The 458,889-nt window shown below is 66.0% G+C and carries 403 protein-coding genes, 4 tRNA genes, 2 pseudogenes and 1 riboswitch (2 of these 410 cut by a window edge); of the genes and pseudogenes, 217 read left to right on the forward strand and 192 right to left on the reverse strand.

From position 1 onward, the window contains the following. Together LN047_RS00780 and LN047_RS00785 are read right to left on the reverse strand one after the other, a co-directional pair. Positions 1–7 carry the beginning of a LysR substrate-binding domain-containing protein gene (locus tag LN047_RS00780; RefSeq protein ID WP_373980927.1) on the reverse strand. The gene continues 887 nt to the left of window position 1, outside the view, so only the first 7 of its 894 coding nucleotides appear in the window; the start codon lies at positions 5–7; its stop codon lies beyond the left edge, outside the window. Positions 8–176: 169 nt separating this feature from the next. Beyond that, positions 177–252: transfer RNA gene (locus tag LN047_RS00785), tRNA-Asn, on the reverse strand. 181 nt (positions 253–433) lie between these two features. On the opposite strand from LN047_RS00785, the gene LN047_RS00790 reads away from it, so the two are divergent. Continuing rightward, positions 434–1,822, forward strand: coding sequence for a GntP family permease (locus LN047_RS00790; RefSeq protein ID WP_217618955.1), 1,389 nt, complete (start codon positions 434–436; stop codon positions 1,820–1,822). A gap of 35 nt (positions 1,823–1,857) precedes the next feature. Here the strand turns inward: LN047_RS00790 and LN047_RS00795 are convergent, their stop codons facing one another. Continuing rightward, positions 1,858–2,259 carry a hypothetical protein gene (locus LN047_RS00795; protein WP_142051906.1) on the reverse strand — a complete coding sequence of 134 codons (402 nt, stop codon included), beginning with the start codon at positions 2,257–2,259 and terminating at the stop codon, positions 1,858–1,860. 8 nt (positions 2,260–2,267) lie between these two features. Further along, the gene (locus LN047_RS00800) at positions 2,268–3,344 is read right to left on the reverse strand and encodes a PAAR domain-containing protein (protein WP_373980928.1); all 1,077 of its coding nucleotides are present in this window, start codon (positions 3,342–3,344) and stop codon (positions 2,268–2,270) included. Positions 3,345–3,935: 591 nt separating this feature from the next. Here LN047_RS00800 and LN047_RS00805 point away from each other — a divergent pair. After that, positions 3,936–4,352 carry a hypothetical protein gene (locus tag LN047_RS00805; protein ID WP_373980929.1) on the forward strand — a complete coding sequence of 139 codons (417 nt, stop codon included), beginning with the start codon at positions 3,936–3,938 and terminating at the stop codon, positions 4,350–4,352. Positions 4,353–4,766: 414 nt separating this feature from the next. On the opposite strand, the gene LN047_RS00810 is transcribed toward LN047_RS00805, so the two are convergent. From LN047_RS00810 to petA, 6 genes are all read right to left on the reverse strand, one after another. Beyond that, positions 4,767–4,842 (reverse strand) — tRNA-Thr (locus tag LN047_RS00810). 68 nt (positions 4,843–4,910) lie between these two features. Next, positions 4,911–5,363, reverse strand: a complete 453-nt coding sequence (locus LN047_RS00815; RefSeq protein ID WP_226847706.1) for a ClpXP protease specificity-enhancing factor — start codon at positions 5,361–5,363, stop codon at positions 4,911–4,913. A gap of 13 nt (positions 5,364–5,376) precedes the next feature. After that, positions 5,377–5,988 carry a glutathione S-transferase N-terminal domain-containing protein gene (locus tag LN047_RS00820; RefSeq protein WP_006388039.1) on the reverse strand — a complete coding sequence of 204 codons (612 nt, stop codon included), beginning with the start codon at positions 5,986–5,988 and terminating at the stop codon, positions 5,377–5,379. Between the two features lie 151 nt (positions 5,989–6,139). Continuing rightward, the gene (locus LN047_RS00825; protein WP_056320427.1) at positions 6,140–6,991 is read right to left on the reverse strand and encodes a cytochrome c1; all 852 of its coding nucleotides are present in this window, start codon (positions 6,989–6,991) and stop codon (positions 6,140–6,142) included. Positions 6,992–7,015: 24 nt separating this feature from the next. Next, entirely contained in the window at positions 7,016–8,404 is a 1,389-nt protein-coding gene (locus tag LN047_RS00830; protein ID WP_056320424.1) for a cytochrome bc complex cytochrome b subunit, read from the reverse strand. Positions 8,405–8,477: 73 nt separating this feature from the next. Further along, entirely contained in the window at positions 8,478–9,119 is a 642-nt protein-coding gene (petA, locus tag LN047_RS00835) for a ubiquinol-cytochrome c reductase iron-sulfur subunit (protein WP_373980930.1), read from the reverse strand. 138 nt (positions 9,120–9,257) lie between these two features. On the opposite strand from petA, the gene mscL reads away from it, so the two are divergent. Next, complete coding sequence (gene mscL / locus LN047_RS00840; RefSeq protein WP_152383135.1) at positions 9,258–9,704, forward strand: large conductance mechanosensitive channel protein MscL; 447 nt, start codon at positions 9,258–9,260, stop codon at positions 9,702–9,704. A gap of 52 nt (positions 9,705–9,756) precedes the next feature. Here mscL and LN047_RS00845 read toward each other — a convergent pair whose 3' ends face one another. After that, on the reverse strand, positions 9,757–10,533 hold the full coding sequence (locus tag LN047_RS00845; protein WP_373980931.1) for a Nif3-like dinuclear metal center hexameric protein: 777 nt from the start codon (positions 10,531–10,533) through the stop codon (positions 9,757–9,759). A gap of 19 nt (positions 10,534–10,552) precedes the next feature. Between LN047_RS00845 and LN047_RS00850 the strand changes: the two genes are divergently transcribed. Next, the gene (locus LN047_RS00850) at positions 10,553–11,710 is read left to right on the forward strand and encodes a trypsin-like peptidase domain-containing protein (protein WP_373980932.1); all 1,158 of its coding nucleotides are present in this window, start codon (positions 10,553–10,555) and stop codon (positions 11,708–11,710) included. On the opposite strand, the gene LN047_RS00855 is transcribed toward LN047_RS00850, so the two are convergent. From LN047_RS00855 to LN047_RS00980, 26 genes are all read right to left on the reverse strand, one after another. Next, complete coding sequence (locus LN047_RS00855) at positions 11,707–12,129, reverse strand: helix-turn-helix domain-containing protein (RefSeq protein ID WP_373980933.1); 423 nt, start codon at positions 12,127–12,129, stop codon at positions 11,707–11,709. The two genes, LN047_RS00850 and LN047_RS00855, sit on opposite strands and share 4 nt — an antisense overlap. Positions 12,130–12,216: 87 nt before the next feature. Beyond that, positions 12,217–13,011: a twin-arginine translocase subunit TatC gene (tatC, locus tag LN047_RS00860; RefSeq protein WP_313692283.1), complete on the reverse strand. Its 795-nt coding sequence runs from the start codon at positions 13,009–13,011 to the stop codon at positions 12,217–12,219. After that, on the reverse strand, positions 13,008–13,580 hold the full coding sequence (gene tatB, locus LN047_RS00865; protein WP_373980934.1) for a Sec-independent protein translocase protein TatB: 573 nt from the start codon (positions 13,578–13,580) through the stop codon (positions 13,008–13,010). The genes tatC and tatB overlap by 4 nt, the downstream gene beginning before the upstream one ends. Positions 13,581–13,655: 75 nt before the next feature. Beyond that, complete coding sequence (gene tatA, locus LN047_RS00870) at positions 13,656–13,883, reverse strand: Sec-independent protein translocase subunit TatA (protein ID WP_056320404.1); 228 nt, start codon at positions 13,881–13,883, stop codon at positions 13,656–13,658. A 14-nt stretch (positions 13,884–13,897) separates the two neighbouring features. Beyond that, positions 13,898–14,266 carry a histidine triad nucleotide-binding protein gene (locus LN047_RS00875; protein ID WP_056320402.1) on the reverse strand — a complete coding sequence of 123 codons (369 nt, stop codon included), beginning with the start codon at positions 14,264–14,266 and terminating at the stop codon, positions 13,898–13,900. A gap of 17 nt (positions 14,267–14,283) precedes the next feature. Next, positions 14,284–14,634: a phosphoribosyl-ATP diphosphatase gene (locus LN047_RS00880; protein ID WP_062840179.1), complete on the reverse strand. Its 351-nt coding sequence runs from the start codon at positions 14,632–14,634 to the stop codon at positions 14,284–14,286. Then, positions 14,631–15,035 (reverse strand): phosphoribosyl-AMP cyclohydrolase, encoded by a 405-nt coding sequence (hisI, locus tag LN047_RS00885; RefSeq protein WP_373980935.1) that lies wholly within the window; start codon positions 15,033–15,035, stop codon positions 14,631–14,633. Before hisI ends, LN047_RS00880 begins: the two co-directional genes overlap by 4 nt. A 2-nt stretch (positions 15,036–15,037) precedes the next feature. Further along, complete coding sequence (gene hisF, locus LN047_RS00890) at positions 15,038–15,859, reverse strand: imidazole glycerol phosphate synthase subunit HisF (RefSeq protein WP_175156357.1); 822 nt, start codon at positions 15,857–15,859, stop codon at positions 15,038–15,040. Beyond that, complete coding sequence (gene hisA / locus LN047_RS00895; protein WP_006224535.1) at positions 15,856–16,596, reverse strand: 1-(5-phosphoribosyl)-5-[(5-phosphoribosylamino)methylideneamino]imidazole-4-carboxamide isomerase; 741 nt, start codon at positions 16,594–16,596, stop codon at positions 15,856–15,858. The genes hisF and hisA overlap by 4 nt, the downstream gene beginning before the upstream one ends. Before the next feature lie 56 nt (positions 16,597–16,652). Continuing rightward, positions 16,653–17,351: an imidazole glycerol phosphate synthase subunit HisH gene (gene hisH, locus LN047_RS00900; RefSeq protein ID WP_062840181.1), complete on the reverse strand. Its 699-nt coding sequence runs from the start codon at positions 17,349–17,351 to the stop codon at positions 16,653–16,655. 52 nt (positions 17,352–17,403) lie between these two features. Further along, complete coding sequence (hisB, locus tag LN047_RS00905; protein WP_008160445.1) at positions 17,404–17,991, reverse strand: imidazoleglycerol-phosphate dehydratase HisB; 588 nt, start codon at positions 17,989–17,991, stop codon at positions 17,404–17,406. Between the two features lies 1 nt (position 17,992). Then, on the reverse strand, positions 17,993–19,096 hold the full coding sequence (gene hisC, locus LN047_RS00910) for a histidinol-phosphate transaminase (protein ID WP_373980936.1): 1,104 nt from the start codon (positions 19,094–19,096) through the stop codon (positions 17,993–17,995). Further along, entirely contained in the window at positions 19,093–20,397 is a 1,305-nt protein-coding gene (gene hisD, locus LN047_RS00915) for a histidinol dehydrogenase (RefSeq protein ID WP_373980937.1), read from the reverse strand. The genes hisC and hisD overlap by 4 nt, the downstream gene beginning before the upstream one ends. A 61-nt stretch (positions 20,398–20,458) precedes the next feature. After that, the gene (gene hisG / locus LN047_RS00920; RefSeq protein ID WP_056320385.1) at positions 20,459–21,133 is read right to left on the reverse strand and encodes an ATP phosphoribosyltransferase; all 675 of its coding nucleotides are present in this window, start codon (positions 21,131–21,133) and stop codon (positions 20,459–20,461) included. Beyond that, positions 21,130–22,401 (reverse strand): UDP-N-acetylglucosamine 1-carboxyvinyltransferase, encoded by a 1,272-nt coding sequence (murA, locus tag LN047_RS00925; RefSeq protein ID WP_373982094.1) that lies wholly within the window; start codon positions 22,399–22,401, stop codon positions 21,130–21,132. The genes hisG and murA overlap by 4 nt, the downstream gene beginning before the upstream one ends. Continuing rightward, the gene (locus LN047_RS00930; protein ID WP_056320382.1) at positions 22,401–22,646 is read right to left on the reverse strand and encodes a BolA family protein; all 246 of its coding nucleotides are present in this window, start codon (positions 22,644–22,646) and stop codon (positions 22,401–22,403) included. Before LN047_RS00930 ends, murA begins: the two co-directional genes overlap by 1 nt. 5 nt (positions 22,647–22,651) lie before the next feature. Next, positions 22,652–23,464 carry an ABC transporter permease gene (locus tag LN047_RS00935; RefSeq protein WP_373980938.1) on the reverse strand — a complete coding sequence of 271 codons (813 nt, stop codon included), beginning with the start codon at positions 23,462–23,464 and terminating at the stop codon, positions 22,652–22,654. Beyond that, complete coding sequence (locus LN047_RS00940) at positions 23,461–24,273, reverse strand: ABC transporter ATP-binding protein (protein ID WP_056320378.1); 813 nt, start codon at positions 24,271–24,273, stop codon at positions 23,461–23,463. The genes LN047_RS00935 and LN047_RS00940 overlap by 4 nt, the downstream gene beginning before the upstream one ends. A gap of 175 nt (positions 24,274–24,448) precedes the next feature. Continuing rightward, the gene (locus LN047_RS00945; protein WP_063954044.1) at positions 24,449–25,087 is read right to left on the reverse strand and encodes a phospholipid-binding protein MlaC; all 639 of its coding nucleotides are present in this window, start codon (positions 25,085–25,087) and stop codon (positions 24,449–24,451) included. Between the two features lie 37 nt (positions 25,088–25,124). Further along, a complete protein-coding gene (locus LN047_RS00950) occupies positions 25,125–25,922 on the reverse strand; it encodes a VacJ family lipoprotein (protein WP_373980939.1) in 798 nt (265 codons plus the stop codon). A gap of 81 nt (positions 25,923–26,003) precedes the next feature. Beyond that, positions 26,004–26,504 (reverse strand): outer membrane lipid asymmetry maintenance protein MlaD, encoded by a 501-nt coding sequence (mlaD, locus tag LN047_RS00955; protein ID WP_056320371.1) that lies wholly within the window; start codon positions 26,502–26,504, stop codon positions 26,004–26,006. 12 nt (positions 26,505–26,516) lie between these two features. Beyond that, a complete protein-coding gene (mlaE, locus tag LN047_RS00960) occupies positions 26,517–27,305 on the reverse strand; it encodes a lipid asymmetry maintenance ABC transporter permease subunit MlaE (RefSeq protein ID WP_056320369.1) in 789 nt (262 codons plus the stop codon). After that, complete coding sequence (locus LN047_RS00965) at positions 27,302–28,138, reverse strand: ABC transporter ATP-binding protein (protein ID WP_056320366.1); 837 nt, start codon at positions 28,136–28,138, stop codon at positions 27,302–27,304. The genes mlaE and LN047_RS00965 overlap by 4 nt, the downstream gene beginning before the upstream one ends. Positions 28,139–28,504: 366 nt before the next feature. Beyond that, a complete protein-coding gene (locus LN047_RS00970) occupies positions 28,505–29,566 on the reverse strand; it encodes an NAD(P)H-dependent flavin oxidoreductase (protein WP_373980940.1) in 1,062 nt (353 codons plus the stop codon). 18 nt (positions 29,567–29,584) lie between these two features. After that, entirely contained in the window at positions 29,585–30,562 is a 978-nt protein-coding gene (locus LN047_RS00975) for a tripartite tricarboxylate transporter substrate binding protein (RefSeq protein WP_062840186.1), read from the reverse strand. Between the two features lie 26 nt (positions 30,563–30,588). Next, the gene (locus LN047_RS00980; RefSeq protein WP_373980941.1) at positions 30,589–31,818 is read right to left on the reverse strand and encodes a YbfB/YjiJ family MFS transporter; all 1,230 of its coding nucleotides are present in this window, start codon (positions 31,816–31,818) and stop codon (positions 30,589–30,591) included. 64 nt (positions 31,819–31,882) lie between these two features. Between LN047_RS00980 and LN047_RS00985 the strand changes: the two genes are divergently transcribed. Continuing rightward, positions 31,883–32,755: a LysR family transcriptional regulator gene (locus LN047_RS00985; protein WP_373980942.1), complete on the forward strand. Its 873-nt coding sequence runs from the start codon at positions 31,883–31,885 to the stop codon at positions 32,753–32,755. A 40-nt stretch (positions 32,756–32,795) separates the two neighbouring features. Here LN047_RS00985 and LN047_RS00990 read toward each other — a convergent pair whose 3' ends face one another. The 4 genes from LN047_RS00990 to LN047_RS01005 form a co-directional block, all read right to left on the reverse strand. Next, positions 32,796–33,434 carry an OmpW family protein gene (locus LN047_RS00990; RefSeq protein ID WP_062840189.1) on the reverse strand — a complete coding sequence of 213 codons (639 nt, stop codon included), beginning with the start codon at positions 33,432–33,434 and terminating at the stop codon, positions 32,796–32,798. A 199-nt stretch (positions 33,435–33,633) separates the two neighbouring features. Continuing rightward, positions 33,634–35,100: a glutamate synthase subunit beta gene (locus LN047_RS00995; protein ID WP_226847712.1), complete on the reverse strand. Its 1,467-nt coding sequence runs from the start codon at positions 35,098–35,100 to the stop codon at positions 33,634–33,636. Between the two features lie 8 nt (positions 35,101–35,108). Next, the gene (locus LN047_RS01000) at positions 35,109–39,848 is read right to left on the reverse strand and encodes a glutamate synthase-related protein (protein ID WP_142051877.1); all 4,740 of its coding nucleotides are present in this window, start codon (positions 39,846–39,848) and stop codon (positions 35,109–35,111) included. Positions 39,849–40,276: 428 nt separating this feature from the next. Continuing rightward, positions 40,277–41,041 carry a hypothetical protein gene (locus LN047_RS01005; RefSeq protein WP_373980943.1) on the reverse strand — a complete coding sequence of 255 codons (765 nt, stop codon included), beginning with the start codon at positions 41,039–41,041 and terminating at the stop codon, positions 40,277–40,279. A gap of 235 nt (positions 41,042–41,276) precedes the next feature. On the opposite strand from LN047_RS01005, the gene fghA reads away from it, so the two are divergent. From fghA to rpoH, 3 genes are all read left to right on the forward strand, one after another. After that, positions 41,277–42,143, forward strand: a complete 867-nt coding sequence (gene fghA, locus LN047_RS01010) for an S-formylglutathione hydrolase (RefSeq protein ID WP_373980944.1) — start codon at positions 41,277–41,279, stop codon at positions 42,141–42,143. A gap of 96 nt (positions 42,144–42,239) precedes the next feature. Beyond that, positions 42,240–42,929 carry a hypothetical protein gene (locus tag LN047_RS01015; RefSeq protein WP_062840193.1) on the forward strand — a complete coding sequence of 230 codons (690 nt, stop codon included), beginning with the start codon at positions 42,240–42,242 and terminating at the stop codon, positions 42,927–42,929. 149 nt (positions 42,930–43,078) lie between these two features. After that, entirely contained in the window at positions 43,079–43,963 is an 885-nt protein-coding gene (gene rpoH / locus LN047_RS01020) for an RNA polymerase sigma factor RpoH (protein WP_062840194.1), read from the forward strand. A 317-nt stretch (positions 43,964–44,280) separates the two neighbouring features. Here the strand turns inward: rpoH and cpdA are convergent, their stop codons facing one another. Continuing rightward, on the reverse strand, positions 44,281–45,120 hold the full coding sequence (cpdA, locus tag LN047_RS01025) for a 3',5'-cyclic-AMP phosphodiesterase (protein WP_056320337.1): 840 nt from the start codon (positions 45,118–45,120) through the stop codon (positions 44,281–44,283). Positions 45,121–45,317: 197 nt separating this feature from the next. On the opposite strand from cpdA, the gene LN047_RS01030 reads away from it, so the two are divergent. After that, positions 45,318–48,014, forward strand: coding sequence for a cation:proton antiporter (locus tag LN047_RS01030; protein WP_373980945.1), 2,697 nt, complete (start codon positions 45,318–45,320; stop codon positions 48,012–48,014). 129 nt (positions 48,015–48,143) lie between these two features. Here the strand turns inward: LN047_RS01030 and LN047_RS01035 are convergent, their stop codons facing one another. Then, a complete protein-coding gene (locus LN047_RS01035) occupies positions 48,144–48,956 on the reverse strand; it encodes a DUF4743 domain-containing protein (protein WP_373980946.1) in 813 nt (270 codons plus the stop codon). 289 nt (positions 48,957–49,245) lie between these two features. Between LN047_RS01035 and coxB the strand changes: the two genes are divergently transcribed. The 5 genes from coxB to LN047_RS01060 all read left to right on the forward strand — a co-directional run bounded on the left by coxB (position 49,246) and on the right by LN047_RS01060 (position 53,418). After that, entirely contained in the window at positions 49,246–50,403 is a 1,158-nt protein-coding gene (coxB, locus tag LN047_RS01040; RefSeq protein WP_056320329.1) for a cytochrome c oxidase subunit II, read from the forward strand. Between the two features lie 103 nt (positions 50,404–50,506). Then, positions 50,507–52,114, forward strand: a complete 1,608-nt coding sequence (gene ctaD / locus LN047_RS01045; RefSeq protein ID WP_056320327.1) for a cytochrome c oxidase subunit I — start codon at positions 50,507–50,509, stop codon at positions 52,112–52,114. Between the two features lie 30 nt (positions 52,115–52,144). Beyond that, positions 52,145–52,270 carry a cytochrome oxidase small assembly protein gene (locus LN047_RS01050; protein WP_216639588.1) on the forward strand — a complete coding sequence of 42 codons (126 nt, stop codon included), beginning with the start codon at positions 52,145–52,147 and terminating at the stop codon, positions 52,268–52,270. Between the two features lie 11 nt (positions 52,271–52,281). Next, positions 52,282–52,506 (forward strand): DUF2970 domain-containing protein, encoded by a 225-nt coding sequence (locus LN047_RS01055; protein WP_056565538.1) that lies wholly within the window; start codon positions 52,282–52,284, stop codon positions 52,504–52,506. 36 nt (positions 52,507–52,542) lie between these two features. After that, positions 52,543–53,418: a cytochrome c oxidase subunit 3 gene (locus tag LN047_RS01060; protein ID WP_062840199.1), complete on the forward strand. Its 876-nt coding sequence runs from the start codon at positions 52,543–52,545 to the stop codon at positions 53,416–53,418. Between the two features lie 163 nt (positions 53,419–53,581). Here LN047_RS01060 and LN047_RS01065 read toward each other — a convergent pair whose 3' ends face one another. After that, positions 53,582–53,782 carry a twin transmembrane helix small protein gene (locus LN047_RS01065; protein WP_056320319.1) on the reverse strand — a complete coding sequence of 67 codons (201 nt, stop codon included), beginning with the start codon at positions 53,780–53,782 and terminating at the stop codon, positions 53,582–53,584. Positions 53,783–53,818: 36 nt separating this feature from the next. Between LN047_RS01065 and LN047_RS01070 the strand changes: the two genes are divergently transcribed. The 5 genes from LN047_RS01070 to LN047_RS01090 all read left to right on the forward strand — a co-directional run bounded on the left by LN047_RS01070 (position 53,819) and on the right by LN047_RS01090 (position 57,871). Then, positions 53,819–54,631, forward strand: coding sequence for an SURF1 family protein (locus LN047_RS01070; RefSeq protein WP_056320317.1), 813 nt, complete (start codon positions 53,819–53,821; stop codon positions 54,629–54,631). A gap of 71 nt (positions 54,632–54,702) precedes the next feature. Then, on the forward strand, positions 54,703–55,284 hold the full coding sequence (locus LN047_RS01075) for a hypothetical protein (RefSeq protein ID WP_056320439.1): 582 nt from the start codon (positions 54,703–54,705) through the stop codon (positions 55,282–55,284). 19 nt (positions 55,285–55,303) lie between these two features. Continuing rightward, on the forward strand, positions 55,304–56,341 hold the full coding sequence (locus tag LN047_RS01080) for a heme A synthase (RefSeq protein ID WP_128829755.1): 1,038 nt from the start codon (positions 55,304–55,306) through the stop codon (positions 56,339–56,341). A gap of 13 nt (positions 56,342–56,354) precedes the next feature. Beyond that, a complete protein-coding gene (gene cyoE, locus LN047_RS01085; protein WP_056320311.1) occupies positions 56,355–57,248 on the forward strand; it encodes a heme o synthase in 894 nt (297 codons plus the stop codon). Between the two features lie 17 nt (positions 57,249–57,265). After that, positions 57,266–57,871 (forward strand): SCO family protein, encoded by a 606-nt coding sequence (locus tag LN047_RS01090; protein WP_373980947.1) that lies wholly within the window; start codon positions 57,266–57,268, stop codon positions 57,869–57,871. Positions 57,872–57,886: 15 nt separating this feature from the next. Here the strand turns inward: LN047_RS01090 and LN047_RS01095 are convergent, their stop codons facing one another. Next, positions 57,887–58,105: a DUF3717 domain-containing protein gene (locus LN047_RS01095; RefSeq protein WP_175235899.1), complete on the reverse strand. Its 219-nt coding sequence runs from the start codon at positions 58,103–58,105 to the stop codon at positions 57,887–57,889. Between the two features lie 132 nt (positions 58,106–58,237). Between LN047_RS01095 and LN047_RS01100 the strand changes: the two genes are divergently transcribed. The 6 genes from LN047_RS01100 to LN047_RS01125 all read left to right on the forward strand — a co-directional run bounded on the left by LN047_RS01100 (position 58,238) and on the right by LN047_RS01125 (position 65,101). Then, on the forward strand, positions 58,238–58,897 hold the full coding sequence (locus LN047_RS01100) for a glycine zipper 2TM domain-containing protein (RefSeq protein ID WP_373980948.1): 660 nt from the start codon (positions 58,238–58,240) through the stop codon (positions 58,895–58,897). A 44-nt stretch (positions 58,898–58,941) separates the two neighbouring features. Continuing rightward, complete coding sequence (locus tag LN047_RS01105) at positions 58,942–59,766, forward strand: PhaM family polyhydroxyalkanoate granule multifunctional regulatory protein (RefSeq protein WP_373980949.1); 825 nt, start codon at positions 58,942–58,944, stop codon at positions 59,764–59,766. Positions 59,767–59,835: 69 nt separating this feature from the next. Further along, positions 59,836–61,209, forward strand: a complete 1,374-nt coding sequence (gene glmU, locus LN047_RS01110; protein ID WP_373980950.1) for a bifunctional UDP-N-acetylglucosamine diphosphorylase/glucosamine-1-phosphate N-acetyltransferase GlmU — start codon at positions 59,836–59,838, stop codon at positions 61,207–61,209. Beyond that, entirely contained in the window at positions 61,209–62,594 is a 1,386-nt protein-coding gene (locus LN047_RS01115) for an MFS transporter (RefSeq protein WP_373980951.1), read from the forward strand. The genes glmU and LN047_RS01115 overlap by 1 nt, the downstream gene beginning before the upstream one ends. Before the next feature lie 129 nt (positions 62,595–62,723). After that, on the forward strand, positions 62,724–64,046 hold the full coding sequence (locus LN047_RS01120) for a UDP-glucose/GDP-mannose dehydrogenase family protein (protein ID WP_373980952.1): 1,323 nt from the start codon (positions 62,724–62,726) through the stop codon (positions 64,044–64,046). Then, complete coding sequence (locus LN047_RS01125) at positions 64,043–65,101, forward strand: glycosyltransferase family 4 protein (RefSeq protein WP_179690794.1); 1,059 nt, start codon at positions 64,043–64,045, stop codon at positions 65,099–65,101. The genes LN047_RS01120 and LN047_RS01125 overlap by 4 nt, the downstream gene beginning before the upstream one ends. A gap of 46 nt (positions 65,102–65,147) precedes the next feature. Here the strand turns inward: LN047_RS01125 and LN047_RS01130 are convergent, their stop codons facing one another. The 3 genes from LN047_RS01130 to LN047_RS01140 form a co-directional block, all read right to left on the reverse strand. After that, positions 65,148–65,690, reverse strand: a complete 543-nt coding sequence (locus LN047_RS01130; protein ID WP_235512675.1) for a nucleotidyl transferase AbiEii/AbiGii toxin family protein — start codon at positions 65,688–65,690, stop codon at positions 65,148–65,150. A 147-nt stretch (positions 65,691–65,837) separates the two neighbouring features. Beyond that, positions 65,838–66,236 (reverse strand): hypothetical protein, encoded by a 399-nt coding sequence (locus LN047_RS01135; RefSeq protein WP_279989846.1) that lies wholly within the window; start codon positions 66,234–66,236, stop codon positions 65,838–65,840. 20 nt (positions 66,237–66,256) lie between these two features. Further along, the gene (locus tag LN047_RS01140; protein ID WP_373980953.1) at positions 66,257–66,745 is read right to left on the reverse strand and encodes an Lrp/AsnC family transcriptional regulator; all 489 of its coding nucleotides are present in this window, start codon (positions 66,743–66,745) and stop codon (positions 66,257–66,259) included. Between the two features lie 150 nt (positions 66,746–66,895). On the opposite strand from LN047_RS01140, the gene glmS reads away from it, so the two are divergent. Together glmS and LN047_RS01150 are read left to right on the forward strand one after the other, a co-directional pair. Beyond that, positions 66,896–68,728, forward strand: a complete 1,833-nt coding sequence (glmS, locus tag LN047_RS01145) for a glutamine--fructose-6-phosphate transaminase (isomerizing) (RefSeq protein WP_056320281.1) — start codon at positions 66,896–66,898, stop codon at positions 68,726–68,728. A gap of 881 nt (positions 68,729–69,609) precedes the next feature. After that, complete coding sequence (locus tag LN047_RS01150) at positions 69,610–73,659, forward strand: helix-turn-helix domain-containing protein (RefSeq protein WP_373980954.1); 4,050 nt, start codon at positions 69,610–69,612, stop codon at positions 73,657–73,659. A 446-nt stretch (positions 73,660–74,105) separates the two neighbouring features. Here LN047_RS01150 and LN047_RS01155 read toward each other — a convergent pair whose 3' ends face one another. The 4 genes from LN047_RS01155 to LN047_RS01170 form a co-directional block, all read right to left on the reverse strand. Continuing rightward, on the reverse strand, positions 74,106–75,677 hold the full coding sequence (locus LN047_RS01155; protein WP_373979928.1) for an IS66 family transposase: 1,572 nt from the start codon (positions 75,675–75,677) through the stop codon (positions 74,106–74,108). A 62-nt stretch (positions 75,678–75,739) separates the two neighbouring features. After that, entirely contained in the window at positions 75,740–76,084 is a 345-nt protein-coding gene (gene tnpB, locus LN047_RS01160; RefSeq protein ID WP_373979927.1) for an IS66 family insertion sequence element accessory protein TnpB, read from the reverse strand. Then, positions 76,072–76,410, reverse strand: coding sequence for a transposase (locus tag LN047_RS01165; RefSeq protein ID WP_254608341.1), 339 nt, complete (start codon positions 76,408–76,410; stop codon positions 76,072–76,074). Before LN047_RS01165 ends, tnpB (LN047_RS01160) begins: the two co-directional genes overlap by 13 nt. A gap of 233 nt (positions 76,411–76,643) precedes the next feature. Then, positions 76,644–77,111, reverse strand: a complete 468-nt coding sequence (locus LN047_RS01170; protein ID WP_128829761.1) for a nuclear transport factor 2 family protein — start codon at positions 77,109–77,111, stop codon at positions 76,644–76,646. Between the two features lie 117 nt (positions 77,112–77,228). On the opposite strand from LN047_RS01170, the gene LN047_RS01175 reads away from it, so the two are divergent. After that, a complete protein-coding gene (locus LN047_RS01175; RefSeq protein ID WP_373980955.1) occupies positions 77,229–77,798 on the forward strand; it encodes a TetR/AcrR family transcriptional regulator in 570 nt (189 codons plus the stop codon). A 96-nt stretch (positions 77,799–77,894) separates the two neighbouring features. On the opposite strand, the gene LN047_RS01180 is transcribed toward LN047_RS01175, so the two are convergent. Next, positions 77,895–79,991 carry a putative bifunctional diguanylate cyclase/phosphodiesterase gene (locus LN047_RS01180; RefSeq protein ID WP_373980956.1) on the reverse strand — a complete coding sequence of 699 codons (2,097 nt, stop codon included), beginning with the start codon at positions 79,989–79,991 and terminating at the stop codon, positions 77,895–77,897. Between the two features lie 363 nt (positions 79,992–80,354). On the opposite strand from LN047_RS01180, the gene LN047_RS01185 reads away from it, so the two are divergent. From LN047_RS01185 to LN047_RS01195, 3 genes are all read left to right on the forward strand, one after another. Next, the gene (locus LN047_RS01185; protein ID WP_373980957.1) at positions 80,355–81,077 is read left to right on the forward strand and encodes a PIG-L family deacetylase; all 723 of its coding nucleotides are present in this window, start codon (positions 80,355–80,357) and stop codon (positions 81,075–81,077) included. 248 nt (positions 81,078–81,325) lie between these two features. Continuing rightward, positions 81,326–82,030 carry a hydrolase gene (locus LN047_RS01190; RefSeq protein ID WP_373980958.1) on the forward strand — a complete coding sequence of 235 codons (705 nt, stop codon included), beginning with the start codon at positions 81,326–81,328 and terminating at the stop codon, positions 82,028–82,030. A gap of 66 nt (positions 82,031–82,096) precedes the next feature. Further along, entirely contained in the window at positions 82,097–83,701 is a 1,605-nt protein-coding gene (locus LN047_RS01195; RefSeq protein ID WP_373980959.1) for an MFS transporter, read from the forward strand. A 113-nt stretch (positions 83,702–83,814) separates the two neighbouring features. Here LN047_RS01195 and LN047_RS01200 read toward each other — a convergent pair whose 3' ends face one another. Further along, complete coding sequence (locus LN047_RS01200) at positions 83,815–83,979, reverse strand: hypothetical protein (RefSeq protein ID WP_172802189.1); 165 nt, start codon at positions 83,977–83,979, stop codon at positions 83,815–83,817. A 204-nt stretch (positions 83,980–84,183) separates the two neighbouring features. Here LN047_RS01200 and LN047_RS01205 point away from each other — a divergent pair, with 204 nt between their 5' ends. Beyond that, on the forward strand, positions 84,184–85,590 hold the full coding sequence (locus LN047_RS01205; protein WP_373980960.1) for a PLP-dependent aminotransferase family protein: 1,407 nt from the start codon (positions 84,184–84,186) through the stop codon (positions 85,588–85,590). A gap of 67 nt (positions 85,591–85,657) precedes the next feature. On the opposite strand, the gene LN047_RS01210 is transcribed toward LN047_RS01205, so the two are convergent. Together LN047_RS01210 and LN047_RS01215 are read right to left on the reverse strand one after the other, a co-directional pair. After that, positions 85,658–86,551, reverse strand: a complete 894-nt coding sequence (locus tag LN047_RS01210) for a response regulator (protein ID WP_227741329.1) — start codon at positions 86,549–86,551, stop codon at positions 85,658–85,660. Beyond that, positions 86,535–89,927 carry an ATP-binding protein gene (locus LN047_RS01215; RefSeq protein ID WP_373980961.1) on the reverse strand — a complete coding sequence of 1,131 codons (3,393 nt, stop codon included), beginning with the start codon at positions 89,925–89,927 and terminating at the stop codon, positions 86,535–86,537. Before LN047_RS01215 ends, LN047_RS01210 begins: the two co-directional genes overlap by 17 nt. Positions 89,928–90,123: 196 nt before the next feature. Between LN047_RS01215 and urtA the strand changes: the two genes are divergently transcribed. From urtA to LN047_RS01250, 7 genes are read left to right on the forward strand one after another with little or no spacing between them, the layout of a single operon-like run. Further along, positions 90,124–91,386 (forward strand): urea ABC transporter substrate-binding protein, encoded by a 1,263-nt coding sequence (urtA, locus tag LN047_RS01220; protein ID WP_152383164.1) that lies wholly within the window; start codon positions 90,124–90,126, stop codon positions 91,384–91,386. 54 nt (positions 91,387–91,440) lie between these two features. Then, a complete protein-coding gene (gene urtB / locus LN047_RS01225) occupies positions 91,441–92,358 on the forward strand; it encodes an urea ABC transporter permease subunit UrtB (protein ID WP_056320639.1) in 918 nt (305 codons plus the stop codon). Between the two features lie 10 nt (positions 92,359–92,368). Further along, positions 92,369–93,490: an urea ABC transporter permease subunit UrtC gene (gene urtC / locus LN047_RS01230; RefSeq protein WP_056320642.1), complete on the forward strand. Its 1,122-nt coding sequence runs from the start codon at positions 92,369–92,371 to the stop codon at positions 93,488–93,490. Next, positions 93,487–94,230 (forward strand): urea ABC transporter ATP-binding protein UrtD, encoded by a 744-nt coding sequence (gene urtD / locus LN047_RS01235; RefSeq protein ID WP_108696590.1) that lies wholly within the window; start codon positions 93,487–93,489, stop codon positions 94,228–94,230. Before urtC ends, urtD begins: the two co-directional genes overlap by 4 nt. A 14-nt stretch (positions 94,231–94,244) precedes the next feature. Then, complete coding sequence (urtE, locus tag LN047_RS01240) at positions 94,245–94,937, forward strand: urea ABC transporter ATP-binding subunit UrtE (protein ID WP_373980962.1); 693 nt, start codon at positions 94,245–94,247, stop codon at positions 94,935–94,937. Between the two features lie 29 nt (positions 94,938–94,966). Continuing rightward, a complete protein-coding gene (gene fmdA, locus LN047_RS01245; protein WP_373980963.1) occupies positions 94,967–96,196 on the forward strand; it encodes a formamidase in 1,230 nt (409 codons plus the stop codon). Positions 96,197–96,205: 9 nt separating this feature from the next. Beyond that, entirely contained in the window at positions 96,206–96,538 is a 333-nt protein-coding gene (locus tag LN047_RS01250) for a zinc ribbon domain-containing protein (RefSeq protein WP_226847733.1), read from the forward strand. Between the two features lie 49 nt (positions 96,539–96,587). Here the strand turns inward: LN047_RS01250 and LN047_RS01255 are convergent, their stop codons facing one another. The 5 genes from LN047_RS01255 to LN047_RS01275 are packed head-to-tail and all read right to left on the reverse strand — an operon-like array spanning position 96,588 to position 101,685. Next, positions 96,588–97,877, reverse strand: coding sequence for a TRAP transporter large permease (locus tag LN047_RS01255; protein ID WP_142051803.1), 1,290 nt, complete (start codon positions 97,875–97,877; stop codon positions 96,588–96,590). A 3-nt stretch (positions 97,878–97,880) separates the two neighbouring features. Continuing rightward, on the reverse strand, positions 97,881–98,489 hold the full coding sequence (locus LN047_RS01260; RefSeq protein ID WP_280017512.1) for a TRAP transporter small permease: 609 nt from the start codon (positions 98,487–98,489) through the stop codon (positions 97,881–97,883). Between the two features lie 16 nt (positions 98,490–98,505). Further along, a complete protein-coding gene (locus LN047_RS01265; RefSeq protein ID WP_373980964.1) occupies positions 98,506–99,564 on the reverse strand; it encodes a TRAP transporter substrate-binding protein in 1,059 nt (352 codons plus the stop codon). A 58-nt stretch (positions 99,565–99,622) separates the two neighbouring features. Beyond that, complete coding sequence (locus LN047_RS01270; protein ID WP_373980965.1) at positions 99,623–101,005, reverse strand: amidase; 1,383 nt, start codon at positions 101,003–101,005, stop codon at positions 99,623–99,625. Continuing rightward, positions 101,002–101,685 (reverse strand): RraA family protein, encoded by a 684-nt coding sequence (locus LN047_RS01275; protein ID WP_373980966.1) that lies wholly within the window; start codon positions 101,683–101,685, stop codon positions 101,002–101,004. The genes LN047_RS01270 and LN047_RS01275 overlap by 4 nt, the downstream gene beginning before the upstream one ends. 116 nt (positions 101,686–101,801) lie before the next feature. On the opposite strand from LN047_RS01275, the gene LN047_RS01280 reads away from it, so the two are divergent. Next, on the forward strand, positions 101,802–102,734 hold the full coding sequence (locus LN047_RS01280) for a LysR family transcriptional regulator (RefSeq protein WP_056320668.1): 933 nt from the start codon (positions 101,802–101,804) through the stop codon (positions 102,732–102,734). A gap of 69 nt (positions 102,735–102,803) precedes the next feature. Here the strand turns inward: LN047_RS01280 and LN047_RS01285 are convergent, their stop codons facing one another. After that, positions 102,804–103,802: a Bug family tripartite tricarboxylate transporter substrate binding protein gene (locus LN047_RS01285; RefSeq protein ID WP_373980967.1), complete on the reverse strand. Its 999-nt coding sequence runs from the start codon at positions 103,800–103,802 to the stop codon at positions 102,804–102,806. A gap of 240 nt (positions 103,803–104,042) precedes the next feature. Here LN047_RS01285 and LN047_RS01290 point away from each other — a divergent pair, with 240 nt between their 5' ends. Continuing rightward, positions 104,043–104,999: a GNAT family N-acetyltransferase gene (locus LN047_RS01290; RefSeq protein WP_373980968.1), complete on the forward strand. Its 957-nt coding sequence runs from the start codon at positions 104,043–104,045 to the stop codon at positions 104,997–104,999. A gap of 21 nt (positions 105,000–105,020) precedes the next feature. Beyond that, positions 105,021–105,902: a DMT family transporter gene (locus LN047_RS01295; protein ID WP_373980969.1), complete on the forward strand. Its 882-nt coding sequence runs from the start codon at positions 105,021–105,023 to the stop codon at positions 105,900–105,902. A 99-nt stretch (positions 105,903–106,001) separates the two neighbouring features. Here the strand turns inward: LN047_RS01295 and LN047_RS01300 are convergent, their stop codons facing one another. The 3 genes from LN047_RS01300 to msuE form a co-directional block, all read right to left on the reverse strand. Then, positions 106,002–107,030, reverse strand: coding sequence for a methionine synthase (locus tag LN047_RS01300; protein WP_373980970.1), 1,029 nt, complete (start codon positions 107,028–107,030; stop codon positions 106,002–106,004). A 26-nt stretch (positions 107,031–107,056) separates the two neighbouring features. Continuing rightward, positions 107,057–108,037 (reverse strand): DUF1852 domain-containing protein, encoded by a 981-nt coding sequence (locus LN047_RS01305; protein WP_373980971.1) that lies wholly within the window; start codon positions 108,035–108,037, stop codon positions 107,057–107,059. A gap of 98 nt (positions 108,038–108,135) precedes the next feature. Beyond that, a complete protein-coding gene (gene msuE / locus LN047_RS01310; RefSeq protein WP_373980972.1) occupies positions 108,136–108,717 on the reverse strand; it encodes an FMN reductase in 582 nt (193 codons plus the stop codon). A 171-nt stretch (positions 108,718–108,888) separates the two neighbouring features. Here msuE and LN047_RS01315 point away from each other — a divergent pair, with 171 nt between their 5' ends. Further along, entirely contained in the window at positions 108,889–109,767 is an 879-nt protein-coding gene (locus LN047_RS01315) for a LysR family transcriptional regulator (RefSeq protein ID WP_373980973.1), read from the forward strand. Positions 109,768–109,881: 114 nt separating this feature from the next. Then, positions 109,882–110,574 (forward strand): response regulator transcription factor, encoded by a 693-nt coding sequence (locus tag LN047_RS01320; protein ID WP_373980974.1) that lies wholly within the window; start codon positions 109,882–109,884, stop codon positions 110,572–110,574. A gap of 11 nt (positions 110,575–110,585) precedes the next feature. Here LN047_RS01320 and LN047_RS01325 read toward each other — a convergent pair whose 3' ends face one another. The 6 genes from LN047_RS01325 to LN047_RS01350 all read right to left on the reverse strand — a co-directional run bounded on the left by LN047_RS01325 (position 110,586) and on the right by LN047_RS01350 (position 121,763). Beyond that, positions 110,586–116,045, reverse strand: coding sequence for an AAA family ATPase (locus LN047_RS01325; RefSeq protein WP_373980975.1), 5,460 nt, complete (start codon positions 116,043–116,045; stop codon positions 110,586–110,588). Positions 116,046–116,169: 124 nt separating this feature from the next. Next, a complete protein-coding gene (locus LN047_RS01330; RefSeq protein WP_373980976.1) occupies positions 116,170–117,777 on the reverse strand; it encodes an MFS transporter in 1,608 nt (535 codons plus the stop codon). Positions 117,778–117,849: 72 nt separating this feature from the next. Beyond that, the gene (locus LN047_RS01335; RefSeq protein ID WP_373980977.1) at positions 117,850–118,548 is read right to left on the reverse strand and encodes a hydrolase; all 699 of its coding nucleotides are present in this window, start codon (positions 118,546–118,548) and stop codon (positions 117,850–117,852) included. A gap of 100 nt (positions 118,549–118,648) precedes the next feature. Continuing rightward, on the reverse strand, positions 118,649–119,341 hold the full coding sequence (locus LN047_RS01340) for a YoaK family protein (RefSeq protein ID WP_373980978.1): 693 nt from the start codon (positions 119,339–119,341) through the stop codon (positions 118,649–118,651). A gap of 91 nt (positions 119,342–119,432) precedes the next feature. After that, positions 119,433–119,861 (reverse strand): DoxX family protein, encoded by a 429-nt coding sequence (locus tag LN047_RS01345; protein WP_226847749.1) that lies wholly within the window; start codon positions 119,859–119,861, stop codon positions 119,433–119,435. Positions 119,862–119,873: 12 nt separating this feature from the next. Beyond that, positions 119,874–121,763: an amidohydrolase gene (locus LN047_RS01350; protein ID WP_373982095.1), complete on the reverse strand. Its 1,890-nt coding sequence runs from the start codon at positions 121,761–121,763 to the stop codon at positions 119,874–119,876. A gap of 239 nt (positions 121,764–122,002) precedes the next feature. Here LN047_RS01350 and LN047_RS01355 point away from each other — a divergent pair. The 5 genes and pseudogenes from LN047_RS01355 to LN047_RS01375 form a co-directional block, all read left to right on the forward strand. After that, positions 122,003–122,488: pseudogene (locus LN047_RS01355) on the forward strand (porin); the annotation flags it as partial. A 289-nt stretch (positions 122,489–122,777) separates the two neighbouring features. Next, the gene (locus LN047_RS01360) at positions 122,778–124,400 is read left to right on the forward strand and encodes a methyl-accepting chemotaxis protein (protein WP_279214731.1); all 1,623 of its coding nucleotides are present in this window, start codon (positions 122,778–122,780) and stop codon (positions 124,398–124,400) included. Between the two features lie 91 nt (positions 124,401–124,491). Further along, complete coding sequence (locus tag LN047_RS01365; protein WP_373980979.1) at positions 124,492–125,157, forward strand: response regulator transcription factor; 666 nt, start codon at positions 124,492–124,494, stop codon at positions 125,155–125,157. Further along, positions 125,157–126,533: a sensor histidine kinase gene (locus tag LN047_RS01370; RefSeq protein WP_373980980.1), complete on the forward strand. Its 1,377-nt coding sequence runs from the start codon at positions 125,157–125,159 to the stop codon at positions 126,531–126,533. Before LN047_RS01365 ends, LN047_RS01370 begins: the two co-directional genes overlap by 1 nt. A 394-nt stretch (positions 126,534–126,927) precedes the next feature. After that, positions 126,928–129,885: an autotransporter domain-containing protein gene (locus tag LN047_RS01375; protein WP_373980981.1), complete on the forward strand. Its 2,958-nt coding sequence runs from the start codon at positions 126,928–126,930 to the stop codon at positions 129,883–129,885. Positions 129,886–129,985: 100 nt separating this feature from the next. Here the strand turns inward: LN047_RS01375 and LN047_RS01380 are convergent, their stop codons facing one another. Next, a complete protein-coding gene (locus tag LN047_RS01380; RefSeq protein ID WP_373980982.1) occupies positions 129,986–130,966 on the reverse strand; it encodes a MerR family transcriptional regulator in 981 nt (326 codons plus the stop codon). Positions 130,967–131,137: 171 nt separating this feature from the next. On the opposite strand from LN047_RS01380, the gene LN047_RS01385 reads away from it, so the two are divergent. Further along, positions 131,138–131,593 (forward strand): fasciclin domain-containing protein, encoded by a 456-nt coding sequence (locus LN047_RS01385; protein ID WP_062840036.1) that lies wholly within the window; start codon positions 131,138–131,140, stop codon positions 131,591–131,593. Positions 131,594–131,719: 126 nt separating this feature from the next. Here the strand turns inward: LN047_RS01385 and LN047_RS01390 are convergent, their stop codons facing one another. After that, positions 131,720–132,451, reverse strand: a complete 732-nt coding sequence (locus LN047_RS01390; RefSeq protein ID WP_373980983.1) for a GntR family transcriptional regulator — start codon at positions 132,449–132,451, stop codon at positions 131,720–131,722. A gap of 124 nt (positions 132,452–132,575) precedes the next feature. On the opposite strand from LN047_RS01390, the gene LN047_RS01395 reads away from it, so the two are divergent. Genes LN047_RS01395 through LN047_RS01425 form a run of 7 tightly spaced genes read left to right on the forward strand, consistent with a single transcriptional unit; the run spans position 132,576 to position 139,518 of the window. Then, on the forward strand, positions 132,576–133,973 hold the full coding sequence (locus LN047_RS01395; RefSeq protein ID WP_373980984.1) for an adenylosuccinate lyase family protein: 1,398 nt from the start codon (positions 132,576–132,578) through the stop codon (positions 133,971–133,973). Beyond that, complete coding sequence (locus tag LN047_RS01400; protein WP_373980985.1) at positions 133,970–134,368, forward strand: Zn-ribbon domain-containing OB-fold protein; 399 nt, start codon at positions 133,970–133,972, stop codon at positions 134,366–134,368. Before LN047_RS01395 ends, LN047_RS01400 begins: the two co-directional genes overlap by 4 nt. Beyond that, positions 134,365–135,534, forward strand: a complete 1,170-nt coding sequence (locus LN047_RS01405; RefSeq protein WP_373980986.1) for an acetyl-CoA acetyltransferase — start codon at positions 134,365–134,367, stop codon at positions 135,532–135,534. Before LN047_RS01400 ends, LN047_RS01405 begins: the two co-directional genes overlap by 4 nt. A 55-nt stretch (positions 135,535–135,589) precedes the next feature. Next, positions 135,590–136,267 (forward strand): 3-oxoacid CoA-transferase subunit A, encoded by a 678-nt coding sequence (locus tag LN047_RS01410; protein WP_142051743.1) that lies wholly within the window; start codon positions 135,590–135,592, stop codon positions 136,265–136,267. Continuing rightward, entirely contained in the window at positions 136,257–136,928 is a 672-nt protein-coding gene (locus LN047_RS01415) for a 3-oxoacid CoA-transferase subunit B (protein WP_373980987.1), read from the forward strand. Before LN047_RS01410 ends, LN047_RS01415 begins: the two co-directional genes overlap by 11 nt. Before the next feature lie 39 nt (positions 136,929–136,967). Beyond that, entirely contained in the window at positions 136,968–137,948 is a 981-nt protein-coding gene (locus LN047_RS01420) for a Bug family tripartite tricarboxylate transporter substrate binding protein (RefSeq protein WP_373980988.1), read from the forward strand. Positions 137,949–137,958: 10 nt separating this feature from the next. Further along, a complete protein-coding gene (locus LN047_RS01425; RefSeq protein WP_373980989.1) occupies positions 137,959–139,518 on the forward strand; it encodes a 3-hydroxyacyl-CoA dehydrogenase in 1,560 nt (519 codons plus the stop codon). 19 nt (positions 139,519–139,537) lie between these two features. Here LN047_RS01425 and LN047_RS01430 read toward each other — a convergent pair whose 3' ends face one another. Next, the gene (locus LN047_RS01430) at positions 139,538–140,350 is read right to left on the reverse strand and encodes a hypothetical protein (protein WP_373980990.1); all 813 of its coding nucleotides are present in this window, start codon (positions 140,348–140,350) and stop codon (positions 139,538–139,540) included. Between the two features lie 136 nt (positions 140,351–140,486). Next, complete coding sequence (locus LN047_RS01435; RefSeq protein WP_373980991.1) at positions 140,487–141,284, reverse strand: alpha/beta fold hydrolase; 798 nt, start codon at positions 141,282–141,284, stop codon at positions 140,487–140,489. 286 nt (positions 141,285–141,570) lie between these two features. Between LN047_RS01435 and LN047_RS01440 the strand changes: the two genes are divergently transcribed. Continuing rightward, complete coding sequence (locus LN047_RS01440; protein ID WP_373980992.1) at positions 141,571–142,071, forward strand: DUF2501 domain-containing protein; 501 nt, start codon at positions 141,571–141,573, stop codon at positions 142,069–142,071. Between the two features lie 13 nt (positions 142,072–142,084). Here the strand turns inward: LN047_RS01440 and nhaR are convergent, their stop codons facing one another. Next, positions 142,085–142,993: a transcriptional activator NhaR gene (nhaR, locus tag LN047_RS01445; RefSeq protein ID WP_373980993.1), complete on the reverse strand. Its 909-nt coding sequence runs from the start codon at positions 142,991–142,993 to the stop codon at positions 142,085–142,087. A gap of 148 nt (positions 142,994–143,141) precedes the next feature. Between nhaR and LN047_RS01450 the strand changes: the two genes are divergently transcribed. The 3 genes from LN047_RS01450 to LN047_RS01460 all read left to right on the forward strand — a co-directional run bounded on the left by LN047_RS01450 (position 143,142) and on the right by LN047_RS01460 (position 145,424). Further along, a complete protein-coding gene (locus LN047_RS01450) occupies positions 143,142–144,134 on the forward strand; it encodes a TerC family protein (RefSeq protein ID WP_373980994.1) in 993 nt (330 codons plus the stop codon). 14 nt (positions 144,135–144,148) lie between these two features. Further along, entirely contained in the window at positions 144,149–144,568 is a 420-nt protein-coding gene (locus LN047_RS01455) for a universal stress protein (RefSeq protein ID WP_152383182.1), read from the forward strand. 79 nt (positions 144,569–144,647) lie between these two features. Further along, the gene (locus LN047_RS01460) at positions 144,648–145,424 is read left to right on the forward strand and encodes a fused MFS/spermidine synthase (protein WP_175235965.1); all 777 of its coding nucleotides are present in this window, start codon (positions 144,648–144,650) and stop codon (positions 145,422–145,424) included. A 12-nt stretch (positions 145,425–145,436) separates the two neighbouring features. Here the strand turns inward: LN047_RS01460 and LN047_RS01465 are convergent, their stop codons facing one another. From LN047_RS01465 to LN047_RS01495, 7 genes are all read right to left on the reverse strand, one after another. Further along, on the reverse strand, positions 145,437–146,768 hold the full coding sequence (locus LN047_RS01465) for a hypothetical protein (RefSeq protein WP_373980995.1): 1,332 nt from the start codon (positions 146,766–146,768) through the stop codon (positions 145,437–145,439). A 40-nt stretch (positions 146,769–146,808) separates the two neighbouring features. After that, a complete protein-coding gene (locus LN047_RS01470; RefSeq protein ID WP_180099635.1) occupies positions 146,809–148,473 on the reverse strand; it encodes a CHAT domain-containing protein in 1,665 nt (554 codons plus the stop codon). A 26-nt stretch (positions 148,474–148,499) separates the two neighbouring features. Next, a complete protein-coding gene (locus LN047_RS01475) occupies positions 148,500–151,334 on the reverse strand; it encodes a PAS domain-containing protein (RefSeq protein WP_373980996.1) in 2,835 nt (944 codons plus the stop codon). A 22-nt stretch (positions 151,335–151,356) separates the two neighbouring features. Beyond that, entirely contained in the window at positions 151,357–153,381 is a 2,025-nt protein-coding gene (locus LN047_RS01480) for a hypothetical protein (RefSeq protein WP_373980997.1), read from the reverse strand. Between the two features lie 26 nt (positions 153,382–153,407). Continuing rightward, a complete protein-coding gene (locus LN047_RS01485; RefSeq protein WP_373980998.1) occupies positions 153,408–154,859 on the reverse strand; it encodes an N-acetylmuramoyl-L-alanine amidase in 1,452 nt (483 codons plus the stop codon). Between the two features lie 198 nt (positions 154,860–155,057). Beyond that, positions 155,058–157,325, reverse strand: coding sequence for an FdhF/YdeP family oxidoreductase (locus tag LN047_RS01490; RefSeq protein ID WP_226847765.1), 2,268 nt, complete (start codon positions 157,323–157,325; stop codon positions 155,058–155,060). A 15-nt stretch (positions 157,326–157,340) separates the two neighbouring features. Next, complete coding sequence (locus tag LN047_RS01495; RefSeq protein ID WP_373980999.1) at positions 157,341–158,648, reverse strand: chloride channel protein; 1,308 nt, start codon at positions 158,646–158,648, stop codon at positions 157,341–157,343. 368 nt (positions 158,649–159,016) lie between these two features. Between LN047_RS01495 and LN047_RS01500 the strand changes: the two genes are divergently transcribed. The 3 genes from LN047_RS01500 to LN047_RS01510 are packed head-to-tail and all read left to right on the forward strand — an operon-like array spanning position 159,017 to position 160,883. Then, positions 159,017–159,694, forward strand: coding sequence for a CsgG/HfaB family protein (locus LN047_RS01500; RefSeq protein ID WP_142051699.1), 678 nt, complete (start codon positions 159,017–159,019; stop codon positions 159,692–159,694). 11 nt (positions 159,695–159,705) lie between these two features. Beyond that, positions 159,706–160,227, forward strand: a complete 522-nt coding sequence (locus LN047_RS01505) for a DUF4810 domain-containing protein (protein ID WP_373981000.1) — start codon at positions 159,706–159,708, stop codon at positions 160,225–160,227. Then, positions 160,227–160,883, forward strand: a complete 657-nt coding sequence (locus LN047_RS01510; protein ID WP_062840052.1) for a DUF799 domain-containing protein — start codon at positions 160,227–160,229, stop codon at positions 160,881–160,883. Before LN047_RS01505 ends, LN047_RS01510 begins: the two co-directional genes overlap by 1 nt. A 73-nt stretch (positions 160,884–160,956) precedes the next feature. On the opposite strand, the gene LN047_RS01515 is transcribed toward LN047_RS01510, so the two are convergent. Beyond that, the gene (locus LN047_RS01515) at positions 160,957–162,153 is read right to left on the reverse strand and encodes an amidase (RefSeq protein ID WP_373981001.1); all 1,197 of its coding nucleotides are present in this window, start codon (positions 162,151–162,153) and stop codon (positions 160,957–160,959) included. Beyond that, positions 162,150–163,142, reverse strand: coding sequence for a Bug family tripartite tricarboxylate transporter substrate binding protein (locus LN047_RS01520; RefSeq protein ID WP_373981002.1), 993 nt, complete (start codon positions 163,140–163,142; stop codon positions 162,150–162,152). Before LN047_RS01520 ends, LN047_RS01515 begins: the two co-directional genes overlap by 4 nt. A 120-nt stretch (positions 163,143–163,262) precedes the next feature. On the opposite strand from LN047_RS01520, the gene LN047_RS01525 reads away from it, so the two are divergent. Continuing rightward, positions 163,263–164,174 carry a LysR family transcriptional regulator gene (locus LN047_RS01525; RefSeq protein ID WP_373981003.1) on the forward strand — a complete coding sequence of 304 codons (912 nt, stop codon included), beginning with the start codon at positions 163,263–163,265 and terminating at the stop codon, positions 164,172–164,174. 48 nt (positions 164,175–164,222) lie between these two features. Here LN047_RS01525 and dkgB read toward each other — a convergent pair whose 3' ends face one another. Beyond that, complete coding sequence (dkgB, locus tag LN047_RS01530) at positions 164,223–165,026, reverse strand: 2,5-didehydrogluconate reductase DkgB (RefSeq protein WP_373981004.1); 804 nt, start codon at positions 165,024–165,026, stop codon at positions 164,223–164,225. Positions 165,027–165,150: 124 nt separating this feature from the next. On the opposite strand from dkgB, the gene LN047_RS01535 reads away from it, so the two are divergent. Together LN047_RS01535 and LN047_RS01540 are read left to right on the forward strand one after the other, a co-directional pair. After that, positions 165,151–166,053, forward strand: coding sequence for a LysR substrate-binding domain-containing protein (locus tag LN047_RS01535; RefSeq protein WP_373981005.1), 903 nt, complete (start codon positions 165,151–165,153; stop codon positions 166,051–166,053). Positions 166,054–166,149: 96 nt separating this feature from the next. After that, positions 166,150–167,043 carry a DUF4261 domain-containing protein gene (locus tag LN047_RS01540; RefSeq protein WP_373981006.1) on the forward strand — a complete coding sequence of 298 codons (894 nt, stop codon included), beginning with the start codon at positions 166,150–166,152 and terminating at the stop codon, positions 167,041–167,043. A 44-nt stretch (positions 167,044–167,087) separates the two neighbouring features. Here LN047_RS01540 and LN047_RS01545 read toward each other — a convergent pair whose 3' ends face one another. Continuing rightward, positions 167,088–168,308: an MFS transporter gene (locus LN047_RS01545; RefSeq protein WP_373981007.1), complete on the reverse strand. Its 1,221-nt coding sequence runs from the start codon at positions 168,306–168,308 to the stop codon at positions 167,088–167,090. A 96-nt stretch (positions 168,309–168,404) separates the two neighbouring features. On the opposite strand from LN047_RS01545, the gene LN047_RS01550 reads away from it, so the two are divergent. Next, positions 168,405–169,340 carry a LysR family transcriptional regulator gene (locus LN047_RS01550; protein WP_373981008.1) on the forward strand — a complete coding sequence of 312 codons (936 nt, stop codon included), beginning with the start codon at positions 168,405–168,407 and terminating at the stop codon, positions 169,338–169,340. 17 nt (positions 169,341–169,357) lie between these two features. On the opposite strand, the gene LN047_RS01555 is transcribed toward LN047_RS01550, so the two are convergent. Together LN047_RS01555 and LN047_RS01560 are read right to left on the reverse strand one after the other, a co-directional pair. Further along, on the reverse strand, positions 169,358–170,293 hold the full coding sequence (locus tag LN047_RS01555) for an ornithine cyclodeaminase family protein (protein ID WP_373981009.1): 936 nt from the start codon (positions 170,291–170,293) through the stop codon (positions 169,358–169,360). Between the two features lie 131 nt (positions 170,294–170,424). Further along, positions 170,425–171,357, reverse strand: coding sequence for an N-carbamoyl-D-amino-acid hydrolase (locus tag LN047_RS01560; protein ID WP_152385403.1), 933 nt, complete (start codon positions 171,355–171,357; stop codon positions 170,425–170,427). 437 nt (positions 171,358–171,794) lie between these two features. Here LN047_RS01560 and LN047_RS01565 point away from each other — a divergent pair, with 437 nt between their 5' ends. Together LN047_RS01565 and LN047_RS01570 are read left to right on the forward strand one after the other, a co-directional pair. After that, positions 171,795–173,321, forward strand: coding sequence for an EAL domain-containing protein (locus LN047_RS01565; protein WP_373981010.1), 1,527 nt, complete (start codon positions 171,795–171,797; stop codon positions 173,319–173,321). Between the two features lie 172 nt (positions 173,322–173,493). Then, a complete protein-coding gene (locus LN047_RS01570; RefSeq protein ID WP_175156415.1) occupies positions 173,494–174,546 on the forward strand; it encodes a YafY family protein in 1,053 nt (350 codons plus the stop codon). Between the two features lie 11 nt (positions 174,547–174,557). On the opposite strand, the gene LN047_RS01575 is transcribed toward LN047_RS01570, so the two are convergent. Next, a complete protein-coding gene (locus LN047_RS01575; protein ID WP_180099600.1) occupies positions 174,558–175,334 on the reverse strand; it encodes a Sir2 family NAD-dependent protein deacetylase in 777 nt (258 codons plus the stop codon). 261 nt (positions 175,335–175,595) lie between these two features. Here LN047_RS01575 and LN047_RS01580 point away from each other — a divergent pair, with 261 nt between their 5' ends. Beyond that, on the forward strand, positions 175,596–178,982 hold the full coding sequence (locus tag LN047_RS01580) for a TM0106 family RecB-like putative nuclease (RefSeq protein ID WP_373981011.1): 3,387 nt from the start codon (positions 175,596–175,598) through the stop codon (positions 178,980–178,982). Between the two features lie 94 nt (positions 178,983–179,076). On the opposite strand, the gene LN047_RS01585 is transcribed toward LN047_RS01580, so the two are convergent. From LN047_RS01585 to LN047_RS01595, 3 genes are all read right to left on the reverse strand, one after another. After that, positions 179,077–179,289 (reverse strand): DUF1059 domain-containing protein, encoded by a 213-nt coding sequence (locus tag LN047_RS01585; protein WP_271264045.1) that lies wholly within the window; start codon positions 179,287–179,289, stop codon positions 179,077–179,079. Between the two features lie 105 nt (positions 179,290–179,394). Further along, positions 179,395–181,491, reverse strand: coding sequence for a putative bifunctional diguanylate cyclase/phosphodiesterase (locus tag LN047_RS01590; RefSeq protein WP_373981012.1), 2,097 nt, complete (start codon positions 181,489–181,491; stop codon positions 179,395–179,397). A gap of 187 nt (positions 181,492–181,678) precedes the next feature. Further along, positions 181,679–182,788 carry a GTPase gene (locus LN047_RS01595; RefSeq protein WP_373981013.1) on the reverse strand — a complete coding sequence of 370 codons (1,110 nt, stop codon included), beginning with the start codon at positions 182,786–182,788 and terminating at the stop codon, positions 181,679–181,681. A 339-nt stretch (positions 182,789–183,127) separates the two neighbouring features. Between LN047_RS01595 and LN047_RS01600 the strand changes: the two genes are divergently transcribed. Then, a complete protein-coding gene (locus tag LN047_RS01600) occupies positions 183,128–184,126 on the forward strand; it encodes a hypothetical protein (RefSeq protein WP_373981014.1) in 999 nt (332 codons plus the stop codon). After that, on the forward strand, positions 184,123–185,298 hold the full coding sequence (locus LN047_RS01605; RefSeq protein WP_373981015.1) for a glycosyltransferase family 4 protein: 1,176 nt from the start codon (positions 184,123–184,125) through the stop codon (positions 185,296–185,298). Before LN047_RS01600 ends, LN047_RS01605 begins: the two co-directional genes overlap by 4 nt. On the opposite strand, the gene LN047_RS01610 is transcribed toward LN047_RS01605, so the two are convergent. Further along, the gene (locus LN047_RS01610) at positions 185,237–186,346 is read right to left on the reverse strand and encodes an S-(hydroxymethyl)glutathione dehydrogenase/class III alcohol dehydrogenase (RefSeq protein WP_056319378.1); all 1,110 of its coding nucleotides are present in this window, start codon (positions 186,344–186,346) and stop codon (positions 185,237–185,239) included. The genes LN047_RS01605 and LN047_RS01610 overlap by 62 nt on opposite strands. 23 nt (positions 186,347–186,369) lie before the next feature. Continuing rightward, entirely contained in the window at positions 186,370–186,660 is a 291-nt protein-coding gene (locus LN047_RS01615; protein WP_056319375.1) for a metal-sensing transcriptional repressor, read from the reverse strand. 174 nt (positions 186,661–186,834) lie between these two features. Between LN047_RS01615 and LN047_RS01620 the strand changes: the two genes are divergently transcribed. Then, the gene (locus LN047_RS01620) at positions 186,835–187,443 is read left to right on the forward strand and encodes a HutD family protein (RefSeq protein WP_373981016.1); all 609 of its coding nucleotides are present in this window, start codon (positions 186,835–186,837) and stop codon (positions 187,441–187,443) included. Between the two features lie 95 nt (positions 187,444–187,538). Here LN047_RS01620 and LN047_RS01625 read toward each other — a convergent pair whose 3' ends face one another. Together LN047_RS01625 and LN047_RS01630 are read right to left on the reverse strand one after the other, a co-directional pair. Then, complete coding sequence (locus LN047_RS01625; protein WP_373981017.1) at positions 187,539–189,161, reverse strand: methyl-accepting chemotaxis protein; 1,623 nt, start codon at positions 189,159–189,161, stop codon at positions 187,539–187,541. A 180-nt stretch (positions 189,162–189,341) separates the two neighbouring features. After that, a complete protein-coding gene (locus LN047_RS01630) occupies positions 189,342–190,751 on the reverse strand; it encodes an MFS transporter (RefSeq protein WP_373981018.1) in 1,410 nt (469 codons plus the stop codon). A gap of 438 nt (positions 190,752–191,189) precedes the next feature. On the opposite strand from LN047_RS01630, the gene LN047_RS01635 reads away from it, so the two are divergent. Genes LN047_RS01635 through LN047_RS01650 form a run of 4 tightly spaced genes read left to right on the forward strand, consistent with a single transcriptional unit; the run spans position 191,190 to position 195,810 of the window. Continuing rightward, entirely contained in the window at positions 191,190–191,693 is a 504-nt protein-coding gene (locus tag LN047_RS01635) for a spore coat U domain-containing protein (RefSeq protein ID WP_108696286.1), read from the forward strand. A gap of 12 nt (positions 191,694–191,705) precedes the next feature. Further along, positions 191,706–192,425 carry a molecular chaperone gene (locus tag LN047_RS01640; RefSeq protein WP_223574009.1) on the forward strand — a complete coding sequence of 240 codons (720 nt, stop codon included), beginning with the start codon at positions 191,706–191,708 and terminating at the stop codon, positions 192,423–192,425. A gap of 59 nt (positions 192,426–192,484) precedes the next feature. Next, the gene (locus LN047_RS01645; protein WP_373981019.1) at positions 192,485–194,830 is read left to right on the forward strand and encodes a fimbria/pilus outer membrane usher protein; all 2,346 of its coding nucleotides are present in this window, start codon (positions 192,485–192,487) and stop codon (positions 194,828–194,830) included. Beyond that, complete coding sequence (locus tag LN047_RS01650; protein ID WP_373981020.1) at positions 194,827–195,810, forward strand: spore coat protein U domain-containing protein; 984 nt, start codon at positions 194,827–194,829, stop codon at positions 195,808–195,810. Before LN047_RS01645 ends, LN047_RS01650 begins: the two co-directional genes overlap by 4 nt. Positions 195,811–195,835: 25 nt before the next feature. Here LN047_RS01650 and LN047_RS01655 read toward each other — a convergent pair whose 3' ends face one another. Continuing rightward, the gene (locus LN047_RS01655; protein WP_373981021.1) at positions 195,836–197,914 is read right to left on the reverse strand and encodes a site-specific recombinase; all 2,079 of its coding nucleotides are present in this window, start codon (positions 197,912–197,914) and stop codon (positions 195,836–195,838) included. Between the two features lie 16 nt (positions 197,915–197,930). After that, positions 197,931–199,622 (reverse strand): MFS transporter, encoded by a 1,692-nt coding sequence (locus tag LN047_RS01660; RefSeq protein WP_373981022.1) that lies wholly within the window; start codon positions 199,620–199,622, stop codon positions 197,931–197,933. A gap of 152 nt (positions 199,623–199,774) precedes the next feature. On the opposite strand from LN047_RS01660, the gene LN047_RS01665 reads away from it, so the two are divergent. Continuing rightward, entirely contained in the window at positions 199,775–200,206 is a 432-nt protein-coding gene (locus LN047_RS01665) for a DUF2809 domain-containing protein (protein ID WP_373981023.1), read from the forward strand. A gap of 48 nt (positions 200,207–200,254) precedes the next feature. On the opposite strand, the gene LN047_RS01670 is transcribed toward LN047_RS01665, so the two are convergent. Beyond that, positions 200,255–200,470 carry a hypothetical protein gene (locus LN047_RS01670; RefSeq protein WP_056319356.1) on the reverse strand — a complete coding sequence of 72 codons (216 nt, stop codon included), beginning with the start codon at positions 200,468–200,470 and terminating at the stop codon, positions 200,255–200,257. Between the two features lie 226 nt (positions 200,471–200,696). On the opposite strand from LN047_RS01670, the gene LN047_RS01675 reads away from it, so the two are divergent. From LN047_RS01675 to LN047_RS01690, 4 genes are all read left to right on the forward strand, one after another. After that, positions 200,697–201,428, forward strand: a complete 732-nt coding sequence (locus LN047_RS01675) for a TenA family transcriptional regulator (protein ID WP_056319353.1) — start codon at positions 200,697–200,699, stop codon at positions 201,426–201,428. 65 nt (positions 201,429–201,493) lie between these two features. After that, positions 201,494–201,793 carry a 2Fe-2S iron-sulfur cluster-binding protein gene (locus tag LN047_RS01680; protein ID WP_056319481.1) on the forward strand — a complete coding sequence of 100 codons (300 nt, stop codon included), beginning with the start codon at positions 201,494–201,496 and terminating at the stop codon, positions 201,791–201,793. Then, positions 201,790–202,125, forward strand: coding sequence for a hypothetical protein (locus LN047_RS01685; protein ID WP_063953027.1), 336 nt, complete (start codon positions 201,790–201,792; stop codon positions 202,123–202,125). Before LN047_RS01680 ends, LN047_RS01685 begins: the two co-directional genes overlap by 4 nt. Positions 202,126–202,129: 4 nt before the next feature. Continuing rightward, positions 202,130–202,474: a 2Fe-2S iron-sulfur cluster-binding protein gene (locus LN047_RS01690; protein WP_056319348.1), complete on the forward strand. Its 345-nt coding sequence runs from the start codon at positions 202,130–202,132 to the stop codon at positions 202,472–202,474. Between the two features lie 36 nt (positions 202,475–202,510). Here the strand turns inward: LN047_RS01690 and LN047_RS01695 are convergent, their stop codons facing one another. Further along, entirely contained in the window at positions 202,511–203,233 is a 723-nt protein-coding gene (locus LN047_RS01695; RefSeq protein ID WP_056319346.1) for a GntR family transcriptional regulator, read from the reverse strand. 79 nt (positions 203,234–203,312) lie between these two features. Beyond that, positions 203,313–204,056 carry a sulfite exporter TauE/SafE family protein gene (locus LN047_RS01700; RefSeq protein ID WP_056319344.1) on the reverse strand — a complete coding sequence of 248 codons (744 nt, stop codon included), beginning with the start codon at positions 204,054–204,056 and terminating at the stop codon, positions 203,313–203,315. Positions 204,057–204,285: 229 nt separating this feature from the next. On the opposite strand from LN047_RS01700, the gene LN047_RS01705 reads away from it, so the two are divergent. The 4 genes from LN047_RS01705 to LN047_RS01720 all read left to right on the forward strand — a co-directional run bounded on the left by LN047_RS01705 (position 204,286) and on the right by LN047_RS01720 (position 208,972). Then, positions 204,286–205,818 (forward strand): hypothetical protein, encoded by a 1,533-nt coding sequence (locus LN047_RS01705; protein ID WP_056319341.1) that lies wholly within the window; start codon positions 204,286–204,288, stop codon positions 205,816–205,818. A gap of 168 nt (positions 205,819–205,986) precedes the next feature. Continuing rightward, positions 205,987–207,447 carry an aldehyde dehydrogenase family protein gene (locus tag LN047_RS01710; protein ID WP_373981024.1) on the forward strand — a complete coding sequence of 487 codons (1,461 nt, stop codon included), beginning with the start codon at positions 205,987–205,989 and terminating at the stop codon, positions 207,445–207,447. Between the two features lie 29 nt (positions 207,448–207,476). Continuing rightward, on the forward strand, positions 207,477–207,956 hold the full coding sequence (locus LN047_RS01715; RefSeq protein ID WP_056319338.1) for a heme-binding protein: 480 nt from the start codon (positions 207,477–207,479) through the stop codon (positions 207,954–207,956). Positions 207,957–207,967: 11 nt separating this feature from the next. Then, on the forward strand, positions 207,968–208,972 hold the full coding sequence (locus LN047_RS01720) for a 2Fe-2S iron-sulfur cluster-binding protein (protein ID WP_373981025.1): 1,005 nt from the start codon (positions 207,968–207,970) through the stop codon (positions 208,970–208,972). 8 nt (positions 208,973–208,980) lie between these two features. Here LN047_RS01720 and LN047_RS01725 read toward each other — a convergent pair whose 3' ends face one another. After that, the gene (locus tag LN047_RS01725; RefSeq protein ID WP_056319334.1) at positions 208,981–209,418 is read right to left on the reverse strand and encodes a universal stress protein; all 438 of its coding nucleotides are present in this window, start codon (positions 209,416–209,418) and stop codon (positions 208,981–208,983) included. Between the two features lie 358 nt (positions 209,419–209,776). Here LN047_RS01725 and LN047_RS01730 point away from each other — a divergent pair, with 358 nt between their 5' ends. The 5 genes from LN047_RS01730 to LN047_RS01750 all read left to right on the forward strand — a co-directional run bounded on the left by LN047_RS01730 (position 209,777) and on the right by LN047_RS01750 (position 215,099). Next, positions 209,777–211,258, forward strand: a complete 1,482-nt coding sequence (locus LN047_RS01730) for a DUF3300 domain-containing protein (protein WP_373981026.1) — start codon at positions 209,777–209,779, stop codon at positions 211,256–211,258. A 23-nt stretch (positions 211,259–211,281) separates the two neighbouring features. Continuing rightward, a complete protein-coding gene (locus LN047_RS01735) occupies positions 211,282–212,130 on the forward strand; it encodes a DUF2950 family protein (RefSeq protein ID WP_373981027.1) in 849 nt (282 codons plus the stop codon). Positions 212,131–212,327: 197 nt separating this feature from the next. Then, positions 212,328–213,308 (forward strand): YncE family protein, encoded by a 981-nt coding sequence (locus LN047_RS01740; RefSeq protein WP_373981028.1) that lies wholly within the window; start codon positions 212,328–212,330, stop codon positions 213,306–213,308. Continuing rightward, positions 213,292–214,092 (forward strand): polysaccharide deacetylase family protein, encoded by an 801-nt coding sequence (locus LN047_RS01745; RefSeq protein ID WP_280004133.1) that lies wholly within the window; start codon positions 213,292–213,294, stop codon positions 214,090–214,092. Before LN047_RS01740 ends, LN047_RS01745 begins: the two co-directional genes overlap by 17 nt. Positions 214,093–214,094: 2 nt before the next feature. Then, positions 214,095–215,099 carry a sterol desaturase family protein gene (locus tag LN047_RS01750; protein WP_056319322.1) on the forward strand — a complete coding sequence of 335 codons (1,005 nt, stop codon included), beginning with the start codon at positions 214,095–214,097 and terminating at the stop codon, positions 215,097–215,099. 79 nt (positions 215,100–215,178) lie between these two features. Here LN047_RS01750 and LN047_RS01755 read toward each other — a convergent pair whose 3' ends face one another. Together LN047_RS01755 and LN047_RS01760 are read right to left on the reverse strand one after the other, a co-directional pair. Next, positions 215,179–215,685, reverse strand: a complete 507-nt coding sequence (locus LN047_RS01755; RefSeq protein ID WP_056319320.1) for an acyl-CoA thioesterase — start codon at positions 215,683–215,685, stop codon at positions 215,179–215,181. A gap of 77 nt (positions 215,686–215,762) precedes the next feature. Next, positions 215,763–217,289 carry a DUF1254 domain-containing protein gene (locus LN047_RS01760; protein ID WP_373981029.1) on the reverse strand — a complete coding sequence of 509 codons (1,527 nt, stop codon included), beginning with the start codon at positions 217,287–217,289 and terminating at the stop codon, positions 215,763–215,765. Positions 217,290–217,522: 233 nt separating this feature from the next. Between LN047_RS01760 and fdnG the strand changes: the two genes are divergently transcribed. From fdnG to LN047_RS01795, 7 genes are all read left to right on the forward strand, one after another. Further along, complete coding sequence (gene fdnG / locus LN047_RS01765) at positions 217,523–220,591, forward strand: formate dehydrogenase-N subunit alpha (protein WP_373981030.1); 3,069 nt, start codon at positions 217,523–217,525, stop codon at positions 220,589–220,591. A gap of 10 nt (positions 220,592–220,601) precedes the next feature. Beyond that, on the forward strand, positions 220,602–221,501 hold the full coding sequence (fdxH, locus tag LN047_RS01770; protein WP_056319313.1) for a formate dehydrogenase subunit beta: 900 nt from the start codon (positions 220,602–220,604) through the stop codon (positions 221,499–221,501). Then, entirely contained in the window at positions 221,494–222,126 is a 633-nt protein-coding gene (locus tag LN047_RS01775; RefSeq protein WP_279214654.1) for a formate dehydrogenase subunit gamma, read from the forward strand. Before fdxH ends, LN047_RS01775 begins: the two co-directional genes overlap by 8 nt. Before the next feature lie 84 nt (positions 222,127–222,210). Then, complete coding sequence (gene fdhE, locus LN047_RS01780; protein ID WP_063953043.1) at positions 222,211–223,143, forward strand: formate dehydrogenase accessory protein FdhE; 933 nt, start codon at positions 222,211–222,213, stop codon at positions 223,141–223,143. Between the two features lie 24 nt (positions 223,144–223,167). Next, positions 223,168–224,598 carry an L-seryl-tRNA(Sec) selenium transferase gene (gene selA / locus LN047_RS01785; protein ID WP_373981031.1) on the forward strand — a complete coding sequence of 477 codons (1,431 nt, stop codon included), beginning with the start codon at positions 223,168–223,170 and terminating at the stop codon, positions 224,596–224,598. Continuing rightward, positions 224,595–226,613: a SelB C-terminal domain-containing protein gene (locus LN047_RS01790; protein WP_373981032.1), complete on the forward strand. Its 2,019-nt coding sequence runs from the start codon at positions 224,595–224,597 to the stop codon at positions 226,611–226,613. The genes selA and LN047_RS01790 overlap by 4 nt, the downstream gene beginning before the upstream one ends. A 12-nt stretch (positions 226,614–226,625) precedes the next feature. Continuing rightward, positions 226,626–226,721: transfer RNA gene (locus LN047_RS01795), tRNA-Sec, on the forward strand. Positions 226,722–227,157: 436 nt separating this feature from the next. On the opposite strand, the gene LN047_RS01800 is transcribed toward LN047_RS01795, so the two are convergent. Next, positions 227,158–227,697: a TlpA family protein disulfide reductase gene (locus tag LN047_RS01800; RefSeq protein WP_373981033.1), complete on the reverse strand. Its 540-nt coding sequence runs from the start codon at positions 227,695–227,697 to the stop codon at positions 227,158–227,160. A gap of 26 nt (positions 227,698–227,723) precedes the next feature. Beyond that, a complete protein-coding gene (locus LN047_RS01805) occupies positions 227,724–228,833 on the reverse strand; it encodes a transglutaminase-like domain-containing protein (protein WP_373981034.1) in 1,110 nt (369 codons plus the stop codon). A 137-nt stretch (positions 228,834–228,970) separates the two neighbouring features. On the opposite strand from LN047_RS01805, the gene selD reads away from it, so the two are divergent. Continuing rightward, positions 228,971–230,032 carry a selenide, water dikinase SelD gene (gene selD, locus LN047_RS01810; protein WP_373981035.1) on the forward strand — a complete coding sequence of 354 codons (1,062 nt, stop codon included), beginning with the start codon at positions 228,971–228,973 and terminating at the stop codon, positions 230,030–230,032. An 81-nt stretch (positions 230,033–230,113) separates the two neighbouring features. Here the strand turns inward: selD and LN047_RS01815 are convergent, their stop codons facing one another. Next, positions 230,114–231,031, reverse strand: coding sequence for a LysR substrate-binding domain-containing protein (locus LN047_RS01815; RefSeq protein WP_062840093.1), 918 nt, complete (start codon positions 231,029–231,031; stop codon positions 230,114–230,116). Positions 231,032–231,201: 170 nt separating this feature from the next. Between LN047_RS01815 and LN047_RS01820 the strand changes: the two genes are divergently transcribed. From LN047_RS01820 to LN047_RS01830, 3 genes are all read left to right on the forward strand, one after another. After that, on the forward strand, positions 231,202–231,477 hold the full coding sequence (locus LN047_RS01820) for a DUF2917 domain-containing protein (protein WP_056319478.1): 276 nt from the start codon (positions 231,202–231,204) through the stop codon (positions 231,475–231,477). Beyond that, positions 231,477–232,127: a 2-hydroxychromene-2-carboxylate isomerase gene (locus LN047_RS01825; RefSeq protein ID WP_373981036.1), complete on the forward strand. Its 651-nt coding sequence runs from the start codon at positions 231,477–231,479 to the stop codon at positions 232,125–232,127. The genes LN047_RS01820 and LN047_RS01825 overlap by 1 nt, the downstream gene beginning before the upstream one ends. Positions 232,128–232,197: 70 nt before the next feature. Beyond that, positions 232,198–232,371, forward strand: coding sequence for a hypothetical protein (locus LN047_RS01830; RefSeq protein ID WP_373981037.1), 174 nt, complete (start codon positions 232,198–232,200; stop codon positions 232,369–232,371). Here LN047_RS01830 and LN047_RS01835 read toward each other — a convergent pair. Next, positions 232,368–232,745, reverse strand: a complete 378-nt coding sequence (locus tag LN047_RS01835; RefSeq protein ID WP_056319287.1) for a DUF779 domain-containing protein — start codon at positions 232,743–232,745, stop codon at positions 232,368–232,370. The two genes, LN047_RS01830 and LN047_RS01835, sit on opposite strands and share 4 nt — an antisense overlap. A gap of 92 nt (positions 232,746–232,837) precedes the next feature. Next, positions 232,838–234,367: an aldehyde dehydrogenase gene (adh, locus tag LN047_RS01840; protein ID WP_373981038.1), complete on the reverse strand. Its 1,530-nt coding sequence runs from the start codon at positions 234,365–234,367 to the stop codon at positions 232,838–232,840. Between the two features lie 207 nt (positions 234,368–234,574). Here adh and LN047_RS01845 point away from each other — a divergent pair, with 207 nt between their 5' ends. Continuing rightward, a complete protein-coding gene (locus tag LN047_RS01845) occupies positions 234,575–236,491 on the forward strand; it encodes a sigma-54-dependent Fis family transcriptional regulator (protein ID WP_373981039.1) in 1,917 nt (638 codons plus the stop codon). A gap of 20 nt (positions 236,492–236,511) precedes the next feature. Here LN047_RS01845 and trpC read toward each other — a convergent pair whose 3' ends face one another. From trpC to rpe, 6 genes are all read right to left on the reverse strand, one after another. Beyond that, positions 236,512–237,300: an indole-3-glycerol phosphate synthase TrpC gene (gene trpC / locus LN047_RS01850; RefSeq protein ID WP_062840097.1), complete on the reverse strand. Its 789-nt coding sequence runs from the start codon at positions 237,298–237,300 to the stop codon at positions 236,512–236,514. Further along, complete coding sequence (gene trpD / locus LN047_RS01855) at positions 237,297–238,328, reverse strand: anthranilate phosphoribosyltransferase (RefSeq protein ID WP_223574035.1); 1,032 nt, start codon at positions 238,326–238,328, stop codon at positions 237,297–237,299. The genes trpC and trpD overlap by 4 nt, the downstream gene beginning before the upstream one ends. A 12-nt stretch (positions 238,329–238,340) precedes the next feature. Beyond that, entirely contained in the window at positions 238,341–238,907 is a 567-nt protein-coding gene (locus LN047_RS01860) for an aminodeoxychorismate/anthranilate synthase component II (protein WP_062840098.1), read from the reverse strand. 58 nt (positions 238,908–238,965) lie between these two features. Next, positions 238,966–240,486, reverse strand: a complete 1,521-nt coding sequence (gene trpE, locus LN047_RS01865; protein WP_056319273.1) for an anthranilate synthase component I — start codon at positions 240,484–240,486, stop codon at positions 238,966–238,968. Between the two features lie 271 nt (positions 240,487–240,757). Further along, the gene (locus tag LN047_RS01870) at positions 240,758–241,465 is read right to left on the reverse strand and encodes a phosphoglycolate phosphatase (protein ID WP_373981040.1); all 708 of its coding nucleotides are present in this window, start codon (positions 241,463–241,465) and stop codon (positions 240,758–240,760) included. Positions 241,466–241,475: 10 nt separating this feature from the next. Further along, complete coding sequence (rpe, locus tag LN047_RS01875) at positions 241,476–242,204, reverse strand: ribulose-phosphate 3-epimerase (RefSeq protein ID WP_056319268.1); 729 nt, start codon at positions 242,202–242,204, stop codon at positions 241,476–241,478. Between the two features lie 127 nt (positions 242,205–242,331). On the opposite strand from rpe, the gene apaG reads away from it, so the two are divergent. From apaG to LN047_RS01900, 5 genes are all read left to right on the forward strand, one after another. Beyond that, on the forward strand, positions 242,332–242,706 hold the full coding sequence (apaG, locus tag LN047_RS01880; protein ID WP_056319266.1) for a Co2+/Mg2+ efflux protein ApaG: 375 nt from the start codon (positions 242,332–242,334) through the stop codon (positions 242,704–242,706). A gap of 40 nt (positions 242,707–242,746) precedes the next feature. Continuing rightward, positions 242,747–244,054, forward strand: coding sequence for a murein transglycosylase A (locus tag LN047_RS01885; RefSeq protein WP_373981041.1), 1,308 nt, complete (start codon positions 242,747–242,749; stop codon positions 244,052–244,054). Further along, complete coding sequence (locus LN047_RS01890; RefSeq protein WP_373981042.1) at positions 244,051–245,220, forward strand: UbiH/UbiF family hydroxylase; 1,170 nt, start codon at positions 244,051–244,053, stop codon at positions 245,218–245,220. The genes LN047_RS01885 and LN047_RS01890 overlap by 4 nt, the downstream gene beginning before the upstream one ends. Positions 245,221–245,373: 153 nt before the next feature. After that, positions 245,374–246,162 carry a DsbC family protein gene (locus tag LN047_RS01895; RefSeq protein WP_373981043.1) on the forward strand — a complete coding sequence of 263 codons (789 nt, stop codon included), beginning with the start codon at positions 245,374–245,376 and terminating at the stop codon, positions 246,160–246,162. A 67-nt stretch (positions 246,163–246,229) separates the two neighbouring features. Then, positions 246,230–247,186: a D-2-hydroxyacid dehydrogenase family protein gene (locus tag LN047_RS01900; RefSeq protein WP_373981044.1), complete on the forward strand. Its 957-nt coding sequence runs from the start codon at positions 246,230–246,232 to the stop codon at positions 247,184–247,186. A 76-nt stretch (positions 247,187–247,262) separates the two neighbouring features. Here the strand turns inward: LN047_RS01900 and ttcA are convergent, their stop codons facing one another. Both ttcA and folB read right to left on the reverse strand, forming a co-directional pair. Continuing rightward, complete coding sequence (gene ttcA, locus LN047_RS01905; protein ID WP_056319255.1) at positions 247,263–248,231, reverse strand: tRNA 2-thiocytidine(32) synthetase TtcA; 969 nt, start codon at positions 248,229–248,231, stop codon at positions 247,263–247,265. A gap of 1 nt (position 248,232) precedes the next feature. Further along, a complete protein-coding gene (gene folB / locus LN047_RS01910) occupies positions 248,233–248,592 on the reverse strand; it encodes a dihydroneopterin aldolase (protein WP_056565007.1) in 360 nt (119 codons plus the stop codon). Positions 248,593–248,714: 122 nt separating this feature from the next. Here folB and LN047_RS01915 point away from each other — a divergent pair, with 122 nt between their 5' ends. The 6 genes from LN047_RS01915 (at position 248,715) to LN047_RS01940 (ending at position 256,264) form a co-directional block, all read left to right on the forward strand. Beyond that, positions 248,715–249,617, forward strand: coding sequence for an NAD(P)/FAD-dependent oxidoreductase (locus LN047_RS01915; protein ID WP_373981045.1), 903 nt, complete (start codon positions 248,715–248,717; stop codon positions 249,615–249,617). A 180-nt stretch (positions 249,618–249,797) separates the two neighbouring features. Further along, the gene (locus LN047_RS01920; protein ID WP_175156449.1) at positions 249,798–249,950 is read left to right on the forward strand and encodes a hypothetical protein; all 153 of its coding nucleotides are present in this window, start codon (positions 249,798–249,800) and stop codon (positions 249,948–249,950) included. Positions 249,951–250,308: 358 nt separating this feature from the next. After that, entirely contained in the window at positions 250,309–253,581 is a 3,273-nt protein-coding gene (locus LN047_RS01925; protein WP_373981046.1) for a T6SS effector BTH_I2691 family protein, read from the forward strand. A gap of 83 nt (positions 253,582–253,664) precedes the next feature. Further along, entirely contained in the window at positions 253,665–254,387 is a 723-nt protein-coding gene (locus LN047_RS01930; RefSeq protein ID WP_373981047.1) for a DUF6708 domain-containing protein, read from the forward strand. A 412-nt stretch (positions 254,388–254,799) separates the two neighbouring features. Next, on the forward strand, positions 254,800–255,324 hold the full coding sequence (locus tag LN047_RS01935; RefSeq protein WP_373981048.1) for a DUF6708 domain-containing protein: 525 nt from the start codon (positions 254,800–254,802) through the stop codon (positions 255,322–255,324). A gap of 136 nt (positions 255,325–255,460) precedes the next feature. Beyond that, the gene (locus LN047_RS01940; RefSeq protein WP_373981049.1) at positions 255,461–256,264 is read left to right on the forward strand and encodes a DUF6708 domain-containing protein; all 804 of its coding nucleotides are present in this window, start codon (positions 255,461–255,463) and stop codon (positions 256,262–256,264) included. Between the two features lie 586 nt (positions 256,265–256,850). Here the strand turns inward: LN047_RS01940 and LN047_RS01945 are convergent. Beyond that, positions 256,851–258,623, reverse strand: a complete 1,773-nt coding sequence (locus LN047_RS01945; RefSeq protein ID WP_128827099.1) for a M61 family metallopeptidase — start codon at positions 258,621–258,623, stop codon at positions 256,851–256,853. A gap of 27 nt (positions 258,624–258,650) precedes the next feature. Between LN047_RS01945 and LN047_RS01950 the strand changes: the two genes are divergently transcribed. The 17 genes from LN047_RS01950 (at position 258,651) to LN047_RS02030 (ending at position 277,860) form a co-directional block, all read left to right on the forward strand. Continuing rightward, the gene (locus tag LN047_RS01950) at positions 258,651–259,427 is read left to right on the forward strand and encodes an enoyl-CoA hydratase (RefSeq protein WP_373981050.1); all 777 of its coding nucleotides are present in this window, start codon (positions 258,651–258,653) and stop codon (positions 259,425–259,427) included. A 255-nt stretch (positions 259,428–259,682) separates the two neighbouring features. Continuing rightward, complete coding sequence (locus tag LN047_RS01955; protein WP_373981051.1) at positions 259,683–261,245, forward strand: DUF1254 domain-containing protein; 1,563 nt, start codon at positions 259,683–259,685, stop codon at positions 261,243–261,245. Between the two features lie 466 nt (positions 261,246–261,711). Continuing rightward, positions 261,712–262,125 (forward strand): ATP synthase subunit I, encoded by a 414-nt coding sequence (locus LN047_RS01960; protein ID WP_063955419.1) that lies wholly within the window; start codon positions 261,712–261,714, stop codon positions 262,123–262,125. Positions 262,126–262,207: 82 nt separating this feature from the next. Further along, on the forward strand, positions 262,208–263,089 hold the full coding sequence (atpB, locus tag LN047_RS01965) for a F0F1 ATP synthase subunit A (protein WP_056327613.1): 882 nt from the start codon (positions 262,208–262,210) through the stop codon (positions 263,087–263,089). A 118-nt stretch (positions 263,090–263,207) separates the two neighbouring features. Continuing rightward, positions 263,208–263,450 carry a F0F1 ATP synthase subunit C gene (gene atpE, locus LN047_RS01970; RefSeq protein ID WP_003815363.1) on the forward strand — a complete coding sequence of 81 codons (243 nt, stop codon included), beginning with the start codon at positions 263,208–263,210 and terminating at the stop codon, positions 263,448–263,450. Positions 263,451–263,594: 144 nt separating this feature from the next. Beyond that, a complete protein-coding gene (locus LN047_RS01975) occupies positions 263,595–264,065 on the forward strand; it encodes a F0F1 ATP synthase subunit B (protein WP_008167494.1) in 471 nt (156 codons plus the stop codon). A gap of 12 nt (positions 264,066–264,077) precedes the next feature. Further along, positions 264,078–264,617: a F0F1 ATP synthase subunit delta gene (locus LN047_RS01980; RefSeq protein ID WP_056327612.1), complete on the forward strand. Its 540-nt coding sequence runs from the start codon at positions 264,078–264,080 to the stop codon at positions 264,615–264,617. Positions 264,618–264,645: 28 nt separating this feature from the next. Then, on the forward strand, positions 264,646–266,187 hold the full coding sequence (gene atpA, locus LN047_RS01985) for a F0F1 ATP synthase subunit alpha (protein ID WP_056327611.1): 1,542 nt from the start codon (positions 264,646–264,648) through the stop codon (positions 266,185–266,187). Positions 266,188–266,285: 98 nt separating this feature from the next. Next, a complete protein-coding gene (gene atpG / locus LN047_RS01990; protein ID WP_008167500.1) occupies positions 266,286–267,191 on the forward strand; it encodes a F0F1 ATP synthase subunit gamma in 906 nt (301 codons plus the stop codon). Positions 267,192–267,234: 43 nt separating this feature from the next. Next, the gene (gene atpD, locus LN047_RS01995; protein WP_056327610.1) at positions 267,235–268,635 is read left to right on the forward strand and encodes a F0F1 ATP synthase subunit beta; all 1,401 of its coding nucleotides are present in this window, start codon (positions 267,235–267,237) and stop codon (positions 268,633–268,635) included. Positions 268,636–268,644: 9 nt separating this feature from the next. Beyond that, positions 268,645–269,070 (forward strand): F0F1 ATP synthase subunit epsilon, encoded by a 426-nt coding sequence (locus tag LN047_RS02000; protein ID WP_056327609.1) that lies wholly within the window; start codon positions 268,645–268,647, stop codon positions 269,068–269,070. Between the two features lie 192 nt (positions 269,071–269,262). Then, on the forward strand, positions 269,263–270,177 hold the full coding sequence (locus LN047_RS02005) for a helix-turn-helix domain-containing protein (RefSeq protein ID WP_373981052.1): 915 nt from the start codon (positions 269,263–269,265) through the stop codon (positions 270,175–270,177). A gap of 126 nt (positions 270,178–270,303) precedes the next feature. Then, positions 270,304–271,377 carry a uroporphyrinogen decarboxylase gene (gene hemE, locus LN047_RS02010; RefSeq protein WP_108697056.1) on the forward strand — a complete coding sequence of 358 codons (1,074 nt, stop codon included), beginning with the start codon at positions 270,304–270,306 and terminating at the stop codon, positions 271,375–271,377. Between the two features lie 336 nt (positions 271,378–271,713). Next, positions 271,714–273,819 carry a primosomal protein N' gene (locus tag LN047_RS02015; RefSeq protein ID WP_373981053.1) on the forward strand — a complete coding sequence of 702 codons (2,106 nt, stop codon included), beginning with the start codon at positions 271,714–271,716 and terminating at the stop codon, positions 273,817–273,819. A gap of 306 nt (positions 273,820–274,125) precedes the next feature. Beyond that, a complete protein-coding gene (locus tag LN047_RS02020) occupies positions 274,126–276,189 on the forward strand; it encodes a UvrD-helicase domain-containing protein (protein WP_062840110.1) in 2,064 nt (687 codons plus the stop codon). 73 nt (positions 276,190–276,262) lie between these two features. Further along, the gene (locus tag LN047_RS02025) at positions 276,263–277,117 is read left to right on the forward strand and encodes a class II glutamine amidotransferase (protein WP_056327605.1); all 855 of its coding nucleotides are present in this window, start codon (positions 276,263–276,265) and stop codon (positions 277,115–277,117) included. Between the two features lie 125 nt (positions 277,118–277,242). Next, positions 277,243–277,860, forward strand: a complete 618-nt coding sequence (locus tag LN047_RS02030) for a hypothetical protein (RefSeq protein ID WP_373981054.1) — start codon at positions 277,243–277,245, stop codon at positions 277,858–277,860. A gap of 76 nt (positions 277,861–277,936) precedes the next feature. On the opposite strand, the gene dapD is transcribed toward LN047_RS02030, so the two are convergent. From dapD to LN047_RS02085, 11 genes are all read right to left on the reverse strand, one after another. Further along, positions 277,937–278,914: a 2,3,4,5-tetrahydropyridine-2,6-dicarboxylate N-succinyltransferase gene (dapD, locus tag LN047_RS02035; protein ID WP_373981055.1), complete on the reverse strand. Its 978-nt coding sequence runs from the start codon at positions 278,912–278,914 to the stop codon at positions 277,937–277,939. A 1,191-nt stretch (positions 278,915–280,105) separates the two neighbouring features. Further along, positions 280,106–281,236 carry a M20 family metallopeptidase gene (locus tag LN047_RS02040; protein ID WP_338617485.1) on the reverse strand — a complete coding sequence of 377 codons (1,131 nt, stop codon included), beginning with the start codon at positions 281,234–281,236 and terminating at the stop codon, positions 280,106–280,108. Between the two features lie 33 nt (positions 281,237–281,269). Further along, positions 281,270–282,175 (reverse strand): hydrolase, encoded by a 906-nt coding sequence (locus LN047_RS02045; RefSeq protein ID WP_056327601.1) that lies wholly within the window; start codon positions 282,173–282,175, stop codon positions 281,270–281,272. Then, positions 282,175–283,185 (reverse strand): ABC transporter ATP-binding protein, encoded by a 1,011-nt coding sequence (locus LN047_RS02050; protein WP_056327600.1) that lies wholly within the window; start codon positions 283,183–283,185, stop codon positions 282,175–282,177. The genes LN047_RS02045 and LN047_RS02050 overlap by 1 nt, the downstream gene beginning before the upstream one ends. 3 nt (positions 283,186–283,188) lie before the next feature. Next, positions 283,189–284,166 carry an ABC transporter ATP-binding protein gene (locus tag LN047_RS02055; protein WP_056327599.1) on the reverse strand — a complete coding sequence of 326 codons (978 nt, stop codon included), beginning with the start codon at positions 284,164–284,166 and terminating at the stop codon, positions 283,189–283,191. After that, positions 284,163–285,083, reverse strand: a complete 921-nt coding sequence (locus tag LN047_RS02060) for an ABC transporter permease (protein WP_056327598.1) — start codon at positions 285,081–285,083, stop codon at positions 284,163–284,165. Before LN047_RS02060 ends, LN047_RS02055 begins: the two co-directional genes overlap by 4 nt. Positions 285,084–285,089: 6 nt before the next feature. Then, entirely contained in the window at positions 285,090–286,067 is a 978-nt protein-coding gene (locus LN047_RS02065) for an ABC transporter permease (protein ID WP_062839574.1), read from the reverse strand. A 101-nt stretch (positions 286,068–286,168) separates the two neighbouring features. Beyond that, positions 286,169–287,158 (reverse strand): succinylglutamate desuccinylase/aspartoacylase family protein, encoded by a 990-nt coding sequence (locus LN047_RS02070; protein WP_373981056.1) that lies wholly within the window; start codon positions 287,156–287,158, stop codon positions 286,169–286,171. 135 nt (positions 287,159–287,293) lie between these two features. Then, on the reverse strand, positions 287,294–288,907 hold the full coding sequence (locus LN047_RS02075; protein ID WP_373981057.1) for an ABC transporter substrate-binding protein: 1,614 nt from the start codon (positions 288,905–288,907) through the stop codon (positions 287,294–287,296). Between the two features lie 373 nt (positions 288,908–289,280). Then, a complete protein-coding gene (locus LN047_RS02080; RefSeq protein ID WP_008161006.1) occupies positions 289,281–289,514 on the reverse strand; it encodes a hypothetical protein in 234 nt (77 codons plus the stop codon). A gap of 121 nt (positions 289,515–289,635) precedes the next feature. After that, positions 289,636–290,484 (reverse strand): NAD(P)H-hydrate dehydratase, encoded by an 849-nt coding sequence (locus LN047_RS02085; RefSeq protein ID WP_373981058.1) that lies wholly within the window; start codon positions 290,482–290,484, stop codon positions 289,636–289,638. Positions 290,485–290,601: 117 nt separating this feature from the next. On the opposite strand from LN047_RS02085, the gene LN047_RS02090 reads away from it, so the two are divergent. Beyond that, positions 290,602–291,435: an enoyl-CoA hydratase/isomerase family protein gene (locus LN047_RS02090; protein WP_056327593.1), complete on the forward strand. Its 834-nt coding sequence runs from the start codon at positions 290,602–290,604 to the stop codon at positions 291,433–291,435. A 1-nt stretch (position 291,436) separates the two neighbouring features. Here the strand turns inward: LN047_RS02090 and LN047_RS02095 are convergent, their stop codons facing one another. Next, a complete protein-coding gene (locus tag LN047_RS02095; protein ID WP_373981059.1) occupies positions 291,437–292,174 on the reverse strand; it encodes an enoyl-CoA hydratase-related protein in 738 nt (245 codons plus the stop codon). Beyond that, on the reverse strand, positions 292,171–293,142 hold the full coding sequence (locus LN047_RS02100) for an NAD(P)H-dependent flavin oxidoreductase (protein WP_373981060.1): 972 nt from the start codon (positions 293,140–293,142) through the stop codon (positions 292,171–292,173). The genes LN047_RS02095 and LN047_RS02100 overlap by 4 nt, the downstream gene beginning before the upstream one ends. A gap of 155 nt (positions 293,143–293,297) precedes the next feature. Here LN047_RS02100 and LN047_RS02105 point away from each other — a divergent pair, with 155 nt between their 5' ends. From LN047_RS02105 to LN047_RS02120, 4 genes are all read left to right on the forward strand, one after another. Beyond that, entirely contained in the window at positions 293,298–293,921 is a 624-nt protein-coding gene (locus LN047_RS02105; RefSeq protein ID WP_373982096.1) for a TetR/AcrR family transcriptional regulator, read from the forward strand. 53 nt (positions 293,922–293,974) lie between these two features. Next, positions 293,975–295,123, forward strand: coding sequence for an acyl-CoA dehydrogenase family protein (locus tag LN047_RS02110; RefSeq protein ID WP_062839570.1), 1,149 nt, complete (start codon positions 293,975–293,977; stop codon positions 295,121–295,123). 177 nt (positions 295,124–295,300) lie between these two features. Then, the gene (locus tag LN047_RS02115; protein WP_056327589.1) at positions 295,301–296,530 is read left to right on the forward strand and encodes a CaiB/BaiF CoA-transferase family protein; all 1,230 of its coding nucleotides are present in this window, start codon (positions 295,301–295,303) and stop codon (positions 296,528–296,530) included. 89 nt (positions 296,531–296,619) lie between these two features. Then, the gene (locus LN047_RS02120) at positions 296,620–298,143 is read left to right on the forward strand and encodes a 3-hydroxyacyl-CoA dehydrogenase (protein WP_373981061.1); all 1,524 of its coding nucleotides are present in this window, start codon (positions 296,620–296,622) and stop codon (positions 298,141–298,143) included. Between the two features lie 237 nt (positions 298,144–298,380). On the opposite strand, the gene LN047_RS02125 is transcribed toward LN047_RS02120, so the two are convergent. Both LN047_RS02125 and LN047_RS02130 read right to left on the reverse strand, forming a co-directional pair. Then, positions 298,381–299,609 (reverse strand): IS3 family transposase gene (locus LN047_RS02125; protein ID WP_373981062.1). Its coding sequence is split into 2 segments (ribosomal slippage): positions 298,381–299,259 and positions 299,262–299,609, totalling 1,227 coding nucleotides; the frame shifts between segments, so codons are not numbered across the junction. Positions 299,610–299,727: 118 nt separating this feature from the next. After that, the gene (locus LN047_RS02130) at positions 299,728–300,648 is read right to left on the reverse strand and encodes a cytochrome c5 family protein (protein ID WP_063956635.1); all 921 of its coding nucleotides are present in this window, start codon (positions 300,646–300,648) and stop codon (positions 299,728–299,730) included. A 232-nt stretch (positions 300,649–300,880) separates the two neighbouring features. Here LN047_RS02130 and LN047_RS02135 point away from each other — a divergent pair. After that, a tRNA-Arg gene (locus LN047_RS02135) sits at positions 300,881–300,955 on the forward strand. A gap of 78 nt (positions 300,956–301,033) precedes the next feature. On the opposite strand, the gene LN047_RS02140 is transcribed toward LN047_RS02135, so the two are convergent. Further along, on the reverse strand, positions 301,034–302,203 hold the full coding sequence (locus tag LN047_RS02140) for a tyrosine-type recombinase/integrase (RefSeq protein ID WP_373981063.1): 1,170 nt from the start codon (positions 302,201–302,203) through the stop codon (positions 301,034–301,036). Between the two features lie 35 nt (positions 302,204–302,238). Between LN047_RS02140 and LN047_RS02145 the strand changes: the two genes are divergently transcribed. The 5 genes from LN047_RS02145 (at position 302,239) to LN047_RS02165 (ending at position 306,599) form a co-directional block, all read left to right on the forward strand. After that, a complete protein-coding gene (locus tag LN047_RS02145) occupies positions 302,239–302,661 on the forward strand; it encodes a hypothetical protein (RefSeq protein ID WP_373981064.1) in 423 nt (140 codons plus the stop codon). A 115-nt stretch (positions 302,662–302,776) separates the two neighbouring features. Continuing rightward, on the forward strand, positions 302,777–303,016 hold the full coding sequence (locus tag LN047_RS02150) for a type II toxin-antitoxin system Phd/YefM family antitoxin (RefSeq protein WP_063954271.1): 240 nt from the start codon (positions 302,777–302,779) through the stop codon (positions 303,014–303,016). Next, positions 303,013–303,408 (forward strand): type II toxin-antitoxin system VapC family toxin, encoded by a 396-nt coding sequence (locus tag LN047_RS02155; RefSeq protein WP_373981065.1) that lies wholly within the window; start codon positions 303,013–303,015, stop codon positions 303,406–303,408. The genes LN047_RS02150 and LN047_RS02155 overlap by 4 nt, the downstream gene beginning before the upstream one ends. A gap of 822 nt (positions 303,409–304,230) precedes the next feature. Next, entirely contained in the window at positions 304,231–304,902 is a 672-nt protein-coding gene (locus LN047_RS02160) for a hypothetical protein (protein ID WP_373981066.1), read from the forward strand. A 1,448-nt stretch (positions 304,903–306,350) separates the two neighbouring features. Then, a complete protein-coding gene (locus tag LN047_RS02165) occupies positions 306,351–306,599 on the forward strand; it encodes a hypothetical protein (RefSeq protein ID WP_373982097.1) in 249 nt (82 codons plus the stop codon). A 371-nt stretch (positions 306,600–306,970) separates the two neighbouring features. On the opposite strand, the gene LN047_RS02170 is transcribed toward LN047_RS02165, so the two are convergent. From LN047_RS02170 to LN047_RS02195, 6 genes are all read right to left on the reverse strand, one after another. Continuing rightward, complete coding sequence (locus LN047_RS02170) at positions 306,971–308,542, reverse strand: IS66 family transposase (RefSeq protein ID WP_373979928.1); 1,572 nt, start codon at positions 308,540–308,542, stop codon at positions 306,971–306,973. 62 nt (positions 308,543–308,604) lie between these two features. Beyond that, entirely contained in the window at positions 308,605–308,949 is a 345-nt protein-coding gene (tnpB, locus tag LN047_RS02175; protein ID WP_373979927.1) for an IS66 family insertion sequence element accessory protein TnpB, read from the reverse strand. Beyond that, positions 308,937–309,275: a transposase gene (locus LN047_RS02180; RefSeq protein ID WP_254608341.1), complete on the reverse strand. Its 339-nt coding sequence runs from the start codon at positions 309,273–309,275 to the stop codon at positions 308,937–308,939. The genes tnpB (LN047_RS02175) and LN047_RS02180 overlap by 13 nt, the downstream gene beginning before the upstream one ends. 47 nt (positions 309,276–309,322) lie before the next feature. Then, positions 309,323–310,042: a hypothetical protein gene (locus tag LN047_RS02185; protein WP_373981067.1), complete on the reverse strand. Its 720-nt coding sequence runs from the start codon at positions 310,040–310,042 to the stop codon at positions 309,323–309,325. 2 nt (positions 310,043–310,044) lie between these two features. Further along, on the reverse strand, positions 310,045–310,587 hold the full coding sequence (locus LN047_RS02190; RefSeq protein WP_373981068.1) for a hypothetical protein: 543 nt from the start codon (positions 310,585–310,587) through the stop codon (positions 310,045–310,047). Between the two features lie 9 nt (positions 310,588–310,596). Next, entirely contained in the window at positions 310,597–311,028 is a 432-nt protein-coding gene (locus LN047_RS02195) for a hypothetical protein (protein ID WP_373981069.1), read from the reverse strand. Positions 311,029–311,093: 65 nt separating this feature from the next. On the opposite strand from LN047_RS02195, the gene LN047_RS02200 reads away from it, so the two are divergent. From LN047_RS02200 to LN047_RS02215, 4 genes are all read left to right on the forward strand, one after another. Continuing rightward, on the forward strand, positions 311,094–311,483 hold the full coding sequence (locus LN047_RS02200; RefSeq protein WP_373981070.1) for a hypothetical protein: 390 nt from the start codon (positions 311,094–311,096) through the stop codon (positions 311,481–311,483). Positions 311,484–312,037: 554 nt separating this feature from the next. Beyond that, a complete protein-coding gene (locus LN047_RS02205) occupies positions 312,038–313,195 on the forward strand; it encodes an AAA family ATPase (protein WP_373981071.1) in 1,158 nt (385 codons plus the stop codon). Next, on the forward strand, positions 313,192–313,806 hold the full coding sequence (locus tag LN047_RS02210) for a hypothetical protein (RefSeq protein ID WP_373981072.1): 615 nt from the start codon (positions 313,192–313,194) through the stop codon (positions 313,804–313,806). The genes LN047_RS02205 and LN047_RS02210 overlap by 4 nt, the downstream gene beginning before the upstream one ends. Before the next feature lie 750 nt (positions 313,807–314,556). Continuing rightward, positions 314,557–315,492, forward strand: a complete 936-nt coding sequence (locus tag LN047_RS02215) for a LysR family transcriptional regulator (protein WP_227741341.1) — start codon at positions 314,557–314,559, stop codon at positions 315,490–315,492. 7 nt (positions 315,493–315,499) lie between these two features. Here LN047_RS02215 and LN047_RS02220 read toward each other — a convergent pair whose 3' ends face one another. Beyond that, on the reverse strand, positions 315,500–315,967 hold the full coding sequence (locus LN047_RS02220; protein WP_152383255.1) for a Rid family hydrolase: 468 nt from the start codon (positions 315,965–315,967) through the stop codon (positions 315,500–315,502). A gap of 506 nt (positions 315,968–316,473) precedes the next feature. Then, on the reverse strand, positions 316,474–316,653 hold the full coding sequence (locus LN047_RS02225; RefSeq protein WP_373981073.1) for a hypothetical protein: 180 nt from the start codon (positions 316,651–316,653) through the stop codon (positions 316,474–316,476). A 6-nt stretch (positions 316,654–316,659) separates the two neighbouring features. On the opposite strand from LN047_RS02225, the gene LN047_RS02230 reads away from it, so the two are divergent. From LN047_RS02230 to LN047_RS02240, 3 genes are all read left to right on the forward strand, one after another. Next, positions 316,660–319,581, forward strand: a complete 2,922-nt coding sequence (locus tag LN047_RS02230; protein ID WP_373981074.1) for an autotransporter outer membrane beta-barrel domain-containing protein — start codon at positions 316,660–316,662, stop codon at positions 319,579–319,581. 1,314 nt (positions 319,582–320,895) lie between these two features. Then, complete coding sequence (locus LN047_RS02235; protein ID WP_373981075.1) at positions 320,896–323,301, forward strand: autotransporter outer membrane beta-barrel domain-containing protein; 2,406 nt, start codon at positions 320,896–320,898, stop codon at positions 323,299–323,301. Positions 323,302–323,679: 378 nt separating this feature from the next. Continuing rightward, positions 323,680–327,171, forward strand: coding sequence for an autotransporter outer membrane beta-barrel domain-containing protein (locus LN047_RS02240; RefSeq protein WP_373981076.1), 3,492 nt, complete (start codon positions 323,680–323,682; stop codon positions 327,169–327,171). A gap of 115 nt (positions 327,172–327,286) precedes the next feature. Here LN047_RS02240 and LN047_RS02245 read toward each other — a convergent pair whose 3' ends face one another. Next, positions 327,287–327,532, reverse strand: coding sequence for a hypothetical protein (locus LN047_RS02245; protein WP_056327580.1), 246 nt, complete (start codon positions 327,530–327,532; stop codon positions 327,287–327,289). Between the two features lie 229 nt (positions 327,533–327,761). Here LN047_RS02245 and LN047_RS02250 point away from each other — a divergent pair, with 229 nt between their 5' ends. The 6 genes from LN047_RS02250 to LN047_RS02275 all read left to right on the forward strand — a co-directional run bounded on the left by LN047_RS02250 (position 327,762) and on the right by LN047_RS02275 (position 333,703). Continuing rightward, the gene (locus LN047_RS02250; protein WP_373981077.1) at positions 327,762–328,886 is read left to right on the forward strand and encodes a cupin domain-containing protein; all 1,125 of its coding nucleotides are present in this window, start codon (positions 327,762–327,764) and stop codon (positions 328,884–328,886) included. A 67-nt stretch (positions 328,887–328,953) separates the two neighbouring features. Continuing rightward, positions 328,954–329,865, forward strand: a complete 912-nt coding sequence (locus LN047_RS02255) for a fumarylacetoacetate hydrolase family protein (RefSeq protein ID WP_373981078.1) — start codon at positions 328,954–328,956, stop codon at positions 329,863–329,865. Between the two features lie 11 nt (positions 329,866–329,876). Beyond that, positions 329,877–330,632 (forward strand): GntR family transcriptional regulator, encoded by a 756-nt coding sequence (locus LN047_RS02260; RefSeq protein WP_373981079.1) that lies wholly within the window; start codon positions 329,877–329,879, stop codon positions 330,630–330,632. Between the two features lie 27 nt (positions 330,633–330,659). Continuing rightward, a complete protein-coding gene (locus LN047_RS02265; RefSeq protein ID WP_373981080.1) occupies positions 330,660–331,574 on the forward strand; it encodes a LysR family transcriptional regulator in 915 nt (304 codons plus the stop codon). Positions 331,575–331,711: 137 nt separating this feature from the next. Next, a complete protein-coding gene (locus LN047_RS02270; protein ID WP_373981081.1) occupies positions 331,712–332,704 on the forward strand; it encodes a Bug family tripartite tricarboxylate transporter substrate binding protein in 993 nt (330 codons plus the stop codon). 54 nt (positions 332,705–332,758) lie between these two features. Beyond that, positions 332,759–333,703: a succinylglutamate desuccinylase/aspartoacylase family protein gene (locus LN047_RS02275; RefSeq protein ID WP_373981082.1), complete on the forward strand. Its 945-nt coding sequence runs from the start codon at positions 332,759–332,761 to the stop codon at positions 333,701–333,703. A gap of 40 nt (positions 333,704–333,743) precedes the next feature. On the opposite strand, the gene LN047_RS02280 is transcribed toward LN047_RS02275, so the two are convergent. The 3 genes from LN047_RS02280 to LN047_RS02290 form a co-directional block, all read right to left on the reverse strand. After that, positions 333,744–334,265 carry a lipocalin family protein gene (locus LN047_RS02280; RefSeq protein WP_056327573.1) on the reverse strand — a complete coding sequence of 174 codons (522 nt, stop codon included), beginning with the start codon at positions 334,263–334,265 and terminating at the stop codon, positions 333,744–333,746. A gap of 84 nt (positions 334,266–334,349) precedes the next feature. Then, positions 334,350–335,921, reverse strand: coding sequence for a glutamate--cysteine ligase (gene gshA / locus LN047_RS02285; protein ID WP_373981083.1), 1,572 nt, complete (start codon positions 335,919–335,921; stop codon positions 334,350–334,352). A gap of 32 nt (positions 335,922–335,953) precedes the next feature. Then, positions 335,954–336,919, reverse strand: a complete 966-nt coding sequence (locus tag LN047_RS02290) for a lysophospholipase (RefSeq protein ID WP_373981084.1) — start codon at positions 336,917–336,919, stop codon at positions 335,954–335,956. A 45-nt stretch (positions 336,920–336,964) separates the two neighbouring features. Here LN047_RS02290 and LN047_RS02295 point away from each other — a divergent pair, with 45 nt between their 5' ends. Continuing rightward, on the forward strand, positions 336,965–337,504 hold the full coding sequence (locus LN047_RS02295; RefSeq protein WP_062840258.1) for a hypothetical protein: 540 nt from the start codon (positions 336,965–336,967) through the stop codon (positions 337,502–337,504). Here the strand turns inward: LN047_RS02295 and LN047_RS02300 are convergent. Beyond that, on the reverse strand, positions 337,494–337,769 hold the full coding sequence (locus tag LN047_RS02300; RefSeq protein WP_280003912.1) for a helix-turn-helix domain-containing protein: 276 nt from the start codon (positions 337,767–337,769) through the stop codon (positions 337,494–337,496). The two genes, LN047_RS02295 and LN047_RS02300, sit on opposite strands and share 11 nt — an antisense overlap. Positions 337,770–337,904: 135 nt before the next feature. Here LN047_RS02300 and LN047_RS02305 point away from each other — a divergent pair, with 135 nt between their 5' ends. After that, complete coding sequence (locus LN047_RS02305; protein ID WP_056327569.1) at positions 337,905–338,801, forward strand: AEC family transporter; 897 nt, start codon at positions 337,905–337,907, stop codon at positions 338,799–338,801. Between the two features lie 30 nt (positions 338,802–338,831). On the opposite strand, the gene LN047_RS02310 is transcribed toward LN047_RS02305, so the two are convergent. The 5 genes from LN047_RS02310 to LN047_RS02330 all read right to left on the reverse strand — a co-directional run bounded on the left by LN047_RS02310 (position 338,832) and on the right by LN047_RS02330 (position 343,503). Continuing rightward, entirely contained in the window at positions 338,832–339,839 is a 1,008-nt protein-coding gene (locus tag LN047_RS02310) for an Ldh family oxidoreductase (RefSeq protein ID WP_062840256.1), read from the reverse strand. Positions 339,840–339,873: 34 nt separating this feature from the next. Beyond that, entirely contained in the window at positions 339,874–340,809 is a 936-nt protein-coding gene (locus LN047_RS02315) for a hydroxyacid dehydrogenase (RefSeq protein ID WP_373981085.1), read from the reverse strand. A 38-nt stretch (positions 340,810–340,847) separates the two neighbouring features. Further along, the gene (locus LN047_RS02320; protein ID WP_346530869.1) at positions 340,848–341,861 is read right to left on the reverse strand and encodes a tripartite tricarboxylate transporter substrate binding protein; all 1,014 of its coding nucleotides are present in this window, start codon (positions 341,859–341,861) and stop codon (positions 340,848–340,850) included. A 156-nt stretch (positions 341,862–342,017) separates the two neighbouring features. Further along, positions 342,018–343,193, reverse strand: coding sequence for a UxaA family hydrolase (locus LN047_RS02325; RefSeq protein WP_056327565.1), 1,176 nt, complete (start codon positions 343,191–343,193; stop codon positions 342,018–342,020). 28 nt (positions 343,194–343,221) lie between these two features. Continuing rightward, the gene (locus LN047_RS02330) at positions 343,222–343,503 is read right to left on the reverse strand and encodes a UxaA family hydrolase (RefSeq protein ID WP_056327564.1); all 282 of its coding nucleotides are present in this window, start codon (positions 343,501–343,503) and stop codon (positions 343,222–343,224) included. A gap of 182 nt (positions 343,504–343,685) precedes the next feature. On the opposite strand from LN047_RS02330, the gene LN047_RS02335 reads away from it, so the two are divergent. The 4 genes from LN047_RS02335 to LN047_RS02350 all read left to right on the forward strand — a co-directional run bounded on the left by LN047_RS02335 (position 343,686) and on the right by LN047_RS02350 (position 347,846). After that, entirely contained in the window at positions 343,686–344,441 is a 756-nt protein-coding gene (locus LN047_RS02335; RefSeq protein WP_056327563.1) for a GntR family transcriptional regulator, read from the forward strand. A 111-nt stretch (positions 344,442–344,552) separates the two neighbouring features. Then, positions 344,553–344,634, forward strand: a riboswitch (SAM riboswitch). After that, complete coding sequence (locus tag LN047_RS02340) at positions 344,624–345,880, forward strand: homoserine O-acetyltransferase (protein ID WP_172802147.1); 1,257 nt, start codon at positions 344,624–344,626, stop codon at positions 345,878–345,880. It overlaps the preceding riboswitch by 11 nt. Continuing rightward, positions 345,877–346,491 (forward strand): methionine biosynthesis protein MetW, encoded by a 615-nt coding sequence (gene metW / locus LN047_RS02345; RefSeq protein WP_056327562.1) that lies wholly within the window; start codon positions 345,877–345,879, stop codon positions 346,489–346,491. The genes LN047_RS02340 and metW overlap by 4 nt, the downstream gene beginning before the upstream one ends. A 152-nt stretch (positions 346,492–346,643) precedes the next feature. Then, on the forward strand, positions 346,644–347,846 hold the full coding sequence (locus tag LN047_RS02350) for a muropeptide transporter (RefSeq protein WP_373981086.1): 1,203 nt from the start codon (positions 346,644–346,646) through the stop codon (positions 347,844–347,846). A 64-nt stretch (positions 347,847–347,910) separates the two neighbouring features. On the opposite strand, the gene LN047_RS02355 is transcribed toward LN047_RS02350, so the two are convergent. After that, positions 347,911–348,774: a universal stress protein gene (locus LN047_RS02355; RefSeq protein WP_373981087.1), complete on the reverse strand. Its 864-nt coding sequence runs from the start codon at positions 348,772–348,774 to the stop codon at positions 347,911–347,913. 223 nt (positions 348,775–348,997) lie between these two features. On the opposite strand from LN047_RS02355, the gene LN047_RS02360 reads away from it, so the two are divergent. Together LN047_RS02360 and LN047_RS02365 are read left to right on the forward strand one after the other, a co-directional pair. Further along, a complete protein-coding gene (locus LN047_RS02360) occupies positions 348,998–349,636 on the forward strand; it encodes a trimeric intracellular cation channel family protein (RefSeq protein WP_056327560.1) in 639 nt (212 codons plus the stop codon). A gap of 151 nt (positions 349,637–349,787) precedes the next feature. After that, complete coding sequence (locus LN047_RS02365) at positions 349,788–350,459, forward strand: GntR family transcriptional regulator (RefSeq protein ID WP_056327559.1); 672 nt, start codon at positions 349,788–349,790, stop codon at positions 350,457–350,459. Between the two features lie 22 nt (positions 350,460–350,481). Here the strand turns inward: LN047_RS02365 and LN047_RS02370 are convergent, their stop codons facing one another. The 4 genes from LN047_RS02370 to LN047_RS02385 are packed head-to-tail and all read right to left on the reverse strand — an operon-like array spanning position 350,482 to position 353,442. Further along, complete coding sequence (locus tag LN047_RS02370; RefSeq protein WP_056327558.1) at positions 350,482–351,249, reverse strand: LamB/YcsF family protein; 768 nt, start codon at positions 351,247–351,249, stop codon at positions 350,482–350,484. Positions 351,250–351,262: 13 nt separating this feature from the next. Beyond that, a complete protein-coding gene (locus LN047_RS02375; RefSeq protein WP_373981088.1) occupies positions 351,263–352,255 on the reverse strand; it encodes a biotin-dependent carboxyltransferase family protein in 993 nt (330 codons plus the stop codon). After that, a complete protein-coding gene (pxpB, locus tag LN047_RS02380; protein WP_373981089.1) occupies positions 352,252–352,986 on the reverse strand; it encodes a 5-oxoprolinase subunit PxpB in 735 nt (244 codons plus the stop codon). Before pxpB ends, LN047_RS02375 begins: the two co-directional genes overlap by 4 nt. A gap of 24 nt (positions 352,987–353,010) precedes the next feature. Beyond that, positions 353,011–353,442 carry a VOC family protein gene (locus LN047_RS02385; protein WP_056327555.1) on the reverse strand — a complete coding sequence of 144 codons (432 nt, stop codon included), beginning with the start codon at positions 353,440–353,442 and terminating at the stop codon, positions 353,011–353,013. Positions 353,443–353,587: 145 nt separating this feature from the next. Here LN047_RS02385 and LN047_RS02390 point away from each other — a divergent pair, with 145 nt between their 5' ends. Beyond that, entirely contained in the window at positions 353,588–354,463 is an 876-nt protein-coding gene (locus tag LN047_RS02390) for a LysR substrate-binding domain-containing protein (RefSeq protein WP_179690878.1), read from the forward strand. 97 nt (positions 354,464–354,560) lie between these two features. Here the strand turns inward: LN047_RS02390 and serA are convergent, their stop codons facing one another. From serA to phoB, 9 genes are all read right to left on the reverse strand, one after another. Continuing rightward, entirely contained in the window at positions 354,561–355,760 is a 1,200-nt protein-coding gene (gene serA / locus LN047_RS02395; protein WP_253858036.1) for a phosphoglycerate dehydrogenase, read from the reverse strand. 108 nt (positions 355,761–355,868) lie between these two features. Beyond that, positions 355,869–356,327, reverse strand: a complete 459-nt coding sequence (locus LN047_RS02400) for a DUF411 domain-containing protein (RefSeq protein WP_142051494.1) — start codon at positions 356,325–356,327, stop codon at positions 355,869–355,871. 41 nt (positions 356,328–356,368) lie between these two features. Further along, a complete protein-coding gene (locus LN047_RS02405; RefSeq protein ID WP_373981090.1) occupies positions 356,369–357,313 on the reverse strand; it encodes a copper resistance protein B in 945 nt (314 codons plus the stop codon). Positions 357,314–357,316: 3 nt separating this feature from the next. Beyond that, entirely contained in the window at positions 357,317–359,038 is a 1,722-nt protein-coding gene (locus LN047_RS02410) for a copper resistance system multicopper oxidase (RefSeq protein ID WP_373981091.1), read from the reverse strand. A 1-nt stretch (position 359,039) separates the two neighbouring features. Next, entirely contained in the window at positions 359,040–359,480 is a 441-nt protein-coding gene (locus LN047_RS02415) for a cupredoxin family protein (RefSeq protein WP_373981092.1), read from the reverse strand. A 118-nt stretch (positions 359,481–359,598) separates the two neighbouring features. After that, positions 359,599–360,990 carry a heavy metal sensor histidine kinase gene (locus tag LN047_RS02420; RefSeq protein WP_175236257.1) on the reverse strand — a complete coding sequence of 464 codons (1,392 nt, stop codon included), beginning with the start codon at positions 360,988–360,990 and terminating at the stop codon, positions 359,599–359,601. Beyond that, positions 360,987–361,721, reverse strand: a complete 735-nt coding sequence (locus LN047_RS02425; RefSeq protein WP_373981093.1) for a heavy metal response regulator transcription factor — start codon at positions 361,719–361,721, stop codon at positions 360,987–360,989. The genes LN047_RS02420 and LN047_RS02425 overlap by 4 nt, the downstream gene beginning before the upstream one ends. Positions 361,722–361,773: 52 nt before the next feature. Beyond that, positions 361,774–363,081: a phosphate regulon sensor histidine kinase PhoR gene (phoR, locus tag LN047_RS02430; protein WP_056327544.1), complete on the reverse strand. Its 1,308-nt coding sequence runs from the start codon at positions 363,079–363,081 to the stop codon at positions 361,774–361,776. 12 nt (positions 363,082–363,093) lie between these two features. Beyond that, positions 363,094–363,792: a phosphate regulon transcriptional regulator PhoB gene (gene phoB / locus LN047_RS02435; RefSeq protein ID WP_006227196.1), complete on the reverse strand. Its 699-nt coding sequence runs from the start codon at positions 363,790–363,792 to the stop codon at positions 363,094–363,096. Positions 363,793–363,953: 161 nt separating this feature from the next. Here phoB and ubiE point away from each other — a divergent pair, with 161 nt between their 5' ends. From ubiE to LN047_RS02465, 6 genes are all read left to right on the forward strand, one after another. Continuing rightward, on the forward strand, positions 363,954–364,730 hold the full coding sequence (ubiE, locus tag LN047_RS02440; RefSeq protein ID WP_056327543.1) for a bifunctional demethylmenaquinone methyltransferase/2-methoxy-6-polyprenyl-1,4-benzoquinol methylase UbiE: 777 nt from the start codon (positions 363,954–363,956) through the stop codon (positions 364,728–364,730). Positions 364,731–364,907: 177 nt separating this feature from the next. Beyond that, positions 364,908–365,918 (forward strand): Tim44 domain-containing protein, encoded by a 1,011-nt coding sequence (locus LN047_RS02445; RefSeq protein ID WP_373981094.1) that lies wholly within the window; start codon positions 364,908–364,910, stop codon positions 365,916–365,918. 181 nt (positions 365,919–366,099) lie between these two features. Continuing rightward, positions 366,100–366,738, forward strand: coding sequence for an SCP2 domain-containing protein (locus tag LN047_RS02450; RefSeq protein ID WP_056327539.1), 639 nt, complete (start codon positions 366,100–366,102; stop codon positions 366,736–366,738). 3 nt (positions 366,739–366,741) lie between these two features. Next, entirely contained in the window at positions 366,742–368,295 is a 1,554-nt protein-coding gene (gene ubiB, locus LN047_RS02455) for a ubiquinone biosynthesis regulatory protein kinase UbiB (protein WP_056327537.1), read from the forward strand. A gap of 182 nt (positions 368,296–368,477) precedes the next feature. Then, positions 368,478–369,356: a ferritin-like domain-containing protein gene (locus LN047_RS02460; protein WP_056327535.1), complete on the forward strand. Its 879-nt coding sequence runs from the start codon at positions 368,478–368,480 to the stop codon at positions 369,354–369,356. Positions 369,357–369,375: 19 nt separating this feature from the next. After that, positions 369,376–369,864, forward strand: a complete 489-nt coding sequence (locus tag LN047_RS02465; protein ID WP_373981095.1) for an adenylyltransferase/cytidyltransferase family protein — start codon at positions 369,376–369,378, stop codon at positions 369,862–369,864. Between the two features lie 682 nt (positions 369,865–370,546). Here the strand turns inward: LN047_RS02465 and LN047_RS02470 are convergent. The 6 genes from LN047_RS02470 to LN047_RS02495 all read right to left on the reverse strand — a co-directional run bounded on the left by LN047_RS02470 (position 370,547) and on the right by LN047_RS02495 (position 377,690). Further along, positions 370,547–371,878, reverse strand: a complete 1,332-nt coding sequence (locus tag LN047_RS02470; protein ID WP_056327531.1) for a TolC family outer membrane protein — start codon at positions 371,876–371,878, stop codon at positions 370,547–370,549. An 80-nt stretch (positions 371,879–371,958) separates the two neighbouring features. Next, positions 371,959–372,639, reverse strand: coding sequence for a protein-L-isoaspartate O-methyltransferase (locus LN047_RS02475; RefSeq protein WP_056327622.1), 681 nt, complete (start codon positions 372,637–372,639; stop codon positions 371,959–371,961). Between the two features lie 157 nt (positions 372,640–372,796). Beyond that, the gene (gene thiD / locus LN047_RS02480) at positions 372,797–373,639 is read right to left on the reverse strand and encodes a bifunctional hydroxymethylpyrimidine kinase/phosphomethylpyrimidine kinase (protein WP_179690883.1); all 843 of its coding nucleotides are present in this window, start codon (positions 373,637–373,639) and stop codon (positions 372,797–372,799) included. Continuing rightward, the gene (locus LN047_RS02485) at positions 373,636–374,439 is read right to left on the reverse strand and encodes a thiazole synthase (RefSeq protein WP_175236260.1); all 804 of its coding nucleotides are present in this window, start codon (positions 374,437–374,439) and stop codon (positions 373,636–373,638) included. The genes thiD and LN047_RS02485 overlap by 4 nt, the downstream gene beginning before the upstream one ends. A gap of 139 nt (positions 374,440–374,578) precedes the next feature. Next, entirely contained in the window at positions 374,579–375,424 is an 846-nt protein-coding gene (locus tag LN047_RS02490; RefSeq protein WP_373982098.1) for a cobalamin-binding protein, read from the reverse strand. A 220-nt stretch (positions 375,425–375,644) separates the two neighbouring features. Beyond that, positions 375,645–377,690, reverse strand: a complete 2,046-nt coding sequence (locus LN047_RS02495; RefSeq protein ID WP_373981096.1) for a TonB-dependent receptor — start codon at positions 377,688–377,690, stop codon at positions 375,645–375,647. A gap of 453 nt (positions 377,691–378,143) precedes the next feature. On the opposite strand from LN047_RS02495, the gene metH reads away from it, so the two are divergent. Beyond that, on the forward strand, positions 378,144–381,917 hold the full coding sequence (gene metH, locus LN047_RS02500) for a methionine synthase (RefSeq protein WP_373981097.1): 3,774 nt from the start codon (positions 378,144–378,146) through the stop codon (positions 381,915–381,917). Between the two features lie 43 nt (positions 381,918–381,960). Here metH and iaaH read toward each other — a convergent pair whose 3' ends face one another. Then, positions 381,961–383,415, reverse strand: coding sequence for an indoleacetamide hydrolase (gene iaaH, locus LN047_RS02505; protein ID WP_373981098.1), 1,455 nt, complete (start codon positions 383,413–383,415; stop codon positions 381,961–381,963). Positions 383,416–383,566: 151 nt separating this feature from the next. Between iaaH and LN047_RS02510 the strand changes: the two genes are divergently transcribed. The 4 genes from LN047_RS02510 to LN047_RS02525 are packed head-to-tail and all read left to right on the forward strand — an operon-like array spanning position 383,567 to position 388,128. Beyond that, positions 383,567–384,289 carry a FadR/GntR family transcriptional regulator gene (locus tag LN047_RS02510; protein WP_373981099.1) on the forward strand — a complete coding sequence of 241 codons (723 nt, stop codon included), beginning with the start codon at positions 383,567–383,569 and terminating at the stop codon, positions 384,287–384,289. Further along, a complete protein-coding gene (locus tag LN047_RS02515) occupies positions 384,289–385,326 on the forward strand; it encodes an L-idonate 5-dehydrogenase (protein ID WP_373981100.1) in 1,038 nt (345 codons plus the stop codon). Before LN047_RS02510 ends, LN047_RS02515 begins: the two co-directional genes overlap by 1 nt. 52 nt (positions 385,327–385,378) lie before the next feature. Further along, positions 385,379–386,590 (forward strand): D-mannonate dehydratase ManD, encoded by a 1,212-nt coding sequence (manD, locus tag LN047_RS02520; RefSeq protein WP_062840238.1) that lies wholly within the window; start codon positions 385,379–385,381, stop codon positions 386,588–386,590. Further along, complete coding sequence (locus LN047_RS02525; RefSeq protein ID WP_373981101.1) at positions 386,578–388,128, forward strand: mannitol dehydrogenase family protein; 1,551 nt, start codon at positions 386,578–386,580, stop codon at positions 388,126–388,128. Before manD ends, LN047_RS02525 begins: the two co-directional genes overlap by 13 nt. 36 nt (positions 388,129–388,164) lie before the next feature. Here the strand turns inward: LN047_RS02525 and LN047_RS02530 are convergent, their stop codons facing one another. Continuing rightward, complete coding sequence (locus tag LN047_RS02530) at positions 388,165–388,935, reverse strand: class I SAM-dependent methyltransferase (protein WP_142051450.1); 771 nt, start codon at positions 388,933–388,935, stop codon at positions 388,165–388,167. Between the two features lie 125 nt (positions 388,936–389,060). Between LN047_RS02530 and LN047_RS02535 the strand changes: the two genes are divergently transcribed. Further along, positions 389,061–389,885 carry a helix-turn-helix transcriptional regulator gene (locus tag LN047_RS02535; protein WP_373981102.1) on the forward strand — a complete coding sequence of 275 codons (825 nt, stop codon included), beginning with the start codon at positions 389,061–389,063 and terminating at the stop codon, positions 389,883–389,885. A gap of 291 nt (positions 389,886–390,176) precedes the next feature. Here the strand turns inward: LN047_RS02535 and mutY are convergent, their stop codons facing one another. Continuing rightward, complete coding sequence (gene mutY, locus LN047_RS02540; RefSeq protein ID WP_373981103.1) at positions 390,177–391,259, reverse strand: A/G-specific adenine glycosylase; 1,083 nt, start codon at positions 391,257–391,259, stop codon at positions 390,177–390,179. Between the two features lie 226 nt (positions 391,260–391,485). Here mutY and LN047_RS02545 point away from each other — a divergent pair, with 226 nt between their 5' ends. Beyond that, entirely contained in the window at positions 391,486–395,100 is a 3,615-nt protein-coding gene (locus tag LN047_RS02545) for an indolepyruvate ferredoxin oxidoreductase family protein (RefSeq protein WP_373981104.1), read from the forward strand. 568 nt (positions 395,101–395,668) lie between these two features. Here LN047_RS02545 and glpK read toward each other — a convergent pair. Together glpK and LN047_RS02555 are read right to left on the reverse strand one after the other, a co-directional pair. After that, positions 395,669–397,195 (reverse strand): glycerol kinase GlpK, encoded by a 1,527-nt coding sequence (gene glpK, locus LN047_RS02550; RefSeq protein WP_056327511.1) that lies wholly within the window; start codon positions 397,193–397,195, stop codon positions 395,669–395,671. Continuing rightward, positions 397,182–398,636: a DHA2 family efflux MFS transporter permease subunit gene (locus tag LN047_RS02555; protein ID WP_062840234.1), complete on the reverse strand. Its 1,455-nt coding sequence runs from the start codon at positions 398,634–398,636 to the stop codon at positions 397,182–397,184. Before LN047_RS02555 ends, glpK begins: the two co-directional genes overlap by 14 nt. A gap of 98 nt (positions 398,637–398,734) precedes the next feature. Between LN047_RS02555 and LN047_RS02560 the strand changes: the two genes are divergently transcribed. The 4 genes from LN047_RS02560 to LN047_RS02575 all read left to right on the forward strand — a co-directional run bounded on the left by LN047_RS02560 (position 398,735) and on the right by LN047_RS02575 (position 401,218). Continuing rightward, complete coding sequence (locus tag LN047_RS02560) at positions 398,735–398,923, forward strand: DUF3460 family protein (RefSeq protein WP_056327507.1); 189 nt, start codon at positions 398,735–398,737, stop codon at positions 398,921–398,923. 16 nt (positions 398,924–398,939) lie between these two features. Continuing rightward, positions 398,940–399,830 carry a ScpA family protein gene (locus tag LN047_RS02565; protein WP_056327505.1) on the forward strand — a complete coding sequence of 297 codons (891 nt, stop codon included), beginning with the start codon at positions 398,940–398,942 and terminating at the stop codon, positions 399,828–399,830. 34 nt (positions 399,831–399,864) lie between these two features. Beyond that, positions 399,865–400,719, forward strand: a complete 855-nt coding sequence (gene panC, locus LN047_RS02570; protein ID WP_280002707.1) for a pantoate--beta-alanine ligase — start codon at positions 399,865–399,867, stop codon at positions 400,717–400,719. Between the two features lie 136 nt (positions 400,720–400,855). Further along, on the forward strand, positions 400,856–401,218 hold the full coding sequence (locus tag LN047_RS02575; protein ID WP_280002706.1) for a helix-turn-helix transcriptional regulator: 363 nt from the start codon (positions 400,856–400,858) through the stop codon (positions 401,216–401,218). A gap of 236 nt (positions 401,219–401,454) precedes the next feature. Here the strand turns inward: LN047_RS02575 and LN047_RS02580 are convergent, their stop codons facing one another. Beyond that, complete coding sequence (locus LN047_RS02580; protein ID WP_373981105.1) at positions 401,455–402,237, reverse strand: hypothetical protein; 783 nt, start codon at positions 402,235–402,237, stop codon at positions 401,455–401,457. Positions 402,238–402,440: 203 nt separating this feature from the next. Between LN047_RS02580 and LN047_RS02585 the strand changes: the two genes are divergently transcribed. The 7 genes and pseudogenes from LN047_RS02585 (at position 402,441) to LN047_RS02615 (ending at position 413,947) form a co-directional block, all read left to right on the forward strand. Further along, positions 402,441–403,292, forward strand: coding sequence for an A24 family peptidase (locus LN047_RS02585; RefSeq protein WP_373981106.1), 852 nt, complete (start codon positions 402,441–402,443; stop codon positions 403,290–403,292). Between the two features lie 10 nt (positions 403,293–403,302). Further along, positions 403,303–403,945: pseudogene (gene coaE, locus LN047_RS02590) on the forward strand (dephospho-CoA kinase); the annotation flags it as partial. Between the two features lie 46 nt (positions 403,946–403,991). Beyond that, positions 403,992–404,744, forward strand: coding sequence for a cell division protein ZapD (zapD, locus tag LN047_RS02595; RefSeq protein WP_056327494.1), 753 nt, complete (start codon positions 403,992–403,994; stop codon positions 404,742–404,744). Positions 404,745–404,877: 133 nt separating this feature from the next. Further along, complete coding sequence (locus tag LN047_RS02600; protein ID WP_373981107.1) at positions 404,878–406,143, forward strand: MdtA/MuxA family multidrug efflux RND transporter periplasmic adaptor subunit; 1,266 nt, start codon at positions 404,878–404,880, stop codon at positions 406,141–406,143. A 12-nt stretch (positions 406,144–406,155) separates the two neighbouring features. Continuing rightward, positions 406,156–409,254: an MdtB/MuxB family multidrug efflux RND transporter permease subunit gene (locus tag LN047_RS02605; RefSeq protein WP_373981108.1), complete on the forward strand. Its 3,099-nt coding sequence runs from the start codon at positions 406,156–406,158 to the stop codon at positions 409,252–409,254. After that, the gene (locus LN047_RS02610) at positions 409,251–412,364 is read left to right on the forward strand and encodes a multidrug efflux RND transporter permease subunit (protein ID WP_373981109.1); all 3,114 of its coding nucleotides are present in this window, start codon (positions 409,251–409,253) and stop codon (positions 412,362–412,364) included. Before LN047_RS02605 ends, LN047_RS02610 begins: the two co-directional genes overlap by 4 nt. Then, positions 412,361–413,947: an efflux transporter outer membrane subunit gene (locus LN047_RS02615; protein ID WP_373981110.1), complete on the forward strand. Its 1,587-nt coding sequence runs from the start codon at positions 412,361–412,363 to the stop codon at positions 413,945–413,947. The genes LN047_RS02610 and LN047_RS02615 overlap by 4 nt, the downstream gene beginning before the upstream one ends. A gap of 16 nt (positions 413,948–413,963) precedes the next feature. Here the strand turns inward: LN047_RS02615 and LN047_RS02620 are convergent, their stop codons facing one another. The 7 genes from LN047_RS02620 to LN047_RS02650 all read right to left on the reverse strand — a co-directional run bounded on the left by LN047_RS02620 (position 413,964) and on the right by LN047_RS02650 (position 421,255). Beyond that, positions 413,964–415,382, reverse strand: a complete 1,419-nt coding sequence (locus LN047_RS02620; RefSeq protein WP_373981111.1) for an amidase — start codon at positions 415,380–415,382, stop codon at positions 413,964–413,966. 184 nt (positions 415,383–415,566) lie between these two features. Further along, the gene (locus tag LN047_RS02625; RefSeq protein ID WP_373981112.1) at positions 415,567–416,529 is read right to left on the reverse strand and encodes a Nudix family hydrolase; all 963 of its coding nucleotides are present in this window, start codon (positions 416,527–416,529) and stop codon (positions 415,567–415,569) included. Beyond that, positions 416,522–417,388: an ATP-binding protein gene (locus tag LN047_RS02630; protein ID WP_056327484.1), complete on the reverse strand. Its 867-nt coding sequence runs from the start codon at positions 417,386–417,388 to the stop codon at positions 416,522–416,524. Before LN047_RS02630 ends, LN047_RS02625 begins: the two co-directional genes overlap by 8 nt. A 6-nt stretch (positions 417,389–417,394) precedes the next feature. Next, positions 417,395–418,621 carry a bifunctional glutamate N-acetyltransferase/amino-acid acetyltransferase ArgJ gene (argJ, locus tag LN047_RS02635; protein ID WP_373981113.1) on the reverse strand — a complete coding sequence of 409 codons (1,227 nt, stop codon included), beginning with the start codon at positions 418,619–418,621 and terminating at the stop codon, positions 417,395–417,397. 134 nt (positions 418,622–418,755) lie between these two features. Then, on the reverse strand, positions 418,756–419,796 hold the full coding sequence (locus LN047_RS02640) for a hypothetical protein (protein WP_373981114.1): 1,041 nt from the start codon (positions 419,794–419,796) through the stop codon (positions 418,756–418,758). Positions 419,797–419,846: 50 nt separating this feature from the next. Continuing rightward, a complete protein-coding gene (locus LN047_RS02645; RefSeq protein WP_056327479.1) occupies positions 419,847–420,341 on the reverse strand; it encodes a MarR family winged helix-turn-helix transcriptional regulator in 495 nt (164 codons plus the stop codon). 11 nt (positions 420,342–420,352) lie between these two features. Next, complete coding sequence (locus LN047_RS02650) at positions 420,353–421,255, reverse strand: alpha/beta hydrolase (protein ID WP_226847940.1); 903 nt, start codon at positions 421,253–421,255, stop codon at positions 420,353–420,355. Positions 421,256–421,491: 236 nt separating this feature from the next. Here LN047_RS02650 and LN047_RS02655 point away from each other — a divergent pair, with 236 nt between their 5' ends. From LN047_RS02655 to LN047_RS02735, 17 genes are all read left to right on the forward strand, one after another. Further along, entirely contained in the window at positions 421,492–422,658 is a 1,167-nt protein-coding gene (locus LN047_RS02655) for an ABC transporter substrate-binding protein (protein WP_217619012.1), read from the forward strand. 198 nt (positions 422,659–422,856) lie between these two features. Continuing rightward, entirely contained in the window at positions 422,857–423,777 is a 921-nt protein-coding gene (locus LN047_RS02660) for a branched-chain amino acid ABC transporter permease (RefSeq protein WP_056327617.1), read from the forward strand. Positions 423,778–423,779: 2 nt separating this feature from the next. Then, on the forward strand, positions 423,780–424,742 hold the full coding sequence (locus tag LN047_RS02665; RefSeq protein ID WP_056327473.1) for a branched-chain amino acid ABC transporter permease: 963 nt from the start codon (positions 423,780–423,782) through the stop codon (positions 424,740–424,742). Beyond that, positions 424,739–425,530 carry an ABC transporter ATP-binding protein gene (locus LN047_RS02670; protein WP_369818591.1) on the forward strand — a complete coding sequence of 264 codons (792 nt, stop codon included), beginning with the start codon at positions 424,739–424,741 and terminating at the stop codon, positions 425,528–425,530. The genes LN047_RS02665 and LN047_RS02670 overlap by 4 nt, the downstream gene beginning before the upstream one ends. Next, positions 425,530–426,234 carry an ABC transporter ATP-binding protein gene (locus LN047_RS02675; protein ID WP_152383302.1) on the forward strand — a complete coding sequence of 235 codons (705 nt, stop codon included), beginning with the start codon at positions 425,530–425,532 and terminating at the stop codon, positions 426,232–426,234. Before LN047_RS02670 ends, LN047_RS02675 begins: the two co-directional genes overlap by 1 nt. Before the next feature lie 321 nt (positions 426,235–426,555). Further along, entirely contained in the window at positions 426,556–428,541 is a 1,986-nt protein-coding gene (gene siaA / locus LN047_RS02680; RefSeq protein WP_373981115.1) for a biofilm regulation protein phosphatase SiaA, read from the forward strand. A 22-nt stretch (positions 428,542–428,563) separates the two neighbouring features. Next, complete coding sequence (gene siaB, locus LN047_RS02685; protein WP_056327466.1) at positions 428,564–429,103, forward strand: biofilm regulation protein kinase SiaB; 540 nt, start codon at positions 428,564–428,566, stop codon at positions 429,101–429,103. Between the two features lie 36 nt (positions 429,104–429,139). Next, positions 429,140–429,517 (forward strand): biofilm regulation phosphoprotein SiaC, encoded by a 378-nt coding sequence (gene siaC, locus LN047_RS02690; RefSeq protein ID WP_128829858.1) that lies wholly within the window; start codon positions 429,140–429,142, stop codon positions 429,515–429,517. After that, positions 429,514–430,311, forward strand: coding sequence for a biofilm regulation diguanylate cyclase SiaD (gene siaD, locus LN047_RS02695; protein WP_062840217.1), 798 nt, complete (start codon positions 429,514–429,516; stop codon positions 430,309–430,311). The genes siaC and siaD overlap by 4 nt, the downstream gene beginning before the upstream one ends. Before the next feature lie 39 nt (positions 430,312–430,350). Further along, a complete protein-coding gene (locus LN047_RS02700; RefSeq protein WP_373981116.1) occupies positions 430,351–432,927 on the forward strand; it encodes an EAL domain-containing protein in 2,577 nt (858 codons plus the stop codon). Positions 432,928–434,336: 1,409 nt separating this feature from the next. Further along, positions 434,337–436,688 carry a bifunctional salicylyl-CoA 5-hydroxylase/oxidoreductase gene (locus LN047_RS02705; protein ID WP_279991951.1) on the forward strand — a complete coding sequence of 784 codons (2,352 nt, stop codon included), beginning with the start codon at positions 434,337–434,339 and terminating at the stop codon, positions 436,686–436,688. Further along, positions 436,685–437,476 (forward strand): SDR family NAD(P)-dependent oxidoreductase, encoded by a 792-nt coding sequence (locus LN047_RS02710; protein WP_373981117.1) that lies wholly within the window; start codon positions 436,685–436,687, stop codon positions 437,474–437,476. Before LN047_RS02705 ends, LN047_RS02710 begins: the two co-directional genes overlap by 4 nt. Positions 437,477–437,518: 42 nt before the next feature. Beyond that, positions 437,519–438,376 (forward strand): enoyl-CoA hydratase family protein, encoded by an 858-nt coding sequence (locus tag LN047_RS02715; protein WP_062841618.1) that lies wholly within the window; start codon positions 437,519–437,521, stop codon positions 438,374–438,376. Positions 438,377–438,378: 2 nt separating this feature from the next. After that, positions 438,379–439,548, forward strand: coding sequence for an acyl-CoA dehydrogenase family protein (locus LN047_RS02720; protein ID WP_056327452.1), 1,170 nt, complete (start codon positions 438,379–438,381; stop codon positions 439,546–439,548). Between the two features lie 64 nt (positions 439,549–439,612). Then, positions 439,613–441,253, forward strand: coding sequence for an AMP-binding protein (locus LN047_RS02725; RefSeq protein ID WP_062841616.1), 1,641 nt, complete (start codon positions 439,613–439,615; stop codon positions 441,251–441,253). Between the two features lie 27 nt (positions 441,254–441,280). Further along, the gene (locus tag LN047_RS02730; protein ID WP_373981118.1) at positions 441,281–441,706 is read left to right on the forward strand and encodes an acyl-CoA thioesterase; all 426 of its coding nucleotides are present in this window, start codon (positions 441,281–441,283) and stop codon (positions 441,704–441,706) included. A gap of 49 nt (positions 441,707–441,755) precedes the next feature. Continuing rightward, the gene (locus LN047_RS02735) at positions 441,756–442,163 is read left to right on the forward strand and encodes a RidA family protein (protein ID WP_056327445.1); all 408 of its coding nucleotides are present in this window, start codon (positions 441,756–441,758) and stop codon (positions 442,161–442,163) included. A 126-nt stretch (positions 442,164–442,289) separates the two neighbouring features. Here LN047_RS02735 and LN047_RS02740 read toward each other — a convergent pair whose 3' ends face one another. Further along, the gene (locus LN047_RS02740) at positions 442,290–443,264 is read right to left on the reverse strand and encodes an IS110 family transposase (protein WP_373981119.1); all 975 of its coding nucleotides are present in this window, start codon (positions 443,262–443,264) and stop codon (positions 442,290–442,292) included. Positions 443,265–443,968: 704 nt separating this feature from the next. Next, positions 443,969–444,955, reverse strand: coding sequence for an AraC family transcriptional regulator (locus tag LN047_RS02745; protein WP_226847954.1), 987 nt, complete (start codon positions 444,953–444,955; stop codon positions 443,969–443,971). A gap of 291 nt (positions 444,956–445,246) precedes the next feature. On the opposite strand from LN047_RS02745, the gene LN047_RS02750 reads away from it, so the two are divergent. From LN047_RS02750 to LN047_RS02775, 6 genes are read left to right on the forward strand one after another with little or no spacing between them, the layout of a single operon-like run. Next, on the forward strand, positions 445,247–446,437 hold the full coding sequence (locus LN047_RS02750) for an ABC transporter substrate-binding protein (RefSeq protein WP_271264129.1): 1,191 nt from the start codon (positions 445,247–445,249) through the stop codon (positions 446,435–446,437). A gap of 31 nt (positions 446,438–446,468) precedes the next feature. Beyond that, the gene (locus LN047_RS02755) at positions 446,469–447,713 is read left to right on the forward strand and encodes a dienelactone hydrolase family protein (RefSeq protein ID WP_373981120.1); all 1,245 of its coding nucleotides are present in this window, start codon (positions 446,469–446,471) and stop codon (positions 447,711–447,713) included. Positions 447,714–447,722: 9 nt separating this feature from the next. Then, entirely contained in the window at positions 447,723–449,072 is a 1,350-nt protein-coding gene (locus LN047_RS02760; RefSeq protein WP_217619065.1) for an aromatic ring-hydroxylating dioxygenase subunit alpha, read from the forward strand. After that, positions 449,063–449,596: an aromatic-ring-hydroxylating dioxygenase subunit beta gene (locus LN047_RS02765; RefSeq protein WP_062841610.1), complete on the forward strand. Its 534-nt coding sequence runs from the start codon at positions 449,063–449,065 to the stop codon at positions 449,594–449,596. Before LN047_RS02760 ends, LN047_RS02765 begins: the two co-directional genes overlap by 10 nt. Next, positions 449,596–450,204, forward strand: a complete 609-nt coding sequence (locus tag LN047_RS02770; RefSeq protein ID WP_253858601.1) for a cysteine hydrolase family protein — start codon at positions 449,596–449,598, stop codon at positions 450,202–450,204. The genes LN047_RS02765 and LN047_RS02770 overlap by 1 nt, the downstream gene beginning before the upstream one ends. Positions 450,205–450,216: 12 nt before the next feature. Then, positions 450,217–451,035: an SDR family oxidoreductase gene (locus LN047_RS02775; RefSeq protein WP_373981121.1), complete on the forward strand. Its 819-nt coding sequence runs from the start codon at positions 450,217–450,219 to the stop codon at positions 451,033–451,035. Here LN047_RS02775 and LN047_RS02780 read toward each other — a convergent pair. Beyond that, on the reverse strand, positions 451,032–452,780 hold the full coding sequence (locus LN047_RS02780) for a DUF342 domain-containing protein (RefSeq protein ID WP_223574163.1): 1,749 nt from the start codon (positions 452,778–452,780) through the stop codon (positions 451,032–451,034). The two genes, LN047_RS02775 and LN047_RS02780, sit on opposite strands and share 4 nt — an antisense overlap. A gap of 272 nt (positions 452,781–453,052) precedes the next feature. Here LN047_RS02780 and LN047_RS02785 point away from each other — a divergent pair, with 272 nt between their 5' ends. After that, positions 453,053–453,796, forward strand: a complete 744-nt coding sequence (locus tag LN047_RS02785) for a lytic transglycosylase domain-containing protein (RefSeq protein ID WP_152383315.1) — start codon at positions 453,053–453,055, stop codon at positions 453,794–453,796. Positions 453,797–453,829: 33 nt separating this feature from the next. On the opposite strand, the gene hemL is transcribed toward LN047_RS02785, so the two are convergent. The 3 genes from hemL to LN047_RS02800 are packed head-to-tail and all read right to left on the reverse strand — an operon-like array spanning position 453,830 to position 456,584. Continuing rightward, positions 453,830–455,107, reverse strand: coding sequence for a glutamate-1-semialdehyde 2,1-aminomutase (gene hemL, locus LN047_RS02790; RefSeq protein WP_280019613.1), 1,278 nt, complete (start codon positions 455,105–455,107; stop codon positions 453,830–453,832). Between the two features lie 5 nt (positions 455,108–455,112). Then, a complete protein-coding gene (thiE, locus tag LN047_RS02795) occupies positions 455,113–455,778 on the reverse strand; it encodes a thiamine phosphate synthase (protein ID WP_334168162.1) in 666 nt (221 codons plus the stop codon). After that, a complete protein-coding gene (locus LN047_RS02800; RefSeq protein ID WP_373981122.1) occupies positions 455,775–456,584 on the reverse strand; it encodes a hydroxymethylpyrimidine/phosphomethylpyrimidine kinase in 810 nt (269 codons plus the stop codon). The genes thiE and LN047_RS02800 overlap by 4 nt, the downstream gene beginning before the upstream one ends. Positions 456,585–456,738: 154 nt before the next feature. Here LN047_RS02800 and LN047_RS02805 point away from each other — a divergent pair, with 154 nt between their 5' ends. The 4 genes from LN047_RS02805 to LN047_RS02820 form a co-directional block, all read left to right on the forward strand. Further along, positions 456,739–456,903, forward strand: a complete 165-nt coding sequence (locus LN047_RS02805; protein ID WP_003814980.1) for a rubredoxin — start codon at positions 456,739–456,741, stop codon at positions 456,901–456,903. 146 nt (positions 456,904–457,049) lie between these two features. After that, positions 457,050–457,637 (forward strand): YqgE/AlgH family protein, encoded by a 588-nt coding sequence (locus LN047_RS02810; RefSeq protein WP_373981123.1) that lies wholly within the window; start codon positions 457,050–457,052, stop codon positions 457,635–457,637. Next, a complete protein-coding gene (gene ruvX / locus LN047_RS02815) occupies positions 457,630–458,031 on the forward strand; it encodes a Holliday junction resolvase RuvX (RefSeq protein ID WP_056327418.1) in 402 nt (133 codons plus the stop codon). The genes LN047_RS02810 and ruvX overlap by 8 nt, the downstream gene beginning before the upstream one ends. Before the next feature lie 21 nt (positions 458,032–458,052). Further along, on the forward strand, positions 458,053–458,889 hold the 5' portion of the coding sequence (locus tag LN047_RS02820) for an aspartate carbamoyltransferase (RefSeq protein ID WP_373981124.1). It continues 84 nt past the right edge of the window; only the first 837 of its 921 coding nucleotides appear in the window; the start codon lies at positions 458,053–458,055; its stop codon lies beyond the right edge, outside the window.

Raw genomic sequence — 458,889 nt, forward strand, 5'->3', positions numbered from 1 at the left:
AACGCATCGGTGTGCAGGGCGGGAAGGTGCGGACCCGGGCCATGCTACGCGATGCGCACGGCTTGGCAACCTGGGCGTCGACAACCCGGGCCCGGACGGCAGCTTCGTGCGCCAATGCAAAAAGCCCGCAAACACGTTGCGGGCTTTTTTAAGGGTACTGCGGTACTGCAAATTCTTGGCTCCCCGAGCTGGGCTCGAACCAGCGACCTGCGGATTAACAGTCCGTCGCTCTACCGACTGAGCTATCGGGGAACAGGTAGAGGGGGCGAATTATGCACAAAAAATCGGAAGAATGCAAAGCGAGGCGGAAAATTGCGGTTTTGGCCAGTGAGGCCGGCCCTGTTTTTCAAGCTTGCCGTCATCCTGATCCCGTATCATGGCCGCCAGAAGAAGGAAGGCTCGCAACCTCTCTCGTCATTTCTGGGTTCACGTCATGTCTTCGTTCGACATTCAATTGCTGCTCACCGCCCTGGTGAGCGTTCTGGTCCTGGTCGCGCTGATCGTCTCGCGTCTGCGCATGCACCCGCTGCTGGCGCTCCTGATCGTATCCATCGGCGTCGGCTTTGCAACGGGCATGGCCCCGGGCGCCATCGTCAAGAGCCTGACCGATGGCGCCGGCAAGACGCTGGGCGCCGTGGGCGTGGTGATCGCGCTGGGCGCCATGCTGGGCAAGATCCTCGCGGATTCGGGCACCACCGAACGCCTGGCCAACGCGATCCTGCGCCATACCTCTCCCCGCCTGATTCCGTGGGCGATGACGCTGGTGGCGTTCGTCATTGGCATCCCCATGTTCTTCGAAGTGGGCCTGGTGGTGATGCTGCCGCTGATCTTCAGCGTGGCGCGCAAGCTGGAAAGCCAGGCGCGTTTCAAAGGCTCGGCCTATGTCTACGTGGGCGTGCCGGTGATTTCCGCGCTGGCAGCCATGCACGGCATGGTGCCCCCGCATCCCGGCCCGCTGACCGCCATTGCCACGCTCAAGACCACGGTGGGCCCCACGATGATCTACGGCTTCATCGCGGCGCTGCCGGCCATGATCTTCGGCGGGCCGCTCTATGGCGCGTTCATCGCCCCGCGCATGACGACGCGGCCGGACGAGGCCCTGCTCGAACAGTTCACGGCGTCCGCCGACAGCCCTGGCGGCAATAACGCGCCTAGCGTCGGACTGGGCGTGCTGGCGGCGTTGCTGCCCGCCCTGCTGATGCTGGTTCACGCCGTGGCCGAAATGCTGCTGCCCAAGGACTCGAGCGTGACGCACGTTGCCGCGTTCCTCGGCAACCCCGTCGTCGCGATGCTGCTGGGCGTGCTGTTTGCGGCCGTGATGCTGGTCTTCCTGCGCGGCGGCGACGCGGAGAAGCTGCGTGGCGCGCTGGGCCAGAGCTTGAAGCCCATCGCCGGCATCATGCTCATCATCGCCGGCGGCGGCGCCTTCCAGCAGGTCCTGACGAACGCCAAGGTCGGCGACGCCATCGTCCACCTGACCCACCAGTTCGCTTTCCCGCCGCTGATCCTGGGCTGGCTGATCGCCATGCTGCTATCGGTCTCCACCGGCTCGGCCACGGTCGGCATCGTCGGCGCCGCGGGTTTGCTGGCGCCACTGGCTGGCGCGGACCCCACGCTGAATTTGCCGCTGCTGGCCCTATCCATCGGCTGCGGTTCGCTGTTCTTCAACTACGCGAATCACGCCGGATTCTGGATGGTGAAGGAATCGTTCGGCATGACCATGGGCGAAGCCACGAAGACGATTTCCGTCGTGCAGTCGATCGTGTCGGTGGTGGGGTTGGTGATGGTGCTGCTGTTTAATATGTTGCCGGCGCTGGGGTGATGCGGGTGGGGGCGGATGCGCGTGCCCCAGGCGACTCAGCGCTTGGACGCCGGCTCGCAGGGTGGGCTCGGTTCGGTAAAACGATCAAAAAACCCGTGGCGTGTCACCGTTCGCTCAATCTTTGCGCCAGGTCCGATACAAACGTCGATTCGTCGGAATGGCTTGGTGATTTCCAGCGAATCTGTGCTTTCACTGGGAAATGTCAGGAGTAGCCACATGTCGGGCTCCGGAAACATTGCCGTGTAGTGAGCGGACGTCTCGCCCGGGCTCATCCCGAATTTCGCGGTGTTGTGGTTGTCGTTAAAGAAGACGCCAATTTTATCCGTCGCGCGCTCGGAATAATGCAAGAGCACAATGGGCGAGAACGTGCCCCATAAGGCTATGGAACACCAAAGCGCAGCTAGCAACGCAACGATGATTCCGAAGAATTTCAACACGCAGCCCATTATTTCCTCTTGCGCCCGCATTTGTGGTTAGCTTTGGCTTGGTGCCGAGCATTCCCCCAAGGTAACGGTACGGCTTCAACTGCTTGCAGGAGAGTCGAAGTCGTCAGTTCGTGGGGTTTGGCCTGGCGATAAAGATTGCAGCCCAGCTTGATGGAAATATGATCTGGCACATCGTCAGCACTGGCGGGCCAGGCACCGTTTTCGGGATGGTGCTGCATGGTCGGCCATCGCTTCTTCAGCACGGCAGTGTAGGCATCCAACAGCGCTTGTGCCATGCCCGCCGAATTGATGAGCTCGCCGGTACCAAAGCCGAGCGCGACGCCAACGTATCCATAATGGATGTTTGACCAGATGTCATAGTAGTAGTCGAAGTCGCCATACTTCTGCCAGCCTTCGTTCAGGCTTGAACCCAGCATGCGTTGCAAGGCAGGCTTGTGATCCCAGGGGCGATTCGGACCGATGATTTCAGCGAATGACGTGTACGCCCATAGCTTCGCTTCCGTCATTTTCTCCAGGTAGGTTTTCCGTCCTGACAGCTTCGTATACCAGGGAGCGCTCTCCCAGTCCTTCAAGTACGTTTTTGCGTCGTAGTGGTTGGCTTCATGTATCTGCCTGCCGCGAACGGAGAACGGATTGGTCTTCATCTCACGGACGATGTATTCGGCCAGCGGTATTGCCGTATCGGGGTGATCGCAGTCGGCCTGGCGAGTGTTCGAGAAGCCCTGCTCGTTCGGCGAGATCTGCTGTGTCAGGAATCTTTTTTCAGATGCGCCGCCATTGTTTGAGGCCTTGACGATGTTCCCCAGACCGACGTCTACAACCGCAATAGCTTGACTCGCGATCAGCGAAGCGCCACATGACGTTTTCATGCCGTCGACTGCAACGAAGCTATCGTCGATAGCGAAAGTGGCGACACCTTCGGCGATAGGAAAAGCGCCCTCGCAGCGAGGGCAAGTCACCATGTGCCCCATTCCCGCAGCGGCACGGCCAAGAACGTCATAGGAGGAGAACCCCTCCGTCACCGTCCCTCCATGCGTGGTCTTGTCGCCTACACGAACAATCGGGCGGCCTGTCATCTTTCGTCCTTGCGGATTGGCGGTGCGCGTACGACAACATTTCCTAGAACACCCAACAATCAGAAGAACCTGAAAAGTGCATCAAGGGCGCGGATGCTGGATATGTGTAGGGGCGCGTGTGCGGGAAGGTAGTCACGGCCTCGCCATCGACGCGATTGCCTGGCGTATCAAAGAGGCGGAACCACAGGGAATCGCCTCTTGTTTCTTGTCGGTGAAAGGAATCGAACCCTCGACCTTCTCATTACAAGATCGCTACGCACCTTTTATCGAAGATGCTCAGATTGCTCCAAACCGAGCACTGACGAGGCTTAGCTGATTGCGCGTGCTCGGCAGCTTGTTCTCGTTCTGGAAGTTAATCGCGGGTTTTGCCCGCCGGTCGCCACGCGGGAATTCGCCTAACAGGCCTATGACGCTGGGCGCGCACCGCTCGCCAAATGAGCATTTTTCTACGTGTTTATGCCAAGGCAGTTTGCTGCCGCTCAAGGAGATGTGCCCCATTTTTGCCGTCGACCATTCGTCCGGTCGTACTTTCCCGACATTCTCCTCATTGAAGTAAGCATATGTTAAAAAGCCTCTTTGCAAGGAGCGAACGTGCGGAAATCGTTCTTAGTAGGGGTTTTTTCGATGTTGCTCGCGGGCTGCTCTTCCGTGGCGGTCAGCCCCGAGTCTGGAAAGCCAGTACCTTTGGCTAACATCGTCGACAAGGATTTGCTTATCGGCGGAGCTAGCAAAGGTCAGGTCATAGTTGCCCGGGACGACGCCTTCGTTGGTGGAGGGGTCGACACACGGGTCTACGTGGACGGCAAACGAATCGCGAACGTGCCAAACGCCACCGTCCTGCGCTTCTATCTTCCTGCTGGAGAGCACAAGGTCGGTGTGCAGATTTACGGATTGAATAACTCGGAAGTGCCGGTTCGTTACGAGAAAATCAATGTCGCCGCGGCTGGGGTATATCGCTATCGCCTGATCTTTAACGGTGCAACTTGGGAGTTGATGAGCCTCGACTAACGGCAATGAAGTAAGCCGATGGTTAACCTCCCCCAACCTTGCCGCAGCGTTTCCTAGTTTTCCAGGTCGGTGATGGCGAGCAGTGTGTCGGCCTCCCATATCAACCCAGCCGGTAGCAGATGACCCACACCGGTAAGGCTCGGATGTTCCTGCCGTGCGCTTGGTCCGGCGCACCCTCCGGCATACTGCCGTCACGCGCTTGGTGCAGGCAGGCGTCGATCTGCCCACCGTGCAGCGTGTGAGTGGTCATAAGACCCCTAACCATGGTGGGCTTGTTATGCCCGCAAGGCGGCGAGTACATCCAGGCCGTGATGTGCACGCTGGAGGACCGGGTCTCCGAGACGATTACACCCAAACTACACAAATGAAAAAGGCCGATCCACAAGGAATCGGCCTTTTGCTGGGGTATTTCTCTGGTGCCGGTGAAAGGAATCGAACCCTCGACCTTCTCATTACAAGTGAGCTGCTCTACCAACTGAGCTACACCGGCGATGCGTGCCGGGGCACGCGCAGGGACTGCATTGTAATGAAAAAAATGCAGCCCCTCTCGTGGGGTCGTTATTTGACGATGGTCAGGCGCGGGCGCTTGGGTTCGTCGTCGTCGCCGTCGTCGTCGCCAGGGGCGGGATTGGCGTCAGAGCCTTCCGGGGCGGCAGGGGCCGGCGAGGCGCTCTGGGCGCCGGCTTCGGGCGGCTCGTAGGGCTGGACCTCGAAGCCCATGCCGGCGCCGGTTTCGCGCGCATAGATGGCGCTGACGGCGCCCACGGGAACGTAGACGTTTTCGGTCACGCCGCTGAAGCGGGCCTGGAATTCGATGAATTCGTTGCCCAGCACCAGACGGTTGGTGGCCAGCGTGCCCACGTTCAGCGTGATCTGGCCGTCGCGCACGTGGGCGACGGGCACCATGGTGTGCTCGTCGACCTGCACGGTGATGTACGGCGTGTAGCCGTTATCGGTGCACCATTCGTGCAGTGCGCGGATCAGATACGGTTTGGTCGAAGTTTCACCCATTACACAACCAGCCTTAGCGACGCATCACTTTTTCCGAAGGCGTCAGCGCTTCGATGTAGGCCGGGCGCGAGAAGATGCGTTCGGCGTACTTTTGCAGCGGAGCCGCATTCTTGGGCAGTTCGATGCCGTAGTGGTCCAGGCGCCAGAGCAGCGGTGCGACGGCCACGTCGAGCATGGAGAATTCCTCGCCCAGCATGTACTTATTCTTGAGCAGCATCGGGGCCAGCTGGGCCAGGCGATCGCGGATGTTCTGGCGAGCGTTGGCGAGCTTCTTTTCGTCGGGCTTGGCGCTGCGGTCTTCCAGCGTCGAGACGTGAACGAAGAGTTCCTTCTCGAAGTTGTAGAGGAACAGACGCGTGCGGGCGCGCATGACCGGGTCGGCGGGCATGAGCTGCGGGTGCGGGAAGCGCTCGTCGATGTACTCGTTGATGATGTTCGACTCGTACAGAACCAGGTCGCGTTCGACCAGAATGGGCACTTGACCGTACGGGTTCATCACCGAGATGTCTTCGGGCTTGTTGTACAGGTCGATGTCGCGGATCTCGAAATCCATACCCTTTTCGAACAACACGAAGCGGCAGCGTTGCGAAAACGGACACGTGGTTCCGGAATAGAGCACCATCATGGCGGTAAGTCCTTTATTGAAAAACGAAAGGCCAGCGCCTAAATCTAGCAGGCGCTGGCCCCAATTGCCAGGCAGGATAGGCGTACGGCCCTATCCGCCTCTTCCGTCCCCGATAGACGGGGTGGCTGGGGAACCTGGCGGGGCGTTACGGTTAGCGCACGTGTTTCCAGTACGAGGCATTCAGGCGCCACGTAACAAAGAAGAACAGGAGCAGGAACAACATGACGCCGACGCCGATGCGGACACGCAGTGTCTGGACGGGCTCGGCCATCCAGGACATGAATGCGGTCAGATCAGCGACGTCGTTGTCGTATGTTGCGGTTTGGGCCGGGTTGGCGGCCTTGAATTTGGCATCGAAAGTGGCATGGCCATGGTGATTGGCTAACGGCTCGGCCTTCACCGTGGCAAAACCCTGTGCATCGTACACCGTTGTGACGCGTTCCCAGGATTTGGGGGCGCCGTCCTTGCCTTCGACCTCGTGGACCGCGACCGTGGTCAGCTCGCGCGGACCCTGTTCCTGCCAGAGGGCATGCGGCATGCCGACCGACGGGAAGACCAGGTTGTTCCAGCCCGTGGCGCGCGACGTGTCGCGGTAGAACGTGCGCAGGTAGGTGTACAGATAGTCGGATCCCGAGGGCCCGGCGTTCACGGATTTGGCGCGGGCGATCACGGACAAGTCCGGGGGCGTCGTGCCAAACCAGGCCTTGGCGTCCTTCGGCGTCATGGCGACGTGCATCATGTCGCCAATCTTTTCGCCGGTGAACAGCAGGCTTGTCTTGATCTGTTCGTCGGTCAGGCCGATGTCCCGGAGCTTGTTGTAGCGCATCGAGGATGCGCTATGACAGTTCAGGCAGTAGTTGACGAACAGCTTGGCGCCGTTTTGCAGCGACGCCATGTCGTTGACGCGGTAAGGCGCCTTGTCCAGCGGATAGCCGCCTCCGGCGGCAAAGGTAGCGGTACACGTGAGCATCAAGGCCACGGCACCAATCAGCTTCTTGATCATGGTTAGTCCGTTATTCTCGTTGGCTCAGTGGGCGTGGAACGTGACGCGGTCGGGCACTTGCTTGAAGGTGCCCAGGCGGCTCCATACCGGCATCAGGAAGAAGAAGGCCAGGTACAGCAGCGTGCCGATCTGCGACGTCAGGTTCAACGGCGGACTGGGCGGCTGCGTACCGATGTAGCCAAGCACCAGGAAGTTGACCATGAAGATGCCGTAGATCCACTTGTGCCACGTGGGGCGGTAGCGGATGGACTTGACCGGCGAATGATCCAGCCAGGGCAGGAAGAACAGGATGACGACCGTGCCGCCCATGGCGACCACACCCCAGAACTTGGCGTCGATGACGCGCAGCAGCACGGCGACGACGATCAGGATGCCGGGGACGGCGATGCGCATGAAGCCCTTCAGGTTGCTCTTGGCAAACAGCACGATGGCGCCCAGCACCGACGCGCCCGCCAGCACCCACGTGAATTCATCGGTGGTGGCGCGGAGCATCGAGTAGAACGGCGTGAAGTACCAGACCGGCGCAATGTGCGGAGGCGTCTTCAGCGAGTCAGCGGGAATGAAGTTGTTGAACTCGAGGAAGTACCCGCCCATTTCCGGGGCGAAGAACACGATGGCTGCGAACACCAGCAGGAAGCCCGCCACGCCCACCAGGTCATGCACCGAGTAGAACGGATGGAACGGGATGCCGTCTTTCGGGCGACCGTACTTGTCCTTCGGGCCCTGCTTGATCTCGACGCCGTCCGGGTTGTTGGAGCCGACTTCGTGCAGCGCCACCAGGTGCGCGGCAACCAGGCCGATCAGCACCAGCGGAATGGCGATGACGTGGAAGGCGAAGAAGCGGTTCAGCGTGGCGTCGGAGACGACGTAGTCGCCGCGGATCCAGATCGACAGTTCAGGGCCGATGAACGGGATGGCCGCGAACAGGTTCACGATCACCTGGGCGCCCCAGTACGACATCTGGCCCCAGGGCAGCAGGTAGCCGAAGAACGCTTCGGCCATCAGACAGAGGAAGATCGCGACGCCGAAGATCCACACCAGTTCGCGGGGCTTGCGGTAGGAACCGTAGAGCAGGCCGCGCAGCATGTGCAGGTAAACCACGACGAAGAACATCGAGGCGCCGGTCGAGTGCATGTAGCGCACCAGCCAGCCCCACGGGACCTCGCGCATGATGTATTCGACGGACTGGAACGCGCGCTCGGCGTCCGGCTTGTAGTGCATGACCAGGAAGATGCCGGTCACGATCTGCAGCACCAGCACCAGAAGCGCCAGCGAGCCAAAGAAATACCAGAAGTTGAAATTCTTGGGTGCGTAATACTCGGACAGATGGGCTTTCCAGGTGGAGGTCACCGGGAAGCGCCGGTCCAGCCAGCCCAACAGGCCTGTCGTCTCGACGGTTTTCTCGCCAGCCATGTAACGGCTCCTTCTCTAATACGTGGCGTATTGTTTTACTTACGTAGATCGGGAAAAAAGCGCGACGCGAGCGTCAGGCCTTGTTGTCTTCATCGACGCCCACGATGATGCGGGTGTCGCTGAGGTACTGGTACGGCGGAACTTCGAGATTATCGGGGGCAGGCTTGTTCTTGAAGACCCGGCCAGCCAGGTCGAACGTGGAGCCGTGGCAGGGACAGAGGAATCCGCCTTGCCAATCCGCGCCCAGACCGCCGCCGCCACCCGTTTCGAAGTGCGCGGTAGGCGAGCAGCCCAGGTGCGTGCAGATGCCGACGCAGACGAAGAGCTCGGGCTTGCGCGAGCGGGCTTCGTTTTCGGCATAGGGAGGAGTGAAGCCGGGCCGCTTGGATTGCGGATCGGCGAGCTGGGAATCCAGCCCTTTCAGACCGGCGAGTTGCTCGGGCGAGCGGTGGATGATCCACACCGGTTTGCCGCGCCATTCGACCGTTTTCATGGCGCCGACGGGAAGGTCGCCGACATCCACCTCAACGGGCGCCCCGGCCGCACGGGCTTTTTCAGAGGGAGAAAACGTGCTCACAAGCGGCACTGCCGTTGCGACACCTGCTACGCCACCCACAGCACAGGCGGTGGTAACCCAGAAACGTCGCGAAGGATCAGGTGGCAGGTTGGGATCAACCGCACCGTCATCGTCATGCACCAGCGTATCCTGACTCATCTTCCTATCCTTGTTGATGCGCCCGCTCAACGAGTAGCATCACTTCTGCGGCATCGGGTTCGCGGGAATATGTAACAACATAGCAACCGCGTATTATAGGCCAGCCTACCCCAGGCGTATCACGAATGGAGCGGATTTATGAGCAAATCGACTGGTTTCGTCAAAGAGTTTCGAGATTTCGCGGTCAAGGGCAACGCGGTCGATCTGGCCGTCGGTGTCATTATCGGCGCGGCCTTCGGCAGGATCGTCGACTCGCTGGTGCGGGACATCATCATGCCGCTCGTCAATTTCATCCTGGGCGGATCGGTCGATTTCTCGAATAAGTTCCTGGTACTGTCCATGCCCGATGGGTATGCCGGGCCGATGAACTACGCGGACCTGACCAAGGCGGGCGCCATCGTCTTCGCGTGGGGCAACTTCCTCACCATCGTCATCAATTTCGTTCTGCTGGCGTTCGTGATCTTCTGGATGGTCAAGGCCATCTACAAGGCCCGCAACAAGCAGGAGGAAGCGCCGGCGCCGGCCAAGACGCCGGAAGACGTGGCCCTGCTGCGCGAGATTCGCGACCTGCTCAAGCGCCCGTAAATGAAAAAGCGTCCTTGAACGGACGCTTTTTTGATTTGAAGGGGCGGTGGGGTCAGGCAGGATTGTCGATATCCACGAATTCGACCTTGACGCCGAAGCGCTCGGCCACGGCCTGCCCCAGCGCCTGCACGCCGTAACGCTCGGTGGCGTGGTGGCCGGCCGCGATGAAGCCGACCCCGGTTTCGCGCGCCAGGTGCACCGTGGATTCCGAGACTTCGCCGGTGATGTAGACGCTTGCGCCCGCATCCACGGCGTCGGCCATCATGCCCTGGGCGCCGCCCGTGCACCAGGCGATGGTCGCCAGCGGCTGGTCCGGATCGCCCACGACGAGCGGCGGGCGGCCCAGGCGTTGCGCCACGCGCTCGCCCAACTGGCCCAGGGTCTGCAGACCGCTGGCCTCGCCCAGCCAGATCAGCCCGTCCTGGCCGCAGGTCAGAGGCGCGCCATCGTCGCGCCGCGCGGGGGACAGGCCCAGCACACGCGCCAGCTGCGCGTTGTTGCCCAGCGTGGGGTGCGCATCCAGCGGCAGATGGTAGGCGTACAGATTCAGGTCGTTCTTCAGCGTCAGGGCCATGCGGGTGCGACGGGTGCCGATGACGCGGCGGTCTTCGTTGCGCCACATCCAGCCGTGGTGCACCAGCACCGCATCCGCGCCGCGTTCGACGGCGGCGCGCAGCAATGCTTCGCTGGCCGTCACACCGGTGATAATGTGTCCGACCTCGGATCGGCCTTCCACCTGCATCCCGTTGGGACAGTAGTCCTTGAAACGGGCCGCCTGCAGGGTGTCGTCCAGCCAGCTGGCCAGGACGCGGGAGTCCACTTTATTCATTGCTAGTCCTATCAGAAACATGCGCCGATATTGGCTGATCTTTGCTCAGGCCGTCACGGTCTGCCTGGGTATTCTATTCGTGGTGACGACGTTGCGGCCCGACCTGCTGCGGGTGAACGGGCCCGGCGCGGTCCTGCCGGCCACCGCGGCGTCCGCGCGCGCGCCCGCCGGCGACGTGGGCGCGGTGTCGTACGCGGACGGCGTGGCAAAGGCGGCGCCTTCGGTGGTGAACGTTTTCACGACCAAGCACGTGAACGTGCCGTTGATCCCCCTGCCCGATGATCCGGTGCTGCGCCAGCTCTTTGGCCAGATGCCGGGCGCGAGCCGCCGGGAGGCCTCGACCAGCCTGGGCTCGGGCGTGATCGTGAACGCGGACGGCTACGTGTTGACCAACTATCACGTGGTGCAGGCCGCGGACGCTATCGAAGTGGCGCTGCGCGACGGGCGGCGCGACACGGCCAAGGTCGTGGGCGCGGATCCGGACACGGACCTGGCGGTGCTCAAGTTGTCCAACCTGCGCGAGCTGCCCGCCGCGACGCTGGCGTCCGACAAGGGCCTGCGGGTGGGCGACGTGGTGCTGGCGATCGGCAACCCGTTTGGTGTGGGACAGACGACGACGCAGGGCATCGTGTCGGCGCTGGGCCGCAATGGCCTGGGCCTGAATACCTACGAGAACTTCATCCAGACCGACGCGGCGATCAACCCCGGCAACTCGGGCGGCGCGCTGGTGGACGCCTACGGCAACCTGGTGGGCATCAATACCGCCATCTATTCGGAATCTGGCGGGTCGATGGGCATCGGGTTTGCGACGCCGATCGAGATTGCGCGCAAGGTGATGGACGATATCGTCAAGACCGGTTCGGTCAAGCGCGGCTGGCTGGGCGTGGAGCCGCAGGACGTGACGCCGGAACTGGCGCGGGCCTTTGCGTTGCCGCGCGACACGACGGGGGTGATCATCGCCGGCGTCATGCGCGATGGTCCGGGCGCGCGCGGCGGCTTGCGCGTGGGCGACATCGTGCAGTCGGTCAATGGCAAGCGGGTGGCGGAGACGACCAGCCTGCTATCGGAAATTGCGCAGTTGCCGCCCGGCCAGCGGGCCGCACTGGGCATATTGCGCGGCGGCAAGCCCGCGGAGCTGGCGGTGGTGGTGGGTACGCGACCGGGCAAGCCGCGCTAGGCGCATTTACGCGCCGCCGCACGGGCGGCGCCGGGGCTGATGCCGGTGCCGGGCTTGTCGGACAGTTCGCGCACCAGGGCCAGAATCAGCCGCTTGGTGCTGTCGGGTTGCGGCGCAAGCCGCGCGCAGATTTCGGCGCAGTAGCCATCGATGCCATTGGCTGCGGCGTCTGGCAGCCGGGGCGCGGGGTGGGCCCCGGGCGCGGCGGCGGGCACCACGCCATCTGTCAGCCACGGCACGCTGGTGCCCAGGGCGTGCGCCAGGCGCACGAGCGTATTGCGGGCGGGCGAATAGCGGTCTTCGCGGGTAAGGATGCGATGAATGCAGGACTGCGGCACGCCCGACAGGCGTGCAAGCTGGTTCTGGCTATGGATGCCGCGCCACCGCATGAGGGTGCGCAGTCTTTGAGAAAGCGACATGACTGCAATGTAGGACTGCGGTCAGAGGCCGACAAGGTAAAACGGTCCGCTTTTATGCGGACCGTCTTGGTGGCTGTGCGCCCGGGGTCAGTGGCGTTCGGTCAGGGAGTCCGACGCTGCGTCGTCCTCTGACGCGCTTTCCTTGGGTGTGACCATGCGGGCGCAGATCAGGCCGACCTCGTACAGCAGGCAAAGCGGCACCGCCAGCATGAACTGGCTGACCACGTCAGGCGGGGTGACCACGGCCGCGATGATGAAGGCGCCCACGACCACGTAGCCGCGCGCGGACTTCAGCTTGGAGAGCTCGACTACCCCCATCTTGACCAGCAGCACGACGGCCACGGGCACTTCGAACGTGATGCCGAACGCCAGGAACATCGTCATGACGAAGCTGAGATAGGCCTCGATGTCAGGCGCGGGCGTGATGGACTGTGGCGCGAACGTGGCGATGAAGTGGAACACCGTGCGAAACACCACGAAATAGCAAAACGCCATGCCCGCGATGAAGAGAAGCGTGCTGGAAACGATGAGGGGCAAGGCCAGGCGTTTTTCGTGCCGATACAGCCCGGGCGCCACGAAGGCCCAGGCCTGGTAAAGCACCACCGGCAGCGCCAGGATGAACGCGGCCATCATCGTGACCTTGACAGGCACCATGAACGGCGTGATGACGCCTGTGGCGATCATGCGGGTGCCTTGGGGCAGCGAGGCCAACATCGGCGCGGCCAGCACGTCGTAGATGGCCGACGCGCCGGGATAAATGAAGAGCACGATGAACACCGCCACCACGGCGCCGACGGCACGCAGCAGCCGGGTGCGCAACTCGACGAGGTGGGAGATGAAGGTCTCTTGCTGGCCTTCTTCTTGGGTTGCGTCCTGAGTCACGACGAAGTTCCGGTGGGCGAGACGGGCTTGGCGGCAGGCGCGGCGACGTCAGCCGCGGTCGCGCTGGGCGCCGGGGCGGGTTGTTGTTGGGGGGCGGCCGGGCGTGGGTCGGCGTTGGGCACGGGGGCGGGCTCGACGGCAGGCAGGTCCAGGTCCAGATTGTGGTTCTGGCTGGGCGGGGCGATCGTGCGCGCGGGCTCGGCGGGCGTGTCTGCGGCGGGGGTTTGCGTGTCGGCCGATGCTGCCGGTGCGGCCTTGCCGCTGGCTTCGCGGGCGACTTCGTCCAATTCGGCGCGGAACTGCTGCACGGGTTCCTGCAGCGAGGCGCCGGTCTCGTTCAGCGATTGCTGCACGCCCTGGGCCGCGTCTTCCATTTCAGTCTTGAACTTGCGGAGTTCGTCGAGTTCGATTTCGCGCTGGATATCGGACTTGACGTCATTGACGTAACGCTGCGCGCGGCCCAGCAGGTGACCGACGGTGCGGGCAACCTTGGGCAGGCGTTCGGGGCCGATGACGATCAGGGCGACGACGCCGACCACCATCAGTTCAGTGAGGCTGACATCAAACATTCGACGGCCGCTCGGGAATTGAAGCAATAAGGGCCGGCCCGTTCAGGGCTGGCCCGGAGGGAGACTGGCTGACGCTCAGGAGTTGGACTTTTCCTTGGCCTGCACGTCGATGGTGTCGCCGGCAACGCGCTGCTGCGTGACCGGTTCGGCGGGCTTGTCGCTGTTGGCTTCCTTCATGCCGTCCTTGAAACCCTTGACCGCGCCGCCCAGATCGCCGCCGATGTTGCGCAGCTTCTTGGTGCCGAAAATCAGCGCGACGATGACCAGGACGACCAACCAATGCCAAATGCTGAAACTACCCATGATGATTCTCCGAATTACGCAGTGGGGGCCACGCGCCCTTTCCAGGGACGCGAGCCGCCGATGATGTGGAAATGCAGATGCGGGACTTCCTGGCCGCCTTCGACGCCAGAGTTGATCATGATGCGAAATCCGCCATCGGGGCCCGGACGGCAACCGTTTTCGGCGGCAAGCCGCGGCGCCAACGACATCATTCTACCCAACCAATCTGCGTCCTCGCCCGTAATATCCTGCATGGATGTGACATGACGTCGAGGAATCAGCAGTAAATGGACCGGTGCGGCGGGATTGATATCGTGAAATGCAACAAAGTCCTCGTCCTCGTAGACCTTCTTGGACGGGATGTCGCCGGCGGCGATCTTGCAGAAAAGGCAGTTGTCGCTCATGGGTTTGGTTTCCGTGGTCAGTCCTTCGGGCGGCTTGCCTTTTCCACCAGGCCCGACAGGCCTTCGCGGCGTGCCAGCTCGGCCAGCACGTCTTCAGGCCGCAGGTTGAAATGCGTCAGCGCCACCAGGCAGTGGAACCACAAATCGGCGGTTTCGCTGACGATGCGGTCGGGCACGCCATCCTTGGCGGCCATGACCAGTTCCGTGGCTTCTTCCCCGATCTTCTTCAAAAAGGCGTCGGGGCCCTTGGCCAGCAGCTTGGCCGTGTAGGAAGCCTGGGGATCGCCGCCATTTTGCGGGCGGCGCGTTTCCAGCGTGTCTGCGATGCGCGCCAGGATGTCGGCGGCGGTCAGAGTCTGATCGGTCATTTGTAGATGAGTTCCGGGTCTTTGAGCACCGGATCCACCGTGACCCACGACGCATGGTCGGTCTGGCCTTCAAGGCGGCGGAAAAAGCAGCTGGCGCGGCCGGTGTGGCAGGCGATGCCGCCTTGCTGGTGGACCTTCAGGAGGACCACGTCGCCGTCGCAATCCAGGCGCAGTTCATGCAATTCCTGGACATGGCCGGATTCTTCGCCCTTGCGCCACAGACGCTTGCGCGAGCGCGACCAATAGACCGCGCGGCCGGTGGCGGCCGTTTCGGCCAGCGATTCGCGGTTCATCCAGGCGACCATCATGATCTGGCCGTTTTCGGCGTCTTGGGCGATGGCGGGGATCAGGCCGTTTTCGTCGAAGACGACGTCGGCCATCCAGGCAGGTTCGTTGCTCATGTTCAGTCCAATCGTACGGCGATGCCCTGTTCGGCCATGAAGCGCTTGCACTCGCCGACGGTATGCTGGCCAAAATGGAAGATGCTGGCGGCCAGCACCGCGCTGGCGCGGCCGGTGGTGACGCCGTCGGCCAGATGCTGCAGGTTGCCGACACCGCCGGAGGCGATGACGGGCACCGGTACCGCGTCCGAGACGGTGCGGGTCAGTTCCAGGTCGAAGCCGGACTTGGTGCCATCGCGGTCCATGCTGGTGAGCAGGATTTCGCCCGCGCCATAAGCGGCCATGCGGCGCGCCCACGCCACGGCGTCCAGGCCGGTGGCCTTGCGGCCGCCGTGCGTGAAGACTTCCCAGCGCGCCGGTTCGCCGGCCGCGGAAACGCGGCGGGCGTCGATGGCCACGACCACGCATTGCGAGCCGTGGTAGTCCGACGCGGCGCGAACCAGGTCGGGATTGGCCACTGCGGCGCTGTTGATGCTGATCTTGTCGGCGCCGGCGTTCAGCAGACGCTGAATGTCGGACACCTGGCGCACGCCGCCGCCCACCGTCAGCGGAATGAAGACCTGCGAGGCCACCTGCTCGATGATGGGCAGGATCAGGTCGCGGCCGTCGCTGGTGGCGGTGATGTCCAGGAACGTGAGTTCGTCGGCGCCCTGCTCGTTGTAGCGGCGGGCGATCTCGACGGGGTCGCCCGCGTCGAGCAGGTTGACGAAGTTCACGCCCTTGACGACGCGGCCGGCCGTGACGTCAAGGCAGGGAATGATGCGGCGGGTCAGCGCGTTGTGCATGGACGCGCCGGCCCCGGGGGTGCTGCTGGATGTGGTCATTTTGCCAATTCGTCGGCGCGCGCCTGCGCGGCCTGGAAGTCGAGCGTGCCTTCGTAGATGCTGCGGCCCAGGATGGCGCCTTCGACACCCTCTTCCTCGACGGCGCACAGCGCCTCGATGTCCTGGATGCCGGCGATGCCGCCCGAGGCGTACACGGGAATGCGCACGTGCTGGGCCAGGCGTACGGTGGCTTCGACGTTGACGCCCGACAGCATGCCGTCACGGCCGATGTCGGTGTAGATGATGGCTTCGCAGCCGTAGTCTTCGAATTTCTTGGCCAGATCCAGCACGTCGTGGCGGGTCAGCTTGCTCCAGCCATCGGTGGCGATCTTGCCGTCGCGGGCGTCCAGGCCGACGATGATCTGGCCGGGGAAAGCGCCGCAGGCGTCCTGCAGGAAGCCCGGATTCTTGACGGCGGCCGTACCGATGATGACGTAGGAGATGCCGGCGTCGAGGTAGCGCTCGATGGTGTCCAGGTCACGGATGCCCCCGCCGATCTGGACGGGAATGTCGTCGCCGACGGCGTCCAGGATCGCCTTGATGGGCGCTTCGTTCTTGGGCTTGCCGGCGACGGCGCCGTTCAGGTCGACCAGATGCAGGCGGCGGGCGCCCTGGTCAAGCCAGCGGGTGGCCATGGCGGCGGGGTCTTCGGAGAACACCGTTGCATCGTCCAGGTCACCCTGGCGCAGGCGCACGCAACGCCCGTCTTTGAGATCGATGGCGGGGATCAGCAGCATGGTTGGCAGCGAGAAAAAAAATGGGGTTGAACGGGCTGGCGCACGGGGCTCGGGGCCTACGGCTGCCAGTCTACAAAATTGCGATACAGGCGCAAACCGTGCTCGGCGCTCTTTTCGGGGTGGAACTGCACCGCGAAAATGTTAGCTGCCGCCACCGCGCAGGTAAAGGTGACGCCATAATCGGTTTCACCAACCGTCAGGCCCGGATCGGCCGGATCGGCGTAATAACTATGGACGAAATAGAAGTGCGAGTCGTCCGGAATGCCTTCCCAGATCGGGTGAGACCGGGTGTGGCGGACCTTGTTCCAGCCCATGTGCGGCACCTTCAGGCGCTCGGGGCGGGTGTCCGCCAGACCTGCCGCGCCCGTGTCGGCCAGGCAGGCTTCGTCGTCGGCGGGGATCAGGTCGGCAAAGCCGGGGCCGGAAAAGCGGCGCACGACGCCCGGGAACAGGCCCAGGCAGGTGGTGGCGCCTTCTTCGCTGGCGTCGAACAGCATCTGTTCGCCCACGCAGACGCCCAGCAGGGGCTTTTCGCGGGCGGCGCGCACGACGGCGTCGCGCAGTCCGGATTCGTTCAGGGTGCGCATGCAGTCCGCCATCGCGCCCTGGCCCGGAAACACCACGCGGTCGGCGGCGGCGATTTCCTGGGGCTGGTTGCAGATGCGGATGTCGGCGTCAGGCGCGGCGTATTTCAGGGCGCGTGCGACGGAATGGAAATTGCCCATTCCGTAGTCGACGATGGCGATAGTGGTCACTTCTGTCTGCCTGGTGCGGTGCGAAGGGGATGGCTTGCCTGGGTTGCGTACCTTACAGCACGCCCTTGGTGGACGGCACGACGTCGCCCATGCGCGGGTCGACTTCCAGCGCCATGCGCAGCGCGCGGCCACAGGCCTTGAACACGGTTTCCGCCTGATGGTGCGAGTTGAAGCCGCGCAGGTTGTCGATGTGCATCGTGATCAGCGCGTGATTGACCAGGCCCTGGAAGAATTCGCGCGTGAGGTCCACATCGAAGCTGCCGATGTGCGAGCGCGTGAACGGGATGTGATATTCCAGGCCGGGACGGCCGGAGAAGTCCACCACCACGCGCGACAGCGCTTCGTCCAGCGGCACGTACGCGTGACCGTAGCGGCGCAGGCCGGCCTTGGTGCCCGCGGCCTTGGCGATGGCCATGCCCAGCGTGATGCCCACGTCTTCCACCGTGTGATGCGCGTCGATGTGCAGGTCGCCCTCGGCCTTGATGTCCAGGTCGATCAGGCCGTGACGCGCGATCTGGTCCAGCATGTGATCCAGGAAGGGCACGCCCGTGTCGATCGTCTGCTTGCCGGTGCCATCCAGGTTGATGGCCACGCGGATGCGGGTTTCGTTGGTGTTGCGGGTGATTTCTGCGGTACGCATGTTAAGCACTCAAGATCTCTTGCAGGGCGGATAGCAAGGCGGCGTTCTCGGCCGGGGCGCCCACCGAGATGCGCAGGCAGTTGGCCAGCAGCGGGTGGGCATTGGAGAAGTTGCGAATCAATATTTTGCGCGTTTTCAGGGCAAGATGCACGGCGTTGCCGTCGAGCTTGCCGGAAAAGCGGGCCAGAATGAAATTGGCCGCGGAAGGGAATACCCTGACGCCGGGCAATTGCGCCAGCGCCGCGGCCAATGGCTCGCGGTCGGCGCGCAGCCGGGCCGCCTGTTCGTCCAGCACGGCCTTGTGCCGCAGCACGGCCTGCAGCGTGGCCTGCGTCAGCACGTTCAGGTTGTAGGGCGGGCGCACCTTGTTCAGCTCGGCGATCCAGGCCGGATCGCCGGCAAGGTAGCCAAAGCGCAGCCCCGCCAGGCCGATCTTGGACACGGTGCGCATGACGACCACGTTGGGCGCCTCCAGCACGCGCGGCATCCAGGTGTAGTCCGCGAACGGCTGGTAGGCCTCGTCGATCACCACGAGCCCCGGCGCGGCCTGGATGATGGCGTCCACGTCTTCGCGCGACCACAGACCGCCAGTGGGATTGTTGGGCGTGGCCAGGAACACGAGCTTTGGCTGATGCTGGCCGATGGCCGCCAGCATGGCCGGCAGGTCCAGGGTCAGGTCATCGGTCAGCGGCACGCCCACGAAACGCGCGTGGTCAAAGCGCGCGGCCATGTCGAAGTACACGAACGACGGCCAGGGCGACAGCACCACGTCGCCCGGGTTGCAGCACGCCTGCACCATCAGGTGGATGAGCTCGTCCGAGCCGTTGCCAAACAGCACGTCCGCGCCATCGGGCACGCCGAAGGCTGTCTTGACGGCGGCCTGCAGCGCGGAGAGATTCGCGGACGGATAGCGGTTCAGCGGCGTGTCGCGGACGGCGCGCGCGATGTCATCGCGCACGGCTTCGGGCAGCTCGTACGGGCATTCCATGGCGTCCAGCTTGATGCAGCCTTCGGCATGGGCGACGGGGTACGCCGCCAACTCGCGGATGTCGGCGCGAACGGTGCCTTTGACGCGGCCGGCGACGTCCGCCGGTCCCGCGCTCATGCCTTGTCGACCCGGTACTGGGCGCTTGCGGCATGCGCCTGCAAGCCCTCGCCCAGCGCCAGTTCGGCGGCGATGCGTCCCAGCGTCTGGGCGCCGGCGTGCGAGACCTGGATCAGGCTGGAACGCTTCTGGAAGTCATACACGCCCAGCGGCGACGAGAAGCGCGCCGTGCGCGAGGTGGGCAGCACGTGGTTCGGGCCGGCGCAGTAGTCGCCCAGGGCTTCCGAGCTGAAGCGGCCCATGAAGATGGCGCCGGCGTGGCGGATGCGGGCGGTCCAGACTTCGGGCTGCTCGGTGGAGATTTCCAAATGCTCGGGGGCGATGTCGTTGGCGATCTGGCAGGCTTCTTCCAGGTCGCGCACCAGGATCAGCGCGCCGCGGTTGGCCAGGCTGACGCGCAGGATGTCGGCGCGCGGCATGGTGGGCAGAAGACGGGCGATGGCCGCTTCGACCTCTTCGATGAAGGTGGCGTCGGGACAGAGCAGGATGGACTGGGCGAGCTCGTCGTGCTCGGCCTGCGAGAACAGGTCCATCGCGATCCAGTCGGCCGGCGTCTTGCCGTCGCAGATGACCAGGATTTCGCTGGGGCCGGCGATCATGTCGATGCCGACCACGCCGAACACGCGGCGCTTGGCGGCCGCGACGTAGGCATTGCCCGGGCCGACGATCTTGTCCACGGCCGGCACGGTGTCGGTGCCATAGGCCAACGCACCCACGGCCTGCGCGCCGCCGATGGCGAACACGCGGTCCACGCCGCCGATGGCGGCGGCGGCCAGCACGATGGGGTTGCGCACGCCGTCCGGCGTGGGCGTGACCATGACCAACTCCTGCACGCCCGCGACCTTGGCCGGAATGGCGTTCATCAGCACGGACGACGGATACGCGGCCTTGCCGCCGGGCACGTACAGGCCCACGCGGTCCAGCGGCGTGACCTGCTGGCCAAGCAGCGTGCCGTCGGCTTCGGTGTAGGTCCAGGTCTCGGCGCGCTGGCGCTCGTGGTAGGCGCGCACGCGGTCGGCGGCGGCTTCCAGCGCATTGCGCTGCGCGGCCGGCAGCCCGGCCAGGGCCGCATGCCAATCGGCCTTGGGGATCTCCAGCGTATGCGCTGCCGCGTCCGGCATGCGGTCGAACCGCTGCGTGTATTCCACCAGCGCGGCGTCGCCGCGGGTGCGCACGTCGGCCAGGATGCTGGCGGCGGCGCGGTCGATGGATTCGTCCTCGGTGGCCTCGAAGGCCAGCAGCTTGGACAGGGCGGATTTGAATCCGGGATCGCGGGAGTCGAGACGATTGATCAGGGCCATGGCGTCATGGAGCAAAGCAGGTAACGGTATCGGCCGCCGCGCCGGGCGCGGCGGGCGGGAGTCAGACGTTGCGGGAGGCCGCTCTTGCGAAGGCGTCCAGCAGCGGCTGCAGGCGGTCGCCGCGGGTTTTCAGGGCGGCCTGGTTGACGATCAGGCGCGACGAGATCGGCATGACGTCTTCCACGGCGACCAGGTCGTTGGCGCGCAGCGTGCCGCCGGTGGACACCAGGTCGACGATGCAATCGGCCAGGCCGACGAGCGGCGCCAGTTCCATCGAACCATACAGCTTGATGATGTCCACGTACACACCCTTGGCTGCGAAGTGTTCACGGGCTGACTGCACGTACTTGGTGGCCACGCGCAGGCGCGCGCCCTGGTGAACCGCGGCGTCGTAGTCAAAGCCGTTGCGCACGGCCACGGCCAGGCGGCACTTGGCGATGTTCAGGTCGATGGGCTGGTACAGGCCACCGGGCTGTTCCTTGGCGTGCTCGATCAGCACGTCCTTGCCCGCGATGCCCAGGTCGGCCGCGCCGTACTGCACGTAGGTGGGCACATCCGAGGCGCGCACGATGATCAGGCGCAGGCCGGGATCGCTGGTGGGCAGGATGAGCTTGCGCGAGCTTTCGGGGTTCTCGGGGACTTCGATGCCGGCTTCCGCCAGCAACGGCATGGTCTCTTCGAAGATGCGGCCCTTGGACAGCGCCAGGGTCAGGGGGGTGACGGAGGCATTGCTCATTGAGCCTGTTCCTTGCCGGTAACTCGTTGGATATCCGCGCCCAGGGCGCGCAGTTTCACTTCCATCTGATCGTAGCCGCGATCCAGGTGGTAGATGCGGTCGACCAGCGTATCGCCATCGGCGGCCAGGCCGGCGATGACCAGGCTGGCCGAGGCGCGCAGGTCGGTCGCCATGACCGTTGCGCCGGACAGGCGCGGCACGCCGCGCACGACAGCGGTGTGGCCGTCGATGTCGATCTGGGCGCCCATGCGGCGCAGTTCCTGCACGTGCATGTAGCGGTTCTCGAAGATGGTCTCGACGATGACCGACGTGCCGTCGGCCACGGTGTTCAGCGCCATCAGCTGGGCCTGCATGTCGGTGGCAAAGCCCGGGTACTCGTGCGTGCGGAAACCCACGGCCTTGGGGCGCTTGTCCATCGCGCCGCGGATCCAGCCGGGACCAGTCGCGATGGTCAGGCCCGCTTCGGTCAGCTTGTCCAGCGTGGCGCCCAGGATGTCGGCATCCGCGTTCTTGAGCAGGATGTCGCCGCCGGCCGCGCCCACCGCGCACAGGAAGGTGCCGGCTTCGATGCGGTCGGAGATGACGCGGTGTTCGGCGCCGTGCAGGCGCTCGACGCCGTCGATCACGATGCGGTCGGTGCCGTGGCCCTGGATGCGGGCGCCCATCTTGATGAGCAGTTCCGCCAGGTCCACCACTTCGGGCTCGCGCGCGGCGTTTTCCAGCACGGTGCGGCCCTCGGCCAGCACGGCGGCCATCAGCAGGTTTTCCGTGCCGGTGACCGTGACCATGTCGGTGCGGATGGAGGCGCCCTTCAGGCGCTTGGCGCGCGCCACCACGAAGCCGTGCTCGATGCTGATTTCAGCGCCCAGCGCGGCCAGGCCCTTGATGTGCTGGTCGACCGGCCGCTGGCCGATGGTGCAGCCGCCGGGCAGACTGACGCGGGCCTCGCCGAACCGCGCGACCAGCGGGCCCAGCACCAGGATCGAGGCGCGCATCGTCTTGACCAGGTCGTACGGCGCTTCCAGGCTGTCGACGTTGCCGGCCTGCAGCGTGACGATGCCGTCGTCGGCGCGTTCGGCGCGCACGCCCATGCGGGCCAGCAGGCGCAGCATGGTGCCGGTGTCGTTCAGGCGCGGCACATTGGACAGAACCAGCGTGTCGGCGGTCAGCAGACCCGCGCACAGGATCGGCAGGGCCGAGTTCTTGGCGCCGGAAATCGAGATCTCGCCATGCAGCCGCGCGCCGCCGGTAATGCGAAGCTTGTCCATCATTCACCCGCTTTCTGGTATTCGGCGGGGGTCAGGGTGCGCATCGACAGGGCATGGATCTCGGCTTTCATGCGGTCGCCCAGCGCGGCGTAGACGAGCTGGTGGCGTTGGATCAGGCGCTTGCCTTCGAAGGCCGTGCTGACGATGACGGCGTCGAAATGCGACCCGTCGCCCTGCACGTCGAGATGTTCACAGGGCAGGCCGTCAGCGATGTATTGGCGGACTTGCGCGGGAGTGGGAAGCATGGACGTCAGTTCCTGAGTTTGTAGCCGCTGGCCAGAAGCCGCAGCGCGTAAGCGGAGAGCGCAAGGAACACCGCCGTCACCACCGCCAGGCTGTGCCAGGGCGAGACGTCCGACACCGAGAAGAATCCGTAGCGGAATCCGTCGATGGTGTAGAAGATGGGGTTCCAGTGCGAGACGCTTTGCCAGAACGGCGGCAGCGTATGGATGGAATAGAACACGCCGGACAGGAAGGTGGCCGGCATGATCAGGAAGTTCTGGAAGGCCGCGAGCTGGTCGAATTTTTCGGACCACAGGCCCGCGACCAGTCCCAGCGTGCCCATGATGCCGCACGCAATCACTGCAAAGACCAGCACCCACAGCGGATGCGCGGGCGCCAGCGGCACGAAGAACAGCGCCACGGCCCACACGCACAGGCCGACCGCCAGACCCCGCGCGATCGCGGCCAGCACGTAGGCGCCGAAGATGTCCCGGTGCGACAGCGGCGGCAGCAGCATGAACACCAGGTTGCCGGTGATGCGGCTCTGGATGAGCGACGAGGACGGGTTGGCGAACGCGTTCTGCAGCATGCTCATCATCATGAGCCCGGGGATCAGGAACGACGTGTAGGGCACGGTGCCGTACACCGTGACGCGCCCTTCCAGCACGTGCGCGAAGACCAGCAGGTACAGCAGCGCGGTGATGACCGGCGCGGCGATGGTCTGGAAACTGACCTTCCAGAAGCGCAGCAATTCCTTGCGCAGCAGGGTCGGAAAGCCGGAGCCGGCGTCCAGGCGGGGCTGCACCAGCGGCTGGCCGGCAGGCGTGGCGGGCTGGGTCATGATGAGATCTCTTCGGGTTGCAGGGCGCGCGCGCCGGGCTCGTCGTCCTGGTGCATGATGCGCACGAAAGCGTCTTCCAGGTCCACGCCGCCCACGCGGGCAAGCAGCGCCTGGGTGGTGTCCAGCGCCACGACACGCCCGCCCTTGAGCATGGCGATGCGGTTACAGAGCGCCTCGGCCTCTTCCAGGTAGTGCGTGGTGAGCATGATGGTGTGGCCGGCCTTGTTCAGCCGCGAAATGAACTCCCACAGCGTGCGGCGCAGGTCCACGTCCACGCCCGCGGTCGGCTCGTCCAGCACGATGACCGGCGGGCGGTGCACCAGCGCCTGCGCCACCAGCACGCGGCGCTTCATGCCGCCGGACAGCGCGCGCATGTTGGAATTGGCCTTGTCGGCCAGGCCCAGGTTGAACAGGATCTCGTCGATCCAGTCGTCGTTCTTGCGCAGGCCGAAGTATCCGGACTGGATGCGCAGCGTCTCGCGCACGGTAAAGAACGGGTCATAGACCAATTCCTGCGGCACGACGCCCAGCGCCCGCCGCGCCGACTTGTAGTCGGCCACGACGTCGTAACCACAGACGGTGGCGCGGCCCGAGGTGGCGTGCGCGAGGCCCGCCAGGATGGAGATGAGCGTGGTCTTGCCTGCGCCGTTGGGACCGAGCAGGCCGAAGAACTCGCCGTGCTCGATGTTCAGGCTGACGTTGTCCAGCGCCTGAAAGCCGGGCCGGGGCGCGCGCCCGAGCAGTTTCTGCCAGCCGCGCTGGCGCGGCGAGTAGATCTTGGAGACGTTTTCTAGGCTGACGGCAGACATGACGGGGGGAGATGGCCCGGAAAGAGCGAATTGACCATTATATAAGCGCGGTGCGGCAGGAGCCCTGATGGCCCCGGTGGCAAAAGGGACGCCCCGCTTGTTGCGTCCCCAAAAGCAATCGGCCCGGCGGACCCCCGAGGGGACGCGCCGGGCCGAGCTGAGCCTGAGCGGGTCTTTACTTGTTGCGCTGGTTCAGCGCCTGGATCAGGCCGTCGATGCCGTTCTGGTTGATCTGCTGGGCGAACTGGTTGCGGTAGTTCTCGATCAGCCAGATGCCTTCGACGTTCATGTCGTAGATCTTCCAGCCCTGCGGGGTCTTTTCCAGGCGGTAGTCCACGCCCACCGGCTGGCTGTTGGACTGGCTGATCAGCGTGCGCACGACCACGTCGTCGGCCTTGGGATCGCCGCGGAACGGCAGGCCGGTGATGGTGGTGCCGGACGTGACGCGGGTCAGCGCGCCGCTGTACGTGCGGATCAGCGTGCCGCGAAAGGCCTCGGCCAGCGCCGTTTTTTGCTGGTCGGAGGCCTGGCGCCAGTAGCGGCCGGCGGCCAGTCGCGTCGTCTTCTGGAAGTTGACGTACGGCAGGATGTGCTGGTCGACGACCTGGTTGATGCGGGCGGTGTTGCCGGCCCGGACCGCGCCGTCAGCCTTCAGGACATCCAGGGCCTCGTTGGCGGCAGCCAGCACGAATTGTTCGGGCGGGCCGTTGGGATCCGGCTTGGCTTGTGCGGCCGACGCGGCCGTGGCGGCGGACAGGCCGAGCAGGCCCGCGAACATCAGTCGCTGCAACAGGGAGGGAACGGAAAATCGCATCAAATCTCCTTCAGTACCGAAAGCGCAATCCGACAGCTTACTTGTTCGCGGGTTGCGGTGCAGGCACGGGGGCCGGCGCGGGGGCGTCGTCGCCGTCGTCTTCGTAGTTGGGCAGCGAGCCTTCGTCATCCACGCGATGGCCCAGGACCATGGCGGCGCGGCGTTGCAGGAAGGCGTCGCGCACGAAGCTGTACGGGTCCAGCGCCACGCGGTCAATGGTGTCGGTGGTGTCGAGCAGGTTGGCGCGCGTATCGACGATGCGCAGGCCCCACAGCGAGTTGCGCAGGCGGACGTTGTCGATCGAGTCCACGCCCATGTAGCCGTAGGTGGTGCCGTAGAAGTCGCCGACCAGGCCGACGCCGTCACGCACGCTGGAGGCGCCGAAGAACGGCAGCACCAGGTACGGACCCTGGCTGAAGCCCCAAACGCCGAGCGTCGTGCCGAAATCGTTGGGGATCTTGCGCGCGCCATTGGCCGAGGCGACGTCGAAGCAGCCGCCCACGCCCATGGTCGTGTTGAACAGGAAGCGGCCCAGCGTGTTCACGAAGTCGTGGCCGCGGCCCTGCAGGAAGCTGTTGGTGCCGGACCACAGGTCGCCGACGTTGCTGAAGATGTTGTGGATGCAGCTGCGCACGGGCTGCGGCGTCACGAACGTGTAGGCCTGCGCGACCGGCTTGAACACCGCGCGGTCGACTGTGTCGTTGAATTGGTAGACACCGCGGTTGAAGCCTTCCCAGGGGTCGCGCGGATCCGGATTCTTGGGTGCGGCACAGCCGGCCATCAGCGCGCCCGCCGCTGCGACGGTGGCAATTCGGGAAATAGCTTTCTTATTCATGATCCGGGTATCCCTATCAACATTCTTTTGTTATCGCGACCGCGAGACGCAGCGTAGTAACGGCTTGTTTGTGCCGGGCCTTTAATCCTGCGCCTTGGGAGCGCCTTCCGGCGCGGCGGTCGTGCCCTGCTTTTCCGCCGACCCGTACAGGAATTGGCTGATCAGCTGCTCCAGGACCACGGCGCTTTGTGTATAGCGGATTTTTCCGCCGTCGGTAAAGTTATCTTCCTCGCTTCCGGCGGTCAGGCCCAGGTATTGCTCGCCCAAGAGGCCCGAGGTCAGGATGGCGGCCGACGAGTCCTTGGGGAACTGGTATGCCGTTTCCAGATCGACCGAAACGATGGCCTGGAAGGTCTTGTCGTCGAAGGAAATGTTCGTGACCCGGCCCACCACCACGCCGGCGCTCTTGACCGGCGCGCGCACCTTGAGGCCGCCTACGTTATCGAAGTTGGCGGTCACGGTATAGGTCGGGGCAAAGGAAAAAGTGCTCAAGTTGCCGGCGCGCAACGCCAGGAATCCAAGCGCGATCGCGCCGAGCAATACAAACAGGCCTACCCAGAAGTCGGTTTTTTCGCGTGACATGATCGATCCGTATCAATTTCCAAACATCAAGGCGGTGAGCAGGAAGTCCAGCCCCAGCACCGCCAGCGAGCCCACGACCACGGTGCGCGTGGTGGCGCGGGCAACGCCTTCGGGGGTGGGCTTGGCCTGCCAGCCTTCGTAGAGCGCCACCAGCGTCACCGTGACGCCGAAGACGACGCTCTTGATGACGCCGTTGGCGACGTCTTTCCATACATCGACGCCGTTCTGCATCTGCGACCAGAAGGCGCCGGCGTCCACGCCGATGAGCAGCACGCCCACGACCCAGCCGCCCAGGATGCCCACCATGGAGAACACCGCGGCCAGGATGGGCATGGCGATGATGCCGCCCCACAGGCGCGGCACGAGCACCCGGCGTATCGGGTCCACGGCCATGACTTCCATGGCCGACAGTTGTTCGCCCGCTTTCATCAGGCCGATCTCGGCCGTGAGCGAGGTGCCGGCGCGGCCCGCAAAGAGCAGCGCGGTGACCACCGGCCCCAGCTCGCGCACCAGCGACAGGGCCACCAGCAGGCCCAGGGCCTCCTCGGAGCCGTAGCGGTTCAGTGTGTAGTAGCCCTGCAGGCCCAGCACGAAGCCCACGAACATGCCGGAGACGGCAATGATCAGGAGCGAATAATTGCCGATGAAGTGGACCTGCTGCGACACCAGGCGCGGGCGGGACAGCGCGATGCCGCTGCGCGCCAGCATGGCGCCGAAGAACCGGGTGAAATAGCCGATGCCGGCGACGTGGGAACGCACCCATTGGCCCAGCACGGCGATGGCGTTGTTGGATCCGCTCATGCTTTGCGCCCTTTCTGTTGCGACAGCCACTTCTGGAAGGCGGGAGTTTCGGGATATTGGAATGCAACCGGGCCGTCCGGCTGGCCTTTCAGGAATTGCTGGACGTAGGGGTCCGGCGAGGCCGCGAGCATCTGCGGCGTGCCGGCGGCGGCGAGCTGGCCGCGGCCCACCAGGTAGACCTGGTCTGCAATGGCAAAGGATTCCTGCACGTCGTGGGTGATCAGCACCGAGGCGCAACCCAGACGGTCGGCAAGGCTGCGGATCAGGCGGGCGGTGATGCCCAGCGAGATCGGGTCCAGCCCCGCGAAGGGTTCGTCGTACAGGATGAGTTCGGGTTCCAGGACCACGGCGCGGGCCAGCGCCACGCGCCGGGCCATGCCGCCGGAGATTTCCGAGACCTTCAGATGGGCGGCGGCGCGCAGGCCCACGGCATCCAGCTTGTCGAGCACACGGTCGGTGAGTTCGGCCTCGGGCAGGCGCGTGTGCTCGCGCAGGGGAAAGGCCACGTTCTCGAACACGTTCAGGTCGGTGAACAGCGCGCCCTGCTGGAACAGCACGCCCATGCGCTTGCGCAGGGCTTGCACTTCCGAGCGGGAGGCGGCGCCGATATCCTGGCCGAACGCCAGGACGCGGCCCTGCTGGGCGGTGATCTGGCCGGTGGCCGCGCGCAGCAGCGTGGTCTTGCCGGAGCCCGACCCTCCCATGACTGCCACCACCTGGCCCGCCCGGACGTCCATGGAAATGTCGCGCAAGACGGTGAAATCACCGTAGCCGAGCGCCACACCTTCCAGGCGCAGGGCGAATTCCGGGGTGCTGCTGGTTTGAGCGGGCATGGGCAACGAAAGGGAGTTTCGGCGGCGGAGCTTGCCGTGCTGTCCTGCCGGCAAGCGGGCCGGAGAACCTGGCCGGCGCGGGCAAGACAGGCTGCGTCGGGAAGCGCCCTGTTACTCAGATGCCGGGGACGAGCTCAAGCGTCGGCTCCCGGCGGCGAGGCGCCATTGTAGCCCGACGCTGTGCAATCACAATCGGACCGGCCGCACGTGGAACAGTGTTTTCAATTCCACGGACAATCCGGCGGGCGGCTTGTTGCCATCTTCCTGGGCGCCACGGGTGTCTGACACCCCTGAAACGCCAGCCCCGCGCAAACGCCTCTGACCCGGGTGTCAGACACCCTTTTTTAACGGCCCCGCCTTGCTCCTTCAGCGACGTGCACGCGCCGCCGCGGTTTCCCGGGCCAGACGCTGTATCAAATTCGCCGTCGATTCCCGCCGCGCCAGCGGCGCACCCTGGCCGGCCCACAGGGACAGGACGTTGATGTTGCCGCTCTTGCCGCCTGCCGTGCGCATCGGGCGCGTCAGCGCGTTCTGCAGCGGATACGGCAGGATGTCGCCGCCGATGGCGTCCGCGTCCCGCATGAAGGCGTTGGCGATGCCCCGCGCGGGGCGGCCGGAAAAGGCGCGGGTGACCCGGGACTGTTCGGCGCGGGAGGCGGGCAGGACCGCCTTGTAAGCCTCGCTGATGCCGGATTCGTCCGTCGTGAGAAAGGCCGTCCCCATTTGAACCAGGTCGGCGCCCAGCGCAAGGGCGGCCGCGATGCCGCGCCCGTCCATGATGCCGCCCGACGCAATGACCGGCACCGAGACGGCGTCGGCCACCTGAGGCACCAGGGCCATCGTGCCGATCAGGGACGCCTCGAAGGCATCCAGGAAGGTGCCGCGGTGGCCGCCCGCCTCGGCGCCTTGCGCCACGATGGCGTCCACGCCGTCCTGCTCCAGCGTCTGAGCCTCGCGCACCGTGGTGGCCGTCCCCACGGTCAGGATGCCCAGCTCGCGGCAGCGCGCCACCGCCTCGGCCGGCAGGCGGCCGAAGGTGAAGCTCAGGACGGCGGGACGGATCCGCAGGATGGCCTCGAGCTGGCCCGCCAGCGGGTCGGTCTGCGGACCCGGCGCCTCGGGGGCGGGCAGGCCCAGTTGCTCGTGGTAGCGGGCCATCAAGGCCAGCATCGCGTCCGCATTGCCCGCCATGGGTTGCTGCGGCACGGACGCGAACAGATTGATGGCAAACGGGCGGTCCGTGCGCGCACGGATCGCCGCGGCCGCCGCTTCGATCTGTTCGGGCGTCATGTAAGCCGCCCCAAGCGATCCCAGGGCGCCCGCCTTCGATGCCTCAGCCACCAGTTCCACCGTGGTGGCGCCGCCCGCCATGGGCGCCTGGATGATGGGATGGTCCAGCTTGAGCAGTTCGATCAGAGGGGAAGCCATGGGAAAACTCCTGGGAGGTTATTGAAGCTGGATGTTTCCAGCCTTGATGACGTGCGCCCACTTTTCGCTTTCGCTCTTGATGAATGCGGCGAATTCCTCGGGCGTGCCGCCGCCGGCCTGGCTGCCGGTGTCGGCGATGGCCTTTTGCACATCCGGTTCCTTCAGGATGCGGTTGAACTCGGCGTTCAGCTTGGCGATGATCGGCGCGGGCGTGCCGGCTGGCGCGACGATGCCCTGCCAGTTGTAGGACTCGAAGCCCGGCAGGCCCGATTCGGCCATGGTGGGCACGTCGGGCAGCACGGCCAGGCGCTTGGCGGACGTGACGGCGATCGGGTGGATCTTGTTGCCCTGGATGGCGGGCAGCGCGGAGTAGCCCATTTCGAACATCATCGAGATGTGGCCGCCCATCAGGTCGGTCGCGGCCAGGCTGCCGCCCTTGTAGGGCACGTGGATGATGTCGATCTTGGCCTGCTCGCGGAACATCTCGCCCGACAGGTGGTGCGCGCCACCCACGCCGGACGAACCGAAAGTCAGCTTGCCCGGCTGCTTCTTGGCCAGCGCGATCAGATCGGCCAGCGTCTTGACCGGCAGTTCGTTGTTCACGCTCAGGACCAGGGGGCTGTTTTCGATCAGGATGATCGGCGCCAGGTCCTTTTGCGGGTTGTAGGGCATTTCCTTCATCAGGGACGGGTTGACCGCCATCGGGGCCAGGTTGCCCGTGCCGATCGTGTAGCCGTCCGGCGCCGCCTTGGCGATGAGGTTGGTGCCAACCACGCCGCCGGCGCCCGCCTTGTTCTCGACCACGACGGGCTGGCCCAGCGACTCGCCCAGCTTGCGCGCCAGGAGGCGCACGCGCGTGTCGGCAAACCCGCCGGGGGCATAGGGGACGATCATGGTCACCGGCTTGGCGGGCCATTCGGCGGTCTGGGCCTGGGCGGCGCCGCCAAATGCGGCGGTGGCGGCCAGGGCGGCAATCAGGGGGCGTAGTGCTTTCATGCTGGGGACTCCTCTTTTCCTGCTTTTTAATTGCTGTGTGATTGGCCCGAGGGGCCGATGGCATTATGCCCAGCGCCATTGCCCTCTGTCGTGACTTTTCCCAGCCCCCAGGCCGACAGCGCCAGCAGCGCCGCGCTGGCAGCCAACACCTGCGGCAACCCGGCGCCCCAGCGCGCCGCCCACGAGGCCAGCAGCGGGCCCAGGATCTGCCCGGCAGCGAACGCCGCCGTCATGATGGCCGCCGCCCGCGGCGCCGCCGCGCCCGACAAGCGGCGCGCGGTCAGCATGCCCGCCTGCGTGATCACCATGAAGGTGCCGCCCACCAGCAGCGCCGCCAGAATCACGGCGGCGATGTGGTGCCACAGCGCCACGGCCAGCATGCCGGCCGCCATCAGCGCCTGCGCGCCGCGCCAAACCTGCCGGTCGTCACGGCTCCGCGCCAGCCGGGGCACCAGCAGGCAGGACAGCGCCGCAGCCATCCCAAAAATCGGCCACGCCCACCCGAAGATCGCCGGATTGGGAAAGATCTCCTTGGCCATGGCGGGCAGGAAGGTCGCGGGGATGATGTAACCCACCCCGAAAACGCCGTAGTGCATAGACAGCGCGGCAATGCCCTGCGGCAGCCGCGCCGGTGGCGCGCCGGCGCCCGTCTGGCGGACCGGAGGCGATTGCCGGGTGAGGCCAGCCCACGCCGCCGCGGACAGCGCCAGCGCCAGGGCGCCCAGCGCGGACCAGGTCAGGTTGGCGCCCGCGCCCCAGCCCATCAGGGCCAGGCACGCCAGCCCCGTGAGCGCGATGCCCGCGCCCACGCCGGCATACGTCACCGCGGACGCCGAGGCCTCGCGCGCGTCGCCGGCGGGAACCGGCCGCCACGCCACCACGCAGATGAAGGCGCTGGCGCTGGCATAGCCCGCGGCCAGCCGCAGCGCCGACCAGCCGGCCACGTTGTTCACAAGCGGCATGGCAAGCGTCAGGGCGGCCACGGCGGCCAGGCTGGCCGCCAGCGTGGCGCGCAGCCGGCGCACGGGCCAGACGATGGCCGCCAGCGCGCCCAGCAGGTAGCCCGCGTAATTGGCTGACGCCATCCAGCCGCCCTGTGCAAGCGACAGACCAGACTCCTGCGCCATCAACGGCCAGACCGGCGTGAAGGCAAAGCGTCCGATGCCCATGGCGGCCGCCAGCGCAAGGGCCGCGGGCCACGCCAGACGGGTGGCGCTGGCCGAGGGGTCGAGGGAAGGGTAAGCAGGCGTTGACATGGCCCAACTCTACGGCTGTACTAATATCTTGAATAGTGAATTATTAAGAACGTGAGTTCCCAAAATGAGAAACTTGGATCTCGACGCGTTGCAGATCTTCAAGACGGTTGCCGACCAGGGCGGGGTGGCGCGCGCCGCCGCGCACCTGAACCGTGTCCAGTCCAACGTCTCGACCCGCCTGAAGCAGTTGGAGACGTCGCTGGGAACGCCGCTTTTTCGGCGGCAGAATCGCCGCCTGGTGTTGTCGGATCAGGGCCGCGTGCTGCTGTCTTATGCGGACCGGCTGCTGCGCCTGTCCGACGAGGCGCAATCGGCCGTCCGGGAAGGCGCCCTGCAAGGCGTGCTGCGGATCGGCACCATGGAAAGCACGGCGGCCGCCCGCCTGCCGCCCATCCTGGCGGCCTATCACGAGGCTTGGCCCAAGGTGCGCATCGAACTGGTCACCGGCACGTCGGGCGCGCTGGCCGCAAAGGTGCGCAATTACGAGATCGAGGCTGCGTTCGTGGCGCAGCCCTTTCCCGTGGAAGGCCTGGCGGCCATGGATGCGTTCAAGGAAGAATTGGCGCTGATCTCGCCGCTAGCCTGGGCGCCCATCCGCAGCGCGAAAGATCTGATCAACCGCAGCGTCATCGCGTTTGCGGCGGGCTGCTCGTACCGGCGGATCCTGGAGTCGTGGTTGAACCAGGAAGGCATTGCGCCGGACAAGGTGATGGAGTTTGCGTCGTATCACGCCATCGTGGCGTGTGTGGCCGCGGGGACCGGCGTGGCGATCGTGCCGCGGTCGGTGCTGGCGGTGCTGGGTGCGGAGCATTCGGTGCGCGTGGGGGCGCTGTCTGGTTCCCACGGGCAGGCGCTGACCCAGCTTGTCTGGCGTGGCGATGACGACACGCCGGCGTTGCAGGCCCTGCGGAGCCGGCTGCAGGCGCCGCAGGATTGACCGATGCGCGCGAGGCCGCGCGCATCGTCAGGGGCCGCGATCAGAAGCGGTAACCGACGCCCAGCGTGGCCACCCACGGATCGATCCGGGCGGTGCCGACACGTTCGCCGTCCAGCGTCACCTTGGACTTGATGTCGATGTAGCGGATGTCCGCGTTCATGAACCAGCGGTCGTTGATCTTGACGTCCGCGCCCAATTGCGCGGCCACGCCCCAGGAATCGCCCAGCTTCAGGTTCGAGCCCTTCAGCGCGCCTTCGCCCTTGGTGTCGAAGAAGTGCGTGTAGTTGATGCCCACGCCGATGTACGGCTGAATCATGCTGTCGGGCAGGATGTGCCATTGCAGGCTGAGGGTCGGGGGCAGTTGCTTGGTGGAGCCGATCTTGCCCAGGTTGCTGCCGTTGACGTCATGCTGGAAGGGCCAGGCGCCCAGCAGTTCGATGCCGATGTTGCGGGTGGCCATGTAGGCCAGGGTGAAGCTGGGGCGCACGTTGTTGCTCACATCCAGCTTGACGCTGCCGTCGAGCACCGAGCCATTGTTTTGCGAGGGGCGGACTTGCGTCACGCCCACGCGGAACAGCACATCGCCCGCTTCGTGGGCATGGGCGGGGGCGGCAAATGCGCCGGCAGCGATCAAACCGGCAATGGCGGTGGCGCGGATACGCCCGTTCAGCGAAAACATTTTCTTCTCCGATCTTTCCGTGTGGGGTGAGCCGACAGGTTCTCAGACCACCCCGTCCCCCAACTTGACGTGTGTCAAATCGTGAAAAGACCGTTTTTAGAAAGTGGTTATGCCGCAACAGGAATGTGTGATTTCGCCGCCCAAAACAAACGCCGCCGGCGCGCAAGGCGTCCGGCGGCGTTGATAGGTCGTGTTGCGATCAACGCGGCAGATCGCTGCTTCCCATGAGGTAGGCGTCGACCGAACGCGCGCATTGGCGGCCTTCGCGGATGGCCCAGACGACGAGCGACTGCCCGCGGCGCATGTCGCCGGCGGTGAAGACCTTTTCGACGCTGGTGCGGTAGTCGTCGGTGTTGGCGCGCACATTGCCGCGGCCGTCGCGATCCACGCCGAACGCGTCCAGCACGTTCTGCACCGGCGACACAAAGCCCATGGCCAGCAGCACCAGGTCGGCCTTGATCTCGAATTCCGAGCCTTCGACCTCGCGCATCTTCATCTGGCCGGTGGCGTCGTCCTTGAACCATTCAACGCGCGCGCCGACCAGTTTCTCGACCTTGCCGTTGGCGCCCTTGAGCAACTTGGTGGTCACCGACCAGTCGCGCTCGCAGCCTTCCTCGTGCGAGGACGACGTGCGCATCTTCAGCGGCCAGTACGGCCACGTCATGGACTTGTTCTCGGACTCAGGCGGCTGGGGCATCAGTTCGAACTGCGTGACCGACGCCGCGCCGTGGCGGTTGCTGGTGCCGACGCAGTCGGAACCCGTGTCGCCGCCGCCGATCACCACCACATGCTTGCCCTTGGCCAGCGTCTGGTTGGTCAGGCGGTCGCCCGCCACGGCCTTGTTCTGCTGGCGCAGGAAATCCATGGCGAAGTACACGCCTTCCAGCTCACGGCCAGGCACGGGCAGGTCGCGCGGCGTCTCGGAGCCGCCGCTCATCACCACGGCGTCGAATTCGGCCATCAGCGATTGCGGCGTGCGCACGGTCAGGCCATCGGCCACCGGATCCTTCGGGTTGCCGACGTAGGTCGACGGCGCGAATTCCACGCCCTCGGCTTCCATCTGCGAGATGCGGCGGTCGATCTGGTGCTTTTCCAGCTTGAAGTCGGGGATGCCGTAGCGCAGCAGGCCGCCAATGCGGTCGCTCTTTTCGAACAGCGTCACCGAGTGGCCCGCGCGCGCCAGTTGCTGCGCGCACGCCATGCCGGCCGGGCCCGAGCCCACGACGGCGACCTTCTTGCCTGTCTTGCGCGCCGGCACTTGCGGCGCCACCCAGCCTTCGGCCCAGCCCTTGTCGATGATCGCGTGCTCGATGGACTTGATGCCCACCGCGTCGCTGTTGATGTTCAAGGTACAGGCGGCTTCGCAGGGCGCCGGGCAGATGCGGCCCGTGAACTCCGGGAAGTTGTTGGTGGAGTGCAGGACGTCCAGCGCGCGGCGCCAGTCCTGCTTGTACACCAGGTCATTCCAGTCCGGGATGATGTTGTTGACCGGGCAGCCGTTGTTGCAGAACGGGATGCCGCAGTCCATGCAGCGCGCCGCCTGCTGCTTGGCCTGGTCGTCGGTCAGGTGCAGCACGAATTCGCGCCAGTTCTTCAGCCGCTTCTGCGGGGCCTCGGAGGCCTCCTGCAGGCGCTGGTATTCCATAAAGCCAGTGATCTTTCCCATGGTATCCCTCACGCAGCCATTTGTTGCGGGTTGGCTGCACGCCACATTTCACCCAATGCGCGGCGGTAGTCCGTCGGCATGATCTTCACGAATTTGCCGCGCGAGGCTTCCCAGTCGCCCAGGATCTCGCGAGCACGGTAGCTGCCGGTGTAGCGGAAGTGGTCTTCCACCAGGCGGCGCAGGATGGTCTCGTCCGTCTCGCGTTCGCCGCCGCGCTGCGCGCTGTGCCAGATGTCGATGTTGTTCAGCGACTGCTGCTCGGCGTGCGGCACGACCGATTCCAGCTCCACCATCGACAGGTTGACGCGGTGCTTGAGCGTGCGGTCCGGATCCCAGACGTACGCCACGCCGCCGGACATGCCCGCCGCGAAGTTGCGGCCGGTGGAACCGAGCACCACGACGGTGCCGCCAGTCATGTATTCGCAGCCGTGGTCGCCGGTGCCTTCCACCACGGTGGCAGCGCCGGAGTTGCGCACGGCAAAGCGTTCGCCCGCCACGCCGTTGAAGAACGCTTCACCGGCCAGCGCGCCGTACAGCACGGTATTGCCAGCGATGATGTGGTCGGGACCGAAGCCGCGGAAGTCGTTGGGCGAGCGCACGATGATGCGGCCGCCGGACAAACCCTTGCCCACGTAGTCGTTGCCTTCGCCCACCAGGTCCATCGTGATGCCGTGCGCCAGGAACGCGCCGAAGCTTTGGCCGGCGGTGCCGTTGCACTGGATGTGGATGGTGTCGTCGGGCAGGCCCTCATGGCCGTAGCGCGAGGCCACGGCGCCCGACAGCATGGCGCCGATCGTGCGGTTGCGGTTGCGCACCGGCACGATGAACGAGACCTTCTCACCCCGCTCCAGCGCCGGCTTGCTGCGCTCGATCAGCAGGTGATCCAGCGCGCCCGCCAGGCCGTGATCCTGCTCTTCGGTCTGGTGCACTTCGGCGTCGGACTGGGTCTGGTGGAACACGCGGGTGAAGTCCAGCCCTTGCGCCTTCCAGTGCTCAACGCCCGAACGCATGTCCAGCAGATCGGCGCGGCCGATCAGGTCGTCGAACTTGCGGATGCCCAGCTGGGCCATGATTTCGCGCACTTCCTCGGCGATGAAGAAGAAGAAGTTCACGACGTGCTCGGGCTTGCCCTGGAACTTCTTGCGCAGCGCCGGATCCTGCGTGGCCACGCCCACCGGGCAGGTGTTCAGGTGGCACTTGCGCATCATGATGCAGCCTTCGACGACCAGCGGCGCGGTCGCGAAGCCGAATTCGTCGGCGCCCAGCAGCGCGCCGATGACGACGTCGCGGCCGGTCTTCATCTGGCCGTCGGCCTGCACGCGGATACGGCTGCGCAGGCGGTTCAGCACCAGCGTCTGCTGCGTTTCGGCCAGGCCCAGTTCCCAGGGCGTGCCCACGTGCTTGATGGACGACACCGGCGAGGCGCCCGTGCCGCCGTCATGGCCGGCGATCACGACGTGGTCGGCCTTGGCCTTGGCCACGCCCGCGGCCACCGTGCCCACGCCGACTTCGGACACCAGTTTGACCGAGATCGAGGACTTGGAATTGACGTTCTTCAGGTCGTGGATCAGCTGCGCCAGATCTTCGATCGAGTAGATGTCATGGTGCGGCGGGGGCGAGATGAGACCCACGCCCGGCACCGAATAACGCAGCTTGGCGATGTATTCCGACACCTTGTGGCCAGGCAGCTGGCCGCCTTCGCCGGGCTTGGCGCCCTGCGCCATCTTGATCTGGATCTGGTCGGCGGACGACAGGTACTCGGCGGTCACGCCGAAACGGCCCGAGGCCACCTGCTTGATCTTCGAACGCAGCGAGTCGCCCTTCTTCAGTGCGACGTCGGCTTCGATGCGGTCCGTGCCCAGCACCGAGGCCAGCGTGTCGCCGTCCTTGATGGTGCTCTTGCCTTCGCGCATTTCGGCGCGGTAGCGCAGTTCGTCCTCGCCGCCTTCACCGGTGTTGGACTTGCCGCCGATGCGGTTCATGGCCACGGCCAGCACCGAGTGCGCTTCGGTCGAGATCGACCCCAGCGACATGGCGCCGGTGGCAAAGCGCTTGACGATTTCCTTGGCCGGCTCGACGTCGTCCAGCGGGATGGCGCGCGACGGATCAAAGCGGAATTCGAACAGGCCGCGCAGCGTCATGTGACGGCGGCTCTGGTCGTTGATGATCTGCGCGTACTCCTTGTACGTGCGGTAGTTGTTGGCGCGCGAGGCGTGCTGCAACTTGGCGATCGAATCCGGCGTCCACATGTGCTCTTCGCCGCGGACGCGATAGGCGTATTCGCCGCCGGCGTCCAGGTCGTTGGCAAGCACGGGGTCGGCGCTGAAGGCGGCGCGGTGCTGGCGCAGTGCTTCCTCGGCAACCTGGAAGATGCCGATGCCTTCGATGTTGGAGGCGGTGCCGGTGAAGTACTTGTTCACCAGGGCGCTTTGCAGGCCCACGGCTTCGAAGATCTGCGCGCCGGTGTAGGACATGTACGTGGAAATGCCCATCTTGGACATGACCTTGTTCAGGCCCTTGCCCAGCGCCTTGATGTAGTTCTTCACGGCCTTTTCGGGGTCATTCATCTTGCCCAGCGATTCCAGTGCCAGGTAGGGGTGAATGGCTTCGGCGCCGTAGCCGCCCAGCAGCGCGAAGTGGTGCACTTCGCGGGCCGAGCCGGTCTCGACGACCAGGCCCGTGTTGGTGCGCAGGCCGGCGCGGATCAGGTGCTGGTGCACGGCCGAGGTGGCCAGCAGCGCGGGGATGGCCACGCGCTCGCTGTCGACCAGGCGGTCCGACACGATCAGGATGTTGTAGCCGCTGCGCACCGCATCGACGGCGCGCGCGCACAGGGCTGCCACGCGGGCTTCGATGCCTTCAGGGCCCCAGGCGGCGGGGTAGGTGATGTCCAGTTCGAAGCTGCGGAATTTCTTGCCCGTGACCTGGTCGATGTCGCGGATCTGCGCCATGGCGGCAAAGTCCAGCACCGGTTGCGACACTTCCAGGCGCAGCGGCGGATTGACGTTGTTGATGTCCAGCAGGTTCGGCTTCGGACCAATGAAGGACACCAGCGACATCACCAGCTGTTCGCGGATGGGGTCGATCGGCGGGTTCGTGACTTGCGCAAACAACTGGCGGAAGTAGTTGTAGAACGGCTTGGCGCGGTCCGACAGCACGGCCAGCGGGGCATCGTTACCCATCGAGCCGATGACTTCCTCGCCGGTCGAGGCCATGGGTTCCAGGATGAACTTGTAGTCTTCCTGGGTCCAGCCAAACGCCTGCTGGCGGTCCAGCAGCGACACGGCCGATTGCGTGGCCACGGCCACCTGGCGCGGCGCGGGCAGCGATTCCAGCTTGATCTGCAGGCGTTCGATCCACTGGCGGTACGGACGGCTGTTGGCCAGCTGCAGCTTGATTTCGGCGTCGTCGATGATGCGGCCCTGTTCCAGGTCGATCAGGAACATCTTGCCCGGCTGCAGGCGCCACTTCTTGACGATGCGGTTTTCGGGGATCGACAGCGTGCCGGCTTCCGAGGCCAGGATGACCATGTCGTCATCGGTGACCAGATAGCGGGCGGGACGCAGGCCGTTGCGGTCCAGCGTGGCGCCGATCTGGCGGCCATCGGTGAACGCGACTGCGGCCGGGCCGTCCCACGGCTCCATCATGGCGGCGTGGTATTCGTAGAAGGCGCGGCGGCTTTCGTCCATCTGCGTGTGCTGTTCCCAGGCTTCCGGGATCATCATCATCATGGCGTGAGCCAGCGAATAACCCGAATTGACCAGCAGTTCCAGGCAGTTGTCGAACGTCGCGGTGTCCGACTGGCCTTCGTAGACGATGGGGTAGAGCTTCTTCAGGTCGTCGCCCAGCACGGCCGACTGCATCATGCCTTCGCGGGCGCGCAGCCAGTTGAAGTTACCCTTGACCGTGTTGATTTCGCCGTTGTGGGCAATCATGCGGTACGGGTGGGCCAGGGGCCAGGCGGGGAACGTGTTGGTCGAGAACCGCTGGTGAACCAGCGCCAGCGCGGACACCGTGCGGGTGTCGGCCAGGTCGCGGTAGTAGCGGCCAACCTGATCGGCCAGCAGCAGGCCCTTGTAGACCACGGTGCGCACCGAGGCCGAGGGCACGAAGTATTCCTTGCCGTGCGCCAGGTGCATGTTCTGGATGGCGTGGCTGGCGGTCTTGCGGATCACGTACAGCTTGCGTTCCAGCGCGTCCGGCACCATCACATCGGCGCCGCGGCCGATGAAGAGCTGGCGGATCACCGGTTCGCAGTCACGCACGGTGGGCGACATGGGCATGTCGACGTCCACCGGCACGTCGCGCCAACCCAGCACGACCTGGCCCTCGGCGCGGACCGAGCGCTCCAGTTCCTGTTCGCAGGCCAGGCGCGAAGCCGTTTCCTTGGGCAGGAACACCATCGCCACGCCGTACTCGCCGGGCGGGGGCAGAATGATGCCTTGCTGGCTGAGCTCGTCGCGATACAGCGTGTCGGGGATCTGAATAAGGATGCCCGCGCCGTCGCCCATGAGCTTGTCGGCCCCGACCGCGCCGCGGTGATCCAGGTTTTCCAGGATCTTCAGACCCTGCTGGATGATCGCGTGGCTTTTCTTGCCCTTGATATGGGCCACGAAGCCGACGCCGCAGGCGTCATGTTCGTTCTTCGGGTTGTACAGGCCCTGGGCCGAAGGCAGACCGATGCGGCTGGCATCGATGGGGATCGCCTTGGAGGTGGGACAGGATTCGGTCGGGGTAATTTGGGGCATGGCGCGCTCCGCAGTGGGCCTGCGTCGTAATGTTGCAGTGCAGGAGACGGACAATACCCCCGACATGAGTAGGGTGCAATAAGAACAAACGGGGTGTGACCCTATTTAAATAGACGCTCCACCATAGTGCATAAATATAGGGACGCAACAACGGCCGCGCCATTATTGGGCTTGCCGGAGGGGTCTCTTCATGAGGAATGACGGAGACCAGCGAAACGGGCCAATTTGCAGTTATATGTCCCCGTTTAAAAGGAAGATTTTCCTAGTCTGGATCGACGTGATGTGTGGCGAAACTGCACGATCCTGCCCGCCACGCGCAGTCATGCGGACGCGATGCTGCGGCGGGTGCTCACGCTGCGGGGAAGCTGCCGGGTTCCAGCGCGGAACGCCCGGGCAAACAAAACCCGCCGTGCAGGCGGGTCGAAGGATCAGGAATTGGTGGCCGGCGGTGTGGATGTCGACGGCGCTGGCGGGCTGGATTCGTTATCCGCGGCTGCGGCCGCAGGTTTCTTGCGGGGCCGGCCCCGCTGGCCAGGCGCCACGCGCCGGCTCGCGGTGTGGGCCAGGCTGGCGATGAAGCTCGCGCCGCCCAACGCCCATTGACCGGAAACGGCTTGGTCGATGCGCTGGGTTTCCTCGCGCGACAGGCCATCCTGAAGCCGCTTGCGGTAGTTGGCCTGACGGTCGAACGGCGTGTTGCCGCAGGCCCAGTAATCGGCGTGATCGGATTGCCATTGCGCGGGGGCGGCGCTGGTGTTGCCGGTATGGCTGGACGCGGACGACCACGGCCACGAATCGGGATCCTGCGAGGCCCCGCTGCGAACCGGATACGTCTCCAGCCAGACCAGCGCAGGCAGCACCCACGCGCCGGGCTCCAGCAAGGCAGATCGGTAACGGCCCGCGAACACCCGGCCGCCGCGCAGCCGCGCCGCCAGATTGCGGCCGAGCGTCTGCATCAAGCGGGGCAGGCCTTCTTCGTCGGCGGGCGTGGCCAGGAGCAGGATGCGGTCATTGGCCAGCAGCCAGCCGTGCACCGACACCCGGTGTCTCTGGGCCGATTCGCCCAGCCAGGTGGCGAGCTGATTCAGGATGTCGGCGGGCGCAGGTTGCGATGGCGCCGCCAACGGCTGAATAAAGTTGGCCTGCACCAGTTGGGGCAGCCCAGGGGCGTACAGACGGGGCAGTCGGGCCATAGTGTCAGGGCTTGCGTATCAGGAAGAACGGGTTGTCTTCACTCACGGTATATAAATAGTGCCACGGTGGGCGCTGGTCAAGTCCCGTGACCACAATCTGAGCGCGGAATCGTATTTTTTTGTGGCGGGCGCTCATTGAGGGGCAGGTTAACATTCGGCGACGGAACGTCGCACCGTGGATTCCCCTAACGCCGACGATTTTTCCGATCTCCAACCTCTTTTCCCGGAGCAAGCCATGGCCGCGTCCCTCGAACTCATCTCGCAGCATCGGTGCTTCGGCGGCACGCAGCGCTATTACCGCCACGCCTCCACGGAAATCGGGCTGCCCATGCGGTTTTCCGTCTACGTGCCGCCCCAGGCCGAGCAGGGTCCGGTGCCGGTGCTGTTCTACCTGGCGGGCCTGACCTGCACCGAAGAGACCTTCATGATCAAGGCGGGCGCGCAGCGCCTGGCGGCCGAACTGGGCGTCATGCTGGTTGCGCCCGACACCAGCCCGCGCGGCGCAGGCGTGGCTGGCGAAGACGAGAGCTGGGACCTGGGCACCGGCGCCGGCTTTTATGTGGATGCCACCACGCCCGCGTGGCGCGACCACTACCGCATGTACAGCTATGTCACCCAGGAGCTGCACGGCATCGTCACCGGCGGCGAATTGCCGGGTGACGCGTCGCGCGCCGGCATCTTCGGCCATTCCATGGGCGGTCACGGCGCGCTGGTGCTGGCGCTGCGCAACCCCGGCAAGTTCCGTTCGGTCTCGGCATTTGCGCCGATCGCCGCGCCCAGTCAGTGCCCGTGGGGCAAGAAGGCGTTCGGCGCCTATCTGGGCGCCGACGAGGCGGACTGGGCGGCCTATGATGCCTCCGCGCTGATGCGGGGCTTGCAGCAGCCTTTCCCCGGGGGCATCCTCATCGATCAAGGCGACGCGGACCAATTCCTGGCCGAGCAGTTGTATCCCGAGGTGTTCGAGGCGGCATGCGCGGCCGCAGGGCAGCCGCTGACCCTGCGCCGCCAGCCCGGGTACGACCACGGCTACTACTTCATCTCGACGTTCATCGAGGATCACATCCGGTTTCACGTCGAGCGGCTTGGAAAACCGGGCGCCTGACGCCCGCTTCTATACTGGCGGACCTGCCGCGGCGGGTGGCGGCTTCCTGCGCCCGCCGCGCTGCAGCCTGCGGCGGCTTGAATAGGAACGTCTCATTTGATCAACGGAATCGCTCCCTTCGCCTGGATCCTGCTGGGCGCCGTCATCGTCCTCTTGCCGGGCTTGGTCATGTTGCTGGGCCGCGGTGGGCCGCGAGACGAACGCGGTCGACGCATGTTCCAGTTCCGGCCGGTGCGCCGCACGTGCGGTCTGCTGCTGGTGTGCCTGGGATGCGTGACCGGCTTGCTGGCCCTGTCTCTGGTGCAGTTCGTGCGGCTGACCACCGACGAGCCGGTGGCCAGCATCGACGTCCGCCAACAGGCCGAGGGCCAGTTCCAGGTCAATGCCAGCGCGCCCGCCATCGGCTCAAAGCAATATGTTCTATATGGCGACCAGTGGCAGATCGACGCCCGGGTCGTCCGCTGGAGACTGCCCGCGCTGATGGCCGGCGTGCCGCCGCTGTACCGGCTAGAACGCCTGTCCGGACGCTACAGCGATGCCGCCCGCGAGGCCACCGCCACGCGCTCGGTGCATTCGCTGGACGATTGGCCGGCGCCGGACCTCGGATCCCTGAAGAAAAGTTTTCCGAACTGGTTCCCCTTTGTCGATGTCCAATTTGGCAGCGGCGCGTACATGCCGCTGTTTGACGGGGCCCGCTACCAGGTCTTCATGGATCCGCGTGGCGCGCTCTTCATCCGTCCGGACGGTCAGGCCACGGCCGAAGGGCTGAAGCGCCTGGGCTGGTAAAGCCATTACACTGGGCGGCCCAAATAAATGGGGACGCGCCATCGAAATGAAACTTTGACGCGTCGCAACAGTCGAATTAGCACTCCTATTACTTGAGTGCTAACATCGAATTCTTGTCGTTATCTCTTCGCCATCCGGAGACCCCCGCTATGAAACAACCCAGTACCTCGTTGACCGCTTCCGGCAACGCTCTGGCGTTGGCCATTGCCAATCCGGGCGCTCTCGGCACGATCGACGCCTATATCTCCGCGGTCAACCGCCTGCCGGTGCTGTCCGCGGATCGCGAAACGGAACTCGGCCGCCGCCTGCGTGACCAGGAAGATCTGGGCGCCGCTCGCGAGCTGATTCTGTCGCACCTGCGCCTTGTGGTGTCCGTGGCCCGGCAATACCTGGGTTATGGCCTGCCCCACGCCGACCTCATCCAGGAAGGCAACGTCGGCCTGATGAAGGCCGTCAAGCGTTTTGACCCCGAGCGCGGCGTGCGCCTGGTGTCCTTCGCCGTTCACTGGATCAAGGCCGAAATCCACGAATACATCATCCGCAACTGGCGGTTGGTCAAGGTGGCCACGACCAAGGCGCAGCGCAAGCTGTTCTTTAACCTGCGCAGCATGCGTCCCGACGGCCAGACCCTGGATCCGGAACAGGTCGACCACATTGCTCGCGAGCTGAACGTTCGCCACGAAGACGTGAGCGAAATGGAAGTCCGGATGTCCGGCCGCGACATGTCGCTGGAAAACCAGGACGACGACGACGACAGTTACGCGCCGATCGCCTACCTGTCCGACGAAGGCCGCCAGGAGCCCACGCGCGTGCTGGAACGCGCGGCGCGCGATCAGCTGCAAAGCGCCGGCCTGACCGGTGCGCTCGATGCGCTGGACCCGCGCTCGCGCCGCATCGTCGAAGCCCGCTGGCTGCAGGACGACGGCGGCGCCACGCTGCACGAGCTTGCGCAAGAGTTCGGCGTGTCGGCCGAACGCATCCGCCAGATCGAAGCGGCGGCGTTGAAGAAGATGCGCGGCAACCTCGCCTCGTGAGTTTGCCAGACCTCTACGCCGCGCCCGTCGCTGCACCCAAGTCAAAGGCCGCAAGTTGCGGCCTTTTTTCTATGGCCGCGCGCGGTGGGCGGCCAATAAATTGATACAAATTCGGGGTCAAATTTTCCGGGTTCGCAGAAACTTAATGGGGAAGGCGCCGCCTAACTTCATGTAGACCGCGAACTTCGGTTAGCAGTCTTGTCATCCGTCTCGGCTTCTCCTCTTTCCCCTCCCCTATGAGACGGATGCTTGCGGGGCACCTAGCATATCGGTGCCCCGTTTTTTATGCGCGCTCGGAACGCAAGCGCTGCAAGAAATCATGCGGCCCGTGCGCTATCCGGCGCCGCCAGCGCCGTGTGCCATAGCGCGTCCTGCACGCGGCGCACGCCGGTCGCCATCGACCCGTCCTGATAAAGCTTGATCCAACGGTAGCCCGGCGCCATGTTGTCGACGATGTGCTTGCCGTCTCGGATGCTGAATTGAAAACACGTCGAGGGCGTGGCCAGCATGCGCAGATTGTGCCGGCGGCGGTCGAACTCGTGGTGCACATGGCCCCAGAGCAGCACGCGCACCTGGGCAAATCGCGCCAGCAGCTTGAAGAGCGCCTGGGGGTTGTCGATCATCATCGAGTCATGCCAGTGGCTGTCGATCTGCATCGGGTTATGGTGCATCGCCACCAGCGTGTGGCGATCGGGCGCCTGCGCCAGCGCCGCTTCCAGCATGTCCAGTTCGCTGTTGCATAGATGGCCCGCGTTCGAGCCGGGCACCGTGGTGTCCAGCGCAACGATGCGCCATGCGCCCACGTCGGTCACGGGCATGGACCAGTCGGAGAGTTCCTGGCGCAGGACGGACGGTTGATCGTGATTGCCGGGCAGGCAGCGGATGGTCGCGCGTTCCAGCGCGGCCGATTCGGACAGGATGCGCGCGAAACGCCGGTAGCCTGCGGCTTCGCCGTCCTGCGACAGGTCGCCCGTGGCGAGCAGCAGGTCCGGGTGCTTACCGTCGGCCTCGATCTGGCGCAGCACGGCGCGCAGGCTTGCGTCGGTATTGACGCCCAGCATCGACGTTTCGGGCTCGCCGAAAAGATGGCTATCGGTCAACTGGACGAGCATCGCGGGCGCGTCGTGGCGCCGGGTCAAGGTGTGGATGCGTGCCACGTGCCGCTCCTGCAAAAGTTCGCGTGATGCCACATTACCCAAAAAACATGGCGCGGCACGTTTCGCAAGCGTCCATTGGGGTAACGAAACGTGCATTCTCCCCGATTCCCGCCACGCCCCGGCCGCGAGCGCCGGAAAAAAGCCGCTATTCTTGTGAAACTTTCCACAAGCACTACGATCGGGACGCGGCGCTACCCATGGATGTTGGTTTTCTCGTATTTGGTCTTGCGGGCCTGCTCACGCTGGTCTGCTTCATGCCGCCCCTGGCCGGCCGCGTCAAGCTGCCCTATTCGGTGCTGCTCGCCATCGTCGGCTGTCTGCTCGGGATCGTCATTCACGTGCACGGCTGGGCGCCCGCCTGGATCGGCGACTTCCTCGATTCGCTGGAGCGCTTCGAGATCTCGTCAGAGACCTTCCTGATGGTGTTCCTGCCGGTGCTGCTGTTTGAGACGGCGCTGTCGATGAACGTGCGCCGGCTGATGGACGACATCGGGCCGATTCTGATGATGGCCATCGTGGCCGTGGTTGTCTGCACGGTCGTGGTGGGTGTGACGCTGGACGCCATCTCGCCCTATGGGCTAGTCGTTTGCCTGCTGCTCGGCGCTATCGTGGCGACGACGGATCCGGTGGCGGTGGTCGGCATCTTTCGCGAGGTGGGCGCGCCCAAGCGCCTGACGACGCTGGTCGAGGGCGAAAGCCTCTTCAACGATGCGGCGTCGATCGCGTTGTATTCGGTGCTGCTGGCCGTACTTAGCGGCAAGGGTGAATTGTCCGTCAGCGGCATCTTCAACGACTTCATCGTGCACTTCATCGGCGGCGGCGTGGCCGGCTTTGCGATGGGGCGCCTGGCCTGCTTTCTGTTCGCCTGGCTGCGCGGCTTTCCCACGGCCGAGATCACCCTGACGCTGACGCTGGCCTACCTGTCCTTCTTCATCTCCGAGCATTACCTGAACGTGTCGGGCGTGGTCGCCACCGTGATCGCGGGCCTGGTGGTCGGGTCCACCGGCCGCACCCGCATGTCGCCGACCACCTTCGAACATCTGGCCAGCGCCTGGGAGCAGTTTGGTTTCTGGGCCAACTCCCTCATCTTCCTGTTCGCGGCCATGCTGATCCCGAAGCTGATGGCGGCGGCCGATTGGCAGGAGCTGGTGCTGGTGGCTGTCGTGTTCGTGGCGACGCTGTTCGCGCGCGGGCTGGTGGTGTTCGGGCTCCTGCCGCTGCTTGGCCTGACCCGGCTGGGCACGAAGGTCAGCAATCCGTACAAGGTGGTGATGCTGTGGGGCGGATTGCGCGGCGCCGTGTCGCTGGCGCTGGCGCTGGCCGTGACCGAGCAGATGGGCGTGCCCGAAGAGGCGCGCCAGTTCATCGCCGTGGCCACCACGGGCTTTGTGCTGATGACCCTGTTCGTCAACGGCATCAGCCTGCGGCCGCTGATTCGCATGTTGGGGCTGAATCAGCTGTCGCCGGTCGAGCGCACCATCCGCAATCAGGTGCTGGCCGTGGCGCTGGAAGATCTGCAGGGCAAGACCGAGGAAGTGGCCAAGTCCGAGCACATCGGCAACGAAGTCCGCGACCGTATCCGCGCCGTGTTCGACGCCAGCCTGGCCAGCGTGCACGACGGCCGGGTCAGCCAGATGACCGACGAGCAGCGCGTGTCCGTGGGACTGGCCATGGTTGCCCAGCGCGAAGAGGAAATGTTCTTCGACATTCTGAAGGCGCAGATCGTGGACTGGCGCATGGCCGAAACCCTACTGGCGCGGGCTGAACGGCTGGAAGACGCGATCCGTCTGGGCGGCGTTGAAGGCTTCGAGCGCGCCATTGCCGCCGATGTCCGCTATTCGACGGGTTTCCGGCTGGCATTGCGGCTGCATTACCTGTTCGGCTTTCAGGGCTGGCTGGCGCGCGAGCTTGGCCAGCGCTTTGCCAACCTGATGAGCAAGCGCTCGGTGGCGCAGCGCCTGATCGCCTTTGCGCGCGAGCAGATTACGCCGCTGCTTGGCGAAGAGGCCACGCAGCGCATCGTGTCGCTGCACCAGCGCCGTCTTGATCTCATCGAAAACGCCTTGCAGGCGCTGAACCTGCAATATCCGTCGTACGCCCAATGGCTGCAGGAAAGCTATCTGGGCCGCGTGGCCCGCGAGCTCGAACGCATCCGCTATCGCGACATGCTTGAGCAATTTCTGATCAGCGGCGAAGTCTATGCGGACCTGACCGAGCAATTGAAGAGCCGCTGGGCGCACATCGACAAGCACCCGCCGCTGGATATCGAAATGAGCGCGGCCGAACTCATCAAGCGCGTGCCGCTGTTCGAGGGCCTGTCGCCCGATTCGCTGCGCGCCATCAGCAAGCTGCTCAAGCCCCGCCTGGCATTGCCCGATCAGCGGGTACTGACGAAGGGGCGGCACGGCGAGGAAATGTGTTTCGTGGCGTCGGGCGCCGTGGCGGTCCATCTGCCCGACAACACCATGATCGAACTGGGCAGCGGCGAATTCTTCGGTGAGCTGGGTCTTCTGGGTGAAGTGCAGCTTACGCCGGACGTGACCTCGCTGGGCTACAGCAAGCTGCTGATGCTGTCGTCGCGCGACTTTCACGCCCTGCTCGACCGCGACGAGAATCTGCGTGAACGCATTCAGGTCGTGGCCAAGCAGCGCCTGCGCGCGATTGAAGTGTGGAAGCAGTTTTCGCAGCAGTCTGCGGCCGCGGCCGCCGCGCCGGCGCCCGTGCCGCCTCCCAGCTCGGCGCAGGCGGCCGAGGCCGCGGAAGCGGCTGGCGCGGGCAGTCCGGCCCAGGCCGAGGATCTGCAAGCGGCCCGCGAACTGCGCGGTGAATCATCGGGTGACGATGGCGCCGCGGCGGGGCCCGTGCTGGGAACGCCAGAACCCGCGCCCCGCTAGGCGCACCCCGCTAGGCGCGCCCCGCTAGGCGCCCCGCCCAATCCCGTGTCCTAGCTTCTGCGCCGTATCAGGCCCGCACAGCCGAGCCCAGCCCAGCTCAGCCCAGCTCAGCCCCGGGCGGGCGCCTGATCAGATCGTGATCTCGCCCGCGGCCTGGCGCCGCATGATGTCCTCGACCAGCACCAATGCCGCTTCCAGCGTGAACTCGCCCTCGGCGACATGGTGCAGGGCCGTGGCGACGTCGATGGTGGCGATTTCCATGACCTCGCCGTCGCGATTGGCGGGACGGGCGTCCGGCGCCAGGATGCAGGTGCTGGTCAGCACGTCTTCGACCTGATAGCCCTCGGGCAGGCGTCGATGGATGCGCAGGATCGTGCGCAGCGGCGTGCGGCGCACGAGATCGGGTTCGTCCAGGCCGGCCTCTTCGCCGCATTCGCGCACCAGCGCCAGTTCCAGGTCTTCGCCCCTGCCGGCCAGTCCGCCGACCAGTGTGTCCCACATACCGGGATCGGTGGATTTGCTGAGAGAACGCCGCGCGACCCACAGCTTGCCGTCGGGCGTCCAGGCGTTCAGGTGCACGGCCTTGGTCAATAGGCCCAGCGGCCGCACGGCGGCGCGTTCGATCACGCCGAGCGTCTCGTCGCCATCCAATACGTCCAGCAGTTCGTCGCGCCAGCCGCGCAGGCAGTTGGCTTGGCGCAACAGTTCCGCGGCCTGTTCCAGCGCCGCGTCCAGCGCATTGCCCGGCGCCAGGCGCTCGCCGATGCGCAACGCCGTGCCGTCGGACTGTGTTTCAGGCGCGTCGCGCAGCGCGTCGCAGGCCGCGTGCGTGGCCCAGCCGCAGCGTCGCCCCGCAATATATAAAGCGCGCGCGCCTTCGGGGGCGGGCTCCTGCGCGCGGGCGCACAGGGCGGCATACAGATCGGACAGCGGCTTTTGCATCGTGGCGCCATGGTGATGAGGTTGCGGGCGATTTTAAGCCACCCTGTTTACGGCTCGCGGTCAAGGGGGCGCGCCCAAGTGGGGGCGGGCCGCATGAATTCAAGAGCACTAAATTACATCTGTTTGCGCGTCCGCTATAATCCGCCAGTTTCTTTGTGATTTCGAGAGGGAACGACAGGGCCGCTCTATCTCCCTGCATCGCCCTGCCATCTAATAATTGCGTGTTGCCCGTATTCCGGTGACTTCCGCCACCAGCAAATGGGCCTTCGCGCCGTATTTCGAGGTAAGCATGAAGAAGTGGAGAGGGATACTGGGGGCTTGTGCGATGCTGATTGGCGGCGTGGCCGGTGCCCAGGTGCAAAACATGCCCGGCGGTCCGAAGGTCAATCAGCTGAACCTGCATGAAGGCGTCACCGCGATTTCGCGCGACATCATGTGGCTGCATTGGTTGCTGCTCACGATCTGTATTGTGATTTTCATCGGCGTCTTCGGAGTGATGTTCTACTCCATCTGGGCGCACCGGAAGTCCCGCGGCCACAAGGCGGCGACCTTCCACGAACATCTGGGTGTCGAAGTCGCCTGGACCGTCATTCCCTTCATCATCGTCATCGCCATGGCGTTGCCGGCCACCAAGACGGTCGTCGCCATGAAGGACACTTCCAGCGCCGACCTGACCGTCAAGGTCACCGGCTATCAATGGAAGTGGGGCTACGAATACCTCGACGGCTCTGCCGCCGGCATCAAGTTCCTCTCCACGCTTTCCACGCCGCGCGCCCAGATCGAGAACCGCGAGCCCAAGGGCGAGTTCTATCTGATGGAAGTGGACAACCATCTGGTCGTCCCCGCCAACAAGAAGATCCGCATCGTCCTCACGGCGGCCGACGTCATCCACTCGTGGATGATTCCGGACTTCGGCGTGAAGCAGGACGCGATCCCCGGGTTCCTTCGCGACACCTGGTTCAACGCCGAAAAGCCTGGCATCTATCGCGGCCAGTGCGCGGAATTGTGCGGCAAGGACCACGCCTTCATGCCCATCGTCGTGGAAGTCCTGGCGCAAGCCGACTACGATAAGTGGGTTGAAGACCAAAAGAAGAAGATGGCGGCAAACGCCGACGATCCCAATAAAGAGTGGACGGAAGCCGAACTGGTTGCCCGCGGCGAAAAGGTTTTCGCGGCGAATTGCGTGGCCTGCCACCAGGCCAACGGCAAGGGCATTCCCGGTTCCTTCCCGCCGCTCGACGGAGACAAGGTTGTTCTGGGCCCCAAGGGGGAGCAGATCAACACCGTGCTGAAGGGCAAGCCCGGCACCGCCATGGCGGCGTTCGGCGGGCAGCTCAACGATGTCGAGATCGCAGCGGTCATCAGCTATACGCGCCATGCCTGGAGCAATGCCGGCAAGGGGCAGGACCCGACGGTTCTACCGAAGGACATCACGCCCGCGCGCTGATTGCGCGCGCGCCGTTCCTTCACCGTAGAACCGGTTCCGTTTAGTCAGAGATACCCTGCCGCCCCGTTGGACGGGGCTGGCACTCAGCAGGAAGGAGTCCATCATGAGCAGCGTCACTGTAGACCACGTGTCGCCGGGCCACGGCCACGGTCACGATGACCACCATCACGGCGTGCCCACGGGCTGGCGCCGGTGGCTTTTTGCAACGAACCACAAAGACATCGGGACGATGTATCTCATCTTCTCGTTCGTCATGCTTCTGGAGGGCGGCACGCTGGCCCTTCTGCTGCGCACCGAACTCTTCGAGCCCGGCCTGCAGTTCTTCCGCCCCGAACTGTTCAACCAGTTCACCACGATGCACGGCCTGATCATGGTGTTCGGCGCCATCATGCCGGCCTTCGTGGGCTTCGCGAACTGGATGATCCCGATGCAGATCGGCGCGTCCGACATGGCGTTCGCGCGCATGAACAACTTCAGCTTCTGGCTGCTGCCGGTTGCCGCGATCATGCTGACCGCCTCGTTCTTCGTGCCGGGCGGCGCCACTGCCGCGGGCTGGACGCTGTACGCGCCCCTGTCGCTGCAGATGGGCCCGGGCATGGACCTGGCCATCTTCGCCATCCACATCATGGGCGCCTCGTCCATCATGGGCGCCATCAACATCATCGTGACCGTGCTGAACATGCGCGCGCCCGGCCTGACGCTGATGAAGATGCCGCTGTTCTGCTGGACCTGGCTGATCACCGCGTTCCTGCTCTTGGCCGTGATGCCGGTGCTGGCCGCCGCCATCACCATGGTGCTGACCGACCGCCACTTCGGCACGGGCTTCTTCAACGCCGCTGCCGGCGGTGACCCGGTCCTGTACCAGCACGTGTTCTGGTTCTTCGGGCACCCCGAGGTCTACATCATGATCTTGCCGGCGTTCGGCATCGTGTCGGCCATCGTGCCCGCGTTCGCCCGCAAGAAGCTCTTCGGCTACGCCTCGATGGTGTACGCCACCGCTTCCATCGCCGTGCTGTCGTTCATCGTGTGGGCGCACCACATGTTCACGACGGGCATGCCGGTGACCGGCCAGCTCTACTTCATGTACGCCACCATGCTCATCTCCATCCCGACCGGGGTGAAGGTGTTCAACTGGGTCGCGACGATGTGGCGCGGTTCCATGACGTTCGAGACGCCGATGCTGTTTTCCATCGGCTTCATCTTCGTGTTCACGATGGGCGGCTTCACGGGCCTGATCCTGTCGGTGGCGCCGATCGACATCCAGGTCCACGACACCTACTACGTGGTGGCGCACTTCCACTACGTGCTGGTGGCCGGTTCCCTGTTCGCGCTGTTTGCCGGCGCCTACTACTGGGTGCCCAAGTGGACGGGCCGCATGTACAGCGAAAAGCTGGGCAAGCTGCACTTCTGGTCGACGCTGATCTCGTTCAACGTGACCTTCTTCCCGATGCACTTCCTGGGTCTGGCCGGCATGCCGCGCCGCTACGCCGACTACGCCGCGCAGTTCACGACGTTCCATCAGATCGCCACCATCGGCGCGTTCTGGTTCGGCCTGTCGCAGCTGATTTTCCTGGTTGCGATCCTGCGCTGCTACATGGGCAAGGGCGAACCGGCCCCGGCCAAGCCGTGGGAAGGCGCCGAAGGACTGGAATGGACGGTGCCGTCGCCCGCCCCGTTCCACACCTTCGAAACGCCGCCCGAAGTGAAGTAATCCCTTGTCCATGTTTCAGGTCGCACAGCAATGACACCCGAGCAGCGCCGTCGTAACAAGATCGCAGGACTGGTTCTTCTGGTTTTCGTCATTGCCGTGTTTGCCTGGACGGTGATCCGCGGTTCGGCCTTGCTGACCGGCAAGGCGGTGGGCTAGAGGCCTCGGCCATGAGCGACGACCTTCGCGAAACGTCTCAGCGCAAGCTGAGCTTCCTTCAGACGATGAAGGCGGTGGCGTGGGGGTTCTTCGGCGTGCGCAAGGGCGCGGGCTACCGTGAGGACAGCGCCAAGCTCAATCCCGTCCACGTCATCGTGGCCGGGCTGCTGGCAGCGGCAATCTTTGTGACTGTGCTGGTTTTAATTGTTCGTTGGGCTGTTTCCAGCCTGACTTGAATTACCTAAATCTAAATCTGTACCAGGGAGAAAGCCATGAGTGCAAGTCACTCGGTTCAAGGTAAAGAGGCACCGTACTACTTTGTCCCCGCCGACTCGGGCCATCCCGTGCGCATGGCCGTGGCACTGCTCTTCATGGGCCTGGGGGCCGCGGCCTGGGTCAACGGCGCCGATTGGGGCAAGTGGTCCGTGCTGGTCGGATTCATCGGCGTGATCATCGTGATGTATTACTGGTTTGGCGACGCCATCCACGAATCCGAGATCGGCCTGAACAGCAAGCGCATCGACGGCTCGTACCGCTGGAGCATGAGCTGGTTCATCTTCTCCGAGGTCATGTTCTTTGCCGCGTTCTTTGGCGCGCTCTGGTACACGCGCACCATCACGACGCCGTGGCTGGGCGACATCGACCACCGCCTGATGCTGTGGCCGGATTTCCAGGCGGCCTGGCCCAACTTCGGCCCGGCGGGCGTGGTCGAGCCCTTCCAGACCGTGGGTCCGTTCTGGCTGCCCACGATCAACACGGCGCTGCTGCTGAGCTCCGGCGTCACGCTCACCATTGCCCACCATGCACTGCGTGAAAACCACCGCGGCAAGGCCAAGTTCTGGCTGGCGGCCACCGTCATCCTGGGCTTTGTCTTCGTGGGCTGCCAGGCGTTCGAATACATCCACGCCTACCGCGACCTGAACCTGAAGTTCAATTCGGGCGCGTACGGGTCGCTGTTCTACATGCTGACCGGCTTTCACGGGTTCCACGTGATCCTGGGCGCCACGATGCTCACGGTCATCCTGATCCGCCTGATCCGCGGCCATTTCACGCCGGATCATCACTTCGGGTTCGAAGGCGCGGCGTGGTACTGGCACTTTGTCGACGTGGTGTGGCTGGGCCTGTACCTGTTCGTGTATTGGTTCTGACCGCATTGGCCCTGACGGCGGCCGGCAGCGCCGGCGGCCGTTGCGGCAGGGAAAGCGCGAAGGGAGCCGGGCGGCAAGCCGGCCTCCGTCGCGCTTTCAGCCCATCTGGCGGGGCGCGGCGGCAGGCATCACGCAAGGCCCGGGGAACCGGGCGGCGGGCAGCCTATCTAAAACCGGTGCTCTCGATCCAGCCCATGTAATGGGCGAACAGCACGAACAGGAACAGGGCGACCGACAGGCCGATCCGGACCGTCAGCGCGTTGACCGTGCGGTTGGTGGTACCTTTGTCCCGCATCAGGTAGACCAGGGCGGATGCCAGACTGGCCAGTATCCCGATGAAGGCCAGAACGACGAAAACGCGCATTGTGGTCTCCCGACAATTCAGATTTAGCAACGACAGATGTCCCGACCGCATTCCACCCGCTACACGGTAGCCGCCTTATTGTTGCTTGGCCTCGCCGTGGTGGTCCTGGTGTCGCTGGGACAATGGCAGATGCGCCGCAGCGATGAGCGACGCGCCATTCTGGCTGCGATCGAAGCCGGCCGCAAGCAAGCGCCCCTGCTTCTGACGCCGGCGACGCCGCCCGCGGACATGACGCCGTGGCGCGTGGCGCAGGCCAGCGGGACATGGCTGCCGCAATTCAGTGTACTGCTGGACAATCGCAACCACGACGGCAGGCCGGGCTACTGGCTGGCCACGCCGCTGTTGCTGGATGCGGCCACGAATCGCGCGGTGCTGGTGCTGCGGGGCTGGCTGCCGCGCGTGATCCAGGGCCAGGGCGAGCCGCAGCTGCCGGCCACGCCCGAGGGCATGCAGACCGTGCAAGGCGAGCTGTCCGTGCGCGTGCCGCGCCTGTTTGAACTGTGGTCGCTGGGAGGCGCCGACGCCTCCGCGCTGCCCGCGGCGCTGCCGGTGGCGGGCGGCGCGGTGCCGCAAGTGCAGAACCTGCCGCTGGACGACTATGCGCGCGCGACCGGATTGAATCTGCTGCCCACGGTGCTGAGCCAGGGCGGCCAGGTGGACGACGGCCTGGTGCGCGACTGGCCCCAGCCGTCGGTGGATTTCCAGCAGAACACGTCGTACGCGGTACAGTGGTTCGCTTTCGGCGCAATTGCGGCGATTGCCTGGCTGGTGGTGCTGGGTGGCGCCATCCGCCGCAGGCGCCAGCGCGTGGACCAGCAGGCGCAGGCTCGCATGCGGGCACGCAGATGACCAACGCTATTCCAGGATACAAAGTGGCTCGCGACATTTCATCCAACAAGCCCGCACGCAAGCGTTCGCTGATGCCGATGGTGCTGGTGTTCCTGTGCTCGCTGGCGCCCATCGTCGCCGCGTTCGTGGTCTACATGAACCCGCAATGGTGGCCCAGCGATTCCAGCAATTACGGCACGCTCCTGTCGCCGCAACGCCCGATGCCCGAAGCGTCGGAACTGCGCCTGACCACGCTGGACGGCAAGCCGTTCGATCTGCAGAGCCTGAAGGGCAAGTGGCTGCTGGTGGCCGCCGATGGCGCGGCCTGCCCCGAAAGCTGCGCGCGCAAGCTCTTCATCACCCGCAACAGTCACGCCAGCCAGGGCAAGAACGTGGATCGGCTGGCGCGGGTGTGGTTCATCACCGATGATGCGGTGGTGCCGGACAAGGTGCTGGAGGCATACAAGGGCACGGTCATGGTGCGGGTGAATCCGGACCAGCTGGCCCGATTCCTGCTGGCGCGCGACACGGCCGCGGGGCAGCCCGGACTGCAGGATCCGATCTGGGTGATCGATCCGCTGGGCAACCTGATGATGCAGTATCCCGCCGAGGCGGATGGCGTGCGGGTGCGCAAGGACATCAGCAAGCTGGTCTATAACTCGCGCATTGGTTGAACGGTTTTTTGGTTTTGATATGGAACGCATCAAAGCGCGTTATCGCAAGCTGGTTTTCTTCACCTGGTTCCTGACGCTGGACCTCATCATGTTCGGCGCCTTCGTGCGCCTGACCGATTCCGGGCTGGGCTGTCCGGACTGGCCCGGCTGCTACGGCAGCGTCACGCCGATCGGCGCGATGGGCGACATCCACGAAGCCTCGCAGGCCATGCCCTTCGGCCCGGTGACGCTGTCCAAGGCCTGGATCGAAATGATCCACCGCTACGTCGGCGCCATCCTGGGCATGCTCATTATCGGCATCGTCTACATGGCCTGGCGCTATCGCCGCGAACTGGGCCGTTCGCCCGCGCTGGCCATCACCACGCTGGTTGCCGTGTGCGTGCAGGGCGCGTTCGGCGCGTGGACCGTGACCCACAAGCTCATGCCCGCCGTCGTGACGGCGCACCTGGTGTTTGGCCTGTCGGTGCTGGCGTTGATGACCTGGCTGTCCTCGCGCGAACGCCCGCACCTGCCCGTCAGCGCCGAGGCCGTGCGCTGGAAGCCGTGGGTGGCGGTCGGATTCGGGCTGCTGCTGGTGCAGGTCACGTTGGGCGGCTGGGTCAGCACCAACTATGCGGCGCTGGCCTGCATGGACTTTCCCACGTGCCACGGGCAATGGGTGCCGGAGATGGACTTTCATGGCGGCTATTCGGTCATCCGGGGCCTGGGCGAACTGCCGTCCGGCGAAATGATCTCGCAGCCCGCGCTGACCGCGATCCACTGGGTGCATCGCAATTTCGCCTTCGTGGTGTTCGTCTACCTGGGCATCCTGGCCTGGCGGCTGCGCGCCGCCGAGCCCGGCCTGCGCGGCCCGGCCACGCTGATGCTGGCCCTCCTGGCCGCGCAGCTGTTCACGGGGCTGACCACCATCTTCTTTCAGTGGCCGCTTCTGATCGCCGTCCTGCACAATGGGGGCGCGGCGGGCCTGACATTGTCGGCCGTGGTGTTGATGGTGCGGCTGGCGTCTGCCGGCCGCGAGCCGGCGGGGCGGTACGACCCCAATTTGGTGCGCGTTTAAAATGAGGTCCACTATGACCAGTCTTGCCGCTCCTCAATCCGGATTGCTCCGCCAGTACCTCGTTCTCACCAAGCCGCGCGTCACGCAGCTGGCTGTGTTTTGCGCCGTGATCGGCATGTTCCTCGCGGCGCCCGGCATTCCGGACATGCGCCGGGTGCTGTTCGGCACGATCGGTATCTGGCTGCTGGCCGCCGCCGCCTTCGCCATCAACTGCCTGATCGAACAGGAAGTCGACGCCCGCATGCTGCGCACCGCGCGGCGGGCCACGGCGCGTGGCACCATTTCGGCATTCCAGGTGCTGAGCCTGTCGGGTCTGCTGGGCGGCGCGGGCATGTTCGTGCTCTACCACATGGTCAACCCGCTCACCATGTGGCTGACGTTCGCCACGTTTGTGGGCTATGCCATCATCTACACCATCATCCTCAAGCCGCGCACGCCGCAGAACATCGTGATCGGCGGCCTGTCGGGCGCGATGCCGCCGGCGCTGGGCTGGGCGGCCGTCGCCGATTCTGTGCCGGCCGAGGCCTGGGTGCTGGTCCTCATCATCTTCATCTGGACGCCGCCGCACTTCTGGGCGCTGGCGCTTTACCGCAACCACGATTACGCCAAGGCCGGCCTGCCCATGCTGCCGGTCACCCACGGCAACCAGTTCACGCGTCTGCACATCCTGCTGTACAGCCTGGCGTTGATGGCGACCACGCTGTTGCCCTACGCCATCCGCATGAGCGGCGAACTCTATCTGCTGTCGGCGCTGGTGCTGGGCGGCATGTTCGTGTCGTATGCGTGGCGCCTGTACCGCGCATACAGCGACGAGCTGGCCCGCAGCATGTTCCGTTTTTCCATTCTCTACCTGGCGCTGCTGTTTGGCGCCCTGCTGGTGGACCACTGGGTCGCCCTGTTGCGCTGACCCCCTGGAGGTTGTCGATGTCCGTGTTTTCCGCCAGCCGCCGGCTGGCCCTGCGACTGGGCGCAGCCGCCGCCGTCGCCGCCGCCCTGGCTGCCTGCGGCGACAGCAAGCCCCTCTTCAAGGGTAGCGATATCACCGGCACGCAATTGGGCCGCGGCATGGAACTGTCCGACCACAACGGCAAGCTGCGTCAGCTGTCGGACTTTTCCGGCAAGGTCGTGGTCGTGTTCTTCGGTTTCACGCAGTGTCCAGACGTATGCCCCACGGCGCTGGCTGAACTGACCGAAGTCATGAAGAAGCTGGGTCCGGATGCCGATCGCGTCCAGGTGCTGCTGATCTCGGTGGACCCCGAGCGCGACACGCCTGAGGTGCTCAAGCAGTACGTCACGGCGTTCGATCCGCGGTTCCTGGGCCTGACGGGCACGCCCGACCAGGTCAAGAAGGCGGCGGCCTCGTTCAAGGCCTATTACGCCAAGGCACCCACCAAGGATGGCAACTACACGATGGACCACACGGCCGCGTTCTACCTGCTGGACGGCAAGGGCGAATCGCGCGTGCTGGTCAACAACAACGTCGGCGTGGACGCGCTGACGCAGGACATCCAGGCGCTGCTGAAGGGTTGATTCCCCCGGGCGGGTTCAGGCCTTTGCCGCCGCCCACGCGGCCAGTGCGGCGCGGGCCTTGTCGCTGAGTTCGGCGGTGGAAATATCGCGCCGGTGCGCGATGATCATCAAGGCGTAGGGCGTGGCAAGCGCGGCCGCTTCGGGACACAGGCGCGCCTCTTCGCCCACCGAGGGCGACGTGTTGCGCCAGTAGTTGATGGCCTGTTCGAGTTGGGGCAGCGTGATCAAATCCATGCGCCTATTGTCCACGAATGCCCCACCCTGTCCACCCTCCATGCGCCCTGCAATGAAGGGTCACCATCGCAACATGCCGAAACCGCGCGCGGGTGCTATACCACTGCCGGTTAGTTACGATGGAGCATCGTCATGAATACTTCGACCTCTACCGCGTCGCCGCGCCGCGGCCTGCATCCGTTGCTTGCCGCCGCCGCGATCGCCGTCATCGTCATGTGCTCGGTGGGCGTGGCCGCCGTGCTGGGTTGGCTGCCGTCGCCGTCGGCTAACCCGCACGCGGAACAAGCCGTGGCCGAGGCCGGCCCCGAGGACGCCAACCTGGCGCCCGCGCCGGCCGCCGAGCCGCCCGGAGCGGGCAGGCCCGCCGGCCAGATGCGCGAGGCGCAGCAAGCGCAGGCCGCCCCGTCCCCGCGTCCCGCTGCCGCGCCCGCACAGCAGGCGTGCGCCAGCTGCGGCGTGGTCGAGACCATCCGCCAGGTGCAGGTACCCGCCAAGGATGACAGCAACCATCTGGTCGGGACCATCGCGGGCGGCGTGGCCGGCGGCGTTGTGGGTAATCAGTTTGGTGGAGGCAACGGCAAGACCGCGCTGACGGTGCTGGGCGCGGTCGGCGGCGCTTTGGCAGGCCGTGAAGTTGAGCGTAATATCAGACAGCAACAAACAGTGACGCACTATGAGCTCACGGTCCGCATGAATGACGGCAGCAAGCGCCAGTTCCGCAGCGCGCAGCCGTTCTCGTTTGCCTCCGGCGACCACGTGCGCGTGGAGAACAATCAATTGCTGCCCGGCTGATCCCGGCCGACGGCGGCAAGCATCCGACTATGGAGAGATCTGGAATGAGCGACCAATTCAACAATCCGTTCGTCCTGCCCGGCATGGGCCAGAACTCCGATCTCTCGGGCAATCCGCTTCTGGCCAGCATGGAGATGATGCGCCAGGCCTGGGCGGGCCTGACGGGCCCCGGCGGTCTTGCCAGCAGCCTGCCCATGGCGCCGCCCATGAATCTCGAAGACCTGGACCGCCGCATTGCCGAACTGCGCTCGGTGGAAAACTGGCTGCGCATGAATTTGAGCATGCTCTCCAGCACCATCCAGGGCATGGAGGTGCAACGCTCCACCATCAGCACCCTGCGCGCCTTCGTGGACAGCGCCTCGCGCATGGACATGGGCGCAACCCCGGAAGCCGGGGCGCCGTCGCCGCTGGAAGTCGCGCTGGGCTTGAAGCCCGCGCCCAAGGCTGCGGCGTCCGCGCCGTCCGGCCATGCCGCGGCCGCAGATGAAAAGGAAAACGCCGGCGCACAATCCGGCGCCAAGGCGCAAGGCGAAGACGCCTCCGCCGGGCCGGATGCGGCAGCCGCCATGAGCGAGCAGATGGGCGCCGCGGCACAGTCGGCATCCAAGGCCTGGTGGGAGCTGCTGCAGCAGCAGTTCAATCAGATCGCGGCTGCCACCGCAGCCTCCATGCCCGCCGGCGCACCGGGCACGGCCAGCGCCAAGTCCGAACCCTCGCATCCCAAGGCGTCGGCCGAGGCGCAGGCCAAGCCCGGCAAACCCGCGGCCAAGCCCGCCGCCACCGCACGCAAGCCGGCTGCCGCCAAGAAAGCAGCCAAGCCAGCGGCCAAGACAGCCAAGAAAAACGGGCCTGCCGACGGCAAGCCCTGACCCCATCCTTCAATCGACACGCGGAGCCGCCGCCAGGCCGCCCGCCCGTCTCTCAACCTACTGGAACTTATGCTTAATGTAGTGATTCTTGCCGCCGGACTGGGTAAACGCATGCAGTCCGACCTTCCCAAAGTGCTGCACACGCTGGCCGGCAAACCCATGCTGGCGCATGTGCTGGACAGCGCACGCCAACTGAATCCCGCGCGCATCGTCGTGGTGGTCGGCCATGGCGCCGATCGCGTCAAGCAGGCATTCGAAGGCCAGCCGGATCTGCACTTCGTGCTGCAGCAGCCGCAGCAGGGCACGGGCCACGCCGTGCAGCAGGCCGTGCCGCAACTGCTGGAAGGCGACGGCAAGGACGACGTCACGCTGGTGCTGTACGGCGACGTGCCGCTGGTGCAGCCGGAAACGCTCAAGCGCCTTCTGGACGCGCGCGGCCAGGGCGCCGCCGTGCTGACCGAAGTGCTGGCCGATTCCACCGGTTATGGCCGCATCGTGCGCGACGCCAAGGGCAGCGTGTGCCGCATCGTCGAACACAAGGACGCCTCGGAAGCCGAGCGCGAGATCAAGGAAGTGAACACCGGCATCCTCACCGCGCCCACCGCGAAGCTGAAGAACTGGCTCACCCGCATCGACAACAACAACGCCCAGGGCGAGTACTACCTGACCGACGTGGTCGGGCTGGCCGTGGTCGACGAGATTCCCGTGGGCGCGGCCCAGCCGGGCGCCGCCTGGGAAACGCTGGGCGTGAACAGCCGCGTGCAGCAGGCCGAACTGGAGCGCCGCTGGCAAGCCGAGCAGGCCCGCCGCCAGCTTGAAGCCGGCGTCACGCTGGCCGACCCGGCGCGCTTTGACGTGCGCGGCACGCTCACTTGCGGCCGCGATGTCTTCATCGACGTGGGCTGCGTCTTCGAAGGCCAGGTGTCCCTGGCCGACGGCGTGCGCGTGGGCCCGCACTGCGTGCTGCGCGACGTCAGCATTGGCGCGGGCACCCACATCGAGGCCTTCAGCCATCTGCAGCAGGCCGAAGTCGGCCGCGATGCGCGCGTGGGACCCTATGCCCGCCTGCGTCCCGGCGCCGAACTGGGCGACCGCAGCCACGTCGGCAACTTCGTCGAGATCAAGAAGAGCGTGCTGGGCGCGGACAGCAAGGCCAACCACCTTGCGTACATCGGCGACGCGGACATCGGCGCGCGCGTGAACGTGGGCGCGGGCACCATCACCTGCAACTACGACGGCGTGAACAAGCACCGCACCGTCATCGAAGACGACGCCTTCATCGGCTCGGACACGCAGCTCGTCGCGCCGGTGCGCGTGGGCCGTGGCGCGACGCTGGGCGCCGGTACCACCCTCACGCGTGACGCGCCGGCCGACAAGCTGACCGTGTCGCGTCCCAAGCAGGTCACCGTTGACGGATGGCAGCGCCCGGTAAAGAAGTCGTGATGCAGGACCAGGAAGCGGCCGCGGGGGGCGGGGCCAGGCCCGCGCACCCCGACGGCCTGCCGGCGCCGCGCCGGTACTGGGCGGCGGCCACCGTGATGACGGGCATCAGCCTGTCGGTGCTGGACACCACCATCGCCAACGTGGCGCTGCCCACGATCGCCAAGGATCTGAACGCCCTGCCCGCGCAGGCAGTCTGGATCGTCAACGCCTACAACCTTGCCGTCGTGATGGCGCTCTTGCCGCTGTCCGCGCTGGCCGAGCGCATCGGCTTTCGCCGCATGTTCACGTTCGGGCTGGTGCTGTTCACGCTGGCCTCGCTGGGCTGCGCGCTTGCCGGCACGTTGTGGCAATTGACCGCCGCGCGCGTGTTCCAGGGGCTGGGGGCGGCCACGCTCATGTGCATGTTCGGCGGCCTGGTGCGCAACATCTATCCGCTCAAGATGCTGGGCCGGGGCATCAGCATCAATGCCACCACGGTGGCGGTCATGTCGGTGCTCGGGCCCACCATTGGTTCGGCCATCCTGTCCGTGGCGCCGTGGCCGTGGATCTTCGCCGTCAACCTGCCGATCTGCGCGCTTGCCATGTTTGGCCTGCGCCATCTGCCGGAAGTGCCGCGCAACGACGTCAAGCTGGACTGGATCAGTGCGCTGCTGTGCATGGCGACGCTGGGCGTCTTCATTTCGGGCGTGGACATGATGGGCGAGGACCTGCTGCGGGGCATCGGCCTGGTCGCGATCTCGGCGGTGGCCGGGCTGGTGCTGGTGCGCCGCGCCAGCCAGCAGACCGCGCCGCTGGTGCCGGTGGACTTGCTGCGCATCCGCCCGCTGGCGTTTGCTGTGGGCGCATCGGCCTGCACCTTCGCCGCCCAGATGGCGTCCTATGTGTCGCTGCCGTTCTACTTCCAGCAGGTGCTGGGCCGGCCTTACCTTGAGGTGGGCATGCTGATGGGCGCCTGGCCGGTCGGCACGGCCATCATCGCGCCGCTGGCCGGACGCCTGTCGGACCGCTACTCCGCCGCTACGCTCAGCGGCATTGGCGCGGCGACGATGGTCGCGGGCATGCTGTGGCTGGCGCTCTTGCCATCCACGGTGTCGAACTGGCCCGTCATTGCCGGCATGTTCGTGGCGGGCGTGGGCTTCGGCTTTTTCCAGACGCCCAACAACCGCGCGCTGCTGTCTGCCGCGCCCCGGCTGCGCAGCGGCGCGGCGGGCGGCCTGCAGGCCACGACCCGGGTGTTCGGCCAGAGCTTTGGCACCGCGCTGGTGGCCATCGCCTTCAGCGTCAGCGCGGCTCACGGACCGGGGCTGGCCCTGGTGCTGGGCACGGTGTGCGCGGCGCTGGCCGTGGTGGTCAACACCGTCCGCTTCAACAAGCTGCGGGCCTAGCGGCGGCAGGGGTCCGACACCCTTCGAACCCCGCCCGGACCCCCGGGCGCGGGCCGCTTCTATAATGGCGGCCGGCGCCCGGTTTCACTTTCCGGGCGCGAAGATTACCTATTTTGAAGGCGCACAGGCATGAAGATCACGGTCGTGGGTACCGGTTACGTAGGTTTGGTGTCGGGAGCGTGCCTGGCGGACATGGGCAACGATGTCATGTGCCTGGACGTGGATGCGGCCAAGATCGCGCTGCTGCGCCAGGGCGGCATTCCCATTTACGAGCCGGGCCTTGAAGACCTGGTGCGCCGCAACGTGCAGGCCGGGCGCCTGCATTTCACCGATGACGTCGCGCAAAGCGTGGCGTTCGGCGACGTCCAGTTCATCGCCGTGGGCACTCCGCCCGGCGAAGACGGTTCCGCCGATCTCAAGTACGTGCTGGCCGCCGCGCAGAACATCGCGCGCCACATGACCTCGCGCAAGCTGATCGTGGACAAGTCCACGGTGCCCGTCGGCACGGCGGACAAGGTGCGCGCCGTGGTCGCCAAGGAACTGGCCGAGCGCGGCGTCGACATCCCGTTCACGGTGGCGTCCAATCCGGAATTCCTGAAGGAAGGCGCGGCCATCAACGACTTCATGAGTCCGGACCGCGTGATCGTCGGCGCGGACGACGACTACACGATCGGCGTCATGCGCCGCATCTATGAACCCTTCCAGCGCACCCACGACCGCCTGATGGTGATGGACGTGCGCTCGGCCGAACTGACCAAGTACGCCGCCAACGCCATGCTGGCCACGCGCATCTCGTTCATGAACGAGATGGCGAACCTGGCCGAAGTGCTGGGCGCCGACGTCGAACAGGTGCGCCGCGGCATCGGCGCGGACCCGCGCATCGGCTATCACTTCCTGTACCCGGGCGCCGGCTATGGCGGCTCGTGCTTTCCGAAGGACGTGCAGGCGCTGGTCAACACCGCGTCCGAACACGGCCTGCCGATGCGCGTCATCGAGGCCGCCGAGGCCGCGAACCACGCGCAGAAGTTCCGCCTGGCTGAAAAGCTGGTGGCGCGCTTTGGCGAAGACCTGCGCGGGCGCAAGATCGCGTTGTGGGGCTTGTCCTTCAAGCCCAACACCGACGACATGCGCGAAGCGCCCAGCCTGACGGCCATCGCCGAACTCACGCGCCGCGGCGCCGAGGTGCGCGCCTATGACCCGGTGGCCATGCACGAGGCCGGCCGCGTGCTGGCCGGCCATCAAGGCATCAGCTTCGCCACCGACATGTACGACGCGCTGGACGGCGCGGACGCGCTGCTCATCGCCACCGAGTGGAAAGTCTTTCGCGCTCCCGACTTCGATCGCGTCAAGGCGCTGCTCAAGACGCCGCTCATCATCGACGGCCGCAATCTCTACACGCCGGCCGACGTGCGCAGCCTGGGCTTCGAGTACTCGGGCATCGGCCGCGCATGAAGATCCTGCAACTGAACTTCGAAAAGGGCTGGCGCGGCGGCGAGCGCCAGACGCTTTATTGCATGCGCGCCTTTCGCAAGGCGGGCCATGACGTCGAAGTGATGTGCCGCGAAGGCGCGCCGCTGGCCGAACGCGCCCGCCAGGAAGGATTCGTCGCCCACACCGTGCGCAACGTGCCCGGACAGCTGGCCTTTCTGGCCGGCGCCGGCCGCTACGACATCATCCACGCGCAGACCGCCAACACCATCACCTGGGCCGTGCTGACCAAATGGCTGCACCGCCGGCCCGTGGCGTTCTCGCGCCGCACGTCGTTCGTGGTCAAGCCGGGCGACGAATGGAAGACCGGCTACAAGTGGCGCCACGCCGACCTCTTCGTGGCCATCAGCGAAATGGCGGCCAGCGAGCCGCGCCGCCTGGGCATCGAACCCGTCATCATCCGCAGCGCGGTCGAGCCTCACCAGATCAATGCCGAGAACGTCGCCAACCTGGTTCGCGAGTTCGATCTGGAAGGCAAGAAAGTCATGGCGACTTCTGCCGCGCTCATTCGGGACAAGGACCCGGTCACGCTGGTGCGCGCCGTCGGCGAACTGGCCAAGACGCGCCGTGATTTTGTCTTCCTGCACTTCGGCGCCGGCGGCGACCGCGAACAGCAGGCCAAGGACGAGGCCCACAAGCTCGGCATCGAAGACGTCTACCGCTTTGCCGGCTTTCGCAAGGGCGTGGAAGACTTCTACAGCATCCTCGACGTGTTCGTCATGAGCTCCGAGGAAGAAGCGCTGGGCAGCAGCGTGCTGGACGCCTTCCTGCAGCGCGTGCCGGTGGTGTCCACCGACGCCGGCGGCCTGAAGGAAAGCCTGGCCGACGGCCGCGGCGTGCTATGCGCCGTGGGGGATCATCAGGCGATGGCGGCGGGCATGGCGCGTTGCCTGGATGATGCGGCGTTTCGGCACGAGGTCACCGAACGTGCTTATGAGTACGTGCGCAATGAACACGACGTGCAGAAGATGGGGAACCGGTATCTGGCGCAGTTCGAGCGGCTGGTGGGGCGCAGGTAGGGTTGAACGCCTTTAGCGATGGGCAACGGGTCCAGATGCTGAGGCGTCAGCGCCATTGCGCAACCTTCTCCTTCGCCCACGCAGCGGTCTTATCCAGATCGGGCAAGCGGTCAGTTCTGATCCTATCCCAGGCGACCCGCTGAGATGGCCTTTGCAACATATGCGTCAGGGCGGCGTCCAAGCCATCAAGCTTGGCTTTTAGAAGCGATGCCAGCGCCTGCTCGGGTATTGCGCCTGCAGGTGCTTCGGTCTGCAGCACAGCCCAGTCGAACAAATCCCGGGCGGTGAGCGCCCAACCGCGGAAGAACAGTTTTTTCGCCAACACCTCGGCCGGCGGCTCCAAAGGAAAGCGGGTTTCCGGCGCAGAAGGGTTCCAGATATCAGGCGTGTCCGGCAGTAGAGGTGCGGCAACGACGAAATCGATTTCGCCCTCGGCAAAGCGCAGCTTCACATGGGCGTTGTCCTCGTTGTAGCCCGACAGTTCGTTTTCGAAGAGGTCGTTAAGCCGTGGCGAAACATACGGAAGCCATCCCGGCGAATCAACGAATAGGTCAACATCGTCGCTGATCCGATGATTGAGGGCGAGCATCAAGCGTGTTCCGCCGCCCAGTACAGGCCGGAATGAATCGCCGCCATGACGGCGGGCATCCTCAACCAGAGCCTGCGCGCGCGATTCCAAACGCGTCCACGGGCCGGATGCGCGATGAAGCAGGATATCTTTCCTTGAAGTCCCCATTCACAGCACCCCCTCGAGCGCTTCCTCCCACCGCACAGCCCGGGGCAGGTCGAAATGCTGGCGGGCGTTCTGGTACAGCGCGTCAGCTTCTTCGAGGCGCACACCCGCTTCAAAGCTGGCTCGACCAATGAACTCCGGATCCAGCTCAAAGAACATATGCGCGAGTAATTCTTGCGCAAGTGCGTCGTGCGCAACCGACGCCAAATCGCCGTGGCGCAGTGCGGCGGCGACATCAGTCGGGCTTACCACCTTGCCATAGGGGGCGTTGAGGTGGGTGGCTATCATCTCGAGGTACGGGGTGAATTGCGTGGGCAAGGTCAACTCCTGAAAGATCGGCGACGGCCTTTCGTGCATCTTCGCCGCATTATCCACCCGTCGGGGGCGGCGCGCTTCGTTCATGATGAAATTGCGCGACTGCCTCACCCCCGCACATCGATCCGCGTCTCGAATTTGGCCCGATGCACCGAAAAAAACGTGCGCACATTGCGCACGTTGGCTTGCGCGGTGAAGGCGCGATGCACCAGCGCGTGGTAGGCCGGCATGTCCTTTACCTGCGCGATCACCACGAAATCCGGGCCGGGCGACACCCGATAACACTGCAGCACTGCGGGTTCACTGACCATGCTTTGCTCGAAGGCGTCCAGGCTTTCGGCGGCCTGCACGTCCAGTGTGATCTCCACGATCGCCGTCAGCGTGCTGCCCAGCTTTTCGGCCGACAGGATCGCCACCTGGCGGTCGATCACCCCTTCTTCCACCAATCGCCGCACCCGCCTCAGGCAGGTCGGCGGCGACGCGTGCACCCGCGCGGCCAAATCCTGGTTGGTCAGCGAGCTGTCTTCTTGTAACTGTTCAAGAATGCGCCGGTCCAGATCATCGAGTTCGGGCAGGGAAATTGGGGCGTTTTGCATGATTAATTCAAATCTGTCGATCCGACGAAAGATAATTTAATCACATTTGTGTAAGGGAATTAACTGCCAAATAAGTGAACATAAAGAAATCAAATTTCTTTATGGCTCGCGCACAATGCGTCGGTACTGAACTTACCCGGAGTCACTCCTATGTGCGGCATTGTTGGCGCCGTCGCCCAGCGCGACATCACCCCGATCCTCGTTGAAGGCCTGAAGCGCCTGGAATACCGCGGCTACGACTCCTGCGGTGTCGCCGTCTACGCCGACGGCCATCTGCGCCGCACGCGCAGCACGCAGCGCGTGGCCGAACTGGCCGATCAGGTTGCGCAGGACAAGGTCCAAGGCTTCACCGGCATCGCCCACACCCGCTGGGCCACGCACGGCGTTCCCGCCACGCACAACGCCCACCCGCACTTTTCGCACCTGGGCAACGACGAGCCGCGCATCGCGCTCGTGCACAACGGCATCATCGAAAACCACGACGAACTGCGCGCCGAGCTGCAGGCCGTCGGCTACGTCTTCGAAAGCCAAACCGACACCGAAGTCATCGCGCACCTGGTGAACCACCTGTACGCGGGCGACCTCTTCGAAGCCGTGCAAAACGCCGTGCGCCGTTTGCATGGCGCATACGCCATCGCCGTGTTCTGCCGCGACGAACCGCACCGTGTCGTCGGCGCGCGTCAAGGCTCGCCGCTGGTGGTGGGCGTGGGCCAGAACGAGAACTTCCTGGCGTCCGACGCGCTGGCGCTGGCCGGCACGACCGACCAGATCATCTACCTGGAAGACGGCGACGTCGTCGACCTGCAACTGTCGCGCGTCTGGATTGTGGATGCCGCCGGCAAGAACGTCGACCGCGAAGTGCACACCGTGCACGTGCACACGGGCGCCGCCGAACTGGGCCCCTACCGCCACTACATGCAGAAGGAAATCTTCGAGCAGCCGCGCGCGGTCGGCGACACCCTGCAAGATATCGAATCCATCACGCCCGAACTCTTCGGCGACGACGCCTACAAGATCTTCAAGGAAGTCGATTCCCTGCTGATCCTGGCCTGCGGCACCAGCTACTACGCCGGCCTGACCGCCAAGTACTGGATCGAATCGATCGCCAAGATCCCGGTCGCCGTCGAAATCGCCAGCGAATACCGCTACCGCGACAGCGTGCCGAACCCGCGCTCGCTGGTCGTGACGATCTCGCAGTCCGGCGAGACCGCCGACACGCTGGCCGCGCTGAAGCACGCGCGCTCGCTGGGCATGGAAAACACGCTGACCATCTGCAACGTGTCCACCAGCGCGATGGTGCGCGAGTGCAAGCTGTCGTACATCACGCGCGCCGGCGTCGAAATCGGCGTGGCTTCGACCAAGGCCTTCACCACCCAGCTCACCGCGCTGTTCCTCCTGACCCTGGCGCTGGCGCAAACGCGCGGCAAGCTCACGGAAGAGCAGGAAGCCGAGCACCTGAAGGCGCTGCGCCACCTGCCGTCCGCCATCGGCTCGGTGCTGGCGCTGGAACCCCAGATCATGGCGTGGGCCGACCGCTTTGCCTCGAAGGAAAACGCCCTGTTCCTGGGCCGCGGCATGCACTACCCGATCGCGCTGGAAGGCGCGCTCAAGCTCAAGGAAATCAGCTACATCCACGCCGAAGCCTATCCGGCGGGTGAACTGAAGCACGGCCCGCTGGCGCTGGTCACCGAGCACATGCCGGTCGTCACTATCGCGCCCAAGGACGAGCTGCTGGAAAAGTTGAAGTCCAACATGCAGGAAGTGCGCGCGCGTGGCGGCGAGCTGTATGTGTTTGCTGACGCCGACAGCAAGATCCAAAGCGCCGAAGGCATGCACGTGATCCGCATGCCGGAACACTATGGCAAGCTGTCGCCGATTCTGCATACCGTGCCGCTGCAACTGCTGTCGTATCACACGGCATGCGCGCGGGGTACCGATGTGGATAAGCCGCGGAATTTGGCCAAGAGCGTGACGGTGGAGTGATGCGGTAGCGGATGCATTCCGTTTTGAAAACGATAAATAAAGTCGGTCGCGCGGAATAAAGTCGGTCACAACTGGAACAGACTAGATCGTCACCGATTGTGTGGCGAAGATGGATTCATCGGTTGTTAAAGAGTGCGAGCGGGGGCCGCAGATGTCTTCTGCGGGTCCTTTCCAGCCCCCGACCAGCCGCGAAACCGGACATTCGAATACAACGGTCGCCGATTTAATCGCTTCTGACCTCAGTGCTGGAACTGACTTTCTGCTGCTGAGAACAGTGGCTGTAGCCAGTGTTCAAAACTGTGCCTGCTTGATGAACAGCTCCCATAGGTACTCAGCGGCTTCCTCCTGGGACAGGTGCTTGTCGACGCCCCCCCAGGCCACCGCCATCGTCTTGAAGTGCAGGGACTGGTCACCAGCCTCTGGTTCAGCATCTCGTTGTACGAACCTGGCAAGGCCGACGAGTCGTGCCAGAACGCGACTCCGTTGCTCCGCCCGAGCTAATCGATCCGAACCGAACACTTCGCACTCTTCCTTCCGCTGCGGTAGAGAACGGCCGCCGTGCAGCGCGAGTCGATGCGGTCGATCGTGCCGCTGAGCATGCTGCCGCCGGTGGGCGTGTAACGCGCGAGCGTGACGAGGCACGCCACCGTGCCAAGCGGCAACCGACGATGCGAAGGTCACGGAACACTAGCGCGTTGCGGCGCTCGCGGTCATCACTGAACGCGCAGTACGTAGCGTCAGGCTAGGCGGGGCTTGGTGCCCCCTTTCGCGGTTCGAGCGGGGTTGTGCGCCATGGCGCCTCCGACAACTGATGATCACGGGACCAAGATGCAGTGCGCAGGCGATACACTATTTAGTGTGTGTGTGAAAAGGTACATCCAGTGCAAGCACCCCATAAACCCGCGCCTTACCCGGCCTTTGGCGAACTTCTCGCTCGACTTCGCGTTGCTGCAGGGTTCACTAAGCAGCAAGAGCTAGCGACCGCCCTTGGTGTCACCCAGCAGTCGGTGAGCCGTTGGGAGAAAGGGCTTACGCGCCCGCGGTCGAACGACATCCCGGCGCTGGAGCGGTTGGTGCGGGCCAAGGCCAACGAACTCCTGGCGGCGGCCGGGTACCAAGCGGCACCGGTGGACGCTCGCGCCGAGACCGCCACTTCGCACGACCGGCCTCTGCCGCTCTCCGCCCTTCCGCCGGAGACGTTTGAGAGCTTCTGCGCCGCCCTCTTGCACCGGTTGTACCAGCCCCACGGAGGCACGGTACATCGCTATGGGGGCACAGGACACAAGCAGCACGGCATCGACATCTTCGCCACTGGCCCCTTCGGCACCCACTCGTTTCAGTGCAAGCGCGTCCATGAGTTCGGCCCTCAGAAGGTCCATACCGCGGTGGCCGAGCAGACCTTCGCCGCAGACCTCAAGGTGCTCCTGCTGTCCAGCGTTGCGAGCCCAAGTTCTCGCGATGCGATGGCAGCGCACGCTGGCTGGGAGTTGTGGGACCGAGAGGACATCACCCGACGGCTTCACGACTTGCCGTTGGTCGACCGCCTGGACCTGGTCGACCGGTACTTCAGTGGCCAGCGCCTCGACCTGCTTGGTATTGATGAGCCGGGCCCTATTCAGAGCCCCGAGGACTTCTTCAAGCCGTTTCTGGTTTCCGACCGCTTCTTCAACCACTCCTGGGCGCTCGTCGGTCGCGACGAGGAAGTCTCAGAGGTTGTTGACTGCGTCCAAGACGAGTCTGTCGTTCTAACGTGTCTCGTCGGTGCACCCGGCTCTGGCAAGAGTCGCGTTCTACGCGAAGTGACCCAACGGCTTGCGCAGAGCACGCCCCTGCATGTTCGGTTTGTGTCGCCGACCGAAGAGGTCAAGGCCCATCATCTGGATAGGCTGCGCGGCAGCGGACGGGTCGAGACTCTACTTGTCGTCGATGATGCACACGAACGCGAAGACCTTGGCATCCTCCTCAGGTATGCGGCCGTTCCCGAGAACCGCACGCGATTGCTCCTATCGCTTCGCCCCTATGGGAAAGAAGCGCTGCGGCTGCAGGCTGCCGACGTAAGTCTCTCTGGGCCTTCGGTCCGGTTTGCTGATATGCGTCCGCAGACTCGAGAGCAAGCTCAAATATTGGCCGAATCCGTCCTCGCCGAATGCAAGGCACCACCAGCAGCAGCTGTCGAGATTGCGCGCGCTACGTACACCACGCCGCTCGTCACCGTCTTGGCAGCGCAGTTGGTCGCACGCGACGGTGTGTCGCTCGCGCTTCTTGGCAATGCAGAGGAGTTCCGTACCTATGTGCTGAGAAGCCTTCAGGACGTCATCACCGTTGCCTTAGTTACAGGGCAGGATGTTCCAAGGCTGAGGGCAATCCTGCGCGTAATCGCACTCCTTCAACCCATCATTCCGGACGACCCAGGCCTACTCAACATCCTGTTGAAAACCGAGGGGATAGAGCCACCGGACGCCAGTCGCCTAATGCGACTTCTTGGAGAAGCTGGCGTCCTGTTCAAGCGTGGGCTTCGCTCGAGGCTCGCTCCAGACCTGTTGGCCGATGAAATCATTCGCTCGAACTACCTCAACGCGAGTGGTACAGCCAACGAGCGCGTCACCCAAGTCTTCGACCTCGCCGGTGCGGACCACTTGAAAAACTTGTTCGTCAATCTCGGTCGCCTAGACTGGCGCCTGCGCGAGGGCAAGACAGATGACAGCGCGCTACTGACCAGTCTTGGCCCCAAGCTGCGGTGGGGTGAGCGGTACAGCAATCCCCACGTGGAGGCTGTCGAGGCTGTTGCATACTATCAACCCAGATTTGCGCTGGACTTCGCAAAGCGGCTCATCGCCGAGGGGCATGGGGACAGCTCATCCGTATGCAACATGGTGCGCTACGCAGCGTACACCTACGACCACGTCCAAGAAGCATGTCAGCTGCTGTGGACTGCTGGACGCAACGACGCCCGCGCGCTTTACCAGCAGCCCAGCCACGGCATTCGAATCCTCAAGGAGCTGGCCGAGTTCCAGTTGAACAAGCCAATCGAGTACGTGCACGAGGTCGTTCGCTTCGCGCTCGCGCTTCTGGAACGGCCCGCCTCGCTCAAGTCGACCTATACGCCCTTCTCCATTCTGGAAGGAGCGCTGCGGACCGAGATGGAGACGAGCAGCTTCTCTCGCTCGACCTTGACCATTACCCGCTACCAACTGCCGTTGGAATGGGCCCGAAAAGTCAGGGACGAAGTAACTAGTGCATTGCTTAAGTACCTGCGGGAGGGCCCTCCCCGACGAGCGTTTCTCTCGGCGCAGACGATAGCCCAGGCCCTGCAGGGGCCTATGCACGGCGACACGGCCGACCATGCTTGGAAGCGACAGCAAGTAGAACTATTGCGAGAACTCAAGGTTGTTCTGAACGAAGTTCACGTGTCGTCCGTCGTCCTGGTTAGGATCGCGCAGTCCATCTCCTGGCATGCGTTTTACGGCTGCCCCGAGACCTCAGTTGAGGCTCAAGCCATCTTGGCCTTGTTGAACAGAGACATTCGGACCCGACTCACACGCGCACTCGTAGACGGCTGGGGGACGGAGACATGGAAGCTAAGCGAGGCGCTCGAACGCGAAGAACACGTAAAGGACCGTCAACTCCTCACGGCTGACCTCATTGCCGCGTTCCCTGAGCCAAGCCGCCTGTTTGACGAACTGCATGCCTCCTTGGAGGAAATTGACTCCGTCGCACACGACGGATATGGGTCGTCGGTCCTCCTCATCAACCATCTACTCGCTTCGGTACAGAGCCTTGCTACCGAACTTCTCTTGAGGAACAACGAGGGCCGAGCCGGTCGTCTCGACCCGTACGTAGGCGCAGCACTGAGCACGGTCGTTGAGGCCGGCGACTCCAGTCTCGTGAACGAATATGTCATCCGCTCGGAGGGGTCCGCCAAGGTGTTGGCGCAGCTCGCTGAGGCGTACATGCGGTTTGAGCCCTCCCGTCCCTACACGCCTCAAGAAGTCGAGCTGTTCAAGCGCATCTTCGAGTCGAAGGACGCGAACGTTCTAATGGTCGCGTCGAAACTCACTCGCCAGGTGGCCAGCAGAAGTCCAGCGCTGGCCGTAGAGCTCATTTGTTTGGCGGACTTTGAGGTCAGCGAGCGCGCAACTCACGACATGTTCATGTGGCTCTCCGGCGACAAGGCCATTTCGGAGGCTGACGCCGTGAGCAAGCGGAACCAGTTACTGAGGAAGCTAGTTGTGCTGAAGAAGCTAGACGACTACTGGGTCCGTGCATTCCTCGCAGCATCAATCAAGAAGGATCCAGTCTCGGTCGTCGCGCTGGTTAAGGCACGACTCGGGGAAGCGAAGCGACGAAACGATTGGTCTTACGAGCCACTGAGCAAAGAGCACAACGGAAAGGGCCTTGGCCTGATGGACGTCGAGGCCGGGCCACGGCTACTGCGGGAATTTCTCGACTGGGCCCTTGAAGAATCGAAGTACATTCCGAGCGCACGACGCATTGGCGAGGCAGTCTCCGGCCTTTGCGGAGACTACGGCGAAACCCTGCTCAACCTTTTGCTTGATTGGATGTCCTCGGGCACCCAAGCCCATGCCACTCTGGTTGCCAGAGTGCTGCAGGAAAGCCAGCCAGCTCTCATTTATGAACACTCAAGGTTCATCCGGGATGTCCTCAACGCGGCCGAACTCGTTGGCGAGGAAGCTCTGGATGAGATTCGGTCGGCAATCGCCGCGGCAATACACTCTGGAATTCGTGGAGGAATTGCCGGGGAACCGTTCCCGGACGACCTCCGAATGGAACAGCACTGCGAGCAGATGTTGGCGCCGCTTAGCCGAGCCGAACCAGCGTTCGACCTATACGACGGACTGCTCAAGGACGCTCGCTATGCGATAGCGCGCCAGCGCAAGTCAAAGGAAGCTATTGAGGAAGAAGATGACTAGCCGAGAGCCGAGCCGATGGCACCGCTTACCCGCCAGGCATCGCGGTGCAAGAAGCGTCGCCGCGAGAGCGTCCGCTTTGAGGGGACCATGCGAAAGTCCGCTCCTGGCCCGGAAGCGGTCACAGTAAAGGCGCCAGGCTTCGCCGGCCTGCATGCGTTAAAAGCGGTACGACATTTCATTTCGCAACTCGGTCAGTTTGAACCCCAGAGGCACAAACGTTGCGACCGACTTTTGTTCAATTTTCTAGGGTTGAAGGCGCGAAGTCCAAGGTGCGACCGACTTTGATCCAGGTTTTCTAATCTTGGATTTCATTCAAAATCAATCGTTTGCGAGGGCCGGTTGCGACCGACTTTATTTCCAGTTTTCAGTTTTTCCGTTTCGCTTTGTACATGAACAAGGGCCGCGCGAGCGTAAGCGCCTGCCGAACACACCCTTGACGGTTCTGCTTATGCAGCAGGTAGCCACCGATGCGGCAGCAGCTCAGCGATCTGGCTGTTTTTCTGCGTGGGCAGGCGCGTGAGCACGTCCTTCATATAGGCATACGGGTCGTGCCCATTGAGCCGTGCCGACTGGATCAGGCTCATGATGGCGGCTGCGCGCTGGCCCCCGCGCAGCGAGCCCGCGAACAGCCAGTTCGAACGCCCGATCGCCCAGGGGCGGATCTGGTTCTCCACCCAATTGTTGTCGATCGGCGCATCGCCGTCGTCAAGGTAGCGTGTCAGCGCCTCCCAGCGCTTGAGGCTGTAGTCGATGGCGCGCGCGGTGCCGGAGCCTTCCGGCACGCGCTGGCGTTGCGCGATCAGCCACCGACGCAACGTTTCTGTGATCGGCTTGGCCCGCTCCAGCCGTATCAGGAGGCGCTCTTCGGCAGGCAACTCGGCTACGTCCCGCTCTACGCCGTATAGCGCGCCGAACAACTCCAACGCCTCTGCGGCGATCTGGCTCTGGTTGTTGACGTGCAAGTCATGGAACTTGCGCCGGGCGTGCGCCATGCAGCCCAGTTCCGTGATGCCAGCCGCGAACCCGGCCTTGTAGCCCGCATAATCGTCGGTCACCAGCTTGCCGCGCCAGTCTTCCAGGAACGTGCGGCAGTGCTCGCCAGCCCGGCTGGGCGCGAAGTCGTAGAGCACTGCACGCAGGCTGTCGTAAGCGGTCGGTGTGTATGCCCACAAGTAGGCCCGATGTGTCTTGCCCGCGCCCGGCTTGAGCATCTGCACCGGCGTTTCGTCGGCATGCAGCACAGATTTGCCCAGCACTTCGGCCTTGAGCGCATCGACCAGCGGCTGCAACCGCAGCCCGCACACGCCGACCCACTCGCCCAGCGTCGAGCGCGGCAGCGCCAGGCCGGCGCGTGCAAAGATGCCTTCCTGGCGGTATAGCGGCAGGTGGTCGGCGAACTTGGCCACCAGCACCTGCGCCAGAAGGCCCGCTGTCGGGATGCCCTTGTCGATGACCTGCGCGGGGACCGGCGCCTGCGTGAGCGTCTCGCAGTGCTCGCACACCCACTTGCCGCGGATGTGACGTTCGACCGTAAAGACGCCCGGCAGATAGTCCAGCTTCTCACTGACGTCCTCGCCGATGCGCTTCAAGCCGCAGCCGCAGCGGCACGTCGTGGACGCCGGTTCGTGGTGGATGTCGGTGCGCGGCAACTCGGCCGGCAGCCGCATGCGACGCGGCGCTTGCGACGGCGCAGGCTTAGTGGCGATCGCTTCGCGCAGCGCGTTCACTTCCTCTTCGATGGCCGCCATGTCGGCATCCATCGTCTCTTCCAGAAGGCTTGCCTGCGCCGGGTTCAATTGCTCGCTGCGCTTGCCGTAGCGCCAGCGCTTGTACAGCGCCAGCTCCTGCATGAGCTGGTCGATGTGCGTCTGTTTGAAGTGCAGTACGCGATCCCGCTCGGCAACCACCGCATCGTGCGTCGCTATCTGGGCGTCACGCGCGGCCACCTCGCCCATCAGGCGTTCGGCCAACGCGCGCAGTTGCTGCGCGTCGAGGTGGTCCAGGGATGCGGTACTCATGGCCGCCAGTATGCCGCAGGGCTCCCCGCGGCGGTATTGGCGTCTTGCCGGATTGTCCGGCGCTACAACACCGAGATCGCACCTGCCGCGCCCACATGCTGCCAGGGCAGGCCCAGCACCAGGGCCTGCCACTGCTCACTGTCGACCGCGATGTGGGGGCCACGCAGCGCATCGGCCCACACGAACTTGCCGCGGTTCAGCCGGCGCGCGGCCAGCCACACGCCGATCCCGTCATGCACCAGCACCTTCATGCGGTTGGCGCGCCGGTTTGCGAAGCAATAGGCGTGGTGCGGGCGGGCTGAACCGAACACGGCTACCACCCGGGACAACGCCGTCTCGGTACCGGCGCGCATGTCCAGCGGCTCGGTGGCCAGCCAGATCGCATCGACACGGATCACCGCAGCCACTCGCGTAACCAGGCCACGCACGCGCCGGCCTCACTCACTGGCCATTGCACCGTCGCTTGCGCGGGACCGCGCGACAACCGGATCTCGATGTGACGGCCTGCCGAGGGCAGCGCTGGCAATGCGACCGGCACGAACGCCGGCGCTACAGGTGGCTGCCGTTCAGCCTGACGAATCCACTTATGTACCAGGTTCGCGTTCACGCCGTGCGACAGCGCCACGCCGGCAATGGAGGTACCTGGCTGACTGCACTGGGCCACGATCTGCGCCTTCAGCGCCTTCGGATAAGACCGGCGCTTAGGCACCGGTGCTAATTCTGTCTTCGACATGGTGTCCACCTAAAAGTGGTGGACACTATCGGGGACAACTTCGGCGTTCAATATGGGTTTGCCGGGCGCTTACGCGCGAGCGGCCCTTGTTCACGACCAATGCGCGTGATTGAAAGCTTGGCGTGTGCCAGCTGTTGCACGACCGCGCGCTTGGCAGCGTTATAAGGCGAAATCGGGAGCGTAGGCCAAGCCGATACGGACTGGACGCTCCGGCTCACCATTCTTGCCGTCGTTCAGAGCCCCAGTTCCGACAAGCCCGGATGGTCGTCGGGCCGGCGGCCGAGCGGCCAATGAAACTTTCGCTCCGATTCCTTGATCGGCATGTCGTTGATGCAGGCGTAGCGGCGGTGCATCAGTCCGTCAGGCATGAACTCCCAGTTTTCGTTGCCGTACGAGCGGAACCAGTTGCCCGCGTCGTCGTGCCACTCGTAGGCGTAACGCACGGCGATCCGGTTGCCATCGTGTGCCCAGAGTTCCTTGATGAGCCGGTAGTCGAGTTCCTTCTTCCACTTCCGATCCAGGAAGCCCTGGGCTTCTGCCCGATTGTTGGCGAATTCGGCGCGATTGCGCCATTTGGTATCCAGCGTATAGGCCAGCGCGACTTTCGCGGCATCGCGCGTGTTCCAACCATCTTCGGCGAGCCGTACCTTCTGAATGGCGGTTTCTTTGGTGAACGGCGGCAGCGGGGGGCGAGTTTCCATGATTGCTCCTGGGCAGAATCGAGTAGAACGGTCTGTCTACGTGCGCAGATTAATGCAAGTAGAACGACCTGTCTACTACTGATTGCAGGGGGTGGACCGATCTGTCTACAATGCGTCATGACACGCAACACTCCCCCCGCCGACACGCTCTCGCCCCGTGAACGCATCCTGCATGCGGCCCATGCCTTGTTTTACGGGCAGGGCATCCGCGCCACCGGGGTCGACAAGATCATCGAAGCCGCCGCTGTCACCAAGGTGACGTTCTATCGGCACTATCCGAGCAAGGAATTGCTGGTGATGGCGTATCTTGAGTTCCGCCACGAACGCTGGATGCGGTGGTTTCGAGAGAGTCTGGCGTCCAACCTGGCGGCCGGCGCCTCGCAGATCGACTCACTGGCGCTCACGCTGCGCGACTGGTTCGACAGCGAGGAATTCCGCGGGTGCGCCTTCTTGAATGCCGCGGCCGAGTTCGGTTCCACGCATCCCGAGATATTGAAGATCGTGCGCGATCACAAGCACGACGTCGCGAGATATCTGGACGAGATCTTCGAAAGCCCTGGCCATTCCCTCGGCGGCCCGCTCACGGTCGCCATCGACGGCGCCATCGTGCACGCGCAGATGGGCGAATCCACCGAGCGCGCCATCGATGCGATGCGGAGTCTCTCGCACTGCGTTCTGGATGATTGACGCCGGCGAAGGCGTATGTGGGTTGCCGCGTGCCGACCTCCCACGTCGACCTTTGCCGCATGACGTGCCAGGCCTGGATGGGCGACGTGCGGGCAGTTAGGTTGCGGCGGGCGCCCTTTGGAGGCGTTTTGTAATTTCTGCTTCCGGCACAGCTTTGGAGAACAGGAATCCCTGCATTTCGTCGCATCCGGCAGCACGCAGGAAGTCGCGTTGTGCTGCCGTCTCCACCCCTTCGGCGTTGACCGTCAGGCCCATCGAGCGCCCCAGCGTCACGACCGCGTTCACGATGGCGGTGGAATCGCTTCCCTCTCCGATGTTTGCGACGAAACTCCGGTCAATCTTGATCTTGTCGACGGCGAACCGTTGCAGGTAGCTCAAGCTGGAGTAACCCGTTCCAAAATCGTCCAGCGCGATCCGGAAGCCGGCGGCGCGCAGCTTGCCGATAGCCTTCTGCACCCGGCCGTCGTCTTCGATGAGCACACCCTCAGTGACCTCCAGCTCGATCTGCGCCGGATCGACATCAGCGCGCCGCACCAGATCGATGACGCGTTCGGCAAAGTCGGCGCCGCGAAACTGCTTGGGGGAGAGGTTTACCGCAATGGACAGGCTTGGCCACTGACGCGCCGCGCGGCAGGCTTGTTTCAATACCCATTCCCCGAGCGGCACGATGAGGCCCGTGGATTCAGCCACCGGCACAAAGATCTGCGGTGACACGGGGCCCTTGGCAGGGTGGTTCCATCGCACCAGCGCTTCAACGCCCACGAGCTGCTGCGTGCCGCTGTCGATCTGCGGCTGGAAATGGACCTGGAGCTGGTCGCTGTCCGCCAGCGCGGCGCGCAAATCCTCTTCGATCACGGCCTTCGCCTTGAGCGTTTCGTCCATCTCCGGGGCGAAGAAGCTGTACTGGTTCCTGCCCAAATCCTTCGCGCGGTAGAGCGCGATGTCGGCCTTGCGCAGCAGCTCGCTGCGCGTGGTGCCGTCGCGCGGGGCCATCGATACACCGATGCTCGCGCCCACGAAGGCGCGGCCGCCCAGCAGGTCGAAAGGCGCGCGCACATCGGCCAGGATGCGGCGGGTCAGATCGGTGGCGCCCGCTTCGGTGGCGTTCTGCATCAGGACGGCGAACTCGTCGCCGCCCAGGCGCGCGACCGAGTCTTCCGGGCCAACGGCAAGCTTGACGCGTCGGGTGAACTCCTGGATGAGCGCATCGCCCGCGGCATGGCCCCATGTGTCGTTGGCCTGCTTGAAATGGTCCAGATCCAGCAGCAGCACCGCGCAGCTTGCATTGGGCCGCCGGCGGATCAAAGCCTGATCGAGACAGGTGCCGAAATACGCGCGGTTTGGCAGGCCGGTCAACACGTCGTGAAAGGCAAGGTGCTGGGCGTGCGCTTCGCTCGCCTTCAGTTCCACATGGGCCTTGCGCAGGGCGGAGAGGTGCGCCTGCTGTTGGCGCAGAAGCCGGTAGGTGCGCAGAGCCAGCAACGCCACCAGAATGAACGCGCCGGCGAGCATGGCGGCGACCGCCGGCAGCATGGCGCGCCAGAGTTCGGAGCCGGGCAGATCCGGCCGCCACATCAGGTAGCCCAGCAAGGTGCCGTCTGAGGACCGGAGGAGCTCCTCGCGCTCATCGGCTTGTACATGGCGGGCGCGCACGGGATGGTAATGGAGCGCGTCGATCAGGTTGTCCCGTGAGAACGCGCGCAAAAAATCGCCATCGATGAACCGGACGCTGACGAGCATATTCCGGGCCGCAATTGCCGGCGTGTCCAGGTTGGGCGGAAACCGTGCGACGCGCATGACGCTCACGACGGCTGGCCGTTGACCGATCATGGCAAGGTCGGTGGCGTGCACCGCAGCCGCTGTGGTGCGTGTGGATGCATCGGATGCGGGCGGCTGGCCCGGCAGGCGTTCGTGGTCGTTGTTGGGCCGGGTAGCCTCGCCCCGCGTCAATGCGATGAACGGGCGGATGTCGGGCTCGAAGGCTGCGTAGCGTTCCGGCGAAACGCGTTCGCCGTAGACGTTTCCATAGCGCATCTGGTTGTCCGGTCCCAGCACAAACACCAGATCGTGCTTGAACAGCCGGTGCAGCCATGCGCCCACGTTGTCATCCAGCCAGGCCTGGTCGGGCGCGGGCTTGTCCAGTTCGTCAAAGAGCATGTCCCAGACGGCCACCGTTTCCTGGGCCTGCGCCACGTCGTCCAGGACGTTGCTGATCGCAAGCTGCAATTCCTTGCTCTGGCGCATCGCTGACATGTCGTCGCTTTTTTCGACGGACAAATGCAGGGAAAACAGCATCGCCGCTAGAAATACGCCAAAGGCGATCAACAGCAGGACAAGCAGGCCGCCGGCGGACCGGGGAAGCGATCCTTTTGATTGTGTCATGCCGGTACAGCTCCGTTTTGTTGAGGGCGGCAACGCAAATTACGTGCCCGCACGTTCGCGCCGTCCACCTTGCGTGCCGGCAATCCGCTCCATGCATGCCTGGGGCTTTGCGGCATGGTATTTGCTGCATGCAATGCCCCCACAACTGCGATCCGCTGCGGATCAAAGATTCCGATGGTTTCCGCGCAAGCGCACAGCTGGGCCGACGATCCGTCGCTGCCCCAATCTCCCCTGGCCGTGATATCGCCTCATTTGGATGACGCCATCCTGAGTTGCGCCGGCTTGCTCGCCGCGCGCCCCGGCAGTACCGTCGTGACGGTGTACACGGCACGGGCGCCCACGCCGAACCTGCTTACGGACTGGGACCGCCGCTGCGGTTTCGCCAATGCCGCCGCCGCGATGGAATGCCGGCTGGCGGAAGACCGGGAAGCGCTGCGCAGCGTGGGCGCGACCGGAAAGGGGCTGGATTTTCTGGACAGCCAATACACATCGACGGCGGACGAGGATGCGCCGCTGATCATCGAGCGTCTGTTCCACCTGCTGATGAGGCTTGCGCCCGCGACCGTGGTCATGCCACTGGGCCTGTTCCACAGCGATCACGTGCGGGTCAGCGACGCCGCCCTGATGATCCGCGATGCGTTGCCGGGCGTGGCCTGGTTCGGTTACGAGGATGTGCCATATCGCCAGCAGCAAGGTGTCGTGCAGGTACGGCTGTCGCAGTTGCAGGCGCGCGGCGTGACAGCCACGCCGGCGCACCTGGCGGTCGATGCGGCCGGCAAGGCGCGCGCCATCGGCGTCTACGCGTCGCAACTGATGGGGCTGGACAGCACGGCACTGAAACTGGCCGTGCATGAAACGTACTGGCGGCTTACGGGCAGCGCCAGGGACGCGGTCTGAGATGGCGCGTCGGGAGACGCTCGGCTATAGCGGGTGACGTCATCGAACCGCGTGCCCTCAGATAAGGACAGGCGACCGCAAGCCAACCCCGACGGCTGCGCCGCTTGGCTGCCTTATCGTTCTATATGAAGAACGCTGAGGCCAAAAATCGCCATCTACCGCCAGATTGTCCCGCCGAATATAGTTCTGGTCATGGCAGCGACGCGCTGCAAGCAACACCCCAAACCTACCTCTCCAAGGACACTGACATGACCCAAACCACCGCCAAGCTCGAAGTGCTGACCCCCGAAAACAGCCAGATCATCTTCATCGATCACCAGCCGCAAATGGCCTTCGGCGTGCAGTCGATCGACCGCCAGACGCTGAAGAACAACGTCGTGGGGCTGGCCAAGGGGGCCAAGGCGTTCGATATTCCGGCCATCATCACCACCGTCGAGACCGAATCGTTCTCCGGCTACACCTATCCGGAATTGCTCGATGTCTTCCCGGAAAAGAAAGTGCTGGAACGCACCTCGATGAATTCGTGGGACGACCAGAAGGTGCGCGATCAGCTGGCCGCCAATGGCCGCAAAAAGGTCGTCGTGGCCGGTCTCTGGACGGAAGTCTGCAATACCACCTTCGCCCTGAGCGCGATGCTGGAAGGCGAGTACGAGATCTACATGGTGTCCGACGCGTCCGGCGGCACGTCCAAGGAAGCGCATGACATGGCCATGCAGCGCATGATCCAGGCCGGCGTCGTGCCGGTCACCTGGCAGCAGGTGCTGCTGGAATGGCAGCGTGACTGGGCCCGCCGCGACTCGTATGATGCCGTGATGGAAATCGTCAAGGAACACTCGGGCGCTTACGGCATGGGTGTGGATTACGCCTACACGATGGTGCACAAGGCCGGTCAGCGCGCGCAGACCGCGCACGAGGCGATCGCGCCCGTCGCGGCGCCGGTTACCGCTCGCTGAATCCCAGGCCCGCGGCCAATGCCGCGGGCTTTTTTTTCCATACCGCCTGGCAGCCCGGAGCCTTCCATGACGACCGCCGACACCCGCCCCGCCGACGCCCCGCCGTCCTCGCCTTTCGCCTACTCCGCCTTTTCAGTGATCTGGATCGCCACCGTGCTGTCCAACATCGGCACCTGGATGCACGACGTGGGCGCGGGCTGGCTCATGACGTCGTTGTCGCCGTCGCCGATGTTCGTGGCGCTGGTGCAGACGGCGGGCGCGCTGCCGGTTTTTCTGCTGTCGCTCCTGGCCGGTGCGCTGGCCGACACGATGGACCGCCGCAAGCTGCTGCTGATGGTGCAGATTGCGATGGGCGTCATTGCGCTGGCGCTGGGGCTGGTGGTGTGGTTTGGCCTGACGACCCCGTGGGTGCTGCTGGGCTTCACGTTGCTGATGGGTATCGGCACGGCGCTGTCGGCGCCGGCCTGGCAGGCCATCGTGCCCAGCCTGGTGCCGCGTCCGTCGCTGCAGCAGGCCATCGCGACCAACAGCGTGGGCATCAACGTCAGCCGCGCCATTGGTCCGGCGCTGGCCGGCGTGCTGATTACCAGCATCGGCGTGGCGATTCCGTTCTTCGTCAACGCGGTCAGCTTCATCGTGGTCGTGGCCGCGCTGATCTGGTGGAAGCCGCCCGCCGCCGCTGAAAAGCGTCTGCCGCGCGAGCAGCTGTTTCATGCCATGCGTGCCGGCGTGCGCTTTGCGCTGCACAGCAAGCCGCTCAAGTCCACGCTGGTCCGCGCCGTCGCGTTCTTCCTGTTTGCCAGCGCCTACTGGGCCTTGCTGCCGGTGATCGTGCGTCAGGTGCTGCAGGGTGGCGCCTTGCTCTACGGCATCATCCTGGGCTGCGTCGGGGCGGGCGCGGTGATCGGCGCGATGGTGCTGCCGCCGCTGCGCAAGAAGCTGGGTCCGGACCGCAGCGTCATGGCCGGCACGCTGGGAACCGCCTTCACGCTGGTGGTGTTTGCGGTGGTGCCGCATCCCGTGGTGGCCGGTGCGTTCAGCTTCCTGGCGGGCGCGTCGTGGATCATGGTGCTGACCTCGCTGAATGTCTCGGCGCAGGTTGCGCTGCCGGACTGGGTGCGTGCCCGTGGCCTGGCGATTTTTGTGACGGTGTTCTTTGGCTCGATGACCGCGGGCAGCATGATCTGGGGTCAGACGGCGGTGCGTGCCGGCGTGCCCGCCGCGCTGCTGATCGCCGCCGCCGGCTCCGTGGTTGCGATGCTGCTGACCCGCAAGGCCAAGCTGCAGCTGGGCGCGGACCTGGACCTTGCGCCGTCGATGCACTGGCCCGAGCCGCTGATCGATCAAGAGGTGTCGCACGATCGTGGCCCGGTCATGATCACGGTCGAATACCTGATCGACCCGGCGCGCAGCGCCGACTTCGTGCAGGCCATGCAGCGCGTCGGCGCGGAGCGCCGCCGCGATGGGGCCTACGCCTGGGGGATCTTCGAGGACGCGGCGCAGCCGGGCCGCTACCAGGAATACTTCCTCGTGACCTCGTGGCTGGAGCACCTGCGCCAGCATGAGCGTGTGACCCACGCCGACGCGGACCAGCAAGCCGAAGTGCGCGGTTTCCACATCGGCGACGCGCCGCCGAAGGTGTCCCACTTCGTGGCGCCGCAGCTGTCGTAATCGTGTTGTCATCGGATGCGGCTCACGCGAGCCGCATTCTTTCGTGCTTGGATGCAGCCCTGGGCTTCATCCGTCTTCGAGTGGGACGGACAGGCCGTCCCGCGCTGATCCGCTCAACGTTCCGGCGCCAGCGCCTTGAGACTTTCAAGGCGTTCCAGCTCCTTTTTCTCCCGCTCCTTTCTGGCGCCTTCGCGATGTGACTTGATGGCGAGGAACATGCACACGCCCAAAATGGCGAGCTTGAACGTACCGAAGACGACGGGGATCCAGAAATTCATCATTGCCTCAAAACGCTGCCTTCAGCAGCTTCGTGGACTCCCCGGCGATGCCCAACAAGGCCAGGAGCGCGCAGAGCGAGCGCTATAATCCATACAAGTTCGCAAATTCTACCGCCAAAATCCATACAAGAAGTTGAATCGTCCGGCCCCGACTGCATTCCCTCTCGCCGGAAGCGGCAGAAAACCCATACATAAAGAAAAGCCATGGCTCTCTCGCGTCGCCTGAAAAAAGCCAACACGTCGTGGGTGCGGCCGTTGACCGCGGGCTCGGGCTCCCGGTACCAGCAGATCGCCACGCAAATCGAGACTGCGGTGGAGGACGGTGTCCTTCGACCCGGCGACCGGCTACCCCCGCAGCGCGAACTGGCGCAGACCTTGGGCGTCGACCTGACGACCGTCACGCGCGCGTACACGGAAGTGCGCCAGAAGGGGATCCTGGAAGCGCAGGGCGCCGGCGGGACGTATGTGTCCTATTCGGGATTGAAGGCGGGCGGGACGATCGATCTGGGCATGAACATCCCGCCATTGCTTGGCAGTGCAGCGTTTGCAGACCTGCTTGCGCAAGGCAGCGTCGCCACCCAGGCGGCCGCAAGCGCAATGGATCTGATGAGTTATCACGTGGGCGCCGGCGCCAACCGGCATCGTGCGGTAGCCGCGACGTGGCTGCGGCCGATGACGGGCGACACGGACATCGAGCGGATCGTGGTCTGCCCGGGCGCGCAAACCGCGATCGCGGCGCTGCTGCTGTCCAAGAGCCAATCGGGCGACGCCATTGCGTGCGATGCATTGACCTACCCGGGCTTTCTGGCCGCGGCCCGCCTGCTCCAGCGCTCGGCCGTTGGCGTGAAGTCAGATGCATTCGGCATGGACCCCGTCGACCTAGAACGCGTGTGCGAACGGCATCGTCCCGCCATGCTGTATTTGAATCCGACGATTCAGAACCCGACGGCGATCACGCTGTCCACTGAACGTCGAACGGCATTGCTGCGCGTCGCGGCCAAACATGCGCTGCCGGTCATTGAAGATGATCCGTACTGGCTGTTGGCCGAACATGCGCCCAGCACGATGTTTTCTCTGGCGGCCAACACGTCTTCGGCGCCGGTGTACTACGTGTCGACGCTGTCCAAATGCATCGCGCCCGGCCTTAGAACCGCTTACCTTGTCGTGCCTGCCGGCGAGCCGTTGAGCCCGGTGCTGGATGCCCTGCGTTCGCTGTCGCTGATGCCCACGCCCTGGATGACGGAGATGGCGACGACGTTGATCGAGTCGGGCGCTGCCGTTCATTGGCTGGCGCAGGTCAGGAGCGAGCTGCAGCATCGCCAAGCCGTCGCGGCATCGATCCTGCCCGGCAAGATCCAGGCCGACCCGAATGGGCTGCACCTCTGGCTTGAGTTGCCGCCTCATATCGACTGCTACCGGCTCAAGCAGACGGCGCTGGCGCAAGGGGTGAGTGTGACTGACTCGGCGTCATTTTCCACGGGGGCATCCAGCCCCTTGGCGCTGCGTGTGTCGTTGGGCGGGGCGATTGACCGGACGCGTTTGACGCACGGTCTGACCCGGTTGGCGGAGCTGCTCAAGGGCGATATTGCGGCGCCGGTTTCTCAGGTTTGATTTGCTTGGGTGCCGGGTCTTGCGCGTCGCCGTCGAAGTGCCGGGCGATGCGCCGACGCCGAGCGCGTCAGAACGCTTCTCCCTGCCGTACCGCCAGCGCAGCCGCCGCCGCGCGCGTTTCCACGCCCAGTTTGACGTAGATGTGTTCCAGGTGTTTATTCACCGTTCGTGGCGACATGCCCAGTATCTCGGCGATGTCGCGATTCGTTTTTCCCTTGGCCAGCCAGCGCAGCACATCGGCCTCTCGCGGCGTCAGGCCGTAGGCGGTGGCCAACGGCGCCGTCTCCTGCAACAGCAGCAACGTTTCGCCGCTGCGCCGTGAGGCCGACAGGCTCAAGGTCAGGCGCCCTCGCGCGCTGACCAGCACCAAGGGCTCGGCCGCCGGACCGGCCGTCAGGTTGCGTGCCACCCAGTCCGCCAGGGGCGCGGGCAGCTCTGACGCATCCTCGGCGCAGCCAAAGTAGGCCGTCAACCAGATCCGCGCCTTGCCCGTCTTCCAGATCGGCTGCCCGCTCGCATCCAGCGCCACCACGGCGCGAGCGGCCGCATCGATCGCATCAAAGGCGGCCGACAGACTGCGCGCATTGCGCAGATGCGTTCGCAGCCGGGCCACCACCACGTCCGGGTCCAGCGGCTTGGTCACATAGTCGACGCCGCCCACACGAAACGCCTTCAACACGTGCTCGGGCTCGGTCAGGCCTGTCATGAACACCACGGGCACGTCTCCCGCCGCGGGGTGCGCTTTCAAGCGGGCGCAGGTCTCGAAGCCGTCCATGCCCGGCATCACCGCATCGAGCAGCACGATATCCGGCACCACGAAATCCACCCGTTCGATCGCCGACTGGCCGTCGATTGCCACCAGCACCTGATAGCCCGCAGCATCCAGTGCGGTGGACAGCATTTTCAGATTGTCTGGCGCGTCATCGACCAGCATGACGAGGTTTTTATCGGGCGTGGGCATGGTGACGCTGCACATGGTGTTTAAGCACCTGATTGAATTCACTCAGTTGAAACTCGCCTGCCAGCGCCCGCAGATGCGCCGTCAATTCGCGCGTTTCGGCGCGGCGGCCCCGTATTTCTTCCAGCTTGGCCTGGATGCCCTTGATGTAGCCCATGGCCCCCAGTTCCAGCAGCGCCTCCGCATCCTCGCGTTCCAGCGCCACCCGATGCAGATCACCCGCGGGCAGCGCCGCTTCGACCGGCGCCACTTGCCAGTCCAGCTTGAGCAAACGGCCCAGATGATTCAGCAAATCTTCGACCATCACCGGCTTGGCAATGAAGGCGTTGTGCCCGCTCTGCGCCGGGTCTTTCGGATCCAGCCCCAGGATATTGGCCGACAGCATCACGATGGGCACGGCCACGCCTTCATCGCGCAGGCGCCGCACAACGTCCCATCCGGTCATGTCCGGCATCGAGACGTCCATCAGTATCAGCGCTGGCCGCAACGTGTGCACGCAGGCTAGGCACGCGGCGCCATGCGGCGCTTCGTGAACCTCAAAGCCCAGCGGCTCGAGCAGGTCGCGAACCAGGTGCCGCTGCGAGGGCTGGTCATCCACCGTCAGAATCCGCAGCCGCTCGCCGCGGTAGCCCACCACCAGCCCGGACGGCCGGGCGTCGCTGCGCGGCGAGCGCACTTCCGGCAGGAACAGTTTCAGCGTGAACACACTGCCGCGGCCGACGACGCTGCGCACTGTCAGCTCGCCGCCCATGATGCCGGTCAGCATGCGGCAGATGGTCAGCCCCAGGCCCGTGCCGGAATCGGCCTGTTCGACCCCCGCCCAGCTGCGCTCGAAGGGCAGAAAGATCCGTTCGAGATCCTCGGCCGGTATGCCTCGGCCGGTGTCCTCCACTTCGAACAACACCATGTCCGCGGCCGACTTGACGCGCATCGACACCTGTCCTGCCGAGGTGAACTTAAGCGCGTTGCTCAACAGGTTGATCAGAATCTGCCGCAGCCGCTTTTCGTCGATATGCACGATGGCGGGAAGTTCGGCCGCCTCGTAGCAGAAGCTCAGCCCCTTGAGGGTGCTTTGCGGTCTGAACATCTGCACGATCTGCTCCAGAAACTCGGGCAGGCGCAGCTCGCTGTTCTCGAGCCTGAGCCGGCCCGCCTCGATGCGTGCGATGTCCAGCAAACCGTCGATGAGACCGATCAAATGCTTGCCGCTGCGATGAATCACGTCGATTGCCTCGCGGCGCGCTGGTGGCAAGCCGGGGTCGCGCTGCAGAATCTGTGCGTAACCCAGAATGCTGTTCAAGGGCGCGCGCAGCTCGTGGCTCATCCCGCCCATGAATCGGCTTTTGGCCAGATTGGCGCTTTCAGCCGCTTCTTTGGCCTGTTGCAACTGCGCGTCGGTCTGCTTGTGCGCCTGGATCTCGCGCAGCAGCAGATGGGTCTGGCGATCCGATTCCTCTTGCGCCACGCGCCGGCTTTCGTGGGCCAGCACCAGCCACCAGGCCGCCACGCCGCCGATCAGCAGCAACGCGGCATACAGCTTCAGGAAGGTTGGCCGCAAACCGGAGGGGTCCAGCCCGCCCCGCATGTGACTGGCGTACTCCTGGTAGTAGATCAGGCCCAGAATGCCTGCCAGCAGTGCGCCCATCCCCATCACAATCAGGAGGTAGTGGCCCAGGCGGCTATGCAAGAGCGGTGTGACCCGCGCCGGCAACACCCGGGCGAGGACCGCCTGCACCTGATCCTTCAAGCGTCCCTGCTGCTTGCAGCGATCCTGGCAGCGGGCGTCCAACGTGCAGCACAAGGAACAGATGGACCCGTTGTAGGCCGGGCAATGCGCCATGTCCGGCTGTTCGAAGCGATTGGCGCAGATCACGCAGACATGATCGGAACCCGCGACATCGACCGGCGTGCGCGCCAGGTTGTAGCGGCCCCGCGTGCGCCAGGCGATGACCGGCGCGCAGACAAAGGCCGCCAGCAAGGCGACGAACGGCGACAAGGCCTGCGCCAGCGCGCCCGCCGTGCCCGGGAACACGCCGGCAAAGGCCAGCAAGCCCAGTGTCATGGCGATCAGCATGCTGCCCACACCCACCGGATTGATGTCATACAGATAGGCGCGGCGGAATTCGATCCGGGCCGGCGACAGCCCCAGCGGCTTGTTGATCACCAGATCGGCCACCAGCGCCCCTATCCAGGCCAGCGCAACGTGCGAGAACACTGCCAGCACATGCTCCAGCGCGCCGAACACTCCCATCTCCATCAAAACCACCGAGATCAGCACGTTGAACACCAGCCACACCACCCGCCCTGGATGGCTATGCGTGATGCGGGCAAAGAAGTTGGACCAGGCCAGCGAGCCGGCATACGCATTGGTCACATTGATCTTGACCTGCGAGATCACCACGAAGGCCGTTACCAGGGCCAGCGCCAGGCCCGGATGGCTGACGACATAGGTATAGGCCGCCAGATACATATGCGTGGGGTCGCCCGCCTTGTCGGGCGGCGTGCCCAGGGACAGGGCCAGCCAGGCCAGAAAGGCCCCGCCCAGGATCTTGGCCGCGCCGGGCACGATCCAGCCCGGACCCGCGCAGACCAGGGCGAGCCACCAGCGCGTGCGGTTGGCGGCCGTGCGTTCGGGCAGAAAGCGCAGAAAGTCGACTTGCTCGCCGATCTGCGTGACCAGCGAGGCGGCCACCGCAACGGCCGAACCAAACATCAGCAGATTGAAATTGCCGCCCCGGCCGTCATAGCCCGGAAAGCGCAGGAATTCCTGCAATGTCCCGGGATCTCGCCAGGCGATGAACGCATAGGGCAAGAGCAGCAGCACCAGCCAGATCGGCTGCGTCCAGGATTGCAGCCGGCTGATGAAGGTGATGCCATAAGCCACCATGGGCAGGATGACGACGGCGCACAAGAGGTAGCCGATGGACAGCGGCAGGCCGGTCGCCAGCTCGATGGCCAGCGCCATGATGGCCGCTTCCAGTGCGAAAAAGATGAAGGTGAAGGAGGCGTAGATCAGCGAGGTAATGGTCGAGCCGATGTAGCCAAATCCAGCCCCTCGCGTCAGCAGATCCATGTCCAGGCCATGCCGCGCCGCGTAATAGGCGATCGGCAACCCGGTCAGGAAGGTGACGATCGCCACGGCGATGATGGCCCAGAACGCATTGACGAAGCCGTAGTTCAGCGCCAGCGCGCCGCCGATGGCCTCCAGCGCCAGGAACGACACGGCGCCCAGCGCGGTATTGGCGACCCGTAATTCGGACCACTTGCGAAACGACACGGGCGTGAAACGCAGCGCATAGTCTTCCAGCGTCTCATTGGCGACCCAGGTGTTGTAGTCGCGACGGATCTTGACGATGCGTTGGGGCGCGCTGGCAGACAAATCGGGCTCCGCGGAAGGTGGGGATACGTCATTGAACGTAGATGCCGTTGTAACGCCCGGGGGGCGGCGGTGGCTCTACGTCAATCAACGTATGTTGCAGTGCGTCATAGGCTCCTAGTATGCCCTCACCCTCCGGGCTGCGGCATGTGCCGCGCATGCTCGGTTTCCCTGGTCGTGATCCATTGAGGAGTCATCGATGTCTGGCAAAACCCCTTTTGATAATGCCCCGGAGCTGCCCTCGCGCCGGCGCCTGGCCCTGGCTTTTGCCTCCCTGCCGCTGCTGGGCATACCGGCGCTGTCGCGGGCCGCTGCGCCGGCTACCTCGGCCATCAACACCACCGGCCTGGCCATTACCGACACCGAAGTCACGGTAGGCCAATTGCACTCGGCGACCGGCACCATGGCCATCAGCGAGACGGGGTCGATTCAATCCGAGCGCCTGGCCATCGAGCAGATCAACGCCATGGGCGGCATTCTGGGCCGCAAGATCAAGATCATCCAGGAAGACGGCGCCTCGGACTGGCCGACGTTTGCCGAAAAGGCCCGCAAGCTGCTGGTCAGCGACAAGGTCGCCACGGTGTTCGGCTGCTGGACCTCGGCGTCGCGCAAGGCGGTCCTGCCGGTGTTCGAGAAAGAAAACGGCCTGCTTTACTACCCGACCTTCTATGAAGGCCTGGAGCAGTCCAAGAACGTCTTCTATACCGGGCAGGAGGCGACGCAGCAGATCCTGTCCAGCCTGGACTGGCTGTCGCGCGAGAAGAAGGCGCGTTCCTTCTACCTGATCGGCTCTGACTACATCTGGCCCCGCACGTCCAACAAGATCGCCCGCAAGCACATCGAGAACGTGCTCAAGGGCGAGGTGGTCGGCGAGGAATACTACCCGCTGGGCCACACGCAGTTCGGCTCGCTGATCAACAAGATCAAGCTGAAAAAGCCCGACGTGGTGTTCGCCGTGGTGGTGGGCGGCAGCAATGTGTCGTTCTACAAGCAGCTCAAGGCGGCGGGCGTCACGAGCGGCAAGCAAAAGCTCCTGACCATCTCGGTGACCGAGGATGAACTGCTGGGCATCGGCGGTGAAAACGCCGAGGGCTTCTGGTCCTGCATGAAGTATTTCCAGAGCCTGGACAACGCCAACAACAAGAAGTTCGTCGAAGCCTTCAAGGCCAGGTATGGCGCTGACGCCGTGATCGGCGATGTGACCCAGGCGGCCTATCTGGGACCCTGGCTGTGGAAGATGGCGGTGGAGAAGGCGGGCAGCTTCGATGTCGACAAGGTGGTCGCCGCGTCGGCCGGCCTGGAATTCAAGGAAGCGCCCGAAGGCTACGTCAAGATCGACCCCAACCACCACCTGTGGAGCAAGACCCGCATCGGCCAGATTCGCAAGGACGGCCAGTTCGACGTGATCTTCGAGACCCCGGAGCTCATCAAGCCCGATCCCTTCCCCAAGGGTTATCAGTAATCACGTCGATCCGGGCGCCGCGCGCGACGCCCTTTCCACTGCCGGGAGCCATCCATGGAATCCTTCTCCGATCTTGGGGCCATCCTGCTGATGCAGGGCTTTAATGGTTTATCGGTCTTCAGCGTGCTGTTGCTGATGGCCCTGGGCCTGGCGATCATCTTTGGCCAGATGGGCGTCATCAACATGGCCCATGGCGAGTTCCTGGCGGTGGGCGCCTATTGCACCTATCTCTGTTCCGAACTGGTCCAGCAGTACGCGCCAGGCCTGATGCCGGCCTACTTCTTTGTCGCCATTCTGCTGGCCTTTGCGGTGACCTTCAGCCTGGGCTGGCTGACGGAGTGGCTGATGATCCGTCATCTGTACCGCCGGCCGCTGGACACGCTGCTGGCGACCTGGGGCTTGTCGCTGGTGCTGCAGCAGACCCTGCGTTCGCTGTTCGGTCCGCGTGAAGTCAGCCCCACGCTGCCCGATTGGCTGATGGGCTCTTGGCAGCCGCTGGACGGGGTGGACATCCCGATCAATGGCCTGTTCGTCATGTCGATCAGCATCGTGCTGACCGGCGCACTGCTTCTCGCGTTGTTCCGATCGACCTGGGGCCTGCACGTGCGCGCCACGGTGCAGAACCGCGCCATGAGCGGCGCGGTGGGCATCGATACGAAGCGCGTGGACCGCGTGACGTTCTCGCTGGGTTGCGGGATTGCCGGGATTGCCGGCGCCGCGTTCACGACCATCGGTTCCACCGGCCCGACCAGCGGCTCGCTCTACATCGTCGATACGTTCCTGACGGTGGTGTTTGGCGGCGCGGCCAGCTTGTTCGGCACCATCGCGTCGGCCTTCGTCATCGCGCAGACGCAATCGATCTCGGAGTTCTTCATGACCGGTTCGATGGCCAAAGTGCTGACGCTGTCGGCCATCGTGATCATTCTGATGCTGCGCCCGCAAGGCCTGTTCAGCATCAAGGTACGCAGGTAGGGGGCGCATCATGCAGAAATTCTTTCATAACGTGATCGGCGGGCGCGAAGGGCTGGCAGGGCTGGCCATTCTGGCGTTGCTGCTGTTCGTGGTGTTTCCGTTGGCCCTGGACGTCTTCCGGCTCAATCTGATCGGCAAGTACCTGTCTTATGCCTTTGTCGCGCTGGGCCTGGTGCTGTGCTGGGGCTATGGCGGCATCCTGAGCCTGGGCCAGGGGGTGTTCTTCGGGCTGGGCGGGTATTGCATGGCGATGTTTCTGAAGCTGGAAGCCTCGACACCGGAGGCCACCAAGATCCAGTCCACGCCCGGTATCCCGGACTTCATGGACTGGAACCAGCTGACGTCGCTGCCCTGGTTCTGGGTGCCCTTCAAGAGCTTCTGGTTCACCGTGATGGCAGTGCCGGTGCTGCCCTGCCTGCTGGCGTTGATTCTGGGCGCCGCCATGTTCAAGCGCCGCGTGGGCGACACCTATTTCGCCATCGTGACGCAGGCCGTGGCGCTGATCCTGTCGGTGCTCATCATCGGCCAGCAAGGCTGGACGGGCGGTGTCAATGGCATCACCGATCTGAAGACATTGCTGGGCTGGGATATCCGCACGGACAGCGCCCGGCTGGTGCTGTACTTCATCAACGGCGTGCTGCTGTTCGCGTGCATCCTGTTCGGGCGATACCTGCTGTCGTCCAAACTGGGCAAGCTGCTGATGGCCATGCGTGACAAAGAGGAACGCGTGCGCTTCTCGGGCTATGACGTCGCCAGCTTCAAGGTCTTCGTGTTCTGCGTGGCCGCCGTGTTCTCGGCGATCGGCGGGGCCATGTTCACCTTGCAGGTCGGCTTCATGTCGCCTTCCTTCGTGGGGATCGTGCCTTCCATTGAAATGGTCATCTTTGCCGCGGTCGGCGGCCGGCTGTCGTTGTTGGGCGCGGTCTACGGCACGCTGCTGGTCAACTTCGGCAAGAGCTATTTCTCCGAGAGTTTCCCGCAGCTCTGGCTGTTCCTGATGGGCGGGCTGTTCATTGCGGTCGTGATGGCGTTTCCCAACGGACTGGCCGGTCTGTATCACCAATACACCCAGAAGCGCCTGGCGCGTAAAGCATCGCGCCAGCAGGCGGATGGCGCCGCGGAGGCAGCATGAACCCGTCAGAATTCGCGTTGTATATCGAAGGCCTGACCGTGTCGTTCAACGGCTTTGTCGCGGTCAACGACCTGAACCTGTATGTCGACCAAGGAGAGCTGCGCGTGGTCATCGGCCCCAATGGCGCCGGCAAGACCACGCTGCTGGACCTGATCTGCGGCCGCACCAAGGCGACCGCCGGCTCCATCCGATTCAAGGATACCGAGCTGACCGGTCTGGCGGAGTACGAAATCGTGCGCGCCGGCGTGGGCCGCAAATTCCAGACGCCCTCCATCTATGAAACCCTGTCCGTCCGGGAAAACCTGGAAGTCTCGTTTCCGGCCGGGCGCAGCGTGCTGGGCGCGCTGACCTTCAGGCGCAGCGCGGCCGTGATCGAGCGCGTGGAACAGGTGGCCGAAGAGATATTTCTTGCCGACCAGCTCGACCGCTCGGCGGAGCTGCTGTCGCACGGCCAGAAGCAATGGCTGGAGATCGGCATGCTGCTGATGCAGGAGCCCGAGCTGATGATGCTGGACGAACCCGTTGCCGGCATGAGCGTGTCCGAGCGCGAACGCACCGCGGAACTGCTCAATCGAATCAGCCGGAATCGATCGCTCATCGTGATCGAGCATGACATGGAGTTCGTCAAGAACATCGCGCACAAGGTCACGGTGCTGCACCAGGGCCGTGTGCTGGCCGAGGGCAGCATGGACAAGGTGCAGTCCGATCCGCGCGTGGTTGAAGTCTATCTCGGCCACTAAGGCCAGGAGGCAATATGTTCAATATCGCTGGCCTGGTGTCGGGCTATGGGCAAAGCAAAGTCATCCACGGTGTCGACCTGGCCGTGGCCCCTGGTGAAATCGTCGCCGTGATGGGGCGAAACGGCATGGGCAAGACCACGCTATTCAAGACCATGATGGGGATGCTGCCCACCATGCAGGGCTCGATCTCGCTCGATGGCAAGGCGCTCGAACGCCTGGAAAGCCATCAGCGCGTGCGCAGCGGCGTGGCCTACGTGCCGCAAGGCCGCATGATCTTCCCGACGCTCACTGTCGAGGAAAACATCCGTACCGGCATGCGCGGGCGGGCACTGCGCAACTCCATTCCGGAGGACATCTACGCGCTGTTTCCGGTGTTGCACGACATGCGCGGTCGGCGGGGCGGCGATCTGTCAGGCGGGCAGCAACAGCAGCTTGCCATCGCCCGCGCCCTGGTCACCAACCCCCGCGTGCTGCTGCTGGACGAGCCCACCGAGGGCATACAGCCGTCCATCATCAAGGACATCGCCCGCAGCCTGCTGGAAATCCGCAAATTGCGCAGCCTGGCCATTGTGGTGTCCGAACAAGTCTTGAGTTTCACCATGCAGATCGCCGACCGGCTCATCGTGATCGACAAGGGCCGCTTCGTGCACGAAGACCCGCGCGGGCGCGTGGACGAAAAGACGATCAGCAAATACCTGTCTGTCTGAAGCCGTTGTCCATCCAAAAGGAGCATGACATGCCTGAAACCCTGATCAAGGTCGACCTGGCCCAATCCCCCTACGAAAACGAAGGCGTGCACAATCGCTGGCATCCCGATATCCCCATGGCGACGTGGGTTCGGCCGGGCGACGATTTCGTGCTCGAAACCCACGACTGGACCGGCGGCGCGATCAAGAACGATGACGATGCCTCCGATGTGCGCGACGTGGACCTGTCCACGGTGCACTTTCTGTCTGGCCCGGTCGGCGTCGAAGGCGCCGAGCCCGGTGACTTGCTGGTGGTGGACTTGCTGGATATCGGCGCCAAAGAGGAAAGCCTGTGGGGCTTCAATGGCTTTTTCAGCAAGAACAATGGCGGGGGCTTCCTGACCGAGCACTTCCCGTCGGCGCAAAAGTCGATCTGGGATTTTGAAGGCATGTTCACGACCTCGCGCCATATCCCCGGCGTGCGTTTCGCTGGCCTCATCCATCCGGGCCTGATCGGCTGCCTGCCGGATCAGGCGCTGCTGGACAAGTGGAATGAGCGCGAACAGAAGCTGATAGACAGCGATCCCGATCGCGTGCCGCCGCTGGCCAATCCTCCTGCGCCCAAGACGGCGCACATGGGCAAGCTCAAGGGCGCCGAGCGGGATCGTGCCGCCGCCACAGGCGCGCGCACCGTGCCGCCGCGCGAGCACGGCGGCAATTGCGATATCAAGGACCTGTCGCGCGGATCCCGGGTGTTCTTTCCGGTCTACGTCAAAGGTGGCGGCCTGTCGGTGGGCGATCTGCACTTCTCGCAGGGCGATGGCGAGATCACCTTCTGCGGCGCCATCGAAATGGCGGGTTGGGTGCACATGCGGGTGTCGCTTATCAAGGGCGGCATGGCCAAGTACGGCATTCGCAACCCCATCTTCAAACCCAGCCCCATCACGCCCAACTACAAGGACTACCTGATCTTCGAAGGCATTTCGGTCGACGAAGGCGGCAAGCAGCACTATCTGGACGTGCACATCGCCTATCGCCAGGCCTGCCTGAACGCCATTGAATATCTGAAGAAGTTTGGCTACTCGGGCGCGCAGGCGTATTCGATACTGGGCACGGCGCCGGTGCAGGGCCACATCAGCGGCGTGGTGGACATTCCCAATGCGTGCGCGACGTTGTGGCTGCCGACCGAGATCTTCGATATCGACCTCCAGCCCAATGCGCTGGGCGACGTGCCGCAGATCAAGCGCGGCATGGACATGCCCATCGCCGAAGACCTTTAAGGAGTCCGCATGCCGCTCTATGACTATCGTTGCCAGGACTGCGGCGAGTTCTCGGTTCTGAGGCCGTTATCGCAATGGCGTGACCTTGCGTCCTGCCCCGATTGCGGCGTCTCCTGCGAGCGCTTCGTCAGCGGCGCACCCGCGGTCTCGGCGCTGTCCTCGGCAATGAACCGCGCCCGCGCCGCCAACGAACGCGCCGCCCATGAACCCCGCAGCACGCGGGGCGGCCACGGCATGGGGTGCGGTTGTTGCTCCGGCGCGAAAGCCGCGGGCCGGACGCGCCAGACCGCCGACGGCGGCAAGACCTTCGCTGGCGCCCGGCCTTGGATGATCAGTCACTGAAAGACGGACGGCAAGGCGAGCCGGGGCTGGCCTTGCCACGCCCCGCTCCTCACAGCGTCGACATCTGCCCCGGCAACCACAGCGCCAGTTGCGGCACGGCCAGCAGCAGCACGATCATCAGCAACAGCATGGCAAGAAACGGCAGCACGCCCACCACCACGTCCATGAACTTGCCCTGGCCGCGCACGCTGTGCACCACGAACAGATTCATGCCGAAGGGGGGCGTGAGCTGGCCCATTTCGCACAGCACGATCAGCATCACGCCGAACCACACCGGGTCGTAGCCCAGCGCCATGACGATGGGCACGGTGAGCGGCGCGGTGGTGACCAGCATGGCGAGCGTATCCATGAAGCAGCCGAGCAGCAGGTAGAAGAGGATGATGGCCAGCATCATGCCCAGCGGCGGCAGGTCCAGGCTGGTCACGGCATTGACCAGCAAGGTGGTTAGGCCGATGGAGGACAGCACGAAGTTCAGGAAGAACGCGGCCAGCGTGATCAGGATGATCATGCCGGTGGTGCGCAGCGTGGCCTCGAAGGCGCGGCCCAGCATCTCCCATGTCAGCACGCGCTTGTAGGCGCACAACAGGGTGGCGGCGACCACGCCGAGTGCGGCTGATTCGCTGGCGGTGGCGATGCCGCCATAGATCACGCCGATGACGAGCGCGAAGATGGCGAGCGGCGGGACCAGATGCGGCAGCGCCGCGATGCGTTCAGCCCAGCTTACCGTCGGGCGCTTGCCGGCCAGGCTTGGCCGCCACAGGCACAGGCCGACGATCAGTGCGATGAAAAGCGTGGTGAGCAGAATGCTGGGCAAGGTGGCGGCCAGGTAGAGCTTGGGCACCGACACGTTGGCGATCAGCGCGTACACGATCATGTTGATCGACGGCGGGATCAGGATGCCGAGCGTGCCGCCCGCGGCAATCGAGCCCAGGAACAGCGGCGCGTTGTAGCCCGACTTGCGCTGCTCGGGCAGGGCCAGCGTGGCGATGGTGGCGGCGGTGGCCACGCTTGAGCCGCTGGTGGCCGAGAACATGGCGGAGGCGCCGATGTTGGCGTTCATCAGCCCGCCCGGCAGCCACGACACCCACTTGGACACGGCGCCGTACATGCGCCCTGCCACGCCCGAATGCACCAGCAGCTCGCCCATCAGGACGTAGAGCGGAATGGCGACCAGCAGGAATTCGGCGCTGGTGCCCCAAGCCAGTTCACCGATGGCGTTGGTCAGTTTCAGCGGCGAATAGACGCCGGCCAGGCTCATGCCCAGAAGGCCTACCGTTGCGGCGGCGGTAACGCTCAGCGCCAAGAGGCCGAGCAGCATGGAAATCGTCATTATCAACATGGCTCACTCCTGGGGTTGCGTGCGCGCCGGCACGGGCGCGTCGGCGGTTTCTTCTTCGATGCCCTCTTCCACCGAGTGGATGCCGATCAGCGCATTGACCGCCTGCCAGCGGCCGCGCATCACGCGGCCCAGCGCGCAGGCGCCCAGCACCACGATGGTGAAGAGAAAGAAGGCATAGCCGGCAAACCAGAGCGACTGCGGGATCCATTGCGGCACCTGCAGCGGCGTGTTGGACACCGACTGGAAGGCGATGGAGTCGGCCAGCACGAACCACGCGTGCCAGGTCAGCGTGCCCACGAACACGCCCAGGCATGCGAGCGCGAACAGGTCCAGCACGACGCGCGTCTTGGCGGGGAGGTGGGTGTAGACCACGTCGACCCGGATGTGCGAGCGGCGCAGCAAGGTGATGGGAAAGGCCCAGGCGCTCGCCACGGCCAGGGTGTATCCGGCCAGCTCGTCGGCGCCGCCGAGCGAGACGCCGGCCAATTTGCGCGCGGCGAGGTCGGCCACGATGAGCCAGGACACGAGCAGCAGCCCCAGACCGCCTATCCAGGCGCCGATGCGGGCCACGCGATCAAGCAGGCGTAGCGAACCATGCGTTTCTGTCGTCATGAGAGTTCCTTGATGTTCAGCGCAGTGTGACGCCCAGCGCCTGGCCGACGGAGGCGCTCCAGTTGGCGGCGCATTCGTCGCCGCAACGCTTGGCCCAGCGGCTTGCCATGTCGGTGGCCACGTCGCGCAGGGTGGCGCGCTCGGCCTCGGTGGGCGCGGTGGCCTGCATGTCGGCCTGGCTGTGGATGCGGCATTCGCCCTGTCCGGTGTTGCAGGCCAGCGCGTAGTCGCCCTCGCGGCCAGTCTCGTCCCACAGACGCGCTTCCAGCACCTGCGCCTCCTTGAGCATGAACTGCTGCACGGCGGGATCGAGCTTCTGCCAGCGGCGTTCGGCAATGGCGTAAAAGCCGATGGACCAGTCGATCGGCAGCAGGTAGAGGTTCTTGGCCACGTCGTACCACTTGGCCGCATTGCCCGAGCCGATGCCGGTCACCGCGCAATCGACCACGCCGGTCTGCAGGGCGGGAATCACCTCGGCAAACGCAATGGTCACCGGCGAGGCGCCCAGCGCGCGCACGTATTCGGCCATGTTGCTGCCGCGCGTGCGCACCTTGCGGCCCTTCAGGTCGGCCAGGCTATTGACCGGCGTGCGGCAGAAGAACACCTGGGCCGTGTACGGCACGGTGGCCAGCAGCCGCACGCCGTGGCGCTTGAGCATGCGCTGCTCCAGCACCGGCCGGTAGGCGGCGACCATCTTGCGCGCGGTGGCAAAGTCGGTGGCCATGCCCGGCAGGTCCACGCCTTCGAAGGTCGGGTCGTCGCCGCTCACGAAGGCGAACACGCCCATGCCCACGTCCAGCGCGCCGGCGCGCATCAGGCGCACGATCTCGGGTCCTTTCAGGCCGCTCTCGGACAGGCCGATCAGCTCGGCCGTGACCCGGCCGGAGGAGGCCTCGGGCAGGGTCTTTTCCCAGAACGGCTTTTCGACCGCGCCGAAGGTGTAGTTGTGGCTGCCGCCGCCGACCACCGCGAAGTGGGTTTCGGGCAACGCGGCGGTCTGCGCGCTTGCGGGTCCGGCAACTGCGAGCGCGGTCACGGCAGACGCCAGTAGCGCCGCCAGGATGCTTCGTTTCATGTTTCCCCCCTGTTGTGTATGGGCACGCGCGTCGCGCGCGCCCCGCCGCGGCATCGGGTTATGCCGCGGTCGTTGGCGTGCACGGGTTGGCGCGCACGCGATGCCAATCGGAATGACGCTGGAAGACTTCGGCCAGGTACAACGCCAGCCGGTCTTCGCCGCCCGGGCAAAGAATCTGCAGGCCGGTGGGCAGGCCCGCGTCGTCGCGGCCGTTGGGCACCGAGACGCCGCACATCTGCAGCAGGTTGCCGATACGCGTGTATTGCACCGGCGCGTTGCCGTGATCCACCTCGTCAAGCGGCAACGCGGTCGTGAGCGTGGTGGGCGTGAGCAGTCCGGCCACGCCCTCTAGCCGCGCTTGCATTGCGGCCTGAAGGCGGTCGCGTTCGCGCAGCGCGGCCAGGTAGCGCACCGCAGAAACTTCCAGCCCCACCAGCATGCGCGGACGCACCGAGTCGTCGACGGGCAGGTCCAGGTCGGTCATCTCGCGCTCGAACGAGGCCACGCCTTCCGTCATCATGATGTCGCCGGTCACGGCCTTGAATTCGGCCAGCGTGGCGGGCGGCGTGATCTCGACGATCTGCGCGCCCAGGCTGTGAAAGAGTGCGATGGACGCTTCATAGGCTTGGCGCACCGCCGGCGTCACGTCGGCCAGGAACGCGTCGGGCAGACGGCCCAGCGTCGCGCCGGCGATGCCGAAGCGGAAGGCGTCGAGCGGCTCGCGCCACTCGCTGGGAGTGGCGGGCGCCAGCACGTCGAACAACAGGCGCGCGTCGGCCGCGCTGTGCGCGAACACGCCGACGCTGTCCAGGGTCTGGCTAAGCGTGACCACGCCCTGCGACGAGATGCGGCCAACGGTCGGCTTCAGGCCGGTGATGCCGCAGTAGCTGGCGGGCACGCGCACCGACCCGCCGGTATCGGTGCCGATGGCCGCCGGCGCCAGACGCCCGGCCACCGCGACCGCCGATCCGCTGCTCGATCCGCCGGGGATGCGGTGCACGCGGTCATCCCAAGGATTGCGCGGCGTGCCCATGTGCTGGTTCGGGCCCCAGGCGCCCATGGCGAACTGCACCATGTGGGTCTTGCCCAGGATGATGGCGCCGGCGCGCTGCAACTGCTGCACCAGCTGGGCCGTGCTTGCGGCGATGGCGTTGGCGTGGATGGGCGAGCCGATCGTGGTGGGCCGGCCGGCGATGTCGATCAGGTCTTTCAACGCGATCGGCACGCCGTGCAGCGGGCCCAGCCAGATGCCCTGGTCCAGCTGCAGGTCGGCGGCGCGCGCGGCCGCCAGGGCCTCGTCGGCGTACACGGCGACATAGGCATGCAGCCAGCCGTCCAGCGCCGCGATGCGGGCCAGGTAGTCGCTTACCAGCGTTTCGGCGCGAAGCTCGCGGCGGCGCAGGCGCGGCGCGAGGTCGGTGATGGTGAGGTCGATGCTCATGCGTGTGCTCCTTGGCCCGCCGCGATGGCGCGTTCGATCAGCGCGCGCGAGCCCACGATGTCGGCGAATTTCTCGCCGGCGCGCAGGCGCGCCAGCGTGGTCTGTTCCTGCGTCTGGAAGTCGATGGCCTGCTGTGCGGCAACGCGCACGGCGCGGCGGTCCAGCACCAGCACACCGTTCTCGTCGGCCAGCACGGCCGCGCCGGGCTGCACCGCGATGCCGCCGCAGTGGATCGTGCCGCAGAACTCGCCCTCGATGCCCAGCAGGCGCGTGGTGATGGGCGACGGCCCCCGCGACCACACCGGCATGCCGTGCTGGCGCAGTTCGCCCAGGTCGGTCACCAGGCCGTCGACGATGATGCCCGCCACGCCGGCCTCTTTGGCGGCGTAGGCCATCGCGCCGCCGAAGGCCGCCGTCACCGCTTCGCCGGCGCGGTCGATCACCAGCACGTCGCCGGGCCGCACGCAGCCCATCGCGTGATGCAGGATGCCGCCGTCGTTGCCGGGCATGCGCACCGTCACGGCAGTCCCGGCAATGCGCACATCCGGCTGGTGCGCGCGGATGTCGCCGCGCATGAAACCGGTGGTCTGGAAATGGCCGATGGTGGCCGGCTCGGCCTTGAGCAACAGCGCCAGATCCTCGGGCGGCAAGGCCTCGGGCAAGGGATGAATCAGATACATCGCGTCGTCTTCACTACAATGAAAAAGGCTCTGAAAGCCGGTGAAAAAAAGGTATCACGCGGGCTTTCCGGGCCAATAATCAAAGTTTTGGCGCAGTTTGAAAAAGAGTTCTTATCATGCGGATAACCCTAAGCCAGCTTGAGGCCTTCTACTGGACCGCCAAGCTGGGCAGTATCCACGCGGCCGCGCGCCATCTGCACGTGACGCAGCCCGCCGTGTCGGCCCGCCTGCGCGAACTTGAAGGCGCGCTGGAGGTGCAGCTCTTTGACCGCTCGCGCCAGCGTGTGACCCTGACCGACGTGGGCCAGTCGGCGTTGCGACATGCCGAAAGCGCGTTGCACAGCACACGGCAGCTGGAACACTTTGGCAAGGATCGCAGCCTGGGCGGCAAACTGCGCCTGGGCGCGGACGAGTGCTCGGCCAACGTGGGCCTGACTGCGGTGATCGCGCAGCTCAAAGAGCACTATCCCACGCTGGCGTTGGAGATGACGGTGGACGTGGGTTCGGTGCTGAACAGCAAGCTCAACGCGGGTGAGCTGGACATGGCGCTACTGACCAACCCGGCCACGGGCGACACCATCACCGACGTGTTCATCGGCTGGATGACGTTTCACTGGGTCGCTTCGCCCACGCTGCACATCACGGCCGATCCCTTTCGCGCGGAACACGCGCGCGGCCATCACATCGCCACGCACTCGCCGCCCTCGACGCTGTACACCGTGGTCGAGAATTGGCTGGCCTCGGGCGGGGTGGACATGTCAGGCCCCAGCACCACCAACTCGCTGGCGCTGATCTCGCGCCTGATCGCGGCCGGCCACGCGATCGGCATTCTGCCCGTGCCGCTCCTGCAGGACATGCTGACCATGGGCGTGTTGCGCGCCTTGCCCGCCGATCCGCCGATCCCGCCGGCGCGCTTCTACATCTCGTATCTGACGGCCTCGCACGGCGCGCACATCGATTCCATCGTGGACATTACGCGCGACACGCTCACGCGCCTGAACTTCCTGGCGCCCATCGAAGCCGACCCCACGCCTGTCCGCAAGGCATAAGCATGACAAAGGGGCCGCTTGCGCGGCCCCGGACGGTTTAATGCCATCGCGTACGGCGCGGCGTCGGATTCAGTCGATCCGCGCGCCCGACACCCGTACGACCTCGCCCCACTTCTGGACTTCGGCATCCACCAGCGTCACGAACTGCTTGGGGTCGGTGAGCTGCGGAATCACCAGGCCGACCGCGCCCAGCTTCTCCTGGATGGCAGGCGACTGCATGGCGGTACGCGTGGCCTCGAACAGTTTCTGGAACACCGGCGCGGGCAGGCCGGCCGGGGCGGACAGGCCAAACCAATACTCGGAAGAAAAGCCCGGGTAGCCGCTCTCGGCCACGGTGGGCGTGTCGGGATAAGTGGGATTGCGTTGCGGGCTGCCAATGGCCAGCGCGCGCAGCTTGCCGGCGCGTACGTGCGGCAGCGCGGTGTCCTGATTGACGAACAGCACGTCGACGCGGCCCGCCAGCACATCGTTGATCGCGGCCGAGCCGCCGTTGTACGGCACGTGCATGATGTCCAGCTTGGCGCGCTGTTTGAGCATTTCCATGCCCAGATGACCGGTGGTCCCGTTGCCCGACGAAGCGTAGGAGTACTTGCCAGGCGCCTTGTGCACCAGATCGACGAACTCGGCCAGCGTCTTGGCCGGAAAACCCGGCGCGGTCACAAGCACGTCAGAGCCAAAGGCAAGGATCGCGATCTGGTCGAGCTGATCGAGCTTATAGGGCAGCTTGCTGTAGAGCCCCTGGTTGGTGGCGATGCCCACGCCCGACACCAGCAGCGTGTGGCCGTCGGGCCGCGCCTGCGTCACATAGGCAGTGCCGATGTTGCTGTTGGCGCCGCCCTTGTTCTCAACCACGATGGTGCTCTTGAGCGCCTTGCCCATCTCCGCGGCGAGCAGGCGGCCGATGAAGTCGGTGCCGCCGCCAGCCGGAAACGGCACGACCAGGCTGATGGGCTTGTCGCCCGGAAAGTCCGCGGCCTGTACCGGCGCGGCGGTCACGGCGAGGGCCACGCCGGCGATCAGCGCCGGCGCCATCGACTTTAGAAACGTGCGGCGAATGGACGAAGCCATCCCTGCCTTGCGGCATGCTTTTCCCACGGCTTGCATGGTGTGATTCCCCTTGGGTGTTATGAAACGGTCTCTCGACCGAAGGGAAAATTAGCACGCAGGGTTGGGCCGTCAGTAATCACAAATGCCCGCCGAATTGAGAGATTTTTGTTATTACGGGTAATCCCGGCGTGGCTCGCGGCTTGACAGGTTGGTTGTAGTGAGCAACATTATGGTTGTGCAGTACAACTTAACGGATGCGCCATGCAAATGCCCTCCAAATCAATCGACGAAATCCGGTCCGCATCGCGCACCATCGTGCGCGAACTGGGCTTCATGCGGCCGACGCTGGCGGGCACCGCCTACTCCGCCTCGGCCGTGCACGCGTTGCTGGAAATCGACGCCCAAGGCGGGGTGGCGGCGGCCCACCTGGTCACTGCGCTTGGCCTGGAGAAATCCAGCGTGAGCCGCATGCTTTCCAAACTGATCGCGGCCGGGGACATCGCCGAGTCGGCAAGCGCAGAGGATGCGCGTCTGAAGCAGCTGACGCTGACCGGCCAAGGCAAGGCGTTGGTCAAGAGAATCCATGCATACGGCCGCAATCAGGTCACCTCGGCAATGGCGCACTTGAATCCCTCGCAACAGCAGGCAGTCGCGCAAGGGTTGTCGGAATACGCCAGGGCGCTCAAGGCGAGCCGCGGCGCGCAATCCGCCGCGGCCCGCGATACGGTGCAGATCGTTCCCGGCTATCGGCCCGGTCTGGTGGGACGCGTGGCCGAGATGCATGCCGCCTTCTATTCGCGGCACTCGGGCTTTGGCCAATTCTTCGAAAGCCAGGTGGCCACGGGAATCGCCGAGTTCGCGGGGCGGCTCGGCGAGCCATGCAATGGGGTGTGGACGGCGATTCAGAACGACCGGATTGTCGGCTCCATCGCCATAGACGGTCAGGACTTGGGCAATCGCCAGGCGCACCTGCGCTGGTTCATCCTGGATGACGGATGCCGAGGCAGCGGAACCGGCCGAAAGCTGATCGAGGCGGCGCTGGACTTCTGTGACCGGTTCGGTTTCTCCGCGTGCCAGCTCTGGACCTTCAAGGGCCTGGACGCGGCGCGCAAGCTCTATGAGTCCGTGGGATTCAAGCTCGTGCATGAGGAAGATGGCCATCAGTGGGGCAGCATCGTCACCGAGCAGCAGTTCACCCGCGTCAAACCCACGGCCTGATGCCCGCGCGGCCGACCTGTCATGCGCACCGGGCGCACCGCAATCGCCGCCGCTGCGACCGTGGGGATGCTCGTGGGCGCGGCGATGGTTTCCACAAGCGTGGTGTCCAGCGCCGTCTCGCCCGCAACACTTGCATTCCTGCGCTATCTGATCGGTGCGGCGGTCCTGCTGTTGCCGTTGGGCCCGGCCGTACGCACGACCTTCTCGGTCAAGGACGCAATTGCCATCGCCACGCTGGGCGTTTTCCAGTTCGCCGTGCTGGTGCTGTTGCTCAACCATGCGCTGTTGACGGTGTCGGCAACCGTGTGCGCGCTGGTGTTTGCCACGATGCCGCTCGTGACGATGTGCCTTGCGGTGATCACCGGCAAGGAGCCATACAGTGGCCGAGGTCTGGTTGGCGTGTGCACGGCGGTGGCTGGCGTTGCGTATCTGCTGCTGTCGCCTTCCGCGTCTGCGGCGGGCGTGGCGCACAACGGCTGGGGGATGGTGGCGCTGGTGTCCGCCACGATCGTCGGGGCCGTGACGAGCATCCTGTACGGGCCCTATCTGCGCCGCTATCCGGCGCTTGCGACCTGCCGGCTCGCGATGGTTTCCGCGGTGGTGTTCCTGCTGGGTTTCTGCGTCCTCACCTCGCAGCCGCTGATTCCCTCGCTGAATCGGCTTCAGTGGGCCAACGTCGTGTTCATTGGCCTATCGAGCGGCGTAGGCTATTTTTGCTGGTTGTGGGCGTTGGGCAGGCTGGCTGCCAGCAAAGTGACAGCCTTCCAGGCCCTGGGCCCGGTGACCGCCGCGCTCGTCGAGTCGCTGCTGTCGCAGCGGCTTGCGCCGATGACGGTGCTCGTTGCGCTGGCGATGGTTTGCGCGGGACTGATCATTGCGACACGAAGGCTTGAGGCGAACTGATCGACCTGTTCTATCTGACGGTGACGGCGGCCGGGGCGCCGTCACTGTGGGACTCGCAGGGTGCGCCGCATTGCCGCGCACCGTCTGCGATCGGCTAGATCAGGCCGAAAGTTCGTTACGAACCAACGCCGCGCCCGCGCTCAACGCCTTCAACTTGCCATTGGCCACGGCGCGCGGCAGCGGCGCCATGCCGCAGTTGGTGCAGGGGTACAGCTTGTCGGCATCCACGAACTTGAGTGCCTGGCGCAGCGTGGCGGCGACCTGCTCGGGGGTTTCGATGGTGTGGTTGGCCACGTCGATCGCGCCGACCATCACCTTTTTGCCGCGGATGAGTTCGATCAGGTCGATGGGCACATGCGAGTTCTGGCATTCCAGCGACACGATGTCGATGCTGGATTTCTGCAGCTTGGGGAACGACTCTTCGTACTGGCGCCATTCGGATCCCAGCGTCTTCTTCCAGTCGGTGTTGGCCTTGATGCCGTAGCCGTAGCAGATGTGCACGGCGGTTTCGCACTTCAGGCCTTCGATCGCGCGCTCCAGCGTGGCGACACCCCAGTCGTTCACTTCGTCAAAGAAGACGTTGAAGGCGGGCTCGTCGAATTGGATGATGTCGACGCCGGCGGCTTCCAGTTCGCGCGCTTCCTGGTTGAGGATCTTGGCGAATTCCCAGGCCAGCTTCTCACGGCTCTTGTAGTGGGCGTCGTACAGCGTGTCGATCATGGTCATGGGGCCGGGCAGCGCCCATTTAATGGGCTGCTTCGTCTGCTGGCGCAGGAATTTGGCGTCTTCGACGAACACGGGCTTCTGGCGGCTGACGGCGCCGACGACGGTGGGGACGCTGGCGTCGTAGCGGTCGCGGATCCGGACGGTCTCGCGCTTTTCGAAGTCAACGCCGTCCAGATGTTCGATGAACGTGGTGACGAAGTGCTGACGCGTCTGCTCGCCGTCGCTGACGATATCGATGTCGGCCAGTTCCTGTTCCTTCAGGGCCAGGAGCAGCGCATCCCGTTTGCCTTCGGCCAGTTGCTCGTCTTGCAGGCTCCAGGGCGACCAGAGCTTTTCAGGCTGGGCAAGCCAGGACGGTTTGGGCAGGCTGCCGGCAGTCGAGGTGGGCAAGATTTTTTTCATGGCGAAAGTGTCCGTCTGTTTTCGGTTTATTGATGGGAGTAGCTGGCAGCCCATTGATCAAGCACGTGCTTGTACGGCTTGATGAAGTGCGCCTCGGCAAATTTGCCCTGCTTGATGGCGAGCTGGCTGCGTTCGACGCGGTCGTACACGATCTGCGTCAGCGAGTAGTCCTGGTTCTTCAGGCTGGGTTGATAGCGCTTTCCAGCCGCGGAATTGGCGTTGTAGATTTCGGGCCGGTAGATGCGCTGGAACGCTTCCATCGTGCTGATCGTGCCAATGAGTTCAAGATTGGTGTAGGCGCCCAAGAGGTCTTCCTGGAAGTAGAACGCCAGCGGCGCCACGCTGTTGGGCGGCATGAAGTAGCGGACCTGCAGGCCCATCTTCTCGAAGTAATGATCGGTCGAGGAGAATTCGCTTTGCTGATATTCCACGCCCAGGATCGGGTGGTGGTTGTCGGTGCGTTGGTAGGTCTTGCTGCTGGAGACGCTGATGCAGATGACCGGCGGCTTCGCAAAATGCGCCTGGTAGGCCGGCGATTGCACGAAGTGCTTGAAGAGCTTGCCGTGCAGGTCGCCAAAATCTTCCGGCGTGCTGAACGTGGCTTTGTTGTCGTTGAATTCGGGCAGCAGCACGCTGAAGTCGTAGTCGCGCACGTAGGAAGAAAAATTGTTCCCCACGATGCCGTCGATGCGCTTGTCCGTTTGCTTGTCGACGATGTTGGTCTTGAGCATTTCGATCAGCGGAAACGTGCTTCCGTCTTCGCCCAGCGTCATCTCGGCGGTGATGATGTCCAGTTCAACGGCGTAGCGGTCGCCTGTGGGGTTGTCCCAATGCGCCAGGTCATTGAAACGGCTGTCGATCATCTTCAGCGTATTGCGCAGGTTTTCCTGGCGGCTGGCGCCTCGGGCCAGGTTCGCGAAGTTGGTCGTGATGCGCGTGCTGTCCGACGGCTGATAGTTCTCATCGAAGCGGATGCTCTTGATGCTGAAGGTGAAGTCGTGGCTCATGGTGGTCGGATGCCCAAAATGCTGCGATAAACGTGAATTCGTTGCCGGCACGATCAGCGTGCGCTGCCTGTCCGGCGATCGGTAAGGGTGGCCTGGCGTCAGGCCGCCAAGGCTTCTTCGGCCGCGGCGGCGCGGGCATGCCGCGTCAGTTCGACCAGCGGCAGGGCGCGCTGGACGGCCAGACCGGCACGCTGGATCAGCGCGTCGTTCTGAAGCCGGTAGTCGGCAAAATCCTCGTCGGTCGCGTAGATGCCAAGCGGCAAGGTGCGCGCCTGAAAGAAGCTGAACAACGGCCGCAACTGGTGGTCGATCACCAGCGCATGGCGCTGGCTGCCGCCGGTCGCGGCCAAGAGGACGGGTTTGTCGATCAGGGCGTCCTGATGAATGAAATCGAAGAAGTGCTTGAACAGGCCGGTGTAGGAACCCCGGTAGACGGGCGTTGCCACCACCAGGACTTCGGCTTGCTCGACCGCAACCAGCTCGCGCTCGACCGTGTCGGGCAACTGCGAGCGCCACACCGCGCCAGCAAGCTGCGGCGCCAGCCGGCCCATTTCGACCAGGCGGGGTTCGCAGGGGATTTCGTTGGCGATCAGCGCCAGCAGCTGTTCTGCCAGGGCGGTGGTCTTGGAGGGACGTTGCATGCCGCCGGAAACGGCGACCAGTCGCAGGGGGTGTGTCATCTTTGCTTCCATGGAGCCAATCGGCGCGGAGGGGTCGACTTGCCATGGAACGTGCGTGTTGATCAGATCAACGTGCGGAACACAGCGGCAAACAAGAACGCAATGCTAAATATCAATATCCATGACGTAAAATGGTTTTATTTCACGAATCCATGAATCTAGATCATAGAAATGCTTGAACGTATCCATCTGAGCATCGTCCAGCAGGTCGAAAAGCAAGGTTCCCTGACGGCTGCGGCGGGCGTGCTGAACCTGACCCAGTCGGCTCTGAGCCACAGCATGAAGAAGCTGGAGGTGCAGCTCGGCACCGACATCTGGCTGCGCGAAGGAAGGCGTTTGCGCCTGACGCAGGCCGGCCAGTATCTGCTGGCGGTGGCGAACCGGGTGCTGCCGCAACTGGACCTGGCCGAAGAGCGGCTGGGCCAGTTTGCCCAGGGCGAACGCGGCGCGCTGCGCATCGGCATGGAATGCCACCCGTGCTATCAATGGCTGCTCAAGGTGGTGGCGCCGTATCTGGCGGCGTGGCCGGACGTGGATGTGGACGTGAAGCAGAAGTTTCAGTTTGGCGGGATCGGGGCGCTTTTCGGCTACGAAATCGACCTGCTGGTCACGCCCGACCCGCTGTTCAAGCCGGGGTTGAAGTTTGAACCGGTGTTCGATTACGAGCAGGTGCTGGTGGTGGCCAAGGGCCACCCCTTGGCATCCGTCGCGTACGTCAAGCCCGAGCAACTGACGCAGGAAGTGCTCATCAGCTATCCCGTCGATATCGAGCGGCTGGATATCTACAACCAGTTTCTCTTGAAGGCGGGTGTCACGCCCAAGCGCCACAAGGCGATCGAGACCACCGACATCATGCTGCAGATGGTGGCCAGCGGCCGCGGCGTGGCGGCGCTGCCGCGCTGGCTGGTTGAGGAGTACGCGGTCAAGATGGATCTGGCGCCGGTGCGCTTGGGCCCGCGGGGCATTGCCAAGCAGATCTTTCTGGGATCGCGCGAGGCTGATGACGCCCTGGATTACCAGCGAGCGTTCATCGAGATGGCGCGTCAATAAGAGGGACGGTTAGAAACCCTTAAAATCGCCGCATTTGCAGTGGGATGGCTGCCCCACGCGGCATGCGAGGCACCACATCATCGGAGCCTGTCCGCCTCGCAAGGAGTCAAAGCGTTGAACATACACAAACTGGGCGCGCCCTCGGCGATCGTCTATATCGTCGACGACCACCCCGAGGTCAGCCAGTCGCTGTTCCGCCTGCTGTCGTCGATCGGCATCCATGCCGAGACCTTCGACTCGATCAGCGCCTTTCAGGCGGCGGCGCGTCCCCCGGTGCCTTCCTGCCTGATCCTGGATCTTCAACTGTCCGACGGCGACGGGCTGACGCTGCAGGCTCGCCTGCGCGAGCTGGGCGATCACATTCCGATCGTGGTGGTGACGGGCTTTGGGGATATCCGGCAGACGGTCAAGGCGATGAAAGCCGGTGCGATCGATTTTCTGGAAAAGCCCATCTCCGAGCAGCGGCTGCTGGACTCGGTGCATCGCGCGCTGGAATCGGACGCCGCGCGGCGCGCCAAGGAGCAGGAATTCGAGAAGATCCTGGCGCTGTACCGGTCATTGACGGCGCGCGAACAGCAGGTGATCGAGATGATTGCGTCGGGCTGCCTGAACAAGGAAGTCGCGCAGCAGTTGGGCATCAGCGAAGTGACCGTCAAGGCGCACCGGGCAAGCGCCTACCGCAAGATGCAGGCGCGCAGCTTTGCGCAACTGGTGCAGATGATCATCAAGGTCAATCCGAGGGTTGCCGCGCACGCCGTGCCATTGCGCGGCGACGGCAATGGCGATAGCGATGGCGACGGCCAATAAGGCCGGATGAATCAGGCCTGCGCGGGCAACGAAAAGTAGAACACCGCGCCCACCGGGCTGTTGGGCCGCGCCCACATCTGGCCATGATGCAGCTGGATGATTTCGCGGCAGATGGCCAGGCCCATCCCCAAGCCTTTGGTCTTGGTGGTGAAGAAGGGGTCGAACAGTTTTTTCACCGACGCCGCATCGATGCCGCTGCCGCTATCAAGCACCTCCACCAGCAGTTCGTCCGTCGAAGACGGCCGGGTGACGACGCGCAACTGCCGCGCGCCTGGCGCCTGCTTCATGGCATCGACCGCGTTGACATACAGGTTGAGCAGGACCTGCTGAAGCTGGACGCGGTCGCCGCTCGTGTGCAGGGGCGCATCGGCCAGATCCAGCATGACGTCGACGTCGCTGAAATCGAGCTCGGATCTCAGCAGCGCCAGGGTTTCCTTCACGAGTCCATTCAGTTCGACGGGGGCGAAGGCTGCCGGCGCCTTCTTGATGAGCGCGCGCACGCCGGAAATGATCGAGCCGGCGCGTTGGCCGCTTTGCACGATGCGCCGCAATGATTCCGCGACCTCTTCGGTGTTGGGCGGGGTGCGCGCAATCCAGTTCAGCGCCGCCTGCGCTTCCGTCAGGACCGCCGAGACCGGTTGGCTGACATCGTGGGCGATGGAGGCGGTCATCGAGCTGACAGTGGTCATGCGGGTGACGTGGGCCAGATCCGACTGGATCTGCTGCATCTTGGTCTCTGCGGCCTTGCGTTCGGACAGGTCGAGCACAAACGAGACGCCCTGATTGTCGCCGGCGGCAAACCGGGCCGCGCCGAGCAGCACCGGCACGCGCCGGCCATCCTTGCGGATCAGTTCGGTTTCCACCGGTTCGGCGGTCTCGCGCAGCAGCAGCTCGTCCAGCGTCACCGGGCCGCCGCGCGACACAAGCGCGGTCCACTTCAAGCGGCCCGCGCTGACATCGTCGCGGTCGTAACCCGTCATGGACAGGAAGAGGTCGTTGGCTTCCAGCACTTGCCCCTCGATGCTCCAGAACCAGATCCCGATGATGTTGGCTTCGACCAGGCGTTGAATCCGGGCCTCGCGCTGCGCCAGGTCACGGTATAGCCGCGCGCGTTCGATCGCGATGGCGGCCTGCGAGGCCAGCAGACGCAGAACGGCGGTGCGGTGCGGCGCAAAGACGCCGCGCGCCAGGGTGTTTTCGAGATACAGCACGCCGATGGATTTGGACTGCGTGGTCAGCGCCAGGCACAACACCGACGGCAGCCGCGCGGCGCGCACGTAGGGGTCGCCGGTGAAGGCGCCAGCGCTCCACGCATCGTCCAGCACGATGGTTTCACCCGTGCGCCAGCCGTAGTTCACGATCTGCTGCGGCAGGCCGGCCTCGTCCAGCGACTGCGCGCGCTGGCTGATCGCGACGGAATCGCCGGACGTGGTGGCAAGGGCGCGCACATACAGGCCACCATCGGCATGCAGGACGAGCACGCCGCGCGTGGCGCCGGCCTGCTCCAGCGCGATCTTCATCAGCTTGTCGAGCAGCGTCTGCAAGTCCAGCGCACTGGCGAGCGCGCGGGAGATGTCGATGACGGTGGCCAGATCCAGGCTCTCAACCGGCGTTTCGATCGTGGAATCGTGCGCGGCGCTGCCGCGATCCACGAACAGCGTGGGATGCAGCGCATCGATCTGCCTGACCTTGCCGGACGCGCCCCAATGCTGATAGCAGGCGCGCGCGTGTTGCAGGTACGTATGCGCGATGCGTTGCTGGCCACGGCTTTGGAAAAACCGTGCGGCGCATTCGTTGGCCAGCCCTTCGACGTGGACAAGACCGTGATCGCTGGCGCAATGGATGGCATCGTCGTAGCGCTGCATGGCGTCCAGGATGTCGCCCTTTACCCGCGCGACTTCGGCGTCTATCAGCATCCGCTGGCTTTGGAAGTTGGACGGGCAGGACGCCGCCCACGGACGCAGCTTCGCCAGATGGACCTCTATCGCCGCAAGCGTGGCGGCTTGTCCCGCCGGACTTGCGGGCGTGGGGCACCAGGCGTGCGCCAGCGCGGAGTAGAAGTGAAACTCCATTTCCTCGACGAACGCCAGAGACGTCCAGACGAACCGTGACGCTACCTCGCTTGCCCGCACGGCGTCCGGGAAATCGCCGCCGAACACCCTGGCCTGCAGCTTGCGCAGGTAATGCCAGCACGCCGTGACATTCCAGCCGGCCTCGGCCTGGAGCTTGCGCTCGAAATCGGCCTCGGTGAATCCAGCGTCGTCCAGCGTGCCGAAATGCGGCGTCATGCCTTGCAGCATCTTGGCCAGTTGCAGTTGCGACGTGTACCGGTCCAGGACTTCAAGCCCCGCCTTGCGCGCGAATGCCAGGCCACGGCTGGCGTCGGCGCGGATGGTGTCCAGCGCGCCGCCGGTGGCCAGCATATGCGTGACCAGGCTGTTCAGCGCGAAGGATGCGTAGGTCCAGTCGCCCTGCTGGCCGGCCAGTTCGAAGGCAGTCTGCAGCAGGTTGCGCGCCTCGCTGATCGGCTGCGACCAGGGAACGATCTGGCCACCGAACACCTGATAGACCCGCGCGGCGAAGCGGACCTGCGCGCGCTGCTGGATCAGGTCGACGCCCAGCTTGCCGAAGGCGTAGCCGTCTGCGTAGTCGCCGGTGCGCGCGGCCAGGATCATGCCCAGCCACGCGTATCCCAGGCTGGACGCATCCGTGTTGCCGTGGCGCAGGCTCAGGTTGGCCATGCGCAGGATGACGCGCTCGCGCAGATTCGCAAAGAGCGTCCAGGCCGGCGGCAGCAGTGCGGTCAGCACGCCCATCGTCGCTTCCGCTTCCGGGTTCTCCATCGCGGGCAGGGCCAGCAGCGCAGCCGCGGGCCGGCCGGCACGCAGCGCATTGAACTGGGCGTACTCTTCCGAGACGTCCGCATCGGAAGGGTTGTCGGTCCAGTCGATGCCGGCGCGGCGAAGATAATGCAGCGCGGCCTGAATGGCCTCATGCCGCTCGCCCAGCGCCATGAAGACCTCCACGCGCAGCTGAGTCACGCGGGCCAGGTCCGTCAAGGGCGCGTCGCGCTCGCCCAGGCGGGCCAGCCGATGCCTGGCGCTGCCCACCGCGCCGCTGCGCAACTCGCACTCGGCGCGGGTGATCTCGATCGTGAAGGCAAGCGCGGGCTCGCGCTGGCGGCCGTCGTCGGACAGGAATGCCGAGGCCGCTTCCAGATAGCGGATGGCGGCCGAATAGTCGGCGGTGTCCTTGGCCAACGCGCCTGCCAGGGCATTCAGATGGGCAAGCCGGACGCGTTCGTCGGGGCTGTGGACAAGTTGCCATGCACGGTTGAACTGGTCGACCAGTTCAAAGGCGCGCGCCTTCAATTGTTCCGGTTCCAGGTCCTGGGCAAGGCGCCTGCCGATGGACAGATGGGTGGCCGCGCGCTGCCGTTCGGGAATCAGCCCATAGCTGGCCGCCTGCACCCGGTCGTGCGGAAAGCGGTACACGTCGCCGCTACGAAAGATGAGGCTCTGGCGCTCGCACTCGCGCATTGCCGTGGCAACGTCGAGCCGCGGCCAGCCCAGCGCCGCCGCCAGCTTGTCCAGCGAGGCGTCGTGCCCAAGGCAGGCCATGTGTTGAATCGCTTCGCGGCTGTCACGCGGCAAGCGCTCGACCTGCTGGAGGATAATGCCGACCACGTTGTCGGTGTAGGCCTGTTCGCGGATGGCATCCGCATCCCAAAGCCAGCGCTGGCGCCCCACGTCGTAGCGCAGCAACCCTTCGGCCGCGAGCGTGGACAGGAACCGGAGCACGAAGCAGGGGTTGCCGGCCGTCTTGGCCTGCACCAGGGCGACGAGCGGATCGATCCACGGCGACCTGCTTTGCAGCGCATCGGCGATCAGGTGGGCGCAGTCGCGCGCCTGCAGATTGTGGAGCGCGAGTTCGGTGAGGGGGATCGCGCTGGCGCGCAGGCCGGCGATGAACGCCGCCAGCGCGTGGCGCGCCGGCATGTCCTCGGCCCGATACACGCACACGACCAGGATGTTCTGCAGACCGGTCTGCGCAAGCTGTTCGATCACGCGCAGGGTCGCGGCATCGGTCGACTGCAGGTCGTCCAGGAACAGGATCAGCGGATGGCCCGGCGACGAGAACGCGCAGAACAGATGCTGAAAGGCCAGGAGCAGCCGTGCCTTGGCGTCCGCCTCGGCCAGCAGGCCCCTGGCGTCCGGCACGATCAGCGCCAGTTCGGGAATCAGCGTGAGCAGGCTGCCGCCGCCGGCCGAGACCACCACGCGCAGTTTCTCCCGCCACTCGTCCAGGTCGCTTTCGTTTTTGGCAAGCACCGCCTGAAGCAGGCCTCTTGCCGCCTCGACCAGCGCGGCGTAGGGACCGGCGTGGCTGTGAGGATCGCCCTTGCCCTTGGCAAGCAAGGTGTATTCGCTGCCGACAACGCGATGCAGCTCTTCGATGAGGATCGACTTGCCAACGCCCGCCTCGCCCGAGATGAGCACGACCTCGGCGCGCCCGGACCCCGCCACCCGGCCCATGGCGCCCAGCAGGACGTCTAGCTCTGCGCCTCTGCCGTACAGGGTTGCGGGCACGCGCACGCGGCCAGGATGGTCGTAGCGGCCCAATGCGAAGACCGGCGCGGCGTCGGGGTCCATCATCAGCGCGGCCAGACAGCACTGCAGGTCGGCCGCCAGCCCCTCCGCCGTCTGATACCGGTCGTCCGGCGACTTTTCCAGCAGCTTCATGACGATGGCCGACAGTGTCGCGGGTATTGCGCTGCGTCGTTCGGCAGGCGTTACCGGCACGCGCGCGGAATGGCTGTGCAGCCACGTCAGCGCCGACTCGCCTTGAAAAGGCAGCTCGCCGGTCAGGGCCTCGTAGAACACGACGCCCAGCGAATACAGGTCCGAGCGCGCGTCGGCGCGATGCCCGGCGCGGCCGGATTGTTCGGGTGCCATGTAGGCGAGGGTGCCGACGATGTCTGCTGGCTGCGAGCCCGGCGCCGCCTGATAGGCGCCGAGCGGCGTGGAGAAAGAAAAGCCGGTCAGGTGGGCGGCTTCGTCATGGGCGTTGAACAGGATGTGCGCGGGCTTGAGATTCCGATGGATCAAGCCGGCGTTGTGCATTTGCCCAAGGGCGTTCGCCGCCGCGATGGCCAAGCGCAGAAATGCCTTGGCGGGCATGGGCTGCGGGCGATGCCACGCCAGGGGCTGTCCGCCGGGATCCTGCAGATACAGGACGGTGGAGCCGCCGACGCGCGCCAGCGCGGTCGGCACGGCGGCCCAGCTGGGATGCAGGTAGTCGCGCAGGCCGTATTCCTGGTCCAGCAGGTGGCGCGCGCATTCCGAGCTGTCGCTCGGCCGCAGCCAGACGGCAAGGGTGGCGTCGCCGCGTCCGAAGACCCGGTCGCCGTCCACCCACAGAACCTCGAAACGGGCCCCGTTGACTGCCTCGAAGCGAGGAGCACTATCCATGTCGCACACCCAGCCGAGGCCTGTCGGCGCGCGGCAATAATCCCTGTCGGCGCAATTCTAATCAGGAATTATGCGTCTCATGTAACGGTGTGTGCGGCGGCGCCGGGTGTCGTGTTGATTCCGCCTATTGCACGATCGGCGCCACGAAGTGCGAGACCCGCGGGGGCGCGTCGCCGATGTGGAAGGCGCGCACTTCGGCTTGCTGGTCCGCGTCTGCGTGCGTGACGCGTTCGTGCTGGCGCAGATGCTCCAGCCAGGAGGTCACCAAGAAGTACTCCAGGTAGCGGCCGGGTTGGGCGGCGTCTTCGAAGATGCCCCAGGCGTATGCGCCATCGCGGCGGCGCTCGGCGCCTGCGTGCTGCATGGCGCGCACGAAGGCCGCGCCTTGCGCCGGGTCGATCAGGTATTCGACCGTGATCATGACCGGGCCACGATCATGCGAGACCTCTTGATCGATCAGCGGCTCGGGCCAGTGCATCGACGGCGCAAGGTCCAGGTCCGCGCCCAGCTGCAGCTTGGCCTTGCGGGTCAGCAGCATCGCAACCACCGAACCGGCGGCAGCGATCAGCAGCGCGGCGGGCACGCCGGCACGCACCGCCGTCTGACCCCAGATCATGCTGCCCGCGGTCATCGACCCAAAGAACACCGTCACGAAGATCGCCAGGCCACGGGCACGTACCCAGTCCGGCAGGGCAACCTGCGCCGAGACGTTGAGCGAGGTCAGCACCATGATCCACGAAGCGCCCGCCAGGAAGCTGAACGCACCGGCCACCACGGGATGCGGCACCACCGCAAACACCACCAGCGTGAAGGTGGTTCCCAGCGTGCCGGCCATGACGCTGCGGTCCGGCCCCAGCTTCTTGCGCAGCGGCGGCAGCACCATCGCGCCGATCACCGCGCCGGCCCCGACGCAGCCAAGAATGATGCCGTAGAGCAAGGCGCCGCCCTGCAGCACCTGACGCACGATCACCGGCAGCAAGGCCCAGTAGGCGCTGGCAAACAGGAAGAACGCAACGGCGCGGACCAGCGTGGACTTGAGCGGCTTGCTGTGCAGCGCAAAGCGCACACCGGCACGCATGGCATGAAACAACTGCTCGCGCGGCAGGCGCTTTTCAGCGGCGGTGGGCGGTTTCCACCAGATCAGCGCGGCCACGACCACGATGAAGCTGACCGCATTGACGAAGAACGGAATGGCCACGCCGATGCTGGTAATCAGCACGCCGGCCAGCGCCGGACCAATGGCGCGGCTGACGTTGATGCCAACGCTGTTGGTCGCGATGGCCTGCTGCAGCGACGGACGCGGCACCAGGCTGGGTACGATGGCCTGCCAGGCCGGCGCCGACAGCGCCGTGCCAATGCCCATCAGCAACGTGAAGCCCAACAGCACCCACGGCGTGGTCAGGCCAAACCACACCACCAGCCCCAGCGCCAGCGCAATGACGCCCATCGCGATCTGCACCATCAGCAGCAACTTGCGGCGGTCCATGGTGTCGGCCAGCGCACCGGCCAGGAGCGACAGCAGAAAAACAGGCAGCGCGCCCGCCGTCTGCACCAGCGCCACGAACATGGGCGACGGCGACAACGACGTCATGAGCCAGCCCGCGCCCACGTCGTGCATCCAGGTGCCGATGTTGGACAGCACGGTGGCGATCCAGATCACCGAGAAGGCGGAGTACGCGAATGGCGAGGAAGGCGGAGCGGGGGTGGCGGGCTGGGCGTCGGCGGTCGTCATGGCGTGGCAGGCTGCGGGAGAAAGCAAAAAGGTCCGCAGCCGCTGCAAGAGCGGCTGCGGACCCCAGGGGCATCAGCGGGCGATGACGGGCGCGGCCACCGGCGCGAAGGCGTCGTGGGCGGTCTGCGTGCGCTGACCGGCCTTGTGCACCATCGTGTAGGCGTAGTCCACGCCCATGCCGTACGCGCCCGAGTGTTCCTTGACGATTTCCATCACGGCATCGTACGAGTCGCGGCGGGCCCAGTCGCGCTGCCATTCCAGCAGCACCTGCTGCCAGGTGACCGGCACGACGCCGGCCTGGATCATGCGCTGCATGGCCATGTCGTGCGCTTCCTTGGACGTGCCGCCGGACGCGTCGGAGACCATGTAGATCTCGTATTCGCCTTCCAGCATGGCGCACAGCGCAAACGTGGTGTTGCAGACTTCGGTCCAGAGACCGGCCACGACGACCTTCTTGCGGCCATTGGCGGCCAGCGCGTCGCGCACCTTCTGGTCGTCCCACGAGTTCATCGAGGTGCGTTCCAGGACCTTCTGGTTGGGAAACACGTCGAGCAGTTCGGGGTAGGTGTAACCCGAGAACGACTCGGTCTCGACGGTGGTGATGGTGGTGGGAATGCCAAACACCTTGGCGGCCTTGGCCAGACCCACCGCATTGTTCTTCAGCGTCTGGCGGTCGATCGACTGCACGCCAAAGGCCATTTGCGGCTGGTGATCGATGAAGATGATCTGGCTGTTCTGCGGGGTCAGGACTTCGAGCTTTGCTTGGGACATGAAAATCACCTCGGGTTGGAATGGAGGGGCCTTAACGAGAATGTCAGGATAGGGGAAACGTTGGCGTCTCGACATTGTTCGAAGGTATGGCGCGTCCCCCTCAAGTAGGGTCAGTCGGGGCGCGTTTGATGCCCAGGGTGGCCAGTGCGGCGACGATGGGCGGCAGGATGAAACACCACATGAGAGACGCCCAGTACAGCAGCGCGGCAATGGCGCAGCCGGACGCAAACGCCGCCAGGGCGGGCAGCATCTTGCGCAGGCGGCCGACGGCGGCCGTGCGCGCTTCGCCGGAGACGCCCTTACAGAGGTCGGCAAGGTCGATCATCACCTGCGTGGTGGTGCCGGTCATGAGCGTGGACGGCGGCGCGCTGCCCAGATGCATGCGCTGGATCGCATTCTGGATACCCATGGCCGCGACCAGCAGCATGCCGCCAATCACGGCAACGGGCGCGTCGCTGTCGGGAAACGGTCCGTAGGCAACCAGGACTGCAGCGGCGGCGGCCAGCAGCAGCACCTTCGCGCACATGAGCTTGGACATCGCCGTGTCCGCGGCCGCGAAACCGGATGCAAACAGGCGCGTCAGCACGACGACGGCACAAAAGAGCGGCAAGGCCAGGAGCTTGGCGAAGGCGCCGGTCGTGCCGTGAACCAAGGCTGCGCCCAGCGTGACGAAGTTGCCCGTCACGTGCGCCGTGAACAGGCCGTTCAGCGCCAGGAACCCCGCCGTATCGACGTATCCCGCGTTAAAGCCCAACAGGCCGGTGAATCGGGGAGATACGGGGGTCTGTTCCATGATGTGCAAGGTAAGTGTTGATGGCGCGGTGCCCGTTGGACCGGCGGTGCATCCGGTGCGACGGACACTGCGTAGGCAGATACGAAGGCCACTACCGCCGTTCGTTCAGGTCCTGCCAGATCACCAGCAGGAACCCGCCCACCAGCCCAAGGTGCTCGAAGAACGAGTTGGCGGCGAAAAAGCGCGCCTGGCCGGGCGGCATCTCCCAGAACTGCAGGGCGACGAAGGTGGCGAGCAGCGTGAAGATCGCCAGCCCCAGCGCTCCGATCCAGCGGTGCCATCCGATCAGGATCATGAGCGAGGCGATGAGCTCCAGGGCGATTACGACCACGGCGAAGAACGGTGCGGGCGTAAGCCCGAAATGGGTCATTTCGGCAATGGCGCCGGGAAAGTCGGTCAGCTTGACCAGCCCGCCCTGAAGATACGCCGCGCACAAGCCCAGGTAGGCGGCAAAGCGGGCAACGCGGCCTCCGAGAATGGGGCGCGCGATGCCGGCCAGCGAGGTTGAAATGCTCGACATGGGTTCGGTTCCTTACACGGCCCAGCACGAGCAACCCAGCGCGCCGAAGAACGACTTCTGGTCCGAGGCCGGCACGCTGGAGGCCCACGCGTTGGCATGGCTGTGTCCATGCAGGCCGCATGCGCTGGCGCAACCGCAGGCCGCGGCAAAGCGCTTGTAGTCGAGCGAATTGCGTCCCGCGCCTTCCGGGTCGCCCCAGGCGGCATAGCCGCCGAACAGGCGCGTGGGCGACCAGTCGGGCATGGCGGGCGGCGGCGCGTTTTCGTCGAGCTTGGCGAAGTCGCCGGCGCCGTAGACCACGCGCCCGCCCACTACGGTCAGGTCGGACGTCAGGAACGAAATCTCTTCATCGGCCACCGCGAAGTAATCCTGGGACGGGACCATCAGATCGGCGAACTGGCCCACCTGGATGCGGCCGCGCTTGCCTTCGTCGTTGGAGAACCACGCGACGTTCTCGGTCCACATGCGCAGGGCCGTTTCGCGGTCCAGCAGGTTTTCATGCGGATACAGCGGCATGCCGCCGACGGTTTTGCCCGTGGTCATCCACGACAGCGAAATCCACGGGTTGTAGGACGCGACGCGCGTGGCGTCGGTGCCGGCGGACGTTTTCACGCCTTTTTCCAGAATGCGCTTGACCGGGGGCGTGGCTTGCGCGGCCTTCGCGCCGTAGCGCTCGACAAAGTACTCGCCCTGGTATGCCATGCGGTGCTGCACGGCAATGCCGCCGCCCAATGCGGCGATCCGGTCGATGGACATGTCCGAGATCGTCTCGGCGTGATCGAAGAACCAGTTGATGCCGGTGAGCGGCGTGTCGCGATGCACTTTCTCGAATACGTCCAGCGCGCGCGTGATCGTTTCGTCGTAGGTTGCGTGCAGGCGCCACGGCCACTTGTTCTGTACCAGGACGCGAACGACCTCTTCCAGTTCGCCTTCCATCTCCGGCGGCATGTCCGGGCGTTCGACCCGGAAGTCCTCGAAGTCGGCCGCCGAGAACACCAGCATCTCTCCGGCCCCGTTATGCCGGAAGTAATCGTCGCCCTGCTTGTACTTGACCGAAGACGTCCAGTTCAGGAAATCTTCTTTCTCGTGCTTGGGCTTTTGCGTGAAGAGGTTGTACGCAAGCCGCACCGTCAGCTGGTTGTCGTCGGCCAGCTTCTGGATGACGGCATAGTCGTCCGGATAGTTCTGATAGCCGCCGCCGGCGTCGATGACGCCCGTGACGCCCAGCCGGTTCAGCTCGCGCATGAAATGGCGTGTGGAGTTCAGCTGGTAGTCGAACGGCAGCTTCGGACCCTTGGCAAGGGTTGAATACAGGATCGTGGCGTTGGGTTTGGCAAGCAGCAGGCCGGTCGGATTGCCATTCGAGTCCCGGATGATCTGTCCACCTTCGGGGTCCGGCGTGTCGCGGGTGTAGCCCACCACGCGCAGCGCCGCAGCGTTCAGCAGCGCGCGATCGTACAGATGCAGCAGGAACACCGGCGTGTCCGGTGCGACCGCGTTGATTTCCTCGATGGTCGGCAGACGCTTTTCAATGAACTGGTGCTCGGTGAATCCGCCCACCACGCGCACCCATTGGGGCGCGGGTGTATTGGCGACCTGCCGGCGCAGCATCTCCATGGCATCCGCCAGCGACCGCACGCCGTCCCACCGCAGCTCCATGTTGTAGTTCAGGCCGCCGCGCACGACGTGCGTGTGGTTGTCGTAAAGCCCGGGCAGGACACTTTTCTTTTTCAGGTCAACCAGCCGGGTGTTCGATCCCGCCAGGCGCAGGACTTCCCGGTCGCTGCCCACCGCGACAAACTTGCCGCCCTTCACGGCGACGGCGCCCGCTTCCGGATTGGCGCGGTCCAACGTGGCGAAGCGGCCGTTGTAGAAAATCACCTCCGGGGGACCGTCTGCCAGCGGCGTGCCGCTCTGAGACTGCGACCCGGCATTTGCCCGGCCGGCCCACATGCTGTTGAGCGCAAACGCTGAAGCCAGCGAAGACGCCGCTCCCAGGACTTGTCGACGCGAAGCCATGCCACTCTCCTCGATTAATTTCGCGGTGGGTAGGTTTTCATGGCGTCTGCCGGGGCGCAATCCGACATTAGGTTCGTCACCCTATACCTTCGACGAATGGCGTCTGCACGGCGCACACGCGTATCGTCTTGCGGTTTGCGTGCTGCGCGTCGGCGCAATCGTCCGTCACGCTATACGGCCGGCTCAATACGGCGTTGGAATACGCCTGGATCAGCGGCGCCGACAATGCCGGCTCGGGCTCACGCATGACGAACAACCGGTCGGTGTTCGGCTTTCGCGGCGAAGAGGACCTGGGCGATGGCCTGTCGGCGATCTTTCAGATCGAGAGCGGTATTGCGGTGAACACCGGGCAAGGCGAGATCGCCAGCCGAAACACGCGCCTTGGGCTGGCATCGCCTTACGGCACGTTCTTTCTGGGCAACTGGCACACGGCCTACACCGAGTCGACCATGAAAATGGATCCCTACTATCCGATGACGGCGGGATACATGGCGTTGATGGGCAACGGTTCGGCGTCCAGCTCGGGCAACGTCGAGAACACGAGTTCGTTTGATCGACGGCAGAAAAATTCGTTGCATTTCCGGTCGACGGACTGGCATGGCTTGAGCGCTCTGTGTATGCGTACTACTCGAAGATCAAGAACCGCTCGAATGCAGCGTACGACTTCGCCATCAATGAACTGGGCGTGACCGCTGGCGCCAGCCCGCAGACGATCGCGTTGGGGCTGCGGCACAGCTTTTAGAATTGGTGAGAATTAACGATTCATTAATTCTTCGCCCTCTATAGTCGCGCTCGTCAGCCGGCGCGGGCCCGTTCAGGGTCCAAGCGCTTGTCCAGCGCGATTGTCATGAGCCGGTTGCCAACAACAACAAAAGGCGAATGATGAATCTGGCAGCCATGAAAGTGAGTTCGCGTCTTGCGATCGGTTTTCTCTTGCTTGTTCTTGCGTTGGTGGTGCTTGGGGGCCTGTCCCTGTACGCCGTGAGGACGCTGGACAAGTCGATGTACGACATCGTGAACGTGAACAACCAGCAGTTGAAGCTGGCGCTGCAGATGCGCGAGCTGGTGCAGGGCCGGGCGATCGTGGTGCGCAACATCGTGCTCTACACGGACCCGCAAGCCGTGGCCAATGAGATCACCCGGGCCGAAGACATGGCGGCGCGCTATCGCCAAGCCAATGAACGTCTTGCGCAGATGTTTGCGAGCGATGCCGGTACCCTTGCCGCGGAAAGGGATCTGCTGGCCGCCGCGCGCCGCGCGGAACAGGACGCGACGCCCATCTACCTGCGTGCGCTGGAAGCCGGGCGGCAGAACAACACCCAGGAAGCCGCCCGCATTCTGCGGGAAGAACTGCGCGCCAAGCAGGACGCGTGGCTCGACCAGTTGCTGTCGCTTGCCAACCTTGAATCCCAGCTCAACGATGAATCGGCGAAGCAGGCGGCGGCGACGTCGGCGCGTCTGCAGAGCACGATCATTGTGATCATGTCGATCGCGGTGCTGGTGGGCGTCCTGTCGGCGTGGCTGGTCACGCGCAGCATCCTGCGGCAGCTGGGCGGAGAACCCGCCGACGCGCAGAAGCTGGCCGGCGCCATTGCCAGCGGCGATCTCACGACGGCGCTCAAGCTCGATGAGCGGGATCATTCGAGCCTGATGTACTCGCTGGAAACGATGCGCAGGCAGCTTGCGTCGACGGTCGGCACGATCGTCAGCGCGGCGGAATCCATTTCCACGGCGTCGGCGCAGATTGCCGAGGGCAATGCCGACCTGTCGCAACGCACCGAGGAGCAGGCCGCATCGCTTGAAGAAACGGCCGCCAGCATCGAAGAGATGACCTCGACCGTGCGGATGAACCAGGACAATGCGGCCAGCGGCAGCAGCCTTGCCGTCGATTGCAGCCAGCTCACGGTTGAAGCGGGCCGCGTGGTGGGCCAGGTGGTCGATGCGATCGGGGCCATCTCGGCCGATGCGCAGCGCATGGGCGAGATTGTGTCGGTGATCGACAGCATCGCCTTCCAGACCAACATTCTTGCGCTCAATGCGGCCGTGGAAGCGGCGCGGGCCGGCGAACAGGGCCGCGGCTTCGCCGTGGTGGCGACGGAAGTGCGCGCGCTGGCGCAGCGCAGCGCCACGGCCGCCAAGGAGATCAAGGGCTTGATCGAAAACTCCCAGCGTGCGGTAGAGGGCGGCGAGTCGATGGCGGCCACGGCGGGCGGCCAGATGGAGAAGGTACTCGACGCCGTGGCAAGGCTCAAGGAGGTGACCGTTGAGATCGCCTCGGCTTCGGCCGAGCAGACCGCCGGCATCGAGCAGGTGAACGTGGCGGTGTCGCAAATGGACACGATGACGCAACAGAATGCGGCGTTGGTCGAAGAGTCAGCTGCGGCGGCCGGCGCAATGGCCACGCAGGCGAAAGAGCTGTTGCAGGCGGTGGCGCGCTTCAAGACGGAACGGCAGCCTGGCGCGGCGCAGCCCGGCGCGCGTTACGAGCGGTTGGCGCTGGCAGCACCTGCGCACGCCTGAGGCGGCAACCTGACCGTATGATGCGGCCTGGGGCGGCGAGCGCGCGGCCCCATGCAGCAGCTGTCAACGCACACGGAAGGGGAATACTGACATGCGAGTTCTGTTGGTTGAGGACGACGCGATGTTCGCGGACGCGTTGACGCTGGCACTCGAGGAATTGGATTTCGCGGTGACGCTCGCGCAGGACGTCGAGGCCGCCAAGGTGCTGCTGCTGCAGCACGCCTTCGCGCTCGTGCTGCTGGATATCGGGCTGCATCGCGGTTCGGGATTGGATGTGCTGCGTTTTGTGCGCCGGCGCGGCGATGACGTGCCGGTGATCCTGATGACCGCGCGGGACGCGTTGAGCGATCGCATCAGGGGGCTTGATATTGGCGCCGATGATTACGTCATCAAGCCGTTCGAGCCCGCGGAGCTGTTTGCCCGCATGCGCGCCCTGCTCAGGCGCAGCGGCGTTCCGGGCGACAAGATCCTGGCCTGGCGTCATGTGAAGCTGGATCCGGGCCGGCGCGAAGCCTTCGTCGACGAGGCGCCGACACGGTTGTCGGAGCACGAGTTCCGCACGCTGGAGATGCTGCTCAGGCACGCGGACCGGCTGGTGTCCACGGAAGAGCTGCGCGTGCACCTGTATGGCGCGGGCCGGCCTGGCGAGAGCAACACGATCGCCGTGTTCATTCATTCGCTGAGAAAGAAGCTTGGCAAGGACACCATCGAGAATGTTCATGGTCAAGGCTACCGGCTGGCCCGGGATAGCGGCTGATGCGGCGGGTCACGAATTCGTTGCGCGCACAGGTCCTGTTGGGCATCTTCAGCGCGCTGCTCGTGTCGTGGCTGGTGCAGTTTGGCTTGTATTGGAACAGCGTGACCCGGGCCGAATCCGGGGTGCGCGATCATGAGTTGAATGCCTTGGTCGACAGCATGGCGTTCTTTCTGGCGATGGTACCCGCCACCCACGACATCACCCGCGAGTTGCCGGTGCCCGCCTTCCTGGCGCGCCCGGCTGTCGGCAAGACCGAGATCCAGGTCTGGGACCGCGTGACGAACCGCCTGGTGCTTGCGTCCAAGGACGCGCCGCGCACGCGGATGATGCACGGGAACACGGTTGGGTTTTCGTGCGTCGTCCAGGGCGGGGACACGTGGCGGGTGTACACGGGGCTGGACGAATCCGCGCGTTTCGAGATCGTGGCGGGTACGCCCACGCGTGCGTTTTACGCGGGCCTTGCCGATCGGTTCGAATTGGGCTCGATCGTCACGCTGCTGATGTTCGGCGGGATCGGGGGCATCACGATGCTGGTCGTCTGCCGTTCCGTGCGCAAGCTTGGCCGCGTGGGTCAGGAAATTGCGCAGGCCAGCGTGACCGATGGCGTGACTGTTGACGAGCGGGCAGTCCCGGCTGAATTGTGGCCCCTGATACGCGCGATCAATGAACGGCAGCGCCGCGTGGCGGAGCTGATCGAGAACGAGCGCCGGTTCATCGGTGATGCCGCCCATGAGCTTCGCACGCCGCTGGCGGTGCTGGCCGTGTACGCGGACACGGCGTATCGCGTCAATGATCCCGTCAAGGCGAGGATGCTGATGCAGAAGATCGCGGAGACCACGCGCCGCAGTTCCCGCATCGTCGAACAGCTGCTGGACCTGGCCCGCACGGACCGCAACGACATCCAGCTCGAGCCGGTGAATCTTGCGTCCGTGGTGGCCTTCGTGCTGCGGGACATGCAGGCTTCGTTCATTCATCGCGCCCAACAGGTCACCGTGGATGCCGCGCCGGTCTTGATCATGGGCCAGGTGGATGCGCTGGGCATCCTGGTGCGCAACCTGCTGGACAACGCGGGCCGGTACAGCGGCGAGAACAGTGCGATCAGCATTGCGCTGCGTTGGGAGCCGGAGGGCGTCACCCTGGCGGTCGCGGACAACGGCCCGGGCATCGCGCGGCCATTGCGCGAGCGCATCTTCGATCCGTTCTATCGCGGGCCGGGCGCGCCAAGCCACGGCAGCGGGCTGGGGCTGGCCCTGGTTGCCAGAATTGCCCGCTCGCACGAGGCGCGCGTGACCGTTGACGAAGGGCCCGAGGGGCGCGGCGTCTGCTTCAACGTGGTGTTCCCGCTGCCCGGCGCAGCGGCCGCCGGGCTTGCGTGACGAGGCCAAAGCAGAACGGGGTCCCGTGTCATTTTGTGACTGAATGCGGCGTTGCCAAGTCCGCTGTCCGCGCGGATATACAACCAAAAGATGGTATCCGCAAACGGCTGATAATCGCGGGCGGATGGTATCCAATTATCGGAAATAAATACTTTGGATAATATCTTCTATGGTGTGCCTAGCATTATCAGACGTATGCCGTAGACCTATTTTTATAATTAACGGGATATAACCCCGATTATTAACGGGGACGCAAAAAAAATCGTTATACAGTGCCTCCTTTTTTCGAGAGCTGACCCTAAATTCACGCCGGCTGCATTATTACTTGCCGATACTTTTTATACATATCGGCAATAGGTGAAAGGAAGCTCGATTAATCCGGAGGATTGAAGTTTTGGCACACGGCACAAAGAAGTGGCTGACGGCGACGCTCGCCTTGAGCGTGTCCTATGTGGGCAGCGTCACCGCTGCGGACCTGACCCTCGGGGCGGGCAATACGCAGGTGTTTGACGGGTCGGCCAACTTTCCCGGCGGAATCGATGTCAATGGCGGGACGGCGGTAGTCGGCGGCAATGGGGGCGGCGCGGGCGTGACGATTGGCGGCAACGTCAACGCCATGTCCGGCGGCACCGTGGCGGGTTTTGGCGCGATCAACGGCGACCTGAACGTGACGGGCAATGCCCGCGTCGCGCCGGGATACTGGGTGGACACGCCCACCGGCGTTTCCAACGGCAATCTCGTTGTGAATGGAAACCTGGGCATCAATAACGGCGTCTTCGATTTCGAGACCGGCTATGCCGGACTGCCCATCACGCAACCCGGCACGGGCGACAACATCACGGTGGGCGGCAACGTGGCCCTGAACAACGCGACGTTGAACGTGAAGGTCAGCACGCACGGCGTCAACGCGGGCTTCTACCGCATCATGTCGTACGGCGGCACGTTGAGCGGCAGTGGCCTGACGCTGGGCACGGTCTCCGGCGACTCGGTGCCGGCCGCCACCATCCAGACGCTGACGGGCGACAAGCACATCAACCTGGTTCTGGGTCCCAGCACGACCAACCTGTGGAATGGCAATGGCGTGGCCTCCGCGGCAAACGCCGGCGGCGGCAACGGCACGTGGAGCGCCGCGAGCACGAACTGGAACAGCCCGACCAACGCCACCGGCGCGCTGCCCAGCGGCGGCTATGCGATCTTCACGGGCGCGGCGGGCACGGTCACCGTCGACGGCAGCGCGGGCCCGGTGCGCGTGTCGGGACTGCAATTCGCGACGGACCGGTATCGCCTGCAGGGCGCGCCGATCACGCTGGCCGGCACCGGCGGCAACCCGCCCGTCATCGTCGTCGGCGACGGCACGTATGCGGCGGGCAGGTTCGTGGACATCATCGACAACCCGCTGCAAGGCACCGAAGGCTTTGTGAAAACCGGCGTCGGCTCGATCATCCTGAACGGCGACAGCAGCAACCTGACCGGTCCGATCTTCATCGCCGACGGCGCGCTGGAGATCAACGGCAAGCTGAACGGCCCGATGGACATCGGCCGCGAAGTGGTGCTGGCCGGTGTCGGCCAAGTGGGCAGCACGACGCTATACCCCACGGCCGTCATCTCGCCGGGCAACGACGGCACGCCGATGGGCACGCTGACGGTCAACGGCAACCTGAATTTCGGCCAGGACACGGTTTACCGCGTGCATGCCGATCCGGCCAGCACCCTGAGCGACCGCATCCACGTGACGGGCGTCGCCACGCTGGACGGCACCGTCGCCCACGTGGGCCCGAACGGCAACTACGCGCCGCGCGCGACGTACAACATCCTGACGGCCGACGGCGGTATTCAGGGCCGTTTCACGGGCGTGTCTAGCGCATACGCGTTCCTTACGCCGTCGCTCAGCTATGACGCGAAGAATGCGTTCATGACGCTCGCGCGCAACGACGTGCCGATCGGCAGCGTCGGCGGTTCGGAAAACGAAACCAACGTGGGCGGTGCGCTGGACCAGCAGGCGCCGCCTTCGAGTGGCAATGGCTCGGCGCCGGCAGGCAACGGCGCCGCGCCGTCGGGTAGCGGTTCCAGCCAGGCAGGCAGCGGCTCGGCTCCGGCGGAAAATGGCGCGCCTTCGACCGGCAATGGTTCTGCGCCGACGGGCACCGGCTCGGCCACCACCGGCACGGGTACGGCCTCGGCCGGCGGCGACGCTGCACCGGTTGTCACCCAACCCGTTGCGCCCGGCGCCGATTCGTCGCTGATTGCCAGCGCCAATGGCGCGGGCAAGGCGACGGGCGCCAGCCAGGTCACGGATGCCGTGCTGGCCATGACGCCGGGGCAGGCGCGCGCGGCGTTGAAGCAGTTGTCCGGCGAAGCGTACGCGAGCACGGGCAGCGTGCTGCAAACCCAGGGCGACGCGGTCACCACCTTGCCGCTGTCGCATCTGCGCGGCAATCTGGACGCGCCGATGCGCGCCGGCCGGCCGACGGCGCAATTGGGTGCGACGTCTTCCGACGCCCTGCCGCAAAGCGGCGCATCGCCGATCTGGGCGCAGGCGTTCGGCAACTGGAGCACCTTCAACGGCGACGGCAATGCGTCCACCGTGCGTCAGTCCTCGGGCGGGCTGTTCGTGGGCGGCGATGGCGACGTGGGCGGCGGCTGGCGTCTGGGCGGCGCGGTCGGTTATACCGGGAGCCACAACTCGATCTCCGACGTGTCCTCGCGCATGAGCGTGGACAGCTACACGGCGACGGTCTTCGGCGGCAAGAACTTCGAAGCCGGTCCGGGACACGTGCGCTTCATGGCGGGCGCGGCCTACACCTGGCACGAGATCGACGCCAAGCGCAACGTCGCGGCCGGCAGCCTGAACCAGCGTCTGGAATCGTCCTACAACGCGTCGTCGACGCAACTGTTCACGGAGCTTGGCTACAAGCTGCCGCTTTCGGACGCCTATGCGATCGAGCCCTTCGCCGGCGTGGCCTGGAACCAGATCCGCACGCGCGGCTTCCAGGAGACGGGCGGCTCTGCGGCCCTGCGCGGCCAGAGCAACACGGACGATGTGACGAGCACCACGCTGGGCCTGCGCGGCGCCATGCTGATCGGCACGGACAGCGCGCCTGGCCGCTTGACGGCGACATTGGGCTGGCGCCACGCGATGGGCGATGTGAAGCCCACGCAGAAACTCGCCTTTGAAGGTGGCAGCACCTTCACGGTGTCGGGTGTGCCCATCGCGAAGAACGCGGCGGTGCTGGGCCTGGGCGCCGAAGTGGCGATCACGCGCAGCACGACCGCGGGCGTGGCCTACGACGCGCAGTTCGGCAGCGGCAACCGCCAGCAGTCGGGCATGTTCAAGCTGATGACGCGCTTCTGAGGCGCATGGGCGTGGCCGCATGACTGCCCGTCACGGCAGGATTGCGCGCCGGCCCCGCATGCCTGCAACGCGCTGAGTGCGGGGTCCACGGGCCCGGCCCTCAGCGCGTTTTACTTTCGGGGTCTGCTTTGGAAATGGGAGGCGGCAGGGGCAGGCCCTCTGCCCGGGCCAGTCTTTCCATCGCGACTTCCAGGATGGCGCGCGCCTGCCCGGCGGCGCGGCCCAGGTCGCTGTGCAGCTGCGCGTCGTCGTCGTTGCGGGACGCGCACTGCACGCTGTAGCGTTCGAAGCTGCCCACCATCAGCAGCAGGTCGGCCAGGTGCTTCGGGCATTCGCAGGCCAGGCCGCTGCCGGACGCCATGATGGTCAATAGCGCATGCTCGTCAAAGCGCAGATCCAGCGTGGGCTGGGCAGGCGCGGTCGGCAGCCGTTCGCCGGCTAGCGCCGAGCGGCACAGCAGCAGCAATTCGCCGATGTCCGCCGGAACGCGGGCGGCCAGAAAACCGTGGGCGCGCAAGGCGCGGATCGTCGCGCTGGCGCAGAACCGGTAAAGCACCAGCACGGCGACGTCGCCGCACGCTTTTGCAGCCGCGGCAATCAGCGGCAGCGCGCTTTCATGCAGCTCGGACAGTTCGATCACCAGAACCTCGAGGTCCGCCTCTTGCGGCGTGAGGGCGACCTGCTCAAGGTGCGGCCAGCTTTGTTGAACGATCACGTCCAGGCCGTCGCGTCCGCTGCCGGCGATGCGCCGTGCCAGGTTGGCGCCGGCCACGCCCAAGCGCAGCGGCCCCTGCGCCGCGGGTTGGCGCGCGGCGGCGCCAGCCAGTTCCTGCAGCTGTTCGATGGGCATGGGCGCAAGCACGCCGATGGCATGCCCCTGATCGACCAGTTGCTTGAGCAGGCTGAGACGGCGCACCTGTTCGGCGGAATACAAGCGCTGGCCCCGTGCCGAGCGTTCAACATCGGACAGGTTGTAGCGGCGCTCCCAGACGCGCAGCGTCTCGGGCGAGAGCCCCGCCAGGCGCGCCGCCACGCCGCTGCGGTACGTGATGCGGCCGTCGTCGGATTGCTTGGATTCCATTGTTTTCCTTGACCCGGTATTGAACCGATATGTTTGCATAATAGCGGTTCAAATCGTGGACGAGAAGAAGGTAGACGCGTAAATTCCTTCATCAAGCGGTTCAACTTCCCCCTATTCGAGGCCGCTTTCGGAACCCGCGCTCGCGGGAGGTCACTGGACAAGGAGTCAATCATGAAACGTCTTTTGGCAGGAATTTCGCTCACCCTGGCGCTGGGCACCGCGCACGCCGCCGACATCGTGGACACCGCCAAGTCGGCCGGTTCGTTCAATACGCTGGTCACCGCCGTGCAAGCGGCCGGGCTGGTCGACACGCTGAAGGGTCCGGGCCCGTACACCGTGTTCGCGCCGACCGATGAAGCCTTCGCCAAGGTGCCGAAGGACAAGCTGGACGCGCTGCTGAAAGACAAGGCCGCGCTGACCAAGGTGCTTACCTATCACGTCGTGCCGGGCAAGGTCATGGCCAAGGACGTCAAGCCGGGCAAGGTGAAGACGGTTGAAGGCAGCTCGTTGACCATCGCGGTCAATGGCGGCAACGTCACCGTGGACAACGCCAAGGTCGTGAAGACCGATGTCGCGGCGGACAACGGCGTCATCCACGTCATCGACACGGTGCTGATGCCGAAGTAGGGGTTTGTGTAGGTAGCAGGCCGTACCGATGTCCGGCCTTGATAGGTCACCTTGACGGTGCGTGGCCTATCTTTTTTCTTCATGACCGGCAAGCCGCCTCACCGGCTTGCCGGCCCTGGCCCCGGTTCAGTCCGTATGCCGATCCAGCGACATCGTCAGCCGGAACCGGCTGGCGGGGTGGTACGTCACGCTGATTTCGATGGTTTGCCGGGTGGTATCGATGTAGCTGCGCAGAATGCGCAGCGCAGGTGAACCCGCTTCGGCGTTCAATGGGCTGGCCACGCGCGCCGGCAGTGCAACCGCCTCGATGTCCTGGCGGATTTGCACGATGTTCACGCCGTAGTTCGCCTCGATCAGGCTGCTGATCAGTTCCTGAGGATTCTCGCGCACGCGCGGAACGATGTCGCGATAGGCCGGGTCCAGGTACGCGTCCGTCCAGCCGATGGGATTTGCCACGTCGTCGCGATTGCGGCGCAGGCTTGATATGCGCAGCCAGCGCGTGCCGCCTGCACAGCCCAGCGTCTGGGCCAACGTCAGGTCGGCGACCTCGTCGGCCACGTCGAGAACTTCGCGGGTGTGCGCCTTGCCGAACTGCACCACACCTTCTATCGAAGTCAGCGCCTGCTTGTAGTTGGCCGCCGGGCGCGCCGACTCCACGCGCGTGCCGACATTCTTGCGGCGCGACACCAATCCCAATTGCTGCAGTTCCTGCAGCGCCAGCCGCACGGTATGCCGGCTGGTGTCGTACTGCGCCGCCAGTTCCAGCTCGGTGGGCAAGAGGTCGCCCACCTTGTGATGGCCCGCGACGATCGCCTCGCTCAGCGCCGCCGTGAGGCGCGCCGCTGTCATCCGTGTCATGGATTGCTCCTAGTCGTTTCCAAAGCACCCGCGGGTATACCCCGATATCCCGGTCCGTAAAGCATCCCTAGACTTCCAATATGTTCGAACATATTGATATGTTCGTGGTTTCAGCGAGGTTAGCATGCCAGTTTCTCCGCTGGGCGGGGCCAGCACGGTTTTGGACTCCGTTCTTTTTCGTGACGCCTTCGGCACCGCCGAAGCCCGCGAGATTTTCTCCGATGAGGCGACGCTTGCGCGCTATGTCGAGGTCGAGGTCGCGCTGGCCCGGGCCCAGGCCCGGCTGGGGCTGATTCCGACCGAGGCGGCCGAACAGATCGCCGCCCGCGTCAAGCCTGCCGCACTCGATCTGCCCGCATTGGGCCAGCAGACCGACATCGTGGGCTATCCCATCCTTCCGCTGGTCGAGCAGCTTGCCACGCAATGCGGCGAAGCGGGCGGCTATCTGCACTGGGGCGCAACGACGCAGGACATCATGGATACCGGCATTGTGCTGCAGGTGCGCGCCGGCCTGGACGTGATCGAGCGCGACCTGTCCGAGGTGCGTGAAGTGCTGGCGGGCCTGGCCGAACGTCACCGCGCCACGCCGATGGCCGGGCGCACGCACCTGCAGCACGCGTTGCCCATCACTTTCGGCTACAAGGCCGGTGTCTGGCTGTCGATGTTCGACCGGCATCAGGAGCGGCTGGCGCAGCTGCGCGAACGCGTGCTTTGCGTGCAGCTGGCGGGCGCGGCCGGCACGCTGGCGTCCATGGGCGAGCACGGCCTTGCCGTGCAGCGCGAGCTGGCCGGGGAGCTGAGCCTTGGCGTGCCCGCCACGACCTGGCACGTGGCGCGCGATGCGTTGGCCGAAGTGGTCAATCTGCTGGCGTTGATTGCCAGCTCGCTGGGCAAGGTGGCCACCGACGTGATGATCATGGCGTCCACGGAATTCGGCGAACTGCGCGAACCCTTCGTGAAGGGCCGCGGCGCCAGCAGCACGATGCCGCAGAAGTGCAATCCCATTTCCAGCGAGCTCATGCTCGCGGCGGCCAAGGCCGTGCGCCAGCATGCCGGACTGATGCTGGATGCCGCCGTGCAGGATTTCGAGCGCGCCACCGGGCCGTGGCATGCGGAGTGGATCGCCATTCCGCAGAGTTTCATCCTGACCGCGGGCGCGTTGCATCAGGCCAGGTTCGCGCTGGGCGGCTTGAGCGTGGACGTGGAGCGCATGGGCGCCAATCTGGGTCTGACGCACGGGCTGATCGTGGCCGAGGCCGTGATGATGGAACTGGCACCCGCGTTGGGCCGCCACAATGCGCATCACATCGTCTACGACGCCTGCCGCGCCGCGCTCGGCCGGGGATGCAGCCTGGCCGAGGCGTTGCTGGATTCTCCCGAGGTCGCCGCGCATTTCGACCGCGAAGCGCTGGCGCGCATCACCGACCCCGCCAACTACCTGGGCCAGGCGCCCGCGCTGGCCGACCAGGCCTGCGCCCGCTCGCGCGCGCTGGGCTATCCGCACCAGGAGCCGCGCGCATGAGCCCCTTGCAAAGCACCGACGCCCCGCGCGGCGTGGAACAGACGTACTTCGATTCGCTGGCGAAAGGCGTGTGGCGCGTGCCGCGTTGTGGCGGCTGCGGCCAGGCGGTCTTTTACCCGCGCCAGATCTGCCCGCATTGCGGCGGCGCGCAATTCGACTGGTTCGAGCCCAGCGGCCGCGGCGTCATTCATTCGACCACCACGGTGCGGCGTTCGCCCGAGGCGGGCGGCGACTACAACGTGTGCCTGGTCGATCTGGAAGAAGGCTTTCGCATGATGAGCCGCGTCGAAGACGCCCCTGCCACCCGGCCCCGCATCGGTGACGCCGTGCGCGCCGAGGTGCGAGCCCATGGCGACGCCAACCGCGTCGTGTTCAGCCTGGACGAGCAAGCATGAAAGACAACGCATTTCGCGGCGCCGCCGCGATCGCCGGCATCGGCCACGCGGGCCTGGGCAATGCCGCCGGCTACACCGAAATGGAAATCCTGGCGCAGGCCAGCGCGCGCGCCGTGGCGGACGCCGGGCTGCGCATGAGCGACATCGACGGACTCTGCACGTGCAGCGCGTCGGCGGCCATGTGGGCGATGCCGGTTGCCGAGTACCTGGGCATCAAACCCGCGTTCATCGACAGCACCATGCTGGGCGGCTCGAGCTTCGTCGCGCATCTGGCGCCGGCCGTGCATGCGCTGATGTCCGGCGAGTGCAACGCAGTGCTGGTCTGCTATGGCAGCACGCAGCGCTCGGGCACGATGAATCGCGCGGCCGTCGGCAAGATGCGCGCGGCGCTGGATCCGCAGCCCTTCGAGGCGCCCTACGAGCCGCTGCAGCCCATCACGGCCTACGCGCTGGCCGCCGCGCGCCACATGCACGAGTTCGGCACCACCCGCGAGCAGTTGGCACAAGTGGCCGTGTCGGCGCGCGAGTGGGCGCAGCTCAATCCGGATGCGTACTCGCGCGATCCGCTCAGTCTTGATCAGGTGCTGGCGTCGCGGCCGGTGTGCGATCCGTTGACCGTGCGCGACTGTTGCCTCCTGACCGACGGCGCAGGGGCATTCGTGTTGGTGCGCGCCGACCGCGCGCGCGACCTGGCGCAGCCGCCCGTCTATGTGCTGGGCAACGCCACCGAGGTCTGGCATCGGCAGATTTCATCGATGCAGGACCTGACCGTCACCGCCGCGTCGCGCTCGGGGCCGCGCGCGCTGGCGCAGGCCGGGGTGGGGGTGGCGGACGTCGACCTCGTCTGCCTGTACGACGCGTTCACCATCAATGTGCTGCTGTTCCTGGAAGACCTTGGTTTCTGCCCCAAGGGCGAAGGCGGCCGGTTCGTGGAGGGCGGCCGCATCGGACCCGGCGGCTCGCTGCCGGTCAACACCAATGGGGGCGGGCTGTCGTTCGGCCATCCCGGCATGTACGGCGTGTTCCTTGTGCTGGAGGCCGTGGCGCAGTTGCGCGGACAGGCCGGGGCGCGTCAGCAGTCCGCCGACATCGCCCTGGTGCACGGCAATGGCGCCACGCTGTCCAGCCAGTCCACGGCCGTCCTCGGTACTGCGGCCGCGCTCTGATTTCATCCATCCAACCTGGAGACCTGCGGCGCGTCGCGCGCCGCGGGCTGCGTTCATGATCGACAAGATATCTCCCTCGCTAGAGGCTGCGGTCAGCGTGATCGGCGACGGCGCCACCGTGATGGTGGCCGGTTTCGGCGACTCGGGCCTGCCTTGCGCCCTGCTGCACGCGTTGAAGGACGCGGGCCCGCGCGATCTCACCATCGTTAGCAACAACGCGGGCACCGGCGACTACGGGCTGGCGGCGCTGCTGTCCGCGGGCCTCGTGCGCAAGGTGATCTGCTCGTATCCCAAGTCCTCGGGGTCCGACGTGTTCACCGCCTTGTACCGCGCGGGCAAGGTCGAACTGGAAGTCGTGCCGCAAGGCACGCTGCTGGAACGCATCCGCGCCGCGGGGGCCGGACTGGGGCCGTTTTTCACGCCGACTTCCTACGGCACGCCGGTGGCCGACGGCAAGGAGCAGCGCGTCTATGAAGGCAAGGGCTACGTGCTGGAGAACCCGCTGCCCGCCGACTTCGCGCTGCTAAAGGGCGACCGGGCCGACCGCTGGGGCAACCTGACCTACCGCCTGGCCGCGCGCGGCTTCGGTCCGGTGATGGCCATGGCCGCGCGTCACGCCATCGCCGAGGTCAATGAGATCGTGCCGCTGGGTGAGCTTGCGGCCGACGCTGTGCACACGCCCGGCATCTTTGTTCAAAGCGTCGTCCGCCTGGAGGCTCGCCATGACGGTTAAACCCCTCTCCCGCCAGCGCGTGGCGCAGCTTGTTGCCGACGACATCCCCGACGGCAGCTACGTCAACGTCGGCATTGGCATTCCGACGCTGGTGGCGGGCTGCATCGCGCCTGACAAGGAAATCATCCTGCACAGCGAAAACGGCATTCTGGGGCTGCGCGGCTTGCGCGACGGCGAGACGCCGGACCCCGACCTCATCAACGCCAGCAAGGTGTCGGTGCAGTTGCTGCCCGGTTCCTCGATCTGCGATCAGGCAACGTCGTTCGCGATGATGCGCGGCGGTCATCTGGATCTGACCATTCTTGGCGGCTTTCAGGTGGCGCCCAACGGCGACCTTGCGAGCTGGTCGCTCGGCCTGCCCGGCGACGTGCCCGGCATCGGCGGTGCGATGGACCTGGTGGCCGGTGCGCGCCGGGTCGCGGTCGCCATGCAGCATTGCGACCGCGACGGCAATTCCAAGCTGGTCAGCGCCTGCACGCTGCCGCTGACCGGTCGCGGCGTGGCCGACGTGATCTACACGGACCTTGCGGTCATCGACATCGACGCCGAGCGCGGCTTTGTCGTGCGCCGCATGTTGCGCGGCCTGGCGCGCGAGGCGTTGCAGGCCGCGACCGCCGCGCCGCTGGCCTATGCCGACGACATCACGTTTATCGAACCCTGACGCGCACTACGCGCAATAAAAACGAGTGAAGGAGACACCATGACACTGTTGCACAAGATCAAGAAAGGCGGCGCTCTGGCTGCCATGACGCTGGGCCTGGCCGCGCTGTCGGCCACAGCCCAGGCCGACTACCCCGAACGCCCCATCCAGCTCATCGTGGGCTATCCGCCCGGCGGGTCGGCCGACGTCGTCGCGCGTCCGCTGGCGGTCATGCTGGGCAAGAAGCTTGGCGTGCCGGTGGTGGTGGAGAACCGTCCCGGCGCCGGTTCCAGCATCGGCACGCAGGTGGTGGCGCGGGCCAATCCGGACGGTTACACGGTCGGCCTGGTGCTGGCGGCGCACGCCATCAATCCCAGCCTGTACAAGAGCCTGCCGTACAACACCGAGAAGGACTTTGCGCCCGTGGGCAAGATCGCTGACCTGCCGCTGGCGCTCTATGTCAATTCGCAGTTTCCGGCCAAGACGGTCGGCGAGCTGATCGCGTACGCGAAGGCCAATCCGGGCAAGGTGACGCTGGCTTCTTCCGGCAACGGCAACACCACGCATCTGGCCATCGAGCTCTTTGCGACCAGCGCCGGCATCGACATTTTGCACGTGCCCTACAAGGGCGGCGGCCCGGCCCAGACGGCTGCGCTGGGTGGCGAAGTCTCCGGCCTTTTTGATGGCCCGCATTCGCTGAGCATGGTGCAAAGCGGCCGCGTGCGCGTGCTGGGCTTTGCCAGCAAGGACCGCCTGGCGCTTGCGCCGGAGGTGCCGACCATCGCCGAAGCTGGTCTGCCCGGATTCCAGGTGTCGGGCTGGTACGGCCTGGTGGCGCCGGCCGGCACGCCTCAGCCGGTGATCGACAAGCTGAACAGCGCGCTGAACGAGGTGCTCAAGGGGCCTGACTTCCCCAAGACGGTCGAGCCGCTGGGCTACATCGTCACGCCGTCCACGCCGGCTGAGTTCGGCGCCTTCGTGGCCGACGAGTCGGCGCGATGGAAGAAGGTCATCCAAGAAGCGAACATCAAACTGGACTGAGGCAAGGCATATGAGCAGCGATTCGACCGCCGGTCTTCCCGACCTGGCCCGTCCCGGTGTGATCGTGGGGGTGGTGGGCGCGGGCCTGATGGGACGCGGCATCGCGCAGGTGGCGGCGCAGGCGGGTTATGTGGTGCGCCTGCATGACATGCGGGCGGGCGCCGCCCGCGAGGCGCGGCAGGACATCCTGGCGACGCTCGCGACGCTGGCCGCCCGCGGCAAGATCCCGTCCGAACAGGCGGAAGGCGCCGACGCGCGCCTGATTGCCGCGGCCACCCTCCAGGACCTGCACGACTGCGAACTGGTGATCGAGGCCATCGTCGAGTCGCTGCCCGCCAAGCAGGCGCTGTTTCGCGACCTGGAGGCCGTTGTCTCGCGGCAGTGCGTGCTGGCCACCAATACGTCGTCGCTGCTGGTCACTGAGGTGGCCAGCGGGTGTGCGGCGCCGCAGCGTGTGGGCGGCCTGCACTTTTTCAGCCCCGTGCCGCGCATGAAGCTGGCCGAAGTCATTCCGGGGTTGCGCAGCGCGCCGGGTCTGGCCCAGGTGCTGGCGGCGTTCACGCGCCGGCTGGGACACACGGCGGTGCTGGCACGCGATACGCCGGGTTTCATTGCCAACCACGCCAGCCGCGGCTATCAGCCCGAAGCCTTGCGCATTGCGGGCGAGCAGATCTGCGACGTTGCGGGCATCGATGCGATCCTGCGCGACGCGTGCGGGTTTCGCATGGGACCGTTCGAACTCTTTGATCTGACCGGGCTGGATGTGTCGCACCCGGCGGGCGAGTCGATCTACCGGCAGTGGTTCGACGAAGCGCGGCATCAACCCTCCATCATCACGCGGCAGCGGCTGGCCGGCGGCGTGCTCGGACGCAAGACCGGCCAGGGCTTTTACCGGTATGGCGACGATGGCAAGCGCATCGATCCGGACACCGGCGACGTTGCCGTGGCGGTGGACCGGCGCGTCCCGGTGTGGATCGCGCCGTCCGGTCTGCCTTTTCGCGCCACGCTGGCGGCGCGCGTGGTGGCCGCTGGCGCAACGCTGGAGGCCGGTGAAACGCCGTCGGACGCGGCGCTGTGCTTCGTGCTGCCCGTGGGCGAGGACGCCACGGCCGTGTGCGCTCGGTTGGGACTGGACGCGCGGCGCGTGGTCGCCGCCGATCCGCTCTTCACGTTGACGCGCTACGCGATCATGCTGACGCCAGTGACGTCCGCCGCCATGCGAGACCAGGCGCGCGCGATTCTGCAACAGGACGGAGCTGCCGTGACGTGCATCCAGGACAGTCCGGGCTTTGTCGCGCAGCGCATCGCCGCGACCGTCGTCAACAACGCGTGCGCCATGGCGCAGCAGGGCATCGCCACGCCGGAAGACATCGATCAGACGGTGATGCTGGCGCTGGGGTATCCGCGAGGCCCGTTCGCGCTGGGCGACGCGCTGGGGGCGCGCACCGTCCTGCGGATTCTTGAACAGTTGCACGCACGCTATCTGGAACCGCGATATCGCGCGAGCGCCTGGCTGTCGCGCCGGGCCGAGTTGGGCTTGCCGCTGGGCACGGTGGCGAGCTCGCGCTGAAGGCGGCGGCGCCGGTCATCTATCTTGACACCCATCCGCCAGGCGTTGCGTCCGCCTCGCGCTTGCGATGCGCAAAATTCAGCGTCACCATCAGCCCCGCCGCCATCGAGAACAAATGCTTGAGCGTGTGGCCGCTCATGAACGCGAACGTATGGTAGATCTGATAGTCCAGCAGTTCTGCGGCCTTGGCCAGCACGTAGAACCCGATGGCCGCGCCGAAATACAGCCGTTCGCGCAGCGGGGTGCCGTTTCTCCATTGCAGCAGCGGCACCAGCACCAGCGGCATGAACTGCACGAAGAGGTACGGACGCAGATCGCCCGTGGATGTGTGGTCGGTGTACCACCACCACGCCACGCTGCCCACGGCAAGCGCGGTCCACAGCACGTCGACCCAGCGGCCGTCGCCGACGGTTTCGCGCCAGACGGCCGACAGGATGCCGGCGCACAGCAGCGCGATGGGCAGGCGGTCCCAGATCAGGCGCGCGTTGTCGGGCAAGAGGTGATACCACCCGGAGCCGAAGGCGGTCAGCATGAGCGCAAGGAAGAACACCGTGTAGCCGGGTCGGATGGCGTCCAGCGCACGCAGGTGGCGCGAGTGCATGACCAGCGCCAAGCCATACCACCCGACCACCGCGAAGCCCAGGTTGGAGAGCACATCGCCCGCGTTGGGAATGCCCAGCCACGCGCGCTTGTCGGCAAAGTCGTGATAGTGCTCGAGCTGGGCGATCGGCCCGTGCAGCACGAGGCCCACGGCCACCAGGATCACCACTGTCCATGGAAGCAAGCGGCGCGTGTTCAGGCCGGGGGGCGTTGCAGCAGGTAGTGTGCTCATGCGGTTCTTCCCCGGCAGGCGGGCGTGCCGGCTAATGCTGATAGTAAAGGCGGCGCCCGCCGGTCTCCAGCCCCGGCGCTGCGGGTTTCGCAGGATTTTTATGTCGTTGTGTATCGGCGCGCCGGCAGCGCCGGGATCAGCCGGCGCGCGGCAGCCAGTCCGAGACGGTCGCAAGGACCTGCTCGGGCATCTCGCGGTGCGGCACGTGGCCGCAGTTCTCGAAGATGACGGGCTGCGCGCCTGCCAGTTGCGCAATGCGCTCGGCGTGCACCGTGGAGCCGTATTCGTCGTTGTCGCCGTGCAGCGCCAGCGCGGGGCATTTCACCTGCGCCAGCTGCGGGTCCAGCGTCCAGTCCGCGAAGTCCGGCGACAGCCAGGTGTCGATCCAGGCGCCCAGCACCCAGGCCGCCTTGTCGCCGTGGTACTTCTTCAGGCGGTCAAGTTGTCCGGGCTGCGCGAAAGACTCGCGCGCCTGGCGGATGCCTTCCAGAGTGCGTTCCTCTGCGTAGACCTGCGCGGATTCGGTGATGAGCGCGCGGCACGACTGCGGATATGCCGCGGCGCTGGCAATGGCCATGCCGCCGCCGACGCTGTGGCCAAACGCCGCGAACTGGTCCAGTTCCAGCGCTTCGCGCACGGCGCGAAATCCCTCGATGGCTTCGCGCACCACGAAGTCCACACCCAGCGTGCCCTTGTACGGGTCGGACCGGCCAAATCCCAGGCGGTCGTAGGCGATGACCTCGCGCCCCGTCGCGCCGGCCAGCCGTTCCGGAAAGTCTCGCCACAGCTCCACGCATCCCAGCGAATCGTGCATCAGCACGATGGGCGCGCCGCTGCCGGCAGACGTGGCGGATGCGGCGGGCGTCCAGCGCCGCACGAAAAGCTGGCCGCCGGCGGCGGGGACGAATACATCTTGGAATTCGACGGACGACATCACGGGTTCTCACGGATTAGATGGCACGGGACGCCTCTGGGGCGCGGCAGCACGCCAGCCGCCTCCCGGGGACAGTTCGAAATAGTAGCGTAGGCGCGCCCAGGCGCTTGCTGGCGTGGCGCGCCGGTATCAAAGGCGTGACGTTACGAATGCAATTGCTACTGCACCACGGCGGACCGTGTCCGCACGCACATCATTTGTCGCATTACATGCCCTGCCCGCGCGCCGATTTTCGCCGGCGCGCCACTACGATGGCCGCAGTTATTTACCGCACCAGGAGCAAGTCATGAAGATCCCTTTCCGCCACCTCGCCGGCGCCGCCGCGCTCATCGCGGCCCAGTGCTACGCAGGCACCGCCAGCGCGCAGTGGCTCGACGCCGTAAAGGGACAGATGGAAGGCGCGGGCCAAGGCAGTGCAACCCAGGGCGGCGCCGCCCCAAGCAATGCCGGCCAAGGCGGCATCCTGCAGGGCCTGGGCAACAGCCTGCCGCTGTCTTCGCTTACTCCGGCCTCGGCCGGCAACGCGGCCGGCGTGCTGGAGTTCTGCATGAAGAACAACTACCTGGCCGGTGGCGATGCGCAGGCCTTGAAAGACAAGCTGATGGGCAAGATCGGTGGCGGCTCGACGCAGAAGGCCAGGTCGGATTCGGGATACCTTGCCGGCCTGCAAGGGCTGCTCAACGGCAGCGACGGCAAATCGGTGGACCTGAGCGGCGGCGGGCTGAAAGAGGAACTGACCCGCAAGGCGTGCGATCAGGTGCTCAAGCACGCGAAGTCGTTTCTGTAGCGGCGTCCCATCGCTACTTCGCCGCCCCGAAAATATCCTCCCGCGCCGCGCGGCTCAGCGCCACCACCGCCGGGTGCTCCAGCCGCTGTTCGGTGGTGATGGCGTAGAACTGTTCCTTCACCGCCGGCGCGTGTCCGATGGCGCGCACACGATATTGCTTGCACAGGTACGCGGCAGTCGCTGTGGGCGCGACGAAGAGGCCTGTCCCGGTCTGCCCAAAGGAGTTCATCAGCGCGCTGTCGTCGAACTCGCCCACGATGCGTGGGCGGATGTCCTGTTCGTCGAACCAGCGCAGCAGCCGCGGCCGGATGGCGGCGTCTTCGCCGGGAAGCAGGAACGGCGCCTGGTCCAGTAGCGCCGGAAACGTGCCCGGCAGGGTGTCCAGCAGTTGCGGCGATCCAAAGAAGGTCAGTCCGCACTCGCCCAGCAGATGGCTGAAGCCGCGCACGTTCAGGTTGCCGGGCATCGGGCGGTCGGCGATCACCATGTCGAAGCGATGCACCGCCAGATCAGCTAGAAGGAAGGGAAGACGCCCTTCGCGGCATATGAGCCGCACGTCCTCGGCCAGCTGCAATGCGGGTTCGATCATCCGGTACACCATCGCCTTGGGCATGCCTTCGGCCACCCCCACCTTGAACTCCAGCGCGCGCCGCGCGGGACGCTCACGCAGGTCATCCAGCAATTCGTCGCCCAAGGTGAAGATGCTGTCCGCGTAAAGCAGCGCATGGCGCCCCACGTCGGTCAGTTCAAGGCCGCGGCCCGCGCGCCGGAAAAGCTCGGTGCCCAGCGCGGATTCCAGATCCTGGATCTGGCCGCTGATGGATTGGGGCGTGCGCTGCAATTGCTGCGCCGCGCGGGCGATGCTGCCCGCCTTGGCCACCGTCCAGAAATAGCGCAGATGCTTGTAGTTGAGCGTGACCATGGCTGATCGCTCCAAAAAATCTGACTATCGGGTCATCTTAATGCGAATTGTTGGAGCAATCGCGCAGCACTAGACTGGCCTCGTGCGAATGCAGTCCCTGTGCGCCCCTTGCGCGGCTCGCGTGGCGCGAGGGAAGGAGGCGCCTTTCATGAACCGGGTCGAAACCTTTGCGACGCTGCCGATGTGGGCGGGATTCGTGGGTTTTGTGCTGATCGTGTTGGCGCTGGACCTGTATGCGTTCGGCGGGCGCCGCGCGCACCGCGTGTCCTCGCGCGAAGCGCTGTGCTGGGTGCTGGCGTGGATGACGCTTGCCACGCTGTTTGGCGGCCTGATGTGGTGGTATCTGGACGCTGCGCTGGGGCGGGCGGTGGCACATCAGAAGACGCTGGAGTTCTTTACCGGCTACCTCATTGAACTGTCCCTGTCCGTGGACAACATGTTCGTCTTCTCGCTGATCTTCACGTACTTCGCGGTGCCGCTGGAGCTGCAGCGGCGCGTGCTGCTGTACGGGGTGCTGGGCGCCATCGTCATGCGGGTCAGCATGATCCTGGCCGGCGTGTGGCTGCTGTCGCAATTTACGTGGCTGTTTTACGTGCTGGGCGCGTTTCTGGTCTTCACGGGGCTCAAGATGCTGTTCACCGCTGGCCGCCAGCCGGATATCTCGCGCAATCCGCTGGTGCGCTTCCTGCGGTCGGCAATGCGGATCACCAAGGACTATCACGGGCAGTCATTCTTTGTGCGCATCGACGGGTTGCGCTACGCGACGCCGATGTTCGTGGTGCTGGTGATGATCGAGGCGACCGACGTCGTGTTTGCCGTGGATAGCATCCCCGCCATCTTTGCCGTGACGACCGATCCGTTCATCGTCTTCACGTCCAACATTTTCGCCATCATGGGGCTGCGGGCGCTGTATTTCCTGCTGGCGGACATGGTGGCGCGGTTTCACTATCTCAAGTATGGCCTGGCGACGGTGCTGGTCATCATCGGCGGCAAGATGCTTGCCGAACAATGGGTCCACGTGCCGGTGCACTGGTCGCTTGGGGTGGTTGGCGTGATCCTGCTGGCGTCGGTGGGCGCAAGCTGGGTGATGCCGCGAAGGGACGCGCATAAGCCCGCGCGCTCCGAAACCAGGAAGTCATGACCCGGAGGTCTGCCATGAACACGATCATTCTTGCTACCGATGGGTCGCTGCACAGCGACGCGGCGGCCCGATTTCTGGTGGATAGTCCCTTGCTGAACCGGGATTTCGTCGTGCATGTGGTGCACTGCGAGCCCGACGTGGGCGGGGACGTGAAGTCCTTCATCGGAAAGGCGGACATCGAAGCCTGGCACCACGAGGAAAGCGGCAAGGCGATGCAATCGGTGGTCGGCATTCTGACCGCCGCCAATGTCAGCCACGAATGCCACGAGCTCGTGGGTTTCACTCCGGAGAAGATCGTCGAGTATGCGAAGCAGGTCGACGCGGCGGCCATCGTGCTGGGGTCGCACCATCACAGCCCGCTGCTCAACGCCATTCGCGGCTCGGTTTGCGGGCGGATTCTGGCGCATGCGCCCTGTCCGGTCATGCTCGTCTGACGTGGCGGCGGCGCCGTTCGGGCCGCGTGGGTGCGGGCAGTGGTATCTTCTGCGGATCTTTCGCCCCACACCCGCGCCCATGTCCGACGTTCCCGCTCCCGCCGATTCGCCCGTTACCGACGCGCCGGCGGCGCCGCACCGGCCTTTCATCCAGAATGCCGGCACCCGGCGCACGCTGCACTTCACGCAGCAGGAGATCCAGAGCAGCATGTCGCTGCTCAACCCGGACGCGCTGGAGATCGAGTACACGCGGATGATGATGGGCTTCGTGCTGTTCAAGCCCGAACCGGCGGACATCCTGATGGTGGGCTTGGGGGGCGGATCGCTGCCCAAGTTCTGCCATCGCTATCTGACGGGGGCGCGCATCACGGTGGTGGAGATCGATCCGGCCGTGATCGCGCTGCGCGACGCGTTCATGGTGCCGCCGGACGGCGAACGCTTTCAGGTGATCGAGGCCGACGCGGCCCGGCACCTGGCGGGTCTGACCGAACAGGCCGATGTGATCTTCCTGGATGGATTCGTGGCCGGGGGCATCCCCGACCCGCTGTGCAGCGCCGGCTTCTACGCGGACTGCCACCGCGCCTTGCGCGACGACGGCATCCTGGTGATCAATTTCCACGTCAACCACCCGATGCACCACGAATACTTGGACCGCGTGCGCGCGTCGTTCGGCTCATCGATGTTCGAGGTGGTGGACGACGACATGACCAACAGCATCGTGTTCGCGTGCAAGGGCGATCTGCTGAACGACCCTGCCGCGGCGCAGGTGAAGCGCCCGGCATCGATGCCCAAGGACGCGTGGCGCCAGCTCATGCCGACGATGCGCGTGATCGGGGCGACGCTGGAATTGCGGTAGGCGGGGCGGCCGCTACGCCGGATCGCTCAGCATGATCGACAGCAGCTCGCGGGTGGCGCGCGACAGGTCGCGGGGAGCCGGTGCCTCGCCCTTTTCCCGCAGCGTTTTCGTCAGGCTGGACACCGCCAGCGCGACGGCCTGGTCGTCCAGCACCGTCGGCGCAGGGCCGGCGTCCGCGGCTGGCACGGGCGCCGGCGTGATGTGTTTTCTGGCCGCCTTGAGCAGGTCCGCCACCGGATCGGTCTTGCCACGCGCGTTGACGCGGTCGGTCATGGCGGTGGCCAGGCTCTTGCCGCCGCCGCGGGTCCGCAGGCCGGACCGCTCGCTGGCGGCCTCCCAGGCGCCGCGCTGCGCGGCGTAGGCGGTAAGCAGCGCGAAGCGGTCCGCGTCGATGAGCAGCGGCGATTCGGCCACCGCGATCAGCAGGGCCTGGTAGGCGGCGCTTGCGGCCGTGGCGTCGTTGCCGATCAGGGCCTTGGAGACGTCTTTCCACAGATGATGGAACGGCAGCGTAGTGGCCGCGGCGAACATGTCCGTGCCCAGCGTCGCGCGCTGCTCGAAGGCCAGGACCAGATAATCGACGTCGTTCACGGGTTCGGGCTTGCCCGCGCCTTGCTGGCGGTGCAGCACGCCGTCCACCAGTTGCAAGCCCGCCAGCTTGTCCTGCGAGTCCGCGCCCGCCAGGACGCGATAGCCGCTGCGCCGCAGCGCATCGCCGTCGTAGACGCCGAAGCGCACGCTGACGCCATCGGTGCCGAACAGCTTGGCAAGCGGGGTGAGCAGGCTTTCGCCCGTCTTGACGATGGCGCCGCCCACCGGGCCGCCCAGCATCGTAACCGCCGTGGAGACGAAATCCAGGATGCCGCGGGAAAGGCTGCTGTCGGCGAAACGGCACAGCGCCGCATACATCTCCAGCCCGTCGCTGGCGTAAGGAACGTTGCGCGCCACATAGACGTCGCGAAACGCCACGCGGCGGGCGCCGGCGTCCGGCGCGGCCGCGCCCAGCGCCTGCTGGATGAGGTCGTAGCCGACGATGTACGGAATCTCGCGCCGGACGCCATCCGCGCCGTATCGCAGGAAGAACGTGCAGAGCGGCAGGAACTGGCTGAGGTAATTGCCCGCCTCGCACAGGCGCATTTCGACCAGCCGGACGCTGAAGTAGCACTGGCCGGGCACGAAGGCGGCGCCGTCCAGTCCCGCGGCCAGCGCGGGGTTGCCGGCGGGCGGCTCGATCTGCGCATAGAAGTTGCGTCCCGCGGGGACGGTGGGCAGGAGGGCGCCCGCACCGTCGCCGCCTGCCGCCTTGCCGCCGATGCCGCGCAGCATGCCGAATAACCCATCCATGTCAGCTCCTTGTTCGGGGCCGCGCGCAGCGGCTTTGCGCTCAGTCGCGCACGATGGCCACCGCCGACGCCCAGGTCGGCAGGTCGCCCGCGTCGCCCTGCGCGGCCTTGCAAGCGTAGCGGTAGGCTTCCGCCAGGTCCTTGGGCTGCGCCGCGTCCAGGTACACGTCGTAGAAGCGCTGGATGTAGCGCGCGCAGGATTCCTCTTCGACCTGCCAGCGAAACGCCAGCACGCCGGCCGCGCCGGCGCGCATGACTTCCAGCGCCGTGCGCACCGACGCGCCGCTGCACGAGGACAGCACCAGCAGCTTGCATTTGCCCGCTTCCATCCACTGGCCGATCAGCCGGATCGACAACTGCCACGCTTCGCCGTCCTCGCCGGGCAGCACCAGCATCGTGCTTTCGCCCTCGGACACCGAATGGCCGGCGAAATGGAAGATGTCGTAGTTGCCCGTGCGCAACCGTTCCTCGATGCGGCGTTGCAGGTCCGCGCCCACCAGGCCCGTTTCGTCGGCGGCGCGAACGTGATCGATGATCAGGTGACCGGGTGCGCGCGCCGCCAGCTCGGCCAGGTGCTCGCGTTCCTTCGCCACGGACTGCAGCGGTCCGAACTCCATGGCGGGCAGCGGCGGGCCGCCGTCCTCGCGCCGGAAGGTGACGGTGCCGAATACCGAACTGGCGTCCATGAACAGCATCCGCACCGGCTGGCCGGGCGCGCGGGCGTCCGGCTCCCAGCGCGGCGCGGGCGCCGTGCCTTCCAGATGGAGGCGCCGCGCCATCGGCAGCTCCAGGCACAGGTAGCGGCCGCTGTCGGCGCCGAACTCGCGGCCCATCTCGAAGGGCAGGTTGAACAGGCGCGAGACCTCCTGGCTGGCCAGGTTGAATTCAAAGCGCAGGTCCAGCCCCGCAAAGGCGCCCGCCCCTGGCGATACTTCCTCGTCGCGCGCCCGCTGGATCAGCTTGGCGACGGGCGCGCCCAGGCTGTGCGTGACCATGGCGCTGAAGACGTCTTCGCCCACCCCGCTCAGGTCCTTGAGCCATTGCGGCGCCTTGGTCTCACCCAGATACGGGCTGAAGGTCTCGATGCGGCCCACCAGCGCGGAGATCCGGTCGCGCTCCTTGTAGGGCATGTCTTGCGAGGAATATTCGTGCCGCCCCATCTGGATGCGGTAGGTGATCGAATGCTCGCCCACGCGGATGATGAGCCGCCGGCGGCGCTTGGGCGCCAGCGGCGTCAGGCACGTGAGCACGGTGGCGACCTCCGCGCCGCTGTTGACGGCGGTCTTCGCGTCGTTGGTCCACATGAAGACTTCCGGGCGCTCCAGCACGTAGCGCTGCACGAGCTCGGGCGGGTCCACCGCCAGGACCAGCAAGGGCACCGAAGACCGCCGCGCTATCCATTCCAGCAGTTCCACCGCCGCCGCGCCGGGCTTGCCGCGCTTGCTGGCGGTCGAGCCCAGCCGGGCGTCGATGATGACGAGCCGCGGTTCGATGCGGGGCGTCGACAGATCCCAGGATTCGATCTGCGTCTTGGCGCTTTCCAGCGAGGTGCGGCGGCGCAGCTCCGCGCCCACGAACGGCGCGATCGCGGGGTACTGCTGCAGGTGGCGGTGCAGTTGGGCGAGGTTGTTGGCCCAGTCGTCCTCGTGCTCGTCGTTCATGCTGGCCAGCAGGATGAAGTTGGGTCCGGCGGGGTCGTGTTCCATGATGGCTGTCCCAGGTTCCGGATGGCCTAGCCCGCCCGCAGCGGCAGGATCAGCGTGAACGCGCGCCACGGCGGCGTGACCGTCGCGTAGGCTTTGTCCGGGTGCAGCGGCGCAGCCGACAGCGGCGGGTCGGTGACCAGCGCGCCGCCGTGGTCGATCACGGTTTCCTGTATCTGAGTGATGGCGATGCTGGCGCCGTCGTGGGCGGCGCGTTCGGCGCTGAGCAAGGCGTCGTCGGGCACGGCGTGGGCGGGTGGATCGGCCTCCCACCGTTGCTCCTTGCTCAGGCCGAAGCGGATCGTGCAGCCGTCCGGGCCGGCATCCAGGTCGATCGTCACGCGGGCGTCGTCCGCATTGCGGCAGCGCAGGAGGTAATCGGTCATCGACCGGAACGCCGCCGAGAGCGCCTGCGCATCGCCGGACACGGTCGGGCCGTCCCGCGAGGCCGAGTGATTCGTCAGCGCAATCCGGCGCTGGTCGCGTGCGGGCAAGGCGGCCACCACGTCGTGCAGGCGCGCGCCCAGTTCGACATCGCTGTGCATGGCGCGGGCGCGCCGCCGCGATTCGCTGGCGCCCGCCAGGCGCTCGAAGGTGATGTCGGCCTTGCCGATCTCGGCCACGATGCGCTGGCTCAGGTCCTGCGCCTGCGCCGCGACCTCCTCGGCGGGCATGCCCTGGCGGGCGTCCTCGTGCAGCAGCACGGTCTGCGATGTGAGGCTGCACGCCAGCGACAACGAGGTGCGCGTCTGCCGCGCCACCTCGGCCACGGTCTCGCGCAGGTAGCGCAGGTCCCGCGCCCACCCCAGGTCCGCGATGTCGGTGAAGAACCAGATCGACATGTCCAGGCTGGGATCCAGGTCGGTGCGCGTGGCCAGCACGGAGCGGGGCTGGCCGGTGCTGTCCAGCAGTTCGATGCGTTCGCGCTTGACGGTAAAGGGAGCGGTCAGGATGCCCTGCGTCGCTTCGTCGCCCGCAATCGCGTAGTCCGTGATCGCCGGGGCCTCGTCCAGGCTGCGCCCGCGCCGGGGTTCAGCGCCCAGCATGTCGGTTGCCACGCGGTTCATCTCGATGACGGCGCCCTCGCGGCCCACGAACACCACCGCCTGTTCGGCTTCCGCCATCAGGCTTTGTTTGGTCTGGTTGAGCAGATGCTGCGCCAGGCCTTCTTCCAGCGACGCGATGATCTGAAGCAGGTCGTCGATGTCCGGCCCCTTGAAGGCGTGCGAGACCGACGATTCCACGTCAAGCAGCCACCGTATCCGGCCGTTCAGGTGAATGGGCACGGTCATGGCCGAGCGCAGCGGACGCTTCGGTCCGCCGTAGCCGTGTTGCGCGTAGGCCGGGTTGCCGATGTCGTCCACCGCCAGCAGGCAGCCCTGCGCCAGCGTGGCGCCCAGCATGCCTTGCGAGGTGGGCTGCTGGTATGCGGGCGGCAGCGCGTAGGCCGGCGCCAGGCTGTGCTGGGTGACGACCTCGAAGCGCTTGTCCTGGCGGTTGACGCGATACAGCGCCACGTGGTCCCACGAAAAATGCTGCGCAAGCTGGACGATGATCTCTTCGGCGGCCTGGCGCAACGACGCGGCGGCCATCACCTTGCGCCGCAGCGAATCGGCAAATTCGGCGCGCTCGTCGTCGCGCTCTTTTTCAAAGCGCATCAGCACGGGTTCCAGGTCCAGCGCGCGCAGCATCTCCAGGTGCCGCTCGCCGTAAGCGCCCGGCTGGCGCGAGCACAGGCTGAGCGCCGAGCTGTAGCCGTCCGGGCGTGTGACGGGTAGCGTGACGGAGGCCTCGATGCCCAGGTCCTGATAGCAGCGCACGACCTCGTTGCCGGGCTGCGGCATGTTCTTCTGGACGAAGGCGCCGATCTCTTCGACCCAGGTCCGGCCGGAATCCAGGAACGCGCGGATCGTGGGCGGCAGGTCCATCCAGCGCGCAGGCCATAGCTCCACGCCCTCCGGGCGCACGGCGATCGCGCGAAACAGCGACACGTCGTTGCCATAGATGCCGAAGACCGCGTGCTCGAACGGAATGAGGCGTCGTATCTGCTCCAGGATGCGGTCCAGCTTCAGCCGCCAGCCGCCGATTGCGGGATCCAGGGCAATGCGCCGGATTTCGTCGCGGGCGGACTCCAGCGTGCGCGACTGGATGACGGCAATGACGCCCAGCAGTTCGCCGTTGGGGGCGGGGTCGGGCGTCATGACCAGCTCGAACTGCCGGTCGGCGTCATCGGGAACCGGGATGGCGATGGTCACCGCGACCATCGCATCGCCTTCCGTGTCTTGCACGCAGCGCAGGATGGCGCGCTGCACGGGGCCGCCGTCTGATGGCCGAAAGCGCGCCGCGAGCCGGGTGCCGCACAGGGCCTCGCGCGGCAGGCCCAGCGTGCGCGCCGCCTCGGGGTTGGCAAAGCGGATCACGCCCTGCATGTCCAGCCGGAACACGGCGTACGGCGTGCGCTCGAAACGATGCGATTCGGCCTCGCGAAACGGCGCGCCGTCGTTGACCAGCACGATGAGTTCGCCGCTGTCCAGCGTGCACAGCGGGATGAGCTGCGCGGGCACGCGGGCGCCGCCGGGGCTCCGGTACACGACGTCGACGGCGCCATCGCCCATGCGCAGCGGCTTGGCAAGCCCGTAGACCTGGCTCACGTGCCGGTTGACGAGCGCCTCGCGCGCCAGCGGCAGGACGGCGCTGGCCGCGACGATCTCGCCGGATCGGGCCAGCACCAGGCAGGGCACGCCGACCTGGGATAGCACGCGCGCCACCTCGGCGGGCTCGCCAAAAAGGGAAAACTCGGGCAGCGCCGCGCCCTGGGCAAGCGCCGGCGCGTCGCGATAGGGTTTCGGCTCCATCTCTGTCATGACAAGCCCTCTTCACCCGCGGTCACCGCTTGATGAACGCGATGACCTGCTGTTGCGTGCCCTTGTCGTTATCGAATCCGCCATGCGTGCTGGACGCCACGGGCAGGACACGGGCGTTGGCCGGCGCGCTGCCCTCGGGCGATACGTGAAGCGCGTCGCAGGCAATGCCGGCATCCCGGAAATAGCGCTCCATGCCCAGCAGCGGTGTCGTGGTGCCGCCCTCGAAGGATTCGCTGACCAGATACAGCAGCGAGCGCCGGTACGGGCCGCAGGTGGGATCGTCCTCTTCGGCGCGGTCCGACAGGTGGAACTGCTGGTAGCGCTTCACGCGGCTGCCCAGGTGCGGCACGACCAGGTCCTTGAAGGTCTGCAGCCTGACGGCGGGCGCCATCAGGCTCAGCGACTCCAGCTCTCCGCCGTCGGCGGTCAGGCGCTTGACGAAGTGGCTGGCGACGATCGCGCCGGCCGAATGCCCCACGATGTGCAAGCGCACGCGGCCGCGCGCGACGTGCGCCTTGAAGTGCTTGTACAGCAGGATCATCGCGGCTTCTTCGCCGCCGTCGCGGACGGGCTCGCTCATGGCTTCGGCGTTCTGCTTCATCTCGCCCCAGATCACCGTGCCGGGCCGCGCCAGCCACCGTTCAAGCCGCTGGTTCCACCAGCGCTCCAGCCGCTCGCCGATGCCGCCGGTGGTGCGCGGCACGTCGCTCGCGGCGTCCCGGATGATGTTCCTGACGGTGGTGATGAAATCCGTTTCCCACATCAGGAAAACCGGGAAGATCTGGCTGTCGTAGAGCAACGGGATCCATTCAGCAGCGGCTTCGGCCGCATCGTTTTCGCCGACCAGCCCGCCGTGCGCGTACACGCACACGTCCATCGGCTTGTCCTTCAGGTTCCAGCGCTCGCGCGCGGCGCTCATGTGCACGTCCACGATGGCGCGCAGGTCGTCGGGCGTGGTGCGAAACGCGCCGCTGTTGCTGAGCTTGCCGTTGTTGCCCACGTTGACGATGAACGGCGTGAGTTCCCGGTCGCGCAGCACCTTGCCGGCGGCCAGCGTCACCTTCTGCCCTTCGGTGCGCAGGCTGATGCTGTTCGAGATCCGCTCGTGTTCGTGCGTGACCACGCCCAGTTGCACGACCCAGCAGTCCATCGCATTGCGCAGCCAATCGTCGTAGGTCAGCACGGCCATGCCGTGCGTGCCCCATTCCTCGCCCCAGGAGTTCTGGATCAGGAAGCCGTCCTGCGTGTAGCCCACGATGACGAAGGCGTGGCCCTGCATCGCCGTTTCCTGGCCGGTGGCCGGAATCACCCAGAACGGCCGCGTGACGGGCGTGGGTTCATCGTCGTGCGGCGTGACGCCGTGACCGTCTTCCCAGCCGTCGTGGCAGCCCGCGCTGGCGTACAGGATGCCGACCTCGTTCAGCGCGGCGTGCATCTCGACGATGCTGCGCGTGTCGATGCGGTAGTAGGCCCCGAGCGGGCGTTTGACCGCGTCCAGCCACCAGTCGTCTTCGGGGCGCTTGGCCGCCGGCGGCATGTCGAGCGTGGGGAATAACGCCTGCGCGCAGGCGCCGTGCCGGAACCAGCCTTTCAAGGCGCCGCGCAGGCTGGAGCCGCTGTCGTCGACCGATCCCGGAAACTCGTCATAGCGCCGGGCCATGGAATACAGCATGAATGGCGAGATCGCGGGGCGCGTGTCGCGCTCGGATTTGCGCAGCAGGTATTCGACCACCGTGGACAGCGCAAATCCCGTGCAGGCCGACGTTTCGCCTTGGTGCTTAACGGTCAGCCCCATTACGGGGATCATCTCTGCCTTGGGCGTGACGGAAATGTTGGGCCGGAACAGGATGTCGCGCGCGTCGAAGGCATCGGGCTTGGCGGACCGCTCGAAGCGCCGCGCGGCCGGGGCGTCATCCTGCTTGCGGCGCTTGCGGGCCTTCGGGGCCGGATCTTCCGGCGCCGCGGCGGACGTTTGCGCCGCTCGCGTGCCCTTCTTCTTGGCTGCGGGCTTGGCCGCCGTGCGCGCTGCCGCCTTTCGGGTCGCCATGTCGTTCTCCCAATGCCGGCCGCCGGCTATGACGCCAGCTTCAAGCTGGCGATGTAGCGCGGCGCGTCGGCGGCCAGCTTGGCCTGCACGTCGTCGCGCAGCTGTTCATACAGGGCGGCGTTCAGCGTCAGGCGCTGCGCGCAGGCCCAAAAGTTCACCTGCCGCGCGCCCCACTGCGCAAACAGGAAACGCTTGCGGCTGTCCACGGCGCGAAAGTAGTAGGCGCCCAGCGCCATCGACAGCCCGCCGCCGCGATCGCGCTGCACGGCGCCCAGCTGGAAGTTGCCGCCCGACTGCGACGACGCGTGAAAGTCGAAGAGCTTTACGGTGTCGTCGTCTTCGGCCAGCTGGCCCAGCGCGGACACCGCCTGGTCCAGCACCGCCAGCTGATCGCGCCGCGCGACGGCCAGCAGCAGGTCGACGGCCACCTGGTCCATGCGGAACTCGCGCTCGTCTTCCTCGTGATGGGTAAAGTGCATTTGCCCGCTGGTCCACCCCAGGTTCTCCAGCACTTCCACGTAGGTCTGATACCAGGCCTGCGATTGGGTGAATCGGTCGTGGGCGGCGCTGGCTGCGCGTTGCGCCAGCTGCAGCGAATACAGCACGTCGCCGCGTTCCTGTTCCTGCAGGCCCGCTGCAAACGACAGCACGCTGCCGGCGTTGATGCTGGCCTGCGGCGCCTGCCGCGCAGTCTTGCCCGCGGCGCCAGCACGCAGCACGGCGCCCGAACGTTTGGCGGGCGTGCGCCGCCGCGCGACGGGCATGCCAGGCGGCTCCAGCATCTGCACTGGCAGGTCATTCAGATAGCCGTGGATACCAACCGCGTTGACGCCGTGGTCCGGCATGGTCGAGGTAGGCGCGGCGCGTTTGGATGCGCGGCCCGCGGGGCGCGGCGGCGGGGCGGGCGATACCAGCGCGCCGTCCTCGGAGAACGTGGCGGCCAGGACGAAGTCGGCTTCCGCGGCGGAATAGGCCGGGTCCCAGTGCGTGTTTTCGGGGACATGGCAATGGCCGTAGTGCCCGCTCTGCGAGTCCCAGATGGCGGCATCGCGGTTATGGCCGCCGGGGTCCTTGCCGTTCTTGGCCGGCAACGGGCGGCCCGAAGGCCACTTGCGGGGGATGCCGTGCTGCGCTTCGATCCAGCGGCACAGACGTGCCAGGTTGGTCAGCGCCCGGCTGTCCTTGGGCAGATGCGCAAAGCCCACCAGCTCGATCTGCACGGCCGAATCGCGGTTGGTCTGGACGCCGCCCGCATCGTTGCGCAGCGCCCGCGCGCCTTCGGCGGTGTCGACGTGCTGGAAGATCGTGGTGGCGTCGACCGTGAAGTGGGGGTCGGAACGGTTGCGGCGGAACGCGTCCATCGCGCCCTGCGCGGTGCTGCCTTCCGTGGTGTGATGGACGATCTTGAAAGGGCCGCCAAGGTGAGGCCCGGACGATCCCGATATGGGCCGCCACGTCGCGAATGGACATCGTGCCATCGATGGTCTCCTCGGAACGGGCGCGGGTGTTCTTGGCAAGACGACATGACGACGATGATGCGGCGCCCATTGCAGGGATATATATGCGGACCTCATCCGCCTTGCTAGTAGCCGAAAGTATTAATCCTTGAATGTGCAATGGTGCTTATGCATCATCTGACCCCGGTTGCGCTCGTCCAGATGGATGAGGCGCGGCGATCACGCTGCCTTGCGGATCCGCACCGGAATCGATTTGTAGCTGGGCGTGCCGCTCGCCGTGTCCTGATAATCCAGCGGGCAGAGGTTGTTCGCCTCCGGGTAGTACGCGCCCACCGAGCCGGCCGCAATGTCGTGCTTGATGGCTGTCAACCGCAGGCGACGGTGCGTCTGCCCCGGCAGGCTGGTGACGATTTCAACCTCGTCGCCGTGCGCGATGCCATGGCGCGCCAGATCGGCCGCGTTCATGAACAGCACGTCGCGCCGGCCGAACACGCCGCGATAGCGGTCGTCCAGGCCGTAGATGGTGGTGTTGTACTGGTCGTGGCTGCGTAGCGTGGTGAGCCTGAGGATGTTGCCTTCCACGATGTCGGGATCTTCGCGCAGGCCGGCGAACGGAATGAACTCGGCCTTGCCCGAGGCCGTCTTCCAGATGCGCTCGGTGGGGGGCAGCGGCAGGCGAAAGCCGCCGGGGATGCGGATGCGCGCGTTGTAGTCGCGGAAGTCCGGGTAGATTTTTTCGATCAGGTCGCGGATGCGGTCGTAGTCCTCGATCAGATGCGCCCAGTTGACGCGGCTGCGCGGCAGCGTCGCCTGCGCCATGCCGGCAATGATGGCCGGTTCCGACCGCAGGTGCGTCGATGCCGGCAGCAGCTTGCCGCGCGAGGCATGCACCATCGACATCGAATCCTCCACCGTGACCGATTGCGCGCCGCCCGCCTGCACGTCGCTTTCCGTGCGGCCCAGCACCGGCAGGATGATCGACTGCTTGCCGATCAACAGGTGCGAGCGGTTCAGCTTGGTGTTCAGATGCACCGCCAGGTCCAGCTGCCGCATGCCGCGCTCGCAGGCGTCGGTGTCGGGCAGCGCGATCGCGAAATTGCCGCCCAGGCAGATCAGCGCCTTGGCGCGGCCCGCGGCCATGGCCTTCATGGCCTCCACGGCATCGTGGCCGTGCCGCTCCGGCGGCCGGAAGCCAAAGGTCTGTTCGACGTGGTCGAACATGGTGTGGTCGATTTTTTCGGTGATGCCGACCGTGCGGTTGCCTTGCACGTTCGAGTGCCCGCGCAAGGGGCAGATTCCCGCGCCCGGCTTGCCGAAGTTGCCGCGCATCAAGAGCAGCGCGGCAATCTGCTGCACGTTGCTCGTGCCTTTTTCGTGCTGCGTGATGCCCATGCCATACGTGACGATGGTGGCGTTGGATCGCGCATAGGCGTCGGCTACCTGCTCCAGGTCGCGCTGACGCAGGCCGCTTGCCTGTTCGATGTCGGCCCAGCTCGTGGCGTCCAGGTCTTCGGCGAAGGCTTCGTAGCCGTTGGTGTGCCGGGAAATGAATTCGTGGTCCAGCGTGTTGCGCCCGTCGCGGTCCGCGTTCATCAGCGCCTTCATGATGCCCTTGAGCGCGGCGGCGTCACCGCCGACCTTGACCTGGAAGTACGTGGATGCGATGGGCGTGGAGCCCATCGTGCCCATTTCGATCGGATCCTGCGGATCGGCAAAGCGCTCCAGCGAGCGTTCGCGCAGCGGATTGAACACGATGATGGGCACGCCGCGGCGCGCGCATTCGTGCAGCGTTCCCATCATGCGCGGATGGTTCGTGCCGGGGTTGTGTCCCATCGAGATGATGAGGTCGCACACATCGAAGTCGTCCAGCGACACCGTGCCCTTGCCGATGCCGATGGCCTGGGGCAGCCCGACGCTGGTGGCCTCGTGGCACATGTTGGAGCAGTCGGGAAAATTGTTGGTGCCGAATTCGCGGGCGTACAGGCTGAACAGGAACGCCGCTTCGTTGGAGGCGCGGCCCGAGGTATAGAACTCGGCCATGTCCGGGTCGGGCAGGCTGGCCAGCGTCTGGCCGATGCGCGCGAACGCGTCGTCCCATTCGATGGGCTGGTAGGTGTCGCTGGCCGCGTCGTAGGCCAGCGGATGCGTCAGGCGGCCCGCGTTCTCCAGGTCGTGGTCGCTCCAGGTCAGCAGCTCGGCCACCGGATGCGCGGCAAAGAACTCGGGCGTCACGCGCTTGCGGGTGGCTTCCCACGTCACGGCCTTCGCGCCGTTTTCACAGAACTGGAACGTCGACGTATGCGCCTTGTCGGGCCAGGCGCAGCCGGGGCAATCGAAGCCGTCCGGCTTATTGGTGCGCAACAGCAGCGCGGGCGCCTCGGCGATGCGCATCTGGTTGGCCACCGCCTGCGCGGTCGCCTTCAGGGCGCCCCAACCGCCTGCGGGGGCGTCGTAGGGGCGGATGCCAGCGGGTTTGCCTTGGGTCATGCGAATCTCCGGAACTCAGGGTGCGTTGCGCGCGGCGGCGTCGGGGGCGGGAGCAAGCCGCGCGCCGCGAGCGTCGCAGTAACGGCTTGCCAGCACCGAGCCGGCCACGGCCACGATGACGGGAACGAGAAAGGCCTGGTCGACCCGGGTGAACTCCAGGATCAGCACCACCGCGGTGAGCGGCATGCGCATCGACGAGGCCAGAAAGGCGGCGGCGCCCACGACGGCAAACGCGCCGGGCGGCGAGTCGGGCCAGGCCATGCTCCACAGGCCGCCCAGCACGACCGCCATCGACGCGCCCACGGCAACGGCCGGGGTGAGCAGACCGCCCGCCGCGCCGGCACGCAGCGTGCAGACGACGACGGCCACTTTCATCAGCGCCAGCGTGGCCGCCAGGGCGAGGGTCAGGTCATTGTCAAAGCTCAGTTGCGCCGGGCCCTTGCCATTGCCCAGCAGCGCGGGCAGGTAGATCGCAAGCAGCCCGAGCAGGGTGAAATTGATCAGGCACGCCACGGGCAGACGCCAGCCCCGTGCCGCATTGCGGCGCGCGGCGTCGGTCAGTCGCTGCCAGACGTGGGCCGCGCAGCCGAAGACAGGCCCGGCGACGATGGCCCATACGACCAGGCTGGTACTGATCTGCATGGGGGGAACGGCGTACTGGATCACGTTGCCCAAGCCCGCCCAGGCCACCACCGCGCCGATGCAGCAAGCCGCCAGCGCCGCGGCCACGGCGGGCCAGGCGAAGGACCCCACCAGCACTTCCAGGACAAAGAGCGTCGCGCCGAGCGGCACGTTGTACACGGCGGCCAGCCCCGCGCCCGCGCCGCAGGCAATGACGAGACTGTGCTGCGCGGGCGGCAGGCGCAGCAGCGCGGCCAATCGGCCGCCTGCCAACGCGCCGACTTCGCGCGGCGCCACCTCGCGACCCAGCGGCGAGCCCAGCCCCACCGTCACGATCTGCAGAATGGCATGCGCCATCGTCGTCAACGCAGGCATCCCCCGCGTGGCGTCGGACACCGCCGCTTTTACGCTGACCAGAGGACGGCCATAGCGATGGATCAGCCACCATCCGCCACCGGCCGCCACGCCGCACAGCACCAGCGCCATCACGCGGCGCTGGCCGCTGGCGGCTTGCACGCCTTCCAGGAAGGTCTCGTGGCTGACCACATGGCCCTCGGCGTAGCCATATGCCAGATGCTGCACGGCATGGAGCAGCATCCCGAGCAACATGCCTCCCAGCCCCGCGAACAGGCCGGTCAGGATCACCGCGAGCAGGAAACGCGGGCGCAGCCAGGACGGATCATCGGGCTTCAGGTCGTTCATACCAGGATGGGCTCCTGTCGTTTGGCGCGCCCACGCATCGAGGCGCGCATTGCGATGAGGCAGTGTAGGGGCCGTTCCTTTCAAAGCGGCCATTACCAGCCGCAAACCCATACCTATTGGTTAGGCATTAATCCCGAATTCTCTTGCTTGACGTCAAATACCGCCCAAACTTCGGCTTTATTTCAAATAGTATCCAAGTAATTCAGTACTTATACTTCCCGTTCCATTCGATGGATGGGGCGCCTCGTAGAGCAACGCGGAGCATTTAGTCCCAGTCCGATTTCAACCGATTCGAGGCATTGCTACCGTCGCGTCCTCGATGACCCACGCGTAACGGGAGTGAAGAAGTGGCGCTTTACCAGAGAACAATGTTGAACAAGGCTATGAAGATCGGCGCGCTGGCGCTGTTGTCGGGTGTGATGGCCGGCTGCGCGACCGAGCGTTCGCAAGCCTTGGCCGTGCCGGCCGTCGCCGCTGCCAGCAAGCCCTACGCGGGCGTGCGCAGCCCCATTTCGGTCGGCAAGTTCGACAACCGCACCAACTACCTGCGCGGCGTGTTCTCGGATGGCGTGGACCGGCTGGGCGGCCAGGCCAAGACGATCCTGGTCAGCCACCTGCAGCGCAGCGGCCGATTCCAGGTGATGGACCGCGACAACCTGTCCGAAATCGCACAGGAAGCCGCATTCAACAAGAAGGCCGCGCAGATCAAGGGCGCGCGCTACGTCGTCACGGGCGATGTGACGGCCTTCGGCCGCAAGGTCACCGGCGACCAGCAACTGTTCGGCATCCTGGGCCGCGGCAAGGAGCAGGTGGCTTACGCCAAAGTCGACCTGAACGTGGTGGATGCGACGACCTCGGAAGTGGTCTATTCCGCCTCGGGCGCCGGCGAATACAGCCTGTCCAACCGCGAAGTCGTCGGTTTTGGCGGCACGGCCGGCTACGACTCCACCCTGAACGGCAAGGTGCTGGACCTGGCCATCCGTGAAGCCGTGGACCGTCTGGTCGACGGCATCGAGCAGGGCGCCTGGCAGCCCGCACGCAACTGACGGAGGCGCGCATGGCAAACCATTTCAATCCCCGCGGCGGCGCAACATGCGCGCGCGTCGTCCGCGCACTGGCGATCGTGGGCCTGGCCGGCGTGCTGTCGGCCTGCGTGCAGCAGCCCAAGTCCATGTATAGCTGGCAGTCCTACGAGGGCTCGGTCTACGCCTACCTGAAGGACGACGGCGGCGATTACGCGACGCAGACGCTCGCCATGGAGAAGAACATCGAGACGGCGCGCGCAGCCAACGCCGAACTGCCGCCCGGCTTTCGCGCGCATCTGGGCATGCTCTACCTGAAGATGGGCGACGGCGACAAGGGCGTCGAGCAGATGCAGGGCGAGAAAGCCGCCTTCCCGGAAGCCGCGCCGTTCATGGACTTCCTGCTGCGCAACGCGGGCAAGCCGCAGACCGTTGCCGCAACGGGCGAGGGCTTGCCGGCGGGTTCGCCCGCCGCCGGGTCGCCCACTACCGCCAGCCCAGCCGCCGCCAACCCCGCCGCGCCCGTCGAAGCTGGCACGTTGAAGAAAGGATCGTGATGATGCACACACTCATGCGCGCCGGCCTCGTGGCCCTCGCGGCGCTGTTGACGGGTTGCGTGGCGCCGCCGCAGAAGCATGTCGACTACACCGCGTTTCGCGAAAGCAAGCCGGCGTCGATCCTGGTGTTGCCGCCGCTGAACACGTCGGTGGACGTGGCGGCCACCTCGGCCGTGCTCTCGCAGGCCACGCGCCCGCTCGCTGAATCCGGCTATTACGTGATTCCGGTCGGCGTCATGGAAGAAACGTTCAAACAGAACGGCCTGACCTCGCCCGACGACATCCATGAGCTGCCGGCCGTCAAGCTGCGCGAGATCTTCGGCGCCGATGCGGCGCTGTACATGACCGTCAAGCAGTACGGGTCCAGCTACGCGGTCCTGTCCAGCACGGTCACGGTCTCGATCGACGCGGAACTGCTCGACCTGCGCAACGGCGCCAAGCTGTGGAGCGGCACGAAGCAGGTGGTGCACGCCAACAACAACAGCAACGGCGGCCTGATCGGCATGCTGGTGCAGGCCGTGGTGGATCAGGTGATCAACAATCTGACGGATCGCAGCTACAGCGTGGCCGGCATGACGAACAACCTGCTGCTCAGCGCCGGTACCCCTGGCGGCATCCTGTACGGACCGCGCTCGCCGCGCTACGAAGCTCAGTAAACCCGCCGGATGACGGCTTACGCCCGCGCGCTAGTTTCGGCGCGCGGGCGATTTTGTTTCGACGCCTGGGAGATCACGTGCGCTGCACGAGCGGGTGCAGTTTCCGGGCCCAGCCAAGCAGAGCCTGATCCTCGTCGGTTCGCGCCACCCACTGCACGCCCACCGGCAAACCGCTGTCCGCATGCGCGGTGGGCAGGTGCAACGCCGGCCAGCCCAACAGCGACCATACGCGATTGAACAGCGACGAGCCTGTCGATCGCGTGCCTTCGGGCGCCTCGGACGGGGCGCTGGGGGTAACGATGAAGTCCACGGCGCCAAAGCGCTCGAGCCACTCGCCGCCCAGCCGCGCGCGGCGTCGCTGCAGCGCTGCGTACTCGGCATGGGTAATGGCCAACCCCCGGTCTATCGCCGTGCGCAGTGCCGGCGACAGCAGATGGCCGTGCGGCCCGCGAACCACCGGCAGCAGGCCGCGCGCCAGTTCAGCGAGCATGGTTTGCGCGTGGATATCCAGGAGCGCCTGCAGGTCCGCGTCCACGTCCGGCGCGTCGATATGGGCGCCGTGCTCGCGCAGCGTGGCCGCGCAGTCGTTGAGCGCTCGCCGCGCGGCGCCGCTCAGGTCGCCGATGGCGCTGCAGGTCAGCAACGCAACACGTGGCGGGCGGTCCGGGCGATGCGCGGCCAACCCGGGAAGCAGCACGGACGCCACCGCTTGCGACTGTTTCACGTCGCGCGTAAACCAGCCGATGGTGTCCAGCGAATCGCATAGCACGTGCATGCCCTGCCGATGCACCCTCCCGAAGGTCGGCTTGAACCCCACCACGCCGCAGAACGCGGCGGGGCGGATCATGGACCCGCCCGTCTGCGTGCCCAGCGCCAGGTCGACCATGCCCGCCGCGACGGCCGCCGCCGAGCCACTTGAGGATCCGCCCGGTGTATGCGCCAGGTGGCGCGGATTGCGGGTCGGGCCCGGCGTGACGTAGGCGTATTCGGCGGTGACCGTCTTGCCGATGGGCACCCCACCGGCATCGCGCAACTGCGAGACGCAGCTTGCGTCGCGCCGCGCCAGTTCCGCCGATTCTGCAGCGGAGCCCGAGCGCGTCGGCAGGCCGGCGACGTCGATCACATCCTTGACCCCGAAGGCAGCGCCGGCCAGCGGACCTTGGCAGGCTGGCGCCGCGACCGAGGCCTCGTCGGCCAGGCAGACCCAGGCCTGGACCTGCGCATCCCCCGCCTTGCTGCGCGCAAGGGCTTCGTGCGCTGGCTGCATCATTGAACCTTGATCTGCTTTTGCTGGATCAACTGCGTCCACCGCGCGTTTTCGCTGGCAATGAAGTCGCGGAACTGCTCCGGCGTGCCACCAGCAACCTCGCCACCCTGCGACTCCACCACGGCGCGGTACTGCTTGTCTTGCAGGGCGCGGTTGATGTGCTCGTTCAGCGTCTTGATGACGTCCGGCGGCGTGCCAGCAGGCGCGATTACGCCGAACCAGTTCGAGACCACCATGTCCGGCATTCCCAGTTCCTTGAAGGTGGGAACGTCCGGCAGACCGGGGGCGCGCTTGTCCGAGGCGACCGCCAGCATCCTGATGCGGGCGTCGGCGCCGGCCGCGTGCGGCAGGAACAGGCTAGGCAGTTCGATGTAGAAATCCACGTTACCGGCGATCAGGTCGTTCACGGCCGGCGCGCCGCCGCGGTACGGCACGTGGGTCGCGTTGGCGCCCGCCTGCTCCTTGAACAGTTCCGTGCTCAAGTGCGATGCGCTGCCCGCGCCGGTGGAGGCGTAATTGAGCTTTTCGGGATTGGCCTTGGCATCGCGGATGAGCGCGGCGGGGTCGGCATAAGGCGATTTGCTGCTGACGCCCAGCGCCATCGGGCCCCGCTCGATCAGTGCCACGGGCGCGATGTCCTTGGCCGGATCGAAAGGCATCGTGTAGAGCGCTTTGTTCACTGACATGGGCGCGAAGTTGCCCAGGCCAATCGTGTAGCCGTCCGGCTTGGCCGACGCGATCTGCGCGGTGCCGATGTTGCCGCTGGCGCCGGGCTTGTTGTCGACCACGACGGGCACGCCCAGCGAATCGCTGAGCTTCTGCGCCAACTGGCGCGAGCGCGTGTCGGAACTGCCGCCGGCCGCGTACGGCACGATGAACTTGATGGCCTGCGCCGGATAGGCGGCTTGCGCCAGCGCGCCGGGCGAGGCGAGACAGAGACCGGCCGCGAAGGCGCCGGCCAGAAGCTTGAGGGTGAAGGACGCAGCAGGCATGGCATTTCCCGTGTCATGAGGGCCGCAGTACGGGCCCGTGGATTGTGCCAGCATGGTAGGAAGCTGCCATTAGGATGTCTAATACCTTATTCTCCCGTTATTGATTCGCTAGGAAAATAAATGCTGATCGACAGCCGTCTGCTTCAGGTGTTTGCCGTGGTGGCCGAAGAGCTGCATTTCGGCCGCGCGGCGCAGCGTCTGCATCTGAGCCAGCCTCCGCTGAGCCAAAGCGTGCGCAAGCTTGAAGATGAATTGGGCGTGCAGCTTCTGGAACGCACCACGCGCACGGTCAAACTAACGGCGGCCGGCGCCGAGCTGCAACGCCGCGTGCGGCAGATGGCCGCCGAACACGAGGCCACGGTGCGGCACGTGCGGCAGGCGGCCAGCGGCGAAGCCGGACAGCTCACGATTGGTCTCACGCCCAGCGCCGCCTATTCGAACGTGCCGCAGGCGCTGTTCGTGTTCCGCCAGCGCTATCCGGGCGTGGTGCTGGATTTGCAGGAAATGAATTCGAGCGAGATGCCGGAGGCGCTGCATCAGCGGCGGCTGGACCTGGCTCTCTTGCGTCCGCCTTTTGCGGATGCGGACCTGTCGCCCGTGCCCCTGTACTCCGAGCCCATGGTGCTGGCGCTGCGCCGCGGCCATCCGCTAGCGGCGAAACGCTGGGTGACCATGGAGCAGGTGCTGGATCTGCCGATCGTGGGGTATGCGCGCGACCGGTCGCGTTACTTCAGCCAGGTGCTGCGGCAGATGGTCGAAGCCGCCGGCAAGCCCGCGAACATCGTGCAGGAAAGCATGATCCCGACGATCCTGACGCTGGTCGAAGCGGGATTTGGCGCGGCCGTGGTGCCGGCGTCGCTGGCGCGGATGCGCATGGACATCCTTGCCTACGTCGGCATCCGGGGGCGCGGCGCGTTCCGCGCCGAACTGGCTGCCGCGCGCCACCCGGATCACCGCAATCCCGCGGTGGATGCCTTCGTGGCGATCATGCGGGACACCAAGCAGCAGCCGCGCCAGAAGGCGCTGTCATGACGCCTGCGCGTGGCGCGCGCTGCATGCGTCTTCGCCGGTGCTGACCGTTCAGTCCCAGTCCGCCGCCAGACCTTCCGGGCTGACTTCGCGGCCGTTGCGTTCCAGCGCGGCGATCTGCGCCATGTCTTCGTCCGTCAGGCGCAGGTCCCGGGCGAGCAGGTTGCTGGCCAGGTTTTCGCGCTTGGTGGAGGACGGGATCACGGCATAACCCAGTTGCAACGCCCAGGCCAGCGCGACCTGCGCGGGCGTGGCCGCGTGGCGCTGCGCGATCTGGCCGATGACCGGATCCTTGAGCACCTTGCCGTAGGCCAGCGTCATGTACGAGGTCACCGGGATGCCCGCTTCCTTCAGGAACGCGGTGAGCTTGCGATTCTGCAGGTAGGGGCTGAGCTCGATCTGGTTGGTGGCGATCTGGTCGCGGCCCACGGCGGCGATGGCGGCCCGCGTTTCGGCGATGGGAAAGTTGGAAATCCCGATCTGGCGCGTCAGGCCCTGCGCCTTGGCCTCGGCCAGCGCCGTCATGAATTCGTCGACGGACACACCGTTGTCCGGTGCGGGCCAATGGATCAGCGTCAGGTCCACATAGTCGGTCCGCAGCTTGGCCAGGCTGTCCTTCAGGCTGGGGACGAGCTTGTCCTTGGCGTAGTTGGGCACCCAGATCTTGGTGGTGATGTAGAGGTCCGCGCGGGCCACGTTCGATTCCGCGATGGCCTGGCCGACGTCGGCCTCGTTCTCGTAGATCTGCGCCGTGTCGATCGCGCGGTAGCCGACGTCCAGCGCGTTGCGCACGGAATCGATGACGGTCTGGCCTTGCAGGCGGAAGGTGCCGACGCCAAAGGCGGGGATGGGCATGGAAAACTCCTGGGGGATGTACTGAGGCCGGACCGGCGAGGTCCGGGGATGGCGCTAGTGTGCCTGCCGTACCCTTGCAAAAAAATACCGGTATCGGCGAAAGACTTTTGATAAAACGTCAACTATGAAAACCACCCTCGACGAAATGCAGGTCTTCATCGCCATCGTGGACAGCGGCTCGATCACCGCTGCCGCCGAGGTGCTGGGCCAGACCGTCTCGGCCACCAGCCGCACCATGAGCCGGCTTGAAGAAAAGCTGCAGACCACGCTGATGCGGCGCACGACCCGGCGTCTGGCGCTGACCGAAGAAGGCAAGGCCTACCTGGAGCAGGCGCGCCGCATCATTGCGTCGGTCGAGGAGGCCGAAGAGCTGATGAACCTGCGGCGCAATCAGCCCGCGGGCCTCTTGCGCGTGGATGCGGCCTCGCCTTTCATGCTGCATGTCATCGCGCCGCTGGCGCCGGCCTATCGCGCGCGCTATCCGCAGGTGGAACTGGAACTGACCAGCAACGAAGGCAACATTGACCTCCTGGAGCGGCGCACCGACCTGGCGTTCCGGATCGGGCGATTGAAGGACTCGTCGCTGCACGCGGTGGCCTTGGGCACGAGCCGGGTGCGTGTGCTGGCCAGTCCGGGTTATCTGGCGCGGCACGGCACGCCCCGCCGCGCGGCGGACCTGGCCTCGCACGTGTTGCTGGGCTTTGCGCAACTGGAAGCGCTGAACGAATGGCCGCTGCTCGATGCCGACGGGCAGCCGGTGCACGTCAAGCCGCAGGTGCGCGCCTATAGCGGCGAGACGCTGCGCCAGCTGGCGCTGAACGACGGCGGCATCGTGTGCCTGTCCGACTTCATGACGCGCGCGGACCGCAAAAGCGGCGCGCTGCAGCCGCTCTTCGTGAAGCAGCTGCTTGAAGTCCGGCAGCCGATCAACGCGGTGTACTACCGGAACACCGCGATCTCTTCGCGCATCAAGTCCTTCATCGACTTCGTGGTCGAAACGGTGGGTACGCGCGGCTTCGAGGAATAGCGGACCCACGAAGATGTATCCAATGGCGACCCCGGCGGCAGGGGCGCGTGGCGCATCCTTATACTGTCCCCGTTTTGTGTTGAACCCTGGATACGTATGAGCATCTTCTCCCGCTTCTTCGGCCGCAACGAGGAATCCGCCGATTCCGCCGCCCTGTTGGCCAACCCGGACATTGCGCAGCCGTTGAGCCTGCAGGTCCTGTTCGCCGAACCGCTCGCGATCACCGAGGCGGCGCTGGCCGATGCGCTGCGCGCCTACCATCCCACGATGGCCAAGGCGCGCGCGGAAATCGCGCCCGACATGCCGGAATTCCTGGGCATGGCCGGCTGGGACAAGCACGTCGTGCGGCTGGTGGGCTTCAATGCGCCCTATCCCAAGGATGCGCTCGAGACCTGCGTCGCGCCATCGCACTATCCCGCCGCGATGAAGGACGAGGTCCGCGCCCACGCCAGCCACATCATCCTGTACTACGCGGGATTCGAAACCGATCCCTTGGAGCAGTACGTGGCGCTGGCGGCGGTGGCGGGCGCATTGACCGGTTTCAAGGCGCTGGCGGTCCTGAACGAGCATGCGCACACGTCGCTTCCAGCCGGCGTGTTCGCCGCCGAGTCGCTGGGCGAGGAAACCATGGACCTCTTGCGCACGCTGCCGCTGAACATGCTGTATTGCGGTTTCGTGAAGTATGAAGTCGAAGGCGTGCAGGGCGTATGGATGCGCACGTATGGCGGCGATGCCTTCGGCCTGCCGGACTTCGCCGTGCTGGCGGCAGGGCACGACGAAGGCGAGGTCTACTCGACGACGTTCAACAACATCATGAGCTACATGCTGGAAAGCGGCGCCGAACTGGCCGCCGGCCACACCATGCAGATCGGGGAGGACGCCTACATGAAGCTGCGCGAGCCGGCCAAGGAAGAATATTTTCTGGACGGCCCGGGGCAGGTGCTGGTGGCCGAGATCATCTCGGCCGACCAGATCAATACGCCGGGTTAAATCGCCGGGTTACCGTGCCGCCTGGCGGCGCCAGCCCGGGATCCTCACGCCGCGTAGCGGCTGGCCTCGCCATTGCGGTTATTGGCGGGCCACAGGCGCAGGGCCAGGGCGGCGGCTGCGGCGCCGGCGGCGGTCAGCGTCACGCCGGTCCAGCCCCAGTGGGCCAGCGCCAGGCTGCCCAGTGCGCCGCCGGCGGCCATGCCGATGAAGACGCCCGTCATCAGGATGGCGTTCAGGCGGCTGCGGGCGGCCGGGTCGATGCCGTAGACGATGCTCTGATGCGCGATCAGCGAGGTCTGGATGCCTAGGTCGAAGCCGACGGCGGCGCCGCCGATCAGCCACAGCGCGGCATGCGGGGGCAGGAAGGGCAGAAAGATCATGGCGGCAAACGACACCATCGTCAGGCCGGCGCCCAGGCTGGCCACGGCCAGCGGGCCCCGCGTGTCGGCCACGCGGCCCGCCAGCGGCGCGGCCAGGGCGCCCGCGGCGCCAGCCAGGCCGAACGCGCCGGCGGCGCCCGCGCCCAGGTGGAACGGCGCGTCATGCAGCATCACGGCCAGCGTCGACCAGAAGGCGCTGAACCCCAGCGACAGAAGGCCCTGCGCGGTTGCGGCGCGGCGCAGGCCGGGATGCTGGCGCCACAGCGTCAGCAGCGAGCCCAGCAACGCACTGTAGGCCAGCCGCGTAGACGGTTCGAAACGCGGCAGGCCGCGCCACAGGGCTGCGCCCAGCGCCACGATGCTGACGGCGGCGGCCGCGAACATCATGCGCCAGCCGAACTGCTCGGCCACGAATCCGCTGACCACCCGCGAGAGCAGGATGCCCAGCAAGAGGCCCGTCATGACGGTGCCGACGATCTTGCCGCGCTGCTCGGCCGGCGCCAGGTGGGCGGCGGCCGGCACGATGTCCTGGGCCAGCGTGGCCGAAACGCCGATGGCGAAGCTGGCGGCCAGCAGCAGTCCGATCGTGGGCGACGCGCCGGCCAGAAGCAGCGCCAGGCTCAGCACGGCGGCCTTGACCAGGATGATGCGTTTGCGGTCATACCGGTCGCCCAACGGCGCCAGCATCAGGATGCCGAACGCGTAGCCCAGCTGCGTCAGCGTCGGAATCCAGCCCAGCGTCTCGGCGCTGGCGTGGATGTCCGCGCCCAGCACGCCGAGCATCGGCTGGCTGTAGTAAAGGGAAGCGACGCCCAGGCCGGCGCCCACGGCCAGCAGGAAAACCAGGCCGCGCGATAGGGAGGGGTGGGAAATGGGGGATGACATGGTGGTGTCCGGTGGCATTGGTACGGGGCAAATTCTGGGCTTTCACCCCTGGTTTTGGTAGCCGACCTTCGGGTACATCCGTTATACGATAGGCGTATGACCGCCCCCGCCCTCCCCGTTGCCGCCGGCACCGACCGCATGCTGCTCATCGAAACCTTCGTGCGCATCGTCGAGGCCGGCAGCTTGTCGGCGGCCGCCGCCCAGATGGGCGGCACGCAACCCACCGTCAGCCGCCGTCTGCAATTGCTGGAGCGCACAATGGGCGTGCGGCTGCTCAAGCGCTCCACCCACGCCATCCGCCTGACCGAAGACGGGCAGCGCTGCTATGAACGCGGCAAGGAGCTGCTCGCCACCTTTCAATCATTCGAAAGCGAGGTGCGCGGCGCGGGCGACGAGCCCGCCGGCATGCTGCGCGTGGTGGCGCCTCACGTGTTCGGCCAGGATCAGTTCATCGAACCGCTGGCCAAGTACCTGAAGCGCTATCCGAACATGCGGGTGGAATGGCTGCTGCACGACCGCATGCCGGACCTGATCGCCGAAAACGTCGATTGCGCGATCCGGGTCGGGGCCGTGACGGATCCGTCGGTGATCGCCGTGAAGCTGGGCGAGGTGCCGCGCATCGTCGTGGCCTCGCCGGACCTGCTTGCCGGCGGGCCCGTGCCGCAGAATCCGCCGGAACTGGCGCGACTGCCGTGGCTGGCGCTGCGCACCTTCTATCGCACCGAGGTGACCCTGACGCATTGCGGCAGCGGCGACAGGCAAAGCTTCGATATCCAGCCGCGCCTGTCCACCGACGGCCTGCACGCGCTGCGTAATTCGGCCATCCAGGGGCTGGGCGTGGCGTTGGGATCCGCGTGGGCCATGCAGGACGATCTGGCTGCCGGCCGCCTCGTGCACCTGGCGCCGCAATGGCGCGCCGACGCCCTGCCCGTGTTTCTGGTCTATGCGCCGTCGCGCTTTCAGCCGGCGCGGCTGCGGCGCTTCATCGAGATCATGCGCGAGCATCTGCCGATGGAGCTGGCCGGGCACTGACGGCGGTGTCCCGGCTTTCAGTCCTTCACGGATTCGTACACCAGCGTCGCCAGCGTCAGGTCTTCCAGCGCGCTGCCCACGGCCTTGAACACCGTGATTTCCTGATCGTTGCTTCGGCCCGGACGTTCGCCGGCGGCCAGCTGGTGGAGATTGCCGGCGATGCCCTCGCGCGTCAGCACGCCGGCCTCGAACGCCGACAGCAGGTCGCCGGACTTGGTGGGCGCTTCGTCGGTGTCCACGTAGACCGTGGTGCCGTCAAAGCAGGCCGGGTCGGTCTCGCGCATCTCGGGCTTGAAGCTGCCGATCAGGTCCAGGTGCGTGCCGGGCCGCAGCCACGCGCCGCGGATGAGCGGTTCGGTGGACAGCGTGGCGCAGCTGACGATGTCGGCCTGGCCGGTGGCGGCCTGAAGGTCGGTCACGGCTTGCGCATCGAAGCCCTCGCCGCGCAGGCGGGCCGCCAGCGCCTCGGCGCCCGCCGGCCGCACGTTCCAGACCAGCACGCGCTCGATCGGGCGTACCGTGCGCATGGCCTGCGCCACCAGTCCTGCGATGCGTCCGGAACCCACGATGAGCAGCGTGCGGGCATCGGCGCGGGCAAGGTAGTCCGCGCCCAGCGCGGCGGCGCCGGCGGTGCGGTACACGGTGACGATGTCGCCGTCCACGTGCGCGACCGGCACGCCCGTCCTGGCGCTGTACAGGTTGTAGGTGGCGTGCAGGCCGGGCAGGCCCTGATGCGTGTTGTCAGGGAAGATGTTGATGATCTTCACGCCGAAATACCCGCGTTCGCTCCACGCGGGCATGATGAGCGAGGTGCCGTGCGCGTTGCCGGACTGGATGGCGTGCACGTGGCGGGCGGGCACCGTGGCGCCTTCGTGGAAGGCGTCCCGCAGGGCGGGTATGACGGTGTCGAAGGACAAGGCGTTGCGGGTCTGCTCGGTGTCGATTAAGCGCATCGGATCGTTGCCTGCATGGTCGGTCAATCAAGGGGCCACCGGGCAGTCTAGCAGCGCGAAGGCGGCGGCACCCAAAAGAAATTGCCCGCGGTGGCGCGGGCAATCTCGGGTAGGGCAAGCCGCTCTCGGCCTCAGTCGGCGTCGGGCCGCGGCAGGGGGTCGCCCGCGCCGGTGCGCTCGACGATGAGCTTGTAGTGATGCGGGCTGCGATGCTTGGCGAAATTGAAGACGTGGTCGCGGAACGTCTGGCCCAGCGCCAGATCGATGCGGGCGGTGATCACCTCGTCTTCCTCGCCGCTTGCGCGGGCCACGATCTCGCCGGACGGCGCCACGATCATCGAGCTGCCGATCATGTGATGACCGTCTTCGAAGCCGCACTTGGCGGCCGCGCCGATCCACACCGCGTTCTGGTAGGCGCTGGCCTGCAACACGATCTCGTGCGTGGTGGTGCGCAGGTGCGCGGGCTCGTTCCAGTGAATGTTCAACGACGGCGTGTTGTAGCCCAGCACGATCAGCTCGGCGCTTTGCAGCGACATGACGCGGTAGGTCTCGGGCCAGCGCCGGTCATTGCATAGGCACATGCCGATCTTCACGTCGTTGGTTTCCCAAACGCCAAAGCCCAGGTCGCCGACCTCGAAGAACTTCTTTTCCAGATGCTGGAAGGGGGCGTCGGGCTTGTGGTCCGAGTGGCCCGGCAGGTGGATCTTGCGATACTTGCCGATGATTTTTGCGCTGCGGTCCACGAGGATCGCGGTGTTGAACTGGCGGCCTTGCGGCGTCAGTTCGGCATAGCCCAGGTAAAAGCCGATGCCCAGTTCGCGCGCCGTGTCGAACAGCGGCTGCACGTCGGCGTTGGGCATGCTCTTCTCGAAGTAGCGCTCCACCGCCTCGGCGTCGTCCATCCAGTAGCGGGGAAAGAACGTCGTCAGCGCCAGCTCGGGAAACACGACGAATTCCGCCTGGCGGGCGGCAGCTTCGCGCATCATCTCGACGAGACGGCGCACGACCGCCGCGCGGGAATCGGCAAGATTGACGGCGCCCATCTGAGCGACGGCCAGGCCCATTTTGCGGGACGGGGAAGAGGGGGTCACAGGAATCTCCAGAAGAAAGGCCGAAGGCCGCAAGCATGCCCGGGTCCGAGCCGATCCGATACCGCGGCCGATCGCGCGCAGGGTGCGCGCAGCCGGCCGCGGGCGCCAATGCAACCCGTTGATCTGCCTGGAAAATTTCAGCATGGGCTCGGGCTGGTCCGTACCTGTGCATAACGCGGGATCATGGGCGTCGCGCAAATTCTGATATCGGGTTTCCCCGTAGAAGGGGCCGCCAAGCCACGCAGGCCGGGATTCTGGCGAGGGCGGCGTGTGGGGCGGGGCCCCGTTTCGAAAGCCACAATTGACGGGTCCGCAGGGGTGAATTTCCCGTTTAAGGATGTGAATCTTCGGTTACATTGCCTTACGCGCAGAATGACTTACCACGCGCCGCCCATGTGTCACCGGTCCCCATGTCACGTCCCAGAATTGCGGCTTTCGTGTTGTTGTTGTCGGCGCTTGGATTCCTCGCGGGGGTGCTGGCTGGACGCCAGATCGAGCTGAATCAGGCCGACGACAGGCTTGCCGGGCATAACGCCCGGCTGCTGGCGCACGCCCTGCGCGTGGCGCAGGAGGGCCACCGTCTCATGGCCGCGGCCACGCAGGGCGGCGCCCTGTGCTCTGAGGCGGACGTGGCGACGCTGCGCGTGCTGCTCTTCAATTCCACCTACATCCGCGACATCGGCCGCACGCTGGGCGGCATGCTGCGTTGCTCGGCCGCCTGGGGCAAGCTGCCCGAGCCGCTGGCCCTGCCGCCGCCGGCGTTCACGGTGTCCAGCGGACTGCAGCTCTGGGTGGGCGCGGCCAATATCGTCGACCGCCGCATCATCGGCGACATGGCTTCACTGCGCGACGTCATCGTGTTCACGGCGCCGGGCGCGTTCGACGGCTTTCCCGAACCAGGCTCGGGCATCGACGCCAAGATCGTGACGCGTGACGGCAGCCACGTATACCGGCGCTTTGGCCGCGCGCACGATCTGGACGTGCCCGCCGATGGCGATGCCGGCGACGGTCTTGGCTTCGCGCCCGAGCGCCGCGCCTGGCTGTGCGCGCCGGATGGCGGCCCGGATATCTGCGTCGTGTCCCGGCTGCGGTCCGACGCCTGGTTCCAGCTTCCCGCGATGGTGATGTCGGTCGTCGGCGCCCTGGCGCTTGCCTTTCTGGCCGGCCTTTGCGTCATGTGGCGCCTGCACGCGGGCAGCGCCCGGACCGAGCTGCGCAAGGCCATCCTGGCCGGCGACATCCAGGTCCACTACCAGCCGCTGCGCCAGCTCGCCACGCGGCAACTTGCCGGCTTCGAGGCGCTTGCCCGTTGGCGCGCCCGCGGCCGCGACGTCTCGCCGATCCTGTTCGTGCCGCTGGCCGAGGCGATGGGACTGGGCCGCGCGCTGTCGCGGCTGGTGACGTCACAGGCGCTGCGCGATCTGCACGAACGCCTTCGGAGCAACCCGGCACTCTACGTCAGCATCAATGTGTCGGCGGCCGACCTGAAGGACGCGGGCTACCGGAACTTCCTGATGGACGCGGTCAGCGAGCGCGGCCTGATGCCGGCCAATGTGGCGCTGGAGATTACCGAGGGCACGCCGTTGTCCGACGGCCATGTGCTGGCGATGGTCAAGGCATTGCGCGGCAAGGGCTTCAAGGTATTCATCGACGATTTCGGCACGGGTCATTCGAACCTGAACTACCTGGCCGAACTGCAGGCCGACGCGATCAAGCTGGACCGCAGCTTCACCAGCGCCATCGGCGAGGAGGAAGCGGGCACCCTGATCGTGGACCACGTGATTGCCATCTCGCGCGAGCTGGGCATCAACCTCATCATCGAGGGCATCGAAACCGAAGCGCAGGCCAGCTATCTGCTTGAACGCCAGCCCGCGGCGGTGGGCCAAGGCTGGCTGTTCGGCCGGCCGGTGCCCTTGAGCGACATCGTCGCCGAGTGACAGGCTGGCGGCCAGCTGTCGAATGTCTATTTTATATTGCGCACAGCCGACATAATCCGAAGCCCCGTCCTGGCGCGTCGCCGGCATTATCTTTACCGGACCAAATTATTAAAGGCCGGTTTTGCAGATAGAATGCCTGCGTTGTTTAACGGGTTAATTTGTTGTATCTGCCATGGGACTGGACCATACGCTTGTCGATAACCTGCTGCGCATCCTGCCGTATGTCGAGGATGAAGAGGCCGAAGCGATGGAGAGGGGCATGGGCATGGCGGAAATCCGCAACCGGCTCGCGACGCTGCTGAACCCCGCGCCGGGCGACAAGCAGATCCGCCGCACGCTGCTCAAGCTCGATTGCGTCGGCAGTGCGGGCGCCACCCGCGGCAAGCTCTGGTACCGCACCCTGCGGCGCACCGATTTCCACATCCAGAACATGAACGCCAACATGGCGATGGCCATGTGCGCGCTCAAGCAGGTGGCCGACCGCCATCTGCCGGCCGTCGTGCTGGACGACCTGGAAGCCACCTTCGACAGCGCGTGGCGATATCTGCAGACGCATCGCTCCCAGCCCGCGATCGGACCGGCGCATGATTGGGCGCGCAAGATCCTGCGTATCGACGGCACGCATCCCATCGTGCTGCCCACGGTGTCCGCCGAGGTCTACCGCCAGGTTAGCGGCGCGCTGTACTACAACCGCAAACTGTCTTTTCGCAACACGCCCTTTGGCGAGAAGACGCCAGCCGAGCGCCTTTACGTGATGACGCCGCTGGCGATGGTCGACCGCGCGGGCGTGCTGTACATGGTGGCGTGGGGGCCGAGCCAGCCGGGCAGGCGATTCCTGTTCCGCATGGACAGGCTGTCCGAGGTGCGGCTGCTGGACGAGCCGGCCGATCCGGACCCCACGTTCGACCTGCAGGACTTCGTGCGCCGCGAGGAAGCCTTGAACTTCGATCCGGGCGAGGAAACCCGGATCCGGCTGCACGCCGCCGAACCCATGATGGACGACGGCCGCCGGCGGCGTCATCCGCTGCGCGAGTTCTGGCTGTCGGGCGATCAGCAGATTGAAGAGGACGAGCACGGCTTCATGCTGACGGCCACCGTGCGCCCATCCGTCATGCTGTGGCAATTGCTGCACGGCCACGCGTCCTCGATCGAGGTGCTGGAACCCGAAGCCATTCGCAGCCGATTTGCCCACGAGGCGCGCGAACTGGCGCGCCGCTACCTCTAGCCCGCTTCGCATCATCCGGGCCAGGCGCGCGCCAGCAGCAGCGGCAGCACCTTTTCGGCCGGACCCCTGATGCTGTGGCTGGCCACGCGATCGAGCATCGTGGGGTTGGGATTGACCTGCACAAGCTGCGCGCCGTATCCCATCGCCTCGTAGCAGAGTTCGGCCGCCGCGGACGTCTGGCATGACGTGCCCGCGGTCAGGACCAGATCGGCGTTGGCCGCCAGTCCCTTGGCCACCCGCCACACGGCGGGCCCGGGGGCCTCGCCGTGCCACAACCGGCCCGGGCGCACCAGGCCGCCGCAGATGCGGCAGGCGGGCGCGGGGGGATACGGGCCATGCCGCGCGGGCGCATCCGGCGGCGCCGTCAGCGTGTGAGGCATGGCGCAGGCCGAACATCGCGGCTGGTCGAACCGGCCTTGCAGGTGCAGGATGCGCGGGCTGCCCGCGCGTTCGTGCAACGTGTCGCCGTTCTGCGTCACCACGAATGTGCCCGGCACGCGCTCGGCCAGCGCGGCAATCGCGCGGTGCGCCGCGTTGGGCGTGGCGGCGAGCGCCCGGCGCCGCCGTTCCTCGTGCCAGGCCCACACCAGCGCCGGATCCCTGCGGAATCCCTCGACGGTGGCGAGCGCCGCGGCGTCGTAGCGGGCCCACAGGCCGCGCATGCCATCCCGGCTTTGCGGCAGGCGGCTGGCGGGGTTCAGGCCCGATCCCGTCAGCACGACGACAAGGCGCGCGTCGCGCAGCAGTTGCACGAGGGAATCGGGAATATCGAGTGTGCGAAGTTTCATGCGAGCCGCCCGTCAAATACCGTGCGATCAAGGCTGAAGATAATCGTATCGAACAAACCAGGCATGTCGCTTCCATTCTCTGAAACACAACGGATTATGAGAGCGTATTTGGACAAAATGGGGTTGAATCAATCGGGACGGTATTTCAGCCGATTACTTGATTATCCGGCCGCATAATGGCCGCCGCTTCATTTGCTATTCTTGGCCTCCGCCATCGCACCGGCTCCTTCCCGCACCATGCAAAAAAACGGCGACCGCCTTTTGTTTTCCGCTTCCGACCTGGTGGCGTTCCTGGAATGCGAGCACCTCACCACGCTGGATCTGATCAATCTGGACGACCCGTTGCCGCAAGCAGAAGAGGACGAACAGCTCGAACTGATCCAGCAAAAAGGGTTGGACCACGAACGCGCGTATCTGGAACGCCTGCGCGCCAGCGGACGGCGGATCGTCGATGTGAGCGATGCGGGCGACGGACTGGCTGCGCGTCTGGCCCGCACGCGCGAGGCAATGGCGGAGGGCGCCGACGTCATCTACCAGGCGGCGTTTCGTCACGACCGGTATATCGGCCATGCCGATTTCTTGCTCAAGAGCGGGCGCCCGTCGCGGTTGGGCAGCTACAGCTACGAGGCCAGCGACACCAAGCTGGCACGTTCGGCGCGCGCCAAGTTCGCCATTCAGCTCTCGTTCTATTCGTGGCTGCTGGGCTTGGAGCAGGGCGCGGCGCCGCTGTACATGCACGTGGTGCTCGGCAGCGGCCGCGAGGTATCCCTGCGCGTGGCCGACTACGCGCATTATTTTCGCCAGGTCATGCGCCGATTCGAGGCGCACGTGGACAAGCGCGACGATGCGGCCACCTATCCCGACCCTTGCGAGAAATGCGCCCAGTGCCGTTGGGATTCGCTGTGCAAGGCGCGCCGCGCGCAAGACGATCATCTGTCGCTGGTCGCCAACATCACGCGGCAGCAGATCCGCAAGCTGAACGCCCAGGGCATCCGCACGCTGGCGCAACTGGGCACGCTGGCGCCGGACGCCGCCGTGGCGCGCATGGAGCCCGCCATCCTGCACAAGCTGCGGGCGCAGGCGGCGCTGCAGTTGCGCGCCCGGACCGACGGGGGGCGTCACTGGGACCGCATCGCCAAGGACCCGGACGACGCCGCGCCGCGCGGTTTCGAACGCATGCCGCAGCCGGACCGGGGGGACATGTTCTTCGACATGGAAGGCGATCCGCTTGAGGAAGGCGGGCTGGAATATCTGTTTGGGCTGTACGTCATCGACGACGGGCAGGAGCGCTTCGTTCCGTTCTGGGCGCACAACCGCAGCGAAGAAAAACAGGCGTTCGAAGCCTTCATCGACTTCGTGGTGGCGCGCCTGCACCGCCATCCCGAGGCGCACATCTACCACTACGCGCCCTACGAGGCGACGGCAATCAAGCGGCTGATGTCGGTTCACGCCACCCGCGAGGCCGAAGTCGACAACCTGCTGCGCATGAACAAGCTGGTGGACCTGTACCAGGTCGTGCGCGAAGGCGTGCGCGTGTCCGAGCCGGGCTATTCGATCAAGAACATCGAACACTTCTACCTGCCGCAGCGCGAGGGCGGCGTGACCAACGCCGGCGCCAGCATCGTCTATTACGAACGCTGGAAGCGCACGGGCGAGGCGCAATTGCTGCAGGACATTGCGGACTACAACCGCGACGATGTGCTGTCCACGTACAAGCTGCGCGACTGGCTGTGCGCGCTGCGTCCTGACGGCATGCCCTGGGCGAACCGCCGCGATGCGCAGGAAGCGATCGATGCCGCCCGGTTCCAGGTCGGCGAAAAGACTCAGGCCGAACTGCGGCTGGAGCCGTATCGCGCCGCGCTGCTCGGGCCCTTGCCGGCCGACGAAGCGGACTGGTCCGGCCGCGACAGCTACCGCGCGCTGGTCTACCAGTTGCTGGACTTTCACCGCCGCGAGCAGAAGCCCGAGTGGTGGGCGATGTTCGCGCGCATGCAGGCGACGGAGGCCGAGCTGGTGGAAGACAACGAATGCCTGGGCGGGCTGGTGCGCGACGACAGCGTGGCCCCCGAGCCCGTGGCGCAATCGCTGCGCTACACCTACCGCTTCCCGGCGCAGCAGACCAAGCTGCGCACCGGATCGGCCTGTACGGACGTGCGCGGCGGACCGGCCATCAGCCGGCTGACGGTCGACATGGGGGCCGGCGTGGCCACCTTCACCCTGTCGCGCAAGGCCACGCCCCCGCAGCGCCTGTCGCTCGGGCCGGGCAGGCCGGTCAGCATCGACGAACTGGCCAACGCCATGTTCCGCTACGGCGATGCGCTGCTGGCGTCGGCCGATGGCGCCAGCACGCCGTTCCGGGCGGTGGACGCGCTGCTGCGGCATGAACCGCCGCGCATCGCCGGCGTGGCGCCCGGCGCCCCGCTGGCCGATCCGGGCGCGAACCTGCTTGACCAGGTCGTGGACATCGTCGGCCGCATGGACGAGACCACACTGTTCCTGCAGGGGCCGCCGGGGGCGGGCAAGACCTATACCGGGTCGCGCGTGCTGGTGCACCTGCTGCGCCAGGGCAAGCGCATCGCCGTCACGTCCAACAGCCACCATGCCATCAACAACCTGCTCGCCGGCCTGGAAAAGGCGGCGCGCGAGGCGGGCTTGGCGTTCACGGGCGCGAAGAAGTCGGGCAAGGAAGGCGACGATTCCTGTTTCAACGGCGAATTCATCGAAGACGTCTTTGCCAACGACAAGATCGACCTGTCGCGCCATCAGCTGGTGGCAGGCACGGCGTGGCTCTTTAGCCGGGCCGATTTTCAGCAGCAGTTCGATTACCTGTTCGTGGACGAGGCGGGCCAGGTCAGTCTGGCGAACCTGGTGGCGCTGGGCCAATGCGCGCGCAACATCGTGCTGCTGGGCGACCAGATGCAGCTGGGCCAGCCGACCAAGGGCACGCATCCCGGCCGCTCGGGCGAATCCACGCTGGAATATCTGCTGAACGGCCATGCCACCATCGCGGCCGATCGCGGCATCTTCCTGGACACCTCGTACCGCATGCACCCGGCGATCTGCGGATTCATTTCGGACGCCATCTACGACGGCCGGCTGCGCGCCGCGGAATCGGCGGCCGGGCAGGGCTTGGTGCTGGGCGCGGACGCCGCGGACGCACTGGCCGCCAGCGGCATCCGGTACGTGCCCGTCGTGCACGAGGGCAATGCGCAGTCCAGCGACGAAGAAGCGCGCGAAGTCGCCGCGCTGTATGGCAGCCTGATGCGCCAGCGCTATCTGGACAAGACGGGCCGCGCGGTGCCCGTCACGCCCGACGACGTGCTGGTGGTGGCGCCGTACAACGTGCAGGTCAATACGTTGCGGCAGGCGCTGCCCGAGGGCGCGCGGGTGGGCACCGTGGACAAGTTCCAGGGCCAGGAGGCGCAGGTGGTGATCATTTCCATGGCCACCTCCAGCGGCGAGACCATGCCGCGCGACATGGAATTCCTGTTCAGCAGGAACCGCCTGAATGTGGCGGTATCGCGGGCCAAGTCGCTGGCGATCCTGGTCGCCAGCCCCGCCCTGCTGTCCGTGCGATGCCAGACGCCCGAGCAGATGGCGCTGGTCAACACGCTGTGCTGGGTCGCCGAGGCCGGTCGGCCGGCGTAACGCGCGGGTCCAAATGCCGGAGCTTGCCTGAGAAAGGCGGGCCCTGCCGGCAGGGCGAACCGCCCAGCCGGCAGGGCCCGAACAGCGCGCGACGTCAGCCCCGGCGGGGCGCTTCGACAGGCGGCGTGCCGTCGTGGAAAAGAGACTTGAGCTGCGTGCGCAGTTCAGGCGAGTCAGCGTGCTTGTGCACCGTGGTGGCGTGCTGCACCGCGGCTTCGAGCAGTTCCTCGTCCGAGTCCGCGGACAAGGCCACCGAGCAGTTCATCTCGCTCGGATACTCGCGGCAATCGATGTACTTGCGTGTCATGAGGCTCTCCTTCTCGCATGTCCCGCAAAGGGGTTGCGTGTTGGAACAGCAGACGCGCCAGGCGCACTGCGCCGGCGCGATGGCGCGTCGCATCGCGGCCGGTGTCTAGGAAGTATAGGTCTGTGCCGGGCCGGTGTGCGTGTCGCCGTGCGACACGGGACGGCCCAGCAGATATCCCTGAAAGTGCGAGCAGCCTTCCGCCGTCAGCCGTTGCAACTGCTCTGGTGTTTCCACACCCTCGGCCGTCGTGGGGATGTCCAGGCTGCGGCCGATGCCATTGATGGCGCGGATGATGGCCAGCGCCTCGCGGCTGGACTCGACGTCCTGCGTGAACGACTTGTCGATCTTGATCTTGTCGAACTCGAAGGTGCGCAGGTAGCCCAGCGACGAATAGCCGGTTCCGAAGTCGTCCAGCGCCACCTTGACGCCCAGCTCCTTCAGGCGGTGCAGCGTATCCAGGTTGCCGGAAGAATTGGTGAGCAGCACCGATTCGGTGATCTCCAGTTCCAGGCGGCGGGCGGGCAAGCCGGATTTGGCGAGCGCCGATTCCACCAGCGACACCAGCGCGCCGTTGGTGAACTGGCTGGCAGACAAATTGACCGCCACGGTTTCGTTGTCGTCCCAGCGCATGGCCTCCAGACACGCCTCGTGCAACGTGAACGCGCCCAATTCGTGGATGAGGCCGGTTTCTTCCGCGATGGGAATGAAGTCCTGCGGCATGATGAGGCCCTTTTTCGGGTGCTGCCAGCGCATCAGCGCCTCGCGGCCCACGATGCGCACGTGGCTCACGTCCATGATGGGCTGGTAATACAGCTGCAGCTGTTGCGAGATGATCGCCTGGCGCAGGTCCATCTCGACCTCGTGGCGCCGCAGCGCGGCCGCTTCCATTTCGGGCTCGAAGAACGCAAGGCAGTTGCGGCCATTGCGCTTGGCCTCGTACAGCGCCATGTCCGCGTAGCGCAGCAGGTGGTCGGCCGACAGCGACTGCGACTCCGAGATCGCGATGCCGATGCTCACGCTGACGGGGACCGTGTGGCCGGCGATCTCGAAGGGTTGGCGCACGGCCTCGATCAGGCGCTCGGCCAGCTTGCGCACGTCGTCCTGTTCCGCGATGTTGGGCAGCACGATGGCGAATTCGTCGCCGCCCAGGCGCGCCAGCGTGTCCTGTTCGCGCAGGTGCCGCGGCAGGCGCTTGGCGAGCAGGCGCAGCAGTTCGTCGCCGGATTGATGGCCCAGCGTGTCGTTCACGCTCTTGAAGTTGTCCAGGTCCAGGCACAGCACGGCGGTCGACCGGTCGCGGCTCGACCCCAGCGCGCTCAGCAGCCGGTCGCGGAACAGCCGGCGGTTGGGCATGCCCGTCAGCGTGTCGTGGTGCGCCATGTAGCGCACCTGCGCGTGAGCGGCGTTTTCGTCGGTGACGTCGTCCGCGATGAGCAGGACATAGCGGGAACGCGGGTCCGTGCTGTGAAAGGCCAGGGTCTTGGTGTGCAGGGTGCGCGGCCCGCGCGCCGTGGCCAGTTCCTCTTCCTCTTCGCGCATGGCGCCGTCCGAGCGCAGCGCGTCGTTGGTCAGGCGGTCGAAGAACGCGCATACCAGCTCGGGCAGGCACTGCTTCGCGGTCTTGCCTTGCAGGCCGCCCGGGCTGCCGCCAAACGTCTCTTCGGCCTGCCGGTTCGCCAGCAGGAACTGGCGCGACACCGCATCCAGCACCAGCACGCAGGAGGGGATGTGCGACACCACCGCCTGCAGGAAGGTCGACATGGACGTGAGCTCGCTGTTGTAGTGCTCGGCCAGCTGCTTGGCTTTGAGCAGCTGCTGTTCGCGTTCGCGCCGCTCGGTGTTGTCGCGCGTGACCTTGGCAAAGCCGATCAGCGTGCCCGTATCGTCATGGATGGCGTCGATGACGACGTGCGCCCAGAACAGCGTGCCGTCCTTGCGCACGCGCCAGCCCTCGGCTTCGAACTTGCCGGATTCCCGCGCGGTGGCCAGGCCGCGCTGCGGCACGCCACGCGCCCGGTCTTCCTCGGTATAGAAGCAAGAGAAATGCCGGCCGACGATTTCGTCGGCGGTGTAGCCCTTGGCGCGTTGCGCGCCGGCGTTCCAGTTGGCGACCGTGCCATCCGGGTTGAGCATGTAGATGGCGTAGTCGACGACGCCTTGCACCAGATGGCGGTACATGACGTCGGAATTGGCGAAGTTCATGGGATGCGGCGGGCTTTGCGCACACGGGCCGCGTTGCGGCAACGCGCGTGGGCGGATCTGCCCTGAAAGAATGGGAGTGGTGACTAGATTTACGTCGTGAGGGCGTCAGTATTAACCGCGCTGTCACCAAAAAGAACAATCTATCGAATCTTGGCGCTCAATCTCATTTCATTGCATCGCCGCGCGATCAGAATTTGACGCGTTGCTTGAGCGCCTGCGCGATCATCGGGACGTCGATGTCCTTGCCCGGGTGCTTCAGGCAGAAGTCGTGCAGCACCGCGATGTAGGCATTGCCCAGCAGCTTGGTGATGGCGCCGGCCGTGGTGGCCGCGATGGTGCCGCCCACCGCGCTGCCTGCGCCCGGGATGAACTTCAGCATGCCCGACACCACCGAGCGCCCGATGAGCGTGGCGGCCGACGCGCCCAGCGTGGACGTGACCAGCGTGGTGATCGCGGTGGTGTTCAGTTCCATGCCGAAGGTGATGCCGATCTTGGCGATCATGCCCACCTGGATGGGCACCAGCGCAAAGGCGTCCGAGAACGGAATGGGCGCGGCGGCGGCCGATGCGGCCAGGCCTGCGGCCACGTTCACCTCGATCTCAGCCCGCTTTTTTTTTACTTCCAGGGCCTTCTTGTTGCGCGTGGATAGCGCGTTGGCATAGGCGCGCTGCTGGGCCTCGGGCACGTGCTCGGCCGTCACCTCGATCAGCCGGTCCAGCCCCATGGGTGGCAATTCGGCGTCCAGTTCCTCGATCCATTCGGGCAGCGCGCGCACCGCCACAACCTGCCGGGCGCGCGGCAGCAGCTTGCGGGCCTCGTCCAGGAAGGGACTGTTCTTGCGCGCCTTGGTCAGCACGGCAACGACAGGGATGCCGGCCTTGTCCAGCATGTCGCACAGTTCGATTTCCGCGTCCTCGACGCGGTGGCTGCTGTCCTGGATGCAGAGCCAGGCCACATGCAGGTGCCGGTCCTGGTCGTCCGACGCCGATCGCTCTTCGATCAGTTCGGCAAGCTGTTCGCGCGAGCGCGCGTAGTCGGCGACTTCCAGCCCGCGGGTATCGATGATGGTGAGCGGATGCCCCGGCCGGGTGAATTCCTGCGTGGTCTGGGTGACCGGCTTGCCCGCGCCCGTCCTGGCCAGATCGCCGCGGAACACGGCGTTGATCAGTGTGCTCTTGCCGACGCCCGTCTTGCCGGCGACCAGGATGTTGACGCGCCCGGCGCCGCGCGTGGCGGTGCTGATCGCATCGGCGATGGCGTCTTGCAGGTCGGGGTGGTCGGGGCGGATGGCGCTCATCTAAGGGGGCGTGGCGGGCAAGGGAAGATGCCGGAACGATATCAGAGGATGACTTCTTTGGCGCAAAACGTAATCGGGTGAAAACGCCTCGCCCGTCTGGGGGACACCGTTGGCAGGACGCCGCGCGACGTGCGGGCCAGCGTGTCCTCACGTACGGACGGGTGGTTTTCCATATGATGAAAGACAGGAATCGGCCCGCGAAGGACCGGGCAAATTCGGGGGCGGATTGTTCGTCTCTTCAAAGGGTTACATCTCACATAATCCCCTCGCGATTTCGGGCGATGCGCTTCGTAGAATCAGGCCGTTGTCAGGCTACGCCGCGGTACCCGCGCAATCCACATGCCCCGTCTTGCGCTCGTTCCCCGCTTGCTGCGCTCTCGTCCCCTCACCAAGGGTCTGCGCTACCTGTATCGCGTCACGCGGTCCAAGGCGCATCGCCACAACGAGACGCTTTGGCCGTTCGTCACGGTGCGGCGCGATGGCCCCGACCGTCTGACCGGCTGCGACCTGCACGGGGTGCGCGGGCCGGCAACCGTTTCACTGGAACAATTGCCACGTGGCCTCGGCGGCGATGCCCATCTGATTCTCAGCGGCCCGTCGGTCGCGCAGATCGATTACGCGCAATGCCGCATGCGCACGGTGATGGGCGTGAACGGCTCGATCGCGCTGCGCAACAGGCATCCGGCGCTGCGCTTTCATTACTACGCCATGCTGGACGCCGGATTCGTCAAGAAGCGCCGCGACCTCGTGGCGCAGGTGCTGGACCAGGATCTGGTGCTTTTCGTGACGCCGGAGGTGTACCGCTGGATCGCATTGCTGTTCGACCATCGGGCCGTTCGCTGCCGCATCGCGCTTTTCGAGGAAGTGCATCAGCGCGCCCAGCAGCCGCGCGCAGCGCCGCAGGCGCTGCAGGCGCAGTTGGCCGGCGACCCGGAACTGGTGCTGTTCGATGCGCATCATCCGATGCACGCCCATGGCTTCAGCCTGAACGCGGCACGCGGCCTGTTCGGCGGCGGCACGGTGGCCTACACGTCCCTGCAATTGCTGGCGTGGCTGGGCGCCCGGACGGTGTTTCTGCATGGGCTGGACCTGACGGCCACCGCAGGCCCGCGCTTCTACGAACAAGCCGGCGCGCAACTGCCCACCGCGCTGGACCGCCAGTTTGCCGGCCACATCGAGCCGGCGTTCCGGCAGGCCGGCAAGCTGCTGCGCGCGCGCGGCATCCAGGTCTACAACCTGTCGCTGCTCAGCCGGCTGGGCGACGACATCTTTGAAAAGCGGCATTGGAGCTGTCTGCTCGACCCCGCCACGCAACCGCCGACGAGACCCGAATCATGAAGATCCTCTACACCAATTTCCACCAGGGCGATGGCGGCGGGCACACGACCTACGTCATGTCGCTGGCGCGCATCCTGTGCCAGAAATCGCAAGTCATGGTCGGTGCGCCGCGCAAGAGCCGCCTGCTGGCCGAGGCCGAGGCCCTGCCGGGCCTGCGCACCATCGATCTCGAATTCAAGGGCACGCTGGCCGAACAGCTGTCCGCGCTGCGCCGCCTGCGCAGCCTGGTGCGCCAGGAACAGTTCGACGTCATCCACGTCAATGGCTCGGCCGATCACCGCTTGTGCATGCTGGCGACGTTGGGGATGGGAAAAAAGCGCCCCTTCATCGTCTACACGCAGCACACGGACCGCAGCGCCAGCAGCCTGGGCGTGCGCCTGCGCGCCAAGTGGGCCACCAATCGCGTCATCTGCGTGTGCAGCCACACGTTCCGGCGCATGAAGCAGTCGGTGTTTCGCGATGAAGACCTGCGCGTGGTGCATAACGGGGTGGACACCGCGAAGTACCGCCCCGCCTGCCGCACCGAAAAGGCCGAGGCGCGCGCGCGCTTCCTGCCGCCCGCGCTGCGCAATCGGCTGGTCCTCGGCAGCAATGCCGGCACCGCGGACTATAAAGGCTGGATCGACATGGTGGCTGCCGTGTCCTTGCTGCCCGCCGCGCAGCGCGAGCAGGTCGCCATCCTGATCGCCGGCGCGATGCCGGGCGACGACCTGCTCGGCCAGGTGGCCGCGCTGGGCATGCAGGATCAGGTGGTCTTCACCGGGCTGCTCGACAATGTGGAGCCGGTGCTGGCGGCGCTGGACGTGGGCTTTGTGCTGTCGTCCCGGCTGGAGACGATTTCGTTTGCCTGCCGCGAGATGATGGCCGCAGGCAAGCCGGTCATCGTGACCCGCGTGGGCGGCCTGCCGGAGAACGTGACCGAGGGCCGCAACGGCTGGGTGGTGCCGCCCGGGTCCCCGGAGTCGGTGGCCCGGACGCTGTCGGACATCATGGCCAACCGCGGCGTGCTGCACGCCATGGGCGTGGATGCGCGCAGCACGGCGCTCAAGGAGTTCTCGCTGGCGACCTTCGTCGGCAATACCGAACGCGTCTACCGCGAGAACGCCTACGTCAGTAGTGGATCACCGTCCGGATCGACTTTCCTTCGTGCATCAGATCGAACGCTTCGTTGATCCGGTCCAGGGGCAGCGTGTGGGTGACGAACGGGTCGAGATCGATCTTGCCGCTCATGGCGTCTTCCACCATGCCGGGCAGTTGCGTGCGGCCCTTGACGCCGCCGAACGCTGAACCGCGCCACACGCGGCCCGTCACCAGCTGGAAGGGGCGGGTGCTGATTTCCTGGCCCGCGCCCGCCACGCCAATGATGATGCTTTCGCCCCAGCCCTTGTGGCAGCATTCCAGCGCGGCGCGCATCACGTGCACGTTGCCGATGCACTCGAACGAGAAGTCCACGCCGCCGTCGGTCAGTTCGACGATGACTTCCTGGATGGGCTTGTCGTAGTCCTTGGGGTTGATGCAGTCGGTGGCGCCCATGGCGCTGGCCAGCACGAACTTGTTCGGGTTGGTGTCCACCGCGATGATGCGGCCGGCCTTGGCCTGGACCGCGCCCTGGATGACCGCCAGGCCGATGCCGCCCAGTCCGAACACGGCGACCGTGTCGCCTTCCTTGACCTTGGCGGTGTTGTGCACCGCACCGATGCCGGTCGTCACGCCGCAGCCCAGCAGGCAGACCTTTTCATGCGGCGCGGCCGGGTTGATCTTGGCCAGCGAGATCTCATTGACGACGGTGTATTCGCTGAACGTCGAGCAGCCCATGTAGTGATAAAGCGGCTTGCCTTCGTAGCTGAAGCGCGAGGTGCCGTCCGGCATGACGCCCTTGCCCTGCGTGGCGCGCACCTTCTGGCACAGGTTGGTCTTGCCCGACAGGCAGAATTTGCATTCGCGGCATTCGGCCGTGTAGAGCGGAATGACGTGGTCGCCGGGTTTCAGCGAGGTCACGCCTTCGCCCACTTCCACCACCACGCCCGCGCCTTCATGGCCCAGCACGGCGGGGAACAGGCCTTCGGGATCGTCGCCGCTCAGCGTGAAGGCGTCGGTATGGCAGACGCCGGTGTGCGTGATCTGGACCAGCACCTCGCCGCGCTGCGGGGGCGCGACATCGATCTCAACGATTTCCAGCGGCTTGCCGGGGCCGAATGCGACTGCTGCGCGTGATTTCATAACGATGCTCCACGTAGAGGGGGTTATTTCAGATAGGAACGGACGATGCGCATAAGGTCATCGATCTGCGATTCGGTCTCGGGCCTGGGGTCCGTTGGACTTCCCTGAGCAGACTGCAGGAACGTTTCCCGCAGATGACTCTCCAGCACTTCGGCCATCAGGCCGTTCGTGGCGCCGCGCAGCGCCGCCAACTGCTGCAGCAGCGCGCCGCATTCCGTGCCTTCGTTCACCGCGCGTTCCAATGCTAACGCCTGGCCCTGGATGCGGCGCAGGCGGGTGACAACGCGTTTCTTTTCTTCTGGGGAGTGCGGCACGGCAAGCTCCGATGCGATACAGGGGGGGAGTATACGGATTCCGGCGGGGCGCGTCCAGGCCCGCGCAGCCGCGCGGGCAGGCGGCGGGGCGTGCGACCTATAATTTCGCGTGATTCATTTCGCGTGTTTGATTTCGCCTTGTTCCACCGGACCCTACAGGACTTATCCGTAGCCATGAATTTCCCTGATGTGCGGCTGTACCGGGCCGAGGACCATCCCCGCATGCCGTGGCGCAATGGCGGGGGCACGACCCAGGAGGTCGCGTGCAACCCCGGGGGCCATACGGCGTCGTTCGACTGGCGGCTGTCGCTGGCCGACGTGGCGCAGGACGGCGGCTTTTCCGCCTTTGGCGGTTTCCAGCGCATCCTCACCGTACTGGAAGGGCGCGGCATCGAACTGACGGTGGACGGCAATCGCCAGGCGCCGCTGGGCCCGCGCACGGCGTATGCGTTTTCGGGCGATGCGCAGGTGGACTGCCGCCTGCTGGACGGCCCGATCCGCGACTTCAACCTGATCTATGCGCCCGACCGGTGGCACGCCCGCCTGCAATGGGTGCGGGGCGCGGATCCCTGGGTGTTTCACAGCAGCGCGCGCAGCGTGCTGATCCTGAATGCCGGCGGCGTCCTGGCGGTTGAACTGGACGGCGCGCAGCATCGGATGGCATCGCGCTATGACTGCCTGCACGTCGAAGGGCAGGAGGGGCTGGCACGGTATTGCCTGACCGCGCAGGCGGACCTTGACGCCTGCGTGATCGAACTGTCGCCGCGCGCGGGCGGACGTTGAGGCTTTCCGCGCGGGCCTCGCGAGGCCCCGCCCGCAGCAGGCGCCGTCTCCCTGCGATGTGAGGGATCAGGGCCTGCCGGCGGTCAGGCGGGACACTACGCCGGCAACAGCGCCGGCTGGGCGTAGGAATGGGCAGGGGCTTGGACGGCGCCCTGTCCCTGCGGGGGCAGGCGGAATGTGCTGACCGCCGCCTGCAACCGCTGCGCCTGCGTCTCCAGCGACGAGGCCGCCGCCGCGGCTTCTTCGACCAACGCGGCGTTCTGCTGCGTCACCTGGTCCATCTGCGTGACGGCGGTATTGACCTGGTCGATGCCCGTCACCTGCTCGTTGGATGCGGTAGCGATGTCGTTCACCAGCATCGTCAGCTGTTCGATGGTCTCCAGGATTTCCGTCATCGTCAGGCCCGCCGCCTCGACCTGCGCCGAGCCGGCCTGCACGGTCGCGCCCGAGGCGTCCAGCAGTTGCTTGATCTCCTTGGCAGCGCCGGCGCTGCGCTGCGCCAGCGACCGGACCTCGGCAGCCACCACGGCAAAGCCCTTGCCTTCCTCGCCGGCGCGCGCCGCTTCCACCGCCGCGTTCAGGGCCAGGATGTTGGTCTGGAACGCAATGCCGTCGATCACGCCGACGATGTCCTCGATGCGGCTCGAATCCTGCGCGATCTTGCGCATCGTGCTGACCGCGGCCTGCACGGCGTCGCCGCCGCGCTGCACCACGTCTGAGGCGGTGGCGGCCATCTCGTTGGCCATGCGGGCATTTTCGGCATTGCTGGTCACGGTGGACAGCAACTGCTCCATGCTGGCCGCGGTTTCCTCCAGCGACGCCGCCTGCTGCTCGGTGCGGCTGGACAGGTCCTGGTTGCCGGCCGCGATTTCGCTGGAGCCCGTGTTGATCTCGACCACGCCATCGCGCACGGCATGCACGGTGCGCACCAGGCTGGCCTGCATGTCCTGAAGGAAAGGAATGATCTGGCCCACGCAGTTCTTGCCGAACGACGGAATCGGCGTGGTCAGGTCGCCGCCTGCGATGCGCTGGAAATGACCCTTGAGCGAATCCAGCGGACGCTTCACGAAATGCACGACATAGCGGTCGCCCAGGATCAGCAGCAGCAGACAGATGCCAAGGACCACGCCCATGCCGGTGTAGGCCTGACGGCGGTTGGCGTCGGCGTCCGCCCACAACTGGACTTCGCGGGCCTTGGCGTAGGCCTCGTAATCCTCCATGCCCTTGCCGAAACTGCGGCTGGCGGTGACGACCGGTCCGGCCGCCTGCGCGCGCGCCTTGTCCACGGCCCCGGCATCCAGATGCTGGCGTTGCACGTCAATGCCGTTGACCAGGGCGTCAAAGCCCGAGCGCATCGCGTCCAGCAGCGCCGTGGGCGCGTCCCGGCGGGCCAGTTCAATGAACTGCGCCTGATGCTTTTTCGCTTCGGTCAGCGCCGTGTCGATGCTGCGGCCTTCCGCGGCCGCCAGGTCCTTCTGGCCGCCGGCAACGTACTCCAGCTGGCGCGACAGCCGCAGCCGGGCGCGCATGATCTGGTCGTTGACGCGGGAAAGCGCGGATACCTCATTCAGAAGATCGTTGCTGGCTGCAAGCGCTTCGCCGGCGCTGCGCAGCCCATGGACGCTGATGGCCGACAGGCCGGCGATGAAAAGGCTGATCATGAGCAAGGTGCCCAGGATCATGCGGCGGATGGTGATGTCTTTCAGAAACTGTGTCATGCGCGTCGTCCCAAAGGTGCAGCAAGCCTGCTTAAGGACAACGACGTGGCCTGGGCCTTATTTAGCCGGATGTTGCACATCTTACGAATATGTCGGCGCGATGGGCGAATATAACGACACGAACGGCAACAGTGTTGCGGTTGGAAGCAGGCGCGGCCCAGGCCGGCCTGCGTGGCTTCGTCAGCGCGAAGCGGGCGTCTGCGCGGGTTCGCTTGCGTCGAACCGCAGCCGGGCAAAGCTGGCGATGCAGGCGAGCCCGGCGCACAGGGCGCCCAGCCACAGCGCCGCGATGGCGCCGTGCGTGGTGGACACGTTGAAACACGCGGCCACCATCGCCGCGCCGGATGCCTGGCCCAGCAGGCGCACGGTTCCGATCATGCCGCTGGCGCCGCCGGCGCGCGACGCGGGTGCGGAGGTCATGATGGCCCGCAGGTTGGGCGACTGGAAAAAGCCAAAGCCCGCGCCGCAGATTGCCATGCGCCACGAGATGTCCAGCACGGACGGGTTGGCCGGCATCAGCGCCAGCAACGCCATGCCCAGCGCCAGCATCGCCAGTCCCACGCCACCCAGCATGCCGGCCGGGTAGCTATCCGAAAGCCGGCCCGCGATGGGCGCCATGAAAGCCACCACGACCGGCCACGGCGTGATCAGAAAGCCGGTCTGGACCTGGCTGTAGCCCAGCACCGTCTGGAACAGGAACGGCAACGACACGAAGGCCAGCGCCTGCGCGGCAAATGCGCACACGGCCGTGGCGGCGGACAGGGCAAAAAGGGGACGGCGCAGCAGGTCCACGGCCAGGATGGGCGCGGGATGGCCGGCCTGACGCCGCATCAGCAGCCACAGGCTGGCCGCCGCCACGGCGCCTTCCAACGCCACGCGCGGCCACGGCGCGCCGTGGGCAAGTTCGTTCGTCGCCAGGACAAGCAGGCCCAGCGTCAGGGCGCACAGCACCGCGGCCATGCCATCGAACCCGTGATCGGATCGCGTGGTGTCCGGCAGCCCGCGCAGGGCCAGCGCACCGGCCAGGATGCCGATGGGGAAATTGACCAGGAACAGCCAGTGCCACGAGCCGAGCAACAGGATGGCCGACGCCACGGTCGGTCCGCCCGCAAACGACAGGCCGACGACCATGGCGTTCAGGCCCAGCCCGCGGCCCAGCATGTGCGAGGGGTAGATAAAGCGCAGCAGCGCGCCGTTCACGCTCATCACCCCGGCCGCGCCCAGGCCTTGCAGGATGCGGGTGGCCACCAGCACGGGCAGCGATGGCGCTAGGCCGCTTGCCAAAGAGGCCAGCGTGAAGACCGCGAGGCCGACGATGTAGACGCGCCGGTGCCCCAGGATCTCGCCCAGCGCGGCCGCCGGCAGCAGGCCCGCCACCATCGCAAGCTGGTAGCCGCTGATGACCCAGATGGAACCCGCCTCGCTGGCCTGCAGGTCTCGCGCGATGGTGGGCAAGGCGGTATTGGCGATGGCCGTGTCCAGACTGGCCATGCAGACCGCCAGCATGACGGCCACGAGGGCGCCCAGGCGTTCGGCGGCGGGCAGGCCGACGCCGGCCGGATAGACGGTGCTGCGGGAGAACGAGAGCATGGATGGGCTGCGCTGCGAGGGCGTCCGGGCGGAGCGCCTGGAGTCGTAGGGACAGATTCTAATGCGCTGTTTGAATTCGACGGATCTTCAGCCGGCGCGACGATCACGGCTGGGCCGCAGCGTACGACGTCGGGAATGCCACGCGCGGCGGATTAATCATCCAGAGCATGACGATTATCCAATCGGATAATCGGCGGGCAATTGTCACTTGATGAAACGCCACGGGAAATTCAAATACAACAATATGTACGCCTATTTTCGCCGTGCGTTCAAAGGTAGAGTCAAATATTGCGCTGCGATATTAACGATCGATTCGTTAATAATCGTAAGAAATGCCCCCTGAATACGAAACCATTTAGTTCCGCGTTCCAATATTTGGACGTACGATTATCCGCAGCAGGATTGATGGTGCAACCGTATACCGTGGAGGCATTTTTCATGAAACGCTCGACCTTGCGCGCAGCGACATTGTGTCTGTGTATAGGTGGCGCGGCGCCCGGCATGGCGCTCGCTCAGACCGCCACCGCCAATTTCAACGTCACGCTCACCATTACCGCAAACTGCGTCATTTCCGCGACCGATCTGAATTTCGGCAGCCAGGGCGTGCTAAATACTGCGGTTACCGGCAACACCAATCTCTCCGTTACGTGCAGCAATACCACGCCGTATACCGTCGGCCTTAATGCCGGCACGGGGACGGGGTCCACGGAAGCGCAGCGGTTTCTGAGCGGCACCGGCGCCAATACCGCCACCGTGGCTTATCAGCTCTACAAGCCGGGCAGCACGACGGTGGTGTGGGGCGATGCCGATGTAGCGGCCCGCGTGGGCGGCACCGGGACCGGCGCGGCGACGCCCATCCAGGTCAACGGGGTCGTGCCCGCGCAGACCACGCCGGCGCCCGGCACCTACTCTTCCACAGTCACCGCGACGGTCTACTTCTAAGGGAGCCGCCCGATGCGGAAGTTCTTTCGGGCGGTTCTTGCCGCCTGTCTGGCGGCCTGTCTGACTGGCTGGGGCGGTGCGGCGGGGGCGGCTGCCCTGCAGATTTCCCCGGTGCTTGTCGAGCTTGCGCCCACGCAGGGCGCGGGCGGCATCATGTTGCGCAATCCCGGCGCCACGCCGATCTACGGGCAGGTGCGTATCTACGGCTGGGAGCAGGCCGATGGCGACGACGTGCTGTCGCCCACGTCCGACATTCAGGCCAGTCCGCCGATCATCCAGGTGCCGCCGGGCGGCGAGCAACTGGTGCGGCTGGTGCGGGTGTCCAAGGATGCGCCGGCGCGGCAGCAGGGTTTTCGCCTCATCATTGACGAGATTCCCGACCCGTCCTCGGCCGCGGTGAATGGCGTGGTGCTGCGGCTGCGCTATTCGGTGCCGGTGTTCGTGGCGGGCACGACGCCGTCGCCCGAACCGGAGCTGGCGTGGCGGGTGGAACGTGCGGGCGGCGAATGGGTGGTGCGGCTGTCCAACAGCGGTAGCCGCTATGCCCAGGTGGCCGAGCTGCAGATCCTGAACCGGGCGGGCAAACCCGTGGCGCAGCTGGAGGGACTGCTGGGCTACGCGCTGGCCAATCGCGCGCGCCAATGGAACCTCCCGGCCAGGCAGGGCGCCGACGGACCCGTCAAGATCCGGGCGCTCGTCAACGGCGACATGGTCACCTTCAACCCGCACTGAAAGCGTGACCGCGTTCCGGCCCGCCGCACGGCCTGCCGGCAACCACGGAAGGGCAGTCTATGGCATTGCGCGCTACCCGTCACCGCGGGCAACGCGCCTTGGGTTTCGCGCTCTTGCTGCTGGGTGCGCCGGCCCTGGCGGCGGATACGCCCGATCAACTGGTTTCGTTCGGCAGCATGGCCGAGCGCGACGTGTACCTGGAGGTCAGCATCAACGGCGTCAATACATCCCAGCTGCTGCGTTTTCACGACGCGCACGGGCGGCTGTCCGTCAGCGGCGCCGCGCTGCGCTCGCTTGGCGTGGACCTGTCCGCGATCGGCATGCCGGACACGCGCCAGGTCAGCCTGGATGCCGTGGCGGGGTTGCGCTACGTGTACAACCCGGCGGCGCAGTCGGTGGACCTGGTGCTGCCCGATACCCTGCGCGTGCCTTACGAGGTGAATACGCGCGGCCTGCCGGCGACCCCGCTGGCGACGGCCGGGCGCGGACTGGTGGTGAACTACGACGCCTATTCGCAGACCGACTACGACTACCGGCTCTCGCTGTACACCGAGCAACGCTACTTCGATGCGAACGGCGTCTTCAGCAATTCGGGCACGGCCTACCTGGGCGGGCGCGGCGACGAGTATGTGCGCTACGACACGTTCTGGACGCGCTCGGACCAGGAAACGCTGCGTACGCTGCGCCTGGGCGACACGATCACCTCGTCGCTGAACTGGTCGCGGTCGGTGCGGGTGGCCGGCGTTCAATGGGGCCGCAATTTCGCGCTGCGCCCGGACCTGGTCACCTTTCCGGTGTCGTCGCTGAGCGCCTCGTCGGTCGTGCCGTCATCGGTGTCGTTGTTCGTCAATGGCGTGCAGCAGTACTCGGGCAACGTGCCGCCCGGGCCGTTCGTGGTCAACCAGATACCGGGCATCACCGGCGCGGGCCAGGCCACGCTGATCACGCGCGACGCGCTGGGCCGCACCGTCAGCACCTCGGTGCCGTTGTATATCGATCCGCGCATGCTGGCCGCGGGGCTGTCCAGCTGGTCGGTCGAGGCGGGCTTCGTGCGCCGCCAGTTCAGCGTGCGCTCGTTCGATTACGACAGCAAGCCCGTGCTGACCGCGTCGGGCCGTTACGGCTACAGCAACGACCTGACGCTGGAGGCGCACACCGAGGTCGGCCCGGGGTTGTACAACGCGGGCGCCGGCGCGATGGCGAAGCTGGGACAACTGGGCGTCGTGAGCGGCTCGCTGTCGGGCAGCGCGGGCGACTTCAGCGGCGGTCAGGTGAGTCTGGGCTATCAGTATGTGCGGCCGGAATTCAGCGTAGACACGCAGGCCACGCGCCTCGTCGGCAATTACGGCGACCTGGGATCGCGAGAGGACGCGCCGGTGCCTCGCCAGACCGAACGCGTGACGGTGTCGATGCCGCTGGGCCGATCGCAAAGCGTGGCGCTCAGCTATATCGGCTACCGCATGCCGGACGTGCCGATGGCCAAGCTGGGCTCGGCCTCGTACACCGCCAACCTGAATAGCCGCGTGGTCCTGACGCTGAGCGCGTACAAGGATTTTTCCCAATCGAATTCGGAAGGCGTGTTCCTGGGCCTGTCGCTGATGCTGGGCGAGCGCACGCAGGCAGGCGTGTCGGTCGGACGGCAGGGCGGCCAGGACACCTACAGCGTCAACGCCCAAAGCAGCGTGCCCTATGAAGGCGGCTGGGGCTGGGCGGTGCAGAACGGCCGTAGCGGCGGCATGCAGCTCAACCAGGGCCAGATCCAGTACTTGGGCCAGTACGGGCTGGTGAGCGGGCTGGTGCAGGACTACGGCGGCAGGACGCAGGCGTCCGCGCAGGCCTCGGGTTCGCTGGTGCTGATGGACGGCGCCGTGATCCCATCGCGCCGCATCAACGACAGCTTCGCGCTGGTCTCCACCGACGGCACGCCGGACGTCGCGGTGCTGCACGAAAACCGCAAGCTGGGCCGCACCAATGGCAGCGGGCACCTGCTGGTGCCGGACCTGAACGCGTACCAGACCAATCGCATTTCCATCGACCCCGAGGACCTGCCCGTCGATGTGCGGCTGGATTCGACGCGCGCCGTCGTCGTGCCGCAATCCGGCGCGGGCGTGCTGACCACCTTCAAGGTCGAGAAGTACGAGGCGGCTTCGGTGATCCTGACGCTGCCGGACGGGGCGTTCGTGCCGGTGGGGGCGGAGGTCGCCCACGTCGAGAGCGGCAAGCGTTCGGTGGTGGGCTACGACGGCCTGACCTTCGTGGAGGACGTGGCGGCCACGAACCGGGTGCGCGTGCGGGGCGGCGGCGTATCGTGCGAAGCCGAGTTCGATTACACGCATGCCGACGACGACCCGCTGCCCACGCTGGGACCCGTCGTGTGCACGCCCTTGGCGCGAGGCCAGCCATGAAGATCTCCCTGCTGCTTGCGGCCGCCGGGCTGTGCATGGGATACGCGGGCGCCGCGCAGGCAAACACCTGCGCGCTGTCGGCGGGCACGACGGCGACCCTGGACTTCGGCATCGTCAACCCGCTCCTGCCGACCGACACGGTGGCGGACGGACAGATCGCCGTGACCTGCAATTTTTCATTGCTCGCGATTGGCGCGCGGTTGTGCTTCAGCCTGGGCGTGGGCAACACCAGCCCGTCCGTGGCGGCACGCGCCCTGGGCGCGGGCACGAACCGGATGAACTACAACCTGTACACCGATGCGGCGCGCACGCAGGTGTGGGGCGCGGCGACAGCCGGGCAGCCGACATCGCAGACGATTACCGGTCCGGTGCTGGGCGGCGGCAGCGTGTCCACCACGTTCCGGTTTTACGGCAAGCTGCCGGGCGGGCAGTCCGCGGTGCCGACAGTCGGAAACGCCAATACGCAGTACAGCGAGACGTACACCACGACTGGCCGCCTGGATGTGCTCTTCGGCCTGCTTTCCGGCCTGTCGAACTGTCCGCTGGCGGCGCCCACTCAGCGCATCACGATTCCGCTGGTGGTCCGGTCGACCGTGCAGAAGAACTGCACGATCAACGCGACGGACATGGCGTTCCCCGCGCGGGGTGTCCTGAATGCGGCGGTCACGGCCAACAGCCAGATCACCGTCCGGTGCACCAACGCCAACGCGTTCTCCGTGGCCTTGAACGGCGGCTCCGTCGGCGGCAACGTGCTGGCCCGCAAGATGAAGCACACGAGCGCTGCCGACACCGTCAACTACCAGCTTTACCAGGACGCGGCCTACGCAACGGTGTGGGGCGATGCCTCGGGCGGCGCGCCGCGGGCGGGCGTCGGCACGGGCGCCAACCAGACCTTCACGGTGTACGGCCGCGTGCCCGCGCAGGCAACGCCGCGCCCGGGCACCTACCGTGACGTCATCACCGCCACGGTCACGTTCTGACCGGGTCTCGTTAGACCGGGTCGCGTCAGGATTCCACCGGCGCCGGGCGCGGCTTGACCGGCCAGAACAGCGCCGCGGGCCGCCGCAGGATGCGGCGTCGCACGCCGGCCGTGAGGGAGGTGCGATCGTCGCGGCGCATGTCGCGCGAGGCCATCGCCACGTTGAAGGCCAGCGCAAAGCTGACGATGACGTTCAGGGCGCCGGTCGCCACCGTGCCGGCCACGGCCATCCAGAACACCTGCGTGTGCACCACATCCCAGCCCAGCGTGGCGAGCGCGGCGGCGATCTGGCCGGCGCTGAGCGACACGTGGCGCACCTCCAGTGTCGATCCCAGCGCACTGACGAAGACTGGCAGCAGGCCCAGCATCAGCCCCAGCGAGACGTTGGCGGCGATCAGGGACACGTTGCGCTGCCAGAAGCCGGCCCAGCGCACCGCGCCCCGCGCGCCAAGCAACTGCCGGGTGCGACGGCCATACGCCATCACGTCGTGCACGCGGTGCAGCGCAAACCAGTTGTCGGCCCAGCCGGCGATCAGGCTGGACAGCCAGATCAGCGCGCCGGTCACCGCGGCGTAAAGCGGCGTCGGTCCCCAGAACGACAGTGACTGCAGCGTGTCTTGCGCCTTGTCGGCGTCGATGAGCGGCTGTTCCAGCATCCGCATGGCCAGCCATTGGATTGCCCAGGCCAGCGGAAACACCACGGCCAGGTTGCCCGCAATCGCGGCCGCGTTCGAACGCACCATCGCCAGCGTGTCGTCGACGAAGGCGTCGCGGCCGTCAGGCGTGTAGGCCGCGTCCAGCCGGCGGGCCAGCGCCGGTCCCGTCATGGCCGGCTGTTTGGTCGCCAGCGTGAAATGCGCGAACTGGATCACCAGAAAGCTGCCCGCGTAGTTCAACGCGTTCAACAGGCCTTCCAGCCACTTCTCCAGATGCGCCGACGTGATGATGAACTTGACGTAGACGGTGAACGCGACGACAAAGCCGCCGCCCATGGAGGCCTTGAGCATATCCATGTATTCCAGCGTGTCGCGGGCGATGTAGTGTTCGCCGGTTTCCGCGCTGCGGTCCATCACTCGGCGCGCCAGCTGGGCGAGCGATGAGGCCGCCAGATGACGGATGCTGCTGCGCGCCAGCGTGCAACGGATCAGTTCGGCCATCAGGTGCACGTAGCGATGGCGCTGCGTGGGATCGATCCAGACGCTCAGCAGCAGCTCGATGCGCGCCAGGCGCAGCTTCATGCACTCGATCTGGTAGACCACGTCCACCGCCACGCCGTTGCGCTTGAGTTCTTCGTAGACCGCATCTCCGGCCGCGCGGCATTCGTCCAGCAACGCGCGCAGCACATTAAGGCGCCGGCCCACGGCCTCGCGCGGCGTGTCCGGCGTGCTGGCAAAGAGATCGGCGGCCGCATCGGACAGCGCGAAGAACGGGGTGTCTTCCACGCGGCCCGGCAGGCGCGAGCGGATGTCCTGGCTGAGACCGGCCGCGCGGACCTGGCTGATGAGCACCTGCATGCTGCTGGTCAGTGCATGCGCCAGGCGCCGGGCAAGCGCGTCGGGCGTGGGGGCGGCGGACGCGTCCGAGTCGTGCGCAGCGACGCCTTCGTCCCGGTGCATCAGCGCGCGCACGCGGGCCAGTGTCGCGTCGTCCAGCGACTCGATCCATTGCGCGTCGCCGGCGCGGCGAAACAACAGGGTGAACAACCCGTCCATGTCGCCGCGGTTGGCGGGCGGGGGCAGCATCCAATCGACGATGCGGCGCCACAATTCGCCCCAGAAGCCGGGCTGCGATGCGACGCCGGTGTCGCACAGCAGTGTGGTGGGATCGTTGTCCACCAGCACGGAACGCAACGTGGCTGCCGTGCGCGCGGCCACGGCGGGATTGTTTTCCAGCACCTGCAACAGGTAGCGCAGCCGCGCGTGGCGCGGATCCCCCCCATCCTGCCGCGACGGTGCGCCGCCCGGCCGGTTCAGCCAGCGGCCCAGGTCGATGAGCCACAGATTGCGTTCGGCCAGCGGCGACTGCGGATCGGCATTGGCCAGGATGACGTCGAGCTGCGCCCCGCCCCGGGAAGCCCGCCAATTGCGCCACAAAGAAGTCAGCATGATCGAGCCTCGCGCGTCATCGTGAATGGGGGTCGCGGCGCAACGAGAATCCTTGCGCCGCATTCATGGCCAGGTAGCTGACGTTGCGCGACACCGTCGGGGGCTTGTCGCCCGCGTGCAAGGCGCGCACCTCGTCCAGCACCATCTTGTCGGCCAGTGTCATGCGGTCGATCATCCGCAGGTACTGCATCCAGCTTTCCACCAGGAAGACCTCGCGCCAGACGCCCTCACGCTCCAGGTCGCGAAACAGCTGCCATTGCTGCGCGCCATTGCGCAGCCGCAACAGGCGCAGCGGCTGGGCGGCATGCAGCAGCGGCGCCAGCTTGTCCGCGTTGATCAGGTATTCCACCGCGACGAGCACCGCGCCGCGCTGCGTGTTGAAGCCGGCGGCGGCCATGGCCGGTTCCGCGTCGTCGGCGCGGGTCAGCGACCGGGCATCCACCTGTTCGGGCAGGCGCGACCGGTACAGCAAGGCCACGGTGACGCCGAGCACGATGCCGGCGGTGGACAGCGCGCCCGACACGCCCATCGTGCCCGCGAAGTGGCCCCACATGAACGATCCCGCCGCCAGACCGCCAAATATCGCGGTCTGGTACAGCGCCAGCGCGCGCGCCTTGACCCAGTCGGGCACCAGGAGTTGCACGGTCGTGTTGTAGGTGGCCAGCACGCCGATCCAGCAGCCGCCCGACAGCAGCAGCGCGGGAAACGCGACCCACAAGGTGTCGGTCAGGCCCAGCGCCAGCAGGCAGGCGGCAAGCAGGGCCGCGGCCACGCTGATCAGGCCGCTGGATCCCCAGGCGGCGCGGGCCCGGCGCACCACCACGCTGCCCAGGATGGCGCCCACGCCCAGCGCGCCGAGCATGTAGCCATACAGCAGCGCGCTGCCGCTTTCATGTTCGTGCGCCAAGAGGGGCAGCAGCGCCCAGAGCGCGCTGGCCGACAGGCCAAAGGCGAACGAGCGCAGCATCACCACGCGCGTCACCGTCGAATGCTGCGTGTAGCGCACCGCCGCCACCACGCCTTCGAACAGCCCCTCGGGCGGCAGGCGCCGCACGGGCAGGTCGCGCTTCCAGCGCCAGATCGCCCAGATCAGGCTGCCGTAGCAAAAGCAGTTCAAGAGAAAGACCCAGGATGCGCCCATTGCGCCCAGCAGCAGGCCGCCGATGGCGGGGCCCACCGCCCGCGCCACGTTGAAGTTCACGCTGTTCAGCAGCACGGCGCTGCCGACGTGCTCGCGCGGCACCTGTTCGCCCACGGCCGCCTGCCAGGCCGGCGTGACGATGGCGCTGCCGATGGCAATGCAGAACACCGACGCGATCAGCGTGATCGGGTGCAGCAGCCCCGCAAAGGCCAGGATGGTGATGAAGACGCCGCCCGCCAGCTCCAGCAGCATGCCGGCAAGCATGACCTTGCGGCGGTCGTGGTTGTCGGCCAGCACCCCCGTCAGGATCGACAGCGCGACCAGCGGGAAGGCGGCCGCCACCTGGATCATGGCGACCATCAGCGGGCTGCTCTGCTCCGTCGTGATCACCCATGCGGCCGCGACGGATTGCGCCCAGGTGCCCAGGTTGGCAAACAGATTGGCGATCCAGATGACGCGAAAGGCCGGAAAGGCGAAAGGGGAAAGCGTGCTGACCTGCAGGACAGGCGCGGGCGCGGCCGGAGGGGCCGCTGGCAGGTCGGTCGACGCCGAAACGGGCTGCAGCATGGGAGCGTGGCCGGACGCGAGGATCGCGCCCGTTCTGGGCTGGGTCAGGGTCGCTCAATGGTACGCCCAAGCCATGCGTCGGGGGAGGCGGCAGGCCCGTTTCCGGTAACCTCCCGGCTGCCCCTGTTTCACTATTTACGTTTGCTGATTCAATGACCCTGACTTTCAACGGGCGCGCGTTCGCCGCCCTGCTTGCCGTGACCGCCGTGCTGGCGCTGATCGCCACCTTGGGCGCGCCTTATCCCTTCCTGCGGGGGTTCGTGGGCGACGTGGTGGCGGTGGGCTGGGCCTACCTGCTGTACCGCAGCTTTATCCGCGCGGGCGTGCTGCCGCTGGCCCTGGCGGCGCTGTTCACCGGGTATGCGGTGGAGTTCGCGCAATACCTGGGCCGCCAATTCGGATGGCGCATCGAGCAGCCGGTGCTGCGCGTCGTGTTCGGCAGCGTGCCGGATTGGTGGGACGTGCTGGCCTATACCGTGGGCTTTGTCGTGGTGCTGGCGCTTGCCGGCGGCCTTGCGCGACGGCAGCGGCGCGCCGCGCTGCAAAATGCCCGGATGCAGGCCAGCCTGCGCGCAAGACGCTGAACGGGGCGGGGCCGGCTGGATGCCGGCCCCACGGGCACGACCTGATTCTTAACCGGCTTGGCAGACCGTGTCGTCGCGTTGCGCGCGCACGGCGGGCGCGGCTGCGCGCAGCGGTTGCAGGCGGGCTGTGCGGAACGGCGCCAGCAACTCCGACCAGGAAGAAGGAAATAGCGGCGTCGCGTGGCGCACGGCATCGCGGCGGGCGTAATGGGTGAGCAGCTGCTGGCCGATCGGGGCGTCTCCCAGAGGGTGCGGGGTGTTCATGGTATTTCCGTATTGCGTTGAAATTGTATTCATTGTACGTGGTTCGTGCCTTGGGGTCCAGCCGGCCTGGGACGGCACAAGTGCTTGATATGTCTGAAACTGTCCCTGATTAACGGGTTGACTTCGGGATTGCCCTAGCAGCCCAAAAGAGTAGACGATATACAATGTTCATCATGCCCGGGCTTCGACAGGCCTGGAATTTCTCCCACTGGACCTGGAGCGAGTCATGGCAGAACTGATGAACCGAGATGAATTCCGCACGGCGCTGGAAAACGCAATCAAGGGCAAGAGCGCAAACGCGTCGCCCTTTTCGATCGCCTGGGCCGAAGGCAAGCTGAGCCGCGAGCACCTTTCGCGCTGGGCCGAAAACCACTATCACTACGTCGGCCCGTTCGCCGATTACCTGGGCTACCTGTACGCCCGCACGCCGGATACCTACACCGAGGCCAAGGATTTCCTCTTGGCCAACATGTATGAAGAGGAAATCGGCGGCGACCGCCATACCGACCTGCTGATCCGCTTTGCCGAAGCCTGCGGCACCACGCGCGAACGGGTCACCAATCCGGACAACATGTCGCCCACGACCCGCGCGCTGCAGAGCTGGTGTTATGCCGTGGCCATGCGCGAGGATCCGATCGTGGCGGTGGCCGGCCTGGTGGTGGGACTGGAATCGCAGGTGCCGTCCATCTACCGCAAGCAGACGCCGACCCTGCGCGAGAAGTACGGCTTCACGGACGAGGAAGTCGAGTTCTTCGACCTGCACATCGTCTCCGACGAAATCCACGGCGAACGCGGCTACCAGATCGTGCTGGAGCACGCCAACACGGTGGACCTGCAACAGCGCTGCCTGAAGATCTGCGAGATCGGGGCGCAGATGCGGTTGCTCTACACCACGGCGCTCTATACCGATTACGTGCAGGACGAGATCAAGCTGCCCGAACTGGGCCTTGCCGCCTGATCTTGCACTTGCCCGCCCGGCACGCCCGGGCGGGTGCCGCACCGCAGAACCTGGACGAAGACCTCATGCCTACCGTTGTGTTTCATAAAGGCGGCCAGACCTACACCGATGTGGTGAAGGACAACACCAACCTGGTGGTGCGGGCCGGCATCAAGCAGTTTCCGTTTCCGCATCTGCGCTACGAATGCGGCATGGGCAAGTGCGCCAAGTGCGCCTGCCGCATCATCGCCGGGGCCGAGCATCTGCCGCCGGTGAACTGGAAGGAAAAGAAGCAGCTGGGCGAACGCGTCGAGCAAGGCTACCGGCTGGCGTGCCAGCTCTGGCTGAACAGCGACATCGAGTTGACCCAGGACGTGGAGGCATGATGGCGCAGGATTCGACCTATGTGATCCTGACCTCCAAGCCCGGCATCTTCCGCACCGAGGCGGGCGAGGGCGCGGACATCATCGAGACCTATGACTACGTGTTCTACGGACGCGCGCTGGCCGTGTTCAGCATCGCCCGCCTGGACCGCGAGATCAAGCTGGTCGTCACCGAGGAAACGCCGCCCTACGTGGTCAACCACGTGCCGTCCAAATTTCTGGAGAAGTTCTCGTCGGTGGACGCGGCCCGCAAGGAGCTCGCGCACCTGACGCGTTTTGGCAGCATGGCGTCGACGCTGACGCTGCGGTCCGGCGTGCGCGCCACGGAGCACTGACGACATGGTTCAGATCACGTTCATATCCAACGGCGGCAAGGTCGCCACCGCGCCGGAGAACAGCAACCTTCTGCGCGTGTCGCTCAAGGAAAAGGGCGGCATCCCGTTCAAGTGCGGGGGCGGCCTGTGCGGCACCTGCAAGTGCCGGATCGAGGAAGGGCTGGAAAACACCGACGCCATCAAGCCCAAGGAGCGCAAGCACCTGCGGCCCGAGGACTTCGAGGCCGGCTACCGCATGGCCTGCCAGACCTTCGTGAATGGCGACGTCAAGGTGTCGTGGGTGGTGCAGAACGGCAAGGGCATCGTGGTGGACGCGGCGTCCGGCCCGGTAGAAGCGTCCCCGGCATGAATGAGGCCGGCGCCTGAGTGCGCCGGCGCCCGGCAATCAGGCCACGGAGGCCTGCTGCGGCGGCTGCTGGGCCTCGGCGTAGGCCTTGGCGGCATTGTGCACATGCTGGCTGGCCAAGAGCGCTGCAAGATCGCCATTGCCGGCGATGACGGCGTTCAGGATCTGCGAATGGTCGTCCCAGTTCTGTTTGGCCCGGCGCATGTTGCTGGGCGCGAACAGCAGCGCGGTGCGGTCGCGCAGAGAACGCATCAGGTCGGTCAGCACCACATTGCCGCCGATCGTGGCCAGCATTTCATGAAACTGCGAGTTCAGCGCCAGGAACTTGTCCAGCTTCTCTTCGCGCGCGGCCTCGGTGCCCTCGCGCAGGAAGGCCTGCAGGCGCTCGACCGTTTTCTCGTCGCGGCGCTGCGCGGCCAGCTTGGCGTTCAAGCCTTCCAGTGTGGCGCGCACTTCCACCATGTCGTAGGCCACGGCGTCCGACAGCACCGACACGGACGCGCCGCGGCGCGGCTCGATCGTGACCAGGCCTTCGGCGGCGAGCGCGCGCAGCGCCTCGCGCACCGGGATGCGGGACACGCCCATTTCCTCGGACAGGCGGCCTTCGACCAGGCGGTCGCCGGGGGTGAATTCGCCGCTCAGGATGCGTTCGCGCAGCTTGTCGCGGATGACGGCAAACAACTGCGGATGCTGCTCGCCGATCTTCAGCGGGGAGGAGTGCTGCGTCTCTGCGGCTTGCGGACTGACGGGGGAGGTTGTCATGGCGAGCAGGTTTGGCGTAATGGATACAGTCTCCATTGTATTACCGGGTGTCGCTGGCCGTCGCCGGTGGCGTGCCGCATCAATGCACCCAGAATGTCTTGACCAGCACCCCCACCGCGCCCATGACGCAGGCCGCGAGCAGCACGCCACGGACGGCGCGCGGTGGCAGCAGGGTGCGCAGCCGGTTGGAGACCGCAAAACCGGCCAGCAGAAATGGCGCCAGGCTAAGGGCAAGGCCCGCGTGATAACCCGTGTAGCGCTTGGCCAGCGCCAGCATGGCCAGCGAAAAAATGGATCCCAGAAAAAGCACCATTCCCAGCGTGGCGCGCAGCCGGGGCGGGGCGGCATGCTGCAGCACGATAGCAATGGGCGGCGCGCCCACCGAAGTCATCGTGCCCATGATGCCGGAGGCGACGCCCGCGCCCGACACCCGTCCGGGCGTCGCGGAAAACCGCAAGCCCGCCACGCTCAGCCCCACGGCGGCCAGGATCATGCAGGCAAAGAGCACGCCCAGCGCCTGCGGGGCGAAGCGCGCCATGGCATAGATGGCGATCAAGGTGCCGACGGCCCGCCCCGCCAATGCATACGAGACGGCGGGCCAATCGATGGCGGCGCGCTCGCGCAGGGCGGTCAACAGCGAGATGAAGCCGCCCAGCGTCAAAAGCGGTCCGGGTGCGAGCTGCGGAAAGAACATCGCCGCAACGGGCGCGGCGAACATCGCAAATCCCACCCCGCCCACGCCCTGCGCCACGGCGGCGCCAAACACCACGGCAGCCATGGCGGCGTAATGCCACGCATCCGGGAACGACAGGGAAGACAGCATGCGTCGGACTTTGTAATTTATGTATACGATAGTCTATCTAGGAAATCGCGCGCTGCCAGACAAATCCAGAAAATTAAGGGTAATCCCTTGATTTTTCGTCCAAAAGGTGTCCGAAAACGGCACTATCGCTTTCCCTAGGCGGTGCATATTTCGATTGGTATGGCTTCGAACGAAATATAGTATACCGAGTGTGGCGACCCAACAGCCACGCATACAAGGGGAATAGCGCATGCAATCCGACGTCGTGCTCACTGCGGCTCATTGGATTTACCTGATCAGCGTGGCCGCCATCATCCTGACGATGATCCTGCGCGCCAATGTCGTGGTGCCATCGGTAATTGGCACGTTTCTGGTGGTGCTGGCGATCACGGGCAATCCGATCAGCGCGCTGATCGGCATCTTTTCGGCCAGCTTTGTCGCCGCCAAGGAGCTCTTCAACATCTTTCTGGTCATCACGTTCATGACGGCGCTGCTCAACGCGCTCAAGACGCTTCAGGCGGACGTGCGCATGGTGCAGCCGTTCCGGCGGGTCATGCGGGGCGGGCATTCGTCCTTCGTGATCATCGCCCTCTGTACCTACGTGATCTCGCTGTTCTTCTGGCCCACGCCCGCCGTGCCGCTGGTGTCCGCCATCCTGCTGCCCGCGGCCATCGCCGCCGGGTTGCCGCCGCTGGCCGGCGCCATGGCCATCGCCATCGCGGGCCAGGGCATGGCCCTGTCCTCCGATTACGTGATCGGCGTGGCGCCCAGCATCAGCGCCAAGGCGGCGGGGGCGGCCGTCAGCGCGGCGGTGGTGGCAGACCGCGCGCTCGTGCTGTCGCTGATCACCGGCGGGATCGCGCTGGTGGCGGCCTATCTGCTGGTTCGCCGCCAGATCGTGCCGGCCGATCCGGCCCTGTTGTCGGCCTGGCAGGCCCGCGCGCAGGACGGCAGCCTGGCGAAGATCGAACAGGCCGGCTCGTTCGACAAGGCGGAACTCGCGCGCGGCACGATGGGCGCCGATCCGGCCTTGCCCAGCGGCCCGGTGCTGAGCGAAGAAGAGCGCCGCCGCGTGCGCTGGTCCAAGGTGTTCGCCGTGGTGACGCCGCTGGCGTTCCTGGCCGTGATCGGGGTCATGGTGCTGCCGCGTCTCTTTCCGTCGCTGCCCGCCCTGCGCGGCGGCGATGCGGCGGCGCTGGTGGGCGGCGTGGCGTTCGTGGTCATGATGCTGGTGACCCTGGCGGCCGAGGGCCCGCGCAAGATGCTGGACGTCTGCCCCGAGCACGTGACCGACGGCTTCGTGTTCGCCTTCAAGGCAATGGGCTCGGTCCTGCCGATTGCCGGCTTCTTCTTCGTGGGCGCCCACGAGACGGCCGCCCAGATCCTGGGCGTGCCGCCGGCGCAGGCCCCCGGTCTGCTGTTCGAAGTCATTTCGGCGGCCCAGCACCTGATCCCCGAGAACCACTTCCTGGTCGCCTTCGGCGTGCTCCTGGTCGGCATGATCACCGGCATCGACGGCTCCGGCTTTGCCGGGCTGCCGCTCACCGGCACGCTGTCCGGCGCGCTGGGCCCGGTGGTGGGCGTGGACCCCGCCACGTTGGCGGCGGTGGGGCAGATGGGCGCGGTGTGGACGGGCGGGGGCACGCTGATTGCCTGGTCGTCGTTGATCGCCGTGGCGGGGTTTGCGCGGGTCAACGTGCTGTCGCTGGTTCGCGCGCTGTTGCTGCCGGTGCTGCTTGCGCTGTTCGTTTCGACCACCTGCGCGGTGCTGATCTGGCGTTGATATTCAACGCACGCATGGGAAAAGGCTCCCGCGAGGGAGCCTTTTTGCTGCCGGATCGGGTGGGGTTTCCACTGATCGTCGCGTAGTGATTAAAGTATACAATGTTCTGAACTTAGCCCGACCGCCTCACGCCCGGCCACGCCGGACCCAACTCAAGGAAGCGCTCCCGTGGACGATCTCTCGCAGCAAGCCTTTTTGAACTACATCGGCGGCCAGTGGACGCCCAGCGTCACGGGCAAGACCGCGCCCAACCGCAATCCGGCCGACACCGACGACGTCGTGGGCCACTTTCAGGTGTCCGGCGCCGACGACGCCAAGCAGGCCGTGCAGGCCGCCGAGGCCGCCTTCGCCGCGTGGCGCGACACGCCGATCTCCAAGCGCGCGGCCATCCTGTTCCGGGCGGCGCAGCATCTGGAAGACAACGCCGATTCCATTGCGCGCGAACTGACCCGCGAAGAGGGCAAGGGCGTGAACCTGGCCAAGGACGAGGTGCTGCGCTCGGCGCAGACGATCCGCTTCTACGCCGTCGAGGGCCAGTCCTTCACGGGCGAGACCTTCGTCAACGACGACCCGGACATGATCGTCTACAGCCAGCGCGAGCCGCTGGGCGTGGTGACCGTGATCTCGCCGTGGAATTTCCCCATCTCGATCCCGGCGCGCAAGATTGCGCCCGCGCTCATCATGGGCAACACGGTGGTGTTCAAACCGTCTTCCGACGCGCCGATGTCGGGCTACCGTCTGACCGAAGCGTTCGTGCGCGCCGGGCTGCCGGCCGGGGTGCTGAACTTCCTGACCGGCCCGGCGGGCGCGGTGGGCGAAGCCATCACGGGGGCGCCCCAGGTGCGCGCCATTTCCTTCACCGGCTCGACAGCCGCCGGCGAGCAGATTCACCGCACCGCGGGGCTGACCACCCGCACGCAGATGGAACTGGGCGGCAAGAATCCGTTGATCGTGCTGGCCGACGCCGACCTGGACCGGACGGTGGACCTGGCGGTCAAGGGCGGCTTCTCGCTGAGCGGCCAGGCCTGCACGGGCACCAGCCGTGTGCTGGTCGATCGCAAGGTCAGCCAGGCCTACACGGAAAAGCTGCTGGCCAAGATCCGCACGCTGACCATCGGCAACGGTCTGGAAGGCAACTTCGACCTGGGCCCGCTGGCCACCGCGCGGCAGCTGGACAACGTGCTGGGCTACATCGAACTGGGCAAGGAGGAGGCCACACACCTGCATGGCGGCGACCGCCTGACCGGTCCCGGCTTTGACCGCGGGTACTACGTGACGCCCGCGCTCTTTGCCGGCGTGACTCAGCAGATGCGCATCGCCCGCGAGGAAATCTTCGGGCCCGTGATCGCGCTGATCGAGGTCGACGGCTATGAAGACGCCATCGCCCAGGCCAACGACACGGAATATGGCCTGTCGGCCGCCATCGCAACCACCGACGCGCGCTACGCGCACCGCTTTGCGCGCGACATCCAGGCGGGCACCGTCAAGATCAACCGCACCACCACCGGCAACCTGATCAACGCGCCGTTCGGCGGCCTGAAGCATTCCAGCACGTCCACGTTCCGCGAATCGGGCCGCGTGGGCCTGGAGTTCTACACCCAGATCAAGACCGTCTACCGCGCCGGCTGACGGCCCATCCCCCAACCGAGGTTTTGCACATGAAACAGATCTATCGCCTGGAACTCGAAGAAGCGCGCGTCATGGTGCGCGCCGCCATCGCCAAGTCGCAGGAAATCGGCGTCCTGGAATCGATCTGCATCGTGGACGATGGCGGCTATCCGATCGCGCTGGAGCGCATGGACGGCGCGCGCATCACCGGTCCGCAGATCGCCTGGAACAAGGCCTTCACCGCCGCCGGCCACAAGCGTTCGACCCACCTGTTCAACACCCCGCCGAATGGTCCGGCGCTGCCCGGCAACGAAGCCTTCGGCATCCAGTGGAGCTTTGACGGCAAGTTTGCGGTGTTCGTCGGCGGTTTTCCCATCGTCGTGAACGGCGAGGTGATCGGCGGCGTGGGCCTGAGCGGCGGCAACGGCGAGCAGGACACCAAAGCCGGCCTGGCGGCACTGGCCGCGCTGGGCGAACTGCTGGAGCCGCGCGGCATGAAGGTGCTGGTCGAAGCGGACATCAAGAAATAGGCGAGGGCGCCATGGCATACCGCGTGCACATTCTGGAAACCGAGACCGCCTTCGAGGTCGAAGAAGGCGAAACCGTGCTGCAGGCCGCGGAGCGGTCATCGGTGAAGCTGCCGCACGAATGCACGTTCGGCGGCTGCGGCACCTGCCGCATCAAGCTGGAATCGGGCGCGGTGCGCTACGACGAATTCCCCATGGCGCTGACCCCCGAAGAGGCCGAACAAGGCTACGCACTGGCGTGCCAGGCGCTTCCGGCCGGCGACCTGCGCATCAGCGTCGCCAGCAGCCGGCAGGCATTTCCCGATCCCCGCCGCATCTGCGCCACGATCCACCGCATCCATCGCTTCTGCGACGACGTCTTCCACCTGACGCTGGCGCTGCCAGAGGCGCTGGATTACGTGCCCGGCCAGTACATGAACGTGGTGCTGCCCGACGGCGAGACGCGCAGTTTCTCCATGGCCTCGGCGCCTGCGGGCAATCTGGTCGACTTTCACGTGCGGCGCATTCCCGGCGGCCGCTACACGGACCAGTGGCTGGGGCAGGCGGCGGCGGGCGCGCCCGTGGAGATCGAGGCGCCGCTGGGCGTCTTCAGCTATCACGAGGAAGATTGGCGCCCGCTCATCATGATGGCCACGGGGACCGGCATTGCGCCGATCAAGGCAATCCTCGAATCGCTGCTGGACAACGAGGACTGCCCGCCCGTGACGCTGTATTGGGGCATGCGCACCGAAGCCGACCTGTACCTGCGCGACGAGATCGAAAGCTGGGCGTCCCGCCTGTACGAATTCAACTTCGTGCCCGTGCTGTCGCGCGCGGGGGCCGATTGGCAGGGGCGCCGCGGCTATGTGCAGGAGGCGGTCCTGGCCGACCACGCCGACCTGTCCGAGCATGCCTTCTACCTGTGCGGCGCGCCCGAAATGATCCGACAGGCCAAAAGCCTGCTGGCCGAACGGGGCGCCAGCCTGGATCATCTGTACGCCGACAGCTTCACCTTCCAGCACGCGTTGGCCGCCGTCTGAGCGCCGGGCTAGCGATACACCAGCACCGGCAGCCGCGTGCGCGCCAGCACGCGCTGTGTCTCGCTGCCCAGCAGAAAGCCCGTCATCCCGTGCCGCCCGTGCGAGCCCATCACAATCAGGTCGCACCCGGTCTTCTGCGCGGTCTCGACAATGGCCTCGTGCGGATGGTCGTTCACCATGACGATCGCTTCGCAAGGCACGAGCGCGTGCCGCGCCTCGGTCTCCAGTCCGTCCAGATACGCCTGCGCATTCCGGCGCGCCTGGTCGGTGTGGTGTCCTTCGGTTGTGCCCAGCATCTCGGCCTGATAGACCAGCAGATGGTCTTCCGGAATGGCGCGCAGCAGGGTGATGGTGGCGCCCATTTCCTTGGCGAAAACGAGCGCGCGCTTGAATGCCGACTCGGACAGCAGCGAACCGTCCACGGCGATGAGCAAGTGCCTGTACATGTTGCCTCTCCTTTAGGAAAAGGAATGTCCAGCAACGGCGAATCCAGTATAGGCCCCTGGGCGAACGCAAACCAGCGTGCAAAAGGACGAGCCGCTTGCGCCGGTGTCGGGCATCCGCTGATACGGCGCGGGAAGATGAACGGTGTCTGACACCCTCTGGGATCGCTCAGGCTGGCACCGGTGTCTGACACCCTCTGAGACGCCGCCGCAAGCTGACGGCCATCTCCCCAGGGTGTCAGACACCTTCTCGCCCCGCGGCCCACGCTTCCAAACGGCTGGCGTTAGGCATATATTGACCGGGCGATATCCGGCGGTTCCCTCCTGGCTTGTGGCGTCTTGCTGTGTGCGGAGAACGGAAATGCGGCGACTGCGAAAGTGGTTCATCGGCCTGATGTGCCTGGGGCTGTCCCTCTGTTTTCCCGCCTTGGCGCAAACCAAGCTCAGCAACGCGCAGCTCGATCAGCTCATGGCGCCCGTCGCGCTTTACCCGGATGCGCTGCTGTCGCAAATCCTAATGGGGTCCACGTACCCGGACGACATCGCGGCCGCCGCCAAATGGTCGGCCGCGCACACCGATCAGTCCGGCGACGACGCCGTGCGCGCCGTGGACGCCGAGACCTGGGATCCCAGCGTCAAGTCGCTGGTCGCCTTTCCCTCGGTCATGGACATGATGGGCCGCGAGCCCGGCTGGGTGAAGTCCGTGGGCGACGCTTTCCTGGCGCAACCCGAGGCCGTGATGGACGCCGTCCAGCGGCTGCGCACGCAGGCGCAAAAGGCAGGCAATCTGAAAAGCACGCCGCAGCAGACGGTCAAGACCACCACCGCCAACGAGAAGACTGTGGTGCTGATCGAACCGGCCGATCCGCAGGTGGTCTATGTGCCCAGTTACAACCCCACGGTGGTCTACGGCACGTGGGCTTATCCGTCATACCCCCCTTATTACTATCCGCCGCCGCCCGGCTCGGTGTTCGGGAGCGCGCTTGTGGCGGGCATTGGCTTCGGCGTGGGCGTGGCGGCGATCAATTCGTTGTGGGGCGAGGCCAACTGGGGGCACGGCGACGTCGATATCGACGTGGACCGCTACAACAACATCAACGTCAACAATCGCATCGACCGCAACAACGTGAACAGCAACCGGGCCACCTGGCAGCACAACGCCGCCAACCGGGGCAACGCGCCGTATGCAGACCCGGCCAGCCGGCAGCGGTTTGACAGCCAGCGGCAGGCGGGGCTGCAGAGCCGGGCCCAGTCGGGCGGCGCAGGGGCCCGGACGACGGGCACGGCGCCCGCCGCGGGGTCTCGCGACGCCGCGCGGCAGCGGGCGGCGCAGTCCTTCGAAGGCCGCACCGGACAGCCCATTGCGGGGCATGCCGGGGCGGATGGTTCGCGCGGCCAGGGCGCGGCGCGGGGCGACGGCGCGGCGGGCCGGGAGCAGGGATCGCAAGCGGGGCAAGGTGCGCGCGATCGCAGCTCCAGCGTGTCGACCCAGAACCGTCCGCAGGATCGCAGTTCCAACGTGTCGACCCAGAGCCGCCCGCAAGACCGAGGCGCCAGCGTATCGACGGGCAGCGTCTCCACGCAGGACCGCCAGGCGGCGGCACAGCGCCAGCGCGCCGACGAAGCGGCCGCGCGCGACCGGGCGCGGGCATCGAACAGCCAGAACGCCCTCTCCGGGGCGGGCGACGGCGACCGCATGCGGCAGCAGAACCAGCGCGGCGAGATGAGCCGCGGCGGCGGCGGACAACGCAGCACCGGCGCCAGCGCACCTCACCGCAGCGGTGGCGCAGGCGCCCCGCGTGGCGGCGGGGGCGGCCGTGGCGGTGGCGGCGGCCGGAGATAAGCATCATGGACAAGGGACTACCTATGACGATCGCCCGTTTGCGCGCGCTGTGTCTTGCCTTGGCCCTCGCGCTCGGCGCATCGGCGCCCGCCCTGTCGCAGGCCGTGTATCCCAGCGCCCAGGCCGCCGCGCAGGCGTTCACCGATTCGCTGGCCCTGAACGACGTCGATGCCCTGAGAAAAGTGCTGGGCCCGAACCACCGGCAGCTAGTGCCGGGCGGCGTCGACCAGGAGAACATCTATCGCTACCTGGCGGCATGGGCGCGTAAGCACGACATCGTTGCCGACGGCGGCCGGGCGTGGGTGACGGTGGGCGAGTCGGGCTGGACGCTGCCGGTGCCGCTGGTGCGCGCCGGCCAGGGATGGCGCTTCGACCCGGTGGCGGGCAAGGCGGAAATCCAGCGCCGCGCCATCGACCGCAACGAGCTGACCGCCATCGAAACCCTGCAGGAACTGCAGGCCGCGCAGACGCGCTACGCCCAAGGAGTGGGGCAGGGCCGGTATGCCATGCGGCTGGTCAGCCGCGCCGGCGAGCGCGACGGTCTTTACTGGCCGGACGTGCCGGGCGCGCCCCAGCAGGCGTTCGGACCGGACGCGCTGGCGATGGGCCCCGACGTGCCCGTGGACGACGCCTATTTCGGCTATCGCTACAAGGTGCTGCCGGGCGGGCCGGACAACGCGTATCGCATCGTCGCGTGGCCCGCGCGGTACGGGCAGACCGGGATCGGCACGTTCGTCGTCGGCCCGGAAGGCGGCGTCCTGGAAAGCGATCTGGGGCCGTCGTCGGCGGCGCGCGCGGCGGCCTTGCGGGAGGCCGATATCCGCACCGGAAACTGGGTCGACGCGAGCGGCCAGGCCACGCCCGTCAAATAGGTTTTTCGGGGCCATATGACGCCCATTTCACGGGCCTGTTGCGGGGTCGCAACAGGCGTGCGGGTTTGCCCCTCAAGCCCTTGCTGCACCGCATTCACAAGCCCCCCTGTGGCCCTTTTGTCAGGCGGCTGTGCCTACAATGGCGAGCACCGGGTGACTGCCCGATTTCCCTTTGCCGGATCTCCAAATTGAACCCCATGTCTTTCCTCCGCTACGCCGTATTCGGCGTGGGGATGGCGCTTAGCGCCGCGGCGGCTTCGGCCCCGATCTTTGTCCTGAACTCCCTGGACGCCAACGTCAGCATCATCGACCCGGCCACCTACAAGGAACTGCGCCGCGTACCCACGGGCAAAGAGCCGCATCACCTGTATCTGACGCCCGATGAAAAGTCGCTCATGGTGGCCAACGCCACGGGCGACACCATCACGTTGATGGATCCCAAGACGGGCGACGTGCAGCGCACGCTGACCGGCATCGTCGATCCCTACCAGTTGCAGTTCTCGCCGGACATGAAGTGGTTCGTCACGGCGGCCAACCGCCTGGACCACATCGACATCTATGCCTGGAAGCCGCTGGAAAAAGGCTTTGACCTGACGCTGGTCAAGCGCATCCAGGCGGGCAAGACGCCCAGCCACATCATGATCGACAAGCACAGCACGACGGCCTACGTCACGCTGCAGGACAGCGATCAGCTCATCGCCATCGATCTGGCCACGCAGACGCCCAAGTGGACGGTGTCCGTCGGCAAGACGCCCGCCGACGTGTTCCTGACGCCCGACCAGAAGACGCTGCTGGTGGCGTTGACCGGCGACTCGTACGTGGAAGCCTATGACGTCAGCAACGGCCCGGCCAAGCTGGTCAAGCGCATCCAGACCGCACCGGGCGCGCACGCCTTCCGGGCGCAGGGCGACCACCGCCACCTGTTCGTCAGCAACCGCACCGCCAACTCCATCAGCCGCATCGACATGCAGACGCTGACGGTCGTGGACACCTTCCAGGTGCCGGGCGGCCCGGACTGCATGGACGTGCTGGCCGACGGCAAGACGCTGCTGGTCACCTCGCGCTGGGCGCGCAAGCTCACGGTGGTGGACCTGGAACAGAAGAAGGTCGTCAATCAGGTGCCCGTGGGCAAGTCGCCGCACGGCGTCTGGACGTTGAACCATGCGCCGACCCGCTAAGGGAGCGGTCCGCTTCGCGGCCCTGTGCCTGGCGCTGACGACCGCGGCGGCCGGCGCGGCGCCGCAGGCCACCTGCGACAAGCCCGTGTACCTGACGTTCGACACCGGTCACATGGGCGTTGCCCCGCTGGTGGCCGACGTGCTGGCCCGCCATCAGGTCAAGGTCACCTTCTTTCTGGCCAACGAACGCACGCTGACCGACGGCGCCAGCCTGGACGACGTCTGGGCGCCCTGGTGGAAGGCGCGCGCCGCCGAAGGCCATGCCTTCGGCTCACACACCTACGACCACGTCTATTGGCAGGGCGACCTGCCGGGCGGCAAGTTCCGCGTCAAACCCAGCGCCGGTCCCGACGCGGGCAAGCGCGCCGAGTGGACGGCCGAGCAGTATTGCGCCGAGATCCGCCGCCCCGCCGAGCGGTTCCGCCAGATGACGGGCAAGGCCATGCTGCCGCTGTACCGCGCGCCCGGCGGCAAGACCTCGCCCGCGCTGCTCAAGGCGGCCAAGGCCTGCGGTTTCGAGCACGTGGGCTGGTCGCCGGCGGGCTTCCTGGGCGACGAGCTGCCCAGCGACAAATACCCCAATGCCAAGCTGCTGGACCAGGCGCTGCGCACCATCAAGCCCGGCGACATCCTGCTGGCCCACCTGGGCATCTGGTCGCGTCAGGATCCCTGGGCGCCCGCCGTGCTGGAACCGCTGATTGAAGGTTTGCAGCGCAAGGGCTATTGTTTCGCTACCTTGAACACCCATCCGGCCTATCGCGACTGGATCGCCACGCATCACTGATCATGGATACGCTTAGCCAACTCTTCGGGGAATGCCAGCAATGGCTCTTCGAGACGGCGATTCAGCCCGCGCTGTTCCATCTGGGCCTGAGCAACTTCATCGAAGACGGCTACGACGCCACCATGTGGCTGCTGGTGGGCCTGCTTCAAATCGCGGTGCTGGTGCTGGTCTTCGGGCCCCTGCAGCGCCTGCGTCCCGTGGAACCGGTCACCGACCGCCGCCAGATCGGCATCGACGTGCTGTACACGCTGATCCACCGCCTGGGCGCATTCCGGCTCGTGCTGTTTTTCACCATCGATCCCTTCTGGGACAGCGTCTTCGGGCAGCTTCACGTGTGGGGCTTCGCGCCCTTCCAGCTGGATCAGTACTGGCCCGGCGTGACGGACAAGGCGTGGGTCAGCCTCATCATCTACCTGCTGCTGTTCGATGCGGTGGATTACTTCTACCATCGGGCCCAGCACCGCTTCGGCTGGCTGTGGGCGCTGCATGCCGTGCATCACAGCCAGCGCCAGATGACCATCTGGAGCGACGACCGCAACCACCTGCTGGACGACATGCTGCGCGACGTGCTCATCGTGTTCGTGTCGCAACTGGTGGGCGTGCCGCCCGCGCAGTTCGTGATGGTGGTGGCCATCACCCAGCTTGCGCAGAGTTTTTCGCACGCCAACCTGCGCATGCATTTCGGCGCGCTGGGCGAGCGCCTTCTGGTCAGCCCGCGTTTTCATCGCCATCACCATTCCATTGCCTACGACGCCTCCTCGCCAGGGCCGGCCGGCGGCTACAACTTTGCCGCGCTGTTTCCGATCTGGGATGTCGTGTTTCGCACCGCGCGCTTTGGCGTCGGGTACGGCCCCACGGGCATCCACGACCAGCAGGCCGAACTGGGCGGGCGCGACTATGGCCGGAGTTTCTGGTCGCAGCAATGGCTGGGCATCAAGCGCATGATCGGCCGCGACCGCGAACCTGCCGCGCCGCCGGTGCCGCCCGCCGGCGCCGAACGCGCATGAAAAACCCCCGCAGCTGGCTGTCCAGCGGCGGGGGCGAATCGGGTAGCGGCCGGATAACTGCCAGGCCGCCACGCGGCAATCAGGCGCCCGGCGTGTCGTGCGTGGTTTCGCGCTTGATCTCGCCGTGGCGGCGTTCCATTTCCTGACGCAGTTCGCGGCGCAGGCCGGCCGCCTTGAAGCGCTGCTTTTCCTCGTGCGTGCGCGGCTCCAGCGGCGGCACCGCTGTCGGGGCGCCCTTGTCGTCCACCGCAACCATCGTGAAATAGCAGCTGTTGGTGTGACGCACCAGCTTCTTGCGGATGTCCTCGGTCACGACCTTGATGCCGATCTCCATCGACGTGCGGCCCGTGTAGTTCACGGCCGCCAGGAACGTCACCAGCTCGCCCACGTGGATCGGTTCGCGGAACACCACCTGGTCCACGGACAGCGTCACGACGTATTGGCCGGCGTACCGGCTGGCACAGGCGTAGGCCACCTGGTCCAGATACTTGAGGATGGTTCCGCCGTGTACGTTTCCTGAGAAATTCGCCATGTCTGGCGTCATCAGGATGGTCATCGACAATTGGTGGCTAAAGGCGTCGTCCATGGCGGGCGGCTCATTCATCAATAAAAGGCTAATGGTAGCGGCAGGCGCATGACATCGCGCCGTATTTCCACGGCGGATCAGGGTTTCTTGGGGGGCGGCGCGGGCGGCGTCTCTGCGGCGGCCGCCGGTTGGCCGGCCCCCGGATCGCCGGCCGCACCTTCCTCACCTTCCGTTGCGATCCGGCTCACGGCCGGGGGCGTCCACAGCCCATCGCGCACCGCCGGACCCGGGATGTAGACACGCAGCAGCATGCCGACCGGACCGGCCGCGGGGATCGGCAGCCAGTTGGACTGGTCCTCGGGCGCCGGCGCGGTGTTGCTGAAAATCAGGTCCAGCGAGCCGTCCGAGTTGTAGCGCAGCGGATCGCGGCTGCCGAGCGCGTGGCGGTTGACCGGGTTGGGCACGGGCATGCCCTGGCCGTCGTAGGCGGCCAGCGACCAGAACGCGCCCGTGTCGGGCAACTGGTCGCTGGCGATATGCAGCGTATATGCGTGGGCGCCGTCCAGCAGCGCGCCTTCGCTGTCGGTGGCCAGCACTTGCACGGTCAGGTCCTCGGGCAACCCGCTGCCCGGCTGGGCCTGCGCGGCCAGCGCGCGGCGCAGCCAGTCGTTGCCGTACACGCCGACGCTGGCGGTTTCCTGCAGCCAGCCGTTCGTGGCGCGCAGCGAGTGGCCTGCCGCGGCCGCCATGCGGTCGCGCGCCGCGCGCACGCCGCGGCGCATGCCCTGCTTGGCGGAATGGTCAAGCTTGTCGAAGTCGAACGGGCGGCCCGGCGCCAGGCCCACCCGCCGCAGCAGAACGAGGACGGGCTGGTCCGTGGCGTGTGGCGGATGCTTGCGCAGCAACTCGGCCGCATAGGTGAAGAACGCGTCGGTCGGCATGGCGTCTACCTGTTCGCTTGCCGGAATCTTCAGATCGAGGGACGGGTCCGGCTTCGGGCGCGGCGCCTGCGCGGGCAGGTTCCATTGCGCCAGCGGCGTCACGGCGAAGCCGTCCTGCAACGCGTTGACCGTCGCCTGGTCGGCGCCGCCGCGCGTGTCGATCAGCACCTTCGCCCAGACGTGGGCGGTGGGCGCATCGATGCGGGCCATGCCGGAGGGCAGCGTGCCGGTCCAGCCGGGCGGCACGATGGCGGTGTTGCCCTTCGCCGTGCCGGTGGTGCGTTTGCCCAGCGTCGCGAAGACGTCGGTCCACATATCAAGCAGCGTCAGCGTGTACCGGCGGCCCGCCGTGTCGGGCGCGGACAGCACGACGGGTCCGTCGGTCAGGTCCAGCCAAGCCGTGCTGCGCAGCACATCGAAGTTCGACCACGGCGTGGCCTCGCCCGCGCGGGGCAGGGTGCGCACGTGCGCGAAGGTGTTGGGCGCAGCGCCTTGCGACCCTTGCGCCGGATGGGTGAACTGGCGGCGCGTCAGGTCCATGACGACCAGCGGATAGAAATACAGATAGCCTTCCATCGCCGCCTGCTGCGCCGCCTCGGTGGCGGCGGCGGCGGGAGACTGGGATGCGGGCGCCGCGTGGACGGACGCCTGCGGCGCCAGCACGCAGGGCGCGATGGCCAGCGACAGGGCAAGGGTTCGGGCCAAGGGGGCAAGGCGGCGCATCGGCGCTCCAAGTCATGCAATGCCGGGCATCGTAGCAGTGCTGCACTGCGACAAAATCTGCGAAGTAAGCGCCTTTTGCCGTCAAATTCAGACCAGAGCGCCGGTCTGACGCGCCAGCAGGCATGGCGTACCCCATATTGAAGGCCTATACTTCCTCACATTCCCTTGGAAGTTGTAGGGCTTTTTGCCCTAGTCGTTTTCGCTTCCTTCATTCACCAGGAGAGGAGTGCTTCATGGTCAACATGAATCGCCGCCAGTTCTTCAAGGTGACCGGTGCGACGCTGGCGGGCTCCAGCCTGGCCATGCTGGGGGCTGCCCCCGGCACGGCCATGGCCGAGGTGCGCCAGTTCAAACTTGCGCGCATGACCGAAACGCGCAACACCTGTCCCTACTGTTCGGTCGCCTGCGGTTTGCTGATGTATGGCCTGGGCGATGGCTCGAAGAACGCCCGCGCCAGCATCATGCACATCGAAGGCGACCCCGACCATCCCGTCAATCGCGGCACCCTCTGTCCGAAGGGCGCGGCCCTGATCGACTTCATCCATAGCCCGAACCGCCTGAAGTATCCGGAATACCGGGCACCCGGCTCGGACAAATGGGTTCGGATGTCGTGGGACGAAGCCCTGACCCGCATCACCAAGCTCATGAAGGCCGACCGCGACGCGAACTTCGTCGAGAAGACCGCGGACGGCAAGACGGTAAACCGGTGGCTGACCACCGGCATGCTGGCCGCCTCGGCAAGCAGCAACGAGGTCGGTTACATCACGCACAAGACTGTGCGCAGCATGGGGATGCTGGCGTTCGACAATCAAGCCCGTGTCTGACATGGCCCGACGGTGGCAGGTCTTGCCCCGACGTTTGGCCGTGGAGCGATGACGAACCATTGGGTCGACATCAAGAACGCGGACATAGTTTTGATCATGGGCGGCAATGCCGCCGAGGCCCACCCTTGCGGGTTCAAATGGGTCACTGAAGCCAAGGCCCACAACAAGGCCAAGTTGATCGTCGTGGATCCGCGCTTTACGCGTTCGGCATCCGTGGCGGACTTCTACGCGCCCATACGTACCGGCACCGACATCATCTTCCTGGGTGGCGTCATCAAGTACCTGTTGGATAACGACAAGATCCAGCATGAGTACGTGCGCAACTACACCGACTTTTCGTTCATCGTGCGCGAGGACTTCGCGTTCGACGCGGGCCTGTACTCGGGCTACAACGCCGAAAAGCGCACCTACGACAAGCAAAGCTGGGACTACGAGCGCGGCGACGACGGCTACGTCAAGACCGATCCCACGCTGCAGCATCCGCGTTCGGTGTACCAGTTGCTCAAGAAGCACTACTCGCGCTACACGCCCGAAATGGTCGAGCGGGTCTGCGGCACGCCCAAGGACAAGTTCCTGAAAGTGTGCGACATGCTCGCGTCCACGGCCACCACCAACCGGGCCGCCACGATCCTGTACGCGCTGGGCTGGACGCAGCACTCCATCGGCTCGCAGATCATCCGCACCGGCGCGATGGTGCAGCTGCTGCTGGGCAACATCGGCATCGCCGGCGGCGGCATGAACGCGCTGCGCGGGCACTCGAACATCCAGGGCCTGACCGACCTGGGCCTGATGTCGAACCTGCTGCCGGGCTACATGACGCTGCCCAACGAGCCCGAGCAGGACTACGCCAAGTACATCGACACGCGCACGCTCAAGCCGCTGCGTCCCAACCAGCTGAGCTACTGGCAGAACTATCCCAAGTTCCACGTCAGCCTCATGAAGGCCTGGTGGGGCGGCGCGGCCACCGCCGAGAACAACTGGGCGTTCGACTACCTGCCCAAGCTGGACAAGCTGTACGACATGCTGCAAGTCTACGAGCTGATGGTCCAGGGCAAGATGAACGGCTACATCGCCCAGGGCTTCAACCCGCTGGCTGCGGCGCCCAACAAGGCCAAGCTGAACGACGGCTTTGCCAAGCTCAAGTTCCTGGTCATCATGGACCCGCTGGTCACGGAAACGTCCGAGTTCTGGCGCAACGCCGGCGAGGCCAACGACGTGGATCCGTCCAAGATCCAGACCGAGGTCTTCCGCCTGCCCACCACCTGTTTTGCCGAGGAAGACGGCGCGCTGGTCAACTCCGGCCGCTGGCTGCAATGGCACTGGAAGGGCGCCGAACCCCCGGGCGAGGCCAAGAGCGACATCGAGATCATGGCGCTCATCTACACGCGCCTGCGCAAGCTGTACCAGGACGAGGGCGGCAAGTATCCCGATCCCATCGTCAACCTGTCGTGGCCGTATGCCAATCCGCAGAATCCCACGGCCGAGGAACTGGCCAAGGAATACACGGGCCGCGCGCTCGTCGACCTTGCGGATCCCAGGGATCCGGCGAAGATCATGCGTCGCGGCGGCGAGCAGCTTGCAGGCTTTGCCGAGCTGCGCGACGACGGCTCCACGGCCAGCGGCTGCTGGATCTTCGCGGGCGCCTGGAGTCCCAGCGGCAACCTCATGGCCCGCCGCGACAATAGCGACCCCACCGGCATCGGCCAGACCCTGAACTGGGCCTGGTCGTGGCCGGCCAACCGCCGAATCCTGTACAACCGCGCCTCCTGTGACCTGCAAGGCAAGCCGTTCGATCCGCGGCGCAGCGTCGTGTCCTGGAACGGCCGCGCCTGGGTGGGCGCCGACATCCCCGACTTCAAGGGCGACGAGAACCCGGCGGGCGGCATGGGGCCGTTCATCATGAACCCGGAAGGCGTGGCGCGCTTCTTCGCGCGGGCAGGCATGGCCGAGGGCCCATTCCCGGAACACTACGAGCCCTTCGAAAATCCGCTGGGATACAACCCGCTGCATCCGAAGGCCAAAGGCGTCACCAGCAACCCGGCCGCGCGCATCTTCAAGGATGACCTGGCGGCGATGGGCACGGTGGAGAACTTCCCGTATGTGGCCACCACGTACCGGCTGACGGAACACTTCCACTACTGGACCAAGAACGTCCGCATCAACGCGATTCTGCAGCCCGAGCAGTTCGTGGAGATCGGCGAGGCGCTGGCCAAGGAGCTGGGCATTCCCAATGGTTCGCGCGTGAAGGTGTCGTCCAACCGTGGCTACATCAAGGCGGTGGCGCTCGTCACCAAGCGCATCCGTCCGCTCGTCATCGAGGGCAAGACGGTGCACCAGGTCGGGATTCCGATCCACTGGGGTTTCGTGGGCATCGCCAAGCCGGGCTTCCTCGCCAACACCCTGACGCCATTCGTGGGCGACGGCAACTCCCAGACACCGGAGTTCAAGTCGTTCCTGGTGAAGGTCGAAAAGGTATAGGAGAACCGACATGTCAATGCAATCCCTGGACATCAAGCGGCGCTCCGCCACCACCACGCCGCCGCCGGGCATCCGTGAACCCGTCACGGGCTCGGTCGCCAAGCTGATCGACGTCTCCAAGTGCATCGGCTGCAAGGCCTGCCAGAGCGCCTGCATGGAGTGGAACGACCTGCGCGACGAAATCGGCGTCAACGTGGGCGTCTACGACAATCCGGCCGACCTCACCGAGCATTCCTGGACCGTCATGCGCTTCTCGGAATTCGAGAACCCTGCCGGCGACCTGGAATGGCTGATCCGCAAGGACGGCTGCATGCACTGCGAGGATCCGGGCTGCCTGAAAGCCTGTCCCTCGCCGGGCGCCATCATCCAGTACAACAACGGCATCGTGGATTTCCACGAGGAAAACTGCATCGGCTGCGGCTACTGCATCACCGGCTGTCCGTTCAACGTTCCGCGCATCTCCAAGAAGGATCACAAGGCGTACAAGTGCACGCTGTGTTCCGATCGCGTGGCCGTCGGCATGGAGCCCGCGTGCGTCAAGGCCTGTCCCACCGGCGCCATCGTCTTCGGCACCAAGGACGACATGCACCAGCATGCGGCCGAACGCGTCGAGGACCTGAAATCGCGGGGCTTCGCGCAGGCCGGCGTCTACGATCCGCCGGGCGTGGGCGGCACGCACGTCATGTACGTGCTGCATCACGCCGACCAGCCGGGGCTGTACCACGGCTTGCCCGCCGATCCGCAGATCAGTCCGATGGTGTCGCTCTGGAAGGGGCTGGCCAAGCCGCTTGGCCTGGCCACGATGGCGCTGACCGCGCTGGCGGGCTTCTTCCACTATGCGCGTGTCGGCCGCAACGAAGTGACCGAGGAAGACGAACGCCGAGCCGAAGAGGAGGTGCGCCATGAGTGAAGAACACCACTATCGCCGCATCAAGCGCTACACCCCGGGCGAGCGCACCAACCACTGGATCATCGCGCTCACGTTCATCCTGCTCGCGCTGTCCGGGCTGGCGCTCTTTCATCCGTCGATGTACTGGCTGACCAATCTGTTCGGGGGCGGGCCCTGGACACGCATCCTGCATCCGTTCATCGGGGTGGTGATGTTCGTGTGCTTTGCCGTGTTCGCCGGACACATGTGGCGCCACAACCTGCTGACGCGCGCGGACCGCCAGTGGCTCAGGCAGCTCAACGACGTGGTCGAGAACCGCGAGGAAAAGCTGCCCGAGGTCGGCAAGTACAACGCCGGCCAGAAGCTGCTGTTCTTCGTGCTGATCCTGTGCATGCTGGGGCTGATGGTCAGCGGCATCGTGATCTGGCGCGAATATTTCGCGTTCTACTTCCCGATCTGGGTGGTCCGCGCCGCATCGGTGCTGCACTCGGTTTGTGCGCTGGTGCTGATTTGCGCGATCATTGTGCATATTTACGCGGCGATCTGGGTAAAGGGGTCGCTCACGGCAATGCTGCGCGGCTATGTCACCGCCGGCTGGGCGTGGAAACACCATCGCGCCTGGTTCCGGGAGCAGGTGAAGAAATAGTTTTTTGGTCCGGCATGTCGTGATCGCACGGCTGTTATCCTCTTCGCAGGCTGGCAGCCGTGTTTGTTTTTCTGGAGACGAGAATTGCAGCGAATCCTTCCGCGCGGCGAGATCGAAGCGCTAGACCATAACGCCATTCCCCGCATCACCCTGCCGGAGCGGCAAACCGTCTTTGCCGCGCGGGCCGCGCGACTGCGCCAGCTGGCCGAGGGCAATCCGGTGGGCGACTACCTGCTGCTGATGGCGCATCTGGTCGACGCCCAGCACCGCGCGCTGCAGGACTGCGCCGCGCCGCCCGCCACTGAAGACCGCATTTCGCTGGCGCAGACGCATGGCATGCCGCCGCTGCAGGCCGTGGGCTGGCCCCGCGACCCGCTGTGGCGCCGCATCCTGGGCCAATTGCTGGACGACGTGTCGCGCGCGCCAGGCGTGCCTGCCGAGGCCATCGATGTCTGCGCCGCGCTGCGCCGCGCGCTGGACGACGACCCCGAATCGCTCGAAGACCTGGCCCAGGCCGTGCTGTCCGAACAGGACGAGGGCGTGGACAGCGCCGCCGCGCCCTTCGTCATGGCCGCGCTGCAGGTCTACTGGACGGACCTTGCCAACCGCTTCGATCCCAAGCAGCTGCCTGTCGCCAGCCCGTTTGGGGTCTGTCCGGTCTGCGCCAGCCTGCCCGTGGCCAGCATCGTCCGCGTGGGCGGCCAGTACGAGGGCTACCGCTACCTGTGCTGCAGCCTGTGCGCCACGCAATGGCACATGGTGCGCGTGAAATGCTCGCATTGCGAAGACGTCGAGAAGGTCGCCTACCAGGCCATCGAGGGCCGCACGCCCGCCATCAAGGCCGAAACCTGCGACAACTGCCACACGTATCGCAAGATCTTCTATCAGGACAAGGACCTGTACGTGGAGCCGGTGGCCGACGACCTTGCCAGCCTGATGCTGGACGTGCTGGTGGGCGAGGCAGGGTATTCGCGGTCCAGCGGCAATCCGCTGCTGTGGCATGGCGCGCAGGACTAGCGCCTCTCGATGACGGAGTCTCGCATGGCCGATCAACTGTCCGGGGCCGGCCTGGCCGCGGCATCCGACATCCCTTCGCTGGACCGCCTATTGAACGCCGAGGCGCTGCGGCCGGCGCTGGCAACCCACGGCCGCACGCAGGTGGTGGCCGCCTTGCGCCGCGACCTGGAGGCGCTGCGCAAACGCGCGCTGGACGGCGGCGTGCCGCGCCACGAGCTTGACGCGGCCGCCGTGGCGGCGCGCACGTCGGCAGCGCTGGACGAGGCCGCGCGGCCGCGCTTGCGCGCGGTCTACAACCTGACCGGCACCGTGCTGCACACCAACCTCGGCCGCGCGCTGCTGCCCGACGAAGCGGTGGCCTCGGTGCTGCGCGCGCTGACTTCGCCGGCCAACCTGGAGTTCGACCTGGACACGGGCGGGCGCGGCGATCGCGACGACCTCATCGACGAACTGCTGTGCGAGCTGACCGGGGCCGAGGCGGCCACGGTGGTCAACAACAATGCGGCCGCGGTGCTGCTGATGCTGAACGCGCTGGCGGACCGCCGCGAAGTGGTGGTGTCGCGCGGCGAGCTGGTCGAGATCGGCGGCGCGTTCCGAATCCCGGACATCATGAAGCGCGCGGGCGCCAAGCTGGTCGAAGTGGGCACCACCAACCGCACGCACGCGGCCGACTACGAGAACGCCATCGGCCCGCGGACCGCGATGCTGATGAAGGTGCATTGCAGCAACTACGCGGTGACCGGCTTCACGAAAAGCGTGGACGTGGCCGACGTGGCCGCGCTGGCGCACGCGCGCGGGCTGCCCGCCACGGTGGACCTGGGCAGCGGCACGCTGGTGGACCTGACGCAGTTCGGATTGCCCAAGGAAGACACCGTGCGCGAAACCATCGCGGCGGGCGCCGATCTGGTTACGTTCAGCGGCGACAAGCTGCTGGGCGGGCCGCAGGCGGGCCTCTTGGTAGGCCGCGCCGACCTGATCCGCAAGATCAAGAAAAATCCCCTCAAGCGCGCGCTGCGCGTGGGCAAGCTCACGCTGGCCGCACTGGAACCGGTGCTGCAGCTGTACCGCGCGCCCGAATTCCTGGCGCAGCGCCTGACGACGCTGCGCCTGCTGACCCGCCCCATGCGCGATATCCAGCCGCAGGCCGAACGGCTGCGCGGCGTGCTGGCGCATGCGGCAGGGCCCAGCTATGCGGTGGAAGCGGTGCCGATGTTCAGCCAGATCGGCAGTGGTGCGCTGCCGATCGACCAGCTTCCCAGTTACGGACTGGCGGTGCGCCACGCGGGCAGCGGCCGTCCCGGGCGGCATCTGGACCGGCTTGAGACGCTGCTGCGGCGGCTGCCGGTACCCGTCATCGGCCGCATCGCGGATGACGCGTTGTGGCTGGACTTGCGCTGCCTGGAAGACCGCGACGAAGCGGCCTTCACGGCGCAACTGGCGGAGCCGCTGGCATGATCGTCGGCACCGCGGGGCATATCGACCACGGCAAGACGACGCTTGTTCGGGCGCTGACGGGCGTGGACACGGACCGGCTGAAGGAAGAGAAGGCGCGCGGCATTTCCATTGAACTGGGCTACGCCTACACGCCGCTCGCCAATGGCGAGGTGCTGGGTTTCATCGACGTGCCCGGCCACGAAAAGCTCGTGCACACGATGGCGGCCGGCGCCAGCGGCATCGATTTCGGGCTGCTGGTGGTGGCGGCGGACGACGGTGTCATGCCGCAGACGCGCGAGCATCTGGCGATTCTGTCGATGCTGGGCGTGGGGCGCGGCGTGGTGGCGCTGACCAAGACGGATCGCGCGGACGCCGCGCAACTGGACCGCGTGCGCGGCGAGATCGAAGCGTTGGTGCAAGGCACGTTCCTGCAAGGCGCGCCGGTGTTTGGCACGAGCGCGGTCCACGCGGGCCAGACGACGCAGGCGGCGCGGCCGGCGCAAGCGGTGCATTCGGCTCAAGCGGATTCTGCGGCGCAGTCGGGTGACCCGGGGGTAGCGGCGCTTAAAGATTATCTGCACGCGCAGGCCGAGGCGGTGGCGCGGCGCGAAGCCACCGGTCTCTTTCGATTGGCGGTGGATCGCGTGTTCACCTTGTCCGGCCACGGCACGGTGGTGACCGGCACGGCGCATGCCGGCCAGGTTCGGGCGGACGACGACACTGTCGATCTGCGGCTGATGCCGGCCGGCACGCGGGTGCGGGTGCGTGGCATCCATGCGCAGAATCAGCCCAGCGAGACGGGCTCGGCCGGGCAGCGGTGCGCCTTGAACCTGGCGGGCATCGACAAGAGCGCCATCTCACGCGGCGACTGGATCGCGGACGCGCGCGGCTTCCTGCCCTCGAAGCACGTGGATGTGGCGCTGACGCTACTGCCGTCGGCAGATGCGCCGGTGCGGGCCTGGGCGCCGCTGCACGTGCATATGGGCGCGGCGCGCCACGTGGCGCATGTGGTGCCGATCAGTGCGGAGTCGCTGCAGCCGGGGCAGTCGGGGTGGGTGCAACTGGTGTTTGACGAGCCGGTCTGCGCGATGCCGGGTGATCGCTTCATCGTGCGCAATGCGCAGGCGACGCGCACGGTGGGCGGCGGCCGGGTGCTGGATCCGAATGCGCCGGACCGGAAGCGCCGCGCGGCGTCGCGGCTGGCGGGGTTGCAGGCGTTGTCCGAGATGCTGGATGGCGGCGGTTTGCAGCCGGTGCTGGCGCACGCGCCGCAGGGCCTGGATGAGGCCGCACTGCAGCGGCTGACGGGCCGGCCGGTCAATGAGATCACGACGCCGGCGGGCGCGCGCTGGATCGAGCCTCGCCATGCGCAGGGATCTCGCACGCTGATCCTGGCGCCGCATTGGGCGGCGCTGCGCGAGCGGGCCGAAGCGGCGCTGGCGGCGTTTCACCAGGGCGCGCCGGACGAACCGGGTCCGGACAGCGCGCGGCTGCGGCGCATGGCAATGCCGGCGATGCCGGACACGCTCTGGACGTCGCTGCTGGAAGAACTGCAAGGCGACGGCCGCATCGCGCGCAATGGTCCGTGGCTGCATCTGCCATCGCATACGGCGACGCTGGGACAGGCCGAATCGGCGCTGGCGGCGCGGCTGTTGCCGCTGCTGGATGAGGGCGCATTCGATCCGCCGTGGGTGCGCGATCTGGCCCGGATGCAGAACGTCTCCGAGGACGCGGTGCGCCAGTTGCTGCGCAAGCTGTTGCGGCGGGGGGAAGTGGCGCAGGTGGTGAAGGATCTTTTCTATCACCGCGATCAGGTGCGCAAGCTGGCGGCGCTGGCGGCGGACCTGGCGGGGCAGCCGCAAGGACTGAATGCGGCGGTGTTCCGGGACGCGACAGGGCTGGGCCGCAAGCGGGCGATCCAGATCCTGGAGTTCTTCAATCGGGTGGGCTATACGCGGCGCGTGCGGGATACGCATGTGCTGCGGGGCGAAAGCGCCTATGCAGCCATGCAGCAGCGCGCCGAGCCGGTATCATAGGCGGTCCGCGACGGAAGGCATTCGTGCCCGGCGGCACGGCCGGGCTTCAAACCCGGTTGGGGGCGTCAGACGTTCCCAGGTAGGTTCGACTCCTGCTGCCTTCCGCCAGTTTTTTTTGTGGGGCGTTGGCGTTCTTCTGCGGATGCAGGTTCCAAGGTTTCCTTCTTCGGGTGTCTGACACGCCTGGATATTCGCCCTGCCGTGTTTGTTCTTGCCCGCGCTGTGGTGGTTCTTCTGCCGCCCGCGGCGTCGCGGGGTCCGCGTTGCGGGCCTCCGATGGCGGTCCGGAGCCTTCGCTCCGGACGCTCCCGTGCTCATCCTCGTCCGCCTTCGGCTCCCTTCGGATTCCGCCGGGCGCCATCTAAACGGCCCGCAACACGGACCCCGCGCCACCACGTGCTGGGTCCGTGAGTGATCGGGAGGTCGCTGCGCTCGCTTGCTGTCACAGGTCTCACAGGTGTCTGACACCCCATGAGACACCGGCTCATAACGGCACGATGCGCCTCGGGGTGTCTGACACCTTCCCACACTCCATCACTCTCCTTCAACTGCGCAGCATGCGCGTTACCACGCCACTTACGCTGTGCGAGGTCCAGTCCAGTTCGCCCAGGTGCCAATAGCGGATCGTGCCGCCGCGGTCGACCAGGTAGTTGGCGGGCAGGCCGGCGGCGTCCCATTTTTTGGAGGCGGTGCTGTTGCGGTCGTGCAGGACCGCGCCGGCGACGGGCCATTTTTTCAGGAAGGCGGTGATCTTGGCGGGGGATTCGCCGACGTTGACGGCGATGAGGCGCAGGCCTTCTTCGCGGTGGCGTTTGGCCATGGTGGACATGATGGGAATCTCGTCGCGGCAGGGGTCGCACCAGGTGGCCCAGAAGCTGACGATGACCACGTTGCCGCGCCAGGAAGAGAGCTTCAGTTCGCGGCCGGACAGGTCCGGCAGGACGAGCGGCGGCGTGGGAGCGGTCCACGGGGCCCAATCGGGACCGGTGGCGGTCTTCAAGGCGGAGTCGCTGGCGGCGCGGGCCCAGGCGGGCAGGGCCGCCAGCGACAGGCTGGTTTGCAGGAGACGGCGGCGGCTGATCAAGGCGGACTCCCGCAAGGAAGTGGCGGTCAGATGGCGATGGGTCTGGCGGTGATGCGGTAGCTGAAGCTGTCGGGATCGAGGCTGTCCAGGCGGCCGGCGGCGGTTTCGCCGTTGGGATACATGAGGAACGGGATGGGGCCGTGCGCGGTGCCGGGCAGGACGACGTCGTGGCCGTGGTTGTAGGCGACCCAGTTCATTTCCCATGCGCCGAACAGCATGACGCGCGCGGCGCGGACCTTGGCGTCGGTAAGCGGAAGTTCGCCCGGCGGTTCCTCCAGCATGACCTTGCGCACGTCGGCCGGGTCGACGGGAATCCAGCCATAGCCGGCGGCGTAGAACTCGGCGCGGCAGTGCTGGGCGCGGGTGACGTCGCCGGCCTTGCCCAGGCTCTTGTAGCCGAGTTGCGAGTTGTCCACGCGCAGGCCGTAGGCGTCGCGCGCGGGGATGCCGGCGGCGCGCGCCAGTGCGACGAAGAGCGCGTTGATGTCGGCGCATTTGCCGTTCAGGTCGTTGGCGGTGAGCATGTAGCGCACGTCGCCGGTGCCGCAGCCGCGCGTGGACGCAGTGCGGCAGGTGTTTTCGACCACCCAGTCGTAGATGGCGCGGGCGCGCGCCAGGTCGCCCTGGTGGCCTTGGGTGATGCGGTCGGCGGTGGTTTTGACGATGCCGTCGGTGGGCAAGAGGGCGGTCGGTTGCAGGTATTCGCGCAGCGCGGCTGCGTTCTCGCGCGCGGCGTCGGCGGGAGGGGGCTGGGTCAGGTCGACGCGGCGGTTGCGGGTCTGGAAGCGGCTGGTGAGCGTGATGGTGCGGGGCGACTGTGCGTCGGGCCATTGGACGGCGAGCATCTGGACGTCGTAGCCGGGCGCGCGGGTCAGCGTGGCGACGCCGCCGCCGCTGGCCTGCCAGGTGTTCTGCACGCCGCGCTGGTAGGACGTGTCGGTCGCATAGGGCACGGGCAGCCAGATTCGGGTGTGGGCGGCGGGGTCGGTGATGCTGACGGCGGTGGTCAGTTCGTAGGTGCGCCACGCGGTGGCGACCGGAGTCTGCTGGGCGCGCGCGGCGTGCGGCAGCACGGCGGTGGCGGCAGTGGCGGCGCACGCGGCGCCCGAGAAACGGAGAAAGTGTCGGCGATCCATGAAGCCCCCACGCACGGTGAAGATTGGCTATCGGTGCGCCCGTGGCCGGGCGGCCGTCCGTTGCTGCATGCGATCGATCATAGGGCCAATCGCGGGGGCGGTGCTATCCTTTTTCGATTGTTTCCACGGAGATAGAGATGACCCAGGATGTTGCGTCCTCGAACGTGCCGCGCCTGACTTCGTTGTCGCATGGCGGCGGCTGCGGCTGCAAGATCGCGCCGGGCGTGCTGTCGGCGCTGCTGGCGCGGTTCGGTCCCGCGGCCAGTTATCCGAACCTGCTGGTGGGCACCGAAACCGCCGACGATGCGGCGGTGTATCGGCTGAACGATGCGCAGGCGCTTATCGCCACGACGGACTTCTTCATGCCGATCGTGGACGATCCCTTCGACTTTGGCCGCATCGCCGCCACCAACGCGCTGTCGGATGTGTATGCGATGGGCGGCACGCCGATCATGGCGCTGGCGATCGTGGGCATGCCGATCAACGTGCTGCCGCACAGCGTCATCGCTGAAATCCTGAAGGGCGGCGAATCGGTGTGCGCGGATGCGGGCATTCCGGTGGCCGGCGGGCACAGCATCGATTCGGTCGAACCCATCTATGGCCTGGCCGCGATGGGATTGGTCCACCCGGACAAGATCAAGCGCAACGCCGACGCGCGCGCGGGCGATGTGCTGATTCTGGGCAAGGGCCTGGGCGTGGGCATCCTGTCGGCGGCATTGAAGAAAAACCGGCTCGACGTGGACGGCTATCGCGTGATGATCGACACGACGACGCGGCTCAATCGCCCCGGTCCCGCGCTCGCCGCGCTGGACGGTGTGCATGCGATTACCGACGTGACGGGGTTTGGGTTGTTGGGCCATGCGCTGGAGATGGCGCGCGGCGCTAAGCTCACCGCCCGCGTGCGGCTGGCGGCGCTGCCGTGGCTGCCGGGCGTGCAGGAATTTGCCGCCGATGGCGTGATCACGGGCGCCTCGGGCCGGAACTGGGCGTCGTATGGGGAATCGGTGCGTCTGGGGGCAGGGGTTTCGGACACGCAGCGGGCGTTGCTGACCGATCCGCAGACCTCGGGTGGCCTGCTGGTGTCGTGCGCACCCGAGGCGGTCGATGCGGTGCTCAAGATCTTCCATGAGCAGGGCTTCGATCAGGCTGCCGTGATCGGCGAGATGACCGCTGGCGAACCGCAGGTCGTGGTGGACTGACCGGCGAATCGCGCGGCCGCCTCGCATGCGCGGCCGCGCCGCTTGGTTTGCTGCAACGCGCGGCCCTGGCGGCGCGTAGTTTCAATCGGGCAGATCGCGCGCCGTCGCGGCTGCCTGTTCCACCAGCCATTGCGTGACGACGTCCGCGTCGGGCGTGCTGCGGCGCGCATTGCGCACCAGCCAGTAGGCGTGTTCGGTGGCGCAGGCCTTCGGGCTGCCCACAACCTCCAGCCGCCGGTCCGCCAGCATGGGCGCGATCAACGCCAGCCGCCCCAGCGCGATGCCGTGTCCCGCCAGCGCCGCGTGCACGATCTGATCGTATTGATTGAAGCGCAGCATGCCCTTGGCGCGCACGCGCCCCAGCCCGCGCGCGCTCAACCATTCCGACCATTGCAGCCACGGACGCGTGGGATCGTCGAACTCCAGCAGGACGTGGCGCGCCAGTTCGCGGGCGTCCAGTTCGCGGGCCTTGAGCGAAGGATGCGCCACGGGCACCACCGATTCCCCGAAGAGCCACAGTGCGCCGTCGGGCACCGTGTTGCGCTCGCTGTAGCGGATGGCGATGTCGACGGCTTCGCGGTCGATGTCGATCAGCCGGTTGTCGGCGGCCACGCGCACATCGATGTCCGGATGCGCCGCCTGAAAGTCGCCGAGCCGGGGCAGCAGCCACAACGAGGCTACGCCGATGGTGGTGGTGACCGTGACGGGCGTGCGCCGCTCGGGCGCGCGCAGTTGCTCGGTCAGGTCGCCCAGCTGGCTCAGCCAGACGTCCGCCATGCGAAAGAGCTGCGCGCCCTCGGCGGTGAAGGTGACGCTGCGAAACCCCCGCACCAGCAGCGGCACGCCCAGGTGCGCTTCCAGCGCGCGAATCTGGCGGCTGACGGCCGACTGCGTGACGTGCAGGTCCTGGGCGGCGAGCGTGATGCTCATGCGCCGGCCCACGGCGACGAAGCCGCGGACGAGATCAAGCGGGGGCAGTTTCGCTAAGGGGTATGGCATTCGTAAAACTCATGCGTATCGGGCGGAAATGTCGCTTGAGCAATAGTACGCCGGGGCGTCCAATATGACTCAGACGTTAGGTGACCGGGACAAAATCCCGGCCGCCCGCCGCGATAGCCGCTGCCGCGGCCAGGAGGTACGCCATGATCCAGTTATGTTGCACTGCGGGAATGTCATTCCGTTTGGCCGGCGGCTCGACTATGCTGCTCAAGCGCGCCTCGGGCGTTCGCATCGTGTGTCACGCCGGCGCCTTGTGGATATCCGAATACCGCCGCTTCGACGACAGCGTGCTTCAAGCGGGCCAGACCCTGACCGTGGATAGCGATCGCGACGTCGTCATCAGCGGCCTGCCGGATGCGCAGGTCGCGCTACTTTCCCTGGGGGGGCGGCAGGTGCAGTGTGCCGCCGCTTCGCCTTGCCATGCAGGCCAACTGGAGTTCCTGTGATGACTGCGTCCTTGCCCGATACGCCCCGGATCGAAATGTGGTTCGATTTCGCCAGCCCCTACAGCTATCTGGCAATCGAGCGCATCGATGCGCTGGCCCAGGAAGCGGGCGTCGAGGTCGACCTGCGGCCTTTCCTCTTGGGGCCGATCTTTCAGGCGCAGGGCTGGAACGACACGCCGTTCCGGTTGTTCCCCGGCAAGGGCGCGTACATGATGCGCGACATTGCGCGGCTGGCCGACAAGTACGGCGTGGTCTACAACCGCCCGCGCATGTTCCCGCGCATGAGCGTGCTGCCGGCGCGCATCGCGCTCTTGGGCGAGGACGAGCCGTGGGGCCGCGATTTCTGCGTGGCGGTGTTCCGGGCGAACTTCCAGCACGACCTGGATATCCAGGCCGAGGACGTGGTGCACGAGCTGCTCTCGGGCCTGTCGCTGGATGCCGACGCGCTCATCGCCCGCGCCAAGACCGAAGGCGCCAAGGAGGCGCTGCGCAAGCGCGTGGACCGCGCGCGCAACCTGGGGCTATTCGGCGCGCCCACCTTCTTCGTGGAGGGCGAAATGTTCTGGGGCAACGACCGTCTGGAAGACGCGCTGGAATGGACCCGCCGCACCGCGCCCGCCAGCGCCTGGTCGCCGCGGCCGCCTCGCTAGGGCAGGCTCTCCGTTCCGCCACGGCCATCAACCACGCACCGCAAGATTTCTCGTCAACGCTTCATCAGCAATGAAAAACGCAAGCAGCGCCTATCGCGGCGCGCCCATGCCGGGCGGCCGCTCGTTCACGCAATTTCGCGCCGCCCGCATCCGGCGGGTGTCCTTTCAGTGGAAACTGGCCGAACGGGCCGCGGTCCAGGACGACACCATGCCCAGCGGCAGCGGCCGTGGCAAGCTGCGCTAGCCCTTGGTCACCGGTCCGACGTTCGCCCACTCTTCATCGGAATAGAGCCGTGAGCGCAACAGAAAGCGCTTGCCCTCGGCGCTGTCCAGCGAAAAGGCGCCGCCGCGTCCCGGCACGGCATCGATGACCAGCTGGGTGTGCTCCCAGTACGCGAACTGGTCCTCGCCGATCCAGAACGGGCACCCTTCCAGGTCGCCCAACAGGACGTCCGAGCCGCCGACCATGAACTCGCCTTGCGGATAGCACATGGGCGAGCTGCCGTCGCAGCAGCCGCCGGACTGGTGGAACATCAGCGGACCGTGCTTGGCCCGCAGGGTGTCGATCAGGTGGCGCGCCTCGTCTGTCGCCACCACGCGTGGCGTGTGCTCTGCCATGGCTGGATTCCTTGCAGGCGCGCCGGGGCAGGCCCGGCGCGCAGGACAGGCCGCGGCAAGCGGCCCGGGGTTGGCGAATCAAGCTTGGCGGATCAGAAGAACCCCAGCTTCTTGGGCGAATAGCTCACCAGCAGGTTCTTCGTCTGCTGGTAGTGGTTGAGCATCATCTTGTGGTTCTCGCGTCCGATGCCCGATTGTTTGTAGCCGCCAAATGCCGCGTGCGCCGGATAGGCGTGATAGCAGTTGGTCCACACCCGGCCCGCCTTGATCGCGCGGCCCATGCGGTAGCACGTGTTGGCCTCGCGCGACCACACGCCGGCGCCCAGGCCATAGAGCGTGTCGTTCGCCAGCGCCAGCGCGTCATCCGCATCCTTGAACGTGGTGACCGCCACGACCGGTCCGAAGATTTCTTCCTGGAACACGCGCATCTTGTTGTGGCCCTTGAACACCGTGGGCTGCACGTAGTAGCCGCTTTCCAGCGCGCCCTGCATCTGCGCCCGCGAGCCCCCGGCCAGCACGTCCGCCCCTTCCTGCTTGCCGATGTCCAGGTACGAAAGGATCTTCTCGAGCTGTTCGGTGGAGGCCTGCGCGCCGATCATGGTGTCGGCGTCCAGCGGGTTGCCCTGCTTGATCTCGGCCACGCGTTTCAGCGCGCGTTCCATGAACTTGTCGTAGAGCGATTCCTGGATCAGCGCGCGGCTGGGGCACGTGCACACTTCGCCCTGGTTCAGCGCGAACATGACGAAGCCCTCGATCGCCTTGTCCAGGAAGTCATCGTCCTGCGCGGCCACGTCGGCAAAGAAGATGTTGGGGGACTTGCCGCCCAGTTCCAGCGTGACCGGAATGATGTTCTGCGACGCGTACTGCATGATGAGGCGGCCGGTGGTGGTTTCGCCGGTGAAGGCGATCTTGGCGATGCGCTTGCTTGAGGCCAGCGGTTTGCCGGCTTCCAGGCCGAAGCCGGTCACCACGTTCACGACGCCCGGGGGCAGGATGTCGCCGATCAGTTCCATCAGCAGCAGGATGCCCAGCGGCGTCTGTTCGGCGGGTTTCAACACCACGCAATTGCCCGCCGCCAGCGCGGGTGCAAGCTTCCAGGCGGCCATCAGGATGGGGAAGTTCCACGGGATGATCTGTCCGACCACGCCCAGCGGTTCGTTGAAGTGGTAGGCCACTGTGTCTTGATCGATCTCGGACAGCCCGCCTTCCTGGCTGCGGATGCACGAGGCAAAGTAGCGGAAGTGGTCGATGGCCAGGGGAATGTCGGCGGCGCGGGCCTCGCGGATGGGCTTGCCGTTGTCCCAGGTTTCCGCCGTGGCCAGGCGTTCCAGATTGGCTTCCATCACGTCCGCAATTTTCATGAGCATGCGGGCGCGCTCGGCGGCCGGGGTCGCACCCCATTTGGGCGCGGCGCGGTGCGCGGCGTCCAGCGCCAGTTCGATGTCGCGCTCTTTCGAGCGCGCGTGGCGGGTCAGCGTCTCGCCCGTGACCGGGGTGACGTTGTCGAAGTATTCGCCATCCGCGGGCGACTGCCATTTGCCGTCGATGAAATTGTCGTACTGCGTCCTGAGGTCCAGGCGGGTGCCATAGGTCTGCGGGGTAACGCGGGTCGCGATGTCCATGCTTGTCTCCGTATCGTTGGGATGGCGGCAGTGGGCTGCCTGTCCTGCATCAAGCAAAACGCATGCCAGTCGGGGCATCCCGGCTGGACAGCCCGTCCCACGCGTGCGAAAGTAGTTTTTCCGCCTTCAGTGTCGCAATCTGCGACGTTGTCGCGAAACAGGTGTCGCAGCACAGGCGTCGCAGAACGCCGCTCCCAGGAGACATACATGGCCTCTTACTCCCGTCGGCAGACGCTGACGCAGGCACGGCTGCTTTTTAACCAGCAGGGCGCGGTGCCGGGCGGCATGGTTGCCGAACCGATCCTGCGTTCCTGGCGCCGCTGCGCCGACCTGGGCTTTGACATGCGCGGCGTGCGCCGCGCCGAACTCATGACGCAGAGCGAACTGCGCGAAGCGCAGCAGCGAAACGAAGCGCTGCGCCGCATGTCCGAACCCGCCATCGCGTATTTGCGCCACCAGGCGGGCGGCAGCGGCAACCTGGTCATCCTGTCGGACGCGCAGGGCCTGGTGCTGGACTCGGACGGCGACACGGGCTTTGCGCATCGCGCCTCGCGCGTGGCCCTGATGCCGGGCGCGCCCTGGGACGAGGCCGCCGCCGGCACCAACGCCATCGGCACCGCGCTCGTCGAAGGCCGTCCGATTGCCGTGCATGGCGCGGAACACTATTTCGAACCCAATCGCATCCTGACCTGCGCGGCCGTGCCCATCACGGACAGCGAAGGCCGCACCGTGGGCGTGCTGGATCTGTCCAGCCAGGCCCGCGACGTGCGTCCGGATGTGCTGGCGCTGGTGCGCGGGGCGGTGGACCGCATCGAACACCAGCTGTTCGAAGGCGCCTATGAACAATGCACGGTGCTGCGCCTGCATGCCGACCTCGCGGGGCTGGGTCAGCCCGGCGAAGCGCTGCTCGCATTTCAGGGCGACCTGCTGGTCGGCGCCAACCGCCGTGCGCTGCATGCGCTGGGGCTGGCGGCCACTGCGCTAGGCGTGTACCGCTACGCGGACGTGTTCGACGGCGATATCGGACGTGGCCCGGATGCCGCGGGCCGCGTGCACACGCGGACCGGCGCGGTCTATCACGCGCGCCTGCGCATGCCGCGCACGCGCCCGCCCAAACCCCCCGCCACCCCGGCGCTGCGTGCGCCCGGCGCCGCCGCCAAGATGCCCGCGCCCAGCTTTGACGCCGCCACGCTAGGGGCCCTGGCGCGCGCCGTGCACCTGGCGGACGCGGGCGTGTCGATTCTGCTGCAGGGCGAAACCGGGGTGGGCAAGGAGGTGTTCGCGCGGCAGATCCATGCGCGCGGCCAGCGGGCCGCCGGGCCCTTCGTGGCGGTGAACTGCGCCGCGCTGCCCGAGAGCCTGATCGAATCGGAACTCTTCGGCTACGAGGAAGGCGCCTTCACCGGTGCGCGCCGCCAGGGCAGCAAGGGCCTGCTGCGGCAGGCGCACGGCGGCGTGCTGTTCCTGGACGAGATCGGCGACATGCCGCTCCTGTTGCAATCGCGCCTGTTGCGCGTGTTGCAGACGCGCGAGGTCTCGCCCTTGGGCGCGGCGCGGCCCATCGCGGTGGATTTCACGCTGGTGTGCGCGACGCATCGGCCGCTTGCCCATGAAGGTCCGGACGCGCCGGTGCGGCCCGACCTGTACTTTCGCATCGCCGAATACACCGTCACGCTGGAGCCCTTGCGCGCGCGGGCCGACCGCCTGGAATTGCTGCGCGATCTGTGGGCGGCGCAGGGCGCCGGTCCGGCGCTGCCGCCTGCCATCGAAGCCGTCCTCGCGGCGTATTCGTGGCCGGGCAATTACCGTCAGCTGGCGTCCGTGCTGCGCACCCTGCATGTGCTGGCCGGGCCGGCGGGCGGGGTGGATGCCGACATGCTGCCAGCGGAATTGCGCGGTGCAGCGAGCGTCGCGAAGCGGGAGATACCCGCGCCGGGCGCCGCAACGTCAACGCCCGCGCCGGCCGGTGCAGCCGGCGACCTGCACGCCATGACCGATGCCGCCATCCGCAGCGCCCTCGAGGCGCACGGCGGCAGCGTCAGCCGCGCGGCGCGCGCGCTGGGCGTGCACCGCAGCACGGTGTACCGGCGCGCTTCCGCATTGGGGCTGGCGCGGCCGAAATAACCGCTGCCAGCGCCCTGCCTTTACCCGATCAGACGCGCCAGCTCGGCGCCCGGGTCCTTGGCGCGCATGAACGCTTCGCCCACCAAAAAGGCATCGACCTTGTGGTCGCGCATCAGCTTCACGTCTTCCGGCTTGAGGATGCCGCTTTCGGTCACCACGCGCTTGCCGGCGGGGATGCGCGGCAACAGGTCCAGCGTGGTCTGCAGGCTGGTCTCGAACGTGCGCAGGTTGCGGTTGTTGATGCCCAGGAGCGGCGTCTTGAGCGTGAGCGCAACGTCCAGTTCCTGCGCGTCGTGCACTTCAACCAGCACGTCCATGCCCAGCTCGATGGCCAGCGTTTCGTAATCGCGCAATTGCGAGGGCGTAAGGGCGGCCACGATCAGCAGCACGCAGTCGGCGCCCATCGCGCGCGCGGCGACGATCTGGTAGGGGTCGATCACGAAGTCCTTGCGCAGCACCGGCAGCGCGCACGCGGCCCTCGCCTGGCGCAGGTGGTCGTGCGAACCCTGGAAGAACTGCACGTCCGTCAGCACGGACAGGCAGGCCGCGCCGTGCACGGCGTAAGTGGCCGCGATCTCGGCGGGCGCGAAGCCCTCGCGGATGACGCCCTTGGAGGGCGAGGCTTTCTTGATTTCAGCGATGACGCCGGCCTTGCCCTGCGAAATCTTGTCTTCGATGGCTTGGGCGAAACCGCGCACGTCCTGGCGCGCCTGCGCTTCGCGCAGGACTTCGGCTTCGCTGCGCATCTGGCGGGCGGCGGCGACTTCCTCGGCCTTGACGGCGAGGATCTTCGCAAGAATATCGTTCATTTCTGGAATGTCCGGGTGTATGCGCAGAATTCTTCCAGCTTGGCTCGCGCCGCGCCGGTGGAAATTAGTTCAAATGCTAGCGCTAAGGCTTCGGGAATGGAATCGGCTTTGTTGCCGGCATAGATGGCGAGCCCGGCGTTCAGGGCCACGATGTCACGGGCCGCGCCCTCGACATTTTCCAGCGCCTCTATGACAAGCTCGCGCGACTGCTCGCGATTGGACACCTTGATGCTCCGGTTGGACATCATGGATAGCCCGTAGTCCTCGGGGTGGATCTCGTATTCACGGACCACGCCGTCCTTCAGTTCGCCGACCATCGTGGCCCCGCCCAGCGAGGCTTCGTCCATGCCGTCCTTGCCATGCACGACCAGCACATGACGCGAGCCCAGGCGTTCCAGCACGCGGACCTGGATGCCCACGAGGTCGGGGTGGAATACGCCCATCAGCTGGTTGGCGGCGCCGGCCGGGTTGGTCAGCGGGCCCAGGATGTTGAAGATCGTGCGCACGGCCAGTTCCTTGCGGACGGCGGCCACGTTCTTCATTGCGCCGTGGTGCGCGGGCGCAAACATGAAACCGATGCCGGTCTGCTGGATGCATTCGGCCACCTGTTCCGGCGTCAGCACCAGGTTGGCGCCCAGGGCTTCCAGCACGTCGGCGCTGCCGCTGGACGACGAGGCGCTGCGGTTGCCGTGCTTGGCAATCGGCACGCCGGCCGCGGCCGCGACGAACATCGCGGTCGTGGAAATGTTGAACGTGTGGCTGCCGTCGCCGCCCGTGCCGCACATGTCCAGCAGGTCGTTCGGATTGGGCGTGACCACGGGCGTGGCAAATTCGCGCATGACCTGCGCCGCCGCGGTGATCTCGCCAATGGTTTCCTTCTTGACGCGCAGGCCCATCAGGAGCGCGCTGGCGATCTGCGGCGACATCTCGCCGCGCATCAGCATGCGCATCAGATGCAGCATTTCGTCGTGGAAAATTTCGCGGTGTTCGATGCAGCGCGTCAGCGCTTCGGTGGGGGAAATCGTCACGGTGCGTCCTTCTTAGGCGAGGTTCAGGAAATTGCGCAGCAGGGCGTGGCCGTGCTCGCTCAGTACGGATTCGGGGTGGAACTGTACCCCGTACAGCGGCAGCGTCTTGTGCCGCACGCCCATGATGTCGCCGTCCGGCGCCGTGGCGGTGACAGCCAGGCAGTCCGGCAGCGTGGCCGGGTCAATGGTCAGCGAGTTGTAGCGGATGACAGTGTACGGCGTCGGCAGGCCCTGGAAGATGTCGGTGCCCGTGTGCGAAAGCTGAATCGTCTTGCCGTGCATGATCTGCTGCGCGCGCACGATGTTGCCGCCAAAGGCCGCGCCGATGGCCTGGTGGCCCAGGCACACGCCCAGAATGGGCTTCTTGCCGGCATATGCCTGGATCAGCGGCACCGAGATACCCGCTTCGGCCGGCGAGCAGGGGCCGGGCGACACGCAGATCTGGTCGGGGTTCAGCGCGGCAACCTCTTCCAGCGTGATCTGGTCGTTGCGCGCCACGCGCACGTCCACGCCCAGTTCGCCAAAGTACTGCACCAGGTTGTAGGTAAAGGAATCGTAGTTGTCGATCATCAACAGCATTTTTTTCTCCTCGGGGCCGTTCGGTGGCCCGGGCGGTGATTCGGTTCGGCCGGGGGGCTCAGATGGGTTCGTCCAGGCCGTGCTGCACCTGCTCGGCGGCGCGCAGCACCGCGCGCGCCTTGGCTTCCGTCTCGGCCCATTCGGCTTCGGGGTTCGAATCGGCCACGATGCCCGCAGCCGCCTGCACGTACAGCGTGCCGTCCTTGATGACGCCGGTGCGGATGGCAATCGCCACGTCCATCTCGCCGCCGTAGCTCAGGTAGCCGGCCGCGCCGCCGTAGATGCCGCGGCGCACGGGTTCCAGTTCGTCGATGATCTTCATGGCCTCGACCTTCGGCGCGCCGGTCAACGTGCCGGCCGGGAACGAGGCGCGCAGCACGTCCATGCTGCTCATGCCGGGGTTCAGGGTGCCGGTCACGTTGGACACCAGGTGCATCACGTGCGAGTAACGCTCGATCACCATCGTGTCGCTGACCTTCACCGAACCCACCTGCGCGACGCGGCCCACGTCGTTGCGCGCCAGGTCGATCAGCATGACGTGTTCGGCAATCTCCTTCGGGTCGGCGCGCAGTTCGGCCGCCAGCGCCGCATCTTCTTCCGGGGTGCCACCGCGCTTGCGCGTGCCCGCCAGCGGACGAATCGTGATCTGCGACTTCGGCTCGCCGTTTTCCACCGTGCGCTCCTGGCGCACCAGGATCTCGGGCGACGCGCCCACGACCTGGAAGTCGCCGAAGTTCCAGAAGTACATGTAGGGGGAGGGGTTGAGCGACCGCAGGGCGCGGTAGAGGGAAAGCGGGGAGTCGCGGAAGGGCTTGGCGATGACCTGGCCGATCTGGACCTGCATCAGGTCGCCGGCGGCGATATGTTCCTTGGCGCGCAGGACGGCCGCCAGGTAGTCCTCTTTCTTGAAATCGCGCCGTTCCTCGGTCTGCATGCTGGCGTGGCTGTAGGGAATTTCCACGGGGCGTCGCAGGCGCGCGCGCAGGTCGGTCAGGCGCTGCTGCGCGCGGCTGTAGGCCTCGGGCTGGCTCGGGTCGGCGTAGACCATCAGGTAGATGCGGCCGGCCAGGTTGTCGACGATGACCAGTTCGTCCACGTGCATCAGCATCAGGTCGGGCGTGCCGCCTTCCATGCCCGCCGGGAACGGCTTGACCGCGGGGCCCAGGCAGGGCTCGATGTGACGCACGGTGTCGTAGCCGAAGTAACCGGCCAGGCCGCCGCAAAAGCGCGGCATGCCGGGACGCAGCGCGACCTTGAAGCGGCTCTGGTATTGCTCGATGAACGCCAGCGGGTCGCCGTCGTGGGTTTCGGCGACCTTGCCGTCGTGCAGCACTTCGGTGCGCGTGCCGCTGGCGCGGATCACGGTGCGCGCCGGCAGACCGATGAACGAATAGCGCCCGAAGCGCTCGCCGCCCACCACGGATTCCATCAGGCAGGTCATGCGGCCGGCCAAGGGGCCGGCGTGCGCCAGCTTCAGGTAGATGCCGAGCGGCGTGTCCAGGTCGGCGTAGGTCTCGGCCACCAGCGGAATGCGGTTGTAGCCTTGTGCCGCGAGGGCCTTGAATTCGATTTCGGTCATGTCGGGTCTCGTAAGCGGTGTCTGCTTTCGGACCGGGCACGCAACAAAAAACCCGGTCCAGTTGACTGGTTCCGGGTTGGGCTCTGTTTACACAGTGTCGGCGCTAGGCGGCAAGGTCGCGTCTAGGGCCGGGAAGGGAATCATCGCCACCCGGAAGACAAACGCCACCAACGCCACGAGGCGCCGAGCATTTGGTTCTGGATGGAGACGTTCATTTAGCGGTTCGGTATGAGTACGCGGTAGTGAATTCGTGCTTGGGTTGCGACGCGCTTCAGGCTGGGACTTTAGCGGCGTTCTGGTTCTGATTCCAGAGCGCAACCCACTGGGCGGCGTCAACAAGCGTGTCAACTATACCATCGACATCCAACTCGCGCACGTCACGTCCTTCGTTGTAGCCGTACGGCACCACCAGCACCTGCGTGCCCGCGCTGCGGCCCGCCTGCGCGTCGTTGATCGAATCGCCGATCGTCACGGCCTCGTTCACGCCCACACCCATCAGGTCGCACGCATGGTGGATCTGGTCGGGGTCGGGCTTGCGGCGCTCGCAGGTGTCGCCGCACACCACGGCCTCGAAAAAGCCCGCCAGCCCCGTGCGCTGCAAGAGCGGCAAGGTGAATTCCGTGGGCTTGTTGGTGACCACGGCCAGCTTCAGGCCCTGATCGCGCATGAGTTTCAGCCCTTCGATCACGCCCGGGTAGACCTGCGCGCGCTCGCCGTTGACCAGATGGTAATGGCGGTAGAAGGCATCGCGGGCGCGCTGGAATTCGTCGGGCGCCGGGTCGGCGGCATCGAGCGAACCGGCCAGGCTGCGCCGCACCAGGTTGTCCACGCCCTTGCCGACGAACGTGGCCACCACGTCCTCGCGCAGCGCGATCATGCCAAGTTCGACGCGCATGGCATTGGCGGCGAAGGCCAGATCGGGAATGGAGTCGAGCAGGGTGCCGTCCAGGTCCAGCAGCGCGGCGCGAAAAGCGGTCATGTCGATTTCCTTAGACGGCGGTGGTTTCGCCGATGGCGATCTGCTCGCGCATGGCCTTGATGATGCCGGCGTAATCCGGCTTGCCGAAGATGGCCGAGCCCGCCACGAAGGTGTCGGCGCCCGCGGCGCGGATCTCGGCGATGTTGTCGATCTTGACGCCGCCGTCCACCTGCAGAACGATCTCCTGGCCGCCGGCCTGCATCCAGGCGTCGATGCGGGCGCGGGCCTCGCGCAGCTTGGTCAGCGCCGCCGGAATGAAGCTCTGGCCGCCAAAGCCCGGGTTCACCGACATGATCAGGACCAGGTCGATCTTGTCCATCACGTAGTCCATGTAGGACAGCGGCGTGGCCGGGTTGAAGACCAGGCCCGCCTTGCAGCCGCTTTCGCGGATCAGCGACAGCGTGCGGTCCACGTGGGCGCTCGCGTCGGGGTGAAAGCTGATGTAGTCGGCGCCGGCCTTGGCAAATTGCGGCACCAGCGCGTCCACCGGTTCGACCATGAGGTGCACGTCGATCGGCACCTGGACATGGGGGCGGATGGCCGCACAGACCATCGGGCCGATCGTCAGGTTGGGGACATAGTGGTTGTCCATCACGTCCACGTGGATCCAGTCGGCGCCGGCGGCGACGACGTTGCGGACTTCTTCGCCCAGCCGGGCGAAGTCAGCCGACAGGATGCTGGGAGTAATGCGGGTGCAGGCCGTTTGCTTGGACATGATGTTCGGGGTCGGGGAGGGCATAATGTGCCATTATTGCAGTTTGAGGCGCCGCAGCGGGTATGCCCCGGTCCGGCGCGCCTGAAATTCCGTCTTTCAAGCGTGGGCGCCGACGTTGCGCCGCCCGCGTGCAGCCACACAGGGAAGGACTGTGAAACCTTACGACCTGAGCGTCTCTGTCTCTCCGCGCTTCGTGCCCGAACAGTCCGACCCCGGCGAACAGCAATTCGTGTTTGCCTACACCGTCCGCATCACCAATACCGGCGAACACCCCGCGCAGGTGATCAGCCGCCACTGGATCATCACCGACGGCAACCAGCGCGTGCAGGAAGTGCGCGGCCTGGGCATCGTGGGGCAGCAGCCCCTCCTGGCCCCGGGCGAGACCTTCGAGTACACCAGCGGCTGTCCCCTGCCCACGCCGGTGGGCACGATGCGCGGCATCTACCACTGCGTCGGCGAGAACGGCATCCCGTTCGAAGTGCCGATCTCCGAATTCGTCCTGGCCATGCCGCGCACCTTGCACTGAGCCTGGTCCGGCCATCCGTTGCACGTCTTTCCATTAGCTCATGAAGCGCATTCTTAGCCTGTCCGTGCTGTCGGTCCTTCTGGCGGCATGTTCCACCCCCTCGGATATCCCCCCTGAATCCGGCCAGCCCGCCACCCCCGGCGCGCGCGTCCCGGCGGTGACCGACGGCCCGCTCGTGGTGCCGCCGCTGGCCTCGCTGCCCGATTCCCCGCCGCGCGCGCTGGCCGGCAAGCTCAAACCGGCCAACTGGTCCGAGCTGCCCGGCTGGAGCGCCGACGACCTGAACCAGCTCTGGCCCCTTTTCCTGCGCAACTGCAAGGGCTTGATGCGGCCCACCAGCGGCAACCTGGCCGCGCCCGCGCGCGCCACGCCGCGCGCCTGGCAGCCGGTTTGCGCCGCCGCCATCGATCCGGCCCGTGCGCCCGCTGCCGGCGACGGCGAAGGCGTGCGCCGCTTTCTGCAGACCTACCTGCAACCCTGGCGCCTGAACGCCGCCGACGGCAAGCCCGCCACCAACACGGTGACGGGTTACTACGAGCCGCTGGTGCGCGGATCGCGCCGCCAGGGCGGCGTCTACCAGTGGCCGCTGTATGCGGTGCCCGCCGACCTGCTGACGATCGACCTGGGGTCGGTCTATCCGGACCTGGCCGGCAAGCGCGTGCGCGGCAAGCTCGACGGCAAGCGCGTCGTGCCCTACGACACCCGCGCCGCCATCGAATCGTCTTCCGGCCGCCGCCCACCGGTGGTGGTGTGGGTCGACGACCCCGTGGACAACTTCTTCCTGCAGGTCCAGGGCTCCGGCCGCGTGCAGCTGACGGACGGCCCGGATGCCGGCAAGACCATCCGCGTCGCCTACGCCGACCACAATGGCCAGCCCTACGTGTCCATCGGCCGCTGGCTGATCGACCGCGGCGAACTTACCGCCGACCAGGCGTCGATGCAGAACATCCGGGCGTGGGCACAGCGCAATCCCAAGCGCGTGCCTGAAATGCTCAATGCCAACCCGGCGGTGGTGTTCTTCCGCGAAGAGGCAGTGATCGATCCCGAGCAAGGTCCCAAGGGCGCCTACGCCATTCCGCTGGCGCCGCGGCGTTCGGTGGCGGTGGACGCCACCTTCGTGCCGCTGGGCACGCCGCTCTTTCTGTCCACCACGTATCCGGCCTCCGACCGGCCCCTGCAGCGCCTGGTGTTCGCCCAGGACACGGGCACGGCCATCCGGGGCGCGGCACGCGCCGACTTCTACTGGGGTTACGGCGAAGAAGCCGGGCAGCAGGCCGGCCGCATGAAGCAACGCGGCCAGATGTGGCTGCTGTGGCCCAAACAGGCCGGGGAGCCCTCCGCACGATGAGCCATCAGATCGTAGTTTGCGGGGCCGGCATCGTCGGCCTGTCCACCGCCCTGGCGCTGGCCCGCCGCGGCCAGCGCGTGGCCGTGCTGGCGCCGCGCGCCGCCGTGCCGCCGGCCGATCCCAACCACTATCACCCGCGCGTCTACGCCATCTCGCCCGCCAGCCAGCGCTTTCTGGCCGACATCGGTGTGTGGGACGCCATGCCCGCGTCCCGCCTGATGCCCGTGCAGGCCATGGAGATCCACGGCGACGCCGATGGCCAGGTGAACCTGAACGCCTGGCAGGCGGCGCTGCCGCAGCTGGCCTGGATCGTCGAATCCGGCGAGATCGAGCGCGTCCTGATCCAGGCCGTGCGCATGTTCGGCATCGCCTGGCTGGAAGACCGCTGCACCGGTTACCAGGATGGCGCGGTCCAGACTGAGAGCGGCGCACGCATTCAGGCCGAGCTCTTCGTCGGCGCCGACGGCGCGGCCTCGCCGCTGCGCGAGGCTGCCGGGCTGAAGCACGAAGCCCAGTCCTACAACGACACCGGACTCGTCGTGCATCTGGACGCCGAACTGCCGCACCAGGGCACCGCGTTCCAATGGTTCCGCGACGACGGCGTGCTGGCCCTGCTGCCGTTGCCCGATACCGCGGACGGTCCGCAGGTGTCCATGGTCTGGTCCATGCGCAGCGAATTGGCGCAGCAATTACTGGAACTGCCGCAGGAAGCGCAAACCGCCCGCCTGGAAGCCTTGCTGGCCGAGGCCGCCGAAGGGCGGCTCGGCCGCCTGAAAGTCCGCAGCAAGCTGCACGGTTTTCCGCTGACGCTGGAGCGCGCCCAGATGGTCGCGCCCGGCATCGCACTGGCCGGAGACGCGGCGCACCGCCTGCACCCGCTGGCGGGGCAGGGCCTGAACCTGGGGCTGGGCGACGTCGAGGCGCTGGCCCGCATCGTCGCCGGACGTGAACCCTACCGCCAGCCCGGCGACATGCGCGTGCTGCACCGCTACCAGCGGGCGCGCGCCGAGCCGGTACTGGCCATGCGGCTGGCCACGGACGGGTTGCACAAGCTCTTCGGATCGAAGGCGACGCCGCTTGTCTGGCTGCGCAACGCCGGCATGCATTGGGTCGAGCGCGCGCCGCTGATCAAGCGCCGCCTGATCGCGGGGGCGTCCGCCAACTAGGCCAGCCAGGCCCGGCGGCGGCGCCGGGCGGAACCTGCGGCGGCCGGCGGCCGTCTGATACGGATACGCACATCCGCCGCCTGCCACGGCTGTCCCTCCCGGATCGGTTACGCTTTCCGGCAAGACACACGACTGACAAGACCAGGAGTACCGATGAAATTCCGCATTCCCGCCACGTTGGCGGCCTGTTTCCTCGCCGCGGGCATCGGTTTGTCCGCCACGGCCCAAGCGCAGGGCGCAAAGTCCGTTTCCACGCAGGCCGTGGGACAGGCGGCCAAGGGCGAGAAAAGCGTTTCCACCACCGAACTCGATCCGCAGTCGGCCGCCGTCAAGGAACGCTTTCAGCAGCGTTTCTCGGGCATGAATGTCACGACCGTGCGCCGCACGCCCTATGGCCTGTTCGAAGTGCAGCTCGGCATGGACCTGATCTACACCGATGAAGGCGTCACCTGGGTCATGGAAGGACCGCTGATCGACGCCGCCACGCGCCGCGACGTCACCCGCGAATCGCAGGAAAAGCTCAGCGCCGTCACCTTCGACCAACTGCCGCTGGATCTGGCGATCAAGCAGGTCAAGGGCGATGGCTCACGCAAGGTCGCGATCTTTGAAGATCCCAACTGCGGTTACTGCAAGCAGCTGCGCAAGACGCTCGAAGACGTGGACAACCTGACCGTCTACACCTTCCTCTATCCCATCCTGTCGCCCGACTCCAAGGTCAAGGTGCGCAACGTCTGGTGCGCCAAGGACCAGGGCAAGACCTGGGACGACTGGATGCTGCGCGGCAAGACGCCGGCCACCGCCAACTGCGACGTGCCCGAAGACAAGCTGCTGGCGCTTGGCCAGCAACTGATGGTGCGCGGCACGCCGACGCTGTTCTTCGCCGACGGCTCGCGCATCAGCGGCGCGCTGCCGCTGGACCAGCTCAAGGCCCGTTTGAACTGACCGGCGCGCGTCGCGCCGGCCCGGGAAAGGGGGGCGCGGCAAGCGCCATCCCTCCCGGAGACAAGACTTGAAAATCGCAATTCTCGACGATTACCACGACGTAGCCCGGCGCTATGCGGATTGGACCTCGCTGGGCGGCGACGCCGAGGTGCAGATCTTCAACAACTTCATCCCCGACGACCAGGTCGAAACCGCGCTCGCGCCCTTCGACGTGATCGTCGCCATGCGCGAACGCACGCCGTTCCCCGCCGAACGCATCCGCGCGCTGCCCAAGCTGCGGCTTCTGGTCACCACCGGCATGCGCAACAACGCCATCGACATGCAGACCTGCGCCGAGCAGGGCATCGTCGTGTCCGGCGCGCCCGGCAGCGCCGATGCCAACACCGCCACCGCGGAACTCGCGTGGGCGCACATCCTGGGGCTCTTCAAGCACCTTCCCGCCGAAGACGCCGCCATGCGCCGCGGCATGTGGCAGACCGGCATGCCCGAGCCGCTGGCCGGCAAGCGCCTGGGCGTGGTGGGCCTGGGCAAGCTGGGCGCCGCGGTCGCCAAGGTGGGTCTGGCCTTTGGCATGGACGTCGTGGCCTGGAGCCCCAACCTGACCGACGAGCGCGCCCAGGCCGCCGGCGTCGCGCGCGTGGACAAGCACGAACTCTTTTCCACGTCCGACGTGGTCAGCCTGCACCTGATCCTGTCCGATCGCAGCCGTCACATCGTCGACGCCACCGCGCTGGCCGCCATGAAGCCCACCGCCTACCTCGTGAACACGTCGCGCGCGGGTCTTGTCGACCAGGAAGCGCTGATGGACGCCCTGGTGAAATTCCGTATCGCCGGCGCCGGCCTGGACGTCTTCCCCGAGGAGCCCCTGTCTCCCACCGATACCGTGCGCGACCTGGACAACGTGATCCTCACGCCGCACCTGGGCTATGTCAGCCGCGAAAACTTCGAGGCGTTCTACCAGAACTGCCTGGAAGCCGTGAAGGCCTGGGCGGCGGGCGCGCCGATCCGCGTGCTGAACGCCTGATTCTGCAACGCAAGCGCAAGGCTGCAAAAAAAAGGGGCTGCAATCGCAGCCCCTTGTTTGTTTGTCCTGCGCCGCATCACCCGCGCGAGAACATCACCTTCTTTTCGATGATTGCGCCCGGCTCCAACGCCGTCGGCGTATCGCCGCACGCTTCGTCTGCCTCTTCCGTGGGGTCGACCGTATCGAACGCCGTGTCGCCGTTGGCGTCCGGCACGCCCGTGGGCTTCAGGCCCACGAAGTCGAACAGGTCCCGGTCCATCAGGTGCGAGGGAACGACGCGCGACAGCGCGTTGAATACGTTCCACGACCGGCCCGGGTGCTGCTTGTCCCATTCCTTGATCATGCGGCCCACTTCCTTGCGCTTCAGGTTCTCTTGCGAACCGCAAAGATTGCACGGAATGATGGGGAATTGCTTGAGCTCGGCGTAGGCGATCAGGTCGGACTCGACCACGTAGGCCAGCGGGCGGATCACCGTGTGGCGGCCGTCGTCGGACACCAGCTTGGGCGGCATGCCCTTGGCCTTGCCGCCGTAGAACAGGTTCAGGAAGAACGTGGCCAGGATGTCGTCGCGGTGATGGCCCAGCGCGATCTTGGTGGCGCCCAGTTCCGAGGCGACGCGGTACAGGATGCCGCGGCGCAGCCGCGAACAGAGCGAGCACATCGTCTTGCCCTCTTCCAGCACGCGCGTGACGATGGAATACGTATCCTGCGTCTCGATGTGGAAGGGAACGCCCAGTTCCTTCAGGTACTGCGGCAGGATGTGATCGGGAAAGCCCGGCTGCTTCTGGTCCAGGTTCACGGCGATCAGTTCAAACTTGAACGGCGCGCGCTTCTGGAGCTGCAGCAGGATGTCCAGCATGGCATAGGAGTCCTTGCCGCCGGACAGGCAGACCATCACGCGGTCGCCTTCCTCGATCATGTTGTAGTCGGACAGGGCGCGCGTGGTTTCGCGCGCCAGCCGCTTGGTCAGCTTGTTGCCTTCGTGCCGGGCTTTTTCGTCGGCGGGCGTGCGAAATTGCACGCCGGGGGGAGCGATATCGTTCATGTCAGCGGTTGATCTGGATTTCCACGCCCACCGCCGCGCAGTCGGAGAAGGCCATGGGCTTGCTGATGCGCAGGCGCAGCGCGCGGATTTCCTGGAAGTCGGCAAGCAGGCGCGCCGCGACCTGTTCGGACAGGGTTTCGATCAGGTTCACGTGCGCCTGCGTGCATTCCTCGACGATGGCCTCGCGCAGCCGGCGGTAGTCCAGCACGCTGTGAATGTCGTGGTCGTCCACCGAGCGCTGGATGTCGACGTCGAATTCGGCATCGACGTGCAGGGGCTGGGTGGCGCGGCGCTCGTGCTCGAGGATGCCGATGCGGGCGTCGAGCGCAAGCCCGGAAAGAATGATGCGGCGAGTGGGCATGATGAAAACCTGGGTGGAATAGCCCGAATTGTAAGGCGACGACGGATGGGGGTGACGCGCTGGCTACAATCCGGCCATGTCCGGGCGCCCGCGAGGCGCCGGCGCAGTCAATAAGGGGTGAAATGCAACAGATGCACGATTCGGTCATTGTAGGCGGCGGCCCGGCCGGCGCCTCCTGCGCCCTCTGGCTGGCCCGCCTGGGCCTGTCGCCGTTGCTGGTCGAGGCCAGCGCCCGCCTGGGCGGCCTGGGCAATGACAACCCGTTTGCCGACGACTGGATCGCTGTCCTGCCCGGCGTCACCGGCCAGCAGGTCGCGGCCAATATCGACGCCAGCGTGCGCGCCGCCAACGTGCCCCTGCGGCTGGAAACCCGCGTCGCCGGCGTGCGGCCGTGCAAGGGCGGCATCGAGGCCACGCTCTCTGGTCCGGACGGCGAGCAGACCCTGGCCCGTGCCCGCACCCTGGTCATCGCCTCGGGCGTGCGCGCCAAGGGCCTGCCCGGCCATCCGCCGGGCGCTTCCTGGCCGGGCGTGCTGATCGGCCCCGGCTCGCCCATCGTGGCGCAGGACTATTCGGGTTTGTCGGTCGCAGTGCTGGGCGGGGGCGACAACGCCTTTGAAAACTTCGTCTACGTGCGCAACCGCGGCGCGCGAACGGTTCATCTGTATGCCCGCAGCGTGCGCGCCCAGCAGCAGTGGGTCACGCGCGCCGGGTCCGAAGGCGTGCACATCGGCCCCTACCAGGTCGATCCCGCCGCGCGCAGCGTGCACGGCCGCCAGTACGACCTGATCCTGGTCTTCTACGGCTGGGAACCGCAGGCCGCGTTTGCCGACACGCTGCACCTGGCGCGCGACGAGCGCGGCTACATCCGCACCGACTTCGCCACCGCCGAGACCAGCGTGCCGGACATCTACGCCATTGGCGAAGTCGCGCACCGCATGCATCCATGCGTGGTGACCTCGATGGCCGACGGCGTGGTGGCCGCCAAGGCCATCCAGCGGCGCTGGGAGCGCGCGGGGGCGTGAACGGGCGGCGGGCCACGATGCGCTCTTCAGCCCAGGCGAACCCACACCTCCGGATTCCAGAATAGGCATTTGACCGCGCCGCGCCCGGCGGCACCATCGACATCTCGGCGCGCCACATCGCCGACAAGCTGTCGGCCAGGCTGGGGCAGGGTCATCGTGGAGAATCGGGCCGGCGCCGCGATGGACCTGACCGTCGGCGCCAAGCAGGTGCACGCCATGAAGGCGGGCGTCAGCGAATCCTTCCTGCGCACCGTCACCGGCGCGCCGCTGCACTTCACGCAAGCGCCGTGCACGATCGTCCTGGACGGTGAGGGCGTGCCGCGCTACGCGTAAACGTCGAGCGCCCGGCGCCAGGCAAAGAAGCTACGTTTCACAACCCTGGCCGTCGTATCGGCCGCTGCGCTGTGCCCGGGCGTGACCGCCGTCGCCCAACCTTTTAGCGCTGTCGGCGCTAGTCACGTGCTGTCGCTCAGGATACTGCGGCAGATAAATCGGATCGTTTCAAGCATCTGCTAACACCAGATCAATTCGGTTCACTAATAAGACTCCTTTGATTTACACGCAGTATCGACAGCTTCTAAAAGCGGTAGTGCCGCTTGGCACCAAGGACAACCCGTGCGCGCTTTAAAAACTACGACGTCTGTGCGTGGCAGCGCATCGTTGCGTCATTACCTCCCGCCGCGAGCTACACATGAGCATCAGCAAGACCCTGACCCAGGCCCGGCGCCAGGCGGCGCCCAATCCCACCGGCACGTGCAGCGCGTGTGAACGTACCGGCTTACCGATCCTGCCACTACGGCTTGCAATCATGCCGGTCACAGGCGGACTCAAGCAACATGGCGCACTGAGTCACGAATCCATTCAGACCGCATTGCGTGTACTGCGGCAAGGGTATGTCTATGTTCTGCTGGACAAAGAAATCTGGCATGCCTATCAGGTCACCCCGGAAGGCTATCTGCGCCAGTTCAATCCATTCTCCATGCCACGGGCGGCGCCCGAGCCCCTAGCCAAAGCTTGCCTGGACGCCGGACACGATCTGCGCTCGGCATTCATCAACATCGACACCGCAGCGCACAAGCAGGCCTGGATCGCGTTTTCACAGGACCCTTGGCCGAAGGCGACCCTCGATGCCTACCGCACCGGCAAGCACCCTGATGGAAAGGCACTGCCCGCTGATTATCGGCAGCGGTTCAGGGTGATCAATCTGATCACGCTCAAGCAGGATCCGACAGGTGGCAGCCAGGCGCTTGCCCTTGAACACGGTGATGATCTTGCCCAGCATGTCGCCGAGTACGCCATTGGCACGCGCGACTTCGGTAGCGTTCATGACTGGCATCCCCGTCATGCCCGCCTGGAAGCCATGCATGCGCAACTGCGCATGCTCGAAAAGCAGCATGGGCTTGCGAAGGGGGTTGCAGGACTCATCCTGCCCGATCCGGTGGGCATGGCTGCAGAGCTCAACAGCCTGCGTCTTTCTGTCAACACGATGCGCCAGCGGTGGCGTGAAGAGCCAACACGGCGGTATGCCTACCTCACCTCGCAGTGCCTGCTCGGAATCAAAGCTTACATCGCCCAGCAGGTAGAGGCTGCACACCCGCCTCCGCCGCCACCCAGCGACTATTGGACGTCCAGCGAATCCGGCGTCCCGCCCGTATTCCACGACCCCGCACAACAACGCGCTGGCGTGGTCAATCGCGAGACCGGGCGTCGCATGGCCCGGCTAGAAGATCGTTACTGGGAAACCTGCCCTGCAGGGCGAAAGACTTTTCAGGATGCGTACGACAAGGAAGACGACCGCTTTCAAAAGCAGATCGACGCTTATGCAACCGACTGGGCCGACCTGGTGGCTGGCGCCAGTTGGCGACGGATCATGGCTTTGGACTATGCGGACGCCGATGCGCGTTCGCAGCAATGCCGCCTGAGCACCACCGCGGCTTGTCTTGCGGGCGGCATCACGGATGCCCCGCCACAGCAGACAACGCCGGCGGACGAGAGCCAACCAGGCGAAAAGCCCACGCCGCAAGCGTTGGGGCCTAGCAGCAAGGCATGGAAAGACCTGCTGTCCGACGCAGGTAGTCCAGCCTACATCGCGCTCAATGGGCAATACACCGACTTGCAGCAGGCGTTCGAACCCTTGTTCTCCAACGCGATGCCCTCGGAGGCAGGCAAGAAATACTATGACGCGATAAAAATGGTCGCCACCAGCAAGGAGGGAAGCGATTGGCGCCGGACGCTCGTTGTTGAATCTGCCGATCAGTTGTTGGCGGCCATTCACGATGCGAGCAATCGCCTCGAAAGCACCCTGACCATCGGCGCCAAGGCGGCTTTAGACAACCTGCAGTCCGGCGCCGCCTGGCTGTACGGTAAGGCCAGGTTCACCCAGGTCACCATCCAGCTCACGGTGGGGGAGTGCTTCGAGCTGCTGTCGAGCGAAATTCGCGAGCACGCCAACTCCGCCCAAAAGGCCGCCGGCAAACGGGCACGTGCGATGTTGCTGGGCAGTCTGATCACCATCCCGGATGCCAATGTCCGCAATGTGCTCATCGACGTCACGCTATGGGCGCATGGAACTGCAGAAGAGGTCAAGAAGCGCATCCTGGATTTCAGCAAGGAGGCCAAGGAGGGCGCGCAGGACATCAGGCAGGCTGCTGGCGCGCTTGGGCAAGAGATCAACAGAGAGGTCAAGTTTGCGCTACGCCAGGTCAACGCCGGCCTGAAGAATCTGGAACCCGCTGCCGCCGCGGTGCTCGAGGGCCTGCACGTTGGCGCGGCGGGGGCTCGTCGTGTCGCCGGCAGCACCTTTGCGAGCTTGAAGAACTTGGCCGTGGGTAGCGTGGATGGTGGCTTGTCTTTCATCGGCCTGTATTTTTTGCAGGACAGCTTGAAAAGCACGTTAGCTGACCTGGATGCGAAAGTCGGCGCCCGGCATCCGGAGGCTGTGGCGGCGTTTTATAGCGTGGCGCTGGGCTTCATGGGAGCGAGTGTTGAGGCGGCCGGGCTGGCGATGAAGGTTCCGGCGGACGCTGCCCAAGACTTCTTGCTCCGCTGGGGCAAGGAGAAAGCCCCTTTGATCGGTCGCGTGGTCGGGCTGGGGTCGAAGTTGGTGATGATTGGTGGAGCGATTTCAGCTTTGGCGGGGATTGCGGACGCCGGTGCGAGTTTTAGGGCAGCCGGTCGCGTGTCAAAAGCTGGTGATGCAGGCGCCGCTCGGGCCTACGAAATTGCCGGTATTTCATCGGTTATTGGGGCATTTGTGATTTTTCTGGGAACCGTAAGATCACTCTCGCTGTTCGGCGGGTTGGGCGCGGGCATCGCTATTGGACTCGTCGCCTACGCGATATCACACGTAGCAAAGAGTCTTGAATCCGACCCACTGGAAAAGTGGGCGCACCGCTGCTATTTCGGCCGAATTGAAGGCACCGTCCGCTGGCGTGATCCGCACGATATGGACATCGCCATCGCTGCACTGAATGCAGCAGTACTCGGCATGGATGTCGACCTCCGTTTCACTGATGAAGGACGAGCGAGGTCGCTAGATGAACTCTACATCGAAGACATTGAGGTCCTCAAAAACGGGGGCTCAATCAAGCAAACAAGGGTGCTTGTTTACAGCGCAACCTTGCCTGGTTTCGATGCCAAACAATCACGCTACCGCTTCACGCTCACCACCGAGCGGTTCGGTCTAGCACCAGACGGCAAACGTGTCCCCATCCTGACTACTCATGTCATGGCATCTGGACAGGTCAACGATACAGCCCAGATCGCGAATGTTTCTGCCTTGAGTGGGCAAGATTACGCGCTGGACGCTGAGACGAAACCAACACCGTCACGGCCAATCCTCAGCGGCCGGTACTCGCTGGATACGGTAAACAAGATCAAGTCGGCAACATTGGTCGTGGCGTTCTGGCCGGACATGAACGACAGCTCTGGCTTTGCCGCAATCGAAATTACCGAGGAACTCTGATGGCGAGACCTCAGCTGAGTCCCCCTTGCGTTGGCTGGCAACGCGACCTCCCAGGTCCCAACGACTCTCCAAATGACCTCCCCATGCTGCTCTGGCAGGCGCCGACGCATATGGATGAAACGTATGTCGAGTTCGCTCGGAACGCATTGAGCATTCGCGGAGTGATCTTCTACGCCTCATTACTGACCACGTTGATGTGTATCCGGTATCTAGCCTTCGCCGGATGGGACATTTATATGACGAGTAAGGCGTCTGGCGTTCTAACGCTTGAAGTTGCAGGCATTTTTCTACTTCACGTGAGCGCAATTGCGCTCTGCGTTTGGGCAGCGTGCATTTTCTATCGTGCCGATGTATCTCCACCCCGCGATCTTCCGCTCCGCTTCAATCGCCTACGTCGCAAGGTATACGTCTACGACTTCCAATCAGTTTGGTGGAATCCCTTCGATCGCGGATGCGTCACCACGGCGAGTTACGACTGGGACGACTTGCGAGCAGAGAAGTGGAAAGTCCGTGGCGCAACGCCTGGCGGCGGGCTCATCATCAAAGAAGGCGTCTCCATCGCGGTGGTGAAACGCGGCACGAACAACGTCGTGGCGCGCTTCCAATTGAACACCGACGCTGCGAACACCTCCAATTTCTGGGCATACGTGTGTGCCTACATGCAAAACGGCATTAAAGGGCTCGACCCTGATCGTGCCGAACCTCGTGATGCCAACGACGTCGCTCCCTACAACATCGCCTTGCGCCTGGCCCCGAAGGTCCAGTGGCCCGCGGAGATGGATCTTGAATCACGAACCGCGCCATGAAGGCGGTCGAGGCCGAAGTCTTGATTCGCTATCTGGAAGGAATATTTCGCTTGCCAGCTGCCGCAGCTTCTCAGCCGCGATGCGTCCGGTCAATGCACTCAGGCTTCGCCGCCCCGCAGATTACGAAGAAGCGCTGATGGCCAGACCTCAACTGAATCCCCCCTGCGCCGGGTGGCAGTGTGATCTGCCGGGCCCCAATGACCCTCTCATTGAGCCCCCTCTGCTGCTATGGCGAGCTCCGACGCATATGGACGAAACGTATGTCGAGTTCGCTCGGAGTACATCTATATTTCGCGGAACGCTCCTTTTCTTTTCGCTGCTGATTACATGGACATGTCTCGAACAGACAATTCTGATCACTAGAAATCTCAGGGCCATCACGACGACGGGTGTGGGGGCTTTTGAAATAGGAATGTTCTTGCTGTTTGCAATTGCCATCGCAGTATGCGTTTGGGCAGCATGTGCTTTCTATCGCGCAGACGTCTCCCCGCCCCGCGATCTCCCGCTTCGCTTCAATCGACTACGTCGCAAGGTCTACGTTTATGGCTTCCATTCAGTCTGGTGGAATCCCTTCGAGCGCGGGTATGTGACGACGGCGAGTTATGACTGGGACAACCTGCGCGCAGAGAAGTGGAAAGTCCGCGGCGGGACTCCGGGCGGTGGGCTCATCATCAAGGAAGGCGTCTCCATCGCGGTGGTGGAGCCGGGCACCAACAACGTCGTGACGCGCTTTCATTTAAACACCGACGCTGCTAACACCTCCAACTTCTGGGCGTATGTGTGCGCCTATATGCAGAACGGCATCAACGGCCTCGACCCCGATCACGCCGAACCGCGTGATGCCAACGACGTCGCTCCCTACAACATCGCCTTGCGCTTGGCCCCGAAGGTCCAGTGGCCCGCGGATATGGATTTTGAATCACGAACTGCACCATGAAGGCGGTCGAGGCCTAGGACTGGATTCGCTTTCCAGAAGGGACCGTTCGCCACCCAGCTACTGCAGCTCCACAGCCCCGGTACATTCGATTGGCGAACGCCCACTTCGCCGCCATCGACATTTCTAGGGAACGCTGATGGCGAAACCTCAACTGAATCCCCCCTGCGTCGGCTGGCAACGGGATCTTCCCGGCCCCAACGACCCGCTCGACGAGCCCCCAATGCTGCTATGGCAGGCACCGACGCGTATGGATGGAACGTATGTCCAGTTCGCCCGGAACACGTCGAGCCTTCGCGGAGGGATTTTTTACTTCTCACTGGTTATGGCATGGGTGGGTCTCAAGTATGTAATTTTTTCCGCAGCGCATTCTTATGCGACTGCGGCGGCTTTCAGCTCCGTCGGTGAGATTGTTGGAATTGTCTTTCTAGACGTAATGACACTTGCCCTGTGCGCTTACGCAGCATGCATTTTCTATCGTGCCGACGTTTCCCCACCCCGCGATCTTCCGCTCCGCTTCAATCGCCTACGTCGTAAGGTATACGTCTACGACTTCCAATCAGTTTGGTGGAATCCCTTCGATCGCGGATGCGTCACCACGGCGAGTTACGACTGGGACGACTTGCGAGCAGAGAAGTGGAAAGTCCGTGGTGCGACGCCTGGCGGCGGACTCATCATCAAAGAAGGCGTCTCCATCGCGGTGGTGAAACCCGGCACGAACAACGTCGTGGCGCGCTTCCAATTGAACACCGACGCTGCGAACACCTCCAATTTCTGGGCCTACGTGTGCGCCTACATGCAGAACGGCATTAAAGGCCTCGACCCTGATCGTGCCGAACCACGTGATACCAACGACGTCGCTCCCTACAACATCGCCTTGCGTCTAGCCCCTAGGGTCCAGTGGCCCGCGGATATGGATCTTGAATCACGAACTGCACCGTGAAGGCGGTCGAGGCCGAGGACTGGATCGCTTGCCAAAAGGGCCCGCTTGCCACCTACTGCAGCGCCACAGCCCAGGTACATTCGATTGGCGAACGCCCACTTCTGCCGGTGTCTGACACCCTAGGGAGACGCACTGGGTATGACGGAAATCTCACCAGGGTGTCAGACACCTTGAGAGGAAGCAGCCACACGCGAAGCGTCAAAGCGACGACGCAAGACGCCGCGTAAGTCCACGAAGGCCGCCCGCGCGGCCGCCCGGGGACGGGCACCGCAAGACGCTTCTCTCCCAAACGACTGCGTGCAAGAACCTCAAGAACCCGACTCCCCCCGCCGCCCGTAAAGATTCAACCGTAGAGCCCGGTGCGTCGTGGGCCTGGGGTGGGCGGGGCGTTTAGATGCGCCCGGCGGAAACCGAAGGGAGCCGAAGGCGGACGAGGTTGAGCACGGGGCAGTCCGGAGCGAAGGCTCCGGACCGCAATCGGAGCCCCGCCCGCCCCAGGCCCACGACGCGCCGGGCGCCTTAAGAACCATGCCGGACGAACCATGCCGGACGCCTTAAGAACTCAATCTATCCGGCCGGTACCCCCTCAAACCAACACACACTCCGTAGCCTCAGGCCCACTCAACTTCACCCGAAACTCCCGCAGCTCATCCCGCCGAAACACATGCACGGTCACCCGATCCCCAACCCGGTACTGCGCCAGCAGCAGATCCAACCCCGCCGGCGCATCCACCCGTAGTCCATCGATAGCCACCAGCACATCACCCGCCGACAAGCCCCCCTTGTGCCCCGCCCCGCCTTCAAGAACCGTCGCCAGCGTCAGCGAGTCGCCTTGCTTGCGCGTGCGCACATCCAATGACGGAATATTGGCCGACGTCTTCCATTGCAGCTTCACGCCCTGTGTTTCAAGCAACGAAGCCAGCGGCACATCCGCCGTCCCGTACGCATGACGAGCGATAAAGCGCCGCGTGTCCACCCCCGTCGCTTCCTCGATCAGCGCCGGTAGCCCGTCTTCCGGCAAACCGTGCGGCTTGCCCCGATAGAAGTCCCGGCCATAGCGATCCCACAGCAACCGCATCACATCGTCCAGCGAATGCGCGCCCGACGATTCCTCGCGGATCAGCAGATCCAGCCCAAGCGCCACCAGCGCGCCCTTCGTGTAATAGCTCACCAGCGCATTCGGCGAATTCTCATCCTGCTTGTAATAGCGCGTCCACGCATCGAAAGAGCTCTCTGCCACCGACTGCTTGTGGCGGCCCGGCGTGCGGGCCACGCTGGTGATCGTCTTGGCCAGCAGGCGCAGGTAGTCCGCGCGCGTGATCGCGCCCGAGCGCAGCAGCAGCAGATCGTCGTAGTAGGACGTAAAGCCCTCGAACACCCACAGCAGGCGCGTCAGGTCCGGTTGCGACAGATCGTACGGCGCGAAGACATCCGGCTTGATGCGCTTGACGTTCCAGGTGTGGAAATACTCGTGGCTCACCAGCCCCAGGAATCCCCGGTAGCCTTCCCCCTGGCCTTGCTGGCCCAGCACCGGCAGGTCCTTGCGCGCCGTCATCAGCGCCGTGCTGGCGCGATGCTCCAGGCCGCCGTAGCCGTCGCCCGTCACCATCGTCATGAAGACATAGCGGTCCGCGCTGTCCAGGAACGGCGCGCGCTTCGTGCGGGGTTCGAAGAAAGCGATCTGCGTCTCGCAGATCTTCTTCACGTCGTCCGTGATGCGCGCCAGATCCAGATTCGGCGCCACCCCCGTGAAAACCAGTTCGTGTTCCGCGCCATGCGCCACAAAGCGCGACACCTGCGGCGTGCCCATCTCGACCGGGTGATCGATCAGCGCGTCATAGTCCGGCGCCAGGTATAGCCCGAAACCGTGACGGCGCGCCGCGCCCTTGTGGCCTGCGGCTTCGGGCAGGCTCGTGTAGACCTTCCAGCCGTCGATGCCGCGCGGCGGCGCCAGGTCCACCAGGCAGGGCTCGTGGTCCTGGCCGTGCACGCGCAGGAACACGCTGGTGCCATTGAAGAAACCGTGCGTCTCGTCCAGATGCGCGCCGCGCACCGACAGGTCCCAGGCGTAGACCGTGTACTCGACCTGCAACGGGCCCTCGCACGGCGCGGCCTGCCAGGTGTGGTTGTCGATCTTGTCGACAGTCACGCGCCGCGTGCCGGCGCGGGCCGACACGGTTTCGATCTGGCGCGAGAAATCGCGGATCAGGTAGCTGCCCGGGATCCAGGCGGGCAGCGACAGGCGCTGCCCGGCGGGCGAGGGCGATGCGATCGTAAGGGTTATCCGGTAGCGGTGGCCGGCGGGATCGTGCGGCGCAAGGCGGTAAAGTATGGGAGGTACGTCATCATTTTTTTTCATGCTCATATCTTATTACCGGAGACATTCATGAGCGAGTCGTTTGTACTGGTCGAAACCCGGGGCCGAGTCGGCCTGCTGACGCTGAATCGTCCCAAGGCGCTCAACGCGCTGAACGATCAGCTCATGGACGAACTGGGCGCCGCGCTGCTGGCGTTCGAGGCCGATCCCGACGTCGGCTGCGTCGTCATCACCGGTAGCGAAAAGGCCTTCGCGGCGGGGGCTGACATCGGCGCCATGAAAGACTGGTCGTACATGGACGTGTACGGCAGCGAATACATCACCCGCAACTGGGAAACGCTCAAGCGCATCCGCAAGCCCGTGATCGCCGCCGTGGCCGGCTACGCGCTGGGCGGCGGCTGCGAACTTGCCATGATGTGCGACATCATCATCGCCGCCGACACGGCCAAGTTCGGCCAGCCTGAAATCAAGCTGGGCGTGATCCCCGGCGCGGGCGGCACGCAGCGTCTGCCGCGCGCCGTCGGCAAGGCCAAGGCCATGGACCTGGCGTTGACTGCCCGCATGATGGCCGCCGAGGAAGCCGAGCGCGCCGGTCTTGTCTCGCGCGTGGTTGCCGCGGACAAACTGCTTGAAGAAGCCATGGACGCCGCCACCGTCATCGCCTCCATGTCGCTGCCGTCGGTCATGATGGCCAAGGAATGCGTCAACCGCGCCTTCGAAGGTTCGCTCAACGAAGGGCTGCTGTTCGAACGCCGCGTGTTCCATTCGCTCTTTGCCACCGAAGACCAGAAGGAAGGCATGGCCGCGTTCACCGAAAAGCGCAAACCCGACTTCAAACACCGTTAATCCTTGTTACGACTGTGCCTGCACGAATCGCAGGCCTCGCATTGCCAGGCGCGCCCTATGAAGGCGCGCTTTTTCATGGCCATCTGCGCGCAAAGTGCAGGTTTCGCCTTGAAACGTCTGGCTAGCACCTTGTTGCAGACTTCGGCCCTATCCTGAATGAGCGTCATCCCGAGGTGCCGCGCCAGAGCGGTTTGCTGTCACTGGCAAATCCCGCGCGGCGGCTCGATTGCAAACAAAATCAAGAAGGAGCCTTGCATGCGTAAACCCATCGCTACCCGCCGGCTGACCACGGCTGCGCTCGCCGGCGCGCTCAGCGTCTGCTTCATCAATGTCGCCCAGGCTCAATCGCCGCAGTCCACGCTGCGCCTGGTCTCCGAGACGCCGTACGCCGCCCCGCAGGCCGCCCCGCAGGCCGCCCCGCGGATGAGCGAGGCGGAATTGCGCGATACGGCCATCGATGCCTACGTCTACGCGTATCCCATGGTGCTCATGGAACTGGCGCGCCGCCAGGCCACGGCGGTGCAAAGCCCGCTGGACGGCAAGGCGCCGATGAACCAGTTCGGCCACAAAGCCGCCTTCCCGGATCCGCGCGCGGCCGACACGCCCTGGCCCAGCGCCGACGCGCTGTACTCCAGCCTGTGGTTCGACGTCTCGCGCGCGCCGCTCATCATCAATCTGCCCGACACCGGCGGCCGCTATACCGTGCTGTCGGCGCTGGACATGTGGAGCGACGTCTTTGCCTCGCGCGGCACGCGCACCAATGGCAACGGCGCGCAGTCCTTCGCCATCGTTGGCCCGAACTGGAATGGCACCGTGCCGGCCGGCGTCGACGTGATCCGCAGCCCGACCTCGATGGGCTGGCTGATCGGCTGGACGCAGGCGGGCGGTCCGCAGGACTACGCCGCGGTCAACCAGATCCAGTCCGGCATGACCGCGCGTCCGCTGCTGGTCCCCGTGACGCCCGCCACCGCGCCGCGCGGCCGCAACGCCGGCAACGCGTACCCGCAGACCGGCTCGGGCATCGGCACCGCGCCCATCGGCAGCAACCTGCCCATGCCGGCCCCCGCCGTCACGGTGCCCGACGGTACCCCGGCCGAGCAGGTCGCGGGCATGGATGCCGCCTCGTACTTTGCCGTGTTCTTCGACGCGCTGCGCAACAACCCGCCGCACGCCAACGACACGCCCATGCTGGACCGCATGCGCCGCATCGGCCTGGATGACCGCCAGCCGTTCTCGTATGGCCGCTTGAGCCCGGCTGTGCAGCAGGCGCTGACCGACGCGCAACCCCTGGCCGGCCGCCGCATCGCCGACAACGTCTCGCGCCTGGCCACCCCGATCAACGGCTGGAACACGGTGCTGACGGGCATCGGCACCTACGGCACCGACTACACGCGCCGTGCTGCCATCGCCTATGCCGGTCTGGGCGCGCCCTCGCCGGAAGACGTGTTGTACCCGGTGACCGTGTCCGATTCCAAGGGCCGTCCGCTGGATTCCAGCGAAGACTACGTCCTGCATTTCGACAAGGGCCAGCTGCCGCCGGCCCAGCTCTGGTCGCTGCACGTCTACAACAGCAAGTACGGCTTTGCCGAGAATCCGGCCAACCGCTACGTGATCCGCAGCACCGACGGCCTGAAGTACAACGCCGACGGTTCGCTGGACATCTACGTGCAGCGCCGCGATCCGGGCGAATCCAAGCGCGCCAACTGGGTCAGCACGCCTGCCGCCGACGGTCCGTTCGTGCTCAGCATGCGCCTGTACTCGCCGCAGAACACCGCCCTGGACGGGCAGTGGGCGCCGCCGCCTGTCAAGGAAGACTAAGCGCGGGCAAGCGCGAATCTGCTGAACGCATCGCTGCCGACGCGCATCTGCCAGAACGCACAAGGCGCGCGGTCTCCGACAAGGGGCCGCGCGCCTTTTCTTTCAGAGGCGGGACCGGCGGCCACGCCCCGGCAGAGCGCTCGCTCGTCCCCAATTTCTCCGCCGCAAGCAGGCGTTGTTGCCACCTTACAAACGGCCGAAAGTTCATTTGCTAGGGTGCAAAAAACCAAGCTATACTCTGCGGGTTTGACGCTTGCGGGATAAGAAACGTGCGCTTCATAAAGCGCGTCGGTTCCCACAGGGCCAGGTTAAGCGGGGAAGTTTGATGCGGCAGAACTCCATGCAGCAACAGCAGGGTTTAGGGCAGGGTCCTGGACAAAGTCCGGGGGCTGAAAGCCTAAGACCCGAAGGTCTGAGACCCCACGGTCTGAGGCCCAGTCTGGATCAGGATTTAATCGATCCGGACGTGGTGGAAGTTCTGGTGCTCAGTGACGCGGATCGCGCGGCGCTGAACGCTCAAGCCAGCCGTGGGCTCTTGTTGGCATTGGCGGCGCAAGGCGCCATGGGGCTCGCAGCAGCAGTAATAGCGGGGGTTGTAGGAGGGGCGGCGGCAGGTTGGTCGGCGCTGGCGGGGGCAGGAGCGTATTTCATACCCAATGCGTTGTTCGCATTGCGCCTGGCTGTCAGCGTTCGGGCCGGCAAGGCCAGTCCCTTTACCTTTCTCTCTGGTGAGTTGATCAAGTTGTTCGCAACGGCATTGCTGTTGTGGCTGCTTTCGCGTGTGACGCATGACTGGCTTGTGTGGCCTGCCGCGTTGCTCGGCCTGATACTCACCCTGAAAGGCTATCTCCTGCTTCTGATGTTCCGCAGGCTGTCTTAGCGCCGAGTAAGTTGCGGCAAACGAAATCGTGGAATCGTCCGGTTCGCAAGGACCGGGCATACAGCAAATAGGATAGGTTCAAATGGCTGCTGCCAGCGACGTGTCGCCTCAATCCGCGTATATTCAGCATCACTTGGTGCATCTGAACAATACCGGTGAGAAACAGAGCGCTATTGCTCAGTTCGACATCATCAATTACGACTCGTTGTTCTGGTCCGGCCTGATGGGCCTGATCGTCATTTTCTTCCTGTGGCGCGCTGCCCGCCGTGCGACCAGCGGTGTTCCTTCCCGCTTCCAGGCCTTCGTGGAAATGATCGTCGACATGGTCGACGACCAGGCCAAGGGCATCGTCCACAACGCCAAGAGCCGTCTTTTCATCGCCCCGCTGGCCCTGACCGTGTTCCTCTGGATCATCCTGATGAACGCGCTGGACCTGCTGCCCGTCGACCTGCTGCCCTCCATCTGGCGCCTGACCGGCCTGGGTGCTGAGCACGGCGATCCCCTCTATTACCACCGCATCCTCCCGACCGCCGACCTGAACGTGCCGATGGGCATGTCGCTGGGCGTGCTGCTCCTGATGTTCTACTACGGCATCAAGATCAAGAAGCCGGGCGGTTTCGTCAAAGAACTGTTCACCGCGCCGTTCCATGCGCATGGCCTGGGCGCCATCGTGCTGGCCCCGTTCAACCTGCTGCTGAACCTGATCGAATACGCCGCCAAGTCCGTATCGCTGGGCATGCGGTTGTTCGGCAACATGTTCGCCGGCGAACTGATCTTCATGCTGATCGCCCTCCTGGGCGGCGCCTGGACCGGCTTCAACGGCGCCAGCATCGGCTTGGGCATCGGCCACATCCTGGCCGGCTCGATCTGGGCAATCTTCCACATCCTGATCGTTCTGCTCCAGGCCTTCATCTTCATGATGCTGACGCTGGTGTATCTCGGCCAGGCTCACGAAGGCCACTGATCCCCCGAATTTCCGGCGTCGGCCACCCGGCCGGCACCGGATAGCAAGATTATCTTGCATTGAGCTGTACCTCTTATTTTTCAATTTTTGACTTCAGATTTCTAACCAAGGAGTTGTCATGACCAACGTCGCTTTCGTTGCCCTCGCTTGCGGTCTTATCATCGGTCTGGGCGCTATCGGCGCTTGCATCGGCATCGCACTGATGGGCGGCAAGTATCTGGAAGCTTCGGCTCGTCAGCCTGAACTGATGAACGCTCTGCAAACGAAGATGTTCCTGCTGGCTGGCCTGATCGACGCGGCATTCCTGATCGGCGTGGGTATCGCCATGCTGTTCGCCTTCGCCAACCCGTTCGTCGGCTAAGGCACCGCCCGCCGGCAAATAGGTGGGTCATGACGCTGGCGGCGATGAGAGCAACGGCTCCATCGCCGGTCAGCAAAGTATCGAGTGCTCCGCGACGCCCCTTTCCGGGTGCGGTCGGAGCCGAAAGGTGTTAAAGGAACGACCGTGAATCTGAACGCGACGATCATTTTCCAGATGCTCGTGTTCTTCGTTCTGGGCTGGTTCACGATGAAATTCGTGTGGCCTCCCCTGACGAAGGCGATGGACGAGCGCCGCCAAAAAATCGCCGACGGCCTGGCCGCCGCCGAGAAGGGCAAAGCCGACCTGGCTCAAGCCCAGGCGCGCGTCAGTCTGATCGAGGCTTCTGCCAAGTCCGAAAACCACGCACGCATCATCGAGGCCGAGAAGCAAGCCGCCTCCCTGATCGAGCAGGCCCGCCGCGAAGCGGAAGCCGAACGTGCCCGCATCGTGGCGCAGGCTGCCCAGGATGCCGCGCAGGAAGTCCAGCGCGCCCGCGAAGCGTTGCGCGACGACGTCGCCGCGCTGGCCGTCAAGGGTGCTGAACAGATCCTCAAGCGCGAGGTTGACGCCCGCGCACACGCCGAGCTGCTGAACCAGCTCCGCGCGCAGCTCTAATCCGGGACCGTCATGGCTGAACTTTCCACTGTTGCCCGGCCCTACGCTGAAGCGCTCTTCAGCGCAGCGCGCGACGACAAGGCCGGTCTGCCGGCGTGGGCCGACCTGGTCAGCGAAATGTCGCAGGTCGCCTCCAACCCCGACGTGCGCGAGGCCATGGCCGATCCGCGTCTGGGCGACAAGCAGCGCGTCGAACTGTTTACCGGCCTGATCAAGGCCGATTTGCCGCAAGCCGCCCGTAATTTCATCGAGCTGCTGGTCGAAAACGACCGGCTGCTGCTGCTGCCCGAGATCGCCTCGCAATTCGTCGCGCTGCGGAATCGTCACGAAGGCACGGCGCAGGCGGAAATCACCAGCGCGTTCGAGCTGAGCGATGCCCAGGTCAAGGATCTGGTCGCCGCGCTCGAACAAAAATTCGGCCTCAAGCTCAAGCCCAGCGTTACCGTCGACCCGTCGTTGATCGGCGGCGTGCGCGTGGCCGTCGGCGACCAGGTGCTCGATACTTCCGTACAAGCCCAATTGGTCCGCATGCGCGATCAGCTCGCCGCTTAAGGCTACTAACAGGATTCCAGGAGTCAATATGCAACTCAATCCCTCCGAGATCAGCGAACTGCTCAAGAGCCGCATCGAGGGCCTGGGCGCTTCGGCTGATGTCCGTACTCAGGGCACCGTCGTGTCCGTGACCGACGGTATTACCCGCATCCACGGCCTGTCGGACGTGATGCAGGGCGAAATGCTCGAATTCCCCAACAACGTTTTCGGTCTGGCGCTCAACCTCGAGCGTGATTCCGTCGGCGCCGTTATTCTCGGCGACTACACCGGCGTTTCCGAAGGCGACCAGGTCAAGACGACCGGCCGCATTCTGGAAGTTCCGGTTGGTCCGGAACTGAAAGGCCGCGTGGTCAACACGCTGGGCGAGCCGATCGACGGCAAGGGCCCGGTCAACGCCAAGGCCACCGACATCATCGAAAAAGTGGCGCCTGGCGTTATCGCCCGCCGCTCGGTGTCGCAGCCGCTGCAAACCGGCATCAAGGCTATCGACTCGATGGTTCCCATCGGCCGTGGCCAGCGCGAACTGATCATTGGCGACCGCCAGACCGGCAAGACCGCCGTGGCCGTCGACACGATCATCAGCCAGAAGGGCAAGGGCGTCACCTGCGTGTACGTCGCTATCGGCCAGAAGGCTTCGACGATCAACAACGTGGTCCGCAAGCTCGAAGAGCACGGCGCGATGGAATACACCATCGTCGTGGCCGCCTCGGCTTCCGACTCCGCCGCCATGCAGTACCTGGCCGCCTACGCCGGCTGCACGATGGGCGAATACTTCCGCGATCGCGGCGAAGACGCCCTGATCGTCTATGACGACCTGACCAAGCAAGCCTGGGCCTACCGCCAGGTCTCGCTGCTGCTGCGCCGTCCGCCGGGCCGCGAAGCCTACCCGGGCGACGTGTTCTACCTGCACTCGCGTCTGCTCGAGCGTGCCGCTCGCGTCAACGAAGAGTACGTCGAGAAGTTCACCGAAGGCGCCGTCAAGGGCAAGACCGGCTCGCTGACCGCGCTGCCGATCATCGAAACCCAGGCAGGCGACGTGTCGGCCTTCGTTCCGACCAACGTGATCTCGATCACCGACGGCCAGATCTTCCTGGAAACCGACCTGTTCAACGCCGGTGTTCGCCCCGCAATCAACGCCGGTATCTCGGTGTCCCGCGTCGGTGGCGCTGCCCAGACCAAGGTCGTCAAGAAGCTGTCCGGCGGTATCCGTACCGACCTGGCGCAGTACCGTGAACTGGCCGCTTTCGCGCAGTTTGCCTCCGACCTGGACGACGCGACCCGCCGCCAGCTCGAGCGCGGCAAGCGCGTCGTTGAACTGCTCAAGCAGCCGCAATACCAGCCGCTGCAGGTGTGGGAACTGGCCGTCACGCTGTACACGGTCAACAACGGCTACCTGGATGACGTGGACGTGGCCCAAGTGCTGTCGTTCGAGAAGTCGCTGAAGGATCAGCTCAAGGCCAAGCACGCGGCCCTGATCCAGCGCATCGAAGACACCAAGGAACTGTCCAAGGACGACGAGGCCGAACTGGCCGCCGCCGTTCAGGAATTCAAGAAGCACGGTGCTTTTTAAGAAAGTGATGGGTTAGGCGTCCAAGGCGCCTCACCCATCCTTCCCGGATGGTTGAGGCGCGAGCGGAACCCATCGGCCAGTCTTCACAGGAAAGCGCAATGCCCGGAATTAAGGAAATCCGAACCAAGATCAAGAGCGTGCAAAACACGCGCAAGATCACCAAGGCGATGGAAATGGTCGCCGCATCCAAGATGCGCAAGGCGCAGGAACGGATGCGTGCTGGCCGTCCGTACGCCACCAAGGTGCGCGAGATTGCTGCGCACCTGATGCAGGCCAATCCCGAGTACAGCCACCCGTACCTGGTCGAACGCGAAATCAAGGCGGTCGGCGTGGTCATGGTGACGACCGACAAGGGTTTGTGCGGCGGCTTGAACACCAACATCACCCGCGTGACGTTGGCCAAGCTGAAAGAGTTCGAGAAAAACGGCATCGCCGTGCAAGCGACCGCTTTCGGCAACAAGGGCGTGGGTGTGCTGACCCGTATCGGCGCCAAACTGGTTTCCCAGGAAGTGCAACTGGGCGACAAGCCGCAACTGGACCGCCTGCTGGGCGCGATCAAGGTGCAGCTGGACGCCTACCTGGAAGGCCGTATCGACGCGCTGTACGTGGCCTCGACCCGCTTCGTCAACACGATGAAGCAAGAGCCTCTGTTCCTGCGTCTGCTGCCGCTGGCCAGCGGTTTGGAAGATCCGTACCAGACGGGCGCCGAAAGCCTGGCCAAGACCTCGGAAGTGAAGTCGGAATACAGCTGGGATTACATCTACGAACCCGACGCCCGTAGCGTGATCGACGACCTGCTGCAGCGTTACGTTGAAGGCCTGCTGTACCAAGCCGTGGCCGAGAACATGGCTTCGGAGCAGTCGGCCCGGATGGTCGCCATGAAGGCGGCGTCGGACAACGCCAAGAAGGTCATCGGCGATCTGCAACTGGTCTACAACAAGACCCGTCAGGCCGCGATCACCAAAGAAATTTCGGAAATCGTAGGGGGCGCTGCCGCCGTTTGAGGCAGGCAGCATCCCGTCAAAAGCTATCAAGCAAGGAATCGACATGAGCAACGGAACCATCGTTCAGTGCATCGGCGCCGTGGTGGATATTCAGTTCCCCCGCGATCAAATGCCCAAGATCTATGAAGCGCTTACTCTGGCCGACGAGGGTTCCTCGTTCGCCGAAAAGGGTCTGACGCTGGAAGTGCAGCAACAGCTGGGCGACGGCGTGGTGCGTACCATTGCGCTGGGCTCCAGCGACGGCCTGCGCCGCGGCATGAAGGTCACCGGCACGGGCGCCCCGATCTCGGTGCCCGTCGGCACCGGCACGCTGGGCCGCATCATGGACGTGCTGGGTCGTCCCATCGACGAAGCCGGCCCGATCCAGCACGAAGAAAAGCGTGGTATCCACCAAGCCGCTCCCCGTTTCGACGAACTGTCGCCGTCGGTGGAACTGCTGGAAACCGGCATCAAGGTTATTGACCTGGTGTGCCCGTTCGCCAAGGGCGGCAAGGTCGGCCTGTTCGGCGGCGCCGGCGTGGGCAAGACCGTGAACATGATGGAACTCATCAACAACATCGCCAAGCAGCACAGCGGTTTGTCGGTGTTTGCCGGCGTGGGTGAGCGTACCCGTGAAGGCAACGACTTCTACCACGAAATGGAAGAGTCGAACGTTCTGGACAAGGTCGCGATGGTGTTCGGTCAGATGAACGAACCTCCCGGCAACCGTCTGCGCGTGGCGCTGACCGGCCTGACGATGGCCGAGAAGTTCCGTGACGAAGGCCGCGACATCCTGTTCTTCGTGGACAACATCTACCGCTACACGCTGGCCGGTACCGAAGTGTCCGCACTGCTGGGCCGTATGCCGTCCGCCGTGGGTTACCAACCCACGCTGGCCGAGGAAATGGGCAAGCTGCAAGAGCGCATCACCTCGACCAAGACCGGCTCGATCACCTCGATCCAGGCCGTGTACGTCCCTGCGGACGACTTGACCGACCCGTCGCCTGCCACGACCTTCCAGCATTTGGACTCGACCGTCGTGCTGTCGCGTGACATCGCCGCCCTGGGTATCTACCCGGCCGTCGACCCGCTGGATTCGTCCAGCCGTCAGCTCGACCCGCAAGTCGTCGGCGAAGAGCACTACGCCGTGGCCCGTGGCGTGCAGCAGACGCTGCAGCGCTACAAGGAACTGCGCGACATCATCGCGATTCTGGGCATGGACGAACTGTCGCCGGAAGACAAGCAGGCCGTGGCCCGCGCACGTAAGATCCAGCGCTTCCTGTCGCAGCCGTTCCACGTCGCCGAAGTGTTCACCGGTTCGCCCGGCAAGTACGTTCCGCTGGCCGAAACCATCCGTGGTTTCAAGATGATCGTCAACGGCGAGTGCGATGCCCTGCCGGAACAGGCGTTCTACATGGTCGGTTCGATCGACGAGGCCTTCGAGAAGGCCAAGAAACTGCAATAAGGAACCGATATGGCTACCCTGCATGTGGATGTGGTCAGCGCAGAGGAAGCGATCTTCACCGGTGAGGCGAAGTTCGTGGTTCTGCCTGGCGAGTCGGGTGAACTGGGCATTCTGCCCGGCCACACCCCGCTGATCTCGCGCATACGCCCCGGAACGGTCAAGATCGTTCGTGCCGACCAAGGCGAGGAAAACATCTTCGTCGCCGGGGGTATCCTGGAAGTTCAGCCGGGCAGCGTGACGGTTCTGGCCGACACGGCTATCCGTGCCGCCGACCTCGACGAAGCCCGCGCCCTGGAAGCGCGCCAGAAGGCCGAACTGGCCCTGGCCAATGCCAAGGACAAGGCGGACATCGCTGTCGTCGAAGCCGAGCTCGCCATGCTGGCTGCACAAGCCATCGCGGCGCGCAAGCTGCGCCAAGGCGGCCGCTCGCACTAAGCGGCAACGCGGTTCTCCGGGCCTGCCCCGGACACGAAAGAAGCGGCCCCCGGGCCGCTTTTTTCATGGGGGTGCGAAACTGCGAAAGCCGTGCGGACGCCCCGTCACGGTCAGCCGCAATGCGTTCACTACGAATAGTCGCGGCGGTGTTGCAACAGTAGCCTTCAGTTTTGCGATGCAAACGAGGAAGGCATGCGAGACGTGCTGGATTGCGGGGTGCTGATGGCGCCCGATCATGAAACGACGATGGGCGCCTGGGTCGAAGGCCATCAGGGCAGGGTGACGCGCGTGCGGCTGCATGCGGTGTCCCTGGCGCCGCCGCCAGACTCCCTTGCCCGGCAGTCGCTGACGCTGCGGCGTTACGACGCCTGCATCCTGCCCGTGGCGCCGGGTTCGCTCGCGTGGGCCCGCATGGCCCTGCAGCAAGCCAGCAGCGCGCTCTCCACCCCCATTCTGCTGATGATCCACGACGTGAAGGCGCCAGCGATTCTCGATCTGCTCAGCTTGGGCGCGGCCGATTTCATCGGCCAGCCGGTGTGCCTGGAAAGCCTGCGCGTACGGCTGGTTCGCCTCGCCCGCCGCAGCGCCTTGCCGGGCGCCGGCGCGACGGGCGGGGTCCATGAGCGCCGTGCCAGCTATCTGAGCGCCGACGCGCCGACGGGCGGCGCCGGGCATGCGCTCGCCGGGCAACGCTTCTCCGACGCCGGCGAGCTTGAGCGCGCGCCGCTCTCGCATCACGCGTCCCACGCATTGCTCGGGCGTCATTCGCCTCATGCGCAACACCCGTCTATCGGTCCCCACGCGGCGTCCGCGCGTCCCAGGGTGGCCGTCGATGTCATCGAACACGCCTTGAGCAGCATGCGCCACCAATACAAGCGGGGCGCGCCAGAGACCTTTCGCGCGGCGAAGGCGCAGGTGGTGAACGGATTCGAGCGCGAATACATCCGCCATGCGCTGTCGCGTCACGGGGGCAACGTGGCCCAGGCAGCGCGCGCGTGCGCCAAGCACCGCCGGGCGTTCTGGGCGCTGATGCGCAAGCACGGCATAGAAGCCGCACCCTACCGCCAGGCCGCGCAGGCGGCCGCCCTGCAGCACGAAGGCGGCTAAGGCGCAAAGGCGCCAACCCGTCCCCTGCGCTGCCCCTTGCGCGTGCGCAATCGCCAGGATACGGCCGCCGCGCGCCTTGCCGGCCAGGGGAAGTAAACTCACGGCTTCCGATCATCGAGGTTAGCCGTGTCCGCTCCCCGTTTGAAGAACGATGTGTTCTTGCGCGCCCTGATGCGCGAACCCGTGCCTTATACCCCCATCTGGCTGATGCGCCAGGCGGGCCGCTATCTGCCCGAGTACCGCGAGACGCGCGCGCGTGCGGGCTCGTTCATGGGCCTGGCGCAGAATCCAGACTTTGCTTCGGAAGTCACGCTGCAGCCGTTGGAACGCTATGACCTGGACGCGGCCATCCTGTTCTCGGACATCCTGACCGTGCCGCACGCGATGGGTCTGGGGCTGGACTTCGCCGAAGGCGAGGGCCCGCGGTTTGCGCATCCCATCCGCACCGAAGAGGACGTCGCGCGCCTGGCGGTGCCCGACATGGACAAGCTGCGCTACGTGTTCGATGCGGTCAGCACCATCCGGCGCGATCTTGACGGCAAGGTGCCGCTGATAGGTTTTGCCGGCAGCCCCTGGACCATCGCCTGCTACATGGTTGAAGGCAAGGGCAGCGACGACTACCGCCTCATCAAGACCCTGCTGTACTCGCGCCCGGATCTGCTTCATCGCATCCTCGAGATCAACGCCGAAGCTACCCTGCAATACCTGAATGGCCAGATCGCCGCGGGCGCTCAGGCCGTCATGCTGTTCGACAGCTGGGGCGGTGTGCTGGCCGATGGCCTCTTTCAGCAGTTCTCGCTGGCCTACACGAAGAAGGTCGTGGCGGGCCTGACCCGCGAGCACGAAGGCCGGCGCGTGCCCGTCATCGTGTTCACGAAGGGCGGCGGCCAATGGCTTGAAGATATCGCGGCCTGTGGCAGCGACGCCGTGGGCCTGGACTGGACGGTGGATCTGGCGGCGGCCCGCCGGCGCACCGGGGATTCGGTCGCGTTCCAGGGCAATCTGGATCCGATGGCGCTCTTTGGTGGCGCCAGCGCCATCCGCAAAGAGGCGCGACGGGTGCTGGACGCGTTCGGGCCGGTGGGCAAGGGCGGCCATGTGTTCAATCTGGGGCATGGCATTTCGCGCTTCACTCCGCCAGAAGCGGTAGCTGAATTGGTCGATGAAGTCCACCAACACAGTCGCGCCCTGCACGCGTAAGTAAGTGAACGCTTCGGCCCGAAGGGCCGAAGCAAGCAGGCCGCGAAGGCGACTTGTGCACAATAAATTCGGCCTCGGGGAAAACCCTTCCCAAGCTGGCTTACATTCTTGAAACCGGCCTCAAGTGCCTGTTTTATATCGGAAAATGTCGCTTATCAACAGGGATGCAATAGTTTGTGCATTCTTGCCATATTCCATTTTTCGATGTTGCTCTTGCCTTTTCCCCAAAGTTATCCACAGGCGTCGGTGGATCAATGGCGTCCGGGCAGGCGACAATCGTCCCATGCCGCGCCTGGCGCTTCCCATCCTTTCGGCTAGTCCTATTTCAGTAGATGAATGTCCCCCGATTCCCTGCCTGACGCGCAAGTAAAGCCCGACTCCTCAGCGGTATGCTGGGTGCGCGTCGCGCTGGACGTGCCGTTGCCTGGCCCGTTCGATTACCGCAGCGATGCGCCGATCGCCGTCGGCCTGCGGGTGATCGTTCCGTTCGGCCGGCGCAAGATGATCGGGGTGGTCGTCGACAATCCCGCCGAACCTTCTTTCGAGCCCAAGCAGATCCGGCCCATCGAGGCGGTGCTGGACGATCTGCCGCCGTTCGACGAGGCGTGGTTGCGCATGGCGCGCTTTGCCGCCGACTACTATCAGCGGCCCCTGGGCGAGGTGATGCTGCCCACGCTGCCGCCGCCGCTGCGCAAGCCCACGTCCTATCAGGGCAAGCGGTCCGGGGAAGGGCCCGTGGCGCGCATGGATGCGCGCAAGCGCAAGACCGTGCGCGCGCCGGCCACGCCCGACCAGCCGCCCGCGCTGAACGACGCGCAGGAAGCCGCGGTGCAAGCCATTGGCGCGCTGGACGGATTCAAGCCGGTGCTGCTGCATGGCGTGACGGGAAGCGGCAAGACCGAGGTCTACCTGCGTGCCGCCGAAAAGGTCCTGGCGGCGGGGCGGCAGGTGCTGTTGCTTGTCCCGGAAATCAACCTGACGCCGCAGCTTGAAGCCGCGCTGCGGGCCCGCCTGGAGTCGCTGGTCGGGCCCGAGGGGCTGGCGGTCATGCACAGCGGCCTGTCCGACGGCGAGCGGCTGCAGGCCTGGACCCGCGCCCATCGCGGGCAAGCCCGCATGCTGCTGGGCACGCGCATGTCGATCTTCGCGCCGCTGACGCAGCTGGGGCTGATCGTGGTCGACGAGGAACACGACGCCTCCTACAAGCAGCAGGACGGACTGCGTTATTCGGCGCGCGACCTGGCCGTGTGGCGCGCTCATGATCTGAACATCCCAGTCGTGCTGGGCTCGGCCACGCCGTCGCTGGAGACCTGGCAGCACGCCGAGCGCGGCCGCTACCTGCGCCTGACGCTGCCGGGCCGCGCCCGCTCCAGCGAACTGCCCAAGATCCGGCTGGTGGACACGCGCCGCCTGCAAATGAAGCAAGGCCTGTCGCCGCAGCTCGTCGAGGCCATCGGCCAGCGGCTCGAGCGCAAGGAACAGGTGCTGATCTTCCTGAACCGGCGCGGCTATTCGCCCGTCCTGCACTGCCAGTCCTGCGCCTGGGTCAGCAACTGCCCGCGCTGCACGGCCTTTACCGTGCTGCATCGCACCGATGGCCGCGACCATCGCCTGCAGTGCCATCACTGCGGATACCAGGCCCCCGTGCCGCGCGCCTGCCCCGAATGCGGCGACCAGGACTTGGCGCCGATGGGCCGCGGCACCCAGCGTGTCGAGGAACACCTGGCCGAACTCTTTCCCGAGGCGCGCATCCTGCGCATCGACGCCGACAGCACACGCAAGAAGGGCAGTGCCGAGGCGCTGTTCGCGTCCGTGCACGCCGGCGAGGTCGACATCCTGGTGGGCACGCAGATGGTGGCCAAGGGCCACGACTTTGCGCGCTTGGGACTGGTGGGCGTGCTGAACGCGGATTCGATGCTGTTCGCCCATGATTTCCGCGCGCCCGAGCGCCTGTTTGCGCAATTGATGCAGGTGGCCGGCCGCGCGGGCCGCCACCAGGGCAACGGAGAAGTCCTGATCCAGACCGGCTACCCCGAGCAGCCGGTGTATCAGGCCCTGCTGCGCCACGATTACGCCGGATTCGCGCGCCATGCGCTGCACGAGCGCGAAAGCACCGGGCTTCCGCCCTTCGTTTACCAGGCGTTGCTGACCGCCGAAGCGCGCGAGCTCAAGGTGGCCCAGGCGTTCCTGGAGCAGGCGCGCGTGCTGCCCGAGGGCGAGTGGGCCGCCGATTTTCCGGGCATGGACGCGATCATGCTGTATGACCCCGTGCCGCTGCGCGTGGTCCGCGTGGCCAACATCGAGCGCGCCCAACTGCTGGCCGAAAGCAGCAGCCGGCCGGCCCTGCAGGCGTTTCTGGCTTCGTGGTCGCACCACCTGCCTTATCTGGCCAACGAGGCGCGCGTGCGCTGGCAGCTCGAGGTCGATCCGCTGGAAATCTGATCGGCGGTGAAGCGGGACGTTCGTGCGCTGGGGCGCTGCGGGAACAGTTCGCCGCTGCGACGAGGCGGCGGTGTTGCGCACCCGCGGCCACGCGGGGCGCCTCTGCGGTCACCCGCCGATGCGCCATCGACCCGATTGTTCTATGATCGTCTTCCTCTATCGCACCGGCGCGGCAGACCCGCTGCGGCGGCTGCGCCCGTCCCCTTTTTCTCGCGTTTTTCCGGCCCATTGACGGGCAGCGGCAGGCCCCTTGCTTGCCGGCTGTCCTGGCATGGCCGCCGCAACGCATGACGATCTGAATCTCCAATGTCCGCAAGCGAACCGATTGGCCACGGCATGAATCCCGCGCAGCGGGAGGCGACGCTTTACCTGGACGGCCCCTGCCTGGTCCTGGCGGGCGCCGGCAGCGGCAAGACGCGCGTCATCACACAGAAGATCGCGTATCTGCTGCGCGAATGCGGTTACATGGGCCGCAACGTGGTGGCGCTGACCTTCACCAACAAGGCCGCGCGCGAAATGGACGAGCGCGTGAAGACGCTGGTGGACCGCAAGCTGTCCAAGGGCCTGATCATCAGCACCTTTCACTCGCTGGGCGTGAAGATGCTGCGCGAAGAAGCGCGCAACGCGGGCCTGAAGCCCACGTTCTCCATCCTGGATGCCGACGACGCCATGTCGATCATCCAGGAACTGCTGGCGACCACCGACAAGGCCCGCCTGCGCCACGTGCAGGGCATCATCTCGCTGTGGAAAAACGCGCTGATGGAGCCGGACGACGCCGCGCGTGAAGCCATCACCCCGGGCGACGTCGAAGCCGCCAACGTCTATCGCAGCTACGCCGCCACGCTGGCCGCCTATCAGGCGGTCGACTTCGACGACCTGATCCGCATTCCCGCGCAGCTGCTGGCCAGCAACGAAGAAGTGCGCACCCGCTGGCAGAACCGCGTGCGCTACCTGCTGGTCGACGAGTACCAGGACACGAACGTGTGCCAGTACCGGCTGGTGCAATTGCTGACGGGCCCGCGCGCCATGTTTACCGCGGTCGGCGACGATGACCAGGCCATCTATGCCTGGCGCGGCGCCACCATCGAGAACCTGGCCAAGCTGACCACCGACTATCCCAACATCAAGCTCATCAAGCTCGAACAGAACTACCGGTCGGTGCAGCGCATCCTGGCGGCGGCCAACCAGGTCATCGAAAAGAACCCCAAGCTCTTCGAGAAGAAACTGTGGTCCGAGCTGGGCGTGGGCGAACCCATCACGGTGGCAGCCATGGATGGCGAGGAACAGGAGGCCGAGTCCATCGCCATGAAGGTGTCGGCGGCGCGCTTCGAGCGCCAGGCCCAGTGGAAGGATTTCGCCATCCTGTACCGCAGCAACCATCAGTCGCGCATCCTGGAGCAGGCACTGCGCAACCTGAAGATCCCGTACACGATTTCCGGCGGGCAAAGCTTTTTCGACAAGGCGGAAGTGCGCGACATCCTGGCGTACCTGCGCGTGCTGGCCAACGACGATGACGATCCCGCCTTCATCCGCGCCGCAACCACGCCCAAGCGCGGCATCGGCCAGGCCACGCTGCAGGCGCTGGGCCAGTACGCGGCCAGCCGGGAACTGTCGCTGCTTGCCGCCGTGGCCGAGACCGGCCTCGAAAGCGTGCTCGCGCCCCGCCAGCTTGAACAGCTGCGCACGTTTGCCGAATTCATCCGCCGCATGCAGTGGCGCGCCGGCCGCGGCGCGGCCTCGGGCAAGGACGCGGCGCCCGCGGAACCGGCCGGCGCGATTCTCGACGACCTGCTCGAAGCCATTCAATACGAGCGCCACCTGTTCGAACTCTTCGAGGAACGGCCCGCGCAGACGCGCTGGCAGAACGTGCTGGAGCTGACCGGCTGGCTCAAGCGCAAGGCCGAGGAAGACAACATGACGCTCTTTGACCTGGTGCAGCACGTCGCCTTGGTCACCATGCTGGAGCGTGGCGAGGAAGAAGAACCCGACGCCGTGAAGATGTCGACGCTGCACGCCTCCAAGGGCCTGGAATATCCGCACGTGTACCTGGCGGGCGTCGAAGAAGGCCTGCTGCCTCACCTGGGCAAGGACGACGAAGTCGGCGACCCGGCGCGTGCCGCCGAAAACCTGGCCACCCGCATCCAGGAAGAACGGCGCCTGATGTATGTCGGCATCACGCGCGCGCAGCGCAGCCTGCACCTGAGCTGGTGCAAGCGCCGCCGCCGTGCGCGCGAAGACCTGGTGCGCGAGCCCTCCCGCTTCATCGAGGAGATGGGACTGGGCGACGTGCGCATCCAGGAAGACGACGCGACGGCCGCCATGAGCCCCAAGGAGCGCATGGCCATGCTGAAGGCGCTGCTGAACAAATAGGGCCGGCGGCGCGGGCTTGAAGAAAGCCCTGCCTCGCTCCTACACTGGCCTGTCCGGATCGAAGGAGCGCATCATGTGCCGTTGGCTGGCTTATACCGGTAGTCCCCTGCAGATGGAGAGCGTGCTGTTCAAGGCCAAGCACTCGCTCATCGAGCAGAGCCTGCATTCGCGCCTGGGCGCCACCACCACGAACGGGGACGGATTCGGGCTGGGGTGGTACAGCCGCGCCATCGAAGGCCGGCCCGCCGAGCCGCCATTTCGCTATCGCAGCGTGCATCCCGCCTGGAACGACCGCAACCTGCGCGAGGCGGCGCGCGCCATCCATGCACCCCTTTTCGTGGCCCACATTCGCGCCGCCACCGACACTCCCGCGCAGGAAACCAATTGCCACCCCTTCCGTCACGGGCACTGGCTGTTCGTGCACAACGGCCTCATCCGCGACTATCCGCTGCTGCGCCGCGACCTGATGCTGATGATCGCGCCCGGGTATTTCGGGTCGCTGGAAGGCTCCACGGATTCCGAGGTGATGTTCCTCCTGGCGCTCACTTTCGGCCTGGACGAAGACCCCATCGCGGCCATTGCCCGGATGGTTGGCGCCGTCGAGGAAGCCGGCCGGCGTCACGGCGTGGCGCATCCCATCAACATGACGGTGTGCGCGTTGGACGGCGAACGTCTCATCGCCGTGCGCTACTCCAGCGAAAGCGACTCGCGCACGCTGTTTCACAACACCTGCGTGCGCCACCTGCGCGAACTCTATCCCGACAACGCGCAGATCGCCGCCATGGACGACGACGCCTTCTTGCTGTTGTCCGAGCCCCTGTCGGACATGGCGGGCGTCTGGGAAGAAGTACCCGAATCCACGGCAATCATCGCGGGACGCGGCAACGTGCAGCACTTCCGGTTTGCGCCGATTCCGCCGGGCGAGTGATCTGCGTCGAAAGTGCGGGAATTGGGGTCATCAAGCACGTATTTCGCATATGGGCGAGAATACGGCTCGCAAGACATTGCGACGTCCTGGGCCGCGAGAGCACCCCAATCCAATCAGGAAGTTGCATGACAGATAGCCAAACCCCGCAGGCCATAGACGCATTCGCGGTGTTTACGCGCACGGGGCGCGCCCCGGATTGCTTTGAATTGCACGAAAAAGGCGTAGTCGCTCAGGAAGGCGGCGCCCGCTGCTACACCGCGTTCGCGGACATCCACGACCTCTGCCTGTACGCCAGCCGCCCGGACACGGCCGCGGCTCCCGTCGACTGCCTGGCGTTTCGCAGCGCCCCGCAAGGCGCTTGGACCACCGCCGACGGCGTCGACGATTTCCCCGCCTTCATGGACGCCTTCCGCGCGCAGTACGTGGCGCAACGCCTGCCGGTGCTGGAAGCGCTGCAGGCGCAAGGCGCGCGCGTCGAGTTCCGCTATATCGCGGGCGGCGCCTTCCCCGACCTCAAGACGCGCGAGCTGTCCCTGTCCGCGCAAGGCCTGCATATCGACGGCGCCACGTGGCCGTACGAGTCGCTGCAGCCCATCGATCTGGACGATTGGACCGACACGGTCACCCTGCAGGACGACAACGGCGAGACGGTCTTCACGTGCCGTGTCGCGAACATCCTGAGTTCCGACCTCTTTGTAAACCTGGTCTACGACCGGTTGGGTCAGACGGCGCAATACGCCTGACGCCGGGCGCCGGCCCAGCAAGCCGATCGCGCCACGCTTCGCAAGATATGGCCGCCGGAGGGCGGCCATGTTTCATTCAATGCCCCGAATGCAGGGCAGGATTCAACGTGCCCCAGGCCGCGGTGCGCACCAGCGCCTCCACCGCGCCCGTCTGCGAGTTGCGGCGGAACAGCAGCCCATGCTGGCCCGCCAGCGACACCGCCTTCACGACGGCCCCTTCCGGCGTCAGCACTCGCGTGCCGGCCGTGACGTAGCAGCCGGCTTCGACCACGCAGTCATCGCCCAGCGAAATGCCCAGGCCGGAATTGGCGCCCAGCAGGCAACGCTTGCCGATCGACACCACCTGCTTGCCGCCGCCCGACATGGTGCCCATGATCGACGCGCCGCCGCCGATGTCGGTGCCATCGTCCACGATCACGCCAGCGCTGATGCGGCCTTCGACCATGGACGCACCCAGCGTGCCAGCGTTGAAGTTGCAGAACCCTTCATGCAGCACGGTGGTGCCCGGCGACAGGTGCGCGCCCAGCCGCACACGCGCCGTGTCCGCGATGCGCACGCCACTGGCCACGACGTAATCGGTCATGCGCGGGATCTTGTCCACGCTGCGAATTTCCAGCACCTGCCCGGTGGCGCGCAGATGCCAACGCAACGCGTCCACCTGTTCCACCGCACAAGGCCCCACTGAGGTCCACGCGACGTTGGCAAGCACCCCAAACAACCCATCCAGATTGGTGCCGTGCGGCCGGATGAGCCGATGGCTGAGCAGATGCAGCCGCAGATAGGCATCGTGCGCATCGACGGGCGGCTCGTCCAGCGACGAAATCGCGGTCCGCACGGCCACGATATCCACCTTGCGGCGGGTGTCCCGGACGAGCGCGGTGGCAACGTGCTCGCCAAGGGCGGCGCGCGCTTCTTCCGGCGTCAAGTGACGCGTTCCCGTGGGCGGGGCGTTATCGGCGAGCGAGGGGCGCGGATACCAGGTGTCTAGGATGGTGCCGTCGGCGGCTAACGTTGCCAGGCCGTAGGCGATGGCGCTTGTGGGGGTGGCGGACATGACGGGGGGATGATGGCGATTTTGGTGGGCGACATTCTAGGCGAATGGGGGTGGATGTTGGTGGTATTTGGGGGTGGCGGTTTTGTCTACGGATGTGGGTTGCGACGGTCTTCGTAGGTCGCCCGACGCCGCGGTCACCGTGGGCACGATCGCCCACGATTGCGGTCCGGAGCCTTCGCTCCGGACTGCCCCTTCGTCATCTTCGTCCAGGCCTTCGGCCTTCCCTTCAGATTCCCTCGGGCGCATCGACGGCGCTCGCACCCACGGTGACCGCGACGCCGTGCTACGAGGGTCTTTGGTTTGCGCGCTACAAGACCTGTGGACAGGGAAGGGGATTTGCGGGGCCGCCGAATTGCTGCCGCCCGGGCGGCGGCAATCGGCATACGGGCGTCTGGTCGTCGGGGCGATGCGCGCTTGCGCGCTGGCAGAGAGTTGTTAGCTAATGGGCCGCCGTCACGGGGGAGGGGCGGTGATGGGCGGCGCGGCGACGGGTCGCCACAGCTTGCCGACCAGTACGCGCCGCCCATCGGGCACTGGGGTTCAAGTGACGGTTATTGGCGTCTCTGCCTGAACTTGCCCAGAGCGTCTGCTGCTGCCGGTGTCTGACACCCTAGGGAGACGCACTTGGTATGACGGGAATCTCGCCAGGGTGTCAGACACCTTAGGAGGATTATTGGCGTCGCTGCCTGAACCTGCCTAGGGCGTCTGCTGCTGCCGGTGTCTGACACCCTAGGGAGACGCTCTTGGCATGACGGGAATCTCGCCAGGGTGTCAGACACCAGGGGCAGGCGCAGCCACATGCGAAGCGTCATCGCTACGACGCAAGACGCCGCGTAAGCCCACGAAGGCCGCCCGCGCGGCCGCCCGGGGGCGGGCCCCGCAAGACGCTTCTCTTCCAAACGACTGCGTGCAAGAACGTTAAAAACCCGACTCGCCCCGCCGCCCGTAAAGATTCAACCGCAGAGCCCGGTGTGGCGTGGGCCTGGGGTGGGCGGGGCGTTTAGATGCGCCCGGCGGAAACCGAAGGGAGCCGAAGGCGGACGAGGTTGAGCACGGGGCAGTCCGGAGCGAAGGCTCCGGACCGCAATCGGAGCCCCGCCCGCCCCAGGCCCACGCCGCACCGGGCGTCAAAAGAACTCACACCCCCCGCGCGACATCAACCCCACCAACAACATCCAAAAACCCAAACCTTCAAGCCAAATCCCGCAGCAGCAATTCCCAAAACTTCAACCGCTGCTCCAACGTAGACACCAGCACATACTCGTTCAGCGTATGCGCCCCATCTCCATCCGCGCCGAGACCGTCCAGCGTCGGAATACCCATTGCCGACGTGAAGTTGGCGTCGCTGCCGCCGCCCGTCATCGGCGCGTCTTCAAGCAGGAAGCCCGCGCGGTCCGCGAAACCTTGCACCAATGCCAGCAATGCAGCGGCTTCTTCCGTCTTGACCATCGGGGGCCGGTTCAGTTCGACGTCGATGTCCAGTTCAACGTCCGGACCCACCGCGCACAGTTCGCGCATGCGGCGCAGCACGTCTTCGGCGGCGCCCATGTCGGGCACGCGGAAGTCGACGACGCAGCGGCACAGGGCCGGCACCGTGTTGGTGACCGTGCCGCCGGCGATCGTGCCCACGCTGACCGTGATGCCGCGGTCGTAGTCGGTCATGGCTTCCAGCGCCAGCACCTGGTGGGCCATTTCGCGGATCGCGCTGCGGCCCTTCTCGTGCTGCATGCCTGCGTGGGCGGGACGGCCCTTGACGTTCAGGTTCAGCATGCCCGTGCCCTTGCGCGCCGTCACGCACTTGCCGCCGTTGGGGCGGGCAGGTTCGCAGACCAGCGCGTACTTCGCGTTCGCGGCGAAGCGTTCGATGTGCGCGCGCGAGGCGTGGCTGCCCGTTTCTTCGTCGGGAACCACCAGGAAGTCCACCGGCAGTTGCGTAGCGCCCGGACGCGCCACGCCGGCCAGGGCCGTCAGCGCCAGGTAGATGCCCGCCTTCATGTCATAGCTGCCCGGGCCGTAGAGACGGTCGCCGTCGATGCGCACGGGGTTTTCCAGCAGCGTGCCCACCGGATGCACCGTGTCCATGTGCGCCAGGATCAGGATGCCCGGACGCGTGTCGCCGGGGGCGCGGTTGGTCGCGTACAGCAGCGGCCCCGTCGTGGGGCCCAGCGACGACAGCTCAACGGTCAGGCCGGCGGCGGCCGCGTAGTCGGCGATGATGCGCGCCATCGCGGCGATGCCTTCGGGAAAGTTCGACGGCGACTCGCATTGCAGCCAGCTCTGGATGCCGGCGACGATCTGTTCAGTGCTCTGGGTGTTGGACATGGCGATATCGGGTTTCAGCGATGGGAAAAGGGTTCAGGCGACCTGCTGGCCGGCCAGGCGGGCGAGTTCGGCGTCGTCGGGCATCTTGCCGTCGAACCAGAGGCTCGCGCAGACGGCCGACATGGCGCGGCCGTCGTGGCCGATGCCGGGCACCACCTGCAGCTTCCAGCCGAACGGCACGCCGCGGCGCTCGGCTTCCTTGCGGCCGAATTCGAAGTAATTCTGCGCGCGCGCGAAGCGGTGCGGGCCTTGGCGCATGGCGGCGGGTTCGGACGGCAGGTTCGGGTCGTTGGTCTCGATGTCCTTGTCGCCTGCCAGGATGGTCATCGGGTAGGCCAGCAGCTTGACCAGATGGTCCTCGGTCAGACCCACGCCGTCCATCCCCTCGGGATAGGGATAGTCGAACGTCGGCAGCGTGTACCAGCCGGGATTGCCCGCCGTCACCGCCTTGAACGGCGCATGCGGCTGGCTGCTCATCAGGCGGTGGACGAATTGGCCGCCCGCGCTGTGGCCGAACAGGTAGACGTTCTGCCCGTCGGTGATCTCGCCGGCAATCATGTCCCTGATGACGTTGCCCACCAGCGCGTACGTCCAGCCATCGATGTGGCGCGGATTGCCGCCCGCCGAAAACACGCGGCCGTTGTTGTAGCTTTCAACGCCCGGCCAGATCTCGTTCGAGAACGTCAGCGCCACGATCAGCAGCTTGTGCTTGTCGGCGGCTTCGACCCAGAAGTCGCGGTATTCGTCGCCGTTGCGCAGCACGCCGTGCTGCACGATCACCACCGGGCGGTCCGGCGTGTAGCCGTAGGGGCGGTAGGTCTGCAGCTTGAACGGACGGTCGTAGTTGCGGTCCTCATCCACGTACAGGATGGCGTTGCGGCCCGCATGGCCCATTTCGATGGCGATGCGGTCCACATTGGACATGTCGGAAGGTTTCATCAGGCGCTCGCTTCGTTCAGGTGGCAGGCCGACCAGTGGCCAGCCGAGATTTCTTTCAAGGGCGGCGCCACTTCACGGCAGCGCGGCATCGCGTGGGGACAACGGGGATTGAACGTGCAGCCGGAAGGCGGATTCAGCGGCGACGGAATCTCGCCCTTGATCGGCGTGAACTTGCGGCCGCGGCGCGCCACGTCCGGCACCTCGGCCATCAACGCCTGCGTGTACGGATGGTTGGCGCGGGCGAAGATCTCGGCTGACGTCGAGATCTCGACGATCTTGCCCAGGTACATGATCGCGACGCGGTCCGAGATGTGCTTGACCACGCCCAGGTCGTGACTGATGAACAGGTACGTGAAGCCGTGCTGCTCGCGCAGGTCCATGAACAGGTTGATCACCTGCGCCTGGATCGACACGTCCAAGGCGGCAACGGGCTCGTCGCAGACCAGGAACTTGGGGGCCACCATCAGCGCGCGGGCGATGCCGATGCGCTGGCGCTGGCCGCCCGAGATCTGATGCGGGAAGCGGTCGCGGTATTCCGTGGCGAGGCCCACTTCGGTCAGCGCCTGGTCGATGCGGGCGGGGATCTCGTTGGGAGGCGCCAGCTTGTGCACCTTCAGCGATTCGCCCAGGATCTGGCGCAGCCGCTGGCGCGGGTTCAGCGACGCCTGCGGGTCCTGGAAGATCATCTGCACGCCCAGCGTGTACGCCAGCTTGTCGGCGCCGCGCAGGCGGTTGGCGTCCATGCCCTGGTACAGCAGCTCGCCTTCGGTCTGGCGGTGCAGGCCGGCCACGACGCGGCCCAGCGTGGACTTGCCGCAACCGGACTCGCCCACCAGGCCCACGACTTCGCCGCGCTTGATGGACAGGTCCACGCCGTTGACCGCGTACACGGTGCGGCGGTCGATGGGACGGCCGGTCAGGGCGAGAATGCGTTGGGCCAGGTCAGGCCGCTGCTCGAAGCGCTTGTGGACGTTCTTGAGCTCGATGACGGGGGTATCGGCTTGGCTCATTGCTTACTGTGCCTCGCGGGCGATCGGCACGTAACAGCGATAGCTGCGCGAACCTTCGGTGGTGACGGAGGGGGCTTGCTCGGTGCAGCGCGTGACCGCGTGGGTGCAGCGCGGCCGGAACGCACAGCCCGCCGGACGGGCGGCAAGGCTGGGCGCCATGCCGTTGATCTGGTGCAGGCGCGCGCCCGGTTGCGTGGCGCCGGGCATCGAGTCCAACAGGCCGCGGGTGTAGGGGTGGCGCGGCGCATCCAGCACCTGCTCGACCGGGCCGCTTTCGACGATGCGGCCGGCATACATCACGGCCACGCGGTCGGCCAGCTCGGCCACCACGCCCAGATCGTGGGTGATCCAGATCAGCGCCGTGTTGTGCTCGCGGCAGATCTGCTGCATGCGGTAGAGGATCTGGCCCTGGATGGTCACGTCCAGCGCCGTGGTGGGCTCGTCGCAGATGATGAGGTCGGGCTTGTTCAGCATCGCGATGGCGATCGCCACGCGCTGGCGCATGCCGCCCGAGAACTCGTGCGGGTAGCTCTTCAGGCGCTTTTCCGGCGACGGGATGCCGACCATGGCCAGCGCCTCGCGGCAGCGCTCCTCGGCCTGGGCGCGCGGCACGTCCTCGTGCGTCAGGATCGCTTCCATCATCTGCTCGCCGATGCGCAGCACCGGGTTCAGCGTCATCAGCGGGTCCTGGAAGATCATGGCGATGCGGTTGCCGCGCAACTGGCGCATCTGCTCTTCGGACAGCTTGCGCAGGTCCGTGCCCTTGAACTTCACCTCGCCGTCGACGACTTCGCCCGGCGGGTCGATAAGCCCCAGCAGCGAAAAGCCCGTCACGGACTTGCCGGAACCGGATTCACCCACCAGACCCACGATCTCGCCACGGCGCACGGTCAGGTCGACACCGTCGACCGCCAGCCACGCGCCGGCCTCGGTATGGAATGCAGTGCGCAGGCCGCGCACATCAAGAAGAATGTCGCTCATGCTCGGCGGGGGTCCAGGGCTTCACGCAGGCGGTCGCCCACGATGTTGATGGAAAGGATCAGCACCAGGAGCGCAATGCCCGGGAACAGGCTGATCCAGTAGTCGCCCGACAGCAGGTACTGGAAGCCGTTGGAGATCAACAGGCCCAGCGACGGTTCGGTGATCGGCACGCCCACGCCCAGGAACGACAGCGTCGCTTCCAGCGCGATCGCGGTGGCGATCTGGATGGTGGCGAACACCATCACCGGCCCCAGGCAGTTGGGCAGCAGGTGATACAGCATGATGCGCCAGGCCGGAAAGCCCAGGTTGGCGGCCGCCTCGACGTATTCCTTGCGGCGTTCCTGCAGGGCGCGGCTGCGCATGATGCGCGCGTAGTGCCCCCATTGCACAAGGACCAGCGCAAGAATCACCTTGTCGACCCCGCGGCCCAGCACCACCAGCAGCACCAGCGCCACCAGAATGGTCGGAAAGCCCAGGATGAAGTCGACGATGCGCATCAGCACGGTGTCGACCCAGCCGCCCACGTAGGCGGCAACCAGGCCGATCGCGCCGCCGATGGCGGTGGCCAGCACGACGGCGGTCAGGCCCACCATCAGGCTGATGCGCAGGCCATACAAAATGGCGCTGAGCATGTCGCGGCCCTGGTCGTCGGTGCCCAGCCACGCGATGCTGCCGTCCATCAGCGCCTGGCGCGGCGCAAGCCGGCCGTCCATGAGCGACAGGTTGGCAAGGTCGTAGGGGTTCTGCGGCGCGAAGAACGGCGCGAAGACCACCAGGATCACCAGGACGGCCAGCGCGATGACGGAGCCGCGCACCGTCGGGCGCGCGTGCAGTTTTTTCAGGATGGCGGCGCGCCGCGGCGTCTCGGCCAGGGGCTGGACGGTGCGGGTGCGGCCAGGATTCGGAGTATTAGCCATGGCGGTTTATTGAGCGGGGGCCACGAGCTGCACGCGCGGGTCGAGCGCCGCGTACAGGATGTCCACAACCAGGTTGATGACGACAAAGATCAGCGTGACCAGCATCACGTAGGCAACGACCACGGGACGGTCGAGCTGGTAGACGCTGTCGATCAGCAGCTTGCCCATGCCGGGCCACGCGAACACGGTTTCGGTGATGGTGGAGTAGGCGATGAGCGTGCCGAATTCCATGCCGATCACCGTGACCACGGGGATCAGGATGTTGCGCAGGATGTGGCGACGCACGATGCGGCCCGGCTTGACGCCCTTGGCGCGCGCGAACTTCACGTAGTCCTGGCTGCGGGCCTCGACAACGCCCGAGGCGGTCATGCGCAGCACCAGCGCGATGTTGGCCAGCGCCAGGTTGATCGCCGGCATGATCAGGTGCGACCAGCCGTCGGCGGTCAGGATGGACAGGCGCACGCCCAGCACGTCGACCGTGTCGCCGCGGCCGGTGGCGGGCAGCCATCCCAGCCAGACGGCGAACAGCAGGATCAGCATCATGCCCTGCCAGAAGTTCGGCAGCGAAAAGCCCAGCACCGACGAGGCCATGATGCCGCGGCCCACGTACTCGTCGCGGTACAGGCCCGCGACCAGGCCCAGCGGAATGCCGATCACACAGGTCAGCATGATCGCGACGAACACCAGTTCGAACGTGGCCGGAATGCGCTGCACGATCAGTTCGATCGCGGGAATGCCGTGCACGAAGGAGGTGCCCAGGTCGCCATGCAGCGCGCGCCACAGGAACCCGGTGTACTGCTGCCACACGGGCAGGTCCAGGCCCAGGCGGGCGATCATCGCCTCGCGCGCGGCCTGGCTGGCTTCGGGGCTGACCAGCAGCTCGATCGGGTCGCCCACGGCATACACCGCGAAGAAGACCACGACCGAAACGGCCAGCAGCACGAACAGACTCTGTATCAGTCTGCGTAGGATGAACAAGGCCACGTGTTGATTTCCTTGGTGGGCTCGGGGTTGGGGAAAAGCCGGGGTTATCGGGCGGGCCTGGCGGACAGGGCCCGGATATTCAAGTCAGGCCAGCCTGCACGCTAAGTGATCGGCTGCGCCAGGCGCACGACGGTCACGCCAGGCCGCAGGTTGGCGGTGGACGGCATGATGAGCACGCAGTTGTCGTAGGGCGTGGTGACGGGCTCGCCTTCCGACCAGCCGATGACGGTGCCGGCGCGGGGCAGCGTTTCCAGGCCCTTCCAGGGCTCGGCGAAACGGAAGTCGGCGCTCTTGGCGGCGACGGCGTGCGTGACGCGCAGCGCGCGCTGCAGCGGCGCGCCGGGCGCGAACCAGGCGGCGGGGATGTCGCTGCGGTCCACGGTGCCGGCCTGCACCAGAAAGCGCGCCATCTGGTCGGCGGCCACGCCGCGCGCCTCGGGAGCGCCGTGAAAGCCGCATTCGATCAGGAGGGACCGCGTGCCGTTGTCGCCGGCTTCGCCGAAACGGCCGAAATCGCGCATGCGCACGCCGGCGGCGTGGCCCGCGTCGGCAATGATGGTGGCGGGATTGCCCAGGGCGAGGGCCAGATCGATGTTGCGCTGTTCCAGGCCGGTCAGCTGCAGCGGCACGTCGGAATTGCTCATCGAGTGAAAGTCCAGCAGCCAGTCGGCCTGTTCCACCCACGGGCGCAGGGCCGCGGCGCGGCGGCGTTCTTGCGAGATCGGTACGGAAAGCTTGTCGTCGCTCCAGACGCGGTTCATGTCTTCGTCCACGAAGCGCGCGGGGGCGTAGTTGCGCGCGTCGAACCGGTCGAACGCGGCCAGGTTGCAGAACGCCAGCGTCAGCGTGCCGCGGCGCGGGCGCAGCCCGGCGGCAAGCAGGTCCTTCAGCGCCCAGGCGCCACAGAGCTCGTTGCCGTGGATCAGCGCGCTCAGCAGCACGCGCTTGCCGGGCGCGCCGGAATCGAAGTGCCAGACGCCGGGCGTGTCGGTGTTGCCCACGCGCTCGGCCGACAGGTCCGGACAGGCCAGCAGGAAAGGACGCAGGGGAGACGGGGGCGCGGACGAAGACGGGGGCAAAGACGTGGGCATGGCAGTTCCGATGAAGCCAGACGATTGTATAGGGGATGAGGCGGGGGGCTGCGGGCCTGGGTACGGCAACTGCGCCGCCCCAAGGCAAAACGGCTGCACGAGGCAGCCGTTTCTTCTTTACTCAGCCCTGCCTGCTCACTTCGCGTCGGGCTTGACCGACGTGGCCAGGGTGTACTGGTCGCGGCGGCCTTCGTACGAAATGCCCTTGCGGTACGCCCAGATGCTGCTCTCGAAGTGCAGCGGGATCAGTGGCACGTTGTCCAGGGCGATCTGGGTGGATTCCTGCAGCAGCTTTTCTCGCTTGGCGGGATCGACCGTCACGATGGCCTGTTTGTAGACCTTGTCGAAGTCGGCATTCGAGAAGCCGCCGTAGTTGCTGGTGCCCAGGCTGACGGGCGAATCCAGCGTGGCGACCCACAGCTGGAACAGCGCCGAGGCCTCACCCGTTTCCGCCGGCCAGCCGCCCATCGAGAAGCTGAACTCGCGCTTGGCGCGCTTGGGGAAGTAGATGGAGGCGGTCATCGCGTCCACGTTGGTCTTGATGCCGACGCGCGACAGGTACTGGGCCACGGCCTGGGCAATCTGGCCGTCGTTGACGTAACGGTCGTTGGTGGACGACAGCGTCAGTTCAAAGCCGTTCGGATAGCCGGCTTCGGCCAGCAGCTTCTTGGCGCCTTCCGGGTCGTACTTGATTTCCGGGGCCTTGGGCAGCGCGCCGAACATGCCGTCGGGCATGTACTGGTAGGCGGGGGTGGCCATGCCGTCCATGATGCGGGCGGTGATGGTCTTGCGGTCGATGGCCATGTTGATGGCCTTGCGCACGCGCAGGTCCTGCAGCGGGTTCTTGCCGTCGGCGCTCTTGACGAACGGGCTCGGGTTGCGGCCCACGTCCGGCTGGAAGAACACCAGGCGGGTGGACGGCGTGGCCACGAAGCCGAACTTCGGATTGTCCTTCAGGCGCGGCAGGTCGCGGGCGGCGGGGTTTTCGATCATGTCGAAGTCGCCGGACAGCAGGCCGGTCAGGCGCGGGCCGGCCGAGGGCACCGGCACGAACTTCACTTCCTTCCAGTGCGGCTTCTCGCCCCAGTAGTTTTCGTTGCGCACGAGTTCGATGCCGGTGCCCTTGACGTAGGACTTCAGCATGTAGGGGCCGGTGCCGATGGCGTCCTTGCCGTTGTTGAAGTCGACCACGGTGGGCCAGGCGCCCGTCACGCCGCAACCCTTCTTGGGGTCGTACGTGAGCTTGCCGTGCTCGACGATGCCGTTCCAGATGATCGGCAGCGAGCGGGCCAGTTCGGCGGGCATCAGGGGGAAGGGTTCACCCGTCTTGATGATGACGGTGTGCGCGTCCGGCGTCTGGACGTCGGTGATGCGCTTGGTCATGTCCATGTAGGACTGCGACACGTTGGTTTCGTTGTTCAGCGTCCGGCAGATCGTGAACAGCACGTCTTCGGAGGTGAACGGCTTGCCATTGGAGAACTTGACGTCGTCGCGCAGCTTGAATTCCCAGGTCAGATCGTCCAGGTTCTTCCAGGAAGTCGCAAGCTGGGGAACCAGCTTCATGTCGGCGCTGCGGCCCACCAGCGAGTTGTAGACGTGCGCGGAGAACGCGTCGTTCTGCGTCATCTTGTGATAGTGGGGGTCCGCCGAGGTGGGTTCGGCCGACAGGCCGATCTTCAGCGTCTGGGCTTGGGCGGCTGCCAGGGGGATGGCGGCGGCCACAAGGGCCAGGGTAGTGCGCAACTTCATGGTGACAACTCCGGATGGGGAACGAACCGGATCGTGCGGGCGGCCTCGCGTGCCTGGGGACGACTGCGTCGGCAGGGGGCGTGCGAGGAAATTGTCGCCAGGGCACGACGGCAAGGGGCCGATTATCGGTAGGGGGTTCGCGCGCTGTCAATGCGCAGCGGCGATCGAGGCGCTAGGGAAAACGCCGAGAGGGGGGAGGGAAAGAGGGCGTCGCGGGGCCTTTAGGGGCCGCCCGCGGCGCGATGGCGCCGGTGAGGGATCAGCGCCGATGCGTTGCGGCGGGCGCCGGGGCTTACCCGGCGGGCGCTGCAACGTCAGCGCGCCAGGCTGATTCGCGGGAGATCTGTCGCGAATCAGCCTGGCGCGGCTGTTATTACCACTGCGATCCGGAGAAGCGCGAGCTGGCGGCGCGAGCCTTGTTCATCGATTCGTTCACTTCGTCGATGAAAGCAAAGACGGCGGCAACAGCGGCTGCTACGGATTGGCCAGCCTTCTTCAGGCTGGTCAGCGGGTGAGAATTCGGTTGGTTTTCGAGAGCGCCGCGGAGCAGGTCACGCTCCAGCGCGTCGGTCAGGCGGGCAGTGTTGTTCAGGGTCAGTTCGCTCATGGTTTGGCTCCAGTCCGTTTCGTCATGGGGTAAACCATTATAGGGATAACCCTAGGCAAATAGCAATGTCATTTTAAGGGAAAACCCTAGTATGTTGTAAAAATGTTTGTGGGACATGGACTTAGCGCCCGTTACGCAGGGCGCGGGCCGCGTCCGCAAGCTCTCCGGCCGTCAGGCCGATGGGGCCGACACCCTGGGCGACCAGCGCATCGGCGGCGGCGCCGTGCAGCCAGACCGCCCCGTGCACGGCCTGGTCCAGCGGCAGTTTTTGGGCAAGCAGGGAACCCAGCATGCCGGCCAATACGTCCCCGGTTCCCGCGGTAGCCAGGCCCGGGTTGCCGCTGGTGTTGATGTGCAGACTTCCGCCGGGCCCGCATACGACGGTGCCGGCACCCTTGAGGACGATCCAGGCCTGGAAGCGCTGCGCCAACTGCCGGGCGGCGGCGGGGCGGTCGCGCTGGACATCGGGTGTGCTGCCGCCCAGCAAGCGGGCGGCCTCGGCGGGGTGGGGGGTCAGCACGACCGGGCCGGCGCCCCAGTTGGGGTGGATTTCGCCCCGGGCCAGCAGGTTCAGGCCGTCGGCGTCCAGCACCAGCGGGGCCTCGCGCCGCAGGACGAACAACTCCGACAACGCATTTGCGGCCAGCTGGCTCGTGCCGATTCCGCAGCCGGCGACCCACGCGGTAACACCCCAGTCTACTTCCAGCAGCGAGCGGAAGTCGCGCAGCATCAATTCGGGTTGCAGGGGGTCGCAGGGCAAGGGCAGCGTGTCCTGGACAAAGCCCACCAGCACCTTTCCGGCGCCGGTCTTCAAGGCGGCGCGGGCGGCGAGCAGCGCCGCGCCCGTCATGCCGGCGCCGCCGCCCACCACCCCCACGGTGCCGAAGCTGCCCTTGTGCGTATCCTGCGCGCGGGGGGCGAACAGGGCAGGCAGCGCGGCGCGGTCGATGGGGATGGCGGGGGTGTTCATGGGGTGAGGCTCCGGGGGGAAATCGTCATGGCGGGTCGGCCGTATCCACTATAGTGCGCAAAAACGCGGCCGCCTCGGGCGGGGCGCGAACAACCAAGAGACGACCCGGAGCAGACAATGACCGACATTACGCTGGAACACTATTCGGCCTACGAATCCCTGAAGCTGCGCCGCCACCCCGGCGGCGTACTGGAATTGATCATGGGGACCAAGGGCGGCGTGCCGGGCAAGTTGTCCACGGCCGACGACCGCATGCACCGCGAACTGGCCGACATCTGGCGCGACATCGACACCGATCCGGACACGCGGGTGGTGGTGATCCGCGGCGAGGGCAAGGGGTTCTCGGGCGGCGGCGACCTGGAGCTGGTGCAGCAGATGGCCGACGACTTCCACGTGCGCACCCGCGTCTGGCGCGAGGCGCGCGACCTGGTCTACAACATCATCAATTGCAGCAAGCCGATCGTGTCCGCCATGCACGGCGCGGCGGTGGGGGCGGGTCTGGTGGCCGGGCTGTTGGCCGACATTTCCATCGCGGCGCGCGACGCCCGCATCATCGACGGCCACACCCGCCTGGGCGTGACGGCGGGCGACCACGCCGCCATTGTCTGGCCGCTGCTGTGCGGCATGGCCAAGGCCAAGTACTACCTGATGCTGTGCGAGACGGTCTCGGGCGAGGAAGCCGAGCGCATCGGTCTGGTGTCGCTCTGCGTGGACGAGGCCGAGCTGATCGGCAAGGCGTTCGAGGTGGCCAACAAGCTGGCGGCCGGTTCGCAGACGGCGATCCGCTGGACCAAGTACTCGCTGAACAACTGGCTGCGGATGGCGGGGCCGACCTTCGACACCTCGCTGGCGCTTGAATTCATGGGTTTTGGCGGCCCGGACGTGCGCGAGGGCATCAATTCCCTGCGCGAACGCCGGGCGCCGAATTTCCGGCCCGATTCGCCGTTCTGACCTATTTCTTGAAGAACTTCGCGAACGCCGCCTGCGCTTCTTCGGTCTGCAGGCGCGCGCGAAACTGCTGGGCTTCGTAGTCCAGCGTCTCCTGGATGGCCTGCCGGTCCGCCCGCTTCATCATCGCCTTGGTGAGCCGTAGCGCGGCGGGCGGCTGGCGCGCCAGATCCGCGGCGGTGGCCTGCGCCTCGGCCAGCGCCTGGCCCTTCGGCGTGACCGACGTGGCCAGCCCGGCCTGCACCGCGTCGTCCGCCGTGAAGGCCTTGCCATGCATCAGCCATTGCGCTGCCCGGCGGCCGGCCAGGCGCGGCATCAGCAGGCTGGACGCGCCTTCCGGGCACAAACCCAGGGCGACGAACGGCATGCGCAGCGTGGCGCCTTCGCCGATGTGGACAAAGTCGCAATGCTGCAGCAGCGTCACGCCGATGCCGATGGCGTAGCCCTCGACGGCGGCGATGACCGGCACGTCGGCCGTGGTCAGCGCGCGTAGGAAGGTCAGGCCCGCGCTGTCGCCCGCGCCACGCTCGGCCTGGAAGTCGCGCAAGTCGTTGCCCGCCGTGAAGTGATCGCCCGCGCCGGTCAGGATGACTGCGGACAGCGTCACGTCGGCGCTGGCCAGCGAAATCTGCTCCGTCAGCGCCGCGTAGGTGGCGGTGTCTAGCGCGTTGCGGCGGTCCTGCCGGTCGATCGTCAGCGTCAGGACGGCGCCGTCGCGCTGGACCTTCAGGCCGGCGCTCATGCGTGCGGGGCCGCGGCCAGGCGGGCTTTCGCCTCGGCGTATTCGCGCCGCAGCGTGTCGACGATCTTGCGCGTGGGTTCGACGCTGGCGATGCCGCCCACGCCCTGGCCGGCGCCCCAGATGTCCTTCCAGGGCTTGACGCGCGTCGAGCCGAAATTGGAGGCGCCGCTATCGGGCTCGGGCAGGTTGGCAGGGTCCAGGCCGGCGGCGGCAATACTGGCCTTCAGGTAGTTGCCCGGGATGCCCGTGAAGAACGGCGTGTACAGGATGTCCGACGCGCTGGCCTCGACGATGGCGGCCTTGTAGCCCTCGCTGGCGTTGGCTTCCTCGCTGGCAATGAAGCGCGTGCCCATGTAGGCAAAGTCCGCGCCCATGGCCTGCGCGGCGAGCACGTGCGCGCCCGAGGTGATGGCGCCCGACAGAATCAGCGGGCCGTCGTAAAAGCGGCGAACCTCGGAGATCAGTGCGAAGGGGCTCAGCGTGCCGGCGTGGCCGCCCGCGCCCGCGCACACCAGGATCAGCCCATCCACCCCCGCTTCCAGCGCCTTTTCGGCGTGGCGGATGGTGGTGACGTCATGGAAAACCTTGCCGCCCCAATCGTGAACGCCCTTCACCAGGTCGCCGGGGGCGCGCAGGCTGGTGATGATGAGCGGCACGCGGTGGCTGGCGCATACGGCCAGGTCCGCCTCCAGGCGGTCATTGGACTGGTGGATGATCTGGTTGACGGCAAACGGCGCGACGCGGTCGCCGGGGTGGGCTTCGCGGTGGGACGCCAGCCCCGCCTGGACTTCGTCGAGCCAGTCGGTCAAGAGCGTCTGCGGCCGCGCGTTCAGCGCGGGAAACGACCCCACGATGCCGCTCGTGCACTGGGCGATGACCAGTTTGGGGTTGGAGACGATGAACATCGGGGCGCTGATGACCGGCAGGGACATCTGGCCATACAAATCAGTCACGAGGGGATGGGGCATGGGGCGTCGTCTCGTTGTTGGTTTTGGAGTATATTAATTACCTACCGACCGTCCGGTAATTAATTAATCTTTATTTAACGGCATGCGCGGAAGGGCTGTCAATGGAGGTTCGCCAGAACCTTTTCGGCCCCGCGCGGCCCCTGTCAAAGGCCGACATGGCGCTTACCGCCCCACCCGTACAGAAACGCGCCCGCGCCGGCAGGCCGCCCACGCTGGCCGCCCCGCGCGAACGCATCCTGGAAGAAGCCGCCAAGCTGTTTGCCCGCAGCGGCTACGACGGCAGCTCCATTTCCGACCTGGCCGCCGCCATTGGCGTGTCCAAGGCGGCCATCTATCACTATTACCCCACCAAGCAGGACATCTACGACGCCATCATCCTTCAGGTGCTGGAAGGCCTGACGCAGACCGTCGGCCGCGACGTGGCCGGCGCCGTGGGCGGCGTGGGCCGCCTGCGCGCGTTCATGGTGGGGCATGCCCGTTATTTCGAGCAGCACCACGCCCAATTCGTGACCATGCTGATCGGCTATTCGGGAATGGCGCTGTCCGAACGCGAAGATGCCGCCCGCCTGCGAGACAGCTACGAAAAGCTGTTGCGCGACGTGATCGCGCAAGGCGTGGCCGACGGCGCGTTCCGCGCGCTGGACGTGGCAGCCACGGGCCGCGCCGTGCTGTCGATGCTGAACTGGATGGTGCGCTGGTACAAGCCCGGGCAGGGCGACAGTGCCGAAACCATCGCCGACGGCTATTTCGATCTGCTGGTGGGCGGCATGCGTCCCTGAACGCGCCGCCATACCAAACCCCTGACCTGTATTCGCTCTAAGAGACTTTCCTCATGGCCCTGGACACCGAAACCCTGAACCTTTTGATCGACGCCGTCCGCCGCTTCGTGCACGAACGGCTGATTCCCGCCGAGGACGAACTGGCCGCCAGCGGCGAAGTGCCACCGGACATCGTCAATGAAATGCGCGACCTGGGCCTGTTCGGCCTGTCCATCTCGCCGGATTTTGGCGGCCTGGGCCTGACGATGGAAGAAGAGGTCCGCGTCGTGTTCGAACTGGGCCAGACCTCGCCCGCGTTCCGGTCGCTGGCCGGCACCAACATAGGCATCGGCTCGCAGGCCATCGTCCTGGCCGGCACCGACGAGCAGCGCGCCCGATACCTGCCCAAGCTGGCCAGCGGCGAACTGATCGGGTCGTTTGCGCTGACCGAGCCCGATGCGGGCTCCGACGCCATGTCGCTGCGCGTGTCCGCCGAGCGTGACGGCGACTTCTACGTGCTGAACGGCACCAAGCGCTACATCACCAATGCGCCCATCGCCGGCCTGTTTTCGGTCATGGCCCGCACGGCGCCCGAGCGCCGGGCCAACTCCATCTCGTGCTTCCTGGTCGAGGCCGGCACGCCGGGCCTCATCATCGGCAAGCCGGACAAGAAGATGGGCCAGGCCGGCGCGCTGACCAGCGACGTCGTGTTCGACAACTGCCGCGTGCCGGCCAGCGCCTTGCTTGGCGGCGAGGAAGGCAATGGCTTCCGGACCTCCATGCGCGTGCTGGACAAGGGGCGCCTGCACATCTCCGCGTTGTGCGTGGGCATTGCCGACCGCCTGCTGCGCGACGCCGTGAAGTACGCCACCGAGCGCAAGCAGTTCGGCCAGCCCATCGCCGAATTCCAGCTCATCCAGGCGATGATCGCCGACAGCCAGGCCGAACTCTACGCGGCCCGCTGCATGGTGCTGGATGCCGCCCGCATGCGTGACCGCGGCGAGAACACCACCATGCAGGCCGCCTGCTGCAAGCTCTTCTCCACGGAAATGGTGGGCCGCGTGGCCGACCGCGCGGTGCAGATCCACGGGGGCGCGGGCTACATGTCCGAGTACGCGGTGGAGCGGTTCTACCGCGACGTGCGCCTGTTCCGCATCTTCGAAGGCACGTCGCAGATCCAGCAGCTGGTCATTGCGCGCGAGACCATCAAGGCCCATTCCTGATCTTTCCGCCGCCAGCGGTCCGGCCAACGCGTTCGAGAGGCTAATATCCAGTCTGACGAATGTTGATCGGAAGGCGGCCCCCGGCGGGCCGCCTTCTGGCATGACGGAATCCCAGTCCGCCTTGCGCCCCGGCGCGGGCGGGAAGTTCTCATTTCCCTTCTAGCGAAAAGATTACCGATGTCGCAACGTCCCGCTCCCCTAACCGGCATACGTGTGCTGGATCTGACCCGCGTGCTGGCGGGTCCCTGGTGCACCCAGAACCTCGCCGACCTTGGCGCCGAGGTCATCAAGATCGAACGGCCCGGCTCGGGCGACGACACGCGCGCCTGGGGCCCTCCGTACCTGAAGGACGAAGCGGGCCACGACACCACCGAGGCCGCGTATTACCTGTCGGCCAACCGCAACAAGATGTCGGTGGCGCTGGACATCGCCTCGCCGCGTGGCGCCGAACTCGTGCGCGAACTGGCCTTGCAGAGCGACATCCTGGTGGAAAACTTCAAGGTCGGCGGGCTTTCCAAATACGGCCTGGACTACGAGAGCCTGAAGGAACTGAATCCGCGCCTGATCTACTGCTCGATCACGGGCTTCGGCCAGACCGGCCCCTACGCCAGCCGTCCGGGCTATGACTTCATGATCCAGGGCATGGGCGGCCTGATGAGCATCACCGGCGAGCGCGACGATCTGCCCGGTGGCGGTCCGCAGAAAGCCGGCGTTGCCGTGGCCGACCTGATGACTGGCATGTATTCCACCGTGGGCATCCTGGCGGCGCTGCACGAACGGGCCCGCAGCGGCCTGGGCCAACACATCGACATGGCGCTGCTGGACTGCCAGGTCGCCATGCTGGCCAACCAGAACCTGAACTTCATGACCTCCGGCGTGGCGCCGCGCCGCGCCGGCAACGCGCACCAGAACCTGGTGCCCTACCAGGTGTTCGCGGCCAGCGACGGCCACCTCATCGTGGCGGTGGGCAACGACAGCCAGTTCCGCAACTATTGCGGCGCGATTGGCCTGCCCGAGCTGTCGGCCGACCCGCGTTTCGCCACCAACCCGCAGCGCGTGAAAAACCGCGAGGAACTGGTGCCGCTGCTGGCCGAGCGCATGGCTACTGGCGAGCGCGACCACTGGCTCGCCGCGCTGGAAGGCGTCGGCGTGCCGGCCGGTCCCATCAACACGCTGGACCAGGTCTACGAAGACCCGCATGTGCTGGCCCGCAACATGAAGCGCGAGCTGCCCCATCCGGCCGCAGGCACCGTGCCCGTGGCGGCCAGCCCGCTGAAGTTCTCCGGCAGCCCGGTCGAGTACCGCCGCGCCCCGCCCATGCTGGGCGAGCACACCGAGCAGGTCCTGTCTGAAAAGCTGGGACTGTCGGCCGAAGAAATCCAGGCGCTGGCCCAGAGCCGCGCCTGACGCGCGCGAGAAGGCGGCCTGGCCGCCTTTTGCGCATGCCGCGCCGCGCCAGGCGCACGATCCATTCCAATACAGGCAGGAGATAGTTGATGACGGACATTCAAACCATCGGCGTCGTGGGCGCCGGGGCCATGGGGCGCGGCATCGCGCAGATCGCGGCGCAGGCCGGCTTGCGTGTGCGCCTGTACGACACCAGCGCCGACGCCATCGCGGCCGCGCGCGAGTCCTTGCGCCAGACCTGGGAGAAGCTGGCCCAGAAGGGCAAGCTGACCGCCGCCGACGCGCAAGCCGCGCTCGAACGCGTCGAATCGGCCACCGCGCTGACCGACATGGCGAACTGCCAGCTCGTGGTCGAGGCCATCGTCGAGCGCCTGGACGTCAAGCGCGATCTGTTCGCGGCGCTGGAAGGCGTGGTGTCCGAGGACTGCATCCTTGCGTCCAACACCTCGTCGCTGTCCATCACGGCGATTGCGGCCGCCTGCAAGCGGCCGCAGCGCGTGGCGGGCTATCACTTCTTCAATCCGGTCGCGCTGATGAAGGTGGTCGAGGTCATCGACGGCCTGCGCAGCGCGCCGGAAGTCGGCGACGCCCTGGCCGATCTGGCCCGCCGCATGGGGCACACCCCCGTGCGCGCCAAGGACATGCCCGGCTTCATCGTCAACCACGCCGGCCGCGGCATGAATACCGAAGGCCTGCGCGTGGCGCAGGAGGCGGTGGCCACCTTCGCCCAGGTCGACGCCGTCATGCGCGAGCAGGCGGGCTTTCGCATGGGCCCGTTCGAGCTGCTGGACCTGACCGCGCTCGACGTCTCGCATCCGGTGATGGAATCCATCTACCGCCAGTTCTTCGACGAGCCGCGCTTCCGCCCGTCGCCCATCACGACGGTGCGCCTGGCCGGTGGCCTGATCGGCCGCAAGGCCGGCGAGGGCTTCTACGTCTACGCCGACGGCCAGAAGCAGGTGCCGGCCGAAGCCGCCGCGCCCGCGCTGCCCGACGGCCTGAAGGTCTGGGTCAGCCCCAAGCATGGCGAAGGCTACGCCCGCGCGTCCGCGCTGGTGGAAAAGCTGGGCGGCACGCTGGTCACGGGTTCCACGCCCGACGCCGATGCGCTGATTCTGGTCACGCCCTTCGGTGAAGACGTGTCCACCACCGTCTCCGCGCAAGGCCTGAATGCGGGCCGTACCGTCGGCCTGGACACGCTGTATGCGTTCGACGGCGCCAAGCGCCGCACGATCATGGTGTCGCCGGCCACCGAAGCCAAGTGGCGCGATGCCGCGCATGCGCTGCTGGCCGCGGACGGCGTGCCCGTCACGGTGATCGAGGATTCGCCGGGTTTCATCGCCCAGCGCATCGTGGCGCACATCGTGAACATCGCCTGCGACATCGCGCAGCAAAAGATCGCCACGCCGGAAGACATCGACCTGGCCGTGACGCTGGGTCTGGGCTATCCCGTGGGCCCGCTGGCCCTGGGCGACAAGCTGGGCGCCGACCGCATCCTGGAAATCTTGAAGAGCATGCAGCGCGTCACGGGCGACACCCGTTACCGCCCGAGCCTGTGGCTGCAACGCCGCGTGCAGCTGGGCATGTCGCTGCTGAAGTCGACGGCGGAGTGATCGCTGCGCGGCAAGGTGTCTGACACCCGGGCGAGATGGTCTCGTCAATGTGGGGAAGGTGTCTGACACCCTGGCGAGATGGTCGTCAATGTGCGGCGGTGTCTCAACGGGTGTCAGACACCTTTTCAATATGCGGCGGTGTCTCAACGGGTGTCAGACACCTTTTCAACATATGAAGATGTTGCGGTGACCCGTCCTGCCATAGGTTGACACCTACGGCACGGTATCCGTAGCAGGCTACGGACTGAATACCCGGTGAACTTCATCGGGTGTTTTGCATTGTAGGGACAGGTGCGCACGCTCGGTGTTGTAGATTTCGACGGACTGCTTGACCATGAGCCGGGCTTGGGCCAGATCGGCGGGCTTGTGGAGCAATAGCTCTCCCTTCAGGATGCCGTTGACCCGCTCAGCCAAGGCATTCTGGTAGCAGTCGTAGCCGTCAGTCATCGAGCAACGGATGCCGTGCCGCGCGTGCAGGCGCTGGTAGTACGTTGAGCAGTACTGGATGCCTCGATCCGAGTGGTGCACCAGCGGTTGGCTCGAGCGCCGCGAGCGCAACGCCATCTCCAGTGCGCGGCGCACCCCTTCGGTCTGCAGATTCTCTGCCACGTGGTAGCCCACGATCTTGCGCGAGTAGGCGTCGGTCACCAGGCTTAAGTAGGTGCACCGTTGGGCGGTCGGCAGGTAGGTGATATCGGCTACCCAGACCTGCTCGGGCCCCGTCGGCACCACTTGGCCTTCGCCTTCCTTGAGCAGGTTCGGGTGGCGTCGGAAGCGGTGATGGCTGTCGGTGGTCTTGTGATACGCCCGGCGTGGCCGCACCAGCATCCGGGCGCTGCGCAGAATGTCGAACAGCGCATCGCGCCCGGCCTTGATCCCCGCCTCGCGTAGCGGCTGGCCCAGCATGTGATGCAGCTTGCGCGTACCCAACTTCGGTTGGCGTACCCGCAGCGCGGTGACCATGGATACCACTTGGTATGCCTGCTGCTGGCGCTCGTGCTCTTTATGCCTGCTCTTGTAATACGCCTGGCGGCTATGGCCCATGTAACGGCAAGCCCTTGCCACGCTCAGCCCTTGGACGAGCTTTTGCGTGAGGACTTGCCCAAAGGCTTTTTTACGACGCGTACCCCGTAATCCTTCTCCAACACATTGACCACGGCCTCAAACAACTGCGCCTTCTCGCGGGCTTCCTTGAGCTGAATCTCCAGTTCCTTGATCCGCTGCTCGGGGGTAAGCACTTTGCCTTGACGATCCATGTCCACTCCTCTGACCGTCGGCAGGCTCCAGCCGCTCAGCCCCGGTCGACCATGCTTGCGCAGCCACACCAGCACCGTCGACCGACCTTGGATTCCATAGCGGCGCTGAGCCTCTTTGTACGTCAGCTCGCCTTTTTCCACCTGCTCGACAACGGACAGTTTAAAAGCCAGACTGTAGTCCCGCTGCGTTCGCTTGATCCTTGATTCCAATTGACTCTCCTTTTTTCTCTCAAAAAGGTGTCAACCAATTCCAGGACGGGTCACGGCCATGAAAAAAGCCCCTTGAATCATCAAGGGGCTTTTTGTTGCCTGTCTTGCCGGCGGGGTATTACTTGGCGGCGTCGACCATGTATTGGACGGCGGCGCGGATGTCTTCCTCGGAGGCGTTGGCGGCGCCGCCCTTGGGAGGCATTGCGCCCTTGCCCGTTATGGCGACCTTCACCATGGTGTCCATGCCGGTCTTGATGTAGGGCTCCCAGGCGGCCTTGTCGCCGAACTTGGGCGCATTGGCGACACCCGTGGCGTGGCACGCGAAACAGGCCGTCTTGTAGAGCTTTTCGCCGGCCGGATTAACGGCGGCAGCCTGTGGGGCGGGGGCCGGGGCAGCAGCGGGTGCGGCTGCGGCTGCCGGTGCTGCGGCAGCCGGTGCTGCGGCGGCCGGTGCAGCAGCAGCCGGAGCAGCGGCCTGTGCAGCCGGCGCGGCTGCGGCCTCGCCTTCCTTCTTGGCGCCTTCTTCAGCAGGAGCGGCAGGTTCTTCCAGCGAGGCGCCGGACTTGTTGGCCATGTACACCACGGCGCGCGCGACTTCGTAGTCGGACAGGGCCGGGTTGCCGCCCTTGGCGGGCATGCCGCCCTTGCCGTGCAGCGCAACCTTCAGCATCTCGTCGTAGCCTGCCTTGATGAACGGCGCCCACGCGGCGTTGTCGCCCATCTTGGGAGCGCCCGCCACGCCAGCGGTGTGACAGGCCGTACAGACAGCGGCAAAGACCTGCTCGCCGGTCTTGAAGACCTTGGGCGCGTTGGCATCAACCAGTTCGAAACCTGCCACGGGGGCGATCCGCCGGGCGACCGCTTCGCCGGACAGGGCGTCCGACCCGGCGCCGGTCTTGGTGCCCGTGACCACCATGTTCACCAGAAGGATGATGATGGCGATGGGAACCACGAAAGCCAGGACGACCGTGACGATCAGTTGCTTCGGGGTCTTGATGGGGGAGGAGTGCTCTTCTATGTGTTCCTGCTCGTTGCTCATGACCAAATCCTGCTAACGGGTACCGGGGGCGCCTTGGCGGCGGCAACAGAAAATCAGTACTGCACAAGTCGGCGGCAACCCATGCCCGCCTGCAAGCAAACGCTGGATTATATAACGGTGTCAGGGACGATCGTCCAATGTGTCAGGACGGGTTTTCGATGAGTTTGCCGGAAGATTTGATCCAGTTCATGCAGATCGCGCAAAACTGGGTACAATACCGCCTCCTTGCGCTGCGCCCGTAGTTCAATGGATAGAATGAGAGTTTCCGAAGCTCTTGATACAGGTTCGATTCCTGTCGGGCGCGCCATAGAATCAACAACTTAGCTTTTTTTGGGTCTTTTTTGGGCCCAAACTTCACCAAATAGCGCGAGTTCTTTAGGCTCGTTCAGGCCTCTTCAGTAGGCAAATGGTCAACGTACAGAGCGGCCATTTTCGCTTTCTCCCGTTGGTTGGATTCACCGTCGATCCATTTGGAATAGACGCGGAAGAGCATCTGCGCATTCTTGTGGCCCATCTGCCGGGACAAGTATCCGGGATTCATTCCGGAGTGCAAACCAAGCGTCGCATACGTGTGCCGGGTTTGACGCGCGTCCCGATCTCGGATGCCCAGGGCTGAGAGCGTCGGGCGCCACACCTTTTGCACTGCATCTGCTGTATCGACAAACGTTTCTCCTGTTTGGGGATTCAGGAAGACATGGCCCCGAGGGTCGAACGTCAACTGCTTTTGGCGTCGTAGCGCTTCAAGTGCCGGACCCTGCAGGTCCACATCACGGGCCTTGTACGTCTTAGTCGCCTTGTTCTGACGCCTCACGCGCGCCTGGTCGATGCGGATTTGCTCTCTCGAAAGGTCTACGCGGGTCCACTGCAGTGCAATCTGCTCCGATGGTCTCACGCCCGTGAAGAACGTGAGTTCGAAGTAATTGCGCCAAGCTCCGCCATAGTATTTGTCGACATGCTCGATGACCTGGAGCACTTCCGACATGAGCAGCGGATCAGGTTCGGGCTCCTGGCCCTTGCGGCTTTCGATCTCCAGTGTGATGTTCTCCGGCACCTTTTTAATCTTGAAAGCCAACGCCCAAACCTGCCGGGCGGGCGTCATCACGTTGTTGAAGGTCTTGGCCGCCATCCGAGGAAATTCGGCCACGTCCAGCGCGAGTTCTTCGTAGGTGATCTCAGCGATTGGGCGGTTCCCATACAGCGGTCGCCATCGCGAGTTCAAAAGACTCTCGTACTCACTAAGCGTTGTGGCCGCTTTGTGACCGTTGAGCTTGAGCCACATATCAGCCACCTCGTTAAAGGTGATTTCATGGGTGGCCGCCTCCGAGACAGGAATACTCGGCGACTCGGGAAAGTAGCGCGCGAAGTCGTTCCATGTGAAGACACGCAACCCGATAGCCTGGAGGATTTCGGTTCGCATGCGCGCCGCAGCGCGGATGTTAGCGGCGGTAGGCTTCAGTGCTACGCGCTCGCGGAAGCGGCGGTCATTCCAGCGGAAGTCGATTCGGATCGACGCCGTCCGCGCGAGGATCCCTTCGAAGTGCTCTTTGATACCCATTCGTCGTACGCTTCAAGGTTAATGTGTTGGCGGTTATGCCCGAAAACAACGAGACGGTGCTGCCTTGGTTGCTCAATCAGTCGCACACTGACCTCATCGACCTGCTCGCCGTCCTGACCAGCGTTTCGATTTATCGCCGCCAAAGCCAGTCCTTTGGGGTAGAACCCCGGCACCTGGACCGCTTGGGCGCGGTGATCGGCCTAGACATGAGCAAGTGGTGGAAGCCGACCACGCAGTCTTACCTTGCCCACGTGTCAAAGGACCGACTCGCGGCAGTGGTCACTGAGGCGGTCGATGCCGAGCAGGCGAAGCCGCTGCTTGCGATGAAGAAGGCGCAGGCCGCCGCCGCAGCCGAGCAATTACTGGAAGGGAAGCGCTGGGTGCCTGAACTGATGCGCGCCCAGCCCCTTGGGGTCTCATTTGCCGTGGAACACCCGATTGGGGAAATGGAGGATTAAGGACTTGCGCCCGGGCCTGTGCCCGGCGGGTGTGGCTCGGGCAGCGAAAATGACTACTCGGGCTAGTCATTTGCTGTTAAAATGACTATGTCCAGTGACCATTTTGGGAGGCGCGATGCACAGCCAACAAGTTTCTAAGACCGAGTTCAAAGCGCGTGCGCTTGAGCTTTTTCGGCAAGTCGAAGCGACCGGGGAATCCATTGTCGTGACTGACCACGGTAAACCCGCACTCGAGATCCGTCCCTATAGGGCGGTGGCCAAGCGCAATCCGTTGGATGTGCTGCGCGGCTCCGTTCTGCGGTTTGACGATCCTTTGTCGCCTGTTGGCGAAGATGCCTGGGAGGCAGCGCAATGATCGTGCTGGACACCCATGCACTGGTGTGGTGGGCGGCAGGGGACGCGCAGTTGAGCGGTCCCGCACGTGAGGCCATTGAGGCCGAAGGACAGGACGGTGAAATCCTGGTATCGGCCATCACCGCCTGGGAAGTCGCAATGTTGGCCAAGGCCGGACGTTTGGCTTTGACCATGGACGCGCAGGCGTGGCTGGATACAGTTGCTCAAGTGCCTGCCATTCGATTCGTGCCTGTCGACGTGCGCATTTCTGTTCAGTCCGTGGACCTGCCTGGGGAATTCCACAAGGACCCGGCTGACCGCATCATCGTGGCCACGGCGCGGCATCATTCGGTGCCTCTGGTATCAGCTGACTTGAAGATCCGCGATTACCCGCACGTTCAGACCATCTGGTGATGTAACCCATCTCCCAAAGCAAAGGGCCGCCCTAGGGCGGCCCTTTGCTTTGGATGCACGGCGTCTTGGTTCGGGGCGTCCAGTCCCACCGGCTGCGCCGGCGGGGCCGTCCTACGGACTTCGTGAGCGTCCCCCGGACGCTCACAGGTGCCCTTAAAGTACCCGGCGCCAGGGGCGGCGCCGGGTACTTTAAGGCCACCACACAGGACGCACCCTCCGGGTGCGGTCATCTCATTGATTTTTTTGAACTTTCCCTGGGGCGGGCGGCTTTCTTTTGTCCGACGGCTAAACATCCACAGCGAGCGAGAACGGCTTGGCACATGGGTTTGCGCGCCGTTCTATCGTATACAAATCGGTTTTCCGACATGGGGAAGGGCGCGACGAGGACATTAGCGGGACAAATTGGCCACAAACCTGGGACACGATCGGCCCACCCCAGAGACCGACCCGGGACAAAAACGCCACTGAAACGGAACCAGCCAAAAGACCCTCGTAAGACGTCGAGAACGCCCATCCGGCACTAGGCGGGGCCGGTCAGAAGGTCACCACCCAAAGGTTTGGGTCTTGGCCTAAAAAAATTTTCGTCGGGACGAGTTACACGCGGGGTGTGTAGTCATAGTGGCGGCGGTTGCGCCAAGCCTCCGTTTCGAAAGTCCAGGCGTTTTTGGAAGCAAAGGAAGCGGGCAGAGCTATCATGCGCTCGCGCGTGCACACATCCCTAATCTTAGGTATCGGAGGACTCTTTCCGATTTAGGAGAATGTGAACCGAAAGGCAGGGGCGCAGCCACCCTTCGGACCGAGCTGCTTTCCGAGAGATAGAAGATGAAACAACTATTGATTGCGAGCTTAATTGCGCTCTGCAGCGTCACAGCAAACGCTTCTGAGTTTTGTCTAGATCGGTTTGAAGGCAATATTCGGAAAGCGAACGGGGAGCTAGCCGACGTACTTAAAAGGATTGCTACGCTCCAGGACGACATACTAAAAGTAAGAGCCGCAAAAGATGCGGCTAGCAAGGAAATGGTTGACATTGTCAAACGTGATCCGGGGTTGAAAGACCCTGCAAACCGGGAGCGATTGCAAGCGCTTTCAGCACAATTCGATGACCTCGACCGAAAAGAAACCACTGCCAAGAACGAGGGATTTGAACTGCAGGATCGCGCAACCGCACTGCGGACGACAGTCCCTGCGGACTTGGCAGGCGAATTGCGTGGGTGCGCGGAGGCTGTAGCCCCCGTGAACACTGGCGTTAACCTCGTCATTCAGACTATTGCGATCCTGTCGACTGGAGGGGCATCGCTCCTGCTGCCTCCTAAAGCCCTGTATGTAGATATGGGACAGGTGCTACACGGCTATCCTCTTGGAGGGCCTGAGTCGGCCGTTGTAAAGGGTCGCCAAGCCGTTATGGACTTCTTTGGTATCGGCGGCGAAAACAACGATATCGGTAAAATTGTGAAAGATCCCGGGCGTGTGATCCGTTGCTGGTTCGGATGTTAAAGGTGCGCACCTCGATAAACCCGTGCCATGGAACCGCGGCTTCGGGGGGGGTACAGGCGCAGGCATTTGCGCATCTCAACAGTCTAATTCATGTGTGTAGCGAGGACCGCACGTTCGCGGGGGGCCGGGTTTAAATGATGAGTAGGCTGAGGTCTAATATTTGTTCAAGAGTTGAGCTCCTTGGCGTACGCTAGGTTTTGCGGCCGCCACGGACGTGTGGATTCCCGTCCAATATCGAGCGCGGCAGTTTTCTCTTCCTGCCGGTCAACAGCTTTCGCAAGGCGGCCAGCGTTGTTTGTTCAGACCTCTGTTTCATGGCGTGCGCGAGAAATTGCGACGTGATAGACGTCTCGCTGGATCGTGCGGCTAAAGCTCTCGCCGTTGATGAAAGCGCGATCACATGTAAGCCCTTGGGCGCTGCAGCTTGTCGCCGAATAGGCGCGATCGAGGTGCAGGGGAGATCCTGCATCTAACGTCAGCCGCCGACCGCCCTCGATGGTGACGGTCGTGGGCGTCACGGCCGCCACCCTAAAGCGACCACCGTTTACTAGGTCGAGCTTGGCATTGTTGCGAGTGACTCGCACCAAGTCTCCTGCAGCCAGCTCCGCTTCGACTGCCTGGCAGACAGAAAGCTTAGCAGCTCGCGCGGGGTTGAATTGCGTTTGCTCTTTGGTTACGACGTGCTCGACTACCAAATCGCGGGGCCGCTCTGGCGTCGTACCGACGACTCGGTACATCTCGCCTTGGCGCAAGTTGCCGGACTTGTACTCGCGCTCTGGTTGAATGATGTCTTAAACGAAGTAATGCGACGCCTTACGCCGCTCGGACTGCGTGGTGTCACGCCTCGTGAGAAGCTTGAACTTTAAACCCCGCCCACCAAGGCCGATGGCCTGGCGAACCACTCCGTTCAGCGCGTTGCGGGTATGGGCGTTTTCAACGCGAAGCACCTTTGCGTCCGAAAAATTTTTGTTACCATCCAAATGGTTGTCCGCTCTCGCAACGATCTTCGATCTCCTTCGAAACCATTCCATGTCAACTGTCGCGTCAAGACCTCGACTCCGTCTCGCTGCTTCGGCATTCCTAACGGTCGTGATCGGTCTTCTGTCTAGTATTGTCGGAGCGCAAGTCTCGCCTAGTGGTAAGGTTTCATGGGAACTACTTTTGGACAGTAGAGAGTTCTATATCCTTCTCGTCGTTGTCGCGTTTTGGATATGGTTAGGTTTCCGTTCGGTCCAATATGAAGAAGATTTGGAGCTCTACAAGGACGATGCATTCTGTTGGGCTCACGCAAAGCGGAGCCAACTCACCGCTTTGGCAAAGTTGGCAAAGACCAATCCGGCTGCCGCGGGAGACATCGATCTTGGCGCCTTCATGAAAAAGATGGGAACGAAGAGGACCTCAAAATGAGACTCACGATTTCTAAGAGGGCTCAGAACGAACTGCAAGAAATGCCAAGGCGTGATTCGGCCAGAATCCTCGCCTTGCTTCAACAGTGGCAAAGCGATCCTGAACTTTTTGGCTCGGATTCGCGCAGAGTGCATTCGGGTGAAGAGAAAATCCGAGTGCTAAAATCTGGACCTTGGCGCATTTTCTACTCTGAAGATTCCGAGAAGATTCTCATACTTTCCGTGGTGAATAGGTCTAGCTTCGAGTACGAAGAACTTCCGGCGTCACGGCGGAGGAGATTTTTCCGGTAGCCGCAATCGCTCGTGCAGTGGTTGCTAGGTCGCCACGACGACTTCCGAGTGGTCGTCCAGCAGATAACAGATATGGAAGCGCGTGAATAGGCAACTGTCTGCCCGCGCGCTGGTCCGAGAAGGATTGCTGTGAGGAGCAGCCACGTGCCTCTTACACTCCTTCCAATCTCACTCTATGTCTGTGGCGGCGCGTGAAGATGACAGGAACGACTTTCGATCAAATGACATAGCTGTGCCGCTATTCCAAGTTGATTTCCAATGATGGGGACGCCTTCTGCGGCCGCCAAGGGCGCGTGGACTCCAGCCCGATGTTCAACGCCGCAGTCTTCTCTTCCGTAAGCGCCTGCCGAACACACCCTTGACGGTTCTGCTTATGCAGCAGGTAGCCACCGATGCGGCAGCAGCTCAGCGATCTGGCTGTTTTTCTGCGTGGGCAGGCGCGTGAGCACGTCCTTCATATAGGCATACGGGTCGTGCCCATTGAGCCGTGCCGACTGGATCAGGCTCATGATGGCGGCTGCGCGCTGGCCCCCGCGCAGCGAGCCCGCGAACAGCCAGTTCGAACGCCCGATCGCCCAGGGGCGGATCTGGTTCTCCACCCAATTGTTGTCGATCGGCGCATCGCCGTCGTCAAGGTAGCGTGTCAGCGCCTCCCAGCGCTTGAGGCTGTAGTCGATGGCGCGCGCGGTGCCGGAGCCTTCCGGCACGCGCTGGCGTTGCGCGATCAGCCACCGACGCAACGTTTCTGTGATCGGCTTGGCCCGCTCCAGCCGTATCAGGAGGCGCTCTTCGGCAGGCAACTCGGCTACGTCCCGCTCTACGCCGTATAGCGCGCCGAACAACTCCAACGCCTCTGCGGCGATCTGGCTCTGGTTGTTGACGTGCAAGTCATGGAACTTGCGCCGGGCGTGCGCCATGCAGCCCAGTTCCGTGATGCCAGCCGCGAACCCGGCCTTGTAGCCCGCATAATCGTCGGTCACCAGCTTGCCGCGCCAGTCTTCCAGGAACGTGCGGCAGTGCTCGCCAGCCCGGCTGGGCGCGAAGTCGTAGAGCACTGCACGCAGGCTGTCGTAAGCGGTCGGTGTGTATGCCCACAAGTAGGCCCGATGTGTCTTGCCCGCGCCCGGCTTGAGCATCTGCACCGGCGTTTCGTCGGCATGCAGCACAGATTTGCCCAGCACTTCGGCCTTGAGCGCATCGACCAGCGGCTGCAACCGCAGCCCGCACACGCCGACCCACTCGCCCAGCGTCGAGCGCGGCAGCGCCAGGCCGGCGCGTGCAAAGATGCCTTCCTGGCGGTATAGCGGCAGGTGGTCGGCGAACTTGGCCACCAGCACCTGCGCCAGAAGGCCCGCTGTCGGGATGCCCTTGTCGATGACCTGCGCGGGGACCGGCGCCTGCGTGAGCGTCTCGCAGTGCTCGCACACCCACTTGCCGCGGATGTGACGTTCGACCGTAAAGACGCCCGGCAGATAGTCCAGCTTCTCACTGACGTCCTCGCCGATGCGCTTCAAGCCGCAGCCGCAGCGGCACGTCGTGGACGCCGGTTCGTGGTGGATGTCGGTGCGCGGCAACTCGGCCGGCAGCCGCATGCGACGCGGCGCTTGCGACGGCGCAGGCTTAGTGGCGATCGCTTCGCGCAGCGCGTTCACTTCCTCTTCGATGGCCGCCATGTCGGCATCCATCGTCTCTTCCAGAAGGCTTGCCTGCGCCGGGTTCAATTGCTCGCTGCGCTTGCCGTAGCGCCAGCGCTTGTACAGCGCCAGCTCCTGCATGAGCTGGTCGATGTGCGTCTGTTTGAAGTGCAGTACGCGATCCCGCTCGGCAACCACCGCATCGTGCGTCGCTATCTGGGCGTCACGCGCGGCCACCTCGCCCATCAGGCGTTCGGCCAACGCGCGCAGTTGCTGCGCGTCGAGGTGGTCCAGGGATGCGGTACTCATGGCCGCCAGTATGCCGCAGGGCTCCCCGCGGCGGTATTGGCGTCTTGCCGGATTGTCCGGCGCTACAACACCGAGATCGCACCTGCCGCGCCCACATGCTGCCAGGGCAGGCCCAGCACCAGGGCCTGCCACTGCTCACTGTCGACCGCGATGTGGGGGCCACGCAGCGCATCGGCCCACACGAACTTGCCGCGGTTCAGCCGGCGCGCGGCCAGCCACACGCCGATCCCGTCATGCACCAGCACCTTCATGCGGTTGGCGCGCCGGTTTGCGAAGCAATAGGCGTGGTGCGGGCGGGCTGAACCGAACACGGCTACCACCCGGGACAACGCCGTCTCGGTACCGGCGCGCATGTCCAGCGGCTCGGTGGCCAGCCAGATCGCATCGACACGGATCACCGCAGCCACTCGCGTAACCAGGCCACGCACGCGCCGGCCTCACTCACTGGCCATTGCACCGTCGCTTGCGCGGGACCGCGCGACAACCGGATCTCGATGTGACGGCCTGCCGAGGGCAGCGCTGGCAATGCGACCGGCACGAACGCCGGCGCTACAGGTGGCTGCCGTTCAGCCTGACGAATCCACTTATGTACCAGGTTCGCGTTCACGCCGTGCGACAGCGCCACGCCGGCAATGGAGGTACCTGGCTGACTGCACTGGGCCACGATCTGCGCCTTCAGCGCCTTCGGATAAGACCGGCGCTTAGGCACCGGTGCTAATTCTGTCTTCGACATGGTGTCCACCTAAAAGTGGTGGACACTATCGGGGACAACTTCGGCGTTCAATATGGGTTTGCCGGGCGCTTACTCTCTTCCTGCCGATCAACAGCTTTGGCAAGCCGACTGGCATTGTTTGTGAAGATCTCCGTTTCATGACGAGCGCGCGAAATCGCAACGTAATAGACGTCTCGCTGCGTCGTTCGGCTAAAGCTCTCGCCATTGATGAAAGCGCGATCACATGTCAGTCCTTGGGCGCTGTGGCTTGTCGCCGCATAGGCGCGATCAAGGTGCAAAGGTGATCCTGCATCCAACGTCAACCGCCGACCGCCGCCCTCGATGGTGACGGTCGTGGGTGTAACGGCCGACACTCTGAGGCGGCCACCGTTCACTAGGTCGAGCTTGGCATTGTTGCGAGTGACACGAACCAGATCTCCTGCAGCGAGCTCGGCTTCGACTGGCTGGTATACGGAGAGCTTCGTAGCTCGCGCTGGGTTGAATTGGGTTCGCTCTTTGGTTACGACGCGCTCGACCACCAAATCACGGGGCCGCTCTGTCGCCGTACCGATGACTCGGTACATCTCACCTTCGCGCAAGTTGCCGGACTTGTAGTCGCGTTCTGGTTGAATGACGTCATCAACGAAGTAATACGACGCCACACGCCGCTCGGCCTGCGTGGTGTCACGCCTCGTGAGGACTTTGAACTCGAAACCCCGCCCACCCAGACCCATGGCTTGGAGAACCGCCTCGTTCAGGGCGTTGCGAGACTTGTTCGTACCCGTCACGATCAGCGTCTCGTGTCGCTCGTCAGCACTGAGAGCGGCATATCGATCGGCGATGGTCGCCGCTTCAGGATTGGCGCGGAGATCGCCGGATTGCTTTGCGTAGCCAAAGATGGCTGCGAACTCCTCTCGGACGTCGGAATCGACGCGATTGAAGAGTACGCGCACACGGTCTGCCGGCACACCCATCTGTGCGAGAACCTGGACGGTCTTGATCGTCTCCCTCTATGCTTTTGCCCGAGGGGACCACAGGCGTAATAGTCGATCTCCAGGTGCGCCTGGTCATACTTCACCAGCTCGGCCAGGAAGTCCTCGATGTTGGAGGCGCCGACGTCCACGATGGCTGCTTCGGCCATCAGCAACTTGCGGAAGAGCCGGCCGAACTGGCCGCCGCGCAGCTGTTCAACAGCGAGGCCAAGGTCAGCCGCGCTTTCGTTGGTTGACTCGACGGCGATGATCTCGGCTTCTGGAATGCGGGGTGCAAGCAGGTGACTGGTGGTGACGGTTTTGCCGACGGAGCCAGAGTAATTGACGGTTGCGATTTTCATGGGATATGCCTATTTTCTTCGGCCGATTTCGGCCAGTTCGTTGAGGTCAATGGGATCCGAAGCACTGCGAAGTCGAACCAAGTCGGCTTTGGTCGTAATCGTTGGCGTTACCGAAGGATTCGCCGGAGGAGCGGAGTGTGAAGTGGCGCCGGAATCATGGTCCGGTGTAGGTGTCGTTGATGCTGGATTGGTGGATGGCGGGCCGACTTGGCGCTTTCTCCAACGAATAAGAGCCTTCCGAACAGATTCGGCCTTCAATGCGTACCCTTCCGTGGCGAGAGCCTCTGCCATCTCGCTATAAGAGACGCCCTGTCTTTGCAGCGCGTCCAGGGTCGGCAGAAATGCCCGAAGCTTGGCCTTTCGGCTCGTGTCCGCGAGATTGTTTAGCCGCTGAACAGTGGTAGTTTGAAAGCCGGACTGTGTTGAGTGTTTCTTTTCCATGGTGAGTAGGCGATATCGACATAGGCGTCTTCGATGACTGCCGAAATTTCGAAAACCACCCGGTCATGCGAGAAACCGTGCCTACACCGGTGGTTCGGAAGGACTTTTTAAACCCGTCGCCGCTAGACGAGAACGCGATCGAGGTTGTCACCTTACTGGCGGTCGACGTCCAGGGCCAAGCGCTTCTCAAGACACGCCTTGGGCACCACGTGAGCGACTTCGAACAAACCACCTACGACGTCATGCCCATAGCCGAGGCCATCGATCAGCTGCAGCAACACGGCGCCAGCAAGGATTTGACCCTCGTTATCGGCGGAACATTGTGGCGTGGTACGACGCCAGCGGAAGTGCAGCCCGCTGAAGTTGGCGCGACGTACGTATCGGGGCGCCATTCTTGCTGTCGAGGGTGGCAAGATTTACCAACTCGTGGCGAACAGCGCTGCAATCGCGCATGACGCGGGCCGGATGAGCGTTCCCGATCATCTGCGATTCGTCGGCAAAGAGGTGGACATCAGCTATTGATCGCTCGCTGGAGGCCGGATGGCCTAACGGAGCAGAGAGAGAAGAACAGCTCTACCACTGGGGGTGGAGCCAGTTTGGTTACAACACCTTACGGGCACACTTAAATCGAGGGGGGCAAAAACGTTTCTTAGAGAATTTCGCTCGGATGCGGCAGGTTGTGCATCATCTTGGTTCTTTGCCCCCTATGCATTTCGTGTGACCAAAATTGTGTGGCATCGGCGTGTCCACGAAAGTCGGGGCGATTCGCCTAGCTAGAAGTGTGGCCCGTTGAGCTAGTAGCTCAAGGCCGCCGCATGGCGCGATGTCGGCCCTTCCTGCTTGGATCGCCTTGCATCGCCACTTAAACGTGGTACGGGCGCGACTGAAATGCAGCTCGCTTCATCGATCCATACGGAATTTTGCCCCGGGCAGTAAACTGGCCGCAGATTGAACTTGTCCGAGATGGCGTTCTGGTCCATCTCGTTTGCCACCTGATCTCGGAACCCTCATGCTCATCACGCGATTGAAGTTGAAGAACTGGCGAAACTTCAAAAATCTTGATATTCCTCTTCGAAGTCGCACCTACATCATAGGCGCAAACGCATCTGGTAAATCAAATCTGCTAGATGTGTTTCGGTTTCTTCGCGATATATGCAGGCCTGCCGGAGGGGGGCTGCAGAAAGCCATTGAAGATCGTGGAGGCCTGAAGAAGCTGCGTTGTTTGCAAGCCCGTACGGACAATGAAATCGAGATTCATGTCGAAATTTCGGAAGAGGCGGACTCACCAGCGATATGGGAATACACACTCGCATTCAAGCCGGAAGGCAAAGGCTTGCATCGCGTTCTAGTTACGCGTGAAATTGTCACGCGCGCGGGTCGATCAGAACCAGTGCTCCGTCGACCTGATAAAGAAGACGGCAAGGACGTATTGCGTCGCACGCAAACGGCTATTGAACAGATTAACTCGAATACGCAATTTCGTGATGTGGCGGATTTCTTCAGCGAGACAACTTATCTCCATCTCGTCCCCCAGTTGTTGAAGCACTCGGAGATCGCCAGCCGAATAGTGGAAGGCGATCCCTTCGGGCAGGGGCTCTTGCAGCGGATCGCTAAAACACCTCAGAAGACGCGCGATGCGCGGCTGCGACGTATTCAGCAGTCTCTCGAGAAGGCAGTTCCGCAGTTTAATCAGCTCAGGTTCGAACAGGACAAGATTACTGGGCTCCCACATCTTATGGCGTCCTATCAACATTGGCGCACACATGGAGCGTGGCAGCGCGAGGATCAGTTTTCCGACGGAACGTTACGCCTGCTTGGTCTTCTTTGGATGCTCCAGGAGAGCAATTCCCTTTTGCTGCTGGAGGAGCCGGAGTTGTCCTTGAATGATGCGATTGTTGCCCATATTCCGTTGATGATCGATAGAGTGCTTCGCAAGCAGAAAGCATTCGGTCGACAGGTGATTATTACTACTCATAGTGAGGCTCTTCTAGGTAATCCTTTGGACGGTCGCGCAATCATCTTGCTTGAGCCTGCGCCCGACGGTACGCTCGCCAGAATTGCTAATACTACTGAGCTAGCGCTGATGCAGGAAGGGCTTTCGCCCGCAGATGTGCTCCTGCCTAAGACTCGGCCACAAGGAGTTGACCAATTGGGTCTGTTCCTATGAGCGATACCATTTTCATCGTCGGGGAGGATGACCTGTGTTGTTCGGTCGGGGAGGCACTGGTCCGCCACACGGGGATCGAAACAACGATTTCACAGCGATTGGTTGCCGGAGGAGCAGATCCGTTTAAGAAGAAGATCTCCGCCATGAACCGTGTTGCCGAAAAGATCATGCCGGTTTTGATGATCGCTGATGCAGATCAGGCCTCGTGTGTGGTGGAACAGCGCAATGCTTGGCTGCCCCGAGGAGCGCATGAACGGCTTTTAATGCGGTTAGCCGTCAGAGAGGCTGAGGCGTGGATTCTTGCGGATGACGTTGGTTTCGCTCGCTTTGCCAGCATCAACCAGGCGCTGTTTCCCCGCCAACCGGACGAAGTTGCAGATCCGAAAAGGACACTTCTAGGATTGATCGCGCGTGGAAAAAATAGAGATTTGCGCGAAGAGATGCTGGCTCCTCGAGGATCTAAATCGCTTGTCGGCTTAGGGTACAACTTGCGCCTAGCCGAGTTTGTCGGGGAGCACTGGCACATTGAACGAGCTATTGAGCGGTCGCCCAGCTTGGCTCGGATTCTTCCGAGGCTGACCGCCGTACTTGCGAACAACGAGAGGCGGTGATCGGGTCTCACTTACTGGGCGCTTAAGCGAAATCCGACGTTTGCGGCGACGTGTAGTGACTGAAGCTGTTAACTATGCCGAACCGATCAAGTAGGCCGTGCTGAGGCCTTCCCAGATCTCTACCCATCGCACACATGCCCGCGGCGCGCTGGCACAGCCCAATTACGTCGCGCGAGCATACGTAACACCACACAGCCATGGTTGACGAAATTGCCATGTGTTTCGGGGGATTACGACTGATTGGTCCCGTATATATTCGGGCAACTAAGGACATACGAAGGATGCGATCATTTCTTGCATGTGGGTCCACAAGCTCTGCGGCGCGCCGAGAAGATCAACGACGGGCGTGCCCGTTTCTGGGCCCAAACACGCCAAGTAGCGCGACGCTATGCGTCAAACGTGGCCGCATCTTCTGCCAAATTGCGCGTTAATTGGTGCTAATTTGCGTGTGTACAGATTCGATTCCTGTCGAGCGCGCCAATCCAGACAAGCTGTGCGTTTTCCAGGGCCCCTTCATAGGGGCCTTTTGTTTACGCGCCGTTCGGTTATGAGGATTCGGTTATGCGCATTCTCTGTGCCTAAGCGCTTTTCACGGCGTTAAGCATCCTTTCCGTTCAGCGCTTTGATTTGACGCCTGCGATGGGCGCTTACGTTTTACGCTTACGTCTCACGTCCACGTAAGAACATCTGCCGATCATGGCGCCGCCAAAACCTGCCAAAGCCCTTCCCGCGTCTGCGACCAGCCTCGTCTTGGACAACGCCGCCGCGCCGAACACATTGTCATGGGATGACCTGCGCATCGTCAAAGTGTTGAGCGATTGCGGCAATCGGTCCTTGGCGGCCGAAAAGCTCGGCATCAATGCCTCGACGGTATCGCGCCGCGTGGCGCAGGCCGAGGCTGCGCTAGGCGTTGCCTTGTTTGACCGGCGGCGCGCAGGCTACAAGCTGACCGCCGAAGGGATGGAGCTTCGCGCGCTGAGCGAGCGTGTCGAACTCGATGTTGTAAGTGTGGCTCGCCGCATTTCCGGTTCCACGCATGACCCGCAAGGCACGCTTCGGGTTGCCACCAGCGACTCGCTGCTGCTGTATTTCCTGACGCCCATCATTGCCGAATTCAGGGCAGCCCACCCCTCGCTGTCGATTGAGGTCCTGGTCGGGAACGACACGCTGGACCTTGCCCGGGACGAGTCGGACATCGCGCTACGAGCCACCCAACGGCCGCCGCAGAGCTGGGTCGGGCGCAAGCTGGCAGGCATCGCGTGGGCGCCTTACGGAAGCGCGCAACAGTTTCGGCGCAAGGCGCCTGCCGCGGATCGCATTCACGACCTGAGCTGGGTGTCCTACGCGGGCGGACTGGCTGGATTGAAGGCCGCTCGCGTTATTGAAGGCCGGGTTGCGCCGGCGAATATCGCGTACCGATCCGATTCGGTCGCCGCCGTCGGCGCGGGCATCGCCGCGGGGCTTGGGGTGGGCTATCTGCCCTGCATGCTGGGAGACACGATGGCCGACCTGGTGCGCGTGGGTCCTGTCGTGCCCGAGCTTGCGGATGAACTCTGGCTGCTCACCCATCCCGACATCCGGCGCTCACGGCGCGTTCAGATCTTCATGCGTTTTTGCGCCGCGGCCGTGGCCAAGCACAAGGCCTTGATCGAGGGCCGCCAGGCGCGGCCCCCGTCAAGGACCTGATGGTTCCTCAAACGGCAGTGCGAGGACGCAGCACCGCCTTGCAGGCGATCTCGATCAACTGCGCGGGCATCGCCAACCGGGAGACACCGATCAGGTTGCTCGCGACCTGGGGACGATCGGTGCCGTAGGCGGCCTTGCGCACCTTGCCCGCCGCCGCAAAGGCGGCATCGACGTCCAAGACGTACAGCGTTTCTTCCACGACGTTATCCAGCGTGGCGCCGAACTTGCCCAGCAAGGCCGCCAGGTTCTCGTAGGTCGCACGCATCTGCGCTTCCATGGTGGAGAAGTTACGCGGCTTGCCTTGGTCGTCCAGTTCGGCCGGCGCGATCAGGTTGCCATCCTGGTCGTGATTGAGCTGGCCCGACACGTAGATCTCGTTGCCCACCTGCACCGCCTGCGCATATCCATAAGCGTCTTCCCACGGCACGCCCCAATAGGCGGTTTTCTTTTCGAGTGGATTCGATTGCGTCGTCATGGTTTTCTCCTGGGAGGTTGGGGAAACGAAGTTCGGTATCAGAAGGCTCCAGCGTAACTACGCAATGAAAACGCGTGAGCGCATTATTGCGCCGAAACGGTGCAAATTTGCACTCCTTCCCGCGCCCGGATGACGCCTGATCGGTCGATGGCCTCCTGTCCGGATGGCTGGCACGGCAACGATTCGAACGCAATGGCGATCTGTCGGATTTCGATGCGTCCGTTGATGTTTGAAAAATCGGTCACGCCATCGGAGTAATAGTGCTCTCGGTAAATGCCGACTGTCTAAACACAATCGATCACACCGACGAACTGGGCGCCAACACGCTGTGGCCCAGCGCCGTCGTTCAACGTGAACAAACGGATATTCACGCGCAAGCGGTCAATTGCCCGGGCAGCGTCACTTGCATTCCAGGCGGAACGAAAAGTCCCTGCGCGTGAATCCGACCCCCCAGGATGATCTGATCGATGAACGTGGATTCCCGCGCGGCGCTGCGACGTGCCGATTCAACGCCGTTTCTCAAAACCCGAATAAACACGATCAAGCTTTGCTTTGGCCTGCTGCTGCTCTCCGTCGACGTGCCGCACCCTGCCGTTGCCGCTGGCGGGATCGTTGGCGCGTCGGGGGCTGGGGGCCAGGGAGGCGCATCCAATGGGGGGCGCGGCGGCGACGGTGGAGATGGCCATGCCGCCTTGGACCTTACGACCTCGTACACCACGGCCGGCGACGTGGAAGGCGGGGCCGGCGGCGGCGGCGGCGGAGGCGGTGGCGGCGGGCACGGCCATTCCATGGGCGGCGCTGGCGGGGCCGGTGGGAACGGCGGGGCCGGCATCGTCATCTCAGGCGACGCGGTGGTATTGCACAACGACGGCTGGTCGATCCGCGGCGGCAAGGGCGGTGGCGGCGGCGGAGGCGGCGGCTCCACCTTCCATTTCTCTGTGGAAGCGGATGGTGGTCGCGGTGGCGACGGCTCGACGGGCGCAGGCGGCGCCGCCGGCGGGGGCGGGGGAGGCGGGGCGTATATCCGGACGGGCTTCGGAGGAGACGGCGGCCACGGCGGAGAAGATGGCCTCGTGGGGGGCGGTGGTCCCATCGGTGTCTCCTGGGCGGGCGGCGGTGGCGGTGGCGGCGGCTCATCCATCAACGGTGGGAGTGCAGGCCAGGACGTGTGGCCAGTGCTGAGTGAAGGGGTGGGCGGACCGGGCGGTACTGCCGGCGGGGCGTCTGGCGTGAACGGAGATGATGCCCAGCCGTACGAAGGTTTTGCACCCGGCGGAGGGGGCGGAGGCGCGCCGGGCGGCGCGGGGGGCGACGGCGGACAGTACACGCGTCTCGATTTGAACGGCGGCGGTGGTGCCGGCAGCAGCAATCATGCTGTCTACGTCACGGGAGCCGATTCCGTCATCATCAACTCGGGCGCCATCATGGCGGGGCCCGTCAACCAGGACACCGCCATCAAGTATGCGGGGACCGCCAGCAACGCGACCTTGATGCTCCGGGAGGGCAGCGTGATTCAAGGCCTCGTCGACGCCACCGAATCGGCCGGCAGGAACACGCTGATCCTCGATGGCGGGGCCGCGCTGGCTTTTGACGTTGGCAAGATTGGCGACGGCGCGCAGGGTCAGTATCTGGGCTTCAACGCATTCGAGAAGACGTCTGACGGCATGTGGGCGCTGACGGGGTCGCCCTCACTGGCGCTTACGCCCTGGACGCTTCTCGGGGGATGGCTTGCGATCACGGACGACGCCGCGCTGGGGGATGTAGCTGGCGGCCTTGTCTTTGACGGCGGCGGGTTGCAACTGAACGCCAGCATGTCGTCGCAGCGCGATTTTCAGTTGCGCGGTGATGGCGCGGTCCACACGGCCGCCGGCACGGTGTCCGTGATGCAGGGAACGATCAGCGGCGCAGGCAGCCTCACCAAGACAGGTTCCGGCACATGGATCATCCTGGGCAGCGAAAGCGGATCGGGCAACATTACGCAGGCGGGGCCGCTCACCCATACCGGCGTTACGCGTGTCGACGAGGGCATGCTGGTCATCCATGGCACGGCCCTGGGCCAGGCCGATCAAGCGGCCGCCAGCGTTGCAGGCGCCAGCAATGCGACATTGAGCCTTGCGAACGGCGCCAGGCTTGACGGCCAGATGGACGGACCGAACCTCATCATCGATGCGACGAGCCGATGGAACGTCCTGGCCGATGCCGCTACCGCCGCGCAGGACATCAACCTCAGCAGGGTCAACGCACTTCAGCTTGCTGGCAGCATCGCCTTTTCGCCGCCCTCCGATGCGGCGAACAATCAAGCCGGCCGCACATTCACCGCCATCAACCTGGTGGGCGCCGGTGGCGAAGTGCAGTTGCACGTGAACCCGACCGGCGCCGCGGATCACCTGACGCTGACCCAGGGCGCCACGGGGTTGACCTACCTGAAGCTCATCACGCCGGGCGGCTTCGGAGATCCGTTGGCCGGCGACGGGTTGCTGGTGGTCAAGGCCGGCGCCAGCACCGACCACGCGTTTCTACAAACCCCCGGACAACCCACGCAGGCGGGCGCATTCAATTACGGGTTGGTGCAAGGCGCGAGAAACGGCGCAGCGGATCTGGCCAACAACTGGTATCTATTCAGCGATATCCGTCCCGAGGTGTCCATCTACTCGCAGTTGGGCAATCAGGCCTTGCGGCAGTCCGAGGTGGCGGTGGGGTCGTTCAACGAACGGATGGGAGCGACCGAAACGCTGGCGCGAACGGTCTACCCCTATGTCTGGGCGCGGTCGCTGGGCGTCCTGGAACGCCGGGATGGCGCGCCTCAAGGGATCCGGCAAGCGAATGTCGCCGTGGATTCGCGGTTGGGCGGGCTGCAGGTGGGAACGGACTTGTTCGTGGCCAGCAAAGGTATCGGCCGCCAGAGCGTGGGCGTGTTTGGTACGGCAATGGTTTCCCGTAACGACGTGTCGCACTATCAGGCATCCACGCGATCGACGGTGGATGCCGGCCGCAGCGATCAAACCCTGTATGGCCTGGGCGCTTACTACACGTTGATGGACGGCAAGGGCGGTTACGCCGATTTCGTCGGACAGGTCAGCCGGTATGGCGTGAAGACGCAATCGCGCGGTGCGCATGGCACGTCCCTGCAGACATCTGGATGGGGCGCCGCGCTTTCTGCCGAGGCCGGAAAGGCCTTCGATATTCGCGACGGCCGCGGTCTGCGCGTTGAGCCGCAAGCCCAGGTGATGGTCCAGCACGTCAAATTGCGTGACGCTGAAGACAGCGTGGGCCGAGTTGCCCTGCCGGGACTGAACGCGCTGCATTCGCGTGTGAGTCTGAAACTATCGAAAGTCTGGGGCCAGCAAGCCCAGACGCAAAGCCACGGCTGGCTGATGCTGAGCTACCGCCACACGCTGGGAAGCTCCTCCAGTTCGTATCCCACCGCCACGCAGGGCGATATCGCATTCGACAACGATCTGGATGGATCGCGCGTCGGCCTGGCGGCGGGCTATGACCGGCGCGTGGGCAGGAATACCTTCGTCAATGTGCAAGTGCAGGCCGAACAGGGCTTGGGCAGCTCGTCAGGATTGCGGGCGGTGGCCGGCTCGTTGGGGGTGAAGTATCTGTTTTAGCGACCTTGCATGAAGAGACCCGCCGGATCGCTGGCACGGTCTTGGAACATGCGCCATAGCGATCGTCTGATTTTCCACGGCAACTGATTCTTATGAAGACTGTCGCGCATTCCGAGTAATCCTACTCTGGGTAAAGCCGGGACGCATAAAGAGAATCTGACACACCGACGACACGGGCTTTAACGCTTTTCAGCTCGCCGCCGTCGCTCGATGTGATTAACCGGATTACTCAAACGCGCAACCGGCAGCCCCGGTGTTCCACGTTCTTGCGAGATCAAGATCACGTTTCTGCCTGGAGCGTCCCCTGTGCTCCCGGTGCAATCGAATTCGTGAAGCCGCGCGTGAATCCACACCCAGGATGAACCAACGATGCACACGGATTCTTGCTTGGCGTTGCAACATGAACATTCGACTCGAAATCGAACCGACAAGGCGCGCGGTATTGCGCTCAAGCTTTGTTTTGGCCTGTCTCTGATCTCTCTTGGCATGTCCCCGCATCCGGCCGCACGCGCCTTGATCGTTGGCGAGGCGGGGGTGGGCGGCGCAGGTGGGGCTGCCAATGGCGGCAATGGCGGCGATGGCGGGGATGGCTTTGCCGCCCTGGATCTCACCACGTCGTATACGACCTATGACGACATTGAAGGGGAGCCCGGCGGAGGCGGGGGCGGGGGGGGCGGAGGCGGGCAAGGGGGCTATGTGGGCGGCGCAGGTGGCGCGGGCGGCAATGGCGGGCACGGCATCGTGATCTCGGGTGATGGCGTGGTTTTGCATAACGACGGCTACTCTATTAGCGGCGGCAAGGGGGGGGGCGGTGGAGGCGGGGGCGGCGGTAGTTTCAGTCAGAACATTGTCAGCGACGGCGGCCGCGGTGGTGACGGCGCGGGGGGGACTGGTGGCGGCGGTGGGGGCGGCGGCGGCGGCGCGGCGGATATCAACCCCGGCGGGATCGATGGAACGGGCTACGGCGGCAATGGCGGCAATGGGGGAGAAGATGGTATGCCGGGTGGCGGTAATCCGGGGTATGCAGGTGGCGGTGGGGGTGGCGGCGGCACCTACACCAACGGCGGGTCGCAGGGCGATGGATTATCCAGCCCAATTCCGGGTGTAGGCGGATCAGGCGGTATCGCTGGCGGTGAGGCCGGCGTCGATGGTGGCATAGCGGACACAGCAATTTGGGCCGGGGGCGGTGGAGGCGGCGGGGCGGCTGGCGGATCGGGCGGCGCCGGCGGGGCGGGCACCACATTCTCCGGTGGCCCCCCGGGCGGCGCCGGCGGCAACAGCGGTCACGGTGTCCACGTCACCGGCGCCAACTCCGTGATCATCAATTCGGGCACGATCTCGCAGGGGCCGGCGAACCAGAACACTGCCATCAAGTATGCGGCGACCGCCCACGATTCCACGCTGGTCCTGCAAGCCGGCAGCGAGATCAACGGCCTGGTCGACGCCACGGAGTCCGGCGGCAAGAACACGTTCAGGCTGGATGGCGGCTCGGCGCTGGCCTTTGACGTCAGTCTGATCGGAAGCGGTGCGCAGGCCCAATACCTGGGCTTCAATGCCTTCGAAAAGACCTCGGCAGGAACCTGGACGCTGACGGGTACGCCAAGCCAGGCGCTCATGCCCTGGACGCTGTCGGGCGGGTGGCTCGCGATTGCCGACGACGCCAGCCTGGGCGATGCCGCCGTCGCCCTCACGTTTGATGGCGGCGGGCTGCAACTGGATGCCAGTATGACGACGCAACGCGACATGCAGTTTGTCGGAGACGGCGCGATACGTACGGCGGACGGCACGGTCTCCGTGATGGAGGGCGCGATCACCGGATCGGGCTCGCTTACCAAGACCGGCGCCGGGACGTGGATCATCGGCAGCGACAATGCCTTCGCCGGCGCAACGCTGATCGACGATGGCGTGCTGCAATTGGGCGCGGGCCAGGCCGTCGGATCGTTGGGAGCGGGCGCGATCGAGAATAACGCCGCCCTGGCGATAGACCGCGCCGACGCGGTCATCCTGTCCAATGCCATATCGGGTACGGGCGAGCTGTGGCAGGCCGGTTCGGGCACGACGACGCTGACCGGGCCGCTCACCTACACCGGCATCACACGGGTGGACAACGGCACGCTGGTCATCGATGGCACGTCCTTGGGTCACGCCGACTTTGCGGTTGCCCGGGTCGTGGGGGCGGGCGATGCCGGCCTCGGCCTGGCCAACGGCACACGGCTCGATGGCTGGGTGGATGGACCGAATCTTTCCATCGACGCGACCAGCAAATGGAACATCCTGACCGATGCTTCCAACCCCGCTTCCAACCCCGCGCAAGCCAACAACCTCAGCACTGTCAACGAACTTCGGCTTGAAGGCAGCGTCGCCTTTGCGCCGCCCGCAGAATGGACCAACGATGCCATCGGTCGCACGTTCACCGCCAGCAATCTGGCGGGCGGCGGCGGTGAAGTGCAGCTGCACATGATTCCAACCTCCGCCGGCACCGTGGATTACCTGACCTTGAACGCGGGGGCGACGGGGCTGACGAATCTGACGCTCAACACCGACAGCGGCTTCGGCGATCCGCTCCATGGAAACGGCTTTCTGGTGGTCAAGGCGGGCGCCAGCACGGACAACGCGTTTCAGCTGACGCCCGGCCAGGCGCCGCGGGGCGGGGCGTTTCGCTATGTGCTGTCGCATGGCGCTCAGGATGGCTCGCCGGCACTTGCCAACAACTGGTACCTGATCAGCGAGGTCCGCCCCGAGGTCTCCATTTACTCGCAGCTTGGCGGGCAAGCGCTGCGGCAGTCCGAATTGGCGGTGGGCTCCTTCAACGAGCGCATGGGCGCGACCGAAACGTTGGCTCGGAAGGTGTACCCGTATGCCTGGGCCAGAACGCTGGGCGGATGGGAGAACCGCGATGGCGCGGCGCGCGGCATTCTGCAGTCGCAAGTGGGAAGCCGCACGATGCTGGGGGGCCTGCAGGTGGGCACGGACCTCTTTGTGACCAACAAGGGCATCCGCCGCAACAGTCTGGGCGTGTTCGGCACTGCATTGGTTTCGCGCGCCGACGTGGATCATTACCAGGCCTCCACGCGATCGACCATCAATGCCGGCCGCAGCGACCAGACGATGTATGGCTTGGGCGCGTATTACACGATGATGGATGGCAAGGGCGGGTACGTCGACGTCGTCACGCAGATCAGCCGCTATGGCGTGAAGACCCAATCGAGCGGCGCCGACGGCATGTCGATGCAGACGTCGGGATGGGGCGCGGCACTGTCGGCCGAGGCCGGCAAGGCGTTCGACATTGGCGACGCGTCTAGTGGGCTTCGACTCGAACCGCAGGCGCAGGTGATGGTCCAGCACGTCAAGCTGCGCGACGGCGATGATGACCTCGGTCAGGTTGCGCTGCCGGCATCGCGTGCACTGCATTCGCGCGTGAGCCTGAAGCTGTCAAAAGCCTGGGGCGAGCAGGACGATGCGCGCAACCACGGCTGGCTGATGCTGAGTTACCGGCACACACTGGGGGAGTCGTCCAGCGAATACCAGACGCTGACGCAAGGCGACATTGCCTTCGAGAACAAACTGGACGGATCGCGTGTGGGACTGTCGGCAGGCTATGACCGGCGGGCGGGCAAGAACACGTTCGTCAATGTGCAGCTGAACGCCGAGCAGGGCTTGGGCGGCGCGTCGGGCTTGCGCGCGGTGGGTGGCTCGTTGGGGATCAAGCACCTGTTCTAGCGTTCGCGGGTCCGCGTCTTGCATGACCCACCCTGTAGCGGCCGACGTGCTGGCGTCGGCCGCTCTCGGATCAGTCGGATTCTACGAGGGCCGGTGATGATTTTGGCCGCTTGCGAGCCAACTGAGTAAACGTACTCTCGGCGAATCCAAGGCGCGTACGGAACACTGATCGCGCCGACGAGAGGATTCCAGCAAGCGCTCAACACCCGCAGTCCACGTCGCGCGATGTGATTAACCGGATTATTCCGCGCGTAGCCGGCAAGCCCGGTGTTCCACGTTCTTGAAACCTCAAGCAGATGATTTTGCCTGGCGCGGCTACGCGCCGGGTGTAATCGAAATTCGTGAAGCCGCGCGTGAATCCACACCCAGGATGAACCAATGATGCACACGGATTCTTGCTTGGCGTTGCGACATGCGGATTCGGCTCGAAATCGAATCGACAAAGCGCGCGGCATGGCGCTCAAGCTCTGTTTTGGCCTGTCTTTGATCTCTCTGGGCGTGTCCCATCCCACCGCACACGCCCTGATCATCGGTGAGGCGGGGACGGGCGGCGTGGGCGGGGCTGCCAATGGCGGCAGGGGCGGGGACGGCGGGGATGGCATTACCGCCCTGGACATCACAACGTCTTATACGACCTATGACGACATCGAAGGGGCCCCGGGCGGCGGCGGTGGCGGCGGCGGGGGCGGTGGACGCGGCGGCGTCGTGGGCGGCGCGGGAGGCACGGGCGGCAATGGCGGGCACGGCATCGTGATCTCGGGCGACGGCGTGGTCTTGCAGAACGACGGCTACTCGATCAGCGGCGGCAAGGGCGGCGGCGGTGGGGGCGGCGGCGGGGGCGCTTTTCATGCCACCACGGTCAGTAATGGCGGTCGAGGCGGTGACGGCGCGGGAGGCGTGGGCGGCGGCGGCGGGGGCGGCGGGGGCGGCGGCGCGGACGTGAACTTTGGCGGCCCGAACGGCTCGGCGTTTGGCGGAGATGGCGGCCATGGGGGAGCCAATGGTTCGCCCGGCGGTGGCAATAGCCATGGCCCAGGGGCCAGTGGATATGCTGGGGGTGGCGGCGGTGGCGGTGGCACATACACTCACGGAGGAACGCCGGGCCAGGCATTACGCGAAAGCCAGGTTTCGGGCGTGGGCGGCGTGGGCGGCGTCACCGGCGCCGAATCCGGTGTGGACGGGGGCGTTGCCAACCCTGAAGCGGCCGAAGCGCTGGCGCTGGGGCTGAGTCGGGATGAAATTGATGCCGTCCTGGACGGTTACGGCGGCGGCGGCGGTGGTGGCGGCGCGGCCGGCGGATCGGGCGGCAACGGCGGGCCTGGCAGCTACAACGAGGGCGGCCCGGCGGGCGGCGCCGGCGGCAGGAGCGGTCACGGCGTCTACGTCACGGGCGCCAACTCCGTGATCATCAATACGGGAACGATATCGCACGGGCCGGAGAACCAGGACACCGCCATCAAATATGCCGCGACCGCCCGCGATTCCACGCTGGTGATCAAGGGGCAGGGCGGCTGGGACAACCCGGACAGCCAGATCATCGGCCTGGTCGATGCCACGGAATCCGGCGGCAAGAATACGCTTGTTCTTGATGGCGGCTGGGACTCCCGTTTGGATGTCGAGAGCAACGCCTTTGATGTGCGTCTGATCGGAAACAGCGCGACCGGGGCGGCGCAGTATCTGGGCTTCAATGCCTTCGAGAAAACCTCTGCCGGGACGTGGAAGCTGACAGACTGGACCGACCCGGCGGTTCAGACGTCCTGGACCCTCTCGGGCGGGTGGCTCGCGATTGATCACGATAAGAGCCTCGGCAACCCGCAAGGCCTGCTCACCTTCAACGGCGGCGGGCTGCAAGTGGATAGCCACATGCAGATGTATCGCGACGTGCATTTCGCGGGAGACGGCGCGATCCGTACGGCAGGCCCTGATCTGCCAGCGGGGTTGCAGCCGGACCTGCATATGAGGGGGAATATCACGGGTTCGGGCACGCTCACCAAGACGGGCGCTGGCACACTGTTCATCAGCGAAGACAACCATGCATTTTCTGGCCCCGTCGTGATTGAAGAGGGCGTGCTGCACCTTGGCATTGGAGGGCTCTACGACGGCGGGTCCCTGGGCGCGAGCGCGATCGAGAACAACGCCGTCCTGGCGATAGCTCAACGCGACGGTTGGTTCTCCAATGCCATATCGGGCACGGGAGAGCTGCATCAATTGGGCGGCACCACCACGCTGACCGGGCCGCTCTCCTATACCGGCATGACGCGGGTGGACAATGGCACGCTGGTCATCAATGGCACGTCGCTGGGCCAGGCCGATCATGCGGTGGCCCGGGTCGTGGGGGCGGGCGGCGCCGATTTGCATCTGACCCACGGCGCCACGCTGGATGGCTGGGTGGATGGACCGAATCTTTCCATCGACGCAGCCAGCAAATGGAACGTCCTGACGGATGATTTCAACCCCGCGCAAGCCAACAACCTCAGCACCGTCAAAGAGCTTCGGCTTGAAGGCAGCGTCGCGTTTGCGCCGCCCGCGGACGGGACCAACGCGTCGATCGGACGAACGTTCACCGCCAACAACCTGGTGGGCAGCGGCGGCGAAGTGAAGTTGCACATGATCCCGACCTCGGCCGGCACCGTGGATTACCTGACCTTGAATGCGGGGGCGACGGGGCTGACGAACCTGACGCTCAACACCGACAGCGGCTTCGGGGATCCCTATGCCGGCAACGGCTTTCTGGTCGTCAAGGCCGGCGCCAGCACGGACAATGCGTTCCAGCAAACGCCCGGACAAGCCCCGCGGGCCGGCGCGTTTCACTATGTGCTGACGCATGGCGCGCAGGATGGCTCGCCGGAACTTGCCAACAACTGGTACTTGATCAGCGAGGTCCGCCCCGAGGTCTCGCTTTACTCGCAGCTGGGCGGCCAAGCCCTTAGGCAGTCTGAGTTGGCGGTGGGCACCTTCAATGAGCGCATGGGCGCGACCGAAACGCTGGCCCGTAAGGTCTACCCATACGTCTGGGCCAGAACGCTGGGGGGCTGGGAAGACCGCGATGGCGCTTCGCGCGGCATCCTGCAGTCGCAAGTCGGAAGCCGCACGACGCTGGGTGGCCTGCAGGTGGGCACGGACCTGTTCGTGACCAGCAAGGGTATCCGCCGCGACAGCCTGGGCGTGTTCGGCACCGCATTGGTTTCCCGCGCCAACGTGGATCACTATCAGGCCTCCACGCGATCGACGATCAATGCCGGCCGCAGCGATCAGACGATGTATGGCCTGGGCGCGTATTACACGATGATGGACGGCAAGGGCGGGTACGCCGATTTCGTCACGCAGATCAGCCGCTATGGCGTAAAGACCGAATCGAACGGTAGGGAAGGCATGTCGATGCAGACGTCGGGATGGGGCGCGGCGCTGTCCGCTGAAGCCGGCAAGGCGTTCGACATTGGCGATGCGTCCAGCGGGCTTCGACTCGAACCGCAGGCGCAGGTGATGGTTCAGCATGTCAAGTTGCGCGACGGCGATGACGACATTGGCCAAGTGGCGCTGCCGGCATCGCGTGCGCTGCATTCGCGCGTGAGCCTGAAGCTGTCAAAAGCCTGGGGCGAACAAGTTGACGTGCGGAACCACGGTTGGCTGATGCTGAGTTACCGGCACACGCTGGGGGAGTCGTCCAGCGAATACCAGACGCTGACGCAAGGCGACATTGCTTTTGAGAACAAGCTGGACGGATCGCGCGTGGGGGTATCGGCGGGCTACGACCGTCGGGCCGGCAAGAACACCTTCGTCAATGTGCAACTGAACGCCGAGCAGGGATTGGGCGGCGCGTCGGGCATGCGCGCAGTGGGGGGCTCGATGGGGATCAAGTATCTGTTCTAGCGCTCGCAGATCAGGATTCTGCGGATGACCGATCCCGCAGAGGTGCGCTGGCAAGGCGCGCCAAGCCAGTGAATCGCCCGCCCCGCATGCATGCGGGGCGGGCGATTTGCGTTGGCTAGTCGTCCAGTGAAGGCACGGTGCCGATCTGCATCAGGATGCGCGGCGATTCCATGTCGCCGGTTTCCTTGTCGATCATCACTTCGTAGGCGGCAACGCCTGCAAATTTGGAAGCCATGGAATTCGCGATGCGGATGGCTCCGAATTCGCTGCTGGCCGGACGGATTTCCCCGGGGGCGACGCCATTGGCGGCGGCGCGATAGGGAACGACGATGTACTGAACGAGATGAGCAGCTTCTGACACAGGAATTCTCCCCTGGACGACAGTTTTTCGGGCGAGCGAAATGTATCACGTCGCACTGTGTTTTTGTACAGTATTTTTGCGTAGGTCGTCCAGATATTTTCGCGGCGTGGCGTTGCCAGCCTTTGCCGGCATTGCAGGAAAACCCCTAGCGCTTGCCCATTGCCCACCCTTCGTGGCGCGCTTAGTATTTTCGAAAATCCTCGGCGTTTTATAAAACCAGGGGCACGACATGGAAGCGAACCGCTACGACGCTTACCGCGAGGACACCGCGGGCCGCGCCAATGTGGCCGACTCGCCGGAGCGGGTGGCCTACTACCAGGAACTGGCGCGGCTTGAGACGGGCGCGTTGTGGACGGTGGCGAACAAGATCGAGCCGTGGGCGCCGCGGTCGGCGTCGGTGCCCGTGGTCTGGCGTTACCGGGACCTGCGCGGTCATGTGTTGCGCTCCGCCGAGCTGGTGTCCCCCGAAGAGGCGGGCCGGCGCGTGATCTACCTGAACAACCCCGGCCGGCAGGACGTTGCCGCGGCGGTGGGCTGGCTGTATTCCGGATTGCAGGTAATGAAGCCGGGCGAGCTGGCCACCGCACACGCGCACACGCATTCGGCGCTGCGCTTCATCATGGAAGGGCAAGGCGCGTACACGGTGGTGGACGGCCACAAGATGACGCTGGGCGCGAACGATTTTGTGCTGACGCCCAACGGCACGTGGCACGAGCATGGCGTGGCCGAGGACGGCACGACCTGCATCTGGCAGGACGGCCTGGACATTCCGCTGGTCAATGCGCTGGAAGCCGGTTTCTATGCCGTGCATCCCGACCTGAACCAGACCATCACGCACCCGGTGGACGACACCAGCGGCGCGTGGGGCGGCGTGGCGCTGCGGCCGCAGGTGTCCGGGTGGACCAAGCCGTATTCCCCGCTATTCAAGTACGAATGGGAGCCTACGTACGAGGCCCTGCGCCGCTATGCGCGCACCGCGCCGGGCAGTCCCTACGATGGCATCCTGCTGGAATACGTGAATCCGGCAACGGGCGGCGCGGTCATGCCCACCATCGGCGCCAGCATGCAGTTGCTGCGCCCGGGCGAACACACGCAGGCGCACCGGCACACCGGCAGCTTCATTTATCAGGTGGCCAAGGGCAGCGGGTTTTCCATCATCGACGGCAAGCGTTACGACTGGACCGAACGCGACATTTTCTGCGTGCCTTCTTGGGCCATTCACGAACACGCGAACCTGTCGTTCAACGATGACGCGTGCCTCTTCTGTTTCAACGACCTGCCCGTCATGCGCGCGCTTGCGCTGTACCGCGAGGAAGCGGTAGAGGACAACGGCGGCCATCAACAGCTGATCTAGTTTCTGAACGCATGACGCCGCGCCGCGCCGGCCGGTTCCACCCCCCTTTGACCTTCTGGAGTTTCCGATGCGCCTCGTGACCTTTCGCGCCCATCCCACCGCCGCCGCCCACCTGGGCGCGCTCGTGGACGGCTATGTGATCGACCTGTTCCTGCTGGGCCAGGAAGGCGGGGTGGACCTGCCCGGCGACATGCTGGAGTTCATCGACCTGGGGCCGGTGGCGGTCACGCAGGCGACGCGCCTGTTGGACACGTTTCGCGGCAACTGGCCGGTGGGCACGGCCCTGCCGCAGGAGAACGTGAAGCTGCTGGCGCCCATCCCGCGTCCACGCAAGAACATCTTTGGTATCGGGCTGAACTATGTGGAGCACGTGGCCGAATCCAGCCGCACGCTGGACACTTCGGCCGACCTGCCCAAGCAGCCGGTGATATTTTCCAAGCCGCCCACCACGGTGATCGGGCCGGGCGATGCCATCGAGCACAACGCAAGGATCACGCAGCAACTGGACTGGGAAGTGGAGCTGGCCGTGATCATCGGGCGGCGCGCGTCGCGCGTGGCCGAGGCCGACGCGCTGTCTTACGTGTTTGGCTACAGCGTGATGCTGGACATGAGCGCGCGCGATTGCCGCCGGGCAGGGCAGTGGATCTATTCCAAGGGGCAGGACACGTACGCGCCGTTCGGCCCGTGCATCGTGACCGCCGACGAAATCCCCGATCCGCAGGTGCTGGACCTGTGGCTGACGGTCAATGGCGAAAAGAAGCAGGGCTCGAACACGCGCCACATGCTGTTCAAGGTGCCGTTTTTGATTTCCGATATCAGCGCCGGCATCACGCTGGAGCCGGGCGACATCATCGCCACCGGCACGCCGGAGGGTGTGGGGGCCGGGCGCAAGCCGCAGGAATTCCTGTGGCCGGGAGACGTGGTCGTGGCCTGCGTGGAAGGCATCGGCACGCTGCGCCATCCGGTGGTGGCCGTCTAGGAGCACAACGCTTGAAACCCAGAATCAAGGCCCCGCGCGAGGATGCGGCCGCTGACGGCGCCGCTGGGGTCGAAGACATCACGCTGTCCGAACACATCTACCGGCAGTTGCGCCGCGACATCATGCGCGGCGCGTTTGCGCCGGGCCAGTCGCTGCGGCTGGAACTGCTGCGCCAGCGCTACGGCGGCAGCTTTTCGCCGATCCGCGAGGCGCTGAACCGGTTGCGCAGCGAACGCATGGTGCTTACCACCACGTCGCGCGGCTTTCGGATCGCGCCGCTGTCCGTGGAAGAAATGCGCGATGCTTGCGAAACCCGCATCCTGATCGATTGCGATGCGCTGCGGCGGTCGCTGGCCAACGCCGACGACGCCTGGGAGGCGCGGCTGGTGGGGGCGTTTCATGCGCTGTCGCTGGCGGCCCGCCGGGCGGACGCCGCGCCCGGCCTGGACCCGGATCGCGAGGACGCGCTGGAAGCCCGGCACCAGGAGTTTCATCAGGCGCTCATCGGCGCCTGCCGCTCGCCCTGGCTGCTGGACCTGTCCGCGCAGCTATACGCGCAGACGGAACGCTATCGCCGGCCGGCGCGCGCCCAGGCCGTGGCGTACGGCCATGAACGCGACGTCGACGACGAGCACCGCGCGCTGCTCGATGCCGCGGTCGCGCGCGATGCCGGCCGCGCGGCCGCGCTGCTGGCCGCGCACTACCGCGAGACGGCGCAGGTCATCGAGCGCATCCTTACCCAGCCCGAGGGCCAAGCCGCGGCCTAGCGTCGTGATGCCGTAAGCTTGTCGTCCATGGCAGACCTGAAACTCCTGGAAGACCTGATCGCGCTGGCGCAGACCGGCAGCTTCGTGCGCGCCGCGGAACTGCGCCACGTCACGCATCCCGCCTTCGGCCGGCGCATCCGCGCCCTGGAGGCGTGGGCAGGCACCCCGCTGGTGGACCGCCAGCGCCTGCCGGTGACGCTGACGCCCGAAGGCGAGACGCTGCTCAAGACCGCCACGCAGGTGATCGAACAGATGGGACTGGTCCGCCATCGCATCCGCAGTTCCGGCGCGGGCGGCGAGGCCGTGCTGCGGATCGCCACGGGACGCAGCCTGGCGCGCACGCTGGTGGCCGACTGGATTGCCCGGCTGCGGCACCGCACGCCCCGGGTGCTGACCGACGGCACGCAGGTGGAGCTGTCCACCGCCAAGACGCAGGACCTGGTGATCCGGCTGGAACAGGGCAGGGTGGACATGTTGTGCTGCTATGAGCATCCGGTGCTGTCCGTGCCGCTCAGCCCCACGCGCTACCGCTACATGACGCTGACGACCGACAAGTTGGTGCCGGTCAGCCAGATGGACGCACGCGGCCAGCCGCGCTATCAGCTGCGTCAGGGCGGGGCGCCCGTGCCGATGATCACCTACACCGGCGGTCTGGCGATGGAGCGCATCGTGGGGGACCGGCTGGAAGCCATGCCGTACTCGCTGACGCCCTTTATGCGCAGCGATTCCCTGGATGCGGCGCATGGCGCGGTCGCCAAGGGCGTGGGGGTGGCGTGGCTGCCTTGGTCCATGGTGGCGGCGGATTGCCGCCGCGGCGCGCTGGCTGCACTGGGCGGCCGTAGCGATGAGATCGCCTTTGAAGTCCGCCTGTATCGCCCGCGCGCGCGCCTTACCGACCTGGCGGAAGCCGCCTGGGAAGCGACGGCCAACCGCAAGGCATAGAGGCAGGGCGGAAACTGGATTGGCACAATGATGTGCCTGTTCGGCACGATATACCCCTGGGTCGCGCCTGAAAATAGCCCTCGAAATTCAAACGAGACGGCTCCGCCGTCCATTCACAGTGCCCCAGGGAGAAAAACATGAAATCCATCTTGCATCCGCTGCGCGCAGCGCTCGTATCGTTGTGTGCCGCCTCGGCGCTTGCTGCTGCGCCCTCGGCCAGCGCCGCCGATTATCCGGAGCGCAGCATTTCGCTGGTCGTCGGTTACCCCGCAGGCGGCAGCGTGGACCTGACCGCGCGTCTGTTGGGTGAAGAACTGGGTAAACGCCTGGGGCAGACGGTCGTGATCGAGAACGTTGGCGGCGCCGGCGGCACGATCGGCGCGCAGCGCGTGGCGCGCGCCGCGCCAGACGGCTACACCCTTTTGCTGGCCTCCACCAATGAAATGGTGATCGCTCGCATGATCAACACCGCCGTCAAGTACGACGGCGCCAAGGACTTCACGGCGCTGGGCATCGTGGCCTCGCAACCGATGCTGCTGGCCGCCAGCAAGAACTCCGGCGTGAAGACCGCCGCCGAATACCTGGAAAAGCTCAAGGGCGCCGCGCCCGGCACGTTCAACTACGGTTCTTCGGGCGTGGGCACGACGCTGCACCTGGCGGGCGAGATGATCAACCAGGCCACCGGCACCCGCGCCGAACACGTGCCTTACCGCGGCGTGTCGCCGCTGGTCACGGACCTGATGAGCGGCCAGCTGGACTTCGGCATGCTCGTGCTGTCCTCGGGGCTGCCGCAGGTCCGCAGCGGCAACATCGTCGCGCTGGGCCTGACCGAGAACAAGCGTTCGCCCGCAGCGCCCGAGATTGCGCCGCTGGCCGCCACCAAGGGTTTCGAGTCCGTCGACATCAACCTGTGGTTTGCGCTGTACGGCCCGGCAGGCCTGCCCGAGCCGGTCGTGGCCAAGCTGCGCGCCGCGCTGGATGAATCGCTGAAGTCCGACACCTTCCGCGCCAAGATGCAGGACGCGGGCGGCGAAGTCGCCAAGCCGGGCGTGGATCCGGTGGCCTTCCAGGCGGAAGAGACCAAGAAGTACGCCGCGCTGGTCAAGGCCGCCAAGATCGAGGCGCAATAAGGCCGCACGGCACATCACGACATCGAAAGACCTTCGCAGCACACGGATATCACCATGCAATTCAAGCTTCCCGTTCCCGACCTCGCCACCGAGCGCGCAGGCAATACCGACACGCCCGGCGTGTGGCACTTTGATTCGGGCGTCCCGGGACGGGCGCTCATGGTGAGCGCGCTGGTGCATGGCAACGAGCTGTGCGGCGCCTGGGCGCTGAAGGACCTGCTGGCGTCGGGCCTGCGGCCGCGCCGCGGCAGCCTGACGCTGGCCTTCTGCAATCTGGATGCGTTCGACCGCTTCGACGCGGCGAATCACGATGCCTCGCGATTCGTGCAGGAAGACATGAACCGCGTCTGGAGCGCCGAGCGCCTGGACAATCCCACCACGCCCGACCGCCAGCGCGGCGCGGCGCTGCGTCCGTGGGTGCGGCGCGCCGACTGGCTGCTGGATCTGCATTCGATGCACGAGCCGGGGGCGCCGCTGCTGTTGACGGGGGTGTTGCCGCGCAATGTCACGCTGGCCCGCCGCCTGAAGGCGCCGCAGCACGTCATCGTGGATGCCGGCCACAAGGACGGCGTGCGCATGCGCGACTTCGAGCACTTCGGCGATCCGGCCCGGGAAGACGCCTGCGCGCTGCTGATCGAATGCGGCTTTCATGGCGACCTGTCTTCGCGCGAGGTGGCGCGCGACATGGTGGCGCGGATGCTGGTGGAGTCGGGCGTGGCGGATCGGTCAGACCTGCCCGAAGGCTGGCTGCTGCCGGACCCTGCGCAGCAGCGCGTGCTGGAGGTGACTGACGCCGTGGTGGCGCCGTCCATGAATGTGCGTTTTGCGTGTCCCTGGTCGGGACTGGAGACGTTCGAGAAGGCCGGATCGCCCATCGGCTGGGCTGACGAGCAGCCGATTGTCACGCCCTACGACAACTGCACGCTCATCATGCCGTCGCTGCGGCAGTTGAAGCCCGGCGTGACGGTGGTCAGGCTGGCCCGCGACTACGCGGGCTGAGCGGACCGCAGACTTCCGCGGTCCTTTACTTCCAGGGTCTTTACTTTTGCGGCGTGTAGCGTAGCTCGTCGAGCTGGTAGCCTTGCGCCGTGGCGGCAGCCAACGCCTTGTCCAGTTCTTCCTTGGGCAGTTGCGGCGAGCGCGACAGGATCCACAGGTACTTGCGGTCGGGCGTGCCGACGACAGCCCAGCGGTACTCCGGATCCAGGCCGATCACCCAGTAGTCGCCCTTGAACGGTTTGAAGAACGTGACTTCAAGCTTGGCGTTGTTGCTGCCTTCAACGACGGTGGCCGTGCCCGAGGCAGAATCGATATCCCCGTCCTTGGTGCGGCAGCGATTGTTCACGCCGATCGTGCCGTCCGGATGCGCGGTGTATTCCGCCGTGGTGTCTCCCACGCAATTGCGTTGGAAGAACATGGGGAAGTTGGCGATTTCGTACCACATCCCGACGTAGCGTTTCAGGTCTACGGATTCCACGGTCTGCATGGGGGGCGGCGCGGCGTGGGCAATGCCCGCCACACTGGCCGCCAGGGCCAGCAGGAATGTTGCGGTGCGGCGCATGAAGAAAACCTCCTGATGTGACTGGTAAGGCTGGCGCCGGCCGCCGTATGGCGCGCGGCGCAACCCGAGCCCTAACGATACGCCTTATTTGCGCGGCGCTTTCAGCGCGGCGTGATAGCGCGCGACGTAGGTGTCGAAATCTTCAGTGTCCGACTGCTCCAGCCGTCGCTGTTCGGCGGTGGACTGCGCCGCGGCTTGCTCGTAGGCCGCGGCCACGTCGGCCGGCAGCGGTTCGGCGCGCAGGGCATCGGCCTGCTTGCGGCTCAGCGCCAGCGAGTAATCGTGGAACGAAAGACCGCTGTCCTTCAGGTCGGCCAGCAGGCGCGCGGACGGCGTCGCGTCCGGCTGGTCGAGCTTGGCGCGTTGCGCGGCCAGCGCGTCGGCATAGGCGGTGCCGCCCAGCGCGCTGTCGTACAGCGCGGCGTACGGCGCGATCTGGTCGAGCAGTTCGTGGCCCCATTGCGCAAGGCCGATCGACTGGCCTTCGCGGTCCAGCATGAGGCCGGGCTTGCGGCCTTCCTTGACGACCACCGAGAAGTTGTCGGCGCTGCGCTGACAGTAGCCGTTGGCAGGGAAGAAGGGGCTGTCCGAGGCGGTGCAGAACAGGAGAAAGGCGTCGACGAAGCGCGCGGTGGCCGCGTCGATGCCCACCGGCGAGTACGGGTCGATGTCCAGGCAGCGCACTTCGACGTATTGCACGCCGCGCTCGGCCAGCGCGGTGATGGGGCGCTCGCAGCGGCCGGTGGCGCGCTTGGGACGGATGCTGGAGTAGTACTCGTTTTCGATCTGCAGCACGTTGGTGTTGAGCTGGATCCATTCGCCGTTGCGATGCGTGCCGATCTTCTGGTATTCGGGCCAGGGCTGCGTCACGGCGCCGTACAGGCGGCCAAGGAAGGTGTCCAGGTCGTTGTAGCAGAGCTTGAGCTGCGACTGCGCCTTGTTCTGGTAACCCAGGTCGCTCATGCGCAGGCTGGTGGCGTAGGGCAGGTACAGCGTGTGGTCGCCCAGCTTTTCCAGCTGATGGTCCTGGCCTTGCAGGAAATCGCTGGCCAGCGCCGGGGCCGAGCCGAACAGGTACATCAGCAGCCACGAGTAGCGCGTGAAGTTGCGGATCAGGCCAATGTAGCCGCGCGAGCGGCGGTCCTGCGCGGAGCCGGGCTGCGTGTCCAGCACGGACCACAGGTCTTCGGGCAGCGAGAAGTTGTAGTGCACGCCGGCGATGCACTGCATCGTCTTGCCGTAGCGTTCGGCAAGACCGCGGCGGTACACGTGCTTGAGCATGCCGGTGTTGGACGTGCCGTACCAGGCGATGGGGATGTCAGGCTCCGGCGGCAGCGTGGCCGGCATGGACTGGTTCCAGATCAGCTCGTGGTCCAGCACGCCGTAGACGTGGCGGTGCGTATCGGCAAGCTCGGCCAGCAACGCGTCCACGTCCTGGTGCGTGCCCGTGATGAGTTCGAGCAGCGATTCGGAATAATCGGTGGTGACGTGTTCGTTGGTCAGCGCCGAGCCCAGCCCGGCGGGGTGCGGCGTGCGGGCCAGGATGCCCTGTTCGTCCACGCGCAGGCCTTCTTTCTCGATGCCCCGCAGGGTCTGGGTCAGCAGCGAGCGGTTGGCCTCTAGGCGGGCGAGGCGGTTGGCGGCAGTATCGGTCACGGATTGTTCTCGTTGGGGGCTGTCGCCGGATTTTACGGGGTGCTGGCCTCCTGTGCTTCGGGAACCAGTACTGGGGACAGGGACAATGCCTGGGCGGTGCGCGCCAGCCATTCGTCCAGGTCAGCATAGACCGGATCGGCGATGGGGGCGGCTTCGTTGAAGATCTCGTGCCAGGCCGTGTCGTACCAGCGCAGGGTAAGGAGTTCGGCGGGGGCCCGCTGGGCGAATTGGCGGCTGCCTTCGGCCGCCACGATGGCATCGTCGCCGGCCACCATCAGCAGGGTGCGGCAGGGAAGCAGACTGGCCTCGCGCAGGGCTTGCTGGCCGGCTTCGTCGACAAAGCGCGCCAGGCGGCCGGTCATGCGGCGCCGCACCAGGGGATCGGCGCGGTAGGCCTTCACCACGGCCCGGTCGTGCGAGATGCGGGCGGGCGCCAGGCCGTGCGGCACGCGCAGGTCGGGGGCGTGCAGGGACATCCATGTAAGGGTGCGGCGCACCCACAGCGGCACGTTGACGGCAAAGGGCGGCGAACTGAGCACCAGGCCGTCCAGGTCGGCCAGGCGGCGCTGCGCGATGCGCACGGCGACCAGGGCGCCCAGGCTGTGGCCCAGCAGGATGGGCGGGCGGCCGCAGCGCTGTGTCCAGGCGCGCAGCCGGTCCACGGCATCGGTGACCAGGTCTTCCTGGTCGCGCAGGGTGGCGGCATGCCCGCCCGAGCGGCCGTGGCCGCGGTGGTCGTGCGCACCCACGTCCCAGCCCCGGGCGGTCAGCCAGCGCGCCAGCCGGTCGTAGCGCCCGGCGTGCTCGCTCAAACCGTGCAGCAGGTAGATGCTGGGGCGGGCCTTCCCGGGGCGGGCCAACCCGGGGCCGGCCATCCCCGGGCGGGCCCCGGCGTCCTCCAATCCGGCGATCGGGGGCGGCACGTTGGGGGCGGCGGGCCAGGAATAATTGGCGAGCGGGGTGCCGTCGGGCGCGGGGGCCATGGAAATCGGCGACAATTTCTGAATTCCTCGAAATGACTGGACCCTGTGGGTTCTCGGGTAATGACGATTTCATCGCTGTTTCGTTTCATGTTCAAGAAAGCGGGCGTTTTTTTGGCGCTGGCGCTGGCGTTGACGGCTTGCTCGCCCAGTTACAACTGGCGCGAGATGGATGTGGCCGACGGCCACGTCCGCGCGGCGTTTCCTGCCCGGGTCTCGACCGAAACCCGCGATCTGAAGCTGGACACGCACGCCTTGCAGTTCACGCTGGCCAGCGCCACCGTTGGCGAAGCCGTGTTCGCCGTGGGATCGTCGCCCCTGCCGCCCGAGATCGCGGCCAGCCCCGCGGCCCGGCAGGCGCTGGGCATGGCCCTGATGCGATCGCTGTACACCAACATGCAGGCCCCGCCGCCCTCGGAATGGCCGCCGTACGGCGAGACGATCGAGGTGCGCGGGAAGGCGGTGGGCAAGCCCGGATGGTTGCAGGCCAGGGTGTGGGTGACCGACACCATGCTGATCGAGGCCGTGGCCGCCGGCACCGAGGAAAGCCTGCCCGCCGAGCGTGCGCGCGAATTCCTGCGGTCCGTCGTCATCAAGCCTTGAACTCGAGCAGCCCCAGCCGCAGCGCCGCCACCACGGCAGCGCGCCGGCCCCGCACGCCAAGCCGGTTGCACGCGTTGCGCAGGTGGAAATTCACCGTGCTTTCGCTGACGCCCAATATGCGGGAGGTTTCCCAGCTGGTCTTGCCCGCGGCCGACCATTTCAGGCAGGCGGCCTGCCTGTCGGACAGATGCAAGGCGGCGCTTCGGACCGGGCTGCGGTCGGCGCTGCGATCGGCGCAACGCGATGAGTGGGCAAGACTGCGCATCGGTGTAGCGGACATGGCGGCGAGGACGGGATGGCCCTTTTGTGAACAATGCGCCCATGCTGCTGCGACCGCCCCAGCGGGGGCAAGCAATGATGCCGTGACGCATCAATCTTTTTATCTCTGACGGAATAGTCCATGTTGGCCATCGCGCAGTTCTACCTGTCAGCCATTGTGCTGATGCTGCCCCTGCTTTCCTGCGTGGGAATCGGGCTTTTCTGGGGCAAGCGCGATCTTCCCTTCGGCGGCAACTTCATCACCACGCTGGTGACGTCCGTCACCACGCCCGCGCTGGTGTTTCATACCTTCGTCACCACCCATCTGGACGACCGGGCGCTGGCCGACGTGGCCGCCGCAACGCTGATCGCCCTGCTGCTGTGCGCGCTGATCAGCGCGGCGCTGCTCAAGGCCTGGAAGCTGCCCGTGCTGAGCCTGCTGCCCACGGCGTTCCTGCCCAATGCCGGCAACCTGGGGCTGCCCATTTCGCAACTGGCCTTCGGCGATGCAGGGCTGTCGGTGGCGGTGGCGTTCTTTGCCGTGAATTCCTTTGTAATGCACACGATCGCGGTGCGCATGCTGCCCGGCGTGAACACCAAGGGAAGCTGGAAGAGTCCGATCCTGCTGGCCTCCGTGGTGGCGGTGGCGCTGCGCCTGCTGAACATTCCGGTGCCCGCGTGGATCATCGAGACGGCGCGCATGCTGGGCGCGGTGACCGTGCCGCTGATGTTGCTGAGCCTGGGCCATGCGCTGGCGCTCATTCCGTCGAACGGCGTGCGCGACGGCGCCAAGGTCGCCGCGATCCGGCTGGTGGTGGGGCTGGCGACGGGGGGGGCGGTGGTGTGGGCGCTGAACCTGGAGCCGGTGCTGGCCGGGGCGCTGACGCTGCAGATGGCCATGCCGTGCGCGGTGGTCAGCTACATGTACGCGCGGCGCTACACGCCGCTGGGCGACACCGCGGCGGGCGCCGTGCTGGTGTCCACCGTGGTGTTTCTGCTGCTGGCGCCGCTGATGCTGTGGTTTACCCACGGGCATTAAGCACGGGCATCAGGGCGCCCCGGCGACGGGTCAGCCCGCGCCGGCCAGCGTGCGCAATTGCGTCATCAGCGCATCGGGCAAATCCAGTCCGTGCTTGACGGCCTCGTCGCGCAGCTTGCGGCGGCGCTCGCCCGGCAGGCGCACGTCCTCGTCTTCGAGCATCGCATCGACCAGCGTTTCCACGCGTTCCAGGTAGACGTCGTTGCCCGCCAACGCATTGGGGTCGATCGCCATGAACGCCTGTCCCAGCCGCGCCGGGCCGCCTTCGTCCACGAAGAACGACTCGTTCTCGTAGCCGAAGCGCGCGCCGGTCAGCGCGCAGGCCATGAGTTCCACGATGAGGGCCAGCATCGCGCCCTTGACGCCGCCCGCGGGCAGCATGCTGCCAGCCAGGCCCGCCTTCGGATCGGTGGTCGGCTGGCCGTCCGCGTCCAGCGCCCAGCCCAGCGGGATCGGCTGGTTGTCGCGCGCCGCGATCATGAGCTTGCCGCGCGCCACCTGCGACAGCGACAGGTCGATGACCAGCCGCGCGCCGCCACGGCGCGGGAAGATCGCCGCGATGGGGTTGGTGCCGAACAGCGGGCGCTTGCCGCCCCATGCGGGCATGGCGGCGGGCGAATTGCTGAGCGCCAGCCCCACCATGCCGGCGTCGGCCAGGGCTTCCAGGTGGTAGGCGGCCTCGCCGAAATGATGGCTGTTGGCCACGCCGACGAACGCCACGCCATGTTCGCGGGCGCGCACGGTGGCCTGCTCGACCGCCATGCCGCAAGCGGGGAAGGCCAGGCCCGAGCCGGCATCGATCAGCGCCGCGCCGCCGCGTTCGTTCAGGATGCGCGGCACGGCCGAGCCGATGGCGCGGCCGGTGCGCAGGTGGCCGGCGTAGAACGGCACGCGCGACAGGCCGTGGGAGCTGAGCCCCTGGCTTTCCGCGAAGACCAGCGCGCGGGCGGTGCTGTCCGCCATGACCGGGTTGGCGCCGGCGGCGGCGAGACCCGCCGCGGCCAGGTGTTGAAGTTCGTCCAGATAGATGTGAGCCATATCCTTCCTGTCGTGTGAGGCGCGCCGCGCCTCGTCAGCGTGCGCGGGCGTCAAGCGCCATTGTCACACCGGCGGCCACCATGTCGGAAACGCGCGTGTTGGCCTCTTGCGTGAGGCCGGCGATGTGCGGCGTGAGGATCAGGTTCGGCGCGTCGGCCAGCGGGCCGCCCGCGGGCAGGGGTTCCTGCTCGAAGACGTCCAGCGCGGCGCCGCGCAGCCGGCCGGCGCGCAGCGCTGCCGCCAGCGCGGCCTCGTCCACGATGCCGCCGCGCGACGTGTTGATGAGAATGGCGCCGGGGCGCATGCGCGCGATGCGCGCCGCGTCCAGCAGGTGACGGGTCTCGGGCGTGAGCGGCACATGCAGTGTCACGACGTCCGCCTGGCCCAGCAGCTCGTCCAGGGCCAGCGGCTCGGCGCCGGCTTCCTGCCACGCGGGATGCGCGGCCGGCAGGGCCGCATCGCTGCCCACGATGCGCATGCCCAGCCCGCGCGCAAGCTGGGCGGCCAGCCGGCCGATGCCGCCGAATCCCACCACGCCCAGTGTGCGGCCGTGCGCCTCCAGCCCCTGCGACAGCGCGGTGCGCGGCCAGGTGCCGGCCGCAACGTCCGCCGTGGACGCATAGGCGCCGCGCAACAGCGACAGCATGGTGCCGATAACGTACTCGGCCACGGCGCGGGCGTTGGCGCCCGTGGCCGGAATGACCTTGATGCCGCGCGCCTCGCAGCCCGCCAGATCGATGTTGTCCAGCCCCACGCCCAGCCTGCCCACCGCAATCAGGCGCGGCGCCGCCGCCAGCAGTTCGGCGTTCACCTGGCTGCGGTTGCGCACGATGAGGGCGTCGGCATCCGCGGCGGCTTCAAGCAGCGCGGCGCGCTGCTCCACCAGCTCGGGGGCGTAGCGCACGTCGAACCGTTGCCGCAAGGCATCGACGGCGGGCGCGTCCATGAACTCCGAAATCAATATTCGCATCTGCCGGACTCCTCTTTGTGGTGGGCAGGGCGGCCGCCTCAAGCGACCTGGATGTTGGCGTCGCGGATGATCTTGGCCCAGCGGTCGACCTCGGACTTCAGGTAAGCGCCGAACTCCTTGGGGCCACGCGGCTGCGGCACGAAACCCAATTGCAGCAGGGCCTGCTGCATGGCGGGCTGCGAGACCTGCTTGACGATGGCGTCGCCGATCCGCTGGACCAGTTCCGGCGGGGTACCGGCCGGCGCGAGCACGCCGGTGAAGTTTTCGACGATCAGGTCCGGCAGGCCCGCTTCGGCCGTGGTGGGCAGATCGGGCAGGTCCTTGCTGCGTTCGCGCGTGGTGATCGCCAGGGCGCGCAGCGACCCGTTCTTCACATGCGCCAGCGACTCGGGATAGTTCGAGAACACCACATCCAGGTGACCGCCGATCAGGTCCGTGAGCGATGGCGCGCCGCCCTTGTAGGGCACGTGCATCAGCGGCACGCCCGTGAGCTTCTGGTACAGCGCCAGCGTCAGGTGCGGCGGCGTGCCGTTGCCGCTGGAACCGGCCGACAGGGCCTTGGCCTTGGCCGCGCGCGCCAGGTCGTCCATGGTCTTGATGTTGCTCTTGGCGTTGACGACCACCATGATGGGCGAGGACGCCAGCCCGGCGAGCGGCGTCAGGTCGCGGGTCAGGTCGTAGCCGGCCTTGCCCGCGAACAGCGTGGCGTTGGCCGCGTGCGACAGGGTGATGGCCAGCCACGTGTAGCCATCGGGCGCGGCGTGCGACACATGCGCCGCGCCGATGTTGGCGCTGCCGCCGGGCTTGTTTTCGATCACCACGTTCCAGCGTTCGGCATCCGCCAGCGCCTTGCCCACCTGGCGCGCGGCCACGTCGGTCAGGCCGCCCGGCGGAAAAGGCACCACGTAGTTGATGGGACGCTCGGGCCATGCGCCTTTCTGCGCCAGCGCCCGTTCCCACGGGGCCAGCGCACAGAGGCCGGCGGCGCCCAGGGCGCCCAGCAGGCGACGGCGCTGCGCATCTTGCAGGGGGTAATGCGGTTCGCTACTCATCTGTCTTCCTCCTTGGGGATAACGCCCGGGTAGGAATGCGTACGCCTTTGCTGCCGCGGACTGCGCCCGGGTCTGCAGGTTCTTGTCGTTGATGTTGCGATGATGCCGCGAGGGACGGCCGGCGCGTTCTCCTTGGCGCGCCGGCCGGCATGCGCGCTAGGCGCTTTCGAAGATCCGCGTGAGGACGAATTCGCGGTGGCCCAGGGCCTCGGCCGCGGTCCACCGGCCATTGGCGGTGGCCAGCATGCACTCCAGCAGCTTGTCGCCGGCCTGGTTCAGGTCGATCTCGCGCTGCAAGAGGCCGCTGGTGTCCACGTCGATGTGTTCGGACATCGTGCGCACCGTGCGCGGATTGGCGCAGATCTTGATGACCGGCAGGATCGGGTTGCCGATGACGTTGCCCTGGCCGGTGGGGAAAAAGTGCACGGCGTAGCCCGAGGCGGCGCACAGCGTGACCATTTCCGCCGCGGCCGAGGACGAGTCCATGAACCACAAGCCGGGGCCGTCGGGGATCTCGGCCTTGTCGATCACGCCGTCAACGCGGCATTTCTTGCCGATCTTCTGGATGTTGCCCAGCGCCTTTTCCTCGATGGTGGTCAGGCCCCCGGCGATGTTGCCTTTGGTGGGCTGGGATTCGGACAGGTCGCTTGTCTTCCAGCGGTCGATCATGGCCTGGTAGCGGTCGAACATGAACATGAAGCGCTCGCGCACGGCGTCGTTCGCGCAGCGCTCGGCGACGATGTGCTCGCCGCCTGTCAGTTCCGAGGTTTCGCCAAAGACCAGCGTGGAGCCCAGTTCATAGAGCTTGTCGAACGCATTGCCCACTGTGGGATTGGCGCCGCAGCCGGACGTGGTGTCGGATTCGCCGCACTTGGTGGAGACCCACAGATCGGAGATGGGGCATTCGCTGCGCGTGAGCGCGGTGGCGTAATGCACGTATTCCTTGGCGCAGCGGGAGGCGCGCATGATGGTGTCGTGGTCGCCGTGCAGTTCGATGGAAAAGCCCATGACCGGCTTGCCGGTGGCGGCAATGCCGTCGACGACGCGCTTGGTCCAGCCTTCCTCGATGCCGATCACGACCACGGCGGCCACGTTGGGGTTACAGCCGGTGCCGATCAGCGTGCGAAAGTGCAGTTCAAGATCTTCGCCGAATTGCAGCCGGCCGTAAGGATGAGGCAGGGCAAGGGTGCCCTTGATATTGTTGGCAACGGCCTCGGCCGCGGCGTTGGAGATGTCGTCCACGGGCAGGACGATGACGTGGTTGCGCACGCCGACGCGGCCATTGTCGCGGCGATAGCCTTGGAAGGTGGTCTGGGCAGTGATGATGGACATGGTGGGTTCCTGTGCGATGGACGGGCGCTTACCAGCGCTTGGTCTTGATGTTGTGCACGTGGGCGTGCTGGCCGGCCTTGATGGGCGCCACCACGCGGCCGATATCGACGCCGTACTTGAAGACGGTGTCGCCCACGGCCATGTCCTTCATCGCGACCTTGTGGCCGATGGGAATGTCCTGCGACGCGCGCACATGGATGATCTTGTCCTCATCCATGATCCAGGCGTTCAGCTCCGTTCCGGCGGTCAGGCCCTCCACCACGGCGACCGCCACCGTGTCCTTCGCATCGTGCAATACGGCGTGAATCATTGTCTTCCTCTCTGGGGTCAGGGCGCCGCCCGGGTGCTGCTTGCGGCGCGGATCACAACGGCCAGGAAATCTTAGGCCCGGCTTTTTTCAAAGTCAACTAAATCATATATATGAATTAGATGACTTGAGCAGGCGGCCGTTGCGCCGCTACACTGGAGGTCCTTGATTTTTGCGATGCACCCATGAACACCAGCCTGTCACCGACTGTGCCTTTGGGCAGTCCCTTGTACGAACAGGTCAAGCAGGCCGTGCTTGCCGCGCTGGCGCAAGGCGAGTGGAAGCAGGGCGAGGCGATTCCTCCCGAAAAGCATCTGGCCGAGCGCTTCGGCGTGTCGATCGGCACGCTGCGCAAGGCCATCGACGAGCTGGCCGCCGAGAACATCCTGGTGCGGCATCAGGGGCGCGGCACCTACGTTGCGGTGCATACGCGCAACCATCACTTCTTCAAGTTTTTCCGCATCGTCGGCCAGGACGGCAGCAAGTCTTATCCCACCACGGAACTGCTGCGCTTTCGCCGCGTGAAGGCCTCTGCCGTGGCGCGCGAAAAGCTGGCGCTGCCCGCTGGCGCGTACGTTTTCGAGTTCCTGAATGTGCTGTCGCTCAATGGCGACGTAGTGATGGCCGACGACGTGTGCCTGCCCGAATCGCGCTTTCCGGGGCTGCTGGAAGCGCACCTGCGCGAGCGCACCAGCACGCTCTACGCGCTGTACCAGGACCTGTTCGGCGTCAACGTCATCGCCACCGACGAGCGGCTGCGGACCTGCCTGGCCGAGCGCACGCACGCGCGCTGCCTGGGCGTGGCCGAAGGCAGCGCGCTCCTGGAAATCCGCCGCATCGCGTTTTCCTATAACCGCCAGCCGGTGGAATGGCGCGTGTCGCGCGTGAACACCGAACGCTACGAGTACCTGGGACAGGAACCCTGGGAGGCCGGCGCCTGAGCCAGCCGCGAGGGGATTGCCGTCTTGCGCGCCGGGGCATTGCGCAGTTGTCGCGGCCCGTGGGGCTTGCTGCCCGTGCGCCAAGCAGTGCTAGAATTCCTGCCGCACTATCCAATTTTCGGCGCCGATTTGCCTGATCCGCTTGCGGGCGCCTTCCAATAAATCCAGCTAAAGAGGTCCGTATGACCACTCCTGCCCAGAATTTGGCCGGTGATTCGGCCAGCGGGTTCGTTCCCGCAACCGTCACGACGTCCGATACCGTTGATCCCGGTTCGGTCGGCCTCGTCTCCCCCACCTTCATCCGTTTCGATGAGCCGCTGCCCTTGCTGAGCGGCCAGTCGCTTGCGTCGTACGAGCTGGCGGTCGAAACCTACGGCACGCTCAATGCGCAGCGCACCAATGCCGTGCTCATCTGCCACGCGCTCAATGCCTCGCACCACGTTGCAGGCCAGGCCGCCGACAATCCCAGCGACCTGGGCTGGTGGGACAACATGGTGGGACCCGGCAAGCCGGTGGACACCAACATCTTTTTCGTGATCGGGGTCAACAACCTGGGCTCGTGCTTCGGCTCGACCGGGCCGGCCAGCATCAATCCCGAGACCGGCAAGCCCTGGGGCGCCGCGTTCCCGGTGCTGACGGTCGAAGACTGGGTGCGGGCGCAGGCGCGGGTGGCGGACCACTTCGGCATCGAGCGCTTCGCGGCCGTGATGGGCGGATCGCTGGGCGGCATGCAGGCCCTGAGCTGGTCGATCACCTTGCCCGAGCGCGTGGCCAACTGCATCGTCATCGCCAGCACGCCGCGCCTGTCGGCGCAGAACATCGGCTTTAACGAAGTGGCCCGGCGCGCCATCATCACCGATCCGGATTTCCACGGCGGCGACTACTACGCGCAGGACACCGTGCCGCGCCGCGGTCTGTCGGTCGCTCGCATGATCGGCCACATCACGTACCTGTCCGACGACGACATGGCCGAGAAATTCGGCCGCGCCCAGCGCGCGCCCGCCGAGAACGGCGCCTACCGCTACGGCTACGACGTCGAATTCGAGGTGGAGTCGTACCTGCGCTACCAGGGCGAAAAGTTCACGCGTTATTTCGACGCCAACACCTACCTGCTGATCACGCGCGCGCTGGACTACTTCGATCCGGCGCGCACCACGGGCGGTGACCTGGCCCGCGCGCTGGCGCCCGCCAAGTCCAACTTCCTGCTGGTGTCGTTCTCGACCGATTGGCGCTTTCCGCCGGAACGGTCGCGCGAGATCGTGCGCGCGCTGCTCAAGAACGCCAGCCCCGTCACGTACGCCGAAATCGACGCGCCGCACGGCCACGACGCCTTCCTGCTCGAAGACGCCCGCTACCACGCGGTCGTGCGCGGCTACTACGAACGCATCGCACGCGAGCTGGGCCTGGAGGCTCAGTTGACCGAAGGATCTTCCGAATGACTCCCGTGACCCCTCGCTATGCTCACGGCGCGCTGCGGCCCGACCTGGCGCGCATCGCCAGCTGGATCGAACCGGGCAGCCGCGTCCTGGACCTGGGCTGCGGCGACGGCGCCCTCTTGGCGCATCTGCGCGATCATCGCCAGGTCAAGGGCGCCGGCGTCGAGCTCGACGACACCTGCGTGATCGCCTGCGTGCGCCGCGGCGTCGAGGTCATCCAGCAGAACCTGGAAGACGGCCTGGCGCTCTTTGACGACAAGCAGTTCGACACCGTCGTGCTGTCGCAGACGTTGCAGTCCATGCACCGCACCGAACACATCCTGCGCGAAATGGCGCGGGTGGCGCGTTACGGCGTGGTGTCGTTTCCCAACTTCGGCTACTGGCCGCACGGCTGGGCCATCCTGCGCGGCCGTATGCCCGTGACGGGGCAGATGCCCTACCAGTGGTACAACACGCCCAACATCCACCTGTGCACGCTGCGCGACTTCGAACAGCTGGCCGGCGAAGTGGGCCTGCGCATCCTGGAGCGCGCCACGTTCAACGAAGGCAAGGAAGTGAAGGCGTTCCCAAGTTGGCGCAGCACGCTTGCGGTGTACCGCTTCGCATCCCCCTGACATTCCGACACGCATCCTCCTGACGGCACGGGGCAACAGGCCCTAAAATGCCGGCACGCCCGCGGCCAGCATCTGCAACGCCGCCGGCCTAGTCTCAGGAGACCGTCATCACCGCTGTATCCAACGTCTACACCAGCCCGCGCGTTGCCCCCTTGCTGGTCCTGGGCTTTGCCAGCGGGCTGCCGCTGGCCCTGACCAGCGGCACATTGCAGGCCTGGGCCACCGTCGAAGGCGTGCCGCTGCAGGAAATCGGTTTCCTCACCCTGGTAGGCACGGCCTACACCATCAAATTTCTCTGGGCGCCGCTGGTGGACCGTTTCGCGCCGCCGCTGCTGGGCCGGCGACGCGGCTGGATGTTGGTCACGCAGGTGCTGCTGGCGGCGGCGATTCTGGCGATGGGCGCGCTGTCGCCGTCGTCGGCGCTGATGCCGCTGGCGCTCTTGGCCGTGCTGGTCGCCTTTCTTTCCGCCACGCAGGACATTGCCTTCGATGCGTATTGCACGGACGTGCTGCGCAAGGAGGAACGCGGGGCGGGCGCGGCCATCAAGGTCATGGGCTACCGGCTGGCCATGATCGTGTCCGGCGGGCTGGCGCTCATCATGGCGGACCAATGGATCGGGTGGGGCAACACCTACATGGTGATGGGCGGGCTGATGCTGCTGTGCGCGCTTGCCACGCTGTGGGCGCCCGAACCCGAACACGTCGCGCGTGCGCCCCGCAGCCTGCGCGAGGCGGTTGCCGAACCCCTGCATGAATTCTTCACGCGCCGCGGCGCGCTGTCGGTGCTGCTGCTGATCGTGCTGTACAAGCTGGGCGACGCGTTCGCCGGCGCGTTGTCCACCACCTTCCTCATCCGCGGCGCGGGCTTCACGCCCACCGAAGTGGGTACGGTGAACAAGGTGCTGGGGCTGGCGGCGACGATCATCGGCGCGCTGGCGGGCGGGTCGCTGATGGCGCGGTGGGGGCTGTACCGGTCGCTGATGGCCTTTGGGCTCTTGCAGGCGGTGTCGAACCTGGCGTACTGGCTGATCGCGGTCAGTCCGAAGAATCTGTGGCTGATGGCCACCGGCGTGGGCATTGAAAACCTGTGCGGCGGGCTGGGCACGGCGTCTTTCGTTGGCCTGTTGATGGCCCTGTGCCGCCAGCGGTTCTCGGCCACGCAATTTGCGCTGCTGTCGGCGTTGTCAGCCGTGGGGCGCACCTACCTGGCCGGGCCGCTGACGCCGCCGCTGGTCAATCACCTGGGGTGGCCTGGGTTCTTCCTGCTGACGGTGGTGATCGCCATTCCGGGGCTGGTGCTGCTGAAGATCCTGCGCGGCACGATCGACATCATGGAAAAGCAGGGCGACGCGTAGCGCGTAAGTTGAAGACAGACCAAAAAAAGGCGGCGCGTGAGCGCCGCCTTTTGCTTGGCCGGGATTACTCTTCGCCGCTCAGCCGCACGATCAGCACGTCGCTGGGCAGGGATTCCAGCAGCCGTTCGGCCACGCTGCCGATGGCGGTGCGCAGGATGCCGGTGCGGCCATGGGTGCCCGTGACGACCAGGTCGGAGCGATGGTTGAAGGAGTAATCGGCCAGCACAGTTTCGGGCTGGCCGGCTTCCAGCACCACCTTGGTCGGGCGGCCCTTTGGCAGTTCGGGCGTTTCGGCGATGAAGCGCTCGGCGCACTGTTCGGCGGTTCGGTAGAGGTTGTCCACGACCGCGTTGTCAGGCTTGGTCACGCCCTGGAACGGCACTTCGTAGGCGTTGAACAAGGTGATGTCGGCATTGGGCACCAGTTGCAGCGCGGCGCGCAGCGCCTGGCGCGAGCCGTCCGAGAAATCGGTGGCGACCAGCACGTCGCGGTAGGGGCGGCGCGGACGGTTCTTGACGACCAGCACGGGTTGGCGCGCCTGGCGGGCCAGTTTTTCGACGGTGGTGCCCAGCAGCAGCCGGCCCAGCGTTTCCTGGCGGGCAATGCCGGCCACGATCAGCGAGCAGCCGAAGGCGTCGGCGGTTTCCATGATGCTGGCGACGGGGTCGCCCTTGGTGACGACGACTTCGGCGGGCACGTTGGCGGCGGCCACGTCTTCGGCCAGTTCACGTTCGACGAGGGCCTTGTGGTCGGGCGACAGGCGGCGCCATACCGGTGTGGTGAGCGGCGTGGCATGGGATTCCATGACATGCAGCATGATCAGCTTGGTGTTCAGTTCCTTGGTCAACTGCAAGGCGCGGTCGAGGGCTCGGTCGCCGCGCGCACTGAGGTCGGTGGCCAGAAGGATGGGGCCAACTTGCTGTGTCATACCTAATCTCCCGGTTACGGCCAGAGAGGCGGCTCCCGCGTCCGCGCTGCCTGGCCCAATAGCGCCCGGTCGGGCACGTCTCCATTGTCTCGCCGCGAAACGAGATGGGGCTTGATCGCAATCAACACAGCTCCGAGGGTACGGGATGATGCGCGCGCAGGCAATGGCGCGCCCGCCGGCAAGGCTCAATACAATGAGGCCTGCCAACGCTACCGCCCAACCCATGTTCACCGATCTTTCGCCCGCCCTGCTGCACACGCTGTACCTGGTCGCCATCGTCGCCGAAGCCATGACGGCGGCCCTTTCGGCGGGGCGGCGCGACATGGACTGGATGGGCGTCTGCATCATCGCGTGCGTGACGGCGCTGGGCGGCGGATCGTTGCGCGACGTGCTGCTCGGGCACTATCCGCTGACGTGGGTCGTGCATCCCGAATACCTGTGGATGACGGGCGGCGCGGCGATCCTGACCGCGCTCATCGCGCCGGTCATGCGCCGGCTGCGCAGCGTGTTCCTCTTGGCCGATGCGCTGGGGCTGGTGGCGTTCACGGTGATTGGCTGCCAGGTGGCGCAGATGATGCAGCTGCCGATCACCGTAGTGCTGATCAGCGGCATGATCACCGGGTGCGCCGGCGGGGTGCTGCGCGATGTGCTCTGCAACGAGGTCCCGCTGCTGTTCCGCAAGGAGCTGTACGCCAGCGTGTCGCTGGTGACCGGCGCGCTCTATCTGGGCTCGATGGCGCTCGGGCTGTCGGCCAATGCATCGGTGCCCATCGCGCTGGCGGCGGGCCTGACCATGCGCCTGATGGCCCTGCGCTTCAATTGGCAAATGCCCAAGTTCGTCTACCGCGACGACTGGCACTGATCCCCCGCATCCTCAGAAAACGCCGTCCCTCGCGGGCAGGCACACGGCCGTCTTTTGAGTGTGAAACATTATTTCTACTTGTGTTTCAAGAGATTTCGAGTATCTTGTCACGGTCTCATGTCATGCGTAGTCGCAGTAAAAGGGGAGCCGATTGGACGTCAAAGCGCCCGCCACGATTCCGTATTTCCTACAGGAACAGATTCGTGAGTTGATAGTGAACGGCACTATCCGGCCCGGACAGCCGTTACGGGAACAGGAACTGGAGCAGCGCTTCGGCACCAGCCGCAGCCCCATCCGGGAGGCGCTGCGCCTGCTGGAGCTGAGCGGCCTGGTCACGCACATCCAGCGCAAGGGTTTCCGGGTCACGCTCTATACCGAAACCCAGATCCGCCATCTGTACATGCTGCGTGCGGAGCTGGAGGCGTATTGCATCCGGCAGGTCGCCGAGATGCCCGATGTCGGGCCGCTGGTGGCCGAACTTGGCACGTTGCACGAGGCCATCGTCGCCGCGATGGGCCGTCAGGACGCGCGCGGTTTCATCTCGGCCTCGCGCGACTTCTATCTGGCCGCGGCACGCTACACCGGCAACGCGCCGTTGACCAGCATGCTCAGCAAACTGTACGAACAGATCGAACCGCTGGGCTACATGCTGGCTCGGCAATCGCTCGAAGCCAACACGATCCCGTCCTACACGGAAGGCATCATCCAGGCGCTCGGCAGCCGGGATTTCGACCGCGCGGCCGGACTGACCCGCAAGTACGTGGTGGAAGTGCTGCCGGAGATCCTGGGCGCTTACCGCGAGGCGTCGCTGGACGCCGCTTAGGAAGAGGCCTGCGCGCGCGCCTTCAGGCGCGAGGCGGCGTGCGCACCTCGATGCCGGCCTGCGTCAAGGCGCGCCGGATGCCATCGGCAAAGACCAGCGCATTGGGCTGGTCGCCGTGAATGCACAGGGTGTCGGCCTGCACCGGCACATCCTTGCCGTCAACCGACCGCACCAGGCCTTCGCGCGCCATGCGCACGACCTGTGCGACCGCGACGTCCACGTCCTCGATCATGGCGCCCGCGCGCGTGCGCGGCGTCAGCGAGCCATCGTCCTGATAGGAGCGGTCCGCGAAGACTTCGCTGGCGCACGCCAGGCCGATGGCGCGGGCCGCGTCGATCAGCTTGCTGCCGGCCAGTCCGTACAGGATCAGCGACGCATCCACATCCTTGACCGCCTGGCAGATCGCCTTTGCCAGCGGCTCGTCCTTGGCCGCCATGTTGTAGAGCGCGCCGTGCGCCTTCACGTGATGCAGGCGGGCGCCTTGCGAGGCCGCGACACCCGCCAGCGCGCCGATCTGATAGACGACGATGTCGTAGGCTTCGTCGGGGCTGATCTGGATGACGCGGCGGCCGAAACCGGCCAGGTCCTGCAGGCTGGGATGGGCACCCAGCGCAACGCCCCGGGCCAGCGCGGCGGCCACCGTCTTGCGCATGGTGGCCGGGTCGCCGCCATGGAAACCACAGGCAATGTTGGCCGAGCTGACGTACTGCAGCACGGCCGCGTCGTTGCCCATGGTCCAGGCGCCATAGCTTTCGCCCATGTCGCAGTTCAAGTCGATGCGGGTGGTCATGGCGGTTTCCTTTCTAGTTCAGCAGCGCGCGCAGCGGCGCAAGCGCGTCGTGCAATTGCGCGAACGCGCGTTCGCGCTCGCCGTCCAGGCGCTGCGCCTCGTCCAGCTCGATCCGCTGGAAACGCAGCACCTGGCCGGGTGCGGACTGGGCCAGCGCGGGCAGGTCCACGGTGGCGATCTGCGCGATCTTGGGATAGCCGCTGGTGGTCTGCCGGTCGGCCATGAGAATGATGGCTTCGCCGCCCGAGGGCACCTGCACCGTGCCAAAGCAGGCGGCCTCGGACAGCATCTGCCGCGGCTGATTCATGGTCAGCGGCCGGCCAAGCAGGCGGTAGCCCATGCGGTCGGACTGCGGACTGATGCGAAATTCGGATTCCAAAAAGGCGCGGCGGCTGGATTGCGAGAATTCGGGCCAGTGCACGCCGGGCAGGAAGCGAATGAACTCACGCTGCTTGTTGCCCAGCGCCGCGGGCAGGTACACGCGCACCTGCCACAGTGCCTTTTGCAAGGCGGTGGTATCGCAGTCCGGCGCCAGCGGGCGGCGCAGCGGAACGACGTCGCCCTTTGCCAGCGCGCGTCCCTGAAAACCGCCGAAACCGCTGCGCAGGTACGTGGTCTCGCTGCCCATGACGGGCGTCAGCGCAAATCCGCCATGCACGGCCAGATACGCGCGCACGCCCGTTGCAGGACGCGCGCCGAAGGCCAGCACGTCGCCGGGCCGCGCGATCAGCGGGCGCAACAGCGGGATGTCCTGGCCGTTCAGTGTGGCGCCCAGGTCGGCGCCGGCCAGCGCAAAGCAGGCCGGCGCGTCAAAGCGCAGCGTGGGGCCGGTCAGCGTGATCTCCAGCGTGGCCGGGTCGCCTTCGTTGCCCGCCAGGGCATTGGCCAGCCGATGGGCGCGTTCGTCCATGGCGCCGGCCGCCGGAATGCCCTGATGCTGGTAGCCTTCGCGCCCGCGGTCCTGGAAGCTGGACAGCATGCCGGGTTTGATCACCGTCACGCTCATGGCCGGCTCCCCCGGATGCGGTCGAATTCGTCGGGCGTAATGGGCACGAACCGCACCGTGTCGCCGGGCTGCAGGAGCGTCGCGGGTTCGCGCGTGGGGTCGAACATGACCAGCGGCGTGGCGCCGATGATGTTCCAGCCGCCCGGCAGCCGGTTCGGGTAGATCACGGTTTGCCGGTTGGCGATGGCCACCGCGCCGGCGGGCACGGCGGTGCGCGGCGACGGGCGGCGGGGAATGTTCAGTTTTTCGTCGTGCACGCCGAGATAGGCGTGGCCGGGCGCAAACCCCAGCATGAACACCATGCTGCGCGGTTCGCTGTGCAACCGGATGACGTCTTCGGGTTTGATGCGGGCCGCGCGCGCGACCTCTTCCAGGTCGGGGCCGTGTTCGCCGCCATAGCAGACGGGGATGTCGACCTCGCGTCCCCCCGCGTCGGCGGTCGGGATGCCCTCGGCAAGCAGGGCCTGGATGTGCTCGGAGAGCGCCGCGTATGTGGGCCCTTCGCCATGTCCGCCCGGCCGGTAGTGCACCGCCACGGCGACGAAGGAGGGCACCACGTCGGTGACGCCCGGCAGCCGCGCGTCGCGCAGCTTGCGGGCCGCCGCCAGACAGGTCCGGCCAATGGCGGCATCGATGCGCTCGCCGAAGGAGACGATCAGGCAGCGGTCACCCTGGGGCAGGATGCGCCAGCGGGTTTCGGCCGGAGAAAGCGAATTGGAATTGACGTTCAACGGCACGAAACCTGTAGTGACGGGTTACTTGGCGAACAAAGAATCCATGTTCTTGAACGCCTTGAATTCAAGCGCATTGCCCGACGGATCCAGGAAGAACATGGTGGCCTGCTCGCCGACCTCGCCCTTGAAACGGATGTAGGGCTCGATGACGAACTCGGTGCCGGCGTCGGTCAGGCGCTTGGCCATGGCTTCCCATTGTTCCATGGAAAGCACGGCGCCGAAATGGCGCACGGGCACATTGTGCGAATCGACCGCGCTGGTTGCCTTGTGGCCGCATTCGCTGGGCGCCAGATGCGCCACGATCTGGTGGCCGTAGAAATTGAAGTCGATCCATTCGGACGAGCTGCGGCCCTCCGGACAGCCCAGCTTTTCGCCATAGAAGGCGCGGGCTTCGGCCAGGTCCCGCACGGGGAAGGCCAGGTGGAACGGCGGCAGGTTGGTTTGAGCGGACATGCAAGGCTCCGGGTCAGGCAAAAGAGGGTTATTCAGTTCAGCGAACGCCGCAATGTGTCGGCGTTATCACCAGGGCATAGTTTAGGTATTGTTTTTTTTATAGCAAAACGATATTTTTCGAGTCTTAGCATCGAAAAAATTGATTGTGCTCAAGGAATTCAAGACCTTCATCGCCGTGGCGCGGGACGGAACCTTTACCGGGGCCGGGGTCCAGCTTGGCCTGACGCAATCCGCGGTCAGCGCCCAGATCCGGCGGCTGGAAGAATACCTGGGCGTCGAGCTGTTCGACCGCGGTCCGCGCGCGGCGGCGCTCAACGCCAACGGCCGGGACATGCTGCCCCAGGCCGAGGAACTGGTCGCCATGGCCGAGCGCATGGCGGCCTCGGCAGGCGCCGCGCACGTCAGCGGGCTGCTCCGCATCGGGGCCATCGCCTCCGTGCAGCAGGATCTTCTCGTCCATGCCGTGGGCGAGTTTCGCGCGGTCTATCCCGATGTGCGCGTGCGCATCGTGCCGGGCGTCTCGCTGTCGCTGCTGGGCCAGGTGGACGCCGGCGAAGTGGACTTGGCCGTGCTGATCCGCCCGCCCTTCGCCCTGCCGCCCGAACTGGGCTGGCAGCCGCTGATGACCGAACCCGTCATGCTGGCCATGCCCGAATCCATGCCGGTCGCCCCGTGGCGGGAGCTGCTGGCGACCCAGCCCTTCATCCGCTACGATCGCGCCTCGTTCGGCGGCCGCGTGGTCGACGTGTTCCTGAAAAAGCACCGCATCACCGTGAACGAGGCCGTGGAGCTCGACGAGATCGAGGCGATCGCGGGGATGGTGCGGCATGGCCTTGGCGTGGCGCTGCTGCCGCGCCTGCGGCGGCTGGACATGACGGGTCTGCGGCTGCTGCCGCTGGGCGAACACGCGTTTCATCGCGAGATCGGCATCATCGGCCGGCTGCCGTTCGACGCGGGCAGCGTGCGCGAGAAGATCGCGCAGTGCCTGCATCGGGCGGCGGCTGAGCCGGATGGGGCGTGACGGGCATGCATTGGGACGGTGTCTGACACCGTTCCAGGCAACTGCGGGGCAATTAAAAAGGCCCCCGAAGGGGCCTTGCTGCATGGCGTTTGCTGCTTTACAGCCGGTCGCAGCGGACCGTGATCGGGTGATCGCGCAAGGCGGTCATGACGATATCGTCGACCTGGCCTTCCACGTCGGTGATCACGTAGCCGATCTGCCCGCGCGTCTGCAGGGTCTGGCTGACGATGTTCAGGCCGTGCTGAGCCATCAGGTTGTCCAGCGTGCCCAGCGCGCCCGGCGCGTTGCGGTGCACGTGCAGGATGCGCGTGCCGCCGGCCTGCTCAAGGAAAGGCAGTTCGGGGAAGTTGACGGCGCCCTTGGTGGTGCCGGCCTGCAGGAAGCGCACGAGTTTTTCGGCCACTTCGCGGCCGATGTTTTCCTGGGACTCTTGCGTGCTGCCGCCGATGTGCGGGGTCAGGATGACGTTGGGCATGCCGATCAGCGGGCTGGCCAGCGGTTCATCGGCGCTCTTGGGCTCGGTGGGGAACACGTCCAGCGCGGCGCCGGCCAGATGACCGGATTTCAGCGCCGCGTGCAGCGCGGCAATATCCACCACGGTGCCGCGCGAAGCGTTGATCAGGATCGCGCCACGGCGCATGCGGCCGATGGTCTCGGCGTTCATGATGTTTTCAGTGGACTTGCCGCCGGGCACGTGCAACGTCACCACGTCGGCCTGCTCCAGCAGTTCGTTCAGCGTGCCGGCGGGCCGGGCGTTGCCCAGCGGCAGCTTGGCTTCCACGTCGTGATAGATGACGCGCATGCCCAGGCTTTCGGCCAGCGTGCTGATCTGCGAGCCGATGTTGCCGTAGCCGACGATGCCCAGCGTCTTGCCGCGGGTCTCAAAAGCGCCCGCGGCGCTTTTATCCCAGTGGCCAAGATGGACGCGGGCATTCTTTTCGGGAATCCGGCGCAGCAGCAGGATGGCCTCGCCCAACACCAGTTCGGCCACCGAGCGCGTGTTCGAGAACGGCGCATTGAAGACCGGAATGCCGCGCTGCATGGCGGTGTCCAGGTCGACCTGATTGGTGCCGATGCAAAAGCATCCCACCACGCGCAGGTCGGGGTTGCCGGACAGCAGGGCGGCATCCAGGTGCGTGCGAGAACGGATCCCCGCCACTTGCACGCCGCGCAGGGCGTCGTGCAATTGCGCCGGCGGCAGGGCCGCGGCATGCGTGACGATATCGGTGTAGCCGGCGGCCTCGAAGACGGCGCGGGCGCTCGGGTGGATGTTCTCGAACAGGACGATTTTTGCCATGACTGCCAAGGGGTGGGTGAGAAACGCTTTTATTTATTGTGGACCATTTTTGCTGCGGTGCAAGGAGTAGCCATTGAAGCGTTGTGGATGAATTGTTTCAGGCCAGCCTTAGCGATAGGCCTGAAAAACCTGGGCGCCGCCACGTTTGTCGACCAGCACCACGTCGTGCGGCGTCTTGCGTCCGCCGTATTCCGGCCCGTCCATGCCGGGCGATCCCAGCGGCATGCCGGGGGCGGCCAGACCCGCGGCGTCGGGCTTTTCCAGCAACAGGCGGCGCACGTCGCTGGCGGGCACGTGGCCTTCGACCGCATAGCCATCGACCATCGCGGTGTGGCAGGAACCGTAGTTGGACATGCCGGCGTTGCGGCGGATGGGCCCGGTGTCCTCGACGTCATGCGTGGTCACGGCAAAGCCGTTGTCGCGCATGTGTTTGACCCAATCCTCGCAGCAGCCGCAGGTGGGCGTCTTCCAGACCTCGACTTTCACGGGCGCCTGCGCGGCGGCAATCGCGGGAATGCTGAGGGCCGCGGCAAGGACGAGGCGGCGCGTAAGACGGGAAACGTTCATGATGCTCCGGGGGATAAAGGGGGTGTTCGGGCGCGGGCCGGTCAGAACCAGAACCGCACGCCCGCGATGACGGCTGCCTGCGATCGGCTTTCACCGGCATCCGAGGCATAGCTCGCCGTCTGGCCGAACTTCCGTTCAAAGGATACGCCAACGTAGGGGGCGAATTCGCGCGTGACCTCGTAACGCAGGCGCAGGGACAGGGATCCCTGCGACAGACCGGAACCGATGCCGCGTTGCGGGTCGTTCTTGCCGTAGACGCTGGCTTGCAGTTCGGGCGTGAATATCAGGCGCTGGGTCAGCAGCAGATCGTACTCGGCCTTCAGCGCCAGGGCGCTGCGGCCTGACGGGCCTGCATAGGCGGTGGCCGTCAGTTCGATGTTGTAGGGCAGCAAGCCCTCGACGCCGACCGCGGCCCAGTTGCGCTTGGGGCCTGCGCCAATGTCCCGGCGCGCACCCAGTTGCAGATCCCAGAAGGGCGAGATGGCGTGGCTCCAGAAGGCCTCGACCTTGCCGTCCGACCCGCCGCCGCTTTCGCGCTCGCCCTCGCTCTTGACGAGCAGGCGGTCCGTGGCGGTGCCGAACCAGAAGCGGCCATCCCATTCGAGCGCGTTCTGCCCGTTGCGATTGCGCGATGCGCCGAATTTGTCGAACAGTACCTGCCACGTGGGCGCGTTGTCCATCATGTGCGGATGGATGCCGTAGCTGTCGTAGCCGCGCGGGCCTTCGCCATCGCTTGCGGGCAGGCTGCCGACGGGCGGGGCGTCTGCGGCGGGCGCGTCATGGTTCGCCTCTGCGTGGTCCATTCCCTGGTGGCTTTCCGGGCTTTCCGGTGACGGCGCCTGGCCGTGGTTCATCGAGCCGTGGTCCATCCCGGTCATGCCGGCATGATCCATTTGCGACGCTTGCGCCGCGGCCAAGGGGGGCGCCAGCGCGAGGGCGATGGCGCAAAGGGCCGGCGCGTGTTTCTGGAAACTGATCGGCTTCATCGTTTACTCCACCACGACCGCCCTGAACATGCCGGCCTCCATGTGATACAGCAGATGGCAGTGGTAGGCCCAGTTCCCACGCGTGTCGGCGCTGACGCGATAGCTGATGCGCTGCGCCGGGTTCAACGAGATCGTGTGCTTGCGGACCTGGAACGCGCCGTCCGGGGATTCCAGGTCGCTCCACAGGCCGTGCAGATGGATGGGATGCGTCATCATCGTGTCGTTGACCAGCACAAAGCGCACGCGCTCGCCGTGGCGCAGCACGATGGGCCGCGCGTCCGAGAACTTCACGCCGTTGAACGACCACATGTAGCGCTCCATGTTGCCCGTCAGGTGCAGCTCGATCTCGCGCGAGGGCGCGCGGTTGTCGTCGGGCTCCCGCACCGACCGCAAGTCCGCATACGTCAGCACGCGGCGGCCGTTGCCGCGCAGTCCGGGGCCGGGATCGTCCAGGCGCGTCGACACCACGTCAGGCAGCATGGAATTGCCCACGCCGCGCTCGGCGGGATAGGGGTGCCTGACCTCGACCATGCCGCCCTGGTCCGCGCCCGCGCCGTGCCCGGCGTGTCCGGCCGGCATCGGCTGCGACCCGCTCATGTCGTGGGCCATGCCCATGTCCATCATGCCCAGCACCTGCACACGGTCCATCTCGGGCACGCTTGCCTGCATGCCGGCGCGGGGCGCCAGCGTGGCGCGCGCATAGCCCGATCTATCCATGGCTTGCGAGAAGATCGTGTAGGCGCGGTCCTGTGAAGGTTCCACGATCACGTCATAGGTTTCAGCGACGCCGATGCGAAATTCCTCGATATCGACTGGGCGGACATCCTGGCCGTCGGCGGCCACGACGGTCATCGTCAGGCCCGGGATCCGGACGTCGAAGTACGTCATGGCCGAGCCGTTGATGAACCGCAGCCGCACCCGCTCTCCCGGCTTGAAAAGGCCCGTCCAGTTGGCCGCGGGCGTGGCGCCGTTGGTGAGGTAGGTGTAGGTTGCGCCGGACACGTCGGCCAGATCCGTCGGATTCATGCGCATGCGTTCCCACATCAGCCGGTCGGCAAGCGCCGCGCGCCATCCCTTGTCCCCGGCGTTGTCTGCCAGGCTTTGCATGCTGGGCTGGATGCGGTTGTAGTAATCCGGCATCACCTTCAGCTTGTCGAACACGCGCATCGGGTCTTCGTCCGTCCAGTCCGACAGCAGCACCGTGTAGTCGCGGTCGGAGGCGATGGGATCGCGGTGGCGCGGGTCGATGACGATGGCGCCGTACAGGCCCGTCTGTTCCTGGAATCCCGAGTGGCTGTGATACCAGTAGGTGCCGCTTTGGCGCACGTCGAAACGGTACGTGAACGTCTGGCCGGGGTCGATGCCGGCAAAGCTCAGGCCGGGCACGCCATCCATGCCGGTGGGCAGCAGGATGCCGTGCCAATGGATGGAGGTCTGCTCGCGCAGCCGGTTGGTGACGTGCAGCGTCACCGTATCGCCCTCGCGCCAGCGCAGCAGCGGCGCGGGCAGGCGGCCGTTGACTGTGGTGGCCACGCGCGTGGCGCCCGTGAAGTTGACGGGCGTCTCGCCGATCTCCAGGTGAAACTCGGTGCCGCGCAGTTCGGCGGCCGCTGCTGCGCCGGACTGGGCCGATGCCTGGCGCCAGCCGCCCAGCGCGGCGAGCGCGCCGCCGGCGGCCAGGCCCTGCACGAAGCGGCGGCGGGTCGTGAGCGTGTGCGTAGTCATGTCACAGCACCGAGACGGCGCCCTTCATGCCGGCGCCGTAATGGCCTGGCTCCAGGCAGCCGAAGGACACCGTGCCGGCGTTGCCGAAGCGCCAGACGATCTGGCCGCTTTTGCCCGCGTCCAGCGACACCGCGTTGGGTTCATCGTGACGCATGCCGGGGTCCTTCATCATCATGGCGTAATGCGCCTTCAGGTCGGCGTCGGTGCCCAGCACGAGTTCGTGCCGGATCTTCCCGGAATTGCGCACGTTCAGCCGCACGGTTTCGCCGGCCTTGACATCGATGCTGGCGGGCGTGAAGCGCATGGCGTCGGTCATGTCGACGTCAATGGTGCGCGTGACGCGGGCGGGGTCGCCCGGCGCGCCGATGGGCGCGGCCGCCGCGGACGGCGCGTGGCCGCCGTGCGCATGGTCGCCTGCGGCGAACGCGGCGGCGGACATCATCAGTGCCAATGCGGCGGCGCAAGTGCGTAACTGGGTGCCTTTCACGGGAATCCTTGCAATGGGAATGGGCGTGATGACACTGTAGGAAGACCGGGGTGACCCGATCCTGTCGCGCAGATTACGTTTTTGTAATGTTCGCGGCCGGCGCCGGGTTGTTGAAGGTGATGCCGACCACGGTGCCGGCGGCGCCGGACGCCGCATCCACGTCGCCGCCGTGCATGCGGGCAATGGCGCGGACGATGGCCAGGCCCAGGCCGTGACCTTCGCTGCGTGGCGCGCGCGTCTGGCCGGAGCGGAAAAAGCGGTCGAAGATCCGGGGCAGGTCCGCGGGCGGGATAGGCGTGCCGGGGTTGTGGACCGTGACCCGCGCCCCGCGCGCGGTGGGGGTGCACGTCAGCACGATCTCGCCGCCCGGGGGCGTCGCCTTGATGGCGTTGGAGATCAGGTTGGCCAGCGCGCGGCGCGCCAGCCCCCGGTTGGCGGCCACAGTGGCGTCGCCCACGCAGCGCAGGCGCACGGCGTGTTCTTCCAGCGTGGCCTCGTAGTATTCGGCGACGCGCCGGGCTTCGGCGGCCAGCGACACCGGCGCCAGGTCGGCAGCGCGCTCGCCGCGGTCGGCCCGCGCCAGGAACAGCATGTCGTTGACCAGCGTCTTCAGGTCTTCCAGTTCTTCCAGGTTGGATTCCAGCGCATCTCGCAGCTCGGCCGCATCGCGCGGCGACGACAGCATGACCTGCGTGCCATTGATGAGGGTCGCCAGCGGCGTGCGCAGTTCGTGCGCCACATCGGCGTTAAAGCCCTCCATCTGCTGATAGGCGGCCTGCAGCCGGTCCAGTGTGCGGTTGAAGGACCGCACCAGTTCATGCAGCTCGCGGTCGGTGTCTTGCAGCGGCAGGCGGCGCGCCAGGTTGTCGGGCTGGATGGCCGCGGCCTGCCCGGACAGCCGCCGCGCGGGCGCCATGCTGCGCCGCACGGCCCACGCGGCCAGGACGACCGTCGCGCCCACCCACAACGCGCAGATCAGCGCCAGCGCCGTGCCGTAGGCATAGAGGAATTGCGCGCTGGTGCGCGTGCTGACCGCCACGGTCAGCTGCGCGCCGGGCAGGATGCGATCGTTCATGGCAACGCGCAGGCCCCGCATGCGCCCGCCATCCGGCGTCTGCAAGAGAACCTGCCGGCCATCCGTGGTTTCCAGCGTTTCGGGCGCGGCGCCGCCATAGACGGCCTGGCCCTGCGCGTCCACGATCCAGATGCCAAGCTGCCCCTGGCCCGCGCGCATCTGATCGAAGGTGGCCGCCAGGTCGTGCAGGCCGCTCGCGCTGTTCTGCATGTCGATCAAGTGGTCGATGAGCTCGAGCTTGCCGCTGACTTCGGTGATCTCCTGGCGCTCGACTTCGCGCTTGAGCGCCCAGAAAAGGGTGGCGCCCGCCACGCTGGAAACAAACAGCGCGATGGCGCCCAGCAGCAGCGTCAGCCGCGCCTGCATGGAGCGCACGCGGGGGCGGCTCATCCGGCGTGGCCGTCAGCGGGGCGGCCCCCCGCGGGGCGGCCATCCGCGGGGCGGCCATCCGCCGGGCGCGATTCCAGCACGTATCCCATGCCGCGCACGGTGTGCAGCAGTTTCGTGGCGTAGGGGTCGTCCAGCTTGCCGCGCAGGCGCCGCACCGCGACGTCGATGACGTTGGTGTCGCTGTCGAAGTTCATGTCCCAGACCTGTTCGGCCAGGGTGGTGCGCGACAGCACCTGCCCCTGGCGGCGCAGCAGAAGCGCCAGCAGGCTGAATTCCTTGGCGGTCAGGTCCAGCCGCTGGCCGCCGCGCTGGGCGCGCCGGCGCGCCAGATCCATCTCCAGGTCCGCCAGGCGCAGCAGCGTGGGCTCCTGCGAGCGGCCGCGGCGCAGCAGCGCGTGCACCCGCGCCAAGAGTTCCGAGAACGCGAAGGGTTTGACCAGGTAGTCGTCGGCGCCGCCTTCCAGGCCGCGGACCCGGTCTTCCACCGCGTCTCGGGCCGTCAGCATCAGGATGGGAGTGTCTTTTTGCGCGCGCACCGAGGCCAGGATCTCGAAGCCATCCACGCCGGGCAGCATCACGTCCAGCACGATGAGGTCGTACGCGCCTTCAAGCGCGAGGTGGCGGCCGTCCACGCCGTCGCGCGCCACGTCCACGACGTGGCTTTGCTCCGACAGCCCCTTCTTCAGGTAGTCGGCCAGTTTGGGTTCGTCTTCGATGACCAGGATGCGCATGGCCAAAAATTTACCACCCGCGCGCCGCCGTCAGGCGGGCAGGCGGGCGGAATCACGCCGTTTCGGCGATGGCGATGCGGTCGGCGGGAAAGCGCAGCGAGAAGACGCTGCCCTTGCCGGGTTCGCTGGTGATGAGCAGTTCGGCGTCGTGCCGCATGGCGATGTGCTTGGTGATCGCCAGCCCCAGCCCGGTGCCGCCGACGGCGCGCGAGCGGCCCCGGTCCACGCGGTAAAAACGTTCGGTCAGGCGCGGCAGGTGGCGCGCCGGGATGCCGATGCCGGTGTCCTGCACGCTGTAGCATGCGCCGCCTTCGGGGTCGCGTTCCCAGCGGACGGTGATGGTGCCGCCGTCCGGCGTGTAGCGCACGGCGTTGGTCAGCAGGTTGGAAAGCGCCGACGTCAGTTCGTTTTCGGCGCCCAGCACGTCCAGGGTTTCGTCGATGTGCCAGACCAGTTGATGACGGCCGCCCGACAAGGCCTCGATCTGCTGGCGCGCCTTTTGCAGCAGCGCGCCCATGTTGACGGCGCGCGGATCGCTGCCCGGCGACGATTCCAATGTGGACAGCGTCAGCAGGTCTTCCACGATGGCCTGCATGCGGTGGGCCTGCTCGTACATCATGTCGATGTATTGTTCGCGCTGCTCTTTGGGCAGCGCCTCGTCGGGCATGTCGCGCAGCGTTTCCAGAAAGCCCGCCAGCACCGTCAGCGGCGTGCGCAATTCGTGCGACACGTTGGCGACGAAGTCGCGGCGCGTGGTTTCCAGGCGTTCGATCTGGGTCACGTCGCGGGTGATGAGCAGGCGCTGGTTGCTCGCGTATGCAGTGAGCTGCATCATCATCAGCCGTTCCTGGCCTTGCTGACCCAGCCGCACCAGAATGGGCTCGGGCCAGGACGGGCGATGCGCGTATTCCACAAATTCCGGGGCCCGCAGCAGGTTCAGCAGATTGTGGCCGCGGTCGGCCGGCAGGCGCAGGCCCAGATGCTGGCGCGCCATGCGGTTGCACCAGTCGATCTGGAAATCCTCGTTCAGCGTGACGGCGCCGTCGGGCAGGGCCTGGGCAGCCGCCAGCATCCCTTGCATGGTGTCGCGGGTTTCAGCCAGCTCGCGCGCGCGGGCGCGGGTGTAACGATAGAGCGGGGCAAGAATGTCATCCCACGGGCCCACGGAGGCCGGCGGGGCGGAATCCGGGTGATTGGCCCATTTGGACACCAGCGACAGGCGCCAGCTGCGCCAGAGCAGCATGGCACACAGTGCTACCGAAAACACGATCCAGCCCGCGGGGTCTCCAATGAGCCATTGCGCCAACAAGGCAAATGCCGCCCACAGGACGACCAGAATAAGGGTGCGCAGCCAGATCATCGTGCGCACGTTTTACCGCGTCGGGAGCTGTGCCGTAAACCGATAGCCGCTGCCGCGGACCGTTTCGACGTGCGCGTCATGGCCGCTGGGTTCCAGGGCCTTGCGCAGGCGGCGGATGTGCACGTCGACCGTGCGCTCTTCGACAAAGACGTGGTCGCCCCACACCTGATCCAGGAGCTGCGAGCGGGAGAACACGCGCTCGGGGTGCGTCATGAAGAAGTGGAGCAGGCGGAATTCGGTGGGGCCGATCTGCAGGGATTGGCTGTTGCCCGACAGGCGATGCGTCACCGGATCCAGCTTCAGGCCGCCGACGTCGATGACGTCGTCCGTGAGCTGGGGGGCGCGGCGGCGCAGCACGGCCTTGATGCGGGCCATCAGCTCCTTGGGCGAGAAGGGCTTGGTGATGTAGTCGTCGGCGCCGGCTTCCAGGCCGTCGACCTTGTCCTGCTCGGAGCCCTTGGCGGTCAGCATGATGACCGGGACGGCGCGGGTGCGCTCGTCGTTGCGCAGCTTGCGGGCCATGGCCAGGCCAGAGGTGCCGGGCAGCATCCAGTCCAGCAGGATCAGGTCGGGAAGCTCGGCACGGATCAGCGTCTGGGCCTGGTCGGCGTCGAAGGCGCGCAGCACCTTGTGGCCGGCGAAGGACAGGTTGACGGCGATCAATTCCTGGATGGCGGGTTCGTCTTCGACGACGAGGATGGTGCTGGACATATCGAATTGGGCACACTTCGGAGCGCCGGCGCGGCGCGAACATTGCGATAGTATGGCCGCAATATTTCAGGTATGTGACCGCAGCGCGCCATCTGGCGGGCTCGTCCGCCGCAGGCGCGCGCCCGATAGGCTACCATTGAACGATATATCGGGAATACACCATGCAAAACCCCTCCGAATCGCAACAATCCGCCGGCGCCGGCTCGACCTCCACGCACTTCGGCTTCCAATCGGTCCCCGAAAGCGAAAAGGCCCGCAAGGTTGCCGAAGTGTTCCATTCGGTCGCCCAGCGCTACGACGTCATGAACGATTTCATGTCGGCGGGCCTGCACCGCGTCTGGAAGGCGTTCACGATTGGCCGCGCGGCCATCCGCCCCGGCATGAAGGTGCTGGACATTGCCGGCGGCACGGGCGACCTGGCGCGCGCGTTCGCCAAGCGCGCCGGCCCCACGGGCGAGGTCTGGCTGACCGACATCAATGATTCCATGCTGCGCGTGGGCCGCGACCGGCTGACCGACGCCGGCCTGCTGGTGCCCGCCGCCGTGTGCGACGCCGAGCGCCTGCCGTTCCCCACCGGTTATTTCGACCGCGTCAGCGTGGCCTTCGGCCTGCGCAACATGACCCACAAGGACCGCGCGCTGGCCGAAATGACCCGCGTGCTCAAGCCGGGCGGCAAGCTGCTCGTCCTGGAGTTCTCGCGCATCGCCAAGCCCCTGTCCCCGGCCTACGACTGGTATTCCTTCAACGTGCTGCCGTGGCTGGGCAAGAAGATCGCCAAGGACGAGGCCAGCTATCGTTACCTGGCCGAATCGATCCGCATGCACCCGGACCAGGAAACCCTGGCCGACATGCTGCGCACCGCCGGCCTGGAGCGGGTGCAGTACTTCAACCTGACGGCGGGCATCGCCGCGTTGCACGAAGGCGTGCGCCTGGGCTGACGCCCGGCGACCACGGCGGATTTCGCCACCCCGCGGGGAACTTGTGGGGCGGCGGCTTGTCCGTTATTCTTACGCCATTCAGATTACTGTAAGAAAAGTCGCGCAGATGGCCCCGCGCATTGCGGGGCCCTCCCGTTGCTCGGGGCAGCGGGGGCGCGAGTACGAGGGAGCAAACTCATGTCTAAATTCAGTCTTTCGCGCTTTGTCGCCGCGGCGCTCATCGCCGTTTCGGGCGCGGCGCTGGTGACGGCGTCGTTTGACGCCGAAGCTCGCCGCGCAGGCGGCGGCTCCAGTGTCGGCCGCCAGTCCTCCAATGTCACGACGCAGCGCCAGGCCACCACGCCGCCGGCTGCCACCAACAACACCGCGGGCGCCACCGCCGCACCGGCAGCTGCCGGTGCTGCCACGGCCGGCGCGGCAGGCGCCGCCGCCAAGAGCGGCGCCTCGCGTTGGCTGGGTCCCATCGCCGGCATCGCCGCCGGCCTTGGTATCGCGGCGCTGCTCTCCAGCATGGGCCTGTCCGGCGCGTTCCTGGAGTTCCTGTCGTCCGCGCTGCTGATCGCCGCCGTGGTCTTCGCCGTCATGTTCATCATCCGCCGCCTGCGCGGCGCCGGTCCGCGCACTGCCACGCAGGGTGCGTTCGGCGGGGCCAACAACGCCTCGGGCCAGCAACAGCAGCCCATGTGGCGTGAATCGCTGAAGCCGGGCGCCGCCGCGCCTGCCGCCGCTGCCGCTCCGGTGGCCGCCGCGCCGGTCGAGCCGCCGGCTGTCCTGCCCAAGGCGGGCGACGACAACAACTGGTTCGTGCCGGGCGATTTCGACACGCCGAACTTCCTGAAGCAAGCCAAGGAACAGTTCGTCCGCATCCAGGCGGTCTGGGACAGCGGCAGCACCGACGGTCTGCGCGAATTCCTGACCGACGACCTGATCACCGAGCTCAAGCCGCAGCTGGCCGAACGCGGCGCGGCGCCCAACAAGACCGAAGTGGTCCTGCTGAATGCCGAGATGCTGGGCATCGAGACCGTCTCCGACGGCCACCTGGCCAGCGTGCGCTTCTCGGGCATGCTGCGCGAGGCGCCGGGCACCGAAGCGTTCCGCTTCGAGGAAGTCTGGAACCTGTTCAAGCCGGCCAATGGCGGCTGGTTGCTGGCCGGCATCCAGCAGATCCCGGTGGAACACGCCAGCTAAACCTGGCGGTCCGGCTCGCAACCGGCCATCTGCCGCGGGCGCCGCAAGGCGTCCGCCCGAACCGGCCCCCAAAGGGCCGGTTTTTCAATGTGCCTTCGCAAAACAGGCTCCCATCTAACCCGTTACACTCCCGATTTACCCATCAACTTCGGCAAGCCCTCTCAGGGTTCTTGCAACCGCCATGCTGCCTTTTTCGTTCCTGCCCACACCGAAGCGTCTGGCCATCAGCGCCCTCAATGCCTTGCTGCGGCGCGAGGACTGGGCGCGCGAACGCCTGGCTCGGCATGCCGGCAAGACCGTCCGGTTTGCCATGGGCGGCTTCACGCTGGGCCTGTCCATCGATAGCGAAGGGCTGGCCGATCAGGCTGATCCGGCCGTGGTGCCCGACGTGACGCTGACGGTGTCGCCCGAGAAGCTGCCGCTGCCGCGCCTGGGCGCCGGGCACGAGAAGCCGGATTTTGCCGAGGCCACGCATATTTCAGGCGACGCGGCGCTGGCTCAGGTGGTTGCCGATTTGTCCAAGCAGTTGCGCTGGGACCCGGAGGACGCGTTGGCCCGCGTGGTGGGCGACATCGCCGCGCTGCGCATCGTGGGCGGCGCGCGCGCCGTGTCGGATGGCGCGCGCACGGCGGGCAAGCGCCTGGCCGAAAACGTATCCGAATACCTGTCCGAGGAAAGCGGTGTGCTGGCGGGCCGTCCGGCCCTTGAGCAATGGCGCCTGGACCTGGCCGACCTGAACACCCGCGCCGACGCGCTGGCGCGTTCCGCGGCTGCGCTGCAAACCCGCCTGGCCACGGCCGGCGCAAAGCGGGGCGCTTGATCCATGTTCCCCTTGCTGCGCCTGTTTCGCATCATCGTCGTCTCGCTGCGCTACGGCCTGGATGAGCTGGTGCTGTCCAGCCTGAATCATCCGCTGGCCACCTGCCTGCTGCGCGTCATGCGCCTGGGCACGCGCCCGCGTTCGCCGCGCGGGCAACGGCTGCGACTTGCCCTGGAATCGCTGGGCCCGATCTTCGTGAAGTTCGGGCAGGTGCTGTCCACCCGCCGAGATCTGATCCCCGCCGACATCGCCAACGAACTGGCGCTGCTGCAGGACCGCGTGCCGCCGTTCCCGTCGGCGCAGGCAGCGGCCTGCATCGAGGCGGCGCTGGGCGCGCCGCCCGAAAAGCTGTTCGCGCAGTTCGATGTGGACCCGGTGGCGTCGGCGTCGATTGCGCAGGTGCACTTCGCGGTGCTGCACGACGGCCGTGAAGTCGCCGTGAAGGTGCTGCGTCCGGGCATGCTCAGCATCATCGAAAAAGACATGTCGCTGCTGAAGGTGGTGGCGCGCATCATCGAGCGCCTGGGCCCGGACGGCCGCCGCCTGAAGCCGCGCGAGGTCGTGGCCGAATTCGACAAGTACCTGCACGACGAGCTGGACCTGGTGCGCGAGGCGTCCAATTGCAGCCAGCTGCGCCGCAACTTCGGTCCGGAATCGGGGCGTGGCGACATGCTGATCGTGCCCGAGGTGATCTGGGAATACACGGCTTCCACCGTGTTCACGATGCAGCGCATGTACGGCATGCCGGTGGGCCAGGTCGAGCGCATGCGCGAGGCCGGCATCGACATTCCGACGCTGGCGCGCACGGGCGTCGAGATCTTCTTCACGCAGGTCTTTACCGACGGCTTTTTCCACGCCGACATGCACCCGGGCAACATCTACGTGTCAGACCGCCCGGACACGCTGGGCAGCTACATCGCGCTGGACTTCGGCATCGTGGGCTCGCTGTCCGAGTTCGACAAGAATTACCTGGCGCAGAATTTCCTGGCGTTCTTTCACCGCGACTACCGCCGCGTGGCGCAACTGCATATCGAGTCGGGCTGGGTGCCGCCGGATACGCGCGAGGAAGAACTGGAAGGCGCGGTGCGTGCCGTCTGCGAACCCTATTTTGACCGGCCGTTGTCGGAGATCTCGCTGGGGCAGGTGCTGCTGCGGCTCTTCCAGACCTCGCGCCGTTTCAACGTCGAGATCCAGCCGCAGCTGGTCCTGTTGCAGAAGACCCTGCTGAACGTTGAGGGACTGGGGCGTCAGCTCGACCCCAACCTCGATCTCTGGAAGACCGCCAAGCCCTATCTGGAACGCTGGATGCGCCAGCGTGTCGGATTCAAGGGCCTGCGGCAAAGCCTGGAAAAAGAGGCAGCGCAGTGGTCGCAGATGCTGCCCGCCCTGCCCAGGCTGGTCCATGACCATCTGAGCCGCCCCAATGTCTCGCCGGCGATGCTGGCCGAGATGATGCAGCTACGTCGCGCACAAGAGCAGAACAACCGGCTGGTTGCAGCGCTGGTTGGCGTGCTGGCGCTGGCGGTGGGGGTCGCGATATGGGCGCTGACCCGATAGGCGGCGCGATGATCTAGACCTTACTGTCATGTTTCATTCATGAAACGGTCATCATAGCTTCGCGGGAGACGGCGAAAAATAGCGCTGCGAGAGGTGGCATGCAGCGCCGACGCCTATAAGAACGCGCGCGCCATTCATCAATTTTCATAGCCCCACTAGCGGGACGAATACAAGGGCAGAACATGCTTTATCCTGAACTCTTCAAGACCATGGAAGCCGTGCGCTGGAACATGGCGCACGATATTCCCTGGGGCGATTTCGACCGCAGCAAGCTCTCGGACGAGCAGGCCCACACGATCAAGATGAACGCCATCACGGAGTGGGCGGCGTTGCCGGCCACCGAGATGTTCCTGCGCGACAACCGCGGCGACAGTGATTTCTGCGCGTTCATGTCGGTCTGGTTCTTTGAAGAACAAAAGCATTCCCTGGTGCTGATCGAGTATCTGCGCCGCTTCCGGCCGGATCTGGTGCCCACCGAAGAAGAGCTGCACAACGTGCGCTTTGAATTCGATCAGGCTCCGGAACTCGAAACGCTGATGCTGCATTTCTGCGGCGAGATCCGCCTGAACCACTGGTACCGCCGCGCGGCCGACTGGCACACGGAGCCTGTCATCAAGGCGATCTACAAGACGGTGGCGCAGGACGAGGCCCGTCACGCGGGCGCCTACCTGCAATACATGCGCCGTGCGCTGCACGACCGCGGGCAGGAAACGAGCGAGCAAGCCCGTCTGGCGTTCTCGAAGATCGGGGTGCTGATGGCTTCGGCGGGACGCACGCAGCAGGCGTTGCATCCGACGAATCTGCACGTGAACAAGGATCTGTTCCCGAACGACACGGTGCAGTCGCGCCTGCCGGAGCCGGGCTGGCTGGAACACTGGCTGGACACGCAGATCCGCTTTGACGGCGTGTGGGAGCAGAAGGTGGCCAGCCGCATCCTGCACATCCTGTCCAAGCTGATGGATCGCAGCTTCGAGACGGTGAAGGATCTGAACCGCTACCGCAAGGAAATGACGGCGCTGATCGTTCCGAAGGACAAAGAGATTATCCTGGCGGGCAGCTGATCCCTCCTATAATCGCCGCATGCCTGCCGCCCGTTTCGAATCCAAGGTCCTGTCCCGCGACGAACTCGTCGCCGCCGTCGCCGCTGGCCGCTTTCCGCGGCCGCTGGTGTTCACCAACGGGGTGTTCGACATCCTGCATCGGGGGCACGCGACGTATCTGGACCAGGCGGCGCAGCTGGGCGCGACGCTGATTGTCGCCGTGAATACCGATGAATCGGTGCGGCGGCTTGGCAAGGGGGCGGAGCGCCCGCTCAATCGCATGGAAGATCGGGCGGCGTTGCTGGCGGCGTTGGGGTTTGTGTCGGCGGTGACGTCGTTTTCCGAGGATACGCCTGAGGCGTTGATCGGGGAGCTGAGGCCGGATCTGATCGTCAAGGGTGGCGATTACGACATGGAGACGTTGCCGGAGACGGCGTTGGTGAAGACTTGGGGGGGGAGTGCGGTTGCGATTCCCTTTGAGTTCCAGCGGTCTACGACGGCGTTGGTGAAGAAGATTCAGGGCGGTTGAATGCTTTGAATTGAGGTGCTGGATGAATGTGAGGCGGCCTGGGTGGCCGCCTTTTCTTTTGTGCCTTGGGCTTGGTAGGTTGGTGCTGCGGGGCTTCGTAGACCGGTGATGCCGGGCTTTGTGGGTCGATGCTGCGGGGCTTTTTAGGTCGGTGATGCCGATCTTCGTAGGTGGTGCTGCAGATCTTCGTAGGTCGCCCGGCGCCGCGGTCACCGTGGGCACGATCGCCCACGATTGCGGTCCGGAGCCTTCGCTCCGGACTGCCCCTTCGTCATCTTCGTCCAGGCCTTCGGCCTTCCCTTCAGATTCCCTCGGGCGCATCGACGGCGCTCGCACCCACGGTGACCGCGACGCCGTGCTGCCAGGGTCTTTGGTTTGCGCGCTACAAGACCTGTGGACAGGGAAGGGGAATTGCGGGGCCGCCGAATTGCTGCCGCCCGGGCGGCGGCAATCGGCATCGGGGTGGTGGGGCGTCGTGGCGGTGTGCGCTCGCGCGCTGACGGAGGGGGTGGTGATTAGGTGTCTGACACCCGCGGAGAGGATCTTGGGTTGGAGACAGTGCTTCAGGGGTGTCAGACACCGGTGGCGCCATCGGGTGGCGCGAGTTAGCTCAGTCAGACGCCTGTGGCGCGACCTTGGGGCCACACCGGGGCTCGGGTGTCACCCGTTGTTGCTTGCTCGCTCAGCGCGGCGTGCGTAGCAGGCGGTTGATGGCTTCCAGGTCTGATTCCGCCAGGATGCCGCTGGTGGCCTTCAGGCGCAGGCCGGAGAGCACCGTGCTGTAGCGGGCGAGGGCCAGGTCGCGTTGGGTGGCGTAGAGCTGTTGCTGGGCGTTCAGGACGTCCAGGTTGATGCGGACGCCGACCTCGTAGCCGGTGCGGTTGGCTTCGACGGCGGCGCGGCTGGATTTTTCGCCGGCTTCCAGGGCCTGGATGCGGGCCAGGCCGCTGGTGACGCCGGTGTAGTACTGGCGGGTGGCTTGGACGGCCTGGCGGCGGGCGGTTTCGTAGTCGTAGCGGGCTTTTTGTTCCAGTTCGACCTTTTCCGTGACTTGCGAGGACACGCCGCCGCCGGAATACAGGGGAATGGACAGGACCACGCCGATGGTGTTGTCGATGGGCTTGCCGGGGGCGGCGTTGCGCATGACGGCGTCGCTGGCGCTGCCGCTGGTGGCGCGCAGGTTCAGGGTGGGGTAGTGGCCGCTCTTGGCGATCTGGATTTCGCGGCCGGCGATGCGGGTAAGGAGTTGCGCGCGCAGGACTTCGAGGCTGGAGGTTTCGGCCTGGTTGCTCCAGTCGGCGATGCGGGCGGGCTGGGGGGCGGGCAGTTGCACGCCGTAGGGCAGTTCGGACAGGGCGCCGGGTTGCGTGCCGATGATCTTGGCCAGTTCGTCGCGGCGCACTTCCAGGTCGTTCTGCAGGCGCAGCTCCTGGGCGACGACGAGGTCGTAGCGCGATTGCGCTTCGTACGTGTCGGTGATGGTGGCGTTGCCGAGTTCGAAGTTGCGCTTGGCCGATTCCAGTTGGCCGGCGACGGCGGCCTTTTCGGCTTCGGTGGCGGTCAGGGTGTCCTGGGCGTACAGGACGTTGAAGTAGGCGTCGGCAACGCGTAGCAGCAGGTCCTGGTAGGCCTGCTGCAGCTGGACTTCGACGTCGGCGACGATGAGCTTGGACTGTTCGAAGTTCTGCCAGCGGCCCCAGTCAAAGAGGGGCTGGGTGAGCGCCAGGTCCCAGACGCCGCGACCGCCGCTGTAAGCGTAGGACAGGCCACGGGTGCTGCGGGTTTCCTGGTAGGCGCCGCCGGCTTCGGCGGTGATCAGGGGCAGCAGCAGGGCGCGGGCCTGGGGTTCTTTTTCGAGGCCGGCGCGGTAGTTGGCGCGGGCTGCGGCATAGGTGGGGTCGTTGCCCAGCGCGGCCTGCCAGACCTGGACCAGGTTCTGGGCGGACGCAGTCAGCGGGCCGGCACTTGCGGCGCAGGTGAAAACCAGTAAAGCCGTCAGTGATCGGACGCGCATGATTTTTCAACGATACGCCGGGCCGCCGGGCGCGACGCCGGCCCCAAGGGGGCCGGGCGGCAGGCGGCAGGTTTGCGGAGTTAGAACTTGAACTGCGACACCGTGACGCCGCGCAACGGCTTGATGACCGTTTCGAAGAGTTTGACGGTTTCGAAGCTGGCGGCGGTGGTGCGGGTGATGCGACAGGCAGTCATGATGGGCGCCTGGCCCACGACCACGACAAGGCGGCCGCCCACGCGCAGCTGGTACTTCAGCGCGTCCGGCACGACCGGCACGGAACCGGTGACCAGGATGGCGTCGTATTCGGTGGAGCCCCAGCCATTGCGGGCGTCGCCGGTTTCGACCTTGACGTTGGTGACGTTGTTCATCTGCAGGTTCTGCTGCGCGAAGGTCACCAGGCGGCTGTCGATTTCGACGGAGGTGACTTGTTGCGCCAGGTAGCCCAAGAGGGCGGCCTGGTAGCCGGAGCCGGTGCCGATTTCCAGCACGCAGTCGGACTTGGTCAGCAGCAGTTCTTGGGCGAGGCGTGCTTCGACCTTGGGGGCGAGCATGTTCTCGCGGGTGTTGACCGCGTTGATCTCGAGCGGCAGCTCCAGGTCGGAAAACGCCAGGCCGCGCAGGGCCGGCGGAACGAATTGTTCGCGGCGCACATCGAACAGCGCTTGCAGCACGTTGGCGTCCAGGACGTCCCACGGGCGGATCTGCTGTTCCACCATGTTGAAGCGGGCTTGTTCTACGTCGGGCAGGGTCGAAGCGTTCATGACGGTCAGAAAAAACAGAGGAATCAACGGGCCATTGTACCGATTCGTAGCGTCCTGTGACGGCGTGCCCGGGCGGCAGATGTTTCAGGCGCGGCCCGGACCCCGGAAAAGCAGACGGCGCCCTGCGGGGCGCCGTCTTTGCGCGGGGCAGTCGTGCCTACCACCAGCCGTGGAAGTGGTGGACCGGACCGTGGCCTGAGCCGACCGTCAGGCGCTCGGCGTGGCGGATGGCCTCAGTCAGATAAGCCTTTGCGCGCTTGGCCGACTCTGGTACGTCCCCGATTTGGGGCAGCAGCGCCGCCAGCGCGGCCGACAGCGTGCAGCCGGTGCCGTGGGTGTTGGCGGTGTCGATGCGATGGCCGGGCAGTTCGATCATGCGGTCGCCGTCGTGCAGCAGGTCGATGGTTTCGCTGCCGGGCAGGTGGCCGCCCTTGACCAGCACCCAGCGCTCGCCCGAATGCGCCAGCTTGTTGCGCAGGCGCTCGGCCACGCGCCGCATTTCCTTGACGGTCTCGACGGGGCGCTCTTCGAGCAGCACGCCGGCCTCGGGCAGGTTGGGCGTGAGCAGGGTGGTCAGGGGGAGCATGGCTTCGCGCATGGCGCCGACGGCATCGTTCTCCAGCAGCAGGTCGCCGCTTTTGGCGACCATGACCGGATCCAGCACGATGTGCGCCGGCGTCCATTTGGCGAGCTTTTCCGCCACGACTTCGATGACCGGACGCTGGCCCAGCATGCCGATCTTGACCGCGTCGATGCGCACGTCGCTGAACAGGGTGTCGATCTGCAGGCCGACGAAGGCGGGCGGCACCGGCGAGATGCCCGTGACGCCCTGCGTGTTCTGCGCGGTGAGCGCGGCGATGATGGCGCAGCCATACGCGCCCAGCGCGCTCATGGCCTTGACGTCGGCCAGGATGCCGGCGCCGCCGGACGGGTCGACGCCGGCGATGGTCAGCGCGTTGGGGATGGGACGGCCGCTGGCGGCCGGCTGGCGCGAGTTCATTTGGCGGGACCGCCGGTGATCAGGCCTTCGGTGGGCGAGCTGGGCGCGCCGCTGTACAGCTTCTTGGGCATGCGGCCGGCCAGGAAGGCTTCGCGGCCGGCTTCGACGCCCTTTTTCATGGCGCTGGCCATCAGGACGGGGTCGCGCGCGGCGGCGATGGCGGTGTTCATCAGCACGGCGTCGCAGCCCAGTTCCATGGCGATGGCGGCGTCGGACGCGGTGCCCACGCCGGCGTCGACCACGACCGGCACGCGGGCCTGGTCGATGATGAGGCGCAGGTTCCAGGGATTCAGGATGCCCATGCCCGAGCCGATCAGCGAGGCGAGCGGCATGACGGCCACGGCGCCCATGTCTTCAAGCATGCGGCACTGGATGGGATCGTCCGTGCAATAGACCATGACCTTGAACCCCTCATCGACCAGCGTCTTGGTGGCCTTGAGCGTTTCGGGCATGTTGGGGAACAGGGTGTGCGGGTCGCCCAGTACTTCGAGCTTCACGAGGTCGTGGCCGTCCAGCAGTTCGCGGGCCAGGCGCAGCGTGCGCACGGCGTCGTCGGCGGTGTAGCAGCCGGCGGTGTTGGGCAGCAGCGTGAATTTGGAGGTGGGGACGTAGTCCAGCAGGTTCGGTTCACCGGCGTTCTGGCCGATGTTGGTGCGGCGGATGGCGACGGTGACGATTTCCGTGCCGCTGGCGTCCAGGGCCGCGCGGGTCTGTTCGAAGTCCTTGTACTTGCCGGTTCCGACGAGCAGGCGCGACGAATAGGCGCGGCCGGCGATGGTGAGCGTGTCTTGTGTGGTCATGGCGGTGCTTCAAAGGGCGGGCGCGCACGATGCGAGGCCCGCGGGGACTGGCTGACTGATGCCGAATGATAAAGCAGGACGCCGGATGGCAGGGCGGGGACGCTGGCCGGCGCGTTCCACTAATTGCGGAATGCGCGCGTCAGCGCACCTGGTCCAGGTCGGCGCAGAGGGTCTCGGCCGCGTCGATCAGCCGCGGGCCGGGCCGGTACAGCGCGTCGGCGTCGACACCGTAGACGTGGCCCTGGCGCGCGGCCGGCAGGCCCATCGCCTGCCAGGCGGCCAGGTTTGCCTGCGTGTCCTCGCGGCGCGACACGCCGGCCAGCACGGCCTCGGGCCGGGCCGCCAGCACGCCTTCCAGCGTGACCTGCGGCGCCACGATGGGCGCCTGGCCGAAGACGTTGACACCCCCGCACAGCCGCAGCGCATCGCTGACGATGCTGGCGTTGTTCAGGGTGTAGATCGGGTCCAGGCCGGCCTGCACGAAGACCTTCACCGGGCGCCGGCCGGCGTAGCGGGCCTGCAGGGCCGCCAACCGCGCGCGCATGTCCGCGGCGGCGGCGTTCGCCACGGGTTCGGTGCCGAACAGCTTGCCCATGCGCTCGACCGCGCCGGGGATGGCGTCCAGCGTCAGCGGATCGCTGTAGAACACGGGCACGCCCAGCTTGTCCATCACGCCCGCCAGCGGTTCGGCGGCAGACGGTTGCCAGGCGATCAGGAGGTCCGGCCGGGCGGCGGCCACGCGCTCGGCATCGGGCTGCGTGCCGTCGCCGATGATGGGCAGCGCGCGGGCGGCGGGCGGGTAGTCGCTGCCCAGCACCGTGCCCACGATGAACCCGCCCGCGCCCGCGGCGTAGACGAGTTCGGTGGCATGGGGCGCCAGCGTGACGGCGCGCCGGGCGGGCGCCTGCAGCGCGACGGCGCGGCCGCGGTCGTCCTGCACCTGGATGGCAGGCGCGCCAAGGGCCGGCAACGGAGACAGCACCATCGTTGGCGCCAACACCAGCGCCAACTTCCAGGCCGGCGTCGCACCCCGCTTCGGCGCAAGTTTCAGTACCAGCTTCTGCGCCAGTCCGGCGGTCGTCAGGACGCGGGTCGAGGTCATGCGGCGGCTCCGTCGGGTGGGCATAAACGCGGGACAGGGCCTGCGCGGAATCTGCGCGTCAAGAAAGGCGCAATGCCGGCAGGCCCGGGCCGTCAGGCGGCAATCAGTAGCGTAGCGTGAGCGACGCGTAGAAGTTGCGGCCGGGAGCGGGGTACAGGCTGTAGTTGGCGACGGGACCCAGCATTTCGAACGAGGCGTTGCCGCCGCGGATGCCGTACGTGGCGTACTGGCGGTCGAAGATGTTGTTCACGCCCACGGCGCCTTCGATGTTGCGGGTGAACTTGTACGCGAGCTTGGTGTTAAAGAGCACGTACGCATCCAGCTGCTTGTCGAACTGGTTGGCCTGGTCGTTGTCCATGCGCGACTTGCCCACGTATTGCGCCGACACGTTCCACAGGAATGCGTCGGTGGGGCGCCAGGTGACGGCGGCGTTGGCCAGCCACTTCGGGGCGAGCGGCACGGTCTTGCCGGCCAGGTCCACGCCGGCGTAGGTGCCGGAGCGGAACTGCGCCTGCATCCACGTCACGTTGGCGTCCAGGCTCACGCTGCTGGACAGGGCGGTGTGGCCTTCCAGTTCGACGCCTTGGCGGCGGGTCGGATCCAGGTTGGTGTTGGCGCCGGTGCCGGGACCCCACAGGCCGTCGGCCAGCGGGTTGTACTGGATCTCGTTGGTCAGGTCATAACGGAAGTACGACAGGCGCGCGCTGCTGGATGCCGACTGCCACGTGACGCCGATTTCCTTGTCGGTGGAGGTCTGCGGCGCCAGCGGCGACTGGACCGACAGCAGTTCGTCGGCGTTCGGCAGGCGGAAGCTGCGGCCGATCTTGCCGTACACGCCGAAGCCGCTGGCCAAATCCTGGCGCACGCCGAGCTGCCAGGCGGTCAGGTGGTTACTGCGATCAGACGCCGTGCCGGAACCCGAAATCACTTCCAGGTCGTCGGACGCGTACTGGCGGCGCACGCCCGCCGTGATGTAGGTGCTGTCGGTGGCGCGGATCTGGCCTTCGGCAAAGAGGCCGTACTGGTGCTGGCGCGATTGCCACTTCGAGGGTTCGAAGTCGTAGTAGGCGTTCTGGTCGGCGGTGGTCTTGGCTTCCTGCGCGTCGGCGCCGAAGACAACGCTGTGGCCGCCGTTGATCGGCAGGCGGTAGCGCACGCTGGCGATGTTCTCTTCGAGCTTCTGGTCGCGCAGCGTGTCGCCGAAACCGTCATAGGTCACGCCGCTGAGTTTCTTTTCGCGGGTCGACAGGTCCGAATACAGCACGCCGGCGCCGATGGCCTGTTCAAGCTGCAGGCCGAACGTGGTGGTGGTGGTCTTGACGTAGTCGACGTCGTTCTTGGCGCCGCGCGGATCGTCCTGGAACTCGTTCACGCCGGTGAACGGGTTGATCGTGCGCGGGCCGGGCAGTTCCAGCTTCTGCGTGGTGGTGCGGCCGTACAGGCGGATCGAGCCGTCGTCGTGGCGGAACGTGATGCCGCCGCCGCCGCCCTCGCGGCGCTCGCCGCTGTGGTCGCGGTAGCCGTCGCTGTGCAGCGACTGCATGTAGGCGTCCACGCCCACCTTCTCGTTGTTCATCGAGACGGCGGCGTCGTACTGGCGCAGGCCGTAGCTGCCGAAGGTGGCGGTGGCGCGGGCGCTCACCGGTTCCTTCTTGAAATCGGACTTGGTGATGATGTTGATCACGCCGCCGGTCGTGCCGCCGCCGTATTGCACGGAGCCGCTGCCGCGCACGATTTCGATGCGGTCGACCTGGTCCAGCGGCACCACGCCCAGGCTGGGCGCCGACAGGTCGTTGGTGTTCTGCTTGACGCCGTCGATCAGGATCAGCGTGTTGCTTGCGCCGGTGATGCCGAAGCCGCGCAGGTCCACGATGGCGTTGTCGCTGGAGCTGGTGGTGTTGATCAGGTTGATGCCGGACTGCGTGGACAGCAGGTCCTGCATGGTGCGGGCGCTGCTGGCCGCGATGTCCTGGGCGGTGATGACCGAGATCGACACCGGCAGCGTGCGGCCGTCGGTGGGCACGCGTTGCGCCGTGACGGTGATGCTGTCCAGTTCGGGGGCGGGGGAAGCGGTCTGCTGGGCGGCGGCAATGGCCGGAGCGGTACAGAGCAAGGCGCCGGCGTAGCGCCGGATGGAGCGGGCTTTCATCTACATAACCTCGAAGCGACCCGCGACCCCGCAGGCCATTCACGATGGGGAGAATGCCCGCGCGCCGGGCGGGCCGAAAGGCCGCGGGGCGGGGAACAGGCATCCTGGCGAGCGAACAGGCCGGTATCGGGCTGCCATGGGCGCGGTTGCGCGCATGGGGACCGTTGCGGGGGCAGCACAGGCTGGACTTGCGGGGCAGCTGCGGCGGCCTTGTGGGCGGCGCGGCGCCCGTTGGCGGCGTCTTCCTGTTTCCCGTTTACCTTTCGCACGCGGCGGGCAAGTGTTGCGTCCTTGCCCAACCTATTGCGCCGAAAGCACCGGTTCGGGGCCGAAACTGTATCACCGCGAGGCGCGCGAAGGCCCATTTTGTTACGATCAGGGCTTGTTTTTTCAGCGTTTTTCGCTTTTTAGCCACAACCGCGCTGCCGTGGCCAACCCAATTTGGACCTGATCGTGTCGTATCCCCGCCTGCCGTACCCTCCCGAAGCCTATACCCGCGGCGGCGACTTTGCCCGCCTGCTGGGCAAGCGCATCCTGATCCTGGACGGCGCCATGGGCACCATGATCCAGCGCTACAAGCTGGGCGAAGCGGATTTTCGCGGCGAGCGCTTTGCCGATCACGGCAAGGACGTCAAGGGCAACAACGAGCTGCTGTCGCTGGTGCGGCCCGACGTCATCTCGGAAATCCACCGGCAGTACCTGGAAGCGGGCGCCGACGTCATCGAGACAAACACCTTCGGCGCCACCACGATCGCGCAAGGCGATTACGACCTGCCGGAACTGGCTTACGAACTGAACCTGGTGTCGGCGCAGTTGGCGCGCGAGGCCTGTGACGCGTACAGCACGCCCGACAAGCCGCGCTTCGTGGCCGGCGCGCTGGGCCCGCAGCCCAAGACGGCATCCATCTCGCCGGACGTGAACGACCCGGGCGCGCGCAACGTCACGTTCGACGAGCTGCGCGTCGCGTACATCGAGCAGCTCAATGGTCTTCTCGACGGCGGCATCGACATCGTCTTGATCGAAACCATCTTCGACACGCTGAACGCCAAGGCGGCCATCTTCGCCACCGAGGAAGTCTTCGAGGAACGCGGCATCCGTCTGCCGGTGATGATCTCCGGCACGGTGACCGACGCGTCCGGCCGCATCCTGTCGGGCCAGACGGTCGAGGCCTTCTGGAACTCGGTGCGCCACGCGCGCCCCGTCACCATCGGTCTGAATTGCGCGCTGGGCGCAGCGCTGATGCGCCCCTACGTTGCTGAACTGTCCAAGATCTGCGACACCTACGTCTGCGTGTATCCCAACGCCGGCCTGCCCAACCCTATGGCCGAGACCGGCTTTGACGAGACGCCCGCCGACACCTCGGCGCTGCTTGAGGAATTTGCGCGCGCGGGGCTGGTGAACATGTCGGGCGGCTGCTGCGGCACCACGCCGGATCACATCCGCGCGATCGCCGACAAGGTCACGGCGCTGACGCCGCGCGTCGTGCCCGACGTGCCGGTCAAGACCCGCCTGTCGGGCCTGGAACCCCTGAACATCGACGAGGACACCCTGTTCGTCAACGTGGGCGAACGCACCAACGTGACGGGCAGCAAGATGTTCGCCCGCCTGATCCGCGAAGAAAAATACGACGAGGCGCTGGCCGTGGCCCGCCAGCAGGTCGAGAACGGCGCGCAGATCATCGACATCAACATGGACGAGGCCATGCTGGATTCGGTGGCCTGCATGCACCGCTTCCTGAACCTGATCGCCTCCGAGCCCGACATCGCGCGCGTGCCGGTCATGATCGACAGCTCGAAGTGGGAAGTCATCGAGACCGGCCTGAAGTGCGTGCAGGGCAAGGCCGTGGTGAACTCGATCTCCATGAAGGAAGGGCTGGAGCCCTTCCGCCACCACGCGCGACTGTGCCGCCGCTACGGCGCCGCAGTGGTGGTGATGGCGTTCGATGAACTTGGCCAGGCCGACACGCTGGAGCGCCGCAAGGAAATCTGCGGCCGCGCCTACAAGATCCTGGTCGAGGAAGAAGGCTTCCCGCCGGAAGACATCATCTTTGACCCGAACGTCTTCGCGGTCGCTACCGGCATCGACGAGCACAACCACTACGCCGTGGACTTCATCGAAGGCACGCGCTGGATCCGCGAGAACCTGCCGCATGCCCGCATCTCGGGCGGCGTGTCCAACGTCAGCTTCTCGTTCCGCGGCAACGAGCCGATGCGCGAGGCCATCCACACCGTGTTCCTGTACTACGCGGTCAAGGAAGGCATGACGATGGGCATCGTCAACGCCGGCCAGCTGGGCGTGTACGCCGATCTGGACGCCACGCTGCGCGACCTGGTCGAAGACGTAGTGCTGGACCGCCCCGAGCCGGTCGGCAAGACCGACCCCGCCGACGAGCGCACGCCCACCGAGCGCCTGGTGCAGTTTGCCGACACCGTGAAGGGTTCGGGCGCCAAGAAGGAAGAAGACCTGGCCTGGCGCAATGCCGAGGTCGAGCAGCGTCTGTCGCACGCGCTGGTGCACGGCATCACCGCCTTCATCGTGGAAGACACCGAAGAGGTGCGCCAGAAGATCGCCGCGCGCGGCGGCCGCCCCATCGAGGTGATCGAAGGCCCGCTGATGGACGGCATGAACGTCGTCGGCGACCTGTTCGGCGAAGGCAAGATGTTCCTGCCGCAAGTCGTGAAATCCGCGCGCGTGATGAAGCAGGCCGTGGCGCACCTGATCCCGTTCATCGAGGAAGAAAAGCGGCAGATCGCCGCCGCGGGTGGCGACGTGCGCGCCAAGGGCAAGATCGTCATCGCCACCGTGAAGGGCGACGTGCACGACATCGGCAAGAACATCGTGTCGGTGGTCCTGCAATGCAACAACTTCGAAGTCGTGAACATGGGCGTGATGGTGCCCTGCGCGCAGATCCTTGAAAAAGCCAAAGAAGAGAACGCCGACATCGTCGGCCTGTCCGGTCTCATCACGCCCAGCCTCGAAGAGATGGCGTACGTGGCCTCCGAAATGCAGCGCGACGAGTACTTCCGCAGCCGCAAGGTCCCGCTGATGATCGGCGGGGCGACCACCAGCCGCGTTCACACCGCCGTCAAAATCGCGCCCAACTACGAAGGCCCGGTCATCTACGTGCCCGACGCCAGCCGTTCGGTGGGCGTGGCCACCAACCTGATGTCCGACCAGTCGGAAGCCTATCTGGCGGAACTGGCCCAGGAATACGAAGACGTGCGCCGCCGCCATGCCAACCGCAAGGCGACGCCCATCCTGCCGCTGGCCGAGGCGCGCGCCTCGCGGCCGGCGATCGACTGGGACAGCTACACGCCGCCGCGCCCCAAGTTCATCGGCCGGCGCACCTTCAAGAGCTATGACCTGGCGGAAATCGCGAAGTACGTGGACTGGGGCCCGTTCTTTCAGACCTGGAGCCTGTTCGGCCCGTACCCGGCCATCCTGCAGGACAAGGTGGTGGGCGAGCAGGCGCGCAAGGTCTTTGCCGACGGCCAGGCCATGATGAAGCGCATCGTCGAGGGCCGCTGGCTGACCGCCAATGGCGTCGTGGGCTTCTATCCGGCCAATAGCGTCAACGACGAGGACATCGAGGTCTACAAGGACGAGACCCGCAGCGAGGTGCTGTTCACGTACCGCAACCTGCGCCAGCAGGGCGCCAAGCGCGAAGGGGTCAGCAACAAGTCGCTGTCGGACTTCATTGCGCCCAAGTCCAGCGGCAAGCTCGATTACATCGGCATGTTCGCCGTCACGGCCGGCCTGGGCATCGAGAAGAAGGAAGCCGAATTCGAAAAGGCGCTGGACGACTATTCCAGCATCATGCTCAAGTCGCTGGCCGACCGCCTGGCCGAAGCCTTTGCCGAATGCCTGCACGCGCGCGTGCGCCAGGACCTGTGGGGCTACGCGCCCGACGAGGCCCTGTCCAACGAGGACATGATTGCCGAGAAGTACGTGGGCATCCGTCCCGCGCCTGGCTATCCGGCCTGCCCGGAACACGTGGTCAAGACGGATATGTTCCGCGTGCTGGACGGCGAGGACATCGGCATGATGCTGACGGACAGCTATGCGATGTACCCGGCCTCCAGCGTGTCGGGCTTTTACTTCAGCCACCCGCAGTCGCAGTACTTCAACGTGGGCGTCATCGGCGAAGACCAGCTTCTCGACTACGCCCGCCGCAGCGGCCGCAGCATCGAAGACCTGAAGCGCACGCTGGCGCCCAACCTGGGCTGACGCGCCGGTCTACCGCTGCGGCCGAGGCGGGAGCAGGCTGGGGCTAAGGCAGGACCTGGGGCGCCGCGATGCGCCCCAGAATCTTTTCGACGGCCACGCCGATCGCGAGCACTTTGCGGTCCTCGCCCGGCAGGCCATCGATCTCCAATCCCACCGGCAGACCCTGCGCCGACAGCCCGGCCGGCACGCTCAGGCCCGGCAGGCCTGCGTTGCTGCCCGGGTCCACGTTGCGCGCCAGGCGCGCGAAGGTCTCGAAGCTGCTGGCCTCGGGCGTGGCCGCGGGCGGTTGGACAGGCACGGTCGGAAACAGCAGGCCGTCCAACGCGTGTTCCTTGAACGCGCGGCGGTAGACGTCGATGAGTTCGCGCCGGCCGCCCGCGATGGCATGTTCGTACAGCGGTTGCAGCGGCAGGACCTGGCCGTCCGGCGTGGGCAGCACGCCCGGCACTATCAGGTTGTCGAAGATGCCTTTCACGTCCGGGCTGGAAATCTGCGCGACCACCTCGTCAAAGCTCACGCCCACGTGATATCGCGCCAGATAGGCCGTCAGGTCGGGCTTCTGTTCGAACAGGCACAGGGGCATGCCGACTGCCGCGTTGGCGGCCGGTAGATCGGGCATGTCCAGGTCCACAAGCGTTACACCGGCCGCGCGCAGCGTGTTCAATGCGGCTTCGGAAACCGCCTGCACCTCGGGATCAAGGTCGGCCCAGAAATAGGCGGCCACGCCCAGGCGGATGCTGGCCGGCGGCAATGGCGCCAGCGGCTCGGTCTGTCCCGTCAGAATCGAATCCAGCAGCACGATGTCTGCCATGCTGTTGGCGATGGGGCCTGCCGTGTCGCGCGTATGCGAGATCGGTGTGATGCCCGCGCCGTCGTAGCGGCCCACCGTCGGGCGAAAGCCTGCCGACCCATTCACTGAGGCGGGCAGGCGCACCGAGGCGCCGGTATCGGTGCCCAGCGCGGCGGGCGCCAGCCGCGCGCCCACCGCCGCGCCGCTGCCCGACGACGAGCCGCCGGCGATCAGGCGCGCGTCATAGGCGTTGCGCGTGCCCTCGCCGTCCGGTCCCGGAAAAGCGGTGTTGTAGCCGGACACCCCGAACGCCAGCTCATGCATGTTGGTCTTGCCCAGGATGACGGCGCCGGCTTCACGCAGCCGCTGCACGACGGGCGCGTCCTCGGCGGGACGGAAGTCCTTGAGCGCGGGCGTGCCGGCCGTGTTCGGCAGCCCGGCGACGTGGATGTTGTCCTTGATGGCGATGGGCACGCCGCCCAGCGGGCCGTTGCCGGGCGCCGCATCGTAGGCGCGCGCCTGCGCCAGGGCGCCGTCGCGGTCGACGGTGATGAATGCGTTCAGGTCCTGGCGGGCGTCGATGCGGTCCAGGCAGGCCTCGGTCAGGGCAACGCTGGTGAGGCGGCCCTCGCGAATGCGGGTTGCCGCCTCGATGACGGTCAGGTCCGCCAAGTCGGCGGGCAAGGGCTGGTCGGTCGGGCTGGGCATGGCGCTTAATCCTTGGCTGTCGGTCGATCCGTATCTATACAGGGGTGGCACGGGGGCTGTCGAGAGGGCTGCCGCGCCGCGCGTAGTGGAAAACCACGATGGCGAAAATTGGTAGACCAAATACGATTTGGTCAGACCAATTCAAGGCGCCATGAAGTTGCATTCGCTAGCCAAACCCGAGGTTTTCTCCAGCCGTTCCGCGCCCGACCGCGGTTACCTGCGGCTGGCCGCGCAGATCCACGCGCTGGTGGCGCAGGGTGAATTCGCCGCCGGCCAGCGGCTGCCGGCCGAACGCGCGCTGGCCGAGCGCTTTGACGTCAGCCGCACGTCCGTGCGCGAGGCCATCATTGCGTTGGAACTGCAGGGCGTGGTGGAGGTGCGGGGCGGCTCGGGCATCTACGTCTGCGAGCCGGATGCGAGCCGGCCGCCCACGATGCCGGAGGCGGGCGCCGGCCCCTTCGAGCTGCTGCGCGCGCGCTGCCTGATCGAATCCGAGATCGCCGCGCTGGCGGCCACCACCCGCACCGACGGGGACCTGGACCGCATCTTCGAGGCGCTGACGGCCATGCGAGACCGGATGACGGACAAGGACGCCAACGCCGAGGCCGACCGGCGCTTTCACCTGTGCATCGCCCAATCCACGGGCAACAGCGTGCTGCTGGCGACGGTGACGTCGATGTGGGACCAGGCTCGGGGCCCGGTCTGGGAAAAGATGGAACAGCATTTCCATACGCAGGCGTTGCGCCAGGCGTCGCAGGCCGATCACCAGCGCATCTTCGGCGCGCTGGTGGCCCGCGACGCGCAGGAAGCGCGGCAGGCGATGCACGATCACCTGGAACGGGTGATCGGCGAATTTGCACAAGGGTGGCGCTGATGCTCAATTGCATGATCCACGGGGCGCAAGACCTGCGCCTGGACACCTCGGACCCGCAGCCCTTGGGGCCGTCGCAGGTGCGTGTCGGCGTCAAGGCCGTCGGCATCTGCGGGTCGGACCTGCATTACTTCCGGCACGGCCGGGTGGGGGATTTTGTCATCCGCGAACCGCTGACGCCGGGGCACGAGGCGTCCGGGCAGGTGCTGGAGGTGGGTGCGGGCGTGACGGCGGTCAAGCCCGGCGACCGCGTTGCCTTGGATCCGGCGCGCACGTGCGGCGTGTGCCGCTATTGCCGGCAGGGCGATTCCAATCATTGCGAGGCCGTGCATTTCTTCGGCAGCGCCAGCCGCTATCCGCACATGCAGGGCGCGATGCGCGAAGAGGTGGTGGTGCACGAGCGGCAATGCGTGCCGGTGCCGGATTCGCTGTCCTTCGAACTGGCCGCGTTTGGCGAGCCGCTGGCGGTGGCGTTGCACGCGGTGCGCAGCGCGGGATCGCTGCTGGGCAGAACGGCGATGGTGGTGGGCGCGGGCCCCATCGGCGCGCTGATTCTGATGGCGGCGCGGTTGGCAGGCGCCAGCCGGGTCATCGTGGTGGACATCGTGGACCAGACGCTGGCGGCGTGCGCGCGCGTGGGCGCGTCGCAAACCATCAACGCGGCCACGGACCCGGACGCGCTGGACGCGCTGGCGGCGGGCAAGGGATCAGTGGACGTGTGCTTCGAGGCGTCGGGCAGCTACGCGGGGCTGGCAAGCTGCCTGCGCGCCGCGCGGCCGCGTGGCGTCGTCGTCACGGTGGGCACGTTGTCCGGCAGCAGCGAGGCGTGCCCCTTCAACCAGATCATGGTCAAGAGCCTGACGTGCGTCGGCAGCTTCCGTTTTGTGGACGAATACGCGATGGCCGTGGATTGCCTGGCGCGCGGCTTGATCGACGTGTCGCCGCTGCTGACGGCGGCCGTGCCGGTTGCGCGCGTGCACGACGCCTTCGCGCTGGCGGGCGATCGCAACCAGGCGATGAAAGTGATGGTGACGTTCTGACTCCGCGGCCGCCTCGCGCGGCCGTCCCTCTCTCCTGTAGCCGGAAGCCAAGATGAAGATTACGAATGCACGCGTGATTGTCTGTTGTCCGGGCCGCAACTTCGTGACCCTGAAGATTGAAACCGACCAGGGCCTGACCGGCATCGGCGACGCGACGCTGAACGGGCGCGAGCTGGCGGTGGCGGCCTACCTGACCGAGCATGTCATCCCGTGCCTGATCGGGCGCGACGCGCATCAGATCGAGGACATCTGGCAGTACCTGTACAAGGGCGCATATTGGCGGCGCGGGCCGGTCACCATGACCGCCATCGCGGGCGTGGACACGGCGCTGTGGGACCTGAAGGCCAAGGCTGCCGGCATGCCGCTGTACCAGCTTCTGGGCGGCAAGAGCCGCAGCGGCGTGATGGTCTACGGCCATGCCAACGGTTCGGACATCGAGCACACCGTGGACGAAGTGCTGCGCTACGCCGACATGGGTTATCGCGCCATCCGCGCGCAAAGCGGCGTGCCGGGGTTGGAGAAGGTGTACGGCGTGGGCCGGGGCACGTTGTTCTACGAGCCCGCCGACGCGGACCTGCCCAGCGAGCATGACTGGTCCACCGAAAAGTATCTGCGCCACGCGCCGCAGCTGTTCGAACGCGTCCGCGAGAAGCTGGGTTTCGAGCACCATCTGCTGCACGACGTGCATCACCGGCTGACCCCCATCGAGGCCGCGCGCCTGGGCAAGTCGCTGGAACCCTACAACCTCTTCTGGATGGAGGACGCCACGCCCGCTGAAAACCAGGAGGCGTTCCGGCTGATCCGTCAGCACACCACCACGCCGCTGGCGGTGGGCGAAGTCTTCAACACGATCTGGGACTGCAAGGACCTGGTGCAGAACCAGCTCATCGACTACATCCGCACCACGGTCGTCCACGCCGGCGGCATCACGCATCTGCGCCGCATTGCCGACATGGCCTCGCTCTACCAGGTGCGCACCGGCTGCCACGGCGCCACGGACCTGTCGCCGGTGTGCATGGGCGCGGCGCTGCACTTTGACCTGTGGGTACCGAATTTCGGCATCCAGGAATACATGCGGCACACCGACGAAACGGATGCCGTCTTCCCGCACGCCTACACGTTCGAGCAGGGCATGCTGTATCCGGGCGAGGCCCCGGGCCACGGCGTCGACATCGACGAGAAGCTGGCGGCGCGGTACCCCTATCAGCGCGCGTACCTGCCCGTGAACCGGTTGCAGCACGACGGCACGCTATGGAACTGGTAGGCGAGGGCGGCCGGCTGAACGCGGGGACGCTGGACGCCTTGCCCGCGCACGTGGCGCGTCCTGGTTTTGACCGGGCCGCGCTGGGCATCGGCATCGTGCATCTGGGCCTGGGCGCCTTCGCGCGGGCGCATCTGGCCGCAGTGAACGACGCCGCGCTGCGCGCGGGCGCGAGTGCGGATTGGGGCATCTGCGGCGTGTCGTTGCGCCAGACCGATACGCGCGACGCGTTGGCGCCGCAGGACGGCCTTTACGCGCTGGCGCTGCGCGATGCCGACGCCAGTGGCGCGCCCCGGCAACGCCTTGGCGTGATCGGCTGCCTGCGCGAGACGCTGGTCGCGCCCGAGGATCCGCAAGCCGTGCTGGACCGCATTGCGGCGCCCGGCACGCGCATCGTCAGCATCACGGTCACCGAGAAGGGCTATTGCCACGATCCGGCCAGCGGCCGCCTGAATCCGGACCATCCCGACATCGTTCACGACCTTGCGCACCCCGCGACGCCGCGGGGGGTAATCGGGTTTCTCGTGCACGGCCTGCAGTTGCGCCGCGCGGCGGGCCTGGCGCCGGTCACGGTGATGTCGCTGGACAACCTGCCCGCCAATGGCCACCTGCTGCGCGCGCTGGTGCTCACGTTCGCGGCACGCGTGGACGCCGGGTTAGCCGAATGGATCGCGTCGGCGTGCACGTTTCCGTGCTCGATGGTCGACCGCATCGTGCCGCGTACGACGGACGCGGACCGCAAGGCGATCGCTGCGGCGCTGGGCGTGCGAGACGCTTGGCCGGTGGTGGCAGAGCCCTATCTGGAATGGGTCGTCGAAGACCGGTTTGCGGCGGGCCGGCCCGACTGGGCCGCGGGCGGCGCGCGCTTCGTGGCGGACGCGGCGCCGTTCGAAACGCTGAAGCTGCGCATGGTCAACGGTGCGCATTCGGCGCTGGCGTATCTGTCGGTGATAGCGGGGTGGGCCACCGTGGACGAGGCGATGGCGCAGCCGGGCATGCGGCGGTATCTACGCGCGCTGATGGGGCAGGAGATCGAGCCGACGCTGCCGCCGCTGCCGGGGCTGGATCTGGCTGCGTACGGGGAAGGGCTGCTGCATCGGTTTGCCAATCCGGCGCTCCGGCACCAGACGCGGCAGATCGCGATGGACGGTTCGCAGAAATTGCCGCAGCGGCTGCTCGGCACCGTGCGCGACCGGCTGGCGGTGGATGCGCCGATCCCCGGGTTGGCGCTGGCGGTGGCGGGATGGCTGCATTTCCTGCGCGGGGCGGATGAGGCGGGGCGCGTCTACGAGATCCAGGATCCGATGGCCCAAGCGCTGGCGCATCGTCGTGAGCTGGCCGAGCAGGCGGCGCGGCAGGCCGGCGAGGGGCCGGCGGCGATGCTGGCCTGGGCGGGCGTGATGACGGGCTTTGAACCGGTGTTCGGAGACCTGGGACAGGAGCCGCGATTCGTGCGGGCGGTAGGCGCGGCTGCGCAGTTGCTGCGCAGCCAGGGTGTCGCGGGCGCCCTGTCCGCGATGCATCGCGCGTCGGCGGGCTGACGCGGTGGCGCCTGCGGGCCGGCTCAGGCTTGCCGTTCAGCCCGGCTTGCGCACCACGATGGTCGCCGTGTCGCTGGTGAACGAGGCATCGTCGCGCACGTCGAAGTGCGCGCGCACGACGTCCGGCGCGATGCCGAACATGTGGCGCAGCGCGGCCACCAGCGTATCGGGCGTGCGCATGCGCGTGACCCACGACTGGAATTCCAGCGGCAGGCGGCGCGGGGCCAGTTCCTGCAGCGTGAAGCCGGCCTCGGTAAGCATGCGGGTCCATTCGGCCACCGAGTAGTCGCGCACGTGCGAGGTGTCGCGCAGCACCTCGATGGTTTGCAGCCAGGTGTCCAGCAGCGGTTCGCCCGGCGACACCACGTCGGCGAACACGGCAATGCCGCCTGGCTTGAGCACGCGGAAGGCCTCGCGCAGGCCGCGCCCGGCGTCCTGCCAGTGGTGGGTGGAATAGCGCGACATCACCAGGTCGAATTCGCCGTCGCCAAAGGGCAGGTACTCGGCCTTGCCTTGCCGGGTGACCAGATTGGCCAGGCCACGCTTGGCGGCTTCGGCGGCGACGACGTCCAGCATCTGCTGCGACAGGTCGTAGGCGGTCACCTGCGCGACTTGCGGGGCCACGTGAAAGCTCACGTGGCCGCCGCCACAGCCCAGATCCAAGACGCGCGCGGCGGGGTGCTGGCCGGCAATGGCGGCCATCTGAACCAGGTCTTCGCCTTGCGCGTGGACGGCGCTGGTCAGGTAGGCGGCGGCGCGGGGGCTGAATTGGCGGTCGACGGCGGCGTCGTGGGTGCTGGCGGTCATGAGGGGTCCTTGTGTCGGGAACGCGGCGCGGGTTGTTGCCGGGAATTCTTTCGAGATTGCGAAAGGGTGCAGGCGCTAAGATAGGCGGGCCCGTATACACGTACAAGCCCATTGCTCATCCTGGTATGAATACTTCCCCCCAGCCCGTCACGCCCGGCCACGAAGGCTCTCATCTGCGCCGCCACGCGCTGGGCGAGTTTGTGCGCAGCGCGCGGTCGCGCATCACGCCGCAGATGGCGGGCCTGCCCGAGGGATCGCGCCGCCGCACGCCCGGCCTGCGGCGCGAAGAGGTGGCGCAGCTTTGCGGCATCAGCGTCACCTGGTACACGTGGATCGAGCAGGGGCGCGAGGTGTCGGTGTCGCCGTCGGTGTGGTCACGCATCGCCGGCGTGCTGCAACTGGCGCGGGCGGAACGCGCCTATCTGTTTGACCTGGCCGATTGCGCCGACCCGCAGCACGCCCGCGACGACGCCGGCGGCGCGCCGGGCCCGCTGCAGGAATGTGTGAACGCGATCAATGCGCCGGCCTATGTGCTGGACCGCGCCTGGAACGTGCTGGCGTGCAATGCGTCGCTGGTCGACCTGTTCGACCACTGGCCCGAACGCGACCCCGCCCCGAACCTGCTGCGATACATCTTCCTGGACCCCGCCGCGCGCGAGCTGGTGGTCGACTGGGACCAACGCGCCCGCCGCGTGGTGGCCGAATTTCGCGCCGATGCGGGCGCACACCTGGACGAACCGGCCGTGCTGGCGCTGCTGGACAGCCTGAGCCGGCAAAGCGTGGTCTTCTCACACTGGTGGACCCGCCACGCGGTGGTGGAGCGCGAAGGCGGCCTGCGCGAATTCCAGCACCCGCGCCGCGGCAAACTGGCGTATCAGCAGATCACCTTCCGCCTGGCGACGCACCCGGATCTGAAGCTGGTGATGCTGCTGAGCGGGGCGGGGGTCTGACTCTGGAATGGGACGGCGCCGTAGATTGCCCGGCGTTTTCCGCCAAGGTGCAACGGTGCTGCTGTTTGACCGGTGTCTGACACCCGAGGGAGATGGCCGAGGGCTTGTTGCTGCGCCGCAGGGGTGTCAGACACCTGCGTTGGCGTGCGCGTGACCGATGTTTGACCAAGGCGCGACGGTGCTGCCGCTTGAACGGTGTCTGACACCCTGGAGCGGCGGTCGTGGGTGTGGCGCAGTGTTGGCAGGGTGTCTGACACCGCTCAAGCCCACGCCGGATTACCCGCCCGATCGCTACGCCGCGTTTTCCCCGCCAAACAGGCTGTCCTGCATCCCCGCATCCACCAGCCCCTGCAGCAGCTTCTTGACCGGCGCGGGCAGCGCCATCGTCCCCAGCTTGTCCGCCGGCACCCAGCGCTCGGGTAGCGCTGGTTCGCGCAGGGCGACCGCGCGCACGGGCACGAGCCACGGGCGGATGTGCAGCCGGTAGTGCGTGAACGTGTGGGCGAAAGCGGCAAGTTCGAAGCGCTGCTCGGGCTCCAGCCCCAATGCGCGGGATGCGCTGTCGGGGTCGCCTGCCGCGTCGAATTCGGGCAGGCTCCACAGCCCGCCCCAGATGCCCGGTTCGGGGCGCTGCTGCAGCAGGAAAGCGCCCTTGTGCCGCAGCACCAACATACAGGTCTCGCGCTCGGGAATCGCCTTGCGCACCTTGGGCGTGGGCAGCTCTGCCTGACGTCCCTCTCGGCGGGCGACGCAGGTCTCTGCCACGGGGCATCTGTCGCAGGCGGGCTTGCCGCGTGTGCAGAGCGTGGCGCCCAAGTCCATCAGCCCCTGCGTGTACGCTGCCATGTCGAGTCCCGGCGCGGCGTCCACCTGCGCATGCGCCAGCGCCCAGAGACGCTGCTCGACCTCGCGCTTGGCCGGATCGCCCGCTATGCCGAAGTGACGGGTGAACACGCGCTTGACGTTGCCGTCCAGGATGGGCGAACGCTCGCCGTTCGAGAACGCGGCAATGGCCGCGGCCGTGGACCGGCCGATGCCGGGCAGGGTGGCGATGGCCTCGGCGGTGGGCGGAAAGCGCCCGTCCCAGTCGCGCACGATTTCCTGGGCGCAGCGGTGCAGATTGCGGGCGCGGGCGTAATAGCCCAGGCCGGCCCAGTACCGCATCACGTCTTCCTGCGAGGCGGCGGCCAGCGCCGCGACGTTCGGAAAGCGTTGCAGAAAGCGCTCGTAGTAGGGGATGACGGTGGCTACCTGGGTCTGCTGCAGCATGATTTCGGATAGCCAGATCCGGTAGGGATCCCGGGTGTTCTGCCAGGGGAGATCGTGGCGGCCGTGCTGGCGCTGCCAGGCGACGATGCGAGGGGCGAAGTCCATGCCGGCAATTATCGCATCGCCCTATTGCCCGCCCGTGGGCCAGGGGGTACAACCGAAAGGACTAGCGTCAGCTGGCCCTATTTTTTGGCCAGCTGGCGCGGCAAGCGCGATTCGGCCCGCAGAAGGCGTGAACGCATCAGGACTTCACTTTCACGGCCCTTGCTGGCCCGCGTGCGTTCTGTGGAGCTGCGCGCCGCTTGTTGGGGCATCCGATGTTGGAGTAGACATGAATGCCCCCCTCACGCCCGCCGTCCGCGCGGCGCTCGAATCCGTTCAGCTCGACGACAAATACACCCTGCAATCCGGCCGCGCCTGGATGAGCGGCATCCACGCGCTGGTGCGGCTGCCCATGATGCAGCGCGTGCGCGATGCGCAAGCAGGGTTGAACACGGCGGGATTCGTGTCGGGGTACCGGGGCTCGCCGCTGGGCGGCGTCGACCAGAACATGTGGAAGGCCGCCGCGCATCTGAAGGCGCACCACGTCGAGTTCCAGCCGGGCATCAATGAAGACCTGGCCGCGACGGCGGTGTGGGGCACGCAGCAGGTGAACCTCTTTCCCGGCGCCAAGTACGACGGCGTGTTCGGCATGTGGTACGGCAAGGGGCCGGGCGTGGACCGCTGCGGCGACGTCTTCAAGCATGCCAACGCGGCGGGCACGGCGCGCCACGGCGGCGTGCTGGTGGTGGCGGGCGATGACCACCCCGCCAAGTCGTCGACCCTGCCGCATCAGAGCGACCACATCCTGAAGGCCTGCATGATCCCGGTGCTGTTCCCGTCCAGCGTGCAGGAGGTGATGGACTACGGCCTGCACGGCTGGGCGATGAGCCGGTACGCGGGGGTGTGGGTCGGCATGAAGTGCATCACCGACATCGTGGAGGTATCGGCGTCGGTGGACGTGGATCCGCACCGGGTGCGCATCGTGCTGCCCGAGGATTTCCAGCTTCCTCCGGACGGTCTGAACATCCGGTTGCCTGACACGCCGTTGCAGCAGGAAGCGCGGCTCTTGGACTACAAGCTGTACGCGGCGCTGGCCTATGCGCGCGCCAACGGATTGAACCGGGAGCTCTGGGAGGTGCCGCAGCAGGCGGCGCGCTTTGGCATCATGACCTCGGGCAAGGCCTATCTGGACACGCGCCAGGCGCTGTCGGACCTGGGGTTGTCCGAAGACGTGTGCCGGCGCATCGGGGTGCGGCTGTTCAAGGTGGGCATGGTGTGGCCGCTGGAGTCCACGGGCACGCAGCGTTTCGCGGAAGGGCTGGACGAGATCCTGGTCGTGGAGGAAAAGCGCCAGGTGCTGGAGTACCAGCTGAAGGAGGAACTCTTCAGCTGGATCGGCAGCGGCAAGAAGCTTCCTCGGGTGGTGGGCAAGTTCGACGACAAGGACGGCGGCGAATGGTCGGTGCCGCAGGGCAACTGGCTGCTGCCGGCGCATTACGAGTTTTCGCCCGCGATGGTTGCCAAGGCGATCGCGGCGCGCCTGTTGCGTTTCGCGTTGCCGGACGACGTGCGCGCGGGCATCGAGGCGCGGATGGAATTCATCCGTGCGCGCGAAGCGGCGCTGGCGCGTCCGCGCGTGGTCGAAGAGCGCAAGCCCTGGTTCTGTTCGGGCTGTCCGCATAACACGTCGACGCGCCTGCCGGAGGGGTCTCGCGGCATGGCGGGCATCGGTTGCCACTACATGGTGCGATGGATGGACCGCGGCACGGACGTTTTCACGCAGATGGGCGGCGAGGGCGTGCCGTGGTTGGGGCAGGCGCCCTTTACCGAGGAAAAGCACGTGTTTGCGAACCTGGGCGACGGCACCTACTTTCATTCGGGGCTGCTGGCGATTCGGGCAGCGGTGGCGGCCAAGGCGCCGATCACATACAAGATCCTGTTCAACGACGCGGTCGCAATGACGGGCGGGCAGCCGGTGGACGGCCCGATCAGCGTGCCGATGATCACGCGCCAAGTGGCGGCCGAGGGCATCGAGAAGATCGTGGTGGTGACGGACGATCCGCGCAAGTACGTGGAGGTGTCGGATTTGGCGCCGGGTGTGCCGGTGCGCCATCGCGACGAGCTGGACGCGGTGATGCGCGAGCTGCGCGAGCATCCGGGCGTGTCGGTGCTGATCTACGACCAGACCTGCGCCACGGAAAAGCGCCGCCGCCGCAAGCGCAATGCCTATCCGGATCCGGCGCGCCGCGTGGTCATCAATGAACGGGTGTGCGAGGGGTGTGGCGACTGCTCGGCGAAGTCGAACTGTCTGTCGGTGGAGCCGCCGGAGACCGAGTTCGGACGCAAGCGCAAGATCAACCAGTCAAGCTGCAACAAGGATTTTTCCTGTCTGAAGGGCTTTTGCCCGAGCCTGGTGACGGTGGAGGGCGGCAAGTTGAAGAAGCCGCCCGCGTTGGCGCAATCGGGCGGTGCGCCGGATGAGGATGTGCCGGCGCCTCGTTTGCATAGTCTGGATGTGCCTTATGGCGTCTTTATCGCGGGGGTCGGCGGCACGGGCGTGGTGACGATCGGCCAGTTGCTGGGCATGGCGGCGCACCTGGAGGGCAAGGGCTGTTCGGTGCTGGACATGGCGGGGCTGGCGCAGAAGGGCGGCGCGGTGTTTTCCCACGTGGTGCTGGCCGGTTCGCCGGATCATCTGCTGAACACGCGGGTGGCGATGGGCGAGGCAGACCTGCTGCTGGCGGGCGATCTGGTGGTGGCGACGAGTCCGGAGGCGATGGCCCGGGTGACGCCAGGGCGCACGCATGTGTTGCTCAATAGCGATACGGCGCCGACGGCGGCGTTCGTGTCGAACCCATCGTGGACGCTGCCGGGCGCGAACCTGACGTCGGATCTGCAAAGCGCGTGCGGCAAGGACAACCTGGCCGCGGTGGACGCAGCCGCGATGGCGGTGGTGCTGCTGGGCGATGCGATCTACTCAAATCCGCTGATGATGGGCTACGCATTCCAGAAGGGCTGGATACCGCTGTCGCGCGAGGCGCTGTTGCGGGCGATCGAACTGAACGGCCAGCAGGTGGCGAACAATCTTGCGGCATTCGCATGGGGACGCCGCGCGGCGCACGAGCCGGCGGCGGTGGCGCGTCTGATGGCCAACGGCGGCGTGTCGCCCGCGCAGCCGGACGACATCATCGAGATCACGCGGCCGCGGGCGCCGACTCCCGTGGCGGACTTGAAGCAGCCGGCGGGCGAACTGGCGCGAATGGTGGCGGTGCGCGAGGCGTTCCTGACGCAGTACCAGGACGCGGCGTATGCAAAGCAGTACACGGACCTGGTGAACAAGGTGACGCTGGCGGAGCGGGAGGCGACGGGCACGAACCGATTGGCGCTGGCGGTGGCGCGCTATTACTTCAAGTTGATGGCCTACAAGGACGAGTACGAAGTCGCGCGGCTGTACTCGGACGGGGAGTTTGTGAAGCGGGTGGGTGAGCAGTTCGAGGGGGATTGGAAGCTGCGCTTTCACCTGGCGCCACCGGTGTTTGCGCGACGGGACAAGGACGGGCATCTGGTGAAGCGGGCTTACGGACCGGGGATGCTGAAGGTGTTTGGCGTGCTGGCGCGGATGCGGTTCTTGCGCGGGTCGCGGTTCGATCCGTTCGGGTATACGAAGGAGCGGCGGGCGGAGCGGGCGTTGATCCAGGAGTATCGGGAGACGATGACGGCGATCTTGGGGAAGCTGAATCGCGGGAATATGGATAAGGCGGTGGCGCTGGCTAGCGTACCCGAGGAGATTCGCGGGTACGGGCATGTGAAGGAGGCGTCGATGGTGCGGGCTGAGGCGACGCGGGAGGAGTTGTTGAAGGGGTTTACCGCAAGGGTGGTGGCGATTGGGGTTCGGGCGGCTTGAATCGTGATGGTTGCTGGCTGACGGCTGATGGCTGCCAGCGGTGGGAAAGGTTCTTTAGACGCCCGGCGCGGCGTCGGCCTGGGGCGCGCGGGGCTACGATTGCGGTCCGGAGCCTTCGCTCCGGACTGCCCCTTCGTCATCTTCGTCAGCGCCTTCGGCGCTTCCTTCAGATTCCCTCGGGCGCATCTACACGCCCCGCGCACCCCAGGCCGACGCCGCACCGGGCTCGAGTGGCCTGAGCTTGGCGGGAGCTGGGTCGGGCGGAGTTCTTGAGGTGCTTTTCGACGGCAGCGTGGTTTTGAAGCAGTTTGCGCTGCCCGTCACCGTTCGGCCGCGCGGGCGGCCTCCGGTGACTTACGCGGCGTCTTGCGTCGTGGCGATGACGCTTCGCGTGTGGCGGCTTGGTTGTTGAGTTCTTGCCGCCATCGGCTACTGCGTAGGCGTCAGACACCCACGGCGTAGGTGTCTGACACCCTTGAAATGACGGCTCAACTTGCCACAGTGTCGCTGGGTGTCTGACACCGGTTCTGGGTCACGGGGTGTCTGACACCGGTTCTCCAATGCGCCCTTACTTGCCCGCCCCAGCCGACCAGCCTTTCGACAATTCCACCGCCTGCCGCCACCGCTTCATCCGCGCTTCCCGGACAGATTCCGGCCAAGTCGGGCTGAACGTGCGTTCGGCCTGCCACTTCGATGCAAATTCATCCTGGCTCGACCAGAAACCAACAGCCAAACCAGCCAGGCCTGCCGCGCCCAACGCCGTGGACTCTGGAACGCGCGGACGCACGACCGGAACGCCCAGAATGTCAGCCTGCATCTGCATCAGCAAGTCATTGCGTGCAGCGCCGCCGTCGACGCGCAGTTCCGTCAGGGCGATGCCGCTGTCGGCGTTCATGCAGGTGAGTAGTTCGGCGCTTTGCAGGGCGATGGATTCCAGCGTGGCGCGGGCGATGTGGGCTCGGGTGGTGCCGCGGGTCAGGCCGACGAGGGTGCCGCGGGCGTAGGGGTCCCAGTGGGGGGCGCCCAGGCCGGCGAAGGCGGGGACCATGAAGACGTCGTCGGTGTCGGAGACGCTGGCGGCCAGGGATTCGATGTCTTCGGAGCGCTGGATGATGCCCAGACCGTCGCGCAGCCATTGGACGGCTGCGCCGGCGACGAAGACGCCGCCTTCCAGCATGTAGGCGGGCTTCCATTTGTCGTGGCCGGGTTGGGGCAGGCCCCAGCCGACCGTGGACAAGAGGTTGTTGCGCGATTCGACGGGTTTGTCGCCGACGTTCATGAGCATGAAGCAGCCGGTGCCGTAGGTGTTCTTGGCCATGCCGGGCGTGAAGCAGGCCTGGCCGAAGGTGGCGGCCTGCTGGTCGCCGGCGACGCCGGCGATGGGCACGGAGCCGCCCAGCCATTCGGGCAGGGCGTCGCCGACGATGGCGCTGCTGGGCGCAATCTGGGGCAGCACGCTGCGCGGGATGTTGAGCAGCGCCAGGATGTCGTCGTTCCAGTCCTGCGTGTGCAGGTCGAACAGCATGGTGCGCGAGGCGTTGCTGGGGTCTGTGCTGTGGACGGCGCCGCCGGTCAGTTGCCAGATGAGCCAGGTGTCGACGGTGCCGAAGGCCAGTTCGCCGCGTTCGGCCATGCTGCGCGCGCCGGGCACGTGGTCCAGCAGCCAGGCGAGCTTGGTGCCGGAGAAGTAGGCGTCGACGACCAGGCCGGTGCGCGCCTGCAGGAAGTCGCCATGGCCGTCCTGGCGGAGCTTGTCGCACAGGGGCGCGGTGCGGCGGTCTTGCCAGACGATGGCGCGGGCAAGCGGACGGCCGGTGGCGCGTTCCCAGATGAGGGTGGTTTCGCGCTGGTTGGTGATGCCGATGGCGGCGATGTCGGCGGCGGCCGCGCCGGCGTTGCGCAGGGCTTCGCGGGCGACGTCGAGCTGGCTGTGCCAGATCTCGTTGGCATCGTGCTCGACCCAGCCCGGACGCGGATAGTGCTGGCGGAATTCGCGTTGGCCAACGCCGCGCACGACGCCTTCGCGGTCAAAGACGATGGCTCGGGAGCTGGTCGTGCCCTGGTCCAGGGCTAGGACAAATTCATTCGTCGTCACTGTTTTTCGCGCCGTTCAGGTGTGCCCCGGCCAGCGGGTCGAGGCGTCTAAAGGAGAAGGTCGATGCCATGCACAGCAGGCCGATGACGACGAAGCCGGCGACCACGTCGCTGATGGCCAGCGTTTCGGCGCCGCGCAGCGACATGCTGATGTTCAGCGTGACCGCGGCCACCCCGACGCCCAGCGTGATGCCCAGTTGCTGCGCCATGGCCGAGAAGCTGCTGGCGCGGCTCATCTTGGCGGGCGGGATGTCGGCATAGGTTAGCGTATTTACCCCGGTGAACTGCAGCGACCGGAAGAAGCCGCCCACCAGCAGGATGGCGATCATCAGCCAGACGGGCGTGGCCGGGTTGAAGGCGCCGCAGACGATGATGAAGCCGCCGGTCAGGATGGCGTTCAGGGTCAGCACGCGGCGAAAGCCGAAGCGCTGCACGATGGGCGTGGCGACGAATTTCATCAGCAGCGCGCCGGCGGCGCTGGCGAAGGTGATGAGGCCGGCCGAGAACGGCGACAGCCCAAAGCCTACCTGCAGCAGCATGGCCAGGAGGAAGGGCGTGGCGCCGACGGCGAACCGGCACAGGTTGCCGCCCAGCGTGGAGATGGCGAAGGTGGGAATCCGCATCAGGGACAGGTCGATGATGGGATGTTCGGTGCGCCGCGCGTGCACGCCGTACAGCAGCCCGCAGACGATGCCCACGCCGATGAGGCTGAGCAGGATGGGCAGCGGCATGACGTCGCGGCCGATGGCCTCGAAGCCGCTGACCAGCGTGGCCAGGCACACCGAGCTGAGCAGGAAGCCGATCCAGTCCAGGCGGGGCGTGCCGGTTTCGCGGATTTCCGCGACAAAGCGCAGGACCAGGAAGATGCCCAGGATGCCGATGGGGATGTTGATCAGGAAGATCCAGTGCCACGACATGTACGTGACCATGAAGCCGCCCAGCGGCGGTCCGATCACCGGTCCCAGCAGCGCCGGAATGGACAGGAAGGACATGGCCTTGAGCAGATCCTGCTTGGGCACGGTGCGCAAGAGGATGATCCGCCCCACGGGCACCATCATGGCGCCCGCCATGCCCTGCACGATCCGCGCCAGCACGAGCTGTTGCAGATCCTGCGACAGGGCGCAGGCGACGGAACTGAGCGTGAACAGGCCGATCGCGGTGATGAAGACGCGCCGGGCGCCGTAGCGGTCGGCCGCCCAGCCGCTGATGGGCACGAAGACGGCGACGGCCAGCAGGTAGGAGGTGATGGCCACGTTGAGCCGCACGGGGGTGGACCCCAGGGCCCGGGCCATGGCGGGCAGGGCGGTCGCCACGACCGTGGCGTCCAGCATCTGCATGAAGAGCGCGCACCCCACGATGAAGGGGATCATGCGCGCCGCGCGCACCGCGTCCGGGGTTGAGGGCGGAGCGGGATTGGCTGCGGCGGCGGATTCTGCGGACATGTCGGAAGGCTGCAATGAGAGCCTGACGATTGTAACGCCGGGGATCCGGCCGCCGTGAAGTAAACTCGCGACATCTGCAACCTAATGAAATTGGTGCCATGGCGACCAACTACGAATCCGAGATCACCCAGTTCCTGAAGGACTACAAGAAATCCCACCCTGGCACGGAAGAGCGCCAGCGCGAGGGACGCGCCCGTCTCTGGGACAAGCAGCAGGACCAGGAACTGCTCGAAGGCTTCCGCGCGGCCCGCGTGGCGCAAAAGCCGTACGTGTATCAGGCCGACTGATACTTTTGCGGCACACATGGTCCAGAACCCCTCGGTGCCGGGCGACGCCCTGGCCAAGCTAGTGGAACCGTCCGTCGACAGCACGCCCGACACCATCGATAGCGTGGCGTTTGCGCGTCTGTACGGCGAGCCGCTGTTCCAGATGCCGACGGATCTGTACATCCCGCCCGATGCGCTGGAAGTCTTTCTCGAAGCCTTCGAAGGGCCGCTGGACCTGTTGCTTTACCTGATCCGCAAGCAGAACTTCAACGTTCTGGACATCCCCATGGCGGATGTCACGCGGCAGTACCTGTCGTACGTGGATCAGATCCGCATCACCAACCTCGAACTGGCCGCTGAATATCTCTTGATGGCGGCCATGCTCATCGAGATCAAGTCGCGCATGCTGCTGCCGGTCAAAAAGACCGACACCGGCGAAGAGCCCGAGGATCCGCGCGCCGAACTGGTGCGCCGCCTGCTCGAATACGAGCAGATGAAGCTGGCCGCCCAGAAGCTGGACAAGCTGCCGCAACTGGGCCGCGATTTCGTCAGCAGCCAGGCCGTGGCCGACCTGAGCGTCGAGCGCGCGCTGCCGGATGTCAGTGTGGACGACCTGCGCGCGGCGTGGGCCGACATCATGAAGCGGGCCAAGCTTAACCAGCACCACCACATCACGCGCGAGCAGCTGTCGGTGCGCGATCACATGACGCACATCCTGCGCCGCCTGAACGACGTGCGTTTCATGGAATTCGGCGACCTGTTCATGGAGCGCGTCCGCGAGGGGGCGCCCGCCGCGGTCGTTGTCGTGCATTTCATCGCCATGCTCGAGCTGGCGCGCGAATCGCTGCTGGAGATCACGCAGGCGGAGCCTTATGCTCCCATCTACGTGCGCCTGGCGTACACCAGCGTGGCAGCGGTCGCGGCCTGATCCTGACCGGGCGCCACTCCCCCGGAGATTTCCCTTGAAAGTCGTACACACCATCCAGGAATTGCGCGATCACCTGCGCGGACAGAACCGCGTGTCGTTCGTGCCCACCATGGGCAACCTGCACGAAGGCCACCTCGCGCTCATGAAGCTGGCGCGCCAGCACGGTGATCCCGTCGTGGCCAGCATCTTCGTGAACCGCCTGCAATTCGGCCCGAATGAGGACTTCGACCAGTATCCGCGCACCCTGGCCGCCGACATCGAAAAGCTTGAAGCGGCGCGCGACGTCTACGTGCTGTTCGCGCCGAACGAGCGCGAGATGTACCCCGAACCCCAGAATTTCCGCATCCAGCCGCCCGACGACCTGGGCGACATCCTGGAAGGCGAGTTCCGTCCGGGCTTTTTCGCCGGGGTCAGCACGGTCGTGCTCAAGCTGTTCTCGTGTGTGCAGCCGCGTGTGGCCGTGTTCGGCAAGAAGGATTACCAGCAGCTGATGGTGGTGCGCAACATGTGCCGCCAGTTCCAGTTGCCCGTCGAGGTGCTGGCGCATGAAACCGTGCGCGCGGACGACGGGCTGGCGCTGTCCTCGCGCAACCGGTACCTGAGCGAAGCCGAACGTGCCGAAGCGCCGGCGCTGTACGCCGAACTGCAAGAGATCGGCCGCCGCCTGGCCCGGGGTGAGCGCGACGCCGCCGTCCTGGAGAACGACGCCGTCCAGCGCCTGACGCAGCGCGGCTGGAAGGTCGATTACGTGGCCCTGCGCCGCCAGCGCGATCTGAAGCGCCCCGAGGCCGCGGACCTGCAGGCCGGCGAACCCGTCGTGGTGCTGGCTGCCGCCAAGCTGGGCGCCACGCGGCTGATCGACAACCTGGAACTGGACTACACCGCCTGAGGCAGGCGGAAGGCGGGCTAGCCGCGGCCGCATGATGCGGGGTGTTTTGGTCACCCCCTATCAGAATTGTCAGCTTACGCCGGCTGTGACACCGGGGCAGACTGTTTGCAATCCTACATTGCAAGCGAGCTGCCCCATGTCTTTTCCTCACCCCGAACTCGACGCCGTCCTGTCCTCCCTGACCGCCCGCGAACGCCAGATCGTCGATTACGTGGCGGCCGGGCGGGCCAACAAGGTCATCGCCATCGACTTGGGCATCTCCCTGCGCACGGTCGAGGCCCATCGCGCCCGCATCTTCGCCAAACTCGGCGCCCGCAACGCCATGCAGCTTGCGTGCCGGTTGTGTGCGCACGGGCAGTCAGGCGCCTCGCCCGTCCCGGGCGCGCAGTGGCGCCCCAACCCGATGCCGCCTCCGGGCGGTGCCAGCGCGCCGGCCCAGGTGCTGCACGAACCCGCCGGCGCGTATGGCGCATGCCCATCAAAACCGGTGCCTCCCTGACGTTGGCGCCACGCTTGCCGCGCCTGCCACGCCTGCCGCGCCTGTCGGGCCTGTCGCGTCCGTCGCGTCTGTCGCGTCCGTCGCGCCTGTCGTGCTCGGCGTGCTTGCCGCGCCGCCCCAATGCCGTCGCCCAATGAATTCGGGCCTGACGAACAAAGTGTTCGTCAGGCCCGGAAAGGGGTGCGGTGGCGTGGTGTCCGGCGGCGTTCAGGCGCCGGGGGCGGACAGCCTTGCGATCAGGGGCACTTGGGCGCGGCGGCGTTTGCCAGCTCGTCGATGGGGTCCAGATCCGGCTGGCGGGTCAGGTTGTAGTTCAGGTTGGGCGTCTGGCCGCCAATCGAGCGCACGCGCAGCACGTTGTTGGCCGCAACCAGGAATTCCACCCGGACGTTGCCCTGGCCGTCCATCAGGATGACGCGCGGCGGGCGTTCGTCGGTGGCGTCCCAGCAGCCTTGCTCGGACACGGGCGGACCCTTCTTGGGATCGTTGTCCAGGTAGGCGGTGCGGCCGCGCCAACGGCCATTGGGGGCCAGCGTCAGCGTCACGCGCTGGGCCGTGCATTGCATGGCGGGCGAGAAACACGGCAGCGTGCCCATGTAGGTCTGAGGCTGCGGCACCAGGCTGTGGGTGATGCCGCTGGGCGCAGCGGCAGGCGCCGCGGCGGGAGCAGGCGCCGATTTGCCCGATCCGCCCGAGCCGCCTTCGGCGCCTTCGGGCACGGGCTGGCCGTCTTCGGTGGTCTGGCCCGCGGCAACGGCCTGCTGGTTCTGGTTCTGCTGGCGGCGCGCGTCGGGCTTGAGCTCGATCTGCACTTGCGACGGGGCGCGGATGATGTTGCGGTAGCCGGCGCCCGAGCCCTGGTACTGCGCGTCGGTCACGGTGCTTTCCGCCGGCAGGTCGTAGTAGCCTTCGGTCTTTTGCTTGGCGCAGCCGGTAGCGCCTATCACGGCGCCCGCTAACAGCAGCCCCATGACGCCGAGTTTGGGGGAGCGGGAAACGATATCGACGCGCGCGGCCATGGCAGCTTATCCGTGAATTGAGTCTGTCTCCGATTTTACGCACTTATGCGAAGATTCGATACGTTCCCCTTAGCCGTTCCCGGGCATCTGCCGCACTTTATGCACAAATTACGACATGGCCGCGCGCGGCCCCTCATCCCATGCGCCATCGCCGGCCTGTCGGATGGGCAGCCGTGTCCGGGCCACGCGGGGCGGTGACGGCGATGTGGCAAATCCTTGATCTGCCCCTGGGCGTCTTCATTGGCGCGGCGGCGCTGGCCGGCTTGTTCGTGGGCAACTGGCTGACGGTGCTGACCCATCGGCTGCCGCGCATGATGGAGCGTGAGTGGCAGGCGCAGTGCATGGACGCGGCCGGCAAGCCGCGGCCGCCGGGCCACTATGGCCTGTGGTCGCCGGCCTCGCATTGCCCCGCCTGTGAGGCGCCCCTGGATCGGATGGCGCGGATTCCCCTGCTCGGCTGGCTATTGCTGCGCGGCCGGTGCGCTGCCTGCCATGCGCCCATCGGCTGGCGCTATCCGGTCATCGAACTGCTGACCTGCGCGCTCTTTGCCGGCTGCGCGCTGCGCTTTGGCGCGACGCCGATCGCGCTTGGCGCCATGGGCCTGTCGGCCACGCTGGTGGCGCTGGCCTGGATCGATTTCGAAACGACGCTGCTGCCCGATGTGCTGACCCAGCCGCTGGTGTGGGCGGGTCTGCTGGTGAACCTCTTCGATGCGTTCGCCAGCGTGCAGATGGCGGTGGTCGGGGCCGTGGCGGGATACCTGTTCCTGTGGGTTATCTTTCATGTGTTCCGCCTGCTGACCGGGCGCGAAGGCATGGGGCAGGGCGACTTCAAGCTGCTGGCCGCGCTGGGCGCGTGGTTCGGCATCGAAGCCTTGCCAATGCTGCTTCTGAGCGCATCCCTGGTGGGCGTGCTGATTGGCGGCGCATTGACGCTGACCGGCCGCGCCCGGCGCGGCCAGCCCTTGCCCTTCGGACCCTATCTGGCGCTGGCCGGGCTGGTCATGCTGCTGTTGGGCGGCGAGCATGGCGTATTGCAATTCATGAGCACATGAGGAAAGGCGCATGTTCAAGATTGGTCTGACGGGCGGCATCGGTTCGGGCAAGTCCCGCGTGGCGGACATGCTGGCCGAGTGGGGCGCGGCCCTGGTCGACACCGACGAGATCGCGCGCGCGCTGACCGCCGCGGGCGGCGCCGCCATGCCGGCGATCGAACGCGAATTCGGCCGCGAGGCCTTGACGCCCGACGGCGCGCTGGACCGCGCATGGATGCGCGCGCAGGCATTCGCCGATCCGCAGGTCCGCCTGCGGCTTGAGGCCGTGCTGCATCCGGTCATCGGCCGCGAAACGGAACGTCAGGCGGCGACCGCTAAAGGATCGTATCTGGTCTTTGTGGTGCCCCTATTGGTCGAGTCCCTGGACCGTTGGCGCGATCGCGTGGATCGTATCTGCGTGGTGGACTGCGACCCCGAGACGCAGGTGGCCCGCGTGCAGCAGCGCAGCGGGCTGACGGAGCAGGACATCCGGCGTATCATGGCGGCACAGGCTGCGCGGGCACGCCGGTTGGAGGTCGCGGACGACGTCATACTCAACGACGCAACGACCACGCCGGATCAATTGCGCGCGCGGGCGTTGACCCTGCATGACCGCTGGCTGGCGCTGGCGACCACCACGGGCCGGTAAGCCAGCGGCTGCCGGCACCCCTGAAAATTCTTGGCCCGCCGGCCAACCACTGATAGGGCCTGTAAAAAAGCGTGATCGTTTACGAATACCCCTTCAATGAGCGCATCCGTGCTTATCTGCGGCTGGAATACCTGTTCGACAGGCTCTTCTTCTTTGCTCGCGAGGGCGACTCACGCCAGCATCAGGTTGCCGTCTCCTCATTGTTCGATCTGCTCGATGCTTGCGAACGCACCGACGTAAAGGGGGCGATCCTCCAGGACCTTGAGCGCCAGCGCCTGGCGCTGGTCGGACTGCGCGACCATCCTGGCGTTGCTCAGGACGCGCTGGAAAGCATGCTGCGCGAAATGGAAAAGGTGGCCAGCGCGCTGGCTGCACCCGGCAAGACCGGCCAGTCGCTGCGCGAGAACGAATGGCTGACCAGCCTGCGCGGCCGCTTGTCGATGCCCGGCAGCGCCACGCAGGTCGACATGCCGTCCTACTATGCCTGGCAGAACAAGCCCGAAGCCGCGCGCTGCGCGGACCTGCAGGCCTGGGTGTCGCCCTTCATTCCCCTCTATGACGGCCTGACGCTGGCGCTGCGCCTGTTGCGCGAGTCCGGCCGCAAGACCGACATCGTGGCCGAGCAGGGCGCCTACCAGCAGATGCTGGGCGGCAAACAGTTTCAGCTTCTGCGCGTCTGGGTGGATCCCGCCCAGGGCGTCTTTCCCGAGATCAGCGCCAATAAGTACATGATCTGGATACGTTTTTCCACGCAGGACGGGGAGTTCAAGCCTCAGCAGGTGGCCCGCGACGTGGCGTTCCAGATGACCTTGTGCAGTTCCTAGGCGCAAGTTACGTACGGTTTCGCGGCCCGGATTCCTGTTGCGGGTAGTTTCAGGCTGACGGCGACCAGGGCCGAAACCGGGACGGTCTAGTAGACAATACGGCTTTCCTTCCGAGTGTGCCGGAACCGAGTCCATGTCCGATAGCCGTCCCGTATCCCCACCCTCCCGCTGGAGCCGCCGCCGCGTCGTCGGTCTGGTCTTTCTGCTGCTTGCCGTCGCGGCGATTGCCTGGGTGGTGCTGCGGCCGTCGGCCAAGCAGGCAGGCCCGGGGGGGCGGACAGGCGGCAGGCCGCCCGCGGCCGCCATGGCCAACATGCCCGTCCCGGTCCGTATCGCCACCGCCGCGCAGCAGGACATCGACATCTTCCTGCGCTCGCTGGGCACCGTCACCGCCTACAACACCGTCACCGTCCGAAGCCGCGTCAGTGGCGAACTCGTGGACGTCGCGTTCCAGGAAGGCCAGCAGGTCAAGGCCGGCGACCTGCTCGCCCAGGTGGACCCGCGCGCCTTCCAGGTGGCGCTTGACCAGGCGCGCGGCACGCAGATGCAGAACCTCGCGCAGCTGGAAAACGCCCGCCGCGACCTGCAACGCTACCAGGCCCTTTTCAAGCAGGACTCCATCGCCCGCCAGCAGGTCGACACGCAGGCCGCGCTGGTGCGCCAGTACGAAGGCACGGTCAAGAGCGACCAGGCCAATGTCGACAATGCCAAGCTGCAACTGGATTACGCCCGCATCACCGCGCCGATCAGCGGCCGCCTGGGCCTGCGTCAGGTCGACCGCGGCAATCTGGTGTCCAGCTCGGACACCAACGGGCTGGTCGTCATCACCCAGACCCAGCCCATCTCCGTCGTCTTCACCCTGCCCGAAACGCAGCTGCCGGAAGTGCGCGCCGAGTTGGCGGCCGGCAAGATGCTGACCGTCGACGCCTATGACCGCGCCGACACCCGCCGCATCGCCTCGGGCACGCTCGAGACGCTGGACAACCAGATCGACGTGGCAACCGGCACGCTCAAGCTCAAGGCCCGCTTCGACAACACCGACGATGCGCTTTTCCCCAACCAGTTCGTCAACGTGCGGCTGCACGTGCTGACCCGCAAGGACGTGACGGCCATTCCGACGGCCGCGGTCCAGCAGGGTTCGGCCGGCGCGTTCGTCTTCCTGGTGCAGGACGACAACACGATCGCGGTGCGCCCGGTGAAGCTGGGCGCCATCAATGCCGGCATGGTCGCCGTCAACGAAGGTCTCAAGCCCGGGGATCGGGTCGTCACCGAAGGCACGGACCGCCTGCGCGCCGGCGCCAAGGTGGAAATCGTGGGCGGCGCCGAGGTCATTCCCGCCGCCCGCGACAAGTCGCTCGGCGCGGGCGCGCCGGCCGGCACCACGCCCGCGGCCAAGTAAGCAGAGAACGCCGTGAGCCCGTCGCGCCTATTCATCCTGCGCCCCGTGGCCACCACCCTGTCGATGGTGGCCATCCTGATCGCGGGCCTCATCGCCTACCGTTTCCTGCCCGTCTCGGCGCTGCCCGAGGTCGACTACCCCACGATCCAGGTCGTGACGCTGTACCCCGGGGCTAGCCCCGACGTCATGACCTCGCTGGTCACCTCGCCACTGGAGCGGCAGTTCGGCCAGATGCCCGGCCTGAACCAGATGTCGTCCACCAGTTCGGGCGGCGCCTCGGTCATCACGCTGCAATTCAATCTGACGCTGCCGCTGGACGTGGCCGAGCAGCAGGTGCAGGCGGCCATCAATGCCGCCTCGAACCTGCTGCCGTCCGACCTGCCGGTGCCGCCCACCTACAACAAGGTCAATCCCGCGGACGCGGCCGTGCTGACGCTGGCAATCACGTCTCCCACCATGCCGCTGCCGCAGGTGCGCGACCTGGTCGATACGCGCGTGGCGCAGAAGCTGTCGCAGATTCCCGGCGTGGGCCTGGTCAGCGTGGCGGGCGGGCAGCGGCCCGCGGTGCGCGTCCAGGTGAATCCGCAGGCGCTGGCGGCCAACGGCTTGTCGCTGACCGACCTGCGCACTGCGATCGTCGGCGCCAACGTCAATCAGCCCAAGGGCAACCTGGACGGCCCGCAGCGCTCCACCACCATCAACGCCAACGACCAGCTCAAGTCGCCCACCGACTACAACAGCCTGATCATCGCGTACAAGAACGGCGCGCCGCTGCGGTTGGCCGACGTGGCGCGCGCGGTCGAGGGGGCCGAGGACACGCGCCAGGCCGCGTGGGCCGGCGACAAGCCCGCCATCCTGCTGAACATCCAGCGCCAGCCCGGCGCCAACGTGATCGACGTGGTCGACCGCATCCAGGCGCTGATGCCGCAGCTGCGCGCCGCGCTGCCCGCCACGCTGGACGTGACGGTGGTGTCAGACCGCACGCAGACCATCCGCGACTCGGTCGCCGACGTGCAGTTTGAAATGCTGCTGGCCGTGGGGCTGGTGGTCATGGTCACGTTCGTGTTCCTGCGCAGCATGACGGCCACGCTGATTCCCAGCGTCGTCGTGCCGCTGTCGCTGGTGGGCACGTTCGGCATCATGTATCTGTCCGGGTTCTCCATCAACAACCTGACGCTGATGGCGCTGACCATCGCCACGGGCTTCGTGGTGGACGACGCGATCGTGATGATCGAGAACATCGCCCGCCATATCGAGGAAGGCGAAAAGCCGATGCAGGCCGCGCTGAAAGGCGCGTCGCAGATCGGCTTCACGCTGATCTCGCTGACCCTGTCGCTGATCGCCGTGCTGATCCCGCTGCTCTTCATGACCGAAGTCGTGGGCCGGCTGTTCCGCGAATTCGCGATCACGCTGGCGGTGGCCATCCTGATTTCGCTGTTGGTGTCGCTGACGCTCACGCCCATGATGTGCGCGCGCCTCTTGCGTTCGGAATCCGAAACGAAGCATGGGCGCTTTCATCGCGCCACGGGCGCATTCATCGACCGCGTCATCGCCGCGTACGACCGCATGCTGCAGGTGGTGTTGCGCCATCAGACGCTGACGCTGGTGGTGGCGGTGGCGACCTTTGCGCTGACCGTGCTGCTGTACATGGTAGTGCCCAAGGGGTTCTTCCCGCAGCAGGACACCGGCCTCATCCAGGCCATCACGCAGGCGCCGCAGTCCATTTCGTTTGCCGCCATGTCCGAGCGCCAGCAGGCCGCAGCCCGCCTGGTGCTGCAGGATCCCGACGTGGCCGCCGTGTCATCCTTCATCGGCGTGGATGGCAGCAACGCCACGCTCAGCGCCGGCCGCATGCAGATTTCGCTCAAACCCCAGGCCGAGCGCACCGGCGATCTGCGCGCGGTGATGGCGCGCCTGCAGGAAAACCTGAACAAGCAGGACGGCCTGACCGTCTACATGCAGCCGGTGCAGGACCTGACCATCGAAGACCGCGTCAGCCGCACGCAGTATCAGATGACGCTGTCCAATCCCGACCTGAAGGTGCTGAGCGAATGGACGCCCAAGCTGGTCGACCGCCTGCGCGCCGTGCCCGGCCTGATGGACGTGGCCGACGATCTGCAGGACGACGGCTTGCAGACCTGGGTGGAAATCGACCGCGACGCCGCCTCGCGCCTGGGCATCACCGCCGCCATCATCGACGAGGCGCTGTACAACGCCTTTGGCCAGCGGCTGATCTCCACGATCTTCACGCAGTCCAACCAGTACCGCGTGGTGCTCGAGGTGCTGCCGCAGTTCCAGATGTCGCCCAGCGCGCTCGGGCAGATTCACGTGCCCACGTCCTCGGGCGCGCAGGTGCCGCTGTCGTCGGTCGCGCACATCAGCGAAGGCAGGACGGTGCTGGCCGTGAACCGGCTCGACCAGTTCCCGATGGTGACGGTGTCGTTCAATCTGGCGCCGGGCGCCTCGCTGTCCGACGCGGTCGAGAACATCAAGGCGGCCGAAGCCGAGATCGGCATGCCGGCCGGCGTCGAGACCCGCTTCCAGGGCGCGGCGCTGGCGTTCCAGAATTCGCTGTCCAGCACGCTGTGGCTGATCCTGGCGGCCGTGGTCACGATGTACATCGTGCTTGGCGTTCTGTACGAAAGCTACATCCATCCCATCACCATCCTGTCCACGCTGCCGTCGGCGGGCGTGGGGGCGCTGCTGGCGCTGCTCATCAGCGGCACCGAGCTGGACATGATCGGCATCATCGGGATCATCCTGCTGATCGGCATCGTCAAGAAAAACGCCATCATGATGATCGACTTTGCGCTGGATGCCGAACGCAAGCGCGGCTTGGCGCCGCGCGAGGCCATCCACGAGGCCGCGCTGCTGCGCTTTCGGCCCATCCTGATGACCACGCTGGCGGCGCTGTTCGGCGCCTTGCCGCTGATGCTGTCGACCGGCACGGGCGCTGAATTGCGCCAGCCGCTGGGCCTGGTCATGGTCGGCGGCCTGCTGCTGTCGCAGGTGCTGACGCTGTTCACCACGCCCGTCATCTATCTGATGTTCGACCGCATGTCGCGCCGCTGGCGCGGGGCGGGCGCGCAATCGGCCGGAGCCGCCCGATGATCCTGTCGGCGCCCTTCATCGTCCGGCCGGTGGCGACCACGCTGCTGAGCCTGGCGGTCGTGCTGGCCGGCATGCTTGCGTTCTTCCTCTTGCCGGTCGCGCCCTTGCCGCAGGTGGACATTCCGACCATTTCGGTGTCGGCCAGCCTGCCCGGCGCCAGCCCCGAGACCATGGCCTCCAGCGTCGCCACGCCGCTGGAGCGGTCGCTGGGCAGCATCGCGGGGGTCACCGAAATGACCTCGCGCAGCTCGCAGGGCTCTACCCGCATCACGTTGCAGTTCGACCTGTCGCGCGACATCAACGGCGCCGCGCGCGACGTTCAGGCCGCCATCAACGCGGCGCGCTCGCTGCTGCCCACGGGGCTGCGCAGCAATCCCACGTATCACAAGTCCAATCCGTCGGACGCGCCCATCCTGACGCTGGCGCTGACTTCCGACACGCTCAGCCAGGGCCAGCTCTACGATCTGGCGTCCACCATCGTGGCGCAGAAGCTGGCCCAGGTGGACGGGGTGGGCGAGGTCACGGTGGGCGGCAGCTCGCTGCCGGCCGTGCGCGTGACCGTGCTGCCCGGCGCCCTGGCCAATCAGGGCGTGTCGCTGGACGAATTGCGCGCCACGCTGGCCAACGCCAATGCCAACCGGCCCAAGGGCGTGCTGGAGAACGACCGCTACCACTGGCAGATCATGGTCAGCGACCAGCTCAGCCGCGCCGAGGAATACCGGCCGCTGATCGTGGCGTGGCGCGATGGCCGGCCGGTGCGCGTGTCCGACGTGGCCCGCGTCGAGGACTCGGTCGAAGACCTTTACCAGACCGGCTTTTACAACGACCGCAACGCCATCCTGATGATCGTGCGCCGGCAGGCCGACGCCAACATCATCGAAGCCGTGGACGCCGTGCGCGCCCAGCTTCCCGTCTTGCAGGCGCTGATGCCCGCAGACGTCAACATGCGGGTTGCGCAGGACCGCACGCCCAGCATCCGGGCGTCGCTGCACGAGGCCGAGCTGACGCTCATCATCGCCGTGGGACTGGTGGTGCTGGTGGTGCTGCTGTTCCTGCGGCGCTGGCGGGCGGCGATCATTCCCAGCGTGGCGGTGCCGGTGTCGCTGATCGGCACGTTCTGCATCATGTACCTGTGCGGCTACACGCTGAACACCATCTCACTGATGGCATTGATCGTCGCGACCGGCTTTGTCGTGGACGACGCGATCGTGGTGCTCGAGAACATCATGCGTCACGTCGAACGCGGCATGTCGCCAATGCGCGCCGCGCTGCGCGGCTCGCGCGAAGTCGGATTCACGGTGCTGTCGATGAGCCTGTCGCTGGTGGCGGTGTTCATCCCCATCCTGCTGATGGGCGGCGTGGTCGGGCGCCTGTTCCGCGAGTTCGCGGTCACCTTGTCGGCGTCGATCCTGGTGTCGCTGGTGGTGTCGCTGACGCTTACGCCCATGATGTGCGCGCGCCTGCTGCGGCCCGAACCCAAGGAACAGAAGCCGCCGGGCCGGCTGGCCCGCTGGTCCGAACGCGCCTTCGAATCGATGCAGAACGGCTATCGCGTGTCGCTCGGCTGGGCGCTGGCGCACGGGCGGCTGATGATGCTGACGCTGGCGATCGCCGTGGGCCTGAACGTGTACCTGTATACAGTGGTGCCCAAGGGATTTTTCCCGCAGCAGGACACGGGTCAGCTGCTGGGCTTTTTCCGGGTGGACCAGGGCACGTCGTTCCAGGCCACGCTGCCCAAGCTGGAGGCGCTGCGCAAGGTGGTGCTGGCCGATCCGGCCGTGCAAAGCATGACCGGCTACGCCGGCGGGCGCGGCGGCAGCAACAGCAGCTTCATGCAGATCCAGTTAAAGCCGCTGGACGAGCGCAAGGTCTCTGCCGACGTGGTCATCAACCGCTTGCGCGCCAAGCTGCAGAACATGCCCGGAGCGCGCATGTTCCTGGTGTCGCAGCAGGATATCCGCATTGGCGGGCGCCAAAGCCAGGGTTCGTACGACTACACCCTGATGTCTGGCGACCTGCAGCTGCTGCGCACGTGGATGCCCAAGGTGCAGCAGGCGATGGCCAAGATTCCGGAGATCACCGATGTGGACGCCGACGTCGAGGACCGGGGCCGCGAGATCAACCTGGTCATTGACCGGGAAGCCGCGACGCGGCTGGGCATCAGCATGGCCACCATCTCCACGGTGCTGAACAATTCGTTCAGCCAGCGCCAGGTGTCGGTCATGTACGGGCCGCTCAACCAGTATCACGTGGTGCTGGGCGTGGACCCGAAGTTCGCGCAGGACATCGAGTCGCTGCGCCAGGTCGAAGTCATCACCGCGGACGGCGCGCGTGTGCCGCTGCCGGCGTTCACCAAGCTTGAAAACGCCAACGCACCGCTCAGTGTGAGTCACCAGGGGCTGTTCGTGGCGGACACCATCTCGTTCAGCCTTGCGCCCGGCGTGTCGCTGGGACAGGCGACCACCGCGATCGACAACGCGGTGGCCCGCATCGGCCTGCCGTCCGACCAGATCCAGGCGGGCTTTCAGGGCACCGCCGCCGCGTTGCAGCAGACGCTGTCGCAACAGCCCTGGCTGATCCTGGCCGCGCTGGTCACCATGTACATCGTGCTGGGCATCCTGTACGAAAGCTTCGTCCACCCGCTCACCATCCTGTCCACGCTGCCGTCGGCGGGCCTGGGCGCGCTGCTTGCGCTGCTGCTGGTGCGCCATGACTTCACCTTGATCGCGCTGATCGGGGTGTTCCTGCTCATTGGCATCGTCAAGAAGAACGCCATCATGATGGTGGACTTTGCGCTGGACGCCGAGCGCCACCACGGCATGACGCCGCGCGACGCCATCTTCCAGGCCTGCCTGACGCGCTTTAGGCCCATCATGATGACCACGATGGCGGCCATCTTCGGCGCGCTGCCGCTGGTGCTGGCCACGGGCGCCGGCGTCGAGATGCGCCAGCCGCTGGGCATTACCATCGTGGGCGGCCTGGTGCTGAGCCAGATCCTCACGCTGTACACCACCCCGGTGGTCTATCTTTATCTGGATCGCTTCCGCCTGTGGGCCGCACGCCGGCGCGCGGGGCGGGCCGGCGATTCCGCTTCCATCAAACACACATGATCCGTACCACGCCGTCTGCTTTCGCCTCATTTCCCCGCGCCGCGATCACGCTTGCGCTGTGCGCGCTGCTGGGCGCGTGCGCGGTCGGGCCCGACTATCAGCGTCCGGCGCTCGACGTGGGCGCCGCGTACAAGGAAGGCCAGGTCGAGGTGCCCGGCTGGAAGCCCGCGCAACCGCGCGACGAGGCCGATCGCGGCGCGTGGTGGACGGTTTACGACGACACCACGCTGAACGGCCTGGTGGACCGTCTGAACACTTCGAACCAGACCATTGCGCAGGCCGAGGCGAACTACCGCCAGGCGCTTGGCCTGGTGCGCGGCGCGCGCTCGGGCTTTTTTCCGACCGTGGGCGCGGGGGCAGGCATGAGCCGCAGCGGCAACGGCGGGCAAAGCGGTTCGTCCACCGGTTCCGGCGGCAACGTATCCAACCAGTATTCGCTGACCGGCAGCGTCAGCTGGGAGCTTGACGTCTGGGGCCGCGTGCGCCGCAGCGTCGAGTCCTCGGAAGCCAGCGCCGCCGCCAGCCTGGCCGACCTGGGCGCGACCCGGCTGAGCGCGCAGGCCGCGTTGGTGCAGACCTATCTGCAATTGCGCGTGCTGGACGAGCAGAAGCGTCTGCTCGACGCCACCGTGGCCGCCTATGAAAAATCCCTGCAGCTCACGCAGAACCGCTATGAGGTCGGCGTGGCCGGCCAAGCCGACGTGGCGGTGGCGCGCACGCAGCTGGAAAGCACGCGCGCGCAGTCCATCGACCTGGACTGGCAGCGCGGCCAGTACGAGCACGCGATCGCCGTCCTGATGGGCCTGGCGCCGTCCCAATTCAGCCTGCCGCCGGCCGTCTTCGCGTTGCGGCTGCCGCAGATTCCCGTGGGCCTGCCGTCCGAACTGCTCGAACGCCGTCCCGACGTGGCGGCCGCCGAACGCCGCGCCGCCGCCGCCAACGCGCAGATCGGCGTGGCGCAGGCCGCGTGGTTCCCCAGCCTGACCCTGTCGGCCGACGGCGGTTTTCGCAATGGCGAGTTTGCCGAACTGCTGACGGCGCCCGCGCGCTTCTGGTCGCTGGGACCGGCGCTGGCCCTGACGATCTTCGACGGCGGCGCGCGCGAGGCCCAGGTCGAGCAGGCCCGCGCGTCCTATGACTCGCAGGCCGCGGCCTACCGGCAGGCGGCGTTGACCGGGCTGCGCGAGGTCGAGGATTACCTGATTCAGCTGCGGGTGATGGAGCAGGAGCAGATCGTGCAGCGGCGCGCGCTGGAATCCGCGCGGGAATCGCTGCGTCTGATTCAGAACCAGTACAAGGCGGGCCTCGTTGACTACCTGAGCGTGGCCGTGGTCGACGCCACCGCACTCAACAGCGAGCGCAATGCCCTGAGCCTGCTGGGCAACCGGCTCGTGGCCAGCGTCAACCTGATCGTCGCGCTGGGCGGCGGCTGGGAAGGTCTGCCGCCCGTGGAAACGGCGCGGGCGGACGCCGCGACCTCGCCGGCGGTGGCGCCTGCATCGGGGCCTGCATCGGCGCCTGCGTCGCAAACAGCTGCGCCGCAAGCCCCGGCGCAACAAACGCCGCCGGCGCCGTCCCGCTAGCCGCGGGTAGCCTGCCCTACAAACCCACGGCCTTCAGATCCGGCCGCTGGCGATGCCAGTCGGTGACCGCCTGGAACGCGATGCCAATCCGGCCCAGCACGGCCTCCGCGTTCGGCTTTCCCAGCAACTGCACGCCCAGCGGCAGGCCGTCGCTGGTAAAGCCCGCGGGCAGCGCCAGTCCTGCGGCGTTGACGTAGTTGCCGGCGCGGGTAAACGACGCAAGCGGCGTGGCGGTTTCATCGACGTCGGCCAGCTGCCGCGCGCCGAACGGCACGCAAGGCGTCAGCACCGCGTCGAACTCCTGCATCCAGTCCAGCCAGTCGCGGCGCGCCTGCGCATGCGCCTGTAACGCGCCGATGTAGTCGGCCGCCGAGATTCCCTTGCCCGACAGCACGCGGGTGCGCACGTACTGGCCGATGGGCTGCGCCGTGTCCTCGATGTGGCCGCGGTGCAGCGCATACGCTTCCGCGGCGATGATCTGGCCGTTGCGTTGCATCATCTCGTGAAAATCGAAGGGCAGCGGCGTTTCCTGCACGTCGGCGCCCAGCGCGGCCAGCACGCGGCGCGCGTCGTCCAGGGCTGACAGCGCATCGGCTTCCACGGCAACGGGGTGCTGTGCAACCGGCATCAACGCGATCCGCTTGCCGCGCAGCGGTTGCGGGCCGGAATACGGCTCGCGGTAATCGAAGGCGGGAATGCCGAACGTCAGGGGATCATGGGTGTCGGATCCGGCCATCAGCGCGGTCAGCAGCATTGCGTCGCGGGCGTCGCGCGTCAGCGGGCCCAAGGTGTCCAGCGTGGGCGACAGCGCCACCGCGCCGTGCAGGCTGATCAGTCCGCGCGTGGTCTTCAAGCCGGTGATGCCGTTCAGCGCCGCTGGAATCCGGACCGAGCCGCCGGTGTCCGACCCCAGCGCCGCGGGCGCCAGCCCGGCCGCGACGGCAACGCCGGACCCGCTGGACGAGCCGCCGGGCACCCGTGCGCGATTCAGGTCCCACGGATTGCGGGGCGTGCCCATCACCGGATTGGTGCCCCAGCCGCCAAAGGCGAATTCGACCATGTGCGTCTTGCCCAGCAGCACCATGCCCGCGTTCAGCAGCCGCGCCACCGCGGTGGCGGTGACGCCGCTGCGCCGCTCGCGCCAGGCCTCGGAGCCCGCCGTGGTGATCTGCCCCTGGATGTCGCACAGGTCCTTGATGGCCACGGGGATGCCGTCCAGGGCGCTGAGCATCCCATAGCCGGCTCGCCGGCGTGCGTCGGACGCCTCGGCAAGCCGTAGCGCGCCTGCGCTGTCCACGCTGACGAAGGCGCCCAACGCCCGGTTGGCCCGGTCGATCCGGTCCAGGAAGTGGCGCGTCACTTCCACGGCACTGTAGCGGCCCTTCGCCAGCCCGTCCGCCAGATCGCTCATCGTGGCAAATGCGATTTCAGACATGCGTTCCTCGATGTAATGCCGATTGCCTGCCGGGCCGCGCGTGGCGGCCAGGCCTCGGGATGTAGCGTGCAACGGCGCGCACGTTTGGTCTATGCGCGCTTTCCCGCCCGGGCGGAATGCAAAACGGCCCATGCGAAAGGCATGGGCCGTTTGGGTTGCGCGTGCGGCGCCAGCGGTCGGGCGGTCAGAGAATGCCGCGAATGCCGGCGATGCCGTGCGCGCCGTGCCGCAAGGCTTGCGAGACCGTCTGGGTGGATTGTCCGCCCAATGCAAACACCGGAATGCCCGCGTCGCGGTTGCCTTGCACGAAGCCTTCCCAGCCCAGCGTCTGCGCGCCGGGATGGCTGGGCGTGTCCAGCACGGGGCCCAGCACGGCAAAGTCCGCGCCCAGTTCGCGGGCATGGACCACCTGCGCGTTGTCATGCGCGGACACGCCGACCAGGGCATTGCGCGGCAATTCCGGACGAGCGGTCAGATGCAGCGCATCGGCCGTGCGCAGGTGCACGCCGTCGGCTTCCTTCCACCAGGCAACGGGATGGATGCTGTTGACCAGCACGCGCGCGCCGGCGGCGCGGCAACGCTTGACCACCTGTTGCAGCACCTCGTGCAGCGAACTGGCGCCCACGCCGTCGGGCCATTGCGGTTCTCGGAACTGCACCAGCTTCACGCCGCGCGCCAGCGCCGCGTCCAGCCGGCCGAGGAACGGCGCGATGCCCGCGCGCGAGCCGATGCCGCTGATGCCATAGGTGGTGGGCAGCTGCAACCAGCGCAGCGGCGGCAGGGTGGCGGGCAGCAAGTCGCCCACCGCGGCCGCGTTGGCCGGATCCACCCATTCCAGGCGCTGGTTTTCCAGGCTTTGCGGTTCGCCTTCCCAGCCGGTGACGTGGCAGAACGCCAGGCGCACCGTGGTGTGGGGATAGGCGTGCACATAGGTGACCCACGGGCGCGACTGCGTGACTCGGATGCCGATTTCTTCTTGCAGTTCGCGCGCCAGCGCCTGCAGCACGGTCTCACCGGGTTCGAGCTTGCCGCCGGGCAGTTCCCACCAGCCCGACCACGGCTTGCCCTCGGGGCGCTGGCCCAGAAGCAGCTTGCCGTCCGGACGCAGGATCAGGCCGGCGGCGACGTCGACGATCTTTTCAGACATGGCGGGCCGCCCAGTCGCGCGCGAACTGATAGGCCACGCGGCCCGAACGCGAGCCGCGCTCGATGGTCCATTGCAGGGCCTCGGTGCGCGACGGTTCGATGTGCTGTTCGGGGCAGCCCAGTTCGCGCAGCCAGTGGTACACGATGTCCAGGTAGTCGTCCTGCTTGAACGGATAGAACGACAGCCACAGCCCGAAGCGCTCGGACAGCGAAATTTTTTCCTCGACGGTTTCGCCGGGGTGGATTTCGCCGTCGGGCTGGTGCTTGGCCTGCAGGTTCTCGCTCATGTATTCCGGCATCAGGTGGCGCCGGTTGGACGTGGCGTAGATCAGGACGTTGTCGCCCGAGGCCGACACCGACCCGTCCAGCACCGATTTCAGCGCCTTGTAGCCGGCTTCGCCTTCCTCGAAGGACAGGTCGTCGCAGAACACGATGAAGCGTTCGGGCCGCGCCGCCACCAGTTCGACGATATCGGCCAGATCGCCGAGGTCGGACTTGTCGACTTCGATCAGCCGCAGGCCGCGGTCGCCGTAGGCGGCCAGCATGGCCTTGACCAGCGAGCTCTTGCCGGTGCCGCGCGCGCCGGTCATGAGCACGTTGTTGGCGGGCTTCTTTTCAAGGAACTGCAGCGTGTTGCGGTCGATGGTGGCCTTCTGGCGCTCGATGTGCTGCAGGTCCTGCATGTCGATGCGCGCCACGTGGCGCACGGCGTCCAGCCAGCCGCGCGCGCCGCGCTTGCGCCAGCGGAACGCGTGGGCCGACCAGTCGATCTCGGGCGGGGCCGGAGGCAGGAAGGCCTCCAGCTGCGCCAGCACGCGTTCGGCGCGCTGGATCAGGGTGGTGAACTCGTTTGCCGTCATGGTCGATCAGGAGCGGTAGTCGGCGTTGATCGACACGTACTCGTGCGAGAAGTCGCAGGTGTAGACGGTGTCGCTGACCTGGCCGCGGCCCAGCGCGATGCGCACCGAGATTTCGGCCTGCTTCATGACGCGCTGGCCGTCGGCTTCCTGGTAGTCGGGATTGCGGCCGCCGTTCTTGGCAACCAGCACGTCGTCCAGCCACAGGCGGATGTTGGAGACATCCAGGTCGTCGATGCCGGCGTAGCCGACGGCGGCCAGGATGCGGCCCAGGTTGGGGTCCGACGCGAAGAACGCGGTCTTGACCAGCGGCGAATGCGCCACGGCGTAGGCGACCTTCAGGGCTTCCTCGGTGGTGCCGGCTTCTTCGACGCGGATCGTCATGAACTTGGTGGCGCCTTCGGCGTCGCGCACGATCTTGGTGGCCAGATCAAGGGCGGCGGCGGTCAGGGCCTCGCGCACGGCGGCGTAGGCCGCGTCGGACTCGCTGTTGACGTTGACGCCCGACTTGCCGGTGGCGGCGATGATGAAGGAGTCATTGGTGGAGGTGTCGCCGTCGACCGTGATGCGGTTGAACGAGGCGTCGGCGATTTCCACGGCCAGCTTGCGCAGGAGCGGCTGGGCGATGCCGGCGTCGGTGGCCAGGAAGCTGAGCATGGTGGCCATGTTGGGACGGATCATGCCGGCGCCCTTGCTGATGCCGGTGAAGGTGACCGTCTTGCCGTCGATCTGCACCTTGGCGGACGAAATCTTGGGCAGGGTGTCCGTGGTCATGATGCCGTGGGCGGCGCTGGACCAGTGGTCGGCGGCCAGGTCGGCGATGGCGGCGGGCAGCCCGGCGACCAGGCGGTCCAGGGGCAGGGGCTCAAGGATGACGCCGGTGGAGAACGGCAGAATCTGCGAGGAGGGCACGCCCAGCAGCTTGCCCAGCGCGTCGCAGGTGTCCTTGGCTTTTTTCAGGCCTTCTTCGCCGGTGCCGGCGTTGGCGTTGCCCGTATTGATGACCAGGGCGCTGATCGGGCCGCCGGCGGCCAGGTGGGCCTGGCAGACCTGCACCGGGGCGGCGCAAAAGCGGTTGCGGGTGAAGACGCCCGCCACGCTGGTGCCTTCGGCCAGGCGGAACACCGTCAGGTCGCGCCGGTTGGCCTTGCGGATGCCAGCCTCGGTGACGCCGATTTCTACGCCGGCAACAGGGAAAATTTCGGACTCGGAGGGGATCTGCAGATTAACGGCCATGACTTCGTCTCTTGGAGTGAGCGGGACGGAACCGCCGCCAGGCACGGCGGCGTGCGGGAAAGCTTCGTATTATCCCACCGGATCCGGGGGCGGTGTCCGGCCCCCTCGGCAACCCGAGGGGCGGGGCGTCCGCGTCAGGGACCGATGCGCATGGCGGCCACGTCCAGCACGCCGGCCTCGCGGTTGCTCAGCACGCTGCGCACGGTGCCGTCGGGCGCCTGCAGCACCGACTTGCCCGCGGGGACGTCTTCGCCGCCGGCCCGGCGCGCCGAGCGCCCGCGCGACGGCGAGAACAGCAGGTCCCCCGGCTGCGCGCCCTGCAGGCGCGGGTTGGCGGCCAGCACGCGCGTGCCTGGCGGGTAAGTCATGTCGCCCAACACGGTGTCGCGCGCCGCCAGACCCTCGAAGCCCAGCATCCGGCGCTGCGCGTCCAGTTGCAGGTCCACCTTCAGCAAGGGAATCCTGGCCACGGTCAGGGAATCGCTGCCCTCGGTACGCAGCAGCCAGCGCGGGCCGGACCCGCTCTTGTCCAGCGGCGTGCCGCGCAGGGCGGGGTCGACCTTGAGCCAGGCGCCCGCAGGCACGGGCTGCTGGTCCAGCGTGTTGCCGATGGCCAGGTGGCAGCTGGAGAACTGCGGATGCCCGCCATGCACGACGAATTCGATGCGGTGGCCGTGGGCGCACAGCCAGCCCTCCAGCGCCTGGTCGCGGGCGATTTCGGCGGAGAGCGTTTCGGGTTGCTTGCTGGTCGCGGGGTAGCGGAACAGCTGGGTCGCTGCGACGCCCAGGATCTCGGCCGGATGGGCTTCGGGAAAGGTGGCGCGGTCGAACGAGGCCAGGTCGCCCGGCGTGGCCAGCCGCAGGGTGGTGCCGGCGGGCATCTGCACCCCGGCCAGCTGCGTGGGCTGGGCCAGCACGGTCTTGCGCGCGTTGTCGGCCTGCGCATCGCGCTGGGCCACGAACCACTGGCTGAACTGCTGGTACGGAAAGATGGCGCCGACGACCGCCAGCAAGGTCATGAGCACGGTGCCGGCGCGCCGGTGGACGGCCAGCCATTCGCGCGCGCCGCGGGAGGTGGCCAGGACGGCGAGCCAGGTCAGCAACGTGGACAGGCAGGCCAGCGAGGCCGCCATCAACACGTAGAAATTACCGCCAGGAAGAGATACCGGAATCATGGCGGCAATTATGCGCCAATCCGGCCCCCGGATCTGGCGTGCAAGAACGCTTAATCGCGGTTGGCCGCAGAGCGGGTGGCCACCACCTGCAGCTTCAGTTCGCCCAGCGCCTGGAACAAGGCGTTGCGGCTGGATTCGGGCAGGTCGGCGAACATGGACTTGACCCAGTTTTCGTGGGCCCGCGCCATGCGCGAGAAGCTTTTCTTGCCTTGCGGGGTCAGCTTGATGAGCGAGCTGCGGCGGTCCGATTCAACCTTGGTCCGCACCACCAGGCCTTCCTTTTCGAGCTGGTCGGTGATGCCCGTGATATTGCCGTTGGTCACCATCATGTGACGCGAGAGCTCGCCCATCTTCATGCCCTTGGGCGCGCGCTGCAATTGCGCCATCAGGTCGAAGCGGGGCAGGGTGGTGTCGAATTCGTTGCGCAGGCGGCTGCGGATCTCTCCTTCGATGAGATTGGCGCAGGTCAACATGCGCAGCCACAGGCGCAGCGCGTGATGGTCGTCGGGCGCGGCGCGGGATTCCAGGTCGGGAGTGTCGGTCATGGCTCGGAAGATTACCGGGAATGCGGTGGTGATGAGGGCGCCAGACCCATCTGTTCGAAGATGGCTTGGGTCAGCGGGCTGTTCGGATCGTTGAGCGTCAGGACGATATCAAAGTGATTGGTGCCCGGCATCGGGACATACCTGCCGGGAAACCCGCGTTCGCGCCAGGCGGCCAGGTAATCATTGCTCTGGCGCTTGAATTCGTCGGTTTCGGATTCGCCGTAGCTGACCACCAGCGGGCAGCCCGCCTGCGGCAGCTGCAGCGCGGGGCTGTTGCGGATGGCGTCGGCCTCGCTCATGCGCATCCATTCGTTGATGTGCGTGTGCACCAGCGGGCGCAGGTCGAACAGGCCCGACAGCGGCGCGGCGCCCCGGACCACGCTGGGTGGCACGTCGTAACTGGCGTGCCAGCCGCTGGCCAGCAGCGCGCCGACCAGGTGGCCGCCAGCCGAGCTGCCGCAAATGTGGATGCGCGCCGGGTCGCCGCCGTACTGGGCGATATGGCGATGGATCCAGGCCAGCGCGCGCCGGTTCTGGTCGACGATGCGGTCCAGCGTCACGGCCGGGGCCAGCGAATAGTTCACGGCCACGACCACCGCGCCCGCCCGGGTGAACGCGGGCGCCATGTTGCTGGACTCGTTCTTGGACAACAGGCGCCAGTAGCCGCCGTGGATGAACACGAAGACGGGCGCGCCGGGTTTGCCGGGCGCGGCGCCGGCGGCTGGAAATATGTCCAGCAATTCGTCCGGATGATCGCCAAAAGGCACGTCCAGCGCGCAATCCAGCGTGCGCCGGGCGGTGGCGCTGTCCTCGGCGTATTTCTTGAGTATCGGCTGGATGTCGGGTACTGTCGCGCGAGCGTTGTACTGGACGTCCAGCTGAGCGCGATCGTAGTTGCGGTAGAGGGTGTCCATGGCGGCAGGTGGTAAAAACCCTAGACTTGTTTTGCCGAATACTTTAAACCTAAACTATGAACCACGCCAGTTTTCCCTGTGCTGCTTGAGGGGATTGCGGCGTGGCAGGCATACCGCCTGCCGGCACGGCCTGACGGCGGCGACCATCGCGCCGGCGGGCCGGGCACAGAAGTCTTTCGCATCGCACCTTCAAAAAGAACACCCTCTGCGCGGGCTCGCGCACGGAGCACACCACCATGCGTTTGATCACTTCCTTCCTGGCTGCCGCCGCCCTGGTCCCCGCCATGGCCTACGCCGACACCGTCAAGGTCGGCATTGCCAACGACATCTCGGGCCCGTTCTCGGCGCTGGGCGCCGAGGCCCGCGACGGCTTCAATCTGGCCATCAAGCAACTGGGCGGCAAGTTGGGCGGACAGCCCGCGGAATTCCTGCAAACCGACATGGGCGGCAATCCGGACCAGGCCCGCCAGCTCGTCACGCGCTACATCCAGCGCGAAAAGGTCGACTTCTTCACGGGTCCCATCGGCTCGAACGTGGCGCTGGCCGTCGGCCCCGCGTTGTTCGCCGCCAAGATCCCCTACCTGTCCAACAACCCCGGCCCCAGCCAGTTCGCCGGCGCGCAGTGCAACAACTACTGGTTCGGCACGTCGTACCAGAACGACGCGTTCCACGAAGCGGCCGGCAAGGTCGCGGCGGACCGCGGCTTCAAGAAGATGTTCATCATGGCCCCGGACTACCCGGCCGGCAAGGATGCACTGACCGGCTTCAAGCGCGGCTACAAGACCGCCCCGGGCGACGAGGTCTACACCAAGCTCGGCCAGATCGACTACGCCGCCGAGATCGCGCAGATCCGCGCCGCCAAGCCGGACGCCGTCTACATCTTCCTGCCGGGCGGCATGGGCATCAACTTCGTCAAGCAGTTCGTCTCGGCCGGCCTGTCCCAGAACGTCAAGCTGATCGGCCCGGGCTTTTCGGCCGACGAGGACGTGATCCAGGCGGTGGGCGACCCCATGCTGGGCATGTACAACACGGCGCAATGGGCGCATGACCTGGACGTGCCGCAGAACAAGGCCTTCGTCGACGCCTTCCGCAAGGAATACAACGGCCGCTATCCCTCGGTCTACGCCGCCCAGGCGTATGACGTCATCATGGCCATGGACGCCGCCGTCAAGCAGGCCGGCGGCAAAGCCACCGACCGGGAAGCCATCGTGAAGGCGCTGGAAAAGGCTGACTACCCCTCGGTGCGCGGCAGCTTCACCTACGGCAAGAACCACTACCCGATCCAGGCGTACTACCTGCGCGTCGTCGACAAGGACGGCAGCGGCCGCATCACCAACAAGCTGGTGGGCAAGGTGTTCGACAAGTACCAGGACGTCTACGTCGGCGACTGCAAAAAGATGTGACCCCCCCCCCGAAGCGCTGCGCGCTTCCCCCCAGGGGGCGTCGCAGCGGACCGGCAAAGCCGGATCCGCGCGACCCCGCTTGGGGGCAGACGGGTCATGATTCGAGCGCTGCGATATTCGTTGCGGGATGCAGGTGGGATAGCTTTGATGAATTGATCGCGGGGCCCTTCGGCGGCGCGCGGCAAGGGGGAAGTTTTCATGACGTTTACGCTGATCGTCGAGCAATTGCTGAACGGTCTGCAGTTTGGGTTGATGTTGTTTCTGATTGCGGCCGGGCTGACCCTGGTGTTCGGGATCATGGACATCATGAATCTGGCTCACGGCTCGCTCTACATGGCTGGCGCCTATGTCGCCGCCGAAACCATGCAACGCACCGGCTCGTTCACCGCCGCGGTCCTCGTGGCGGCGGTGGCCACCGGCATCGTCGGCATCGTGCTGGAACTGTCGCTCATCCGCCGCCTGGCGCTGCGCGACCACCTTGCGCAGGTGCTGGGCACCTACGCCGTCATCCTCATCGCCAATGACCTGGTCAAGATGATCTGGGGCCCGGCGCCGGTCATGCTGAACATGCCCGCGATGCTGTCCGGTCCCGTGCGCCTCTTGCCTGACCTGCTGTATCCCGCCTACCGCCTGATGATCATCGTCTTCGGCGTGGCGGCGGCTGCCGGGCTGTACTGGTTCGTGACGCGGACCCGCGCCGGCGTGCTGGTCCGGGCCGGCGCCTCCAACCGCCAGATGGCCACCCTGATGGGCGTGCGCGTGCCGCTGCTGTTCCTGGGCGTGTTCGTGCTGGGCGCCATGCTGGCCGCGGTGGCCGGCGCGCTGCTGGGCCCGATCACCTCGGTGCAGGTGGGCATGGGCGAAGAGATCCTGATCCTGGTGCTGGTGTGCATCGTCATCGGCGGCATCGGCTCGATCCGGGGCGCTTTCGTGGGCGCGCTGCTGGTCGGCATGGTCGACACCGCCGGCCGGGCGTTTCTGCCGATGCTGTTGCGCCAGGTGTTTTCTCCGGCCGTGGCCTCCAGCGTCGGTCCGACGCTCGCGGCCATCGCCATTTATGTATTGATGGCGGCAGTGCTGGTGTTCCGGCCCTCTGGCCTCTTTCCGGCGCGGGGCTGACCATGAAAACCAAGATCTGGACCGTGGTCCTTCTGGCTGCGCTGGCGGTGTTTCCGCTGGTGGCGCCCATGCTGGGCCTGGACTTCTACATTTCCTTCGTGCGGCGCGTGCTGATCTACGCGTTGGCGGCGACCAGCCTGAACCTCATCCTGGGGTACGGCGGCATGGTGGCGCTGGGCCACGCCGCGTTCTTCGGCGCGGGCGCCTACGCGGTGGGCATCCTGGCGATGTCGGGCGTCACGTCCGCGCTGGTGTCCTGGCCGGTGGCGATGCTGCTGGCGGGCGTGCTGGCCTGCATCACGGGCGCGATCTCGCTGCGCACGCGCGGCGTGTACTTCATCATGATCACGCTCGCGTTCGCGCAGATGCTGTTCTATATCTTCATCTCGCTGCGCCAGTACGGCGGCGAAGACGGGTTGAACCTGCCGGGCTATTCCACCCTGCCGGGCATCGACCTCGCTCACGACGTCAGCTTCTACTACCTGGTGCTGGTGCTGTTCGCGCTGCTGATGTGGGCCTTCGGCCGCGTGGTCGCCTCGCGCTTCGGCATGGCGCTGCAGGGCATCCGCGAGAACGAATCGCGCATGGAATCCATGGGTTACCCCGTCTACCGCATCAAGCTCGTGGCCTTCACGCTGAGCGGCGCGGCCGCCGGGCTGGCGGGCGCGCTGCTCGCCAACCACAACCTGTTCATTTCGCCCAGCCTCATGCACTGGACCCAGTCGGCCAACCTGCTGATCATGGTCCTGGTGGGCGGCATCGGCCTGCGCTACGGCGGCGTGGCCGGCGCGGTCGTGATGCTGACGCTGGAAGAAGTGCTGCGTCTGTGGACCGAATACTGGCACCTGCCCCTGGGCGTGCTGCTGCTCTGCGTGGTGTTTGGCGCGCCGCGCGGCCTGGTCGGCCTGTTCGGGCCGCTGTTCAGCGGGCGCGCTGCCCCGCAATCCGGCAAGGTGGGCTCATGAGCACTCCGATGAATCCCACGACCCGCGCGACCGGCACGCACGCCTTGCAGGCGCGCGGACTGGTCCGCCGCTTTGGCGCCCTGGTGGCCACCGACAACGTGTCGCTGTCGCTGGAGCCGGGCGAGATCCACGCCCTGATCGGCCCCAACGGCGCCGGCAAGTCCACGCTGATCCACCTGCTGTCGGGCACGCTGTCCGCCGATGCCGGCACGCTGGAGGTGGACGGCCGCGACGTCACCGCGATGAACGCGCACCAGCGTGTGGCGGCGGGGCTGTCGCGGTCCTACCAGATCACCAACATCTTCAAGCAGTCCAGCGTGCTGGATAACCTGGTGCTGGCCGTGCAGGCCCACGCCGGCAGCAGCTTCCGCTTCTGGAAGCCGCGCGCCGCGGAGTCGGCGCTGTATGAACAGGCGCGGGAACTGGCGCGCGAGTGCGCCATCGACGCCAGCCTGCTTGGCCGCGCCGCGGGCACGCTGCCGCACGGCGAACAGCGCAAGGTGGAGTTTGCGCTGGCGCTGGCCGCCCGTCCCAAGGTGCTGCTGCTGGACGAACCCATGGCGGGCATGGGGCCGGACGAGACCGTCCGGCTGACCGAACTGATCGAATCCATGCGGGGACGCGCCGCGATGCTGCTGGTTGAACATGACATGCAGGCGGTCTTCCGTCTTGCCGACCGCCTGTCCGTGCTGGTGTACGGCCGGGTCATCGCCTCGGGCACGCCGGACGAGATCCGCGCCAACCCGGAAGTGCGCCAGGCCTACCTGGGCGACGAGGAGACCGTGTGATGCTGGCCATCGAATCGGTAAAGAGCGGATACGGCGCCAGCCAGGTGCTGTTCGGCGTGGACCTGGAAATCGGCGCGGGTCAGGTCGTGACCCTATTGGGCCGCAACGGCATGGGCAAGACCACGCTGCTGCGCACCCTGTTCGGGCAGTTGCCGCTGCGCGGCGGCAAGATCCATTTCGCGGGGCAGGACATCAGCGGCTGGAGCCCGGACCGTATCGCGCGGGCCGGGGTGGCAATTGTCCCGGAAGGCCGCCAGTGCTTTCCCAACCTGACCGTGCGCGAGCATCTGACGGCATTCGTCGCGGGACGCAACCCGGACATCGGCGAGCCCTGGACGCCCGATCGCGTGTTCGAACTGTTTCCCCGGCTGGCCGAGCGCGCCCGCAACATGGGCAACCAGCTGTCGGGCGGCGAGCAGCAGATGCTGGCCATCGGCCGTGCACTGGTCACGAACCCGCGGCTCCTGATCCTGGACGAAGCCACCGAGGGGTTGGCGCCAAAGATCCGGGAAGAAATCTGGAACTGCCTGGCGCGCCTGCGGCAAGCCGGGCAGACCATTCTGGTGATCGACAAGTATGTCGAAAGGTTACTTAGCCTTGCCGACCGGCATGTCATCCTGGAACGCGGCAAAGTGGTCTGGACGGGCGATTCCCAAGCCCTGGATTCGGACCGCAGCCTCTGGGAACGCTACCTCGGCGTGTAGCCGCCGTGTCGCAATAAAGCTGCAAATCGGGACGGCGAGTGGTAACAGTCACTGATATAAAACGCAATAAATCAAGATATATATTGCTCGCGTGAAACTTAGGGTGTCTCGAACGCATCCAGACGTTTGCACCTGTATCAATAAACCCCACCGCCATCTACACTAGCCGCGCCGGTTCGCCCGCATGGGGCGCCGGCGTTCAGGCTCATGGCTCAAAAGGCGGGGCATCAGCATGGCAGGGCGCCTCGTACGGCCTAAGCACCCGACCTGCATCCCCGTTTTCGCGCGTGACATCGCATCAGGCTGTCAGGAAGACTTCGCATGGCGAAATGGGGATTGCGCAGGAAATCACTAATGGCGCTGCTGTTGGCGTGTCTGGTCGCCTTGGCGCCGGCGGCGCTGATCGGCTGGCAGGTGCTGGACGGCGTGCGCGAGCACTTCGGCCGCGCCTTTGCCGATAACTTCACGCAGTTGAACCGCCAGCGGATCCTGGCCCCGGTGTCGCGCGAACTCGCGCTGTCGCAGCGCCTGGCCGACAGCGAGGTCACGCGCCGCTGGCTTCGCAATGAAAACGATCCCGCCGCGCGCGAGCTGTTCTTCCGCGAGGCCGACGGCTACCGCCGCGATCTGCTGGGCGGCGCCTATTTCATCGCCAGCGCCGCCTCGGGCAATTACTACTTCAACGACGACAAGCCGCTGTCCGAGACGCCGCGCTACACGCTCAGCCCCAGCGCGGCCGACGACGGCTGGTTCTACGCCACGATCAAGTCTTCCGCCCCCTACAACATCAACGTCAATCCCGACCTGAAGCTGCAGACGACCAAGGTCTGGATCAACGTGCAGATCCGCGACGGCGAGAAGGTCATGGGCCTGACGGGCGCGGGGCTGGATGTGGGCGGGTTCCTGAAGGAATTCGTGAACAGCGGCCAGCCGGGCGTCACGCCCATCATCGTGGACGAGGAAGGCGCGATCCAGGCGCACATGAACCCCGCGCTGATCGCCTACAACTCGGGCGCGGGCGGGGCCAGCGGCGAAGGCATGGTCTTCAGCCTGCTGGACGACGGCGAGGGCCGCGCCGAGCTGCTGTCCGCCATGCACGCGGCCCAGGCGGACCCGCAGTCGGTGCAATCGGCCTGGGTCAAGATGGACGGCGTGCGCCAGCTGGTGTCGGTGGCGTACATGCCGGAGCTGCACTGGCACGTGCTGACCGTGGTCGACCTGGGCGCCGCCCGGGTGCTGGACACGGGCTGGCTGTGGCCGGCCGCGATCGGCCTGGTGGTGTTGTTTGCGGCGATGCTGCTGTGCTTTGGCTATGCCATCGAACGCCTGATGCTGCGCCCCTTGCGCCGCCTGCAGCAGTCCGCCCGGGCAATCGCCGACGGCAGCTACGACGTGCGCCTGCCGCCGGGCGGCCAGGACGAGATCGGCGACCTGAGCCGGGCCTTCGGCGTGATGGCCGACAAGGTGCGCAAGCACACGGCCGAACTGGAAACCAAGGTGCGTGAACGCACCTCGGAACTGGAAGACGCCAACCGGGCCATGGCCGCGGCGCACAAGAAGATCGGCGACTCGATCGATTACGCCAGCCTGATCCAGCGCGCGATCCTTCCGGACCGCCAGCTGACCCAGTCGCTCGGCGCGCACCATTTCGTGCTGTGGAAGCCGCGCGACGTGGTCGGCGGCGATTTCTACGTGTTCCGCTCGGACGGCGCCAACTGCCTGCTGGGCATCATGGACTGCGCGGGCCACGGCGTGCCCGGCGCGCTGATGACGATGCTGGCGCGCGCCGCCATCGATCTGGCGATCACCGAAGTCGGCCCGGGCGATCCCGCCGGCATTCTGACGCGCACCGACAACGCCATCCGGGCGATGCTGGCCGACGCGCAATTGCCGCGGGCCCTGGCCACCAACACCGATGCGGGGCTGGTATATATTGACCGGCAATCCGGCAGGTTGCTGTACGCAGGCGCCAAGATAAGCCTGTACGCAAGCGATGGTGAAACCCTGCGCGAAGTGCCCGGCGCCCGGCGCGCACTGGGTGACAAGCGTATGGGGGTTTACGAGAACATCGTGCTGCAGATGGAGCCGGGCTGGACGTACTACCTGGCTACCGACGGGTTCCTGGACCAGGCGGGCGGCGAGCATGGTTTCGGCTTTGGCAACACGCGGTTCGCGGAAATGCTCAAGACGCACGCCCGCAGGCCGTTAACCGAACAGGCGGCGGCTTTCAGCCAGGCGCTTGCCGAATACCAAGGCGGCCGGCCCCAGCGCGACGACATTACCTTGCTGTCTTTCCGTTTCGAATAATCGTTATCAAGGCGGTACCCTCATGAATGCCTCCGATCTATACGCGTTGGGCGCGCGCTTCGACCAGAACCGCACGCTGCTGTGCTTTAACGGGCCGATCTCGCGCAGCCTGATCGAGGAAATCGGCAATGCGCTGAAGAACTACCTGAACGCCGAGCACGTCCGCCCCGCCGAAGCGATGGATGTGTTCTCGGTCTACATCGAAATGATCCAGAACATCCGCCAGTACGCCGCGCAGAACGGCGACGCGGACGCCTCGGCCACGGTGGTCATCGGCCGCCGCGACGAAAGCCGCTACGTGGTGTCGGCGGGCAATCTGGTCAACGCAGAGGACGGCCACAGCCTGGTCGCCCGCATCCAGGAACTGGCCGCGCTGGACAAGGCGGCCCTGAAGGCCGAATACAAGGCACAACTGCACAAGCCGCGCACGCAGGGCGTGGCGTCGGGCGCAGGCCTGGGCCTCATCGACATCGCGCGCCGCGCCGGCGCTCCGCTGGAAGCCAGCCTGACCCCCGCCGCACAGCCGGGCAAGGCCTTCTTCAGCCTGAGCGTGGTGGTCTGAGAACGCGCGTTCAAAGGATTATTTTCGGAGTATTTGATGAAAGACCTGAACATTCCCGGGACCCAGTCCACGCCCGCCATCGCCGCCGACGCTGCCGCCGGCGTGCTGGCGATGCGCGGCGACTCCTATCCCGAGAATTCCTTCGAACTGTTCGGCCCGGTCATTGAATGGGTCGAGACGTACCTGCAGGATCGCGACGCGCCGCTCAAGCTTGAGCTGGAACTGCTGTACCTGAACACCAGCAGCATCAAGTCCGTGATGGACATCTTCGATGTGCTCGAGGCCGCGCACCGCAAGGGCCGCGAGGTCGGCGTGACCTGGTTCTACGACATGCGCAACGAGCGCGTGGGCGAACTGGCCGAAGAGTTCAAGGAAGACTGCACGTTCCCGTTCTCGGTGGTCGGCCGCCAATGAAGCCGGGCGCCGCCGAACTGGATAAGCGCATCGCCGCACTGCTGGCGGATCCGGCCCATGCCGGCCATCCGCTGCGCGACGCGCTGGAAGCGCTTTGGCGGCACACCGAGGAACAGATGACGCGCATCCAGCGCGTGACCCAGCTTTCGGACGCCTACCAAAGCATGGCGCACGAACGTGAACTGGGCCTGTGCGACCAGTTCGATCGGCAGTTGCGCCGGTTGACCCGCATTGCGCGGATCTCGGATCACTACCAGAACATGATGCGCGATCTGAACCGCGCGCTCGAGGAAACGTCCAGCCGCGATCCCCTGACCGGCCTCTTGAACCGCCGCGCGCTGATGGAGACGATCAAGCAGGAAGTCCAGCGCGCCGCGCGCACGGGCGACAGCTTCGTCGTGGCGATGCTGGACGTGGATCACTTCAAGGCCGTGAACGACCGTTTCGGCCACGAAACCGGCGACCGCGCCCTGGTGGAGCTGGCCGCCGTGCTGGGCGAAAGCCTGCGCGAATACGATCTCTGCGGCCGCTGGGGCGGGGAAGAATTCCTCGTGCTGCTGCCGCAGACGCAGCCGGAAGCCGCGCAGGTGGTCATGGACCGCCTGGTGAGCGACGTGCGGGCGATGGCGATGCCGGCCGGGGACGAAGTCCTGCGGCTGACGGTCAGTATCGGCATGGCGCATCACCAGTTGGGCGAAACGTTCTCAGAGACGCTCAGCCGGGCGGATCAGGCGTTGTATCTGGCCAAGCAGGACGGACGCGATCGCGTCGCCCTTGGTTTTCCGAGGCGCTGAATGAAACCGGAACAGCTGTTATCCGGGTTGGAGCCCCTTATGCTTGATTCTCATCTTGGCGGTTCGGAGACGAACCCCCAAGGCGCCGCTTGGCATGTGGGCACTTATCTGACGTCGATGGACCGCGCTTTGCTGCTGTTCGATTTCGACGCCAGCGGCTCCTTGTTGAACGGCAATCCCAATTTCCTGGCCGCGGTGGGTTACACCCGCGAAGAGGCCCTGACGCTGCGCCACGACGTGCTGTGCGACAGCATGGACGAAGGCAAGGGCACCGGCAGCGGCGAGCAGGTGTGGGCCCGGCTGCGCCGCGGCCAGCACTTTTCGGGCACCTGCCGCTATCGCACCAAGGCAGGCGCGTCGCTGTGGATCGAGGCGACCTACCTGCCGCAACTGAACGAAGCGGGCGAGGTCGGCCGCGTGTCGGTCATCTCGCGCAAGTCGATCGCGGACGCCGAACGCCAGGAGGAAATCCGCCTCCTGATGCTGGGCATCAACGAGACCGGCAATGCGGTGGCGGTGTCGGGCTGTGATGGGCGCATCGTCTACGTGAACGACGGCTTTCAGCGCATGCTGGGCTTTTCGCGCGGCGACGCGGTCAACCAGGACCTGGGCGAACTGCTGTCCGGCGGCCGCACCGACGGCGGCACGCGCGAGGAACTGCATCGCCGCATCGCCTGCCGCGAGGGCTATCACAAGGACGTGCTGGTTTACGACCGGGGCGGCAAGCCGTTGTGGGTGTCGGTGATGGCCAATTCGGTGTTCGACGAGCGCGGGACGCTGGTCAACATCGTGGACGTGCTGACGGACATCACGCCGACGAAGGTGCACGAGGTGCTGCAGCGCCGGGTGCTGCAGGCGATGGTGAACGAGGCCTCGGTGGTCGAGGTCATGAACATGGTGTGCCGCGAGGTCGAGCGCCTGGCGCCGGAAGTGGCGGCCTCGGTGGTGCGGGTGGACGACGCTGGCCTGCTGCGCCCGCTGGCCGCGCCGAGCCTGCCGCAGGGCTATTCGGACGCGCTGGAAGGCGTGCCGATCGGTCCGCAGGTAGGCGCCTGCGGCACGGCGGCGTTTCTGGGCCGGCCGGTCATCGTGCCGGACATTGCCACGGACCCGCTGTGGGACGATTACCGCCATCTGCCGCTGCCCGAGGAATACAAGGCCTGCTGGTCGTCGCCGATCAAGTCGAGTGACGGCCGGGTGATTGGCACGTTCGGCTTCTATTTCCGCGAACGCCGCCTGCCGGACGATTTCCATCATCGTCTGGTGGACGTGTGCGTGTACCTGTGCGCGCTGGCGCTGGAACGCGAGGAAGCCCGCGCGCGCATCCGCCAACTGGCGTTCTACGACGAGCTGACCGGCCTGCCGAACCGCAATCTGCTGCTGGCCCAGGCGGAACAGGCGATCGCGCGCGCCGAACCGGAACGCAAACGGGTGGCGGTGCTGTTCCTGGACCTGGACCGCTTCAAGCAGGTGAACGATACGCTGGGCCATCCGATCGGCGACGCGCTGCTGCGCGACGTGGCGCAGCGCCTGCGCCGCCTGGCGCGCGCGACGGACATCGTGGGCCGGCTGTCGGGCGACGAGTTCGTGATGCTGATGCCGGAGTTCGAACACGGCCGCCTGACCGCCGCCGCGGAACACATCCTGGTGGCGCTGGCGCAGCCGTTCTCGGTGGGCGGCATCACGCTGAACCCGTCGGTGAGCATCGGCATCAGCGTGTTCCCGGAAAACGGCCGCGACATGGATACGCTGCTGCGCCATGCGGACATGGCGATGTACCAGGCCAAGACGGCGGGCCGCAACCGCATTTCATTCTTCAGCGCGGAAATGAACCGCCAGGCGCAGGAACGACTGGCGCTGGAAGCGGCGTTGCGAGACGCGCTGGAAGCCAAGGCATTGCGCTTGCATTACCAGCCGCAAGTGGGCTTGAAGAACGGCAGCCTGTACGGGGTGGAGGCGCTGGCCCGCTGGCGTCACCCGACGCTGGGCGACATCTCTCCGGCACGCTTTGTGCCGCTGGCCGAGGAGTGCGGGCTGATCGGCGACCTGGGCGACTGGGCGCTCCGAGAAGCCTGCTCACAACTGTCGATCTGGCGCCACAACGGCCTGCGCGTGCCGTCGGTGTCGGTGAACCTGTCGGCAACCAATTTCCACAACCTGAACCTGCCGCGCATGATCGCGGCGACGTTGGCCGAATTCGGGCTGGCGCCGGCGGATCTGATGCTGGAAATCACCGAAGGCGTGGTGTTGGACGCGACGGCAGGCACGCTGCGCACGATCGCCGAACTGCATCGTCTGGGCGTACGGCTTTCGATGGACGACTTCGGGACGGGGTATTCCAGCTTGGGCCACTTGCGCCGGCTGATCGTCGACGAGCTGAAGCTGGATCGCAGTTTCGTTCAGGGCCTGGAGAGCGACGACGCAGCGCGGGCGCTGACCAGCGCGGTGATCCGGATCGGGGAAAGCCTGAGCCTGCCGGTGGTGGCAGAGGGCGTTGAAAACGAGGAACAGCGGCGCTTCCTGGTCGAGCAGGGGTGTGCGGCGGGGCAGGGGTTTCTGTTTTCACCGCCGTTACCTGCAGGGGATCTTGAGGAGTGGTTGCGGGCTCGGGGGTGATGGAGGCGCCTGGGGTGGGTTCTTAAGGCGTCCGGCACGGCGGCGACCCGGGGCGCGCGGGGCCACGATTGCGGTCCGGAGCCTTCGCTCCGGACTCGCCTAGGCGGCCCCCCCCTTCGTCATCTTCGTACGCCTTCGGCTCCCTTCAGATTCCCTCGGGCTTATCGACGCCCCGCGCACCCCGGGCCGCCACCGCACCGGACTCTGGCACTAGAAATCTGATGGGCGGCGGGGCGGTCGGTGTGCTTGGCATTTTTGCGCGGATTGTCTCGGGCTAGAAGCATCTTGCGTTGCCCGTCTCCGTTCGGCCGCGCGGGCGGCCTCCGGAGACTTACACAGTGTCGTGCGTTTGGATGATGACGCTTCGCGCGTAGGTGTGCGCGTCTCACCAGGTGTCTGACACCCTCATAGACGGGCTACAGGCTTGAACGGTGCTTCTCGGGTGTCAGACACCGTCGGGGACGTAGACGGCGTCTTGCGGCGTGGTGATGGCGCTTCGCGAGTAGGTGGCGCTCTGGTGTCTGACACCCACATAGACGGGCTACAAGCTTGAAAGGTGCTTCTTGGGTGTCAGACACCCATCCTGGCGAAGGCGTTCGTTCTGGGCGGGTGGCAGACACCGGCGAATTTGTAAGACAGGCTCGGCTGTCAGACATCACCAAGCGGTCCGTCACTAATCATCAATTGAACTCAAGTCTCCGATGGGCGGCGCGCGTGCCGACCGTCAAGCTGTAGCAGCCCGTCGCCGCGCGCCGCCCATCACCGCCACCCCCCAAGTGATGCTGGAGCCTTAGCACCCCAATCCCCGCCAGCGCGCAAGCGACCACCGCCTCGACGCCCCACACCGCGTATGCCGATCGTGGCCGCCCGCGCGGCCGCGATTCGGCGGGCCCCGCAAGATTCGTCCCTGACCACGGCTCTAGCAGCGTCCCAACCCGGCACAGCGCAGCTCCTCGGTGCGGGCGGCAGGGGTGCGAGCGCCGTCGATGCGCCCGAGGGAATCTGAAGGGAGCCGAAGGCGGACGAAGATGACGACGGGGCAGTCCGGAGCGAAGGCTCCGGACCGCAATCGTGGGCGATCGCGCCCCTGCCGTCCGCACCGAGGGGCGGAAGAAAAACGCAGAAGCCGCCAAACCAGAGCCACCGCCAAACCCGAGCCAACGGTCAAAGCTGCCTCAAGGTTAGACCCCCAGCCCACACCCCAACGCACCTCCCCACCCACACCCCAACACCGCCCCTAGAATCGTCCCCATTAACAGATCCGATCCCAAATCTCTAAATACTTTCCCTCATTTGCACACCCACCACTTCCGATATATATTTCAAGCCTAAACTATCCAGACCTAAATATCTGCGGCTTCCGCTCCGGCATCAAGAGCGACTGTCGCGTACTTGGAGCGTATACGGCAATGAAGATAGTCTGCATCGGCGGCGGTCCCGCCGGCCTGTATTTCGGTCTGCTCATGAAACTGCAGAATCCCGCCAACGAAGTCACCGTCATCGAACGCAACCGTCCGTATGACACGTTTGGCTGGGGCGTGGTGTTCTCCGACGCCACCATGCAGAACCTGCGTGAGGCCGACCCGGTCTCGGCGCAAACCATTGGCGATGCGTTCAACCATTGGGATGACATCGACATCCATTTCAAGGGACGCAGCATCCGCACCAGCGGGCACGGCTTCATCGGCATTGGCCGCAAGAAGCTCCTGAACATCCTGCAGGCGCGTTGCGAGGATGTTGGCGTCAAGCTTGTGTTCGAGAACTTCGTTCAGGATGATCAGGCCATCGCCCGCGAGTACGATGCCGACCTCGTCATTGCCTCGGACGGCATCAACAGCCAGATCCGCACCCGCTACGCGGACACGTTCCATCCCGATATCGATCAGCGCCGCTGCCGCTTCGTGTGGCTGGGCACGAAAAAGGTGTTCGACGCGTTCACCTTTGCCTTCGTGCAGACCGAGCACGGCTGGTTTCAGGCGCACGCTTACCGCTACGAAGACGGGATGTCCACGTTCATCGTGGAAACGCCCGAGGAAACCTGGCAGGCCGCCGGCATCGAGCAGATGAGCCAGGAAGAGGGCATCGCGTACTGCGAGAAGCTGTTCGCGCCCTGGCTGGATGGCAACAAGCTCATCAGCAACGCCTCGCACCTGCGCGGCTCGGCGATCTGGATCCGCTTCCCGCGGGTCATCTGCAATACGTGGGTCCATTGGAACGATCTGGAAACCGCGCGTGGCACGCGCCGGGTGCCGGTTGTGCTGATGGGCGATGCGGCGCATACCGCGCACTTTTCCATTGGCTCCGGTACCAAGCTGGCGCTGGAAGACGCGATTGAGCTGGCGCGCTGCCTGAGCGGCGCGGAAGGCAGCGTGGAGGCGGGCCTGCATCACTACGAGGAAGTGCGCAGCGTCGAGGTGCTGAAGATCCAGAACGCGGCGCGCAATTCCACCGAATGGTTTGAAAACGTCGAGCGTTACGCCGAGCTGGAACCCGAGCAATTCGCCTATTCGCTGCTGACCCGTTCGCAGCGCATCTCGCACGAGAACCTGCGTCTGCGCGACCCGGCCTGGCTGGAAGGTTTTGAGCGCTGGATCGCCGAACGCGCCGGCGCCGCCACGCCCGAGGGCCGGCGTCCGGCCATTCCGATGTTGACGCCGTATCAGGTGCGCGGCGTGCGGCTGAAGAACCGGATCCTGGTGTCGCCGATGGCCATGTACTCGTGCACGGATGGCGTGCCGGGTGATTTCCACCTGGTTCACCTGGGCGCGCGCGCCATGGGCGGGGCGGGGCTGGTGATGGTGGAAATGACCTGCGTGTCGCCCGACGGCCGCATCACCCCGGGGTGCCCGGGCCTGTGGAACGACGAGCAGCAGCAGGCGTTTGCCCGCATCGTGAATTTCGTGCACGGCAACAGCGATGCGCGTATCGGCATGCAGCTGGGTCACGCGGGCCGAAAGGGGTCGACGCAGCTGGGCTGGCAGAAGATCGATCATCCGCTGGCCGAGGGCAACTGGCCGCTGGTCTCGGCGTCGGCGCTGCCGTACATCGAAGGCGTGTCGCAGACGCCGCGCGCCATGACGCGCGAGGACATGGATCAGGTGCGCGATAACTTCGTGGCGGCCGCGCGCCGCGCGGCGGCGGCCGGGTTCGACTGGCTGGAGCTGCACTGCGCGCACGGTTACCTGTTGTCCAGCTTCATTTCGCCGCTGACGAACCAGCGCGAAGACGAATACGGCGGCAGCCTGGAGAACCGCCTGCGTTTCCCGCTGGAGGTTTTCCATGCGGTGCGCGCGGTGTGGCCCGAAGACAAGCCGATGTCGGTGCGGATCTCGGCCAGCGATTGGGTGGAAGGCGGCATCACCGCGGACGACGCGGTCGAGATCGCGCGTCACTTCAAGGCGGCGGGCGCCGACATGATCGATTGCTCGTCCGGTCAGGTCAGCAAGGAAGAAAAGCCGGTGTACGGCCGCATGTTCCAGACGCCGTTTGCCGACCGCGTCCGCAACGAAGCGGGCATCCCCACGATTGCCGTGGGCGCCATCTTCGAGGCCGATCACGCCAACGGCATCATCGCCTCGGGCCGCGCGGACCTGTGCGCGCTGGCACGTCCCCATTTGGCTGACGCCTCCTGGACGCTGCGCGAAGCGGCGCGGGTGGGCTATGTTGATGTGGCGTGGCCGAGCCAGTATTTCGCGGGCAAGCGCCAGCTGGAAACCAACTTCGAACGCGCCGCCGCCATGGCGCAACTGGACATCAAATGAACGCACAACCGTTACCGCTTGCCGGGCGTCACGCCCTGGTGACGGGCGGCGCGCGCGGCATCGGCCTGGCCAGCGCACGGTCGCTGCTGCAGCGCGGCGCGCGCGTCACGCTGCTGGGCCGCGACGGCGGCGCGCTGGATGCCGCGACCGACGAACTGGCCCGGCTGGGTCAGGTGCAGGCGGTCAGCGCCGACATCGCCGACGAGGCGTCGGTGCGCGCGGCCTTCGCACAGGCCGAGACCGAGTTCGGTCCGGTGCTGGTGCTGGTGAACAACGCGGGCCAGGCGGTCAGCCAGCGGTTCGACCGCACGGACGCGGCGCTGTGGAACCAGATGCTGGCCGTCAACCTGACCGGCACGTTCCACTGCATCCAGGCCGCGCTGCCGGGAATGCTGCAGGAAAAGTGGGGCCGCGTCATCAACGTGGCTAGCACGGCAGGCCTGATCGGCTACGGGTATGTAAGTGCCTACTGCTCCGCCAAGCACGGTGTGATAGGGCTGACCCGGTCGCTGGCTCTGGAAGCGGCGCAAAAGGGCGTGACGGTCAACGCCGTCTGCCCCGGCTACACCGAGACCGACATCGTGCGCGGTGCGGTGGCCAACATCGTTGAGAAGACCGGCATGACGCCGGACGCCGCTCGCCTGAAGCTGGCCGAGCGCAACCCGCAGGGCCGCCTGGTGCAGCCCGAGGAAGTGGCCGAGACGGTCGCGTGGCTGGCGCTGCCGGCCTCCGCCTCCATCAACGGCCAGGCGATCGCCGTCGACGGCGGCGAAGTGATGACCGGCTGAGTCCGGCGCCCCAACCATCCAGCATCCACGAACGGAGACACCATGAGCACCCAGCCCGAAGAACACACCATGAAGCATCACAAGCGTCCGATCGCCGGTTACCAGGCGAAGACGTTTCTGTGGCAGGTGTCGGACGACGGCAAGGTCGGCACCATCACGCTGAACCGTCCCGAGCGCAAGAACCCGCTGACGTTCGATTCGTACGCGGAACTGCGCGATTTCTTCCGGTCGCTGGTGTATGCCACCGACGTCAAGGTGGTGGTGGTGACGGGCGCGGGCGGCAATTTCTGCTCGGGCGGCGACGTGCACGAGATCATCGGCCCGCTCACGAAGATGAGCATGCCGGAACTGCTGGACTTCACGCGCATGACGGGTGATCTGGTCAAGGCGATGCGGGCGTGCCCGCAGCCCATCGTGGCGGCGGTGGACGGCGTGTGCGCCGGCGCGGGCGCGATGGTGGCGCTGGCCTCGGACATGCGGTTGGGCACGCCGGCGGCGCGCACCGCGTTCCTCTTCACCCGTGTGGGTCTGGCGGGCGCCGACATGGGCGCGTGCACGCTGCTGCCGCGCATGATCGGCCAGGGCCGCGCTTCCGAGCTGCTGTACACGGGCCGCGCGATGACGGCGGACGAGGGCGCGAGCTGGGGCTTTTTCAATGCGCTGCACGAGTCCGGCAAGCTGCTGGAAGCGGCGCAGACGCTGGCCGCGCAGCTGGCCGCGGGTCCGACCTTCGCGCACGGCGTGACCAAGAAGCTGCTGCATCAGGAATGGAACATGGGCGTGGACGAAGCCATCGAGGCCGAAGCCGAGGCGCAGGCCATCTGCATGCAGACGCGCGATTTCCATCGCGCCTACGAGGCCTTCGTGGCCAAGCAAAAGCCTGTCTTCGAGGGGAATTGACGATGCGCGACGCAAGCTGGCTGGACTGGCCCTTTTTCGACGACGCGCATCGCAAGCTGGCGCATGAGGTCGACGCCTGGTGCGAGCAATCGCTGGGCGACGTGGACCATCACGATGCGGACGCGGCGTGCCGGAAGCTGGTCAAGGCCATGGGCCAGGCCGGGTGGCTGCGGTATGCGGTGGCGGGCGGTCCGGGCGGAGCCTGGGGCGGCGCGCTGCCCGAGGTCGATTCGCGCGCGGTGTGCATCCTGCGCGAGACCTTTGCCCGCCATGAAGGGCTGGCGGACTTTGCGTTTGCGATGCAGGGGCTGGGCAGCGGTGCAATTTCGCTGATGGGCTCGGATGCGCTGCGCCAGCATTATCTGCCGCGCGTGGCGCGCGGCGAGGCGATTGCGGCCTTCGCGCTGTCCGAACCCGACGCGGGCTCGGACGTGGCGGCGCTGGCGTGCGAGGCCAAGCTGGACGGCGACCATTACGTGCTGAACGGCGCCAAGACGTGGATCTCCAACGGCGGCATTGCGGATTTCTACTGCGTTTTTGCGCGCACGGGCGAAGCGCCGGGGGCGCGCGGCATCAGCGCGTTCGTGGTGGATGCAGATACGCCGGGGTTCGAGGTGTCGGAGCGCATCGACCTGATTGCGCCGCACCCGCTGGCGACGATCACGTTCGACAACTGCCGCGTGCCGGCCACGCACCGGCTGGGCGACGCGGGGCAGGGATTCAAGCTGGCCATGATGACGCTGGATATCTTCCGCGCATCGGTGGCGGCGGCGGCGCTGGGCTTTGCGCGCCGGGCGCTGGACGAAGGATTGGCGCGCGCCAAGACGCGCCGCATGTTCGGCCAGACGCTGGCCGACCTGCAACTGACGCAAGCCGCGCTGGGCGACATGGCGACCGCCATCGATGCCTCGGCGCTGCTGACGTACCGCGCCGCGTGGATGCGCGACGTGCAGAAGCTGCGCACCACGCGCGAAGCCGCGATGGCCAAGATGACGGCCACCGAGTCGGCGCAGACCGTGATCGACCGGGCCTTGCAGATGTTCGGCGGCGCGGGCGTGGTGTCGGGGATGCCGGTGGAGAAGCTTTACAGGGAAATCAGAGCGCTGCGTATCTACGAAGGCGCCACGGAAGTTCAAAAGTTGATCATCGCCCGTGAACTGCTGAAGGCGTAAAGGGGCCATCGAGCGCCTGCCTTTTGCAACGTAAACCGCATCGCACTAGCCAAGGGGAATTTTCATGGAAGTATCCGCCCACATCGACACCTTCGCCCGGGACAACCTGCCCCCGGGCGAACAATGGCCTGAGTTCCTGCTGGACGGCCCCGACGTGGCCTATCCCAAGCGTTTCAATTGCGCGGTGGAACTGGTGGACGCCATGGTCGGCCGCGGCCACGGCGACCGCGTGGCCTTGCGCTGGCGCCAGGACGGTAAGCCGGCGTCGATGACCTATCGCGAACTGGCGGCGCTGACCAACCGCATCGCGCATGTGCTGACCGAGGACATGAAGCTGGTGCCGGGCAATCGCCTGCTGTTGCGCGGGCCGAACAATCCGATGATGGCGGCGTCGTGGCTGGCCGCGATCAAGGCGGGCCTGGTGACGGTGCCGACGATGCCGCTGCTGCGTTCGAAGGAACTGAAGCAGATCATCGAGAAGGCGCAGATCCAGGCGGTGCTGTGCGACGTGCGGCTGAAGGACGAGGCGCAGTTCTGCGCGCAGCCGGACCACGAGAACCATTGCCCGGGTCTGGCGCAGGTCATGTATTTCAATGACACGGCAGCCGATGCGCTGGATACGCTGGCCGCCGGCAAGCCGGATACGTTCGAGGCCTGCGATACGGCGGCGGACGATGTGTGCCTGATTGCGTTCACCAGCGGCACGACGGGCGCGCCCAAGGGCTGCATGCATTTTCATCGCGACGTGCTGGCGATGTGCGATCTGTTCCCCAAGCATGTGATCAAGCCGGGGCCGGACGACATTTTCTGCGGCACGCCGCCGCTGGCGTTCACGTTCGGCCTGGGCGGGCTGCTGTGCTTTCCGCTGCGGGTGGGCGCCAGCACGGTGCTGGCCGAGAAGCTGTCTCCGGAAAGCCTTCTGGAACTGATCCAGGAATTCCGCGCGACGATCGTGTTCACGGCGCCGACCTTCTACCGGCAGATGGCGGCGCTGGTGGGAAAATTCGATCTGTCTTCGCTGAAGAAGAGCGTGTCGGCGGGCGAGGCGCTGCCGGATGCGACGCGCCAGCTCTGGAAGGATGCGACGGGGATCGAGATGATCGACGGCATCGGGGGCACGGAGATGATCCACGTGTTCGTGTCGAGCCCGCCGGAGTCGGTGCGCCGCGGCGCAATCGGCCGCGTGGTGCCGGGCTATGTGGCGCAGATCGTGGACGACGAGATGAAGCCCGTGCCCAATGGCACGGTGGGCCGCCTGGCGATCAAGGGGCCGACAGGCTGCCGTTATCTGGCGGATGATCGCCAGCGCCGCTTTGTGCAGAACGGCTGGAATCTGCCGGGCGATACGTTCGTGCAGGACGACGACGGCTATCTGTTCTATCAGGCGCGCAACGACGACATGATCGTGTCGGCGGGCTACAACATCGCGGGCCCGGAAGTCGAGGACGCGCTGCTGCGCCATGAGGCGGTGGCGGAATGCGGGGTGGTGGGCGCGATGGATGACGAGCGCGGGCAGGTGGTGAAGGCGTTCGTGGTGCTCAAGCCGGGCTTTGCGCCGAGCGCGGAACTGGTGACGGCGATGCAGACGTTCGTAAAGGCGAACATTGCGCCCTACAAGTATCCGCGCGCGATCGAGTTCGTGGACGCGTTGCCGCGCACCGAAACCGGCAAGTTGCAGCGCTTTGCGCTGCGCAAGATGGCATAAGCAGGCAATCGGCAACAAGGAAACATCATGGCAGCACCCTTCGAGAGTCAGGTAGAAGTCCGCTTCCGGCATTGCGACCCGGCGGGCATCGTGTTCTATCCGCGCTATTTCGAGATGATCAATGACTTCGTCGAGGAGTGGTTCGACAAGGGAATGGGGCTGCCATTTCATGCGCTGCACGTGGAGCGGCACATCGGCACGCCGATGGCGTCGGTGACGTGCGATTTCAGCGCGCCAAGCCGCTGGCACGAAAAGCTGCGCCAGACGCTTTCGGTGCAACGCATCGGCGGGGCGTCGTTCAAGGCGCTGGTGCGTTTTGAAGGGCCTGACGGGCAGTTGCGGTTGTCGGCAACGCTGACGATCGTGACGGTGGACCTGCGGACGATGAAGTCGATGCCGCTGCCCGCGGATCTGCGGGAACGCATGCAGGATTATCTGGCAACCGCGGCATAAGCGGGCGCCACCCTGTGGTTTGTTTATTTGATCAATAGGATGAGACGTTATGAAGATTCTGCAACCGCCGGATTGGATGGCGCCCCGGGGCTATTCGAATGGTGTGCTGACCGAGATGCAGGTGGGCAGCAAGCTGGTGTTCGTAGGCGGACAGGTGGGCTGGAACGGGCAGCAGCAGTTCGAGTCCGATGACTTCGCGGACCAGGTGCGTCAGGCGCTGCTGAACATCGTGCAGATCCTGGCCGAGGGCGGGGCGAAGCCGGAACATATCGTGCGGATGACGTGGTATGTGACGGACAAGAATGAATACGTGGCGGCTTATCCGGGCATCGGCAAGCACTACCGGGAGTTGATCGGCCGGCATTTCCCGGCGATGACGGCGGTGGAGGTTGCCGATCTGGTGGAGGATCGCGCGAAGGTCGAGATTGAAGTGACTGCGGTGGTGCCTGCGCAGTAACTCGTTATTCGGTTTGACGGTGTACCGAAGGTTCGCCGCTTTTGCTGCCCGGCCGGCACCGGGGGGCGGGAGCGGCGGGCCTTTGGTGCTTTTCGTTCTCCAGATACCGTCTTGACCGTCAAGCGTTCAGGCGTAGTCGGGCCGATACGGTGTCCGAGTTTTAAGCACGCCGAAGCACAGATGCACCAGCTTTCTCATGGCCGCGCCTAGCGCGGCCATTTTGCTCTTTCCAGCTGCTAAGAGTCGCGCGTAAAGCGCACCAACGTGTGGGTTGAAGCGCTTGCTGACGATAGCGGCCATGTAGAGGGTGGCACGTACTGTGCTGGGACCCGTTTTAGATAGCCGCGGCCGGCTGTTCAGACTGGTGCCGGACTGGCGTTGCACCGGTACCACCCCCAAGTAGGAGGCCAAGCCCTCGGCTGACTCGATGGGCCGGTTATGCATGATCGACAGGATCGAGTTCCCCGCTCGATCCCCGATGCCGGGGATGCTGGTCAGCAGTTCTCGATCCTCCTTCAGGTCCGGGTGGCGGTCGATGTGGTCATTGATCGCATGATCCAGGCGTTTGATCTCTTCGCGCAGGAACGCGATCGTTTTGGCGATGGATCCCTCGACCAGCACGGGTGGATCACTGAACTGCGTCTTCTCCTGGCGATTGAGTTCGCGTTGCAGATCCTTGGCCAGCGCGTCGCGCCGAGCCAACAAGGCCCGTAGTTGACGGGCATGCAGCGGTGCGGGGCGCCACAGCCCAGGCTTGAGCGCCTGACCGTAGCGGGCCAGCACGTAGCTATCGATCCCATCGGTTTTGGAGCGCACCGCCAGCGCCCCAGCGAAGTCGCGCACCTGGGCAGGGTTGACCAACGAGACACCGACTGAAGCGTCATGCAGGGCCGTGGCAGCCTGCTCATGGTATTGCCCTGTGGGCTCGAGCACGGCATGCAACTGCGCCGGCTCGGCTCCCTGCTTGGCGCACCACTGCAGCAGCGTCTGCACGCCCGCTATCGAGTTGGGTACGACCTTGGTCTTGCGTTTGTTGGCATCGCTGCCAAGCAGCGCGCAATCCAGCTTCGCCTTAGAAACGTCAATTCCGAGAAAAAACATAAACCTAAGCTCCCTTGCCAATACCAAAGAAGCCCGCTGCGCCCACTTGCCTTGTACATACAGGGTCCAAAGCCCTAGGCTACCGTCCAGTGTCCAGCCGGCTCAGAGGTGCGGAACCGAGGCGTAATCTGAACCACAAAGTCCAGGCTCTAGGTGTCTGAACACGCTCATCGGTCCGCGTGTAGCGATAGCTAATCACTACAGTGGCCAAGATACAAGGTGTCTGACACCCGCAGGAGAAAGTCGTCATTGCACGGCGGTCGTGGTCGGGTGTCTGACACCTTCATGATGCCCCGGTGGCGTTCTTAAGACGCCCGGCGCGTCGTCGGCCTGGGGCGCGCGGGGCTACGATTGCGGTCCGGAGCCTTCGCTCCGGACTGCCCCGTTGTCATCTTCGTCAGCGCCTTCGGCGCTTCCTTCAGATTCCCTCGGGCGCATCTACACGCCCCGCGCACCCCAGGCCGCCGCCACGCCGGGCTCTTCCGGTTTCAGCTTGTCGCGCGTTGGGGCGAATTGAGTTCTTTAGGTTCTTGCCTGCGGTTGCTTCGGTATGAAGCATCTTGCGTTGCCCGCCCCACTGCGGCCGCGCGGGCGGCCTGGTGGGGCTTACGTGCTGTCTTGCGGCTGGCGGGTGCGCTGCGCGCTCGCGACGTGCGCGGTTTTAGTCACGTAAGACTGAATCGGGTGTCTGACACCGCGTTCCCTCATCCTGCCGCGCGCCGCGTTTCTCTCGGGAGTTCTCCAAATCGCTCCCGGTAATACTCCGAAAACCTGCCCAAATGTCCGAACCCCACGCTCAGCGCCACTTCCGTGACGCTCGCGTCCGGCTGGGTCTTCAGCCGTGTCCTCGCAGCATCCAGCCGGAAGGCGCGCAGCGCATTCATCGGCGTGGTGTTCCGGTGTTCCTGGAACAGCCGCGTGAGCGCGGTGGCGCTGGCGCCGGCGTGGCGGGCGATGTCGTTCAGGGTCAGGGGGGCGCCCAGGCGTTCGCGCATGTAGGTCTCGGCAATGCTGAGGCGGCGCGGGACGGTGTTGGGTTGGCCGGCTTGGGTTTGCCAGGTGTTGGGCTGGTTGTAGAGCAGGTGCAGGACCAGGGTGTCTTCCAGGTGCTCCAGCCACGCGGCGGGTGGGCGGCGGGCGCCGTCGTCCAGGGTGGGAAGCAAGTGGATGAGGCTGGTCATCATGCTGCGCCAGGCGGCGCCGATGGGCGTATCCAGGCGCAGAGCGGGGGTGAAGTCCAGGGGGCCTGCGGCGGCGTCGCCGAAGGCGCGTTGGCCCATGGCTTCCAGCTTGCCTCTTGGGATCTTGAGCAGCAGTTGTTCGCAGCCGGCCTCCCAGTGCAGGCGCAGGCGGCGGTTGGGGGCGATGACGGCGGCGCAGTCGGGGTCGGCGTTGACGCCTTCGTCGCCGCATTCGATGCGGGCGCGGCCGCGCAGCGGCACCTGGACCAGCATGAAGTCCTGCAGGCGGTCGGGTTCGATGTGGACTTCGGCGCCGTAGCGCAACGTACAGACGGTCAGCGAGCCGAAACGGCCCCGGTTCAGCTCCGCATCGACGCGTCCGCCTTTCCAGGTGAGGCGGTGGTCCTTCAGGGCTTCGGACACGCGCGCGCGGGTCTCATCCTGTTGCGTGGAGCTGAAGACGCGCCGTTGCAACAAGGGCGCCAGCTCGATTCGGGACCAGCCGTGCATGGAAGCCTCCGGGACGGGACCGATCCCGTATCTGGAGGCAGCGTAATGTAATCGGGCTGCATTGGGAATTAAGTGAATCCCGGATAAGGGTGGCGGTATTCGGATAGAGCTGGGGTGGACGCGGCCCTAATCTTGCCGGGAGGCGCCGTGCAGGATGGTTGGCGCCTGTTGGATTGCAGACGCCGCGGCGCGTAAGCTGGGCGACTTGGATCGGCGGCATGCGTGTACCGACGGCAGACGGGTTCTGTCAGCTTTCCGCCAGCGCGGCTGGCGGCGAATACGGGGTGGCACATGAATCGAAATCGATGGAGCCGGCGCGCGCTGGCGGCGCTGGTTTGCGTGGGGGCGGTGGCGGGCGCGACGGGTGTGGCGTCGGCAGCGGACAAGGTGAAGGTGGGGCTGCTGACCACGCTGTCGGGGCCGGGCGCGGCGTTGGGCAATGAGATCCGGGACGGCTTCAATCTGGCGCTGCAGCATACGGGCGGCAAGCTGGGCGGGTTGACGGCGGAAGTGGTGGTGGCCGATGACCAGCAGAAGGCGGATACGGGGCGTCAGGCGGTGGAACGGCTGCTCAAGCGCGACCGGGTGAACGTGATGACGGGCATCGTGTTCTCGAATGTGCTGCTGCCGGTGATGCCGGCGATCCTGCAGTCGGACACGATCTATCTGAGCACGAACACGGGGCCCGAGAATTACGCGGGCGCGGGCTGTAATCCGAATTTCTTTGCGGTGGCCTGGCAGAACGAGGACATCCCGGCGGCGATGGGCAAGTACGCGGCCGACCAGGGCTACAAGCGCGTGGCGCTGATCGCGCCGGACTATCCGGGTGGACGCGAGTCGCTGAACGGATTCAAGCGCCTGTACAAGGGCGGCGTGGCAGAGGAAATCTATACGCAGCTCGGTCAGCTGGACTATGGCGTGGAGATCACGCAGCTGCGCGCCAGCAAGCCGGATGCGGTGTTCTTCTTTTTGCCGGGCGGCATGGGCGTGAATTTCATCAAGCAGTTCAATGGGGCGGGCCTGTCCAAGGACATCGCGCTGCTGGCGCCGGGCTTTTCGGGTGACGAGGACACGATCGCGGCGGTGGGCGCGCCGATCAAGGGCCTGCGCAACACGGCGCAATGGGCGGCAGAACTCGACAACCCCGCCAACCGCAAGTTCGTCGAGGACTTCAAGAAGACGTACAACCGCAGCCCGTCGCTGTATGCATCGCAGGGCTATGACGCGGCAATGCTGCTGGACAGCGCGGTGCGCCAGACGGGCGGCAAGCTGGATGCCGAGTCGCTGCGTCCGGCGCTGCGCCGCGCGGACTTCAAGTCGGTGCGGGGCGATTTCAAGTTCAACCGCAACCAGTATCCGGTGCAGAACTATTACCTGCGCGTGGTCGAGGCGGACGCCAGCGGCAAGCTGTCGAACAAGCTGTCGGGCACGGTGCTGACCCAATACCAGGATCCCTTTGCCGCCGCCTGCCAGATGAAGTAGGCCGCCGGGCATCGCAACACAGGAGATACGCATGACAGAACGCATTTCAACGCGCGAGGTGACAATCGCCTCGCACGATGGCAAGTCCTTTGGCGCCTATCTGGCGGTGCCGGCTTCGGGCCGCGGGCCGGGCCTGGTGCTGTGCCAGGAGATTTTCGGGGTCAACGATTTCATGCGGCGCAGTGCGCAGCTGCTGGCCGAGGAAGGGTATGTGGTGCTTGTGCCGGATCTGTTCTGGCGCCAGCAGCCCGGCATCCAGTTGACGGACGGCCCGGCCGACATGCCGCGCGCCTTCGAGCTGTACAAGGGCTTTGACGTGGATGAGGGCATCAAGGACATCGCGTCGACGCTCGCGGCGCTGCGCGATTTGCCCGAGCAGGAGGGCGGGGCGGGCGTGCTGGGCTATTGCCTGGGCGGCAAGCTGGCCTATCTTGCCGCCTGCCGCACGGACGCGGATGTGGCGGTGGGGTACTACGGCGTGGGCATCGAAGACAGCCTGGAGGAAGCCGCCAATCTGCGTGGCCGTCTGGTGCTGCACATTGCCGAACAGGACGGCTTCTGTCCGCCCGAGGCGCGCACGCGCATCCTGGAAGCGCTGGGCGGCAAGCCGGGCGTGGAACTGTACGTGTACCCGGGCGTGGACCACGCGTTTGCGCGCACGGGCGGCGATCACTACGACAAGCCGTCGGCGTTGATGGCGCACCAGCGCAGCATGGCGGCGCTGCAGCGCACGATCGGGCCGGAATTCGATTATTCGTATCTGTGGGACAAGCATTGCGAATATGAATTCGGCACGCGCGACGTGGCCGCGACGATGGCGACGATGGTGGCCGAACCCTACGTGAACCACATTCCGACGATGACGGGCGGCGTGGGCCACAAGGAGCTGTCGCGCTTTTACCAGCATCATTTTGTGAACAGCAACCCGCCGGACACGCGGCTGGTGCCGCTGTCTCGCACGGTGGGCGCCACGCAGATCGTGGATGAACTGCTGTTCTGCTTTACCCACACGACCGAGATCGACTGGATGCTGCCGGGCGTCGCACCCACGGGCAAGTATGTGGAGATCCCGCTGGTGGCCATCGTGAAGTTCCGCGGCGACAAGCTCTATCACGAGCACATCTATTGGGATCAGGCCAGCGTGCTGGTTCAGGTGGGCCTTCTGGACCCCAAGGGCCTGCCGACGGCCGGGCGTGAGACGGCGGCCAAGCTGCTGGACGAGACGCTGCCTTCCAACACGCTGATGGCGCGCTGGAAGGACAGCGAGAACAAGTAGGGAGACGACATGCCTTATACCGACGAACAACTTGCGGCCCTGGTGCGCGGCGACAGCGTGCATCGGGACCTGTACACGGATCCGGCCATCTTCGATCTGGAGATGCAGCGCATCTACGGCCGTGCCTGGATTTACGTGGGCCACGAAAGCCAGGTGCCCAAGACGGGCGACTATCACACCACGCGGCTGGGCGATCAGGACGTGCTGATGGTGCGCGCCGCCGACGGACGCGTGCATGTGCTGTACAACCGCTGCCCGCACAAGGGCGCGAAGGTGGTGGCCGACGGCGAAGGCTGTGCCGGCAAGTTCTTCCGCTGTCCGTATCACGCCTGGACGTTCAAGCTGGACGGCAGCCATCTGGGCGTGCCGCTCAAGCAGGGCCTGGAAGGCACCTCGTACGACCCGGCGGATCCGTCGTTCTCGATGCGCCGCCTGCCGCGGGTGGAGAGCTACCGCGGCTTCGTGTTCGCCAGCCAGGCGGCCGACGGGCAGGCACTGGTGGACTTCCTGGGGGGCGTGCGCTCGTCTATCGACAACCTGTGCGACCGTTCGCCCGTGGGCGAAGTGGAAGTGGCAGGCGGCGTCTTCCGCGTGATGCAGCGGTCGAACTGGAAGGTCTTCTACGAGAACCTGCACGACACGATGCACGCGCGGGTCACGCATGAATCGTCGTATGCGGCGGCGCGCGACGAGGCCAAGGAAATCGGCGAGATGCCGCTGGAACTGCACATCATGGACGGCAACGGCGAGCCCTACGAGTTCTGGGAAAAGCTGGAGCTGCGCGCCTACGACAACGGCCACGGCTACATGGAGGGCATCTTCAATCCGGGCGCGGCCGAACGCGATCCCGTGTCGCGCGCGCACTTCGAGTCGCTGACCGCCGCCTATGGCGAACAGCGCGCCCGCGAGATCCTGGGCATGAACCGCCACAACACGGTGATCTACGGCAGCGGCTCGCCTCACACGGTGTTCCAGCAGTTCCGCGTGATCCGGCCGGTGGCCGTGGACCGCACGCTGATCGAGATCCAGACGTTCCGCTGCAAGGGCGCGCCGGACGGCGTGTTCAAGCGCGCGATGCTGTATGCCAACGTGATCAATTCGCCGTCGTCCAACGTCATGCCGGACGACATCGAGCTCTACAACCGCTGCCAGGAAGGCAACGCGACGCGGGGCGGCGACTGGGTCAGCATGCACCGCTATCACGGCACCGACCGCGTCGACGCCGACGGCATGGTGTCCGTGAACGGCACCAGCGAATTGCCCATGCGCAACCAGTTCCGCGCGTGGAAAGCCTACATGGAGGCCGGCGCAGGCAATGGCGCGGCTGCCGCGGCCAAGGGAGACGGCGCATGCTGCTAGATCTGGATTTCGATGTCGGCACCGCGAACCTTGCGCCCGCCGACGTGCCCGCCGATGCCTACCACCGCATCGCCCAGTTCCTGTACCGCGAGGCGCGGCTGCTGGACGAGCGGCGCTATGACGACTGGCAGGCGCTGTGGACCGAAGACGGCATGTACTGGATGCCGCGCAAGCCGGGCCAGGAAAGCCCGTACGACTACATCTCGCTGTTCTGGGAAGACCGCATGCTGCGCGATGTGCGCATCCGGCGCCTGGAACATCCGCGCAACTGGTCCCAGCAGCCGCCCACGCGCAGCGTGCGGCTGGTGGGCGGCGTGCAGGTCGAGGGGGTGGATGCCGGCGGCAACCTGGTCGTGCATTCGGTCTTTCAGATGACCGAATGGCGCAAGCGCCAGCCGCGGCAGCTGGCAGGCCGCTACACCCACAAGCTGGCCGCCGAGGGCGACGGCTGGCGCATCCGCATGAAACGCGTGGACCTCGTCAATTGCGACGATGCGCATGATGCGTTCGAGGTGTTCGTGTGATGAGCGCGGACGTGGCGGTGCTGGCGCTGCACTATCAGAACGATGTGCTGCATGCGGATGGCAAGATCCGCGTCGGGCTGGATGCCGACAGTGGGGCGCGCCAGCGCCTGCTGGACAACGCCGCCGCCTTGCTGGAAGGCGCGCGCTCGCATGCGCTGCCGATCGTGCACGTGCGCATCGCGTTCCGGCCCGACTACGCGGACCTGCTGCCCAACTGCGATATCTTCCGCAACGTGGCCAGGATCGGGGCGGTGCCGGAAGGGCAGTGGGGCAGCGCGTTCTATGACGGGCTGCAGCCGCTGGCGGACAGCACGCGCGAATTCGTGGTCAAGCACACGCGCATCAGCGCGTTCTATGGCACGCCGCTGGAGGAAACCCTGCGGCTGCTGGGTGCGCGGCGGCTGGTGGTGGCCGGCGTGGCGACGCATTCGGTGGTGGAAGGCACGGTGCGTCATGCCGCCGATATCGGCTTTTCGGTCATGGTGGCCGAAGATGCCTGCGCGTCGGCCGACCCGGCGGTGCACGCGGCGTCGCTGGCCAGCATGCGGCTGATCGCGCAGACGGCGCCGGTGGCCGACGCGGTGCGCTGGGCCGCCGCGCCCAACTGACAAGGAACACACATGGACTTTTCAGGTTTCCCGGGCCTGGCGGGCAAGACCGCCATCGTCACCGGCAGCACCCAGGGGCTGGGCGCGGACATCGCGCGCGGCTTTGTCGCGGCGGGTGCCAACGTCGTGCTGGTCGGCCGCAATGCCGACGCGGGCCAGGCGCTGGCGCACGCGCTGGGCGAACGCGCGCTGTTCTGTGAAACCGACATCGGACAGGACGCGCAAATCCAGGCGTGCATCGATGCCGCGCTGGCGCGCTTTGGCCGGCTGGATTTCCTGGTCAACAACGCCTGCCAGTATGCGGACCGCGGGCTGGCGTCGACCCGCGAGGAGTGGCATCGCACGCTGGACACGAATCTGGTGTCGGCGGCCATCTTCACGCAGATGGCGGCGGCGCATCTGCCGCGCGGCGGCGTGGTGGTTAACCTGGGCAGCACGGGCGGAAAATTCGGTGCCGCGGGGCGGGCGCTGTACCCGGCGTCCAAGGCCGCGCTGCTGCAGATCACCAAGAATTTCGCGGTGGAACTGGCGCCGTCGGGCGTGCGCGTGCTGGCGGTGTCGCCGGCCTGGACGTGGTCGCCGTCGGTGGAACAGTTGTCAGGCGGATCCCGCCAGGCGGCCGATGCCGTTGGCGCGCATTTTCACCCGCTGGGCCGCGTGGGTTCCGGCGAAGAGATCGCGGCGGCGGTATGTTTTGCGTGTTCGGACGCGGCATCGTGGATGACCGGCGTCGACATTCCGGTGGACGGCGGCTTCTCGGTCCTGGGCCCGGACCGCGGCATCTCGCCGCGCGTGTGGTTCAAGGAACTGATGCCGGACGACGACGTCTAGCGAATAACGATCTCGCCTTCTTCCAGGCCGGCCTTGCCGCCCACCTGGTCTTCCAGGAACTCCTGCATCTTGTTGCCCAGCTGGATCTTCGTGCCGCTACAGAAGCGGCGCGTGGCGGCGATGGTGGCGTTCTGTTGGGGCAGCAAGTCGCGCGCCAGCTGGGCCTCTTCGGTTTCCAGGCCGGCAAGATCGCCGATGAGCTTGGTGTGCGTGTTGCGCGCGCGCTCGACCACGTCGCCCGTGGCCCGTTGCGGATTGGCCTGCAGGAACATCAGCAACTGCTCCAGCTTGGCCTTTTCCTCGTTCATCTTCAGGCGCTTGCGGGTCAGCGCCGAACGCTTGATGTCCGCGTGCGGATCCAGGCCGGCCTGCACCAGCGTCGGAATGCCTGCCGGCGAGCCGATGGTGCCGGCGCGCACCGCCAGCAGGGCGCGGGTCTCGCCGCCAGTGATGGCGCTTTGCTGCGTGTTGGGCGGCCCGACATTCACGCTGCCGCCGGCGGCAATGCTGCATTGACGGATCTCGCGCTCGACGTCGATGTCCTGGCCCGCGCTGATGACGGCGTTCTCGATGAATTTGGCGCGCAGCGTGCCGCCGCAGACGATATGCGCGGTGCGCGCCGCGGCCGTGGCGTCGTGCACGGTTTCGGCCATGCCGATGATGCCGCCCTTGACGGTGACGCTGCCGCCGGCCTCGACCAGCGCGGCCTCGATGGTGCCGTTGACGACCACGTCGCCGGTGACGCGCACTTCCATCGTGGCGGCAATGTCGCCGCGCACTTGCAGGGAGCCTTCGAAGTTGATGTTGCCGGTGGACAGGTTGACGGCGTCCACCTCCACCATCGGATTGACCTGCACGCCATGGGTGATGATTGTCGGCGTGCCGGCGATGGCCGCGCGCAGCAGCAGGGGATTCTCGGGATCGACTTCGACGCCGGACAACTCCTTGGAGAACGGCGTGTCGGGCAGCTCTTCGGGCATCACCGGCTCGCCGAGCACGTTGGTGCCGTCCACGCCGGGCAGCGGCGGAATGCGGCGCATGAGCGGCGTGCCCGGCGACACGAGCAAGAGGCTGCCCAGGTCCCGGTAATCCACCTGGGCCAGTTCGTCGATGTCTTCGGCGCGGGGCTTCAGGCGGTCGAGCAGGCTCTCGAAGCGGGTGGGGGTGCCGCGCGTGGGCGGCGTGCCTTGCGCGGCCAGGATGGTCTCGGCACGCCCAAGCGCTACGGCCTCGGCCAGCGCGCTGTCCAGCACGCCGTGCACGATGCCCTGGTCGGCCAGCGCCTGGCGGACCGCTTCCAGCGTGACAGGCTTGCCGCCCTTGGGCGGGTGCAGCGTCAGGGTTGCCGCCATGCGGGTTGCGTTCAGTTCGATGTCGAAGCTGCCGTCTACCACTTGGCCGACGGGGCTCTGCACGGGTTCGGCGGCCGTGCGGCACAGGTCGATGAAGGCGAGGATGGCGTGGTTGTCGAGCGCCTCGGCGCCCCAACCCTGCGCGGCAGCGGCGGCGACCAGGGCGTCCCAGGTCGGCAGGTCCGTGTTGATGAGCGGGGCGTCGGCTGCATCGGCGAGGGCGACGCTGGTGTCCTGGTCGTCGGGCTGTTCGCCGCCCTCTTGAGGGGCGGGCGCCGCGGCAGGCGCGGGCGCGGCCTCGGTGGGTTCCGGACGGGGTGGTGGCGTGTAGACCGCCGTCAGGACGTTGGTGTCGGCATCCAGCACCAGCTGGAGCATGTTTTCTGCGCCCATTTCACCCTCTCTCCGGTTCCGGCACGAACGGCCGGTTCAATCATTTGGTAATTGAACGAAATATTACGTCATATTCATTGCAAGGACGATCTTTACCCGCCTGTAACACGCAAAATTTGTCGTCCGCATGGCCTAGTCATGTCCCCGATTTTCCCTGGGAAACCAGCGGTTTGCCGCGATGTAGATCATCGGCAGGAAAGACAGGACCGGGATGGTGCAAGCAGCATTAGGGCTCGCCAACGCGTCTCAGGACGCCGCCGGAGCCCCGTCCCATGTCCCAACCGCCCACTTCCATTCTTTCGGCCACGCGCGCCATCCTGGCGCGCGCCGGCGGGATGGCGGCGCTGGCGACGGGTGCTTTGGCGCTGGCGGCAGCAGCGCCGGTCCAGGCCGCCGACACCTACCGCTACAAGGACCCGTTCGGGGTATGGCGCACGATGAAAGTGCCCACCGGCACCGGTAAATACTACAAGCGGGCGCAGGCACGGACGGCGGGACGCGCCAGCGTCGAAGCCCTGTGCCTGACCTGTGAGCCCGAGGCCGGCGACGGCGCGCGCCGGGTGACCCGGGCCGCGGCCGAACCGCCCTTGCGCTGGAGCACGGTCAAGCCCACGACCAAGCACGACAACCTGATCGCCCGCGCCGCGCTGGATTCCGGCGTAGACCAGGCGTTGCTGACTGCGGTCATTGCCATCGAATCGGGGTTTCGCAGCGATGCCCGCTCGCCCAAGGGCGCGCTGGGTCTGATGCAGTTGATGCCGGCGACGGCCGCGCCGTTGCTGTCGGTGGACGACGTGGAACGCGCGCTGGTGGATCCGGCGACCAACGTGCAGGCCGGATCGCGCCATTTGCGCCGGCTGATCGACCGGTATCCGGGCCGCCTGGATCTGGCGCTGGCCGCGTACAACGCGGGCGAGGGCGCTGTGCGCAAGTACGACGCGGTGCCGCCCTACGCCGAAACCCAGGCTTATGTGAAGAATGTGACGGCCTTGTACGAGCAGTACAAGGCACCTTGAAGGGAGCGGGCGCCAGGCCCGCTCCGCAGACGTTTACAGCCCCGCGAAAACCTTTTCCGCGATATCCAGCGTGGCCTGGATCACGGCGTCGTCGTGGGTGGCCGACACGAAGCCCGCTTCGAAGGCGGACGGCGCAAAATGCACGCCGTTGTCCAGCATGGCATGGAAGAAGCGGTTGAACGCCGCCGTATCGCACGCGGAGACCTGCGCGAACGAGGCCGGGATGCTGTCGCTGAAATAGATGCCGAACATGCCGCCCACCGAATCCGCCGAGAACGGCAGGCCGGCCTTGCGGGCGCGTTCTTGCAGGCCCTGCGCCAGCTTGGCGGTCTGGGCCGACAGGTTTTCGTAGAAACCCGGGGCGCCGATCAGGCGCAGCGTGGCCAGACCCGCGGCCACGGCCACCGGGTTGCCCGACAGCGTGCCGGCCTGGTAGACGCCGCCCAGCGGCGCGATGTGCTTCATGACTTCGGCGCTGCCGCCGAAGGCCCCCACCGGCATGCCGCCGCCGATCACCTTGGCCAGCGTGGTGATGTCGGGCTTGACGCCGGTCAGGCCCTGCACGCCTTGCGGACCCACGCGAAAGCCCGTCATGACTTCGTCGAAGATCAACAGCGCGCCGTGCTGCGTGCAGACCTCGCGCAGACCTTCCAGGAAGCCGGGCGCCGGCTTGATGAGGTTCATGTTGCCGGCGACCGGCTCCACGATGATGCAGGCGATGTCGGCGCCGTGCTGCGCGAAGGCTTCGCGCACGGCATCCAGATTGTTGTATTCCAGGGTCAGCGTGTGCGAGACGAACTCAGGCGGCACGCCGGCCGAGCTGGGATTGCCGAAGGTCAGCAGCCCCGATCCCGCCTTGACCAGCAGGCTGTCCGAATGGCCGTGATAGCAGCCTTCGAACTTGACGATCTTGGCGCGGCCGGTGGCGCCGCGTGCCAGACGGATGGCCGTCATGGTGGCTTCGGTGCCCGAGCTGACCAGGCGCACCTGTTCCAGCGACGGCAGGCGCGAGATCAGCACTTCGGCCAGTTCGATTTCCGCTTCGGTCGGCGCGCCGAACGACAGGCCGTTGACGGCCGCTTCCTGCACCGCGCGCACCACTTCCGGGTGCGAGTGGCCCAGGATGGCCGGGCCCCAGGAGCCCACGTAATCGATGTACTGCTTGTCTTCCGCGTCCCACACGTACGGACCCTGCGCACGCTTGATGAAGCGCGGCGTGCCGCCCACGGAGCGGAAGGCGCGCACCGGCGAGTTGACGCCGCCGGGGATGCTGCGGCAGGCGCGGTCGAAAAGCTGAGCGTTACTGGACATGGGTATCAAGACTTGCGGTTGAAGTTGGCGGAATAGGGCGCCGAGCAGGCCACGGCCGCGGCCCGGATGCTGGGCGCCTCGAACAGGCTCGTGATGACGGCGATGGCGTCGGCGCCGGCCTGCGCCACGAGCGGGGCGTTGGCGGGGGTGATGCCGCCGATGGCCACCACCGCGGGACGGGGCGCATCGCGCTCATCGGCCAGGCGGCGGGCCTCGGTCAGGACGGACAGCGGCGCGCGCACCGTGTCGGGTTTGACCGTGGAGGCGAACATGGCTCCGAAGGCGATGTAGTCGGCGCCGGCGTCGAGCAATTCACGTGCCCGCGCCAGGTCATCGTAGCTGGAGCCGCCAAGGATCAGGTCGGGGCCGGCCTCGCGGCGGATGTGCGCCAGGCTTTCGTCGTCGCGGCCCACGTGGGCGCCGTCGGCGCCGACATCCAGCGCAAGCCGCCAGTCGTCATTGATGAGGAACACCACGCCTAGTTCACGGCACAGCGGCGCCAGGGCGCGGGCCTGCGCCGCGCGCACTGCGTCCGGCACATTCTTGCGGCGCAACTGCAGCGAGCGCATGCCGCCCGCGGCCGCATCGCGCACGGCCTGCAACAGGCGGTCGGTGTCGTCCCATTCAGGCGTCACGCCATACAGGCCCGTGGGGAAGCGCAAGGATTTCATTGGGGCAGGATCCGGTTGGGAATGCGCCGGCCCATGCCCGGCAGGAAGCTGGCGGCCACGGCCGCGTCCGCGTGGACCAGGCCCTGGCGCACGGCCTCGGGCATTTCCAGGCCCTGCGCCAGCATGGCGGTGATGGCGGTGGCGGCCAGGCCGCCGGCGTCGCCGTTGCGGTCGGGCGGCGCCTGCCAGGGCCAGGTGTGCGTCTGGCCGCCGGGGCCGAGCAGCACGTTGGCAAAGTGACCGGGACGCTGGGGACTGCCCAGCACCAGGACCCACGCCGCGCCCGCTGCCACCAGGGCGTGCATGGGCGTGGGTGCGTCCCCGATATCGATATCGCCGTCGGCGTGCCACTGCGCAAGGCGCAGGTGTTCGATGACCAGCAGGTCCGTCTGCGGCAGCACCAGTTCCAGCGTCGCGGCCAGGAGGTCGTCGGCTTCGTCCTCGTCGGCGGCGCTTGCGGGCACCTGCGCGCGCTGGCCCAGGTGCAGAACGAGCGGCACCTGGCTATAGTCGGCGGCAACCTGCGCCGCCACGCTGGCCGTTTCCGCGGTGTATAGTCCGCCCACCTTGATGGCCTGCACCGGCATGTCTTCGAGCAGGCAACGCGCCTGGTCGTCCAGCAGGTCGGGCGAAACGGGGTGGATTTCTTCGATGCCGGCGGTGTCCTGCACGGTCAGCGCGGTCACGGCCGCCAGGCCATGACAGCCCAGGCGGGCGCAGGTGACGGCGTCCGCGGGCAACCCGTCCGAGCCGGAGGGATCGAACGGGCCGAAGACCAAAACGAGAGGGGGAGTTACGGAGGCCACGTGACAACGCTTGATTGAGGGCACCCCGGCTCATTTGGCATGAATCAGGGGAACCCCTATTGGGTTTCGGTAAGATTGTCCCCATTCTAATGGAAGCCCCTCACCTTTGCCCCACCGCGGGGATACCGGTGGGGAATTGATGTAAGAGAGAACTATGCGTACTTGGATGTGTTTGATTTGCGGCTGGGTCTATGACGAAGAGGCCGGCCTGCCCGACGAAGGCATCGCTCCCGGCACCCGCTGGGAAGACGTGCCGCCCAACTGGGTCTGTCCCGAATGCGGCGCCCGCAAAGAAGACTTCGAACTGATGGAAATCTGAAGCCGTCACGCCCACATATTCCGCCAAGGCTCGTAAGATGGGGCATACCCCATCCCTAGTAACCGCCGCAGGGCCGCCAGGCATGATGTTTGCGTCTGCGCAGTCACTCCGAACGGTTTTCACAGACTACCCATGAAGGGGTTGCCATGACGGAAAAACATACCGAAAGCGCTGCGGCGCAGGCGGCCAATTTCGCCAACCAGTTCCTGATCGCCATGCCGGGCATGGTCGACGGCAGCTTGGCGGGTTCCGTCATCTACGTGTGCGAACACACGGACCGCGGCGCGCTGGGGCTGGTCATCAACCGCCCCACCGACCTGACGCTGGGCACGCTGTTCGAGCGCATCGATCTGACGCTCGAGATCGGACCGGTCAAGGACACGCTCGTCTTTTTTGGCGGACCGGTCCAGACCGATCGCGGCTTCGTGCTGCACGCGCCGGCCGGCGATTACAGTTCCAGCATCAAGCTGGGTGACATGGCGCTGACCACGTCGCGCGACGTGCTGCAGGCCGTGGCCGACGGCAACGGCCCCGCGCGCATGCTTGTGACGCTGGGCTACGCCGGTTGGGGCGCGGGCCAGCTGGAAAGCGAGATGGGCCAGAATGCCTGGTTGAGCGTGGGCGCGGACGCGCACATCATCTTCGACGTGCCGCCCGAGGAACGCTATCCCGCCGCGCTCAAGCTGCTGGGCATCGATCCCGTGATGCTGGCCGGCGACGCTGGACATGCCTGAAGAAACCCTGCTTGCCTTCGATTTCGGCGAAAAGAAGATCGGCATTGCCATCGGCAATACGCTGACGCGCCAGGCGCGTCCGCTTGAAATCATTTTCAGCGAGGTCCGGGACGCGCGCTTTGGCCGCATCGCGGCGCTTTTGCAGGAATGGCAGCCGCACCGCGTTGTCGTCGGACTGGCGCTGGACGCCGAGGGTGGCGAACAACCTGCCACGGCGCGCTGCCGGCGCTTTGCCAACCAGTTGCACGGCCGCTTCGGCATCGCCGTCGAACTGGTCGACGAACGCGGCTCCAGCATGGAGGCCCAGCGCCTGCTCGGCACGCATGCCGCGGACGACGCAATGGCCGCGGCTGTTATCCTGCAACGCTACCTTGACGCCTTGCCCGCGGCCTGACGGCCGCGGCTTGTCTTGCCCATGCTCAATCCGCAACTCGATCGCCGCGGCGAACTCGCGCATCTGCTCACCACGGAAGGGTTGCCCCGCCGTCATGTCGAGCGGCTGCTCGAGATGGCGCGCGGACACGCGGCCGCCGGCGATGCGCCGCCATCCGCCGCGCCGGAAATGCCGGTATTTCTTTGCCTGCCTGACACGGATGCCGCCGACCGCGAAGCCTACGCCGTGGCCGCGGCCAGCCTGTCCATGCTGCCGGTGCCGCTGGACGCGCAAGCCGGGCAGGCGCTGGCCGAAACCGTGGCGGGCCTTGCGCCGGGCGTGCTGGTCCTGCGTCATCCCCAAAGCGGCGCGGCGCATTGCGCAGCCGTCCATGCCGCGCCGCGCCTGCGCGTCCTGAACGCGGGCGACGGACGGCATGCTGACCCCGTGCCGGCGCTGGCGCTGATGCAGGCCATCGGCGATGCCAAGCCCGACCTCACGAGCCTTGTCGTCACGCTGGTCGGCGACATCCGCCATTCGCGCGTGGCGCGTTCGATCATCCATCTTCTGACGACGCTGGGCGTACCCGAGGTACGTGCCGCCGCGCCGCGCACGCTGCTGCCCGACGGTCTTGCGCAACTGGGCGTGCGCGCCTGCGCGACCCTTTTCGAAGGCCTGAGCGACGCCGACGTGGTGATCGTGTTTCCCTTGAATGTCGAAGACCTCAGCGGCGCGCAGCTTCCGTCGGCGCGCGAGTACGCCCATACGCATGGCCTGACGGCCGCGATGATGGCGGCCGCCAAGCCGGACGTGCTGCTGTTGCCTGCCGGCGGGCTGGTGCCCGGCGTGGAGGTTGATGGCGACATCGCCGCCGGCCTT

Source organism: Achromobacter sp. JD417, assembly GCF_041879325.1.
GTDB lineage: Bacteria > Pseudomonadota > Gammaproteobacteria > Burkholderiales > Burkholderiaceae_B > Achromobacter > Achromobacter mucicolens.

Excerpts from the sequence above, each read along its gene's own strand:
- LN047_RS02575 (WP_280002706.1), top strand. The coding sequence starts at position 400,856 with ATGTCTTTTCCTCACCCCGAACTCGACGCCGTCCTGTCCTCCCTGACC.
- LN047_RS02250 (WP_373981077.1), top strand. The coding sequence starts at position 327,762 with ATGGAAGCGAACCGCTACGACGCTTACCGCGAGGACACCGCGGGCCGC.
- LN047_RS01675 (WP_056319353.1), top strand. The coding sequence starts at position 200,697 with ATGGCAGAACTGATGAACCGAGATGAATTCCGCACGGCGCTGGAAAAC.
- LN047_RS01560 (WP_152385403.1), bottom strand. The coding sequence starts at position 171,357 with ATGGGCCTGGCCGTCGCTCAGATGGGCGCCGTCAATCTTGCCGATTCC.
- LN047_RS02100 (WP_373981060.1), bottom strand. The coding sequence starts at position 293,142 with ATGCCCCATCCCCTCGTGACTGATTTGTATGGCCAGATGTCCCTGCCG.
- LN047_RS01885 (WP_373981041.1), top strand. The coding sequence starts at position 242,747 with ATGAAGCGCATTCTTAGCCTGTCCGTGCTGTCGGTCCTTCTGGCGGCA.
- LN047_RS01480 (WP_373980997.1), bottom strand. The coding sequence starts at position 153,381 with ATGGCGACCCGAAAGGCGGCAGCGCGCACGGCGGCCAAGCCCGCAGCC.
- LN047_RS01105 (WP_373980949.1), top strand. The coding sequence starts at position 58,942 with ATGAGCGACCAATTCAACAATCCGTTCGTCCTGCCCGGCATGGGCCAG.
- LN047_RS01080 (WP_128829755.1), top strand. The coding sequence starts at position 55,304 with ATGGAACGCATCAAAGCGCGTTATCGCAAGCTGGTTTTCTTCACCTGG.
- LN047_RS02565 (WP_056327505.1), top strand. The coding sequence starts at position 398,940 with ATGGTCCAGAACCCCTCGGTGCCGGGCGACGCCCTGGCCAAGCTAGTG.
- serA (WP_253858036.1), bottom strand. The coding sequence starts at position 355,760 with ATGGCAAAAATCGTCCTGTTCGAGAACATCCACCCGAGCGCCCGCGCC.
- LN047_RS01385 (WP_062840036.1), top strand. The coding sequence starts at position 131,138 with ATGAAACGTCTTTTGGCAGGAATTTCGCTCACCCTGGCGCTGGGCACC.
- atpB (WP_056327613.1), top strand. The coding sequence starts at position 262,208 with ATGGCTGCTGCCAGCGACGTGTCGCCTCAATCCGCGTATATTCAGCAT.
- LN047_RS01600 (WP_373981014.1), top strand. The coding sequence starts at position 183,128 with ATGCCCCGTCTTGCGCTCGTTCCCCGCTTGCTGCGCTCTCGTCCCCTC.
- tatA (WP_056320404.1), bottom strand. The coding sequence starts at position 13,883 with ATGGGTAGTTTCAGCATTTGGCATTGGTTGGTCGTCCTGGTCATCGTC.
- LN047_RS02580 (WP_373981105.1), bottom strand. The coding sequence starts at position 402,237 with ATGGCCGCGCGCGTCGATATCGTTTCCCGCTCCCCCAAACTCGGCGTC.
- LN047_RS01550 (WP_373981008.1), top strand. The coding sequence starts at position 168,405 with ATGACCGCCCCCGCCCTCCCCGTTGCCGCCGGCACCGACCGCATGCTG.
- LN047_RS01940 (WP_373981049.1), top strand. The coding sequence starts at position 255,461 with ATGGCGAAACCTCAACTGAATCCCCCCTGCGTCGGCTGGCAACGGGAT.
- LN047_RS00935 (WP_373980938.1), bottom strand. The coding sequence starts at position 23,464 with ATGACCCAGCCCGCCACGCCTGCCGGCCAGCCGCTGGTGCAGCCCCGC.
- LN047_RS02535 (WP_373981102.1), top strand. The coding sequence starts at position 389,061 with ATGAATACTTCCCCCCAGCCCGTCACGCCCGGCCACGAAGGCTCTCAT.
- LN047_RS01685 (WP_063953027.1), top strand. The coding sequence starts at position 201,790 with ATGATGGCGCAGGATTCGACCTATGTGATCCTGACCTCCAAGCCCGGC.
- selD (WP_373981035.1), top strand. The coding sequence starts at position 228,971 with ATGACCCAGGATGTTGCGTCCTCGAACGTGCCGCGCCTGACTTCGTTG.
- LN047_RS02225 (WP_373981073.1), bottom strand. The coding sequence starts at position 316,653 with ATGGCCATCTCCACCGTCGCCGCCGCGCCCCCCATTGGATGCGCCTCC.
- fdxH (WP_056319313.1), top strand. The coding sequence starts at position 220,602 with ATGTCAATGCAATCCCTGGACATCAAGCGGCGCTCCGCCACCACCACG.
- LN047_RS01140 (WP_373980953.1), bottom strand. The coding sequence starts at position 66,745 with ATGCAAAACGCCCCAATTTCCCTGCCCGAACTCGATGATCTGGACCGG.
- LN047_RS01510 (WP_062840052.1), top strand. The coding sequence starts at position 160,227 with ATGATGCACACACTCATGCGCGCCGGCCTCGTGGCCCTCGCGGCGCTG.
- LN047_RS01265 (WP_373980964.1), bottom strand. The coding sequence starts at position 99,564 with ATGAAACGAAGCATCCTGGCGGCGCTACTGGCGTCTGCCGTGACCGCG.
- LN047_RS02030 (WP_373981054.1), top strand. The coding sequence starts at position 277,243 with ATGACAGATAGCCAAACCCCGCAGGCCATAGACGCATTCGCGGTGTTT.
- LN047_RS01370 (WP_373980980.1), top strand. The coding sequence starts at position 125,157 with ATGCGGCGGGTCACGAATTCGTTGCGCGCACAGGTCCTGTTGGGCATC.
- argJ (WP_373981113.1), bottom strand. The coding sequence starts at position 418,621 with ATGGCCGTTAATCTGCAGATCCCCTCCGAGTCCGAAATTTTCCCTGTT.
- cyoE (WP_056320311.1), top strand. The coding sequence starts at position 56,355 with ATGACCAGTCTTGCCGCTCCTCAATCCGGATTGCTCCGCCAGTACCTC.
- LN047_RS02370 (WP_056327558.1), bottom strand. The coding sequence starts at position 351,249 with ATGACCACCCGCATCGACTTGAACTGCGACATGGGCGAAAGCTATGGC.
- petA (WP_373980930.1), bottom strand. The coding sequence starts at position 9,119 with ATGAGTCAGGATACGCTGGTGCATGACGATGACGGTGCGGTTGATCCC.
- hisF (WP_175156357.1), bottom strand. The coding sequence starts at position 15,859 with ATGACCACATCCAGCAGCACCCCCGGGGCCGGCGCGTCCATGCACAAC.
- dapD (WP_373981055.1), bottom strand. The coding sequence starts at position 278,914 with ATGTCCGCCACCCCCACAAGCGCCATCGCCTACGGCCTGGCAACGTTA.
- LN047_RS01450 (WP_373980994.1), top strand. The coding sequence starts at position 143,142 with ATGAACCGGGTCGAAACCTTTGCGACGCTGCCGATGTGGGCGGGATTC.
- LN047_RS02025 (WP_056327605.1), top strand. The coding sequence starts at position 276,263 with ATGTGCCGTTGGCTGGCTTATACCGGTAGTCCCCTGCAGATGGAGAGC.
- LN047_RS01730 (WP_373981026.1), top strand. The coding sequence starts at position 209,777 with ATGCGGCGACTGCGAAAGTGGTTCATCGGCCTGATGTGCCTGGGGCTG.
- LN047_RS01050 (WP_216639588.1), top strand. The coding sequence starts at position 52,145 with ATGACACCCGAGCAGCGCCGTCGTAACAAGATCGCAGGACTGGTTCTT.
- LN047_RS02405 (WP_373981090.1), bottom strand. The coding sequence starts at position 357,313 with ATGAAGCCGATCAGTTTCCAGAAACACGCGCCGGCCCTTTGCGCCATC.
- LN047_RS02160 (WP_373981066.1), top strand. The coding sequence starts at position 304,231 with ATGAAACAACTATTGATTGCGAGCTTAATTGCGCTCTGCAGCGTCACA.
- LN047_RS00850 (WP_373980932.1), top strand. The coding sequence starts at position 10,553 with ATGCGCCGATATTGGCTGATCTTTGCTCAGGCCGTCACGGTCTGCCTG.
- trpE (WP_056319273.1), bottom strand. The coding sequence starts at position 240,486 with ATGACCGAAATCGAATTCAAGGCCCTCGCGGCACAAGGCTACAACCGC.
- LN047_RS01295 (WP_373980969.1), top strand. The coding sequence starts at position 105,021 with ATGCGCACCGGGCGCACCGCAATCGCCGCCGCTGCGACCGTGGGGATG.
- LN047_RS01380 (WP_373980982.1), bottom strand. The coding sequence starts at position 130,966 with ATGGAATCCAAGCAATCCGACGACGGCCGCATCACGTACCGCAGCGGC.
- LN047_RS02105 (WP_373982096.1), top strand. The coding sequence starts at position 293,298 with ATGGCGCTTACCGCCCCACCCGTACAGAAACGCGCCCGCGCCGGCAGG.
- LN047_RS00995 (WP_226847712.1), bottom strand. The coding sequence starts at position 35,100 with ATGGGAAAGATCACTGGCTTTATGGAATACCAGCGCCTGCAGGAGGCC.
- hisC (WP_373980936.1), bottom strand. The coding sequence starts at position 19,096 with ATGAGCGCGGGACCGGCGGACGTCGCCGGCCGCGTCAAAGGCACCGTT.
- phoB (WP_006227196.1), bottom strand. The coding sequence starts at position 363,792 with ATGTCCAGCACCATCCTCGTCGTCGAAGACGAACCCGCCATCCAGGAA.
- LN047_RS01505 (WP_373981000.1), top strand. The coding sequence starts at position 159,706 with ATGGCAAACCATTTCAATCCCCGCGGCGGCGCAACATGCGCGCGCGTC.
- LN047_RS01525 (WP_373981003.1), top strand. The coding sequence starts at position 163,263 with ATGCTGATCGACAGCCGTCTGCTTCAGGTGTTTGCCGTGGTGGCCGAA.
- LN047_RS02375 (WP_373981088.1), bottom strand. The coding sequence starts at position 352,255 with ATGAGCGTGACGGTGATCAAACCCGGCATGCTGTCCAGCTTCCAGGAC.
- LN047_RS01635 (WP_108696286.1), top strand. The coding sequence starts at position 191,190 with ATGAAACGCTCGACCTTGCGCGCAGCGACATTGTGTCTGTGTATAGGT.
- LN047_RS02640 (WP_373981114.1), bottom strand. The coding sequence starts at position 419,796 with ATGATTCCGGTATCTCTTCCTGGCGGTAATTTCTACGTGTTGATGGCG.
- LN047_RS02400 (WP_142051494.1), bottom strand. The coding sequence starts at position 356,327 with ATGAACGTTTCCCGTCTTACGCGCCGCCTCGTCCTTGCCGCGGCCCTC.
- LN047_RS02205 (WP_373981071.1), top strand. The coding sequence starts at position 312,038 with ATGCTCATCACGCGATTGAAGTTGAAGAACTGGCGAAACTTCAAAAAT.
- LN047_RS01305 (WP_373980971.1), bottom strand. The coding sequence starts at position 108,037 with ATGAGCCACGACTTCACCTTCAGCATCAAGAGCATCCGCTTCGATGAG.
- LN047_RS02320 (WP_346530869.1), bottom strand. The coding sequence starts at position 341,861 with ATGAGTAGCGAACCGCATTACCCCCTGCAAGATGCGCAGCGCCGTCGC.
- LN047_RS01915 (WP_373981045.1), top strand. The coding sequence starts at position 248,715 with ATGCAACAGATGCACGATTCGGTCATTGTAGGCGGCGGCCCGGCCGGC.
- LN047_RS02210 (WP_373981072.1), top strand. The coding sequence starts at position 313,192 with ATGAGCGATACCATTTTCATCGTCGGGGAGGATGACCTGTGTTGTTCG.
- LN047_RS01670 (WP_056319356.1), bottom strand. The coding sequence starts at position 200,470 with ATGAACACCCCGCACCCTCTGGGAGACGCCCCGATCGGCCAGCAGCTG.
- nhaR (WP_373980993.1), bottom strand. The coding sequence starts at position 142,993 with ATGGTCACGCTCAACTACAAGCATCTGCGCTATTTCTGGACGGTGGCC.
- LN047_RS01695 (WP_056319346.1), bottom strand. The coding sequence starts at position 203,233 with ATGACAACCTCCCCCGTCAGTCCGCAAGCCGCAGAGACGCAGCACTCC.
- LN047_RS00970 (WP_373980940.1), bottom strand. The coding sequence starts at position 29,566 with ATGGCTTCCCCTCTGATCGAACTGCTCAAGCTGGACCATCCCATCATC.
- LN047_RS00950 (WP_373980939.1), bottom strand. The coding sequence starts at position 25,922 with ATGAATAAGAAAGCTATTTCCCGAATTGCCACCGTCGCAGCGGCGGGC.
- LN047_RS01155 (WP_373979928.1), bottom strand. The coding sequence starts at position 75,677 with ATGAGTACCGCATCCCTGGACCACCTCGACGCGCAGCAACTGCGCGCG.
- atpE (WP_003815363.1), top strand. The coding sequence starts at position 263,208 with ATGACCAACGTCGCTTTCGTTGCCCTCGCTTGCGGTCTTATCATCGGT.
- LN047_RS00880 (WP_062840179.1), bottom strand. The coding sequence starts at position 14,634 with ATGACCGATCAGACTCTGACCGCCGCCGACATCCTGGCGCGCATCGCA.
- LN047_RS02045 (WP_056327601.1), bottom strand. The coding sequence starts at position 282,175 with ATGAAACCTTCCGACATGTCCAATGTGGACCGCATCGCCATCGAAATG.
- LN047_RS01820 (WP_056319478.1), top strand. The coding sequence starts at position 231,202 with ATGTCATTCCGTTTGGCCGGCGGCTCGACTATGCTGCTCAAGCGCGCC.
- LN047_RS01425 (WP_373980989.1), top strand. The coding sequence starts at position 137,959 with ATGAGCAGCGATTCGACCGCCGGTCTTCCCGACCTGGCCCGTCCCGGT.
- LN047_RS02090 (WP_056327593.1), top strand. The coding sequence starts at position 290,602 with ATGACCGACATTACGCTGGAACACTATTCGGCCTACGAATCCCTGAAG.
- LN047_RS01070 (WP_056320317.1), top strand. The coding sequence starts at position 53,819 with ATGTCCCGACCGCATTCCACCCGCTACACGGTAGCCGCCTTATTGTTG.
- mscL (WP_152383135.1), top strand. The coding sequence starts at position 9,258 with ATGAGCAAATCGACTGGTTTCGTCAAAGAGTTTCGAGATTTCGCGGTC.
- LN047_RS02080 (WP_008161006.1), bottom strand. The coding sequence starts at position 289,514 with ATGAGCGAACTGACCCTGAACAACACTGCCCGCCTGACCGACGCGCTG.
- atpD (WP_056327610.1), top strand. The coding sequence starts at position 267,235 with ATGAGCAACGGAACCATCGTTCAGTGCATCGGCGCCGTGGTGGATATT.
- LN047_RS02545 (WP_373981104.1), top strand. The coding sequence starts at position 391,486 with ATGAATGCCCCCCTCACGCCCGCCGTCCGCGCGGCGCTCGAATCCGTT.
- hisB (WP_008160445.1), bottom strand. The coding sequence starts at position 17,991 with ATGCGTACCGCAGAAATCACCCGCAACACCAACGAAACCCGCATCCGC.
- LN047_RS01650 (WP_373981020.1), top strand. The coding sequence starts at position 194,827 with ATGAAGATCTCCCTGCTGCTTGCGGCCGCCGGGCTGTGCATGGGATAC.
- LN047_RS02740 (WP_373981119.1), bottom strand. The coding sequence starts at position 443,264 with ATGTTTTTTCTCGGAATTGACGTTTCTAAGGCGAAGCTGGATTGCGCG.
- ubiB (WP_056327537.1), top strand. The coding sequence starts at position 366,742 with ATGTTCCCCTTGCTGCGCCTGTTTCGCATCATCGTCGTCTCGCTGCGC.
- LN047_RS02735 (WP_056327445.1), top strand. The coding sequence starts at position 441,756 with ATGAAGATTCTGCAACCGCCGGATTGGATGGCGCCCCGGGGCTATTCG.
- LN047_RS02620 (WP_373981111.1), bottom strand. The coding sequence starts at position 415,382 with ATGTCTGAAATCGCATTTGCCACGATGAGCGATCTGGCGGACGGGCTG.
- LN047_RS02625 (WP_373981112.1), bottom strand. The coding sequence starts at position 416,529 with ATGTCTGAAAAGATCGTCGACGTCGCCGCCGGCCTGATCCTGCGTCCG.
- LN047_RS02325 (WP_056327565.1), bottom strand. The coding sequence starts at position 343,193 with ATGTCCATCATCACTGCCCAGACCACCTTCCAAGGCTATCGCCGCGAC.
- LN047_RS01680 (WP_056319481.1), top strand. The coding sequence starts at position 201,494 with ATGCCTACCGTTGTGTTTCATAAAGGCGGCCAGACCTACACCGATGTG.
- siaB (WP_056327466.1), top strand. The coding sequence starts at position 428,564 with ATGAATGCCTCCGATCTATACGCGTTGGGCGCGCGCTTCGACCAGAAC.
- LN047_RS01415 (WP_373980987.1), top strand. The coding sequence starts at position 136,257 with ATGACGGTTAAACCCCTCTCCCGCCAGCGCGTGGCGCAGCTTGTTGCC.
- LN047_RS02005 (WP_373981052.1), top strand. The coding sequence starts at position 269,263 with ATGCGAGACGTGCTGGATTGCGGGGTGCTGATGGCGCCCGATCATGAA.
- hisA (WP_006224535.1), bottom strand. The coding sequence starts at position 16,596 with ATGCTGCTGATCCCCGCCATCGATCTCAAAGACGGGCGTTGCGTGCGC.
- LN047_RS02490 (WP_373982098.1), bottom strand. The coding sequence starts at position 375,424 with ATGGTGCTGTCTCCGTTGCCGGCCCTTGGCGCGCCTGCCATCCAGGTG.
- ruvX (WP_056327418.1), top strand. The coding sequence starts at position 457,630 with ATGCCTGAAGAAACCCTGCTTGCCTTCGATTTCGGCGAAAAGAAGATC.
- LN047_RS02775 (WP_373981121.1), top strand. The coding sequence starts at position 450,217 with ATGGACTTTTCAGGTTTCCCGGGCCTGGCGGGCAAGACCGCCATCGTC.
- LN047_RS02020 (WP_062840110.1), top strand. The coding sequence starts at position 274,126 with ATGTCCGCAAGCGAACCGATTGGCCACGGCATGAATCCCGCGCAGCGG.
- LN047_RS02330 (WP_056327564.1), bottom strand. The coding sequence starts at position 343,503 with ATGATTCACGCCGTATTGCACGATGCGAAGGACACGGTGGCGGTCGCC.
- LN047_RS02220 (WP_152383255.1), bottom strand. The coding sequence starts at position 315,967 with ATGACGACGCAATCGAATCCACTCGAAAAGAAAACCGCCTATTGGGGC.
- LN047_RS01185 (WP_373980957.1), top strand. The coding sequence starts at position 80,355 with ATGGTTTCCGCGCAAGCGCACAGCTGGGCCGACGATCCGTCGCTGCCC.
- LN047_RS01120 (WP_373980952.1), top strand. The coding sequence starts at position 62,724 with ATGAAGATCACGGTCGTGGGTACCGGTTACGTAGGTTTGGTGTCGGGA.
- LN047_RS02630 (WP_056327484.1), bottom strand. The coding sequence starts at position 417,388 with ATGACGGCAAACGAGTTCACCACCCTGATCCAGCGCGCCGAACGCGTG.
- LN047_RS02180 (WP_254608341.1), bottom strand. The coding sequence starts at position 309,275 with ATGTCGAAGACAGAATTAGCACCGGTGCCTAAGCGCCGGTCTTATCCG.
- LN047_RS01390 (WP_373980983.1), bottom strand. The coding sequence starts at position 132,451 with ATGACACGGATGACAGCGGCGCGCCTCACGGCGGCGCTGAGCGAGGCG.
- LN047_RS02805 (WP_003814980.1), top strand. The coding sequence starts at position 456,739 with ATGCGTACTTGGATGTGTTTGATTTGCGGCTGGGTCTATGACGAAGAG.
- iaaH (WP_373981098.1), bottom strand. The coding sequence starts at position 383,415 with ATGCCCAGCCCGACCGACCAGCCCTTGCCCGCCGACTTGGCGGACCTG.
- LN047_RS01705 (WP_056319341.1), top strand. The coding sequence starts at position 204,286 with ATGCAATCCGACGTCGTGCTCACTGCGGCTCATTGGATTTACCTGATC.
- LN047_RS01950 (WP_373981050.1), top strand. The coding sequence starts at position 258,651 with ATGAGCGAGTCGTTTGTACTGGTCGAAACCCGGGGCCGAGTCGGCCTG.
- LN047_RS00875 (WP_056320402.1), bottom strand. The coding sequence starts at position 14,266 with ATGAGCGACAACTGCCTTTTCTGCAAGATCGCCGCCGGCGACATCCCG.
- LN047_RS01400 (WP_373980985.1), top strand. The coding sequence starts at position 133,970 with ATGAGCCCCTTGCAAAGCACCGACGCCCCGCGCGGCGTGGAACAGACG.
- LN047_RS02195 (WP_373981069.1), bottom strand. The coding sequence starts at position 311,028 with ATGGAAAAGAAACACTCAACACAGTCCGGCTTTCAAACTACCACTGTT.
- LN047_RS01595 (WP_373981013.1), bottom strand. The coding sequence starts at position 182,788 with ATGAGCGCCATCCGCCCCGACCACCCCGACCTGCAAGACGCCATCGCC.
- LN047_RS01030 (WP_373980945.1), top strand. The coding sequence starts at position 45,318 with ATGGATGTTGGTTTTCTCGTATTTGGTCTTGCGGGCCTGCTCACGCTG.
- LN047_RS02305 (WP_056327569.1), top strand. The coding sequence starts at position 337,905 with ATGTTGGCCATCGCGCAGTTCTACCTGTCAGCCATTGTGCTGATGCTG.
- selA (WP_373981031.1), top strand. The coding sequence starts at position 223,168 with ATGGCCGATCAACTGTCCGGGGCCGGCCTGGCCGCGGCATCCGACATC.
- LN047_RS01435 (WP_373980991.1), bottom strand. The coding sequence starts at position 141,284 with ATGTCGTCCGTCGAATTCCAAGATGTATTCGTCCCCGCCGCCGGCGGC.
- LN047_RS01195 (WP_373980959.1), top strand. The coding sequence starts at position 82,097 with ATGACGACCGCCGACACCCGCCCCGCCGACGCCCCGCCGTCCTCGCCT.
- LN047_RS01365 (WP_373980979.1), top strand. The coding sequence starts at position 124,492 with ATGCGAGTTCTGTTGGTTGAGGACGACGCGATGTTCGCGGACGCGTTG.
- LN047_RS02315 (WP_373981085.1), bottom strand. The coding sequence starts at position 340,809 with ATGCGAATATTGATTTCGGAGTTCATGGACGCGCCCGCCGTCGATGCC.
- LN047_RS02115 (WP_056327589.1), top strand. The coding sequence starts at position 295,301 with ATGTCGCAACGTCCCGCTCCCCTAACCGGCATACGTGTGCTGGATCTG.
- LN047_RS01300 (WP_373980970.1), bottom strand. The coding sequence starts at position 107,030 with ATGAAAAAAATCTTGCCCACCTCGACTGCCGGCAGCCTGCCCAAACCG.
- LN047_RS01115 (WP_373980951.1), top strand. The coding sequence starts at position 61,209 with ATGCAGGACCAGGAAGCGGCCGCGGGGGGCGGGGCCAGGCCCGCGCAC.
- LN047_RS00985 (WP_373980942.1), top strand. The coding sequence starts at position 31,883 with ATGAGAAACTTGGATCTCGACGCGTTGCAGATCTTCAAGACGGTTGCC.
- mlaE (WP_056320369.1), bottom strand. The coding sequence starts at position 27,305 with ATGAGCGGATCCAACAACGCCATCGCCGTGCTGGGCCAATGGGTGCGT.
- LN047_RS01250 (WP_226847733.1), top strand. The coding sequence starts at position 96,206 with ATGCCGCTCTATGACTATCGTTGCCAGGACTGCGGCGAGTTCTCGGTT.
- LN047_RS01135 (WP_279989846.1), bottom strand. The coding sequence starts at position 66,236 with ATGAACGAAGCGCGCCGCCCCCGACGGGTGGATAATGCGGCGAAGATG.
- LN047_RS01285 (WP_373980967.1), bottom strand. The coding sequence starts at position 103,802 with ATGGCTTCGTCCATTCGCCGCACGTTTCTAAAGTCGATGGCGCCGGCG.
- LN047_RS01055 (WP_056565538.1), top strand. The coding sequence starts at position 52,282 with ATGAGCGACGACCTTCGCGAAACGTCTCAGCGCAAGCTGAGCTTCCTT.
- LN047_RS01790 (WP_373981032.1), top strand. The coding sequence starts at position 224,595 with ATGATCGTCGGCACCGCGGGGCATATCGACCACGGCAAGACGACGCTT.
- LN047_RS01805 (WP_373981034.1), bottom strand. The coding sequence starts at position 228,833 with ATGGATCGCCGACACTTTCTCCGTTTCTCGGGCGCCGCGTGCGCCGCC.
- LN047_RS00940 (WP_056320378.1), bottom strand. The coding sequence starts at position 24,273 with ATGTCTGCCGTCAGCCTAGAAAACGTCTCCAAGATCTACTCGCCGCGC.
- trpC (WP_062840097.1), bottom strand. The coding sequence starts at position 237,300 with ATGAACGATATTCTTGCGAAGATCCTCGCCGTCAAGGCCGAGGAAGTC.
- hemL (WP_280019613.1), bottom strand. The coding sequence starts at position 455,107 with ATGTCCAGTAACGCTCAGCTTTTCGACCGCGCCTGCCGCAGCATCCCC.
- LN047_RS01745 (WP_280004133.1), top strand. The coding sequence starts at position 213,292 with ATGCGCCGACCCGCTAAGGGAGCGGTCCGCTTCGCGGCCCTGTGCCTG.
- LN047_RS02610 (WP_373981109.1), top strand. The coding sequence starts at position 409,251 with ATGATCCTGTCGGCGCCCTTCATCGTCCGGCCGGTGGCGACCACGCTG.
- LN047_RS02810 (WP_373981123.1), top strand. The coding sequence starts at position 457,050 with ATGACGGAAAAACATACCGAAAGCGCTGCGGCGCAGGCGGCCAATTTC.
- LN047_RS02650 (WP_226847940.1), bottom strand. The coding sequence starts at position 421,255 with ATGGACACCCTCTACCGCAACTACGATCGCGCTCAGCTGGACGTCCAG.
- LN047_RS02780 (WP_223574163.1), bottom strand. The coding sequence starts at position 452,780 with ATGGGCGCAGAAAACATGCTCCAGCTGGTGCTGGATGCCGACACCAAC.
- LN047_RS01440 (WP_373980992.1), top strand. The coding sequence starts at position 141,571 with ATGAAGATCCCTTTCCGCCACCTCGCCGGCGCCGCCGCGCTCATCGCG.
- LN047_RS01125 (WP_179690794.1), top strand. The coding sequence starts at position 64,043 with ATGAAGATCCTGCAACTGAACTTCGAAAAGGGCTGGCGCGGCGGCGAG.
- LN047_RS02335 (WP_056327563.1), top strand. The coding sequence starts at position 343,686 with ATGAACACCAGCCTGTCACCGACTGTGCCTTTGGGCAGTCCCTTGTAC.
- LN047_RS02275 (WP_373981082.1), top strand. The coding sequence starts at position 332,759 with ATGCAATTCAAGCTTCCCGTTCCCGACCTCGCCACCGAGCGCGCAGGC.
- LN047_RS01690 (WP_056319348.1), top strand. The coding sequence starts at position 202,130 with ATGGTTCAGATCACGTTCATATCCAACGGCGGCAAGGTCGCCACCGCG.
- hisI (WP_373980935.1), bottom strand. The coding sequence starts at position 15,035 with ATGAGCAACGAACCTGCCTGGATGGCCGACGTCGTCTTCGACGAAAAC.
- LN047_RS02445 (WP_373981094.1), top strand. The coding sequence starts at position 364,908 with ATGTCTAAATTCAGTCTTTCGCGCTTTGTCGCCGCGGCGCTCATCGCC.
- rpe (WP_056319268.1), bottom strand. The coding sequence starts at position 242,204 with ATGCCCTCCCCGACCCCGAACATCATGTCCAAGCAAACGGCCTGCACC.
- LN047_RS01455 (WP_152383182.1), top strand. The coding sequence starts at position 144,149 with ATGAACACGATCATTCTTGCTACCGATGGGTCGCTGCACAGCGACGCG.
- LN047_RS01420 (WP_373980988.1), top strand. The coding sequence starts at position 136,968 with ATGACACTGTTGCACAAGATCAAGAAAGGCGGCGCTCTGGCTGCCATG.
- LN047_RS01410 (WP_142051743.1), top strand. The coding sequence starts at position 135,590 with ATGATCGACAAGATATCTCCCTCGCTAGAGGCTGCGGTCAGCGTGATC.
- LN047_RS02600 (WP_373981107.1), top strand. The coding sequence starts at position 404,878 with ATGTCCGATAGCCGTCCCGTATCCCCACCCTCCCGCTGGAGCCGCCGC.
- LN047_RS01460 (WP_175235965.1), top strand. The coding sequence starts at position 144,648 with ATGTCCGACGTTCCCGCTCCCGCCGATTCGCCCGTTACCGACGCGCCG.
- LN047_RS02710 (WP_373981117.1), top strand. The coding sequence starts at position 436,685 with ATGAACGCACAACCGTTACCGCTTGCCGGGCGTCACGCCCTGGTGACG.
- LN047_RS01625 (WP_373981017.1), bottom strand. The coding sequence starts at position 189,161 with ATGACACAGTTTCTGAAAGACATCACCATCCGCCGCATGATCCTGGGC.
- LN047_RS01500 (WP_142051699.1), top strand. The coding sequence starts at position 159,017 with ATGTTGAACAAGGCTATGAAGATCGGCGCGCTGGCGCTGTTGTCGGGT.
- LN047_RS02340 (WP_172802147.1), top strand. The coding sequence starts at position 344,624 with ATGACCACTCCTGCCCAGAATTTGGCCGGTGATTCGGCCAGCGGGTTC.
- LN047_RS02240 (WP_373981076.1), top strand. The coding sequence starts at position 323,680 with ATGATGCACACGGATTCTTGCTTGGCGTTGCGACATGCGGATTCGGCT.
- LN047_RS01315 (WP_373980973.1), top strand. The coding sequence starts at position 108,889 with ATGCTTGAACGTATCCATCTGAGCATCGTCCAGCAGGTCGAAAAGCAA.
- LN047_RS01165 (WP_254608341.1), bottom strand. The coding sequence starts at position 76,410 with ATGTCGAAGACAGAATTAGCACCGGTGCCTAAGCGCCGGTCTTATCCG.
- LN047_RS01430 (WP_373980990.1), bottom strand. The coding sequence starts at position 140,350 with ATGAGCACACTACCTGCTGCAACGCCCCCCGGCCTGAACACGCGCCGC.
- LN047_RS01170 (WP_128829761.1), bottom strand. The coding sequence starts at position 77,111 with ATGGAAACTCGCCCCCCGCTGCCGCCGTTCACCAAAGAAACCGCCATT.
- LN047_RS02060 (WP_056327598.1), bottom strand. The coding sequence starts at position 285,083 with ATGGCTAATACTCCGAATCCTGGCCGCACCCGCACCGTCCAGCCCCTG.
- adh (WP_373981038.1), bottom strand. The coding sequence starts at position 234,367 with ATGGACATCGCGACCCGCGTTACCCCGCAGACCTATGGCACCCGCCTG.
- LN047_RS01630 (WP_373981018.1), bottom strand. The coding sequence starts at position 190,751 with ATGCTCTCGTTCTCCCGCAGCACCGTCTATCCGGCCGGCGTCGGCCTG.
- LN047_RS02355 (WP_373981087.1), bottom strand. The coding sequence starts at position 348,774 with ATGACACAGCAAGTTGGCCCCATCCTTCTGGCCACCGACCTCAGTGCG.
- LN047_RS01740 (WP_373981028.1), top strand. The coding sequence starts at position 212,328 with ATGTCTTTCCTCCGCTACGCCGTATTCGGCGTGGGGATGGCGCTTAGC.
- LN047_RS00790 (WP_217618955.1), top strand. The coding sequence starts at position 434 with ATGTCTTCGTTCGACATTCAATTGCTGCTCACCGCCCTGGTGAGCGTT.
- LN047_RS00930 (WP_056320382.1), bottom strand. The coding sequence starts at position 22,646 with ATGCTTCCCACTCCCGCGCAAGTCCGCCAATACATCGCTGACGGCCTG.
- LN047_RS01645 (WP_373981019.1), top strand. The coding sequence starts at position 192,485 with ATGGCATTGCGCGCTACCCGTCACCGCGGGCAACGCGCCTTGGGTTTC.
- LN047_RS02165 (WP_373982097.1), top strand. The coding sequence starts at position 306,351 with ATGCCAAGGCGTGATTCGGCCAGAATCCTCGCCTTGCTTCAACAGTGG.
- LN047_RS01100 (WP_373980948.1), top strand. The coding sequence starts at position 58,238 with ATGAATACTTCGACCTCTACCGCGTCGCCGCGCCGCGGCCTGCATCCG.
- LN047_RS02555 (WP_062840234.1), bottom strand. The coding sequence starts at position 398,636 with ATGTCCGCAGAATCCGCCGCCGCAGCCAATCCCGCTCCGCCCTCAACC.
- LN047_RS02495 (WP_373981096.1), bottom strand. The coding sequence starts at position 377,690 with ATGAAAGCCCGCTCCATCCGGCGCTACGCCGGCGCCTTGCTCTGTACC.
- LN047_RS02720 (WP_056327452.1), top strand. The coding sequence starts at position 438,379 with ATGCGCGACGCAAGCTGGCTGGACTGGCCCTTTTTCGACGACGCGCAT.
- LN047_RS02095 (WP_373981059.1), bottom strand. The coding sequence starts at position 292,174 with ATGAGCGCCGGCCTGAAGGTCCAGCGCGACGGCGCCGTCCTGACGCTG.
- LN047_RS02660 (WP_056327617.1), top strand. The coding sequence starts at position 422,857 with ATGACGTTTACGCTGATCGTCGAGCAATTGCTGAACGGTCTGCAGTTT.
- LN047_RS02485 (WP_175236260.1), bottom strand. The coding sequence starts at position 374,439 with ATGACCACACAAGACACGCTCACCATCGCCGGCCGCGCCTATTCGTCG.
- rpoH (WP_062840194.1), top strand. The coding sequence starts at position 43,079 with ATGAAACAACCCAGTACCTCGTTGACCGCTTCCGGCAACGCTCTGGCG.
- LN047_RS01815 (WP_062840093.1), bottom strand. The coding sequence starts at position 231,031 with ATGCCATACCCCTTAGCGAAACTGCCCCCGCTTGATCTCGTCCGCGGC.
- LN047_RS02475 (WP_056327622.1), bottom strand. The coding sequence starts at position 372,639 with ATGAACGCTTCGACCCTGCCCGACGTAGAACAAGCCCGCTTCAACATG.
- LN047_RS02145 (WP_373981064.1), top strand. The coding sequence starts at position 302,239 with ATGCCCGAAAACAACGAGACGGTGCTGCCTTGGTTGCTCAATCAGTCG.
- mutY (WP_373981103.1), bottom strand. The coding sequence starts at position 391,259 with ATGGACTTCGCCCCTCGCATCGTCGCCTGGCAGCGCCAGCACGGCCGC.
- LN047_RS01095 (WP_175235899.1), bottom strand. The coding sequence starts at position 58,105 with ATGGATTTGATCACGCTGCCCCAACTCGAACAGGCCATCAACTACTGG.
- LN047_RS02765 (WP_062841610.1), top strand. The coding sequence starts at position 449,063 with ATGCTGCTAGATCTGGATTTCGATGTCGGCACCGCGAACCTTGCGCCC.
- LN047_RS02120 (WP_373981061.1), top strand. The coding sequence starts at position 296,620 with ATGACGGACATTCAAACCATCGGCGTCGTGGGCGCCGGGGCCATGGGG.
- LN047_RS01575 (WP_180099600.1), bottom strand. The coding sequence starts at position 175,334 with ATGAAACTTCGCACACTCGATATTCCCGATTCCCTCGTGCAACTGCTG.
- LN047_RS01035 (WP_373980946.1), bottom strand. The coding sequence starts at position 48,956 with ATGCAAAAGCCGCTGTCCGATCTGTATGCCGCCCTGTGCGCCCGCGCG.
- LN047_RS01515 (WP_373981001.1), bottom strand. The coding sequence starts at position 162,153 with ATGATGCAGCCAGCGCACGAAGCCCTTGCGCGCAGCAAGGCGGGGGAT.
- LN047_RS01090 (WP_373980947.1), top strand. The coding sequence starts at position 57,266 with ATGTCCGTGTTTTCCGCCAGCCGCCGGCTGGCCCTGCGACTGGGCGCA.
- LN047_RS01280 (WP_056320668.1), top strand. The coding sequence starts at position 101,802 with ATGCGGATAACCCTAAGCCAGCTTGAGGCCTTCTACTGGACCGCCAAG.
- LN047_RS01255 (WP_142051803.1), bottom strand. The coding sequence starts at position 97,877 with ATGTTGATAATGACGATTTCCATGCTGCTCGGCCTCTTGGCGCTGAGC.
- LN047_RS01290 (WP_373980968.1), top strand. The coding sequence starts at position 104,043 with ATGCAAATGCCCTCCAAATCAATCGACGAAATCCGGTCCGCATCGCGC.
- atpA (WP_056327611.1), top strand. The coding sequence starts at position 264,646 with ATGCAACTCAATCCCTCCGAGATCAGCGAACTGCTCAAGAGCCGCATC.
- LN047_RS02300 (WP_280003912.1), bottom strand. The coding sequence starts at position 337,769 with ATGCGCAGTCTTGCCCACTCATCGCGTTGCGCCGATCGCAGCGCCGAC.
- LN047_RS02040 (WP_338617485.1), bottom strand. The coding sequence starts at position 281,236 with ATGTCCAACACCCAGAGCACTGAACAGATCGTCGCCGGCATCCAGAGC.
- LN047_RS01555 (WP_373981009.1), bottom strand. The coding sequence starts at position 170,293 with ATGCGCTTAATCGACACCGAGCAGACCCGCAACGCCTTGTCCTTCGAC.
- LN047_RS01470 (WP_180099635.1), bottom strand. The coding sequence starts at position 148,473 with ATGGAACACGACCCCGCCGGACCCAACTTCATCCTGCTGGCCAGCATG.
- LN047_RS02140 (WP_373981063.1), bottom strand. The coding sequence starts at position 302,203 with ATGGGTATCAAAGAGCACTTCGAAGGGATCCTCGCGCGGACGGCGTCG.
- LN047_RS02415 (WP_373981092.1), bottom strand. The coding sequence starts at position 359,480 with ATGATGTCCGCCGCCGCGTTCGCCGCAGGCGACCATGCGCACGGCGGC.
- LN047_RS01715 (WP_056319338.1), top strand. The coding sequence starts at position 207,477 with ATGAAACAGATCTATCGCCTGGAACTCGAAGAAGCGCGCGTCATGGTG.
- LN047_RS01590 (WP_373981012.1), bottom strand. The coding sequence starts at position 181,491 with ATGAACTTCGCCAATTCCGACGTCATGTACCGCCATCTGGTGCAAGGC.
- LN047_RS01490 (WP_226847765.1), bottom strand. The coding sequence starts at position 157,325 with ATGACCCAAGGCAAACCCGCTGGCATCCGCCCCTACGACGCCCCCGCA.
- LN047_RS01700 (WP_056319344.1), bottom strand. The coding sequence starts at position 204,056 with ATGCTGTCTTCCCTGTCGTTCCCGGATGCGTGGCATTACGCCGCCATG.
- LN047_RS01210 (WP_227741329.1), bottom strand. The coding sequence starts at position 86,551 with ATGCCCACGCCCGATAAAAACCTCGTCATGCTGGTCGATGACGCGCCA.
- LN047_RS01845 (WP_373981039.1), top strand. The coding sequence starts at position 234,575 with ATGGCCTCTTACTCCCGTCGGCAGACGCTGACGCAGGCACGGCTGCTT.
- LN047_RS02070 (WP_373981056.1), bottom strand. The coding sequence starts at position 287,158 with ATGCCCACGTCTTTGCCCCCGTCTTCGTCCGCGCCCCCGTCTCCCCTG.
- LN047_RS01000 (WP_142051877.1), bottom strand. The coding sequence starts at position 39,848 with ATGCCCCAAATTACCCCGACCGAATCCTGTCCCACCTCCAAGGCGATC.
- LN047_RS01640 (WP_223574009.1), top strand. The coding sequence starts at position 191,706 with ATGCGGAAGTTCTTTCGGGCGGTTCTTGCCGCCTGTCTGGCGGCCTGT.
- LN047_RS01935 (WP_373981048.1), top strand. The coding sequence starts at position 254,800 with ATGTTCTTGCTGTTTGCAATTGCCATCGCAGTATGCGTTTGGGCAGCA.
- LN047_RS02730 (WP_373981118.1), top strand. The coding sequence starts at position 441,281 with ATGGCAGCACCCTTCGAGAGTCAGGTAGAAGTCCGCTTCCGGCATTGC.
- LN047_RS01825 (WP_373981036.1), top strand. The coding sequence starts at position 231,477 with ATGACTGCGTCCTTGCCCGATACGCCCCGGATCGAAATGTGGTTCGAT.
- siaC (WP_128829858.1), top strand. The coding sequence starts at position 429,140 with ATGAAAGACCTGAACATTCCCGGGACCCAGTCCACGCCCGCCATCGCC.
- dkgB (WP_373981004.1), bottom strand. The coding sequence starts at position 165,026 with ATGCCCATCCCCGCCTTTGGCGTCGGCACCTTCCGCCTGCAAGGCCAG.
- LN047_RS01755 (WP_056319320.1), bottom strand. The coding sequence starts at position 215,685 with ATGGACGACGCCTTTAGCCACCAATTGTCGATGACCATCCTGATGACG.
- LN047_RS02425 (WP_373981093.1), bottom strand. The coding sequence starts at position 361,721 with ATGCGCATCCTGGTCATCGAAGACGAACCCAAACTGGCCGACTACCTG.
- LN047_RS01725 (WP_056319334.1), bottom strand. The coding sequence starts at position 209,418 with ATGTACAGGCACTTGCTCATCGCCGTGGACGGTTCGCTGCTGTCCGAG.
- LN047_RS01395 (WP_373980984.1), top strand. The coding sequence starts at position 132,576 with ATGCCAGTTTCTCCGCTGGGCGGGGCCAGCACGGTTTTGGACTCCGTT.
- glmU (WP_373980950.1), top strand. The coding sequence starts at position 59,836 with ATGCTTAATGTAGTGATTCTTGCCGCCGGACTGGGTAAACGCATGCAG.
- LN047_RS02460 (WP_056327535.1), top strand. The coding sequence starts at position 368,478 with ATGCTTTATCCTGAACTCTTCAAGACCATGGAAGCCGTGCGCTGGAAC.
- LN047_RS01270 (WP_373980965.1), bottom strand. The coding sequence starts at position 101,005 with ATGAGCATCGACCTCACCATCACCGACCTCGCGCCGCGCCTGCGCCGC.
- LN047_RS01130 (WP_235512675.1), bottom strand. The coding sequence starts at position 65,690 with ATGCTCGCCCTCAATCATCGGATCAGCGACGATGTTGACCTATTCGTT.
- LN047_RS01325 (WP_373980975.1), bottom strand. The coding sequence starts at position 116,045 with ATGGATAGTGCTCCTCGCTTCGAGGCAGTCAACGGGGCCCGTTTCGAG.
- LN047_RS00975 (WP_062840186.1), bottom strand. The coding sequence starts at position 30,562 with ATGAAAGCACTACGCCCCCTGATTGCCGCCCTGGCCGCCACCGCCGCA.
- LN047_RS02265 (WP_373981080.1), top strand. The coding sequence starts at position 330,660 with ATGGCAGACCTGAAACTCCTGGAAGACCTGATCGCGCTGGCGCAGACC.
- LN047_RS01275 (WP_373980966.1), bottom strand. The coding sequence starts at position 101,685 with ATGTATCTGATTCATCCCTTGCCCGAGGCCTTGCCGCCCGAGGATCTG.
- ctaD (WP_056320327.1), top strand. The coding sequence starts at position 50,507 with ATGAGCAGCGTCACTGTAGACCACGTGTCGCCGGGCCACGGCCACGGT.
- LN047_RS01075 (WP_056320439.1), top strand. The coding sequence starts at position 54,703 with ATGCCGATGGTGCTGGTGTTCCTGTGCTCGCTGGCGCCCATCGTCGCC.
- LN047_RS01495 (WP_373980999.1), bottom strand. The coding sequence starts at position 158,648 with ATGAACGACCTGAAGCCCGATGATCCGTCCTGGCTGCGCCCGCGTTTC.
- LN047_RS01870 (WP_373981040.1), bottom strand. The coding sequence starts at position 241,465 with ATGACCGCTTTTCGCGCCGCGCTGCTGGACCTGGACGGCACCCTGCTC.
- LN047_RS01540 (WP_373981006.1), top strand. The coding sequence starts at position 166,150 with ATGAGCATCTTCTCCCGCTTCTTCGGCCGCAACGAGGAATCCGCCGAT.
- LN047_RS02055 (WP_056327599.1), bottom strand. The coding sequence starts at position 284,166 with ATGAGCGACATTCTTCTTGATGTGCGCGGCCTGCGCACTGCATTCCAT.
- ttcA (WP_056319255.1), bottom strand. The coding sequence starts at position 248,231 with ATGAACGATATCGCTCCCCCCGGCGTGCAATTTCGCACGCCCGCCGAC.
- LN047_RS00825 (WP_056320427.1), bottom strand. The coding sequence starts at position 6,991 with ATGATCAAGAAGCTGATTGGTGCCGTGGCCTTGATGCTCACGTGTACC.
- LN047_RS01335 (WP_373980977.1), bottom strand. The coding sequence starts at position 118,548 with ATGTCCCAAGCAAAGCTCGAAGTCCTGACCCCGCAGAACAGCCAGATC.
- LN047_RS02700 (WP_373981116.1), top strand. The coding sequence starts at position 430,351 with ATGCTTGATTCTCATCTTGGCGGTTCGGAGACGAACCCCCAAGGCGCC.
- hisG (WP_056320385.1), bottom strand. The coding sequence starts at position 21,133 with ATGAGCAATGCCTCCGTCACCCCCCTGACCCTGGCGCTGTCCAAGGGC.
- LN047_RS02615 (WP_373981110.1), top strand. The coding sequence starts at position 412,361 with ATGATCCGTACCACGCCGTCTGCTTTCGCCTCATTTCCCCGCGCCGCG.
- LN047_RS02510 (WP_373981099.1), top strand. The coding sequence starts at position 383,567 with ATGAAGTTGCATTCGCTAGCCAAACCCGAGGTTTTCTCCAGCCGTTCC.
- LN047_RS02150 (WP_063954271.1), top strand. The coding sequence starts at position 302,777 with ATGCACAGCCAACAAGTTTCTAAGACCGAGTTCAAAGCGCGTGCGCTT.
- LN047_RS02715 (WP_062841618.1), top strand. The coding sequence starts at position 437,519 with ATGAGCACCCAGCCCGAAGAACACACCATGAAGCATCACAAGCGTCCG.
- LN047_RS02385 (WP_056327555.1), bottom strand. The coding sequence starts at position 353,442 with ATGTCCGCTCAAACCAACCTGCCGCCGTTCCACCTGGCCTTCCCCGTG.
- LN047_RS02755 (WP_373981120.1), top strand. The coding sequence starts at position 446,469 with ATGACAGAACGCATTTCAACGCGCGAGGTGACAATCGCCTCGCACGAT.
- LN047_RS01830 (WP_373981037.1), top strand. The coding sequence starts at position 232,198 with ATGAAAAACGCAAGCAGCGCCTATCGCGGCGCGCCCATGCCGGGCGGC.
- LN047_RS00965 (WP_056320366.1), bottom strand. The coding sequence starts at position 28,138 with ATGCCCGCTCAAACCAGCAGCACCCCGGAATTCGCCCTGCGCCTGGAA.
- LN047_RS02670 (WP_369818591.1), top strand. The coding sequence starts at position 424,739 with ATGAGCACTCCGATGAATCCCACGACCCGCGCGACCGGCACGCACGCC.
- LN047_RS02705 (WP_279991951.1), top strand. The coding sequence starts at position 434,337 with ATGAAGATAGTCTGCATCGGCGGCGGTCCCGCCGGCCTGTATTTCGGT.
- fghA (WP_373980944.1), top strand. The coding sequence starts at position 41,277 with ATGGCCGCGTCCCTCGAACTCATCTCGCAGCATCGGTGCTTCGGCGGC.
- urtC (WP_056320642.1), top strand. The coding sequence starts at position 92,369 with ATGCAGAAATTCTTTCATAACGTGATCGGCGGGCGCGAAGGGCTGGCA.
- LN047_RS01360 (WP_279214731.1), top strand. The coding sequence starts at position 122,778 with ATGAAAGTGAGTTCGCGTCTTGCGATCGGTTTTCTCTTGCTTGTTCTT.
- LN047_RS02525 (WP_373981101.1), top strand. The coding sequence starts at position 386,578 with ATGGAACTGGTAGGCGAGGGCGGCCGGCTGAACGCGGGGACGCTGGAC.
- LN047_RS01005 (WP_373980943.1), bottom strand. The coding sequence starts at position 41,041 with ATGGCCCGACTGCCCCGTCTGTACGCCCCTGGGCTGCCCCAACTGGTG.
- LN047_RS01895 (WP_373981043.1), top strand. The coding sequence starts at position 245,374 with ATGAAATTCCGCATTCCCGCCACGTTGGCGGCCTGTTTCCTCGCCGCG.
- LN047_RS02085 (WP_373981058.1), bottom strand. The coding sequence starts at position 290,484 with ATGAACACCCCCGCCATCCCCATCGACCGCGCCGCGCTGCCTGCCCTG.
- hisD (WP_373980937.1), bottom strand. The coding sequence starts at position 20,397 with ATGGCCCTGATCAATCGTCTCGACTCCCGCGATCCCGGATTCAAATCC.
- LN047_RS00855 (WP_373980933.1), bottom strand. The coding sequence starts at position 12,129 with ATGTCGCTTTCTCAAAGACTGCGCACCCTCATGCGGTGGCGCGGCATC.
- mlaD (WP_056320371.1), bottom strand. The coding sequence starts at position 26,504 with ATGTCACGCGAAAAAACCGACTTCTGGGTAGGCCTGTTTGTATTGCTC.
- LN047_RS02470 (WP_056327531.1), bottom strand. The coding sequence starts at position 371,878 with ATGCGCGTCCGATCACTGACGGCTTTACTGGTTTTCACCTGCGCCGCA.
- LN047_RS01535 (WP_373981005.1), top strand. The coding sequence starts at position 165,151 with ATGAAAACCACCCTCGACGAAATGCAGGTCTTCATCGCCATCGTGGAC.
- LN047_RS02310 (WP_062840256.1), bottom strand. The coding sequence starts at position 339,839 with ATGGCTCACATCTATCTGGACGAACTTCAACACCTGGCCGCGGCGGGT.
- LN047_RS01760 (WP_373981029.1), bottom strand. The coding sequence starts at position 217,289 with ATGCGCCGCCTTGCCCCCTTGGCCCGAACCCTTGCCCTGTCGCTGGCC.
- LN047_RS01620 (WP_373981016.1), top strand. The coding sequence starts at position 186,835 with ATGAATTTCCCTGATGTGCGGCTGTACCGGGCCGAGGACCATCCCCGC.
- LN047_RS01475 (WP_373980996.1), bottom strand. The coding sequence starts at position 151,334 with ATGACAGAGATGGAGCCGAAACCCTATCGCGACGCGCCGGCGCTTGCC.
- LN047_RS01205 (WP_373980960.1), top strand. The coding sequence starts at position 84,184 with ATGGCTCTCTCGCGTCGCCTGAAAAAAGCCAACACGTCGTGGGTGCGG.
- LN047_RS00820 (WP_006388039.1), bottom strand. The coding sequence starts at position 5,988 with ATGATGGTGCTCTATTCCGGAACCACGTGTCCGTTTTCGCAACGCTGC.
- LN047_RS01585 (WP_271264045.1), bottom strand. The coding sequence starts at position 179,289 with ATGACACGCAAGTACATCGATTGCCGCGAGTATCCGAGCGAGATGAAC.
- LN047_RS02515 (WP_373981100.1), top strand. The coding sequence starts at position 384,289 with ATGCTCAATTGCATGATCCACGGGGCGCAAGACCTGCGCCTGGACACC.
- LN047_RS01955 (WP_373981051.1), top strand. The coding sequence starts at position 259,683 with ATGCGTAAACCCATCGCTACCCGCCGGCTGACCACGGCTGCGCTCGCC.
- LN047_RS01920 (WP_175156449.1), top strand. The coding sequence starts at position 249,798 with ATGGACCTGACCGTCGGCGCCAAGCAGGTGCACGCCATGAAGGCGGGC.
- LN047_RS00980 (WP_373980941.1), bottom strand. The coding sequence starts at position 31,818 with ATGTCAACGCCTGCTTACCCTTCCCTCGACCCCTCGGCCAGCGCCACC.
- fmdA (WP_373980963.1), top strand. The coding sequence starts at position 94,967 with ATGCCTGAAACCCTGATCAAGGTCGACCTGGCCCAATCCCCCTACGAA.
- LN047_RS02110 (WP_062839570.1), top strand. The coding sequence starts at position 293,975 with ATGGCCCTGGACACCGAAACCCTGAACCTTTTGATCGACGCCGTCCGC.
- LN047_RS01565 (WP_373981010.1), top strand. The coding sequence starts at position 171,795 with ATGTCACGTCCCAGAATTGCGGCTTTCGTGTTGTTGTTGTCGGCGCTT.
- LN047_RS01775 (WP_279214654.1), top strand. The coding sequence starts at position 221,494 with ATGAGTGAAGAACACCACTATCGCCGCATCAAGCGCTACACCCCGGGC.
- manD (WP_062840238.1), top strand. The coding sequence starts at position 385,379 with ATGAAGATTACGAATGCACGCGTGATTGTCTGTTGTCCGGGCCGCAAC.
- LN047_RS01665 (WP_373981023.1), top strand. The coding sequence starts at position 199,775 with ATGACCCTGACTTTCAACGGGCGCGCGTTCGCCGCCCTGCTTGCCGTG.
- LN047_RS01735 (WP_373981027.1), top strand. The coding sequence starts at position 211,282 with ATGACGATCGCCCGTTTGCGCGCGCTGTGTCTTGCCTTGGCCCTCGCG.
- LN047_RS02360 (WP_056327560.1), top strand. The coding sequence starts at position 348,998 with ATGTTCACCGATCTTTCGCCCGCCCTGCTGCACACGCTGTACCTGGTC.
- LN047_RS00830 (WP_056320424.1), bottom strand. The coding sequence starts at position 8,404 with ATGGCTGGCGAGAAAACCGTCGAGACGACAGGCCTGTTGGGCTGGCTG.
- LN047_RS02200 (WP_373981070.1), top strand. The coding sequence starts at position 311,094 with ATGCGAGAAACCGTGCCTACACCGGTGGTTCGGAAGGACTTTTTAAAC.
- LN047_RS02665 (WP_056327473.1), top strand. The coding sequence starts at position 423,780 with ATGAAAACCAAGATCTGGACCGTGGTCCTTCTGGCTGCGCTGGCGGTG.
- LN047_RS01060 (WP_062840199.1), top strand. The coding sequence starts at position 52,543 with ATGAGTGCAAGTCACTCGGTTCAAGGTAAAGAGGCACCGTACTACTTT.
- LN047_RS02410 (WP_373981091.1), bottom strand. The coding sequence starts at position 359,038 with ATGACTACGCACACGCTCACGACCCGCCGCCGCTTCGTGCAGGGCCTG.
- murA (WP_373982094.1), bottom strand. The coding sequence starts at position 22,401 with ATGGACAAGCTTCGCATTACCGGCGGCGCGCGGCTGCATGGCGAGATC.
- LN047_RS00845 (WP_373980931.1), bottom strand. The coding sequence starts at position 10,533 with ATGAATAAAGTGGACTCCCGCGTCCTGGCCAGCTGGCTGGACGACACC.
- LN047_RS02750 (WP_271264129.1), top strand. The coding sequence starts at position 445,247 with ATGAATCGAAATCGATGGAGCCGGCGCGCGCTGGCGGCGCTGGTTTGC.
- urtD (WP_108696590.1), top strand. The coding sequence starts at position 93,487 with ATGAACCCGTCAGAATTCGCGTTGTATATCGAAGGCCTGACCGTGTCG.
- LN047_RS01720 (WP_373981025.1), top strand. The coding sequence starts at position 207,968 with ATGGCATACCGCGTGCACATTCTGGAAACCGAGACCGCCTTCGAGGTC.
- LN047_RS02760 (WP_217619065.1), top strand. The coding sequence starts at position 447,723 with ATGCCTTATACCGACGAACAACTTGCGGCCCTGGTGCGCGGCGACAGC.
- LN047_RS01520 (WP_373981002.1), bottom strand. The coding sequence starts at position 163,142 with ATGCCTGCTGCGTCCTTCACCCTCAAGCTTCTGGCCGGCGCCTTCGCG.
- LN047_RS01570 (WP_175156415.1), top strand. The coding sequence starts at position 173,494 with ATGGGACTGGACCATACGCTTGTCGATAACCTGCTGCGCATCCTGCCG.
- metW (WP_056327562.1), top strand. The coding sequence starts at position 345,877 with ATGACTCCCGTGACCCCTCGCTATGCTCACGGCGCGCTGCGGCCCGAC.
- LN047_RS02280 (WP_056327573.1), bottom strand. The coding sequence starts at position 334,265 with ATGCGCCGCACCGCAACATTCCTGCTGGCCCTGGCGGCCAGTGTGGCG.
- LN047_RS00945 (WP_063954044.1), bottom strand. The coding sequence starts at position 25,087 with ATGCGATTTTCCGTTCCCTCCCTGTTGCAGCGACTGATGTTCGCGGGC.
- LN047_RS02050 (WP_056327600.1), bottom strand. The coding sequence starts at position 283,185 with ATGAGCCAAGCCGATACCCCCGTCATCGAGCTCAAGAACGTCCACAAG.
- LN047_RS01405 (WP_373980986.1), top strand. The coding sequence starts at position 134,365 with ATGAAAGACAACGCATTTCGCGGCGCCGCCGCGATCGCCGGCATCGGC.
- LN047_RS01330 (WP_373980976.1), bottom strand. The coding sequence starts at position 117,777 with ATGACGACCGCCGACGCCCAGCCCGCCACCCCCGCTCCGCCTTCCTCG.
- LN047_RS01655 (WP_373981021.1), bottom strand. The coding sequence starts at position 197,914 with ATGCTGACTTCTTTGTGGCGCAATTGGCGGGCTTCCCGGGGCGGGGCG.
- LN047_RS01065 (WP_056320319.1), bottom strand. The coding sequence starts at position 53,782 with ATGCGCGTTTTCGTCGTTCTGGCCTTCATCGGGATACTGGCCAGTCTG.
- LN047_RS02130 (WP_063956635.1), bottom strand. The coding sequence starts at position 300,648 with ATGAGCAACGAGCAGGAACACATAGAAGAGCACTCCTCCCCCATCAAG.
- LN047_RS02655 (WP_217619012.1), top strand. The coding sequence starts at position 421,492 with ATGCGTTTGATCACTTCCTTCCTGGCTGCCGCCGCCCTGGTCCCCGCC.
- LN047_RS02770 (WP_253858601.1), top strand. The coding sequence starts at position 449,596 with ATGAGCGCGGACGTGGCGGTGCTGGCGCTGCACTATCAGAACGATGTG.
- phoR (WP_056327544.1), bottom strand. The coding sequence starts at position 363,081 with ATGATCTGGCTGCGCACCCTTATTCTGGTCGTCCTGTGGGCGGCATTT.
- ubiE (WP_056327543.1), top strand. The coding sequence starts at position 363,954 with ATGCAAAACCCCTCCGAATCGCAACAATCCGCCGGCGCCGGCTCGACC.
- LN047_RS02675 (WP_152383302.1), top strand. The coding sequence starts at position 425,530 with ATGCTGGCCATCGAATCGGTAAAGAGCGGATACGGCGCCAGCCAGGTG.
- LN047_RS02530 (WP_142051450.1), bottom strand. The coding sequence starts at position 388,935 with ATGACCGCCAGCACCCACGACGCCGCCGTCGACCGCCAATTCAGCCCC.
- LN047_RS02465 (WP_373981095.1), top strand. The coding sequence starts at position 369,376 with ATGCCTGCCGCCCGTTTCGAATCCAAGGTCCTGTCCCGCGACGAACTC.
- atpG (WP_008167500.1), top strand. The coding sequence starts at position 266,286 with ATGCCCGGAATTAAGGAAATCCGAACCAAGATCAAGAGCGTGCAAAAC.
- LN047_RS01485 (WP_373980998.1), bottom strand. The coding sequence starts at position 154,859 with ATGGCACGATGTCCATTCGCGACGTGGCGGCCCATATCGGGATCGTCC.
- LN047_RS02785 (WP_152383315.1), top strand. The coding sequence starts at position 453,053 with ATGTCCCAACCGCCCACTTCCATTCTTTCGGCCACGCGCGCCATCCTG.
- LN047_RS00800 (WP_373980928.1), bottom strand. The coding sequence starts at position 3,344 with ATGACAGGCCGCCCGATTGTTCGTGTAGGCGACAAGACCACGCATGGA.
- urtE (WP_373980962.1), top strand. The coding sequence starts at position 94,245 with ATGTTCAATATCGCTGGCCTGGTGTCGGGCTATGGGCAAAGCAAAGTC.
- LN047_RS01750 (WP_056319322.1), top strand. The coding sequence starts at position 214,095 with ATGGATACGCTTAGCCAACTCTTCGGGGAATGCCAGCAATGGCTCTTC.
- LN047_RS02645 (WP_056327479.1), bottom strand. The coding sequence starts at position 420,341 with ATGACCGACACTCCCGACCTGGAATCCCGCGCCGCGCCCGACGACCAT.
- LN047_RS01835 (WP_056319287.1), bottom strand. The coding sequence starts at position 232,745 with ATGGCAGAGCACACGCCACGCGTGGTGGCGACAGACGAGGCGCGCCAC.
- thiD (WP_179690883.1), bottom strand. The coding sequence starts at position 373,639 with ATGAACTCGCGCCAGCCGGCCGCCAGCGGCCGTCCCATCCCCAACGCG.
- coxB (WP_056320329.1), top strand. The coding sequence starts at position 49,246 with ATGAAGAAGTGGAGAGGGATACTGGGGGCTTGTGCGATGCTGATTGGC.
- LN047_RS01930 (WP_373981047.1), top strand. The coding sequence starts at position 253,665 with ATGCTGCTCTGGCAGGCGCCGACGCATATGGATGAAACGTATGTCGAG.
- LN047_RS01980 (WP_056327612.1), top strand. The coding sequence starts at position 264,078 with ATGGCTGAACTTTCCACTGTTGCCCGGCCCTACGCTGAAGCGCTCTTC.
- urtB (WP_056320639.1), top strand. The coding sequence starts at position 91,441 with ATGGAATCCTTCTCCGATCTTGGGGCCATCCTGCTGATGCAGGGCTTT.
- LN047_RS01465 (WP_373980995.1), bottom strand. The coding sequence starts at position 146,768 with ATGGATGGGTTATTCGGCATGCTGCGCGGCATCGGCGGCAAGGCGGCA.
- folB (WP_056565007.1), bottom strand. The coding sequence starts at position 248,592 with ATGCCCACTCGCCGCATCATTCTTTCCGGGCTTGCGCTCGACGCCCGC.
- LN047_RS01345 (WP_226847749.1), bottom strand. The coding sequence starts at position 119,861 with ATGTCGAGCATTTCAACCTCGCTGGCCGGCATCGCGCGCCCCATTCTC.
- tatB (WP_373980934.1), bottom strand. The coding sequence starts at position 13,580 with ATGTTTGATGTCAGCCTCACTGAACTGATGGTGGTCGGCGTCGTCGCC.
- thiE (WP_334168162.1), bottom strand. The coding sequence starts at position 455,778 with ATGAAATCCTTGCGCTTCCCCACGGGCCTGTATGGCGTGACGCCTGAA.
- msuE (WP_373980972.1), bottom strand. The coding sequence starts at position 108,717 with ATGACACACCCCCTGCGACTGGTCGCCGTTTCCGGCGGCATGCAACGT.
- LN047_RS01925 (WP_373981046.1), top strand. The coding sequence starts at position 250,309 with ATGAGCATCAGCAAGACCCTGACCCAGGCCCGGCGCCAGGCGGCGCCC.
- LN047_RS01860 (WP_062840098.1), bottom strand. The coding sequence starts at position 238,907 with ATGCTGTTGATGATCGACAACTACGATTCCTTTACCTACAACCTGGTG.
- LN047_RS01340 (WP_373980978.1), bottom strand. The coding sequence starts at position 119,341 with ATGGAACAGACCCCCGTATCTCCCCGATTCACCGGCCTGTTGGGCTTT.
- LN047_RS01945 (WP_128827099.1), bottom strand. The coding sequence starts at position 258,623 with ATGAAAAAAAATGATGACGTACCTCCCATACTTTACCGCCTTGCGCCG.
- LN047_RS02585 (WP_373981106.1), top strand. The coding sequence starts at position 402,441 with ATGTGGCAAATCCTTGATCTGCCCCTGGGCGTCTTCATTGGCGCGGCG.
- urtA (WP_152383164.1), top strand. The coding sequence starts at position 90,124 with ATGTCTGGCAAAACCCCTTTTGATAATGCCCCGGAGCTGCCCTCGCGC.
- LN047_RS00815 (WP_226847706.1), bottom strand. The coding sequence starts at position 5,363 with ATGGGTGAAACTTCGACCAAACCGTATCTGATCCGCGCACTGCACGAA.
- LN047_RS02190 (WP_373981068.1), bottom strand. The coding sequence starts at position 310,587 with ATGAAAATCGCAACCGTCAATTACTCTGGCTCCGTCGGCAAAACCGTC.
- LN047_RS02015 (WP_373981053.1), top strand. The coding sequence starts at position 271,714 with ATGTCCCCCGATTCCCTGCCTGACGCGCAAGTAAAGCCCGACTCCTCA.
- LN047_RS02450 (WP_056327539.1), top strand. The coding sequence starts at position 366,100 with ATGCTGCCTTTTTCGTTCCTGCCCACACCGAAGCGTCTGGCCATCAGC.
- LN047_RS02420 (WP_175236257.1), bottom strand. The coding sequence starts at position 360,990 with ATGAGCCGCCCCCGCGTGCGCTCCATGCAGGCGCGGCTGACGCTGCTG.
- LN047_RS02000 (WP_056327609.1), top strand. The coding sequence starts at position 268,645 with ATGGCTACCCTGCATGTGGATGTGGTCAGCGCAGAGGAAGCGATCTTC.
- LN047_RS01605 (WP_373981015.1), top strand. The coding sequence starts at position 184,123 with ATGAAGATCCTCTACACCAATTTCCACCAGGGCGATGGCGGCGGGCAC.
- siaA (WP_373981115.1), top strand. The coding sequence starts at position 426,556 with ATGGCGAAATGGGGATTGCGCAGGAAATCACTAATGGCGCTGCTGTTG.
- LN047_RS02295 (WP_062840258.1), top strand. The coding sequence starts at position 336,965 with ATGACGATTTCATCGCTGTTTCGTTTCATGTTCAAGAAAGCGGGCGTT.
- LN047_RS02745 (WP_226847954.1), bottom strand. The coding sequence starts at position 444,955 with ATGCACGGCTGGTCCCGAATCGAGCTGGCGCCCTTGTTGCAACGGCGC.
- LN047_RS02560 (WP_056327507.1), top strand. The coding sequence starts at position 398,735 with ATGGCGACCAACTACGAATCCGAGATCACCCAGTTCCTGAAGGACTAC.
- LN047_RS01545 (WP_373981007.1), bottom strand. The coding sequence starts at position 168,308 with ATGTCATCCCCCATTTCCCACCCCTCCCTATCGCGCGGCCTGGTTTTC.
- LN047_RS02155 (WP_373981065.1), top strand. The coding sequence starts at position 303,013 with ATGATCGTGCTGGACACCCATGCACTGGTGTGGTGGGCGGCAGGGGAC.
- LN047_RS01610 (WP_056319378.1), bottom strand. The coding sequence starts at position 186,346 with ATGAAATCACGCGCAGCAGTCGCATTCGGCCCCGGCAAGCCGCTGGAA.
- LN047_RS01260 (WP_280017512.1), bottom strand. The coding sequence starts at position 98,489 with ATGACGACAGAAACGCATGGTTCGCTACGCCTGCTTGATCGCGTGGCC.
- LN047_RS01175 (WP_373980955.1), top strand. The coding sequence starts at position 77,229 with ATGACACGCAACACTCCCCCCGCCGACACGCTCTCGCCCCGTGAACGC.
- LN047_RS01190 (WP_373980958.1), top strand. The coding sequence starts at position 81,326 with ATGACCCAAACCACCGCCAAGCTCGAAGTGCTGACCCCCGAAAACAGC.
- LN047_RS02725 (WP_062841616.1), top strand. The coding sequence starts at position 439,613 with ATGGAAGTATCCGCCCACATCGACACCTTCGCCCGGGACAACCTGCCC.
- LN047_RS00990 (WP_062840189.1), bottom strand. The coding sequence starts at position 33,434 with ATGTTTTCGCTGAACGGGCGTATCCGCGCCACCGCCATTGCCGGTTTG.
- LN047_RS02255 (WP_373981078.1), top strand. The coding sequence starts at position 328,954 with ATGCGCCTCGTGACCTTTCGCGCCCATCCCACCGCCGCCGCCCACCTG.
- LN047_RS02270 (WP_373981081.1), top strand. The coding sequence starts at position 331,712 with ATGAAATCCATCTTGCATCCGCTGCGCGCAGCGCTCGTATCGTTGTGT.
- glmS (WP_056320281.1), top strand. The coding sequence starts at position 66,896 with ATGTGCGGCATTGTTGGCGCCGTCGCCCAGCGCGACATCACCCCGATC.
- LN047_RS01890 (WP_373981042.1), top strand. The coding sequence starts at position 244,051 with ATGAGCCATCAGATCGTAGTTTGCGGGGCCGGCATCGTCGGCCTGTCC.
- LN047_RS01200 (WP_172802189.1), bottom strand. The coding sequence starts at position 83,979 with ATGAATTTCTGGATCCCCGTCGTCTTCGGTACGTTCAAGCTCGCCATT.
- LN047_RS02075 (WP_373981057.1), bottom strand. The coding sequence starts at position 288,907 with ATGAAGTTGCGCACTACCCTGGCCCTTGTGGCCGCCGCCATCCCCCTG.
- siaD (WP_062840217.1), top strand. The coding sequence starts at position 429,514 with ATGAAGCCGGGCGCCGCCGAACTGGATAAGCGCATCGCCGCACTGCTG.
- LN047_RS02170 (WP_373979928.1), bottom strand. The coding sequence starts at position 308,542 with ATGAGTACCGCATCCCTGGACCACCTCGACGCGCAGCAACTGCGCGCG.
- LN047_RS01660 (WP_373981022.1), bottom strand. The coding sequence starts at position 199,622 with ATGCTGCAGCCCGTTTCGGCGTCGACCGACCTGCCAGCGGCCCCTCCG.